The sequence below is a fragment of the Pseudomonas mucoides genome (genome assembly GCF_015461845.1).
In the GTDB taxonomy this organism is placed as follows: domain Bacteria; phylum Pseudomonadota; class Gammaproteobacteria; order Pseudomonadales; family Pseudomonadaceae; genus Aquipseudomonas; species Aquipseudomonas mucoides.
This window is the reverse complement of the sequence record NZ_JACOPW010000001.1, coordinates 452309-913681: the sequence shown is the minus strand read 5'-3', so window position 1 is coordinate 913681 and position 461373 is coordinate 452309. Positions and strand designations below refer to the sequence as shown.

The window sequence follows — 461373 nt, the reverse complement described above, 5'->3', positions numbered from 1 at the left end:
GATTGCCCAGGAGATTCAATGAACACCCTCTTTATGCATTGCCGGCCGGGCTTCGAAGGCGAAGTCTGTTCCGAGATTGCCGAACACGCCGCCCGCCTGAACGTGGCCGGTTATGCCAAGGCCAAAACCGCCAGCGCCTGCGCCGAGTTCATCTGCACCGAAGAAGATGGCGCCGAGCGCCTGATGCGTGGCCAGCGTTTCGCCGAGCTGATCTTCCCGCGCCAATGGGCGCGCGGGATCTTTATTGATCTGCCGGAAACCGACCGCATCAGCGTGATCCTGGCGCACATGGCGGACTTTCCGCTGTGCGGCAGCCTGTGGCTGGAAATGGTCGACACCAACGATGGCAAGGAACTGTCGAACTTCTGCAAGAAGTTTGAAGGTCACCTGCGCAAGGCGCTGATGGCCGCCGGCAAACTGGTGGAAGATGCGCACAAACCGCGTCTGCTGCTGACGTTCAAGAGCGGCCGTGAAGTGTTCATGGGCCTGGCCGAGTCGAACAACTCGGCGATGTGGCCGATGGGCATTCCGCGCCTGAAGTTCCCGCGTGAGGCACCAAGCCGTTCGACGCTGAAACTGGAAGAGGCCTGGCATCACTTCATCCCGCGTGACCAGTGGGATGAGCGTCTGCACAGTGACATGACCGGCGTCGATTTGGGCGCTGCCCCCGGCGGGTGGACCTGGCAACTGGTTAACCGCGGCATGCTGGTGACCGCCATCGACAACGGCCCGATGGCCGAAAGCCTGATGGACACCGGTCTGGTGCAACACTTGATGGCCGACGGTTTCACCTTCAAGCCCCGGCAGCCGGTGGACTGGATGGTTTGCGACATCGTCGAGAAGCCGGCGCGCAACGCCGCGATGCTGGAAGAGTGGATTGGCGAGGGGCATTGCCGGGAAGCGGTGGTCAACCTCAAACTGCCGATGAAGCAGCGTTATGCCGAGGTGAAGCGCTTGCTGGAACGCATCGCCGATGGGTTCAAGGAGCGCGGCATTCGGGTCGAGATCGGCTGTAAGCAGCTTTATCACGACCGGGAAGAAGTGACGTGCCACCTGCGCCGGCTGGATGTAAAGAAACCGAAATCCCGCTGATCCACACAACCCATTTGTGGGGAAGAGCTTTTGTGGGAGCCCCCATAGGGGCGGCTGTATGCCACAGATGACCGAAGACCCGGCAATGCGCGACAATGCTGGCCAGTTTCAGGAGTTAATCATGAGTGAAATGCTTGATACGCCGGTAGACGGCACCCTCGACGCCACCGGCCTCAACTGCCCGGAACCGGTCATGATGCTGCACCAGCACATCCGCGACCTGGTGCCCGGCGGCCTGCTCAAGGTGATTGCGACCGATCCGTCGACCCGTCGCGACATTCCCAAGTTCTGCGTGTTTCTTGACCACGAACTGGTGGCGCAGCACGAAGAGGCGGGCACCTACCTGTACTGGATTCGCAAGAAACTCGCTTAACCCGCCGAATGACTGATACGAATCCGCTTGCGTGCACTGCGCGCCAGGCGGATCGACAGCATCAGCGCCGCGCAGCTCAAGCCCACGATCAAACCTTGCCACAGCCCGCTCGGGCCACTGGGTACACCCAGCCAATCGGTCAGGCCCAGCGCGTAACCCACCGGCAAACCAATCCCCCAATAGGCGAACAGCGTCAGGATCATCGTCACCCGCGTGTCCTGGTAACCGCGCAATGCGCCGGCTGCCGTCACCTGGATGGCATCGGAAAACTGGAACAGCGCCGAGTACACGATCAGCATCGCGGCCACTCGAATCACCGTCGGGTCAGCGGTGTAGATCGCTGCAATGTGCTCGCGCAGCAACAGCATCATGCTCGCGGACAGGCAGGCATACGCCAGCGCCGTGCCCATGCCGACGCCCGCGGCGAAACGTGCCTCGCGTGGTTCCTGTCGACCGAGGGCCTGGCCGACCCGCACCGTCACGGCCATGCCGAGGGAGTAAGGGATCATGAACACCAGCGAGCTGAAGTTCAGGGCGATCTGATGGCCGGCGACCACGGTGGCGCCAAGGCTGCCGATCAGCAGCGCAATGACGGCAAAGATGCTCGATTCGGCGAACACCGCGATGCCGATCGGCAGGCCAATGCCCAGCAAGCGCTTGATCACCGACCATTGCGGCCAGTCGAAACGGCTGAACAACTGGCTCGACTGATACGCCGGCGCCCAGCGTTCCCAGCCGGCCATGCCCAGCGCCATCACCCACATCACAATCGCCGTGGCCCAGCCGCAACCGACACCGCCCATCGCCGGTACACCGAAGTGGCCATAGATGAAGATGTAATTGAGTGGAATGTTCAGCGCCAACCCGCACAGGCCCAGCACCATCGCCGGACGCGTACGCCCCAGGCCATCACTGAAGCAGCGCAACACATGGTAGAAGGCGACGGCGGGCAAGCCGCTGGCGATGCCGTGCAGGTATTGCATGCACGGGCCGATCAATTCGGGATCGACCTTCATCATGTGCAGGATCGGCTCGGCGCTGAACAGCATGCCGGTGGCCATCAAACCCACCACCAGGGCGAGCCACAGTGCCTGACGCACAATCGGCCCGATTTCGCTGTGGGTGCCGGCACCAAAGCGCTGGGCGACTTTTGGCGTGGTGGCCAGCAAGGTGCCGGTCATCAGCAGAAACACCGGCACCCAGATGGAGTTGCCCAGTGCGACCGCCGCCAGATCCCGAGGCCCGACCCGGCCCGCCATCACCGCATCGACAAACCCCATGGCAGTGGTTGCCAGTTGCGCGATCATGATCGGCAGCGCCAGGGTGAGCAGGTTTTTCAGCTCCAGGCGAACCCGGGCCGGGCGGGTGAGGGTGGTAGCGGCAAGGCGGTCAGTCACGGAATTCAAAGGCGAAACGTCCAAAGGTGTTGATGCGCAAGGCGATGCATTCTACGCCCTGACGCAGTGGTCAGGAAAAGTCCTGTGTTAGGGATTTGTAATTGTATTTCGGACGTTGCGAGATTCCCTGCGCAATGCTTGCTGGCTCACAAAGGTCATCTCCGCCTACACTGCCGATCCGCCAAAGGAGCCTGCCATGCTGATTGTTGCCGACGAAAATATCCCGCTGCTGGATGCCTTCTTCTCAGGGTTCGGTGAAATCCGCCGGGTACCGGGACGTTCCATCGACCGCGCCACCGTCGAACAAGCCGATGTGCTGCTGGTCCGCTCGGTGACCAACGTCAATCGTGCCTTGCTCGAAGGCAGCAACGTGCGCTTTGTCGGCACGTGCACCATCGGCACCGATCACCTGGACCTGGACTACTTTCAGCAAGCCGGCATCACCTGGTCCAGCGCGCCCGGCTGCAATGCCCGGGGTGTGGTCGACTACGTGCTCGGCAGTCTGCTGACCCTGGCTGAAATCGAAGGCGCTGACCTGACCCGGCGCACGTATGGCGTGGTCGGTGCCGGCGAAGTCGGCGGTCGTCTCGTCAAGGTCCTGCAAGGTCTGGGCTGGAACGTGCTGGTGTGCGATCCGCCCCGGCAGGCAGCTGAAGGCGGTGATTTTGTCAGCCTCGAACAGATCATCGAGCAGTGCGACGTCATCAGCCTGCACACACCTTTGAAGAAGCACGGCGCGCAGTCGACCTGGCATTTGTTCGATAAAAACCGCTTGGGTCAGCTCAAACCCGGCACCTGGCTGATCAACGCCAGTCGTGGCCCGGTGGTCGATAACGCCGCCCTGCGCCAAGTGCTGCTTGAGCGCGAAGACCTGCAAGCGGTGCTCGACGTTTGGGAAGGTGAACCTGAGGTCGACGTGGCGCTGGCGGAGTTGTGCGTGCTGGCGACGCCGCACATTGCCGGTTACAGCCTTGACGGCAAACAGCGTGGGACGGCGCAGATCTATCAGGCGTATTGCGCGTTTCTCGGGCAGCCGGCTCAGGTCAGCCTGAGTGATTTGCTGCCGGCACCGTGGTTGTCGCAAGTGACCCTGCATGCGCAGGCTGATCCGGCGTGGGCGCTGGCCATGCTGTGCCGTGGTGTGTACGACCCGCGCCGTGACGATGCGGATTTTCGCCGCAGTCTTGTAGGCAGTGTGAGCGAACAGCGTGCGGCGTTTGATGTGCTGCGCAAGCATTACCCGTCGCGTCGGGAGATTGATGGGTTGCAGGTGCGGATTGAGGGGGATTCGGCTGAGTTGCGCAGGATTGTGGCGGCGTTGGGGGCTTCGGCTGTATAGAGACCGAGTTGGCCCCATCGCGGGCAAGCCATGCTCCCACAGGTCTTGGGGCGTTCGCTGAATGGGTGGACGACTCAGCACCCTCAAAAATCACCCATAAAAAACCCGGCCAACCAGGGCCGGGTCAAGAAGACGGTGGCTATATCACTCTTGTTCGGCAGGCTTGACTAATCGCTTTTCCAGTTCGCTGCACGCTTTCTGGATCATGTCTTCAGTGATCGGTACTTCACGCCCATCGGCATCGATAATCGAGCACCCCAGAGACTGGTCTGGCTGTGTGCGGATCACTTGAATCTTGTCTTCGCTGCTGTTTTGCAAGGACATGGCCTGTCTCCTCTTCAGGTGTGTGCTTACTTTAGAACCTTCAGGTGACCGGGCTATGACAACTCCCTGCGATCTTTCCCGAACGGCAATGTCAGTCCACCAGAAATTTATAAACGTTGCCACCCGGACTTTAGACCAATAGCGTCTAGGGGCTAGTCGTCGCGGTCATAATTAACCTGACTCATTGTGATTTACAGCGTTCACCCGCTGACCGTGTAGGCTGGCGATATCAATGGCGTACTGGATAACCCTCGATGCTCTCTGCTCGTCACCGCCGCGCGATCCGCCTGACCCTTCGCTTTCTTGCACCGTATCGCTGGCAAGCCTTTGGCGCCTTGCTCGCGTTGATTGTCACCGCCGGCATTACCTTGTCGATGGGGCAGGGCATCCGCCTGCTGGTGGATCAGGGGTTCATGACCCAGTCACCGCACCTGCTCAATCAATCCATCGGCCTGTTCATGGTGCTGGTGGTGGGGCTGGCGATCGGCACCTTCGCGCGTTTTTACCTGGTGTCGTGGATCGGCGAGCGGGTGGTCGCAGACATCCGCCGGCAGGTCTTCAACCACCTGGTTTATCTGCATCCGGGGTTCTACGAAAACAATCGCAGTTCCGAAATCCAGTCGCGGCTGACCGCCGACACCACGTTGCTGCAATCGGTGATCGGCTCGTCGTTGTCGCTGTTCCTGCGCAATCTGCTGATGGTCATCGGCGGAATCGTGCTGCTGTTTATCACTAACCCCAAGCTCACCAGCATCGTGGTGATTGCGTTGCCGCTGGTGATTGCCCCGATCCTGATTTTCGGCCGTCGGGTGCGCAATCTGTCGCGCCTGAGCCAGGACCGGATTGCCGATATCGGCAGCTATGTCTCCGAAACCCTCGGCCAGATCAAAACCGTGCAGGCGTACAACCATCAGGTCCAGGACGAGCAGCGCTTTGCCCTGACCGTGGAACAGGCGTTCGACACCGCGCGTAAACGCATCTTCCAGCGCGCCTGGTTGATCACGCTGGTGATCGTGCTGGTGCTGGGTGCTGTCGGCGTCATGCTGTGGGTTGGTGGCATGGACGTGATCGCCGGGAGGATCTCGGCCGGTGAACTGGCGGCGTTTGTTTTCTACAGCCTGATCGTCGGCAGTGCCTTTGGCACCTTGAGCGAAGTAATCGGTGAGTTGCAGCGCGCGGCGGGGGCGGCCGAGCGGATTGCCGAATTGCTGCGTTCGGAAAATATCATCCAGCCACCGACCACCGGCCTGGTAACCTTGCCGGAGCGGGTGAAGGGCGATCTGGTTCTACAGGATGTGCGTTTTTCCTACCCGTCGCGGCCCGAAAGTTATGCCGTCGATGGCTTGAGTCTGACCATAAACGCGGGCGAAACCCTCGCGCTGGTGGGGCCGTCCGGGGCCGGAAAATCCACGGTGTATGACTTGCTGCTGCGCTTTTACGATCCGGCCGCCGGGCAGATCCTGCTCGATGGCGTGCCGTTGACCCAGCTCGATCCGCTCGACCTGCGCCGTTGCTTCGCGCTGGTTTCGCAAAATCCTGCGCTGTTCTTCGGCAGCATCGAAGAGAACATCCGCTACGGTAATCCGGGGGCAACCCTGGCTCAGGTTCAGGAAGCGGCAAAAATCGCCTACGCCCACGACTTCATTGAGCAAATGCCCCACGGTTACCAGACGCATCTTGGCGACGGCGGCCTCGGGCTGTCTGGCGGCCAGCGCCAACGCCTGGCCATTGCTCGCGCATTGCTGGTGGACGCGCCGATCCTGTTGCTCGACGAAGCCACCAGCGCCCTCGATGCCCAGAGCGAACACCTGATCCAGCAAGCCCTGCCCAGCCTGATGAAAAACCGCACCACGCTGGTGATCGCTCACCGTTTGGCCACGGTGAAAAATGCTGACCGGATCGCGGTCATGGACCAAGGGAAACTGGTGGCGGTGGGGACGCATCAGGCGTTGATTGCGAGCAATGCGCTGTATGCGCGATTGGCGGCGTTGCAGTTTAGTGATGGGCACAACACGGTGATCGACCCGGTTACCGACTAAGTCGAGCACCCCAAAAAAAGCCCGCATCAATCGATGCGGGCTTTTTTTTGTCAGTGGGTCAAAACGGGATCACTGATCATCAAAATACCGTTCATGCCAATCCACCAGCGGCTGTGGCGAGTTGAGCTTCTGCCCGTAGATCACCGAATACGACAGCACGTTCTGCACATACTGACGGGTTTCGTCGAACGGGATGCTTTCCACCCAGACGTCGAAGCTCAGGTGGTCTGCGCCGCGCAGCCACTGGCGCACGCGGCCGGGACCGGCGTTGTAGGCGGCGGAGGCGAGGACGCGGTTGCCGTTGAACTGGGCATGGACCTGGCTCAGGTACGCGGCGCCGAGCTGGATGTTTTTGTCCGGGTCGATCACTTGCTGCGGCGAGGCCAGCGGAATGCTGAACTTGCGTGCGGTTTCCTTGGCGGTGCCGGGCATCAGTTGCATCAGGCCGCTGGCGCCGACGCCTGAGCGGGCGTCGTCCATGAAAGCACTTTCCTGGCGCGTGATGGCGAACACCCAGCTGGAATGCAGGCCGCGTACTTTGGCTTCGCGGACCAGGGTTTCGCGGTGGGCCATCGGGAAGCGGATGTCCAGATCGTCCCAGTACTGCGCCTGACTGATGGTGCGGATCGCCGGGAAATACCATTTCAGGTCATAGGCCAGTTTCGCCTGGGCGACCATTTCGTCACGGTTGAAGTGACGACTGACGTAATACCACTCGCGGCGACCGTCGACGACCTGCCCGCGGGCGTGGAACTCCAGTGCTCGACGTATACCTGGCGTATTGCGCACCTTATTGATGGTGGCCTGGCTGAGTACCAGCGGTTTGTTGAGTAGCGAGTACGGTAGCTGCGAGCGGTCGGCGGCAAGGAAGCCATAGAAATCACGTTCGCGGGCAAGGCTCTTGTACAGCGTCTGCGCTTCCGGGTTTTGTGGCTGCGCCAGCTCAAGGGCGCGGGCCTGCCAGTAGCGCCAGCGGTTGGTGGTCGCCAGGTCCTGTGGCAAGCGGCGAGACAGCTGATAGGCGTCGTCCCAGCGAGCCAGGCGAAGCAGCAGGCGCAGGCGCCATTCGGACACGGTGTTGTCGCGCAGTTCCGGGTCGTACTTGGTCATGACATCAAGCGCACGAGGGTCATAGCGTCGCGCCAGCGTCAGGCCGATTTCCCGGGCGATCGCCACTTTTTCATCGCGAGAGAAGTGCATGCTGCTGGCATAACCGTCGAGCAAGTCCATGGCCTTGTCCGGGTCCTGCTTGGCCAGGCGGCGCAGGCCAAGGCTGACCACGTCGGACATCGGTTCGTCAGCCGGGGTGAAGCGCGAAGGCTGGTTGAGCAGCTCGGGCTTTTGCGCCACATCGATCAGCAGTCGTCCGCGAGGGGCGAGGGTGGTCAGGCCGTTAACCAGGCTGTTGGCCAGTGGATAATTGCGCGCCTGGGCGGCGAGCTTGGCGCGCTCCCAGCGTTTTTGCTCGGTCAGTTGACCTTCGGCAGCCCATTGCCCGAACAACGCGTCGCAGGCGGCGGGCTGGGATTTGCCGGTCAGCCACAGCTTATTGGCGTTGGCATAGCCTTCAGCCTTCTGGTTGTGGCCAATCTGATACTGCGCATTCAGGCAGTCCAGTTCGGTGAAATTGAGCTTGGGATCGTAATACTTGACGAAGGTCGCCCAGTCGCCACGGTCGGCCAGCCAGCGCAACCAACGCAATTTCATCCAGTTGGCTTGCGGCAGGTCACCGTGGTCGGCGAGGAATTTCTCGATTTCGGCATTGCTGGCGGTTTTTAGACGGGCGGTCAACTCGTCATAGGCCAGGTACGGCTCCAGCGGGTAATCACTGAGGGCCTGGCTGTAGCGAAAGTAAGGACCGGTATCGCCTTTGGCCAGGGCGCGCTTGGCTTCATCGTAATATTGGCGCTGGGTGGACAGGTCCACTGCCTGCGCTGATTGAACGGCAGTAGCAGAAAGTAGCAAGCAAGATAAAAGACTGAAAAGGCGACTGCGCATGAGACGTCCGGGCAGAGAAATCATGAGACAAGTGCGGGATTACCTGCACTGAATAATCTGTAGCTTAGCCTTTTGCCAGCAACGGGCGAAAGCTTTGCAGGCCTGTCAGCCCAAGTTCGTAACATTTGTTATGCAGAGTGCTTCGAGAGTGAAATTGCCGGCCTTCTGAAGCCTCAAGTCAGGTAGAATGCGCCCCCGGTTTTTGGAGAAGCTCATGACCCTGCTCAAATTCAGCGATGTGTCCCTTGCTTTCGGCGCTATGCCGTTGTTGGACAAGGTGTCCTGGCAGATCGCCCGTGGTGAGCGGGTGTGCATCATCGGCCGCAACGGCACTGGCAAGTCCAGCATGATGAAGCTCGTCAAGGGCGACCAGAAGCCCGACGAGGGCTCCGTTTGGCGTGCACCTGGCCTCAAGATTGGCGAATTGCCGCAAGAATTGCCGGTGGCCGACGAGCGGACCGTGTTCGACGTGGTTGCCGAGGGCCTGGACGGTGTGGGCGAGCTGCTCGCGCAGTATCACCACCTGAGCCAGAACATCGTCACCGACGCCGACCTGGACAAACTGATGCACGTCCAGCATGACCTCGAAGCCCGCGATGGCTGGCGTTTGCAGCAACTGGTCGACAGTACGTTGAGCCGTCTGCAGTTGCCGGCCGACAAGACTCTCGCCGAATTGTCCGGCGGCTGGCGTCGTCGCGTCCTGCTGGCTCAGGCCCTGGTCTCCGAACCGGACCTGCTGCTGCTCGACGAACCGACCAACCACCTGGACATCGGTGCCATTGCCTGGCTCGAAGAAGCGCTGAAGGATTTCCAGGGCGCCGTGCTGTTCATCACGCACGACCGTTCATTCCTGCAAAACCTTGCGACGCGCATCCTCGAACTGGACCGCGGTGGCCTGATCGACTGGAACGGTGACTACGCCAGTTTCCTGGTGCACAAAGAAGCTTCGCTGGCCGCTGAAGAAACCGCCAACGCGCTGTTTGACAAGAAGCTGGCCCAGGAAGAAGTCTGGATCCGCCAGGGCATCAAGGCCCGTCGCACCCGTAATGAAGGCCGCGTCCGCGCATTGAAGGCTTTGCGCGTCGAGCGCAGCGAGCGCCGTGAGCGCACCGGCAAGGCCAACATTCAGCTGGACACCGCTGACAAGTCCGGCAAGCAGGTGATGGTCCTCGAGAACGTGAGCTTTGCTCACCCGGGTGGCCCGTTCCTGATCAAGGATTTCTCGATGGTCCTGACGCGCGGCGACCGTATCGGTCTGCTCGGCGCCAACGGTACCGGCAAGACCACACTGCTGAAGCTGATGCTCAGTGGTCTGCAACCAACCAGCGGCACAGTGGAAGAGGGGACGCGCATCGACGTGGCCTATTTCGACCAGTTGCGCCATCAGCTGGACCTGGAAAAGACTGTGATCGACAACGTGGCCGAAGGTCGCGACTTCATCGATATCGATGGTCAGAGCCGTCACGTGCTGAGCTACCTCGGTGACTTCCTGTTCAGCCCGCAGCGTGCCCGCACGCCGGTCAAGGCGCTGTCCGGTGGTGAGCGTGCCCGTCTGTTGCTGGCCAAGCTGTTCAGCAAGCCGGCGAACCTGCTGGTCCTCGACGAACCGACCAACGACCTCGATGTTGAAACCCTCGAACTGCTGGAAGAGGTCTTGCTGACCTTCAACGGCACCGTGCTGATGGTCAGTCACGACCGGGCATTCCTCGACAACGTGGTCACCAGCACCCTGGTCTTCGAAGGTGAAGGCAAGGTTCGCGAGTACGTCGGTGGTTATCAGGACTGGCTGCGTCAGGGCGGTTCGCCGCGCCTGCTGGGCGTGACCGAGAGCAAATCCGGCAAGGCCGACCTGACCTCCGCGGTTGTAACGGCGCAGGCAGCACCTGTCGTTGCAGCTGCTGAAGCGCCGGTGGCTAAGAAGAAGCTTAGCTACAAGCATCAGCGTGAGCTGGAAATGCTGCCGGCTCAGATCGAAGCCATGGAACAGCAGATTACGGCGGTTGAAGCGCAAATGGCCGATGCCGGTTTCTATCAGCGTCCTGCTGCCGAGACGGCCGCGGTGATTGCGCAGCTGGAGCAGTTGCAGGCCGAGCTGGACGTGATGGTCGAGCGCTGGGCCGAGCTGGATGCCTGATTGATCCCGTAACAAAAAAAGCCCGGCGTTCAGTGATGAGCGTCGGGCTTTTCATATGTAACGCGAGCTACAGGCTGATGCAGATCAAATGTGGGAGCGTTTCAGCGTTTGATCAGATGTACCGCCAGTACGTCGCAAGGTGCACCGTGCAGCACATCATTGGCGGTCGACCCGAGCAGCAGCGCCAGGCCATGGCGGCCATGGCTGCCGACCACGATCAGGTCGCAGTGGTTTTCCTTGGCGAAATGATGGATTTCCTGGCGTGGCTGGCCATAGGTCAGGTGGCAGTTGGCACCTTCAAGCTCTGCGTATTTGGCTTTCAGGCGCTCTAGGCGCTCCTTGGCCTGATCGAACTGCTGTTGTTGCAGTTGTGACAGGTCCATCGGCACGTCGCCACCAAAGGCCATGGCCATTGGCTCGACAATGTGCACCAGGGACAATTTCGCCCCGTTGCTCACCGCCAGCTCGCGAGCGCGGTGGATTACAGGGTCGCACTCTTCGGTTAGATCTACAGCGACCAGAATATGGTTGTAGGGCATGAGGTGCTCCTCCTGAGGATTGCAATATTGGTAAGTATGGCTGGTTTCAAGCGCAATGGTTCCAGAGTGACCCAAAGCGCCCATCAAGAATCGGGAGTACAGATATGACGGTCTGGATAGTGGTGTCAATCCTGCTGGTGGTGCTGAGTCCGCTGGCATGGTTGCGACCGTCACGTGGTCAGAGCGGGCGCATGGCCCTGCGCATGGAGGCACGACGCATGGGCCTGGCCATGCAGCTGGCGCCTCAGGAATGGCCGCACTGGCTGAGCCAGGAGCCGCCGAGCCCGTGTGCGCAGTACCATCGGCCACGCCGTGGCAATCAGCCTGCATGCTGGAGCTACTGGCAAAAATCACCAGGCGTATGGGTGAATCAGTGGCAGGAGGTTTGCGAGGATCGAGCGTTGCTCAATCATTTTGAAAAATTGCCAGCCAACGTCTACAAGATCGAGGCGGACAAGCAAATGGTTACCTTGTATTGGGGCGAGAAGGGCGAGGCGACTGTTTTGCAGGACATTGACGCGGTGCTGAAAGCGCTGGCGTAAAGTAAGGATATTTCGCGCTGCAATGGCGCGACGGGTCTGACAGACAGGCAATAAAAAGCCCGACATCATCATCGGGCTGGGGTTGGCCAGGCAGGCCGGTAATTCGCTGTAGGGCTGATCTTACGCCGGACATTCACCCAGCGCGTTCATCTTTTTTCTTCAGGTTCATGCCAGCGTAGCTTGTTAAACGCGGGCTGCAGCGAATTAGGGCGACTTTTCTAACTATTGATTCTATGAATGAGTTCACATGCATCTGCGTGTTGAAGATCTTCGCAGTACGGAAGTGACCGCAAAGTCGCGTTTCAACCCGTATTTTGGGCGATTGACAATTGTCGGAAATTCCGTGAAGGTGGCGTACCCAAATCAAACGGGCGTATGAATTGAGCGTTTGTATTTCAGATCGCTCCTACAGAATCCCGACTATCGCGTTGGAGGGTGTGCCGGGTGGATTGGCGTAGCATTGACGTTTAACGTCCTGCCGAGCCATTCGCCTGCGTCCGACGTGTACTGTTCAGCTTCCATATCGTGGAGATCAGTTGATGATTTACGAAGGTAAAGCCATCACGGTTAAGGCTCTTGAAAGTGGCATCGTCGAATTGAAATTCGACCTCAAGGGTGAGTCCGTCAACAAGTTCAACCGTCTAACCCTGAACGAACTGCGTCAGGCTGTGGACACCATCAAGGCAGATGCTTCGATCAAGGGCGTGATCGTCAGCAGTGGCAAGGACGTGTTCATCGTCGGCGCCGACATCACCGAATTTGTCGAAAATTTCAAGCTGCCTGATGCCGAGCTGGTTGCTGGCAATCTGGAAGCCAACAAGATTTTCAGCGATTTCGAAGACCTCAACGTCCCGACTGTCGCCGCGATCAACGGTATCGCCCTGGGTGGCGGTCTGGAGATGTGCCTGGCGGCGGACTACCGCGTCATGTCCACCAAGGCCAAGATCGGTCTGCCGGAAGTCAAGCTGGGCATCTACCCGGGCTTCGGCGGCACTGTGCGTCTGCCGCGCCTGATCGGTGCCGACAACGCCATCGAGTGGATTGCTGCAGGCAAAGAAAACCGTCCTGAAGACGCGCTGAAAGTCGGCGCAGTGGACGCAGTGGTTGCCCCTGAGAAACTGCAGGAAGCGGCCCTGGAACTGATCAAACGCGCCATCTCCGGCGAGTTTGACTACAAGGCCAAGCGTCAACCGAAGCTGGAAAAGCTGAAGCTGAACGCAATCGAACAAATGATGGCTTTCGAAACCGCCAAAGGTTTCGTAGCCGGTCAGGCTGGCCCGAACTACCCGGCACCGGTTGAGGCGATCAAGACCATCCAGAAAGCCGCGAACTTCGGTCGCGACAAAGCGCTGGAAGTTGAAGCCGCCGGTTTCGTCAAACTGGCCAAGACCTCTGCCGCGCAGAGCTTGATCGGTCTGTTCCTGAACGATCAGGAACTGAAGAAAAAAGCCAAGGCCTACGACGAAATCGCCAAAGACGTGAAGCAGGCTGCCGTATTGGGCGCCGGCATCATGGGTGGCGGTATCGCTTATCAGTCGGCCTCCAAAGGGACGCCGATCCTGATGAAGGACATCAATGAGCACGGCATCGAGCAAGGCCTGGCTGAAGCCGCCAAGCTGCTGGTCGGCCGCGTTGATAAAGGTCGCATGACCGCCGCAAAAATGGCTGAAGTGCTCAACGGCATTCGTCCGACCCTGTCCTACGGTGATTTCGGTCACGTGGACCTGGTGGTTGAAGCGGTCGTCGAAAATCCTAAGGTCAAGCAAGCCGTACTGGCTGAAGTCGAAGACAAGGTCAAAGAGGACACCATCCTCGCGTCCAACACCTCGACCATTTCCATCACCTTGCTGGCAAAAGCCCTCAAGCGTCCGGAAAACTTCGTCGGCATGCACTTCTTCAACCCTGTGCACATGATGCCGCTGGTTGAAGTGATCCGTGGCGAGAAGTCCAGCGAGCTGGCTGTTGCCACCACCGTTGCCTACGCCAAGAAAATGGGCAAGAACCCGATCGTCGTTAACGACTGCCCGGGCTTCCTGGTCAACCGTGTACTGTTCCCGTACTTCGGCGGTTTCGCCAAACTGGTCAGCGCCGGTGTGGACTTCGTCCGTATTGACAAGGTCATGGAAAAATTCGGCTGGCCAATGGGCCCGGCGTACCTGATGGACGTGGTCGGCATCGACACCGGTCACCACGGTCGTGACGTAATGGCTGAGGGCTTCCCGGACCGCATGAAAGACGACCGCCGTACCGCGATCGACGTGCTCTACGAAGCCAAACGCCTGGGCCAGAAGAACGGCAAGGGCTTCTACGCCTACGAGACTGACAAGCGCGGCAAGCAGAAGAAAGTCGCCGACCCATCGGTGCTGGAAGTGCTCAAGCCGATCGTTTACGAGCAGCGCGAAGTCACTGACGAAGACATCATCAACTGGATGATGATCCCGCTGTGCCTGGAAACCGTGCGTTGCCTGGAAGACGGCATCGTCGAAACCGCTGCCGAAGCCGACATGGGTCTGGTCTACGGTATTGGTTTCCCTCCATTCCGTGGCGGTGCGCTGCGCTACATCGATTCGATCGGTGTTGCCGAGTTCGTTGCCCTGGCTGACCAGTACGCTGATTTGGGCGCGCTGTACCACCCGACCGCAAAACTGCGTGAAATGGCCAAAACCGGCCAACGGTTCTTCGGTTAAGCGTCCCAACACTTGAGCGAGAGTGAAATTTTATGAGCTTGAATCCAAGAGACGTCGTGATTGTCGACTTCGGTCGTACTCCGATGGGCCGCTCCAAGGGCGGCATGCACCGCAACACCCGCGCCGAAGACATGTCGGCGCACCTGATCAGCAAATTGCTGGAACGCAACGTCAAGGTTGACCCGAGCGAAGTCGAAGACGTGATCTGGGGCTGCGTAAACCAGACCCTGGAACAGGGCTGGAACATCGCGCGCATGGCGTCCCTGATGACTCAGATCCCGCACACTGCTGCCGGTCAGACCGTCAGCCGCCTGTGTGGCTCGTCGATGAGCGCGCTGCACACTGCTGCGCAAGCGATCATGACCGGCAACGGTGACGTGTTCGTCGTCGGCGGCGTCGAGCATATGGGCCACGTGAGCATGATGCACGGTGTCGATCCGAACCCGCACATGTCTCTGTACGCGGCGAAAGCCTCGGGCATGATGGGCCTGACCGCTGAAATGCTGGGCAAAATGCACGGCATCACTCGCGAACAACAGGACGCTTTCGGCGTGCGCTCCCACCAGCTCGCCCACAAGGCGACCCTGGAAGGCAAGTTCAAAGACGAAATCATCCCGATGCAGGGCTACGACGAGAACGGTTTCCTGAAACTGTTCGATTACGACGAAACCATTCGTCCGGAAACCACCCTGGAAAGCCTGGCGGCTCTGAAGCCAGCGTTCAATCCGAAGGGCGGCACCGTGACTGCAGGTACTTCGTCGCAAATCACCGACGGTGCCTCGTGCATGATCGTGATGTCGGCGCAGCGTGCTCAGGACCTGGGCATCCAGCCTATGGCCGTGATTCGTTCGATGGCAGTGGCAGGTGTGGATCCGGCAATCATGGGCTATGGTCCAGTACCGGCTACACAAAAAGCACTGAAGCGCGCGGGACTTGGCATTAACGATATCGACTTCTTCGAGCTCAACGAAGCTTTCGCCGCACAGGCCCTGCCAGTGCTGAAAGATCTGAAAGTGCTCGACAAGATGAACGAGAAGGTTAACCTGCACGGCGGCGCAATCGCCCTGGGTCACCCGTTCGGTTGCTCCGGTGCACGTATCTCCGGCACGCTGTTGAACGTGATGAAGCAAAATGGCGGCACCTTCGGGGTGGCTACCATGTGCATTGGTCTCGGCCAAGGCATCTCCACCGTCTTCGAACGCGTTTAAGCGATCCGTTGACGGAAGCCGGGGCCAAGTGCCCCGGTTTTTGTTTTTCTGAAATTATTTTTGTTTTTATTTTGAAAAGATTTGAGTGAGGGCCAAACCATGCCGATACAACCTGGGCTCTACCAACATTACAAAGGTCCGCAGTACCGCGTATTCAGTGTCGCGCGGCATTCGGAAACCGAAGAAGAAGTGGTCTTCTACCAAGCCCTGTATGGCGATTACGGCTTTTGGGTGCGTCCCTTGAGCATGTTCCTGGAGTCGGTCGAAGTTGACGGCGAACAGGTGCCACGCTTTGCTTTGGTGCAAGCCGAACCGAGCCTTTTTTCGTAGCCATAAGTTGAGTGCGCGCAAAACCCTGCGCTTGACCTCACCTTGTAGCCACTATATATAGCGGTGCCGCGTCAGGCGCCAACCGCCTTTCACTTCTAGAATTCAGGAATTTTCTGATCCATGGGCAAATCGCTGGTCATTGTGGAATCCCCGGCTAAGGCCAAGACCATCAACAAGTATCTGGGTAACCAATACGTGGTGAAGTCGAGTATCGGCCATATCCGAGACCTGCCCACCAGCGGTTCGGCTAGCGCCAGCAAAGAGCCAGCCGCCAAGCGCGGCAAGGCTGCCGCGGGTGAAGGTCCGGTGCTCACGCCGAAAGAGAAAGCGCGCAAGCAGCTGGTCTCGCGCATGGGTGTCGATCCCGATCATGGCTGGAAAGCCAAGTACGAGATCCTCCCGGGCAAGGAAAAAGTCATCGAAGAGCTGCGCCGGCTCGCCAAAGATGCTGACACCATCTATCTCGCAACCGACTTGGACCGCGAGGGGGAAGCCATTGCCTGGCACCTGCGCGAAGCCATCGGTGGTGACGACAGCCGCTACAAGCGCGTGGTGTTCAACGAAATCACCAAGAAGGCGATTCAGGAAGCCTTCTCCAAGCCGGGCGAGCTGGACATTGACCGTGTAAATGCCCAGCAGGCGCGTCGTTTCCTCGACCGCGTGGTGGGTTACATGGTTTCGCCTCTGCTGTGGGCCAAGATCGCCCGTGGCCTGTCCGCCGGTCGCGTGCAGTCGGTTGCGGTAAAACTGGTGGTTGAGCGCGAACGCGAAATCCGCGCGTTCAATCCGGAAGAATACTGGGAGGTCCACGCTGACCTCGGCACCGCCAAAGGCGCAACTGTGCGCTTTGACGTGGCGCGCGAGAAAGGCGAGGCCTTCAAGCCGCTTAACGAAGCCCAGGCCATGGCTGCACTGGAAAAGCTCAAAGCTTCCAGCTACAGCATCGCCAAGCGCGAAGACAAACCGACCAGCAGCAAGCCGTCGGCTCCGTTCATCACGTCCACCCTGCAACAGGCAGCGAGCAACCGCCTGGGCTTCGGCGTGAAGAAAACCATGATGATGGCCCAGCGTCTGTACGAAGCCGGCTACATCACTTACATGCGTACCGACTCCACCAACCTCTCGGCCGATGCCGTGACGATGGCGCGCACTTATATCGAAGGCGAATTCGGCAAGAAGTACCTGCCGGAAACCCCGAACGTCTACAGTAGCAAGGAAGGCGCACAAGAGGCTCACGAAGCGATTCGTCCCTCCGACGCCAACACCGAGCCAAGCAAGCTGTCGGGCATGGAGCGTGATGCAGAGCGGCTCTACGAGCTGATCTGGCGCCAGTTCCTCGCCTGCCAGATGCTGCCGGCGCAATACCTGTCGACCACCGTCACCGTGGGTGCCGGCGATTTCGAGCTGCGTGCCAAGGGCCGCATCCTCAAGTTCGACGGTTACACCCGTGTGATGCCGCAAATTGCCAAGCCGGGCGATGACGACGTGCTGCCAGACATGGCTCAGGGCGACGCGATGAAGCTGATCAAGCTTGATCCGACCCAGCACTTCACCAAGCCGCCTGCACGTTACTCGGAAGCAAGCCTGGTTAAAGAAATGGAAAAACGCGGCATCGGTCGTCCTTCGACCTACGCGGCGATCATTTCGACCATCCAGGACCGCGGCTACGTCGCGCTGCACAACCGTCGTTTCTATTCGGAAAAGATGGGTGACATCGTCACCGAGCGTCTGTCCGAGAGCTTCTCCAACCTCATGGACTACGGCTTCACCGCCGGCATGGAAGAGAACCTCGATGACGTGGCCCAGGGTGAACGTGACTGGAAAAACGTGCTGGACGAGTTCTACGGTGACTTCAAGAAAAAACTCGAAGTAGCCGAAAGCGCCGAAAACGGCATGCGTGCCAACCAGCCGGTCATGACCGACATTCCGTGCCTGACCTGCGGCCGTCCAATGCAGATTCGTACGGCGTCGACTGGCGTGTTCCTCGGCTGCTCGGGTTACAGCCTGCCGCCGAAAGAACGCTGCAAGGCCACCGTCAACCTGGTGCCGGGTGATGAAATTGCCGCGGACGACGAGGGTGAATCGGAATCCCTGGTGCTGCGTGGCAAGCATCGCTGCCCGATCTGCAGCACGGCGATGGACGCTTACCTGCTCGATGAGAAGCGCAAGCTGCACATCTGCGGTAACAACCCGGATTGCTCGGGTTACGAAATCGAAGAGGGCACCTATCGCATCAAAGGCTATGAAGGTCCGAGCCTGGAATGTGACAAGTGCGGCAGCGAGATGCAGCTCAAGACCGGCCGGTTCGGCAAGTTCTTCGGTTGCACCAACCCGACTTGCAAGAACACCCGCAAGCTGCTGAAGAGCGGTGACGCGGCGCCGCCGAAGATGGACCCGGTGAAGATGCCTGAGCTGAAATGCGAGAAGGTCAACGACACCTATATCCTGCGCGACGGGGCTTCCGGCCTGTTCCTGGCGGCCAGCCAATTCCCGAAAAACCGCGAGACTCGTGCTCCGCTGGTCATGGAAATTGTGCCGCACAAGGATGAGATCGATCCGAAGTACCACTTCCTCTGTGAAGCGCCGAAGAAAGATCCGGACGGTCTCCCTTCCGTGATCCGTTACAGCCGCAAGACCAAAGAGCAGTATGTGCAGACAGAAGTCGACGGTAAGCCGACTGGCTGGAAGGCGTACTACGACGGCGGCAAGTGGACGGTTGAAGACAAGCGTCCGGCAGCCAAGGCTTAAATAGAGCAGTACACAAAAGGCCGCATGACAACCCTCGGGTTTTCATGCGGCCTTTTTGTTTTGTGCTTGCGGTCGCCGCGGGTGATCCACGACACTGTCTGACCTGCGTGAAGCAATTATTTCGTTGTGGAGGCTGCCGTCATGGCCCACGAACTTTATACCCGTACCAATCAGAAGATTTATTTCGCCGGCCTGTCGCTGGAAGCGCTCACCAAGGCAGAAGAGGGGCGGGCAATGAACTCGCTGGCGCTGATCCAGGCGGGGCGCGAATCGGCGTTGTTTCACCTGTACGGTGCCTTGCTGGGGCTGTGCCATGAAATCGCCGGGTTCTATCGCTTGCCACAGGCCAATGCGCCTCGGGCTGAGTTGTTGCTGACTCGCGAAGTCCTCGAAGCCATCGCGATTCCTGAAATGGCGGAGATGGTCGAGCTCGCGCAAAACCCTGAAACCTGGTTGGCCAAATTGCTGGCGGCCCATGCGGCGTTGTTTCAACCGCCGCGCGCGCCGCACAAGCCTAAAGGCGACGTGACTCAGCCGCTGATCCTGGCCGTTAACCTGGATGCAGAAGAGGCGCCTGAAGAATTGAGCCGGGAAGAGCTGGAAAGCTGGCGTCAGAACCTGAAAGGTCTGGCGATCCGGTTTCGCGAAGGATTGAACGAGTGCTGAAGGATTAAGCGTAAAGACGGATGCCCCGACAGGGTGTCCGCTCAGGGATGAGTGCAAAAAGATATTTCATTGCCATGACATCTGGTCAACTTGCTGAGCGAAGCCTGACCGATGCCTATATAATCCCCGCCTTTCGTGGAGAACAGACCTTTATGCCAACGTCCTTTCTAGAAATTGTCGAGTTACCAGACGGCCGTATCGAGCTGCGCAGGGCCGAGGACGAGGGTTCTCTGGTTACTTTGGATTTCTCCGAGGATGCCAAGGCGTTCCTGCAAGGCCAGTACGTGGAAGTCGCCAAGGCGATGTTGAGCGTCGGCGTTCAGATGGCGGGACGCCTGGTTGAAGGCGAATTTGAAAAGGATCAGGGAACTCGCGTCCTTCATTGATCCCGCCCGTCGGTTTTTACGGGTACCGCTACAGGTCGGCTTCTCTATCCTTGGAGAAGCCTTGCGCAGATCAAGGTGCGCATTGTTTCTCTGTTAACCCAATCGAATGTTCAAGCTCTGTGCGTCCCCGGTCCGGGCGGCGCTGATCAACTGTTGCCGTGATGTTGTGTTCAATGGGTTGAGCCAGCTGACCACTGTGTGGCTGCGGCCCAGGCGCAAGGCTTCGCAGGTCAACTGCTGAGCGCTTTGGGTACCGCGAGGTTGCAGCAGCAGAATGCGTTCGCGATTGAGGCCGGCGTCCCGCAGCCAGGCCTGGGTCAGGCTCGCTGGTGGGGCAATCAGTGTCAGCCAGCGTGCGTCCTGGTCTTGGCTCAATTCCCTGAGAATCGGTGCCAGAAGGTTCAGGCAGTTTCCCGCTGCACCACGTAGCGACAGCTCACTGAAGACTTCGGGCTCAGCGCTCCACGGCGACTCGACCACGTCTTTCAGGATCGGCGCCAGGGGTTGCGCCATGAATGCCTCGAACAGTGGCAGTTGGGCTTGCTGTGATGTGTGTGGGAACTGCATAAAGCCTCCTTTAGCGGCGAATCACGCCGACACTCAAGCCTTCAATCACCAGTTCCTGATCTTTCAGGTTCACTTCGATAGGGGCAAATTCAGGGTTTTCGGCAATCAACCAGACCTTGCTGCCATCACGCTTGAAGCGCTTGACCGTCACTTCATCGCCGATACGTGCGACCACGATCTGGCCGTTACGGGCTTCACGCGTGGTGTGTACGGCCAGCAGGTCGCCGTCGAAAATACCGACATCCTTCATGCTCATGCCATGAACGCGCAGTAAATAGTCGGCGCGCGGATGGAAGAAAGCAGGGTTGATGTTGCAGGACTCTTCGATGTGCTGCTGGGCCAGAATGGGAGCGCCGGCAGCCACTCGACCAATGATCGGCAGGGTGGATTCATCAGCCTTGGCTTCGAAACCTGGAATACGAATGCCACGGGAAGCGCCCGGGGTCATCTCGATGGCGCCTTTGCGGGCCAGTGCCTTAAGGTGTTCTTCCGCTGCGTTGGGTGATTTGAAGCCCAGTTCCTGAGCGATTTCCGCGCGAGTCGGCGGGTAGCCGTTGTCTTCGAGGCAGCGTTTGATGAAGGCCAGAATCTCTGCTTGGCGTGGCGTCAGCTTTAGCATTTTGGTCGCTCTGTCTTTTTATACAGTGACTGGGATTATATACAGTGGAAGCGTCTTGGCAATGCCCCTTTTTTTATCGACCGCCGGACGGTCGAGCGACCCGCTGATTGAAGCTTTGCCGTTGTATGGTTAAATAGCTGACCGACCATTCCCAAAACGAACGGCCAAGCTTGACAATACACAGGCTGAAACGTATGTTTCAAACAAGTGTTTGTCAGGCGGAGTAGCCATGGCCCAGTCGGAAACCGTTGAACGCATTCTTGATGCTGCCGAGCAGTTGTTCGCGGAAAAAGGTTTCGCTGAAACCTCATTGCGTCTGATCACCAGCAAGGCCGGTGTCAATCTGGCGGCGGTGAACTATCACTTCGGCTCCAAGAAGGCGCTGATCCAGGCGGTCTTTTCGCGCTTCCTCGGACCGTTCTGCCTGAGCCTTGATAAAGAGCTGGAGCGGCGTCAGGCCAAGCCTGAAAACAAGCCGACCCTCGAAGAACTGCTGGAAATCCTCGTCGAGCAAGCCCTGGTGGTACAGCCACGCAGCGGCAACGATCTCTCTATCTTCATGCGTCTGTTGGGTCTGGCATTCAGTCAGAGCCAAGGCCACTTGCGCCGTTACCTGGAAGACATGTACGGCAAGGTGTTCCGCCGCTACATGATGCTGGTCAACGAAGCCGCGCCGCGCATTCCGCCGATCGAACTGTTCTGGCGCGTGCACTTCATGCTCGGCGCTGCGGCGTTCAGCATGTCGGGGATCAAGGCCTTGCGCGCGATTGCCGAGACCGATTTCGGCGTCAACACCTCCATTGAGCAAGTGATGCGCCTGATGGTGCCGTTCCTGGCCGCAGGCATGCGTGCGGAAACCGGCGTGACCGACACCGCCATGGCCACCGCTCAGCTGCGTCCACGTAGCAAATCAGTCCCGGCTGGCGCCAAGGTTTAACCGCACACGGGTGGGCGCGGCAGCTGACATCCGCTAAGCTAGCCGCCCATGCCGACTCTCGTTCTGAACCCGTTCCCCATTCGTATCGCCGACCTGCCGGGCATCGCCCATGGCGGCGAATACGTGCGGGCCGGGTTTCTCGTTATCAAGGAATCTCTATGACTGCTGGCCTGCAAGGCTCGTTGATGGTGGACGTCGCCGGTACCTGGCTGACGGCTGAAGATCGCCAATTGTTGCGCCAGCCCGAAGTGGGCGGCCTGATCATTTTCGCTCGTAACATCGAAACTCCGCGCCAGGTGCGCGAGTTGAGCGCCGCGATTCGTGCCATTCGTCCCGATCTGTTGCTGGCGGTGGATCAGGAGGGCGGCCGCGTTCAGCGTTTGCGCCAAGGTTTCGTGCGCCTGCCAGCCATGCGTGCCATCGCCGACAATCCGAACGCTGAATACCTGGCCGAGCAATGTGGCTGGATCATGGCCACCGAAGTGCTGGCCGTCGGCCTCGACCTGAGTTTTGCCCCGGTGCTGGATCTGGATTATCAACGCAGTGCCGTCGTCGGCACCCGTTCATTTGAAGGTGATCCCGAGCGCGCAGCACTTTTGGCCGGCGCATTCATCCGCGGCATGAACAGCGCCGGCATGGCGGCCACCGGCAAGCATTTTCCCGGTCATGGCTGGGCCGAAGCTGATTCCCACGTCGCCATTCCGAATGATGAGCGCAGCCTCGACGAGATTCGCGCCAATGACCTGGTGCCGTTCGCCAAACTGAGCAAGCAATTGGCCGCTGTCATGCCGGCTCACGTGATTTATCCACAAGTCGACTCCCAGCCTGCCGGCTTCTCCCGGCGCTGGTTGCAGGACATCCTGCGCGGCGAGTTGCAATTCGATGGCGTGATCTTCAGCGACGACCTGTCGATGGCCGGCGCCCATGTGGTGGGCGATGCCGCCAGCCGTATCGAAGCTGCGTTAACCGCTGGCTGCGACATGGGCTTGGTTTGCAACGACCGCGCCGCTGCGGAATTGGCGCTGAGCGCTGCCCAGCGCCTGAAGGTCAAGCCGTCGGAGCGAATTGCGCGGATGCGCGGCCAGTCCTACGCCAATACCGAATACCGGCAGAACCCGCGCTGGCTGGCGGCTGTCGGTGCGCTCAAAGACGCTCAACTGATTGAATAAGGACTTTACGTTATGACGGTTTACGCGATTATCGGTGGCACCGGCCTGACTCAACTCGAAGGCCTGAGCATTCGTCAGTCACTGGCGGTGGACACTCCTTATGGTCCGCCTTCGGCCGAGGTTCATATCGGCGAATACGCCGGTAAGGAAGTGCTGTTCCTCGCGCGTCATGGTCATCCGCACCGTTTGCCGCCGCATCAGGTGAACTACCGCGCCAACCTCTGGGCATTGAAGCAGGCCGGCGCCGAAGCGATTCTCGCGGTCAACGCCGTGGGCGGCATTCATGCGGCGATGGGCACCGGGCATTTTTGCGTGCCGCATCAGCTGATCGACTATACCAGTGGCCGTGAACACACCTATTTCGCCGATGATCTGGAGCACGTCACCCACATCGACTTCAGCTATCCCTACAGCGAACCGTTGCGTCAGCAGTTGATCGCGGCGCTGGCGGCTGAAAGCGTGGGTTACAGCAGTCATGGCGTGTATGCCTGCACCCAGGGCCCTCGGCTGGAAACCGTTGCTGAAATCGCGCGACTTGAGCGTGATGGCTGCGACATTGTCGGTATGACCGGCATGCCGGAAGCGGCACTCGCGCGTGAGCTGGAACTGGATTACGCGTGCCTGGCGTTGGTGGTGAATCCGGCAGCAGGTAAGTCGACGGCGGTGATTACCATGGCCGAGATCGAGCAGGCGTTGCATGACGGGATGGGGAAGGTGAAGTCGACGTTGGCGCGGGTGTTGAAGGGGTAAGTCAGCCTTTACACCGAGTTGACTCCATCGCGGGCAAGCCGCGCTCCCACAGATTCAGTGATTTCCTGTGGGAGCGTGGCTTGCCCGCGATGGCTATGAAACCGGCAACGCAAATTTCAGCGCTTTTCGAGCTTATCCGGCAACGGCGCAAACAACGCTTCAATATCATCACTCTGCAACTTCCAGTCCCCGGTCTTGCGTCCATCCAGTACGCCAGCCGCCAGGTCGGATTTTTCTTTCTGCAGATGCTGAATCTTCTCTTCCACCGTGCCTCGGGCAATCATCTTGTAGACGAATACCGGTTTCTCCTGGCCGATACGATACGCCCGGTCAGTCGCCTGATTTTCCGTCGCCGGGTTCCACCACGGATCGTAGTGGATCACCGTATCCGCTTCGGTCAGGTTCAAGCCAACACCACCAGCCTTCAGGCTGATCAGAAAAATCTGACGCTTGCCGCTCTGAAAGTCCTTCACGGGTGCGCGTCGGTCGCGGGTTTGTCCCGTCAGCAGTGCATACTCGACGCCGCGTTTCTTCAGTTCGACTTCGATAAGCGCCAGCATCGACGTGAACTGCGAGAACAACAGAATCCGTCGACCTTCTTCAAACAATTCATCAAGCATTTCCATCAGGCTGTCGAGCTTGCCTGATGTGCTGCCACGCGTCGGCAGTACGGCATCGTTGACCAGGCGTAAATCACAGCACACCTGACGCAGTTTCAGCAGCGCCTCCAGAATGATGATCTGGCTGCGCGCCACCCCTTTGCGGGTGATCTCGTCGCGGACTTTCTTGTCCATCGCCAGGCGCATGGTTTCATACACATCGCGCTGGGCTTCGTTGAGTTCGACCCAGTGAATGATCTCGGTCTTCGGCGGTAATTCCGTCGCGACCTGTTCCTTGGTCCTACGCAAAAGGAACGGTTTGATCCGGCCATTGAGGTGCTGAAGTCTGACTTCACTGGCACGCTTTTCAATCGGCACCCGGTAATCGCGGTTGAAGCTTTTCACGTCGCCCAGCCAACCGGGCAGCAAGAAGTGGAACAGCGACCACAGCTCGCCGAGGTGGTTTTCCAGCGGTGTGCCGCTCAGGCACAAACGCTGGCGTGCGTTCAGCTCGCGGGCTGCCTGGGCCGCCTTGCTATTGGGGTTCTTGATGTACTGGGCTTCATCCAGCACCAGCACGTGCAACGGCTGCGCGGCCAGGCGTTCGACGTCCTTGGGCAGCAACGCATACGTGGTCAGGATCAGGTCGTAGTCAGCCAACTGGTCGAAATGCTTTTTGCGACTGGCACCGTACAGTGCCAGCACTTTGAGTTGCGGCGTGAAGTGCGCCGCTTCGTCGAGCCAGTTCGGGATCAGGCTGGTGGGCATCACCACCATGCAGGGCCGATCGAGGCGTCCAGCCGCTTTTTCAGTGAGAACATGCGCCAGGGTTTGTAGGGTTTTGCCCAGGCCCATGTCGTCCGCGAGAATCCCGCCGACTTCCAATTGCCGTAGCGACTGCATCCAGCTCAAACCTTCCAGCTGATAAGGACGCAACGTCGCGTTCAAACCTTCTGGTGCAGTGGCGGTGTAGTCCTTGATGTCGCGCAAGCGTTGGGCAAACGTTCGGATCTGTTCGCCGCCTTCCCAGAGCAGCGGCAAGTCTTCCAGCGGATTCAAGCGCGTGGCGTCCGCCTTGCTCAAACGTAGGGTGGTTTCGCCGGGCTCCTGCAGATAGAACTCGCCGAGCGTCGCCAACACTGGTTTCAAGCGGCCGAAGGGCAGGGCAACTTGCAGCGGACCGTGTTCGGAGTTCGGCCGATTGGGGATGTTCACCAGAATCAGCTCGTCGTCGCGACGTCGTGCGAGGCGCTCCGGGTTGAGGATTTCAGTGTGCGAGCGCATCAGATTCAACAGGATCGGCAGCAAACTCAGGCGCTCACCGTTAACAATGATCCCCAACTCCAGATCAAACCAGTCGCGCTCCGGTGCTTGCTCGACGGTGGCGTACCAGTCGTCCACAGCGGTCAGGTCGAAACCGAAATCCTCATCGATCTGCAACTCCCAGCCCTGAGTGCGCAGCTTCGGCAACTCGTTGAGCGTGAACGTCAGCCAGGCGCTGTCGTTGACCATCTCGTAGAGCTCACCGGCACTTTCCGGCAAGGCCTTGCTTTGCCGGGTGGCGATTTTGAAGCCGAGGATTCGCAGCTGTTCCCTGTAGGTTTGTTCCACATCCGGGTGGCGTTTTATCCGCAGCGTCTGGGTTTCCTGGCGGATCAGGATGTCAGTGTTCTTCTGCCCGGCAACGTACTCATCCAGATAGCTGAACGACAGGGCGGCGCGATGCTGAATGTAACGCTGCATTTTGCCGTTGCGTGGTTCGAAAGCACTGAACTCGACACTCGCCAGCCACAGGCGAGGCACCGGTTGCACGTTATCCACAAGCACTTGCGGAGGCGCTTTCGGTCCGCGGTTTTCCAGCACGGCCTGAAGTTTTTCCAGCAGGTCGGCGTCTTGGGCAGCTGCGGGGTAGGCCAGTGTTTCCTGGACTTTAAGCAACACCGCCGCGCAATGTTTGCAGTTGCTGTGAACCGGGCAGGTGCAGGTGGCATCGACCATCAGCAAGGTGGCTTTGGCTGACTCGCGCAGGCGAATGGTCTGACGGTACACATTACCGCCAGAGCCTTCGCACGCCGCAGTGATCGTGGCGTCTCCGACCTCGACGATCCTGACACGATTCTCCAGCGCGTAGCGGCGGCCACGCTCCAGGCTCTGTTCTTTGAATCGGCTGACCCAGGAAGGTGCCAGGGGTTTACTCAGGGTCGAGGGCATAGGGACTTCAATCAGTCCGGTATTTCATCGGGGACTGGCCGAGGCGCAGGGGCGGTGAGCGAGGTGATCTTGATCAGCAGGCCGAGGTGGCCGTTGTCGAGGAAGTTCAGCAGGCCGTTCTTGGTGTGGCTTTCTTGCTTGAGGCGTTCGCTGGCGGTGACCATACCATTGCCGTCGATCTGGTTGACCCAGAAGTCGGCATCAACGTCAGTGAAGCGCCCCAGTTTCAGGTTCAACGTGCCCTCGATCGGGAACTGACCATACTGATCCTTGCCATCGCTGATCGCCACTTTGCTGGCTTGTTCCCCGAGGGTTTGTTGCCAGGCTTTGTGCAGCAACACGGTGTAGTCAGCACTGGCCCTGAGTTTTTGCACTTCGTTATTCAGGTTCGGCGTACGCAAACTGTCCTTGCTGATGGGTTGCGCCCCGGCAGCCCAGTCTTCTGGCGCGGCGCGGCTGATGATAGCGGGTACGGCGTTTTGCCGGACCAGGATCATTTCAATCTGATACAGATCATCGGCAAACGCCGTGGGTGCGACCAGCGTTATCAGCAGGGTCAGTGAACGAAACAGGCGCATGCGGCGTCCTTCAAGCAGTTTTCGGGATAAGGAGCTCAAGCAGCGCCTCTACAGTATTAAAGCGTTCTTCCGAGCGCTCCATCGGCACCATGAATTTAAACATCGTGGCACCTTCGAATTTGTAGCGTTTGGGCTGGCCCTGAATCAGTTTGATCAGCGTCAGCGGGTCGACCGGTGTCTGTGCCGCGAACTCGATTCGGCCACCTTGCGGGCCGCCGTCGACTTTCTTGATGCCCAGCAATTCGGCCTGCAACTTCAGCGCCGTGATGCGCATCAGGTTCTTGGTCGGCTCCGGCAACAGGCCGAATCGGTCGATCATCTCGACTTGCAGGTCCTTGAGGCCTTCTTCGTCAGTGGCCGAAGCGATGCGTTTGTAGAGAATCAACCGAGCGTGAACGTCCGGCAGATAGTCTTCCGGAATCAACGCCGGTACGCGCAGATTGACTTCCGGGCCGCCGCCCAGCGGCTGATCGAGGTTCGGCTGCTCGCCTTTGCGGATCGACTTCACCGCGCGTTCGAGCATTTCCATGTACAGCGTAAAGCCAACCGCCTGGATCTGCCCGCTCTGACCATCGCCCAACAGCTCGCCAGCGCCACGGATTTCCAGGTCGTTGGTGGCAAGCACGAAACCTGCGCCAAGGTCCTGGGTGTTGGCGATCGCTTCCAGGCGCTTTTCCGCATCCGGAGTGATCTGCTGGCGTGGTGGTGTCAGCAGGTAAGCGTAAGCCTGGTGGTGACTGCGCCCGACACGGCCACGCAACTGGTGCAACTGCGCCAGGCCGAACTTGTCGGCGCGCTCGATGATGATGGTGTTGGCGCTCGGCACATCGATGCCGGTTTCGATGATGGTCGAGGCAATCAGCACGTTGAAGCGCTTGTGGTAGAAGTCGCTCATCACTTGTTCGAGTTCGCGTTCGCGCATCTGCCCATGGCCGATGCCGATCCGTGCTTCCGGCACCAGTTCGGCAAGGTCGGCGGCGCATTTCTCGATGGTCTTCACGTCGTTGTGCAGGTAATAAACCTGGCCGCCACGCAGCAGCTCGCGAAGCAGGGCCTCTTTGACCGTGCTCTTGTTCTGCTCCATGACGAAGGTCCGCACCGACAGGCGACGGGCCGGCGGGGTGGCGATGATCGACAGGTCGCGCATGCCCGACACGGCCATGTTCAGCGTGCGCGGAATCGGCGTGGCGGTCAGGGTCAGGATGTCGACTTCGCTGCGCAGGGCCTTGAGCTGTTCTTTCTGACGCACACCAAAGCGGTGTTCTTCGTCGATGATCACCAAGCCGAGGTTCTTGATCTTCACGTCATCTTGCAGCAATTTGTGCGTGCCGATCACGATGTCGATCTTGCCTTCGGCCAAGTCCGCGACCGCGGCGTTTACTTCCTTGGTCGACTTGAAGCGGCTCATCACTTCCACGGTCACCGGCCAATCGGCGAAGCGGTCGCGGAAGCTGTTGTAATGCTGTTGGGCGAGCAGGGTGGTCGGCACCAGAATCGCCACCTGCCGGCCGCCGTGCACCGCGATAAAGGCGGCGCGCATGGCCACTTCGGTCTTGCCGAAACCTACGTCGCCGCAGACCAGGCGATCCATCGGCTTCGGCGCGAGCATGTCGGCACGTACCGCTTCGATGGTGGTTTGCTGGTCGGGGGTTTCTTCGAACGGGAAGCCTGCGCTGAAGGTTGCGTAGTCGGCTTTCGGGTCTTCGAACGCATAACCTTCGCGGGCGGCGCGACGGGCATAAATGTCGAGCAACTCGGCGGCGACATCGCGCACTTGTTCGGCGGCTTTGCGCTTGGCTTTTTGCCAGGTTTCGGAGCCGAGACGGTGCAGTGGGGCCAAGGCATCATCGCTGCCGGTGTAGCGAGCGATCAGGTGCAGGTTGGCCACCGGCACGTACAACTTGGCGCCTTCGGCATATTGCAGCGTGAGGAATTCGGCGGCCTGATCGTCGATCTCCAGCGTGGCCAGACCGAGGTAGCGACCGACGCCGTGATCGATGTGCACCACTGGCGCGCCTTCGCGCAGCTCAGTGAGGTTCTTGATGACCGCATCGTTGTTGGCGTCGGCGCGTTTTTCGCGACGACGGCGCTGCATCACGCGCTGACCGAACAACGGACTTTCGGCCACTAACGCCAGGGCCGGATTGTCGAGCACCAGGCCTTCGTCGAGGGGGGCGATGGTGATTGCCAAGCGCTCTTTGCTCGCGACGAAGTCCGGCCAGCTGTCGACGGTTTTCGGCCGCAGTTTCAGGCGCTCGAGCAATTCCAGCAACACTTCGCGACGGCCCGCCGACTCGGCTGTGAACAGCACGCGTCCGGGGAATTCGTCAAGGAAACCCGCCAGCGCCGCCAATGGCTGAGTGGCCTTGGCTTCGATGGCCAGGTTCGGCAGTTCCCGCGCCGGGAAACGCTCGCGGCCGACACCGGGTTCCACGTCCTGTTGGCTGGCTACCACGCGGGGCCAGTTCTTCAGGCGGGCAAAGCAATCTTCCACCGGCAGGAACAACTCGGCCGGCGGTAATAAAGGACGGGACGGGTCGACGCGGCGCTCTTCGTAACGGTTGCGCACGTCGTTCCAGAAATTTTCCGCCGCTTGCTCGATGCCGGGCAGGGAAAACACTTGCGTGTCCTGTGGCAGGTAATCGAACAGCGTGGAGGTGTCGTCGAAAAACAGCGGCAGGTAGTACTCGATACCGGCCGGTGTGATCCCGCTGCTCAGGTCTTGAAAGATCGGGCAGCGGCGGAAGTCGACATCGAAGCGCTCACGGAAACGTGCCTTGAAGCGAGTGACCGCATCTTTTTGCAACGGGAATTCACGCGCAGGCAACAGGCGGACGGTGTCAACTTTATCGATGGAACGCTGGTTTTCCGGATCGAACGTGCGCAGCGTCTCGATTTCGTCATCGAACAGATCAATGCGGAACGGCAGTTTGCTGCCCATCGGAAACAGGTCGATCAGCGAGCCGCGCACCGTGAACTCGCCGTGCTCGTACACCGTGTCGACGTAGCGATAGCCGCTGGCTTCAAGCCGGGTGCGCATTTGCTCGACGTCGAGTTTCTGGCCGACGTCCAGCACCAGGCTGCTGCCGAGCAGGAACTTGGTCGGCGCCAGGCGATGCAGGGCCGTGGTGATGGGCACCACCAGCACGCCATGGCTCAGCTCCGGCAGTCTATAAAGGGCGGAGATGCGCTGGGAAATAATGTCCTGGTGCGGCGAAAACAGATCGTAGGGCAGGGTTTCCCAGTCCGGGAAATGCAGCACGGGCAAATCCGGGGCGAAGAAACTCAGCTCCTGTTCCAGCCGCTCGGCACTTTGGCTGTCGGCGGTCAGCAGTAGGGTAAAGCGCTTGGCAGCGCTGGCAGCCTCGGCGATGGCCAGGCTGAGGGCGGCACCGGGCAGGTTGCCCCAGTGCTGTTTACCTGCCGCGGCAGGGAGAAGCGGTAGACGCAGAACGGGCACGGAAGGTTGAGCTCCAAGCGTTGCGACAAAGTCGGTAATTGTAGCGGCCCCGGGTGCCGCCTGTCAGTTGCAGACTGTGTCTATTACGCAGGTTTGGCGAAATGTAGTGGTAAAGACAAAATCCGCCGGTTTTTTACTGATATTTGCCGATTATGTAGTGGCAAAACCAACCAGTGTTACGGAGGGTTACGGACAAGGTAGCGTTGTCTCCAAAAAATTGACTGCGCTGGAAGCCCCGGTTTTATTGGGCTTCGGCGCAGCGTGATTTTTTTGAACAAGAAAATGTTACGGATCGCACGACAAGCGCGCATTGCTACGGGAGGGAGTCGGCGGCATAATGTAGCCCCTTTTTTCTGCCCCTACATGTGGAAGGTTCCCGTGACTCAGAAGCCCGACCAGTGTCTTGGTGAATGGATCGACCGTGAAGCACTCGCAGAAGCGATGATTCCGCTTATCGGTCAGCTCTACCGCAATAACAACGTGGTGAGCTCGATCTATGGCCGCAGCCTGATCAACCGTTCAGTCATTGCGATTCTCAAAGCTCACCGCTTTGCCCGTCATCGTCAGTCCGATGACAGCGAATTGTCCGTCCACGAAACATTCCCGCTGCTCAAAGCGATGAGCGAGCTCAAGCTCGGCGCCGCTTCGGTAGACCTGGGCAAGCTTGCGGTCAAGTTCAAGGCCGAAGGCAAAGGTCGCACTGCCGAGCAGTTCGTCCGTGAAGAACTGGCTGACGTCGTTGGTCAGCAGAACGTTTCCGCTCGCAAAGGCACCGACGTTGTCCTGTACGGCTTCGGTCGTATCGGTCGTCTGCTGGCGCGTATCCTGATCGAGAAAACCGGTGGCGGCGACGGCCTGCGTCTGCGCGCCATCGTTGTCCGCAAGGGCGCCGAGAACGATCTGGTCAAGCGTGCAAGCCTGCTGCGTCGTGACTCGGTTCATGGTCCGTTCGACGGCACCATCACCATCGATGAAGCCAACAACACCATCACCGCCAACGGCAACCTGATCCAGGTTATCTACGCGAAGAACCCGACTGAAGTGGATTACACCCAGTACGGCATCAAAGACGCGCTGCTGGTGGACAACACCGGTGTATGGCGCGACGCCGAGGGCCTGGGTCAACACCTGGCTTGCCCGGGTATCGACCGCGTTGTTCTGACCGCGCCGGGTAAAGGCAAGCTGAAGAACATCGTTCACGGCATCAACCACGGTGATATCACTGCTGACGACAAGATCGTTTCCGCCGCTTCCTGCACCACCAACGCCATCGTGCCGGTGCTCAAAGCTGTGAACGACAAGTTCGGCATCGTAAATGGTCACGTTGAAACCGTTCACTCGTACACCAACGACCAGAACCTGATCGACAACTTCCACAAAGGCGATCGCCGTGGCCGTAGTGCCGCGCTGAACATGGTGATCACCGAGACCGGTGCTGCCACTGCTGCTGCCAAGGCACTGCCTGAGCTGGCCGGCAAGCTGACCGGTAACGCGATCCGCGTTCCGACGCCAAACGTGTCGATGGCCATTCTCAACCTGAACCTTGAGAAAGCCACCACTCGTGAAGAGATCAACGAGTACCTGCGCCAGATGGCCATGCACTCCGATCTGCATAAGCAAATTGACTACGTCAATTCGCAGGAAGTGGTGTCCACTGACTTCGTTGGCTCGCGCCACGCAGGCGTTGTGGATGCTGAAGCAACCATCACCCAAGACAACCGCGTTGTTCTGTACGTTTGGTACGACAACGAATTCGGTTACAGCTGCCAGGTCGTTCGCGTGATGGAAGACATGGCCGGTGTAAACCCGCCAGCGTTCCCGCGCTAAGCGTTAGCTACACATGAAAACGCCCCGACCTAGGTCGGGGCGTTTTTGTTTGTGCGTTGATCGCTCCCATGCTCTGCGTGGGAATGCCTCAATGGACGCTCCGCGTCCGCTTTTCGGCAAGGACGCGGAGCGTGGGAGCGATCTTGCTGGAGAGTGCAGATCAGGCGCCGCCGACTACGGCCGCTTTCGCCGTCCGCAGCTCATGCTTATTCCCCCGGAACAACACCAGCGTCGCGATCAACCCCAGCACCGCCGCACCACTGAGCCAGATCCCCGGCGCAGCCTTGTTGTCCAGCACATGAATCAGATACGTACACGCCGCCGGGGTAAACCCGCCGAACGTTGCAGTCGCCAGGCTGTAGGCCAAAGAGAACCCGGTCGTACGAACCTCGACCGGCATGATCTCGGTCAGCGCCACCACCATGGCGCCGTTGTACGAGCCATACAGGAACGACAGCCACAACTCGACAATCAGCAAATGGCTGAAGCTCGGGTTTGCCACCAGCCACGACAGGGCCGGGTAAGCGGTGAGGATTGCCAGAATCGTCGCCGCCAACAGCAGGGGTTTGCGCCCGATCCTGTCGGACACGGTACCCATCACCGGCAGCCAGAAGAAGTTCGACAGGCCGATACACACCGTCACCAGCAGCGCATCCAGGTCCGACAGATGCAGTTCGGCTTTACCGAAAGTCGGGGTGTAAGCGGTGATCAGGTAGAACGACACCGTGGTCATTACCACCAGCGCCATGCCGGCGATAACAATGCCGAAGTTCTGACTGATCGAGCGGATGATGTCCCGCAGGGTAGGGCGGTGTTTACGCGCCTGGAACTCCGGCGTTTCTTCCAGCGAACGTCGAATCACGAAGATCACTGGCACGATCATGCAGCCGATCAGGAACGGCACGCGCCAGCCCCAGTCACCCATTTGTTCCGGGCTGAGCCAGTGGTTCAAACCGACGCCCAGCAGGCCGGCGAACACCACCGCGGCTTGCTGGCTGGCGGACTGCCAACTGACGAAAAAGCCCTTGCGACCCGGCGTCGAAATCTCGGCGAGGTACACCGACACGCCGCCCAATTCCACGCCGGCCGAGAAGCCTTGCAGCAGTCGACCGAACAAAACGATCAGTGGCGCCGCGACGCCCAGCGTGGCGTAACCCGGCACGCAGGCAATCAGTACCGTGCCAGCGGCCATCATGGCCAGGGTGATGATCAAGCCTTTGCGACGACCATGACGGTCGATGTAGGCGCCGAGGAAAATGGCCCCCAGCGGACGCATTAGGAAGCCTGCTCCGAACGTGGCCAGTGACAACATCAGGGAGGCGAAGGCGCTGTCGGCAGGGAAGAAGGTTTTAGCGATGGCCGTGGCGTAAAAGCCGTAGACCATAAAGTCGAACATCTCCAGGAAGTTTCCGCTGACGACGCGAAAAATTGCTTTGCCTTTGCTCGTATTGGAAGACATCTCTAGGTACTCACGCTGGATCTTGTTTGAAAACGCTGCACCTGTGTGTGGCGGTCGTAAGTCCGGTCACCGCTATCGCGAGCAGGCTCGCTCCCACAGGTTTTGCGTTTGACTGACGGGCGCAGGCAGACCTCGCGCTCATGCGCTCTGATGCCCATAATGGCGGGCGCGGTTTTGAGGGGAGATGAAGATTTGTTAACTGGACGATGGGGTGGGCTTGTGGTGCTGGCCGGCATTTTGTGCGGTTGTGGCAACGGCGACAGCCTGGAAAGCTTCGGCGGCCCGACCATGGGCAGCACGTATTCGATCAAGTACCTGCGCCATCCCGGGCTTCCCGCCCCGACGGAAGTTCGTGTTCAGGTCGAAAAGATCCTCGCTGAAGTCGATCAACAAATGTCGACCTACCGCAGCGACTCCGACATCGAACGCTTCAACGATCTGCCCGCTAATCGCTGTCAGAAAATGCCCGCGCCGATCCTCAAGCTGGTGCGTGTCGGTGAGCGTCTGTCGGAACAAAGCGAAGGCTCCTTCGACCTGACGGTGGAACCGTTGCTTAACCTTTGGGGCTTTGGCCCGCAGGCCCGGGAAGAAAAAATCCCCACCGCTCAAGCGCTGGCCGAAGTGCGGCCGCGAGTCGGTTACCAGCACCTGCGTATTGATAATGATCAGCTGTGCAAGGACGCGGCGGTCGAGGTCGACTTCAACAGCATTGCCGCCGGTTACGCGGTCGATACGATTGCCGAAAAACTTGACGCAATGGGCATCCACAACTACCTCGCCGAAGCTACCGGCGAACTCAAGGCCGCCGGCAAGAAGCTCGACGGCTCACCCTGGCGCATTGCCCTGGAAGAGCCTCGAGATGACCAGCAAGTGGCTGAGCGCATCATTGCCGTCGACGGTTATGGCGTTTCCACGTCTGGTGACTACCGAAACTATTTCGTGCAGGACGGTCGGCGATATTCCCATACCTTTGATGCGCGAACCGGTACACCGATCCTGCACACCCTGGCGTCAGTCACGGTGATTCATCCTTCGGCGTTGATGGCCGATGGACTATCGACGCTGTTGCTGATTCTCGGCCCTGAACGGGGTTGGGACTATGCCCAGGCACATGACATTGGTGCATTCTTTGTGATTCGTGCCGATACAGGTTTCGTCACACGAACCAATCAGGCTTTTGAACGCCTCAGTGGCGGCAAAGTCGAGTGATGGCAATGATTCAAGCGGTGAAGACTGGCGTTGTAGTGCAGGCAAAACTAGCCTACGACGCGACCAAGGGTTAATGTGCGCGGCGTTGACGCTTCTATAGACTGTGTCCGGGTTCTGCACTGGCCCCAAATTGTTCCTTCACGCCGCAGATCGGCGTGATTTAGCCGCAGGGCGCCGATGGCGCCGCGGCCTGTTCTGAGGAGTACGCATGGCTGTCTACAACTACGACGTGGTGGTGCTGGGTTCCGGCCCGGCGGGAGAAGGCGCGGCAATGAACGCCGCCAAAGCAGGGCGCAAGGTCGCGATGGTCGACAGCCGTCGCCAGGTCGGCGGCAACTGCACCCACCTGGGTACCATCCCGTCCAAGGCACTGCGTCACTCGGTCCGGCAGATCATGCAGTTCAACACCAACCCGATGTTCCGGGCCATTGGTGAGCCGCGCTGGTTCTCGTTTCCGGACGTGCTGAAAAGCGCCGAGAAAGTCATCTCCAAACAAGTCGCCTCGCGCACTGGCTACTACGCCCGTAACCGTGTCGACGTGTTCTTCGGCACCGGCAGCTTCGCCGACGAACAAACCATCGAAGTGGTCTGCGCTAACGGCGTGGTCGAAAAACTGGTGGCCAAGCACATCATCATCGCCACCGGCTCGCGTCCGTATCGCCCGGCCGACATCGATTTCCACCACCCGCGTATCTACGATAGCGACACCATCCTCAGCCTCGGCCACACCCCGCGCAAACTCATCGTTTACGGCGCCGGCGTGATCGGTTGCGAATACGCATCGATTTTCAGTGGTCTGGGTGTACTGGTCGAGCTGGTGGACAACCGTGGTCAGTTGCTGAGCTTCCTCGACTCGGAAATTTCCCAGGCGTTGAGCTACCACTTCAGCAACAACAACATCACGGTCCGCCACAACGAAGACTACGACCGCGTCGAAGGCGTGGACAACGGCGTGATCCTGCACCTCAAGTCCGGCAAGAAGATCAAGGCCGATGCCTTGCTCTGGTGCAACGGTCGTACTGGCAACACCGATCAACTGGGGCTGGAAAACATCGGCGTCAAGGTCAACAGCCGTGGCCAGATCGAAGTCGACGAAGCCTACCGCACCTGCGTACCGAACATTTACGGTGCCGGGGACGTGATCGGCTGGCCGAGCCTGGCGAGTGCCGCCCACGACCAGGGTCGTTCGGCTGCTGGCAGCATCGTCGATAACAACAGCTGGCGCTTCGTGAATGACGTGCCGACCGGCATCTACACCATTCCGGAGATCAGCTCGATCGGCAAGAACGAGCAGGAGCTGACCCAGGCCAAGGTGCCGTACGAAGTGGGCAAGGCGTTCTTCAAGAGCATGGCGCGTGCACAGATCGCGGGCGAGCCTCAGGGCATGCTGAAGATCCTGTTCCACCGCGAAACCCTGGAAGTGCTGGGCGTTCACTGCTTCGGTTATCAGGCGTCGGAGATCGTGCACATCGGTCAGGCGATCATGAGCCAGCCGGGCGAACTGAACACCCTGAAGTATTTCGTCAACACGACGTTTAACTACCCGACCATGGCTGAAGCCTATCGGGTAGCGGCGTACGATGGCCTCAACCGGCTTTTTTGAGCGGCTCCGGCCGGTGGCCTGAGCCGGCCGGGGAGACCGATTTCAGCAATTCTCGAGCGTGGCGCTGGCCAAACCGGGAAAGTCTGTAATCAGGCTGTCAACGCCGAAGTCGGCGAGTCTGCGCATCAGCGCGGGCTCGTTGACTGTCCACACAGACACATGCAGCCCCTGACGCTGCGCCTTCTGCAGGCGTTCCGGCGTACACAGCGTCCAGTTCAACGCCAGAATGTCACAGCCATAGCTTTGCGCGACCTTCAGCGGGTCGAGCCAGGCGTATTCGGCTACCAGGCCGCGAGACACATCCGGCACCAGGTCCAGCGCAGCTTTGAGCACTTCGCGTGAACTGGAGGTGATCGTGACCTTGTCGAGCAGGCCGAAACGCTGAGCCATTTCACGAATTGCCAGCACCGTAGTCGCGGCGCGGGTGCGTGAAGCGCTTTTGACTTCCAGCTGCCAGTGATCGAAGTCGCACTTTTCGAACAATTCTTCCAGCGTCGGAATCGGGCAGGGTTTGATCCAGCCCGGGCCACCTTTGCGTGCGTCGTAAGTCACCAGTTCGGCCGCCGTGTGTTCGACGACTTTGCCGCGACGGTCAGTGGTGCGCTTGAGTGTCGGGTCATGGATGACCATCAACTCGTTGTCCATGGACAGGTGCAGGTCCAGTTCGCAACGGCGCACGCCGTGCTTGAGGCATTCCTGAAAGCTGGTCAGGGTGTTTTCCGGTGCTTCGCCCTTGGCGCCGCGATGGCCGTAGATGAGGGTCACGGTTCTTCCTTAAATTAGATGCCTGATTCGTTTTCGCGGGCCAGTCGTCGTTCCTGGGCCTGCTTCTGCAAAATGTAGCGGGCCAGCAATTGCCGCTGGGCATCGGTCGGGCGTTCGAACTCGGTGCCGACGTCAAAAGCGCCCGCCTTGCGGTCGCAATGGGTGACGCGGGCTCGCAGCAACAGGCCGAGGGCTTGCGGCATCAACACCAGTTTGACCGACAGGTGCGCGCCCACGGCGATGGGTGTCGGGTACTGAAAGTCGATGCCACCTTCGGAAATAATCACCGGCTGCGGCTCGCCAATCTGCCCGAGCACGGTGATTGCAATCACCTGGCTGAGTAAATCGATGCGTTTATTCTGGGATTTCAGGAACGCCGCGAGGTTGCGGTCACGTTCACTGATCTGGCGTAGCAGGTGTTGCGACTCGAATTCGCTCAGGTGCAGTTCGCTGAGCAAGTTGAACAGTGGAGAAGCATCCTGCAACACTTCAAGGCCTGCGGCCTCGGGAGCGGACAGGGTCCGAATTTCCAGTGCGATCGTGTCCTCGATACGGTAGTATTCGCGGCGATCTTCTTCATCTAATGTCGACATGGCGAACCCATGGTAGCGGCGGTGGTCTGAGTGTAAAGCTGGTTATCGACCCCCGCCACAAGGACGTTCCTTTTCCCTCCGAACAAGCCCCGACATGTTCAGACCTCTCTTCGTATTTATTGGCACGCGTTATACCCGTGCAAAGCGTCGCAATCATTTTGTGTCGTTCATTTCCCTGACTTCAATGATCGGTCTCGCCCTTGGCGTGGTGGTGATGATTGTGGTGCTGTCGGTCATGAACGGCTTCGATCATGAGATGCGCACCCGCGTGCTGGGCATGGTGCCTCACGCGACCATCGAGTCCAGTGAGCCGATCAGTGACTGGCAAAGCCTGGCCGCCAAGGTCAAGCAAAACCCGCAGGTGACGGCCGTGGCGCCGTTTACCCAGATGCAGGGTTTGCTGACCAACAATGGCAAAGTCTCCAAAGTCCTGCTCAATGCCATCGATCCTGCGCTGGAGCGCAACGTCTCGATCATTGATAACTTCATGCAGCAGGGCAAACTCGACGATCTCGTGCCGGGTGAATTCGGCATCGTCATCGGCGACAAGGCCGCGGCCAAGCTCGGTGCGGCCCTCGGCGACAAACTGACGTTTGTCGCGCCGGAAGTCACCGTGACCCCGGCCGGCATGTTCCCGCGCATGAAACGCTTTACCGTGGTCGGCATCTTCCATGTCGGTGCCGGTGAGCTGGACGGTTATCTGGGCATCACCAATTTGCAGGATCTGGCCAGGCTGCATCGCTGGAAGCCGGATCAGGTGCAGGGCATCCGCCTGAAGTTCGACGACCTGTTCCAGGCGCCACGCACCGCGTGGAGTATCGCTCAACAACTGGGCGAAGACCGTTATTACGCCCGCGACTGGACCCGTACCCACGGCAATCTGTATCAGGCCATCCGCATGGAAAAAGCCATGATCGGCCTGCTGTTGTTGCTGATCGTCGCCGTTGCCGCATTCAACATCATTTCCACATTGGTGATGGTGGTGAACGACAAGAAGGGCGATATCGCGATTCTGCGCACCCTGGGCGCCACGCCACGCACGATCATGGCGATTTTCATGGTGCAGGGCACCGTCATCGGCGTGGTCGGTACGCTGATTGGCGCTGTGGTCGGGATCTTCGCCGCGCTGAACGTCAGCGCCGCGATCTCGGCCCTAGAAGGCGTGATCGGCCATAAATTCCTCAACGCCGACGTGTACTTCATCGATTACCTGCCGTCGCAAGTGCAGAGCCAGGACGTCTTGATGGTCTGCGGCGCCGCGTTGGTCCTGAGTTTCCTCGCCACCCTTTATCCAGCCTGGCGTGCCGCGCGCACCCAGCCTGCGGAGGCGCTACGTTATGAGTGAGTCGGGCATGAGTGATAAAGCAATCTTGAGCTGCCGCAACCTGGGCAAATCCTACGAGGAAGGCCCGGAGTCGGTGGAAGTGCTGGCCGGTCTGCAACTGGAGTTGCACCCGGGCGAGCGTGTGGCGATTGTCGGCACCTCGGGTTCGGGCAAAAGTACCTTGCTCAACCTGTTGGGCGGCCTGGATACGCCGACCAAGGGCAGCGTCTGGCTTGACGGTGAAGAACTGTCGGCACTGAGCGAGAAGAATCGCGGCCTGCTGCGTAACCGCTCCCTCGGCTTTGTGTACCAGTTCCACCATTTGCTGCCGGAATTCACCGCGCTGGAAAACGTCTGCATGCCGTTGCTGATCGGCAAGACTGCGATCCCGGAAGCACGTCAGCGCGCCACGGCCTTGTTGGAGCGGGTAGGGCTGGGCCATCGCCTGGAGCACAAGCCGTCCGAGTTGTCCGGCGGCGAACGTCAGCGCGTCGCCATCGCCCGCGCCCTGGTGAACAAGCCAGGCCTGGTGATGCTCGACGAGCCGACCGGCAACCTCGACTCCCACACCGCCCAGGGCATTCAGGATTTGATGCTGGAACTCAGCACCTCGATGCGCACCGCGTTCCTGGTGGTGACCCATGACATGAACCTGGCTCGCCAGATGGACCGCGTCCTGCATTTGCAGGAAGGTTGCCTGACACCCATCTGATTGACCGAAACCCGGCGTCTTGAACGACGTCGGGTCTTTTATTTTTATACGGTGCCCAGCGAATGTTCAGACCGTTATCGATCTTCATCGGCGCGCGCTATACCCGCGCCAAGCGCCGCAATCGCTTTGTTTCCTTCATCTCGATGACTTCGATGATCGGCCTCGCCTTGGGTGTGCTGGCGATGATCGTGGTGTTGTCGGTGATGAACGGCTTTCAGCGCGAAATGAGCTCGCGAATCCTCGGCATGGTGCCGCACGCAACCATCGTCGGCGTGAACCCCATTGACGATTGGCAGCCGGTTGCAGCGGCCGCGATGAAAAATCCGGAAGTCACGGCCGCGGTGCCGTTCACCGAGATGGAAGGCATGCTGTCCTACAAGGGCTCGATGCAGCCGATCCAGGTCAGCGGCGTCGATCCGGCATTGGAAGGCGAGGTCTCAATCGTTGCCAAGCACATCGTTCAGGGGCGTCTGGATGCCTTGAAACCGGGTGAGTTCGGCGTGGTGATTGGCGAAATCACGGCGCGGCGTTTCCGTTTGAACGTCGGCGACAAGATCACCCTGATTGTGCCGGAAGTCAGCACTGCCCCAGGCGGGATTACCCCGCGCATGCAGCGCCTGAACGTGGTTGGCGTGTTCAAGGTCGGGGCTGAACTGGACGGTTCGATGGCGTTGATCCACATGGCCGATGCCGCACAAATGCAGCATTGGGAGCCGAATCAGGTGCAGAGCGTGCGCCTGGCGGTGAAGGATCTGTACGCCGCGCCGCAAGTGTCGAGCGACATCGCCAGCGGTTTGGGTGCTGCCTACAAGGCTGACGACTGGACCCACACCCAGGGCAGTCTGTTCAGCGCGATGAAAATGGAAAAAACCATGATCGGCCTGCTGTTGCTGATGATCGTCGCAGTGGCGGCGTTCAACATCATCGCGACCCTGATCATGGTGGTGAACGACAAGGGTGCGGACATCGCGATCCTGCGCACCATCGGCGCCACGCCGGGGCAGATCATGGCGATCTTCATGGTTCAGGGCACCGTGATCGGGATTGTCGGGACCTTGATCGGCGGCGTGTTGGGCGTGATTGCGGCGTTGAACGTCAGTGAACTGGTGGGCTGGATCGAGCGGGTGAGTGGGCAGCACATTTTCAGTTCTGACGTGTACTTCGTCAGTAACCTGCCTTCGGAATTGCAGGGCGGGGATGTGCTATTGATTTGCTCGGCGGGGTTTATCTTGAGTTTCCTGGCCACCGTTTACCCAGCGTGGCGTGCGGCGAAGATCGAGCCGGCTCACGCGTTGCGGTATTCGTAACGCCTGAAATCGCCATCGCGGGCAAGCCCGGCTCCCACAGTTGATCGAGTTGAATCACACCGTTGTGAACGACTCCAAACCCTGTGGGAGCCGGGCTTGCCCGCGATGAGGCCGGAACTGCTGGCCTCAACTTCCCTTAGGCAACTCAATCACAAAGCGCGTCCACCCATTCTCTGATTCGCAACGAATCTGCCCGCCATGGGCACGTACGATTGACTGCGTAATCGCCAGCCCCAACCCCGCATGTTCGCTGCTACCTTCCTGACGCGCCGGATCAGCCCGATAAAACCGGTCAAACAATCGCGGCAGCAATGCCCCGTCAATCCCATCGCCACTGTTTTCAACCGACAGGGTCAACCCTTTGGCCTGCTCGACAATCCGCACCCGAACCTCACCCTCGGCCGGCGTGAACCGCAACGCATTGTCCAGTAAATTGGACAGCGCCCGGCGCAACATGCTGCGATCACCCTCCATGTGCGCGTTACCTTCCCGCGTGAGCGTCACCTGAGCGTCTTCTGCCAGCGGCGCAAAAAACTCCAGCAACAGATCCACTTCCCGCGCCAGTTCCAGCGGTTCGCGCTTGGGCGACAGCAACCCATGATCCGCCTTGGCCAGGTACAACATGTCGTTGACCAGTTGCGCCATCCATTGCAGTTCTTCGAGGTTGCTGTGCAGCGCCTCGCGGTAGTCCTCGATGGGCCGGGGGCGGGTGAGGGTGACCTGCGTGTGGGTCAGCAGGTTCGACAGCGGCGTGCGCAGTTCGTGAGCGATGTCGGCGGAGAATGCCGAGAGTCGTTGAAAAGAGTCGTCAAGGCGTCCGAGCATGGCGTTGAAGCTGTGGGCCAATTCCGCGAGTTCTGGCGGCATCTTCTCTTCGGGCAGGCGCGCATTCAGTGATTGCGCTGACACCCCCCGGGCGACCGCACTCATGCGCCGCAATGGGCGCAACCCGCTGCGCGCCGCCCATGCACCAAGTAGCGCAGTGGCCAAGGCGGATAAGCCAACCGTCAGCCAGATCAAATGCTGCATGCGTTGCAGAAAATGCTGGTGATGGGTGATGTCCAGCAACAGGGTCAGCTGCGGGGAATCAGGTTTGTCGACAAACAACGGCGCATTCAGCACGCGGTAGTCGGTGTCGCCGTCGTTGAGGGTCGATAAGCCGGGTGTTTGTGGGAGCCTGTCCGGTAACTGCGTCGAACTGTCATACCAGCGCTGGCCATCGCTGCCGGTAATGCGCAGCGATAAATCGGCCTGGCGGCTCAATTCATCCGCGAGTCTGATTTTGCTCTCGCTGGATTGAATGTCGTGAAGTGCCCGGCGCAATCCAATCAGCTTGCCGTCCAGCAATTGCTGATCGAGCTCGACGAAGTGCGCCTCGCTGGCGCGACTGAACAACACCCCGGCGAACAGCGAAACCACCGCTGTGCAGGCCGCAAACAGCAATGCCAGACGGCTGCTCAACGAAAGACGCCGCATCAGGCGATACGCTCTTCAAGGACGTAGCCCATGCCGCGCACGGTGTGGATCAGCTTGTTGGGGAATTGATCGTCGATCTTCAGGCGCAAACGACGGATCGCGACTTCGATGACATTGGTGTCGCTGTCGAAATTCATGTCCCAGACCTGAGAGGCAATCAGCGATTTGGGCAGGACTTCGCCCTGACGACGCAGGAGCATTTCCAGCAGGGCGAATTCTTTGGCCGTGAGGTCGATACGCTGGCCGCTGCGCTCTACGCGACGGCGGATAAGGTCCAGGCGCAAATCGGCCAGTTGCAGGCTGGTTTCCTGTGGCGAAGCGCTGCCGCGACGCAATAGGCTGCGGACGCGGGCCAGCAGTTCCGAGAAGGCGAACGGTTTGACCAGATAATCATCGGCACCCAGTTCGAGGCCATGGACCCGGTCCTCGACTGCGTCACGCGCCGTCAGAAAAAGCACCGGCGTGTCGAGGCCGGCACTGCGCACCGCTTGCAGAATCTGCCAGCCATCGCGACCGGGCAACATCACGTCGAGAATCAACAGCGCGTAGTCGCCGCTCAGCGCCAGTTGTTGTCCGGTGCTGCCATCGGCCACCAGTTCCGCATTGAAACCGGCCTCGGTCAGGCCCTGGCGCAAGTAGTGGCCGGTTTTCGGTTGGTCTTCGACGATCAGTAATTTCATGGGCGACTCTGGGCAAATGGAACGAACGCTTTATACCGTGGGCGGCGTTATTTCAGGTCAACCTGACAAAGTTGTAATCTGGCTGTCAGGTTGCGGGCAGTGGCCGCAGTTTAGAGTTTTCCACAGGCTGAACTTTATCTTGTTGGAGTACGACTATGTTTTTGCGCAAATCTTTGCTGCGGATGGCGTGTTTGTTGGCGTTGAGCTCGCCGGTGTGGGCTGCCCCGGCGCAGTCCTACGACTTCGGCCAACCCGCTGCGGCGGCCAAGGTGACTCGCAGTGTAGAAGTGGTGATGGGCGACATGTCATTCACCCCCAAGGCGATTGATATCAAGGCGGGTGAGACCATTCGTTTTGTGCTGGTGAATAAAGGCCAGTTGTTGCACGAATTCAACCTGGGGGACGCGGCGATGCATGCCAAACACCAGCAGGAAATGTTGCAGATGCAACAGAGTGGCATGCTGACGCCTAACGGCATGAAGGAAATGGACCACGGTGCGATGGCGGGCATGGATCATGGAATGATGAAGCACGATGACCCGAACAGCGTCCTCGTCGAGCCGGGTAAAACCGCCGAGCTGACCTGGACCTTCACCAAGGCCAGCAGCCTGGAGTTTGCCTGCAACATCCCCGGCCATTATCAGGCGGGCATGGTCGGCAAGTTGACTGTCAGTCAGTAAGCACTCAATGGCGGGCGCAAAGGCTGGTAGAATCCGCTGATTCTTCAGTCAGGTTTCCGCCATGCATCCCGCAGCCGAACACTCGCCGCTGGGCAAATCCAGCGAATACATCGCCACTTACACGCCGTCCCTGCTGTTCCCGATCCCGCGTACCGCGAAATGGGCCGAGCTGGGTCTGACGGCTGAGACCCTGCCGTATAAAGGCGTGGATTTCTGGAACTGCTTCGAACTGTCGTGGCTGTTGCCGTCCGGCAAGCCAGTCGTGGCGATTGGCGAGTTCAGCATCCCGGCGGATTCGCCGAACATCATCGAATCGAAGTCGTTCAAGCTGTACCTGAACTCGCTGAACCAGACGCCGTTTGCCGATACGGCGAGCCTCGAAGCGACGCTGGCGAAAGACCTGTCGGCGGCTGCCGGCAAGCCGGTTGGCGTGCGCATTCGCAGTCTCAAGGACGTTGAAGCCGAAGGCGTGGTTGCGTTGCCGGGTATGTGCATTGATGACCTGGACATCAGCGTCAGCAACTACGAACACCCGCGTCCGGAGCTGCTGCGTTGCGATGAGTCGCGCATCGTGGAGGAGAGCGTGCACAGCCATTTGCTCAAATCCAACTGCCCGGTCACCAGCCAGCCGGATTGGGGTAGCGTGGCGGTGGAATACCGTGGCGCGGCACTGGATCACGCGAGTTTGCTGGAGTACATCGTGAGCTTCCGTCAGCACTCGGACTTTCATGAGCAGTGCGTGGAGCGGATTTTTCTCGACTTGCAGCGGCTGCTGAAGCCGGAGAAATTGACGGTGTATGCGCGGTATGTGCGCCGTGGAGGGCTGGATATCAACCCCTATCGCAGCACCGAAACCGTTCAACTGCCGAACCATCGCCTGGTCCGTCAGTGAAGATCTAATGTGGGATAGCATTGCCAATCCCGGATATTAAAAAGCCCCGCTATCGCTAGCGGGGCTTTTTTGTATCCGGCGGGTTCAGATCCCCATGTTGCCCAGGGTTTGCGCGATGTTGCGCAACGTGCCGGCAATAACAGGGTGTTCGAGTTCAAAGCGTTCGACGGCCAGGTTGACGCCGTCAGCCAGACTGGAATCCTTGGTTTCCCGTTCCAGTTCAAGTTTCAGTTCGATCTGTTGCATCAGCGCGTGCAGGTCTTCGCGCTCGGCTTCGGACAGCGGTGGATTCTGTTCCAATTGCTCGCGCAGAGTATTGAGTTGTTCTTGCAGTTCGCGGGCAGGCATGGCGTTCTTCCTTTTATCGATAGGCACTGGCATAGACCGCAGCCTCGCGCCAAAGGTCTATGGCTGACCTTTAGATTAATCCACTTGCGCGCAACCTGCATGATCTCGGTCAGGGCTTTTCGCCCTTGAGCCGGCGCAGGCTGATATCGGCCAGGCAGGTGTCGAGGTCGCCGAGATGATCGATCACCGAATGCACGCCCAGCCCGAATAGCTGCATCGTCGCCTTGCCGCGCAAGTGCTCGCGCTCCTTTTGGGTCAATGCGTGCCATTCGCTGGGTGCGAGGCCGCAGAGCGAGCCGCAGGACGCCAGGCCAATCGTCCACAACCCGGCATTCAGCCCCGATTGCAGCAACCGGGGTTCGCCACTGACCAGCACGCAGCCATCCAGGCGTTCGACGTTCAACGCCATCAGGGCTTGCCAGCAAGCGTTCGGCGCGGGCCATGGGTTGATTGTTGCGGAATGTTGCGACGAGGTGATCCAGGAGGGCAGGGTGACGGCCAAGGAATGACTGAGGGTGGGAGGTAGTTCATCGAGCCAGGCGCAGGGAATTTGCTGGCGCTGCAAACTGCGCAGGCTGTCCAGCGCGCCGGGAGTGGCCTCGGCGTGCTCGGCAGAGTAAGCCCCGTTCTGACGCGTCCGGGCGCCGAAATCCACCAGGCAACCACTGAGGCCGAACAGGACGGCGGTCAAGCTGGGTGCTGCAACGGGCAAGGTTTCGGCGTGCGGCATAGGAGCGTCCCTGAAATAGTGACAAGGCTATGCGGCGTCAGTGACAGTTGAGTGACATTGATGTGAAGCGCTCTCAATCGGAGCGATTCATCTGTAGGCGAATGAGCGCGAGGCTGCCTAAACTGGCTTTTCCGTCTTATACTTGCCAGCTTAATGCCCGGGCCAAGTGCCCGCGCCAGTAAAATCCAAGGAGTTTTTTTATGCGCTGGAGCAATCATCTCGCTCAGCTTTTTGTGTGTGCCAGCGTGTTGCTGGTTCCGTTTGGGGCTCAGGCTGCTTCAGAAGACGATCCTTGGGAAAGCATTAACCGTCCGATCTACAAGTTCAACGATGTGATCGACACGTATGCACTCAAGCCTGTGGCTCAGGGCTATGAGTTCATCACGCCGCAGTTTCTGGAAGACGGCATCCATAACATGTTTCGCAACGTCGGTGACGTCACCAACCTGGTGAACAACATTCTGCAGGCCAAACCGGCCGCGGCGGGCACCGACACTGCCCGTATCATCTTTAACACCACGTTCGGCTTGCTGGGCTTCTTCGATGTCGGGACCAAGATGGGCCTGAATCGTAATGACGAAGACTTCGGTCAAACCCTTGGCTACTGGGGTGTCGGTAGCGGCCCGTATGTGATGCTGCCGCTGTTGGGCCCAAGCACCTTGCGTGATGCGCCTTCCAAGTATGTCGACAGCTACACCGGCCCGTACCCTTACATCAACGATGTGCCGGTGCGTAACTCGGTCTTCGGCCTGAACATCGTCGACACGCGTGCCAGCTTGCTGTCGAGCGAGAAGCTGATCACCGGCGACAAGTACATCTTCATCCGTAATGCGTACTTGCAGAACCGTGAATTCAAAGTCAAAGACGGCAAGGTTGAAGACGATTTTTAATCTCGACCGGTAAAACGAAGAAGGCGGCCCATGGGCCGCCTTCTTCGATTTGGATCCGGCTTATTTCATCTTCAAGATTGTAAGCCCGAGTTTCTGACCTTCACCGTCCAAAGGCTTCACCCACACCACTTCGGTGTCGGCCTCAAGACCTTTTAAGGCGGCGTGATCGGAATCGATGCGCACGTTGAGCCGGTCGCCCACCTTGAACTCACGCTTCGCTTCAACCTGCATGCCACTGCTGGAAAGGTCGATGCAGACGGCTGGCACCTCATCACCTTCATGAATCAACGACACATCGGCATCGACTCGCATGCGGATGAAATCGCGCTTTTCGCTGTAGTCCCGACCGGTTTGACTCATGGGCTCGATCCTTCCATTGGGTTACGGATTTGTCCGTTCTTATAACTCCCGGTGATTTGACAAGTAAAGACGCCAAGCGACCATCGGCGTGAGCTTGAAACGCCTCTCGGATGGGAGTACCGTCTGCGCCTTAGAAGGGCACCTCTGGTGTACAGGTGAGTAGGGCAAACGCTCGAAAACGGTGCAATAGAGAGGCTAGAAAGCGAATCCAGTAGTGTGAGCCGGGCTAAAACCCGTGCCTGCTACGCCAACCTAATTCTGGCGCCGTTTGCCCACATGCCAAAAACCAGTGCCACGCTGCTGATAATCGATGATGACGAAGTAGTGCGCGCGAGTCTCGCGGCCTATTTGGAAGACAGTGGTTTCAGTGTCCTGCAGGCCAGCAATGGCCAACAGGGTCTTCAGGTATTCGAGCAAGACAAGCCCGACTTGGTCATCTGCGATCTGCGCATGCCGCAGATGGGCGGACTCGAACTCATTCGCCAGGTTACCGAACGGTCCCCGCAAACGCCGGTGATTGTGGTTTCGGGTGCCGGCGTGATGAACGACGCGGTCGAGGCACTGCGCCTTGGCGCCGCGGATTACCTGATCAAGCCTCTCGAAGATCTGGCAGTGCTCGAGCATTCTGTGCGCCGGGCCCTTGATCGTGCGCGCCTGCTGCTGGAAAACCAGCGCTACCGCGAAAAGCTGGAAAAGGCCAACCGCGAGCTCGCCGCCAGCCTGAACCTGCTCCAGGAAGACCAGAACGCCGGTCGCCAGGTGCAGATGAACATGCTGCCGGTCAGCCCCTGGACCATCGACGAGTTTCAGTTTGCGCACCAGATCATCCCGTCGCTGTACCTCTCGGGTGATTTCGTTGACTACTTTCGGGTCGATGAGCGTAGGGTAGCCTTCTACCTGGCAGACGTTTCCGGGCATGGCGCCTCTTCAGCGTTCGTTACGGTGCTGCTGAAGTTCATGACCACGCGCTTGCTGTTCGAATCCAAGCGCAGCGGTACATTGCCGGAATTCAAGCCTTCAGAGGTCCTTGGTCATATCAACCGAGGCCTGATCAGTTGTAAGCTGGGTAAACACGTCACAATGGTCGGTGGAGTCATCGACGAGGAGACAGGTTTGTTGACCTATAGCATCGGTGGTCATTTGCCGTTGCCAGTGTTGTACACGCCAGACAGTGTTCGTTATCTGGAAGGGCGCGGTCTGCCGGTGGGGCTCTTTAATGAAGCCACCTACGAAGACCACGTGCTGGAGCTGCCGCCGACGTTCAGCCTGACGCTGATGTCTGATGGCATTCTGGACCTTTTGCCAGAAGCCACACTCAAAGAAAAAGAAGCGGCGTTGCCCCAACGGGTCAAGGCTGCGGGCGGCACCCTGGATGGGCTGCGGCAGGTTTTTGGATTGGCCACGCTGGGGGAGATGCCGGATGATATCGCCCTGTTGGTGTTGAGCAGGAATCTTTAATGAGTACCGGTAGAATCCAGTTCGCCGAGCAGGATGGCACCTTCGTCCTGAAATTCGTCGGTGAAGTTCGCCTGACCCTGTGTTCGGCGTTGGATGCGACTATTGATCGGATCTTCACCGCGTTGAATTTCAACGCGATCGTGATCGACCTGACCGAAACCCGCAGCATCGACAGCACCACCCTTGGCCTGCTGGCCAAATTGTCGATCCTGTCGCGGCAGAAAGTCGGCTTGCTGCCGACTGTCGTCACCACCCACGAAGACATCACCCGGCTGCTCGAATCCATGGGCTTCGAGCAGGTGTTCAACATTGTTGACCAGCCAGTGCCGTGCCCGGAATGCCTGGACGACCTGCCAGACCAGGACCAGTCCGAGGAAGTGGTGAGGATCAAGGTGCTTGAAGCCCACAAAATCCTCATGGGCCTCAATGATCACAATCGTGAAGCGTTCCATGACCTGGTGAACGCGCTGGAGCGTCACTGATCACTTAAGTAACTGGCACAAAAAAGGGCGAACCCATCAAGGTTCGCCCTTTTTGTATTGCGCTAACTCAAATCACAGCTTGGCTTGCAGCAGAGCTTCAAGCTTCTCCTGGTCGCGAGCAAACTGACGAATGCCCTCAGCCAGTTTCTCGGTCGCCATCGCGTCCTCGTTGGACAACCAACGGAACTGCGCTTCATTCAAGCTCTGGCGCGCCTCACCGGCATGCCCAGGCGCCAACTTGCGCTCCAGCTTGCCAGTGTCCGTCGCCAGCTTCTCCAGCAGGTCCGGGCTGATGGTCAGGCGATCACAACCGGCCAATTGCTCAATCTGGCTCAGGTTGCGGAAGCTCGCGCCCATCACCACCGTCTTGTAGTCATTGGCTTTGTAGTAGTTGTAGATGCGGGTCACCGACTGCACGCCCGGATCATCCGCGCCGGTGTAGTCGTTGCCGTTGGCTTTCTTGTACCAGTCGTAAATCCGGCCCACGAACGGCGAGATCAGGAACACGCCTGCATCGGCACACGCGGCTGCCTGAGCAAACGAGAACAACAGCGTCAGGTTGGTTTGAATGCCTTCTTTTTCCAGTGTCTCTGCCGCGCGAATGCCTTCCCAGGTGGAGGCAATTTTGATCAGCACGCGGTCACGGCCAATCCCGGCCTTGTCGTACAGCTCGATCAGACGGTGCGCGCGCTTCAATACGGCGTCAGTGTCGAACGACAGACGTGCATCCACTTCGGTGGAAATGCGGCCCGGGACAACCTTCAGAATCTCTTGCCCGACTGCAACGCCAAAACGGTCGCTGGCCAGGCCCACATCGCCTTTGCAATCGTGAACGCAAGCGTTCAGCAATTCGGCGTAGGCAGGAATCGCTGCGGCTTTGAGCAACAGGGAAGGGTTAGTGGTGGCGTCCACCGGTTTAACGCGAGCAATAGCTTCGAAGTCGCCGGTATCGGCAACCACGGTGGTCATTTGTTTCAGTTGTTCCAGCTTGGAAGTCATGGGCGTGCTCTGTCCTGTGGGTCTAATGACATTACCCGAGCGCTGACAGCCACTCAAGGGCGCATGTACGTATCAATGGCCCCAGCGGCAACAACCTGAAAACGGCTGTTTGAATGGCGGGGCACCGTATCGGTTAATACGATCCCAAAACCGGGCACAGGTTCAAGGTAACTGACCGTTGACGCCTTATCTTGAGAGGGGGCGCCGTTAAAAAGGGTCGGGCCCGCCGTTATAAGATGTCAAATAGCGAGGCCCGGATGCCGTGTAACGTGCTGCTGATAAATGGATGTATCGGACGGGAAGATGACTTCACAGGGGAAGCAGGTGTCTGGAAATGTGGAGGCCTTCGATGACCTTATCCTGGGTTATGTCCTGAAGAAACTCACCGAAGTATTTGAAGAGTTGATGGCCGTTTCAAAAAATAACCACCCGGATAATTTGCAGGGTGTGGTTGAAATGGGCAGGGTTAAAGCCGCAAAAAATATTCCCGGTTGGCTGCAGCGAGTGAAACACAGCGTGCCGTCTCAGGTCACCCGCGTAATGATGGAGCAAATGAACGACGCGCAACAACGTCAGCAAGACCTGCGCATTGAAGCGCAAGTCGTATTGTTGGAAGTGCTGGTGGAAGCCTCTCTGGCGCTCGACCCGACGAGTGATTCCGAATGCACGAACAAGAGCCCCCATTAACCACGGAGGCTGTTTTTCGCTAGGGTGCCTTTAATAGCGTCTTGACGGCCGCTTCCGCTGGTTTTGAGTTGCCATCAGAAGACTTTAATCCAAAACTTCGTTCACGGTCATTGCTGCCTGAGTCGCTGTTTTTCCATTCGTAAAGAGAGGTCAGCGGTATGTTCAGCTGCTTGACGTCGGTAATGAACTTGGTGATGCGTGTGGCCTGTCCGGTAGTTCCTCCGATGGAACTGAGCGATGGCACTCCCCATTCGGTAATCACGCCGGGTACATGGAAACTGTCGAGAATAAATGCTTGAGCACTGCTGATCTCTGTGCCCGACATACCATAGGGATGATAGGAGACAGCACTCAGGCATTTCGGATACGCAGTCATGATTTTAGTCAGTGCAGCGGTCGACTTGGAGCCTGTGGTGGGCGCCCGTGCGAATCCAAACCCGATCAGCGGTGTTGAGTGATCGCGCTTTTGCAATCCGTTGCACACTGCGCTCATGAACGGCACAAAGGTTACTTCAAAATCCTGTGTGGGCCAGTATTTTGGCAAGTCCGGTTCATTCCATATTTCAATGGCCACAAGCTGCGTGCTGTATGTGTTTTCCAGGCCAATGACTGAGTTTGAGAATGCCGCGCCTGCGTTGGCGAGTTCATCGTCACCGCTTTTCGATTTGCCGGTTAACGCTTTGGTTGAGCGAACGGTCATCAATACTGGCAAGTTGGCAGATTTGGCGGCAGCGAAAGCTTCATTGATCTGATTCTGGTACGCCGGGCTGTTCAAGCTGTTGGTCCATACGCCAAAACGCACGAACCCGAAGCCAGAGTCCTTGATTTGCCGGGCATCGGTGGCAGAGAAGTTTTGAATCTTTACCTGAACGCCTATGGTCTTGTTGCCCTCTGCCAATGCGGGAAAAGCCTGGCTGGCGTTAGCGTGATTGAAGGCGCCGAGTAACAATAGTGTTGAGACGCTAATACATCGAAAACACGTTAAGGTCATGTCTGATTCCTGAGGGGGCGAGTAATACAGCCATATCATCAATTCTCTATTGCCGGTGCGCCATTGTTATTTTTAGTCGGAAAATAATGCGCAGATTGCTGTCGTTATTTTTGGTCCGGCTATTCTGGTTGGGCGTTTTTTATGTGTCGTGGTATTTAATATCCTTGTATTTCCATGATCGATCCATCTCTGAATGCGGGACCGATCTTATCGGTTCACTCATATCCCCGCTACACATTGGCCGATTCGACACTACACGGGAAGAGTAGCCTTGTTCAGAAAGATTCTTATCGTCTGCGTGGGCAATATTTGCCGAAGTCCAACAGCTGAAATGTTGCTGCGCAACGCGCTGGAGCCTTCGGATATCTCGGTAACCTCCGCGGGGCTGGACGCGCGGGTGGGCGAGTCTATGGAGCCCAACGCACTTTCCGTTCTCGAAGAAAAGGGTCGCGCTGCCCAAGGGTTTAAAGCGCGGCAAATTACGCCTGCGATTGTTAATGAATCAGACCTGATTCTGGTCATGGAAAAAGAGCATGTAAAAGGCGTGCTGAATATTGCCTCGCACGCGAGGGGTAAAGTGTTTCTTCTGGGCAAGTGGCAGAGTGAGCGCGAAATAAAGGACCCGTATCGTCAAGGAAAAGCTGCTTTTGTCCATGCTCATGCATTGATTGAAGATGCTGTTTGCTCATGGGCACAGCGCCTCGGACGTTGATGGATGATTTTCAGATTAGTATTAAAGGTAAAAGAATAGACCTTATGCAGTTACCGTCAGTAGTCAGCACCCGGGATAAAGAAGGAGACGAGATTGATCTTCTCGGCTTACTGGGCACATTGATTGATCATAAATGGTTAATAGGTGCCATCACCGGTGCATTCATGGTGACCGGCGCCGCCTATTCGATACTATCGCCACCTGTGTATCTGGCGAACGCGTTGGTACAGGTCGAACCGAAAAAGAACGACATGTTGGGGTTTTCGGATATCAGCAGCATGCTGGGTGGCCAATCCCCGGCGGCGACCGAAATCGGGATTATCAAATCTCGAGCGGTCATCGGTAAAACCGTCGATGATCTGCGCCTGGATATCGTGATAACGCCCAACACCTTCCCTGTCGTGGGCGGTTTTATCGCGCGACGATACAAGAGTACTCCGACGGAAAGTGTTTCGCCTGCGCGCTTCGGCATGAGCAGTTATGCCTGGGGGGGCGAGCGTCTTGATATCGGGAAGCTCAAGCTGCCTGATGAACTGTTGGGTAAAAAATTGACCCTGGTGGCTGAAGAGCAGAACCGCTTCAAGCTCTACGATGACAATGGCGGTTTGTTGGCCGCCGGCACGACAGGCAACGCAGTTGTAGACAATGGGGTCGAGGTGCTTGTCGCGCGCATGGCCGCGAATCCGGGCACTAAATTCGAAGTCGTTCGCAATCCACGGATTGTCACCATTCAGAATTACCAGGACGCTCTCGATGTCTCCGAGCAAGGTAAAGAGTCGGGCATTATAAGCCTGGCCCTTGCCAGCACCGACTACACCCTGGCGGTGAAGATCCTCAACAAGATCTCGACACTTTATGTACAGCAGAATGTGCAACGCACCTCTGCCGAGGCGGCCCAGAGCCTGGACTTCCTGCAGGCGCAACTGCCTCAAGTCAAAGAGGATCTGGTCAAAGCCAGCAACGCGCTGAACAGCTATCAAACCCGCGGCAATACGGTAAATATCTCACTTGAAACCAAGTCTGTTCTGGAACAGATGGTGGTGCTGGATACGCGCATCTCCGATCTGAAGCTCCAGCAAGCGGACCTGGATCGAAAGTTCACCCGAGAGCACCCGGCCTACCGCGCCTTGATGGCTCAAATCGCGGATTTGAACAAGCAGCGCCATGGTTTGGAGAAGAAGGTTCAGGATCTTCCGGCCACGCAGCAGGAACTGTTGAACCTCACTCGTGATGTGGAAGTGGCGACTCAGATTTATACCCAGTTGCTGAATAAATCCCAGGAGCTGGACATCATCAGGGCAGGGGCGGTTGGCAATGCGCGATTGATCGATACCGCCGACGTCGATACCACAACTCCGGTCAAACCACGCAAAGCCCTGATCGTTCTCATTGCAACTTTCCTAGGCGGATTTGTCGGTGTTGCCTTGGTGTTGGTGCGTAAATCCCTGAGCCGAGGCCTCGAGGGGCCGGAAGCCATCGAGCAGCTTGGGCTACCTGTTTATGCCTCCATTCCATACAGCGATTTGCAGCGGGAAGAAGACAGCAAAAAAATTCGGCTGGGTGACGCCGTCAACAACCAGTCTTTTCTGTTGGCCCTGCGTAATCCCACTGACCTGTCGATCGAGTCGATACGCAGCCTGAGAACCTGTCTGCATTTTGCAGGGCTGGATGCGACCAACAACCGGATCATGATTTCCGGGCCGAGTCCGCAGGTGGGCAAAACGTTTGTGTCTTCGAACCTGGCGGCGGTTATTGCTCAAAGCGGGCAGCGGGTCGTACTGATCGATGCCGATATGCGCAAAGGTCATCTGCACAAGACCCTGGCAACGCCGATCACCAATGGTTTATCCGATCTATTAACCAAACGCTGCAGTATTGAGCAGGCGATCAATAGAATTGAAACGGACAACTTGCATTTTATTAGTCGCGGGCAGGTGCCGCCTAATCCATCAGAGCTGTTGATGCATGCCAACTTCAGAGAGCTCCTGGCAGAACTGAGTGAACTCTACGATGTGGTGATCATCGATACGCCACCGCTTCTGGCAGTGACAGATGCTGCCATCGTCGGACGTGAAGCCGCCATTAATCTGATTGTGACGCGCTTTGGTGTGAATCCTGCCAAAGAGATCGAATTGACAATACGTCGATTTGCGCAAAACGGTATCGAGTTGAAGGGCGCCATTTTTAACGGCGTCGAGAAACGCGCGTCCAGCTATTACGGTAATGGCAGTTATGGCTATTACAACTATGAGTACGCCTCTGACAAGTCCTGATGCGAGTTCTATCTATCAGGTAATCGAGTTGAGAGTGGTTTAACGATCGTTAGCCACTTTCAACGCTGCTTGCCTGCGACTAAGTTCATGGAGATAGGTGGATTATGAAAAAAATACTGCACGTGGCGGAAACAATCAAAGGTGGTGTTGCGACGGTTATTCGTACGATATCGACCCCTCCTCAGGACCACGCACTGAAGTATGAACTGGTTTATCTGGTTCCGTTCGATCAGAAGAAAGAGCTGCACGGCATTGATGAGAAAAACATCAGGACCTTTTCCCGGAACAAGCGCGATGTCATGTCCCTGTTGCGATTTGCCTGGAAACTGGCTGGTGTTATTTTCAAGGAAAAACCGGACGTCGTGCACTTGCACAGCACGTTTTCCGGGGTGATCGGCCGGTGTGTCTGTCTGGTCATGCGCCCTTGGCGGTCCCCTAAAATTGTTTACTGCCCGCACGCATTTTCCTTCTTGATGGAGAGTTCTCCCGTCAAACAGAAAGTGTATTCACTGATTGAGCGGGTTTTGCAGAAAGTGACCGATGTCATTATTTGTGTCAGTCAGTATGAAATGGATAAAGCTGCATCGTTTGGTATTGATCGTCACCGCATGAAGCTGATCTACAACGGTATTCATTATAAAAGTGATGAGAGCAAAACCAGCGACAGTACGGACATTCATCTACTGTTTGTCGGTCGACTGGACTACCAGAAAGGCTTCGATTTGTTGCTCAAGGCGTTCGCTGAGGTCGAGCGAACTGACTTGAGGCTCACTGTCGTTGGCAGTGCGGTCAACGAAGACACCGTCGAGTGCCCCGATATTGACGCCGTGGAATACCTGCCGTGGGTGACTCCCGCTGAAGTAAACGAGCTGTATAAAACGGCGGATGCCTTGATTGTGCCAAGTCGCTGGGAGGGCTTTGCCATGGTGCCTCTCGAAGGGATGGCCATGGGCGTGCCGGTGATTGCCAGTGACTGTACATCGCTTCCTGAACTGGTGACGGACAACATCACGGGTTACCTGTTCTCCGCCGGCGACTACCAGGCGCTTGCCCGCATTTTGCTGAATATCAAGAAGCAGAAGTTACTGGAACTTGGCACTGAAAGTCGCAAGAAAGTGCGCGAACAGTTCAGCGCGACGTTGATGATCCAGCAAACCTATGACGTGTATTCCGCTCAAACCTATTAAGTAGAAATCAAGATCATGAACGTAACTATTTTGCATGGCTACAGCGCGTCAAACTCGGGTGATGGACTGCTCGTGGATTTGGCAATCGCCATGGTGCTGCGCAACTTTGGCGCAGACACTTTAATTAACGTAGTTGCGTCCGACCCGCAGTCATTCAGTTATCTTCCGTATAAGCGGTATGACGCACCGGTTATGGCGGCGAAAGGGTTCGGAAGGGTGAAGGAGGCGGTTTTTCTCAACCAGTCTTACGCACCCCTTGCCGATCTCTTGAAAACCACTGATCTGATCGTCGGAGTCGGTGGCGGGTACATGCGCTCAAAAAGCGCTTTCGAACATATCAAGCTGAAACTGGGGCATGCCAAGCAACTTGAAACGGCGATCTTGAGCAAGGTGCCGTCGGTTTATCTTCCGCAAAGTATCGGCCCGTTCCATGGCGAGAGCAGTAAAATCGTAGAGCACTACACCAAGGCCGATGCCGTATTTGTCAGGGACAACAGGTCGTCGGCTATTTTCAAATCCAATGAAAACGTCTATCGGGCACCGGACCTGGCAGTTCAGGCGTTAGCGAAAAAGATCCTGGTGCAACCCAAGTTCACCCGCTGTGCACCATCTCCTGCTGTGGTCTGCGTTGTTTTACGCAAGCCGCCGGAATGGAGCAAAGAGAAGAAAGTTGCCTACGTCGCCAACCTGAAGCTTCTATTGCAGAGACTAAGGGCGAAAAGCAAAGTGGTCTGCGCTGTGCAAAGCGCTGTGCGTGGCAACGACGATGGTGCGTTTTACCGGGAGCTTGGCATTACCGAAGACCTGCTGCCCTTGAAGGCGACACTGGCGAAGTATCAGCCAGACCTGGTGATTTCCGTCCGGTTGCACGGGGCGATTGAGTCACTTCTCGCCGGCGTACCCGCTTTCCATATCAGTTATGAACGCAAAGGCTTCGGTGCGTATCAGGACATGGGCGTGGAAGACTGGGTGATCAATGGAGGCGACATCAATGTCGACACCATCATCGACACGGTCTACGCCCCCAACGCGCTCACCCGATTCGGCAAGAAACTCACGGACACCTGTAAAGAAATCGAAGCCAAAACGGTGCAGATGGACAATATCATCAAAGGGATTGTTCGATGATATTTCGGTTGTTGCTGCGGGGAGGTGCATTAGGCGCAAAGTTTTTGCTGGTGTTGGCCATCACTCATTATCTGGGTTATGACGCATTGGGCTTTTACGGCGTTGTGGTTGCTGCCTCTTTGATAGCCTCGAAATTTTACAGTGTCGGGTTCAGTTCTGAAATCAACCGGCTGATCAGTGTCGGGGGCAGTTCGCGGCTTGTCGTTGATAGGGTACTGGTCCTGTACCTGGCCGTTGGTTTGTTGTTGTCGGTGGTCACGGTCGCCCTGTACTCGCTCTTCAGCGATGTGCAGGCGAGTGCCGCGTTGATCGCTTGTGTCACGCTTCTGCTGCTCACCGAGCATCTTTCCTTCGAAATAAACTCGTTTGTTTTTTCGGCGCAAAAAGCCAACTGGGGCGCGGTACTGTTTTTTATAAAAACCGGGCTCTGGGCGCTACTTGCTGTTGCGGGATTGATGGCGGGCGTAGTGTCCAGCATCGCCAGTGTTCTTTGGCTTTGGGTGGTCACCAACCTGCTGGTCATCGTCGCGGGTTACTTGATTGTGGTGAACGTTCACAAGGGGCGGGAAGTCAGTGTCGTCACCACCGTTTCGGTCTGGCGAGCAGGGCTGCCCTTTTATCTGGGTGGTGGCCTGATCGCACTCAGTCAGTACGCCGAGCGTTTTCTTATTCTGGACATTGAACCGTACGCCAGTCTCGGCAAGTACGTGTATTCCTGGTCTGCGGCCAACACCTTGCAAGCGCTGTCCTACGCGGTTGTTGCCGTCGTCGGCATTCCGGTACTTGCCAAGCGCTACAAAAATAATCAACAGGCGCTGACAGTCCGGCAACTGTTCCTGAATCAATGGGTGTTGCGCTCCCTCATCGTTTCCGGCGCGGTGGCTGTGCTGATTTATGCCTTCTTCAATGTCCTGCTGGATTACGTGGACGTGGCAGTCCCGCGTCCGGATAACAGGATTTTATCCATTCTGATTTTCTCCTTTGCCCTTCGGGCCGTCGGCGACATCGTTTGGGGAGGCCTTATTGCGTCGAAGAACAGTCGGGTGTCGCTGGCCAGTGCGGCGATATGCCTGATGGTTTCACTGCCTGTCAGCTATGTACTCATTAAACATTATTCAATTTATGGCGCGGCGTGGGGGAATGTCTTCTCGATTACGGTGCAGTTGGTTGTTATCGCTTTGCTGACCAGGTTTGTCCGGGCGAAGGGGGCGTTGTAATGGCTTTGTCTCTGCCTTCCATAGAGTTTCGAGGGCGAAAACTCGACTCGTCGATCTCATTCCTGATTTTGTTCTGTGGCCTTTTTCTGTCCATTGCGATGCCGCTTTTGATGCACCGCGAACCAGGCCCGGATGCGATGACGTTGTGGTCGTCATACGTTCGTTCAGACAACTGCAACTTCTGGAATCCCTTCTCGCCAGACCGGTCTTCTTACGAATGCTCCGCTTACCTGCTACGTCCCACCGGCATAAACCTGACCAATGCGTGGGCTTACGGGATGCTGTGCAATCTGTTTCTGACGTCGATCCCGATCTTTATCTTCAGAAGAATACCCATAACGATCTTCCTCACCTTGTGTTTGTGGGGCGTGGTCCGGTCGTTCTTCCTCGATAACCTGACCAAGGAAATCATTGTCTCGGTGGCGGTGATTGCCATTCTGGTTTTTTCATTTTCGAAGCGATACCGCGCAGGTTTTTTTCTGTCCGCGCTGTTTTACGGCGTGCTGATTCGGCCTTACTGGATCTTGTTTTCTCTGGTCTGGGTTGGCGTGTGCTTCATGAAAAAGCATGTGTCGCGTTTCAGCTTTTTCCTGATGTTGTTCGCGTTCTATCTGGCGATCGCAACGGCGATTCAGGTGTTGGTCGGCTATTCGGTTTCGTCCATTCGGGCCAGTAACAATGAACAGCGCACGTTGGGCGAGGAGGGCTCGAAGTCATTGATCGTGTCGTGGATCAACGGCGGTGATTTCGTATCGCAGGCAGTTGATTCGATGAGCATCTTTTTCAGGTTGTCGTTCCCGGTGGAGTTAATACTTTTATCGGGGCTGGGGCAGATCATCTTTGTCGTCCTGATGATGATGACCTCATTGCTGATGTTCAAAATGATGACGTCGAGTCACTACAAGGGCTCGCTCATCGAACCGAAAGTCAAAGAGCTTATTGCTATCCCACTGTCCTTTTTATTGGTGCAGGGGCTGTTCGAGCCAGACTTCGGCTCGTTTGCCCGACATTTCTCCATGGTAGTGCCGGTTCTGTTTCTGGGACTGGGGTTGCAGTTGCGCTCAAAAAAACCTGAGTCGGTTGATTCAAGCGTCTTGAACTGAGGTTTGTGGTTTATGCAAAGCAAGAAAAAGTCGTTGGAAATAGAAACGCTCAGAGGTCTGGCGTGCTTGCTGCTGGTGCTCTATCACGTGATAGGGCCGCTGGGCGGTGGACTGAAAATTGACCTGGGATCACCTTTCCGAATCCTGGCGGACTCAATGGTGTACGTCAGGATGCCGTTGTTCACCTTTATATCGGGCTATATCTATTCCATTTACAAAATCAGAGGCAATGACTTCTCTGCTTACTGTCTGGGCAAGGTCAGAAGGTTGATCGTGCCGTTGTTCTTTGTCGGTGTTCCATTTTCGGTGCTGCAGGCTGTGGCGCCGGGGGTGAACAAGGACGTCGGGTTGATGGACGCCTTGTTGTCGTTTTACCTGCCGGTTAACCATTTCTGGTTTTTGCAGGCGGTTTTTATCATCTTCATGTTTGTCGGATTTCTTCAGTGGCGCGGTCTGCTACAGACGCCGACTCGCCTGTACCTGTTGTTTTTGTTTTCCGCAGCCGTGTTCCTGATGCCGCTTTTTCCGGTCGATGCGTTTGGCATCAACGGTGCTATTTATCTGCTGCCGTTCTTTGTGACGGGGATGATTTGTCACGAGAATGTCGACGCGTTAAAGCGATCGCTGAAAGTGATCGGGCCCGTGGTGTTCGTCTTGATATCGGTCGCGTTGCTCTACATTGCTGCCGTGGATCGCGAACTCATCGTCGATCGCCGGAGCCTGGTCGGATTGCTCGTTGGCTGTATGTCCTGCGTCGCGCTACTGTCGACCGACATGCGCTCGAAAGTGCTGATCTGGCTCGGCGGTTACTCCTACGCGATATTCCTCTTTCACGTACTGTTTGCCGCCAGTTCACGGTTCGCGTTGGGTCGCTTGGGCGTCACGGATGAAAGTGTCCTGGTCTTCGGCGGTGTGTTGTGCGGATTGTTGGGGCCGGTGGTGCTGTCGAATGTGTTCAGCCGTTTCACCCTCACTTCCGTTCTGTTTCTGGGCGAGCGGACGAGCCGCAAAAAGACCCCGGCGTCAGGGCTGAAGGTCTCTCACTCCTGATTGCCGAATAGAAGGATGAGGCCAATGGTTTATATCGATGATGTACGTCCCGTTTCGACGCCGGTTATCGAGGTAAGAAGTTCAAGCGAACGTATTTCCGGCCTGAGCATGGGCAACTCGGGTGAAGTGCTGGACATCTCAGTGATTGGCGACAGCTACAGCGCCGGGCAGGATTTTTATCTGAATGAACTCACTCAGCGCCTGGCGAAAGACTTCAGTTTTGCCGGGCCTGGTTATGTCGGGTTTAACCACGGCGCTGCGCTCGGCGGTACGAACTTCAAGTACACCCGAAGCAACAAGCAGTACTTCGGTGGTGACTGGGATGTTTCCAGTCTTGGGCAAGCGAGTCCGGACAGTCGTACGGTTACCGGGCAGGCGGGTGCTTACATTGAGATCGACGCTAAGCAGACGGCCGTGATCAATACATCCATTGGCCAAGCCAAACTGCTCTACCTGGGCAACGGTAAAACCAGTGAGATGAGGTACCGGTGGGCACCTTCCGACACGTGGCAGTCGTTGACGATGTCGGGTTCCGGCGTTCAGGAAGTGCAATTAAGTGTCCCCACTCGAGACGATTGGGCGTTAAGGCTCGAAGTGGTGAAGGGCGCTCCGACATTGTTTGGCCTTTGGATGGCCAATGACCGTGGCGGTGTCCGGGTCTCAAAACTTGCTGCTTCGGGCGCCGCTTCCGCTGACTTTTATAACAGCGACAGCCAATGGCAGGCCCAGTGGAAGGGCGTCGTTTCAAAGATACCGGCAGACATCTACCTGATTATGTTGGGCGGTAATGACCAGGGGTTTGGCGTTAAGCCCAAGGATTATCTGGAGAACATGAAAGGCTTGGTGCGGATGGTTCGCGAGGTTCATCCAGCGGCGAGCGTCAATGTGATCCTGCGCGAGGACACAACACGTTCCAGTGCGTATCCGATGTCGGACTATGCCCAGGTGCTTGAACCGTGGGCGCGTTCGCAGAACATTGCCTATTGGAGTTTGCAGTGTACGTTCGGACCCGACTTCAAACGCTACGCCAGTGACGGACCGACCCCCATGATCGGCCCTGACAAGATTCACCCCATCCCGGATTCGGGAGGTCGGCTTATTGCCGATTATGTCTATCGACTGCTTGTCGGCAAGTCACCGTGTGGTGCCGCTGCGAAGTAACCCTTCACCGCTCAAAGTGTTCCAGCTGACTCAGCAGCTCTGCAGTTTTCAGAGGCATGAGTTCGGGATCACACCGCGTTTCAACATTGATGACGATCGCCGGGTCGCTATAGCGGATGCGAACCCGGAATCGCCAATCGTTGAAAATCACTTTAAGCCCGTCGCGTTCATCGACATCCAGAGCCTGGTTGGCATACAGACTTTTCAGGTGAGCCAAGAGGGAGAGCGGGTCTCTGATCGGGCGATGAATATCGCCCGAAGAAGGGAATACTCCGATCCGCTCAACCAGCAGGGTTGTGCCCAGCCAGGCGGCCGTGTCGAAGGATAACGACGGCGCTTTTGACAGCCAGGCCATCATCCCGAAGTTGCTCGCTTTCAGTTCAGTGTCTACCGAGCGTTTTGCAGTGGTCATAGTGGCCTGCCTGGATGAAAGAGTGTGACGAGGGCTCCGCAAGGTGAGCGGTGATTGGGCTGGGTCGTTTGGTTAAAGGCCCTTGAGATACAGCTGCTCATAGCAAAAGTTGGTGGCATCGATATAGCCTTCTGCACCACCACAATCGAAGCGCAGGCCTTCGAACTTATAGGCCAGCACGCAGCCATTTTGTGCCTGCTTCATAAGCGCATCGGTGATCTGGATTTCGCCGCCCTTGCCGGGTTGGGTGTCGGCGATCAGATCAAAAATATCCGGGGTCAGAATGTACCGGCCAATGATTGCCAGATTGGACGGTGCGTCCTCAGGTGCTGGCTTTTCAACCATGCTGTTGACGCGGTAGATCCCTTCGGAAATCAGCTCGCCGGCGATCACCCCGTACTTGTGAGTCTGATCCCGCGGGACTTCTTGAATGGCGACGATCGAGCAGCGGAATTTTTTGTAGAGCTTGATCATCTGCGCCAGTACGCCGTCACCTTGCAGGTTCAGGCACAAGTCGTCCGCCAGTACCACGGCAAAGGGTTCGTCACCGATCAAAGGACGGCCGCTGAGAATCGCGTGCCCCAGGCCTTTCATTTCGACCTGGCGGGTGTAGGCGAACGTGCAGGTTTCTATCAGCTCGCGCGTGCCGGCCAGAAACTTTTCTTTCTCGGTGCCGCGAATCTGATGTTCCAGCTCATAGCTGATGTCGAAATGGTCTTCCAGTGCGCGTTTGCCCCGACCGGTCACGATGGCCATGTGCTGCAAACCGGCGTCCCGTGCCTCTTCAACGGCATATTGGATTAAAGGCTTGTTGACGATCGGCAGCATTTCCTTCGGCATTGCTTTTGTTGCAGGCAAGAAGCGTGTGCCATAGCCGGCGGCGGGGAACAAGCATTTACGAATCATAGATATATCCTGGAAAGACATTGTTCACAGTCACACAAAAGACGGTGGCCGTGAGTTTGGATGTTTTACGGTGGTTGTACTTTAATACCTGAGACATGGTTTGATGGCAATTAATGGCATGCGCAGAATGGGGTGAATGTTATTAGTTGTCGGGCCTGTCAGTGTTTAGTTAGTTTTGGTCGGTGTCTATTAATAGTATCGGTTCTTGTGAAGTGCTAATAAGTCATTGGCGTCAATTATTGCGTGCGCCAAAAGTTTTAAACGTGGCGCGCAGTTGAATACTTCAATACCCCACTATGGACCGCTCTATGAAGATTCTGGTAACGGGTGGAACCGGTTATATCGGTTCTCACACCACACTTGCGCTGCTTGAAGCGGGCTTCGAAGTGGTTGTGCTGGACAACTTGAGCAATAGCTCTGATGCAGCGCTGCATGCCGTTGAAGCCATCTGCGGAAAGTCCGCATTGATGATTCACGGGGACGTGTGCGACAGAGCCTTGCTTGACCGGATTTTCCAGGCGCACTCCATTGATGCGGTCCTGCATTTCGCCGGCCTCAAAGCCGTAGGCGAGAGTGTGCGCAAGCCGCTGGAGTATTACGAGTCCAACGTGTGCGGGAGCATTACGCTCTGTCAGGCCATGGCCGCGGCCGGGGTATTCCGGTTGGTGTTCAGTTCCTCGGCCACGGTGTACGGCGCGCCTGAGCAGATGCCGATTCGTGAAGACTTTCCGACGGGCACGCCCACCAATCCCTACGGGCAATCCAAGCTGATCATCGAAAACGTACTGCATGACCTGTGTGCAGCGGAGCCCCGCTGGAGTATTGCACTGTTGCGGTATTTCAATCCGATCGGCGCTCACGCCAGTGGGCAGATGGGCGAAGACCCCAACGGGATTCCCAATAATCTGGTGCCTTACATCAGTCAGGTTGCTGTCGGCAGCCTGCAGGAGTTGTCGATATTTGGTGACGATTACCCCACCGTCGATGGCACCGGCGTGCGCGACTACATCCACGTCGTGGACTTGGCGGACGGGCATCTCAAGGCGTTGCAGACGATCTCGACGCGCACCGGGATCAATATCTGGAACCTTGGCACCGGCGACGGTTACAGCGTTCTGCAAGTACTGCGGGCATTCGAGCAGGCTTCGGGCCGGGCGGTGCCTTATCGAGTGATGCCACGACGTTCGGGCGACATTGCCGAGTGTTGGGCTGACCCCTCCAAAGCGGCAAAGGAACTGGGTTGGAAGGCCACTCGAAATTTGCAGGAGATGATGGCCGATACCTGGCGTTGGCAATCGAATCATCCTCGTGGATATGCCGATCAAGGCTGACGGGCGGGCCTATAGCGTCCTGCTTTTCTGCTGAACTGTTATATAAGGACGCGATGTTAATTATGGTCGGGAAAATTGACTGGCAACCCATCCGGCAAGTCCGTAGATATAAAGAACTCGCAGGAAGGAGTTTGATATGAAAAAGATAATGGTAATCGCCCTGTTGTCCATGATGAGCAGTTGGGCACTCGCAGTCGAAGAAGAAGCCCTCACGCTGGATACCCAAGTCGTCGGTGATGTGACGGCGGGACAAGCAGTATTGGCCGGCACCGCGCTGGTTGCCGGTGCTGTGGCAGCGTCCAACAGCGGTGGAAGTTCCAATGGCGGGACCACCGGCACCACGGGTACTACCGGGACGACCGGCACCCATAACTAACAAATTTCGCACGTGTAATACAAGATTGCCCGGCTAACACTGGGCGATCTTGTTTTGGGTTTGCCCTTGAATAGCGTAGTGCCATTATGATTCGTAGTGTTCCTTTTTTAATGCTGGCAAGTATTGCTTTGCAAGGTTGTATGTTTTCGCCGGGGCAACATCTGAGCACCAGTGATATCACGCGCGAAGGTGCCAGCGAAAGCAGTCGGGTCGAGCTGATTCCGATCACCCCCAAGCTCATCGCCATGGACAGGGCAACACAGGTCCATGAGTCACTCCCTCCGGAGTTGTTGACCACACCCGCCGAATATCGCATTGGTAATAACGATGTCTTGTACATCACGGTATGGGATCACCCCGAGCTGACAGCACCTTCCGGCGCGCAGCAGCAGATCGATGCAAACGGCCGTCTGGTTCGTTCCGATGGCACGCTCTACTACCCCTACATCAAAGAAGTCCAGGCCGCCGGCAAGACCATCCAGCAACTGCGATCCGATATCGCCGAGAAGTTGTCGACCTTCATTTCGGACCCGCAAGTGGATGTCGCGGTGTTGCGCTTTGCCAGTCAGAAAGTGGTGGTGTCGGGCGCTGTGTTGAAAGCCGGTCCGCAAGCCATTTCCACCAATCCGCTCAACGTTGTTGAAGCCTTGGGTTCCGCCGGCATTGACCCGCTTAATGCTGACTTGTCCGGGTTGCTGTTGACGCGAAACGGGCGGGTATATCCGCTGAATCTGGATGCACTCAATCAACAGAATGCCGAGTTGCAAAAGGTCTACCTCAGAGGCGGCGATCAGTTGTACCTGCCGTACAACGACAGCAAGAAGATTTACGTCATGGGCGAGGTCAATCAGCCACGCGCGTTGACCTTCAAGACCCGCACCATGAATCTTTCTGACGTTATTGGCTCGGTAGGCGGGTTGAACCAGACCACCTCTAACGGCAACGCCGTGTACGTCATCCGGGGCGTAGAAAACCTCGATGTAGAACCCGCCAAAATCTACCAGCTGCAAGCCGAGTCGCCTTCCGCCATGGCGCTCGCCACCCACTTCGATGTTCGCCCCCAGGACATTGTTTATGTGGGCCCTGCCAACGTCACCCGCTGGAACCGCTTCATCAGTCAATTGGTGCCATCGGCCTCGATTCTGGGCATGGGCGCTGCCGCACAAAACAACTTAAGCGAAGCTAACTCCCGATAAGGTCTGGTCCAACTGTGAGAACGTTGAAAGTTAGCGTCTGCTTGATGGCGGCCTTGCTGTTGTGTGGATGTAACCCGCTGATGAAGGCCACGCTGGCGAACTTCAAAGCCGTGGCCGGCGGGCCCGACGACCTGGAATTGACCCCGGCGCAAATAGCCGAAGTTCGCTACCCCCAACTCAAGCTGACCACCCCTTCCGGTGTAGGGGTGTTGGCGATGGTGCGTGAACGAGGTGACTTGCAGTACTGGGTCGCATCCGGCAAGCAGGTGCTGTTACTGCGCGATGGCCTGGCGGTTCGAAGTGTCGGACTGGGCTTCGACGGGGATCTGGACGGGACCCGTTTTGAAGCGGTCTCGCCGTTCAAACAAGGGCTGCATTCGCTGCCCGATGGCTACACCAGCCAGCGCTGGATCGATCTCTATCACGGCTATGAAGTGGGGGTTGCCGTGAGCAGTCGCTTCACGCGACACCCCATGGAAACCATCAGGATTCTGGACAAGGAGTACGCCGTGATGCGTGTCGATGAGCGTATTGATGCACCGGCTATCGGCCTGCACGCAACCAATCATTATTGGGTCAATCCGCAGAACGGTTTCATCCTGCAGAGCGAGCAGCAACTGACTGCACAGCTCAGGGTCACGATCGTTCAGCTGACCTCTGAACGCAGGACTGTCCGTTGAAGTTTCCCAAGGTTTTATGGACGTGCCTGTGGTTGATCTCCGGCGGCGTGAGCGCGGCGGTGTCCGTTAGTGGCGACGTGCGCAATCCGGGGCCCGTTGAGCTGCAACCCGGTGCTCGCGTGCTGGATGTGATGCGCGTCGCGCAACCCAATCCTGAAGGCTACTGGCTGGCGGCGGCCTGGCTGCGACGGCCCTTGCTCGAAGAGCAGACTCGGCTTAAAGCCGGCGTCTTGTTCGATCTGAAAGTGCTGCAGCGTACCGCGTTGCTCCTGGATCTACCCAGTCGAGCGGCGCTGGCGTTGCGGTTGTACGAGCAAGTCAGCCATTTGCCCGTCACGGGGCGCCAGGTGGCCGTGCTGGACCCGATCTCGGTCGAGGTCGGGTTCGCGCTCAATTTTCGCGTGGCTGACGGCGACAGCCTGATCTACCCGATGCGTTCCGATGTCGTTGAAGTGTTGGGCGCTGTCGCCGCACCGTGCCGGGTTGCGTATCGCGCCATGCAGGAAGCGCGGGATTACCTGCAAGGGTGTTCGCCGCTGGCCGATGCTGAAGCCGATTACCTGTGGATCATTCAGCCCGATGGCATCACCCGTCGGGTCGGCATTGCGCCGTGGAATCGCGAGAGCGGGCAGGTGCCTGCGGCTGGCAGCAAAATCCTGGTCCCTGTCAAAAACGATGATCTTAGTCCGCCTATACCTGAACTGAATCAGCAGTTGGCCGAATTTCTTGCCACGCAACTGGCTGGGGTGGTTCCTTGAATTTACGTTTTGCTGCAGTACTGTTGTTGCCTTGTGGTCTGGCTCATGCAGAGCCGCGATTTACCCAGAGTGATTTTGGCGGCGTGGGCTTGATGCAGACGCCGACGGCCCGAATGGCGCCGGCCGGCGAGCTGAGCGTGAATGCCAGCCGCACCAGCCCCTATAGCCGCTACAGCGTGTCCTTGCAGCCCTTTGAGTGGCTGGAAGGCTCGTTTCGCTATACCGCAATCACCAACCGCAAATATGGCCCCGAGTCCCTGAGTGGCGACCAGAGCTATAAAGACAAGGCCGTGGACCTAAAGCTGCGCCTGTGGCAAGAAAGCCACTGGGCGCCCGAGTTGGCCGTAGGGTTTCGCGACATCGGGGGTACCGGTCTGTTCTCCAGTGAGTTCGTGGTCGCCAACAAGCGCTATGACGACTTCGATTTCAGCGCGGGTGTTGCCTGGGGCTACTTGGGCAATCGCGGCGATTTCGATAACCCGTTGGGGTGGGTCGATGATCGTTTCAAAACCCGGCCAGCCAGTGAAGGCACCGGCGACGTCAATACCAATGCCTACTTCCGTGGGCGTCCTTCGTTGTTCGGCGGCGTGACCTACCAGACGCCTTGGGAGCCGCTCAGCCTGAAACTGGAATACGAAGGCAACGACTATAAGAACGAGCCGAAGGACAACCAGATCAAGCAGGACTCGCCGGTGAACATCGGCGCGGTGTTCAAGCTGACCGATTCGGTTGATCTCAGCGCTGGCTGGGAGCGCGGCAATACCGCCATGTTCGGCATCACCCTGCACACCAACTTCGTCAGCCGCAAGGCACCCACCAAGACCTACGATCCACCTGCGGAGCGTCTGCCGGCCCATGCACCGGTCACCGCGCCGGATCAGGTCAACTGGGCCAACGTCGCCCAACGACTGCAGCAAAATGCAGGCTACAACGTTGAGCGCATTACCCAGCGCGGCTCAGAGTTATTGGTGTACGGCGAACAGTCGAATTATTTCTATTCGGCAAAAGCTGTCGGCCGCGCCAGCCGGATTCTGGACAACAGCGTTAATGACGATATCGACTGGTTTACCTTGGTAAACAAGCGCTACGACATGCCGCTGGACGAAACCAGTGTGCCTCGCGAGACCTTTCGCGAAGTGGTCAACAATGAAGAACCACTGCAAAGCCTGCACCGTACGACCGAGGTCAACGCGCCGGTGCCGCACCGGGAGACCACGCTCTATACCGGCACGCTCCAACCCTTCAACTACGGGCTTGGGCTGGGTTACAAACAGAACGTCGGTGGCCCTGACGGTTTGCTCTATCAGTTGACTGCCGATGCGGACGCCGAGTACCGCTTCACACGCAATACCTGGTGGAGCGGCCTGCTCAGTGCCAATCTGGTGAACAACTACGACAACTTCACCTACGACGCGCCGAGTGGCCTGCCCCGGGTGCGGACGGACCTGCGCAAGTACCTGACGACCTCGGATGTGACGATGCCGATGTTCCAGCTCAGTCATGCCGAGCAACTGGATAAAGACCTGTATGGCATGGTCTACGGTGGCTACCTGGAATCGATGTTTGCCGGCGTTGGCGGTGAGGTGCTGTTCCGTCCGATGGGGCAGGGCTGGTCTGTCGGCGCGGACCTGAACTACGTGCGTCAGCGCGAGTTTGACCAAGGCTTTGGCCTGAGGGACTACTCGACCGTTACCGGCCACATCACGGGTTATACCGACCTGCCTTTCGAATCCCAGGCGGCCGTCAGCGTCGGTCGTTATCTGGCGCGGGATTGGGGCGCCACACTCGACTTGTCTCGGCAGTTCAACAATGGCGTGAAATTCGGGGCCTGGGCCACGTTGACCACTGCAACCAGCGCGGAATATGGCGAAGGCAGTTTCGACAAGGGCATTTACATCTCCATTCCATTCGATGAAATGATGAGTATGTCGACAATGCGTCGCGCCAATATCGTCTGGTCACCGCTGACCCGCGACGGTGGTGCAAGGCTCAATCGCAGCTACTCGCTGCATGCCATGACCGAGAGCCGTGACAGCGATTTGTTCTATCGCAACTTCGGCAAGATCACCGAGTGAAGGGCGGGCGATCTACAGCGCAACTGACGTTGTAGATCGCACCGTATCCACTGCAAGACATGGCGCCGTATTCTCTGCGCTATCCCACGCTTGAATCAGCACTGCAACCTGATCGACGCCCATGAAAAAGGGGACTTGCGTCCCCTTGTGGTGTTGCTTGTGTCTGTCTACCAAGCCATCAATAAATGTCTTTGGACAGCAAGGTGAAAGGCGTCTTCACCAGGATCTTCAGGTCCAGCCACAACGACCAGTTGTTGATGTACTTAAGGTCGATCTCCACCCGTTTCTGCATCTTGTCCAGGGTGTCCGTTTCACCGCGGCAACCGTTGATTTGAGCCAGCCCGGTAATCCCCGGTTTGATTCGGTGACGGGCCATGTAGGCGAGGATTTTCCCGGAGTAGTAGTTGTTGTGTGCAACGGCGTGCGGACGTGGCCCGACCAATGCCATGTGGCCTTGCAGCACATTGATCAGCTGCGGCAATTCATCGAGCGAAGTACGGCGGATAAAACGTCCAACCGGGGTAATCCGCGAATCGTTACGACTGGCCTGCTTGACCTCGTGATCATCGTGTACGCGCATCGAGCGAAACTTCCAGACCTGGATCACCTTGCCGTTCCAGCCGTGACGGTCCTGCTTGAAGAACACCGGGCCTGGCGAATTGAGTTTCACCGCCAAGGCAATGAGCAACAACAGGGGGCTTAGAAGGACAATGGCCAACAACGCCACGCTCTTTTCCAGCAGGCTTTTACTCAGTGCGGCGGTGGGCTGGCTGGTCAACGGGCTTTCATTCAGGTAGATCGCCGGCAAGCCGTCCACGACTCTTACTGAGTGATTGAGCAGCGTCAGACTATTCAAGTCCGGCACCCAGACCACGTCTACGTTGGCACCCAGCAAATCGATATACATGGCCTCGATTTTCGCCGCTTCGCTCAGGGGCAGCGTAATGTACAACCGTCGGATGTCATGGGCTTCGATCAACTCCAGCAGTTGCTCCTGGGGGCCCACGATACGCGGTGAGCCCGGCGCCGGCGGAAGCGTGGTGTCCGTGCTGACCAGGCCCACCAGCGGGAAGTGCTCCAGGCTGCGCAGTTTGCGGGCCAATCCCAATGCCAATTCGCCAGTCCCCACGATCAGGGTCTTATGCTCGCTTTGAAGCGACCGCTGATAGTATTGCGAGAATCCGTGTAACGGGACGTACAACAGCGCTTGCCCGAGGTAACCGCAGGCGGCCCAGACCAGGATAAGTTGACGAGAAAACAGTTCGTCAGCCTTACAGATAAACGCGACACAGGCTAACGCGGCCAATGTCATTGACCAACCCATGAACAAACGTCCCAAGCCCGTCAGATAGTTATCTTTCTTTGCATAGACGCCGCACCATGTATAGGCGGGAACCGAAGCAAGTACAGTCAGAATTGCACAGACTCGATAATAGAACTCTAGCGTTCCGGTGTGGTAATAAACCAATGAAAACAACAGGGCAACTACAAAGCCCTGACCCAGTGCCCATTGTCCCCAGAAGGTCAATCCTTTGAGGTGGGTATTTCGATTGATACGAAGATTGTTAACCATGCGATATCCCCAAAATACGTCCATTCGCGCGTCGACAGACAACAGCCAAAGTTGATGAAGCAAACGTTATTATTTTTATAAGATGGCAAAGCATTAGTGAGCGAATTGCCACTATGCGGTGCGCTCGCCAGTGAATAGATTAATTTATTGGGGAGAGGGCTGTCTGACGACTTCTAACGGCTGATAAGTTCTGCGGGTTGTTGATCTTGAACGGCGGGGTGTTAGAAATAGTCGATAAATGTAAGTTGGGGTGGCATGGCATGTTTGGAGGGGGATTTCAGCTGCGAGGGGGGGAGTATAAGATAGTGTGCTTTCTTATTTTTGTAATGCACTACCCGCAGGGTCGTTGCGTTTTTTCAGGTGAGGCTTTTCCCTCGTATGATTTTTTGTGTCAGGCAATAACCTCGGTTCCTGACCGCTCGGAACAGGCGTTCGCCGTTACTGGCGTTTTTAAACTTTTCCTGTAGTCGACTAAGGCACATCTCGAGACCTCGATAATGTTCCGGCTCCCTGCCGATGCTCCGAATAAGATCATCTTTGCTCACGACGCGATCATCATGGTTGAGCATTTTTTTGACCAGCGCGGCCTCGAGGCCAGTCAAGACAATCTCGATATCATCTCTGATCAGAGCTCCGTTGCCGTTGCTCAGTCGCCAGGCTTCTGCATGGGAATTGAGTGGCTTGGCCGCCGTGTACATGGCGTCCGAGGCTTCATCTGTACGAGCGTTGCTGTTATTGAATCGCGTGTCGGGCTGGACTGTTCGCCACTCGGATTCGAATGACGAAAGCATACGCTGTGTATCACGTTTGATAACAGGCGGGACAATACTGTCCAGGTGAGGGGAAAAAAACTCCATGAGCTTAGGGGGGGAAGAGGGTGGGGCAACACCTTCGACAAACATTTTTGCCTGTGAGGTGCCAAATGAGTTGTATCGCTTGTTCGACAGCAATGCTTCCAGCTCAAGTTGTAATGCCGAGCTGTGAGTAACGACGACAAAATATTTTCTGGGGAGGGTTGTGCTGCTTTCCATGTCTTCTCTCCTGAAGTGCACTTTCGGTTTTAATTCAAAAGGATGTCGGCAGGGGAGTAATGGCTCCCTTGGAAGTAATCAAAGGGCAACGCGCGTGCCAGTACATGACTGGCAGACTGCTCGACTCTGTCGGCTATGAAGACGACTTTGGTGGTGTGAGTCAGCATGGTCATGCGTTCATGAAGTCGATTGAATAACTCAGGGTTGCCAGTTTGTTTAAGGTTCAAGTCTAGGGTTGGAAGGGGTATTTTTATATAGTCGAATAGGTTCAGGGTGGTAAAGAGTTCGATACTTTCGTCGTGGATATCATAGCCGTCGAAAGCAATCTCTATCCCATGATCTTTCAGCAGATAAATGTTGTTGAGGATTTTCTTTTTGTCGGTGAAACTCACCGCTGAAAGAGGCAACTCATTGAGCGCGACAGCCAGTGTCTGGCCAAAGTTACTCAGCGCATCGTTGCACTGGATCAACTCTTCGGTGAGTGCAGGACTGGCGAGATCTGATTGCCCTACGCAAACGAATCGCCGGCTCAGGTATTTATTTTCGCTGGAAACATTGCGGTCTTTCAGCGAAAAGGCAATCAGCCGGGTCTGCATCAGTACTTCACTGTAGATGCCACTCATCTGCTTCATGGGTGGTGCACTGCAGGCACGTGCGGGCGGAACCTGACTGTCGTCAAATTGTATTCTGATCTCGCTGCCAAATGGGCAGTCATCGCGAGTGAGGATCAATTGTCGAGATAAATAATGACTCGCACGATAGATGTGAGACGCGCTCCCCGTTGCGTTCATACTGCAATTACTCCCTTGATACTAATCATCAGGCGGTCGAGATCAGACCCCTGATTAAACGATAACCATGGCCACGAATACTTTGAATAGCATTTGTGCCATATAGGCCTTTTATCTTTCCACGAAGGCGGCTGATGGATTTTTCCAAGGCCCTTGGGTCATAAAAATTAATATTAAGCCCCATGATTCTGGCGATTTCATCGTGGCTCAATATTTGATTTTTTGTGCCGGAAAATGCTTCTAGTATCTTCATTTCCGGAAACGATACGTCCAGTCTTTTACAGTCTCCAATCAGGCACATGCGAGTGGGGTCCAGAAGCAGATTATGTTGCTTCTGCCATTCCGCGCTATTAAAAAACTCGGAAAGCACGTCCGAGTTTTCGTCTGCCAAAGTACCAAACTTAATACAATAGTCGGCCCCGGCAAGATAATATTTCATCTTGTTGTAGGTGCCTCTACCGGTGATCGCTACAAAAATAAGGAGTGCATGGTTGTCAGCACGCATATTTTCAACGAGGGCAAGGCTCTCAACAAACGCTTGAGGGCTGTCAATGACAATGAAGACAGCCCGGTATGAATGAACGTCTTGATTTTTTCTGAAAGAGTTGCTGTAGCACGTTGTATCAACAGGTATATCATTCGGGACGTGGCTTGCTAATAGAGTCTTAAAGTCCTCCACTAACGTTTGGGTCCGCCCAATGGTGAGAATACCGATCACCTCCTTCGCGTGACTGTGGCTGGTAGTCGTTATTTTCCCTGTAAGCATCATGCTTTGACTCGGCTGGGTGCTGACGTTCGAATGTTAAAGCACTGATTCTCATCTGTGACTGACAATTGGTAACATTTCATGGGGTTTTCTCGCAGGCATCACATTTTTTTAACATTGCTGGTGAATTTGTTAGAAATCATTGCACTTCTGTGTAGTTGATGGTTGCAGGCAAAAGAGTGTCATTGTGCCATCTTTCGGCTTGTTCTCCCGCCTTTCCAGCGCAGTACCCTGTGCTTCTGGTTAACCCGGCCGCTGCGTGACTTTATGAGGGGAGTGTTATGAATGATCAGCTGGCAGGTTGGATTGAGCTTTTCTTTGGTGCTGAACTAACTGCTATTGATCCTTGTATAACATCAGGGTTGTCAGGTGTAGTGCTGGACAATAATTAACAAGGTGTTCTCATGCGCGGCTGAATGCGTTTTACTCTCTGTTTAACGATGCATTAAAAGCACGTCAGCGGACGTGTTTTTTTTGATGGGGAGGATTGATGGATTTTTGGACTACTGTATCGGTATTGATTTTAGGCGTGGTCGAAGGGCTGACAGAGTTTTTGCCTATATCAAGTACAGGGCATCAAATTATTGTCGCGGACTTGCTCGATTTCGGTGGTCAGCGAGCAATGGCCTTCAATATCATCATTCAACTGGGTGCAATCCTGGCGGTGGTCTGGGAGTTTCGTCGCAAGATCCTCGAAATCATCACGGGCTTGCCAACTCAACGTAATGCACAACGTTTTACCTTGAACTTGCTGATCGGTTTTATGCCGGCCGTGGTCTTGGGCGTATTGTTCGCCGACAAGATCCATGAGTATCTGTTTAATCCCATCACCGTGGCAGTGGCGTTGGTAGTGGGCGGCTTTATCATGTTGTGGGCAGAGCGGCGGGAACATGTGGTGTATGTCGATCATGTTGACGACATGCGCTGGACCGACGCTCTAAAGGTCGGCTTCGCACAGTGCCTGGCAATGATTCCGGGCACCTCACGCTCTGGATCGACCATTATCGGTGGGTTGCTTTTTGGCCTGTCGCGCAAGGCCGCCACCGAGTTTTCGTTCTTCCTCGCCATGCCGACCATGGTCGGTGCCGCGGTCTACTCAGGCTACAAGTATCGAGACCTGTTCCAGGCCGCCGACCTGCCAGTGTTTGCCCTGGGTTTTGTCACCGCGTTCTTGTTCGCCATGATCGCTGTGCGCGGCTTGCTCAAGTTCATCGCCAACCACAGTTACGCGGTATTCGCCTGGTACCGGATCGCATTCGGTTTATTGATCCTGGCAACCTGGGCATTTGGCTGGGTTAACTGGACTGAGGCGGCAGCGCTCTGATACACCAACCAGGCTGCGAGAAATGCAGCCTGGTTTTTCGCTAACCGTTAGCGCCCCTCAAGTAACTCCGCCGCCTGATCCAGCAACGCCAACGGCTCTTTAGCCTTGTGAATATCTACCGACAACAACTGCCGAAACTTGCGCGCTCCCGGAAAACCGGTGCCCAGGCCCAGCACATGCCGGGTGATATGGTGCATCGAGCCACCCGCATCGAGGTGTGCGGCAATGTAAGGCCGCAACTGCGCCAGCGCCTCGGCACGGCTGATCACCGGTGCCGTACTGCCGAAAAGTTGCTGATCCACCTCAGCCATCACATAAGGATTGTGGTACGCCTCGCGCCCCAACATCACGCCGTCGAACGTCTGCAAATGTTCGTGACAGGCCTCCAGCGTCTTGATCCCGCCGTTGAGAATAATCTCCAACTCCGGAAAGTCCGTCTTCAACTGCGCTGCCACGTCATAACGCAGGGGCGGAATGTCGCGGTTCTCCTTGGGCGACAACCCCTCCAGAATTGCAATCCGCGCATGCACCGTAAAACTCGTGCACCCGGCGTCCCGAACCGTGCCGACGAAATCACACAGCTCCTCGTAACTGTCCCGCCCATTGATCCCGATGCGGTGCTTCACCGTCACCGGAATCGACACCGCATCGCGCATCGCCTTCACACAATCCGCCACCAACTGCGGATGCCCCATCAGGCACGCGCCGATCATGTTGTTCTGCACCCGATCACTTGGGCAGCCGACGTTGAGATTCACCTCGTCGTAGCCGTGTTCCTGGGCCATGCGGGCGCAGGCGGCGAGGTCCAGCGGGACACTGCCACCGAGCTGCAGGGCGAGCGGGTGTTCGGCTTCGTTGTGACGCAGGAAACGCTCGTGATCGCCGTTGAGCAGCGCGCCGGTCGTGACCATTTCGGTGTAGAGGAGGGCGTTTTTCGACAATAGGCGTAGGAAAAAACGGCAGTGTCTATCAGTCCAATCCATCATCGGGGCGACGGAGAAGCGGCGGGAGAGCGGGGCGGGTGCGGCAGTGATTGGGGGCATTGGGGGTCTGGAATCGGTGGGGCGAAAGACCGGAGTTTATCAGGAATGGGCTGGTTGGGTTGAGGCGAGTCCTGCGAGATAGCCCTCCGGACGCCGGGAATGGTATTGAGCGAGACAGTCATCAGGCGGACTGATGGCATCTGGCTATAAATTGCAAAGCTGTTTAAGGAGCGTATTGGTCAGATTCCCAGAGGTCAGGCCGACCTGTTCAAAGTTGAGAGGCCTGTAGAGGCTTGCTGATTTTTGAACTGAAAGGGAGGCGACGCATTAAACAGCTCCGCCCCTTTCTCGTACATTCTCGTCAAGGGCCCAACTCAAAAAAACCAACTGCGATTATCTTCCAGTGCCTGGCGACAAAGCTTGAGCTGCGAATTATAACTTTGTGATTGTTGTTCCACTTTGCGCGCTACCTGTATGAGCCAAGGCTTGCTGAGGTGGGTGCCGTTACGATAGCCGCCACGCCCCTCGTGGTACGCCAGATATTGGTTGTAAGCATCCCATTTCGAGATCCCGAGTTGGCGCTGGGTGCCGGTTGTGTACCAGCCTATGAACATGATCGCGTCATCAAAGTTGTCACGCGAGCCGCCATTGCCAGTGCCGTTTTTGTACTCACCCCACACCGGGTCTTGCGCTTGCGCATAGCCGTAGGCGGAACTGACTCGACCCCAAGGGATGACCCACAACAGGTAGTCGCGGGGTGGCAAGGCATCGGAAATAAAACTGCTTTCTTGCTTCATGATGGCCATCGCCACATGTTGAGGCGTGCCCCACTTCTCCTGCATCTTCAGCGAGTCTTCATACCAGTCAGGGTATTCACGATAGATGTTGCAGAGGTTGTTCTGGTCTTTGGGGGGGGGCGTTGCGCAACCCGTCAAGGTCAGCAGCATCAATACAGGTAGCCATGTTCGCCATTGCTTCATTCATCGTGTCTCGGAAAAGAGTAAGGGCGACGTCAGCCCATCCATATTGCTCATGGCTCGCGTGGAGCAAAGCACCGCTAGCAACGTCTGATGACATTTGGCTGGATGGGGTCACCCGTTAAGCGATTGGCTTTGTAACGTTCTGCGACCATTGAACTGACCAAAACTGCGATTCCTGAACCAACGCTGTCGCCCCGCAAAGTTTCATAATCCCTACCGACATTGCAGCCTAGGATGACAACTCAAGCTCGTATCACCGCGCCCTCCATCCCACAGGGAACTGAAAAATGATCTCGAATCTCTTCAAAGTTGTGCTAGTCGGTGGTGCAGTGCTGTTGAGCGCCTGTTCGGGTGCAAGTACCCATAGCGAATATTCGGAAGCCACGCTGCCGTCTGCCGGTTTTGGCCCGGGGCCGACCAACAACCCCAGCAAGATGAATGTGCATGGCAGTGCGCTTGGTAACAGTTTCGGCGAGTACAGTTCGGGGTTGTTGCACGACGATTAACTAACGGCGGAAGTGTTTCCGCCGTTTTGTGTTTTGCCTGATAGGGCGTGTAGGTAGGCGAGGGCGACTGCTGCGCAGTCGGACGCAGGCTTCGCCAGCTGCTACAGGGGGGAGTTGGCGGGTTATTTAGTCTCGGGCGTTGCTATCCACTGACTCAGGACTTTTTGGTAACTGCCCGTCACCTTGGCCAGGTGCAGCCACTGATCGACATACAACTTCCAGGTGATGTCGTCGCGCGGTAGCAGGTAAGCCTTTTCCCCATACTGCATAAACTTGCTCGGGTTCACTGCGCACAAACCGGGTTTGAGTTTCTGCTGGTACAGCGCTTCCGACGCATCGGTAATCATCACGTCAGCCTTCTTGTCCAGCAGTTCCTGGAAGATGCTCACGTTGTCGTGAAGGCTCAATTGCGCCTTGGGCAGGAAGGCGTGAACAAACGCTTCGTTCGTACCACCAGCCGGTTCAACCAGGCGCACTGAAGGCTGGTTGATTTGCTCGATGGTTTGGTACAGCGCCTGATCGTCGCAACGCACTAGCGGGATCTTGCCGTCGACGTCCAGCGTGGTGCTGAAGAAGGCTTTTTTCTGCCGTTCCAGTGTCACCGAGATACCGCCCATGCCGATGTCGCACTTACCCGCCAGCATGTCCGGCATCAGGGTTTTCCAGGTAGTGGGTACCCATTCAACTTTGACACCGAGGCTGTCCGCCAGTGAGCGGGCCATGGCGATGTCGATGCCTGAGTATTCGCCGTCCTCGGCTTTGGAGGTATAGGGTTTGTAGTCACCCGTGGTGCATACGCGAAGTTGGCCTTGCTGGATGATGCTGTCCAGATGCGAAGGTTCTGCCTGAACGCCAAACGATAGAGCGAACAAACCACCGAGCATCATTGTGCTTTTTATGTTCTTCATTGTTCTCGGACTTTTTTGATGGATTCTCATCAGCCCAGCGATAACGCAGAGCCGTCCCCGAACGCATCATAAACACTAAATGCTGTTCTGGGGTTTGAGTGCCAGTTCTGGACTCAACGTCCCCAACCACGCCACCAAACCTACAATCAATACCGCCGCTGCCAATTCCACCCACACGCTGCGCCGCAATGCATTGGCGGCGACCTGATATTGACCGTCTCGTAGCGACCGCTCCAAAAATGGCCCGAGGTGAAAGCGATTCAACGCCGCGAGCACCAGCATCCCGGCGAACAGTGCCACTTTGATGAACAGCAAAATCCCGTAGGTGCTGAGCAATACGTCATCCAGTGTCGGGCCCACGATAAACAGATAATTCACAACGCCCGTCACCGTAATGACCACGACGATCAGCGCACCTGCCGTTTCAAACCGCGAAACCGCACGGGCCAATATTTTGATGCGCTCGTCAGTTTGCAACGCATTGATCTTCGCCATCAACGCAAACGCCACCAGCGCACCCAGCCAGGCACCAGCGCCCCACAAATGCAGAATGTCGCTGGTGAAATGCCAGTGGCGCCGACTGCCTTCATCCATCGCCCCATGTCCGCTCCACGCGAGAGAGGCGAGGGCGACACCGCCGCCAATCGAGGCGATCAACAAACTCATGCCGGGCGCGCGGAGGTTGAGCGTCACGGCCAAACCACAGACAACCAGCGCGACGATGCGCACGATCCAGGCCCATCCGACATCCGTTTCAAACACCATCATCTCGATGTGCGGACGCAGTTCAGCGAGGTCTGACTCTCCGCTCATGGCGCTCGCCATCGCCACCATGCTGACGATGGACAGCAACAGCCCCAGCCCTGCCGTCCCCGTCAACAACGACCAAAACGGCAGCACCACCCCTGACAAACGCTCCCGTCCCTGAAGGCTGTAAATCCCAAACAGCGCCAGCCCGAACAGCAGCATCAAGTCCAGGTACAACGCAAACCGCAGCGCAATGCTGACCGAGTCGCTCATCGATCACTTCACTTTGAACGTGACATTGCCGGTAATCGGGTGGGTGTCCGATGACACTGCGCGCCAATCCACTTTGTAGGTGCCGGCGGGCAGTGGCGAGAGTGGTGTGATGACCATGGTTTTCGGGTCGCTGCCCCCGCTGACTTTGGCCTTCATCGGCATGGGCGAGTGGGCCATGCCGGGCATTTCGGTCATCACCAGTTTTGCGCCAGAGAACTGGGTCATGAGGTTTTCCGAGAAGTGCAGTTCGATGGTGTTCGGTGACGCGCCCTCCGCACCCTCAGTCGGGACGGAGGAGAGCAGTTTCGGGTGCGCTTGAGCGAGTGTGCTCATCAGCAATCCGACGGCGATAGCGGTGATGTTGATGGTGCGCATGCAAGACCTCATTAAAGTGTTGTTTTGGGTGAAGAGGTTTAAAACCACAGCCGAACCCCGAGGACCAGACGTGCTTCACTGCGATCCTCACCTTCGTCGCTGGCGTAGTCGGTGGTTTTGCCGTAGGTGCGGTTCCAGGTCACGCCAACGTATGGCGCGACCTCCCGGCGGATTTCATAGCGCAGGCGCAGGCCGGCTTCGGTGTTGGACAGGCCTGAGCCGATCCCCCGTTGCGGGTCGTTTTTGCCGTAGACGTTCAGTTCGGCGGTCGGCTGCAGGATGAGCCGGTTGGTCAGCAGAATGTCGTAGTCGCCTTCCAGTCGGGCGGCGGTTTGCCCGGCTTCGCCGATGAATGCGGTGGCTTTGGCTTCGAAGTTATACAGCGCCATGCCTTGCACGCCGAAGGCCGCCCAGGTTTGTGGGGCGCCGGGTTTGAAGTCCTGGCGCACGCCGCTGACCACGTCCCACCAAGGGGAAATCGCATGGCCCCACAAGGCCTGGACTTCGGCGTCCTCGGTCTTGCCATTGCTGCGCTCGCCTTCGGAGCGCAGCCACAGGCGATCGATGTCGCCGCCGACCCAGCCGGACAGATCCCAGGCGAGCGCGCTGCCGTCATCAGCGTCCTGCCATTCGAGTTTGTCGGCGAGAAAGTAATAATTGAGCGCAGAGTCATGCACCTTGTGCCCGCCGGGGCTGGCGAATACGGCAGCGCGATCGGCATCGGTCAGCGCCGCGATCGGCGTGCGACTTTCGGTCGGTGCGGCGGGCTGCATCTGGAATTCGTCCATGCTTTGCATCTGGCCGGGGTCCATGCCGGTCATCTGGCTGTGGTCCATGCCCTGCATGTCGTGGGTGGCGGCCATGGCCGAAGAGAGTGTCAGGCTCACCGTTATGAATGCCAAGGAAATCGGGGTAAGTCGGGTCATGGAGTAGCGCCTCATTCTTCCACGCGAACTTCACGGAACATGCCCATTTCCATGTGGTACAGGAGATGGCAGTGATAGGCCCAGCGGCCGAGCGCATCGGCCGTCACCCGGTAGCTGCGTCGAGAGCCGGGTGGCATGTCGATCGTGTGTTTGCGCACCATGAACTGGCCGTTTTCGTCTTCGAGGTCGCTCCACATACCGTGCAGATGGATGGGGTGAGTCATCATCGTGTCGTTGACCAGCACCACGCGGACCCGCTCGCCATACTTGAGGCGCAGCGGTTCGGCGTCGGAAAATTTCACGCCGTTGAACGACCACGCGAACTTCTCCATGTGGCCGGTCAGGTGCAGTTCGAGGGTACGACCGGGCTCTCGGCCATCGGGGTCTTCGAAGGTACTGCGCAGGTCGGAATAGGTGAGCACCCGGCGCCCATTGTTGCGCAGGCCCAAGCCCGGATCGTCGAGTTTTGGCGAGGTGGTCATGGCCTGCATGTCCACCAGCGAGTTGTCTTTTTCCGTGTCCGGATGAGATTGCATGCCCGGCATGGCCATGCCGCCGTGATCCATGCCCGCCATATCGCCCATGCTGCCGTGGTCCATCCCGCCCATGCCCATGTCATCCATGGTTACACGCGGGCGAGGGTCCAGCGCAGGGATCGGCGCGGATAAACCCGCCTTCGAAGTCAGCGTGCCACGGGCGTAGCCGGTGCGATCCATTGATTGGGCGAAGAGGGTGTAGGCCTCTTGCGTCGGCTCGACAATCACATCAAACGTCTCCGCCACAGCGATCCGAAACTCGTCGACGCTCACCGGTTTGACGTGCAGTCCATCCGCCGCGACCACGGTCATTTTCAGGCCGGGAATGCGCACGTCGAAATACGTCATGGCCGAGCCGTTGATGAAGCGCAGGCGCAGCTTCTCGCCGGGCCGGAATACGCCGGTCCAGTTCCTGTCCGGCGCCTGGCCATTCATCAAAAAGGTGTAAGTGGCGCCACTGACGTCGGCGAGATCGGTGGGGTTCATCTTCATCTCGGCCCACATCTTTCGATCCGCGACCGTCTCGCCCCAACCTTTTTCGCCGACGTCGTGGATGAAGTCACCCACGGTGAGTTTGTTGTAGTTGTAGTAATCGGACTGTTTTTTCAGCGTCTTCATCAGGCCGGCCGCGTCTTCGTCGGACCAGTCGGTCAGCATCACCACGTAATCGCGGTCGTACTGGAAAGGCTCCGGTTCTTTGGCGTCGATCACCAGCGGGCCGTAAACACCGGACTGTTCCTGAAGGCCCGAATGGCTGTGGTACCAGTAAGTACCGTTTTGCCGGACCTTGAATTGATAGACGTACATTCCACCGGGCTCGATCCCGTGGAAGCTCAATCCCGGCACGCCGTCCATGTTCGCCGGCAGCAAAATGCCGTGCCAATGGATGGAGGTGTCGTCCTTGAGCTGGTTCCTCACCCGCAGTGTGACGGTGTCACCTTCACGCCAGCGCAGCAGGGGGCCGGGGATGCCGCCGTTGATGGTCATGGCGGTGCGTGGGCTGCCGGTGATATTAACCGGGGTTTCGCCGATCAACAGGTCGAAATCGTTGCCCGCCAGGACCTGAGGTTCACCGGGGCTGGAGACGGCCCAGACTGGCGCACGCCATAAGCCGAGACCGCCGAGCAAGCCGCCGGCGGCCAGGCCCTTCACGAAAGTGCGTCTTGAGGTGTTGGAATGCATGCCGTTGTTCCCGGACCGTCAACGTGGAGTTGACGGCGAGACTAACGAGGGCTGCCTTTCAGAAGACTGAGGAGGGGATTACAGTTTTGACAGGTTCACGCGGTGTTTACTTGCGGAGGGTGGATTTTGACGCCGACGCGACCGTGCCACTGCCGCAGTTGATATACGAAGAGGTTTTCAACCAGCGCTGATCCGGATAGTAAGAGAACAACAGCTGCCCATCTTTCATCGAATCAATCAGCCGATGCGCAATCGCCGGCCTGACTGCCGGGCAGCCGAGGCTTCGGCCAATCCGGCCATTGACCCGGGCCAGCATTGGATTCACATAGGGCGCGCCGTGAATCACGATCGCACGGTCAAAGGCGTTGTCGTTGAAACCGGGTTCCAGGCCTTCCATGCGCAACGAGTAACCGTTTTGCCCGACATAACTTGACTGTGTCCGGTACAAGCCGAGACTGGTGGCGAAGCTTTCGTTTTGATTGGAGAAGTTGACGGCCATGTTCTCGCCGCTGTTTCGACCGTGGGCCACCAGTTCATGGAACAGCAGCTTGCGTTTTTTAAGGTCAAACACCCATAACCGTTGTTCGGTGGAGGGCAGGGAATAGTCGATGATCGCAAGCCTTTGGACAGGGGCTGCGCCTTGAGCGATGCTGCATTGTGAGGCGCGGACGGCCAGGTTAATGACTTTTGCGTCGGCACCCGGCGCTGCTTTGACGAGGGCGGCGGCCAGCGAATCGGCGTAGGCTGATGGTACGGACATTGCAGTCAGTAGCAGGGCCGCCAATGGAAGGCCAAAACGTAGTAGCGCCATATAGATGTCTCATCATGTTAAGTTCGAGTCTAGCAGTGCGTGGGAAGCTAGCGAGTGAATGCGGGAGATTAAGGATTATCCATGGTGCAATTAACAAGGTTATTCGTCATAAGCCGCGTATTTTTTATGGGCTTTCTGATCAGCGGTGCAGCAGTCGCCGAAACTTCGCCGATTGAGTCGGTAACTGAACCGAACACCGTGATGGACGCCGCAGCGGACGACAACGTCGCTCAAACGATTCAGGCGTCGCTTGCGCCATTGAAAACCGCATTCCCGCCCTTGCTCACTTCAAAGCGCTATCGGCGGCTGGATGTCAGTCGTCTGGTCATGGATTTTTATACCCATCGTGCCTATCGCGCGGCGTGGACCAACGATAGCGATGTCGCACAGTTGATCAAAAGTTTGAACAACCTCCAGGCCGACGGTTTGAACCCGGCGGATTTTCATGTGGATGAAATTGTCCGGACTCAACCCTCGGTGCAAACCCTGACTGCCTCGACTGAGCAGCGCGCAGCGTTTGATATCGCCACCACCCACACTTTTATTACCGCGCTGCTGCAATTACGGCGCGGCAAGGTCGACCCTTCACGGCTGGACAATCACTGGAATTTTGATTCGAACGGCGTCGATCCCCGTAACGACATTAACGCCTTCTTCGCTGCGCTCGATAATCACGACGTGGCGAGTGCTTTCGCCCAGGCACCGCCACAAGAGGCGGTGTACGTCAGTTTGCGTCAGGCGTTGGCGCAACTGCGCGGTATTCGGGATCGGGGTGGCTGGCCGAAAGTGGTGGTGGACCATTCGCTCAAACCCGGCATGGACGAGCCTGCTGTCGCACAGTTGCGCGCGAGGATGGTCGCGGCAGGTTTTCTCGACCCACGATTGATCCGCGGTACGAAGTACGACGGCGCCGTCACCGCGGCGGTGAAGAAGTATCAAACCGAACAGTACCTTGGCGCGGATGGTATGGCGGGGGCGACCACCCTGGCGGCATTGAATGTGCCGGTTGAGGCGCGCATCGACCAGGTGCGGGTGAACATGGAGCGGGCGCGCTGGCTGCTTTATAAACTGCAGGGCACGTTCGTTATCGTCGATATCGCCGGCTACAAGGTGGCGATGTACCGCGATGGCCGACCGATCTGGCGATCCCGGGTGCAGGTGGGTAAAACGGCGCGCAATACCCCGATTTTTCAGGCGCAGATTACCTACATCACCTTTAACCCGACCTGGACGGTACCGCCGACGATCCTCAAGGAAGACGTGATACCAAAAATTCAGGCCAATCCAGGTTACCTGGCCAGCAACCGGATACGCGTACTGGATCGAGCAGGCAATGTGCTCGATCCGTCGACCGTTGACTGGAGCAATGCACGCGGACTGACCCTGCGTCAGGATGCCGGGCCTGATAGCTCGCTGGGCCAGGTCGTGATCCGCTTCCCCAACGACTATGCGATTTACCTCCACGACACGCCGCATCGCGAGTTGTTTGCCAAGACTGTCCGCGCAACCAGCTCGGGCTGCATTCGGGTCGAAAACCCGCTGCAACTGGTGGAGCTGCTGTTCAACGACCCGGTGAAATGGAACAGCGCCGGCATTCAAAAACAATTGGCCAACGGCAAGACCGAGAACATCCGGCTTCCCGTGAAAGTGCCGGTGTTGCTGGCGTACTGGACGGTGGACCTGGAGAGTGACGGGCGAGTGGCGTTCAAGCCTGATGTGTATGGTTATGACGCGCCGGTGTTGCAGGCACTGAACCGGCCGGCGCCAGTGCCGGCGCTGGATTTGCGTGCGGCGGCGGGTTCGGTGGTGGCGTCGGGGCCGGGTGTGCAATAAGAAGAGGGATGTTAGGCTTGGACCCCTTATGTCGCGCGGGTCTAGAGTTCCAGGCCGTCTTGCACTGCCGTCAGCAAGATGTGTTCTGTTAATGCCACCGCATCGGCTTGTTCACCGGACTGCTCAATCGTCTGCAGCCACCAATGCGTCTCGCCGTGCTCATCCACTGTGCGCAACAGGGCGAGTTCTTTACCTTTGGAGTGAATCTCGATGCGCCCCTCGCCATCCGTGGTGAAGCGGGCGACCGGGTCGAACGTCAGGGTGTGGCGATTACCTTCGATTACCAGTTGGTCGATGGCATAGTCGAACGTTTCCCCGTCCTGACGGCTCTCGATGACATGAGTGGGGTTACGCCGCAGGACCAAACCCACCTCGGTCAGCGGATGCAACCAAACCTCGATCTGGCGATACAGGTCATAAACCTGGCTCGGCCAGCTGTCGATCGCCTGATCGGCACGGGTAGACCCGGTTTGTTTCAACTTCGTGGCGAGCTCGTCTGCCTTACTCATTTCGATTCCTTGTCATGATGTAAGAGTAATCGTAGCTCCTCCAGCGCCATCCGGGCCTTGCCTTGGGTCATGCCAGCCATACAAGCGTGACAATTCTTTTCAGGCCGACAGGACCGTCAATTCTCCCCGCAAAAACTCCACCAGCCCGCGTTGCAACCTGGGCGATGCCCAAAGTGCTCGTGCACAATTGGACAGTGCGATGCGGCGTCTGTCCAAAGGACAATTGCCCCTCACCACGGCGTAGACTAAGCTCACAAAAAATAAGGGTTTTGGGCCTTCGCCCACGCCTTACCCTTACAGGACGAGCTTTGCCTATTCCCCTTCACGACCCGCATCACGCCCCCGGCGGCACGTTGAAACGATTACCGCTGCTGACAGCTTCGGTGCTGTTCATCGCGACGGTGTGCCTGTGCCTCTGTGCTTTGTTGTACCTGCAACTGGAGCAGTCGCGCCGCCACGATCTGGACGAGGCGCAAGTGGCGTCGTCGAACCTGACCCGGGCCATGGCGCAGCAGGCTGAAGACACCTTCATGAAAGCCGACCTGGTGCTGACCAGCCTGGTGGACTGGATTCAAACCGACGGTTATGGCACTGCACAACGGGCGCGTTTGCAGAAAACCTTTGCCCGCAGGGTGCTGACGCTGGACCAGTTGCACGGGATTTTCCTGTTCGACAAGCAGGGGCAGTGGGTGGTGACGTCGTTCGAGGATCTGCCCCGGGGCGCGGGGGTTGCCGATCGTGAATACTTCAAGTTTCACCAGCAAAACGTGTCGTCGGTCGTGCACATCGGACCGGCCATCCGCAGTCGGCAGAATGGCGAGTGGATCATTCCAGTGTCCAAGCGCGTCAATGACAAGAGCGGCAAGTTTCAGGGCGTATTGCTGGCCGGCATCAAGATGGCGTACTTCGATCAATTCTTCAAAAGCTTCAGCATCGATGACAAGGGTTCGATGTTTTTGGCCCTGACCGACGGAACACTGTTGGCGCGACGGCCGTTTGTGGAGTCGCTGATCAACACGTCATTGGCCAAGGGCGACATCTTTCAGACGCTGCTGCCGAACGCACCGGCCGGCAACGCAATGATCAGTTCGATCGTGGACGGCATCGTCCGTCTGTACGGCTATCGTCAACTGGAAGGTTATCCGCTGGTGGTTTCCGCAGCGTCCTCACGGGACGCGGTGCTCAAGGGCTGGTACGACACGGCGTTTCAATCCAGCGTCATCGTGGCACTGGTGATCCTGGGGGTTGGGCTGTTTGGCTGGGTGTTCATCCATCAGGTGCGCGACAGTGAGCGGATCGAGGCTGATTTACGCAAGGCGCAAGAAGCGCTGGAGCTGATTGCCACTCACGATAGCCTGACCGGCCTGGCCAATCGTCGGTTGTTTGAAAGGGCACTGGACATCGAGTTCGCGCGCGGGGCCCGGCAGTTGAGTTCATTGGGCCTGGTCATGCTCGATATCGATTTCTTCAAACGCTACAACGACACCTACGGCCATGTCGCCGGCGACCATTGCCTGGCCGAGGTGGCGCGAGCGTTGAAGAGTTGCTGCCATCGCAAGGCCGATCTGGCGGTGCGTTATGGCGGTGAAGAGTTCGCCGTGTTGCTGCCCAACACCGATATCCATGGCGCGTTGGCGATTGCCGAGCAAATCCGCCGCAGCGTCATGGACAAGAACATCACCCACAGTGGTTCGCCCACGGGCTATGTGACGGTCAGTCTGGGCTGTTACGCATTTATACCGACCGGGCGCGACAGCATTGAGGTGTTCATCGAACGCGCCGATGCCGCGTTGTATCAGGCCAAGCATTCGGGGCGTAACCGGTCCTGCGTGTTGTCGTTGGAAGGGGGCTTGGAGGCGCTGCTGCGCTCGGATCGTTGAGTCGCCCGCCTTGTTGTTTCAGTCTTGCAACACCCCGACAACCGGCCGTCCGCCTGTCAATTCTGGCTGAATCGATCGTCTAGAGTTCCGTAAGCCCTGCCGAACCCGGCAGCGCTCCCCAACGCACGGACGATCGCCTAAATGTTGATTACTCAAGCATTGACAGCCGTTGCTCTAACCCTCGCGGCTGCTGCCGTTTTCCCACTGGCCAGCCAGGCTCAACCGAAAGTCACACCCGAAGAAGCGCACGCCATTGGCGTCGACGCCTACCTGTATTTTTATCCGCTGCTGACCATGGACATCACCCGCAAACAGTTCACCAATATCGAACCCGGCAAAGCGTTTGGTAAAGGCCCGATGAACATGTTTGTGAGCGTGCCGCAGTACCCGCCCGCGGATTTCAAAGGGGTCGTGCGCTCGAATTTCGATACGTTGTATTCCATCGCCTGGCTCGACTTGACCAAGGAGCCATTGGTGATTTCCGCGCCGGACACGGCGGGGCGTTTTTATCTGTTGCCGATGCTCGACATGTGGAGCGACGTATTTGCCTCGCCCGGTTGGCGCACGACCGGCACGCAGGCCAGGCAGTTTCTGGTAACCCCGCCGGGCTGGACCGGAACGGTTCCGGCCGGATTGAGCCATTTGCCGGCGCCGACGCCTTTCGTCTGGATCATCGGTCGTACCAAGACCGACGGCGAAGCGGACTACGCGGCGGTGCACAGCATTCAGGCGGGCTACACGGTGACGCCGTTGTCGCAGCTGGGTAAAAAAGTGGAACCGGTCACGGTAAAAATCGACCCGGCGGTGGACATGAAAACCCCGCCGAAGATTCAGGTCGATACGATGTCGGCAGCACAATATTTTGCCTACGCAGCCGAGCTGCTCAAATTGCATCCGCCACATCTCACCGACCAGCCGATCCTGGCGCAGATGCAACGCATCGGCATTGAAGTGGGCAAATCGTTCAGCTTTGAGGCGCTGGACCCGGCCGTGAAAGCTGCGCTGCAGACGGTGCCTGATGAAGCGCAGACGCTGATGAAGTGGAAAGTGGCAACCCTTGCTCGGGTGGTCAATGGCTGGTCGATGAACACCGACACCATGGGCGTCTATGGCAACTACTACCTTAAGCGCGCGATCGTGGCACAGGTCGGGTTGGGGGCGAACTTGCCCGAGGACGCGATTTATCCGCTGAACCTGGGCGATGACCAGGGCAAGCCGCTCGACGGGGCCAACAAGTACGTGCTGCATTTCGATAAAGATCAAGTGCCACCGGTGAACGCCTTTTGGTCGATCACCTTGTACGATCCGGAAGGGTTTCAGGTGGGCAATTCACTCAACCGTTTTGCGGTCAGTAGCTGGATGCCGTTCAAGACCAATGCCAATGGCTCTCTGGATATCTACTTCCAGAACGAAAGCCCCGGCAAGGACCTGGAGGCCAATTGGCTGCCCGCTCCCAAAGGCGCGTTCAACTTGACTATGCGCTTGTACGGCCCGAAACCCGAGGCGTTGAACGGCAAGTGGAACCCTCCCGCAGTCAAACGCATGTAATGGACGGGTATTGAAAGCGGGCCATGAATCGCTTCATGGCCTGCTTTTATTCGTTCAGCTGCCCGTTCCACCCCCGGCACCTCCGGTTCCGCCACCCGCCGCCCCGGTTCCGCCACCTGCTCCGGAGCCCGAACCACTGGCGCCGCCATTAGTCCCGGTGCCGGTGCCGCCGCCCGAGTCCGTGTTACTTCCGGCCGGCGGCGTGCCGGGAGTGTGGTCGGTTGACGTGTTCGAGCCGCTGCTGGTCCCGGACTGGGAGCCGGTCGAGCGGGTGCCTTCGTTGGACGCTGCAAACGTGGCTGCCGAGGCGACGCCTAACAAGCCAGCGAGTAACAGCGATGTGAATTTTTTGGTCATCATGGTTCGTCTCCAAAAACTGAGTCGTTACCTGATGTTGGTGCGAAGGGCGGGGTGGTTGGTGCCGGTTGGATGACGAGTGGCAGTGCTTAACACCCTGGTTGGGAGTGAATCATTGTAGGAGTGAGCCTGCTCGCGATAGCGTCCTTTCATCCGACTCAGCTTTGACAGACCTGATGCCATCGCGAGCAGGCTCAGTCCTACAGTGTTTTGAGGTGTTATCGAGGGACGTATTCCGCCAGTTTCTTCTCGAGATTAAGCCGCACCGCCCCCTGGTTGTTTTCGCCGGTGGTGAATTGCACCCGCACACAGTCCAGCACCTCGAATGCATGGCACGGCATCAGGTACAAGGGGAGCCGTCGTCGATTGGCAAGTGCGCTACTGAGACCTTTAATCGCCTGCTGCGCGGGTCATGGCAACTGTCGCCACGCAATCGGGTCACAACCGGATACCGCCAATCCGTTGCGAGCCTCGGACCATGAAAAACCTGAAAATCGCTACCTTCAATGTCAACGGCCTGCGCGCACGCCTGCCCAACTTGTTGGCGTGGCTGGAACGGGAAAAACCGGACATCGCGTGTCTGCAGGAGCTCAAGTCGGTCGACTCGGCGTTTCCGGTTGCCGAGCTTGAAGCGGTCGGCTATGGCGCCCTCTGGCAGGGGCAGGCGTCGTGGAACGGGGTGGCGATTCTGGCGCGGGATGCGCAACCGCTGGAAAGTCGACGCGGTTTGCCGGGTGACGACACGGACACCCACAGTCGCTATCTGGAAGCGGCAGTGCACGGCGTGCTGGTGGGGTGTCTGTATCTGCCCAATGGCAACCCGCAGCCGGGGCCGAAATTCGATTACAAACTGGCGTGGTTCGAGCGGCTGATCGCCTATGCCAAGGATCTGCAGAGCAGCGAGCACCCCGTGGTGCTGGCCGGCGACTACAACGTGGTGCCCACCGATCTGGACATCTACAACACACGCTCCTGGCTCAAGGATGCGTTGCTGCAACCACAAAGCCGCGCGTGTTATCAACGCTTGCTGGATCAGGGCTGGACTGATTCTTTGCGTCATTTGTATCCCGAGGATCGGCTTTACACTTTCTGGGATTATTTCCGCCAACACTGGCAGACCAATTCCGGGCTGCGTATCGATCACCTGTTGCTGAACCCGGCGCTGAGTCCTTATCTGCAAGAGGCGGGTGTCGATGCCTGGGTGCGCAATGAGCCGCATGCCAGTGATCACGCGCCGACGTGGATTCGTGTGAGTTCGCGCAAGCGACATTGATGTTGGCCAGTGGGTTGATTGGCTAAATCAATTGTCAGTGGCACCGCGTTATCCCTTATACATGGCGGCCATCGGCGGAGAGATCCGCGGCCCAAGCATAAGGACTGAGCAATGAGCGAGCCACGCCTGACCCACCTTGCGTTGTATCTACAGCGCCTGGGCTTCGACGCCCCACCGGCGCCGACCCTGGAAACCCTGCGTCTGCTGCAACTGCGCCACACCGGTGCCTTCGCGTTCGAAAACCTCACCACGTTGTCGGGCGAGCCGGTGCTGATTGACCTGCCGTCCATCGAGCAGAAAGTCCTGTTCGACGGTCGCGGTGGTTATTGCTATGAACTCAACAACCTGTTTCTGGCCTTGCTCCAGGAACTGGGCTTCGATGCTCGCGGCATTACCGGCCGTGTCGTAATGGGCCAACCCGAAGGCGCGTGGACTGCGCGCACGCACCGCTTGAGCCTGGTTACGCTGGACGGCGTGCGCTACATCACTGACGTCGGCTTCGGCGGCATGGTCCCCACCGCACCCCTGATACTCGATACCGACGCTGAACAACTCACCCCCCATGAACCGTATCGCATTGAACGCCATGAAGACGGCTACACCCTGCGGGCCAACGTCGGCGGCGAGTGGCGGCCGATGTACATTTTCGACCTGCAGCGCCAGGAAGATACCGATTACACCGTCGGCAACTGGTACGTCTCCACCCATCCCGAGTCGTCGTTTGCGCGGCAGTTGATGGTCGCCCGGACCGGAGACGGCTGGCGCCGTACGCTGAATAACGGCAGCTTTGCGATACACCGGGTCGGTCGCGAAAGCGAACGGCGGCAGGTGGCGGATGTGGACGAGTTGGTCGGGGTACTGCAGGACGAGTTCGCGATTCGGGTGCCGGAACACGAGGTATTAAGGACCGTGCTTAAGCGATTGATTCGCCCAAGCTGAGCCCGTGTTTTTTGCGGCCTCAGAGCGGTGTGTTCAAGGCGCCATCACCCGATGAATCTCACTGAGCACCTCGGTTAATTTTTTCTCGAGGTCCTTCAGTTCGCCAGGGGTTATCCCTTCCTTGAAATGCCTGGCATTCCCGACAGCCGTGCGCTGATCGAGCTCAACGGGTGTTTCCCGGCGATTGAGCAGCGCCTGACGCAAGGTGTTATTGATCACCGTCTGATAGCCAAAGCCCTCGCTCTCGGCAAGAGAGCGAGCCGCCTCTATGACGGCATCGTCCAGCATGATGGTGATTCGGGTTTTGCCTTTGCTGCTGGCGATGGCGCCACGCTTGGCATTGCTGAAGTCGTATTCGTCTTTCATTGGTCAATACTCCATGTACCGGCGACGCTCGTTTTTGGTAGCGATGCGCGCGGAAATGATTCGAACGAAATTCGGATCTCGATACGCAACGACCAACAGGCGACCTTTTGCATCCATTCCTATGATGATCCACCGCTGTTCATCATGGTGGAGGTCCTGGAACGTAAGGGCCCGCTCGTCATAGAACACCGGCTCCGTTTCTGAAAGGCTGATGCCTTGGTGCTTTAATTTGTTGGCTGCGTTTTTTGCCTTGTGAAACTGAATTTCGAATGACTTCATTATGCATACGTTATATGTATAAGCGAGAGGCGTCCGTGCCGGCGGTCGCTTGGAATGCAGCAGCCTAGTGGGGAATGGGTAAACCGGAGATAACGATGTATTTCAAAAATTTTGAGGAGCCAGCAAGCCGCACAGATAAGGCCGAAATGGACACCTGTCCATAATCTGACTGGGGAGTTGTATACAACTCTATAGACATTTGTCCTGAGTCTTGCATACAGTGTGCGCATAACAAAAACCAGGGAACCCCCTAACTATGAAAACGCCCCATGTTTCACACCAACGGCCCGAGGATGAAAACCTTGGGATCGGCGCGAATATGGCTTACGGCCTGCAACATGTTCTGACCATGTACGGCGGCATCGTTGCGGTGCCTTTGATCATTGGTCAGGCGGCCGGGCTTTCGCCGGCGGACATCGGTTTGTTGATTGCTGCTTCATTGTTTGCAGGGGGGCTGGCGACGTTATTGCAGACCCTTGGTTTACCGTTTTTCGGTTGTCAGTTGCCGCTGGTACAGGGCGTGTCGTTCTCTGGCGTCGCGACCATGGTGGCGATTGTCAGCAGTGGCGGGGAGGGCGGGTTTCAGTCGATTCTCGGGGCGGTGATTGCCGCGTCGTTGATTGGCTTGCTGATCACGCCGGTGTTCTCACGCATCACCAAGTTCTTCCCGCCGCTGGTCACGGGCATCGTGATCACCACCATCGGCCTGACGCTGATGCCGGTGGCGGCACGCTGGGCCATGGGCGGCAACAGCCATGCGCCGGACTTCGGCAGCATGGCGAACATTGGCCTGGCAGCGGTGACGCTGGTGCTGGTGCTGCTGTTGAGCAAGATTGGCAGCGCGACTATCTCCCGGTTGTCGATTCTGCTAGCGATGGTTATCGGTACAGTCATCGCGGTGTTCCTCGGCATGGCAGACTTCTCGTCTGTCACCCAGGGCCCGATGTTCGGCTTCCCGACGCCGTTCCATTTCGGCACGCCGACCTTCCACTTCGCCGCCATCCTGTCGATGTGCATTGTGGTCATGGTGACACTGGTGGAAACCTCGGCGGACATCCTCGCCGTCGGTGAAATCATCGGCACCAAAGTCGACTCCAAACGCCTGGGCAACGGCCTGCGCGCCGACATGCTGTCGAGCATGATCGCGCCGATCTTCGGTTCGTTCACCCAAAGCGCTTTCGCCCAGAACGTCGGGCTGGTGGCGGTGACCGGAATCAAGAGCCGCTTCGTGGTCGCCACGGGCGGTTTGTTCCTGGTGATCCTCGGTTTGCTGCCCTTCATGGGGCGGGTCATCGCCGCCGTGCCGACGTCGGTCCTTGGCGGCGCCGGTATCGTGCTGTTCGGCACCGTGGCGGCCAGTGGTATCCGTACGCTGTCCAAGGTTGATTACCGCAACAACGTCAACCTGATCATCGTCGCTACCTCCATCGGTTTCGGCATGATTCCGATTGCTGCTCCGAACTTCTACGACCACTTCCCAAGCTGGTTCGCAACGATTTTTCATTCGGGCATCAGCTCGTCGGCGATCATGGCGATTGTGCTGAACCTGACCTTCAACCACCTCACGGCCGGTAACTCGGATCAGCAGTCGGTGTTTGCGGCCGGTACGGAGCGAGTGCTGCGCTATCAGGATCTGGCAGCGCTGCGTGAAGGGGATTACTTCAGTGAAGGCAAGCTGCATGACTGCGACGGGAAAGAAATCCCGGTGGTGGAGGCTGACCATGGGCATGGCGAGCCGCGTGCTGCGCATGCGAAAAGCAGTGAACATGTCTGACAACACTCAAGACATGAAACTATGAATAAGGCGTCCTTCGGGGCGCCTTATTTATTGCCTGAACTACGCTCTGGCGACGGTGCTGACCAACCAAGCCTGTCGTCAAATGTGAAGTCACTGACGTCAAATGAAAAGCGGTCGACGTGCTCGTGGCGATACTGGTTTCCCTGCGAGTCCCCGTTTACCCATCAAGCCTGGCGGGGGAGAGCGGTCAGTTGCATCTCAGTAAAACAATTATAGAGAGCGCAGAATGAAGTTCAGTTTTATAGACAACAGCCAGCCGAGCCGCCGGCGCGTGCTACGCGATACCTTCGTCCTGGCTTTTGCGGCTTCTCCGTTGGCAAGTCTTGCCAAGGCTGCCGAGCAAACCGGGCCAGCTGACGAAGCCGCCGAAGAAGTCACCTTCGCGGCTGGCCCACGGCCGTTGGTGCAATACCCGCAAAAGCGTCCGTTGACCTTGGTAACCACTCGCCCGCCGCACCTTGAGACGCTGTTCCCGGTTTTCAATGAAGGGCCGATCACGCCCAATGACGCCTTTTTCGTGCGTTATCACCTGGCCAATTTCCCTACCAGCATCGATCCGGACACCTTCCGTCTGACGATCAAGGGCTCGGTCAATACGCCGCTGTCCCTTTCCCTGGCGGAGCTGAAAGCCCTCGCCGAGCCGGTAGAAGTGGTCGCCGTCAATCAGTGTTCGGGTAACAGCCGTGGCTTCTCGATGCCGCGCGTGTTCGGTGCTCAATTGGGCAACGGTTCAATGGGCAATGCCCGCTGGGTGGGCGTCCCACTCAAGGCAGTATTGGAAAAGGCCGGTGTGAAAGCCGACGCTCAACAGGTGACCTTCCGTGGGCTCGATAAGCCCGTGCTGCCTAGCACTCCGGAGTTCATCAAGGCGCTGGACATCAGTCACGCCATGGACGGTGAGCCGATGATCGCCTGGTCGATGAACGGCACTGATCTGCCATTCCTCAACGGTTACCCGATACGTCTGGTGGTGCCGGGGTATTTCGGCACGTACTGGGTCAAGCACCTGAGCGAGATCGAAGTCGTCGACCGCACCTACGACGGTTTTTTCATGGCCAAAGTTTACGCGTACCCGACAACGATTGCTTCTGCATCGCCCCCGGCACTACGGCGGCGCAAACCAAGCCGATTTCCAAACTGCCGGTGCGCAGCTTTATCACCAGCGTCAAACATGGCGATGTGTTGCCGCTGAATAAAAGCGTGGTGCTCAAGGGCATCGCATTCGACGGCGGCGCAGGCGTCAACAAGGTGGAAGTTTCCATCGACGGCGGGAAAAACTGGCGCGAAGCCAAACTGGGTCAGGACCTTGGCCGTTTCTCCTTCCGGGAGTGGACGCTACCGATCACCTTTACCAGCAAGGGCGCCACGCAGTTGATGGTGCGAGCCAGTAACAGTGCGGGCGAGACGCAGCCGCTGCAAGCCGACTGGAACCCGGGGGGCTACCGCCGCCACGTCATAGAAACCAGCCACGTGACTGTCGCCTGAGGGGCCTGCATGAAACTTATGAAACGCATGACCACTTTGCTGTGCGCGGCTCAGGTTGGCTGGATTGGCCTGGCTGGCGCAGCGCCGCTCTCGATCACCTTGCCGCCCGAAACGGCAGTGCTCAAACCCAATGCGCTGCCAGGTTATCAACTGGCCCAACAGAAATGCTCCACCTGCCATTCCGCGGATTACATCAACTTCCAGCCTCCCGGCATGACCCTGGCGCAGTGGACGGGAGAGGCGAGCAAGATGCAGCACGTGTACGGGGCGCCGATCAGTGATCAGGATGTGAGCGTGATCGGCGCTTACCTGGCGGTCACTTACGGCAGTGCTCATGCGAACGATGCCGAGGTGCAGGCAGCCTCGAACCCGCCGGCAAGCCAGCCTCCGGCAGCGCCCGTGGCCAAAGTCGATGCCATGGCATTGCTCCAGGGCAACGCCTGTTTGTCCTGCCACGCCATCGATCACAAGATTGTAGGCCCGGCCTATCACGAGGTGGCAGCCAAGTACGCCAACGATCCGCAGGCTTTGGCCAAGGTCACGTCGAGCATTCAGCACGGCGGTACCGGCAAATGGGGGGACATTCCGATGCCGCCTTTTGCGCAGTTAAGCCCGGATGATCTGCACACCCTGAGCACGTTCATCTTGCAACAGTAAATTCCCTGCCAACGACGCGCGTTACCTGCCATTGGTGATCGCTCTGGGAATGTCGTCCAGGGCGATCACCCGGTCCACTCCACCCAGTTTGATCGCCTCTTTGGGCATGCCAAACACCACGCAGCTGGCTTCATCCTGAGCGTAGGTGCGTGCCCCGGTCGCATGTAATTCCTTCAAGCCACGGGCACCGTCATCGCCCATGCCGGTCATGATGATGCCGGTGGCATTTTTCCCGGCGAACTTGGCCACCGAACGAAACAGCACGTCCACAGACGGGCGATGACGGTTGACCAGTGGGCCATCGACGACCTCGACGTGATAGTAGGCGCCGCTGCGCTTGAGCAGCATGTGCTTGCCGCCGGGGGCGATCAGGGCCAGGCCGGGAATCACTCGGTCGTTGTTCTTCGCTTCGCGCACTTCTATCTGCGACAGCGTGTTCAAGCGCGCAGCAAACGAGGCGGTAAATTTTTCCGGCATGTGCTGCACGATGACGATGCCCGGGCAAACCCGTGGCAGTGCGGTCAGCACCCGTTCCAGTGCCTGGGTGCCACCGGTGGAGGTGCCGATGGCGACAATCCGCTCCGTGGTCTGCGCCATGGCCTGGCCGCTGGAGGGCGGCAGAATGGCGTCGGCATTCAATTTGGCGCCCACCGGCGTATGCGCTGCGGCGTTCCTGACCAGTTGCTTGACGTTGGCCTGGGCGGCGGCCCTGACCGCCGCTACCAGTTCGGCGGAGGATTGTTCCAGAAAACCTTTCAGGCCGGCCTTGGGCTTGGTAATGATTTCCACGGCCCCGGCGGCAAGGGCCTGGAGCGTGGTTTCCGCGCCTCGTTCCGTGAGCGTTGAGCAGATCACCACCGGAGTAGGGCGCTCGGCCATGATTTTTTTCAGGAAGGTGATGCCGTCCATGCGTGGCATTTCCACGTCCAGCACAATCACGTCGGGCCACTCTTTGGCCATTTTGTCCATGGCGAAGAGGGGGTCGGAGGCGGCGCCAATCACCTGGATATCCGGCTCGCGCTCCAGCAACGCCAGCACCACCTGCCGTACCACGGCAGAGTCGTCGACCAGCAGAACCTTGATTTTTTTCATAGGCGCTTTTAGCTCTCGTTCAAGTCTTGATGGCGGACCCAGACATGGCCGCTGCTGATATCGAAGATCACGTCACGGTGCCCGTTGCGTCCTAAATCCTCGGCGCTCAGGCGCAAATGGTGACGCGTGACCAACAGGCGCGCGGCGTTGATATTGCTTTGGGCGACGCTGGTTTCCTCGCTGTAGCCGGGGAACATGGTGCCGCCGCCGAACAGCTTGACCTGGTAATCCTCGGGCCGCGTGTGGTGGCGGGCCACCTCCAGCAGAAAAAGCGCCATGGCCTCGTTGGCATATTTGCCGTCGAGTGGCCCGCCGGGCTTCTGCCGGTTCGGCAGCATGTAGTGGCACATGCCACCAATCATGTGCGCCGGGTGCCACAGGGTAATGGCGACGCAGGAACCCAGCAGGGTGCGGATACGTGTGGCCGCATCGCCGAAATAGAACTCGCCGGGCTGCAGGAAAATCTCGTTGCCGCCGAGGGGCCTGTTCATGGCTTGCGGTAAATCGAGGGTGAGATCAGTTTCAAGGCATCGGTAATGCCGTTCAGGCTTTCCGAATGACTGACGATGAAATAGCCGCCGGGTTTGAGCCGTGGCAGCATGCGCGCGACCACCTTGCGCTTGGTTTCCTGGTCGAAATAGATCATCACGTTGCGCAGGAAAATCACCTCGAATTCGCCGATATCCGGCAGTGTTTCGTTGAGGTTGATCGGCATGAAGTGCACCCGGCTGCGCAGGCTTCGCTCGATCAGGAACGTACCCTCCTGGCTACCGGTCCCTTTCAGGCAATGTTTGGCCAACAAGGGGTGCGCAATGTGGCTGGCGCGCTCGATCGGGTAGTGTCCTGTGCGGGCCTTGGCCAGCACCTGACTGCTGATGTCGGAACCGATGATTTCCCAAGGGGTGCTGCCCAGGCCATCGGCCAGGGTCATGGCCAGGCTGTAGGGTTCCTCGCCGGAAGAGCTGGCTGCGCTCCACAGACGGAAGGTTTTGCCCGGAGCGGCCTTGGGTAAAACCTGCTGGCGCAGGAAATCGAAATGCTTGGGTTCGCGGAAGAAATAGGTTTCGTTGGTGGTGAGCAAGTCCAGGGCTATCTGCAGTTCCGCAGTGGCCCCATGGCCCATGATCATCTGGAAATAGTCGCCGTAGCTGTTCAGTTGATGGTGCTTCAAACGTTTGGACAAGCGCCCGGCAACCAGTGCTTTTTTCGCGGGGCTCAGGTTGATGCCGGCGGCACGATACAGCCAGCTTTGGAACTGCTTGAACTCGCTATCCTTGAGCGCTTCTGCATTCACGATCAAACATCCTTGCCAGGTCCAGGAACGACGTTGCAATGTACAATCGATCAAGGCCGAGGCGCACCAGACGCCTCGACCAGAATCGATGATCAGCCGGCCGGGCCGCTAGCCCGACACGGCGTCCGCCAGTGCGCCGACTTCGGATAACCTCGCCATCTCGTCGACCGACAGCACGCGGTCGGCATTGAGGACGATGACGAATTTACCCGCCACCTTGGCCATGCCACTGATGAAGTCGGACCGTATCCGCGCACCGAAGCTGGGTGCCGGTTCGATCTCGCTGGCGGGGATTTCCAGGACCGCCGAGACCGCATCCACCATCAGCCCCACATCCTGAGTGCCGGCGTCCGAGTCGGCCTCGATAATGACGATGCACGAGCGCCGGGTAATATCGGACTTTTGCCGGCCGAACCGCGCCGACAGGTCCACCACCGGCACCACCGCGCCACGCAGGTTGATCACCCCACGAACGAAGGCGGGCATCATCGGTACGCTGGTAATGTTGCCGTACTCGAGGATCTCCTTGATCCCGAGAATGCCGATGGCAAACATCTCGCCGCCCAGGAGGAAAGTCAGGTACTGCGCTTCCTCCTGGTGGAGGGCCTCGGGTCGATTGGTAGTAATCAGAGCACCCATGCTGACCTCCCGTTAAAACCGAGTGAATTCGGCTTCTGCGACGCTGCTGGTCGCGTAGTGAGTGGCCGCCCGGTGGGGCAGGTGCTTGGGAGGTTGTGGCGGTTTTTTGCCCGACAGCGTCCTGTGCGCGACGGCCTTGTGCAGGCTGTCGCTGACATCGGACTCCCGGGCAAAGAAGCTCATCGCCTGTTGCAGTTGTTCGGCCTGGCTGCTCATCTCCTCGGCGGTGGCGGCCAGTTCCTCACTGCTGGAGGCATTCTGCTGGGTGATCTGGTTCAGTTGGTTCATGGCCGTGTTGATCTGCGCCACCCCGGAAGATTGTTCTTCCGACGCTGCGCTGATCTCCTGCACCAGGTCTGAGGTCTTGTTGATCGAGGGCAGCATTTCGTTGAGCAATTTGCCGGCCTTCTCGGCCATCTCCACGCTACTGGAGGACAACTGGCCGATCTCCTGGGCCGCCACCTGGCTGCGCTCGGCGAGTTTGCGCACCTCGGCGGCGACGACGGCAAAGCCCTTGCCATGCTCGCCCGCCCGCGCGGCCTCGATGGCGGCGTTAAGCGCCAACAGGTTGGTCTGGTAGGCAATGTCGTCGATGATGCCGATGCGCTGGGCGATCTGCTTCATCGCGGCGACTGTCTGCTGTACCGATTCGCCACCCTCGGTGGCTTCCTTGGAGGCCTTGCTGGCCATGCCGTCGGTGACCTTGGCGTTTTCGGTGTTCTGATTGATGCTCGCGCTCATCTGCTCGATCGACGCGCTGGTTTCCTCGACGCTGGCCGCTTGTTCGCTGGTGGCCTGACTCATGGACTGGGCGGTGGCACTGACTTGTTCGGAGGCGGTGACCAACGCGTCCGCCGCGGCACTGACATCCTCGATAATCGTGGTCAGCTTCTCCGCCGTGGAATTTGCATCGTCTTTGACCTGAGTGAAGATCCCGGTCGACTCTCGCGTGATGCGCTGTCCGAGGTCGCCATTGGCAAGCCCGCTGAAGACACGACTGACATCCTCGATGACGTTCGAGAGTGCGTCACAGCTGGCATTCGCATCGTCTTTGACCTGGCCAAAGACACCCGAATAGTCGCGGGTGATGCGTTGTCCCAGGTCGCCCTTCGACATGGCGCCAAACAGGCGTCCCACGTCCGCGAAAATAACCCCGGTGGTTTCCATCAGCGAGTTGACGCCGGCGCATAGCACCTGGATCGGGCCGCTCTTACCTTCAAGGGGAATGCGTTGGCTCAGATCGCCATCCTTCGCCGCTGAAGTCACGTGCTGCGCTTGTTCTACCGCTTGCACCAGCATGTTGTTGGCATTGACCTGCGCCGTCACGTCGGTGGCATATTTGACGACTTTGAAGGGCTGGCCGTTCATGTCCATGATCGGGTTGTAGGAGGCTTGAATCCAGATCTCCTTGCCGCCTTTGCCAATGCGCTTGTACTCGCCAGCATCGAATTCACCACGCCCCAGCTTGTCCCAGAACACACGGTATTCTGGAGAGGCGCGGTAGACCGGGTCGGCAAACATGCTGTGATGTTGCCCCTTGATCTCGGCGAGGGTGTAGCCCAGCGTGTTCAGGAAGTTGTCGTTGGCGTGCAGAATCTTGCCGTCGAGCGAGAACTCGATCACCGCTTGTGCCTTGTTGATGGCGCTGAGCTGGCCGGCGAAATCGGCTGCCTGCAACTTGCTCTGGGTGATGTCAGTCGCATACTTGACGACTTTGAAGGGCTTGCCGTTCATGTCCATGATCGGGTTGTAAGAGGCTTGTATCCAGATTTCCCTGCCGCCCTTACCGATGCGTTTGTACTCACCGGCATCGAACTCACCGCGTCCGAGTTTTTCCCAGAACAGACGATATTCAGTCGAGGCGCGGTAGGCGGGGTCGGCAAACATACTGTGATGTTGCCCCTTGATCTCGGCGAGGGTGTAGCCCAACGTGTTCAGGAAGTTGTCGTTGGCGTGCAGAATCTTGCCGTCGAGCGAGAACTCGATCACCGCTTGCGCCTTGCCGATGGCGCTGAGCTGGCCGGCGAAATCGGCTGCCTGCAACTTGCTCTGGGTAATGTCAGTCGCGTACTTGACGACTTTGAAGGGCTTACCGTCCATGTCCATGATCGGGTTGTAGGAGGCTTGTATCCAGATTTCCTTGCCGCCTTTACCGATGCGTTTGTACTCGCCGGCATCGAATTCACCGCGCCCCAGTTTGTCCCAGAACAGGCGATATTCAGGGGACGCGCTGTAGGCCGGATCGGCAAACATGCTGTGATGTTGGCCCTTGATCTCGGCCAGGGTGTAGCCGACTGTGTTCAAGAAGTTGTCGTTGGCGTGCAAGATCCTGCCATCGAGTGAAAACTCAATGACGGCCTGTGCCTTGTTGATAGCGTCGATTTGCCCTTTTAAATCCGATAACAGCGCTTGCTCTTTAAGGCGATCTTCCTGGTTATAACTGAACCGATTAATTAAACGGGTGATCATTGATTGATTAGCCTGATTCATGACAACTCCCAATGAAGTTCAATTTTTTATTCGGTGGCCTGTTGCATCGCTTCAGATGTTATTGAGCAGGTCAGTCATGCGCCCCTTGTTCGGCACGCGTTAGTTCCCCTTGAATCAGCGCTTTGCGCGTTCATCAACCGTGTTTTTCACGTCAGTTTCAGGCTTCAGCCAACGCCGGTTGCAGGTGGTTGTGTGCCTGCTGTTGGGTGACCTGTTGCAGCAAATTCGGTACATCGAGAATCAATGCCACCTCACCGTTGCCCAGAATGGTCGAGCCGCCGATGCCGCGCAGGGCGCTGAACAGCTTGCCCAGCGGTTTGATCACGGTCTGGAATTCACCTTGCAGTTCGTCCACCACCAAACCGGCTTTCTGTTCGCCGCAACGCACCACCACCACGTTCTCGCGTCGGCCCGGGCTGCCTTCGGCGTTGAACTGTTCACGCAGGTACACCAGCGGCAGCACTTCCCCCCGCAAGTTCAGGTAGCTGCGCTCGCGGGTGGCTTGGCGATCTTCTTCGGTCAACTCAAGGCACTCTTGCACCATGTCCAGAGGCACCACGTAAGTGGCCTGACCGACGCCCACCAGAAAGCCATCGATGATCGCCAGTGTCAGCGGCAGGCGGATGCGCACCCGGGTGCCCCGACCCGCCTGGCTGTCGAGGTCGACGCTGCCGCGCAGGGCAGTGATGTTGCGCTTGACCACGTCCATGCCGACGCCTCGGCCGGAGAGGTTGGTGACGGTCGCCGCGGTAGAGAAACCCGGCTCGAAAATCAGGTTGTAGATGTCCTGATCGGACGGTGTGGCGGTGGCGGAGAGCAGGCCGCGCTCGCGGGCCTTGTACAGGATGCGTTCGCGATCGAGTCCGGCGCCGTCATCGACGATCTCGATGACGATGCTGCCGGAGTCGTGGTAGGCGTTGAGGCTCAGCGTACCCGTTAGCGATTTACCCGCCGCCTGGCGAACCTCGGGCGATTCAATGCCGTGATCCATGGCGTTGCGCAGCAAGTGCATCAACGGATCGCCGATCTTTTCCACCACGGTCTTGTCCAGTTCGGTGTCGGCGCCGCTGATCTGCAGATCGATGTCCTTGCCCAGTTCGAGGCTGACATCGCGCACCACTCGCTGAAAGCGGTTAAAGGTGTCGCCGATCGGCACCATGCGCAGGCGCAGGGCGCTGTCGCGGATTTCCTCGACCAGGCCTGAGACCCGGGAACTGGCTTCCTGCAGCGCGTCGTTGTGGCTGCGCTGAGCCAGCAAGTTGGCGCCGGCTCCCGCAATGACCAACTCGCCGACCAGATTGATCAGCTCATCCAGCTTGTCCGCATCCACGCGAACGTAGCGGTTCTCTTTGCTCTTGCTCTCCTGGATCTGGCTTTGCTTGTTCAGGGCGGCCTGCACCAGTGCGGGCGTCACCGAGCGCTGCTCGACGAGGATTTCGCCCAGGGGGACAGCCGGGTTGTTGGATTCAACAGGGGCGCGTTGTGCGTGCAGGGCTTTTTCCAGTTCTTGCGGGGTCAGGGCGCCGCTGCTGACCAGCAGCTCACCCAGACGGGCCGCATCTTCCGGCAGCCGATCAATCAGCTCCATGTATTCGGCGATCTTGCTGTGCGGCGGGAGGATGTGGATCAGGCAATCGTCGCGCACAAAGTCGAAGGCTTCGGCGATGGCCGCTTTGTCCGCTGTGGACTGGTAGTCAATCTCGAAGCCCAGGTAGCAGGCTTCGGCATCCATGGCATCGGCCTGCGGCATGCCGTCGGCCAGGGTGGTGATGCGCACGATCTCGCCCTGGCTGTTGAGATAGCGCAGGAACGACAGCGGATCCATGCCATTGCGCAGCACGTCCTGGCCAAAGCGCAGCGAGATGTGCCAGAGGTCGGAGGCCACGCTGTCATCCGCGCAAACCTCGGTCAGATAATCGGTATTGAACGGCGCAATTGAGGTAGAGGGTGGCTCCAGCGCCAGCGAGTTGCCCTGGTAAGTGTTCAGGCGTTGGCGCAGGCCGCTTTCCCGAGTCTGTGCCGGGGTATCCAGCTGACCACCTTGGGCGGCAACCACGTTGACCAGCTCCAGCATATGGTCGCCGCATTCCAGCAGAAGGGCGACCAGTTCGCTATTGATACCGACCGCGCCGTCACGCACGCGATCGAGCACGTCTTCGACGATATGGGTGAAGCCAACGACCGGCTCCAGACCGAACAGCCCGGCCGAACCCTTGATGGTGTGCGCGGCACGAAAGATGGCGCCCAGGGTGTCGCTGTCGCCCGGTTCGCTCTCCAGTCGCAGCAACGACTCTTCCATATCCTGCAGCAGTTCGCGGGCTTCGGCGATGAAGGTTTGCAGGGCTTGATCGAGATTTATACTCACGCTGAATTCCTTTTACGCTGAGGTCAGCTAGCGGCCGAGTTGGAAATAACCAGAGGATCGCCAGAACGCGGCGAGGTTGCACAGGTCGAAGACTTCCAATACCGCGCGGCTGTGCCCAACCAGGCGCAAGGTCGTGCCGACACGTGTGGCTTCGCGTTTGGCCAACAACAGTTGCTGCATGCCGGCGCCGTCCATTTCGCTGACCAGGGACAGGTCGATTTCCAGCTCGCCGGGCTCGGCCAGGAGGGGCAATAGCTGTGCCTTGAACTCGGCCGCGGTATAGATGTTCATCTCGCCTTCGATATGCAGCTGGCACAGGCCGTTGGTTGTGGCTACGCGGATGTTCATGCTCGCCTCCGGATTCGGTCGATCAAGGCAGGATCAGTTTGGCGACGGCGGCCAGCATTTGTGCCGGCTGGAAGGGTTTGACCACCCAGGCCCTGGCCCCGGCAGCCTGGCCTTCCTGTTTCTTCGCTTCCTGGGATTCGGTGGTCAGCATGATGATCGGGGTGAATTTGTAATTGGCCAGCTTCTTAACCTCCTTGACCAGCGTGATGCCATCCATGTTGGGCATGTTCACATCGCTGATCATCAGGTGGATTTTCTGTCCGTTCAGCTTGGTCAGCGCATCCTTGCCATCGCTGGCCTCGATCACGTCGTAGCCAGCCCCCTTCAAGGCAATGCTGACCACCTGGCGTACGCTGCTGGAATCGTCGACGACCATTACGGTTTTAGCCATGCTGCTCTCCTGCTAGAAGAAAGTGATTTCCTGTTCCTTGGCGGCGCTGGAACTGTGTCCGTGATGGATTTGCCGTTGCTCATCGGTGGCGTAGGTCAGCTCCATGCTCGCCAACCAGGCTCGGGCATCGATCTGTTCCAGCTGATCCGGATTGCGCTGGCCGTTCTGCAGGTGCTGGTGCAAGGCCTGCATGTTGTCGCGAACATGGGAGAGGATCTGGCTGACGCGATCCTGGAATTGCAGGCCGATCAGGACCTCGCTGATTTCGTCACGGATGCCGACGCTCTCTTGCTGGAGTAACTCGGTAGAACCCGACAGGCGCTGGGTAATGCTGTGAAAACGGTCCAGCACATGTTGAATGCTGGCTTCGGAGGCGGAGACCGAGTGCTGGTCATTCGCTGCAGTGTCGTCGGCGACTTCGACCAGGCGGGTGATGGCGCTGTTGATGATGCCGACGGTGGCCGACATTTTTTTTCCGGTGTCGCTGGAGAGGCTCGACAAGCTGCGCACGGCATCGGCCACTACGGCGAAACCACGCCCGGCTTCACCTGCTCGTGCAGCTTCAATTGCAGCGTTCAGTGCCAGGAGGTTGGTTTGCGCAGCAATCGCCGCAACCTCTTTAGACATGCTGAGCAGTTCGCCGGTGTAGTCGGTGAGGCTGCGGACTTGTTCCAGCATCTGGTCGCGACTCAGTTGCGTGGCCTTGAGGGAGTTGACCACCTGCGTCAGCTCCGTTTCGCTCTGCGCGAGCACCACCACTGCGCCGCTCTGGGCATCGCCGGCCAGGCCATCCGCCGCTTGTTGCGAAGTCTGTACGGCTTCTTCCAGCTTGCTGTAGATGCCTGAGAAGCGCTGGCTCAGCGTGATGATGGCCTGCTCGGTCTGGCTGCGGGAGTTCTCGATCTGCTTGGTCCAGATGGGCACCGCTTCCAGGCACACGGCCTCCAGACCGTTGGCTGCGGACGCGGCACTGGCGGCCTGGTGTTGGCTCAGGCTGCGGGCATGAGCCTGGCTCAACGCCTGGTCAAACAGCTTGCGCTGGCTGCGGACAATCCAGACGCTGGCAGCGCCGCCACTGGCGAGCAGGATCAGCGCGGCCGTTATCGGCAGTGCCGCCAACCCGGTCAAAACCAGGAGCGACACAGCGCCGCCCGAGGCAATGAACAGGACGGGCCAAACCAAGGAGGTGAAGTCAGGTCGAACGGAGGAATAATTGCGGTCAAAGTCATAAGAAGACAAGGGCTGGTCCTTATTCAAATCGCTCCATTCGAGCGGCTAAATGTGTCACCGATAGCGAAGTGTCTGTCCCTGTGCTTGCAGCTGAATCGTTTCAAATTCAAAGCCTTAGCCCGCGCTGGCACAGGTCATATTGCTTTGGAACTAATACAAAATGCTGCTGTCTTCGACGATAGCAGTAGGCCACTCTTTTGCAAGGCAGCCACTGCGTCAGCCAATGTTCTATTGCTGTTTTTTTGGTGCGGGCTGCTTATTTTTTGCGTGACTGCGAGGGGTTATTAATTGCGTTGCGGGGAAGGGCTGAGCGGAGGGCGAGTGGGACAACCCAATAAACAGGCACAAAAAAAGGCCAGCTAAGCGCTGACCTTTTTTGTGTATCTAGATGGCTCCACGACCTGGACTCGAACCAGGGACCCAGTGATTAACAGTCACTTGCTCTACCAACTGAGCTATCGCGGAATGGCGCCTATGTTACTGATTCAAAAAGAGAAGTCAAGCGCCTGATAGCAACTTGGGCGATTCGTCGGGACAGGCGGTGGTTTATCGACCATGAGCGGTTACCAGAATCGTCCCAGAGGTCTACCATGGCTTCCCGGAAGTGGTCACACGCGCTACCGGCCATTCGCCGAAACAGGTACGCGCCATGAATCATTCAATCCTTGCACCTCACACAAACGAGGTGTTCGCATGAGCATCGCTCAGATCAGCTTGCCCAAAGGTGTCGGCCCTCACGCCGAAAAACTGCTCGACGCAATCACGCAGGCCAGCACGGCCGAGGATTTGAACCGTGCCGGTGGCAAGGCCGAGGGTTTTGTTTTGGGCCTGGAAAGTGCCAAGGCGATCAAGAGTCAGATTGCCGAGTCGCTTTATGTCGCCTATGACGACGCCGCCAGCCAGCGTGCTACCGAACTGGCTTAACCGCCGAACGTGAAGGTGCCGAGCATCATTTTGGCGTAGAGCGTCGCGGCGGCCAGTTGTACCAGCCACAAGGCCAGGCCGCCGAGAAACACACCCGCAGCGACTTGCAGTACCAGGTTATTCCCGCGTTTGGCCGGGGTGCGAGGGACGAAGTCGTCCAGCTCATCGCGGTCTGCGCGTAGGTCATCGTTTTTCATGTGGGTTCTCGTAAAAATTCTCGGGTGTACACAAAACCTGTAGGAGCCGGGCTTGCCCGCGATGGCGGTCGATCAGCCAACATTGATGTTAAATGTGATGGCCTCGTCGCGGGCAAGCCCGGCTCCCACAGTGGGATGGTGTGCAGTCTAGAGGGCTTGGCCGTCGGGTTGAGAGTTATCTGCGACAAATAAAAAACGGGAAGCCCATCGGCTTCCCGTTTTTCATATCACCGAACGACTCAGATCACCGCAACGATGGCCTTGGTCACTGCGTCGATGTTGCTCTGGTTCAACGCCGCCACGCAGATGCGGCCGGTGTCCAGGGCGTAGATGCCGAACTCGGTGCGCAGGCGGGTGACTTGCTCAACCGTCAGGCCGGAGTAAGAGAACATGCCACGCTGACGGCCGACGAAGCTGAAGTCGCGCTGCGGGGCGTTTTTCGCCAGGGTGTCGACCATCTGAATGCGCATGCCGCGAATCCGCAGGCGCATTTCAGCCAGTTCTTCTTCCCACTGGGCGCGCAGGACCGGGCTGTTCAATACCGCGGCGACGATGCTTGCACCGTGGGTTGGCGGGTTGGAGTAGTTGGTGCGGATCACGCGTTTGACTTGCGACAGCACGCGCGCGCTTTCTTCTTTCGATTCGCTGACGATCGACAGGGCGCCAACGCGCTCGCCGTACAGCGAGAACGATTTGGAGAACGAGCTGGACACAAAGAAGGTCAGGCCCGATTCAGCGAACAGGCGCACAGCGGCGGCGTCTTCGTCGATGCCGTCGCCAAAGCCCTGGTAAGCCATGTCTAGGAACGGTACGTGGCCTTTGGCTTTAACCACTTCCAGCACGTTGTTCCAGTCCGCCGGGCTCAGGTCCACGCCGGTCGGGTTGTGGCAGCAGGCGTGCAGCACAACGATCGAGCCGGAGGGCAGGGCGTTCAAGTCTTCCAGCAGGCCGACGCGGTTTACGTCGTGGGTCGCGGCGTCGTAATAGCGGTAGTTCTGCACCGGGAAACCAGCGGTTTCGAACAGGGCGCGGTGGTTTTCCCAGCTCGGGTCGCTGATCGCCACGACAGCGTTCGGCAGCAGTTGCTTGAGGAAGTCGGCGCCGATTTTCAGTGCACCGGTACCGCCCACAGCCTGGGTGGTGATGACGCGGCCAGCGGCGATCAGTGGCGAGTCATTGCCGAACAGCAGTTTCTGCACGGCCTGGTCGTAGGCGGCAATACCGTCGATTGGCAAGTAGCCACGGGAAGCGTGTTGAGCGACGCGAATCGTCTCGGCTTCGACAACGGCGCGCAGGAGTGGAATTTTCCCCTCCTCGTTGCAGTAAACACCGACTCCCAGGTTGACCTTGTTGGTACGGGTATCGGCGTTGAATGCTTCGTTGAGGCCCAGGATTGGATCGCGTGGTGCCATTTCGACAGCGGAGAACAGGCTCATTTTTGCGGCGGCTCTGAATGGAGTGTGGAGGGACGTGTGGCGCTCCAGCCGAATGCACTAGAGCGGTGCACAAACGGGGAGCTAGTATAGAGGCCATCAGCGACCGATGGCGACAGACGTTTCGGCTTTTCCGCTAAGTTTTTCCGATTATTTTTCGACCGTTAGTCGATTGCCGTCGTCAAAGGATTCACGGGATGTAGGACGTTTGCCTTGAAAGAGCAGGCAATCGACTCCACATTGAGCACAATCCAGTTTTTTCCTCGGGCGACGTCGGTCGTTTGCGGTCTTTCTCGTTGCTGTCCGGTTTGACCGGTCAGGCGCGACCCCAGGGGTATTGAATGTCTGAATTCCAGCTAGTCACCCGCTTCGAGCCCGCCGGCGATCAGCCGGAAGCCATCCGCCTGATGGTCGAGGGTATCGAAGCCGGGCTGGCGCACCAGACGTTGCTCGGTGTGACCGGTTCCGGCAAGACCTTCAGCATCGCCAACGTGATCGCGCAAGTGCAGCGTCCGACCCTGGTGCTGGCGCCGAACAAGACCCTGGCCGCGCAGTTATACGGCGAGTTCAAGGCGTTCTTCCCGAACAACGCCGTCGAATACTTCGTTTCCTACTACGACTACTACCAGCCCGAAGCCTACGTACCGTCGTCCGACACCTTCATCGAGAAGGATGCCTCGATCAACGACCACATCGAGCAGATGCGCCTGTCCGCGACCAAGGCGTTGCTGGAGCGCAAAGACGCGATCATCGTCACCACCGTGTCGTGCATCTACGGTCTGGGCAGCCCGGAAACCTATTTGAAGATGGTGTTGCACGTGGATCGCGGCGACAAACTCGATCAGCGTGCCTTGCTGCGTCGCCTGGCGGACCTGCAATACACCCGCAACGACATGGATTTCGCCCGTGCAACCTTCCGGGTGCGTGGCGATGTGATCGATATCCACCCGGCGGAATCCGATTTCGAAGCGATCCGCATCGAGCTGTTCGATGACGAAGTGGAAAGCCTGTCCGCCTTCGATCCGCTGACCGGCGAAGTGATTCGCAAACTGCCGCGCTTCACGTTTTATCCGAAAAGCCACTACGTGACGCCACGAGAAACCCTGCTGGGTGCCGTCGAAGGGATCAAGGTCGAGTTGCAGGAGCGTCTGGATTACCTGCGCACCAACAACAAGCTTGTCGAGGCTCAGCGTCTTGAGCAACGTACGCGCTTCGATCTGGAGATGATTCTCGAACTGGGTTATTGCAACGGTATCGAAAACTACTCGCGCTACCTGTCCGGCCGTGAATCGGGCCAGGCGCCACCCACGTTGTTCGACTACCTGCCGGCCGACGCCTTGCTGGTAATCGACGAATCCCACGTCAGCGTGCCGCAGGTCGGCGCCATGTATAAGGGCGACCGTTCGCGTAAAGAGACGCTGGTGGAATACGGTTTCCGTCTGCCGTCGGCGCTGGATAACCGGCCGATGCGTTTCGACGAATTCGAAAGCATCAGCCCGCAGACGATTTTTGTCTCGGCGACGCCCGGCAATTACGAGGCGGAACATGCGGGGCGTGTCGTTGAGCAACTGGTGCGTCCGACGGGGCTGGTCGATCCTCAGATCGAAATCCGTCCGGCGCTGACTCAGGTCGACGACTTGCTCTCGGAAATCGGCAAGCGCGTCGCGCTCGAAGAGCGGGTGCTGGTCACGACCCTGACCAAGCGCATGTCCGAAGACTTGACCGATTACCTGGCCGACCACGGCGTTCGCGTGCGTTACCTGCACTCGGACATCGACACCGTGGAGCGGGTCGAAATCATTCGCGATTTGCGCCTCGGTACGTTCGATGTGCTGGTGGGGATCAACCTGCTGCGTGAAGGCCTGGACATGCCGGAAGTGTCGCTGGTGGCGATTCTCGATGCGGACAAGGAAGGCTTCCTGCGCTCCGAGCGTTCGCTGATCCAGACCATCGGCCGGGCGGCGCGTAACCTCAACGGTCGGGCGATTTTGTATGCAGATCGCATCACCGGCTCCATGGAGCGGGCGATCGGCGAAACCGAGCGTCGTCGCGACAAACAGATCGCCTTCAACCTGGCCAACGGCATCACGCCGAAGGGCGTGTTCAAGGACGTCGCCGACATCATGGAAGGCGCCACTGTGCCGGGCTCGCGCAGCAAGAAGCGCAAAGGCATGGCCAAGGCTGCAGAAGAGAGCGCCAAGTACGAAGCGCAATTGCGCTCGCCGGGTGAGATCGCCAAGCGGATTAAAGCCCTGGAAGAGAAGATGTACGCGTTGGCGCGTGATCTGGAGTTTGAAGCGGCGGCGCAGATGCGCGATGAGATTGGCAAGTTGCGGGAGCGGTTGATCACTGTCTGATATTTGCAGCGCCTGTCATGCCGCCATCGCGATCAAGCTCGGTTCCTGCGGTAGGAGCCGAGCTTGCTCGCGATGCTTGCGCCTCGCTCTCAGTGTGCTTCCCCAGCCTTAATCCCCTCCGGCAATTTCTTGGTCAACAAGATCGCCAGCATGCTCACCCCCAACGCAATCCCGACAAAGTGAAACGCATCGTTGTAGGCCATGATTGACGCCTGCTGATGCGCAATCTCACTGATTTTCCCCAGCGCCGCCGTCTCATTGCCCAGTCGGTCTGCCATCGACGCCAGTCGCTCGGCCACCTGCGGATTGCTCGGCACGATGGCTTCACGCAAATAATCAAAGTAGGTCTTTGTTCGCGCATCCAGCAGGGTGGCGAGGAGGGCGATGCCAATCGCACCGCCGAGGTTGCGCAGGATGTTGAACAGGCTCGACGCCGAACCCGCGTCCTGCGGCAGGATGTATGCGGTGGCGATCAGCGAAATGGTGACCATGATCAATGGCTGACCGAGCGCGCGGATGATCTGGATCTGATTGAATTGCGGTCCGGCGAAGTCCGGGTTCAGTACCCCCGATGAAAAACTCGCCAGCCCGAACAGTCCAAATCCCAGCGTGCACAGCCATTTCGGCGAAATGTACTTCATCAATTTGGGCACCAGCGGAATCAGAAACAGCTGCGGCACGCCCATCCACATGATCACTTCGCCGATCTGCAGGGCGTTGTAGTTCTGGATCTGCGCCAGGTACAGCGGCAACAGGTAAATCGAGCCATACAACCCGACCCCCATCCCCAGGCTGGAAATACTCGACAGGCCAAAGTTGCGGTTGCGCAGGATGCCGAGGTTGATCAGCGGGTTGGGTTTGGAAAACTGCACAATCACAAAGGTGATCAGGCTGATCAGCGCAATGCTGCCCAGGGTCACGATCAGGTTCGACTCCAGCCAGTCCTTGCGATGGCCTTCCTCCAGAAATACCTGCAAACAACCGAGCCCGACGCCGAGGGTGAGAATGCCCATGTAATCGGTGCTTTTCAGCAATTCCCAGTGCGCTTCCTTCTTCTCCAGGCCGTACATCAGGCCCGCAATCATGATCAGGCCTGGGGGCACGTTGATGTAGAAGATGTATTCCCAACCCCAATTCTCGGTCAGCCAGCCGCCCAGCGTCGGGCCGATCGAGGGCGCGAAGGTGGCAGTCATGGCGAACATGGCCATGCCTTTGGCGCGGTGATGCTCCGGGAGTTTGATCAGCGTCAGGGTGAATGCCAGCGGGATCAGTGCGCCACCAGTGAAGCCCTGCATGGCGCGAAAGACGATCATGCTTTCCAGGCTCCACGCCATGGAGCACAGCAGCGAGGAGGCGAGGAAACCCAATGACACCCACACCGCCAGTCGCCGCGCCGACAGCAACTGCACCAGCCAGGCGGTCAGCGGAATCATGATGATTTCCGCTACCAGGTACGAGGTGGAAATCCACGAGCCTTCTTCCAGGGTGGCCGACAGGGCGCCCTGAATATCCTTGAGCGACGAGTTGGTGATCTGGATGTCGAGCACGGCCATGAAGGCGCCGAGCATCACGCTCATGACCGCGATCCAGTCCCGCCGGGTCGGTTCGCCGGCCGGGCGGATCAGTTGATCACCGGCCATCGTCAGGGGCGTCTTTGATGTTCACTTTGGCGGTGACTGACATGCCCGGGCGGATCTTGCCGCGCAGCGGATTGTCCGCGTCGAACGTCAGTTTTACCGGAATCCGTTGTACGACTTTGGTGAAGTTGCCCGTGGCATTGTCCGGTGGCAACAGGCTGAACTGCGCGCCCGACGCGGCGAACAGGCTGTCGACGCGGGCCTTGATCGGCGTGTCGCTGTAGGCGTCGAAGGTCAGCTCGGCGCTCTGGCCGGGCTGCATGTGGCCAATCTGGGTTTCCTTGAAGTTGGCCTGAATCCAGATGTCCTGGTCCGGGACGATCGACAGCAAATACGCGCCGGCCTGCACCACTTGGCCCTCGCGGGCGGCGCGCTGGCCAATCAGGCCGCTGATCGGCGCGTGGATTTCGCTGCGGGTCAGGTTCAGTTCGGCTTGCGCCAGGTCGGCCTTGGCGTTGGCGATCTGTGCGTCGAGGCGCTTGATCTCGGCATTCAGGGCGTTGACCTGCTGGCGCTGGCCTTGAGCGTCGGCCTGGGCCTTGGCCACTTGCGAGCGGGCGATGTGGTTGTCGGCGGACAGGGTGGTCACCCGTTCTTCCGAGATGTAGCCGGGTTTGCGCAAGGTCTGGGCGCGGGTCAAATCGATGAGCGAGCGGCCGAGGCTGGCCTGGCTGGATGCCACTTGCGCTTCGCTGGCGGCGATCAGGCTGGATTGCTGGGTCAGTTTGCTTTGCGCTTGCAGGCGTTCGGCCTGACGGGTGGCGAGGGTCGCGTTGGCGCGGTCGACGGCGAGGTCGAAATCGGCGCCTTCGAGCTTGATCAGCAACTGGCCTTTCTCGACGTGCTCGTTGTCGTGCACCAGCACCTGGTCGATGCGCGCGCCCAACTGGCTCGAGACACGGGTGATCTCGCCCTGGACATAGGCGTTGTCGGTGCTTTCATAAAACCGTCCCTTGAAGAACCACTGGGCAAAGAAGCCCCCGGCAATCAGCAGGACAATCAACAGGAAAATAAACAGGCGACGCTTGAGTTGGGCAGGCATGGGGCAGACTGTAGTCGAGAAATTGTAAGGAAAGTTAACAGCTGGTGAATCTGTCATACAGCCGACAAGCGGTAAATGCCATCGGCTGATATTCGGCCATTCACCAGGGTATACGCGCGTTGTAGGCGCAAACTTGGCTTAAATGCCCTGCTCACTGGAGCCGGGCGGGTATCGCCTGTTACCATTCGCCCTTTGTTTTATCTTCATTCGAGACTTGCCATGACCACCGTCCGCACGCGCATCGCGCCATCGCCTACCGGGGACCCCCACGTAGGTACCGCTTACATCGCTTTGTTCAACTACTGCTTTGCCAAGCAGCATGGCGGTGAGTTCATCCTGCGGATCGAAGACACCGACCAATTGCGTTCGACCCGCGAGTCCGAACAGCAGATTTTCGACGCCCTGCGCTGGTTGGGCATCGACTGGAGCGAAGGCCCGGACGTCGGTGGCCCGCACGGTCCATACCGGCAGAGCGAGCGCGGCGATATTTATCAGAAGTATTGCCAGCAACTGGTTGAAATGGGCCATGCCTTCCCGTGCTTCTGCACCGCCGAAGAGCTGGACCAGATGCGCGCCGAGCAAATGGCTCGCGGCGAAACCCCGCGTTACGACGGCCGTGCGCTGTTGCTGTCCAAGGAAGAAGTCGCGCGCCGCCTGGCCGCTGGCGAACCTCACGTGATCCGCATGAAAGTGCCGAGCGAAGGCGTGTGCGTGGTGCCGGACATGCTGCGTGGCGATGTCGAGATCCCGTGGGATCGCATGGACATGCAAGTGCTGATGAAGACCGACGGCTTGCCGACGTACTTCCTGGCCAACGTGGTCGACGACCACCTGATGGGCATCACCCACGTCCTGCGCGGCGAAGAGTGGCTGCCGTCGGCGCCTAAACTGATCCTGCTTTACGAGTACTTCGGCTGGGAACAACCGGAGCTGTGCTACATGCCGCTGCTGCGTAACCCGGACAAGAGCAAGCTGTCCAAGCGCAAGAACCCGACCTCGGTGACGTTCTACGAGCGCATGGGCTTCATGCCGGAAGCGATGCTCAACTACCTGGGGCGCATGGGCTGGTCGATGCCGGACGAGCGCGAGAAGTTCTCGTTGCAGGAAATGGTCGATCACTTCGACCTGAGCCGTGTGTCGCTGGGCGGGCCGATTTTCGACATCGAGAAACTGTCCTGGCTCAACGGCCAGTGGCTGCGTGACCTGCCGGTGGAAGAGTTCGCTGCGCGCCTGCAGACCTGGGCGCTGAACCCTGAGTACATGATGAAGATCGCGCCGCACGTTCAGGGCCGGGTTGAAACTTTCAGCCAGGTGGCTCCGCTGGCCGGGTTCTTCTTTGCCGGTGGCGTGAATCCGGATGCCAAGCTGTTCGAATCCAAGAAGCTTTCGGGCGATCAGGTGCGTCAGTTGATGCAGTTGATCCTGTGGAAGCTGGAAAGCCTGCGTCAGTGGGAGAAGGACAGCATCACTGCGACGATTCAGGCGGTGGTTGAATCGCTGGAGCTGAAGCTGCGTGACGCCATGCCGTTGATGTTTGCCGCGATCACTGGCCAAGCCAGCTCGGTGTCGGTGCTGGATGCGATGGAAATCCTCGGTCCGGACCTGACTCGTTTCCGTTTGCGTCAGGCAATTGACCTGCTGGGCGGCGTGTCGAAGAAAGAAAACAAGGAATGGGAAAAACTCTTGGGCAACATCGCCTGACAGACTCGCTCTTCGGCGTTCACGCGTAATTGATGACGTTCACCTGTAGCAGCTGCCGAAGGCTGCGTCGGGCTGCGGAGCGGCCCTTGAGGGCCGCCACCCAATGGGATGGCGAGCGCTGCGCACTCGAACACAGTCTGCGGCAGCTACTACAGGAGCGGATACACCCCCGGATTTAGGGGGGAGGGCGGTAAGTGATTGTTATGTCGGCAAAAAACTTTGAAATATTTTAAAAATAAGTTTGACAGCTTTTCGATCCGCCATTAAGATTCGCCCCGTCCTCAGCGATGAGGGGCTATAGCTCAGCTGGGAGAGCGCTTGCATGGCATGCAAGAGGTCGACGGTTCGATCCCGTCTAGCTCCACCAATTTACACTTCAAGGTCTGGCCACACCGGCCTTGAAGCGATCAACACTCAGCGTTGATCTGTTGTATAGAAGGGTTTGCGTCCCCTTCGTCTAGTGGCCTAGGACACCGCCCTTTCACGGCGGTAACAGGGGTTCGAGTCCCCTAGGGGACGCCAGTTTTACAGAAGCGATGTTGCAAGATGTCGCTCCGCCGCGAGGCGAAAAATCCGGGGCTATAGCTCAGCTGGGAGAGCGCTTGCATGGCATGCAAGAGGTCAACGGTTCGATCCCGTTTAGCTCCACCAATTTTACAGTTCAAGGTCTGGCCACGCAGGCCTTGAATCGATCAGCTCTCAGCACTGATCAGTTGTATAGAAGGTTTTGCGTCCCCTTCGTCTAGTGGCCTAGGACACCGCCCTTTCACGGCGGTAACAGGGGTTCGAGTCCCCTAGGGGACGCCACGATTACCCGCTCTGCGGGATTTTATAAGGGTCATTCAATTATTGAATGGCCCTTTTGTTTGTCTGGCGTTTGGCCAAATCCCCCAATTTCTTTCAAACTGTTCTTCAGACCAGCGGTCACATCCACGACTTGCGAAAAATTATTATGAGAATAATATTCTAGTCGTAATATTCGGAGGCAACGATGAACGATAAAAAAGCTCAAACCCGCGAACGCATCCTCAAGGCTGCCAGCGCAGCGCTGATTCAGCGCGGCCCGGCAGAACCGAGCGTTGGCGAAGTGATGGGCGCAGCCGGCCTGACCGTCGGCGGCTTTTATGCGCACTTCGAAAGCAAGGACGCAATGATGCTCGAAGCGTTCCAGCAGTTGCTCGGTCACCGTCGAGGCATGATCGCCGACATGGATGCCGAGTTGACTGGCGAAGAGCGTCGCGCCTTGGTGGCGGCGTTTTACCTGTCGCGTAAACACCGTGACTCTTCTGAGTCGGCGTGCCCGATTCCGGCTTCGGTCGGCGAATTGGGGCGGCTGCCGGACGCGTTTCGTGTCGCACTGAATGAGCATGTGGAAATGATGGTCGCGCAGTTGGCGGCCAGCCCGGAAGACACCGACAAAGCCCTCGCTGACATGGCGTTGATGGTGGGTGGTTTGGCGCTGGCCCGCGCACTGGGGCCAGGAGAGTTGTCCGATCGATTGCTGCGCGCCGCCAAGTCGGCGGTGCTGTGACCTGAAGGCATTGGCCTGAGGAGTGAGAGCGATGAGCACGTTGAAGTGGGTTCGTGGCGTTAATGGCACCTTGGGCTGGTTCGCACCACAACTGGTCGCGAGCAGAATGCGACTGGCATTCATGAGCCCGCGAGCACTGCCTCCGCGTGACTGGGAACTGCCGCTGCTGGCGAAGTCCGAACGTATCACGCTGCGCTTTGGGCTCTCGGCGCTGCGCTGGGGCCAAGGCCCTGCCGTGTTGTTGATGCACGGGTGGGAAGGGCGGCCGACGCAGTTCGCCAGCATTATCACTGCGCTCGTCGATGCCGGTTACAGCGTGGTTGCCCTCGACGGTCCGGCCCATGGTCGTTCACCGGGCGAAGAAGCGAACGTCGTGCTGTTTGCCCGGGCCATGCTCGAAGCTGCCGCCGAGTTGCCGCCGCTGCAGGCGGTCATTGGTCATTCGATGGGCGGCGCCAGTGCCATGCTCGCCGTGCAACTGGGTTTGCGTACCGAAACCCTGGTCACCATCGCCGCTCCGGCGCGAATTCTCGGCGTGCTGCGCGGCTTTGCCAAGTACGTGCGACTGCCGCCGAAGGCGCGTTCGGCCTTCATCCGTCAGGTCGAGAAAGACGTCGGCATGCGCGCAGCGGCGCTGGACGTAGCGCACTATCAACTCGACATGCCAGGCCTGATCGTCCATGCCGAAGATGACCGCTTTGTGTCGGCCAAGGAATCGCAACTGATCCACGAGGCCTGGTTTGACAGTCGCTTGCTGCGTCTCGAAGAAGGCGGTCATCAGCGGGTACTGGCCGATCCCCGGGTCATTGATGGCGTGTTATCACTCCTGGCCGGTCGCAGCCTGCATTCGCGCCAATCGGCGTAAGCATCCGTTACACTGCCCCGGTCGACATTATCTGACCGGGAGTGGGGCATGAGCTGGGATCGGGCAACGCCATTTATCATTGATCTGCAAGTGGGCGCCGAGGACATCGACGGGCTGGGTCACGCCAATAATGCGGTGTACGTGACATGGCTCGAGCGTTGCGCCTGGCGCCACTCGCAGCGTCTGGGCCTTGATCTGGTCGAATATCGGCGACTGGACCGGGCGATGGCGGTGGTGCGGCACGAGATCGATTATCTGGCTGCCGCCTACGAAGATGATGAATTGCAGTTGGCGACCTGGATCGTCGATTGGGATCAGCGCCTGAAAATGACCCGACATTTCCAGTTGAAGCGCCCGCGCGACAACACCACGCTGCTGCGCGCGCAAACCACGTTCGTCTGCATCGAACTGTCGACCGGCAAGCCAAAACGCATGCCGACCGAGTTCATTGAAGGCTACGGCCCGGCGTTATTGTCGCAAGAATTAAATACCACCCAAATCTAATGCAGGAGTGAGCCTGCTCGCGATTCAGGCGGCGCGGTTTACCCGGTACGCCGCGTCATCGTTCATCGCGAGCAGGCTCACTCCTACAAGGAATCTGCGATTCCCCGCGCAATCCAGTAAACTGCCGCACGTTTTTCGTCGAGTGTGTTTTTCATGCAAATTGCTTTGGCGCCCATGGAGGGGTTGGTCGACAACATCCTGCGGGACGTGCTGACCCGTGTGGGCGGTATCGATTGGTGCGTGACCGAGTTCATCCGGATCAACGATCAGTTGCTCACGCCTGCCTACTACCACAAGTTCGGTCCCGAGCTGCTGACCGGTGCCCGCACCGCGTCCGGCGTGCCTCTGCGTGTGCAATTGCTCGGTTCTGATCCCGTGTGCCTGGCGGAAAACGCCGCGCTGGCCTGCGAGTTGGGCTCTGAAGTCATCGACCTGAACTTCGGTTGCCCGGCCAAGACCGTCAACAAGTCTCGCGGTGGCGCGGTATTGCTCAAAGAGCCTGAACTGCTCAACGAAATCGTCGAGCACGTGCGTCGAGCGGTGCCTGCGCACATCCCGGTGACCGCCAAGATGCGCCTCGGTTTCGACAGTCCGGACGGTTCGCTGGTGTGCGCCACAGCCTTGGCTGAAGGCGGCGCAGCACACATCGTGGTGCATGCGCGGACCAAAACCGATGGTTACAAACCGCCAGCGCATTGGGAGTGGATTCCTCGTGTGCAAGAGGTGGTCAAGGTGCCGGTGTTTGCCAATGGCGACATCTGGAGTGTCGAAGACTGGCGTCGTTGCCGCGAGATCAGCGGCGTGGAAGACATCATGCTCGGCCGTGGTCTGGTCTCGCGCCCGGACCTGGCCCGGCAAATCGTGGCAGCGCGTGCCGGTGAAGAAGTGGTCGAGATGACCTGGGCCGAGCTGTTGCCGCTGCTCCAGGACTTCTGGCTGCAAGCCAAGGCGCAGATGACACCCCGCCAATCTCCCGGCCGCCTCAAGCAATGGTTGGCGATGCTGACCCGCAATTATCCGGAAGCAGTGGAGCTGTTTACTGTGTTGCGGCGTGAAACCGAGCTGGATCAGGTTTCCCGTTTGCTGGGTCTGACAGTCGCCGAAGCGGCGTAAAAAAATCTGAAAAAAGTCTCTTGAAATGCAATCAACGGTCCCTATCTAAGGGTTACGCGATGCCGAATTCGGGTCGCGGAGATAAAAAACCTTGCTGGTTGTTTTCAGGAGATTTGAATCATGACTACTGCATTTTCCCTGGCCCCACTGTTCCGTTCCTCGGTAGGCTTCGACCGTTTCAACGACCTGTTCGAAACCGCCCTGCGCAACGAGCCAGGCAGCACCTACCCACCTTACAACGTGGAAAAACACGGCGATGATCAATACCGCATCGTCGTCGCCGCAGCCGGTTTCCAGGAAGAAGACCTGGACCTGCAAGTGGAGAAAGGTGTGCTGACCATCAGTGGCGGCAAACGCGAAGCGAACGAAAGCGTGACCTTCCTGCACCAAGGCATCGCCCAACGTGCGTTCAAGCTGTCGTTCCGCCTGGCGGACCACATCGAGATCAAGGCCGCTGACCTGCGTAACGGTCTGTTGAGCATCGACCTGGTGCGCATCGTTCCAGAAGAGGCGAAAGCCAAGCGTATCCCGATTAACGGGACGCAAAAACCGGCTCTGCAGCACTAAGCCAGAGCAACGAAAAGGGCGCCCTCGCGGCGCCCTTTTTTGTGCCCAAACATCACACATACCCCGTAGCAGGCCGGGTTATTTCAGGAGTTTTTGAAATGCTTCCACCGGCAACGGCCGGCTGTGTAAATACCCCTGATAGAAATGGCAGCCCAAGCCCTGCAAAAACTCCAGTTGCTCCGCCGTCTCCACCCCTTCGGCAATCACTTTCAGCTCCAGACTCCGCGCCATGGCGACAATCGCGCGGATGATCTCCGCGTCGTTCGGATCAGTCGTGGCGTCACGGATAAACGACTGATCGATCTTCAATGTGTCGACCGGCAAACGCTTGAGGTAGGTCAGCGAGGAGTAGCCGGTGCCGAAGTCGTCCATCGCGAAACTCACGCCGAGTTTTTTCAGGCGGCGCATTTTGCTGATGGTGTCTTCCAGGTTCTGGATGACGATGCCTTCGGTGATTTCCAGTTTCAGCAGCGAGCAGGGCAGGCCGTGGCTGCTGAGGCTGTGTTCGATGCGTTCGACGAAGTCGGTTTGGCGAAATTGCCTCGGACTGATGTTCACGCACAGGCTGAAGCTCAACGGGTTGACCAGGCCTTTGGCGACCAGTTGTTTGAAGGCCCCGCAAGCCTCGTCAAGAATCCAGGTGCCCACTTCGAGAATCAGCCCGCTGTCTTCCAGCACCTTGATGAACTCCGCCGGTGATTGCGGCCCGAGTTCGGGGTGGTCCCAGCGCACCAGCGCTTCGGCGCCGACAATGCGGTTGCCCCGGGCGTCGATTTGCGGTTGGTAATGCACATGGAATTCGCCGCGAGAAAGCGCCAGGCGCAGGTCGGTTTCCATGCGCAGGCGTTCGCTGGCGGCCTTTTGCATGGTGTTGTGATACATCTGCGTGGTGTTGCGGCCCGAGTCCTTGGCGCGGTACAGCGCGATGTCAGCGCGTTTGAGCAGGTCAGTCGGGGTCGAACCGTGGTCGGGAATCAGCGCGATGCCGATGCTCGGCGTCACTTGCAGGCGCTGGCCATCGAGGAACATCGGTTCCGACAACAGTTCTCGCAAGGTGTCGGCCAGCTCCCGGACCTGGGCGCTGACTTCGTTGCGCGAACCTTCCAGGCCGCTGAGCAACACCACAAATTCGTCACCGCCCAGCCGCGCCACGGTGTCTTCCATGCGCACGCTGGCTTCCAGTCGCGCGGTGATGATTTTCAGCACGGTATCGCCGACCGGGTGGCCGAGGGAGTCGTTGATGTGCTTGAAGTGATCGAGGTCGAGGAACAACAGCGCACCGCGCAGGCTGTGGCGCTTGAGCAGGGCGATCTGCTGGCTCAGGCGATCCATCAGCAGCGCGCGGTTGGGCAGGTTGGTCAGGGGGTCGTGGTAGGCCAAATGACGGATTTGCGCTTCGGCGTTTTTCAGCAGGCTGACATCGCGGGCGGTCAGCAACAGGCAGGCGGTTTCGTTGAGGGTGATCGGCTCGACCGAGACTTCGACGGTCAGCAATTCCCCACGTTTATTGCGCCCGAGCATTTCCTGGTGGTGCACGCGGCCCTTGAGCTGTAGCTCGGCGAGCAACGCTGAGCGTTGTTTCTCTTCGGCCCAGATGCCCACTTGATACACCGTGCGCCCGATCACTTCCTGGGCACGATAGCCAGTCAGGCGGCAGAAGCCGTCGTTGACCTCCAGATATCGCCCGGTATCGCGCTCGGTAATGGTGATGGCGTCGGGGCTGGAGTGGAACGCCTTGGCGAACTTTTCTTCACTGGCCTTGAGCGCCGCTTCGGAGCGTTGTTGCTGGGTGATGTCGCGCAAGGTGGTGACGATGCAGGGTTGGTTATCGACGTTGATCTTGCGGCTGGAAATCACGCAGGTCAGCGATTGCCCGTCCTTGTGCTGGGCGATGATGGCGACATTGTTCAGTCCTTGTTCGCGGATGACCTGTTCGATCCGTTGCAGGCTTTTCGCCGAGGCGTCCCACAGGCCGATTTCGTCGGCGCTGCGGCCAATCACTTCGGCGGCGCTCCAGCCGAAGGTCTGGGTGAAGCTGGAGTTGATCTCGATGAACTGGCCGGTGTCCTGGCGCGTCACGCAAATCGGGTCCGGGCTGACCTGGAACAGCGTGGCGAATTTTTCTTCGGAGGCCACCAGCCGCTGCTCGCGCTCCACCTGATCGGTGATGTCCAGGAGGGTACCGGCCATGCGCAACGGGAAACCGTTTTCATCGCGGTAGAGGCGGGCGCGGCTTTCCAGGTAGCGCGAGCTGCCGTCTGGCAGTTGCACGCGGTAAGTCAGCTGATAATTGCCGGCCGGGCCTTCGCGCAGGCTGCGGTAGGCGTCGCGCATGGTGTCGCGTTCTTCGCCGGGCACGCCTTCGAAAAATTCCTCGAAGGATTCATGGAAGGGCTTGGCTTCCAGTCCGTGCAACTGGGCGGCTCGAGCCGAGCCGTAGAGCATGCCGCTGGGGATGTGCCAGTCCCAGGTGCCGAGTTGCGCCGAGTCGAGGGCGAGGTCGAGACGTTCCTGGCTATCCTTGAGGGCTTGTTCAGCGATTTTTCGCTCGGTGGTGTCGAGGAAGGTGCTCAGCAGATACGGCTGGCCCTCGAGTTCGACTTTTTGTGCGCTGAGGATGCCATCGAGGACCTGCCCGTTGCTGGCGCGAAACTGCACCTCCATGCTGATCAACTCGCCTTTGGCCTTGGTGGCCGTGACCAGTTTGGCGCGTTGCTCCGGGTGCACCCACAGGCCCAGTTCCAGCGTGGTGCGGCCTATCGCGTTTTGCACCGGCCAGCCGAACAGGCTTTCGAAATACTGGTTGGCTTCGGTGATCAGGCCGTCTTCCTGGCGGGTCAGCAACACCATGTTCGGGCACAGGTGAAACAGCGTGGCGAAGCGTTTTTCCGAACTGCTCAGGGCTTGTTCGCGCTGGCGCTGGTGGGTGATCTCACGGATCACCCCGATCATGCGTGGTCGTCCGTGTTTATCCGGCAGCAGGCTGCCGCTGATTTCCAGCCAGTGCAGGCTGCCGTCGGGCCAGCGGATGCGGTGATGCATCGCTTGCTCAAGCGGCGCGCCGGCAATCACCGCATGGAATGCGCGAACGGTTTTCGCCCGGTCTTCGGGCGGCAGCAAATCGAGGTATTCCAGGTCCTCGGGCAATGGCACGTGCGGATCGAAACCAAACAGCGCCTGAGTCCCCCGCGACCAGCTGATCTGCCCACGTTCGATGTCCCAATACCAGGCCCCCAGCCGAGCGCCGTTGAGGGCGGCGAGCAATTGTGGCGCGCTTTCCCAGCTCAGTTCGGACCTTTTTGGGTCAAGCGCCTGGATACGCGGCATCGGCGGAACACGGTCAACAGATTTCGGCATTGGCAGCAGGCCTTGGGCGGATATGGGCGTTAGGCACAGGAATTCGCAGCACTATAGGCGTAGCACACGTTAGCCTTGAGTCCCTGGCAAATCGAGTTGTGCATCCAGCAAAGCCATAAAAGCCCTTGCCGCATTCGATAGCGTCCTTTCGGTGTGCAAGATATAGCCTAGCTGGCGAGTCAGTTGTATGCCCGGCAAAGGTATTCGCGCAACCTGATCATCGAGCATCGTACGCGGCAACACGCTCCAGGCCAGGCCGATCGAGACCATCATCTTGATCGTTTCCAGATAATTCGTGCTCATGGCGATGTTCGGGGTCAGGCCCTGCGCCTCAAATAACCGCTGCACGATGTGATGAGTAAAGGTGTTGCCGCCGGGGAAGACGGCGGGGTGCAGGGCAATGTCGGCCAGGGTGACCGGGCCGTTGCTGATAAGCGAATGCTCCGGGGCGACCACGAAATCCAGCGGGTCGTCCCACACCGGTGTTGCCTTGACCAATGAATGGGGCTCCGGCGCCAAGGTAATCACCGCCAGTTCCGCGCGGCCATGGAGGATTTCTTCGTAGGCCACTTCCGAATCGAGGAACTGAATATCCAGCGCCACTTGTGGGTAACGTCGGGTGAACTCCCTTAATAAGGGCGGCAAACGGTGCAGGCCGATGTGGTGACTGGTCGCCAGGGTCAGGCGGCCGGTCACTTCGCCGGTCAGATTGGTCAGGGCGCGCCGGGTGTCGTCCAGCACATTCAAAATCTGATAGGCCCGAGGCAGCAGGGCGCGACCGGCCTCGGTCAGGCCGACTTCACGGCCGAGGCGATCAAACAGGCGCACCTTCAATTGCTGCTCCAGCCCGGCGATGCGTTTGCTGATGGCGGGTTGTGTCAGGTGCAGCCGCTCGCCGGCGCCGGAGAAGCTGCCGGTCTCGGCAATGGCGATAAAAGCATTGAGGTTGGCCAGATCCATTGCGGTATTCCAGTTGGTTATCCAAAGCATAAAAAATATGAATTTGAGTTATTTAATGTAACCCCCTAGGATCGACCTCACAAGCCAAAGGGTTATACAAACGGCCCGGGGCATAGAAACAAGCTGATGAGGAAACCGTCTGATGGCCGGCAAAACGCTCTACGACAAGCTCTGGGATTCGCATTTGGTCAAACAGCGCGACGATGGCTCTGCGCTGATTTATATCGATCGTCACATCATCCACGAAGTGACCTCGCCGCAAGCCTTTGAAGGTCTGCGTCTGGCCGGGCGCAAGCCTTGGCGCATCGATGCCAACATCGCGACCCCGGACCACAACGTACCGACAACCCCGGAGCGCAAGGGCGGCATCGAAGCGATTGTCGACCAGGTCTCGCGTTTGCAGGTTCAGACCCTCGACGACAACTGCGATGAATACGGCATCGTCGAATTCAAGATGAACGACATTCGCCAAGGCATCGTTCACGTCATCGGCCCGGAGCAGGGCGCGACCTTGCCGGGCATGACCGTGGTTTGCGGCGACTCCCACACCTCGACCCACGGTGCGTTCGGTGCCCTGGCTCACGGTATCGGCACTTCCGAGGTCGAGCACGTGCTCGCCACTCAGTGCCTGGTCGCCAAGAAAATGAAGAACATGCTGGTGTCGGTCGAAGGCAAATTGCCGTTCGGCGTGACCGCCAAGGACATCGTCCTCGCCGTGATCGGCAAGATCGGCACCGCCGGCGGTAACGGCCACGCCATCGAGTTCGCCGGTAGCGCAATTCGCGACTTGTCCGTTGAAGGCCGCATGACCATTTGCAACATGTCCATCGAGGCCGGCGCACGCGTAGGTCTGGTGGCGGCTGACGAAAAAACCGTGGCTTACGTGAAGGGCCGTCCATTCGCCCCGAAAGGCGCGGAATGGGACTTGGCTGTCGAAGCGTGGAAAGACCTGGTGTCTGACGCGGATGCGAAGTTCGACACCATCGTTGAACTCGACGCGACCCAGATCAAGCCGCAAGTCAGCTGGGGCACCTCGCCTGAAATGGTCCTGGCCGTGGATCAGAACGTGCCGGACCCGGCGAAGGAAATGGACCTGGTCAAACGCGATTCGATCGTGCGCGCCTTGAAGTACATGGGTTTGACCGCCAATCAGGCGATCACCGACATTCAACTGGACCGCGTGTTCATCGGCTCCTGCACGAACTCGCGGATCGAAGACTTGCGCGCCGCAGCCGTCATCGCCAAGGGCCGCAAAGTGGCGTCGACCATCAAGCAAGCCATCGTCGTGCCGGGCTCGGGTCTGGTGAAGGCGCAGGCCGAAGCCGAAGGACTGGACAAGATTTTCCTCGAAGCCGGTTTTGAATGGCGCGAGCCGGGTTGCTCGATGTGCCTGGCGATGAACCCGGACCGTTTGGAGTCGGGCGAGCATTGCGCGTCGACCTCCAACCGCAACTTCGAAGGCCGTCAGGGCGCCGGTGGTCGTACTCACCTCGTCAGCCCGGCAATGGCCGCCGCCGCTGCTGTAAATGGTCGTTTCGTCGACGTCCGTGAATTGATCTAAAGGAGCGCAGCATGAAAGCTTTTACCCAGCACACTGGTCTTGTCGCGCCTTTGGATCGTGCCAACGTCGACACCGATCAGATCATCCCGAAGCAGTTCTTGAAGTCGATCAAGCGCACCGGTTTCGGTCCGAACCTGTTCGATGAATGGCGTTACCTGGATGTCGGGCAACCGTATCAGGACAACTCCAAGCGTCCGCTGAACAAGGACTTCGTCCTCAACGCCGAACGTTATCAAGGCGCCAGCGTATTGCTGGCCCGTGAGAACTTCGGTTGCGGCTCCAGTCGTGAACACGCGCCGTGGGCGCTGGAAGAATACGGTTTCCGCAGCATCATCGCGCCGAGCTACGCCGACATCTTCTTCAATAACAGTTTCAAGAACGGCTTGCTGCCGATCATCTTGAGCGACGCTGAGGTTGATGAACTGTTCCAGCAGGTTGAGGCGAATCCAGGCTATCAATTGCAGGTCGACCTGCAAGCCCAGACGGTGACCCGTCCGGATGGCAAGGTGCATAACTTTGAGATCGATGCGTTCCGCAAGCATTGCCTGTTGAACGGTCTGGACGATATCGGCCTGACGTTGCAGGACCATGAAGCAATTGCAACGTTTGAAGCCAAGCACCGGGCGAGCCAGCCCTGGTTGTTTCGCGACGCGTGATTAGGCTGAGAGTTATGTAGATAGGGCTGGCCTCATCGCGGGCAAGCCCGCTCCCACAGGGGCTTGCGGTGTACACAAAACCTGTGGGAGCCGGGCTTGCCCGCGATGAGGCCGGAACTGGCACCACAAAATCAAAGGAAGTGACCATGACCAGCACCGCCCAGCACACCCAGGTCGTCCAAAAGCAATTCGGTGAGCAGGCTTCGGCCTACCTGAGCAGCGCCGTTCACGCTCAAGGTACCGAATTCGCGCTGCTACAAGCCGAACTGGCCGGGCAGGGCGATGCTCGGGTACTGGACCTGGGTTGCGGCGCCGGTCACGTGAGTTTTCACGTGGCTTCGCTGGTCAAGGAAGTGGTGGCCTACGACCTGTCGCAGCAAATGCTCGACGTGGTCGCCGGTGCTGCCGTTGATCGTGGCTTGAGCAATGTATCGATGGTCCTCGGTGCCGCCGAGCGCCTGCCGTTCGCCGATGGCGAGTTCGACTTCGTGTTCAGCCGTTATTCGGCGCACCATTGGAGTGATCTCGGTCTGGCGCTGCGCGAAGTCCGGCGGGTGCTGAAGCCGGGTGGGGTGGCGGCGTTCATCGACGTGTTGTCACCGGGCAGTCCGTTGTTCGACACTTACCTGCAAAGCGTCGAAGTGCTGCGCGACACCAGCCATGTGCGCGATTATTCCGCCGGCGAGTGGTTGCGCCAGGTCAGCGAAGCGGGGTTGCATACCCGTAGCACCACGCGCCAACGGCTGCGACTGGAATACACCTCCTGGGTCGAGCGCATGCGCACACCTGAAGTGATGCGCGCGGCAATCCGCGAGCTGCAGCAGTCGATGGGCAACGAAGTGCGCGAATATTTTGAGATTGAGGCTGATGGCTCGTTCAGTACCGATGTATTGGTTCTGATGGCCGAGCGATAGAATTTTTCCGGGTGTGCCCAAGGGGCGCACCGACTGATGACATGAGGAAAGCATGAGCAAGCAGATTCTGATTCTCCCAGGTGACGGTATTGGCCCGGAAATCATGGCCGAAGCGGTCAAGGTGCTGGAATTGGCCAGCGACAAGTTCTCCCTGGGCTTCGAGCTGAGCCACGACGTGATCGGCGGCGCTGCCATCGACAAGCACGGCGTGCCATTGGCCGACGAAACCCTGGAGCGCGCCCGCGCCGCCGATGCTGTGCTGCTGGGTGCCGTGGGCGGCCCGAAGTGGGACACCATCGAGCGTGACATCCGCCCTGAGCGCGGTCTGTTGAAAATCCGTGCGCAACTGGGCCTGTTCGGCAACCTGCGTCCGGCGATCCTGTACCCGCAACTGGCCGAGGCTTCGAGCCTGAAGCCGGAAATCGTCGCCGGCCTGGACATCCTGATCGTCCGTGAGCTGACCGGTGGTATTTACTTCGGCGCACCACGCGGCACCCGCACCCTGGAAAACGGCGAGCGTCAGTCCTACGACACCCTGCCGTACAGCGAAAGCGAAATTCGCCGCATCGCCCGCGTCGGCTTCGACATGGCCATGGTGCGCGGCAAAAAGCTCTGCTCGGTGGACAAGGCCAACGTATTGGCGTCCAGCCAGCTGTGGCGTGAAATCGTCGAGGAAGTGGCCAAGGATTACCCGCAAGTCGAACTGAGCCACATGTACGTCGACAACGCCGCCATGCAGCTGGTGCGAGCACCGAAGCAGTTCGACGTGATCGTCACCGACAACATGTTCGGCGACATCCTGTCCGACCAGGCCTCGATGCTCACCGGTTCCATCGGTATGCTGCCGTCGGCGTCCCTGGACACCAACAACAAGGGCATGTACGAGCCGTGCCACGGTTCGGCGCCGGACATCGCTGGCAAGGGCATCGCCAACCCGTTGGCGACCATTTTGTCGGTGTCGATGATGTTGCGTTACAGCTTCAACCAGCAGGCTGCAGCCGATGCCATCGAGAAAGCCGTGAGCCTGGTCCTGGACCAAGGCCTGCGCACGGGCGACATCTGGTCGGCAGGTTGCACTAAAGTCGGTACGCAGGAAATGGGTGACGCAGTAGTCGCCGCGCTGCGGAATCTGTAATCTCTCGGGCCCGCTGCGAAATTCAATACAAAGCAGCGGCCCACTTTTTAAGAAGGTGTAGTTGCGATGAAACGTGTAGGTCTGATCGGTTGGCGCGGTATGGTCGGTTCCGTGCTCATGCAGCGGATGCTGGAAGAGCAGGATTTCGATCTTATCGAGCCGGTGTTTTTCACCACTTCCAATGTCGGTGGCCAAGGCCCGTCCGTGGGCAAGGACATTGCTCCGCTCAAGGACGCTTACAGCATTGAAGAGCTGAAAACCCTTGACGTGATTCTGACCTGCCAGGGTGGCGACTACACCAGCGAAGTGTTCCCCAAGCTGCGTGAAGCCGGCTGGCAGGGTTACTGGATCGACGCCGCTTCCAGCCTGCGCATGCAGGATGACGCGGTCATCGTCCTGGACCCGGTCAACCGCAAGGTCATCGACCAGCAGCTGGATGCGGGCACCAAGAACTACATCGGCGGCAACTGCACCGTCAGCCTGATGCTGATGGGCCTGGGCGGTCTGTTCGAAGCCGGTCTGGTCGAGTGGATGAGTGCCATGACCTATCAGGCGGCCTCCGGTGCCGGCGCGCAGAACATGCGTGAACTGATCAAGCAAATGGGCGCGACCCACGCCGCTGTTGCCGATCAACTGGCCGACCCGGCCAGCGCGATCCTCGACATCGACCGTCGTGTGGCCGAAGCCATGCGCAGCGAAGCGTACCCGACCGAAAACTTCGGCGTACCACTGGCCGGCAGCCTGATCCCATGGATCGACAAGGAACTGCCGAACGGTCAGAGCCGTGAAGAGTGGAAGGCTCAGGCCGAAACCAACAAGATCCTTGGTCGCTTCAAGAGCCCGATTCCGGTCGACGGTATCTGCGTGCGCATCGGCGCCATGCGTTGCCACAGCCAGGCGCTGACCATCAAACTGAACAAAGACGTGCCGATCGCCGACATCGAAGGACTGATCAGCCAGCACAACCCTTGGGTCAAACTGGTACCGAACAACCGCGACATCAGCATTCAGGAACTGAGCCCGACGAAAGTCACTGGCACCCTGAACGTGCCGGTGGGCCGTCTGCGCAAGCTGAACATGGGTTCGCAATTTGTCGGTGCTTTCACCGTCGGCGACCAACTGCTATGGGGCGCGGCCGAACCGCTGCGTCGCATGCTGCGGATTCTGCTTGAGCGTTGATCGGTTGAAGTAATGAAGAAACCCGTGCCTTGAAAGAGGTGCGGGTTTTTTTATTCCTGTAGCAACTGGCGAAGCCTGCGTTCGGCTGCGCAGCGGTCGTAAAACCTGAGTGTGCGGTTCTTCTGAATGATCGGGGATCCCCAAAGCGAGGACTTCGTCCTCGAACGCAGCCTTCGGCAGCGGCTGCAAGGTTTCGCGCGTCGAATTGCCTGTATCCCCACCACCCGGTAAAGTGCCGCTCCCCCCGTTTCGCCTGAGGTAGAACCATGAGCCAGTCCTTTGATATCGCCGTCGTCGGCGCCACCGGTACTGTCGGCGAAACGCTCGTGCAGATTCTTGAAGAGCGCGACTTCCCGGTCGCCGATTTGCACCTGCTGGCGAGCAGCGAATCGGCCGGTCATTCGGTACCGTTTCGCGGCAAGAACGTACGGGTGCGAGAGGTCGATGAGTTCGATTTCAGTAAAGTCCAGTTGGTGTTTTTCGCCGCCGGCCCGGCAGTAACCCTCAGTTTCGCCTCCCGCGCGACCGCTGCCGGTTGCTCGGTGATCGACCTGTCTGGCGCTTTGTCGGCTGATCAGGCGCCGCAAGTGGTGCCTGAAGCCAATGCCGAAATCCTCGCGACGTTGAAAAAGCCCTTTCAGGTCAGCAGCCCAAGCCCGTCCGCCACCACTCTGGCCGTGGTACTGGCGCCGTTGCTTTCGGTGATTGACCTGCAACGGGTCAACGTCACCGCCAGCCTGGCGGTCTCCGCCCAAGGTCGCGAAGCGGTGAAGGAGCTGGCCCGGCAAACCGCCGAGCTGCTCAATGTGCGCCCGCTGGAGCCAACTTTCTTCGATCGGCAGATGGCGTTCAACCTGTTGGCTCAGGTCGGCAAACCGGATGAGCAGGGCCATACGCTGCTGGAAAAACGTCTGGTGCGTGAGTTGCGTCAGGTGATTGCGCGGCCTCAATTAAAGATTTCCGTCACTTGCATTCAAGCCCCGGTGTTTTTTGGCGATAGCTTTAGCGTGACCTTGCAGTCAGGGAGCGCTGTCGACCTGGCGAAAGTCAACGCGGCGCTGGAAGATGCACCCGGTATCGAGCTGGTTGAAGCCGGCGATTATCCGACCGCAGTGGGCGATGCGGTAGGGCAGGACGTGGTGTACGTCGGTCGGGTTCGCAGTGGTGTCGACGACCTGTCGGAACTTAATTTGTGGCTGACGTCAGATAACGTACGCAAAGGCGCCGCGCTCAATGCTGTGCAGGTGGCTGAATTGTTGATAAAAGACCAGCTGTAAAAGATACTTGGCAACAATTCACAGAATGATTCTAGCCGGGCGCTATGCTTGGCCGCACTGCTGAAGGAAAGCCCCTCGATGGGGCTTTGCGGGGCAGGCAAGAAATGATCGCGCGCGATGACACTTCGACGCCGCGCGCAATGCCTTACGGCAGCGACTATCAATACCTTCTCGCTGGCCGAGGAATGTTCAAACAAAGGATGAGGCTATGGTTCAAGTTCGCAAACTGGTGTTAGCAATTGCGGCCGCCTCGGCGCTGTCATCCGGTATGGCGCATGCCCTCGGGCTCGGGGAACTGACCCTGAAGTCGACGCTGAACCAACCCCTGGTGGCGGAAATCGAGCTGCTCGACGTCAAGGATCTTACGGCCGCCGAAGTGGTGCCGAGCCTGGCCTCGCCTGAAGATTTCGCCAAGGCCGGTGTCGACCGTCAGGCCTTTCTCAATGACCTGACCTTCACCCCTGTGCTTAACGCCAGCGGTAAAAGCATCCTGCGTGTGACTTCCAGCAAGCCCCTGTCTGAACCGATGGTGAAATTCCTGGTTCAGGTCATGTGGCCTAACGGTCGCCTGCTGCGTGATTACAGCGTACTGCTCGATCCGTCCAAATTCTCGCCGCAGACCGCTGAAGCGGCTGCGCAGTCAGCGCCAACTTCAAACGTTACTGCGCCGGTGACGGGTGCCAGCAAACCGGCTCAATACACCACCACCCCGCGCGATACCCTGTGGGAAATCGCTGCGAAGGCGCGTAACGGTGGTTCGGTTCAGCAAACCATGCTGGCCATTCAGGCACTGAACCCGGATGCCTTTATCGACGGCAACATCAACCGGCTGAAAACCGGCCAGGTGCTGCGCATGCCGGATCAGGCGCAAGCCACCACGCTGCCGCAACCCAAGGCAATCGCTGAAGTGGCCGCGCAGAACACTGCGTGGCGCCAGGGGCGTCGTTATGTGGCGAAACCCGGCACCGGGCAGCAACAACTCGATGCCACCAAGCGCGGTCGTGCTGACGCCGGTAGTGCAGAACCTGCCAAGGACAAGCTGAGCCTGGTCTCTGCCGAATCCGGCAAGGCCGGTGGTAAAGGTGTCGCGGGCGATGCCAAGAACCTGAGCAACAAATTGGCTGTGACCCAGGAAAGCCTCGACACGACCCGTCGTGACAACGCTGAACTGAAAAGTCGCATGACCGATCTGCAAAGCCAGTTGGACAAGCTGCAAAAACTGATCGAACTGAAGAACAATCAGCTGGCCAGGATGCAGGCAGAAGGCGCGGCGGGTGCACCTGCTGCTGCGACTGAGACCGCTCCGGCCATGTCGGCTGAGTTGGCAGCCAACCCTGCGCCGGCACCGGCTGAGGTGGCGCCGGCTCCGGCGGCGGCCCCTGAAGTGACACCGGCACCTGCCGAGCCGGCAATCGAGCCGACACCAGCGGTCTCCGACGACCAGAAGTTCAACGAACTACTGACCAATCCGATCCTGCTGGGCCTGATCGGTGGCGGTGCGGTGGTGTTGGCACTCTTGCTGCTGTTGCTGGCGCGTCGCCGCAAAGCCCAGCAAGAAGCCGAGAAACATCTGCGCATGGCCCGTGCGTTGTCTGAAGAACAGAACATGTCCTTCGACAACGACCTGCCGGAAAGCAGCTTCGAAGGCCTGGAAGTGCCGCCGCCTAGCGTGAAGCTCGCCACTGCGCCGACGCCTGCACCGGCTCCTGCACCTGCACCTGCACCTGCTCCTAAGCCAGCGCCTGCACCGGTTGTGATGACTACGCCGATTGCAGCACCTCTGGTGTCGCCGGCTGGCGAGCGTGATGACGACGTGCTGACCAAGGCGCAGTCGCACATTGCTGCGGGTCGTCTGAACCAGGCTGCCGCGTTGCTGGAAGACGGTATCAAGCAAGAGCCGCAGCGCAGTGACCTGCGTTTGAAGCTGATGGAAGTGTACGGTCAGCAAGGCGACCGTGATGCGTTTGTGGGCCAGGAGCGCCAACTGGTCGCTAACGGCGATAACTTCGCCCAAGTCGAAAAACTCAAGACCCGTTTCCCGGCCATGGCCGTGGTTGCCGCCAGTGGCCTGGCTGCGGCCGCCATCGCTGCGGAACTGGATGCGCAGTACGTCAAGGACCTGCTGTTGGACGAGCCGCAAGCGCCGGCAGCCGCAGCCGATGACGACTTCGACAGCGCGTTCGACCTGAGCCTGGACGACCTGGAAGCCGCTTCCCCGGCTGTGGTTGCGCCTGAGGCAGGCGTGTCGACCGAGCTGGACGAATTCCCGCTGGATGACGATTTGAGCTTTGAATCGGTGCTGCAGCAGCAAACCGACATCAAGGACAACCTCGACGACCTGTCGGACTTCGATCTGGACATGGACCTGGGTGCAGACCCGACGCCGGCCATGCTCGTTGAAGACGGCTTCCTGCTGGACCTGGACGAAGGCGTGAAAGACTTTCCGGTCGTGCCTGAAGCGCCTCAGGACGATCTGGAATTACCTGCCGATTTTGACCTGTCGCTGGCGGATGAAATGGACGCGGCTCCGGCCAAGCCTGCCATCGCTGATGTTCCGGATGACTTTGAAGCAGAACTGGATGACGTCAACGCCGAACTGGATCGTCTGTCCCAGAGCATTGGCGAGCCGCGCTTCACCGCAGAAGATGCCCTGGCGTCGGCGGCGGATGAGCCGGACTTCGACTTCCTCTCCGGTACGGATGAAGTCGCTACCAAACTCGATCTGGCCCAGGCCTACATCGACATGGGCGACAACGATGGTGCTCGGGACATCCTCAATGAGGTGGTGACCGAGGGTGATGCCGGGCAGAAGAGCGAAGCCAAGGAAATGCTTTCGCGTCTGGTTTGAGTGACCCGTCAGCAGTCAATAAAACGGCAGCCCATTGAGGTTGCCGTTTTTGTTTGAGTGGGGAGCAAGTGGGTGTCTGGTCTTTTGCTATCGTCGGAACGCCGCCCGGTGCAAGCTCGCTCCCACAGTGGATTTGCGCTGTTCACAGACCCCCTGTGTGAGCGAGCTTGCTCGCAATGAGACCCTGACATTCGCCGCCGATGCTGAAGCCACTCTGGCGTCTCGGTCCGGCGGCCTTATAATGCCCGCCTTTGCGTAGATCAGCAGGCTGTACCCCTTGGCAAATATAGATAATCCGGCTGCGGAAATGGCGGCCGACGGCTTTTACCGGATCGCATTGGGCGTTGAATACAAAGGCTCGCGTTATCGCGGCTGGCAGCGCCAGGCCTCCGGTGTGCTCACGGTGCAGGAAACCCTTGAGAAAGCCTTGTCCAAAGTCGCCGACTCACCGGTGTCGCTGCTGTGCGCCGGGAGAACGGACGCAGGCGTGCATGCCTGTGGTCAGGTGGTGCATTTCGATACCCAGGTCGAGCGGTCGATGAAGGCCTGGGTCATGGGCGCCAACATCAATTTGCCCCACGACGTCAGCGTCAGTTGGGCCAAGGTCATGCCGGCGCATTTCCATGCGCGGTTCAAGGCCATTGCCCGGCGTTACCGCTACGTGATCTACAACGATCAGATCCGCCCGGCGCACCTCAACGAAGAAATCACCTGGAACCACCGTCCGCTGGACGTCCAGCGCATGGCCGAGGCCGCGCAGTACCTGGTCGGCACCCATGATTTCAGTGCGTTCCGCGCCGGTCAGTGCCAGGCCAAATCGCCGATCAAGGAATTGCATCACCTGCGCGTCACCCGTCACGGCAAGATGATTGTGCTGGATATCCGTGCCAGCGCGTTCCTGCACCACATGGTGCGCAACATTGCCGGCGTGCTGATGACCATCGGTGCCGGCGAGCGCCCGGTGGAGTGGATGAAGGAAGTGCTGGAAAGCCGCATTCGCCGATCTGGCGGGGTCACCGCACATCCGTTTGGCCTGTATCTGGTGCAGGTCGAGTACCGCGACGAGTTCGAATTGCCCGAGCGTTACATCGGCCCACACTTCCTGACCGGTTTCACGGAACTTGACGGCTGACGCCCTCGAACGCATTTGTTACCATCCGGGACTTTCCCGGAATTGCCCTGAGGATTTATCGACATGTCAGCCGTTCGCAGCAAGATTTGCGGGATTACCCGCATAGAAGATGCGTTGGCGGCGGTCGAGGCCGGGGCCGATGCCATCGGATTTGTGTTCTACGCCAAAAGCCCGCGGGCCGTGACGTTCCAGCAGGCGCGCGACATCATCAAGGCGCTGCCGCCGTTCGTCACCACCGTGGGGTTGTTCGTCAATGCCAGCCGCTGCGAACTGGGCGAATTACTCGATGCCGTACCGCTGGACCTGTTGCAGTTCCATGGTGACGAAACGGCCGCCGATTGCGAAGGCTGGCACCGTCCGTACATCAAGGCGCTGCGGGTCAAGGCCGGAGACGACATCGCGGCAGCCTGCGATGCATTCCCCAGTGCGAGCGGAATCCTGCTCGACGCCTACGTTGAAGGCGTGCCGGGCGGAACCGGTGAAGCATTCGACTGGTCTCTGATACCGCAAGGCTTGAACAAGCCGATCATTCTGGCGGGCGGTCTGACCCCGGATAACGTCGCCGGGGCGATTGCCCGGGTCCGGCCTTATGCGGTGGACGTCAGCGGTGGAGTAGAGGCGAGCAAGGGCATCAAGGATCACGCAAAGATTCAGGCGTTCATCAAAGCGGTACGCGGTAGTACATAGAGGATGTGACGGCTGGCAGACTGCCGCCGTCCCAAAATGCACTGCGCTGCACAAAGCAGGCACGGCTGAGGGTTGATGGGTTGTACGCAGGTCGCGTTTCGCTGACCCGGCCATCCACCGACCATCGCCACACACACATGAATTTAGCTCAAGGGCATACGCGGGGCTGCGAACCAGAGCGTTCGGGCCGCCGGTACTGGAGAAAGAAAGCATGAGCAACTGGTTAGTAGACAAACTGATCCCTTCGATCATGCGTTCCGAGGTCAAGAAGAGCTCGGTGCCTGAAGGTCTGTGGCACAAATGCCCGTCTTGCGAGGCTGTGCTGTATCGTCCGGAGCTGGAAAAGACCCTGGACGTTTGCCCCAAGTGCAACCACCACATGCGTATCGGCGCCCGCGCCCGCATTGATATCTTCCTCGACGCTGAAGGCCGTGCCGAACTGGGTGCTGACCTGGAGCCGGTTGATCGTCTGAAATTCCGCGACGGCAAGAAGTACAAGGATCGCCTGACCGCCGCCCAGAAGCAGACGGGCGAAAAAGACGCACTGATCTCCATGAGCGGCACCTTGCTGGGCATGCCGGTTGTCGTGTCGGCATTCGAATTTTCCTTCATGGGTGGTTCGATGGGTGCCATCGTCGGTGAGCGTTTTGTTCGCGCCGCCAACTACGCCCTGGAAAACAAATGTCCGATGATCTGCTTCGCCGCTTCCGGTGGTGCGCGGATGCAGGAAGCCCTGATCTCCCTGATGCAAATGGCCAAGACCTCGGCGGTACTGGCGCGTCTGCGTGAAGAAGGCATTCCGTTCATCTCCGTACTGACTGACCCGGTCTACGGCGGTGTTTCCGCTAGTCTGGCGATGCTTGGCGACGTGATCGTCGGTGAGCCGAAAGCCCTGATCGGCTTTGCCGGTCCGCGCGTGATCGAGCAAACCGTGCGTGAAAAGCTGCCGGAAGGCTTCCAGCGCAGCGAATTCCTGCTGGAGCACGGCGCCATCGACATGATCATTCACCGTCAGGAACTGCGTCCGCGCCTGGGTAACCTGCTGGCACAAATGATGGGCCTGCCGACGCCGAAATTCGTCGCTGCGCCAATCGAGCCGATCGTTGTACCGCCGGTACCTGCGAACATATGACCGAGCGTACCCTTGGCGAGTGGCTCGCCTACCTTGAGCAATTGCACCCTTCGGCCATCGACATGGGGCTGGAGCGCTCGCAGCAGGTAGCGTCCCGCATGGGGCTGGGCAAGCCGGCGCCGCGGGTGATCACGGTCACCGGCACCAACGGCAAGGGTTCTACCTGCGCATTCGTGGCTTCATTGCTACGGGCGCAAGGCCTGAATGTGGGTGTCTACAATTCTCCGCACCTGCTGCGCTACAACGAGCGGGTGCAGGTCAATGGCGTCGAAGCCACTGACGCCGAGCTGTGCGAAGCCTTTGCGGCTGTCGAAGCCGGTCGTGGCGACACCTCTCTGACGTACTTCGAAATGGGCACCCTGGCGGCATTCTGGCTGTTTCAACAGGCCGGGCTTGATGCGGTGGTGCTGGAAGTCGGTCTGGGCGGGCGTCTGGACACGGTCAACGTGGTTGATGCCGACATGGCGCTGGTCACCAGCATCGGCGTCGACCATGCGGACTATCTGGGTGATACCCGTGAGTCCGTGGCCTTTGAGAAGGCCGGCATTTTCCGTCAGGGTGCGCCTGCGCTCTGTGGCGATCTGAATCCTCCACAACCTCTGCTGGATAAGGCGCGCGAGCTCAATTGCCCGTTTTTCCTGCGTGGGCGCGATTTTGACCTCGGCATCACCGATCACAACTGGCAATGGCGCGGCCTGGATGCTCAAGGGTGTGCGGTCGAACTGCGCGATCTGCCGTTGCTTGATCTGCCAATGGAAAACGCGGCGTTGGCGTTGCAGGCCTATCTGCTGCTCGGTTTGCCGTGGGTAGATTCACAGATTATTGATGCGCTGAAAGCGACGCGGGTGGTGGGTCGTCTCGACCGCCGTCAGTTCGACTGGCAGGGCAAGCGTTTGAACCTGCTGCTGGATGTGGGGCATAACCCGCATGCCGCCGAATATCTGGCGCGGCGTCTGACCAGCCGTCCACCGGTCGGCAAGCGTCTGGCGGTGTTCGGTTTGCTGGCTGACAAGGATCTGGATGGTGTTGTCGGTGAATTGAATGCTAGTGTCCAGCACTGGGCCGTTGCGCCGCTGGATTCCCCGCGAGCGCGACCGGTTGCCGATTTGCAGGCAGCGTTGCAGAACGTTGGTGCGTCGGTAACGTCCTATGGCAGCGTGGCGGCCGCCCTGGAAGGGCAGAGCGCGCTGGCGACGAGCGACGACGAGATTCTGCTGTTCGGATCATTTTATTGTGTCGCCGAGGCCCTCGAATGGCTGGCCCGGCGCTCCACGGAGGAAGCGGCAAATGGCATTGCTGGATAAGGCCTACAAACAACGCATGGTTGGCGCGCTGGTGCTGGTGGCGCTGGCGGTAATTTTCCTGCCGATGCTGTTTTCCCGTCAGGATGAGCAGCGTCAGGTGGTGGTCGACGCCCCCACTGCGCCGCATGCCCCGGCGGTGCCGCAAGTGCAGGTCGAGCCAGTCGTGGTGCCTGAGCCGCAAGCGCTGCCTCAAGAGCCGGTGCCGAGCGATGATGAAATCGCTCAGCAAGAGGCGCCGACGGCACCGATTGCGCCGGCGGTCCCTGTAGCCCCGGCGCCTGCTGCCAAACCGGTCGCGCCTGCGCCAGCCGCCAAGGCTACGACGCCACCGGCCCAGCCGATCGCGGCAGCGCCGACTAAACCGGATATCACTCAAAGTCGCATCGATGCCAATGGCCTGTCGGTCAGCTGGTCGGTGCAAGTGGCCAGTCTGTCGAGCCGAGAAAACGCCGAAAGCCTGCAGAAAGACCTGCGCAGTCAGGGCTACAATGCTTACATTCGATCCTCTGACGGTAAAAACAGAGTGTTTGTCGGGCCGCTGATCGAGCGCGCCGAAGCCGACCGTCTGCGTGATTTGCTGGACCGCCAGAAGAAGCTCAAGGGCTTTGTCGTGCGATTCCAGCCAGAGCGCGGCTAAAACCGACACCTTAATCTGTGTAGCAGCTGTCGAGCCCGCGAGGCAGCGTCTGGCGGCGAAGCGGCCGTAATCCCTGCCTCCGCGGTTTGTCTGACACACCCAATTACCTGATTTTACGGCGGCTGCGCACCCGAACGCAGGCTTCGCCAGCTGCTCCAGGGTTGGGTGCGGTTTAAAACTATCGCCCCGATTTGAAAAGCACTGACAATCGCAGCTTACCGATAGCCATGCGCTCTGCTAAAATGCGCCGCCTTATCCGTCTGTAGGCTGCACTGTGCCATTTACCTGGGTTGACTGGGCGATCGTTGCAATCGTCGCCATCTCCGCATTGATCAGTCTGAGCCGCGGCTTCGTCAAAGAAGCACTGTCGCTGGTGACCTGGATCATCGCAGGAGCTGTTGCCTGGATGTTCGGTGGTTCATTGTCCGAGTACCTCGCCGGATACATTCAAACACCGTCGGCTCGTGTGATCACGGGCTGTGCCATCATGTTTGTTGCCACGTTAATCGTAGGCGCAATGATCAATTATCTTATCGGCGAATTGGTTCGCGTCACCGGGCTATCCGGGACCGATCGATTCCTCGGCATGGCCTTCGGCGCCGCGCGTGGCGTGTTGCTGGTGGTCGTGGCGGTCGGGCTGTTGAGCCTGGGGCCGGTACAGCAGGACGGGTGGTGGAAAGAGTCACAGCTCGTGCCAAAATTTCTATTGGTCGCAGACTGGTCCAAAAACCTGATTCTCGGGTGGAGCAGTCAGTGGCTTGCCAGCGGTATCAGCGTACCCGCTGAGATACCGTTCAAGGATCAACTCTTGCCGATGGCCAAAACGCCTCAGTGAGTGTTGTTCAGTTCAGATCCATTAAGTAGGGGTTGCGTCGCATGTGTGGCATCGTCGGTATCGTCGGTAAGTCGAACGTCAATCAGGCGCTGTATGACGCGCTAACCGTCCTCCAGCACCGCGGCCAGGACGCTGCCGGTATCGTGACCAGCCATGATGGCCGGTTATTCCTGCGCAAGGACAACGGCCTGGTACGTGACGTGTTCCATCAGCGTCACATGCAGCGCCTGGTCGGCCACATGGGCATTGGCCATGTGCGTTACCCGACCGCAGGCAGCTCGACGTCGGCTGAAGCTCAGCCGTTCTACGTCAACTCGCCTTACGGCATCACGTTGGCGCACAACGGTAACCTGACCAACGTTGAACAACTGGCCAAGGAGATTTACGAATCTGACCTGCGCCACGTCAACACCAACTCCGACTCGGAAGTCCTGCTGAACGTGTTCGCTCACGAGCTGGCCCAGCGCGGCAAGTTGCAGCCAACCGAAGAAGACGTGTTCGCCGCGGTGACTGACGTGCACAACCGTTGCGTTGGTGGCTACGCGGTCGTGGCGATGGTGACCGGTTACGGCATCGTCGGTTTCCGTGACCCGCACGGCATCCGCCCGATCGTCTTCGGTCAGCGTCACACCGACGAAGGCGTCGAGTACATGATTGCCTCCGAAAGCGTCTCCCTGGACGTGCTCGGTTTCACCCTGATTCGCGACCTGGCACCGGGCGAAGCGGTCTACATCACTGAAGACGGCAAGCTGCACACCCGTCAGTGCGCGACCAACCCGTCCCTGACCCCTTGCATCTTCGAGCACGTCTACCTGGCGCGTCCGGATTCGATCATCGACGGCGTGTCGGTCTATAAGGCCCGTCTGCGCATGGGTGAGAAGCTCGCCGAGAAGATCCTGCGCGAACGTCCTGAACACGACATCGACGTGGTCATCCCGATCCCGGACACCAGCCGCACCGCAGCTCTGGAGCTGGCGAACCACTTGGGCGTCAAGTTCCGCGAAGGCTTCGTGAAGAACCGCTACATCGGCCGGACCTTCATCATGCCGGGCCAGGCTGCACGGAAAAAATCCGTACGCCAGAAGCTCAACGCGATCGAACTGGAATTCCGTGGCAAGAACGTGATGCTGGTGGACGACTCGATCGTTCGCGGCACGACGTGCAAGCAGATCATCCAGATGGCTCGCGAAGCCGGCGCCAAAAACGTCTACTTCTGCTCCGCCGCACCGGCCGTTCGTTACCCGAACGTCTACGGCATCGACATGCCGAGCGCTCACGAGCTGATCGCCCACAACCGTTCGACCCAGGACGTTGCTGACCTGATCGGCGCTGACTGGTTGATCTATCAGGACTTGCCTGACTTGATCGAAGCGGTCGGTGGCGGCAAGATCAAGATCGAGAAGTTCGATTGCGCAGTGTTCGATGGCCAATACGTCACCGGCGACGTCGACGAGGCTTACCTGAACAAGATCGAGCAGGCACGTAACGATGCCTCCAAGGTCAAGACGCAGGCAGTCAGTGCGATCATTGATCTGTACAACAACTGAGTAACTACCGGCCCTGAGGGGCCGGTTTTGTATCTACTAAACGAGTAAGGCAAGGAGTGAGAGCATGAGTCAGGATTGGGATGCCGGTCGGCTGGACAGCGACCTCGAAGGCGTAGCGTTCGATACCCTGGCCGTACGCGCCGGTCAGCACCGCACGCCGGAAGGCGAACACGGTGATCCGATGTTCTTCACTTCCAGCTACGTCTTCCGTACCGCTGCCGACGCGGCGGCACGCTTTGCCGGTGAAGTGCCGGGCAACGTTTACTCGCGCTACACCAACCCGACCGTGCGGGCGTTCGAAGAGCGCATCGCCGCGCTGGAAAGCGCCGAGCAAGCCGTGGCGACGGCCACCGGCATGGCCGCGATCATGGCGGTGGTGATGAGCCTGTGCAGCGCCGGTGATCATGTGCTGGTTTCGCGCAGTGTGTTCGGTTCGACCATCAGCCTGTTCGAAAAGTACTTCAAGCGCTTCGGCATCGAAGTCGATTACGTGCCTCTGGCGGATTTGTCCGGTTGGGGCGCGGCAATCAAGACCAACACCAAATTGCTGTTTGTCGAGTCGCCATCCAACCCGTTGGCCGAGCTGGTGGATATCGCCGCGCTGGCGGAAATCGCTCACGCCAAAGGCGCGATGCTGGTGGTCGACAACTGCTTCTGCACGCCAGCGTTGCAGCAACCGCTGAAGATGGGCGCGGACATCGTCGTGCACTCGGCTACCAAGTTCATCGACGGCCAGGGCCGTTGCATGGGCGGCGTCGTGGCTGGTCGCAGCGAGCAGATGAAAGAAGTGGTCGGTTTCCTGCGCACCGCGGGGCCGACCCTGAGCCCGTTCAATGCCTGGATCTTCCTCAAGGGTCTCGAAACCCTGAACCTGCGGATGAAGGCGCATTGCGCCAATGCCCAGGAACTGGCCGAGTGGCTGGAGCAGCAGGACGGCATCGAGAAAGTCCATTACGCCGGTCTGAAAAGCCACCCGCAGCACGAACTCGCCCAGCGTCAGCAGAAAGGTTTCGGCGCGGTGGTCAGCTTTGAGGTCAAGGGCGGCAAAGAGGGCGCCTGGCGCTTTATCGATGCGACCCGTCTGATTTCGATCACGGCCAACCTCGGTGATACCAAGACCACCATTACTCACCCGAGCACCACCTCCCACGGCCGTCTGGCGCCGCAAGAGCGTGAAGCCGCGGGCATTCGTGACAGCCTGATCCGCATTGCGGTCGGCCTGGAAGACGTGGCTGACCTGCAAGCCGATCTGGCGCGCGGGTTGGCGGCCTTGTGATCGAGTTGTCCACGCCGACCTCCGGGTCCAATGGTCGTGTCGCGCTGGTCACCGGCGCGGCGCGAGGCATCGGTCTGGGGATCTCGGCCTGGCTGATCAGCGAAGGCTGGCAGGTGGTGCTGAGCGACCTGGACCGGGTGCGCGGTTCGAAAGTGGCGAAGGTGCTGGGCGACAATGCCTGGTTTATCGCCATGGACGTCTCGAACGAAGGGCAGGTGGCGCTGGGGGTTGCCGAAGTGCTGGGGCAGTTCGGGCGCCTGGATGCACTGGTGTGCAACGCCGCGGTGGCCGATCCGCACAACATCACCCTGGAAAGCCTCGATCTGGCTTACTGGAATCGTGTGTTGGCGGTGAATCTCAGCGGGCCGATGTTGTTGGCCAAGCACTGTGCGCCGTATCTGCGCGCGCACAGCGGCGCGATCGTCAACCTGGCCTCGACCCGCGCCGGGCAGTCGGAACCCGACACAGAGGCTTACGCGGCCAGCAAAGGCGGACTGTTGGCGTTGACTCACGCCTTGGCCATCAGCCTTGGGCCGGAAATCCGTGTGAATGCCGTCAGTCCGGGCTGGATCGATACGCGGGATCCTTCCGTGCGGCGTGCCGAGCCACTGACCGATGCCGATCATGCCCAGCATCCGGCGGGCAGGGTGGGGGCGGTTGAAGACGTGGCGGCGATGGTGGCCTGGTTGCTGTCGAAGAATGCTGGATTCGTCACGGGCCAGGAGTTTGTGGTCGACGGTGGCATGACCAAGAAGATGATTTACGAGCAGTGAGAAGCCGTTTCAAGCTTCAAGCTGCAAGTTAAGGCTCGACAGTGTCATGCCGGCTTCACGCGTGACGGCTTCCACTTGTGGCTTGAAGCTTGCCTCTGGCAGCTGTTTTGAAAAAACTTCAATCCTGCTATTGACTTAGGTTCGGTACCTGCGTAAATTTCGCGGCCTCGGAGATGCAAACGGGTGATTAGCTCAGCTGGGAGAGCGTCTGCCTTACAAGCAGAATGTCGGCGGTTCGATCCCGTCATCACCCACCACTTCCGAGATACTTGCGAAAGCAAGAGGTAGGCTGAAATGCCTCCACCGACGCGCAGCGGTAGTTCAGTCGGTTAGAATACCGGCCTGTCACGCCGGGGGTCGCGGGTTCGAGTCCCGTCCGCTGCGCCATATTTTCCGAGTCAGATTTATCTGGTTCGAGATTGAAAAGCTTATGAGTTTTCAATCAGACGAGTTACTTGGATGAAAGTCCAAAGCGATACGCAGCGGTAGTTCAGTCGGTTAGAATACCGGCCTGTCACGCCGGGGGTCGCGGGTTCGAGTCCCGTCCGCTGCGCCATATCTGCTACAAGGCCCGCTGAACGCCTTGGAGCTACGAAGAAAACTGCTGGTTTTGCCAGTGTTACTTCGAGTCGATAGCAAAGACCCTGGTCGAAAGGCCGGGGTTTTTTGTGTCTGGAATTTGGCTTTTTCTCCTCTTGCAGTGTCCCTTGCCGGGCCATCCTGGCCGCCTTCTTCTATGCTGCCTCAAAGGTTGTCGCGACGACGCCGTCCGGCCGGGCTGACCTTGGCGTTGCATTCGCTTGCCTGCTCAATTCTGTGCACTGAAAACACAGTATTTTGATTCGCTGGTCAGTTTTTTTGTGTGGGGCTGTTTGCCGCAGGCGCATAAGCCTATAAACTTAACCTTTCGGTCAGCTTTGCACTGTCATTTCAGCCCTTCGTTCCGTCAAAAAGGGCTTCTGCACGACTCGAGATTTCCAGAACATAACCAGAAGGGCGGGTCTATAACCGCCCAGAGGATGATCCATGTCCAACCGTGAAATATCCCGGCGCTCGTTCCTTCAGGGCGGGCTGGTGGCAGGTGTGAGCGTGACGCTCACGCCGCTCAGCAGTCAGGCGCTCGCTGCCTTGATGGAAAACAGCGTGACCGTGCCGTCCGAGCAATGGCTCGGCAACAACGGCAAGGCGCGCACGCGTAACGATGCCTTGTCGAAGGTCTGCGGCAGCAAAGTCTTTGCCCGCGACATCCGCGCCAAGGACATGCCGGGCTGGCCCCAGCAGCAAGGCCACGCCATGCTGCTGAAAACCATCAAGGCCGACCGCATCTACGCGGGCATGGAACTGTCGTGGCTCGGTGCCGAATTGCAGCCAGACCGCATCGTCACCGCCGCTGACCTGGAAAAGGACGGCATCGTCTTCCCGGAGGAGCATGCGCCGGATCCGCTGTTGCCGGAAGGCAAGGTGCCGATGTTTATCGGTCACCCGGTGGCCATCCTGATCTGGAACGACTTCGAGCGTTTCCGTCAGGCCAAGGCCAAACTCAAATTCAATGACAAAGCGATTCGTTACGGTGCTCAAGTGCCGTTCTACGAAGGCGATCCCTACGGCAGCTTCCGCTATGTGCGGGTGGGCGGTGCGACCTCGGCGGACGAAGACGAATTCGCCAGCCTCAAGGATTCGATCCTGTTTCCGATGCTGAAAAACCGTCGTCCGGTGTGGAATTCCCAACCGAACCTGCACGGCAACCTGACCGAGCGTGGATTGTTCTACGCCGATCGCATGAAACAGCAGATCGACACGCCGCCGGACAACTGGCTGGTGTTCGACGAGCGCTACAAAACCCCTTCGATCGAACCGGCCGCGATGGAGCCGGACAACGGCAATGGTTGGTACGACCCGGCAACCAAGACCCTGCATTTCGTGGTGGCGACCCAGTGCCCATTGGAAGCAGCGACCGAGACCGCGAAGATGATCGCGCCGTCGCGCTTCGGCCTGGCGAACCTGAACATGCACCCGGGTTACACCGTCGGTTACGGTTCCAAAGACCACAACATTTTCGTCTACTACGCCGCCCTCGCGGCGCTGTATGGCGCCGGTGTGCCGGTGCGTCTGGCCAACGACCGCTATGAGCAATTCCAGAGCGGCATCAAGCGTCACCCGTTCGACATCCGCTACCAATTGGCCGTGGACAAGACCGATCACAGCTTCAAGATTTTCCGCGCCGAAATGAGCGTCGACGGCGGTGGCCGGGTCAACTACAGCCCCTCCGTGGCGGCCGTTGGCGCCACGGCGGCGCAGTCGATCTACTACATGCCGCAGAACGATTTGCAGGTCACGGCCTACCATTCCCGCGCCGTTGAAGCCGGCTCGATGCGTGGTTACGGCACCCTGCAAAGCATGGCGTCCACCGAGATGATGGTCGACGAAATTGCCGGTCGCCTCGGCATCGACGCCATCGACCTGCGCAAGAAAAATGCCATGGTTTCGGGCATGAAAAACACCCAGGGCGCGGTGCCGGCGGGTGCGTTGCGCTTGCACGAGATTCTCGACAAGGCCGCCGTTCACGACGTCTGGAAAAACCGCGACGCGATCAAAAAGCAGCGCGAAGCGCAGGATCCGGACAATTGGTACGGCGTCGGTTTCGCCATCTGCCAAAAAGACTTCGGCACGGGCTCTGAAGCGCCGATGGCGAGCATCGAGTTCACTGCTCAGGGGCACATCACACTGCGCCACATCGGTATCGAAATCGGCACGGGCATGTCGACCTCGCAAGCCTTGGTCGTGGCCGATTTCCTCGGCATCGCGGCGACGGAAGTGAAGACCGGCGAGACTGAATGGAAAGAGTTGCAGCTGATCAGCGGCGGCAACCCTTACATCATGAGTCAGGCCGAACAGGACAGCCTGCTGCGCAATCCGCGCTGGGTCGGCAAGATCGCCTCGGCGTCGTCGGCCACCAACTCTGCCTACTATTTTAGCCACGCCACCCGTGAAGCGGCGCGTGTGCTGTTCAACCACGGCTTGTGGCCGGCAGCGCTGCAGATCTGGAGCCAGGGCCCTTACGGTGGTTCGGCCAACCCTTACGTGGTGCGTCGCGAAGATGCGCATTGGGTCGACGGCAAACTCACCGCCAACGGCATGCAGCCGCTGAGCTTTGAGCAGTTGGCCAAGCACGCTCACGAGAAGGGCCTGGTCACCGGCGCGACCGTGCACGGTTTCAACCGCTGGAGCTGGGCCGAGGCCGAGTTCAGCATCGACGGCGTGCGTGAACGTCTGCCGCTCGACGGCCTGGCGGTCAAGTACGGCGACGGCGCGCCGAGCGTGAAAAAGGCGCAAATGAACAGCGCCGGTTTCCACCTGCTGGATCGCCAGAACGTGCACTACCCGGACACGCAGTTGAACAACGCGGCAGTGACTTACTACAGCCCGGTCGCGACGCTGGTGGAAGTGAAAGTCAACAAGGGTTCGGCCGAAGTGCAAGTGCTCAACCATCACTCGTGGGTCGAGTGCGGTCGAGTGCTGGTGGAAGAGCTGGTCAAGGGCCAGATCGAAGGCGGGATTGCCATGGGTATCGGCCATGCGCTGATGGAAGAGATGCCGCTGTACGAAGGCGGGCCGGGGGAGGGTGACTGGAACTTCAACCGTTACCGCTTGCCGATGGCGCGCCACGTGGCGGTCTGGAAGCAGACGGCTGAAATCCTGCCGCCGCTGTCGCCGAGCGATCCATCGAAGGGCATCGCCGAAGTGGTGATGATCCCGGTGGTCGGCGCCATCGGTAACGCCGTGGCACACGCCATCGGCAAACGGGTCCGCGACCTGCCTATTACTTCTGCACGCATCAAGGAGGCCCTCAATGGCTAACCGTCCGCTTCAACTGACCCTCAACGGTCAATCCGTCGGCCCGGTGGAAATCCCTGATGACCTGCCGATGATCGATTACCTGCACGAATACAAAAACCTCACTGGCTCCCGCTTGGGCTGCGGTCAGGGCATCTGCCACGCCTGCGTTGTGATCGTCGACAACCCGGATGGCACCAGCGAAGAAGTACGCACCTGCATCACTGGCGCGCACTATTTCGAAGGCAAGAAAGTACGCACTATCGAAGGCCATGCGAAGCGCGACGAGGAAGGCAAAGTCACTGAGCTGAACCCGATCCAGCAGCGCTTCGTCGACGAATTCGCTTTCCAGTGCAGCTACTGCGCACCGGGGTTCGTGAATGCCGCGACCGTGCTGGTGGAGAAGTTGCAGCGTCAGCCGATCGTCAAAAGCCAGCTGGAAAAAGTCATCGAGGACAGCCTCGGTCACCACATCTGCCGCTGCACGGGCTACGTGCGTTATTACAGCGCGACACGTAACGTGCTGACCGATCTCGGTCTGGTCAAGGAGGGTTAAGCATGAAGCAACTACTTTCCCGCCTGGCATTGGCGGTCGGTCTGGCTGCGCCGGTGTTGCTGGCGCACGCGGAAGATCAGGTCAAGCGCGGCGAATACCTCGCCCGCGCCGCCGACTGCATGGCCTGCCACACCGCGCCGGGTGGCGCGCCGTACGCGGGTGGTCTGCCGATTGTCTCGCCGTTCGGTACGATCTACGGCACCAACATCACCCCGAGCAAAGAGCACGGCATCGGCCTCTACAACGATGACGAATTCTTCGCCGCACTGACCGAAGGCAAGCGCCGTGACGGCGCCAACCTGTACCCGGCGATGCCGTACACCTCGTATCACTTGATTCCGCGTGACGACTCGGACGCGATTCACGCGTACCTGAAAACCGTCGAGCCGATCGAGCGTGCAGCGCCAGTCACCAGCCTCAGTTTTCCGTTCAACGTGCGCCTGGGCCTGATGGGCTGGAACATGCTCTACGGCAAAGACGTGAAGCTTTCGTCCACCGAGGGCAAAAGCGATGCCTATAAGCGCGGCCAGTACATGGTCGACGTGCTCGGCCACTGCGGCGAATGCCACACCCCGCGCGGTTTGCCGGGCGCGATGCAGCAGGACAAGCGCCTGACCGGTGGCCTGCTCAATGGCTATCTGGCACCGAGCCTGCTGGCCAATGACCTCGCGGCTCGCGGCTGGAACCATCAGGACCTGAGCTCGTTCCTCAAGCATGGCATGAGCGCTCAGGGCACGATGTTCAACGAGATGTTTCCGGTGTTCCACAACAGCACCCAGGGCCTCAATGACCCGGACCTCGCGGCGATGGCGACCTTCCTGCTCGGCGATCAACCGCCGCAAGCCAAGGTGTTGACTGACGTGCCGTTGGACAAGCTCACCGCCAGCGCTCAACGCGGCCGTCAGGAATACCTGAATGTCTGCGCCGGTTGCCACGCGGTCGGTGGCGAGGGCAAACCGCACATCGCGGTGGCCATGCGCGGCAACACCACGCTGCGCCTGGAAGATCCACGCAACCTGGTGCGGGTGATCGACGACGGTATTGGCGAACAGAAGTTTGCCGGGTTTGAGCATATGCAGCCAATGCCTGGGTTCGCCGAGAAGCTCAGTCACGAGCAACTGACTGATTTGCTGAACTACCTGCGTCAGGGCTGGGGTGGTCAGCCGGATGATCTGGCGGTGAATGACGTGCAGAAGTTGCGGGCTGATGCGCCGCCGCTCGAGCACAAGGCGCACTGATATGCAGCATCTCGATCTGCAAGTCGTGCGCCGGGCGCTGCAATGGTCGTCGGCGGGTCAGCGCGTCTGGCTGTGCACGGTGCTCGCCACCTACGGCTCGGCGCCGCGTGCACCGGGTTCGCTGCTGGCGGTGAACGCTGACGGGCAATGGATCGGTTCGCTGTCGGGTGGCTGTGTCGAGGAGGACTTTCTCGAGCGAGTCGCCGAAGGGGCGTTCCTGGAAGCGGTCAGCGTCGTGCGTTATGGCGAGGGTGATGATCCGCGCTCGCGGGTGAGTCTGCCCTGTGGCGGTGTACTCGATGTGCTGGTGGAGAACCTTGGGCCGGATTGCGAGGTTCAGGCGCATCTGCGAGAACTGGAGTCGGCGTTGTTGGGTCAGCGTCGCCTGATCCGCGAAGTCGATCTGGCCAGCGGTGCGCGCAGCCTGTTCGATGATCGCGAGCAGGGCGTGCGCATCGAGCGTGAGATCGACCGGGTACGCGTGCGGATCGGTGCGGCTCAACGCTTGTTGCTGGCCGGGTATTCCTCGGTTGCGCAGGCGTGTGCAGCGTTCGCCGTCGGGTTAGGTTTCGAAGTGATTCTCTGTGATCCGCGCGACGAGGTGCTGGAAGGCGTGATGCTGGAAAACGTCGAGATTCGTCGTCAGTTGCCCTCGGTGTTCATTGCTGACGGCGGTTGCCACAGCGACACGGCGGTGGTGGCGTTGACCCACGATCCCCGCATCGACGACCTGGCGATGATGGAAGCGGTGCGTACCGAAGCGTTTTACATCGGTGTGATGGGGTCCATGCAGACATCGCAAAAGCGCTTTGAGCGGTTGCGCAGGATTGGTGGTCTGGGGGAGGCCGAGCTGGCGCGGATTCATGCGCCGATCGGATTGAACCTGGGCAGCAAGACACCGGCTGAAATCGCCCTTGCGGTACTCGCCGATATCCTGCGGATCCGCAGCGGCATTGCACGGGACAAACTGTAAACACCACTCCTACAAAAAAGGGGCCGCATTCAGCGGCTCCTTTTTTGTATCAGTATCCGAATTTGTCCCGCAGTCCGTAGTACCAGGCGCCCAGCGCCGCAAACGGTGTGCGCAGCAATTGTCCGCCAGGGAACGGGTAGTGCGGCAGATCGGCAAACGCATCAAAACGCTCCGCTTGACCTCGCAGCGCCTCGGCCAGCACTTTGCCCGCCAGGTGCGTATACGTCACGCCATGGCCGCTGCAGCCTTGGGAATAGTAGATGTTGTCACCGATCCGTCCGACCTGTGGAAGACGCGACAGAGTCAGCAGGAAATTGCCGGTCCAGGCGTAGTCAATTTTCACGTCCTTGAGTTGCGGGAACGCCTTGAGCATCTTCGGCCGAATGATCGCCTCAATGTTTGCCGGATCCCGCGCGCCATACACCACGCCACCGCCGAAGATAAGGCGCTTGTCACTCGTCAGGCGGTAATAGTCGAGCAGGTAATTGCAGTCTTCGACGCAGTAATCCTGCGGCAGCAGGTTGTTCGCCAATTCCTCGCCCAGCGGTTCGGTGGTAATCACCTGAGTCCCGCAAGGCATCGATTTGGCTGCCAGCTCCGGCACCAGGTTGCCGAGGTAAGCATTGCCCGCCACGATGATGAACTTGGCCCTGACCTTGCCCTCTGGCGTATGCACCACCGGATTCGCGCCGCGCTCGATGCGTACCGCTGGCGACTGTTCATAGACAATGCCGCCCAGCGACTCAACGGCTGCGGCTTCACCCAGTGCCAGGTTGAGCGGATGAATGTGCCCGCCGCTCATGTCGAGCATGCCCCCGACATACTGATCGCAATTCACCACTTCACGGATACGACGTTGATCCATCAGCTCAAGCTGCGTATGACCGAAACGTTCCCACAGGCGCTTCTGCGATTCCAGATGACCCATCTGCTTGGCCGTGATGGCTGCGAACACGCCACCGTCCTTCAGGTCGCACTGGATATTATATTTGGCGACCCGCTCACGAATGATCCGCCCACCTTCGAACGCCATCTGCCCCAGCAACTGTGCTTGCTTGGGGCCAACGCTGCGCTCGATCACATCGATATCGCGGCTATAGCTGTTGACGATCTGACCGCCGTTACGACCCGACGCGCCAAAACCAACCTTGGCCGCTTCCAGAACCGTTACCTTGAAACCGTTCTCCAGCAGAAACAGGGCAGAGGACAGACCGGTGTAACCGGCGCCGATCACGCAGACATCAGTCTCTACTTCACCCTGCAAGGCCGGGCGCGGCGGAACCGCATTGGCCGATGCGGCGTAATAGGATTCTGGGTAGGGAGTGTTCGCCATCCTGCTGCCTCTGTTTAATATATTTTACGAGTGCCTTGATCCTACCCGAGTTAAAAATCGACCGCCAGCCACCGGAAAATCTTCTTCATCGCTGCAAAATTAAATATTTTGCATATTCATAGGGTTAGCTCGAAAAAAGGTGTTGACACCCCTCCGGAATTCCGTAGAATGCCGCCTCACAGCAGGCACGTAGCTCAGTTGGTTAGAGCACCACCTTGACATGGTGGGGGTCGTTGGTTCGAGTCCAATCGCGCCTACCAAACAAAATCCGCTCTGCTGGGCGGTCTAGAAGGGCTCACCGAAAGGTGGGCCCTTTTTTGTTGTCTTGGATTTCATCAGAACGTTCACAAAATATAGGCTTCGTTCACACAGGCAATGTGAGCGTGGATTCGTGCCTGCCTCTGTTCACACTCAGAATTGTGAACGACTCTCCCTGACCTATTGATACCTATGGCTTGAGCACTTTCTTGTCTTGGTGGTGGTGCGTTCGCAAGCCCACTCCCTTGCCTGTTGTTCGTGTTGCGCGCGCCAAGGAACAGGCCTATCTGCAGTCAATCAACAAAGCGGTGCAAGATGGCCGACGTATCATCGACCGAGCGACTTCTGATGCTGCTGCCGCTCGCGCTTCTGCTGACGACCTGCGCGGGGTAGCCGACGCCGTTGCCGCTCGACTCGCAGTCAGTCAAACCAGCGGCAATTCCTGCGCTGCCACCGCAAGCAAGTCAGCGACCCGCGCCGCAATGGTGCTTGCCGACGTGCTCAAGCGCGCTGACCAGCGAGCGGGCGATTTGGATGAAGTTGCTGACCAACCCAGAGCCAGGGGTGTGACGTGCGAGAGGGCTTACGATGCTTTGGGTGGTTGAACGCTATCGTTGACCAGCGTTGGCTGTTCAGCCTCGCACGCTGCAGCCCACACTTCGTCCGTTAGTACTTTGACGGTTTTTTCTGCGCTATCAAGAGCGGGTAACTGACGCCTTGCTGCATCTGGAGTGCTGTAAAACCCGGTATCGCTTAGCTTGCGGCTCACGCAGTTGATTTGAAAGCCTCGATACGACGAGAACTGTTCGCCGACGATTTTAACTACAACGTTGCGTATGGGCAGTTCTCCTTCCGCGCTTACTACCGAATAGGATTTGTGAAACGAATCATAGTTGGTCAGTAGGGTGTCGGCAGAATATGCATTGGCGGACAGTAGAGTTGAGGCAAAGATGGCAAGATATCTCACGGTATTTTTCCTTGACTTGACCTGGCTAGTTGGGGCGAGGGAGGCGAAAACATCGCCAGTAAGTGAACTTTGGCAAAGTAAACCTGTACCGCTCTTTAAGGGCTATAGGAAGTTTCCCAAAATTGGCAGACGGCCATTCAGCGCTTGATCGCGGTTACTTTGAAGTCAAAAATTGTCAAAAATTATCAATCCCGAGTTTGGGTTTGGCGCCTTTTGGTGCTGAGGAGTTGCGAGATAGTGTTTTATACGTTCGGCAGGACGCCGGAGGCGGGATTTCTTCTGCGAATATTCTTCCCCAAAACGCAACCGTTTGAGCCAATGTTTATTGGGTCCTATAGAGTCGCAAGAGGTGCTGCGTTTTGTGGTTTTTTTACTGCTCAAGGCCTTTTTTATAAAGGTCTTACCTGATTTCTAGGCGGCATTCCAGGCTTTGATGCCGCCATTGGCCGTCTGCAATGGCGTGTCGGTCCGTTGCGGGCAGCTCGACTATTCAGAAAAGCCAGGGTCGATTCCATGCGAACGAAACTGATCATTGCTGCAATGAGCCTGCTTGTCGGTACAGGGGCGTGGCGAAGCCGAGAACAATTGAGGCTACGCCTTATTGCTTGATGAACACCGATGTTCGTTGGTCGATCATCGACTCCGTAGAGATGAAAAACGGGAAAAAGGCTAAGACTCTCCTTTGAATCCAGGACGTATTGGGTGATCAATTGTCAAAATGTCCCGTCCTGAATAAGGTTTACACCTTCAGATCGATTTTGATCTAGCTGTAGACCACCAGCACGTCGTCACCGTGCGCGCCAGCCAGTGCTCCGCAGCCCTGCGAATCAACGCGCTGCCGGCACGGAGGGGTTCTACTACAAACCTCAAGACCGCCGCAGCTACCAGTTAGACCAACTGGCACGCTGTATCGGGACGCGCACAATTTTGCGAAGATCGTTTAATCAGTAATCAGGACCAAGAATGGCCGTCAGAACCACTTCGGCGAGAACCCGGTGCCCGAAATCGTTGGGGTGGTTCAAGCCGTTCCCAGTAACATCCAGATAGTTTTTCCTGGACATCATCATGTCCCATGCCGACGTCATGTCGGCTACGGCTACCGATGCGTTGTCCCTGGCAAGCTCTCGTAGTACAGGCAAATAACCTGTAATGTTCAGACGCTTTTGAATGAACGTCGAAGGGTTTGCTCGCTGCGGTGACACCAGCAGTATTGGCACTCTTGGTTGTTTCGCTCTAATGGCGCTGATGACCGCCTGCATGTTTGCCTTATATTCGTTGGGTTTAAACACGCCACCGTCATTCATCCCAAAGGCCAAAACAACTAGATCGGACTTCTTGTCTGTTGGCGCTGATTGAAAACTGACCCACCCTGCCGATTGAAAATTGACCCAGGGCGGATTGCTGATTTTTCACCCAGCAATTGTGGATAAGCTTAGCAGTAGTGTTCTGGTTGAAGTCGCATCGGGCCCCACCGCATGCAGGCATGCGGCAGGGTGTTTATGGTGCAGATCAAAACGGTTCATCGTCCTCGATACCATCTTCGTCCTTGCGCTTTCGTTCACGCGATTTGATCTTTGTCTGGGCGGCCAAGGTGCTGTGTTGCAGGCGGTAGGACTCGTTGCCCGTTTCGACGATGTGGCAGTGGTGTGTCAGCCGATCCAGCAACGCAGTGGTCATCTTGGCGTCGCCAAACACACTCGACCATTCCGAGAAGCTGAGGTTGGTGGTGATGACCACGCTGGTGTGCTCGTACAGTTTTGAAAGCAGGTGAAATAACAGCGCGCCACCGCTCTGACTGAAGGGCAAATACCCAAGCTCATCGAGTATCACCAGGTCTGTTCGAAGCAGTCCCTGGGCGATTCGGCCTGCCTTACCATCGTACTTTTCACGCTCCAGCAGGTTGACGAGATCGACCGTGGAGAAGAACCGTACTCGTTTGTTATGAGTGGTGATTCCGGACACGGCCAAGGCACTGGCCAGGTGTGTTTTTCCGGTTCCAGGCCCACCGATGAACACGACATTTTGCGCAGTCTCCGTAAACTCAAGGCTGGATAATTCCTTGACCAGACGGGCATCAGCGCTGGAAGCGCTGAAGTCAAAGCCAGCTAAATCACGGTGCATGGGGAGCTTTGCCATGTTCATCTGATGATTCACAGAGCGCACGGCGCGATCTGCCTGCTCCTGTTGGAGCAGATGCTCAAGCAGCCATTTCGAGGATGCCGTCGAAGCTTCTCCCTGGGCCGCCAGTTCTTCCCAAGCCTGCGCCATGCCATGCAGACGCAGTTCTTTAAGTTCTGCCATCAAGTCACGCATTGCGGCTCTCCTCATCTGTTGTACGGAGTTGGTCATATCGGGCCGTGTTGGCAACGGGAGCCACCTTGAGTTGCAGGCTGGTTTCTACGGAAGGCGGTGGTGCAGTAGCGGTGAGCCGGGCGAGAACATTTAAGATGTGATCGGCGCTCAGACTTCCCGACTCAAGCACCAGTTCTACCGCTACCAGCACCGGGTCGAGACCGGCGATGGGCACGGCAGCGAGCACCTGCGTCATGATTCGATCACCGTTGCTGTGACGTCTTAGGCCCCGTTTGAGAAGTTGTAACGGCTTGGGCAGATCGGCAAACGGTGCGCCATTGCGCAGTGCACCCGGCTTGCGTTCGATGAGTGGGATGTAATGCTGCCAGTCAAAACTGACCTGATCTCGATCAAAGAGGCGCTCGTGGCTGGCGATCACCGTTTCGTCGGCGATGACCACGATCCGAGAAGGATACAGACGGCTGCTGACCCACTGGCCGACTCGCTCACAAGGCACCGAATAGCGATTTCGCGCCACACTGATCAGGCAGGTGCTGGAGACCCGCAAGGTACGCTCGACGTAGCCATCAAAGGCCGTCGGCATCGGCATCATTTCAACTCGCTCCAGTTCCAAGACCTCTGCCACCGTTAGCCCGCTGTAATGCGGATGCGGCAGCTCGCTCCAGAGCGACCGGCAGCGTTGGCCGAGCCAGGCATTCAGTTCTTCGAAGGTGTGGAACATGCAGTTTTGAGCGTCGATCCAGATGCGCCGTCGACTGTCTTGAACGTTCTTTTCAACGATGCCCTTTTCCCAGCCAGAGGCTACGTTGCAGAAATCCGGATCGAACAGGTAGTGCGCACACATCACGGAAAACCGGGCATTGACCGTGCGGCCCTTGCCTTTGTTGACCTTGTCGACAGCCGTTTTCATGTTGTCGTAGATGCCGCGACGCGGCACGCCACCTAACGCTCCGAACGAGCGTGTATGGGCATCGAATAGCATCTCGTGACCTTGGCTGGGGTACGCAACCAACCAGAATGCGCGACTGGCACACAGCTTCATGTGGGAGACCTGGATGCGTCGAAACAGGCCGCCGATCAGCAGCCCTTCTTCGCTCCAGTCAAATTGAAAGGCTTCACCGAGCGCAAACGTCAGCGGTACAAAAGCGCGTAAAGACTTGCCTTGCTCACCTCGCCACGAGCGTACAAACGCTGTGAGCTGGCTGTAGCCGCCGTCATAACCCTCGGCCTTGATCTGCTCGAAAAGTGCTTTGGCGCTTCTGCGATTGTGCTTTGCCCGAAACGAATCGGCTTTCAGCGCCTGTTCCAGCGTGTCGTGGAATGGGCTGAGTTTGTTGAAGGTCGCGCACCGCTGGTACGCCGGCTGAGTGGCTTCGGGCGCTCTGACCCATTTTCGGATGGTGTTTCTCGACAGCCCGGTACGCTTGGCTATCTGGTGCAGCGAGAGCTTGTCGCGGAAGTACATCCGCCGGATTTTTCCCAACATTTCCATGCTGATCACCCTGTGTTCTCCTGCTCGGAAAGTGAGCAGAAGCAGTTGAACACCTGGGTCAGTTTTCAGTCGGCAGAACAGCCTTTACTGGGTCAGTTTTCGGTCAGCGGCAACACTCTTGGTTGCTAAGCGCGTAATTAAACGTTGCTGAGGTGGCGCCGATACGCCTGTATCAACCACCAACAGGCGACGACGCATGGATGTCAGTAATACTCAAAACGAATATCAAAAGCCAAAAAACCTGGCGGGTCTGGGACGTCGGTGGGGTGGGCAAATGATCGACTCACTCATCACGTTCTTTCTGTTCTTGTTTGTGGGGCGAATGGGCGACTTCGTAGGTCTGCCTCCCACCGTGGTCGCTATCCTGGCGCTGGGCGCGGGTGCGGGTTATTACCTGTTTTCCGACGCTATGCCCAATGGTCAAAGCGTTGGCAAAAAATGGCTGGGCATGTCGGTGATAGATGAGCGCAGCTACCTTGACTGCAATCTTTATCAATCCTTTGTGCGCAATATCACCACACCGTTCCTGAGTATTCTTGACTGGATCTTTATTTTCTTTGGTTCGCGCAAACGTCTTGGCGATATGCTCGCGTCGACGATCGTGATTCGATCCAGGTAAAGGGCGGTTTGCAGCAATTGAGGCGTAAACTGGCGGTGCTACCTCATCAAAAGGAGCCGCATATGATCGCCGACCAAACGAACAAACAGACGTCTGAGACTAGAACTGTTTGGGATCAGTTTTTCTGCGCTGCATTGATTGCGGAGAGCAACCTGACGGCCCCGGTCGTAGGTGGGGCTACTCACGAAGACAGGCAGAACCTGTTGATCGAAAGAGCCAAGGCGCTCGCAGACAAGATGATGGAAAACAGAAGGTAACCAGGGCCCAGCCATTGCGCTGGGCTTTTCATGCCTGGCTATGCCAATGACTGGTGTTGGAATCAGGCGATCAGGTCTACTTTCCCGGTTGCCAGGCGATAAACGCCGCCCACTACTTTCAACGTGCCTTTGCTGAGGGCGTCCGTCAGCAAGGGGGAAGCATTTTTTAGTCGCTTGACCGAGTCTTTGACATTTTGCGCTACCGCATTAGCGGGAAGACTACCCGGCTCCTTGAGTACCGTCTCGATAGAGCCCTTGAGTGCCTCAGTCAGTTTCGGGATGTGGCCAGGAAAAACGGTGTGATCTTTTACCGCCTTGATACCTGCGTTAATCGCACCGCAGTCTTCATGCCCGAGCACGAGGATGAGTGGTGAACCAAGCACCGCGACAGCGTATTCAAGGCTGGCCAAACCCTCATCAGTGACGAAATTGCCAGCAACGCGTATGGCGAAAAGATCTCCCCGGGCAGTGTCAAAAGCGTACTCGGGGGCGATACGAGAGTCAGAACAACTGAGTACCGACACGAACGGGTTCTGGCCTGTGACCAGGGCTTCTCGTTCGGCCTTGAAGTCATGAATCTTGGAGGTACCGGAAACATATCGCTCGTTTCCCTCCATTAGCCGTTGAAGGGCCATGTCGGGGTTGATTGAGTTTTGCGGTTTTGGGGGTGGCGCCGTTTTCTCGGCGGCCAGGAGGAGTTGGTCAGGCAGGGCGCCAGCCAATAGCAGGGCACCGGCTCCAAGGCCGGCATACTTCAGGAACTTACGGCGACCACCCGCGTTTTGAAGTGGTTTTGAATCACATGATTCACACATGGCTTGTGTACTCAGGTGAAAGGGGGGGGGCTTGCTGTCAAAAGCGAGTGCTTTCAGAAGCCTTCAGCTCTTGTGTGGTGGAGTCTAGCCCGTCTGTGACGTAATGTTTCTGGTGCTGTTTTCAGGCCTGTTGGTTTCGTTTGCGATGACTTGGTTTAGCCAGAGCCTTGCTCATGTTCCATAAAAAAAGTGTGGATATTTAAGGGCTTACGATTTTTTTTAACCGGCCGGTGGTCGAAAATATATTGTTACAAGTGGGTTGCTGGGATATTATCGCGCCGCGTTCACCACCACGGTTTATGCATTTTTAAGTCCCAAGCTTCCATCAGCTGCTTGGGATTTTTTTTTGCCTGAAATTTGTCCTGCCCCTTCGAACGCCCGCCCAAACCGGGCAAGTCCTGGTCTTTTGGGCTACTACTGTCTGGCCAAACTCAAACTCGGTCTGATGGGGGTACATCGATGCTGGTTCATTGGTCTCTTGCGGCAATTCACCTGCTGGCCGTTGCGCTGGCATTCTGGGCCGTTTTAAACCGCGGCACGGCATTCAGTCGCCTGGCGGCCGGGACTGGGGAAGCTCGGCGCGTGCTGGTGGCCGATAACCTGTGGGGGATTTCTGCGGTCATCCTCCTGATCACCGGAGGGATGCGGGCCTTTGGCGGGTACGAAAAAGGCACCGATTACTACCTTCACCAGCCACTGTTCCACCTCAAGATGACGCTCTTCGTGCTGATCCTGCTGCTTGAAGTTGCCCCGATGGTGGCGTTGATCAAATGGCGGATTGCGCTTGGGCGTGGCGTGACGATCGATACCGCTCGGGCAAAACTGTTTGCTCGTTTCAGTCATATCGAAGGCTTGCTGGTGTTACTGATGGTCATCGCGGCGACGGGGATGGCGCGTGGGGTAACCTTTGGTTGACCGAGAGCGATCACGTCCTTCCTCGGGGTTATTCGGAAACGTCTGACAGCCATGGCATGAGATATGCCAGTAGTATCGGCTTCAAGTTTTGGCGGGAGAGGGGGAGCGAGCCGGCGGGCATTGCGGCGCTCGAATCTTTAGCCAGCCGGTGTTCAGGGCGAACGGGCTGGCTACTGACTGCAACAGGATTCAGGGGGTTTGTGGCTTGTCTGGCGCGGTGAGGCCAGCCTGAATGCGCTGATAAATTTCTTCACGGTGCACTGCAACGTCTTTCGGGGCGTTGATGCCGATCCTGACTTGCTGGCCGCTCACGCCCAGAATGGTGATCGTAATGTCGTCACCGATATTTATGCTTTCACCGACTTTGCGGGTGAGTATCAGCATGGTCTTCTCCTTGATTGCTTTGTAGGGCACCTGATTCGAACAGTGCAGAGGTCGGTGGTATGTATAGATTAGTGCGAAGTCTCACGGTTTGGGTGCCTCTTTCTGACGCGCAGATGCTGCATTAATTCCCAAGGCGTAACTATACAGAGGCCGCAACCATCAATCTCGTTGTTTTGTGCCCATTTTGCGGCACTCGGGAAGTATTCATGAATGTTAAAATCACCGCTTTCGGCATTCAGAGGGAACCGTTGTGCGCAAAATGGTCTTGGTAATCGCTGTATTGGCGCTGGCTGGATGCGGTGAAGGGAAGGGTGTTGACGCTCAAAAAACGAAGCCGGCAGTCGTTTCCGCCCCCGCCGCGACAAACGGGCCGCAATGGGACCTCGAAGTGCGAGGTGAAACACCCCAGGCAGTGAGTGATCTGAGTGGCTGGCTGATTGAACACAGCTTCGTCTCCAACGTCATCATGGAAAACGGCAAGACGCGCATTCTGATGGGGCCATTCAGTTCGAAAGCCGAGACCGAGGCCAAGCAGGCAGAAGTGGCTGCAGCACTGGCGCGGGCTAAGAAACAGAATGTCGAATTGCTGGTGCTCGAGCGTCCTGCGGCCCAGTAACGCAGTGGCTGAAAAGGCAAAAGGCCTCGGGTTTTACGCCGAGGCCTTTTCACTTTCCAGCGGAAAGTCAGCCGCAGGCTTTCATGTTCACCGGCCCGACAAACTCGTTACCGCGACCCATGACGCACGCCACGCTCTGGTTACGCTGACGTTCCCAGGCTTCAACTGGATAAGTTTTGTTCCAGGCTTCGTACAGTTGGCGGTCTTGTTTCGACAGACTCAAGCCGTATTGCTTGCTCATGTAGAAATAAGTCCGGGCGATCATGCCGCGAATGGAAGGGCGGGGCATGACCTTCTTGGCCTTGAAATCCACCTGGGTCAGGCATGAGCCATATTGACCGGTCTGCACCGGCAGCCAGCCAAAACTGAAGTTGTTGCGGTCACCGTTCACCTCGCCAATGCTCGGCACCAGGTTGTGCAAATCGGCTTCGGCCTTCTGGAATACCGGATCGTAACGGGTGCAGTTCTTGCGCCCACCGGCCTGCCAGCACTGGCGCTGATGACCGATCTGCCACGCCGGGACAATATGCTCCCACTCGATGCGGGACGCGCGCTTGGCGTTTTTGCGCGGCACATAACCACAAGCAGCCAGGTTCACCTTGTTGCCAGTGTATTTGCAGCCGCAATAGAACTCGGTGGATTGCGGTGCATACAGTTTCCAGGCGACTTTTTTGGCTTCACTGAAGGTGCGTGGGGCGCCAGCCTGGGCCCCGAGGGAGATGAATAAAACCAGCAAAGCAAGCCAGCGGACACTCATTGACTCAATCTTCCTTCGGCACAACCCAGAAAATTTGCACACCGCCATCGTCGCGATAGGCGAGGGTGACGTTGTCGTTCTCGTCGATTTCTTCGAGCAATTGTTCCCACTCATCCACTGGTTCGTCCGGCAGGCGGAAGATCAGTGCTGCTTTGGCTTTTTGAGCGGTGGGGGAATTGATGATTTTCTGAACGCGCAGACCCATGCGTGCATAGGTATCAGGAGAAGCAGGGGGGGTGGCCACAGGATTATCCTTAGTAAGCTGTACGTGCATACAGTATTTAACTGTAAGCATTTTCGCAACTGCTTAAAATTCAAGAAAATCCTCTGACAGCGGTTTCTACCGTTTGCTGTAGGAAGAGGAGAAAATTTTTATCGGAGTTTTGCCAAGGGTGTTAACCACTCGTCAACGCTGACGAGTGGTTAAGAATGTGCCCGACCAGAACCGGTCGGGCGAGGGTGAATCAGTACTCCCAGAACATCCGTTGCAGCTCTTTGCTGTCGTTGGTCTTGGTCAGTGCGACCATGGCCAGGATGCGGGCTTTTTGCGGGTTCAAGTCATGCGCGACCACCCAGTCATATTTGTCGTCAGGCTGTTCGGCATTGCGCAGTACGAATCCGCCGGCGTTGACGTGGGACGAACGAATGATTTGCACGCCATCTTTGCGCAGGGCTTGCAAGGTCGGAACGACCCGCGAGGAAACCGAGCCGTTGCCGGTACCAGCGTGGATGATCGCCTTGGCCCCGGACTGAGCCAGCGCCTTGTACGCCGTGTCGCTCACGTTGCCGTAGGAATAGGCGATTTCTACGTCAGGCAGGCTCTTGATGGTTTTGATGTCGAATTCCGAGTCCATGGTGTGGCGCTTGGCCGGCAGACGGAACCAGTAGGATTTACCTTCGACCACCATGCCCAGCGGACCCCAGGCACTTTTAAACGCCTCGGTCTTGATGTTGATCATTTTGCTGACGTCACGGCCCGACTGGATTTCATCGTTCATGGTCACGAGGACGCCCTTGCCGCGCGCTTCTTTGCTGCTGGCGACGGCGACGGCGTTGTACAGGTTGAGCATGCCGTCGGCCGACATCGCCGTGCCTGGGCGCATGGAGCCGACGACGATGATTGGCTTGTCGGTCTTCTCCACCAGGTTCAGGAAGTAGGCGGTTTCTTCCAGGGTGTCGGTGCCGTGGGTGATCACGATGCCATCGACGTCTTTGCTGTCCGCCAGTTCGGCCACGCGACGGCCCAGTTGAAGCAGGTTGTCGTTGGTGATGCTTTCCGAGGCGATCTGCATGACCTGCTCGCCACGAACGTTAGCCAATTGGCTGAGTTCCGGAACGCCGGCAATCAACTGGTCGATGCCGACTTTTGCCGCTTGATACGTCGCGCTGTTAGCAGCGCTCGCACCGGCGCCGGCGATGGTGCCGCCGGTGGCCAGGATGACCACGTTCGCCAGTTTCTGTTGGGTTTCGACTTCTTTTGCCTGAAGGGCGGTAGGGAGTAGCAGCAGGAGGGCCAAAGCGCCCGGAATAAAAGTGTTGAAGGCAGATTTCATTATTTTCTCTCTAGTAGTCAGACGGTGCTGATGCAAGTTCATCTAGATACGCCCCCGGCAGATCTGAACGCCGGGGGTGTAGGTGGAGAGCAGGATCTGTACCAGCCAAACGTTGAACGAGAAAAAGTTTTAACTAGTTGATTTATATCTGAAATTATCTTGGCTCTAGTCGAGGTTAAACATGAAGGCGTCCGGGTTTCCGAATAGGTTGAGCGTTTACGTTCGGCTCTCCGAAAATGCCTACGACGTTTGTAGAGAAGGTCGCCTTGCCAAATCAGGAATCAATGCTAAAGAAACCCCCACATCGGTCGATGCCCCGTTAAGGTTATTTTTCTTACAGGAGTTCCCATGTCATTTTCTGTTGGTTTTCCAAATGCGGGCGCGGTCACCATCGGCGGCAAGTCCCCGTCGACGATCAATGCCTTGAGCGAAGCGACGGCTGACACCGCGACTCAGGTGCAGGGGAAGGAAGAGGGCAGCGACAACCAGGTTCGAACCGGTGGCGGTGCTCAGGACGAAACCAAGTCCAAGGGCGGCAGCACTCAAAGTATTGCGGTGCAAGTACTGCTCAAGCGCATGCAGGAACTGCAACAGCAACTGCGTGAGCAACAGCAACAACTGGCGGCTGCACAGGCAGCGTCTTATCCGACCCCGGAAGCCAAGGCCACGGCGGTGATGTCGATCCAGGGGCAAATCGCGGAAACCAACGGCGCGCTGTCACAAGTGGCAGGCAATCTGGTGAAAGAACTGGCCAAGGACTCCAGTACAGGCGGTCTGATCAGCACCGTTGCCTAACGTGGCAGGTCGGTTTTGCCAACGGAGACACCAAACAGGTCGTTGACAAATAGCAGCAGGGTTCGCATAGTTCGGTCTACGCAAACGTTTGCGAGGTCTTGTCGGTGGTCATACCGTCGACGATCGGAGTCCAGGCATTACTCCAGCGCAAGCATTGCTCACAATAATCATAAGATCGGAGTGAACCCATGAAGCTGCCATTCGCTGGACGTCTTCTTGCTGTCGCTATGCTGGCTGTCGCATCCGCCGCGCTGCCCGTCTCATCGGCCTTCGCCGAATTGCCTGAAAAACCCAAAGTCGCACTGGTCATGAAATCCCTGGCCAATGAATTCTTCCTGACCATGGAAGACGGCGCCAAAGCTTATCAAAAAGACCACTCCGGCGAATTCGACCTGATCTCCAACGGCATCAAGGACGAAACGGACACTGCTGGCCAGACGCGCATCGTCGAGCAGATGATCCTCGCCAAGGTCAATGCCCTGGTCATCGCACCGGCGGATTCCAAGGCCATGGTTCCGGTGATCAAGAAAGCCATCGATGCCGGCATCACCGTGATCAACATCGACAATCAACTCGACCCGACCGTCCTCAAAAGCAAGAACATGACGGTGCCGTTCGTAGGCCCTGATAACCGCAAAGGCGCGCGTCTGGTTGGCGAGTACCTGGCCAAGAAACTGAAGGCCGGTGACGAAGTCGGCATCATCGAAGGCGTGTCCACCACCACCAATGCCCAGGCCCGTACCGCGGGTTTCAAAGATGCAATGGAAGCGGCGCAGATCAAAGTCGTTTCGTTGCAGTCCGGTGACTGGGAGATCGACAAGGGCAACAAGGTTGCCGCCTCGATCCTAAGCGAATACCCGGACGTCAAAGCCCTGCTGGCCGGCAACGACAGCATGGCCGTCGGTGCCGTTTCCGCCGTGCGTGCAGCGGGCAAGGCTGGCAAGGTGCAAGTAGTCGGTTACGACAACATCAATGCGATCAAGCCGATGCTCAAGGATGGTCGCGTCCTGGCCACCGCCGACCAGTTTGCAGCCCGACAAGCCGTGTTCGGTATCGAGACTGCGCTGAAAATCATCAAGGGCGAGAAGGTCGACAGCGGCACCAACGGCGTGATCGAAACCCCGGTAGAACTGGTCACCCAGTAAGCCTTCTGGCGACACACTGGTGCTCGCCCGTCCGGGCGGGCACAGGGAGAGTTTTATGTCCGTTTGCGCTCCGAACGCTGTCCTCACGGTCAGCGGTATCGGTAAGACCTACGCTCAGCCGGTACTGACCGGCATCGACCTGACGCTGATCCGCGGTGAAGTGTTGGCACTGACCGGTGAGAATGGTGCCGGCAAAAGCACGCTGTCGAAGATCATCGGCGGGCTGGTCACGCCGACCACCGGCCAGATGCAATTCCAGGGTCAGGATTACCGTCCCGGCAGCCGGACCCAGGCTGAAGACCTGGGCATCCGCATGGTCATGCAAGAACTCAATCTGTTGCCGACCCTGTCGGTGGCGGAAAACCTGTTTCTCGACAACTTGCCCAGCAACGGTGGCTGGATCAGTCGCAAGCAGTTGCGCAAAGCGGCGATCGAGGCCATGGCCCAGGTCGGCCTCGACGCGATCGACCCGGACACCCTGGTCGGCGACCTCGGCATCGGCCACCAGCAAATGGTCGAGATCGCCCGCAACCTGATTGGCGACTGCCATGTGCTGATCCTCGACGAACCGACGGCCATGCTGACGGCTCGTGAAGTCGAGATGCTGTTCGAGCAGATCACCCGCCTGCAATCCCGTGGCGTATCGATCATCTATATCTCTCACCGTCTCGAAGAACTGGCGCGGGTTGCCCAGCGCATTGCGGTGTTGCGCGACGGCAACCTGGTCTGCGTCGAGCCGATGGCCAATTACAACAGCGAGCAACTGGTCACGTTGATGGTCGGTCGTGAGCTCGGCGAACACATGGACATGGGGCCGCGCAAGATCGGCGCTCCCGCGTTGACGGTCAAAGGCCTGACCCGCTCGGACAAGGTTCGCGATGTGTCCTTCGAAGTGCGTGCTGGCGAAATCTATGGGATCTCCGGATTGATCGGGGCAGGGCGCACCGAGTTGCTGCGCCTGATCTTCGGCGCCGACACTGCGGACAGCGGCACGGTCGCGCTCGGGTCTCCGGCTCAGGTGGTGAGTATCCGCTCGCCGGCCGATGCAGTGGGTCACGGCATCGCCCTGATCACGGAAGACCGCAAAGGCGAAGGCTTGCTGCTGACCCAATCGATCAGCGCCAACATTGCCTTGGGCAACATGCCGGTGATTTCCAGTGGCGGTTTTGTCAACAACGGCGACGAGATGTCTTTGGCTCGGCGTCAGATCGACGCCATGCGCATCCGCAGTTCGAGCCCGACACAATTGGTCTCCGAACTGTCCGGTGGCAACCAGCAAAAGGTCGTGATCGGCCGCTGGCTCGAGCGTGATTGCTCGGTGATGTTGTTTGACGAGCCCACCCGTGGCATCGATGTCGGCGCCAAATTCGACATTTATGCGTTACTTGGCGAGCTGACCCGCCAGGGCAAGGCGCTGGTGGTGGTGTCCAGTGACCTGCGAGAGCTGATGCTGATCTGCGACCGGATCGGTGTGCTGTCGGCGGGGCGCCTGATCGACACGTTCGAGCGCGACAGCTGGACCCAGGATGACTTGCTTGCCGCCGCTTTTGCCGGCTACCAAAAACGTGATGCGTTGCTCAACGAAGCAGCGCCTAGGGACCTTCCATGAAAACTGCATCTTCTGCCGGCAAACGTAGTGGCAACTTCTACGGCCTGGGCACCTATCTGGGCCTGGCCGGTGCCTTGCTGGCGATGATTGCGCTGTTCTCGGTATTGAGCAGCCACTTTCTTTCTTATGACACGTTCAGCACCCTGGCCAACCAGATTCCCGATCTGATGGTGCTGGCGGTCGGCATGACCTTCGTGTTGATTATCGGTGGCATCGACCTGTCGGTCGGTTCGGTGTTGGCGCTGGCGGCATCAACGGTCAGCGTGGCCATTCTCGGCTGGGGCTGGAGCGTCCTGCCCGCCGCATTGCTCGGCATGGCGGCGGCGGCATTGGCCGGGACCATTACCGGTTCGATCACCGTGGCCTGGCGGATTCCGTCATTCATCGTCTCTCTGGGCGTGCTGGAAATGGCCCGGGGCGTGGCGTATCAGATGACCGGGTCGCGCACCGCTTATATCGGTGATGCCTTCGCCTGGCTGTCCAACCCGATTGCCTTCGGCATCTCGCCATCGTTCATCATTGCCTTGCTGATTATCTTCATCGCGCAGGCCGTGTTGACTCGTACGGTATTCGGTCGCTACCTGATCGGCATTGGCACCAATGAAGAAGCGGTGCGTCTGGCGGGGATCAATCCAAAACCCTACAAGATTCTGGTGTTCAGCTTGATGGGGCTGCTGGCCGGTATTGCCGCGTTGTTTCAGATTTCCAGGCTCGAGGCGGCGGATCCCAATGCCGGCTCCGGGCTGGAGTTGCAGGTCATCGCCGCTGTCGTCATCGGTGGCACCAGCTTGATGGGTGGCCGTGGTTCGGTGATCAGCACCTTTTTCGGCGTCCTGATCATTTCCGTGTTGGCAGCGGGCCTCGCGCAAATCGGCGCGACCGAGCCCACCAAACGCATCATCACCGGCGCGGTGATCGTGGTGGCGGTGGTGCTGGATACTTATCGCAGTCAACGCGCAAGCCGGCGGACCTGAATCATGGCAACGATCAAGGATGTAGCCGCACTCGCGGGCATTTCCTACACCACCGTGTCACATGTGGTGAACAAGACCCGGCCGGTCAGTCAGGAGGTGCGGATCAAGGTCGAAGAGGCGATCAAGACGCTGGACTACGTGCCGAGCGCCGTAGCCCGTTCGTTGAAAGCCAAAACCACCGCGACCATCGGGTTGCTGGTGCCCAACAGCCTCAACCCGTACTTCGCCGAACTGGCGCGAGGCATCGAGGATTACTGCGAGCGTAAGGGTTATTGCGTCATTCTCTGCAACTCCGACGACAACCCGGACAAGCAGCGCAGCTACCTTCGCGTATTGCTCGAAAAGCGCATCGACGGTTTGATCGTGGCGTCGGCCGGTGGCGATGCGGGGCTGGCGGAAGGTCTCGCCGGTGTACGCACGCCGATGGTCATCGTCGACCGCGGGCTGGAAGGTGTGAATGCCGATCTGGTGCGCATTGATCACGAATACGGCGCGTATCTGGCCACTCGGCATCTGCTGGAGCTGGGGCATCGGGACATCGCCATGATCGGCGGTCCGGTGGGTACCAGCGTGGCGCAAATGCGTCTGGCGGGTTATTGCCGTGCCTTGCAAGAGGCGGGCGTCGACGTCAATCGCGAGCGCATGCTGGAAAGCGACTTCACCAGCACCGGCGGTTACAACGCGGCAGCGATTTTGTTGGAGCGCAATCCGCCCAGCGCGATCTTTGCCGGCAACGACATGATCGGCATCGGCGTGCTGCGAGCGGCCGCCGAACGCAATGTTCGGGTACCGAGCGAGCTGTCGGTGATCGGCTTCGACGATATCCAGATGAGCCGTTATGTCTATCCGGCGCTGACCACCGTGGGACAGTCGATCCTGCAGCTCGGTGAGATGGCGGCTGAAGTGCTTTTGCGCAGGATCGCCACGCCGGACATGGCCACTGATCAGCGCATCGTGACGCCCAGTATTGTGCTGCGAGAGTCGACCGCGCCGCTCGCCGGCGTGTTCGCCCAGTTTCGTTGAAACACCGCGCCGCTAAACCAAAAGCACTGCAGACACAGAATTAATGAGTAGCAATGTATGCCAGCAAAAGTAGTGGTGATAGGCAGTCTGAACATGGACCTGGTAACCCGGGCGCCAAGGCTGCCGCGTGGCGGTGAAACGCTGATCGGTCAGTCGTTTGCCACGGTGTCCGGTGGCAAGGGTGCCAATCAGGCCGTTGCAGCAACCCGGTTGGGCGCCGAGGTGTCGATGGTCGGTTGCGTGGGCAATGATGCCTATGGCGCAGAACTGCGCGCAGCCCTGTTGGTCGAGGGCATCGATTGCCAGGCTGTCAGTACCGTTGAGGGCTCCAGCGGCGTCGCGTTGATCGTGGTCGATGACAACAGTCAGAACGCCATTGTCATCGTCGCGGGTGCCAACGGCGCATTGACTCCGCAAGTCATCGACCGTTTTGACGCCGTGTTGCAGGCGGCGGATGTGATTATTTGTCAGTTGGAAGTACCGGATGCAACGGTAGGCCATGCCCTCAAACGGGGGCGTGAGCTGGGCAAGACCGTCATTCTCAACCCGGCCCCCGCCAGTCGCCCATTGCCGGCGGACTGGTTTGCCGCCATCGATTACCTGATCCCCAACGAAAGCGAAGCCTCTGCCCTGACGGGGTTGACGGTGGATTCCCTGGAATCGGCGGAAACCGCCGCGACCCGATTGATCGCCATGGGCGTGGGTAAAGTGATCATTACCTTAGGCGCCGAAGGCTCGCTGTTCGCCGACGGGGCACGCCTGGAGCATTTCCCGGCACCGAAGGTCAAAGCCGTCGATACCACCGCCGCCGGAGATACCTTCGTGGGTGGATTTGCCGCCGCATTAGCGTCTGGCAGCAGTGAAGCTGAGGCGATCCGCTTCGGTCAGGTTGCCGCCGCCCTGTCGGTCACCCGCGCTGGCGCACAACCCTCGATTCCCACCTTGTCCGACGTACAGGCGTTTAAAGCACCATGAAAAAAACCCCATTGCTCAATATCGCGTTGTCGCGGCTGATTGCCTCGCTGGGTCACGGCGATACGATCGTGATCGGTGATGCCGGTCTGCCAGTGCCGGCAGGTGTCGAACTGATCGATCTGGCACTGACCCAAGGCATTCCGGACTTTGTCAGTACCTTGAACGTTGTGCTGAGCGAAATGCAGGTCGAAAGCCATGTGCTGGCTCGCGAGATTCTCGACAAGCAGCCACCTGCATTGAGTGTTCTGGACAAGTTGAACGCTGAAGGTGCTCTGGGTTCGCGCGAGTTGCTCAGTCATGACCAGTTCAAGGTCCTCAGCCGACAGGCGCGGGCGATTGTTCGTACAGGTGAGTGTGCGCCGTACTGCAACATCGTGCTGGTATCGGGGGTGACGTTCTAGCGCTGGATTCGTTTTCCCCCTCGCACAAGGAGTGCGTTATGCCCCGCTATGCTGTGAAACTTCACCACCTGCTCCGGAGTTTGCTGCTTTTGTCCCTGATTACTGCAACGAGCGCCCAGGCGGCGGAAAAAATCGATTTGATCATCGACACCGATCCCGGAACCGACGACGTGGTCGCTTTGCTGTTTGCCCTGGCATCGCCCGAAGAGTTGAGTATTCGTGCGCTGACAACCGTGGCCGGCAACGTGCGTCTGGACAAGACATCGCGTAATGCTCGACTGGCCCGGGAGTGGGCAGGGCGCGAAGACGTGCCGATTTATGCCGGTGCGCCGAAGCCGCTGATGCGCACGCCGATCTATGCCGAGAACATACATGGCAAGGAAGGTCTGTCAGGCGTCACCGTGCATGAGCCAAAGAAAGGCCTGGCTGAAGGCACTGCGGTCAACTACCTGATCCACACTTTGAAAACGGCCAAACCCCACAGCATCACGATCGCCATGCTCGGCCCGCAGACCAACTTGGCCCTGGCGTTGATTCAGGAACCTGAAATCGTTCAAGGCATCAAGGAAGTGGTGCTTATGGGCGGTGCGCACTTCAACGGTGGCAACATTACGCCGATGGCCGAGTTCAACCTGTTCGCCGATCCGCAGGCCGCCGACATCGTGTTGAAAAGTGGCGTGAAACTGACTTATCTACCACTGGACGTGACCCACAAGATCCTCACCAGCGAATCGCGCCTGAAGCAGATCGCGGCGATCAACAACAATGCCAGCAAGTTGGTGGGTGACATTCTTAATGGATATATCAAGGATGACATGGAGCACTACGGTATTCCCGGTGGCCCGGTGCATGACGCCACCGTCATCGCCTACCTGCTCAAGCCTGAGCTGTTCAGCGGTCGCTTGGTCAACGTGGTCGTTGATAGCCGCGAAGGTCCGACCTTTGGTCAAACTATTGTCGACTGGTATGACGGCCTGAACGCGCCAAAGAATGCGTTCTGGGTTGAAAGTGGCGATGCTCAGGGCTTCTTCGACTTGCTGACTCAGCGTCTGGCCCGTTTGAAATAAACCGCACGCCCGCAGGTGCCAGCCTGCGGGTCTTACGCCCGTCCTGCCTCTACGGCGGCTTTTTGGTCCGCCAGGTGTTTTTCGAAGATTTGCTCGATGAACGATTGTGCGGCCTCGGTTCCAAGGTCCCGGACCAATAGATCGATACCGATAATGGCGAGCTCTTCCGTACTGCTTGGGCTGTAGGAGCTATGTCCGTCCTGCCATTTGGCTTTGATGTCGGCGTCGATGCTTACGGTGGTCATGATGGCGCTCGTGAAGTCGGGGAAGTCTGAGCGTCGAGTTAACCATTTTGCGCGGCGTTTGGCACTCCGACTTAGGCATGGGAGGAGGGCTATGCGACACTTGGTCTTTGACGAATTTTCAAGGACCGCGCTGTGCAGATCGATTTGAACACTCCTGACGGTTTGACCCTTGAGGCTGTGCGCCAGCTATTGGCCTGCGCCAGTGACGATGAACACACTCAGTTGCGGGTCACCAAGGGCGGCATCGCCTACATTTCGTCGGGCGTTGTGGGCGGCACAGACATCGACGGGCTGCGGTTTCGCCTGGAAACATGGGCCAAGGGTTCGGGTTATGTCGGGCGGGTCGCAGCCAGCGACGAGGTCTGGGTCATGCAGATTTTCAACGCGTTGAAAGACAACTGGCCGAACCCGCCGTACGACTACATTGACGTTTATTGAGCGCTGTTCATATTCAGTCACGATTGAGTGCTGAAGGGCAGGGCGATGCTCAGGCACACTCGGCGCTTGTGCGGATCGAGGGCCGGGTGAGGGCATTCACCTTGAAACCTATCGCCGAAATGGCGGTCGCACGATCTCTGCTTAATTATTGAAAAGGAGGCTTCATGCCTTGGAAGCTCGCGTCATTGGGTACTGTGTTTGCCGTCACTCTGCTGGCAGGTTGCAGCAGTCCGTCATCCGAGTCGGCAACTGACCCTGTAACGACGACTGACACGGGTCATAGCCGCTGCGAAGCAAAGGCTGCGCAATTCACTGTTGGCAAAGTGGCTTCGCCCGAACTGCTGGAGCAGGCGCGCACTCGCGCAGGCGCACAGAACGCACGGTTCCTGTCGCCCAACGACATGGTGACCCTGGAGTATCGCTCCGATCGCCTGAACCTGAACACCGATGCCAATCGGCTGGTCACTCGCGTCAACTGCGGCTGATCGCACCAGGCTTTTGTTTCGCCCATAAAAAACCCCGTCACATGGACGGGGTTTTTTTAGTGCGCCAGAAACTTACTCTGGGCGAACTTGTGCAGCTTGCATACCCTTTTGGCCTTTCTCAGCCACGAAGGAAACGGTTTGGCCTTCTTTCAGGCTTTTGAAACCGTCGCTTTCGATAGCTTTGAAGTGTACGAACAGGTCGTCACCGCCACCTTGAGGAGTGATGAAGCCGAAGCCTTTTTCATCGTTGAACCATTTAACGGTGCCGGTTTGGCGATTAGACATGGTGTATCTCCAAGAAACATATATTTTCAGTAGTGCTGTGCTGCTCAGGCCAACTGGGCACACCGGAGTATCATAGTCGAAATGTTCGCTTTGGGAGCCCCCCGGACGTGCTGTTTGCCCTCATGTAGCATGCTTTTCGTCACGTCGAATGGCTGGAAGCCCCGGTTTAAGCGGCTTTGCGCTAAAAAACAGGGCAGTAAAAAAAGCCATAAAACCTGCGTAAATTATGTAAATCAGCCCTTTTTGGGCTGGTTTTGACCTGCCAATTCTTCAGGATCCGAGCTATGCACCCTTATTTTGAACTCGGCACACCGCGATTTCTTTCAATGCGCGCTGACTCAATTCAGGGCCCGGCGGATTGTTTTTGTCCATCAACTGCGCGATCTCTTGAGTGGTGAATTTCTTCTCGAGAACGTCGGCACCACATGAACAGTGCTTCTGCGCTTCGACCGGGTTGACGCTTTGGCTGGCAGCTTTGGTGCAATCGCTCATGTACTGGGCTTTCACACCGGCAGGCCAGGCAGCGTATGCGCTCAGTGGCAGCATCAAAGCAAGCGGGGCGGCGAAGGCGAAAAGACGGGGAAGACGCATGTCAGGAACTCCTTGGGGTCGATAATCTGTAGCGATTCTCAGCCTATTTGAGGTGGCCCGTACATCTCAAGTTCACTCTGCGCGGTAAAAGTGTGGAAATCTTCATTGTCTGAGCACGCAGGCGTCGACGACCGTTCATCTGTGCTAGCATGCCTCGCTCGGGCCTTTGCAAGCTCCGGATGACCTTCAGTCCCGGTGGCGGCAACAGCGCGAATAACCCTGATTTGAATCCCAGTCACTCTGGTTCGGTTTTCCGGTTGGCCGCAAGGCTCCTGCCGCTGTAAGGCAGGCGTTCGTCATTGAATGGCCTGGATCGGATCTTGTACTGGCTCATCCCAACCCACGTGACCTTTGGTAGGGGTCACCACTAGGAGAGGAGGCGCCATGCCAACTATTACTCTTCCCGACGGCAGTCAACGTTCATTCGATCACCCGGTTTCCGTAGCCGAGGTCGCCGCATCCATTGGTGCTGGCTTGGCCAAGGCCACCGTGGCCGGCAAGGTCAATGGCAAGCTGGTCGACGCCAGCGACATCATCGACAGCGATTCCACGCTGCAAATCATTACGCCAAAGGATGAAGAGGGGCTGGAGATCATTCGCCACTCTTGCGCCCACCTGGTTGGCCATGCGGTCAAGCAGTTGTACCCGACCGCCAAAATGGTGATCGGGCCGGTCATTGACGAAGGCTTCTATTACGACATCGCCTTCGAGCGTCCTTTTACTCCGGACGACCTGGCCGCCATCGAACAGCGCATGCAGCAGCTGATCGAGAAAGATTACGACGTGATCAAGAAAGTCACTCCGCGCACCGAAGTGATCGAAGTGTTCAAGGCCCGTGGCGAAGACTACAAACTGCGCCTGGTCGAGGACATGCCGAACGAACAGGCCATGGGCCTGTACTATCACGAAGAATACGTCGACATGTGCCGCGGCCCGCACGTGCCGAACACGCGTTTCCTGAAATCCTTCAAGCTGACCAAGTTGTCCGGCGCCTACTGGCGTGGCGATGCCAAGAACGAGCAATTGCAGCGCGTTTACGGCACCGCCTGGGCGGACAAGAAGCAGCTGGCGGCTTACATCCAGCGCATCGAAGAAGCTGAAAAGCGCGATCACCGCAAGATCGGCAAGCGCTTGGGCCTGTTCCACACCCAGGAAGAGTCGCCGGGCATGGTGTTCTGGCACCCGAACGGCTGGACCCTGTACCAGGTTCTCGAGCAGTACATGCGCAAGGTTCAGCGCGACAACGGCTACCTGGAGATCAAGACGCCTCAGGTCGTTGACCGCAGCCTGTGGGAGAAATCCGGGCACTGGGCCAACTACGCCGACAACATGTTCACCACCCAGTCGGAAAACCGCGACTACGCCATCAAGCCAATGAACTGCCCTTGCCACGTGCAAGTGTTCAATCAGGGCCTGAAAAGCTACCGCGAGTTGCCGATGCGTCTGGCCGAATTCGGTGCTTGCCACCGTAACGAGCCATCGGGTGCGTTGCACGGCATCATGCGGGTGCGTGCGTTCACTCAGGATGACGCCCACATCTTCTGCACTGAAGAGCAGATGCAGGCTGAATCCGCTGCGTTCATCAAACTGACCATGGACGTTTATGCCGATTTCGGCTTCAAAGACGTCGAGATGAAGCTGTCCACTCGTCCGGAAAAACGCGTGGGTTCTGACGAATTGTGGGACCGCGCCGAAGCGGCATTGGCTGCAGCCCTTGATAGCGCGGGCCTGCCGTACGATTTGCAGCCGGGCGAAGGTGCGTTCTACGGTCCGAAGATCGAGTTCTCGCTGAAAGATTGCCTTGGCCGCGTCTGGCAGTGTGGTACCCTTCAGCTCGATTTTAACCTGCCTGTCCGTCTGGGAGCCGAATACGTCTCCGAAGACAACAGTCGCAAGCACCCGGTAATGTTGCACCGGGCGATCCTTGGCTCCTTCGAACGTTTCGTCGGAATCCTGATCGAGCACTACGAGGGTGCATTCCCTGCGTGGCTGGCTCCGACCCAGGCAGTGATTATGAATATCACTGATAAACAAGCCGATTTTGCTGCTGAAGTTGAAAAAACCCTCAACGAAAGCGGATTTCGTGCCAAGTCTGACTTGAGAAATGAAAAGATCGGCTTTAAAATCCGCGAGCATACTTTGCTCAAGGTTCCCTATCTCTTGGTTATCGGAGATCGGGAAGTCGAGATGCAGACTGTCGCTGTGCGTACTCGTGAAGGTGCTGACCTGGGCTCGATGCCCGTCGCCCAGTTCGCTGAGTTTCTCGCGCAAGCGGTTTCCCGGCGTGGTCGCCCAGATTCGGAGTAATTATTATTAAGCGTGAAATGAGACAAGATAAACGAGCTGCACCGAAAGCCCCGATCAACGAGAATATCTCGGCACGCGAGGTTCGGTTAATTGGGGCTGAAGGCGAGCAGCTTGGGATTGTGTCAATTGAAGACGCGCTTCTTAAGGCTGAAGAAGCCAAGCTCGATTTGGTGGAAATTTCCGCCGATGCAGTACCCCCTGTTTGCAAGCTGATGGACTACGGCAAGTCGATCTTCGAGAAGAAGAAGCAGATTGCTGCGGCCAAGAAAAACCAGAAGCAGATCCAGGTTAAAGAAATCAAGTTTCGTCCAGGGACGGAGGAAGGGGATTACCAGGTAAAACTGCGCAACCTGGTACGTTTCCTGAGTGATGGGGACAGGGCCAAGGTATCCTTGCGATTCCGCGGCCGTGAGATGGCCCACCAGGAGCTGGGGATGGAACTCCTCAAGCGAGTTGAAGGTGACTTGCTCGAGTACGGTTCGGTCGAACAGCATCCTAAGATGGAAGGACGCCAGCTGATCATGGTCATCGCCCCGAAAAAGAAGAAGTAATCAACAGGGCACGGCAGGCCTTCTGATTATGTTTATCAACTGAATGCGGAGTATCCGAACATGCCAAAAATGAAAACTAAAAGTGGTGCTGCTAAGCGGTTTCTGAAAACTGCTAACGGTATCAAGCACAAGCACGCTTTCAAGAGCCACATCCTGACTAAAATGTCGACCAAGCGTAAGCGTCAACTGCGCGGTAGCAGCTTGCTGGCACCGTGTGACGTGGCAAAAGTCGAGCGCATGCTGCGCCTTCGTTAATTTAGTCAAGAATAGAGGAAGTAACTCATGGCTCGTGTAAAGCGTGGCGTCATTGCCCGTAAACGTCACAAAAAAATTCTGAAACTTGCTAAAGGCTACTACGGCGCTCGCTCGCGCGTATTCCGTGTTGCCAAGCAAGCGGTAATCAAGGCAGGCCAATACGCCTACCGTGACCGTCGTCAGAAAAAACGTCAGTTCCGCGCTCTGTGGATCGCTCGTATCAACGCTGGTGCACGTATCAACGGTCTGTCCTACAGCCGTTTCATCGCCGGCCTGAAAAAAGCGTCCATCGAGATCGACCGTAAGGTTCTGGCTGATCTGGCAGTGAACGAAAAAGCGGCGTTTGCTGCGATTGTCGAGAAAGCTAAAGCCACCTTGGCTTAAGTACCCCCGACAGTCACCCGGCCTCACCTCTGTGGGGTCAGGTGTTAAACGTCATAAATAGGGGAAGAGCCTTCAAGCTCTTCCCCTATTTTGTATCTGGAGTCTGTACATGGAAAACCTGGACGCGCTCGTCTCTCAAGCACTAGAGGCTGTGCAAAGCGCTGAAGATATCAATGCCCTGGAGCAAATCCGGGTTCACTACCTTGGCAAAAAGGGTGAATTGACTCAGGTGATGAAGACCCTGGGGAATTTGCCGGCAGAAGAGCGTCCGCAAGTCGGCGCCCTGATCAACGTTGCCAAGGAGCGTGTCACAGAGGTTCTCAATGCTCGCAAGGCACTGTTTGAAGAGGCCGACCTGGCCGCCAAACTGTCTGCCGAGTCCATTGACGTGACCCTGCCTGGCCGCGGCCAGACTTCCGGTGGTCTGCATCCGGTTACCCGGACTCTGGAACGTATCGAACAGTTCTTCACCCACATTGGCTACGGCATTGCCGAAGGCCCTGAGGTCGAAGACGACTATCACAACTTTGAAGCGCTCAACATCCCAGGCCACCACCCGGCCCGGTCGATGCATGACACCTTCTATTTCAATGCCAACATGTTGCTGCGCACCCATACCTCGCCGGTACAGGTCCGCACCATGGAATCGAAACAGCCGCCGATCCGCATCGTCTGCCCAGGTCGTGTGTACCGTAGCGACTCCGATATTACCCACTCGCCGATGTTCCACCAGGTCGAAGGCCTGCTGGTCGATCGCGATATCAACTTCGCCGACCTGAAAGGGACCATCGAAGAATTCCTGCGCGTGTTCTTCGAAAAAGAACTGGCCGTGCGTTTCCGTCCTTCGTACTTCCCGTTCACCGAGCCATCCGCCGAAGTCGACATGGAATGCGTGATGTGCAGCGGTAAAGGCTGCCGCGTCTGCAAACAGACTGGCTGGCTGGAAGTCATGGGCTGCGGCATGGTTCACCCGAACGTGTTGCGTATGTCCGGGATCGACCCGGAAGAGTTTTCGGGCTTTGCCTTCGGCATGGGCGTTGAGCGTCTGGCCATGCTGCGTTACGGCGTGAACGACTTGCGTCTGTTCTTCGACAACGACTTGCGGTTCCTCGCGCAATTTCGCTAGTCGTAACGAATTCTTAGGAGAGCAGGATGAAATTCAGTGAACAATGGCTGCGTGGCTGGGTAAGCCCGCAGGTAAGTCGCGACGAGCTGGTTGCTCGTCTGTCGATGGCCGGTCTTGAGGTCGATAGCGTTACGCCGGCCGCCGGTGTTTTCAGCGGTGTGGTCGTGGGCGAGGTGCTGAGCACCGAGCAGCACCCTGACGCTGACAAGCTGCGTGTGTGCCAGGTCAGCAATGGCTCGGAGACCTTCCAGGTCGTCTGCGGCGCGCCCAACGTGCGCCCGGGCCTGAAGATCCCGTTCGCCATGATCGGTGCCGAGCTGCCGGGCGACTTCAAAATCAAGAAAGCCAAGCTGCGTGGCGTTGAGTCCAACGGCATGCTGTGCTCGCAAGCCGAGCTGCAAGTGGGCGAAGGCAACGATGGCCTGATGGAATTGCCGGTCGATGCACCGGTCGGTCAGGACATTCGCGAATACCTGAGCCTGGACGACGCCAGCATCGAGGTCGACCTGACCCCGAACCGCGGCGACTGCCTGTCCCTGGCTGGTCTGGCCCGTGAAGTCGGCGCGCTGTACGCCGCCACCGTCACCCGCCCGGTCGTTGCCACCGTTCCAGCCGCGCACGACGAAGTGCGTTCGGTTGAAGTGCTGGCGCCAGCCGCTTGCCCACGTTACCTGGGGCGTGTGATTCGTAACGTCGACCTGTCCAAGCCTACGCCGTTGTGGATGGTTGAGCGCCTGCGTCGTTCCGAAGTGCGCAGCATCGACGCGGCTGTCGACATCACCAACTACGTGATGCTGGAGCTGGGTCAACCGCTGCACGCCTTCGATCTCGCCGAAATCAATGGCGGCATCCGCGTGCGCATGGCCGAAGAAGGCGAGAAGCTGGTGCTGCTCGACGGCCAGGAAGTCACCCTGCGTAGCGATACGCTGGTGATTGCCGACCACACCCGCGCCCTGGCTATCGCCGGCGTCATGGGTGGCGAGCACAGTGGTGTGAACACCGCGACCACTCGCGATATTTTCCTTGAAAGCGCGTTCTTCGATCAGATCGCTGTCGCTGGCAAGGCCCGCTCCTACGGCCTGCACACCGACGCCTCGCACCGCTACGAGCGTGGCGTGGACTGGCAACTGGCCCGTGAAGCCATGGAGCGCGCCACTGGCCTGCTGCTGGAGATCACTGGCGGTGAAGCCGGCCCGATCATCGAAACCGTCAGCGAACAGCATCTGCCGAAGATTGCTCCGGTGACGTTGCGCGCACAGCGCATCACCCAAATGCTGGGCATGGAAATGGATTCAGCCGAAGTCGAGCGTCTGCTCAACGCTTTGGGCCTGACCGTTTCCGCCGACGGGGCAGGGCAGTGGCGCGTTGAAGTGCCAAGTCATCGCTTCGACATCAGCCTGGAAGTCGATCTGATCGAAGAGCTGGCCCGTCTGTACGGTTACAACCGTCTGCCGGTTCGCTACCCGCAAGCTCGCCTGGCGCCACAAGCCAAGGCCGAAGCGCGCAGCGATCTGCCTGAGCTGCGTCGCCTGCTGGTCGCCCGTGGTTACCAGGAAGCGATCACCTACAGCTTCATCGATCCGAAACAATTCGAACTGTTTAATCCGGGTGTGGAACCACTGGTGCTGGCCAACCCGATTTCGAACGACATGGCGGCCATGCGCTCGTCCTTGTGGCCAGGCCTGGTCAAGGCGCTTCAGCACAACCTGAATCGTCAACAGGACCGCGTCCGTCTGTTCGAAAGCGGCCTGCGCTTCGTCGGTCAACTCGAAGGCCTGAAGCAAGAGCCAATGCTCGCCGGTGTGGTGTGCGGTAGCCGTCTGCCAGAAGGCTGGGCACAGGGTCGCGATGTCGTGGACTTCTTCGACGTCAAGGCTGACGTGGAAGCGGTGCTGGGCTTCGCCGGTGCGCTGGACTCGTTCACTTTCGTGCCGGGCAAACACCCAGCGTTGCACCCGGGTCAAACCGCGCGCATCGAACGTGAAGGCCGTCTGGTTGGTTTTGTCGGCGCCATCCACCCTGAATTGTCGAAAACCCTCGGTCTCGACCGTCCGGTCTTCGTTTTCGAGCTGGTGCTGGCGGAAGTGGCGTTGGGCAAAATGCCTAAATTCCAGGAGTTATCGCGCTTTCCTGAAGTGCGTCGTGACCTTGCACTGATTGCCGAAAAAGACGTCGCAGCCAGCGCCGTACTGGACGTAATCCGTGAAAATGCAGGGGAATGGCTGACGGACCTCAGGCTATTTGACGTGTATCAGGGTAAAGGCATTGATCCTGATAGAAAAAGCCTCGCAGTCGGCTTGACCTGGCAGCATCCATCGCGCACTCTTAATGACGATGAGGTGAATACCACGACGCAAAATATCCTCACCTCGCTCGAACAAAGGTTGAACGCCACGTTAAGGAAGTGACGTATGGGGGCTCTGACGAAAGCTGAGATGGCGGAACGTCTGTATGAAGAGCTGGGCCTGAATAAACGGGAGGCCAAGGAATTGGTCGAACTGTTTTTTGAAGAAATCAGGCACGCTCTTGAAGACAACGAACAAGTCAAATTGTCCGGTTTCGGCAATTTCGACCTTCGGGACAAACGCCAGCGGCCTGGCCGCAATCCGAAAACGGGGGAAGAAATCCCGATCACGGCTCGCCGTGTGGTCACCTTTCGTCCAGGGCAGAAGTTGAAGGCCCGAGTTGAGGCTTATGCTGGAACCAAGTCATAACGACGAGCTCCCCGTCATCCCAGGCAAACGCTACTTCACCATTGGTGAAGTCAGCGAGCTGTGTGCGGTAAAACCGCACGTGCTGCGCTATTGGGAGCAGGAGTTTCCTCAACTCAACCCCGTCAAACGCCGCGGGAACCGCCGGTATTATCAGCGACAAGACGTGCTGATGATCCGGCAGATCCGCGCGCTTCTTTACGATCAAGGGTTCACCATCGGCGGCGCGCGCTTGCGCTTGTCCGGCGATGAAGCCAAAGACGACACCACCCAATACAAACAAATGATCCGGCAGATGATTGCCGAGCTGGAAGATGTGTTGGTGGTCCTCAAGAAATAATTTCATGCGTTTGAATACTTCCAGTTTTCAAAAGCTTGCGATATATTCTTGAGCGTCCTTCGAGAAGAGGGACGAGTTTCACGCCTAGTCGGGGCGTAGCGCAGTCCGGTAGCGCACTAGCATGGGGTGCTAGGGGTCGAGTGTTCGAATCACTCCGTCCCGACCATATTTTTCAATGACTTAGCCCAATCTTCACAGGTTGGGCTTTTTCATGTCTGAAAAAATACTCCCACATTTACTCCCACGGATATTCTAGATCTAGGTAGCTTTGGTATCTCAAGGGCTGTGAGCTAGCGACAGCTTTGGCATAAGCAGCAACGTGGGCGTTAGTTGAAATCAGGAACTTCGGGTCCTTTTTCGGTGCGCCCAGCATGGGCGCAATCTTGTGGGAGAAGATCCCGCCGTAATGCAAAGCCAAGCAGCAGGCGAAAGATGTGATTCATCTCTGTCGTGGAGACGCAAAGCAAGCGGCCGAGATCTATAGCCCAAGAGAGGTGGTCGCTGAACCTATGACTGCCTGGAAGCCAGGCTACGTGTACGATCCGGGGGCCTTCGACACCAACTAGTGGTCTTGATCCTAGCTCTAGCATGTGATGGGCATACTGATAGCCATTTACCATCGGCATGGTGGTCGTTATCCTGAAGACACGAGAACAACCGGTTGTTATTTCAGGGAAAGGATATGAAGGACGTCATTGGCTTTTTTGCTTACGCGTCAACGCCTGCCGAGATAGGGCAAACCATTGAGAGTGCTGTTGCTACCAGCTCAAGAACCAATACGAAAACGGTTGTGTCTACCTGGAGGGCCTTGGACATCGTCGGTCACTTCATCTCTGACGAAGTGCTGGCAAGTATTGATGCAGCCGATTTCCTGGTTGCTGACATCAGTGAGCTAAATTTCAACGTCACGTATGAAATTGGCTACGCCCTTGGTAAATCAAAGCGCGTTCTGCTTGTCAAAAACAAAAGCCTCCAGTCGCAGGGGTTGAAAATTTCCGATGTCGGTATTTTTGACACCCTTGGGTTTCAGGAATACCAGAACTCGCCTGAGCTGAGCGGTTTCTTGAACAACGCGTCAGCCTGGAAATCGATTGACGTGTCTGCTGCGCTCAATCTCAAGGCACCGGTTTATTTGTTGGATACACCGCACAAAACCGACTGGTCGACCCGCATCATCTCGAGAATCAAAAAGGGCGGCTTCATCTTCCGTAACTTTGATCCAAACGAAACTCCCAGGCTTTCGGCCTATGACGCGATCAATCAGGTCGCACAATCCTATGGAGTTGTGGTTCCGTTGCTATCTACTGGGGCGACAGGAGCGGCCATCCACAACATGCGAGCCGCCTTCATTGCTGGTTTGGCCGATGGCATGGGCAAGGCGATGTGCATTCTTCAGTCAGGCGATGAGCCGGTCCCAGTGGATTATCGAGACTTTGTCCAGGTTACCTACCATCCGAATGATGTTAACCGCGCCATTGAGGTGTTTGCGTCCGATGTGACCCAAGCGTTTCAGCAGCTTGAGGCTTCTGGCGCGAAACCCGAGCGGTCATTTATCAAAAAACTCAACCTCGGCGCGACATCTGCCGAGAACGAAATGCGGGATCTCGAACGTTATTATCTGGAGACCGATCAGTTTCTGAAATCGTTGCGTGGCGAGGCGCATTTGGTCGTCGGTCGTAAGGGTTCTGGAAAATCAGCCATCTTTCTTCAAATCAGGGATGCCGAGCGCGACAAAAACCGTAACAAGAATATCGTTTTGGATTTGAAGCCAGACGGCTACAAACTCATCAAATTCAAAGAACGCATCCTTCAGTTTCTTTCCGAAGGCACCTACCAGCACACAATCACGGCGTTTTGGGAGTACGTGCTACTGCTGGAAATTTGCTACAAGATTTTGGAAAAAGACAAACAGCGTCACATCCATGATCATAGGCTGTATGAAGGCTATCGCGAGCTCGCCGAGCTGTATCGGGGAGAAGATTACGATTCAGAAGGCGATTTTTCTGAGCGCATGTCGATGCTCATGGAGAAAATCTACTCCGAATACCAATCCAAGTACGGTTCAACCAAAAGCGTCAATCTGAGCTCATTCGAAGTGACCGAACTCCTGTACAAGCATGACGTAAAGCAACTCAAACAAAAGCTGGGACGTTACCTTGAGAACAAGCAGGTGCTATGGCTTCTCTTCGACAATATTGATAATGGCTGGCCAACGTCCGGACTGAAGCATGAAGACCTGCTTATGGTCAGAGCTTTGATCGACGCTACGCGAAAAATTGAACGTCAGTTCAGCAGCGACAACATCAAGGTGCGCTCGGTAGTGTTCCTACGCAACGACGTCTACGAGCTGCTGGTCAAGGAGACGTCTGACCGCGGCAAGGAAGCCAGTGTGGTGCTGGATTGGACGGATTCTGACTTGTTACGCGAGCTCGTTCGTTTGCGAATCGTGTCCAACGGTCTTGAAGAAGACCTGGACTTCAAGTCGGCCTGGCTGCGGCTTTTTGTAAGCCATTACAAGGGCGAGGAAACGTCTCAGTTTCTGATAGAGCGTTCCTTGATGAGACCACGCTTTCTCTTGAATCTGATCAATCATTGCAAGAGCTTTGCCATCAACCTCAACCACGAGATTATCGAAGGCAGCGACATTGAGAAAGGCATCGCGGCCTATTCAGCGGATCTGCTGCGCGATATTGGCTACGAGCTTCAGGACGTGTCCGATGAGACTGAAGGCCTTCTCTACGCTTTCGTCGCATCATCCGCCGACCTTTCTGAGCAGCAGGTGATGGATACTCTCCTTAAGTCTGGGCTTGATCAGCAGAAGGCGAGTCGCGCGGTAGATCTGCTGCTTTGGTATGGATTCCTGGGCATTCGAATCAACTCGGACGATCCTAAGTTTATTTATGATTTTAGCTACAACAAAGCGCTCATGGACGGGGTTAAGAAGAACTCGAACCAAGCGGTCAGTCTTGTAATTAACCAGGCGTTTTGGCCAGCATTGATGATCAACCAATAATCTAAAAATCATCCGCCAGATGGTAGGGATAGCCCCGTTGTCTGCCTTAGCCGCCGTTGGCCTGACAGACCTCAAAACAATGCTCTATGTGCGTCGCACGATTCAGATTTGCCCTTTTGCCGGAGATCGAATTCGTGGTTGCTTCATATCTTTCGAGGGCTCATCAATGAGCCTTGCATGGGCTTAGCTTGTGCTCGAACAGGATCGATAGACAGCCGCGATTTTGATCAAACATTTTTGCGAGTAAGAGATCGCTGTGATGAAGTTATGCTTTGTCGTGATGGGGTATGGCAAGAAAACCGAGTATGAGTCTGGTCGCACGCTCGACCTGAATGCAACGTACGAAACGATTATCGAGCCCGCTGTCACCAGCCGCGGCTTACGCTGCGTTCGGGCTGACGAGATCATGCAGTCGGGACTTATCGACGTAAAAATGTACGACCTGCTGCTCAGGGCTGATCTGGTCATCGCCGATATTTCCACGGGAAACGTAAACGCCGTCTACGAACTGGGAGTACGTCACGCGCTGAGACCGAATTCGACCATCGTCATGAGCGAGGACAAGGGCAAGCTGTACTTTGACCTCAATCACATCAGCACTTTCCAGTATTCGCATTTTGGTGAGGACATTCTTGCACGTGAGGCGCGGCGCGCCACGGAGGCCCTGGGTAACCTGATTGAGGCCGTGATGGCCGCCCAGGCTATCGACAGTCCAGTTTATACGTTCCTGCCCAGGTTGCGCTCGCCGAGTATGTCGGATGAAGAGTTTGAAGAGTTGGTCGATGAAGTAGAAGCCGCTCAACAACGACTTTTTCATCACATGCGCGAAGGTGAAAAGTTGATGCGGCAGAGTCAACATCATGCTGCCAGCGTAGAGTTTGCTGCTGCAAGGGATATGAAGCCTGGTGAGCCTGATATTTTGCAAAAGCTTGCACTGAGCACCTATAAGTCAAAGATTCCTAATGAGCTCGCCGCGCTGCGAGCTGCCATGGAAGTGCTTAGCCCCCTCAATCCTGAAAGCTCGAATGACCCCGAGACTGTTGGCATTGCGGGAGCGATCGTCAAGCGAATCTGGCTGCTTGAGGGTGATAGAGCTTCACTTGACTCCGCCATTGCTTTTTATCGCCGAGGCTTTGAGGTCAAGCGTGACTATTACAACGGCGAAAACCTTGCGCTGTGCTTCGAGTTTCGAGCGCAAATACAAACAGAAGACGCGGAGAGAATGTTCGACTTCATGTGCGCGCAGAAAATCCGTGAAGCGATTTTGAGGATTCTGTTGCCTGTGCTGGAGTCTCCCGATTTCATTGAACGCAGCGACAGACGCTGGGTGTATGCGACTTTGGCCAACTGCTATTTTGCGGTCGGAGACGCCACGCAAGCCGAGACGTTCGAGAATCATTTTATGGGAGCCTTCATTGCTCAATGGGAGGTTGATACTTATCAGGCGGGCAAAAGTCACGTGTTAGCAACCCGAGAGAAACGGCTCGCAGCGGTGGCCCCGTCTCAGCACTGACCGTTTGAGGTTATCGACAATGCTCAACCAACGACTTCAAGAAAGGAACAGCGAAATGGGGTTGCCCAGAACATTCGTCGGCTTCAGCAGCACAGACCGACACATGTATGAACTGATGGGGGCGTGGAAGAAAAACACTCGGATCGATTTTGATTTCGCCGACTGCCAGTTGAACATGGCGTTGAACTCGGAAGACGAGGATTACATCAAGCGCAAATGCCGGGAAAGGATTGATATGGCCGGCACCTTCGCACTGCTGATTGGCAGGGACACGCGTTCGAAACACAAATACGTGCGTTGGGAGATACAGGTAGCGATAGAGAAGGGGTGCAAGCTCATCGGCATCAACCTGGACGGAGCCCGCCAGGTGAATGCTGATCTTTGCCCTCCCATCCTGCAGGACGTTGGGGCAGTGTTCGTCCCGTATTCCCCTGCCATTATTGCTCATGCCCTGGCGAACCCCACGGCAAGTGAGCGTGGCAACTATTTCTATCCGCCAGCCGTGTATCAAAAACTCGGCTATGAGGTTCCTTGATGCAGATTTCTGATTTCCCTGGTCTCTATCAGGCCGCCGATGAGCTGTCGGGTTCCGCTCAGAAGCATTTTCTTGCCGCGCTGCTCACTAACCTGGCGCTGTTGGTGGTGGCCGCAGTCGTCTCGGTTATCAATTATCCTCACTGGGGTGCAGCGGCCCTGCAGGCGGCTCTTTTAGCCGGCGCATTAGCCAGCTCTGTGTATTTGGCGACACAGCGGCCTGAGCGGCTTTGGTATTCGGGGCGTGCCGTCGCCGAATCAATCAAAACCATGGTGTGGCGCTACGTGTCCCGCGCAGAGCCTTTTCATGAAAGCGACGAGGCGGCCAAGAAGCATTTGCTGGCAAAGCTTACGCAAGTAGTTGAGCAAAACCCAGGCGTGTCGAACAAGCTGCTCACGCATCTGCCGGCCCAGCAAATTACGTACAAGATGAAGCTGATGAGGGCCGGTGATTTCGAAACCCGGCGCGATACGTACATCGAATCCCGGATCAACGACCAACTGGGATGGTATTCACGTAAAGCTAACTTCAACGCCCAGGCCGCCAAGTATTTCTTCATTACATTGATCGCCGTTAACGCCATCGCTTTTGGATGTGCGCTGATCAAGATCGCCAACGTGGAATACCAATACTTTCCGACTGACGTGCTGATCGCTGTTGCAGCAAGTATTCTGACGTGGATGCAGGCAAAACGCTTCACTGAGCTATCGGCGTCTTACGCACTGACTGCGCATGAGATTACGCTTATACGTGAACAGGCCGATGAGCTGAAAAAAGATGAGCATTTGTCGACATTTGTAGGTGACGCTGAGAACGCATTTTCTCGTGAGCACACTCAGTGGGAGGCAAGGAAGGACAACTGACAGCGCCTCGCGTGCGAACGACTACTGGCAGGAGTAGGGCGCTAGTTTCAGAAGCTAAACACCTTCCTGCCGGCAGCTTATTTAAGCTCGTCGGAGAGCTTCGACCAGGGTACGGTTTTGATCTTGTGTTCCGATACCCATTTAGGCTCAGCTGCGCCGAACTGCTTACCGGAATGCACAGCTACAACCTTCTTGCCAAGCTCTAGGCTCTTTTCTACCTCCCATTTCACCCACTTGCTCTGGGCAGTGTCCTTGGAAATGAAGACCACAGTGATAGATGAGCGGTTGATGCGCTCGGCGATCTTGCGCTTGATGTACTCCGCCTGCTCACTGTCGTAGGGTTCGCGGACTGAATGATCATTGAACTCGATGTCATTGTTATCGTTTTTTGCCTGTCCCCTGAGCAGATTGACCTCAGCCATGTCCTCAGTGGCAAAACTGATGAACACGTTGCGCTTGCCCTCATTTAGAGCAGCCTTGGCTTTTTGCTCCAGTGACCTGACATCACCGAGTCGGCTCCATCCACCTGTGCTGCTACCGCCCATCATTGGCACCCTCAAATTTGAATTCGTTGCAGGCGATACAGTTGCCGCACGGCTGTTCTTCACCCAGGTGGCACGAGTAGGTCTGAGAGATGCCTTTCTCGGCTGCCAGCGTCACGACGTCAGGTTTGGTGAACGATGAGAGCGGTGCAAGCACCTTGATATTCCGGCCCATGCATAGAGTTATCATGCGCTCAGCCTCCTCGAGGAATCCGGAGGTCTGATCAGGAAAAAGGCTGGTGCTTTCGTGAAGCAATCCGATGGAGATCGCATCGGCGTTTTTCTGATGGGCGTAAGCGGCGGCGGTCAACAGAAAAAGCATGTTCCGGCCGGGAGTGAAGGCGTCGTCAATGATGTGCAAGGTCGGGTCGGTGAGTCCCGAGCGAATCAACCTGCCAAATCCCGACAGACCGGCAATTTCGGGCTCAGGAAGTCCAAGCTTCTGCATGGCCAGCTTGCAGGCTGCGAGCTCTCGGTCGCGGGCGCGTTGACCATAATCTACAAAGAGTGGAAATATCTGCAGGCCTTGCTCCTGTGCCAACTTGGCGACGAGCGTAGAGTCTAGGCCTCCGGAAACCAGTGTCACGATACTCATACTAAAACAGCCTCCTGCTTGCGATTTGCAACGCGCATAACGATCCATATGGCCCAATCCAAAAGACCAACCGGGCAATCCATTTCCCGGGCATGGTCACGAAGCCTGTCTTCATGCCTGCCATACTGATTCAATCCGGATATGGATACCTGAGTGCCTGAATATATCCCCTGAGCAGACATGTAATTGAGCACGTGCCGATCAAGGATTGCCAAGTCATAAGTAACCCCGCAATTGCGCAAAAACATACTGGCTTGCTTGGGCCCCATACCGGATGCATGGGCCACTAGCCACGCGCGTACATCACTGACGTCACCACTGATCAGCGCCTTGAGTGAGCCGCCAATGCTTGCTACGGCCGCCCACGTGGACGCTAAGTGACCGGCTTTTGCCCTGGGAAACCTGTAAGTGCGCATTTTGCCGTCGACAACGAGAGGGGTTCTGAGCACTTCAAACAATTTCTCGGCAAGGTGCTCGCTGTGTTGTTTGTTGTGATAAAGATAGCCACGTTCATCGATGGCATCGGCGGCTGCCATAGCGAGCGGGTAGGGGACCTGGCTACTGAGAATGCAGCAAGAAAGCTCCCACCATAGATGACGCTCGTCAGACACTGCGCCGGCTTCGATGCGTGTGCGAATATCTGGACAGACCGCAGCGACAGCTCTGCAGAGCGCTTCAGCGCTATAAGTGGTCATAGAAAAATTCCTGGGAATAGCGATCGAAGCTCGGCGCTTTTCATGCCGGTAACTCCCATGGCGAACGGTTCTTCGCGGCCTTTCGAATACATGTCACGCATGATTCGGCCAAACTCCGCATAATACTCTAGATTGTGGAACGCAACCTTGCCTGCGTAGCCTATGTTGTTGTTTGCCATCACCCTATCCATAAATTCACTTCGGATCCTTTTCGTTTTGAAAAAGTCGAAGTGTTGGAAGTGGTGAAGCCGCTCAAGCTCAGGATCTACCGCAAACCGACACCACTCAAGACCGTCGAACGTGTCCGCGCCAGCGGCCGCCAGTAGTGCAATGCTCCACGGGTTTCCAGTGCCCAGTAGATGAATGGGTTGATAATAGGGCAGCTTGTCCAGTTCATCCCTGATATGTCTGACAGTCAATGCACGCTGCGCAAGGCCCGCACCCAGTTCCCTTTCCGGAATGGCGATGATAGGCGGTTGCAGGTGCTCGGATATCGCCCTGACGATCCGAGGAAGTCTTTCGAGCCCCTTAGGGGTCTGCTTGACGTGAATGATGGGTAGCACCGGAGCAGAGGTGTGCTTGGCGTCGCGCTCCACTGCTTTTATGACCTGCCTGACCGCCACTTCGAATTTGTCACTGGGGGTCATGTTGTCAAAACAGAACGCCCAATCGTGTGGCGTATCGGTTAGCGCGCGCTTCAGGTTCGATGGCTTCCACTGTTTGTCATTCAGGCGGTAAGCCTCATAATTGCCCGAGTCGATGAGAACAAAACCGCCTAGGTCTCGATAGGTCGTTATTTCAGCAATCATCTTGTGTCGCGATTCAGAATTAACCAGGTCATAGGCAGAAACAAGAATCGAGCGCGTCGGATACACCGTTAATGCTTCCAACGCTTCTACGGGATCGAACTGTGTCTCGTGTGACGAAACAGACATGAAGACATTAGGAAGGGCAAGCGCACCGTCAGCTATCGTGGCTAACCGGACGGGCTTACCCTGAGGAGGTACAACGAGCCCGATTTTCTTCTGCAGCAACTGAAAGCATGAGTGATCTGCTTCGCCCTGCCATGACCGGAAATCAACACTGCTGAAGTGACCATATGGGTACGGCGGATCACTGTCATCCAAAATGAGAGGGACGACCTTCTTTTGATATTTTTCTGCCAAGCTCAACTCGCCAGTGATGGTGTGCTTGTGAGCAAATGAGGAATATAGAGCAACGACGCATTTCGCTTCTTTGAGATTTTCTGTAATCGCGACACTGAAGTCGCCAACTATCAAATCGTCTAGCCACACGCTCCAGGACGCGGAGAGGAGATCGCGAACCTTCAGCGCTGTCTTGCTATTTTCTTTGGCATATATGATATAGACGTCCGCCATGGATCGATCTGGCCTCAGCTGGTTACATTCCGTTGCATGACCCTGCGGGCGATGCCGATTATTGTTTTATCTTTCAGTGAGTGGCAGCGGCTTCGCCAGCAGCCCAGACTGCGAGGTACATTGCTGTCGTGAAGTCATCCGTTGTCTCTGTTGCAACGGTTAATACACTCGCGGCAGTAGTGCGCTCGTGGAGTGTGATGATCGGAATTGATCGGGCTCGGTCTTCTGCAATTCGTGCCAGGGACTCCACCGACAACTCATCATTTATTACCAAGGTCGCATCCGTATTCCAGCCAGCGTTTGCCACTTCAATCTGTGGACATGTCACATCAACACCCAGTTCGCGCAATGCAAACCGGGCTTCTTCCATCGTGTATCGCTGTCCTAGTGAATCAACACCACCTTCAAGACGAACCCTGCCACCTCTCCAAGATGAGATAGGCTGACGTTGCTTGAGGATGGATTCATCAAACTCGAACGCACGGGTATCGCAATAGACAGATACCGACCGTGACGCCAGATCTGCAGCTTGGTGAGGCGGCAGTTCGCCTTGCGCCCAATGAACCGCAAATACGGCAGTAAATATGTCACCTGTTCCGATTTTAAAAACACTGCTGGAACGATAAGCCGGTATGTGTGAAATCTTGCCTACACCCTCGTAAACTGAGGCGCCACGTGCACCTTGTTTGATCACGACAACCTGTGCGCGTTGTCTTTTCAGCAGGTGTTGCGCCGCTAAGTGCAACTCATCGATTCCAGTTATCTGGCGCACTTCCAGTTCATTCATTACTAGGGCCAATTCTCTGGCCGTCGACCCATTGGCTCCAAACGATGGCGGGTTATGCCAGGTTTGCGGGTCGTATACGGCCCGATTCGCCGTGACCACCGCATCTCCCTCAAGAAAGCCGAAGCGCAAAACGGCGTTCCCAGTCACCGATATCGAGTTTTCGCGGTTGATGGACGCGCGGGGTGGCTCAATATGGGGCGAAGAAAGGGGGTGGAAATACGCAAAGACTATTGGCGATGGCCTGGTAGCGGCATGCGTGATGATTCCCTGCGACTCCAGCGAAACCAATGCGGAGCGATCAGCGGGGGAGGCATAAGTGGAAAACTCGACACCCGAAGCCAGTGCGTTGGCGGCCAAGGCAGCGCGACCTCCAGAGCCCAGCGTAGAGTCCCAGAACGGTACATCACATAACTCGCGATATAGACCACCAACGATGTGCATTCCGTGCCCTCGGTCAGTCTTACGTCGGATCGGCAGCCAATGCATCGCTTCAGAGACTGAAGTTCAGATGATTTGCTCTTTAACGCATATCGCATCATGCCCTACAAAAAAAGCCTGAAAACCAGCAGCCACATAGTCGCTGCGCGGCGAACGACAACGATCGTCGATTGACACTTCGGTCGATCAAGCTCACGTCCTCGAGGCCCGATGATGCTGCACGAGTATAGGTGTCATGATGATATTATCGTCAAGCAGGGCGCCCCAAAAAACTTTGAGACTAAGCCAATCAACCATCGAACTCTATGAGCTCCTGGAGAGCGGCAACGGAACGGTTCAGTAATGAGCGCTGCCCCGAGTTGATTGTGCATGTCGAGCACCCAATGGGATGCTACGGAGATTTAAGCTTTTTCGAGCTTAAGAAAGGGATTATCGGTAGGTACGGCCGCAGCTTTGAACAATAGTGCTGGTTCTTCTAGCAAATAGCCTTTGAGTTTTGCCTTCTTACGGGGACCTTCGACCTGACAAGCCCAGATATTTAGACCGTCGTCACGCTTCCTGTGGACCTTCAATTTTTCGAATTGCTTCTGCACCCAACGCCATTCTTCAGTCTCTTGATTGGCACCCTGAGAGATACCAGGGAACTCCTGCGCATAGCGTTGGAAGAGACCAGGCGTGACCAGAAATACGCTGCCACTCACCGTGTGGATTTTGGCCTTGCTGTCATTGATGACCAGTTTGTGGCTCAGGATGCTTTCCTTGACCCAATTCAAGAATGCCTGGCCAGGGTTATTCGAAGGAGGATTTGAGATTTCGAGAGCGTTTGCTGACGGTGCATCACGTGCCTCGGGTTCTGCCATTTCGAACATATCCAGCAACGCTCCTAAGTAGTCGGCATCTTCCGTGGCTACGGGATCTGGCTGTGATGGGCTTTGATCTGATCCTCTACTGACAACCTTGGGTGCTAGTGGCGATGCCGGAGCGTCAGTTGAGTGGTCATCGACTGCGAAGCTTACCGTTCCGCTGAAAGCTTCAGGTCGGTCTTCGTTCGCCCAAATCAACGCCGGTTGAAGGCGCAGAAAGGTAAAGCTCTGCTGCCAGTTTCCCTGCGTGACAAGCGCAGTCCAGATGGCTTTGCCTTCCGGCGTGGACTCAACCAATCCATGCGATTGCAGTTCGTCGAACACAGCAATGTTGGACGACGGAATGCCTTCTATCGCTTGTGAAAGCAAATAAGCTCGGAGTTTGTCCGTGACTGCCTTACTAACCAACCACAGGGAGTCCTGGGTCAGCCATCCCGCGGCCCCTGGCTGGTTGAGTTTCAGCTCGTGCTGAACGAGATGACGCAGTCCGCTGATCAAGTGATGTTGCAGCGTATGAATCGGCGCTTGCAACGCCTTGCTTGGGTTGCCACCGATGTTCTGTGCGGTGGAGACCCGGTCGGCTTGAATCACCAACTCGCCCAGCACGCCGGCGCGTTCATACTGGCCGGCTAGGACATACAGCAGACTCGCCCACAGCGGCGGAAAGCCACTCAGCCAATCGAGGATCGGTCGGTTGAGAATCTGGGTGTAGAGCAAGCCTGCGGCGGCGCCGTGCAGGTGATAGTCGCGACCTTTGAGGTAGCGAAAGCGGTAGGGCTGATCCAGGGGACCCTGCCAAGGATGCCAAACACGGCCATCCTGGCGTTCGACTAGCAGGTCCACGGCGATCTTGCCGATGTCATGCAGAAGGGCACCATAAGCAATACCCGCCGACCAGGCATCGGTCTGGGCGGCTTGGTCTTCGGGCGCAGCGCCGGTTGGCAGCAGATACGACTGACGCAGTTTCAAACTGCAAGCGACCAGTTCCAGTCCATGGTCGAGCATGCCGCCAAGGTAAGCATGGTGGTGCGTCTCGCTGGCAGGCAGTTGCTGGACCTGTTCGGCGTAGCGATGGATCGGATTTATATAGAGCTGGGTGAACTGCGCGTGGGAGAGGGCGGTGTACTGCCAGATGCGGTCGAGCAACTGGCGGCGGTGTTCCGCGGCTAACAAACTGTGAGCCGACTCGATGGGCAGGTAACCTTCGGCGACGTTGACGGTCGGTGGCGGAGGGGGCTTCTGCCTTTTGCGGCGAAACAGGCTGAGCATCGTGATCTCCGGGAAGTGGCTGGGTCATTGGCCTTTTAGCCTTTTCGGATAGCGCTCTTACCCTTGAGTGCCCATTCCCTTCCAACCCTTACCCGTCCTTTTGGCTCGTGTCCCTTTGTGAGGCAATCGGAATATGGATACTGCTAGGCATCATTTTTTTGGGGGCTAGTACGGAAAAGAAAAGAGTCGGTACACTGCGGTGCCTATTTTTTGGGTCTTGCCATGAACCTTACTGACGCCACGCTCGTGCTGCTGCTCGCGGCACGTATCCATGGGACCGACGAAGCCGTCAGGGCCTCGGCGAAGAGCGTGGTCAAGAAGTTACCGCGCAGTAAACGCGATCTGATCTACAAGGTGATCGACAGCCGGAGTCCGCTCGAGCTGGTGGATTTTCTGGCGCAGAACCTGGATACATAACGGCATGCTGCGGGTGTGCGCCCCTCTCTTTTTCTTTGCGTGAGGGGCCCGCCGTCTGTTTTCTGGAAACAGAAAAAAGGGCTCAACTCGCGTTGGGCCCTGTGAAGCGTTTGCAGCGGTGAGGTAACGATCAAGCTCCATCGTTCATGCATAGTGAGTCATCCAAGACCGCTTGCTTCAGTTGCTGCTCCAGGTTGAGTACATACTCCGAGGCGCTTCGGGCCTGGCCACTGGCGCGGAAGATCGCGCGTTTGTCAGCCTTGAGCAGGCCGAGCCAGGAGTCAATGTAGCCCTCGTGCCTAAGTTCTCCCTGTATACCGGTGTAGGCACATAAAAACGCAGCGCCCATCTCGGCGATCAACTCCTCAAACGCGTAGCCTGGCGAGCCGAACGGACAGGCTGACGTCATGCCTTCGCGCTGCAACCGAGAGTGATGCCCGGTCCAGTGCGTCAGCTCATGAAGTGCCGTGGCGTAGTACCCGCCTTCATCGTGAAATTGTGCTTTTGTCGGCAGTTGGATGAGATCCCTGATCGGGTGGTAAAAGGCTTCGTCGGCAGGCCGATGAACGATGCGTGCACCTGAACTTAATAGCAGATTTTCCGCGGCGCTGTTGGGCTGGAAGGGATCACTCTGTTCCGTCTCGAGCAGGGTTTCATTGAGCATTTCGAGCCCCTCCGTTTGCTCGATGTTGAACAGAAAATGTGTCCTGAGAATGCCGAAGTGAGCGACCTTGGGTTGACCGTTTTCATCGAGTACGGGTTGGCCTGACTCGGTCTGTTCCTCGCGCTCCATCGGCTTGTAGAGCACCGCCAGAGTGCTGTGCTCACCCTTACGAATGTGCCCACCGGTCTTTTTGGCTTGGTTGAAGGTCAGCCAACGATCTTGAGTGAACCCCTGCAACCTGGCCTCGGCCCAGAGCAGCGGTAAATTGATGCCCGAATACGGACGTCGTGTGATGGCGTTGACGGGGTAGGGTTGATGACCGATGTAAGCGGAGCCACTTGAGGACCAGGGTTTGATCCAGGGAGCAACGCCTTGGTCTAACGCGGTAACGATCTTGTCAGTTACGTCTTGGTAGATATCGCGCATGGCAATTTCCTCGAGAGAAAACGGAGGAACGCCTTGCCCGTCGGGGGAGGGTTCCCCGGTTGGGTGATGGGTTGGATTGATGCAGGTCTTGCATGCCGCCCGAATGTGGAGGTGGGCGCCGCCCATTGCGCTTAGCGCTGGTGTTCTCCTGCAAGCGCTATCAGCAAGGCGGCAGGCTGACCCGGTTCTTGGAGTAGGCTCAGACTCAATTGCAGCAACGGGTCGTGGTGTAAGTGATCGGTTGGTTCAATGTGGATTACCTCGAACAGCACGTAGGGCTTGTGTGGATAGGCCAGGTGGGCTTCGAAGGCTGCGCGCAATACGTGGCTCAACCGATCGACCTGCAGCTTCTCAGCGTGATCGGATTGCTCGAGCAGTACTGCGCGTTGCCACGCGCCAGGGGTGAACACGATGGGCAACCGAAGGGTGTTCAGTGTTTGCGGTGTAAGTGAGTCGGGCATGGTATGTCTCCGTTGAATACGCGAAGAAACCTGCCCTGTGCGGGGAAAGATTTCCCCGCAGTGGGTTGAAGAAAATCAAGAGGGCTTATCTCACGAGCAGCGCTCGAAAGGCGCTCAGGAGAGCAGTAGGCGTTCATCATCGTAGCAACGGTCACCGTGCGAGCCACCGAACGCTAATCGCACTTGGGGAGAACCATCATCGAAGTGACGGAGCCTTGAAGGTTCTGGCTACCTGGGAAAGTGCTGTCGATAACAGCGATCCGTACCTTGTATTTAGCTGGACGATTTATCTGGGTCAATCACTGTAGATAGGCTTTTTCACGGGGCTTGTCTTCTGTCTTCCAGTGAAGATTTTTTCGGCTGGGCAAACTGATAAACGGTCAGGCACGGACAGTTTTCAGTAGTAGGCTGTTACTCCTGTCTCAACCATGAAAACGCTCAGAAGAGTGCGAGAGCATGCCGACTCAGCAACCTGTTCAGAATTCACGTGGCCACAGCTGGGCGTACGCATGTGGCACGTCGGTAAAGCGTGGTTATCGCAAATTGCAAGCGTTTGAGTCCCGCCTGGCTGAGCGTGCGGTGACGGCAGGTATGCCCGCAGGTAAATTACTTGTTCGCGGGAGCTTTCTGATTGCCAAACTGGCATTGATCGGAGGATTGCTCTTTGTCAGTGTTTGGCTGGTTACTTTTTTTGTGATGATGCTGGCTGTCATCACTTTGCTATGGTTCAGGGCTTTTGTTGGTTCCGATCATCAAGAGGAAAGTCCAGGGCCAGACTACCTAGGTGCTGATCTCTACATCGGTGACTTCGATGACAATGGGCATTATATAGGCGACAGCAAGTCATCTAATTGAACGTTTTGCAGCACCCAATATTTGATCCGTACCTTTGCTCGCTGAATCACTTGCGGCTTTGCTACCGTTCGCCAACATGCCTTGAATCCCGTTGCCGACTGAATATCCTGCCCAGCTCATGGCCCCTAGAAACAGCATTGGTAGCACGATGAACATCGCCCCCATCACATACTCGATCACCTGTGCCGTGACGGTTCCATCCATGAAGCCGGATGTGGGCAGCGATAACAGCACTTGATTGGAAGCCGAAACCTGGTTGTACAGCGTATCGAGCATGCTGGAGTCGATCCAGCGAGCGAGTTCCCACCAGAAGCTCAGCATGTGTAAGGTGAACAGCGCGAACGTCACGGTCATGACAGTTTTCAACTGGTAGGTACTGACCAGCAGGATCAGCGGCAAGCTGATGATGACGCCCATGATCAGGAACGCCTGCACCATCGGCAAGGCGGCGCGTAGTGCATTCATTGCCGGGAAGTTGCTGAAGGAACCGAGGGCCAGCCCGGTATTGGTGGCTAGGTTATTGAGCCCCTGATTGATCGAGCCGCCACGAGCGCTGGAACCATAGTCCTGGTACACCTGTCCGGGCGACATGGACATCGATTGCTGGCGCGGACTGACCAGTTCGCGCAGGGTGGCATCCTCGATGTCGTTGCTCGAGCGGCCAGTCAGCCAATTTTTCAGCTGAGTCAGCAGAGAGGGATCAACCTGCTGGATCAACTGCTCGCGCAAGCCAACACCGCTGTCGCTCCACCACTGCTTGCAAGTGGGGTAGCCCGCGGCACTCTCCAGCCGCGGCAAGGAAACATCGCGGCTTTCGTCATACGGCCAACTGATTCGCGGTGTGCGTGAACGATCCGTGTCGTAGTAGCCGGGCGTGTCGAGAAGATAGCTTGAGCCGATCCAGGACGCGTCGTGACTTTGTGCCTTGTCCAGTTGCGGGCGATTGGTAAACAACCGAGAACGGGAATAGCCATAACAGTCGCGGGTGAAGTCGGCGACTTCCTGCAGCAGTACCTGGCTGTTGATACGCGAGCTGTCGATCTCCATGCGCATCTGCCGAATATCCGGTGCGCAGGGAATGGAGGCGGTGGCTGCGGCGGTTACTCCTTTGCTCAAGGCATGCACTAGAAACCACCAGATCGGTACGTTGGCGGAGCGTTCGCCGATGGTATTGAAGGTTGTCCCCCAGGCGGTTTCCGCTGGCTTGGCCACATTTACGCCGCAGCGCTGACTTGCCGCATCATCGAACGTCATTGACGAGAGGCTCAACGGAAAGACCGGCGCGCAGCCGAACAATACGACGATGTAGGCCAGCCACAACCGGTTCTCGATCCGTGGCACCGAGAGCAATCCCTTGTTTCCCTCATCCGCGCCTTGCTGACGGGCTGACAGCCATTCCTGGAGGATGATCGCGCCAAAGGGCGCGGCGAACAGTCCGGTGTCGGACAGGACGCTCCAGAGTCCGTTGTTGATGATCCAGGCCAGCAGGGAGAGGTAAAACTCCAAGTAGCTGTTGGTGCTCATGAGCATGGTGGTGACCTCACAGTCGGGTGAGTTCGACGAAGGTAAAGAGCACGAGCCCTAATGCCCCGATGCGTTTCACGCGCAGTCGATCCTGTGGTCGATGTCGGTAGCGCCGAAGCAGATCCACCCACAGCGCGAAGAGGGCGCCGTAGAGCAGGGCACGCCACCACTGCAGATAGGGCCTTACGGATTCGAATGCCTGCTGCCAGACCTCGAAGCTGCCCAGCGCAGCGTGGCCGATCCATGCGACCAGTGCGGCGGTCAGGATCATCACTGCGGCAATCCCCAGACTCGAAAGCAAAGTGAATAGCGGTGAGCGTTTCATGGCTCACTTGCGCCTGGCGTCAGCGTCATTGAGTCGGCCCGGCTCAGGGTCGCCTTGCTCGACGGTGCGCGAAGCATCAGCACCGCCGGCATGCCGATCGAGCACTAGGCTGGCGGTATTGGTGGCCAGCATCTGCCGGACCTGCAGTTCGGTCTGCAGCAGGCGGATTTCGCGCTCCAGAGCGTCGATGTTTTTCGTCAAGGCGGTTTGGGCCGGCTCGGCGGAGGCGATGTTCGGTTCGTGACTGCCCGCCAACAGGGTGCGCAGTAGCAGCAACGCTTTGTCGAGCACACTGGACAAGGCCGTCTCACTGGCCAGGCGCCGTGCCAACAGATCCTGGTCGGGATCGTCGCGCAGGGCTTCGACCACGCCACGGGTTACCGGCAGCATTGGGCTGGAGGCTTTAGCCAGATTGTCAGGGGTAGGCGGCAGTGAGCCAGACAGCAGCCCTTGCAGGGCCTTGAGGCGTTCGCTGTAGGCCTCCTGGATCAGCGGCGTCAGTCCGCTGCCAGCGGTCGCACGCAGGGTTTCGCAGGTATCGCAGGTCGTGACTTCAGTTTCGCCCAGCACGCGAACGGCCCATTCGGATTCCTCCTGGGGCGAAGCCCAGGTCTGGCAAATGGCCCCACCCAGGCAATCGCTATTACTAATCGAGGCATTGTCATCCATCGACCGGTTATGCAGCAGGTTGTAGCCCGCGCGCACTACGTCGGCGGTCACCCGAATGGGCGTCTGCCCATCACCGCCAGCCTTCGAGCCGCCGACCCAGGACACCCCCTTGTTGCCGTTATGGGCCTCGGTGTTTTTCACCGCGGCCACCGCATCACCGCCGGTTTGCTCCAGATTGCCCTGCATCTCCTGGTTCTTGGCCAGCGCGCCCCAGCCGGCTTGACCGACCTTGTCCGCCATCTTCTCGGCCATGGCCTGGCAGGTCAGCTTCGAGCGGTCGAAGTCGATACGCCCCTGCATCACCCCGTTGCTCAACAACTCATAGAGGCCGGGGTTGGCGCGTTGGATGATCAACGCCGGCAGCGACATCACGGCTTGGGTCGCGTTCTGCACGATGCTGCCCATGATCTGCTGGAAACCTTCGGTGACGCCGTTCAGCTGGTTTTGCAGGGTGTTGGTGAGGCTCATGTTTCCGCACATCATGTTCGCCCGCCATGACCCGCCGACACCGAGACCACTGGGTCGGTAGAGCGAGCTCGGTGAGCCGACTGCCGAGCCGCCACCAATGGTGTACATCACTCGGTCGTCGAGTACTTCACCTTGAGTACCCAGACGGTAATCGCCCTCGGCGGCGTAGGCATGTGTGGCAATGGCGAGCAGTCCACAGAGCAACAGACTCATCGTGCCCAACCAGGGCCGCGCGAGAAGCCGACTCATGAAGCACCTCCTTCGAAGTCGATGCTGAACAGGAAGGTCTGTCCCTCACGTTTGCAGCAGCTATAGGGACGCCACAGCGACCAGGCGTAGCCGCCATCCGCGCTCTGTACCGGATCGCTGGGGAAGATGGCGCACGTGGGCTGCACCTGGGGGTAGAGCAATTGCCATTTGTGGGTCGAAGCGTCGTTTTCAACGATCGGGCCAGGCGGCCAGTAGCCGTCGCGTTTGGCGGGCGTGAGTGGTAAGTACACATGCGGCTGCCAGTTGTGGGTAATCACATCGCCGGCGCGTTGCGCCATGACTGCGGCCGCCTTGAAATCGTCGGGCTGTACCAGAAAGCCCTGCCGGGGATAAACGTTGCCCCACATGTTTCCCGAGACCTGACGACCAATTTCACGGATCCCCGGCATGAGCGATTCGGGGTAGAAACTTTCTGGGATGCCATGGCGCCAGGCCAGTGAGTCCAGGGTACTCAGGTAGTAAGGCATTAATGCAGTTGCACCGCTGGCGCAGGCATAGCCGGATTGCGAAGCCAATTGCGTTGCGACCCAGCCACCGGGGTGGCCGATGCCATCAACGTTCTTGAATCGAGGCAGGTTGTCGCGGCGGGCGTTCGGCGTGATCAGGTTGCCGCCACCTTCTGCACCGCTGATGGGAGCGGAGAGGGTGGTCATCTCGGTCCAGGGGTTATTGCCGGTGGTGGCGTAGCTCGAGACGACCAGTTCAGGAATGAAATGACGAACCTTGGTCGAGGTTTTGACTGTGCAGCCGAAGGGCGTGCAGAGTAGCCAGAAACAAATGCCGACGACCCTGTATTCGAGACAGTTTGGCGAAAGCACGGAGGAGGTGATGCTGACGGTGTCCAGCGCCATGCTTGGGCCGCACGCCAGCAGAATGCTTAGCGCCAAGGGCCTTAGTTTTGTGGGCGGAAGTGACGAGCAGGCAACAGGCATTATCCAGGCTCTCGGTGTATGGCCTGGGCAGGTTCGGTTAGGGACTGAAGACTGTCAGTGGGAATTATGAAGGCGGATCTATCGGATTTGTGAGGCGTGGGTCTATTATTTGACGTGAAGGGAGCTGCGCAGGGTATCGGCGTCTACAAGTAGTTGATCTGTGGTGATTTCGAAAATATTGGCGAGTTTGCACAGGACCAACAGCGAGGGGTTGCCCGCGCATCGTTCGATTTGGCTGACGTAGGTGCGATCCACCTCGGCCATGAGCGCCAGCTGCTCCTGGGTAAGGTTCTTTACGCGCCGCATCCAGCGGATGTTCTCCGCCAGTTGCAGACGAAGTTGTTCGTAGTCTTGAGTCATGCGCGCAAATTGCGCCTTGAGGGACTCTCAATCCACGGGATATAGTCTACATTGGCATTCAACTAGGCCATTTGGTGTTCATGCCTGGTATCGAGCGTTCATTTGGTGTCGTTACGCTTTTCGAAGCTGCGCCCAGCATCTAACAATAAATCAGAAATTTAGGGTGTGTATGGACCAAAACTACATTTCAATTCCTGCGGCGGATGGTTGCCCAAGTCTTCTGACACCTTGGGGCAGCGAATTTTCGCCGATGATCGAGCGTGGTGTGCAATGTGCCCAGGCTTGGCTTGAGGCAACGACCGATATTCCTTTGTGGTGGGAACTGGCGCAAACGCGCAAGACCTTTCCTGTCGGTGACTGCCAAGATGCCTTCGAAGCCGGTTTTCTGTTGAGAATTCAGCAACGGCTTCGGAGCGTGTCACAGTAACCCTGTTGCTTATGGGCGATTGCATCGTCTTGATCGCCCGTTTGCACTCAACCTGGCTGCATCGACACAGACCATGCAGTTTAAGAACGATTGCCGCTTCGCTGGCGCGTTTTTTCCACCGGCTGAACAACTCGGTGGGGGATTGTGCTTCCCTTATTTGGGCGCTGCACCAAGGGCGGCACTTGCTTCAAATGCCACCGGTCATGCATCGAACGTGAAAATCTCTTGAAAGGTATGGTTCCAGACGCCATTCCTCTAGAATGAAGGCTGACAGAAGTAGCTTTCGCCCTGTTACAAACAGGTTTACGTAGCTAAGATTCTGATTAAGTGCAGATTCTGCACGCTCTGAGAACGTGGAGCGCGATATGAAAGCCAAACGAGTGTTGAGTGACGATCTGGTGAGCCGACTGGAGGATAAGATCCCGGTCATGGCTGAAGGCGCCATCAATACCGCCTATATCAACGCCCTGGCTGCCGGCCGCAGTGTGATGGAAGTCATGAACGGCATGCTTGTTGAAACGACTGCTGACGGTAAGCACAAAGTCATTCGGGTGGCCAAGCCCAAGCACAAAGTGACTCTGGGTGGCGTCATTAAGGTGCGCCGTTGCTCATGACTGTCCCTCGGTTGAGGGTCTTTGCTGGACCCAACGGCTCCGGCAAGAGCACGATGAAGAGTGCCATCCCTTCCCACCTGATCGGTATCTACATTAACCCGGATGAAATCGAGAAGGCTGCCAAAGACAGCGGTCGTCTGGAGTTCAGTGATTTTCAACTGGAAGTTGAGGGTGATGAGGTCCTCGGTTTCATTAGGGAGCATCGGCTGGTCAGGTCTGCCCGGCTCGATGAGGAGGCGACCAACATAGGCTTTAGCAGCAACGGCCTGAATTTCCAGACGGTCGCGATGAACTCCTATTTTGCCTCCGTGCTCTCTGACTTCATCCGGAACAAGCTCCTCGAAGACCAGCTGTCTTTCACCTTCGAAACGGTGATGTCTAGCGACGACAAAATCGCTTTTATGCTCAAGGCAAGAGAGTCTGGATACCGAACCTACCTGTACTTTGTGGCAACTGAAGACCCTGACATCAATATCAACAGGGTCAGGAACCGTGTCGCGGCAGGTGGGCACCCAGTTCCCACAGAAAAAATTGTACAGCGCTACGGCCGTTGCCTGAGCCTGCTGCCTGTGGCTATTGCTGCTTCGGACCGGGCCTACATCTTCGATAACTCCGGTGCCGATCTGGTGCTGCTGGCCGAAGTTACGGATGGGACGGACCTTGAGTTCAAGGTTGATGAGGTCCCTGACTGGTTCATGGATGCCTACGTTGAAAAGGTGTCCAACGGCTAGCTGCCGGATTGGCCAAGCTGGGAGCGCCACACCTCCCTTATATGGGCTCTATTCCTCGTGCGCTATCGATCCGTTCAGCTACCCGGTAAGCCGCTTCCAACTCCGAACAGCCATTCTCCTGCATCAGTGTCCAGCGTTCGGCTTTTTCCTCGGGCTCTGTCATGGCCAAAGCGAGGTAAAGACTGGGTGGCACGGCTCGAAACAGCGTCTCGAGCTTTTTCGACAGCACCACTCCCTCGGTGTATTTCCCCGGCTCTTTGCTGGCGGAGAGCAACAGGGCTTTCTGCGCAGGTGAAAGCTTCTTGAACCGTGCGATTTCTTCGATTTCCGCGGGCGGCATATTCAAACAAATCCACCATTCGATCATGTTGAGCATGGTCTGCGCAGCCGTGGGAAAATCAGCAAGGTTCTGCGTCGCCAGCCAGAACCAAGCGCCGAGCTTGCGCCACATCTTCGTCCCCTTGACCACGAACGGCGCCAGCAACGGGTTCTTGGTGATGATATGACCCTCGTCGGTGACCATGATGATCGGTCGGCCCAGGTACTGGTCGCGCTCGGCGAGGTTGTTCACGGTGTTCATCAAGCTGATGTAGCTGATGGACATCTGTGCCTCGTAGCCTTCGCGCGCGTAAGTGGCAAGGTCGACAATGGTCACATCGCTCTCGGGCCAAGGCGTGCCTTCGCGATCGAACAGTTCACCCTCGAAACCCTGGCAAAATAGGTCGATGGACTCGCCCATTTCCTGGGCACGCTCGCGACGTTTCTCCGGCAAGTGCGGGTCGGCGGCGATGCCCAGCAAGGCGTCGCGTACGTCGCGGGTCAGTACCTGGCGACCCGCCGCGACGCAGGTCTGCGCCGCATCGAGAATGCACTCGCGGATCAAGCTGCGATCGGCTCGACTCATGCGCGCCTCTTCTTTGGCCTCGCCGCCGGTGATCATCAGGCGGGCAGTGATTTCCAGTTCGCCGAGAACATCGCGCTGGTCTTCGTGACTGGTTACCACCTCATCGTCCAGCTCATCGATCGACAGACTCGCCACCTGATCCGGCTGCTCGACCAGGCGCCAAGCATCGGCGAACGGGGCGAGACAGACCGAGGCGCCAGGTTTCAATTGGACCTTGTTGACCGACAGGCCCTGTGTCGCGAAGTAGTCTCCCTGCAAGCCGAATGAGTTGCCGGCCTCTACGATAAACAGGCGAGGGCGGTACACGGCCATGACCTGCATCAGTAGGGTGACCAAGGTCGCCGACTTCCCGGCACCGGTGGGGCCGAACAACAGCAGATGACCGTTCATGGCCCGATCCAGGCGTGACAATGGGTCGAAGCTCAATGGCGAGCCGCCGCGGTTGAACAGGGTGATGCCCGGGTGGCCGGTGCCGGTGCTGCGGCCCCAGACCGGAACCAGGTTCGCTAGGTGCTGGGCGAACATCAGGCGGGTGTACCAGTTACGCGTGTCGCGGGCCGGGTTGTAAGCCATCGGTAACCAACGCAGGTAGCTGTTGCAGGCGGCGACCTCATCGCCTTCACTTACCGGTTGCAGCCCCGCGCCCAACAGCGCGTTGGCCAGGCTGACCGAGCGCTGGTGCAATTGCTGTTCATCGTGACCGCGTACGTAGAACGCCAGGGTTCCTCGGTACAGCTTGTGCTGGCGGCCGATGATCGCGCGAGCCTCTTCGACATCCTGACGAGTCTGGGTCGAGGCCAGGTTTTCACCGATGGCTTTGCGAGCTAGGCGGTTCAACTGATCCTCGAGTACATCCTGTGGTTTGACCATTAAGGTCAGACTCGTCACCGTACCTTCGGGTAACTGGTCGAACAGCGCATTCACCGCGTCACCCTTGCGGGTTTCGCCGGTGAGTTGACCAATCGATGGTGCCCGCCGCAGTTTGTCCACCACTATCACCCGGTGGGGTTGATCGTCGAAAAACCAGAGTCCGTGCTGCACATCCGAACGCGGTTCGTTGAAGAACAGCCGCTCGGCAAAGTCATGATCGAAGGGCAGATCCAGCGACTCACCGTCACCCGACTCCGGATAGGCCACGCGGCGGTAGAAATTTTCGGGCGCTTCATCAGTGAGCCTGGGGGCCGGATTGAACCAGGGCAATAACCAGGCATACAGACCTCGGCCATCGACTCGCGTTGAGTGCACCCCGCACGCCTGCAACGAAGCACGGATACGTTCGCAAGCCTGTTGCAGGGATTGCACCGGGGTGAGTCCCGTCTCCTCAGCGTCAGATTCAAGCCAGCGATAGACCACCAGACGCACCCGTCGGTTATTGCCGCGCCAGGGCAGGCGCGTCACCACCTGATCCTCAAACAGACCACCGGGCTTGGCGATGGCCTTCAGATGACGGCGGCTGAGCTGCAAATACGCCTCGGTGAAGACCGTACCTCGCGCGCTGTTCTGAATATAATCGGTGAGCTGGGTCAGGTAGGGTGTGAAGTCGTTGTCGTCTTGACAGAAAAACTGCGCCAGCCAAGGCGCTTGATCCAGCTCGTCAAAGCTATCTTGCAGGGCGTCTTCGAGGGCGTCGCGGACCGCCATCAGCCAATCGGGTTCGCGCCCTTCGGTGCCGATGGGCAGCAACTCGAACACCGCACCCACCGAGCGATTGTCATCCAGTAGAAAACACTGCTCAGTGTCGAGGTATTCGACCCAAGGCAGGTAATCGGTGAAGCTGGGGTTGTGCGCATAGAGTGCGGCCTCATCGGCCAAGGTCGCGCGAGGGCGCAATGGATTGCGCCAGCCTTTCCACGTGGGAGTGCGATTGCCCGAATCGCCGCTACGCACTACAGGTCTTCCTGACGTTCACCAGGTAATGCGTACTGCACACGTTGGTAGAACGGAAAGACGGTCGAGTAACCTGGGATCGGTGCCTGCTCGGTACCACTCAGATGCGGATACACGTATAGCACCAGATCGGGATTGGGCAAGCGAGGGAACAGGTTGCGGATCTCGTTCGCCGCTGTGCGAGTGTACGGTTCCTGGAGAGAAAAGGAGAAATCTGCTTGAGCCAACGGGCGGCGTAACTGCTGCCGAGCATCCAGCAGTTGCTGCTGAGTGCCTTGCGAACCGGCGCCGTTCCAGATGTCCAGCATGGTTTGCTCTCCATGGGGCAGAAGCGTCTCCTTGTCGGTGGAGCACCCCGCCAGGACCCAGCAGAACACGCTAATCCAGGTCAGGCAGGGAGGCATGGTCTTTTTCATGGCGAACGCTCCGGCCCTTGGGCTCGTAGTCGATGGTGATCTCATGGTCGAGGTGCAGCGCGACTTGTGCTGCCGGTGGCACGTACACGGCAGCAAAGGCTTCGCCATACAGCTTGTTGACCCACTCGCGGATGTCGCTGACCCCGCCGCTGAGAATTGAATTCAGCGCGCTGTTGCCACTGCTACTGGTGACCCCGAGGGTACTGCCGCCTGAACTGATCACGCTGCTGTTGTTCCGCTCATCCCCGAGCAGGGCGGCGACACCGGCGCCGGCGGCAGTGATCAGGCTCTGGCTGCCGAGGTATTGCTGAGCGTTCGAGCGGCGCTCGCCAGCGATGCAAGGAATGCCATACGGATCGGACAGGTAACCGAGTCCGCCGCGGATCTTGTCGGTGTTTGAGCTCTGGGTGGTGGAGGCAGTGCGGCTGGCTACTGCTTTCGGCTGAGGTACCGTGCGGATGGTGCCATCGGTAAACACAAAGGTGATTGACTCGACCTGTCCACGTACGCAAGACAGGGTCCAGTCACCGGACGCGGTGCCGCTCATTACGGCACCCGCGACGTCTGGCAGGTCGATGCCGTTGGCGGTCAGGTTCTCAGGGCCGACCAGCACTTTGAAGGGATAGGGATCATTCACAGTGCCGTCCACCGGGACGCGGCCGATCAGCGCGGTCATGGCGACTGAGCCCATCAATGTCGCGTTTTCGGGGATGGTGTAGACCGGCTTCGCCCCTTCGGTTCGGTCAACGGATCGCGTCAGGTCACGCTCACCCTTGGTGACTGCACGTAGCTGTTTCTGGCTGCGATCAATAGGATTGTCTTTCAAGCCTTCCAGTGAGTTGAAGGCGGTAGGCAGACTCAATGCGAGGGAGGAGGTCTTGGTTTTGCCTCGGGTGTCGGTGCCCGAAGCATCCGAGGGTTCAATCCACTGCAGCGCATCATTGGCAGGATGCTGTCCGTCAAACTGAGCACCGTCGCCAGGCTCGAGCCCCAATCCGATTGGCATATCCTTGCCTTTGCCGGTCAGCCCCGACAACTGATCCTGCAATTGCGTGAGCAGGCCGCGAGCCTGACGACTGTCTTGTTCCGCTTTGAGTCGGGCCTCGTTGGCTTGGCGGCGGCCTTCGTCGACCTGCTGGGTCACACTGCCAAGCGCGGTCTGGATACGCGAATCGACACTGTTTTCCCGCTCGCGTAGGCGGTTGTTTTCCGTCTGCAGTGAGTCATTGTGTTTCTTCAAACCGAGCATGTCGCTGCGCATGGCCTTCACCTGGCCGACCAGGGTGGCGACCGTGTCGCGTGGGGTATCGCCCGCAATGCCGAGCGACTTGGCTTGCTCGGCGGATAATTGAATATTGCCCTGATCAACTGGGTGCTCTGGAGAAGGTGTGCTGCCACCCGGGACCCAGGTTTTCAGGATGATCAGTACCACGCCCAGCAGCGCAGCCGGTACCAGCCATTTGAGCAAGGCGTTAGCTTTCATCGTCAGCACCTCGCGCAACGGGCGGTAGCAGCACGGCTTGCTCGAGGCCGGCACCGCGGGTGACAAGGTAGGCGATCGTGGTGTCTTCAGCGCTGCCGACAGGCCCGAGGAAAGCATGCTGGAAGGCCGCGGCGAACAGCTTGGCCTGAAGTCGACGTGGATCGAGTTGCACCGTCTCTGAACCACGATTGCGCAATTTCACCGCCGTCACCCAGTAATCACCGAGTCGCCAGACGGCGATGGGTGTGCTGGACACGTTTTCGGTCGGCAGCAGGGTCGGCAGTTCGGTACGCAGCTTGAGCGGGACGCGGCGTACACCGGGCAGGGACTCCACGGTGCGCAGCGGCGCGTACAGGCTTTGCGCGGCGTAGCGCGTCAAAGCGACCGGGATCGGTGTGCGTTCTGGAACAGGGACGGTGCTAGATTCAGCCTCGGTAGCTTGCCCCTGAGCATTCTTGAGAATACGTACGGGCTCCAGCGGTTGATCGCCGGGAGTGGCCGCGATATCCAGGAGGATGATCTCGCCCGTCGTGACCGATTGCAGCTGCAGTCGGGTCGGTGCAATGGCTTCCGACGCTCGCAGGTACAGCGTGCCGCCGGTTGATTGCACACGCAGCTTGCCGGTCAGGGTTGAGGGCACACCGACGCGAACAGCCTCATCGATAAAGACCACTCGTTCCTGATTGATCACCAGCGGGACCGCGAGGGGGAGGCGTTCCCAGTGCATCAGCTCGACGGCCTGCGCTACAGCTCCCCATAGCATCAGTGCAACGGTGAGTCCCAGGGTAGAAATCCGCTTCATGGCTCACCTCCAGGCAGGGAGATTTTTTGCGGAGTGCCCTGATAACAATCCAGTGCCAGCCCCCACTTATTGCGTTCGGGGTCCAGATCAAAACGCACCACGCGCAATGGATACCGCACCACCACCCGTTTCACCGGTTCGGCGGCGTAATATTCATCGGCATTGAGATCGAGCTTGACCAGCCAGCTGTCGCGGTCGAGTTGCTTGACCCTGAGTTCCGGATCTTCGCTGTAGCCTCGGCCCAGAATTTCGTAGACGCCACGCACCCGCTGGCGCAGCTCGCCGGCGGCCTTGCGGTACTCATAATCACCGTCGAGGAAGGCCTTGCAGGCGGGTGTCAGGTAGGACTGCAAGCCATAGATGGCGCGGCGATAATCCTGCTCGCCATCCGAAGGCCAGCGGTTGAGTTGGCCAAAGATGTACAGGGCAAAGGCATAGACATTCTCTGGGGGGACATCCCACCACTTGCGAGTGCTGCCCGAGCGCAGATCCGGGGGGACATGCACCGTCAGATCGGTCGGTGCCGAGCGCCAGCCATACCAAAGTCCGGCACAGACCAGGGCCAGAATCACTACCGACAGACGCAGGCTGAAGATGTGGGCGTGTTGGGCATCCACCTTGTTCCGAAAACGATTCATGGTTGCCACCGGAACAGGGCAGGGCGCAGTCGACGCGAACGGCGAATCGTCCAGGCGCCGGAGTGGAGAATCAAACTTCCGCGCCCCAGGCGCCAACGGCTGGCGAGTATCCATTCGAGCTTGCGGTACAACCAGGTCTCGGGGCGAGCCCGTTTGGCCCGACGCAAAAGCGTACCACCGGCAAATAACACCAGCGCCATGCTTGCGATCATGCTGGTCGGCGCAACGGCAATAGACGAGGTGACGATCCCTAGAGGAACGCCCAGCAGCAGGCCAATGGCGGCGCCAGTGCCGAGAGCTACCCACATCTCATCATTGGTCAAACCGCGCAGTACGGCAGGATCGCGGTTGAGTCGCTCCGGCAGAAAGACCAAGGTGCCGTCGGCAAGGCGTTCGATAGTGTCGTTCATGTCGACCTCACAGAATCGCGGCGGCCTTGGTCAGGAACCAGATGATGATCACCACCAACAGGGCGCCGATGCCGACCACCGCGCCGAGGTCCTTCCAGGTCTTGCGCTGGTTCTGCACGTCGGCATAGACAGTTAGGGAATGCCAAGCCACCCCGAGAAAAGCGAGCAGGGCGATCAACAAACCGAGCAGGATGCCGCCGTCATAGGCGTAGTTTTTGATCGTCTCGATCAACCCGGAACCTTCACCACGCGAAGGAGCCTCCATGGTGGGAAGCTCGGCAAAAGCCAGGCTTGGGCCGAGCACCAACAGCAGGCCGATCAAGCGCTGGCTGGCACGATCACGCAGGTTGTTTTTTAGAGGGGTAAAGCACTTGAGCATGGCAGTGATCTCCTGGATTAGGACAGCGTGAAGAACATCAGGACTAGTAGGGCGAGCAAAACACGTGCGGCGCTGCCGCCAAACGCGCCGAAGCGCACACTGCCGGTGGCCCAGCCCCGGTAAGCCGTCCACATCACCCAGGTGCACCAGAGCAAAGCCAGGACGAGAACCAGGGACAACCAGAGTGTCGAACTGCTCTGTGCCGAGAAACCGGAGGCGTTTTGGAACGCTGCGGTCTGAGCGTCGGTCATGCTCATGGCGACGGTTCCACGGACGGGATGTCGAGGCGGTAATCGCCGACCAGCTCACCAGCGTCGTGAGGTTGAGCACGGGAGGGCGACAGATAGTTCTGCATTCCTTGGCGAATGCGTTGGATGTCCTGAGACAGGCGGGGATAGTCGAAGCGATAGCGTTCGTTTGGTTCGGAGGTCCTGGCTACCTTAGCTTGCGCCGCAAGGCGCTCAATAGTGTCGACCTGCTGCTGAACTAGGCTGAGCTGCTCGCGCTCATGAGCAGATGCGGCATAGCCGCCGCTATGGAACGTCATCAATATGAGCAGTAGGCAGATTCGGAAAAATGTAGTCGGCATGTGGATAGCCCATTTGGAGATGGGGCCAGCATTCAACTAACGTCCAGGACTCAGCAGTAAGAAACACGAAACACGCTGCGTCATTTTATTTCGATACAGTCTCTGATCGTGGAGCGAGTTCGAACACCGTATCGAGAGCTACGAAACGCGGAAAAATGACACGATTGGACCGCAAGTACAGCATTGGTTACTCATGAAAAACGATTAGTAGCCGTTAACTTTTGATTCCGCTAACAGCATTGTTAGCGGGGCGCAGATAAGCGCGGACGAAATCAGTTAACGAAGAGTGATAGCAGAGAGTGAACATCCAACAAGCAATTCGGCGGTACCGTATTCGACAGGCCGTGGGCTTCTCCTTGATGGTCTTCGGGGGGCTATTTTATTTGGTTTCATCGTTGATTTTTCTGCACCATCAAGCAGAGACTCTCGCGAGCACAAAATTTTTTGGGCATTTGGGAGGGGTTGTGCAAAATTTAGTAGCCGATGTTTACCAGGTCACATCACCCTACATCGGTTTTGTATGGGAGCACGCGCCTACCCTCAGCCAGGAAAACCCGCTCAGCTATGGAAATTTGCTGTTTTTCGGTTTGCTGGGTGTGATGATTATTGGAAAGCAAATTCTCCTTTCCGCTAGCCAACTCAAGAGGCGTGTTCAGGTTCAATTCGAACGTCTTGAGGAAGCTCAGTGGCGCAACTCGATGCAAAATGGAGCAGCCACCCAAGTCAACGCAAATCAGATCGGGCAGATCAATTTTTATCAGCAGTCTATGCCGCCGTCCCCTAGCGGTGATTGGTGGCAGCGGCCGTTGGGTATTGTTGGTTTGTCTATTATTGGCGGTTATGTCGTCGCGATTTTGGCTAAATTCACCGGAATGGTTTAACACGTCAGCGTTACATTTTATTAAATGTATTTTTTAAACGTCGCCGCGGTGATGGCTGTCGTTATTCCGAGCATCATCGCGCAAGGCAAAAAGACGGCCATAGGATTGAGCGAAAAGGGCAGGGACAGATACATGATCCAGGGTACGAGCAGCAGGGGTATCACTGCACGTTTAGCTCGGTGATAGACAAAACTGCTTTCTCGCCCGGCTCCAAACTTGCGCAGGTCGCGGCGCATCAAACCATCGACAAAACCGGTGAACGAGGCCAACAAAAATAGCGGTGTGGCCAGAGCCAAGATGGTTAGGCGCACTACGAAGGTAAAGGTCACATACACCGCCGCCAGTACGAAATCCTCAATGCTCACGTAGAGCTGATTCGCCCAGCTCCAGAAGCCATTGCCCTGGCCCGAAACCCGCGCCTGCCGGGCAAAATCCTCAAAGCCAGTCTTGACCAGCAGCCACTGATTGAGGAGCTCCAGCCACTGGACAATTGTTTTCCCAGGCTGTTGGATGAGAAGTGAAGCTTTGAAGTGCTCGCTGAGCCAGCCCAACTCACTGGTTAGCATAGCCTGACTATGCCGCCAGCCCTGATCACCCCAGAACAGTAGCAGCCCGGCGAACTCGATGAGGATCGAGAACAGCAACGAGGCAATCAGCAAACCGATGATGCGCAGGACTAGGCTGATCGTCGAGATGATCAATCCCGGACGCTGGATCGGTTGTGGCGGCGTGTTCTGGGTGGAAGTCGCCATAGTTCACCCCATTGCGCGCTGCAGAGTTGATGTGGGCAATACGTCTCCTGGATCGTTTTCTGCTGAATCGAAACCTGTTGTGGGGTAGGGCTACCCCACCTGATCCAGATCGAAGTTGGTAGTTGGGCCGCCACCGCTTGCGCTCCACCATTGCCCCGCCTGCGCGTTATAGGCCGCCCGCATCCGTTGAGTGAGTTCCTGTAGGTCCTTGGGCATGGCGTCGACGTTGGAGGGTTTTGGCAACGGCATGCGGACTTTCCAGAGCTGCCCACCGGCCTGGAAGGAGAACATTTGCCCCTTGGGCAAACTGACGATATGAGCAGGCTCGATCAGCGGCACACTGGTGCTGCTGACACGGTCCTGGGAGGACGAGGTGAAGTCCGTGTTGGCGTCCGGATCGGATGTGTCCGTCGCACCCGACATCAGGGTCTTGGTCAGCACGTTAACCTTGGGTAACTGCTGGGTGAGCAGTTCAGCGGTGGCGGTTTCGCGCACGCGGAGCATCTGCAGGGTGTTGAAGTTGCCAATCACCTGGCCAGCTTTGGCGCGGTTGCCGATACGTGCTTCGATATCGCTGAGGGTCTGGGTGTAGGCGGTTACCTGGATACCGGCGCCGCCACCCTTGTTGATCAGGGGGATGAACTCATCGCCCATCAATTCGTTGAACTCATCAGCGTGCAGGTTTATCGGCAGCTTGTCACTGCTGCTGCCTGATGGGGGCAGGCCGTGGTCAATGCCATGTTTGTAGATGTGGCCCGCGACCGAGACCAAATCAGCGAACATGGAGTTGCCCACAGCGGCTGCGACTTCGGCGTCGGTCAGCGCATCCAGGCCGACGTAAACGATGCCGCGTTTGCGAATGATCTGCATCCAGTCGAAGATTGGTCGCGGGTCATCTAGGTCGGTGTAGTTGGGGGCCAGCAGTTGGGCGGTCTTGCCGGTGGTGAGTTTCTCCAGCAGCGGCAGCAGCGAAGCAACGATTTTGTCGAAGTAGGTGCGGTCGTAACGTACTGCCGAGCGCAGTCCATCCAGCACCGGATCGAATACCCGTTTCACCGCCAGGTACTGTTCGATGGCCACCACACGCTTTTCGCGTCCCACCATATGCCGGGGAATGTTCTTCTCAGTGAGTTTGCCTTCCAGTTGGACGATCACTTCCCAGGCTTTCGGATCGGTCTTGGCGAAAAACTGCTGAGCGTATTCGATGAACAGCGCGTCTATATTGACCACATGTCGCTGGATCTGCAGGTAGTCTGGGCGCCGGCCCAACTCGATCAAAGCCCGGGCAATGATGTTGACAAAGCGCCAGGCGAACTCGCGAAAGGCTGCGGAGTTGCCTTCGCCACTGAGTTGCCCAGCGATGCGCGATGCTACCTCCGAGATGCGCCCGAAACGTCCCACCGCGTTGTAACGCGCGGAGATCTCTGGCCAGCCTAGATGGAAAACATAGAATTCCTTTTCCCGACCGGCCCGTTTGGCTTCGACGTACATGCGTTTGAGCAGGTCGGCATCGCCCTTCGGATCGAAGACGATGACCACCTCATGTTCGACGCGGTGAATGTCCTGGGTGATGTACACCTCGGCGAGTCGCGTCTTGCCGACACGGGTAGTGCCCAGCACCAGGGTGTGTCCGACCCGTTCGCCCAGCGGCAGACTGACTTCCGTTTCGTTGGGCTCGACCCCATGCAACAGAGGCGAGCCACCGACTGGGGGTAAAGGGCGCAACGGATTGAAGGCACTGTCCCAGGCGGTGACACGGGCCAGTATCGAGAGCGGAAACGGTGCATGCTCCAGGCGCCGTTCGAGTTCACGGGCCAGCCGGTAGTGGGTCGGTTGGTCGACATAATGGGCGACCGCCGGATCCTGGGCCTCGACCAAGCGCTGGGTGTGCAGGCGGGTCCAGCGAAAGCCGCGACCCATGAACAAACGCTTACGACTGACCGGAATCTGCCGGCTGGTCAGCTCGTAGCGGGGCAGCCGGCGGATATTGCGCCGATAGCGCAACACCTCCCAGGCTTGTCGCAGGCGGATCAGGCCGAACAGGGTATAGGCCAGCGCCGCAACCTGCCCGATCTCGGGTGACAGGGCCACGGCCCAGGGCGAGTACACGCACAACACCGCGGCGGCGATGCAGATTGTTACGGTGTACAACTCGACCGCTGGCCGGAGCTTGGACTCCATCGCATGCTCGGCCATGACCTGACTCACTGTCCCAATGAGGTGGCGGTGATCAAGACGGGGTAGTGCAAAATCTGCAGGCGGGTGGCGATGTCGTTGCCGTTGACCGGCAGGATGGTGATGTCTGGAGCGGCTGCGCGAATTCGGGCCAGGGCTTCAGTGTCGGCTACTTCGACGGCGAGGCCAGCCGCGCCCATTTCCTGCAGTTCAGCAGCGCGCTGACGCAGCCAAGTCAGCGACAGGGGATCGTCACCGACCAGAAAAAATGGCCGCAAGCCCGGCATGTTCAGGGCGCGATACGTGATCTGGCCGGGGCTCAAGTGGGGGCTACGGATGGGCAGTATCCAGGCTTCATCGGCAAACGTGGACAGGTCCGCATGCATGGCCCGATCAGGCTGGATCTTGTTGTTTATTAGCGGCCTGGCAACTTGAAAATGGTGTCGGGTGAAGTCGCTAGGCTGATCCCCGGCTACGGTCAGTTCCGGCTGGGCGAAAGATACCAAAAGCAGGATGAAATAACAGGCGATGGGGATTCGCTTCATGGTGGTGTGCCCTGTTTGAAAGAAACCAGCAACCGTTCGAGTTGCCGGGAAAAGCCGGCGCGGTAACGCGCGGCCGGCGTTCCTCCTGCCGGGCGGTGATATCGGCCGGCAGCTGATACCCAATCACCGGTGGTGGCGTGATGCTCCTGCAACAGCGCGGCGGTCACGGCGAGATTTCGGTAAGGGTCAAGGGCTTCGCAGGGGCTGGAATAACGTTGCCCGTGGTAACCCAGGTTGGTTTGTCCAAGACCGACATCGACCCGCTTGGCGTCATGTCGCGCGAGCGCCTGAAGTAAGGCGTGACAGGCGGCCTGGCGAGTGGCGAAGCGGTAGGGTATTCCGGCGATGTTCAGGGTCCAGGGCCAGGGCAGCAATCGACCACGGACGTGGATACCACTCTCCTGCAGGGCAATTGCGAATAGCACCATAGAAGGGATGTCGGCGTCATGCGCCGCCAATTGATAGGCCGGAGGCGGAAGTTGGTCGGCCTGGACGGCGAGCACCGTCAGCACCAGCGCAAGACCACTCAGTCGAGGCGTTGCCATTGTCCATTCACCTGTTGAAATGTGGCAGGCATTGGCCCCGGGGCACCCAGGCTGAACCAGCGACCACGGTCATGGTTCAGGGTGATCTGCCGGCGTTGAACCTTGACGGGATCGATGCCCGCTTGCCGAGCCCAGCTACGGACGCGTTCATCCTCGCCTTGGCTGCCCACCAGGTAGATATCGAACGCCGTGTCGCTGCTTTGCAGACGCTGGGCTTCGGCGGTACACGCTGAGCAGTGGTCCTCCACAAATAGAGCCTGGCGCGGCGCGGCCGCTGAGCTGATAGGGGGCGGGGATGCCATGCCCTGGATCGGTAGCAGCCCGGGAAACAGCTTGGTCCAGGCCGCGGCGTAAGCGTTTTGGTAGGCCAACTCGCGCTCGGCGCGTTTGGCTTCCAGCGCTACCTGTAATTCGGCATAGCGCTGGCGCTCTTGGTCGGTCTGGGCCTCAACCCCGAGCGCGGTCAACGGATCGAGGTTCGGGCTCCAGAAACCGCGTGGGCCGGATTGGATCTGTTCGAAGCGCGTCCACTCCTGCCCCGTCAGGCCCCAGCTCGCTGCCTGTTCAGAGTCAGAGCGCCCCAGCGGAGCAGACTGCGTGTCCTGGGTCTGTGACTGTGTCGTGACGGGGTTGCCCATCGCAGCGTCCATGGCCAGTAGCGAAGCGAGACAGACGACGGTGGGCAGTAGCGCTCTGTTCATGATCGCTTCTCAAGGGAGGTGCACGGTCTGGTCTGGCTGAGCGGCCACCGCGAAGATGGCTGAGTTCGGCTCCAGCACTTTCAGGTACCAGGCTCCGAGCTGCTCGCCGCTATGCAGCAGCCGAACATCTATGAGAGAGCGACTGTCATGAGGTGCGACTGCCAAAAAGCGCTCACCACCACGGGATTCGACCCCCAACACCGAGAACGGTGGCGAGAGCGGGACGGGCTTGGGGCGAGCGGTCTTTTTCGGTTTAGTCGCGGAAGGCGACGGCGGTGGGGGTGATGGCTGGGTCTTGTGCTCCTGGAACTGCTGCTCGACCTGTTCAAGGTGTGCGCGCAGCGCTGTCAGTTCTGCCACGGTGGCGCGGGCTGCCAGACCATCGCGCAGCTCCTGTATTTCTTGCGCCCACTGATCCAGCATCGGATCGAGGGTATTGGCCTGTTGCTCACTAGTATCGACCATCTGCTTCAGGTCTTTCAGCGCGTACTGCAGCTTCTCTTGTGCATCCTTGAGGGCGCTTGAATCATGTTGCAGGGTGTCCAAAGTTTGTCGGTATTGCGTGTCCGTGCTCTGCAGTTTTGCCATGCGTTGATACTGGTTATACAAACCACCGCTCAGCCCGGCGACCGCCAGGCAAAGGAGCCCGATGATGAGGGTTTGAAACGTTGAGGCTTTCATGACCGCGCCTCCGATTGATGGGGCAAGACGGGTGTAATCAGCGCGACACCGGCATCCGTTTTCTGCTGTTCGAAGCAGACCGAACGGCTGACTTCATCGGTCGTGAGTTGCCAGGCGGGGCCAGCCAGCACTTGTAGCGCGCGGCGCAAAGGGATTGGACCAAGCCGGTAATGGGCTGCAGGCAGAGGCCGGGTAAACAGCAACTTCACCGACGCAGTAACGGGGCAGAGCGAATAGCCCGAGCGCTGCAATACGTACTGCAACGCATCCTGCACTGAGGGGTTTAGGCTGGACGGGATGTTCACTTCAATGATTTGAGCGAGAAGATAGCGTTGTTCCGTGGTGGGCTCGGTGCTGACCAGCGTATAGCGGCCATAGCGGAGTTCTGTCGGATGGTTTCCTTCCGCTGTGTCCCTCGAAAGCTGGGCCCGATTGGAGCCACTGTCGATCTCTGGATGGGTTGGCAATGTATTGGGGATTTGCGCGGTGCAGGCGCTCAACAAACCCAGCAGGCAGACAGGCGTGAAAAAACGCTCCATGGAAAAAACCTCATGACAGATTCAGTGCAAAACCTGACATGAGGTGAAGGAGCAACTCAGTGAGAAAGTTGATTCAAGGCGGGTCGTGTTAACGCTGAACGCGTTGCTATTCATCAAAAATAGCGAGCCCATTCAAGACGGCAGCGTCGGGGTCGAAGATCAACAATCTCGCATCCGCCAATGCCGCCAGGTACAGTACGTTGACTAGGACTTCCGGTGTGCCTGCGTCGAGTTGCTCTTGTCTCAAGCTTGAATAACGTTTGCCCTCAATGTTCAGCAAGTTTTCGTCCGTCCATGGCGTGCCAATCAGCTTGCAACTGATGCCGCAGCAATCCGGCAACTCGAAAAGCTCGAACAAAAGGCCGGTTTGCCTCGGAGCGGAGTTACTTGCCCATCCTTCCAGATAGAACATCGCTTCTTCAGGAAGGTGTGCGGTACTGATCTCCCAGGCTCGACTGTAGTGCCCCGTTTCGAAGCTCAAGCGATGGACCATGGCTTGGGCTTCTTCCAGGGAGTACAGATCGCCGAGGTGATGCCGCTCGTTGAGCATGTCGCCCATCACGGCGTAGATCACTTGGCGCACCAACCCGGTGGACTGGCAGCGTTCATCTAATTCATCCAATTCATCCGGAATGGATTGGCCTTCGCTGATCAAGGCGAAATCGTCATTGAACAGGCAGGTGAACAGTTGCAGCTCATTGTCGGGCAGATGTGCTTGTGAGTCGTGCACTGGTCGAACGCAGGGAGGGCAGTCGTTTTCGTAGGTGATCAGTAGCAGCCGTTCGATATGAAGGTTGTCGTAGCCGCGAGCAAATGGGGTTGAGGCCATCAGCAGAGCTGGGGCTTGGTGTGCGGGGTTCATGAGGGTTCTCCAGAATGAAAATGAACAAGGCGCCCGAAGGCGCCTGTGAGGGTTAAAGCCAGCCGTATTCGGCAAGGGAGAGAGGACGACCTTCACCCACGATGAAGTGATCCAATACACGCACTTCGATCAAGGCCAAGGCCTCCTTCAGCCGTGCGGTCAAGACGCGATCCGCCTGGCTGGGTTCTGTACAACCCGAGGGATGGTTGTGAACCAAAATGGCGGCCGCAGCGTTATGCGCTAGGGAACGCTTAACGACTTGGCGGGGGTAAACGCTGGCGCCATCAATGCTGCCGTGAAAGAGGACTTCGAATGCCAGCACCCGGTGCCTGGCATCGAGAAAGATCACACCGAAGACTTCATGCTCTTGTTGCGCAAGCTGCAGTTTTAGGTAGGAGGCAACAGTGTCAGGCGACGTCAGGATAGGGCCGCGGGCGAACAGCCGACGATCCAGAATATGCTGCGCTTCGTCGATCAGCTGGTTTTCTTGGACAATGCGATCAGCCTCGAAATCCGAGGTCTCAATCAGTGTAAGTTGGGTGCTCATGGCGGTACCTCCGAAGGGAACAATCAGGGGTACACGCCCGAGGGGAGTGGTATCCCCCAAGGTGGGTGTGGAGTCTTGGGCGTTAGCAGATGGCGCGCTGTTTACAGCCGAGTGAATCGGTGGCGTTGACCGTGTAGATGTGAACCACAGCCGTCGCAAGGCGATGGAGAAAAGGTTCTTATTCCCCAGCCGGCTTCGGGATCGAAGTCGGCACTGATGGGCATCAACCGAACTAGCTCACGATGTATCGCGGCGATGCGTTGTTCGACCTCATCCTGCGAGTAATACAGCGATAAGGTGCTGTAGTCCTCGTAAGCTGTAGCGAACAGGCAGTCGTCGCAAAGCCAGAAGGATTCCATAATGGTCCCCTGTGCTGATTGAAGAAAAGGCGCTCGACGGAGCGCCTTGATGAGGAACATCGTGGACTGTTCAGGCGGACTGAACGGTACGGGTGGCATCACGGCGGGCCGTGCGCGGAGCGGGTGGAGATTCAGGTTCCACCCGAGCCTCTATTGGGTTTTCGGTATCCTCAACTTCGGCATCAGCCGACGGTGGGGATGGTTCACTGTTTGGCGCTTGCTCAGCAGGTGCTGTTGCTTCCTGCCTGGCGGGTGCTTTGTATTCGAACGTGCCGTTGATCTTGATCCAGTCGATGAACAGCAAACGACCTTTCAGGCTGGCACCCGGTTGGCCTTGTTTCTCGCCTTTCTCATAGAGAAACGGATCGATCCACAGGTCGCCGATACGGAACGACAGCAAGACCTTTTTCTCGGCGTTGACGGCGTCCATATAGAGACGAATCAAGCGTTCAGCTTCACCCCCAGCGACTTTGCAGTCGAAGCGGGTGTACTCCACCGCATCGGTGGCACCGTGCAGGGCTGCGATATCGCAGGCAATGAATGGTTGGCCGCGGCGGACTTGGACTTCACGAACACGGTTGAGGTAGCCGATACCGACGGTGTGCAGGTTGAAGTAAGTGGTCGCTTCTTTGGATTGGTTGGCGTGGGCCATGGTGGTTCTCCTGTTTCAAGGGGAAACGGCGACGCACAGTCCCTGATGGGGAAGTGAGCCCCCGTCAGGGTGGGTAAGGTGAAGAAGAGCGATGAACGACTCACCACCGGCAAGCCGATGACGATCAGAACGATGCGTCTGGCGGAATAACGGTGCAGCTGAGGAACGTCTGCGGTAGTGGTTAGCAGACATGGGGTAGTGGGCATTCATCACCGCTGAGGCGGTAACCGTGCGAGCTTCCGAACGCTGATCGCACTTGGGTAAACCACCACGAACGTGGCGTAGCCTTGAAGGTTCAAGCTACCTGGGCTGGGCTGTCAACGACAGCAAACCACGCCCTTTGTATAAGCCTGTCACAGGGGAGCGTCAAGACGCTGCAACCCGATTTTTTATAGCCGGAATACAGTGGCAGTCACTGGACTGAAGAAAGTGAAGAGTGGGCCTGACGGGATGCCAGGCGAGGAAGAAAAAAACCACCTTTGACGGTCTTACGCAGTCGACCAGCGCCTCGCAACACTTGGTTGAACTGCGCCATGATTCGCCAACCGACCCTTGTCGTGGCCTGGGTCGGAACATGCTGGCACGCATCCGCGCACAAAAGGTGCCCAGTGTTTCCCCGGCGGGCTCCGGGACTGAATACGATCGCCGAAGCGGATGACCGCTGTTGCCGGGTAGAGGCAACAGTGGTCATCCGCCACCACGATCAGGTCAAGCACAAAACGGGAATGAAATCCCGCAGAAGAGAAGGCTCCGAACTCGACGAGTTCGACCGAGCTACCCGGAGCAAATCGGTCTTGGGTCGCCATTGGCGATGATCCTGAGGCACTACAGCAGAGAGGGTGGGACGACGTCAAGGCAGAGAACGCACCGTTCTCATAATGATCGTCCCATGGAACATCATGAGCGACGCGTATCTTTACTGATCGACACAGTGCCCTTGCAATCTGGGTAGTGGGAGCATGACCAGAACTGCCCTGATTTTCCTTTACGTCTACGCATCGAGGCATTGCAAATGGGGCAGGCCGGGCCGGCTTCGACAGGTACCGCCAAGGTGAGTGCGCCACAGTGTTCGACCAATTGTGCAATCCAGTTCGCCTGCTTGGCGACGAACGCATCAAGGGTCAGGCGTCCCGTTTCGATTTCGTCCAGGGCCTGTTCCCATATCGCGGTCATGCCCGGATCTGCGATTGCGGCGGGTACCGCCTCAATCAGGGTATGGGCCGCTGCGGAGGCCATTAAGGCGCGTTTTTTCTTCAGCAAGTAACCGCGATCAATCAACCCCTTGATGATGCCGGCTCGCGTGGCTTCGGTACCGATACCGGTAGTGTCCCGAAGTTTCTGTTTCAGGCGTGGGTCGTTGACCAGCTTGGCGACGTTTTTCATCGCCTTGATCAGATCGCCCTCGGTGAGTGGTTTGGGGGCGGCGGTGCGCATGGACTTGAGTTCGACGTCGTCCACTGCGCACTGCGTGCCCTGTTGCAAGACGGGTAAGACTTGGGACTTGTGACTGGGTTCGTCCTCCTCGGTGTTTTCGGAGAGCAAGCCTTTCCAGCCCTGGACCAGGATCTGTTTGCCAACAGCGGTCAATCGTTTTTCGCCACATTCCAGTTCGACCTGGGTTCGATCAAACTCATGAGACGGAAGAAATTGCGCGAGGTAGTGGCTACGAATCAGTTCGTAGACTTGGCGTTCTTGTTCGGACATCCGCGCAAGGTTCGCCGGCTCGGTGGTGGGAATGATGCCGTGGTGCGCGGTGACCTTGGCATCGTTCCACACGCGGGAGTGCAGTGATCGATCGAGTCTTCCGAATGCGGGCCGCAGGGTGGGATCGGTTTTGAGCAGGGCATCGAATACCCCAGATACCTCGTCGAACATACTCTCTGGCAAATAGCGGCAATCACTGCGCGGGTAGGTGGTGGCTTTGTAGGTTTCATACAGAGCCTGGGCGATATTCAGGACTTCCTGAACGCCGAGTCCCAACTTGCGCGAGCAGACTTCTTGCAGCGTGCTCAAGTCGAAGGGCAGGGGCGCCGCTTCGCGGAAATGCTCAGTCTGCAGCGAGAGTACTGTGGCGGTCTTGCTGCAAGAGATCGCTTGGACCGTTTGACTGGCAAGCGCCTGTTGCAGGCAACGACCCGCTTCGTCCTGTCCTGAGCTTGGCGGTAACCACGATGCGATGAATCGCTGACCCCTCGACGATAAGTGCACTTCAACGTTCCAGTAGGGCACCGGAACGAAACTGGCAATCGCACGATCCCGATCGACCACTAGGCGTAAAGTGGGTGTCTGTACGCGTCCAACCGACAGCACGCCGTCGTAGCCTGCCCGCCGACCGAGGAGGGTAAACAAACGACTGAGGTTCATGCCGATCAGCCAGTCAGCACGGCTGCGGGCGAGGGCTGAGTGATAGAGCGGGAAGGTCTCCTGACCAGACTTCAGCGAGGACAATGCTTTGCGAATCGACGCCTCGTTGAGTGCCGACAACCAGAGGCGCTGAACGGGGCCTCGATACTTGCAGAGTTCCAGTAACTCGCGGGCAATCATTTCACCTTCGCGGTCGGCGTCGGTCGCGATGACGACGGTGGTGGCTTTACTGAGCAGGCGCTTGATGACTTTGAACTGTGCCGCAGTCTTGGGTTTGACCTCGACCTGCCACTGCGCGGGAATGATCGGTAGATGATCTAACGACCAACTCTTGAAGTGTTCACCATAAGCTTCAGGCGGTGCTGTCTCCAGCAGGTGACCGATACACCAGGTGACGGTTGTCTCGGGTGCGATTAGGCAGCCATCGCTGCGCCGGCTGGCTCCGAGAACTTTGGCGATGTCACGACCTTGGGAAGGTTTCTCGCAGAGGAAGAGGCGCATAAGACTGCTCCGGATGGGGTCCGGAGCAGAGTTGTTGGAAACAGCAGCTACGAGATATGAGAAACCTGACTCGCAGGTACCTCATATTAGTCGGTGAGGACTGCCTTGACGATCCGATGCTGTTACCCCGTTTTAGCGTGGACGACAGTGTGGGTCTTCACGAGCAGCGAGTAGTAATACGCCAGCAACTTCGCGCAAAGGCGCAATTTTTATGCCTAATGCTCGTCATTCCGGAGGTGGCGGCCCTGTGCGCTTTTTTGGCTTCGACGCAGGTGAGCTGGCTTGCTCTGTATTTTGCCCGACGTGTTTCGCAGATGCTGCCGGTTCATTGGATCGCTCCCGCATGACCACGCTGTGCACTCGATGAGGCAGGATGCCGACTCGACGGGCCTCGATCTTGAAGGTCACCCGCGCGTTGTCTTCGCTGTCCTCCCACTCATCTCGTATCGTGCGGCCCTCGACCAGCACACGCATACCTTTCTGGTACAGCGTGCTCCAGTGTTCAGCCTCGCGGTGCCAGAGCTCAACCGGCGCCCAATAGCCGCCTCGATCTTCGTAGCCGCCCTCGCGTGGCACGGGGTTGTCGAAGTACACATTCAGCCGTAGCAAACGCCGTGGCTCGTCATTGCCTGAGGCGAATTCCTGGAACTCTGGCGCACTGCCGATGTTGCCTTCGCCGACGAAAAAAGTACTCATCGTGATATCTCCGCTGCGGTTGTGAACTGGCGCAGCAGCCGTTCGGCACTGGCCATTTTGATCGCGCAGGTCGAGGCCTGGCGGTAAAGCGAATGCACCACGCTCATCTGCAGGTTCAGTGCAATACGGTTGCATTCGAAACGGTGCAACCCCTCGCGTACGGCCTGCGGTTGGGTCTTGTTGCGGACCTGGCGTTCCCAGACCGCAACCCCCATGCGGGCGAAGTCACGGGTGCGCCAACGCAAAAAGGTGCTGCCCGCGCTGGTGTTCTGCAGCACCAATCGAATATCCAGCAGTGAGTACGGGGGCTGTCCGGCTTGCTGCACAACAGCTTCCATCAGGTGACATAACTGCGCCTCGATTTCCCTCGCCACCTGCGCCAGGTGGTCCAACTCCCCCTTACCCTTAAAAGGTTTTAAAAGGCCTTTTAGGGAGGCAGCGTGTTCGAGCTGTCGATAGGCATCCGGTGTTAACGCTTCGAAGGGCATTGGTTGAGCCGGGATCATGAGATTCATGCTTCGTCCTCCGGCTCATCCACCGTCGCAGATGGCTCTCTCGCTTCCTCTGCCAATGCGTCCGCGTCATCCACTGCCACAGCACCACGACGAATGATCGGTGGCGCGAACTGGGAGCGGCGATGACCCTCAAGAATGTCCATGGGGGGCAAACCCATCTTCTCGATGGCCGCCAGAGCACGGGCATTGTTCGCTGCCATGTCATCACGGGTGACGCCAGAATGCCGATAGCGCTGCGCCTGGCCGAACAGGCTGCGCAGCAGATGGGCGCCGTCATCGATCCAGGCTTCCATGTCGACGCGGCCGATCAAGGCTGTGTGATGGGCCAATAGGGTACGACGCACCAGGGTGTCGTAGTCGGTCAGCAGGTAGACCGCCAGAAAACCCAGCTGGCTGCCGATGTACAACGGCAAGGTGACGGGGTGGATGTTGAGGTTGTCGCCCATGTCGATCTGTGTCGGCAGGTCCTGTCTGATCCGATCCAGCTGTTGGGTCAGTTCCAGCATCCCAGCCTTGGCCTGCATCAGTTTTTCTTCGAGTTGTACGATGGCCCAGTCGGCATAGGGATCGTCCTGAGCCGCGGTTTGTTTGATCAGGTTGGTGACACTGATGTAGCCGGCCATGCCCATGATCGAGTGAACGCCTTCGCGTGCGGTCCGCCCTTGCCAGATACGGGCGGCGTGGTGAGTGTGCAGGGTCAGGGTGATGCTGCTGCGCAATGAACCCAGGTTGAGTTGGTAATGATCGGCCACGGCGTTGTCCTCGCATTCGCTTGGACGGAAACGTTGCGGCAGATGAGGGTCAAGGACAGCCAAAAAACTGAATGCGGTCTGTTCGGTTTGGTTTAAGAGGGCTAATTATGGAGACGTCAGTAGATTTGATGCCACCGGCATCAAATCTACTGACGTCTACGTTCATCGAAAGAGATGTCCCGGCTTTTCCCTAAGAGTTTCATAGTTTGGTCCGATGTGTTCGTAGAGTGGAACACCATGGATTTGATGCCACTGGCATCAAATCTACTGAGGTCCACCGCGTTTGCCACGCAGTTGGCGCAGCTCATTCAGGCACGCTTGTGCGAGGGCAGACGCGGGTTCGCCCTGTTGTCGAGATGGCCGCGAGGGAGCGGGTGGAGGTGATTCTGCAATGGGTGAAGGTTCGGCCTGACCTGCCCAAGGACGAAAGTCACCTTTCAGTGCGCGCTGGATCAGGCCCATCAGATACGCCGCTGGCTTGCGGATTCCACCGGCCGCACAACGTGCTCCCGCTTCGTTGAGCACCGCCTGCCGATCCGCTGGTTTGAGTTTGTTCAGCGCCACGGCGACGGCCTGACGCTCGCTTGGGCTCAGGTGCAGCGCAGCGGGCCAGTGCAGGTTATCCACCGCTGCGGTCGCGCGCGGTACTGTACAAATACTTTCTTTTAATACAGTACAGGCGGCGTTCGGATTCCGAACGGTGTCTGAAACATTGACGTTCAGGCCCGGTTCGGAATCCGAACGAGGGCCTGCACGATTCCGAACGCGGTGATCTTCCTCCCGTTCGGAATCGTGGAAGGCATCAACGGCTGGCTGATCCAATCCTTGCTGCGTCCAGTGTTCGCCCCAGCTGTCGAGCCGCGTCGGTAACCGATCACGATCGATATTCGTGTCCTGGCGGACTTCCTCCACAACGTGCTGAGCGACAATACGCACCGCCTTCGTCGCATGACCGAGGGCATGCCCGACCAGCGCCAGGTAATCCTGATCCAGTTCCATGGCTTCGGCGGGGGTTAACGGCTCATCGTGCAGAACATACAGAAAACCTTGAAGACGTCCGCTGAGCTGATCGCGTCCGCGACTCACCAAACTGAGCCAGCGCGTCAACCTGAGCATCGTCAACACCCGAGCAATGGTTTCACGGGAGGCTGACGCACCGTAGGGCACGCTCGACAGGTAAGGCTGCAAATCCTCATAGCGCGGCGTGACCACGCCCTGGCCTTGCAGCATGAGTCGAAACACCTGCCAGGCATTGCGTTCCAACGGCGTCAACCGACTATCCAACAGCAGCCGACGTGGCACGACTTCGTGAGATTGGCCACTGAATAGAAAGCCAGCTTGCAGGGCCTGGTTGGAGGGTTGTTCAGTGGTAGGGCGTACGGGCCAGCGTTCACTCAGATGCTGGGTGCATTGCTGCAGGACACGCTGCCAACGACTGGAAGGGGCTGTGTTCATGTGCCGTTGCTGTACTGGTCGATTTGTTGCCAGACGATGGTCAAGCTGATCTGTTGCTCCTCCGCCAGCATCATCATGGCGTCGAGCTGGTCCTCGGTACTGTCCTGAGCGCGTAGTTGGCACCAACGCTGCCAGAGCGCATGCTCCTGCGCCTCGCTCAAATTCTGAGGGCGACCTTTTCGGGTTTCTATCTTGAGCAGACGTCGACGCAGGGCGGTTTCCGAATGCGCCAAGCCAAAGCATTGGTACATGATGGTGCTGCTGGCGCCGAGCTTGAGCGCGCGGTTGATCAAGCGCTCGTTCTGCTCGTCACGTTCGGCTTGCTCGATCAACCGATGCAGCACCGGCGAGTCAATCTTGATCTCAACCCAGGGGATGGTTGCATGGGCCAGGCGCGACAACGTAGTGGGCGGTAAGGATTGCAACAGGTAGATGTCGTCCTCACCCAGTCCGAGTGCCTTGCAGCGCTGCAGGTTACCCTGGCGCAGCTCATGCAGTATCTGGGTCAGCATGGCCTGGTTGAGCACATTGAAGGACAGGTTCATGGCAGCTCCTTCGGTGAGCTATCTTCAGGGGGAATCGTTAAGTCGATCAGACGCCGGGCCAGGCGGATCAGGCGATACAGTTTGATTAACAGCCTGTCGGGCAGCCGCTCCAGTCCCACGTCCACGGCGGGACGATTTGTGAGCGGGAGTTGATAGATCCCCAGCAACAATTGGCCGAACAGCGCTGACGGCAGTTGCTTACGATCTTCCCAGTTGACGTCGTCTTGAGCGCGCAGCAGGGCCATGAGCAGTAGGTGAACGCCGGTTGCGTGAGGCGCTGCAAGATCAACTCGCTCGATGTTCAGGGCGAAGCCCAAGCCAAGCGGCTGACCGATGATGCTCTCGGGGTATCCGGCATAGGCCGCCATTTCTCGCGCCAGTCCGGCAATGGCTAAACGCAGTTGTTCGGGTGTATCCAGCGTTGGTGTGATCGTCCAGAGGTCGTCGATTGGGCAGGTTTCGACTGGAGACGTCGCTTTGGTGGCTATCTCGCGATCGATTTGCTCACGAATCTGTTGAACGCGTGATCGAGGATTGACCGCTGGTGAAACATTTGTTTCGGGTTCTGCGAGCAGTTCTTCTGAAACTGACTCTATCCTGCTCTCGACCTGGGTTGATTGTGATTCAGTGTCGGAGGAGGGCGGTTCTGCCGCGGCTTCATGTTCGCTTGGCGAATAGATGTTCTCTGAGGGCCTGGTAGTGACAGCCCCAGGCGTGGATACGACCCGTTGGGTATCGCTCAGCTCCAGGGCCAGCATACGGTAGGACTGTCCGAGCAAGCGGCTCATGCGTTCGAGTAATTCATCCTGGATCTTCTCAAGATCAAAGGATTCAGGATCGCAATCGAAGTAACCCATGGATTCCAGCCAGAACTCTGCAAATGCAACTGTGGCAGTTGGATAACGGTTCCAGATTCGCTCAGCCTGACTACGTAGACCGATCAGACGCTCTATCTGAGGCTTACCCAACCCGGCATACAGAGTTTGTGGAATGGCGGGTAATAAGTGTTCGAGGGTGTCCAGCATCCGGCTGATGTGCGACTGTGAAATCGGATAGCCCCCAGCGGCAAGACGTCGAGCCAGCTCCCGTTGTGAGAGCTGTGGGCCATCCGATTCAAGCATGGTTTTGAGTTTGGCTACCGCCAGAGCCCGTTCGATGAACGTGAGTTGGCCGTGCAGATCGCTTTCCGCCAAATGGCCGAGTAGGGCGTTGGTTTCATTGCTCCAAGGTCGGAACAGGCAGTGAATCCGAAAGAAACGCTCGTCGCGAGTTTCCTGCCACAGCTCGCCGAGAATCGCCAAGCGCGTATTACCGCCGTTGCGGATGATGAAATAGGTTTCTCCCGGGCGACGGGTAATCGGCGGTGGTTGATCCAGCCCGCGTTCACGGATCGAAGCCTTGATATCGTCATACAGCGGATTACGAATGAATCGAGGGTTGTGTTCGTAGGGCCGCAACTGCTCCAGAGTGACCAGCATAGGCGTGTCAGTAAGTGGATCGGATAGCCGCTCCAGTTCTGGACCTCGAGGGAAGTGGTCCTGGTGCAGCTTGTCGGTGATCTGCGCCTGACTGAGCTTCTTCATCGGAACAACCTCAGTTAACGCCGGTTACGCAAATGGTCACCGACCTCGAACTTGACGATCTTGGCAGTCCCCGAACCTTCGAAATGTCTGGAAAGCTCTGCGAGGAGCCAACCCATGGCCGAGCGTCCACCCTGCAGGCGAAAGACGACAGTGCAGTATTCATCGCCAGATGGGTGGTGTGGTCGAGTGAATGGTGGAGCGATGATGGGAAGTTGATCCAACATCAGAAGACTCCTTGCCAAACGCTGTTGGCTATAAGGTCGAGCAAACACAATGATTGGGCGAGAAGTGCCGGCATGGTGAATGGTGTCATTTAACCTCCGTGCACCTGCCCACCCTAGAAATCGCTTCGCGCCATTCCGGAAACAACTCGATGGCCAGCGCTTGCATGGTTTCCATCGCGGATGGCGAGCGTCGTTCCCGTGACTGGCGTGTCTCGACTCGGTGGACCAGTAGGCCAAGGGAGGCGGCGTTGAGGTACGCCACTCGCTCCGGAATTGCGGTGTCTAGAACCGAGATGTTGTTAGCCCCTGCGAAGGTCTCGCGCAGGCCACGGATGATCATCCGGGTGTCCACTCGAATGGCATTCACCTGGTTCAGGAGCAGTCGTAAGGGTGGGGGTGGAATGCCCAGGTGGCGGAAAGGTTCGAGTTCGCTGAGTAGCTTCAAGGTGCCACGCTGCAGTTCGCGGGCGGCGAGCATTTCCGGGGTGATGGGAGAGAGGGCAAGGTCGGAGGCCAGGATGGCCATCTCCAGCAGCACGCTACGCGCACCTTGGGTGTCGATCAAAAGCAGGTCGTAACGGGCGCGGAAGTTGTCGAGCAGATTGCGTAGGCGTAATCGCCCGTCAGGGGCGTGCAGCAGCAAGGTACTCAGTCGACCTTGATCGTCGTTGGAGACGATCAGATCGAGCCCTGCAATCACTGTCCTGGAAATAATCTGGGCAGGCATAGCTAGGTTGAGTGCGATGAACTCGTACGCACCGACATCAGCCTTCTGGCTCAAGGCGTAATAGCTGGAGAGGGTGGGTTGGCTATCCAGATCCAGTAGCAGGACGCGTAGGCCTGCGTCAGCCAGTAGGCCGCCGAGATTGGCGGCTACTGTGGTTTTGCCCACCCCGCCTTTGGTGGAAACCACCGATACCACACGCATGGCATCAGGCCTGTTTGCCTAAGCGTTCAACGACCCACTGCTCGATTTCTAGCGAGTCCCAACCGACTGCCCGCAATCCGATGCGTTTAGCCTGAGGGAATTTACCTTCCTTCATCAGGTTGTAGATGTGCGCGCGTTTGAAGCCGGTTTTTCGCTCCACCTCGTCACGTCGCATGATGTGGCGTTCTACCTGCAGTTGAGGTGCTTCAACGATGGGTAAGGATTGGCTGGACATGCTGGTCACTCCTGGCGCCGATTGGCGCGTGGTGGGAAGTGACCTGAATTGAATAGCAGAAGTGGGGGAGAGTCATTGCACTGCAATCAGAGGTATTGCAGTGCAATTGCTCCACTCAGATACCTTTTTTGAGTATGCGATTGGCTGCGGCGAACTTTGCATCCAGCGTGCGTTTGCTCAGGCCAGGATCGTCTTTGCGATGAGCTGAGATGGAATTGACGATGGAGGATTGACTATCAAATACTGAGTGCGGTTTACCTGATGGCGAGTGTCCTAAGATTAGTTCAAGCAACGCCCCTATGACTTTCAGGTAGCCGATTTCACTGCGGTCACTGAGTTTACTGTTGGACTTTAGTAACTGATGGATATTTTCTCTTTCCAACCCCATTGCCTCAAGCTCATCGAGTAGTTGTTGATAAGACGCTTCTATATTTTTTATCCGCAATTGCATTGCATCTCGGTCGGCTTGTAAGGCCAGATAGGTGCCAGGGCTGATAGCTCCTTGTTGGTTGAAGGACTGTTCGAAAAGAAAGCTTGGTCTTTGGTCAGGGTAGTAGCGCGCCATCCAAACTCTGAGGTCAGTATGGCGGATAGTTATCTGACTGCAATCGATGGGCGTGCCAATCGTGACCGACACGCCGAAGCAGCCATAGGCCAGGTCGCCATGGCGAATGGCATCTATAATTTTTTCGGTATTTGCCTGTAGGCACGGCCATTGGGGGAAGTATTTTGACAGGAGCGCAGGACAGTCCCAAGCCGATTCTAGTATTTGGGTTTCATGAGCCATGAGATTGCACCAGCGTATAGCTGCGTCAATGGGCCGATAAAAAATTTTTGCAAAAACGTTGTAGCTGTCGGGTTCATACATAGGAGCAGCCTCATATTCGAGGGAGCAGATCCGCTAACTACGTTTTTATGGCCTTTACTAGCTGGGCTTCCGTGCGGCAACTGTCCCTTGATTCGGTTTTATTTGTTGGTAAATCGATATCCTTTTTTTCGTGAGAGATCCGAGCATTAAGCACCTAATGCACTCTGGTTATCGAGTTCTTACGCTTGTTTCAATTGACGATTTAGACGCACAGCACCACGGTGCTTCTCCCAATAACCTATGCATCGCTAGACTTTGAAAGAGCTTATTCTGTGGTGCAGCAACTGACTTTGCTTATTCAGGAGTCGTGCTCCATCAGCCAGGTCATTGACATAGTGGGAGACTCCATCACTCAGTCGGTGAATGGTGATGATATTTTCGTTCACCGTTTCCGCGACAGTACTCTGCTCCTGAGCAGCCAAAGCAATGTGTTGGTTCATTTCATTGATGCCCTGAATGTTTTCGCTGATTCGCGTCAGGAACTCACCGACTTGCCGTGAGGTGCCCACCGCATCCTGCAGCGCATTCTGGCAACCCTCCATGGCTTCTCGTGCCTGATGCGCTGCGCCCTGTAACTGGGTGACAATATTTTCAATGACTTCGGTCGACTGGCGGGTTTTTAGCGCCAGGGCACGGACTTCGTCAGCGACCACGGCAAATCCTCGTCCTTGCTCACCGGCTCGTGCGGCTTCGATGGCGGCGTTCAGGGCGAGAAGGTTGGTCTGCTCGGCGATCCCGCGAATAGTGACCACCATCGCACCGATCCCCTCGCTGTCTCGCATCAAGTCACCCAGTTTCAGAGCGGTATGGGCTATCTGTGTCCCCAGGCGTTCGACCATTTGCTGGCTGGCGTCCATCATGGCGTTCCCTTCGCAGACATGGGCTGCCGACTCGCGTGTTTGTGCGCTAGTGCTCGAGGCGTGTCTGGCAACCTGGATGGCGGATCGAGCGAGTTGCTGCACGGAAGCGGCTACGGATTCGACCTGCTGAACCTGCTGGGCGGTAGCGTGCGAGGTGTGACCAGTTGTTATGTCCATTTCACCGGCATGCTGATCGAGAGCGCTAGAGACGAGCCCGACATCCGCAATCAGGTTCGATAGCCGTTCAAGCACTAGGTTGAAGTTGCCAGCCAACTCACCAATTTCATCAGGGCAACTGGCATCTAGGCGTTTACTCAAGTCAGCTTCACCTCGTGCTATCTGCGCCAGGCAAAGGCTGACCTCTTTGACTGGTCGCAGAATGTGACGCCGGGTCAATAGCCACACAGTCCCCAAGGTAGCGAGCAACAAAACTGCGGTGACTGCCAAGTTTTGCAGTAATACAGTTTTCAGGGTCGTTCTCAGCGCCTGGTTGTTGAACTCAATATCCAGCATAGCCAGCGCCTGACCATGATGCATTACCTGTGTGTTGAGCCGGAAGGAGACATTAGCCGCGTTTTTCTGACTGACAGAAGTTGAACGTTGCGTACGGGAATCGCGCACCGTTAGTCCATTAACATCGGGGGCGCGCAACAGTTCATTCAGCAAGTTTTCGATCTGAGCCTGATTACCACTCGCGAGCGGTTCGCTTAGGGATTGTGCCGCAAGCTCAAGTAACGTAGTGGCTTGCCTGAGTTGCTGTCTGCTCAACTCCCGAGACGTGAATTGATAGTTGAGCGTCGCGACAGCGAGTGAAACGCAAAGCATGACCAGTGTGAGCGTCATCATCATTTTGCCTGCGAGCGAATATTGCATCATGGATCTCGTTTTATTGGCGTGGTCTTTCAGCAGAAACGATGCAGGGTTAATTTCATCCTGATGCGACTCGCGGCATTGCGGAGTAGGCGAGATAATCGGCGAAACGCGGATCTGAAATTTGTGTAGAATTAAGAATTACTGAGGTAGCACAAGTCATAGGCGATCTCGGTGTGAACGACGGATATGTTCTCGGTAGCGCTAATCTTCAGTGCAGCCGGACAAACGCAAAAGACACACGAACGGCTATTGTGCTCGGTAGGAGTTACCTGCAGATTGCCGTTCAGCTCGTTGAGGCCCACCTTCCATTTGTCGACCCACTTCCATATCCAATATTTATTTCGACGAACGGTTAACTTGGAAGCCAACGCGTCCGTGGCGGGGAAGAGTTGAGCGCCACCTCGACGTATCGCTACATCGAGGATAATGCTCTTGACCTCAAAAGGTGTGCGCGTAACGTACCTGCACGACGTAGTCGTTGCGTGCGCGGTTCTCTACTTCGGTCTCACGATAAGTGTTGAACCAGACACCATCACCATCGCCTACTTTCCAGAACACCCCAGGGCCAATCCCAAGCACTTTTTCGCGAGAGTCGGCGAGGCGGTGACCATTGACCTCATCATCACTTATTTGTTTGAAGTAATACCCATTGAGGCCAACTGAGACGTTGGGTATCACTTCATAGGAGGCAGTAAAGTTAATCCATGCCGCTTTGCCTGCCTGGGTATCACGCACAGGCTGACCTTCGAACAGTTGCACTGAACTGCTGGCTGGGTCCTTGTTTTTAAAGTTTTGCAGATAGTGCAAGCGCCAGCTCACTTCCCAGCGGGGTGCGGGCATCCAGGTCGCCGCCCAGTAAGGATTGATCGAGTAGAAGTTAGATCCTTGGTTGAGGTCCTTGTGTTCATCGTATTTACCGACGGGTAACAACACATCCAGTGCCAGGCGCTGGACGAAAATAGGTCGTCCATGCTCATCGACAATAGGATCGAACTGCACCAGCGGGCCGGTGGTGACGTCGCCAACTCCAGTGGCGTTGTCCTTGAGTTGTGGACCGTTGCTACCAAAGTCACCGTCGAGTGAAACGATCGGCACAATGATGTTCCAGCCCAGGTGTGCGCCCGCGCCAATAGTGTTGGGCGAGTAATAGCTGAGTTGGTTGATCAGGCTGGTGACATTGATCTTCGGGTTATCAAAGTCTTTGATTTCCTTACCCGAGTTATTTCGAATCGAACTGGCGCTGGTGTACTTCAAGTATTGCTGGAACGAAAAGCCGGGCAGGCCGGCAAATCCATCGTAAAAACTGGTGCCTCCCAGATTGATCCCGTTCGGCTCCCCAACGCTAGGCGGTGGAGGGCCGTTGGCGGCTACAGTTTCTAGGGACGAGAGAGTGGCGAGGACTAGCAAGGCTGGACAAATTTTTTTTATTGTGTTCATCGTTGTTGGCTCTATTGTTATTTTTTTTGGCGCTATTTGGTAATTCCCAGAGTGCTTTTGCATCAAGCAATCTGGTACCAATGTGCTTTTGGCACATTATTTTTTTGCTTGCGTGGTACCTGGGCTCGCGGCATCAGACGCTGAGGGCTTTGCTCTGAATCGATGGAAAGGGCAACCCGCGACTTTCGCCTGCTCGCTCTGCTGATCTGGTGTTTTAGATGCACCCGCAGCGCGCTTGGCGGCATGCGCCACTTGCCGGCGTTCCGTGAAGGTGTCCTTCGGATCAGGGATCACCTTTTCCCCCATCCACAGAAAACCGGCAGTAAACAAACGCAATGCTTTCCTGGCCAACGGTGAGGGTCGTTTGAGTTCGTAGGCGCGGATCAGATGATCGGGATAAAGACTGATCACCCAGGCAAATACCAGAGAGTGTGAGAACTTTGGAAAATAACGATCGGCGAACTGTTGGATTATTGCTCGCGCCGCCGGTGGGCCCATGTCGTGTTTGGGAACATCCTCACTTTCCCAGCGATCCATGAAGGCCATGATTCCATCAAAGGAATCAGGGAAGCCTGTAATCGCTTCGCCCGTCCCGGCGTTGCGAAAAATGGTTGACATCTGGTGCCAGTATTTAACAGCGGCGAGCTTCTCTTTTTCGCTCATGCCCGCCATACCTACGCGTTGCATCAGGCGATGCATGCCGGCTGCTTCATAGCAAAGCGTGTAGACGTAGGTGTCGTTGCGGCTGAAGCTCTCGCCAAATCGCTGAGCGTAGTGGGAGTGTATTTTGTTTATCGACTCAACGTTTTCGCGGGTCTTGTCGTGGTGTGAACCGTAATGCCACCAAACCTGCATCTTCCAGGATGTGTCATCGGAGCGTCTGAATGAGTTTTTTAGAATTTTCCCGTCACCGTTGTCAATGAGAGGCAACGCGTCCAGTTCCCTTACGAAGAAGTGAGGGAAAGTGACGGCGTACACAAGATTCATGATGAAGTCGGTTGGCCGATAAGCCGCAGAGAGTTTCCAGATCTCGTCATAGTCGGTAGCAGGGTCGAGCTGATCAATACGCGCGGCGATCCATTTGCGGGTCATCGGGTTTTCCTCTTATTTTTGTTGTCATCTCACTGGGCGCATGGTCATTGCGCTTCCTGCGGATGGCTTACAAGTTAGAAGAAGTACCGAGCGCAGTCATTAGGCCGGAAAACCAAAATAATGATTGGTTTTGGTATTGCAGTACGGCGGCCCTCGAGCGCTTGAAACGTGCGTTGATGGTCTATCGACTGGGATACATCAATCTCACTGTTTACCTGTTTCTATTCCCTTTCATGCTTGAGGACACGGCCCTCGTACTGGGTGATCAGGTGCAAGGCGCAGCGTATTTCGAGCTCTCGTTGCTTGATAGGACAACCCAGCAGTAGTTCTATCTGTTGCAGTCGATACACTAGCGTGTTGCGGTGAATACCTAGCGCTTCAGCACCGTGGAGCAAGCTGTTGCCTGACTGCAAGTAAGCGCTGAGTGTTTGGCGGTAGCCGCCGGCTTTCTCTGATTTGTTTGCCAGAGGTCCGAGCACGGAGTCGACATACCACGCGGCCTTTTCAAGATCCTGACCGACCAGGATCGTCAGGACATGGTCAGCCCAGCGCATGACGCCTTTGATTGGGGAAAGGATTGCAACGCTACTGACATCTCTGGCTTGAAGATGAGTACGCCTGAACCCAGCAGGGCCCTTCGCTGGTTCACCCAGTGCACATTGAGTTCCACTTAATTGCCCCAGTGTTTCTTCAAGTCGTTTCAGTTGGGTCGGAGTAGGGGCGCGCGGTGTACTGACCCAAGCCCATGTCAAATGCTGAGTGAAGGAAACTACCAGCGGTGTATCGCCGATGATTGCATCTTGTAAATTGCGTTGTAACTCACCCAAGTCTGAGCTGAGCTTGGTGTTGAGATCAGAAATAATGATACCGACATGGAAATGCTCAAGATCCAGGCCATGATCTTTTTTGATTTGCTTTAGCTCGAATGGTTGAAGCGCGCCCGCATTGCCGATCAACTTTTCCACAAGGGCGCGGCGTCTCGCGATTTGACTTTCCATCAGCACCTGACGCTCGTCCAGGTAGCACAGCACAAAGTGCTCGATGATTTCATCCACCACGCATGCACCGTTGGTGACTAACCGTTGAACCGTTGAGGGTGCAAAAGTCCTGGACGCCGACGCGGTGAAAAAATGATTGACCCAGATAGTCTGGTTGGCTCGCATGTTTTTGACGATGCTGCTGAACGGTACTTCGCGACGTGCAGCTTGTCGCGCCATTGAAGGGATCAATTTCAGCGTAAAGTGCTCACTGTTTCTCGATAACGAACTCATGAATATATCGAGGATGAGCGTTTCAAGGTTGAGGCGTATCTCTGGCGTCGGCAAGTCAGGCACCGTTTGAAATTCGTCCTGCAAGCGCTTGAGGGAACTGGCGGCCTCCTCAAGCGCCCAGGCCACCGCACCTTCACCCATCTTCAACACAGCATTGGTCAGATGATGCTGACCAATCACCGCCTTGGAAAAAGCGTCCTCGACCGAGCCTTTTGGCTGCAGGTGAGAATAGAGATCAGTAGTCAAACGGTACTCCCTGTGAGTCGTAATGATTATTTATGTACGCATCACGCAGCCGCCCGTGGGGATCCAGCGCACTGTGATTGCAGTATAGCGTCGCGGTGATACTGCAATACCAAAAACGCCGTCGAGCTTGGATGGACAGACCGGAGACTGGCCCGGGGCGAGGCCCTATCGTAAGTGGTGGTGTTTTTAAATCGAGAGCACCCAGACGTTGCGCCATGAGCGCTTCTGTCTGACGACTGAAGGCCGCTGATCAGAGGCCTCTATTTTCGTATTCACTATGTGCACTCAAGCGAAGAGAGGATCTACATGTCTGCCCCTAAAAAGTGGATTCAAGCCAAAATCCAAAGCCTCGACCCAAGCAAGGATTACATTGAAATCTGGCGTTTATCGAACAGCTACGGGCTGAACGACTTCATGCAGAACTTCATCTACGCGTTGACCTTCCCTAATTTTGTCGTCACCGATTGGGGCTCCAGAGCGGTCTGGCGTGAAGACGGTGGCAAAGTCGTTTCACGGTCCACCTCGCGTGTAGAGCAGACCGGCAGCGCCAATGCGCTGTGGTGGTTCTACGGTCCTGAAGACAGCCGCACCATCAAGTCGGTTGAAGGTATTAATAATCTTCATGCGCATTGGGCCAAGCAGTATCCCGGTGCCTTTTCTTATAATGACGATTACGTGTACGTCTGTGCATTCACCGCCATCACAATGCACCGTCTGAAGTTGAAGATGGGCGCCCCGGGCCTCTCCGAGAACGAGAAGATTGCCGCGCACTTGTTCTGGCGTGACATGTGCAAACTCTTCCGTGCTGAAAACGATCAGCCGATCACTGGTTACCCGGATAGTTTCGACGCGCTCGTGGAATTTTGCGAAGCCTTCGAAAATGCTCCAAAACCCAAGCTTGAACGTGGCAATCTCATTATCACGGCGATTCATGAGCAGTTTGTCTTCCGCTTCTTCCCCAAGGAGTTGCATTGGTTTGGCCATCAGTTACTGCGCGCCATGTCATTGACCACCACGCTCGACACCATGCAGGTCGACCGCCCTGACCCCGCCGCGGCCCAGCTTTTGCCGCAACTGGCCGGCTACATGATGGGCATGATGGAAATGAATGCCGACGATCCGACTGAAGCCTATATCGAAGAGCGGATGAACATGTCCAGTGAAGATAAAGCCGAAGTGCGAAAGGGCATCCAGGCGCTGGACAAGCAATTCCCCGAGCATTACGTCGAAACGTACAAGAATGATCCTAAATTTGTCGGTTGCCCTTTTCATGCCGCTTTGGGCGATGGCGTTACACCGCAAAATGCAGCCGACAAACAAAGCATCAAGTCCATAGAGGCTCAGGTAGCGGCTTTGGGCGGCGACGAGTAACGCCAACTCACCTTGTTGCCCTGCATGACAATCAGCCCCGACAGGGGCTGACTGCGTGGTGCATTAAAAAGGGTAGTGGTGACCACCTGGCTGCCAGGTCACCCAGTGTGCGCGAGTGAATTCATCGACGGCATAATGACCGTTGAAACGCCCGAGCCCGGAGTTCTTTTCACCTCCGAAGGGCGCGTTTGGCTGGTCATCGACGGTGATGTCGTTGATGTGCGTCATGCCGGCGACGATGCCACGAGCGAACTGCAACCCGCGCGCCATGTCTTGGGTGAATACCGCACTGGACAACCCATACTCGCTGGCATTCGCAAGTCGCAGGGCGTGCGCTTCATCGTCGGCTATGAGCATTGGTAACAGTGGGCCAAATGTTTCATCTACCGCCAGGGCGTCATCGGCTTTTACGTTGCCGAAAACATGCGGTGGGAGCAACAGACCGTTGGCTGAAGCGCCGAACAGTTTAGTCAGGCCAGCGCTGTGTGCCTGATCAATCTTGCGTAACAGGCCATTCAATTGCGATTGATTGACGACAGGCCCAATCACGGTGTCCGCATCATTAGGGTTACCCACTTTCAGCTTGCTGACCCTCTCCACCACAAGTTCTGCAAACGCCGGGTATAAGGTGCGATCAACAATCACTCGGTTGACGCTCATGCATATCTGCCCTTGATGCAGGAAACGGCCGACCACGGCTGCGTGAGCTGCCACTTCAACGTCGGCATCATTCAGCACCACCAGTGGCGCGTTACCACCGAGTTCAAGAGCAACGCGTTTGATGTGCTTGCCACCCGTGGCGATGCGCCCGACATTGCGCCCCACGTCCGTAGAACCGGTGAACGAGATCAGCCTGGGTACTCGATGTTCCACGAAGGCGTCACCGATTTCCGATCCGGCGCCCACAACAACGTTGATGGTGCCCGCAGGGAAGCCCGCCGCCTCCAGTAGGTAGGCGATCAACAATCCGCCGCTGACAGCGGTATCACTCGCAGGTTTCAGCACTACGGTATTACCTAATGCCAAGGCCGGAATAACGGAGCGCATGCTTAGATAAAGCGGAAAATTCCATGGGCTGATCACCCCCACAACGCCAAGTGGATCACGGAACACAAAGCTCTGTTCGCCGGGCTTGTAGCTGGTCAAGATCCGACCCTCTACTTGCATCGGCATGCTCGCGCATTCTCGGACCAGGTTCAGCGTGCTTTGCCACTCGATGCCAGCCTTGATTCGAGTGCTGCCCGACTCTTTGATGAGCCAGTCGATAATTTCTTCACTGCGCTGCGCAACGATAACGGCAAGCTTTTCAAGCAACATAACCCGTTGGCCGGCGTGTAGCGCAGCCCACTCCAGCTGTGCCTTTTCGGCGGCCAGATAGGCTTCATCCAGATCGGCGACCGAGGCGAGCGGCATGTCCAACAGCAACTCGTTGTTGAAGGGGTTGCGGTTGTCCAGGCGTTTGGTTGAGCGACCTGGCTGCCAGCGGCCGTTAATGTATTGATGACCTTGAATGGCAAATGGAGCGGGTGCGTTCTGGTTGTTCATTTAGGCGACTCGATCAATTTAATGGATTGACTTCCCTGCAAAATCAGGTGCGCATCCAGGCGCGGCCCCAGGAGTTAAGAGTGTGCTCACTCTGCGGCCATACGCCGGCTTCAAGGTCTGCTGGCGCCAGTTCAAGTTCGGCCGAGAATTCCAGTCGGTTCCGATCGGCATCGACCACCATGAAAAACAGATTGTTGCCCGGACCATGACGGCCAGGGCCGAAGAAAATGCTGATGCGCTCCTTGGCAAACCGGTCGCCCCAATCACGAATGTCATTCCACTCATTGGTTTCGTAACAATGGTGGTCCCATTCATTCTTCGACCCACGGAAAAAGGCGAGGGAGTGATGCTCGTCGTCGGAGCGCAGGAAACACACCATGAGCTGGCCGGTTTCCTGGTCGACCACGTTGTCGGAAATGGTGAAGCCAACGGTGTTGACGTAAAAGTCGATAATCGTCTCAAGCTCGGTGGTTTGGAACACAACGTGCTGCAACCTCGACGGCATGCCTTGCAGTTCAGCACTTGTATCGGGAAGTACTACGCCGAATATTGTCTGGCGACCCTGTGGATCCCGAATGGCAAACGCGCCTGGCTCAAGTAAAGGCGAGGTCACCGGATCCATCTGGCATTCACGCTCAATCAGGTTCTGACGCAGCGCTTCCAGTTTGGCGTTGGAGTGGAGGTTGAAGGCAGCGGCCAGCAGGCCGCTATGGTCGGCTGGCGAAATGATTGCCGCTCGTTTCGGCCCCCGCATCACCTGGCTGCCATCTGCTTGTGGCGATGCGCGCATGTCCATCATTCGCGTATAAAAATCTACCTGGCGTTGAGGTTCTTTGCTTGCCAGGTGCAGGTAGCACAGTTGAGCAGGGGTCGAAGTCTGGAGGGTCGTCATGGAAAACTCCGCGATCAAAGAGTAACTGGGGAATGGGCGGTATTGGCAGCCGCGACGGCGACTGTCGTAGCCTGTGCAATGCCCAACAAGGACTGAAGAGCCAGAGCTGTTTCTGACTCCTGAGCCTGGTCAAATATGGCGGCGACATAGCGGTCGGGACGTAGCAGCAGGAAGGTGCTGGCCTCGGCAAACAGTGCGCTTAACTCACCGTTGCGATCATGTACGATCGTGAGTCCCGCCAAAGGGGGCGGAAGCGGAGCGTCTTGTGGAATGATCACGATGCGCTTGGCATCCAGGTGGGTCCAGAGCGGGTGCTGCAGTTGATCCATGCGTTGGCTGCGCAGATCGCCATATTGAATCAAGGCAAAGCCCGGGCCGATGTGCTCATCCAACAGTTGCGCGCAGCCGTGAGAGTCGAAAAGAGTCGGCTGCGGCAGCATGGTCCCGGCGCGCAGGTTGCCGGCCTTACCTTGGGATAACACCAGGCCCTGGGTAAAACGAGGCTTTGGTTTAAACTTCATTTGCAGAAAGTAATCGCGCAGAGGCGGGATCAGCCCGATCACGCGGAAGGTGCTGGTAATGAGTTTGGCGCGCAAGGCTGAAGCCGGCGCCATGACCACCCCGAGATTCAGCGCCAGCTTGATCAGCGCCCAGGCATGATCGCGGCGTTCGCTTTCATAGGTCTCGAGGGCGCTTTTCGCCATTTGTCCCCGGAGTACCGCCACAAGTTTCCAGGCGATGTTATGCGCATCACGCACACCACTGTTCATGCCTTGGCCCGCATAGGGTGGGGTCAGGTGCGCAGCGTCACCGGCGAGAAAAACACGACCTTCCTGCCAGCGAGAGGCAACCCTGGCGTGGAAGGTGTAGACCACTTTGCGCACCAGCGAATAAGCTTTTTCACCCCGGAACGGCCGCAGCAAGTTGCCAAGGCTAGCGTCGCTGAGCATTTGCTCATCAGTCTCGTCGTCTTTGAGCATGAACTCGAAGCGACGTGTCTGATGAGGGCCGGGCACTTCTACGACAGGTCGCTGCGCGTCGCAATACACACGAGTCTGCCAGAACGGGTCATCGTCCTGATCCAGATCCACGACCAACCATCGGGACTTGAAGCTGGAACCCACCATATCGATACCCAGTTGTTTTCGAACCGGGCTTCTGCCGCCATCACAGGCAACCATGTACTGGGCGTGCACCTCAACCGTGTCACCGGCCGCATTTTGTATTCGAGCGAGAACGCCTGAGGCGTTCTGTGTGAAGTCGATCAGTTCATGGCAGAAAAGCGGAGTCAGGCTAGGGAAACGCTCCATACCTTGCATCAGCGTGCGTTCGAACAGGGGTTGCCTGAACGCATTGCGTTTGGGGTAGCCGTATTGCTTGCCGACAGGTTCGACCTTGCCAAAGCAACGTCCCCCTGGCTTGTCGAAGTAGTGAACGCCGTAGCCTTTGACGACGTCAGCCAACACGGCTTCATCCAGCCCGGCTGCCTGCATGGTTCGCAGCGACTCATCGTCGATCGAAACGGCACGCGGTTCAGTCACGGTGCCGGCTTTACGATCAAGAATGGTCGTACGCACGCCGGCCTGTCCGAGGAGGTTGGCCAACGTGAGTCCTGTCGGGCCGGCACCGATAATCAGTACGTCAGTATTCACGGGTGTAAGGGTTGTCATTTTTATTCCCTCGGTGACCGCCGGGCTGGTCAGTCCAGTACTTCTGGTCTGTGCGCCAGCGCGGTCATGAGTTGTGAAAGATTGTCGGCAAGGGCGAGGATTTGCTGGCCTTGCACTTCATCCTGTTCGCTATCGCGTTGCGAGGTCGGGCGCACGCAGCTGATGCTGCCCACCACTTTGCCGTCGCCATCGAATATGGGGGCCGCGAGGCCAAAGACGTCAGCATCGACTTCGCTGGTGCTCAGCACATATCCCTGGCGGCGCAAGCGTTGGAGCGAGCGCCGGAACACCTCCCAAGTCTTGCCAAGGTTGCTGGACTCGATGTCACTCGGGTTTTCCAGAAACAGTTGGCTTTGATGCCGTGAGCCCATGTTGGCGAGGATCGCTTTAGAGGTCGCTCCCATGAACAAAGGTCTTGGCGATCCTCGCGAGTAGCTCACTTGGTTGGAAAGGTTGCCGGTTTGATGGATACAGACCACTTGATCCTTGAACAGCCGACACACCAACCAGGCTTGCTCGGCACCCCATTGCGGAAAGGTCGACTCCAGGGAGTGCGCCGCGCGTACCAACGGATCACTGACGCGCAGTTGGCGATCCCAGGTGATGATTCTCGCGCCCAGCGCATAGCGACCGGCCTCCACCTGAAACAGCAAATTGGCCTCGGCCAGTTCGCGTACATAACGGTAGGCAGTGGAGCGTGTGAACCCCAGCGCATTTCCCATCCCGTCGACCGTCCAGATGGGATGGTGCTCGGTGAACAGGTCGAGAATTCGCAGCATCCGCTCCAGGCTGGAGCCTTTGCTGTCTGCCAGGTGCTCGGTGGTGTCTTCGGAATCAAACGGTTTTTGCATGTCAGCTCTCGTCTACAATACTGTTGCGCAGGATACCAATGCGCTCGATTTCGATTTCGACGATATCGCCCGGCTTCATCCAGACTGGTGGCTCGCGGAATGCACCAACGCCGCCGGTGGTGCCGCTGACGATTACGTCTCCAGGGGCCAGTTCAGTGAACGCGGTGCAGTACTCGATCAACTTGCGCACATCGAAAATCATGTCGCTGGTGCGCGTGTGTTGCATCACTTCGCCGTTCAAACGAGTCGTCAGTTCCAGGTCCTGCGGGTCGACGATTTCATCGCTGGTGACCATCCATGGGCCGAATCCACCGGTGGCCGGGAAGTTCTTCCCTGGAACAAACTGGATCGTGTGCTTCTGCCAGTCACGTACGCTGCCGTCGTTGTAGCAGGCATAGCCGGCGACGTAGTCCAAGGCGTCCTCCGGTTTGACGTGGCGAGCGGTCTTGCCGATCACCACGGCCAGTTCACCTTCGAAGTCAAGCTTGTGGGACACGGTTGGGCGAACGATGGGCTGCAGGTGTGCGGTCTGGCTGTCGGCAAAGCGGGTGAAAATCATCGGGTAGGTCGGCATGTCCCGACCAGTCTCGCGCACATGCGTGGCGTAGTTGATCCCGATGCAGAGCACTTTGCCTGGGTTGGCAATGACCGGCAAAAAGGTGATTTCACTCAATGCCAGGCGAGGCAGGTCTTTCAGCGCATCAGCCCCCAGTTCGCTCAGTCGATTGCGCGCGATGGCTTCTTTGAGGTCCGCACCCAGGTGAGACTTGAGTGATTCCAGGTCAATGACGTGGTCACCTTTAACAATGCCGTACGTGGAACGGTTTTGGTAAACGAAGCTTGCGATTTTCATGGGTATGCCTCTGGTTGCATCAATGATGTGTAACAGACTGTGAGGGTGTGGGTTGTTGTTTGCTCGCGGGGTCAAGTCGTAGCAAGGTAATCGCCGTCAGCGCGATGATTCCCGGAACCAACGCTGCGCTGAGGATCTCTGTCAAAACCCAGCCGGCTGCCAACATCAAGCCGCCGCAAACGGGCCCTGTAATGGAACCCACTCGCCCGACGCCAAGTGCCCAGCCGATGCCTGTGGAGCGTATTTCCTGTGGGTACAACTCGGCGGCCAAAGCGTTAAGACCTGCCTGCGCGCCTTGCACCAAAATGCCCAGCAACAACATTGCGGGGAAAAGCGAATAAATAGAAACAGGCAATTGGCTGAGCGCCAGCACGATTGTCAGGTAGCCCATGAATTCGATGGTCAATACGTTGACCGACCCCCAGCGGTTCATCAGCCAGCCTTGTACGACCGAGCCGATCACACCTCCCAGGCTGAAGAGAATGATGGCGCGAATGCCCATGCTCAGCGGTGCATGGGCTGCCACTAACAGCGTCGGGATCCAACTCATAATGAAGTACAAAATCAGCAAGTTCATGGCATACGGCAGCCAAAGCAGCAGGGTGCGGCGCCACATGCCGGCTGTGAAAAGACGACTCAGGGAGGTAGAGGAGGTTGCCTGTTGGCGTAGTTGGCCAAGACTGGCGGGCAGTTCTGCGAGGTTGGGTGCGAGCCGTTTAATGATAGCGCTGAGGGCAGCACGACTGCCGGGTTGGCGACTGAGGAACTCAACCGACTCTGGAAGCCGCCACACCACAACGCCGGCGACCAGCAACGGCAGCGCGCCACCGATCAGGAAAAGGTTTTCCCACCCCCAGGTAGCGAGCAGTTGGTCGACCGTCAAGCCAGCCAGCATGGCGCCCAGTGGCATGCCACAGAACAGCAGCGTCACGGCACTGCGCGAGTAACGTCGCGGGCTGTATTCAGAGATCAGCGCCACCAGGTTGGGAATTGCCCCGCCGAGGCCTATGCCGGTCAGAAAGCGCACGACGAGCAACTGCGAGACGTTGTTAACAAAAGCGGTCAGTAACGCGAATGTGCCGAACAGCAGGATCGACAACACCAGAATTCTCTTGCGCCCCAAGCGATCCGCCATAGGGGCCAGTAGCAGTGCGCCGAGCATCAAACCAAATAAACCCGCCGCGAACACCGGTGCCAAGGCTTGGGGCGTTACGTTCAAGGTTGATGCCATGGCAGTCACCAGAAAACCGACGATCTGGGTGTCGAATCCGTCTAGCACTGCGACCAGTACGCAGAGGGCGAGCCCCTCCCATTGCAACCGGCTGACAGGGAGGGCGTCAACGACGTCGCAGAGGATATTGCTGGGTGTAGGCGTATGCATGAACTGGCCTCTTATTGTTTTTATTGTCTGGGCAGGCAGGTGCCCTTGACTGAGGCTAAATCTATTACGAAGCAAAAATCCTGTAAAGATAAAATAAACCAAAATCCTAAATAGCAGGAAATATGATATTTTGGTTTCTCGTCGGCATGCACCATGGCAATGAGAGCCGCGTGCGGCTGCGTTTCCCTTATCAGGCTGCGGATGTCAGTTCATCAAATGAATAAGTGGATCACTCAATCATTCGGTCGCTTGATAGGCCGTTTTGGCATGCAGCCCGAGCTTCAGTGGCCTTCTCGGTCAGCACTGATTTTCAGTCTGCACACAACCACGGCAGCTCTCTTGGCGCTGGTCATCGCTCAAATGCTGGACCTGCACCATCCTTGGTGGGCTGCGATGACAGTCTGGCTGGTGGCGCAACCTACGCGAGGCCTCTTGATCGAACGCATCGGCGCGCGGCTGATCGGTACGGTGGTGGGAGCCATGGCAGGCGGACTTTTGCTGACGGTGTTCTTTGATCAGCAGCACTGGCTAATGCTCGTACTGGCAGCCTGGATCGCAGCGTGCGCCGGGTATGGAAACCTGTTTCGACATTTTCGAAATTACGGTTTTGTGCTGGCAGGCTACACCGCAGCGATCGTCGCGCTGTTTGGTATTCAAGACCCCGTGCTCGATGTGGACCTAGCCCTTGGCAGAATCTATTGCACCGTCATCGGCGTGTTGGCTTCAGCTTGTTTTTCATGGACGTTTACAGGCAAGTCCGCGTCCCTGGAATCCGTGTACAACCGACTCGATGCGCTGATTGTGGCCAGCGTTCACTACAGCCTCAAAAGGTTGCAGGCAGGCACTGCACACGATGCCAAAAGTTTTAGTGCGCTGTTGCAGGAACTAGCGGCGCTTGATCTGTGCCTGGATGAAATTGCTACAGGTTCTCGAACAATGCGTTTACGGGTCTTTCGCACTCGCGACACGCTGGGCGCGCTTGTCGATTTGCTCGTAAGTAGCCATTTCGATGTTGGCGAAAAACTCCGATTTCCCTCTGACCTGTTGGTAGCAACTCATCCTGAATCGGCAGCTGCAATGGTGCTCGCGGTGATCAATGAGGTCCACAAAAACACTGAAAACCTTGCCGCAGGCACGCTGTTCGTTGAAAAATTACAACGCGTCTTTGCAGCGTTGAATGCTTGTGAAACGCCAGGCAGGGAAGCGTTGCAATCAACTCAACAGCGCGACTGGCACGCAACATGCCTCGCGGGCTCCAGACCCTTGATTGCGATGTCCATCGCCACCGCAATGTGGTGGGGCCTGGGTTGGTCAGACGGTCCAATGATGGTCATGACGGCCGTGTTGTTCGCCTCGCTGTTCTCCAGCCATAGCCACGCCAGTGCGGCGTTAAAAGACGTACTTGTTGGCTCGACCGCTGGAGCCGTTCTTGGCGTGACCTGCCGTTTTTGGCTGTTACCTGAAGTGGGAACGGTGTGGGAGCTGGCCTTGGTTATCGCACCGTTTTTGATGATCGGAGCGTTGCTCATGGCTCGGCCCGGTACAGCAAAACTGGCCATCGACCTGAACATGACCTTTTTGTTAATCGCTCAACCTGGATTGCAGGTAGACACCTCCCTTGAACATACCCTGTTGCAGATGTTGGCAATTCTGGGCGGGGTGTTCACTGCCGTGCTGACCTACCGATGGTTGGTTCCTTCATCGCCAGGCTCCCAGCGCAAGCGCCTGTGCAAGCGCATTGCGCGGCTCGCACTGAAGATCTCGGATACACCTGCCCCACCTGCTCAGGCACGAATTTATGATCAAGTCAGGGGTCTTCTGACAAGTCTGATCAGCCTCGAAAAAAAGGCCTCTCCACTGCTCATTGCTGCGTTCGAATGCGCAGCGATTGCTCAGCTTTTCGCTCACCACCGAACTGATGAACATCACACCCTTGCACTGCACCAGCAATTGGAAAACCTCGCGACTTCCAGGCTGGCAAGCAAGAAGAATACTGGCGCTGACCTACTTTGAATCAACCGGAGAACACCCATGTCTGACCGCCCAACACCGTGGCAAAACTTTACTGGCCAATACATCGCCGGGGCCTGGCGTTCCGGAAGTACGCGCAAGGTCCTGGAGAACCGCAACCCTTATGACAACGCCCTGCTGACCGAGCTTTCGCTGGGTGATGTTAGCGACCTCGACGACGCCTACCAGGCGGCAGCAACCGCGCAGAAAGCATGGGCGCAGACGTTACCTAATGAGCGCTCAGCCTTGTTCATGCGCGCCGTTAGCGTACTGGAAGCCAGGCACGAAGAAATTGTCGACTGATTGATTCGTGAGTCAGGCAGCACGCGTACCAAAGCCGAAATCGAGTGGTCAGCGGTACGTTCGACCATGATCACGGCCGCGGCCATGCCTTCGAGAGTCGTCGGCCGCATTCTGCCAATCGACACCCCCGACAAAGAAAGCCGCGTTTACCGTAAACCATTGGGTGTGGTCGGGGTTATCAGTCCCTGGAACTGGCCGATACACCTTTCCAATCGGTCTATCGCACCGGCGCTGGCACTCGGTAACGCCGTCGTCGTGAAGCCTGCCGACGATACGCCGGTGACCGGTGGTTTGTTGTTGGCGAAAATTTACGAAGAGGCCGGTTTTCCGCCGGGAGTTTTGAACGTGGTCGTGGGAGACGTGGCTGATTTGGGTGATGCCTTTACCCTGCACCCGATTCCAAAATTCATCTTCTTCACGGGATCGACTCGGGTCGGGCGGCACATTGGGCGCGTTGGCAGTCACAGGCCCGACGCTCAAGCGAGTCGGGTTGGAGTTGGGTGGGAATGCTCCGTGTGTGGTGCTTGATGACGCGGACCTCGATCTGGCGGTGCACGCCGCCGTTGTGGGGCGCTTCCTGCACCAAGGTCAAATCTGCATGAGCAGTAACCGGATTATCGTCGACGCCTCGTTGCAAAAGGATTTCGTCGAAGCGTTTGTCGAGCGCGTTCGCCAGTTGAAAGTCGGCGATCCTGACCTTGCAGATACAGTCATTGGCCCGCTGATCAACCGTCGCCAGTTGGAGGGCGCAGTGGCCCGGATCGAGGCGGCGAAAGCCGAAAGCATCGAGTTGTTGCTCGGTGGCGCTGCACACGGGTAGGTACTGCCGCCTCATGTGTTCGTCAATGTCGATAACATGAGTGACTTGGCCCAGGCTGAGCAATTTTGTCCTGTAGCGCCGATCATCACTGCGCGTGACGAGGCACATGCGCTGGAGCCGGCATGACTCACATCAACGACATCTCGGTCAATGATGATCCGAACAACATGTTTGGCGGCGAGAAAAACAGTGGTATCGGGCGATTCAACAGCGATTGGATCATCGCGGAGCTGACCAGCGATCACTGGAACTCGGTGCAACACAAACGTCGCGCTTATCCGTTTTAAGGTCAGGGTTTTAGTGGACTGATCGTATGGCATGAATGCCCCTTGAAAGGGGCGTTCCTTCATACAAAGACTGCCCTGCAGCGATACGTTATTTGCAGGGCAGTCAGTTGTGCGTTGCTGTTGCCAGAACGCTCGGCTAGACCTCTACCGGTGGGTTATGGGATCCAGTTCCCATGAAAACCCAGCGGTATATGATGATCCAGCTTTACCCGTGCCAATGGTGCGCCCGTGAAGTCGCTCGCGTCGTGGATCACCAGTTCGCTTTTGTTTGTCTGGGGATCCCACCAGACGACCAGCAACCAACCATCGTCTTCACTCACCGCATCGGGTTTGGCCACGAATATCGGCTCGGCAGGGGACACGTCCCTGTCACCTTCCAGTGTTTGGTACTCGGTTTTGCCTGAAATAAAATCGTGCTTTATCAGGCAATTGAAATCGTGGCTGTCACTTTTGGGCTGGTGTACACCGGCAAAGTAGCCGTATTGGTGTTTTGCACCCAGGAGTTTTTCATTGATCCTAGGAAATTCGACGGAGAAATTTCCGACCCGTGCTCGTGTCATCTGACCGGCATCGAGATCCAGGGTCCAGCGGTACAGCGCGGGAGGTGTGAACGGCGAGCGTCCAGCGTCAGGAAAAGGAAACGGAAAGAAATTCTCGACTTTTATATCATCGACAAACTGGAGGTCACTGACGCAGCCGTCGACGATTATTTTGCCATCTTCCTCGTAGGCGTTGACGAAGTGTGTGGTTTGGTAAGCTTCATCGGTGAACCATTGAGTTGCACCGGTCTGCCGATGGACCACCAGGGTTCGATTGCTCTGCTTTGGGTCAAACGTCCACGCAGATTTGCCTGCAGGAACTCGGTCGGGTGATTCTGGACGCCAGTTGATGGGCCCAAAGAAGAAGACAAAATGATTTTCAGTGAACATGAAGTCGTGAATATAGGCGGGGGCGTCAAGTGTAACGACGTGCTGTTTCAGGATGTTCCCTTGTTTGTCAGCCAGTGCACAGACGAATCGGCGGGTTTCGGGTTCGACCGTATACAATAGTAGTTCATTTTTTGCGGCGTCGGTATGGATATGCGCGGTAACCAGTGCATCAATTGCGCCGTGGAAATCAAAGGTACCAATGGTTTCCAGGGTGTTTCGGTCAAGTTCATAATAGTGTCTACCCGCCTCTTGCAGAGCCAATACGCGTCCGTCGACTTCCACGACATTGACGTTGGCTACTTGCTTGACGGCAGCCGGCCCCTTTTCAAGCTGTGGTTGAGCTACTTCGTAAGACCCGTAAATACCGTTGTAGAGCGATCTACCGGCTGCTTCTTCTTCCTTGAAACCCTCGGTGCGCACCCATTTATTGCGGTAGTTGACAGCGCCGTTGCTGATATAAAACCCATGAACCATGCCATCTCCGTCGAACCAGTGGTATCGGTCAGGGCGAGCAGGCTCCCAACGCTGGTTGGATCCGGTTCGAAAAAGCACGCCCTCAAGTTCAGGCGGCACAGTACCTTCTATGCGAAGTTCATTGGCGATGATTTCGTTGGAGAGGGGTTGGCGAATACCTTGTAAAAAGGGGCTGCTATTGTTCCACATGATGTATCTCCCGAAGGCTAATAGGGGTGTCTTATTAAGGGTTAATAGAATGCTAGCCTTTGGTGTTATTGCTGTCTCCGGGTTGTGAGTACGAATTCTTATGGAGTGTTGGTACTGAGGTGCATGCAGTTGTTTATGTTGAGCTCGTCACGGTTTATGTGGTCGCGCGATCAAGGCAGGATTGCAAAGAATACCTGCCGTTGACCTGCCTCAGGTTCGCGGAGTTGGTGTTTTATTTATACCGGCTTGCCAGACTCAACTATCCGTACAGACTTTTTGTGGGTAAATGCCAGGTAGCTGTATCGGCCGTGATATTCGCCCATCCCTGAACCGCCCACCCCACCGAACGGCAGGTATGGCGAAAACGCGTGCACCAGCACGCCGTTGACCTGAGCATCGCCGGCTTGAATGTGGTCGATGACGGGGTTGGCATTGGCTGTGTGGCCTGTGAACACATACACGGCCAGTGGTTTGGAGTGATGTTGATTGATGAGATCGACTGCATTATCCACCGAATCAAAAGTCAGCACCGGCAAAATGGGCCCAAACAGCTCTTCGGCCATCAGCGCATCGTCCCATTGCACTTGGTCGACCACGGTGGCGCTGAATACGCGCCGTTCTGGGTCTGCATCGCCGCCGACCAGCACCTTGCCCGCGCTCTTGCTCAACAAGTTTTGAAGACGCGATACTTGTTGGCTCGTGACGACTTTTCCCGTGGAACCTATGTCGGGCAGGTCCTGCTGAATGCGCTGCGTCAGGCGAGTTAGCAGTTCATCCTTGATGCTGCTGTGGACGTACAAGTAATCCGGTGCGATGCAGGTCTGGCCGCTGTTGATGAACTTGCCAAACATCAGCTGCGACACCACCAGATCGACATCGGCATCGGCCAGGGCAATCAAAGGGCACTTGCCGCCTAGTTCCAGGATCACTGGTGTGAGGTGCGCGGCGGCTGCCTGCATCACTATCTTGCCGACGTTAGGGCTGCCCGTGAAAAAGATGAAATCGAACGGCAAGCTCAGCAGGTGAGTATTCTCATCGCGTCCACCCTGAACCACAGCTATGTAGTTGGGAGAGAACGCTTCCTGAATGATTTTCTCGAGGACCAGTGAAGTGTTGGGGGTGGTTTCGGAGGGCTTAAGGATGCAAGTGTTGCCGCCAATGATTGCGCCTATCAGCGGCGTCAGCGTCAGGTTTACGGGGTAGTTAAACGGCCCGATGATGTAAGTAACGCCAAAGGGCTCTTGCGTGACATAGCACTGGGACGGCGCAATCAGGTCTGCGGTGGGTACCGTTTCTGGTGTCGCCCACTCGTCAAGGTGGGCGAGGGCGAAATCGATTTCGTGGAGGACTGCGCCGATCTCCGCGAGGTCCACATCGGCCTTGGGTTTTCCTAAATCTTCGTCCAGTGCGACGTACAGCGCCTCTTTGTGATTGAGCACTGCCTGTTTCAGGCGCTCCAGGCTGTGTTTGCGAAACTCGATGGGGTGGGTTTGGCGGGAGGCGAAATAGGCACGCTGCGACTCGAATACTGCATCGATGGACTCGGAGCTTGGATAGTTCATGGGTTGTCACCTTATCGAATTCAGTGGATGTTTATGAGCGTCACGCAGATCAGCGAAAGTAATCTTCACAGAGCATTTTGGCAGCGTGCAGGGCCAGCGCCTGAGTGGGCGCGTTGGTGTTGCCGCTAGTAATGTTGGGCATGATCGAGGCATCGATGACACGCAGATGCTCCACGCCTTTCACACGCAGGCGACCATCAACGACGGCACCTTCGTCCTTGCCCATGCGACAGGTGCCGACCGGGTGCCACATGGTGGTGGCGACGCGTTTGACCCATTCGCCAATCTGCTCATCGGATTGCACGCTGGGACCCGGTGAGACCTCTTCGTCGATCACCGGCGCTAGCGATTCCTGAGTCAGGACATGGCGCATGGCTTTCACCGACTCAACGGCCACTTTCAAATCGTATTCGTGGCCGATGAAATTTGGGTTGATCAGCGGCATAGAGGTAGGGTCAGCGTCAGCCAAACGTACCCAGCCGCGGCTTTTAGGCTGAAGCACCACTAACTCGAAGGTCACGCCGGGGCGCGTACCGGTAGGGCTCAAGCCGTCTTTGGAAATGATTGGTACGTGATAGCACTGAACGGTAGGGTCGCCCTGTAAGTTCAGGGGATCCCAATAGCTGACCGTCTCGATACCGCTGCCTGCGGCCGGGCCGTCTTTGGTCAGGATGTAGCGGATCCCTGCCTTCAGCGTCCCAAGGCCCTGGGCAACGCTTTGATAGCCCAAGTTCCCTTTCACATAGGCGCTGAGCGGTACGATAGGGTGGTCATGTAGGTTTTCGCCCACGCCGGGGGAATCGACCATCACCTCAATGCCGAATTCCTGCAACTGGGTCTTGGGGCCTATGCCGGAATGCATGAGAATCTTCGGGCTGTGTACCGCCCCGGCGCTGAGTATGACCTGCTTGCCCTGGATTTGCTGCGTAGTCCCGCCCTGGAGTATTTCGACCCCTACCGCGCGGTGGCTATCGATCAGCACCCGAGTGACCGTTGTGTTCGCCAGCAAGGTGACGCGGCCACTCTCCAGATGACGGCGCAGGTGCGCGACTACGGCACTGCAACGGCGACTGTTCTCGATGTTCGATTGCACCGGTGACACACCGATCTGGCTGGCGCCGTTGTAATCCGGATTGTAGGGCAGGCCGTATTCCTGAAATGCCTTCAGGCAATACTGGTTCAGTTCGTTGATCCCTTTGGGCAGCTGCACGGCCAGATTGCCTTGGGTGCCATGATGTTCATCATGGAACGTGTCGTTTTTTTCTTGCTCGATGAAGGCACGCCACATGCTGGCGTGATTCCAGTCCCCGTCGCCTGCGGTGGCTTCGTCCCACGCATCGAAGTCGCGTTTTTGGCCACGCACATACGCCATGGCATTTACCGACGTGCCTCCCCCCAACACCTTGCCGGAGCGAAAGCGTCGCTCAGTACCATGCTGGGCGACGGTGGAATGGGTCCACACGTGTTTATCCTTGGCCAGGATGGTGCCGAAGCCGGCTGGAATATGGATCAGCGGGTCGGAATCCTTGCCGCCGGCTTCGATCACGGCAATGCTGGCCCGACTGTTCTCGGCCAGATAACTGGCCACCACGCATCCGGCTGCACCACTTCCTACAATCAGCACGTCAAAGCTTTTAGTTGTCATATTTACCCACTGCGGATCGCTCTTGAACGGATGAGTATTGAGGGGGGATAGCGCACTGCCTATCAGACATCGCTATCAAAAGCCGAGATCAGGAATCGTTTAAGCGGGCGCTTTCGCTGTTCAGATTTTACAAATCTGAACAGTACAGTTGGACAACACATAGTACTTTGCCACTCTTTAAAAATCAAAAATAGCGCATTACGATAAAAGCGCTCTATATTGTCTGAGCAAGCTTGCCTACAATCCGGCCAGGCAGGTCCGTAATGATCGATCTGACAAGAGGAGCCTCCAGTGCCCAAAACGCTGCTGCAAAAACTCTGGGAAACGCACGTCGTACGTCATGACCCGGACGGTTCGGCGATGCTTTACATCGATCTGCAGTTGATCAATGAAGTCACCAGCCCCCAGGCTTTTGAAGGTTTATCGGCAGCGGGGCTGAACCCTTGGCGAAGCGGCACGATCATCGCCACCTCGGACCACAATGTGCCGACTAGGGACTTGGCTCTGGGCATTCAGGATCCGGTAGCGAAAATTCAGGTTCAGACGCTTGAGCGTAACTGCGATGACCTGAACCTGCGCCACTTTAAAATGGGTGATCAAAGGCAGGGCATTTTGCATGTCATCGCGCCTGAATCTGGCGCCAGTCTTCCGGGAATGACCATCGTCTGTGGCGACTCTCATACCAGTACCCATGGTGCTTTCGCGGCCTTGGCATTTGGCATCGGCACTTCCGAGATCGAGCACGTTCTCGCCACCCAGTGCCTGCGTGTTTCACCCATGGCGGCGATGAAGGTTCAGATCGACGGCGAATTGCAGCCGTTCGTGACCGCAAAAGACTTGGCCCTGAGCTTGATTCGCAAAATCGGTACTGCGGGGGCCACCGGTCATGCAATCGAGTTCACGGGCAGCACGGTCAGTAGCATGTCCATGGAAGCGCGGATGACCCTTTGCAATATGGCAATCGAAGCCGGAGCTCGCGTCGGGCTGATCGGTGTAGACGAGACCACACTGGCCTACCTGCACGGCCGACCTCATGCGCCGCGAGACGCAGGCTGGGAGGCCGCCGCTACGTTTTGGCGCACGCTTCACAGCGACCCTGGGGCAATTTTCCAACAGGTGGTGAACCTGGATGCAGCAAAAGTTGCCCCTCAAGTTTCATGGGGAACTTCTCCGCAAATGGTGTGCGATGTTCTAGAAAAGGTGCCCGACCCCGCGGACGAAGTAGACCCCGCTAAACGTCAGGCCTTGGTCAGCGCGCTCGACTATATGGGGATTACAGCGGGCACAGCCATCGTTTCAATCGAACTCGACAAGATTTTCATAGGCTCCTGCACCAATGCACGCATCGAGGACCTGCGGGCAGCTGCCCAGGTTGTAGTCGGTCAAAAAGTATCCACGCGTATCAAACAAGCATTGGTGGTGCCGGGATCAGGACAGGTCAAAGCCATGGCTGAAGCCGAGGGCTTGGACAGGATATTCATCGACGCTGGGTTTGAATGGCGCGAGCCCGGTTGTTCGATGTGCTTGGGAATGAACGAGGACCGGCTGCTCCCTGGGGAGCGTTGTGCATCTACGTCCAATCGCAATTTCGAGGGGCGTCAGGGGCAGGGTGGCAGAACTCACCTCGTGAGCCCGGTCACTGCAGCAGCGGCGGCCCTGGCAGGACATTTCGTTGATATAACCGCTGCCCAGATAAGGAGTTGAAAGGCCGTGAAACCATTCAAGCAGTTTTGTGCAGTAGCGGCGCCGCTTGATCGAATCAATGTGGACACGGACGCCATTTTGCCGAAGCAATTCATGAAATTGATCAGCAAATATGGCTATGGCGATTACCTGTTCGATAACTGGCGTTATCTAGACCAAGGCCAACCTGGGGACGACTGCTCGGTACGACCGCTCAACGAGCAGTTCATGCTCAACCAGCCCCGGTTCAAGTCAGCGCAAATCCTGCTGTGCCGAGATAATTTCGGTTGTGGTTCGAGCCGCGAGCACGCGCCGTGGGCCTTGCGTGATTTCGGGTTCAAAGCGCTGCTCAGCACCAGTTTCGCAGATATTTTTTATGGCAACTGCCTTAAGAACGGCGTGCTGCCCATCGTGTTGACCAAGGATGAAATGGATCACCTGTTCTCACTCGCGGCCCGTGATGCTGCGTTGCAACTTGAGATCAATCTAGCGGACCAAACCGTTTCCCAGCCTGAGGGCGTGATCTACCGTTTCGAGATCGATGCATTCCGCAAAAAATGCGTGATGTTGGGGCTCGATGAAATCAGCCTGACGCTCGCTCAAGCCGACGACGTGCGCTTATACGAAAGCAAGCGACGCGCCACCGAGCCTTGGCTGTTTCCAGAGAGCTGACGGCGTTGTGTATTTCATGATCCAGAAGACGCCAACACCGTCATTTTCTGCGTCATCTCGGCCCCGGCCTTCGCAACAATAGGCGCGAGCAGTGTTCTGACTTCCGGGGAGGCATCGACGACGGGTATCACGATGCTGATGCTGCCGATCACCCGTTTATCGTCAAAAACGGCGGCTGAAATACCCGCAGCGCTATTGCCCAATTCGCCTGAAGTGATGACTACGGACTCGTTTCTCAGCGATCTCAGTGTCTGCTTGACTTGCGCCCAATTGGCCCCAAGGCCAAAGCGCTCGAATTCGCCCGTTACGCCTTCGTAGTAGGGTTTGACCTGGCGCAATGGCAGGTGCGCCAGGATGACCTTTGAGGCTGCGCCTTGGTAAAGGGGCCTTGGGAGGCCGCGCTCATAGCTGATGTCTTGCTTGAAACGGGTGGTGAACTCCTCATGCACGCACATGACGTGCTCTTGGAAGTACCGGCATAAAATCGCGATGCTGTCAGCGGGGGCCGCATTCAGCATGTCACCCATGACCAACCTTGCAGCCTGGATCATCGGATCACCCAACCGCATTTTTCTATCCAACGCGATGATTGCTGGGCCCAGCACGTAGCGCCCCGGGGTAAAGGCGCTGATGTATCCGGCACCCGACAGGGTTCGAAAGTAACGGTACGTATGGCTCGCCGATAGTCCTAACTCGATCGCCGCTTCGTCCACAGACCAATCAGATTTGCTGTCTCCACTGAACAATTCGAGCAGGCGCATCAAGCGATCCTGGGAGCTGCCTTTGGGATCTTCTGCGCCTGAGACTTGCATGGCTGACGCGCCGGTTACCTGCTGCTTTATCAACCCTGCCCCCTTAGAAAGGTGTGCTTGACGGAGCCCGCATGTTACCGCCAAGCTCGACCACGAGGTGAGTAAAAACAAAAATAGCGCCATAAGATAAAAGCGTTGACACTTTTTGGAAAAAACATAATTATCGTATTACAACAAATAATACAAAACACCTTAAGGTGTGAGGGTTCCATCATGAGCCAGCTAGCGCAGCCATCGTCCCCCGTCCTCGACATCGCCCCTATTCTCGATCACGGAGAGTGGACGTCCTATCAAAAGCGAATTCTCTTCTTGGTCGCCCTCGTCATGGTGTTCGATGGCGTGGACGCGCAGGTGCTTAGCCTGTCGCTGTCCTCCATTTCAGCCGAATGGGGTATCAGCCGCGCAGCCTTTGCACCGGTGCTTGGATTCAGTTTCGTGGCCATGGCACTGGGGACGGCCCTCGGGGGCCTGTTGGGCGACCGCATCGGCAGAAAATGGACCCTCATCGCGTCCAGCGTAACGTTTGGCCTGATGACGTTATTGGGCGCGCTCGCCGATGACATCGTCTTTCTGGGCGTCTGCCGAGTGATTGCATCGTTGGGCATGGGAGCAGCCATGCCTAACGTCACGGCAATGCTGGCTGAGTACACACCTTTGCGCCGGCGCAGCCTTGCCCTCGCCATCGGGATGAGCGCGTTGCCTTTTGGCGGTATTGTCGTTGGCCTGTTAGGGGCGCAAATTCTTCCTGCCCTTGGCTGGCGCAGTTTTTTCGTGATTGCGGGGTGTGCGCCGTTGATCGTCGCGCTGACGCTGATCATTGGCGTCCCAGAGTCGCTGAGATTTCTGGTGGCGCGCGGCATCAAGCCGGCAGCGTGCCTGAACATCATTCGCCACCTGGGGCATGCGGTGTCATTGACCACCACGTTGGAGGACAGCGGCGAAGCGGCTGCAGTCAAGAAGGCTTCGGTGCGAACGTTAATGGCCAGCGAATATGCCGGCGACACACGGGTTCTGGCGGTCGCTTTCTTTACCGTGATTCTGTCTAGCTACCTCATGTTTACCTGGTCCCCCTCCCTGTTCGTCGAGGCCGGTTACAGCGTCAGTATGTCCAGCGCAAGTATGGCGTTGTTCAGCCTCGGTGGCCTGATTGGAGGGGTGGGCGGCGGCTGGCTGTTCAGTCGCTTCGGTTCGCGCAAAACCATGCTCTGCATGGCGGCGGGGGCGTTGGCCTGCTGCGCTGCGCTGATGGTAACGCCGTTGCAACCTGCTGCGAATTCGCTCCCTATCATCACCGTTAGCCTGCTGCTGCTCGGCCTCTGCGTACCGGGCACACAAGCAATCCTATTCGTGCTGGCGGCGCAGATATTCCCTACCTCAATGCGTGCAAGTGGCGTCGGTTTGCCCGCAGCTTTCGGACGGCTGGGCGCGGTGCTGAGCGCTTTCATCGGCCCCTGGATTCTTGCCAGCACAGGCACTCGGTTCTTCGGTTTTATAGCAGCCATGATGTTGATTCTTTTTGTCGCGCTGACCCTCGTCCGTCGCCACATCGCACGGACCGCAAACCAAGACCGTAGCGATGCACGGCTGAACGAAGTTCGATAGATAGGTAAGGAGATATTTGTGAGTAACAATGCCTTTAGAGATCACATTGCCCATGACAACATGACGCCCCTCTGGGAGGTATTGCGCGGGCTTACCCCGCGCGAGCCCAAGCAGACGGCGGACCCCGTAATCTGGCGCGCCGAAACCATTCGCCAAAATATGAAAATGGCCTGTGAGGTCATCTCCGCCGAAGATGCGGAGCGCCGTGTGCTTGTCCTAGAAAACCCTAAGTTTCGGGGCAAGTCGCAGATAACGTCATCCCTCTATGCGGGTATTCAAATGATCCTGCCCGGGGAGGTCGCCCCCAGTCATCGCCATACGGCGTCTGCGCTAAGACTGATTTTAAGTGGCCAGGGTGGGTTCACTACGGTGCATGGCGAAAAGGTACTAATGAACCCGGGTGACTTTGTCATCACGCCCACGAACGTTTTTCATGACCATGGTGCGCAGGGCACGGAACCTGTGATGTGGCTGGACGGCCTGGATGTGCCTGTTGTGCAAATGCTCAACGCCGGTTTCTCTGCTGATGACCCGAATCTACGTCAGGCCCTGACACGCCCGACAGGCGACTCCAATGCGCGATTCGCCGCTGGCCTGAGACCTGTAGGCGACACCCACGGCGGCCCCGTCAGCCCACTTTTTCACTACCCCTATTCGCGCACGCGTGCAGCGCTTGAACAGTTGTCGCTCGTCGATGAGTGGGACGCGTGCAACGGTTTCAAACTGATGTTTACCAACCCAACGAATGGGCTGTCCCCGATTCGCTCGATGGGTGCCTTTATGCAGATGTTCCCAGCAGGGTTCAAGGGCACGAGCTTTCGTGAAACCGACGGAGCTGTTTGCTGCGTGGTTGAAGGCAGCCTGCGCGTTCAGGTCGGTGACCAAACGTGGACAGCCTGCAAGGACGACGTATTTGTTGTTCCGGGTTGGGCATGGCGTTGTTTTGAGGCGGACGAGCAATGCGTACTGTTCAGCTTTTCCGATCGACCGTTGCAAGAACACCTCGGTTTTTGGCGCAGCGAAATCAATCCGAGCGCAACTACTACACCAGGAGAAAAACCATGAAAATTTGTCTGTTTAACGATAACCGTTTGGGCCTGATTGAGGGCGACATTGTCTATGACGTTTCCCAAGCACTGCGTATTTTGTCACCTGCCCGTTATCCGTTTCCGCGCCATGACCTGCTGATCGCTAACCTGGCCGAGCTACGCCCCGAAATCTCGCTTGCCAAGGGAAGCGCAGCGGTCTTCAAGTTAAGCGATGTCGAGCTGCTTAGCCCCGTCGGTAACCCAGGCAAAATTGTGGCTGCGCCTGTCAACTATCAAGCTCACCTTGATGAAGCCATCGCAGACACGGAGACGTTTACACGTGCCAATGTCCGAAAAATCCAGGAGACGGGCCTCTTCCTGAAAGCTACCAGCTCGCTGATCGGTGTCAGTAAACCGATTGTGATTAATCTTCCAGAGCGCCGTACCGATCACGAAATCGAGCTAGTCGCTGTTATTGGCAAGCGTGCCAAGGATGTGAAGGCGAAAGACGCACTGGCCTATGTTGCCGGATACAGCATTGGCCTGGACATCACGATCCGCGGGCCTGAAGAGCGAAGCTTGCGCAAATCGTTGGACACTTACTCGGTGTTGGGGCCATGGCTTGTCACGGCTGATGAGCTCAGCGACCCACAGGGCTTGGAGTTGCTGCTGGAGGTTAATGGTGAGAAACGCCAGCACGCCAATACTCGGGATTTGATCATGAACGTGGCAGAGCTGATCGAATTCGCCTCGACCTATTACACACTTGAGCCGGGTGATTTGTTGTACACCGGAACGCCCGAAGGTGTGGGTCCCATTGTTCACGGTGATCAGATCAAAGCACGAATTGAAGGGATTGGTGAAATTGTTGTCGAGGTCGTGTCGTCATGAGCCTACAAGATCCAATTGTAATCATTGGGGGGGGCATTGGTGGTCTGGCAGCAGCGCTGGCACTCTCACATAAGGGCTTCAAAACGCTCTTGATCGAACAGGCCGAAGAGTTTCGCGAAGTCGGTGCGGGGATCCAGGTGGGCCCTAACGGTTTTCGCGTGTTGGAGACGCTCGGCGTTGCTGATCAAGTACGCGAACTGACCGTGTTACCCGATGATTTGATCTTCATGGACAGTGTCAGCGCTGAGATGGTTACCACCATCCCGACAGGCGCAGCGTTTCGGGAACGTTTCAAGTATCCCTACGCCTTGGTGCATCGTGCGGACCTGCATTCGGTTCTTCTGGCCGCGTGTCGCGAGTCCGCTGATGTCGAATTCAGGATCGCCACAAAAGTGGTGGGCTACGAAGATGATGGCCTGTCCGTATGCGTGACCACTGACCAAGGTGAAACCATTCGGGGTTGCGCACTGATTGGCGCAGATGGATTGTGGTCGAAAGTCAGAGAGAAAATTGTCGGTGACGGTGCGCCTGTGGTCTCCGGGCACATTGCGTACCGGGCGGTGTTGCCCATTGAGGACGTGCCGCTTGAGTTTCGACGCAACTCGATGATTCTTTGGGGGGGGCCAAAGTCCCACCTGGTCCAGTACCCGCTTCGAGGTGGAAAACTATTCAACCTGGTGGCAGTCTTCCACAGCGACCGCTATGTAGAGGGTTGGAACACCGAGGGCGACCCTGAAGAATTACGCCGTCGGTTTGCCGGCACGTGTGACACCGTACAAACGCTCCTGTCCAAAATTGAAAGCTGGCGGATGTGGGTATTGTGCGATCGTGAACCCGTGAAAAACTGGAGTCAGGGACGTACCACACTTCTGGGCGATGCAGCGCATCCCATGTTGCAATACCTTGCACAAGGGGCGTGTATGGCGATGGAGGATGGCGTCGTACTCGCACAGGAGATCGAAAAGTGTCAGGGTGATTTTGAGTCGGCTTTTAAAGCCTATCAGGCTCGCCGATACCTTCGCACGGGCCGTTGTCAGGTCATGGCACGTGTTCATGGTGAGTTCTACCACGCCGAGGGAGTTGCGGCCGAACTACGTAACAACATGCTCGGCACCCGTACTCCTGAACAGGCGTATGCCGGTCTCTCTTGGTTGTATGACGCGGTAATTTAGAAATCCAGTGACGATCAATTATTCAACGGTGCTCAGTTGCCGGGTTGATCGTCGCTTTCAGCTGCACGCAATGATCATTCTATAAAAATAAAAAGGGTGAAATCGTGAACAACAAAAATTGCGCGCCACTCGTGTGGCCGGCGTTACTGTATTTTTGTGCGCCGGGCTTGGCATGGGCTGAGGATTCGGATTTTTTTAAAGATTCAACCGCTACACTGCAAGCCAGAAATTACTACTTTCAACGCAACTACTTAGATATTCGTGGGACCGAGAAACCCAAGGCTGAAGAGTGGGCTCAAGGCTTCATTCTTAATTTCAAATCCGGTTATACCCCAGGTACTGTTGGGTTTGGTATCGATGCTGTTGCCACCTTGGGTCTCAAACTCGATAGTGGCCGTGGGCGGGTAGGGACGGGCTTGCTGTCTATCAAGGATAGCGGGGCCCCTGCCGACGATTACAGTCGTTTGGGGCCAACCTTAAAAGCCAGGTTTTCTAAAACCGAGCTGAGACTGGGTGAACTTCAACCCGACATTCCCGTGTTGCCCTTCAGCGACATTCGGTTGCTTCCACCATCCTATCAGGGTGTCTCCTTTTCCAGTAGCGAACTTGCTGGACTGACCCTTCAAGGCGGGCGTATCAAATCGACTAGCCTTCGAAATGAAGCCGGGGACGAAAAATTGATCGCCATGTTGGGCTATATCCCGCAACGCGCGTCGCCCAGTGATGCCTTTAATTATATGGGGGGTGACTATAGTTTTAATGAGTCACGTACCACCGTCAGTGGTTGGTACGCCCAACTGGAGGACATTTACCGGCAGAGTTATGTTGGCATTAAGCATAAGCAGTTAGTGGGGCGTTGGTCACTAAGCGGTACGTTGGCACAGTATGATGCTGTTGAAGATGGTGATCACCTAATCGGGAAGGTCGATAACCGCGCTCTGTATGGCACACTCGGGGTGGCAAGGTCCGGGCATGCTGTGACCGTAGGGTACCAAAGAATGTACGGTGACACCGCGTTCCCCCGGGTGTTCGCCAATATTGCGCCCTTGGCCAATGAACTGCCCACTTATGACTTTTCATCACAAGACGAGGTGTCTTATCAGGTGCGTTACGACTATGACTTTGCGGCGGTGGGGGTACCGGGCCTGCTGTTTTCGACTAGATACGTCGTGGGGAACAACGTTGAGACAGGGCGCGGCTATGAAGGTAAAGACAGCGAACGCGATATCGATATGTCTTATGTTTTCCAGAGCGGGCCTGTCAAGGGATTCGGCATCAGGCTTCGCGACGCGGTAGCGCGGTCTAATTACAGAACTGATATTGACGAGTATCGCGTCGTCCTCAGTTATACCTGGAAGCTCCTATAGCGTTGCGTTCGCCCCAGCCCTGCGTGCCAACATCAGGCTTAACCCCAGGACCCGTGCGCGGTCACTGTGGGTCTTCTGCTCAGCCCCCCCCCCCCTCGCGGCTGCACCCCACTACTTAGTGGGGGGAAGGTTTTGCAGGAGCTTGACCTTGCTTGTTAGCACGGTCAGTACAGTCGATATCCACGCGCGATCCTGGGACACCCAAGGAAACTGTGAGCACTGTCTGGATGTGTTATCCCACAAAGTTTTGACTGGCTCTGGTACGAGTTCCCGGGGGAAACACGACCCAAGAATGGCAGTCGTGGATTTCACGCTAGATGTCCGCTTCTCGCGGATTTCTATAGCTAGATAGGCCGTCCGTCCGTCGATTGATCTTGAACTGATGATCTGCATGCTGGACGTGGGCTATTGCTACGGCATTCGCTCAGAGCCGCGATTGTGCGAAGGCCCATTGAATATGGCGTATCGCTGGTTCTGCCGGTTGAGCCTTGAAGATGAAATACCCAATCATTCGACGTTTTAAAAATCCACACGGCCGTTTTCGCGACAGCGATCTCTTTCGCTGGTTGTTTAATGAAGTGCTGGGTCGCTGCATGGACGTAATCTACGAATCTATGAGAACTCAGCACTAATGATGCCGGCTTATGAAAGTGGTAGTGATCCAGTGGCGGCGTACGCTGGAAAAGACATCATTGATTCGGTCGGTTGATGATCGTAAGTGGAGGACAAAACTGCACTGGGTCGATCACCCAGCAGGTTCCAAGCGCGCTTCTTTTCTTCGGCGTAATCATGATACAGGTAGTGACGTCTCACCCGAGATCCGGCCAGTACATGGTTTTGGCACCGATCGATAACATCCAGGCTGACTCCCAAAGCCTGCATCATGGTCGCGCCCATGCGGCGCAGGTCATGCGGCGTCCAGTCGCCGTTCTGGCCGTCGGCAAGGACCAGCGTGTCGTCATGGCGCCGTCGTGAGAGGGCCTTACGGTTTTTGAAGCGGACCTGGCTATCACCCACCTCTTTGCTCACCACTTTCACATCATCCTGCTTGTTGGGAAATCACCACTGAGAGTCTCCCATGAGATCTTGAGTTCCTGAAAGAAATGCAGGGCAAAGGGTGAGAGGAAGACATGGTGGTCCTGTTTCTTGCCGCGAGTGCCTTTGACATTTTCGCTGGGAAGGAGCCACGTCTGCTGGTCCAGATCGACATTTTTCCATTCGGCCTGCAGCAACTCGCCAATCCGGCACAGCGTGCCCAGGCTGATCCAGAGCGCGAGCTGGGTTTCTTTCTTTAGTGGACGAATGCCTTCGTACTTTTGACCGGCGGGGAGGGCGCTGTAATCGAGGGTCATTTGCTGGAAGCGGTTATGCAGTTCCAGCAGTTCCAGCAACTCAGCAGGTGAAAGGATGCGGCTTCGTTCTGCCTCGTAGTCGGCAGGGATCAATGGGGTGATGTCGACCAGCTCAGCTTGATGATCGTCCGTCCGATTGGCTACGGGTAGAATCCAGTAGCTTGGCTTGGAATCACTCTTTTTTTGCTCTTGATACACTATGAAAACAAGTCCAGAATTGAGTCCATTCCTGCTTCAGGAATAAAAGAAACCCCTTAGATTTCAATGGGTCGGACGCAAGATTCGAGTCTCGTTTCCCGCTCCAATTATTGATCTACAGGCTTCTATTGAGGTCTGTAGAAACTGAAAAAAGAGGCTTCGACCTCTTTTTCTGTTCCAGCGGGAATCACTGAAGTCCAGCACCATCCAGTACTTTTAAGTCCAAAATTGAGTCCAGGAATTCTGCCGAGTGCTTGATCGGTTTGCCTCACGCTTCAGTCACCTCAAGTAATCCCAGGAAATGGGTGGCTCCCATCCATCAACGGCCCGATGGCACCGTCTTTCCTAATATCCTGAATCTGTCGAGAAGGCGATCGGTATACCAAGTGAATTGGAGGAGATTTCAATTTTCAGCTCGATCAATTCGGCCAGATTTTCAAAAAAACGATCTCCTTCGACGGAATCAAAGTCCGCGAATAAAACGACGTCCGCGCCAGCATCATGTGATTTTATGCGGACCAATTGTGTGAGTAGCCCGGCCATTAACTGCTCGGCTAGGTGTTCCGACAAAATTTCGCCAAAACCTAATGAATGATAAAGCGGGCGAACGAATACGGCGTCGAGTGAGAACAAGAACCTCAACGGTCCCTGTGTTTCGGATTCGCCGTCCAGATCTTCACTTCCATGGCTACGGTACCGACAAAGTCCAGCGAGCTCCTTGTTTATCCAAAGCTCCAGATTCTCGGCATCGATAAAGTAATTGTCGTTTAGAGGAGACCCCGCGGCAGCGATTTCCTTCACAAGAGGAGACTTTTCTTCATTCGTTGCCATACCGATCGAAATAAGGGCGTTCCAATGCTGTGTCCCATCGTAGGTGCTGTGCTGGAAAATGCTCACGCAACGTTTTTGGGGGCCCAGGGCATCGTCCTGGTGCCAGGGCTCAAGATCCGTCAGTCTCTCTGGATACTGCCCGTCAAGCTTTGTTGTGTGATTCATAGCTCACCCCGTGTGGAAAAATAAGAGCTTACGGTCGACGGACGACTATTGCCGTTCAGATGTTGATTAATTCGGGTTCAATTTTCCGGTGGTCGAGGTAGGCGTCGTCATGGGGGCTTTGTGCCCATTTGAGTTGCCTCTACCTAGCCCCTCCAGACCGTCCTGGCCGGTCATGAAGTCGGTGAGCTTCTCGCCCAGCAGGTTCCAAGCTTCTTTTTTCTCTTCGGCATAATCATGGTGTAAGTAGTGACGGCGGACCCGGGAACCTGCCAGCACGTGGTTCTGGCACCGGTCTATCACGTCAAGGCTTATGCCCCAGGCTTGCATCATCGTTGCACCCGTTCGTCTCAAGTCATGGGGTGTCCACTCCCCATTGGCACCACCGGACAGCACCAGGGTGTCATCATGTCGGCGACGTGAAAGCGGCTTGCGATTTTTGAAGCGTGATTGGCGGTCTCCCACCTGTTTGCTGACGACCTTGAGATCGACATGACCATCATGATGCTTTGCGGGAAAGCACCATTGAGAGTTTCCTGTGAGCAGCCGAAGCTTGCTGAAATAGTGGATCGCAAACGGAGATAGGAACACGTGGTGGTCCTGCTTTTTTCCCCGGCTACCTTTGACATTTGCCACGGGAATAAACCAGACACCATTTTCCAAATCAACGTTTTTCCATTCGGCCTGAAGCAGTTCACCAATCCGGCATAACGTTCCCAAACAAATCCAAAGCGCAAGTTCGGACTCTGGCTTGAGTGGGCGAATCCCATCGTACTTTTCGCCGGCAGGTAGTGCTGCATAGTCCGCAGTCATTTTTTGAAAGCGTTGGTATAATTCTTGAAGTTCGATAGAGGAGAGGATCCGAGTTCGCTCCTCCTGGTAGTCACTGGGTACAAGCTTGTTGATTTCGACTAAGTCTGATGGGTTTCCGTCAATCAGCAATGTTCGCCATGGTTGGCGTTTCTGGGCCCATCCGAACATCTGAACGATATCCGAAAAAAGACTGATGGCCTGACGAGTAGCGCCGCGTGCCATTACGAACCGCACCAGGTTCCGCAGGTCATGCTCACTAATTGAACTGATGATTTTTGAGCCAAGGGTGGGGTAAAGGTCTTTCGCGAATTTTCTCCGTAGTTCGGCATTACCATCCTTGCGCGCCACACCATCGCGAAGCCATTCACCCGCGAGGTCCAGCAGCGTTAGCTCTGTTGGCGCTGATTGAAAACTGACCCACCCTGCCGATTGAAAATTGACCCAGGGCGGATTGCTGATTTTTCACCCAGCAATTGTGGATAAGCTTAGCAGTAGTGTTCTGGTTGAAGTCGCATCGGGCCCCACCGCATGCAGGCATGCGGCAGGGTGTTTATGGTGCAGATCAAAACGGTTCATCGTCCTCGATACCATCTTCGTCCTTGCGCTTTCGTTCACGCGATTTGATCTTTGTCTGGGCGGCCAAGGTGCTGTGTTGCAGGCGGTAGGACTCGTTGCCCGTTTCGACGATGTGGCAGTGGTGTGTCAGCCGATCCAGCAACGCAGTGGTCATCTTGGCGTCGCCAAACACACTCGACCATTCCGAGAAGCTGAGGTTGGTGGTGATGACCACGCTGGTGTGCTCGTACAGTTTTGAAAGCAGGTGAAATAACAGCGCGCCACCGCTCTGACTGAAGGGCAAATACCCAAGCTCATCGAGTATCACCAGGTCTGTTCGAAGCAGTCCCTGGGCGATTCGGCCTGCCTTACCATCGTACTTTTCACGCTCCAGCAGGTTGACGAGATCGACCGTGGAGAAGAACCGTACTCGTTTGTTATGAGTGGTGATTCCGGACACGGCCAAGGCACTGGCCAGGTGTGTTTTTCCGGTTCCAGGCCCACCGATGAACACGACATTTTGCGCAGTCTCCGTAAACTCAAGGCTGGATAATTCCTTGACCAGACGGGCATCAGCGCTGGAAGCGCTGAAGTCAAAGCCAGCTAAATCACGGTGCATGGGGAGCTTTGCCATGTTCATCTGATGATTCACAGAGCGCACGGCGCGATCTGCCTGCTCCTGTTGGAGCAGATGCTCAAGCAGCCATTTCGAGGATGCCGTCGAAGCTTCTCCCTGGGCCGCCAGTTCTTCCCAAGCCTGCGCCATGCCATGCAGACGCAGTTCTTTAAGTTCTGCCATCAAGTCACGCATTGCGGCTCTCCTCATCTGTTGTACGGAGTTGGTCATATCGGGCCGTGTTGGCAACGGGAGCCACCTTGAGTTGCAGGCTGGTTTCTACGGAAGGCGGTGGTGCAGTAGCGGTGAGCCGGGCGAGAACATTTAAGATGTGATCGGCGCTCAGACTTCCCGACTCAAGCACCAGTTCTACCGCTACCAGCACCGGGTCGAGACCGGCGATGGGCACGGCAGCGAGCACCTGCGTCATGATTCGATCACCGTTGCTGTGACGTCTTAGGCCCCGTTTGAGAAGTTGTAACGGCTTGGGCAGATCGGCAAACGGTGCGCCATTGCGCAGTGCACCCGGCTTGCGTTCGATGAGTGGGATGTAATGCTGCCAGTCAAAACTGACCTGATCTCGATCAAAGAGGCGCTCGTGGCTGGCGATCACCGTTTCGTCGGCGATGACCACGATCCGAGAAGGATACAGACGGCTGCTGACCCACTGGCCGACTCGCTCACAAGGCACCGAATAGCGATTTCGCGCCACACTGATCAGGCAGGTGCTGGAGACCCGCAAGGTACGCTCGACGTAGCCATCAAAGGCCGTCGGCATCGGCATCATTTCAACTCGCTCCAGTTCCAAGACCTCTGCCACCGTTAGCCCGCTGTAATGCGGATGCGGCAGCTCGCTCCAGAGCGACCGGCAGCGTTGGCCGAGCCAGGCATTCAGTTCTTCGAAGGTGTGGAACATGCAGTTTTGAGCGTCGATCCAGATGCGCCGTCGACTGTCTTGAACGTTCTTTTCAACGATGCCCTTTTCCCAGCCAGAGGCTACGTTGCAGAAATCCGGATCGAACAGGTAGTGCGCACACATCACGGAAAACCGGGCATTGACCGTGCGGCCCTTGCCTTTGTTGACCTTGTCGACAGCCGTTTTCATGTTGTCGTAGATGCCGCGACGCGGCACGCCACCTAACGCTCCGAACGAGCGTGTATGGGCATCGAATAGCATCTCGTGACCTTGGCTGGGGTACGCAACCAACCAGAATGCGCGACTGGCACACAGCTTCATGTGGGAGACCTGGATGCGTCGAAACAGGCCGCCGATCAGCAGCCCTTCTTCGCTCCAGTCAAATTGAAAGGCTTCACCGAGCGCAAACGTCAGCGGTACAAAAGCGCGTAAAGACTTGCCTTGCTCACCTCGCCACGAGCGTACAAACGCTGTGAGCTGGCTGTAGCCGCCGTCATAACCCTCGGCCTTGATCTGCTCGAAAAGTGCTTTGGCGCTTCTGCGATTGTGCTTTGCCCGAAACGAATCGGCTTTCAGCGCCTGTTCCAGCGTGTCGTGGAATGGGCTGAGTTTGTTGAAGGTCGCGCACCGCTGGTACGCCGGCTGAGTGGCTTCGGGCGCTCTGACCCATTTTCGGATGGTGTTTCTCGACAGCCCGGTACGCTTGGCTATCTGGTGCAGCGAGAGCTTGTCGCGGAAGTACATCCGCCGGATTTTTCCCAACATTTCCATGCTGATCACCCTGTGTTCTCCTGCTCGGAAAGTGAGCAGAAGCAGTTGAACACCTGGGTCAGTTTTCAGTCGGCAGAACAGCCTTTACTGGGTCAGTTTTCGGTCAGCGGCAACATTAGCTCCTTAGACTTTTGCCGATCGGCCTCCGCGAGTTGTGCCGCCAGTTCCGCTTTTTGTCTGACCTTCCATGCGCGCTTGTTCTCGTTTGGATTGATCCCTTTGGCTACAAGGTCCCGCGCTTCGTTGCGCTCCTTGCGGATTTCAGTCAACGACTTATTTGGCCAGGTACCGCACGAGAAGCGGGTGTAAATCCCTTCCCAGCGAAACTGGAAGTAAAAGGGGATGGCGACGCCTTTTTTGCGGAGTGAGACTCTGCCAGAGAGGCTGCCTTCGTCGCGTATGACGATGCCGACATCTCGCTCGGTAAGTGCTTCCAATTCTTTGGCGGTGAGTTTGGCCATAATCAACCTCCTGAAAAATATACTCCCACATTTACTCCCACTGATCTGTCAGCTAAGTGTAGGTCAGGATAGCAGTCGTTGGAAGAGTGAAGCTCTAAAAGCCCTTGTTTTACTGGGTTTTAGAATTCTATAGGAGGTTAGTGCGAACCAAGGATATCTAGTGCTTAACTGAATGGGGTGCTAGGGGTCGAGTGTTCGAATCACTCCGTCCCGACCATATAATTCAAGGGGTTGCGAGATTTTATCTCGCGACCCTTTTTTATTTTTGTTCTTTTTACCCCCACAAAATTACTTGCAGTTGTTCCTCTGAAGTGGGCATGGACCACTGCATATTAAGTATTCACATCCGGTCCTAACCTTACTGCCTCGCTCATCTCGGTTTCTGACCTTCGACTTCGATCCTTCGATGTTGGCTCACCTGTTGAGCACAGTACCTCGGCCGCGCCATTCAAAAACTTGTCTGCAATTGGGGACACCAGTCAGCGTCGATTTTTTCGTTACGTGAAGGGTGCGGGTTCCTCCCTGCTTGCCCGGTGACTCCGCATTTAACGGAATTCACGGCCTTCATTGAAAAACTTCCCCTCGCCTGAATAGGTAAGTACTTGCTGAAAGCCTCACATGGACGTTCGCTTACGGCTGAGCAGGTCGCCGCGGGCTCGATGAGGCCGCAGGGCTGCGGCATTCATCGGTACTGGCGGCGGAATTAATCAAGGCGCTGGCGATTCTGTGGGGGGCGGTATCGAACCTGACCTTGGTCTTTGCAATGCCGCTGCTTACCTGGGCTGTTCGTTCCAGTGCTGGTTGGCTGGCTTTGGTTACGCCAGGCGTTAGTTGCAGGGCGGAGGCAAGGCGCTATGGCGGGACATCAAACCTTCAATATCGTTCTGATAATAGAATTAAATACTGTATAAAGAATAATGCAGGATAAACTGCCTGCCTAGTCATGCTCTATAAAAACAAAAACGGTAACCAACATGCCATTTCTGAAAGGCTTCTCAATCGGCGCCAAGCTCCTCGTGCTGCCCGGGTTATTTGTGCTCGCTCTTCTGGTTGTCTCGGGTCTGGCCTATCGCGGGCTGGCCAAGCAACAAGCGGTAATCGAGGAAATCGACCAGTTGCGTTTCCAGCAGTATCGGCAAGTGTTAGAAACCTCGGCCGCCTCGCAGGCGGCGATGGTCGGCGCCTATGCCACAGGCGCGCGCATCCTTGAATCCAGTGGTCAAGCTTCTGCGGAGGACCTTGAGTCATATCTTGAGGATATGCAGGCCAGTGTCGACGACATGCGTGCCGGGCTGGACAAAGTGGCCCGTGAAACTCGCTTGGGCAAAGAGGAGAGAGCGCTCTATCAAGCGGTGCAGGAGCAGGCCGCAGTGGTCGGCGAGGGGCTTGCCGAATTCAAGCGCACTGCTTTGAGCGACCAGATACAGGCTGCCTCGCTGCTGGGTCGGGTGCGTGCCGACAACAATGGCTTGCAAGGTCAATTCAACCGGCTGTTGGGTCTACAAGCCGAGCTGACCTCTGGCGCCTTCGCTGAGGCGGGCGCAACACAACAGCAGGTCTCACGGATGCTCGTGGCGGTGCTGCTGGGTGGCAGCTTAATGGCTGTGTTAGTCAGTCTTTTGTTGCGTGCGCAAATCATCCGGCCCATCCGGGAAATCGAGAGGGCGTCGATCGAGTTGCGCGATGGCGACCTGACCCGACGCGTGCGGGTCATGGGTCGAGACGAGATTGCCCATACGGCTCAAGCATTCAACGAACTCATCGATAGCTTCCAGCAGGCCATGCGCCAGGTTGCCGGAGTCGCGGCATCGGTCGGCGCCTCGGCAGAGGAGCTGGTGGGCGCTTCGGCGCGGGTGGCGCAAAGCTCTACGGCGCAGGCCGGTGCGGTGGGCGCGGTGTCGATGACCATCGAGCAGATGAGCGACGGTATTGCGGCAATCTCCAGTCATGCTGAAAGCCTGCGCAGCTGCGCCGAAGCCAGTTTGCGCGGTGCGCAGGATGGACACTTGGCCTTATCGCGACTGCTTGAGAAAATCGACAGCGTGCGCCATGCCTTCTCCGCGATCCGCGGCTCGGTGGGCGATTTTGTCGAAAGTACGACAGCGATTACCGCCAGCATCGGTCAGGTCAAGGACCTCTCCGCGCAGACGGGCATGCTGGCGCTCAATGCGGCCATCGAAGCGGCGCGTGCCGGAGAGAGGGGGCGCGGCTTCAGCGTGGTGGCCGACGAAGTGCGTAACCTGGCACAACGCTCTGCGCTGGCGGCCAACTCGATCAACCAGCTGACGTTGAAGCTGGAGAGCCAGTCCGGGATCGTCGACCAGGCATTGAGCGCGGGCACTGTGGCATTGGAAGAAAGCGGCCGGCTGCTGAGTGAGTTGGAAAGCACCCTGCAGCAGGCAACGGAACTGGTGGGTGACTCTACGCGCGGGGTTGACCGGATCGCCGATGCGGTAAGCGTGCAGAGCGAGGGTGGGCGAGGCATCGTGGCCAACGTCGAGCACATCGCACGCATGGCCGGCGAGGGTGATGCGATCACCCATCAGGTATCCGGAGCCGTGGTGTCTTTGCGCGAGCTTTCCGATGAGCTGAATGTGGCGGTGGGACGTTTTCGCTACGAGGCCTGATTCGCTTGAGACTTCGCCGTCCTGAATATCAGCAGCAGCGGTATGACGCCGATGGATAACCACATCAGCAGCTTGAAGTCATCCAGGTAAGCCACCCAGCTGGCCTGCACAGTGATCAAGCCATCCAGTGCTGCACGCCCGCTGGCGGTCAATGGATTGAGCTGATGGTTGACAGGCCAGGCATCGAACAGGCGGTTGAACGGCGTCACGTATGCACCGATTTCGGCATGGTTTATCTGGGTGTTTTGCGCCAGCAGCACCGTAACGATCGAGATGCCAACGCTCGAACCGACGTTGCGTGACAGGTTGTACAGGCCCGTGGCTTCGCCTCGCAAATGCGGGGGCAGGGTGGTAAAGGCGATGGTGGTCAGCGGGACGAACAACAGACCCAGGCTCGCGCCCTGAATAAAGCCGACGTAGATGATGGTGTCGATGGACACGGCCGGCGTCCAGCCGGTCATCATGTACATCGACCAGGCGGACAGCAACAAACCGCAAAACAGTATCCAGCGAATATCCACTTTGCCGATGATCTTCCCGGCAAGGAACATGCTGAGCATCGTCCCCAGTCCGCGTGGCCCCATGACCATGCCGGCGGTGAGCACCGGGTACCCCATCAGGGTTTGCAGGTAGGGTGTCATCAGTGCCAGCGAGGCCAGGTAGGTGATGCCAATGATAAAGATAAACACCACCGCCACCGAGTAATTGCGATCTTTGAACAGCTTCAGGCTGATAAAGGGCTTGTCATGAGTGAAGGTGTGGACAATGAAGATGTACGAAGCGACGGCGGCCACCAGCGCTTCCAGGATGATTTCCCCGGAGTCGAACCAGCCCAGTTGTTCGCCGCGGTCGAGGAACAATTGAATCGACATGATCGCCACGCTGAGCGAGCCAAAGCCCAGCCAGTCCAGGCGTGCAGTCTTGTCGGCCGGGGTTTCCCGTATGAAGCGGGTCATGCCGATAAAGGCCAGCAACCCGATAGGCAGGTTGATGAAGAACACCCAGCGCCAGCTGAGGTGTTCCGTCAGCCAGCCGCCGAGCATCGGACCTAATACCGGGCCGACCATGACCGATACCCCGAACAGGGCCACTGCCGACCCTCGGTCTTTCTGCGGGTAAATATCCAGCAGAATGCCTTGCGATAAGGGCACCAATGCCGCCCCGGCCACCCCTTGCAGCAGGCGGAACAGGATGATTTCTTCCAGGGAGCGGGCGATGCCACAGAGCACCGAGGCCAATACAAAACCGAAGATCGACCACAGCAATACGCGCTTGCGACCGAAGCGTCGGGCAAGGAATGCCGAGGGCGGCGTCATGATGGCTGTGGCGACGATGTAGGAAGTCAGCACCCAGTTAATCTGATCGGCGCTGGCCGATACGCTGCCCTGCATAAAGGGCAGTGCGACGTTGGCGATGGTGGTGTCCAGCGCCTGCATGACCACCGCCAGCACCACGCACAGTGTGATCAGTACCCGCAGCGGCGAGGGCGGCAGCGGTCCGGACACGTCATTCATGATGGCGTGCGAGCAGGTTTGCCAGTGGCTTGGGCAGGCCTCGTGCGGTGCCGGTGTCGATATCTACCACGGCGCTCATGCCATGGCGCAGCGCCGGTTTGCCGACAGCATCGTCGATATGGATGCGTACCGGAATGCGCTGCACGACTTTCACCCAGTTGCCCGTGGTGTTCTGGGCCGGCAGCAGGGAGAAGCTCGAACTGGAGGCCGGGCTGATGCTTTCCACGGTGCCATGCCAGGTGATACCCGGATAAGTGTCTACCTCGATGGTGACGCCCTGGCCAATCCGGGCGTTGGTCAGCTCGGTTTCTTTCGGGGACGCCGCGACCCACAGTCGCTCGCTGGAGACCAGGCTGAAGCCCGATTGGGGTGGTTGCAGATACGCGCCCACTTGCAGCGAGTCAACGTTGGTGACGACGCCGTCGAACGGGGCGATGACCACGGAGTTTCGCAGGTTGCGTTCGGCTTCATTCAGGGCCGCCAGCGCCTGCAAGTAGGAAGGATGCTGCTCAAGTGGTCTGTCCAGGCGCCCACCCAGTTGGGCCAACGCCGCGGCAGCCTGGGCCTTGGCGACCGATACTTGCTGACGGGTATTGTCGAGGTCCTGGTGGGCGTCGTCGTAGATAGTCCTTGAGACGGCGGCAACGCTGACCAGCTTTTCCAGCCGTTGCAGATTGGTCTGGTAAAACGGCAATTTGGCTTCAGCCTGGGCGATTTCGGCCAGAGATTGGTTGTAGCTCGCCTTGAGGTAGAGGATCTGGTTGCGCGCGTTCTCCAGCTGCGCCCTGGCGCTGGCCACGGCGATTTCAAACGGCTCGGGCTTGAGGCGGAACAAGACCTGGCCTTTGCTCACGGTCTGGTTGTCACTGACTTCAATGGCCGCGACGATCCCGGCGACATCGGTTGAAACTCCCACCCGCTCGGCCTGGATATAAGCGTTGTCGGTACTCACGACCTGGCCACCCAACACATACCAGGCGGCGCAGGCCACGACACTGATCGGTGCCAGCAAAAACAGACCGATGCGCCAGCGTTGGCGCGCCGTGTCATTCGGTTCTTGAGCATCGCCATCAAGGGCGGAAGCCTCGGGCGCCTGCATCCGGGGTTTTTCCACGGGCTCGAGCGGTCGGGCTTCGGCGTGCACGGCAGGGCGCTGCAATGTCGGCTCAGCCATGTTTCACCTCGCGCGCAACGTCATGGAGGACAAAGCCGAGGGTGGATTGGGTCATCGTCAGCGCACCTTGGAGTTAATGAGCAAGCTAATGGTAATCAGGCTTATGGATTGCTCGCTAGCTATTTTCCATTAGAACATGATCACTAATAGAAGAAATGTCCATTTGTAGGTGGCCTAAAGAGCGGCAATGTGTCTATTGAACCAAGGTTCGTAGAGGGTTGTGGCCACATCTTGCGGTTTTCGTTGGCTGTAAATAATTTCAACAGAAAACAAAATACTGTTTATTTGTGTTTGCTCTCTCTGCCGCGAAGCACTACCGTTAGCGCTGACTGCGTTCAACGCATTTGCCCAAGACCAATAACAAAGAGGCAGCCCGATGATGACCCCTGGCTGGTGGGCCATGGCGCTTTGCGAGGCCGTGAAAGATCAAGTGCCATTGGCCGTGGCCTTTGCCGGCGAGGAACTGGTCCTGTTCCGAAACGCAGCCGGCCAGGCCTTTGCCCTGGAAGACCGTTGCCCACATCGGCGGGTGCCGCTGGCTTTGGGGCGAGTCGTCGAGTCCGGTCTGCAGTGCGGTTATCACGGCTGGACCTTTGATGGCGCCAGTGGTGGCTGTACGCAGATCCCCAACCTGCATACCGATGAGCGTGTGCCTGCACGTTATGCCGCGCGTGCCTTTGCGGTCAGCGAGGCGAATGGTTTTGTCCATGTGTGGTTGGGTGAAGGGGCACCGCAAGGGCAATTGCCCAGCAGCGACTACCAACCGGGCGGACGCGAATTTACCGGTTCCACCATCGTCAACATGAGTCACGACCAGTACCTGGACGCGATGCTCGACGGCCCGGAATGCTTGCTCGGGTTTGCCCATGTGCGCCTCACCGATTTTTTCCTTGGCGATCTGCGCAGCGAGCAGGGGCGGGTGGTTCTGGAGCGAGGTGCGGTATGGACCACACAAATCCTGCCTTCGCAGTTTGTGGTGGATTACCCCTTGATCGTGCGCACCGCGGTCCCCTTTAACGGCGGTACTGTTCGAGTGGATTTGCTGAGCGAAGATGAATTGCCGCTGGTGACGCTGATGATCGCCACCGGTGCCAACCGTCGTGGCACAACCAGTTTGTGCTGGCGTGGTTTTGTGCATGAGCACGTACACCTCAGGGCACCCCTGCGTTGGCGTCTGGCCCGCCTGCGCAAACAGGCGCCGTTCCAGGTGAACAGCCGGATCGACGGCACAGCCGTCGCGGCCTTGTTGCAAACCTCATCCCGCGAACTGCGTGAGTTGCGCCAACCGACCCTGATTCCCGTCAGCGCAGTCGTCTGAGCACAGGAGCTCCCACCATGCATGCCGTGCCTTCCTCCACCGATACGATCCCTGGCAAAGTTCGGGGTGACTGGACGCCAATCAACTACGACCTGCGTGACACCTGGTTCCCGGTGTCCCATAGCCGCGACCTGGGTACCCGGCCCATTCGCCGGATCATTCATGCTCAGCCCTATTACCTGTGGCGCGACAACGGGCGTGCGGTGGCGGCCGAGTTTCACCCGCATTTCCCCCATAAAGAGCTGACACTCACAGCGTTTACCGGGGGACGGGGCTTTTATCCGCTGGTTGAGCGCTACGGGTACATCTGGGTCTGGTACGGTAATCCGGACGCTGCCGACATGCAGTTGCTCCCGCATATTCCGTTTCTACCCCAGGATGGCAGTCTTCCCGGTTACACCCAGCGAACCGTGCGGTTTGATGCGACCTCGGCGCTGTCGGTGGAAAACCTGATTGATCTGACCCATGCCGATTTCCTGCATGCCAATACCATTGGCGACGGTGTAAGCGAGTCGGACGTGGTGGAAGTGCAATGGACCTCCGAGACCGTGACTCGCACCCGTACCGTGGCGCAAAAGTCAGTGGCGCCGATCATGCGCTGGGTCGGCGGCGTGCGCGCCAGGTATCAGGATTTTCGCGCCGTGCTGCACATTCATCTACGCAGCAACGTATGCATCTCCTATCCGCGCTTTCGCCCCGGTTACGACGTGCCCAACCTGCAACCCTTCCTGCCGGTGGGCAAGCATCGCTCGCGGTGTGACGTCACCTTCAACACCACCGCTGCACCCGCACCTTTTCGTTATGTGATGCCGCGCATCAACTACATCATCCAGCCCCAGGACAACTCGGTGGTGCGCCCGCAGAACCAACGTTATTTCGAGGTCGACCCACGTCGCGACCTGCACTCGCGCTTCGATACGCCGGGTACCCGTTATCGCTACCAGATGGAGCAGTTGGCCGAACGCCAGCGCGCTGGCCAATTCACCTACGGCGGCGATGCTGAACCCGGGCGCGACATCACGGCCTTGCTCGGCATGAACGACTGACACCAATGTACGAGGAGTGCTGCAATGGATCTGGGTATTGGCGGACGTATTGCTCTGGTGTGCGCATCCTCTCGGGGACTTGGCAAAGCCTGTGCGCTGGCATTGGCGCAGGAGGGCTGTGAGGTGCTGATCAACGGCCGCGATGCCGAGAGCCTGGAACACACTGCGCAGGACATCTTGCGCAGCACCGGCCGGCTGCCGCGCACCGTGGTGGCCGACCTGTCCACCGCCGCCGGGCGACAGGCGCTGCTGGCTGCCTGTCCGGTGATGGATATTCTGGTGACCAACAACGGCGGGCCAGAGCCGGGTCGTCCGGAGGATTGGGATCATGCTGCCTGGCTGGCGGCCATTGAGGCCAACATGCTCTCGGGTATCCTGCTGATTCAGGCGGTGGTCGTTGGTATGCGTGCGCGAGGTTTCGGCCGTATCGTCAATATCACCTCGGCGATGGTTAAGTCGCCCCGGTTGCCATTGGGTTTGTCCACGGCGGCGCGTGCGGGGCTGACCGCTTTTTGCAAAGCTCTGTCGGTCGAGGTGGTGCGGGACAATGTGACGATCAACAATCTGCTGCCGGAGCGCATTGAGACGGACCGTCTGCGCTTTATGACCGAGCAACTGGCGGAACTTCGCCAGCTCAGTTTTGAGCAAGCACGGGTGGAAATGCTCAAGCCGATAGCCGCACGACGATTTGGCCAGCCGAGCGAACTGGCAGCGGCCTGCGCATTTCTCTGTTCGGCGCAAGCCGGCTATATCACCGGGCAAAATTTGCAGATCGACGGCGGCAGCTATGCCGGATTGATTTAGCCACCCCGGCGTTCTTTCCAGTCGGCGGGCGGCACTTCGCTGGCGTCGAAATCCAACTCCACTTCAACCCCATTGGGGTCCTGGATGAACAGCTGCCACGTGCGCTCGGCGCCGGGCGCACGGATCACTTTGAATCGCACGCCGTGCTCACTCAGGTGTTTCCACATCCTCTGCAAGCCCTGGGCATGAAACGCCATATGGTCAAGCACGCCACGTCGCGGCTCCGGCATTTGTGATACGCCCACCACATGCAGAACTGGTTGTTCCTGGGTGTACAGCCAGAATCCGGGAACCGGGAAGGGCGGGCGTGGCCCCTCCACCAACCCGAGTACTCCAACATAGAAATTTCGTGTCGCCTCCAGTTGGTCGGAGACGATGGTGAAGTGGTCCATGCGCAGGATCATCGCAACGCCCTTAATCGGCTTTTAGTGATATTTAGACGAATTGTTATTTATTGTTCATATTCATGCTTATGATTCTATATTCGGAATACTAATCTATCTATGGAATTTATCGCCGATCGCTTAGGGTAACGCCATGGATTCGTTCTGCAGCTCTGCTGCAAAACGCTAAGCGCAGAAGAAGACAGGTGCTGAATGAGCCAGGCAATCCTCGAAGGAATTCGCGTCATCAGTCTGTGTTCCGGCATTGCCGGATCTGCCGCTGGCATGCATCTTTGCGAAGCGGGTGCCGAAGTGGTGATGATCGAGCCACCCGCCAACCGTGCCAGAGAGAAACAGGCGCTGTTTGCTGTGCTTAACCGTGGCAAACGAAGTGTCATCCTCTGCCTGGAAAATGCCGCAGATCGCCAGCAACTGAACTCGTTGCTAGCCAGCGCCGATGTGCTGCTGCATGACTTCACCCCCGCGGTAGCGCAGGCCCATGGTCTGGCAGACGCGCAGCTCACTGCAGACTTCCCTCGATTGGTTATCTCAGCGATCAGCGGCTGGCCCCATCGGCATGCACTGGCGAATTCCATTCCCCGGGAAACGCTTATCCTGGCGCGCCTGGGCCTGTTGGACGAACAGCCGGCGCATCGCCCCGGCCCGGTGTTCGTACGCATGCCATTTGCCAATTGGCTGGCCAGCTGGCTGTGTGTGGTCGGGGTGATGGCGCGGTTACTGGCGCGCGACCGTGACGGCTGCGGCGGCATCGCTCATACGAGTTTGGCTCAGGCAGCCTTGGTGCCAATGACCATGCATTGGAACCGCGCACAAACACCGACCCCGGCCTTTGCCAAAGGTCTGGATAAACACATTCCAATTCCATTGCACCAGTGCGCTGATGGCCGCTGGTTGCATGTGCATTATTCGCCGGACAAATCCCCTTGGATGGCCGCGGCACTCAGTGAGTTCGGCGAAACCGAAGTGGCTCGCTTGAACGCGCTGTGGCCATCGAGCCATGTGGCGCCAAACTTCGGCGCCAACAAGGCGATCATTGCCACACGGTCGGCACAGGAATGGGTCGAGCATTTCTGGCAGCACGACGTTGCTGCGCAAATTGCCGCTCCATTTGGCGATATCTACTTCGACGAACAAGCACGCCTGAATGGCTATGTGGTTGAAGTCGACGATGTGCAGTTGGGCAAAACACTGCAACCAGGCCCTGCCTGGCAGGTGCAGCCACCCGCACGAGTTGGCGGTAGCGCACCTCTGGCAGGTGAGGGGAACGCCGGACTGTCTGGCGCCGATGCTGTGATCCCTTCGCAACTGCCCAGGTCGAGTCCGGCGCCCTTGCCTCCGCTGCACGGTCTGAAAGTACTGGATCTGGGCGCCTATCTGGCCGGGCCGTTTGCCTGCATGTTGCTGGCGGACCTGGGGGCAGAAGTCATTAAAATCGAGGCGCCCAAGGGCGATGCCATGCGCCGCCTGGAGCGGATTTTCAGCGGTACCCAGCGTGGCAAATTGGGCGTCGCGTTGCAGTTGGGCGATCGGCAGACCGAGCCCGCCGTAGAGGCGTTGGCACGTTGGGCCGATGTGGTACACCACAACATGCGGCTTCCCGCCGCACGCAAGCTCAAGGTCGACTACGAGAGCCTCAAAGCGCTCAACCCGCAGCTGGTGTATTGCCATGTCAGTGCCTACGGACCGACCGGACCGCGCACGGATTGGCCGGGCTTTGACCAACTGATGCAGGCCTCTTGCGGCTGGGAAGTCGAGCAGGGCGGTGAGGGCCAGGCGCCCATGTGGCTGCGCTTCGGCGTGGGTGATTTTTTTGCCGGTCTGTCCTCGCTCTACGCCTTGCTCCTGGGGTTGTATGAGCGCAACCGCAGTGGCGTCGGACAAATGGTCAGCTCGTCATTGCTGGGCGCCACGATGCTGTCGATGAGCGAAGCGGTGGTGCTGGAAGACGGCAGCCTCACACCAATCGATCATTTGGACGCGCAACAGACCGGTCTGAGTGATGCCCATCGTTTGTATCGGTGTAGCGATTCCTGGCTGGTGGTGGCAGCGCTGCAACCGGATGAGGTGCAACGTTTCGAGAGGCTGGTGGATGATCAGCCCGAAACCTGGTTTGCCGATCAGACCCGGCAAGCGGCGCTCGCCTCATTGGTCGCAGCGCAGGTTCCTGCACAGGCAGTGCTGGAAGCGCAGATGGATGCCTTTCTCGACAGCCCCGAACACGCCGAAGCGGGTCTGCACGCTCATTACTCACATGCTGTTTACGGTGACCTGCAACAGATCGGCGCGTTCTGGGACTTCGGCAACTTGCCGTTATCGCTGCAGCGTCCGCCACCCGCCCTCGGCCAACATACCCGGCAAGTTCTGGAAGGCCTCGGCTTTACCGGCAGCGAGCTCGAACGATTGGCCTCGGTTGGCCTGGTGGCGCTGTAACGGTGGGCCTATTGCCCGACAGGATTTTTCGACAAGCACAAGGAATACCCATGTACGAGTTGGATTTCAGCGGTAAAACCGTGCTGGTAGTTGGCGGGTCCAGTGGCATCGGCAATGGCATTGCGCAGAACTTTCGCCAGCGCGGTGCCGAGGTGCATGTCTGGGGTACGCGTGCCTCGGCGGCGGCCTATAACGACTCACCTGACTCTAATCTTGAAGGCCTGCATTACGCCCAGGTAGACGTCGCGGATGCGGCATTGATCGAAGGGGTCTGTGTGCCATTCACCCGCCTGGATGTGTTGGTGCAGGCACAAGGCACGGTGCTCTACGACCGTCAGGAATTTCTCACCGAGGGTTTCAAGCGAGTACTCGACGTCAACCTCACCAGCCTGATGGTGTGCGCGCAGAAATTTCACCCACTGCTGATGCAGGCCAAGGGTTCGATGATCACTGTCAGCTCCGCTGCCGCCTTCCACTCCACGCGTGGCAACCCGGCCTACAACGCCTCGAAAACCGGTGCTTTCGGACTGACTCGCACCCTGGCCGAAGCCTGGGCACGTGACGGCATCCGGGTGAATGGCATTGCCCCCGGTTTGGTGGAAACCAAGCTGACGCGGGTGACCACCAGCAACCCCAAGCGCCTCGAAGGCGCATTGCGCGCCATTCCTCAAGGGCGCTTGGGCACGCCCCAGGACATGGCCAACGTGGCCCTGTTCCTTGCCTCGCCGCTGGCCAGCTATGTGCTCGGCCAAACCCTGTTGGTCGACGGCGGCATGCTGCTGGCCTGATCGCTATTTGCTAGGAGACACACCATGGCCTGGGACTTTCAGACCGACCCCGAGATACAGGCGGAACTGGATTGGATCGAGCAGTTTGTACGGGAGGAAGTCGAGCCCCTCGATCATGTGCTGGGCAGCCCGTGGAATATCCACGATCCGTTGTTCAAGCAACTGGTCAAACCGCTGCAAGCGCAGGTGAAGGCTCGCAAGTTGTGGGCGTGTCACCTGGGCCCGGAACTGGGCGGGGCAGGGTATGGCCAGGTGCGCCTGGCATTGATCAATGAAATTCTCGGCCGCTCGCTGTTCGGCCCGATTGTGTTTGGCTGCCAGGCCCCCGATTCAGGCAACGGGGAAATCCTCGCCCATTACGGCACCCCGGCGCAGAAGCAGCGCTACCTGCAACCGTTGCTCGATGGCGATATCGTGTCCTGCTTCGCCATGACCGAGCCGCAAGGTGGCGCGGATCCTGCCGTGTTCACCACCGAAGCGGTGCGCGATGGCGATGACTGGCTGCTGAACGGCGAAAAATGGTTCGCCTCCAATGCCCGCTACGCAGCGTTCTATATCGTGATGGCGGTCACTGATAAAAGCGTATCGGTGTATGAAGGCATGTCGATGTTCATCGTCGCCGCTGACGCGCCCGGGGTGAGCATTATCCGTAACGTCGGTATCGCCGATGACCCCGCCGCCACCCATGCTTACCTGTCATTCGACAAGGTGCGAGTGCCTGCGGGCGACATGCTCGGTGCGCCCGGCCAGGCATTTGTCGTGGCTCAGGTGCGGCTCGGTGGTGGCCGCGTGCACCATGCCATGCGGGTGATCGGCCAGGCGCAAAAAGCCCTTGATGCACTCTGTGAACGATCCCTGTCGCGTAGTACCCAGGGCAGCCGCCTGGCGGACAAGCAGATGGTCCAGGAAAAAATTGCCGATTCGTGGATCGAACTGGAGCAGTTTCGCTTGCTGGTGATGCGTACGGCGTGGCGCATCGATCAGTATCAGGACTACAAGCGGGTGCGCAAGGACATCGCTGCGGTGAAAGCCGCCATGCCCAAGGTGTTGCATGACATCGCCGCGCGCGCCCTGCATGTACATGGCTCGTTAGGGGTATGCGAAGAAATGCCGTTTACCGGGTACATCGTCCGCTCCTTCCAGATGGGGCTGGCCGACGGGCCCACCGAAGTGCACAAAGTCACGGTGGCCAAACAGCTGCTGCGCGACTATCAGCCCTGCGACGAGTTGTTCCCCGATTACCATCGGCCCACCGCCGCGGCCCGCGCCCGGGAAAAATACGCCGGCGTGCTGGCCAGTCTCGGCGAGCGCGACGTATGAACGATTGGCAGGATCTGGTCGACCTCGAGCGCCTGGCCGACTGGATGGACACCCAAGACCTGGAAAGTGGCCCGATCAAGGCTGCGGTACGTTTAGCCGGCGGCACGCAGAATCTGCTGCTGCGCTTTCGGCGAGGCGTGCGTGAATTCGTGTTGCGCCGGCCTTCCCTGGAACTGCGCGAAGTCGGCGGTAAAACCATCGTCCGTGAAGCGCGCCTGCTCAAGGTATTGGCCGGATCGCAAGTGCCCCATGCCGGTTTGATCGCCGACTGTACTGACCAGGCCGTTCTGGGCTCCAGTTTTTATTTAATGGAACCAGTGCAGGGCTTCAACCCCAATAGCGCCGCAGGATTGCCAGCACCCCATGCTGAACGGCCGGCGCTGCGCAGGCGCATGGGCTTTGCCATGGTGGATGCGCTATTGCGTCTGGGCGACATTGACTACCAGGCGGTGGGGCTGGCGGACTTTGGCCGCCCGGACGGTTTTCATCAGCGTCAGGTCTCACGCTGGCTGGCACACTTGGACAGCGTCAAAGACTACCCCGGTTGGCCGGGGGCGAGCAGCCTGCCGGGACTTGCACGTTTGGCCAATTGGCTGAGCGATCATTGCCCGCAGCAGTTTGAGGCCGGTATTCAACATGGCGACTTTCACCTGTCCAACGTCATGTTCCGGCATGACTGCGGGGAGTTGGCCGCGGTCGTCGATTGGGAGCTGGCGACCATCGGTGATCCGTTGCTCGACCTTGCCTGGCTGGTGGTCACCTGGCCCTGTGCCGACGGTCGTGGTGCCGGCACCATCGAAGTGCATCCCTGGGACGGCTTTTGCAGCAGCGACGAACTGGTCGCCCATTACCACGCCGGCAGCTCGCGCTCGTTGGCGGACTTCACCTGGTACCTGGTGTTGGCGGGTTTCAAACTCGGCATCTTTCTCGAAGTCAGTTACGCCCGTGCGTGTGCGGGTAAAGCCTCGATGGTCACGGGTGAAAAACACCACGCCTCAGCGTTGCATCTATTCGCTACGGCGTTGCAGCGCATCGATCAAACCGCCTGATAACCAGAGGGAAAGCCCATGCAACTGGCCGGTAAACGAATCATCGTCACGGGAGGCGCCAGGGGTATCGGCGCGGCAGTGGTCAAAGCATTTGTGGAGGAGGGAGCCTATGTCGTCAGCCTCGACCTGGGCGAAGCCGCCTTGATGACGGGGGACGGTGGCGGGTGGGCGCATACACGAGTCTGCGATATCGCTGACAGCCAATCCGTGGATGCCGCTTTCGCCTGGGCCAACGAACGGCTCAATGGTCTGGATGTGCTGGTACATGCTGCGGGTATCGCGCCGAATGCCAGTGCCGACAGCATCACGCTGGACGAGTGGGAAAAAGTCTTTGCGGTGAATACCCGTGGCACATTCCTGACCAACCGCGCGGCCTATGAGCTGCTGAAGGGCAGCGGTGGGCGGATCATCAACTTCGCCTCTGCGGCAGGCGTCATCGGACAGCCCGGCAAAGCCCATTACGCGGCCAGCAAGGGGGCGGTGCTGGCGTGGACGCGCACGGTGGCGCGGGAATGGGGCCCCTTGGGCATTACCGTCAACGCTATCGCCCCGGCGATGTGGACGCCGATGTACGAGGCGACTCGCGCGAGCATGAGCACCGAGCAATTGCAGCAGCACGATGCCTACATGACAAGGCAAGTGCCCATCGGCGGACAGCTGGGTGAACCGGCCCGGGATCTGGCGCCTGTGCTGGTATTTCTTGCCGGAGACGGTTCGCGATTTGTCACCGGGCAAACGTTGATGATTGATGGCGGCATGCTGATGCTCAGTTGAGTTGAAGGTGGGGCGCCTGGCGCCTCTCCTAGCGACCGCGGATCAACTGCAAAAACTCCTGGCGGGTGTTGTACGACTCGCGGAACGCGCCGAGCATTACCGAGGTGCTCATCACCGAGTTCTGCTTCTCCACACCGCGCATCATCATGCACATGTGTTTTGCCTCGATCACTACCGCCACTCCGGCGGCATCGGTCACTAGGGAAATCGCGTCGGCAATCTGCCGTGTCAGGTTTTCCTGAATCTGCAAACGGCGAGCGAACATATCGACAATGCGGGCCACTTTCGACAGCCCCAGCACCTTACCAGTGGGAATATAGGCGACATGGGCCTTGCCAATAAACGGCAGGAGGTGGTGTTCGCAGAGTGAGTACAGTTCGATGTCACGGACGATGACCATCTCATCGTTGTCCGATTCAAACAACGCGCCGTTGACGATCTGTTCGAGGCTTTGCTGATAGCCATGACACAGGTACTGCATGGCTTTCGCCGCGCGTTTTGGCGTGTCCAGCAAGCCTTCTCGCTCTGGATCTTCGCCCACTCCGTGAAGAATCTCCCGGTAGTTTCTGGCCAGCTCTTCGTTCATGGGTCGACCTTATTGTTTTAGCCAACTTCCCGGGCGGCATCGCATGCAACCCGGGTCCTGGCACCTGGCCCAGGGCCGGGATATTTACAGTTGAGTGATGGCGATTTTGCCGGTGACCTGGCTGGCATCGTGAAACGTGACACTCGGACCATTACGCCATTGCTCAAGCAATTGCGCCTGGCGCTTTTCGGCGTGGCCGAGGAAACGCTCTTTCACCGGACCATAACCGCGAACGCTGTCTGGCAACTCCGCCAACTCCTGAGCAAGGCTCAGCTTGTCGGCCGTCAAGCCAGTGAGTACTTCATCGAGGACGCGTTCGTAACTGGCCAGCCAGTTGCGTTCCACCTTGCGTTCATGGGTACGACCGAACGGATCAAGCCAGGTATTACGCAGGAACTTGAGCCTGGCCAGCAGCTTGAAGCCTTGCAGCATCCACGGGCCGAAGCTGCGTTTTTTCGGTTCGCGACCGGAGCCGTTATCGTTCAGCAGCGGTGGTGCCAGGTGGAAGCGCAGGCGGTAGTCGCCCTCGAAGCCGGCCTGGATTTTTTCCAGGAATTGTCCATCGGTAAACAGGCGCGCCACTTCGTATTCATCCTTGATCGCCAGCACTTTGAAGTAATATCGGGCGACACTCGCCGACAGCTTGCCGGGTTGTCCGAACAGTGCGGTTTCCGCCTTGATGAATTGCTCGACACGAAACCGGTAGCGTTGGGCATAGGCGTAGTTCTGGTACGCAGTGAGAAACTCCATGCGCCGTGCCAGCGTTTCTTCCAGGCTTTGCGACAGTAAGCGGTCCGGGCTTTGCACCTTGCCGGCTTCCAGTTTGCGTAAAACCCGTGGCAAGTCATGGGCGCTGCACCGGCCCCAGTCAAAGGCCGAGAGGTTGAAGGGCACCGCGGTGCCGTTCAGTTCGATGGCCTGTAGCAGCGCCGCTTTACCCACCGGCAACCAGCCTTTCTGGTAGGCATAGCCGAGCATGAAGGTGTTCGTGGCTATCGAATCACCCAACAACGCCGTGGCAATTTTGCTGGCGTCGACAAAGTCCGCCTGGTCGGAGCCCACTGCTTCGACAATTTGTGCCGACATGCTCTGGGTCTGGAATTTCGGGTCCGGGTGTTTGAGCAAATCACCACTTTCCGCTTGCTGGGCGAAGGTGCGCACAAAAGCGCTGGTAATGCTTTCCTCGCTGTTGACCACGGCATGGGTGACGCCGTGACGCAGCTTGGACAAGGTTTCGGTGTTGGCACTGACCACCAGGTCGCAACCCAGCAGCAAGCCCGCTTCACCCTCGGCAATCCGCGGTGCAAACAATTGTTCCTGGTGCGCGGCGATGCGGATGTGCGACCACACCGCGCCGCCTTTTTGCGCCATGCCGGCCATGTCCAGATTGAGCGTGCCTTTACCTTCGATGAACGCCGCCATCCCCAGCAGGGCACCGATGGTCACCACGCCCGTACCGCCCACGCCAGTGATCAGGATGCTGTAAGGCTCATCCAGCGCGACGGTCGCGGGCGTCGGCAAATCCCACACGTCATCCTTCGCGGCCGCCAAGGCCTTGGGTTTGCGCAAGGTGCCACCTTCGACCGTGACAAAACTCGGGCAAAAACCGTTGAGACACGTGAAGTCTTTGTTGCAAGAGGACTGGTCGATTTCACGCTTGCGGCCGAACTCGGTTTCCACCGCCACCACCGACATACAGTTGGATTTGCTGCTGCAATCGCCACAGCCTTCACACACTGCTTCATTGATTACGACACGGCGTGCCGGATCCGGAAACTTGCCGCGCTTGCGACGCCGACGCTTTTCCGCAGCGCAGGTCTGGTCATAGATGATTGCGGATACGCCCTGGAACTGGCGCAGCTGTTCCTGCACTTCGTCCATCTGGTCGCGACGCAGCACCGGCACGCCGTCTGCCAGATCATGGATGTGCTGATACTTCTCGACATCTTCGCTGACCACCACCACACGCTGCACGCCTTCTGCAACGAGTTGCCGGCTGATTTGCGCCACGCTGAGGCTGCCGTCCACTGGTTGGCCGCCGGTCATGGCCACGGCGTCGTTGTAGAGAATCTTGTAGGTGATCTGCACCTTGGCCGCGATGGCAGCCCGAATCGCGAGAATGCCGGAGTGGAAATAGGTTCCGTCACCGAGGTTGGCGAACACATGTTGAGTAGTGGTAAACGGTGCCTGGCCGATCCACGCCACGCCTTCGCCCCCCATCTGACTGAACGTCTGGGTCTGCGGGTAGATCCAGGCGGCCATGTAATGGCAGCCGATGCCGGCCAATGCGCGACTGCCCTGCGGGACTTTGGTCGAGGTGTTGTGCGGGCAACCGGAACAGTAGTGGGGCACGCGTTCCATCAGGTTACTGAACTGGTCTTTGCTCGCCAATTGCGCATCCAGCACCGCCAGGCGCACTTGCAGCGGGCCACTTTGATGCAGGCGCAAAATGCGTTTGGCCAGCGCCCGGGCGATCATAGCCGGGGTCAGGTCGTTGATGGCGGGTAGCAACCAACCCGTGTGCGGCAGGCTCCACTCACCCTTGTCGTCAAACTTGCCGACGATGCGCGGGCGCACATCCTCGCGCCAGTTGTAGAGTTCTTCCTTCAACTGGTACTCGATCATGTGGCGTTTTTCTTCCACCACCACGATTTCTTCCAGGCCCTCGGCGAACTGCCGGACGCCTTCAGCCTCCAGCGGCCAAACCATGCCGACCTTGTAGACCCGCAGGCCAATCTGCTGGGCGAGTGTTTCGTCGATGCCGAGGATTTTCAGTGCCTGGCAAACGTCGAGGTACGATTTGCCTGACGTGATGATGCCGATGCGCGCTTTCGCTGAGTCCATCACGACACGGTCGAGGCGGTTGGCCCGTGCATAGGCGAGGGCAGCATATAGCTTGTGTTCCAGCAGGCGCTGTTCCTGTGCCAGGGGCGGGTCCGGCCAACGGATATTCAAGCCACCTTCGGGCAGCGGGATATCGGGAATGATCGGTTGTACGCGATGAATGTCGATGTCGACGACGGCCGCGCTCTCTACGGTATCGGCCACCGCTTTGAGGGCGACCCAGCAGCCGGAATAGCGCGACATGGCCCAGCCATGCATGCCGTAGTCGAGGTATTCCTGCACCCCCGATGGCGCCAGCACCGGCATCATCACCGCTTTGAAAATGTGTTCGGTCTGGTGCGGTAGCGAGGAGGAGCGTGCGCCATGGTCGTCGCCGGCAATGGCCAGCACGCCGCCAAATTTCGAGGTGCCGGCGGCGTTGGCGTGGCGGAACACATCGCCGCAGCGATCGACGCCCGGACCCTTGCCGTACCACATGCCAAACACGCCATCGTAGGTGGCGCCTTCGAAGAGATTGACCTGTTGCGTACCCCAGATTGAGGTAGCAGCGAGGTCTTCGTTCATGCCTGGATGGAACACCGTGTGGTGTTCCTTGAGGTAGTCGCGCGCCTTCCACAATGCCTGGTCGAAACCACCCAGCGGCGAGCCACGGTACCCGGAAATAAAACCGGCGGTATTCAAGCCATTGGCCAGATCGCGTTGGCGCTGCATCAGCGGCAGACGCACCAGCGCCTGAATCCCGGTGAGCAAAACTTTTCCAGTGTGCTGGACGTACTTGTCATCCAGAGACGGGGGCGCACTCATGTTCATCCTCCAGGCTTTATTGTCATGGCGGCGCCAGGAGAGCGGCGTTGCCTAGTTATTGGCTGGAGTCTAGGGAGCAGTTTTGCCATCGTAAAATCACAAAAACAATGGGGCGGTATCGGATATTCAAATACCGCAACGCACACTGTTCTTCACGCTGTTGTAGATAAAGCCGGTTATCGGTCTGGTGTCATTTCACCTTGTTTCGGGCTTGATATCCCCACAGAAAATATCCACGTTGCCATCGGCCGGAGTGGTCCTTATTACTAAGTAATATCCACCAGAAAGCAGCTCTGCCAGCGTCACTGGCGCACTTCGTGAATAGGTCCAGCCGCGCGTTGCAGAAATGCGATTGGTGTTGATCCGGTCATTCATTGCATAGGCGACAGTCCCGGGGCGCTCGCAGCTGCCTTTGTTGATAAAGGTGTAGAGATTCAAGGGCCGAAGGGTGCCGCTTGGAACTCCACTGACGACAAAGGAAAACGCTGTCTCATTGCCCTGAACGGCCAGCGTTGCATTGGCGATCTGACCGCCGTTGCGTGGTGTAGCGTTCAAGGGAACAGTCACTGTCTGGCTTGATGAAGTCGTACAGCCGACGATCATCGCAGCGGCTAGGAGTGTCGCTGTCCGGGTTCCCGATTTCATGGTCACCTCCTGTACTCAAAAAGTACGATCCAGGACCTTTGAGTATAGGTCGGGAGTATTTGACCAATACCAAAATGCATTTCAGCAATACTCCCAATCGTTGTCTCGAACCTCCCCGTCCCGTCTACTTCAGTCCATACCGAAAGCCCACAGACGAGCGCTCATTGGCGCGGTCCAGACGGCCCAACGCTTCGGCTGCCAACAACAATAAAAAGTAATGGGAGTGTTGATGATCGACGCAAAGCTAAAGCCGTTAAGCCTGGCTGTCTGGTTCAGCGTGACCGGGTGTGCCTTGACTGTTGGCGCTGTGCAGGCCGCCGAGTTTGATACCGGCAATCCGGACTGGACCGCGCGCTGGGACAACACCGTACGTTACAACCTGGGCATACGGGCCGAGGGGCGCGACTCCGCGTTGGCCAATAACGCCAGCTACGACGAGTCCGACGCCAAGTTTGATCGGGGCGATGTGGTGACCAATCGTGTCGATTTGATGAGCGAAATGGAGGTCGCGTACAAGCAGTACAACGGCTTTCGCATCAGCGGCGCTGGCTGGTACGACCAGGCATATGAAAACACTGATGTCGAAACCAGCCCCGGCAATGTTTACTACCCAGGTGCGTTCCCCGGTACCAGCACGCCGAGCTACAACAACGGTAAATACTCCAGCTTCACCAAACGCTATCACCGTGGCCCTAGCGGCGAGTTGCTGGACGCCTTTGCGTTTACCCGCTTCGACCTGGGTGAGATTCCGGTCAGCGTGCGTGCCGGCCGGCATACCGTGTACTGGGGCAACGGCCTGCTGATTGCCGGGCATGCGGTGTCCTACTCGCAAGCACCGTTGGATGGGCGCAAGGCGGTGAGCAACCCTGGTACCGAGACCCGTGAAATCTTCCTGCCGCTGACGCAGATTTCAACCCAGGCTCAGGTCACCGACAAGTTGTCGCTGGCAGCGCAATACTTCTTCGAATGGGACACCACGCGCGCGCCTGAAGGCGGTACCTATCTGGCCTCCGCCGACGTCGCCCTGGAAGGGCCGGACCGTTTGCCATTGTTCAGCGGTGTTTCGCGGCCGTTGATTGATCCGGTCAAACCCAAGGACAGGGGCAACTGGGGCGTGATGGGCACCTACAGCTTCGACTTCCTGCATTCGGAGGTCAGCGCGTTCTATCGCGAGTTCGATGACTACAACCCGTGGGGCCTGCAAGTAGCGCCGACCTTCGCCCGTTACGTGTACGCCGAGAACGTCAAGCTCTATGGCCTGGGTTACTCCGCAGGTCCGGTATTGGGCGGAGGTTCCCTCGGCGTCGACCTGTCGTATCGCCAGAACACCTCGCTGGTCTCCAGCAACATCAGCACTGCCGACAATCAGGGCGCTCGCGGTGACACGTGGCACATGGTGGTCAACGGCCTGTGGTTGCTGCCGCGCACCGATTACTTCGACACCGGCAGCCTGATCACCGAAATGGCGTTCAGTCATGTGCAACGGGTGACCAAGCACGAGGAACTGTTCAAAGGAGAAGGCTATGGCGGCTGCCCGGCGGGGCAGGACAAGCATTACGGCTGCGCTACCAAGAACTATGTCGGCCTGGCCGTTAGCTTTGCGCCGCAATGGCTTGGGGTGTTCCCTGGCTGGAATATTTCCACGCCCATGAGTGTGGATTACGGCGTCAACGGCAATGCCGCCACGGGCGGTGGCAACGAAGGCAAATACACCTGGAAAGCAGGTGTGAAGGGCACCTACGACGAGCGCGTCGACGTGACTCTGTCGTACATCGGCTACGGCAGCGAACGCAAATATGCAGACGTTGCCGGCGTCGGAAAAACCGTCGTCGGGGGCACCGGCGACGTCGGCCTGACCGACCGCAACTGGGTCTCGCTGACCCTCAGCACTGCGTTCTGAGCCGCGCCTGAACTGCAATGCAGTGATCACCGGACTCGGCGGTCACCCATCTGAATGGAGAACGTTATGACGGTTAATGCATATGCGATGGGCCTTGTGGCCATTGCTTTGGCGGGGGCGGCTGTGGCCGATGAGGGCGCTACCACCGCCGACCTGGGCGGTAAGCTCACGAGCTTTGGCGCGATTGTGGCGGGTAACGCGGCAGGCACTATTCCGCCCTACGACGGTGGCCTGAAAGTGCCCGCAGGGCTGGTGCCCGGCGACGGCAACTGGCCCAACCCGTTTGCCAATGAAAAACCCCGCTTGCGCATTACGGCGGCTAACGCCGACCAGTACGCCGACCAATTGGCGGCCGGGCAGCTGCAACTGCTCAAGCAGAACCCCGACACTTATTATCTTGAGGTGTACCCCACCCACAGGACGGCAACCTTTCCGGCGAATTTCCTGGCAGCCACCCAGCGCAACGCCAGCCGCAAGGACTGCAAAACCGAGAACGACGGGCTGTCGATCAGCGAAGGGTGCCGGGGCGGCCTGCCATTCCCGCTGCCGCGAGATGGCCGGGAATTGATGTGGAACTACATCCTCAACTATCAGGGCGTGAATGGCTGGGACTGGAACCACAGTGCCTACGTGGTTAATGAAGGCCACGCGACGCTAACCAACACCAATCGGTCCACCGGCGAAAAACCCTTCTACCAGATGGATGTTCCCGGGCGTGATCCGAAAATCGCCCAGCGTATCTGGTCGCGCATCGTCGCGCCGGCCCGTACGGCCGGCCAGGCATCCGGGTATTGGGATTATCTCGACCCGGTCGCCGACTCCCGCTACGCCTGGAGCTACAGCACCGGCCAGCGCCGCGTGCGCAAGGCTCCGGAATTCAACTACGACACCCCCAACTCGGCGTTCGGCGGGGTGGCGTTCTACGACGAAATCTTCCTGTTCTCCGGAAAGATGGACCGTTTCGACTGGAAGCTGGTGGGTAAAAAGGAAATGTTCATCCCCTACAGCAACTACACGCTGAAATGGGGTTGCGACATGGACAAGAAACTCATGCCCAAACACATCAATCCCGCGTGTGAACGCTGGGAACTGCACCGTGTCTGGGTGGTGGAAGCGACCCGCAAGGACGGCGTCCGCCACGCGCAGAAAAAACGCCGCTACTACATCGACGAGGACACCTTTGGTGCTGCGGTCTACGACGCCTGGGACGACAGCGGCGCGCTGTTCCGTACCGGCTCGCAATACAACATCGAGGCGTATGGCATTCCCAATAACCCGCAACAGGATTCCTACTCGTTGTACGACTTCACCCGTGACCAGTACGGCATGTTCGGCAACGGCCCGACGCGCTACCGCCAGGAACCGGTCGCCGAGCGTGAAGCCAATCCGCAGACCATTGCCGGTGGCCAGACCCGCTGACCTCATGCTCCTTTTCGGCGCTTGTCACAGGCGCCGATTTTTTTATCCGTCCCGAGACCCTTTTATGAGCGAGATTGTGCAACGTTTAGACGGCAAGGTCTGCGTCATCACAGGCGCCGGCAGTGGCATCGGCCGCGCCTCGGCACTGCGTTTTGCCCGGGAGGGCGCCACGGTAGTGGTCACCGACCTTTTCGCCGAATCGGCGCAGGCCGTGGCAGCTGAAATAGGTGCCAAGGCAATGGCCATGCAAGTGGATGTTGGTGAGGAAGGCGCCTTGCGGGAGATGGTCGAGCAGACTGTCGAGACCTTCGGTCGTATCGACGTGTTGTTCAATAACGCCGTGTACAGAAACCCGGCCACCACCCGCGATATCGACTTCATCAACTTCAACACCGAGCTGTTCCACAACTGCATGCGGGTCAACGTGTTGGGTGGCGTGTTGGCGTGCAAATACGCCTTGCCGCACATGCTCGCCCAGGGCAGCGGTTCGATTCTGTTCACCTCGTCCACCAGCTCGATTGCCGGCGAAATTTCTCAGTTCAGCTACGGCGCCTCCAAGGCCGCGCTCAACTGGTACGTGCAAAGCATTGCCGCCACCTTTGGCAAACGCGGCATTCGTTGCAACGGCATCCTGCCGGGAGTGATTCGCACGCCAGCCATGGAAAGTTGGGCCAACGAGGCGATGAAGTCGGCCTTTCTCGACCTGCAAAACGTACCGCAACTGGGCGAGCCGGAAGACATCGCCGCCATGGCCGCTTTCCTCGCCAGCGACGACGCCGCCTATGTCAACGGGACGCTGATGCGCGTGGACGGCGGTATGAGTTGCGGCACACCGATGGTGCCGGTGGTGCGCAACTTCCTGCTGCCTCAAACCTCGGTCTGATCCCGATCCATTCACTGCACTGGAGCCCGTTTCATGGCACTCGAACAGGAACGCTTCATCCTCGACATGCTGGCCGCCTGGGGCGATGGCAGCGACGGCAGCCGCCCCGATATCGAACGCATCATGGCCACCTTCGCCGACGACGCCGTCTGGCAACTGTGGGTGCCCGGTGGTCCCGTGATCCGGGGGCGCGATGCGTTACGCCGGGAGATAGAGCGACAGATGAGTTATGTCACGCATAACCGTTGCACCACGCGCCACATCGTCTCTTCGGAGCGCGTGGTGATGACCGAACGCGACGATTACTGCGTCAGCAACGGCGTCCCCATGCCGCACTCGATGGTGGCGGTGTATGAGCTGGACGAACACGGACTGATCTGTGCCTGGCGCGAGTACCTGGACACCGCCGACCTGGCGAAGAAAAAGGGCGTGCCGCTGGAGCAGGTAGGCGGGCCGAACGCTGGTAGCACCAGCACCCATTGAGAGCGGCGCTGAACATCAGCGCCTGAGGAAGACCCCGTATGCCAACAACAATAAATACGACTGTTGATCCGGTCGAAGAAAAGCTGCGCACCTTTGTCGAAGGGCTGCTGGGCGGAAACATCACGGCCATGCAACGCCTGCTGCGCTGGCGTCCGGCGTGGAACCTTGAACTGCAACGCGATGGCGAAACCCTTCAATTGCATATTCGTGGCGAGCGAGGTGGTGATGTCAGCCCATTCCCGGATCTGCGCCGGGAGGCGGATATTCTCACCTTGCTCGGCCAGCAAGGTGTGCCGGTGCCGCGTATCTACGGCTTCTGCGAAGACCCGCAAGCCATCGTGATGGAGTTAGTGCCGGGCAGTCGTGATATCAGCACGGCGATCAGTGATGCCGAGCGCCATGCTGTCGCACGCCAGTGGGTCGACGCCATGGCGCGCATGCACCAATTGCCGTTGCAACCCTTCATTGAGCAGGGCATTCACCTGCCGACCAGTGCCGAGGACATTACCCTCGCAGGTCTGGAAGCTTACTACCCGCTGTATGCACGCAATAAAACCAGGCCTCAGCCGCTGGTTGAATTCGCCCTCGGCTGGTTGCGCCGCAATGTGCCGCAGCACCGTATCCGGCCTGCTTTCGTGCAGTACGATTCAGGGCAATATCTGTTCGAGAGCGGACAGGTACAGGGTCTCTACGATTTCGAATTTGCCATGATCGGCGATCCCTTGGCCGACCTGGCGTCGGCGCGCATGCGTGACAATTACGAGCCGCTCGGGGACAGCTTCGCCGCCCTGTATCGCTACTACCAGCAAGTAACCGGCGAACCGGCGGAGCCCGATGTGGTGCGTTACCACACGGCACTGTTTGCCACCGTCAGCACGATGCAGTTCTCGGCGTCGGTGGCCACGCCACAACCGGGCGACCCACATGACACCTACACCGAGTTTGACATCGCCCTGCGCCGGGTGGTGGTGCATGCGCTGGCCGAAGCCATGGGTGTGCCTCTGCAAACGCCGAAACTGGACATGGTCAGCAGCGGCCCGAATGCCCAGTTGCTGACCATGCTCGCCGATGCCCTGGCGCAGGTGGAAGTCGGCAGTGACTTCCAGAAAACCAAGCTGCGCGCCGTGAGCAAACTGGTGGAGTACCTGGGCCGTGGCGATGCCATGGAATTGCACTTGCGCGAGCTGGAACAACAGGAGGCGCAAGTCCTGCTGGACCGCACCTTCAGTGACTACAGCGAGATTGATGCAGCGCTGGAAGCCTTTGTCAAAAGCGCCGGGCCTGAATACGACGGGCCTTTGCTGCGCCTGTTCATGGCGCACATCGAGCGGCGCGTCCTGGTCTACGGCAGCACCGCCATTGGCGCCTCCGCCCGCCACATCGACCTGCCACCCGTGGCCTGACAGGGTGAAACCTTTCTCGCCCGGTGGCTGGTCGCCGGGCCTTCGTATTCGGAGTGTTTATGTCTGTTCCTGATAATGCCTTCCTGCATCGGTATGGTCCGTGGGCGGTGATTGCCGGTGCCTCCCATGGTGTGGGCGCGGCGTTTGCCCGTGCCCTCGCCGAGCGTAGCCTCAACTGCGTCCTGGTGGCGCGCCGTGGCGACGCCCTGGCGCAATTGAAAGGCGAATTGGAGCAACGTTACGCCATCGAAGTGCTGGTGGTAATCCAGGACCTTTCTCAGCCCGATGCCTGTGAGCGATTGCTCGCGGCTGTCGGTGAACGTCAAGTTGGTCTGTTTATCTACAACGCGGGTGGCGATCCCTACATCACGCGCTTCCTCGATACCTCGACCGAGGACTGGGGCGCGTTGCTGCGCCTCAATTGCTTGACCGTGATGCAATGCAGCCATGCCTTTGGTGCCGCGATGCTGGAGCGCGGGCAGGGCGGCTTGCTGTTGGTGGGTTCCCAGGCTGCATTGGGGGGTATTCGCAAACTGGCGATGTACACCGCCACCAAAGGGTTTGCGCTGAACCTCGGCGAATCGTTATGGGCGGAGTGGAAAGACCGTGGCGTCGACGTGCTCAATTTGGTCATCGGCACTGTCGACACACCCACCATGCGCGATGCCATGGTCAAACTGAACATTGCCGACGCCCTGACCATGACCTTGCCCAAAGCAGATGACTTGGCGCTTCTGGCGCTTGAGCAACTGGGTAATGGCCCGACGCTGATTCACCCCGAAGACACCCTTGTTCAGGTCGAGACCGCACCTGGCCCGGCACGTCGTGCCCAGGTACTGAGCAAGAGCGCGCAAGCGGCTGTGTTTATTGGCAACGACTGAGGTCACACACCATGAAAGGCTTTGATAACGCAGAATTCAAACGCGGCTGGCGGGTGCTGATTCTGGCGCTGGTGGGCGTTGCCACCAGTTCCAGTTCGTTGCTGCTGTACAGCTTCAGCTCCATGGTGATTCCGCTGGAACAGGCCATGGGCTGGGGCAGGGCGGAGTTGCAGGCGGCGATCACCGCGTTATCGCTGGGCACCATCGTCGCGTCGCAATTGGCCGGCTGGCTCAACTCGCGCTACGGCTTGCGCCGGGTCACGTTGCTGTCGCTGCTCGCGTTGTCCCTGAGTGTCTTCACCCTGACCTGTATCAATGGCTCGATCTGGACCCTCTACCTTGGCTTTTTCCTGGTGCCGCTAGCCGGGCTGGGTACGTTGCAGGTGACCTGGTCGCACCTGGTGAACTTGTGGTTCGAGGAAAACCGTGGTCTGGCGCTGGCGATCATCCTCAGTGGCTCCGGACTGGCGGCCATCATGCTTCCGCTGATCACCGCCTGGGCGATCAGCCGGTGGAATTGGCAGGCGGGATTCCTCGCGCTGGGTGTATTGCCGGTGCTGCTGGCGTTGCCCTTGGCCTTACGCTGGTTGTTGCCGACCACCAATGTCAGCCACAACTCGACGCAACTCCCCGCCACCAGCGAACAAACCGGCGGTCTACTGCTGCGCGAGGCGATGCGCTCCTGGCGTTTCTGGGTGTGCAACCTGTCGATGACGTTGGTGGTGTCGTGCGTGGTGGGCATGGTCACCAACATTGTGCCGTTGCTGCAGGACCGTGGCCTGAGCGCCCTGCAGGCCAGTCAGATTTTCGCCAGCTTCGGCGTGTCGCTGATCCTTGGCCGACTATTGGTGGGCTACCTGATTGACCGGTTGTGGGCGCCCGGTGTTGCCTCTGTCGCGCTGCTGATGCCGGCATTTGCCTGCGGCATTTTTGCCTATGGGGATTCCAGTATTGCGATGTACACCCTCGCCACGTTGCTGGTCGGCGTGGGTGCCGGTGCCGAGTTCGATATCGCTGCTTTCCTGATCGCCCGTTACTTCGGCATGCGCGACTACGGCCGCTTGTTTGGCGCGCACCTGGGCTTGATTACCGCAGGTGCGGCGATCTCGCCGTTACTGTTCGCCGGGTTGTTCAAGCTCACCGGTGGCTACTCGGCCATGCTGCTGTTCAGTTTTATCTGCTTTGTCGTCGGCCCATTGCTGCTGCTGACATTGGGTGGGTATCCGCGATATCAGTCCGAGCCATTAGTTGCCAGTTAGAGAAGCTGCCGAAGTAAATATAGACAAATAACAGAATAATGTTCAATTATTGCCTCGAGTGCAGCCTGACAATAAAACAGACAAGGAGAATGCCATGCGTGCAGCAATCATTTCCGAGCGCAATGCGCCGCCGGTAGTGGGCGAGTTTCGTGATCCGCAGCCGCTAGACGGCTCGGTGCTGATCGATGTCGATACCGCTGGCCTTGGTGGCTGGGATGTACTCGGCGCCTACCGTCTGGGTGTTGAATATCCCTGTGTCATTCGCGGAGAAGGCGTTGGCCGTGCGCCGGATGGCCGCCGGGTGTATTTCGGCGAGCGCTCGGTGTTGCCGTTTGGTGCCTGGGCAGAGCGCACCCTGGTGCCGCAAGCCGAAGTATGGAATGTGCCGGACGACGTGGACGATAAAACCGCGATCAGCATGGGCATCGCTGCGACCGGCGCCATCGTGCCCCTGGAAAAAGCCGCGATTCAGAAGGGTGAGAAGGTGCTGATCCTGGGCGCCACCGGCACGCTCGGCCAGATCGCCCTGCAACTGGCGCGCGGTCTGGGTGCAGGCAAAGTGGTCGGTGCTGCCCGGTCCGCTGAAGCACTGGGGCGGTTGAAGTCGCGAGGCCTTGCCGATGAAGTGGTGACCCTGGGTGGCAGCGATGACGTCGCGGCGCTCAAGGATGCGGCCGATGGCGGATTTGATGTGGTGCTCGACCTCGTGTGCGGTCAACCGATGTTGACGTCGCTGAAGGCCACCAACTGGGGCGCACGGATCATGACCATTGGCACGGGAGCCGGCCGCCAGCTCAATCTGGATATTGCCGATCTGTTGTTTCGCAATCTGTCGTGCATCGGCACTGGCCAGCGCCCGCCCGCAGACCGTGAACAGATCTGGCTGCGTCTGCTGAAGATCGCCAAAGAGCAGCAGATTCAGGTGGATTACCTGGATTTTACCCTCGATCAGGCGGCTGAAGCCTGGGCCGCGCAGGTCAATGGGCCACACGCCAAAATCACCGCCACGATTCGTCGTTAAAGCCCGTATTGCTGGAAGGCGCCCTTGTCCGGGTGCCTTTCAGCGCTGGCGCTGGTGGCGAAATTCCTCGGGTGTGACACCGAGCTCTTTACGGAAGGCCGCGCTGAAAGCGGCGGCGTTGTTGAAGCCGGCCTGATAGGCCACTTGTTTGATCAGCAACCGTGGGTCAGCCAACAGCGCCACGGCTTTTTGCAAACGGGTTTGCGCGGCGTACTGGCGCAAGGTCATGCCGGTGGTGTTTTTGCAGCGACTGGACAGGGTCCGCAACGGCAGTTCGCAGGCCCGCGCCAAGTGGCCCAGTGAGCGGCCTTCGTCACTGGCGCTGTCGAGCAATTCACGCAGGATGTTGAGTTGACGATGGCTGAGTTTTTCAGCGCAGTGTGAGGAACAAGTGGCATCGTCGGGCGCGTCGATAAATTCGCGGCGCAGGTCCAGGGCAATGCTGGTGAGCAGGCACTCGGTGTGCAGCTCGCTGGCGAAGCCGGGGTTGGCGACTTCTTCGGCCAGCCGTTGCAACGAGGCGTGCAAGTAGCCGCTTTGCAGGTTGAGCATGGCTGCGCTGACGTTGTCCTGCCAGTTCCAGCGATAGCTGCCCAGGACGCCGAGTGAGGAGGGGTCGAATAGACACACAAGGGCCTTTTGCTCTCCGGCATCGTGACGCAGGTGGAACTCGGTGCCATGGGGAATGAACAACAGCTTGCCCAGGGGTTGGAATTGAGGCGCACCGTGGCTGGAAAAACCGCCGCAGTTAGGCTTGATCTGCGAGCTGGCCGGCAGCATCAAGCGCAACAGGCAACTGTCGCCGGTTTCTATCAAGGCAGTGCCAGTGTTGGACCATTGCGCGTGTTCAACCCGGATGTCGAAGCCTTGCCTGGCCAATGAAGCTTCGGTCAGGAAATTACCTGACGCTTCACAGTCGTACTCGCTGTAGTGGATCGCGTTCATTTTTCAACCTTCAGCCATTTTTATTATTGGCGCTGAAATTCGAAGGATAACGATACGTCAGGGCAGCTACCCGGTCTCGAGTGTAACCAGCCCGTGGACCGAGCTGTTTCATATATTCAGGCGGCAGGTATCAGAAAATCAGATGACGAAAGGCAAAGATATTTCCATGCGCCAACTGCGCTATTTCGTTGCCGCCGCCGACGCCGGCCAGTTTTCCCAGGCGGCGCTGAAGGCGCATGTATCGCAGTCGGCGATTACTGCGGCGGTGTTGCATCTGGAACAGTCCTTGGGCGTCAGCTTGTTCGACCGCTTGCCCCATGGCGTGGCGCTGACCGCTGAAGGCAACAAGTTTTCCCAGCATGCGCGGCACATTCTCGACACGCTGCAGGACGCTCTCAGTGAACCGCTGTTTCTCGGCCATGCGATGCAAGGAACCGTGCGTGTGGGTGCCTCCTACACGGTGCTCGGTTACTTTCTGCCAGCGCTGCTGGCACGCTTCAAACGTAGCTACCCTCAGGTAGAGATCGACCTGATCGACATGGACCGCCAGAGCATTGAAGCGGCCCTGAGCAATGGCGACCTCGACTTGGGCCTGGCAATTGTCTCCAATACGCCGAACTTGCACGGTTTCGCTCACCATGTGCTAATTCGTTCGCGCCGCCAACTCTGGCTGGCAAGTCAGCACCCATTGATGTCTGCCACCTCGATCAATCTCGAAGACGTCGCCGAGCATGCCTATATCCTGGCCACGGTCGATGAGGGGGAGACCTCGACCATGCGCTATTGGGAATCCCGCGGACTGGCACCCAAGGTGGCTTTTCGTACCTCATCCATGGAGGCATTGCGCGGGCTGGTGGGGCATGGTTTCGGTGTGACCATTCTCTCAGACATGCTGTACCGGGCCTGGTCTCTGGAAGGCAAGAAGATTGAAATCCGGCCGCTGGTGGATGTGATTCCACCCATGGAACTGGGGCTGATCTGGCTGCCGGATAACTGTTTGTCGGCACCGACCCAGGCATTCCGACAGTTTCTGATCATGGCCTGCGCCTCTTGATCCCGCTACTGGCGCACGTTGTTGTCAGGCGGCCAGGTGCCGTTGTTCATCAGGCTGTCGAAGGTTTCGGTCATTTCCCGCGCCGGGTTCGGATAGTCGTGGCGCACCCACCACAACCACAGCCCCACCAGGGCACCGACGAAACAGCGCACGGCGGCCTCGCCACGCAGTTGATCGATTTGGTACAGGCCCTGTTTCCGGTAGTGTTCCCGGACCTGGATGATCAGGATATTTTCCAGGTGCGCGAGAATCACGTTCTGTCCCGGGCCGCTGAAGAACGCCGTTGTCAGTGCCGCATGACGTTCGGTGGCGCTGAACAGCCAGGCCGAAACATCCAGCAGGACACGGCGGTCGCCATCAACTTCGGTGACCTTGGTCGAGGGAACGCCAATGGCTTCGTACCCGGCGACGATCAGGTCCTCCTTGTCGCGAAAGTGCGCGTAGAAGGTGGAGCGCGCGACCCCTGTACTGTCCAGTAATTGCTGGACCGTAATTCCTTCGTAGCCCTTTTCCAGCGCCAGGCGATACATGTGGTCCAGCAACAATTCCCGGGTGCGTTGGGAACGCAAGGCGTGGCGTTGACTGGCGTGATTTTTATCGGCTGTTTGCACGGAAGCTAGGTGAGACATTCTTAACCTCGGCAGCGCTTTTTATTGGTTTCATGACGGCGGGTACAAGAGCTTCCCGGCGGTGATCAGAACACAATGACAGAGGATTTTTTGCACCAGCAGGATTATTTTTAGAACATATTCGGCGAAAGTGTTAATTAATTCCGTCTATGCCGTACAGATTTGCGCTTCTGTTCGTTGTGGCTTTGCGTCTGCGGCCTTACCGTTTCTCCAGTCCGATAGAGACCTGGAGAACAATAATGAATAACGCTCCTGAAACGCCTGCACCTGTTCCTGCGCACATTCCCAAGCACCTTGCCCGCGATTTCGATCTATGGGCAGAGCTCACCGCCCACGGCGAAAACGCCTATCAACCAATCCGGCTGCGTAGGTCATGCCCGCTGCAACAACGTCGCGCCCGCGCTCTATCCACTCGATAACAACGGCTACATCGCCAGCAACGGCTTAAGTGTGCCGATTGGGCAAGAGCGGCTGGCAACCCGCGGTGCCCGTGCCTGCCCGGAACGGGTCATCGAGGTTCGCGATACATCCGACGAACACCGGTGAGTGCCGCCTTGGTAATGGAAGACTTTCAGCAACCCGCAAAAGAAGAACAACAATGAGCAAAACCTACGACTACATCATCATCGGTGCGGGGTCATCCGGCTGCGTCCTGGCCAATCGCTTGTCTGCCGACACGAACGTTTCGGTGCTGCTGATCGAGAGCGGACCGGATCACACCAGTCCGTTGATTGCCATGCCCCGTGGCATTGGCAAACTGCTCAGCCCCGGCAATCCGCATGTGTGGAGCTACAAGGCTGCACGCGGTGAGGGTATGAGCGATGAGCAATGGCTCAAAGGCAAAACGATTGGCGGCTCCAGTTCGGTCAACGGCATGGTCTATGTACGGGGAGCACCCGCTGATTATGATCATTGGGAAGCGCAAGGCTGCGCGGGCTGGGGCTGGAAAGACATGGGCCGGCAGTTTGTCGCCCTCGAAGACCACCAGTTGGGCAAGAGCCAATGGCGCGGAGTCGGTGGCCCGCTCAAAGTCACGGTGCACCCATCGGGCCACGCCCTGTGCGATGCCGTCATCAGCGCGGCCGGTGAGCTGGGTGTGGCGCGCACTGAAGACACCAATCATATCGACTCGGTCACTCAGGGTGGCTTCGGCTATCAGCCGCAAACCACCTGGAAAGGCCAGCGATTCAGTGCCGCCAAGGCCTTTCTCGATCCGGTGCGCGCACGTCCGAATTTGACGTTAATGACCGGCACGGATGTTCAACGCATCGAGTTCAGCAATCACCGTGCCTGTGCCGTGCAGGTCAACAACAGCGCCGGCAAGGAACGCTTCGAAGTGCGCCGCGAGGTGTTGTTGTGCGCCGGTGCCATTGAATCGCCGAAGCTGTTGCAACTGTCTGGCATCGGCCCGGCCGCACTGTTGAACTCGCTGGGTATCAGTGTGCTGCACGACGCCCCCGAGGTCGGGCGTAACCTGCGTGAGCACGTGTACATGGCCATGCAGTATCGGGTCACCCGTGGCAGCTTCAATCACTGCTTCCATGGGATTGGGTTACTCGGTGCAGTGGCCCAATACTTTTTGCGCAAGAAAGGACCGATGACCCACGCCGCTCACGAGGCCGGTGGTTTCATCAAGACGCGCCCGGAGCTGGATCGTCCGGACGCGCAAATCGGCGTCAGCCTCTATTCCATGGATGGCGACGGTAACAAGGTCGAAATCGACAAGGAGCCCGGCCTGACCATCGGTGGCTATTTCCTGCGTCCGCAGAGCCAGGGTGAGGTGCGCATTCAATCGGCGGACGCCACGGTTCCACCCCGGATCAACGCCAATTATTTGAGCGCCGAGATCGATCGCACTTCCGCAATTGCCTTGTTTCGCTGGTTCCGCCGTCTGGCTGCACAGCCGGTGCTCAAGCCATTCATTGTCGGCGAGCTGACACCGGGACCGGAGGTAGAAAGCGACGCGCAAATTCTTGCTGCGTTCCGCCGCTTCGGCCAGACCGCCTATCACGTTTCCGGGACCTGTCGCATGGGTGCCGACAGCGCGTCGGTGCTCGATCCGCAACTGCGTGTGCGCGGCGTCGAGGGCCTGCGTGTGGTCGACACTTCGGTGATGCCGTGCCTGGTTTCCGGTAACACCAATGCCCCGGCCATGGCCATTGCCATGCGCGCTGCAGAAATTATCACCGGCAAAGTCTCAGGAGATCCAACACCATGAGTGTTCCCTTTACCCAGCTGGACAAGCTGTACATCGATGGCGCGTGGGTGGATGTTGACGGTCCGCGCGAAGCAGTGCTCAACCCGGCCACCGAAGCGGTCATCGGTCATGCACCGAATGGTGATCTGCAGAGCGCCGACGCAGCCATCGCCGCCGCACGCAACGCCTTTGATAACGGCCCTTGGCCCTGGTTGAGCATGGCCGAACGGGCCGGGTACATGCGGCGGATGCACGCAGCTTTGGTGGCAAAAAGGGAGGAAATTGCCGCGCTGATTATCGCTGAGGTCGGCTGTTCCCAAGGCGTGACTTATGCCATGCAGGTGGACATGCCGCTGGGCCATGTGCTAACCGCGATCGAGCAGTCTGTGCACAGCGACAGCTTGCAGATTCCGGTGCAGGCCAATCCCAATCCGTTCAACCCGGCAGGGCCGATGATTCTCGGCAGCGGCACGGTGGAGCGTGAGGCCATCGGCGTGGTGGCCGGCATCACCGGCTATAACTTTCCGTTTCTTCTTAACCTGGCCAAGGTGTTTCCGGCCTTGCTGGCCGGCAACACCCTGGTGCTCAAGCCTTCGCCATTTACCCCGTACTCGGCGCTGTTGTTCGGTCAGATCGCTGAAGAAATCGGCCTGCCCCAGGGCGTACTCAACATTGTCACCGGCGGTATTGAAGTGGGCGGCTTGTTGAGCAGCGACCCGCGGGTGGACATGGTCTCGTTCACCGGTTCGGAAACGGTCGGCATGAGCATCATGAGTCAGGCGGCGCCGACCCTGAAGCGCGTGCATCTGGAACTGGGCGGCAAATCGGCGTTGATCGTGCGCGCCGATGCCGACATTCAGGCCACCGCGCTGGGAGCTGTCGCCGGGCTGGCGGTCAACGCGGGGCAGGGCTGTGCATTGCTCACCCGCTTCGTTGTGCATCACTCGGTACGCGAGCAATTCGTGCAGTGCGCCAAAGCCATTGCCGGGCAGTGGAAGGTCGGTGACCCGGCGGACCCGAGCGTGATGATGGGCCCGCTGATCCGCGAGTCGCAGCGCGCCAAGGTCGAGCATTTCATCGCCAGCGGCCGCGACGCCGGGGCCACGCTGGTCTGCGGTGGTGGACGACCTGCGCATCTGCGCCAGGGCTTCTTCAGCGACATCACCCTGTTCGATGACGTAAGCAACGACATGCTCATCGCCCAGGAGGAAATCTTCGGGCCGGTGGGGGTGGTGATCGGTTTCGACAGTGATGACGAGGCGGTTGCCATTGCCAACGATTCGCGGTTTGGCCTCAACGCCGCTGTTTCCTCTGCAGATGCCGCCACCGCCTATGCCATGGCTCGACGAATTCGTGCCGGCAGTGTGTACCTCAATGGGGGTAGCGGCAGCTTGCCTTATGCGCCCATCGGCGGCTTCAAACGTTCAGGACTGGGCCGTGAGTTCGGGCCGAACTGGCTTAAAGAATTCACCCAGGAGAAATCCATCATCTACCCCATCGGCCGCTAGCCATGACACCCCGCGAGCGGGGAGCAGACAAAACGACTGACAATAAAAACAAAAGGTGGTTTGCATGAAAAAGATGAGCAAACAGGGACGCATGCGAGCCCAGCGGGCCATGGTACTGCTGGCGGTAGGGAAAATGGCGTTTGGTTACGGTGGAGCGGTGATGGCTGCGCCGATCGAACTGGCTAATCCAGACTTTCATCTGCGTTGGGATAACACCCTGCGCTACAACCTGGGGATGCGAACGGAGGGGCAAGACCGGCGCATCATGAACAACCCTAACTACGATGAATCGGACGGCAAGTTCGACAAGGGTGACATCGTCACCAACCGCATCGACTTGCTCACTGAACTCGATTTTGCCTACCGTAAAGACTGGGGGGCACGCCTCAGCGCCGCCGGCTGGTACGACCAGGCGTACCACAATGACACGGTGCGCAGTCATGTTGCCGGGTACCAGACCAGCTACGACAACGACCACTACAGCTCTGAAGTGAAGCGTTACGTCGAAGGCCCTTCAGGGGAAATCCTCGATGCCTTCGTCTGGAAAAACCTGCGCCTGGGCGATGCTTCGGTGAACGTCAAGATCGGCCGGCATACCAATTACTGGGGCGAGGGGCTACTGTTCGGTGCCCATGCGATTTCCTACTCGCAAGCGCCTCTGGATGGTGCCAAGGCAGTGACCAGTCCTGGCATTGAAACCAAGGAAGTGTTCTTGCCCATCGGGCAGATATCCGTCAAAGCTCAGGCCACCGACAACCTGACACTGGCCGCTCAATATTTCTACGAATGGGACTACACGCGCATTCCGTACGGCGGCACCTACTTCGGCGCAGCGGACCCGTTCTTCGAAGGCCCGGACCGTTTGCCTGTAGCACCTGGTTTTTCCTTTAACCGGGAGAAGTCCAAATACGGTCGTGACTCCGCCAACTGGGGCGTAATGGCCAAATACGACGTCGAGGCGATTCAATCGACGGTGGGCGCTTACTACCGCCAGTTCGATGACTACCAACCCTGGTTGGCGCCAGAAGTTTCGGCCGCTACCGGCAGCTACCGCCTGGTGTACCCGCGCAGCGTCAAACTGGTCGGCCTGAGTCTTTCGACCGTGCTCGACACGGTGTCGATCGGCAGCGAGATCTCCTATCGCAAGGGCGGTGCGTTGAACGCGGTCGGCGTTGATCCTTCCGACAACGAAGGACCGCGTGGCGATACGTACCACTTCGTCGCCAACGCTGTGTATGGCGTGCCGCGTAACTTTATCGCCAACAACGCCACGCTGATCGGCGAGTTCGCCTACAGCCACCTGCGCAAAGTGACCGAGCACGAAGAGCTTTATCTGGGTGAAAACAACAATAACTGCGTTGACCCCCGCGTCGGCACACCCGGTTCAGGGGACAAGCGCGACGGTTGTTCGACCCGGGATTACGCGGCCATCGCCGTCAATTACACACCGCAATACCTGTCGGTACTCCCGTCCTGGGACATGACCGTACCGTTGACCGTCAATTATGGCCTGTCGGGCAACGCAGCCAGTGCCGGCGGTGGTAACGAAGGCGCGCTGACCTGGTCTGCCGGCGTGCAGATGACGTATGCCCAGCGTTATGAATTTGGTTTGCGTTATTCCGATACAGACGCTCAAACGAAGAACATTCCCGGGGACACCGTCGGGGGCAACGGCGCCGTGGGCGGAACCGACCGTGGCTGGCTGGCCTTCACCTTCAAAACCTCCATCTAAAAAAGCCAAGAAGCGGAGTATCTGTTTATGAAAGGACAATTTGCATGGGCGGTGGCGCTGTTGAGCATCGCCACCGCCAGCCTGGCTGCGGCACCGGCCGACCAGGTTGCACAGATCGGAAAAACCCTGACGCCGTTCGGCGCAATTATCGCGGGCAATGCCGATGGCAGCATTCCTCCCTATACCGGCGGCCTGACGCAGAGCCCGCCAGGCTTCAAGCCCGACAGCGGCTTCTGGGCCGACCCCTTCGAGGATGAAAAACCGCTGCTGCGGATCAACTCGAAAAACATGGAGCAATACGCCGACCGCTTGAGCGGCGGGCAAAAAATGCTGCTGAGTAAATTTCCCGACTACTACCTGGATATTTACCCGACCCACCGGACCGCGGCGTACCCGCAAGCGTTGCTCGATGCCTCTGTGCGCAACGCCAGTAACTGCCGCACGACCAAGGACAACCTCGCAGTCGATCCGGCATGCCGAGGCGGGCTGCCGTTCCCGCTTCCGCAGAACGGCAATGAAGTCATCTGGAATCAACAACTGCGCTACAAGGGAACGGGTTACACCACCACGGCTTCGTCCAACAGTTGGGTAGTGGATTCTCAGGGTTCGGTGACCAAGACCGCCGAGTCCGCGACCATGGAGGAGGCGCCGTACTACCAGACTCAACAGACCGATCGCGATCCGCAGTTGTACTACCGCGCCTGGGCACTGGACAGTTATCCGGCCCGCAGCGCCGGGCAACTGATCATCCTCGCTGACTACCTCGACCCGCAAAGCCAGCCACGGCGTGCCTGGAGCTACACCCCAGGCATGCGCCGCATCAAGTTGGCGCCGGAGTTCGCCTACGACACGCCGGTGCCCAACCAGGGCGGTGTGAACCTGTTCGACGAATTGCAGATGTTCTCCGGTAGCCAGGACCGTTTCGACTACAAACTGGTGGGCCGCAAGGAGATGTATATCCCGTACAACGCCTACAAGTTCTACTTCAGTTGCGGCCAGGAAGAACAGTTCAAGCCGCATCATGCCAACCCGGCTTGCGAGCGCTGGGAACTGCACCGGGTGTGGGTGGTGGAAGCGACTCTGAAACCGGGCAAACGCCACGTCTACAGCAAGCGCACCTACTACCTCGACGAAGACACGTTTGGTGCCGGCCTGTATGACGCCTGGGACCAGGGCGGGGTGCTGTATCGCGCGCTGTTCCAGAGTGGCGTGCAGCTGTACGACAAAAACCTGCCGTACACGGTAAAAAACGTCAGCTATGACTTCAACAAAGGCATGTGGTCTTTGCTCAACGATGGCCTCAAGGGCGGATATCGGGTGCACGACACGCCGTTATCGGAGCGTGACATGAAGCCTGAGTCGATTGTTTCCCAGGAGACCCAACGCTGATTTCATCGGTTGAACACGCATTTGCGGCCTGAGAGGGCCGCTTTTTTTTGTGCGGATTTTATAAAAGGTAGCCCTGCGACTCATATTTAAATGAACACATATTAGAAATGTGTTTATATTATTGAGGGTGCAGTTATCCCTTAAATTGATCCGGATGCCCTGCGAGCGGGTCGTTCGGTCTGCTGGCTAATTACAACAAGGAGAACGCCATGCTGATTGATGTCCACGCCCACTTGCTGACTGAGGGCATGCTGAACCGTCACGAGTTCTGGGGGCCATTCATGAAAGTGCAGGGGCTGACCGTGGGGCATTTTTCCCTCGGCACCAAGCAACCGGTCAAAGCCGCGACGGATGCCGAAGCGCAGGCCAATATCCTCGCGCGCATGAGCCACGCCAGCCGTCGCCAGCTGATGGCCGAGCGGGGTGTCGACAAACTGGTGATGTCCACGCCGTCTCATTGCTTTATGTATTGGGCGGGAGATTTCGCTAACGAATACGCGCGCATCTGCAATGACGAGTTGTCGGCATTTTGTCGGGCTGATCCCGACCACTTCGATTTCTGGTGCCACGCCAACCTCGCGGATCCGCTGAATGCGGCCAAGGAAATTGAACGCGCAGTGACTCAGTTGGGCGCCAAGGGTGTGTGCGTCGGCGGGGCCAACTTCAATGGCCTGGAGGCTCACGACGAACGCCTGTTCCCCGTCTGGGAAAAACTCACCCAGCTGGATGTACCGATCATGGTGCATGGCTTCAATCAGTCGATTTACTGGGGCGAAAAACACACGGACGACAAGTTTGAAACCACCTCCATCGTCGGTGACTGCGTCGATGAAACACTGTTCTTCTGGTACCTGATCTGCGGTGGCGCGCTGGATGTTTTCCCGACCTTGAAAACCTACATCACCCATGCCGGTGGCATGGCGGTTTTCCAGTTGGGGCGCCTGAGCGAACTGAACCGGGCCATGGCACCGGACTCGCGCAATCAGCGTCCGTTGATGGATTACCTGCAGAACTTTTACTTCGACCTTGACGTTCATGCGCCGGGCTTGCGTCGTGGCGTTGCCGAGGTGGTGGGGGCGGAGCGCCTGTTGTACGGCACTAACTTTGGCGGGGCCTACGACCATGGCGATCTGACCGAAGGCATCGGCTTGTCCGCTGAAGACCGCGAGCGGATTCGCAGCGGTAACGCGATCGAACTGCTCAAGCTGAAGGTGCCGGCCAACGCTGGTCGGGTGCTGACGCCGTGACGGATAGCTCGCTGGGGCGGCCCTACCCGCAGCGCAGCGGACGGTTGCCACGGCACCTGAGCGAAATTACCGCAGCCTGGCTAACTCAGCTATTGCAGCCGCGTTATCCGGGCGTCGAGGTGCTGGCGTTAACGGCAGTGGAAGTTCGAAACGGTCACACCACCAAATTCCGCGTCAGGCTTGAGTTGAATGAGGTCGGTCAGCACGCGGGTATTCCTGCGCACGTGTGCCTGAAGTCGAATTGGTCCGAGGGTTTCGAGAGCGGCGATATCTGTGAGCTGGAAGCGCGCTTTTATCATTTGGCGCACGGCTGGTCCGATGCGCCACTGCCAGACACCTATCTCACCGACTGGGACGCCGATGGCGGCGGTCGAGGCGTGGTGATGATGGAAGACCTTGGTCTGGCCGCCGGGAAATTTGGCCATAGCACCGATCACCTGGGCGTGGATGGCGTCGCTCGGGGGCTGGAGTCACTGGCGACGTTGCATGCTGCCACCTGGAACAGTCCGCAGCTACGGGGCCAGGGCTGGCTGCCGGTGTCGATGGCCAACCCGGTGGACTGCGACGGCCTGCTGCGTATGTACAACTACATCAAGGTCAATCTGCGCAAACCGGAGTACCAACGCCTGTTGCCGAAATGGATGTATGAGACACCGGAGTTGTTCAGCCATGCGTTTGATGAATTGGCAGCTTTCGAGCGCGAACAGTCGTCACCCAGCTGCCTGATCCATGGTGATTCGCATCAGGGCAACAGTTTTTTACGCAGCGACGGCCAACGTATCTGGCTGGATTGGCAACTGTCGAGGCGTGGCCGGCCATGGCGCGATATCGCCTATTTTATGCTGGGGGCCTTAACCGTCGAGGAACGGCGCGCCGATGCGCAACGCCTGCTGCGGGTGTACCGCGAAAAACTGATCAGCCTCGGTGCCGAAGGCGTGCTTGACCAGGACGCTGCCTGGGAACAGTTTCGCCGTTGGCCGGTTTGGGGGATGCAGACCTGGATGTCGAATATGGATGACTGGGGGCAGGACGGTTTGCCGATGGTGGAACGTTTCTTCGCCGCTGCAGAAGATTTTGATACCGTGCGTTTGCTCACACATGGGCGTAAGCCTCGCCGTACGCCGACACTGGGGCAGGGCGCGCGTCCGTTAACGCAGGCCTATCAACATCTACTGGAGGATTGAGAATGGTCGGGCAGGAAGAGTTGCGCTTGCAGGGTGCGGATAACTTTCGCAGCCTCAAAGGTATTCCCACCGGTTGTGGTCGTCGTATCGGCGACCATTACCTGTTACGGGCAGAACAGCTGGATCGACTGACCGCTGAAGACTGGCAGACCTTGCGGCGGATCGGCCTGACAACCGTCTGCGATTTACGCAGCGCCGCAGAGCGTGAGCGTTACCCGAGCGGCGTACCCGATTCGGCTATCGCGCAACTCCACCTGGAGGTGCTTGGTGATGTTCGTGCCGACCCACGGATTGCCGCCATGCTCGCTGATAATCCAGAGACTCAGGGCGCGCGAAACATGATGTTGGAGGTCTACCGGCAACTTCCGCACCTGTTGGCGCCGTTGTTGCCAGCGCTGTTCGAGCTGTTCTCTACCCGCAATGCATCGGTGCTCATTCATTGCACGGCGGGCAAGGACCGCACCGGGGTCGCGGTGATGTTGCTGCTGCACGCACTGGGCGTCGCACCGGAGCACATCATGGCCGACTATGTGCTCTCGGCACGTCGCTTCAGTCAGCTGGAGGTGGCGCGTCAGCAGGCCATGAGCACCACGGTGAGCCACCTGGTCGGCCAAGCGGTCAGCGAGGCGGCCATTGATGCAGTGCTGGATGCCCGTCCCGAGTACTTGAATGCTGCGTATGCAGTGATCGACGCCGAGTACGGTGGACTGGATCTTTACCTGCAGCGCTTCAGTGGTTTGAGCCAGAAAGGCTTGCAGACATTGCGCGATACCTTGCTGGTCGCCTAGGTCACGACTTCGGTCACTACCCGCGCGGGTTTCCATTGCGCCAATCCAATTCCCAGTAAAATCAATCCGCCTCCGACCGCGTGGTACAGGTGCAATGTTTCCCCCAGCAACACAATCGCCAACACCGCGGTAAATAACGGGACCAGGTTCATCAGCACGGCGGTTTTTTCTGGCCCCAGGGTTTGCAAACCACGCATCCACAAGCCGGGCGCCAGCGCTGAGGCAAACAGACCCGCGAACAACACCAGCGGGACATTTGCGGTTGTCAGGGCTATCGAAGGGGCCAGCACAAAGGGCGGCACCAACAGCAGGGTGCCGCAGATTATTTGCACGTAAAGGCTTTCCCAGGTCGGCAGGGGAATCTGCCAGCGCTTGACCAGCACGCAGTACAACGCGTACGACAGCGAGGCCAGCAACATCATCAATTCCCCTTGGCCAACCCCGTGTGCCCAGAGCGAGGGCAGGTCGCCTGCGGCCAGCAACCACGTCAGCCCGGCAAACGACACCAGAGCACCGACCAATAACGTCGCGGTCGGTTGGGTATTGAGCAGGGGAAAGGCGAGCAGCACGGTGAGCAGGGGCATGGTCGCCAGGATCAGGCCCATGGAAGTGGCGCTGACAGTGTGCGCGGCGAAATAGGCCAGCGACTGGTACAGCGACATGCCGAGCAAGCCCAGCAGCCACAACTTGGGCAGGTGCGGCCGAATCTGCTGCCGCAACCGCCAGACCTTGGGCAACATCACCGGTGACAACACCAGCAACGCGACCAGCCAGCGGTAAAAGGAAATGGCTGCGGGGTCAATCACCCCAACCGAAAGGCGATTGACCACGGTACTGGCGGCCCAGATCAGCGTGGCAAGAACAGGGAACAGCAAGTTCATCACGGGGGCGCCAACGTTGAGGGTGCGCACTACGCACCGGAGAGTTTGTCGATATGTTTTGGTGTTATTCGCTGGCAGCGTTACGTGCCGCAATCGTCGCGGCAAAATCGCGTTTGAGGGTTGGAAAGTAGGCAATCTGCCCACCCATGCCGCCGGCAATGTCAATCGAGGCGGCGCTGATGAAGCTGGCATATTCACTGGCCAGGAACAGCGCCATACCGGCAACGTCTTCAGGTTTGCCATAACGCCCGAGCGGTACCACCTTCATCACCATGGCGTCGAACTCCTCGCGACTGACGCCAGGTCCCATTTCCTTGTAGTGACGATCCCATTGACCGGTATCGATCCAACCCATGTTCAGGCTGTTGACCAGGATATTGTCTTTGGGCAGTGACATGCCCAATGAGCGGGAGAGGGCGATGCACGATGCGCGATTGATTACTGAGGGAATTCCGTCGGGCGTCGGAATCACCCCGGCCAAGGCGTTGATTTCGATGATCCGTCCCCAGCGCTGTTCACGCATGAACGGCACCACCGCCTGCACGAATCGGAAATGCCCCATCTGCAGAATGTTGGCATGTTCGAGGATGACTTCCGGAGTGAGGGTGTCGAGGTTGCCGCCACGGCCTTGACCGGCGTTGTTCACCAACACATCGACCCCGCCCCACGCGTGTGCAACTTCAGCAACAAACGCCTTGACCCCCTCACTGTCCGTCACGTCGACAGCCCGGGCAATCACCGCCTGGGCGTGTTCCGCAAGTTGCGCGCCGACTTCCCGGACGTCTGACGCACTACGGGCGCATATCGCTACCCGCGCCCCTTCAGCTGCGAATGCCCGGGCGATGGCCAGACCAATGCCCCGCGAAGCGCCCGTGATGATCACGCGTTTGGCACTCAAATCAATATTCATGGTGGCTCCTCTTGTTTTTCTTCTGGCGGTTCACTGCCGTTTTACCCGCGCAACGCCAGGCGTTCTGTGGGATGGCAGGGGCTATTGAAAGCCCAAAGCACAAAAGCGTCAAAGTTTATTTGAACGTTTATCTGTTTTGTGTGCAGTATTTACCGGCGAAACGCCTTTGCTGGAACGATTCTTCACCTTGACGGGTGTGAAATTCTATATGGAGAATGCAAATCTTTATGTGGAATTTTATTTTGTGATCCGTTACGGTGACTTTCAACTGAGGAGGAAAGTGGGTCTGGATGCGTGCCAGACCTCTTCAGCGGACTGTCCAGGCGAGACATTCAACGATATTGTGGGGTAGCGCATATCGCTGGAGCGACCGTTTGAACGCACATAGCGACTGAAAATAACAATAAAAGGTAGTGTGTATGAATCATAAGACCAAGCAGAGTCGGCTGGTACTGGCTCAAGGTGCGCTTACGCTGATGATGGTTGGCGGCTCTCAAGGCGTCATGGCGCTCTCTTTCGATCTGCCGAACCCTGATTATCGCCTGCGTTGGGACAACACGGTCCGCTACAACCTGGGCATGCGGACTGACAGTCAGGACAGTCGCATCATGAACACGCCGAACTTCGACGAGTCCGACGGCAAGTTCGATAAAGGCGACATTGTTACAAATCGTCTCGATGTGTTGAGCGAACTCGACTTTTCCTACCTCAACGAGTGGGGTGGACGCCTCAGTGGTGCCGGCTGGTTTGACCAGGCCTATAACGATCACGATGTGAAAAGTAACGTTCCCGGCTACGCCACCAGCTATCACAACAATCGTTACAGCGACGAAGTGAAGCGCTACATGAACGGCCCGTCGGGAGAGATTCTCGATGCCTTTGTCTGGCGCAACTTCAACATCGGCGACACACCGGTCAACGTGAAAGTCGGTCGTCACACCAACTATTGGGGTGAAAGCCTGTTGTTCGGCGCTCACGCCGTGTCCTACTCCCAGGCCCCCAGCGATGGCGTGAAAGCCTCGACCAGCCCGGGTATCGAAACCAAGGAAGTGTTTCTGCCGGTGGGGCAGATCTCGGCCAAGGCCCAGGTCACTGATCACCTTTCGGTTGCCGGTCAATACTTCTACGAATGGGAGCCCACGCGCATTCCTTATGGGGGTACCTATTTCGGCGCGGCCGACCCTTTGTTCGAAGGTCCGGACCAACTGCCGGTAGCGCCTAACGGAGCGACGTTGCAGCGTCAGGATTCGCGCTTCGGTCGCGATGGCAAAAACTGGGGCGTGATGGCCAAACTCAACGTTGAAGAAGTCGAATCGACGTTCGGCGCCTACTATCGCCAGTTCGACGACTACCAGCCTTGGCTGGCCCCACAGGTCAAGGCAGCGCTGGGTTCGTACCGGGTTGTTTACCCGCGTGGCGTGAAGCTGGCAGGCGTCAGTTTTGCTCGGGTTTTCAACACGGTTGCGGTCGGCTCTGAACTGTCCTACCGCATGAACGGTGCCTTGAATGCCACTGGCGTCAGCGCGCTGGACGACGAAGGCCCGCGCGGCGACACCATTCACTTTATTGCCAACGCCGTTTACGGCGTGCCGCGTAACTTCATTTCGAACAACGCGACCCTAGTGGGTGAGTTCGCCTACAGCCACCTGGATCGCGTGACTGAACACGAAGAGCTCTATAAAGGTGTCGGAAAAGCCGCTTGTACCAATGCCAGAACGCCAGGTATCGCCGGGTCCGGCAGCGAGTCGGATGGCTGCTCCTCGAAAGATTATTATGCGGTCGCGGTCAACTACACTCCGCAATACATCTCGATCTTCCCCTCCTGGGACATGGATGTACCTCTCACCGTCAACTACGGCCTGCATGGCAACGCACCAACAGCCGGTGGCGGCAGCGAAGGCGCGCTGGCTTACTCCGTCGGCGTCAAACTCACTTATGCCCAGCTGTATGAGTTCGGCCTGCGTTATGCCGACACAGCGGCCCAACCGAAGAACCTGGCCAATGGCACCGTCGCCGGTAACGGCAACGTAGGCGGTGAAGACCGCGGCTGGCTGGCTTTTACCTTCAAGACCTCCTTCTGATAAATCAAACAAGAATCGGAGAACGTGTTCATGAAACGTCCACTTGCATTAACTGCCGTCCTGATGAGTTTTGCGACCTGTAGCCTCACAGCCGCCGCTGCTGGCGACGCCTCGGACCTGGGTAAGAGCCTGACGCAGTTCGGAGCGATTCAGGCCGGTAACGCCGATGGCACGATCCCCGCTTACGAGGGCGGCCTTACCACCGCTCCGGCGGGTTTCAAGCCCGACAGCGGGTTTTGGGTTGATCCGTTCAAAGATGAAAAGCCACTGTTTCGCATTGACGCCAAAAACGTCGACAAGTATGCGGACAAGCTCAGTGAGGGGCAGAAAACCCTGATCAAGAAATACCCGACTTACTACATCGACATTTACCCAAGCCATCGCACGACTGCCTATCCCAAAGCGGTACTCGATGCCACCGTGCGAAACGCCAGCAGCTGCGCGATCCAGAAAGATGGCCTGGCCGTTGATCCATCTTGCCGTGGCGGCCTGCCGTTCCCGATTCCGAAGACCGGCAATGAAGTGATGTGGAACCAGCAGGTGCGCTACAAAATCGGCACCGGCTACTCGACCACGACTTCGTCCAACAGCTGGGTAGTCGACGCCAACGGCTCGATCACCAAGACCGCTGAACAGGCGACATTCGAAGAAACCCCGTACTACCAGGTGACTCAGGCGGATCGCGATCCACTGATGTACGCACGAGTGTTCTCGCGCAACGACTATCCGGCGCGGCGCTCCGGTGAAGTGGTGGTGCTCACTGACTTCCTCGATCCATTGGCGAAGGCCCGTCGTTCGTTCAGTTATTCCCCAGGCCAGCGCCGGGTAAAACTCGCACCGGAATTTGCCTTTGATACACCCGTTGCCAGCCAGGGTGGCGTGACGCTGTTCGACGAACTGCAAATGTTTTCCGGGAGCCAGGACCGCTTTGACTACAAGCTGGTCGGTCGCAAGGAAATGTACATCCCGTACAACGCCTACAAATTCTACTTCGGCGTCGGCAAGCAGGAAGACCAGTTCATGCCGCACCACGCCAACCCGGCGAACGAGCGTTGGGAGCTGCATCGGGTGTGGGTCGTGGAAGCCACGTTGAAGCCGGGTATGCGCCACGTCTACAGCAAACGCACCTACTACCTGGATGAAGATACTTTCGGCGTCGGCCTGTATGACGCCTGGGACAAGAGCGGCGCGTTGTATCGCTCGATCTTCCTCAGCGGCGTCCAGCTCTACGACAAAAACATTCCCTATAACGTGAAAAACGTCGTGTATGACTTCAACAAAGGCATGTACGCGTTGCTCAACGATGGTTTGAAGGGCGGCTACAAGTTCATCGACAAACCACTCTCCGAGCGTGACATGAATCCTGAAGCCATTGTGGCTCGGGTCACCCAGCGCTGATGTGATTTCGCCTGTCCTGCCTGCCGGTTTGCGCATCAAGCCGGGCAGGCAGAACAGGTGTGTTTGCCACGCGGGATGGTTAAGGAATAAAAATAATGACTAGCCCTTGCCCTGCTTCTTTTCTTCTCTGCACTTCGCGTCTGCTCCTGGCAGTCGCGTTTGCGGTCGGCGCGAGCTCATTGCTGACGACGCCTGCCTACAGCGCCGTCGCGTTGTCGGCCGATTCGCTCGACGTGCCGGCGCAGCGGATCGATGAACACCTGCCCGCACCCTTGCTGTCGGTCGCCACAGCGGGCGACGCGATGATTGGCGTCGGCCTGCACGGGTTGATCCAGCGCTCCATCGATGAGGGCCGCACCTGGCAACAGGTCGATAGCCCGGTGTCCAGCGATCTTGTGCAAGTGCGGTTTCGCGACGAGCGTCATGGCTGGATCGTCGGTCACGATGCGGTGGTCATGCACACCACCGATGGCGGTCAAAGCTGGCAAGTGCAGCTCGACGGGCGCCGCTTGTTGACCTTGCTCAACGCTTACTACGGCCCACGGGCCGAACAAGGTGATGAAGCCGCAGCCCAGATGCTTAAGGAAGTGGCTATGGCCGCCAGTACCTCGGCGACGCCGGACGTGTTGGCCGCACCCTTTCTCGATGTGATGTTCGATGAGCACGGCAACGGATTTGCCGTGGGTGCCTTCGGCATGTTGTTGCACAGCACGGATGACGGCCAGAACTGGCAGCCGTGGACCGAGCGCAGTGATAACGATCGGCGCATGCACCTGTATGGACTGGCGGAACAAGCGGGCACTTTTTACATCGGCGGGGAGCAGGGTTTGCTGCTGCGTCTGGATGGTCCGCAACAACGTTTCGTGAAAATCGATACGCCCTACACCGGCACTTACTTCGGCGTCCGCGCCTTCGACGGTCTGCTGCTGGCGTACGGGCTGCGCGGCAACCTGTTTGCCAGCCGTGATGACGGCCAGCAATGGCAGCCTGTGGCAACCAATCTCAATAGCAGCCTGGTCAGCATTGTCGAGCAGGGTGATGCCTTGATCGTCGTGAGCCAGGGTGGGCAACTGGTCAGCGTTGACCGGCAGAGTTTGCAGGTCACCCCGCTGGCAGATGCGCGGGTAGGCGAGGTGTATGCAGCCAGTGCCACCAAACAGGCTGGGAGCCTGCTTGTCACGCGCTTCAGCGGCGCCAAGGTCATCGATATCGCCCAGGCCAACTAAAGCCCCCGGCACGATTCCCCTACGAGAAAGAAAAAATGGTCGAGCAAAAATTCAACAGCGGGATGCCAGTGATTGCCAACCTGGAGGACTTTGACAAAAACTCCGGTGGCTGGTTTGAACGGGTCATATTCCGTCATCGCATGGTGGTCGTCGTTGCCTGCTTGCTCGCCACTGTGGTGCTGGGCTTCTTCGCTACACGGCTGCAAGTCAATGCCAGCTTCGAAAAAATGATTCCCAGCTCCAGCCCTTACATCAAGAATTACCTGGCGTATAAAAACCAGTTGCCAGGCCTGGGCAACAGCATTCGCGTCGTGGTGGAAAACAAATCCGGTGATATCTACGACGCCGACTATCTGCTGGCGCTGCAAAAGGTCAACGACACCCTGTACCTGATTCCAGGCATCGACCGCTCCTGGATGAAATCGCTGTGGATGCCCATCGTTCGCTGGAAAGAAGTGACGGAGGAGGGCATTGATGGCGGTGCGGTCATGCCATCGGATTACGACGGCAGTGACAAATCGATCACGGCCTTGCGCCGCAACATTATGCGTTCCGGGATCATTGGCAACCTGGTGGCGAACGACGGCCGGTCGAGCATGATTGTCGCGCCGCTGCTCGATACCAATCCGCAGACCGGACAACCCCTGGATTACGGTGATTTTTCCAAGCAACTGGAAGCGCAGATTCGCTCGCTGGAAAGTGACAAAGTGGGCATCCACATTGTGGGTTTCAGCAAGCTGGTGGGCGACCTGATCGACGGCCTGTATTCGGTCATGCTGTTCTTTGGCGCATCGGTACTGATCGCCGGGTTGTTCGTCTATTTCTATACACGCTGCCTGCGCAGTACCTTGCTGCTGGTGAGCGTGGCAGTGGCGGGGGTGGTGTGGTTGCTGGGTTTGATGCAACTCCTCGGCTACGAACTGGACCCTTACTCCATCCTGGTGCCGTTCCTGATTTTTGCCATCGGGATCTCCCACGGCACGCAAAAAATGAACGGCATTCTTCAGGACATTGGCCGTGGCACCCATAAATACATTGCTGCGCGCTATACCTTCCGCCGCTTGTTTCTCACTGGCTTGACTGCGCTCCTGACCAATATCGTTGGTTTTGCCGTGCTGGTGATCATTGATATTCCGGTGATTCGCGACCTGGCACTGACCACCAGCATTGGTGTCGCCGTGCTGATTTTCACCAAGTTGCTGCTGATTCCGGTGGCGTTGTCGTACCTGGGCGTCAGTAAGAAAGCCGCGCGTATCGCCATCGCCAAAGATCAGGCCGGCGCAGAAAACCGCGGTTTTCTCGGGCGTCTGTGGAGCGGCCTGGATCGCTTCACCGAACGGCCGATGGCCACGGCGGTGATTGCCGTATCGCTGGTGGTGACGCTGATTGGCAGCGTGGTGATGATGCACCTCAAGGTCGGTGATCTGGATCCCGGTGCACCGGAGTTGCGTGCGGATTCGCGCTATAACCGCGATAACGCCTACATCACCAGCCACTACGGACTTTCCAGTGACCAGTTCGTGGTCATCATGAAGACCAACGAAGACAGCTGCCGTCTGTACCAGTCGCTGCAAAGCATGGACAAACTGGCCTGGCGCCTGCGCCAGACGCCTGGTGTACAAACCACCCAGTCGCTGGCCGAAACCGTGCGCATGATCAGCTCCGGCATGGCTGAAGGCAGCCCGAAATGGTTGAGCATCAGCCGCGACCAGGCGATCACCAACTCGGCGGTGGATGCCGCGATGATTTCTGCACCGGGCATCACCAACCAGCAGTGCTCGGTCACTCCATTGATCGCCTACCTGGCTGATCACAAAGCCGACACACTGAGCCGGGTGTTGAAAGTTTCTGAAGAGTTCGCCAAGGAAAACAACACACCCGCTGGCGCCGAGCAGCCTGTGGAATTCCTCCTGGCTGCGGGTAATGCCGGGATCGAGGCCGCCACTAACATTGAGGTAGAGAAGGGCATCATCACCATGTACCTGGCCGTGTATGGCGCTACGGCCTTGCTCTGCCTGCTGACCTTCCGCAGTTGGCGCGCAACCCTGGTGGCGCTGATTCCTTTGCTGATGACTACGATCATCTGCAAGGCGCTGATGGTCTGGTTGGGGATCGGCCTGAAAGTAGCCACCTTGCCGGTAATCGCCGTGGGTGTCGGTGTCGGCGTGGACTACGCGCTGTATCTGCTCAGTGTGCAACTGGCGGTGCAGGAACGCGGTGGAAGCCTGGCGGTTGCGTATCGCCGCTCGCTGGATTTCACCGGTCGGGTCGTGGCGCTCGTTGGCCTGACCATGGCCGCCGGGGTGATTACCTGGGCCTGGTCGCCGATCAAGTTCCAGGCGGACATGGGCATTCTGCTGACCTTCATGTTCCTGTGGAACATGCTCGGTGCGCTGGTGCTGATCCCGGCCCTCTCGCATTACCTGCTCAACCCGAAAGGCAACTCCAAGGCCGGCGTGACCCTCGATCTGGAGGACGCGCGCGCCCAACAGGAACCGCGCAAACCCGCGGCCAGCGCACCTGCACCCCAATTGACCGAGCTCGCCTTACCCCGGCGTGTCCGCTGACTAATAGCCGGGCACAGACCTGGCTGGCAACTGCAAGGAGAGAACAATGTTCGAGTTATTGATGAGTGCCGACATGATGGTTCCGGACCCGGACGGCATGACGGAAATGTTGGTCGACAAGCTCGGCATCTACAAACACGAACGCTGGCGCCAGGCGTTCGATAATCACCCGTATATTGCGCATTTCCTGCGGGTACACAAATCCCTCGCGGTGTCGCCTACGCGCATCGAACCGCAGTGGCACCTGGATCGGCCGAACCCCGGTGATCCGTTGTTCCATGACTTTCTGGAAAGCCTGAAGGATTTCCAGGGGCATCATCGGCCGATGATCACGCACTCCATCGTGCTGGCCCTGCACGGGGACAAGTTCGACGCGCTGGTAGACAAACTGATGCGTCGTCGCTTGCCTTTCCGCATGGCGCAGCGCACCCCGGAAATGCCCTTCGACCGCTTATGGCTGGGTGCCACTCCCGAGCAACCGTATTACCAGCCCACGGTGGATGGCGGTTTGTGCATTGAGATCATGCCGACCGAGCCTTTGCAGATGCCGCCGGAAACGTATCAGTTGCCACCGATGCAGCCGCGTGATCTCAAGCCCGGCGACATGGTCCGCGTCACCGCCCGTGGCTTCCTGGTACGCGACCTCGATGAAACCCTGCGTAAGGTCTCGACCAACCTCGATTGGGAACCGAGCGGGCCGGTCGAGAGCATCGGCAGCGAAGGTTACCGCCGTGCGCGTATGGGTTTCACCGTGCCGAACAGTGCCACCCTCGATGTCCTCGAGGCGACCTACTGGAACACCGACGCCGGCCACTACGTCAATAACTGGGGGCCGGGTCCGTACTACATCCGCATCGGTGTCAACGATCTGGCTGCCAAGGCCGAGGATCTGCGGTCACGCGGCACGCGGTTCCAGTGGATCGAATCCTCCGAGGCCGTCGGCGGCCGTGCGTTGATCAAGATCGACCCACAAGAACTCAATGGCCAGGTCTTCGAGTTCGAGGAGTGCCCTGTATGAGCACAGCGCAAGAACCGCAGTCTCCCGTTTTGATCAACGATGCGGTGCGCCTTGAGCGTGATGCCATGGTGGGTTGGGTGGTACTGACCCGGCCCCGGCAGATCAACGCCATCAACGACGATATTCGTCAGGGCGTGCCGCAAGCACTGGCGCTGTTGCAGCAAGACCCGGACATTCGCGTGATCGTGATTCGCGGGGAAGGTGAGCGAGGCTTTTGTGCGGGTGCTGATATCAAGGAGCGTCGTGGCCCGGAATCGAGCCTGCAAGTGCGGCAGCGCATGGAACAGGTGCGCTGGATCGAAGCGCTGGATGGCATCAGCAAACCGGTGATCGCTGCCATTCATGGTTATTGCATGGGCGGTGGGTTGGAACTGGTGCTGGCGTGTGACATCCGCTTCGCCGCGCCCGATGCCGTGTTCGCCCTGCCGGAAACCGGCCTGGGGCTGATTCCCGGCGGCGGCGGTACGCAACGACTGTCCCGAGTGGTGGCGCCGGGTCAGGCATTGGACATGTTGCTCACCGGTGACCGGGTGGGCGCCGAACAAGCGCAGCGCATTGGTCTGGTCAGCCGCCTGGCCAGCGACAACGCCAGCCTGCTGGACGAAGTACGGGCCTTTGCTCAGCGCATCGCCGTCAAACCACCCACCGCGTCGGCGTTTGTCAAACAGGCAGCACGGGCGGCGCTGGACATGGACCTCAAACGTGGCCTGGACCTGGAGCTTGATCTGTTCGCCTTGCTGGCCCCGACCAAGGATGCCCGCGAGGCGGCCCAGGCGTTCAGTGAACGGCGCGAACCGCGATTTACCGGCGAGTAAAGCGCCACTCAAAACAATAAGGAACAGAGCATGAGCACAGGAAAACTGGCAGGACGAGTGGCCATTATTACCGGCTCCGGTGGCGGCCTGGGCGCTGAGTGCGCACGGGTGCTGGCGTCGCATGGTGCAAGTATTGCGGTGGTCGATATCAATTTCGAGGGGGCCACAGCTGTGGCCCAGTCACTCCTCGCCGAGGGGCATCAAGCCTTGGCGATCGCCACCGACGTCTCCTCGGAAGACGCCGTGCGCGCGATGGTTGCTCAGGTTAAACAGCATTTCGGCCGTATCGACATTCTGCACAACAACGCGGCGATCCTGAACGCCGAGCAACGTCAGCTAGACCGCGATTTCGTCAACCTCGACATGCAGGCCTGGGACCGCGCCATCGCCGTAAACCTGCGTGGCGCGGTGCTGTGCACCAAGCATGTGATTCCGGTCATGCTGGAGAACGGCAAGGGCTCGATTATCTTCGCCACCTCGGGTCTGGGCATGCAGGGCGATATGTCCCTGACCGGCTACGCCACCTCCAAGGCGGGGCTGATGATGCTGCCGCGCATGGTCGCCTCGCAATACGGCAAACAAGGCATTCGCGGCAACGCCGTGCAGATCGGCCTGGCGCCTTCGGAACACGCCATGCCTGAACCCTTGCTCGACATCCTGCGCGACAACCACTGCACTGCCGAGCTGGGCACGCCTCGGCAGATTGCCGATGTGGTGGCGTTCCTGGCCAGTGACGAATCCTCATTTGTCACGGGCACCACGCTGGTCGCTGATGGTGGTTTCAGCAGCCACACCCCCTCCCTGGTGGCGATGCGCGCGCTGTTTGCGCAGATGGGCCGCACCGGCATGTAACCCTTGCCCGGCGCATCCCGTGCGGTGCGCCGCGGCTGATCTTTGCCGCCATAGCCGCCGCGCGCCGCTGTGGTTGAACTCGACTTGGAATTAATTGATGAACCAGAACCAAAATGCGAGCACTACGGATTTTGATGTGATCATCGTCGGCGGTGGCACCAATGGCCTTTCGGCTGGCTGCTACCTGGGCCTGGAAGGCAAGAAGGTGCTGGTTCTGGAGGCATTGGACAAGGTCGGCGGGATGGCCTCCTCGGGTTACCTGATACCCGAAGCGCCGCAGCATCTGGTTCATCCCTGTGCCCTGGACATGATGTCGATGCGCGTGCATTCCCATGTGCCAGCGGAGCTGGGACTTGATCGACACGGTTTCAAATCGATAGAGCTTGCGCCGGGGTATGTGTACTTGCATCCGGATGGCCAATCTCTGATCTTCTGGCGCGATCGCGAGAAAACCGCCGCCGAGATCCGCCGGTTCAGCAGCAAGGATGCCGAGGCGTTTCTGCAGTTCATGAAAGTCATCGACATGTTCCTCGATATCGCGCTGCCGATGATGCGTGTCGACCCGGCCAAAACAAACCTCGGCGTGAAGCTGAAAATGCTTGGCACCGCCATCAAACACAAAGCGCTGAAACCCGAGCTGATGGCGCTGATGACAGGCTCCGCGTTGCAGGCGGCACGTGAGCGCTTCGAGCATCCGGTGACCATTTCCGCGATGTGTGCACTCACTGGGCTGGCAGGGGATATCAGCGCCGATGGCGGTGGCATCTATTACGCCTTGCTCGGTTTCCTTCATCGTTTTGGCGTGGGCCGGGTATTGGGTGGCATGCAGCAGTTGAGCAATGCCATGCAGACTCGACTGGAAGAGCTGGGCGGGCAAGTGCTGGTGTCGGCCAGCGTCAGTGAAATCGTTGCCAGGGACGGTCTGATCAAAGGCGTGAAACTGGCTGATGGTCGTCAGTTCACCGCACGTGCGGTCATTGCCGGCTGCCACCCCAAGCCGGCGTTGGACATGGTTACCCGTGGTGAAATCCCTCAACACCTGCTGACCCGTATCGCCATGGCACCTGCTAACGGCAGAGGGTCGGGACCATTGAAGGTGGATGTTGCCCTGCGTGGGCAGATTTCTTTGCCGCGTTTTGCTGCCATTCGCGGCGATGGCGTGGATTTGCGTAAAACCGTCATGCTGATCGGCACCGAAGAAGCCGTGCTGGAAAACTTCGCCGCCTGCGCCCGTGGTGAAGTACCGAAGTTGCCCTATATCACCGTGGCCGCACCCAGTGCGGCCGACCCTTCACAAGCGCCAACCGGGCAGGATGTGTTGTACATCTATCCGCCGGTGATGCCGGTGAATCCCAATGAAGGTTGGGACGCGCTGCGTGAGCGGGTGGCCGACCAGGTGCAGGAACAGCTGTATGACTACATCGATGGGATCGAGGGGCAGGTGATTGGCCGACATATCGAGGCTGCTCCGGATTTTACTGCGCGCTTGAACACGGTGAATGGCTGCGTGGTGCATATCGACACCACCTCGATGCGCTCGAGCACCATGCGCCCGGCGTACGGTTTGGGAGGCGATACCTTGCCGGTGGCGGGACTGTATTTAGGGAGTGCCGGCATTCATCCGGGCGGTGGGGTAAACGGCATGGCCGGGCGGTTGGCGGCCAAGCGGGTGAGCAAGTATTTGCGTAAAAAGGCTGACTGAAGCGGGTCGCTGATTCCAAGCCCCTAAGCAACCCCCCCCTGTGGGAACAAGCCTGCTTCCACAGGGAAAGCTCATTGGGCGAGAGTGTGTGAACGGTGCTTAAACGCCGTCGACGTTTTTTTCTGCGCCCAGCGAAATACTCGCCAGCACAAAATCCGCCGAGTACTGACGCCAGGTGGCCATGCCTTGCTCCGAGTCCGTATCCAGCCCGGCAAGTGCCGACATCGAATAGCGGTTGGTGAACCAGCCAGTAGTCACCAGCGAAGCGCTGGCCAACAACAGGCGCGGGTTGATGTCTGCGCGAAAATCACCACTGGCCGCACCCCGCAACAAAATCGCGTCGAGCTTGGCGATCAGCTTCGGTGCCATTTCCAGAAAATGGTTGCGAGGTGTTTCGTGGGTGTCATGGTAGCGAATGCCTTCCAGCGCCAGGCTGCCGAGGAAGGGGTCCAGACGGTACTGGTCAAAAAAATGGTTGAGCACGGCGCGCATCGCCACTGGCGGTGAAAGCTCTTCGACATTGAGGTTGACCAGCTCGGACATGATGTTGTCCGAAGACTCATCCAGTACCGCTACAAACAGGCCTTCCTTGGAGTTGTAGTAGTGGTAGACCAGCTGTTTGGTAACGCCGGCTTCCCGGGCAATTTCTTCCACGCGCGCACCGGCCAGGCCTTTTCTGGCGAACTCCACGCGCGCTGCCGCGAGCAGGCGATTCATCGTATTGCGTTTGCCCTGTTCGCCACCTTCTCCTGCCTTTACCGCCACCTCGTCCTCCTCATGCCAGTTTTGGCCAGGTTATTCACACCTTGAAGCATTTCCCCGGGGGCCTTCGTTTGACCCCAAGTCAAACGAAGCGGACTACCGGCGCAGACACAACCACATACCATGGGTCGGCAGCCGGACAATCTTGGTGTGCAAGAAGAATAAAAACAAGACAGGAGCTCCTGATGAGCAACGAAAGCGCAGCACTGGACCTGGCAACCGCATACTCCGCTGTGTCGGAAATGTATCGGGGCACCGACCTGGATATTCACGCGGTGTGCCGCGAGCAACGGCTGAAATCGCCCATCTATGAAGGCGACTTCATCACCCAGTTTGGCGTGCCGACGAATGCCGGCACCCAGCAGGGCACTCGCCCGACCTTCGCCTTGTTCAAATACCAGGATGTAATGACTGTCCTGCGCGATGGTGCGACCTATACCAGCGGTTTTATTGCCGAAGGTCTTGGCGCGTTTTTCGATGGTTTGATCATTCTTGCCATGGACGGTGACGAGCACCGTAAGGTGCGCGCCTTGCTGCAACCGGCCTTTATGCCGGAGACCGTGAACAAGTGGCGCCCGCAGATCGATCAAGTGATTCGCGAGGAGTACATCCAGCCGATGTTGCCGGCAAAGAAGGCCGACTTGATGAAGTTCGGCCTCGAGCTGCCGATTCGCGTCATGTACGCTTTGATGGGCTTCCCCTCGGATGAGCCCTCCAAGTACAAGCAATACGCCGCGTGGGCCTTGGCCATTGTCGGCGGCAACCAGATTGACCCGAGCAAAATGGTTGAAGCGCGACGTCAGGCCGGCATCGCTGTCAAAGGTCTGTACGACGCGCTTGCCGAGGTGGTGGTGCAACGTCGTGCCGAGGGCAGCCAGGGCGATGATGTGGTCGGGCGTTTGCTGCGCGCGGAGTACGAAGGGCGCACGCTGGATGACCACGAGGTGATCACCTTCACTCGCTCGCTTTTGCCAGCCGCGGGCGAAACCACCACGCGCATGTTTGGCTCGGTAATGACTTTGCTCTTGACCACGCCCGGCTTGCTGGAACGCGTCAAGGCCGACCGCTCATTGATCGGCAAGCTGATGGACGAAACCACGCGCTTTGAACCCGTGGCCACTTTCAAGGTGCGCGAAACCGCCCGGGAAGTGGAATTTCACGGCGTGAAAATCCCCAAGGGTTCGTTCGTCCAGTGCATGGTGGTGTCCGCCAACCGCGACGAAGATGCGTTTGAAAACCCTGAGGTATTCGACATTGATCGCAAGCCAAAACCCTCCTTTGGTTTTGGCTTCGGCCCGCACATGTGTATCGGTCAGTTCGTCGCCAAAGTGGAAATCAGCTGCGCTGTCAACGCCATCCTCGACCTCTTTCCCAACTTGCGACTCGACCCGAGCCAACCCGTCCCGCAGATCGGCGGAGCGCAATTGCGAGGCGTGTCCACGCTCCCGGTGATCTGGGACTGAATCACGCTGTAATCCCGTTTCCCTGCCTCAACAAAAACAACAGAGGGCATCATGAGAACGTTTAAAACCATTCCAGAACGCGGTGATTTCGGCTTTCAACAACTGGTTGGGCCGCACAAGGTCACCGGCGCTTCGATGTCAGCCGAACGCGGCTTCTTCGGCCTGCACCTGAGCAAAAGTTCGCCGTTCGGTTCTGTGCGCGATGAGCAAGGCAACATTTACTCATTCGTACGGTCGCTGATGGCGCCCAATGGCACCCCCAACCCAACCAAGTTCTTCTACCTGAACAATCACGTCGATAACGTCAACCTGCGCATGGACCACGAAAAAATGGCCCGCCAGGCGCTGACACCACTGCCGGTACACAGCCTGGAAGGCGATGTCGCACGTTGGGCCAGCCACCCGGGCGAACCCGGCAACTCTTGGGAGATCACCGCCAGCAGCGAACGCCTGACCTGGAAGGAAGAAGGCCTGTTTCACCTCGAAGGCCGACTGCTTGGCCCAGGTTTGCAGTGGTACCTGCCAGGCGTGGAATGGGGCACCTTTTATGTTTCGCAGTTGTGGGATATCGCCGGTGTCTGCGAGGGGCGTCCGGTGAAAGGCGCCATGGCGCTGGACCAGTTCTACATGGCCGAAGGCGGCGCCATTCACTTCAAGAAAGACTTGGTGGTGAACAACAACAAGCATGTGATCTGGTGGTCCTTCGTCACCGTTTATAAAGATGGCACCTGGGATACCGGCTCTTTCATGGTCGGTCACGACCACTTGGGCTACGCCATTTTCAACAATGAAAAAGGCGAGGTTCGGGTCACCACCGATATCGAAGGAAACACCGAACACAAGGACGGAAGCTACTTCCTCAAATCCGCGAAAATCGTGCTGGAAGGCAAGGAAGAGTGGGAGTTTTTGCCTGATGAGAAGGGCGAGATGATCGACTTCGTCGGTGGCTTCCCGATCACTGCGCAGCAGGAAGGCCGTTGGCGTCGGGTTGGCGATACCCGTGAGCCTTCACACTGGCTGGGCTGGGGTGAATCGGACCGGCGTAATGGCTCGGCCCGCAATGTGCCAGGCAAAGACCTGTAAACAGTTGACCGAAACCTTTACCCCTGTAGGAGCTGCCGAAGGCTGCGATCTTTTGACTTTGACTTTTGAAGGCGAGATCAAAAGATCGCAGCCTTCGGCAGCTCCTACAGGGGAGCGTACGCGTTGTATCAGTAGCCTCCACCAATAACAACAATGAGGAATCACGATGAAATTCCGCGACAAAGTCGTGCTGGTCACCGGTGCAGGTCGAGGCATGGGTCGCGCCATTGCCCTGGCCTATGCCCGAGAAGGCGCCAAGGTGGTGGTGTCGGCACGCACCGCTCGATACGGTGAAGAAACGATCGCACAGATCAAGGCCCTGGGCGCGCAAGCCTGCCTGGTCGGTGGCGACATCGCCGACCGCGAGGCGATCAAGTCAATGGTGCAAGATGGTGTAGAGCACTTTGGTGGCCTGGACATCGTGGTGCATTGCGCTGCCGATACCAGTCACGGGCTGATCGCCGAAATGGCCGATGATACGTTTGATCACATCGTTCGCAGCAATATTCAATCGTTGTTCTGGTTGGCCAAGGACTGCGCACCTTATCTGTCGAAAGCAGCCGACAAAGGCCGGCTGATTTTCATCTCGTCCGGCGAAGCCAACCGCAAATACACCCCTCGCCTGATTGCCTATGGTTCCAGCAAAGCCTTCATGAATGCCTTCGCCCGCGGCCTGGCGGTGGAATTCGGTGCCATGAATATTCTGGTCAACGTCGTCGAGCCCGGACTGATCGGCACTGATCACATGCTCGAAACCCTGGGCAATGAACTGCCGCATAAACTCGCTGCACATTTCCCGGTAGGGCGTCTGGGCGAGTCCGCCGACATTGCCAACGCCGTGCTGTTTCTGACCTCCAACGAGGCTTCCTATATCACTGGCACTTCGCTGCTGGTGGATGGCGGCGCCACCATGATCGCGCTGCCCAAGGTCGAAGAAATCCTCAAGGGCCATTAATCAACCCGCACGTCCGCGATGGGAGTCAGGTCATGACATCGGATACACGCAGTAGCAACACCACGGCCCACGCCGGCAATGATTTTTCCGAGTTCAAGCGCGGCTGGCGCGTGGTTGTCCTGGGCCTGTTTGGCATCTGCACCAGTATTACCGCTGCGTTGCTGTACGCCTTCGGCACCCTGGTGATTCCGCTGGAACAGGCGTTCGGCTGGAGCCGGGGCGACTTGCAGGCCTCCATCACCTTTCTGTTCGCCGGTGTGGCGATTTCCACGCAACTGGTCGGCTGGCTGTACCGTCGGTTCGGGCTGCGCCGGGTAGCGATTGTTTCGATCGTGCTGCAGATCGTCGGTTACTTTGCGATCACGCGGATTGAGGGTTCGATCGGCTGGTTGTACCTGGCGTTTTTCAGCATGCCGATCATTTGTGCCGGAACCATTGCGATCACCTGGACGCAACTGGTCAACCTCTGGTTCGAGCGTAACCGTGGTTTGGCGCTGGCCGTGATTCTGTGTGGCACCGGGCTGATGGCGATGATTCTGCCACCGCTGTTGTCGCGGCTGATTGCCGCCTACGGTTGGCAAGCCGGGTTTATTGCGCTGGGGGCGATGCCTTTGTTGTTTACGTTGCCCTTGTCATTGATGTGGCTGCGCATGCCGGCGCTGCTCGCCAGTCCTGACGCGACAACGCAGAAGGAACTTCCGGAGCTGTCCGGCATGTCCTTCAAACAAGCAGTGCGCTCAGGGATGTACTGGGGCTTTAACGTTGCATTGATATTGTCGGTGTCGTTGACCGTCGGCATGGTCACCAACATGGTGCCGATGCTGCAAAGCAAGGGCCTGAGTGCGCAGCAAGCCAGTCAGATCTTCAGTACCTTTGGTATTTCCATCATCGGCGGGCGCTTGTTGGTGGGTTATCTGCTGGACCGCTATTCACCTTCAGTAGTGGCCGCCGTGAGCCTGGCGCTACCCGCATTGGGCTGCGCGATCTTTCTCTTTGGCGGGGCGCAAAACACACCGTTGCTGGTGCTGGCGACCCTGTGCATCGGCGCCAGTGCCGGAGCTGAGTTCGATCTGGCGGCATTCCTGATGGCGCGCTATTTCGGCTTGAAAGACTACGCGCGGATATTTGGTCTGCACCTGTGCCTGATCACCATTGTCTCCGGTCTGGTACCCATGCTGTTCGGCCATCTCTATGACCTGTACGGCAGCTATTCCGCTGTGCTGGTGTGCTGTTTCTGCTGCGCCATTGTCGGCCCGACCATTCTGCTGTGGTTGAGAATGGAGCCAAAATTCCTCGCCCGTCAGCAAAACCTCCAGCTACGACCACATGCCTGAACCCACTTGAGGATGAACGTGAAATGAGCATGGACAAACACACCATCGAGCACTTTCTGCACGGGCAGATCGACTGCTGGAACCGGGGCGACAAAGACGGCTTTTTCGCTCACTACCGCAGCGTCTCGGCCAACGGCTTGAGTATCGAATACGTCGGCAAGCCCCAGGCCGATGCCTGGCAGGTACTGGAAGGCATGTGGGCGCAGCAGCAACCGAAGATTCGCGTTGAAGTGCGCCAGTGCATCGTCAATGGCAATGAAGCGGCGTGCCATCACCTGAACGCCTTTCGCGAGCAGGAAGGCGGTATCGAGACGATCGAGTTGTATCGGTTTGAAGAAGGAAAGTTGTCCGTACGTTACTTCATCAACCAGTAATCGTTGCGCACAGCCTTGTCAGAAAGGCTGTGCGCGTCGTCGCCTAGACGCCATCGGTGGAATGGGACAGCTGCTGCCATTGCTCGATTTCCGCGAGCATCCTGTTGAGCTTGTCGCTGACCTGCTGATAAGCGTCTGAACCCGCCAGGTAACGCAACGGTGGATGTTCGCTGTTGGCCAGGAGCACCAGCGCATCGCCCAGTTTAGCCGGGTTGCCGGTTTGCTGATGGTTGTAGGCGGCCGAAGCGCCTTTGACCTTGGCGGTGAATGCAGCGTAATCCTCCAACCCGCGTGTACCGAAGACCGCGGAGCTGGGGTCGAGAAAGTCGGTACGGAAAACCCCGGGCTCCACCAGCGTGACCTTGATCCCGAACTGCGCCACTTCCTGGGCCAGGGATTCGGAAAAACCTTCCACAGCAAATTTAGACGCGCAGTACAGCGCCGCACCACCCATCCCGACCATGCCACCCATTGAAGACACGTTGAACACCCGGCCACTGCGTTGCTGACGCATGACAGGCAGCACGGCGCGGCAGACGTTGAACACACCGAACACATTGGTCGCGAACTGCTGGTCGGCGTCGCTGGCGAAATTGTCTTCAAACGGCGCCAGTTGTCCATAACCGGCGTTGTTGACCAGCACATCGATTCGGCCAAAACGCGCCACGGCAGTTTCTACGGCAGCCAGTGCCTGGGCTTCGTCGGTCACATCCAGGGCCACTGCCAGCACGCGTTCGCCGTACTCGGCAAAGACAATTTCCAGCGGTTCGATACGCCGGGCGCTGACCACCACGCTGTCACCATCAGCCAATGCGGCTTTGGCAATGGCAGCACCCAAGCCTCGGGCCGCACCGGTAATAAACCAGACTTTGTTCATTGCATCGCTCCAGTCGTTGTGCAAAAAAATGCCGCGTCAGCTTTAAGGCGGGCGCGGCAGCGGGTGTGAAAGATCAGTACGACGTTCAGTCGCGGTTGGCCGCTTCCCAAGCTTTCAGATCGAACCCGTCAGTGGCGGCCTCAACTGCCGTCAGCTTGGGCGCGCGAGCAAGAATCTTGCGCGCCGCCATGTGATCGCCCATGCGATTGCAGGACTCCACGGCCACCAGACGGTCATTGCGGAAACACAGCACAGACGCTTGATGTTCTTCGACTGAACCGAGCACGACGGTACTGTCATAGCCATGCGAGAGTCCGGCGATCTGCAGTTTCAAGTTGCCTTGATCGGTCCAGAACCAGGGCAGGGCGCTATAAGGTGCCGGTTTACCCATCAAGCGTGCAGCCACTGTGCGGGCCTGGTCGATGGCGTTCTGCACCGACTCGAGGCGGGTGTGTAACTCATTGTTTTGCAGGCACGGGAAGCTGGCGACATCGCCTACCGCGGAAATTTGCGGGTCAGAGGTCAGCAGGCTGGCGTCCACCTTGATGCCGTTCTCGATGTCCAGACCGGCTTCAGTCGCCAGCTGCGCATTGGGAATCACACCGATACCAAACACCACCAGGTCAGCAGGGAGTGCACGTCCGTCACCGGTTTGTACCGCGCACACCTTGCCGTTATCGCCGTCGATGCGGCTTAAACCCTGGCGGAAGTCAAAATGGACGCCCCACGCTTCATGGGCCTGGCGAAACAATTCCGACATTTCCCGCGACACGGCACGAGCCATGGGACGCTCGCCCAGCTCCAGTACGTGCACATTAGCCCCTAGGGCAGCGGCCACCGCCGCAAACTCGAGGCCGATAAACCCGGCTCCAATCACCACCACGTTGCGCGCTTCTTTCGCCAGCGGCGCCAGGGCGTCGGCATCGGCTTTGGTTTTGATACCGAACACTTGCGGCAACTCTGCGCCGGGAACCGGCAGGGGGCGGTTGTGGGCTCCGGTCGCCAGTACCAGATGGTCGTAACTGACAGCAGCACCCGAGGCTAACACCACGCGTCGGTTCAGGCGGTCGATCGCGGTCGCCTGGTCATGCAGCAGTTCAATGCGCTGGGTGGTGTAGAAATCAGCAGGACGAAACAGCAGATTGGTCGCCTGGATCTTGCCGAGCAGATAGGCTTTGGACAATGGCGGGCGCTGGTAGGGCAGGCCTGGCTCATCGCCGATCAGGGTGATGCGCCCGTCAAAGCCTTCCTGGCGCAGGGAGGCAGCGACCTGAAATCCGGCCTGGCCAGCACCGACGATAACGACTGAGGCGAGGGTCATGGGAACTCCTTCACGCGCATTCAGAATTGCGACGACGGCAGGTGCAAAACCATGCCGTCCATGTCTTCGCTGATGATCATTTGACAGCTCAAGCGGCTGCTGTCGCGACGTTCGAAAGCGTACTCGAGCATGTCGTTCTCCATGCCTTCCGCCGCTTGCACCTTGCCCAGCCAGGCCTCGTCGACATAGGTGTGACAGGTGGCGCAACTGCAGGCACCACCGCAGTCGGCAGAAATACCCGGCACCGAGGCGAAGGTCGCGGCTTGCATCACCGACTGGCCGATGTCGCCTTTGACTTGATGGGCGGTGCCGTTGTGTTCAATAAATGTCAATGTGGGCATGTTCTGCTCCGATTCTTGTTAGGGGGCTCAGGATTGGCTGGGAATGGTTTGCACGTTGAAGTGCGGCACTCGCCCAAGGGTCAGTAGCAACAGCGGACCGATCAGGCAGCAGGCGGCGCTATAAACCAGCATGGCGTTATACGATCCGGTGCGCGCCAGCATGTACGCAAAGAGCAACGGCGCCAGCGCCGAAGCCACGGTATTGAGGCCCTGATGCACGCCGAACAGGCGGCCGTATTCGCGCAAGCCGAAGTAGCGGGCAATCAGGAACGCGGCAATATCGAACTCCGCCCCGGCGCCAAAACCAACCAGCACCGCCGCCAGCATGAGCGGGGCAAATTCGGTGGTCGGGCTCAGGTAGATGAAACAACCGATAGCGGGCAGCACCAGGCTGATCGCAGACACAATCGGCGGCCACAGACGATCGAGCAGATAGCCGATAAGCATGCGGCCGAAGATCAGCGAAATACCAAAGCAGCTGAAAATGGTGGCCGCGTCCCCCGCGGATAGGCCTCGGGCTTGCAGCATGGGCACGGTGCTGGTGACCATGCCGACAATCGAAGAAATCACCAGGCTGAGCGCCAGGTTACAGGTCCAGAATTTCAGCGAGCCCATGCCTTCACGAAAAGACATGCCGGGCAATTGCTCCAGCGCACGCCCGCCGTCACGGTGACCGGCAACAGAGGGTAGTTTGAACCACAGCAGAATCAGCGGCAGCAGCACCAACAGATTGAGCAGCGCGAGAATCACGAAGGCCGCGCGCCAGTCCCATTGCTCGATGCCCCAGGCCATCAGCCGGGGAATGATGGCGGCAGTGACACCAGTCCCGGACAGACCAATGGCGAGCGCCAGGCCGCGATTGCTGTCGAACCAAAGACTGATCAGCTGGGTCCAGGTTACGGCCAGCGCGCCCATGCCGACGATGGGCAGCAGTGCAAAGGCGATGTACATCGACCAGATCGATTGGGTCAGCTGCGTGGTTGCCAGGTAACCGAGTGACAACAACAGCAGGGAAATAACGGTAACGCGCTTCATGCCGTAGCGCAGGTTGAACCAACCCACCAACTGCAATGACACCACCGCGCCGCCAAACAGAAAGGTGATGCAGGCTTGCAGCTCACTTTTGCTCCAGCCAAAGGCATCGCCGAGCGGCACGACCAGTGTGCCGAAACCATAGAGCAGGGCGGCGTTGATGCTGATGGCCACTCCGGCGACCGACAAAATCAGGATTTTCCAGCTTTGGCGGAATTCGCGCAGATCGATTGCCGCTTCGTTTCTAGACGGGTGCATGGAGTTGGCTTCCTTATAGGTTTTGTTGAGCCAAGCACTGCTACAAGTGGTGATGTGAATCACCGCCAGCAGATTCTTTGAACAGAATCTGGTTTTTTAATCAGAATAAAATCAGAAATTCGGCTTTGTCCAGCGCAGCTATCTGACTAACGGACAAACGAATTTCATGCGTTGCACCCACGGTTGAATCACTCTGAAGCCAGCCGTGTTCAACATCCTGCTGCGATTCCCTTTTTTTAAGCCAAGGCAATGATCAGGGACAGCGGATGAGCCTCAGCATATCCGCGTTAAAAATTAATTGCACATAAAATAAATAAGTGTTCATAATTTGCAAAAGCTGAACCTGATAAAGGAGAAAAAAATGAGTTCAGAAAAAGCGCAGTTCAAAGCGGTGGCCGACCGAAGCCGCTGCTGTGGTTATGGTTTGTGTGCTGCGATTTGCCCCAGCCTGTACAAGCTTGATGCCGATGGCATGGTGTACCTCGACGATGCCCGCGTGCCGCCGGAGTTGGAGGAGGAGGCTCGTGAGGGTGCAGCCGCTTGCCCCGCGGAGGCCATCTGGCTTGAGCCCATCACCCCGGATGACGAAGCCGTTTGATGGCGTGAGCGCCTGCCGCAAACGTGATAACCACTGAGGTGAGGATGTGCTAATGGGTCGATTACCAAACAAGGTCGCGCTGATAACCGGTACAGGCGGCGGCCAGGGCAGGGCTGCGGCGCTACGTTTTGCCCGTGAAGGGGCGATTGTGGTCGGTTGCGATTTCAATGCCGAAGGTCACGAGGAGACTGCAGCGTTGATGCAGGCCGAGGGTTTTACCCTGTACGGCTCGGCACCCGTGGACCTGGGTGATCATGAACAGGCCAAGGCCTGGATCGATGCCGCCGTGGCTGAACACGGGCGCATCGACATCCTGTACAACAACGCTTCCGCCGCACGCTTCGGGCTGGTCAGCGAGCTGTCGATCGAAGATTGGCAGTACACCATGCGCAACGAAATCGACCTGCTGTTCTATACCACCAAATATGCATGGCACCACTTGGCCGAACAGCGCGGAGTGATCATCAATGTATCGTCCACCGCTGCATGGGGTGGCTCGAAAGTGGCCGGCATTTCCGCGCATTCGGCTGCAAAGGGCGCTGTGGTGTCCTTCACTCGCCAGTTGGCGGTAGAAGGGGCGCCGTTCGGTATACGTGCGGTCAGTTTGAGCCCGGGATTTGTCGCGACGCCTGGCACCCGGCCTTTTCTGGAAGACCCCAAAATGCGCGCCATGCTGCTGGATGGCGTATTGATGGATCGCCCCGGCGAACCCGAGGAAGTGGTGGCAATGGCGGTCTTTGTCGCCTCGGATGAGGCTTCATTCATTACCGGTTCGGACTTCGTCATCGATGGCGGGTTACTCGCGATCTAGCACGCGCGGCGCCCTGGCATGGGCTACCGGCACCCTTTCATCTCGAACAATAACAAGGTGAATAACGTGGACATCATCGGTATCGGTTACATGGGCTTTGAGACCCCCAATCTCCAAGCGTGGCGTGAGTACGGCCCTCAGGTGATGGGTTTTGGCATAGGCAAGAACCCCGAGAGTGATCCCGATTCGCTGTACTTCAAGATCGATGATCGTCGGCATCGCTTCGCTTTTCATCCTGGCAAGGTAGACCGCATTGTCTACATCGGTTGGGAAGCGGTGGGGCGCATGGCGTTCGAGGACGGCATCAAGAAGCTGGCAGCCGCCAATGTCGACTTCACTCGCGGTGATGCTGAGCTGTGCGAAAAGCGTGGCGTGCGTGAATTAGTGCGTTTTCGTGACCCGGTGGGGTATCAGCACGAATTGTTTTACGGGCAAAAATGGCTGCCGCGCTCGTTCCAGCCGGGCCGCCCGCACAGTGGTTTCCTTGCCGACGAACGGGGTGCGGGTCATGTGGTGCTGATCACCCCGGACTACACTCCGGAACTGGAAGACTTCCTGCTTAATGTCATGGGTTTCAGCTGGTATGGCGCTGGTGCGGGCAAGGGACGAACCGGTTTCTTCCGCTCCAAACTCAACCATCACACCAGCCATGACATCGCTTATGGTCACGGACCGGGTCGCATGGGCGTGCAGCATGTCGGGCTGTTTGTACGCAACGTGCGTGATGTCGGTGAGACCTACGACATCGTGCGTCAGCGTGAACTGCCGATGATGATGACCCTCGGCCAACATGCCCAGGACCCCCATCTGTCGTTCTACCATTTCAATCCGTCCGGGTTCGCCTTCGAGACCATTGCTGAAATCGAGCCATGGCAAGGCGATCCCTATGAGCTGAATCCAGAAAAACTCAGCCTGTGGGGCCACGAAATGGTCGGGCCAATTCTCGGCGCCAGCGTCAAGACGCCGGAAGAAGTGCTCGACGCCGAGTACCTGCCGACCTACTTGGCCAAGCGCTGACATGCGTCTGGCGCGGGTCGAAGTTGCCGGGCAAGCGTTCTGGGCGTTGCTGAATGCGCAAGCTGATTGCTTTCGGCGAATTAATGCTCCTTTCGCCCACTGGGCCGGGCTAGGGGCGGATCTTGCGCCAGACGCCCTCGACCCGAGTGGCGAATGGTTGCCGTTGTCGGCTGCGCGCCTGCTTGCGCCATTGGAACCCGGTAGCCGGGTTTTTGGTGTGGGCCTCAATTACCTCAGCCACCTCAAGCGCCTTGGCAGTGATTCTCCGGCGCACCCGTTGGCGTACATGAAACCGGAGTCAGCGCTGGTTGGTGCCTATGACGAGATCGATTATTCGCCGCTGACCACCCAGCTTGATTACGAGGTGGAACTGGTCGCCGTAGTGGGCCGCCCGTTGCTGGATGAACCGCATGCCAGCGACTGCCTGCTGGGGTATACGGTGGGCAATGACATAAGTGCGCGCGATGCCGGCAAGCAGATTGGTCGTCTGGACCTGTTGACCCAGAAAGCCATGGACCGCACCACACCGGTAGGTCCATGGATCGTGACCGCGGACGAACTGGGTGTAACGGGGCAACCGGCTTTAGATATGCGCCTGAGCGTTAACTATGAACTGCGCCAGCAGGACAATACCCGGCAGATGATTTTTCCCCTGGATGAGTTGCTCAATTATCTGGATGCACGCATCAGTCTGCGTCCTGGCGACCTGGTGTTTACCGGATCCACCCACGGCGTAGGACTGGAAAGCGGGCGTTTTTTACGGCCGGGTGATCGGGTCGAGGCTGAGATTGCAGGTATCGGTCGACAGAGCAATACCATCGCTGCGCCACGCCAACTCATCCCCGCCCGTGCGGCGGGGCGACTGGGTCAGCCGCTGGACAAGTAATCCCTGAAACTGACTGGCGTAGCCGCTGAGGAGTGATGATGAGCGAGGGTTCGGCGTGGGCGCCGTTTCGCAACAAAGCGTTCCGCGGTTTATGGCTGGCAGCCGCAGTGGTCAACATGGCTATCTGGATGCAGACGGTCGCCGCGGCGTGGATCATGACCACATTGACGACGTCGGCAGCCATGGTCTCTCTGGTGCAAACCGCCGTGACCCTACCGGTATTTCTGTTTGCCTTTCCCGGTGGGGTGATTGCCGATCGGGTAGACCGTCGCAGTTGGCTGATCATTACCCAGTGCATGATGCTGTTCGCCGCACTGGTGTTGTGTGTGCTGGCGTACAGCGCGCACATGGAAACCTGGGGCTTGTTGGCGTTTACCTTTGTGCTCGGTACTGGCAGTGCGCTGGGCATGTCGGCGTGGATGGTGACCATGGTCGGCGTACTGCCTCGCGACCAGGTGCCGGCTGCAGTGTCCTTGAACGGAATTTCCATCAATGCCACCCGGGCTTTGGGCCCCGCGTTGGCGGGTGCACTGATTGCATACTGGAACACGACCTCGGTATTTCTGGTGATCGCGCTGTGTATGTTCGCGGTGCTCCTCTTCCTCTTTCGTATCGCGCCCAACCCGCCTGCCGTGGGCTTGCCACCGGAAACCCTGACCGGTGGCATGCGCAGTGGCCTGCGCTATATCCGGCATTCAGCGGTCCTGTTCAGCGCCATGAAGCAGGTTCTTGTGTTCACCATGAGTGCCAGTGCTTTATGGGCCTTGCTGCCACTGGTGGCCAAGCAGGAATTGGGTATGGACGCTGGTGGTTATGGCTTGCTCATGGCGTTTCTTGGTGCCGGTGCAGTATTGGCTGCGCTGAGCTTGCCGCGGTTGTATCGCGTATTGGGCATGCGTCATCTGCTGGTTTGCGGCGCCATTTCCTTTGCCCTCGCCACCCTCACTGCCGCGCTATCCAACAACCGCTACGCGGTCTGCGCAATGCTGCTGCTGGCAGGGTTCGGCTGGATGGCGGTCAACGCGACCATTTCAACGGTGGTGCAAACCTATGCCGCCAATTGGGTGCGCGCACGGGTCGCATCGGTCTATGTGTTGATCCTGATGGGCGCGATGGCGGCCGGCGGTGCGATATGGGGGGCATTGGCCGAGTATCTGGGATTGAGCCAGAGCTTGCTGCTCTCGACACTGTTGTTGCTGGTCGGCATCGCGCTGACCCGAAATGGCCATGTGGAACTGGGCCAGGAAGCAGACTTTGCCGAGGTGCAGTTGACCGACACACTCCAGCTGGCCAGTCCGGTGTCCCATTCCGAAGGACCGGTATCGGTGGAGATTGTGTACCAGGTGGCGGCGCCGGACCGCGATGAATTTCTGGCTGCCGTATACGCGGTAGGCAAGGCGCGACGGCGCAACGGTGCGCAAAACTGGCGTTTGTACCGCGACATGGCGGACCCGCAACTCTACAGCGAGCGCTTTATTGTCGAGTCATGGCTGGAATACTTGCGCCAACAGGTTCGGGTGACCCAGGCCGACCAGGCCCAAGAGCGTCTCATCGAGCGTTTTCGTCGCGAAGATCTGCAAACCCGTCGTTTGATCTATCAGCCGCCAGTGAAATTAACCGATTGAAGTGTTCGAGTAATTCCCAGATAAAACTTTTACGGCGCCAATCATTCTCAGGTTAGAATGGCGCCACTCTAAAGTTACTGGATTGGGCATGGAACTCACTGACGTCAACGACAGCAGCAAATCGGCCGGCGCAACCCTCGTCAAGCCTGTATCCAACGCCATACGCATCTTGCGCTATCTCAGTCAGGTGGGCACGCCGGAACGTTCAGTGGACATCGCCCGGCAACTGAAAATCAATCCAAGTACCTGCTTCAACATCCTGCGCACCCTGGTGCAAGAGGAGGTGGTCGATTTCAGTGCCCTTTCCAAGCGTTACACCGTGGGCCTGGGCCTGGCGCGCCTGGTTGAACAATTGGTGACTCAGGGTCACCGCGTGCAAATGGCCAAACCCCTGTTGCAGAACCTGGCTGCACGCCAGCGGGTGACCATCACCCTGTGGCGCAAAATGAGCCCTGACCGCATCGTCATTGTCAGTTCCGCCGCGAGCCCGACCGATGTGCGTATCGACATGGCTGAAGGTCAGCGTCTGCCAATTCTGATGGGCGCCAGCGGCCGGTTGTTCGCTACGCAGATCGACCTCGACGATCCGGAAGTACAGAGCAGTTTCGAGACGATTCGCTGGGCCCAGCCGCTGTCGCTCGAGGTCTATCGCGAAGAAGTGAGCGAGGCCGCCGAGCGCGGTTGGGCAATGGACGATGGGCATTTTTCGGGGGGGATTCTTGCCATTGCGGCGCCGGTCTTCTCACCAACCAACAGCATCGATTTCACCGTGTCAGCGGTGATGTTCCGTGGCCAACGGGATGAAGAGGGCCTTGCCGAACTGGGCAAGGCGCTGATCGAGTTCTGCAGCGAAGTGGCCGGCGTACTCTACTGAGGCGCGCCGTTACTCGCGAACCAGTAGCAGGCTACCCCCCAGCGGGCCGCCTCCGGCTGCCACCGTACTGACGCGGTGTTCGCGGGTTTGCCGGCCTTCGGCACGACCCCACAGTTGCAGGCAGGCTTCATGCACGTAACCCAGGCCGTGGGTGCGTCCGCCAGACAGCTGCCCGCCATTGGTATTGATGGGCAAGCTGCCCTCCAGTGCGATGCGCGTGCCACCCTCGACGAACGCGCCACTTTCCCCAATGGGGCACAGGCCCAGGGCTTCAAGCCAGATCAGGGTCAAGATCGAAAATCCGTCATACAACTGCGCAGATTCAACATCCTGCGGGGTGTAGTCGGTGCGTGCCCACATCATCTCGCCAACATCGAAGGCGGCCATTTTGGTCAGGGAGATCTGATCCCACGACCAGGGCTGGTTCAACGCTGCGCCCATGGCCTCGATGCGAATTGGTTTATTTGGCTGGTCCTGGGCGATATCACGACGGGACAGGATGATGGCGGTGGACGCATCACAATGCACGTCGCAGTCGAACATGCGCAGAGGCGTTGAAATCATTCGCGATGCCATGTAGTCGTCCATGCTCATCGGCGTGCGGTACAGCGCCTTGGGGTTGCGCATGGCGTTCTGGCGACACGTCAGGGCTATCTGCGCCAGCTGCTCCGGTCGGGTGCCGTATTCATGGAAGTGACGCTGGGCATACAGCGCCATCAGATTGATGCCCGATTGCACATTGAACGGGGTAAACCACTGCCAGGCGTAGCTGCTGTCGCGACCCTGGGTTTTGTTGGTCAGTGCGCCGGCCTGTTTGTTGAGCATACGGGCTGACGCTTCGGTGATGGTGCGAAACACCAGTACGTGCTTGCACAGGCCCGCCGCAATCGCCATGGCCCCGTTAATGACCCCGGTAAGCGGGCCGGGCCCTTCATAACCGCCACCGAACCAGTTGACGTTGAGCCCAAGGGCGCTCTTCAGCGCACTGGGACCGACCGGTGAGAACGGGTCGCCATTGTTGTTATCACCCGGCCAGCAGGCCACGCCGTCGATGTCGCTACGTTGCAGGCCGGCGTCCGCAATGGCTTCCAGGCAGGCGTCCAGGGTCAGGCGCATCGCTGACTTGGTAGACGGTCGGCCGATCTCTGATTGCCCGATACCGGTAATGGCTACGTCTTTTTCATAACGATGATCGAACATCACTGATCCTTCTCGAACAGAGGCAACCACACATCCTCGACATTGAGGAAGCTGACCCGTACCGGCATGTCGATATGTACATCCGTGACCGGCATGCCCACCACGTTGCTCACGAACTGCAAGCCGGGTTGCTCAACGAGCTCGATGATCGCCACCACATAGGGCACCTCCAGGTCGGGGGTCCAGGGTTGATAGTTGATGGTGAAGCTAAGTACGGTGCCCTTGCCGGACACCGCTTGCGGCGCCACGTCGAAGCTTGCGCAATGCGGGCAGAGCGGGGCGGGCGGGTGGAAATACCGGCTACAGGCTGCGCAGCGATGAACGAGCAGTTCGCCCTGTTGACCGCCTTGCCAGAAGGCGCGGTTGTCGGCGTTGAGTGCAGGCAGTTTTCTAGGCATCAGCGGTCCGCAGGTGAGTGTTTGACTTGAAGTCATACGGTATCATTTGTACATATTTTCTAAAAGTGTCATATATTCATCCGGACAAAGGCGCGAATCGACCGTTCGCGCCGTAAAACAACAACAAGAGGATTTCGCGATGTCCCAATCACTATTGGACAAGAGGGTAGTCGTCACCGGCGGGTTTGGTGCCCTCGGCAGCGCACTTGGCAAATTTCTGCTGGCGCGAGGCGCCCGGGTGGCGTTGCTGGATCGTAGCGAGGCCCCAGCTGCCTTGCTGGATACGGAAAACCTGCTGTGCCTGGGTGGTGTCGACCTGACTTCGAGCGAGTCGGCCAGCGCTGCGTTCGAGCAGGTCGCGGGGCATTTGGGTGGCATCGACGGTTTGGTCAATGTCGCGGGCGGGTTTGCCTGGGAGACCGTCGAAGGTGGCAGCCTGCTGACCTGGGATCGCCTCTATCAGATGAACGTACGTACCGCAGTGGTCAGTTCTCAATCCGCGTTGACACACCTGCTGGATTCCAAGGCCGGGCGCATCGTCAACATTGGCGCGCTGGCCTCTGTCAAAGCCGCAACAGGTATGGGGGCTTATGCCGCCTCCAAGGCCGGTGTGGCCCGGTTGACCGAGGCGTTGGCCGAGGAACTGAAGGATCGTGGTGTAACGGTCAACGCTGTGCTGCCGAGCATCATTGACACCCCCGCCAACCGCGCCGACATGCCTGATGCTGACAGCAGCCGCTGGGTCACTCCGCAGGCGTTGGCGGCGGTAGTGGCGTTTCTTTTATCCGACGAAGCCGCAGCAGTAACCGGTGCGCTGCTCCCCGTGAGTGGTCGCGTATGAGACTGGTGACGTATACCGACGCCGAAGGGTTTGAGCGCGCGGGTGCATTGCTCAATCGGGATCAGCAGGTACTCGACCTGCAACACGCTTACCGCTTGCTGGAAGGTCGTGACAGTGTGGCGTTGAGCAGCATTCTGGCTTTGGTAGAGGCCGGCGAACCGGCGCTGGAATTGGCCCGCTCACTGGTCGCTAAGGCACCCTCGGCGGCGGTGCTGGAGCGTGCCAGCGTGAAGCTGCGTGCACCGATCCAGCCGCCTCCACAAATGCGCGACTGTTCCTGCTTCGAATTGCATCTGCGCCAGAGCTTCGCGGCGGCCCGTCGTGCCCGTGCGCTGCGTACCGAAGACCCGGAAGCCACGCTGAAAGCGATGAACACCCGCGCTGACGATCGGGTCATCGAGACTTTCAACAAGCAGCCTATTTACTACAAGGGCAACCGTTTCGCGGTGATTGGCATCGACGATGAATTTCAATGGCCGAGCTACAGCCGGGCGATGGATTTCGAACTGGAGTTCGGTTGCTACATCGGTAAGCGCGGCAAGGACATCAGCCGTGAAGCCGCCCGGGCGCATATCGTCGGCTACACCATCTTCAACGACATGAGTGCCCGCGACGCCCAGGCCCTGGAAATGCCCGGCATGCTCGGCCCGGCCAAGAGCAAGGATTTTGATACCGCCAATATCATGGGCCCCTGTCTGGTGACAGCCGATGAGCTGGGTGATCCCTATGACCTGAACATGGTCGCCCGGGTCAATGGCGAGGAGTGGGGGCGCGGCAATACCCGCGATATGCGCTGGAGTTTCGAAGACGTGATTGCCCACGTGTCCCGCTCGGAAACCCTGTACCCCGGCGAGTTTCTGGGCTCCGGCACGGTCGGCAACGGCTGCGGCCTGGAGCAATTGCGTTATTTGAAGCCTGGCGATGTGGTTGAACTGGAGATCGACGGCATTGGTGTGCTGCGCACTCAAGCGGGCAAGGCATCGAACAAGGATTGACGCGTACGTGAATGACGGAAGAATTCACTTACAAGTACAAAGTGAATTCTATGTACATAAATAGAGAAAGTGTCTTATATTTCGCTGCGACTACTGTCGTGACGCTCTGATCAGGAGGCAATCATGCTAACAAGAACAAGCCCCGTATTGTCTGATGGAACCAAGGTCTCTGACCTCATCTATCCCTCTAGCCGTGAAGTACAAATGCGCGTGTTGTCTGACCGCGAAATCTACGAGCTGGAGATGGAAAAAATCTTCGGCAAGATCTGGGTACTCCTGGGTCACGAGTCGGAGATCCCCAATTCCGGGGACTTCATGGTCCGCGACCTGGGCTCCGACTCGGTCATTGTTGCCCGTGGTAAAGAGGGCGAGGTGTTTGTAAACCTCAATGTGTGCCCGCACCGCGGCATGCGCATCAGCACCGCCGATTGTGGCAACACGCAAATTCATAAATGCATCTACCACGGCTGGGCCTTCCGCCCGAATGGCGACTTTGTCGGCTCACCCGTCGAGCGTGAGTGCATGCACGGCAAGATGCTGCCAAAAGAAGAACTGGGCCTGAAAAAGGCACGGGTCACGCTGTACGGCGGTCTGGTCTTTGCGACCTGGAATATCGATGGGCCGTCGTTTGACGAATTCCTCGGCGATGCCAAGTGGTATTACGACATGCTGTTCTGCCGCTCCGACAAGGGCATGGAAGTACTCGGCCCACCGCAGCGCTTTATCGTTAACGCCAACTGGAAAACGGCTGGCGAGCAATCGGCGGCTGACGGTTTCCACACACTGACCTTGCACCGTTGGCTGGGCGAAGTGGGCAATTACGCCAAGAAAGGCGAGGGTGAAACAGCCGACCTCAGCCCGGAAATGATCGGAGTTGAAATCAGCTCGCCCCATGGCCATGCCCTGCGCTGCATCGACCTGGCGCGCAAGATCAAGCGCCTGACCGGCCTCGATCCGGCAGAGTTGAGTGTGCAGCAGAAGCTCGAAGCATTGCCGCCTGCCGGCATGACCGCCGACATGGTCGAACAGCTGGCACGCAACTTGACCGAAGATCAGTTGAAAGTGCTCACCAGCATGCCGCCGCAAGTCGGTGGAATGTTCCCGAACATTCTTTTCGGTTTTGTCTACATTCCGCAGCCGGATGGCACTGTCGTCGGCTCGATGACCCTGCACGCCTACGTGCCGCAAGGTCCGGACAAGCTCGAGTTCGTCAACTGGGTATTTGCCGAGAAAGACGCTTCCCCGGAATTGCGCGACAAGATGCTCAAGCAAACCATCCAGCTGTTCGGCACGTCCGGCATGGTCGAGCAGGATGACTCCGATACCTGGCCGCACATGACGCTGGCTGCCAAGGGGGCGATGGGCCGCAAGAGCACGATGAAGTACCAGGCAGTCTTTGAAACGGGGGCGCCGGAAGGCTGGCCTGGCCCGGGCATCGTCAACGAAGGTTTCACCAAGGACGATACCCAGTGGCACTGGTGGTTGTACTGGCATGAGCTGATGACTGCATCGGACGACAAGTAAAGCGTCTGTTACGCCTGGTATGACTGCGGTCCTGAGGGGCCGCAGTTGCTGGAAACCGCATTAACAAGAATAAAAGTGAGGGAATGACTCATGGCTCAGGTTCAACAACGCGGTGTGGAGGATATCCAGCCGGGTTCCCCAGTCGGTACCAAGCGAGTACCGGTAGGCTCGCCGATTTACAACGATGTGGTGACCTTTCTCTACGAGGAAGCCACGCTGCTGGACCAGATTCGCCTGCAGGAGTGGGCCGAACGCCTGGACACCGACCTGGTGTACACAGTGCCGCTACGCCAGACGCGCTTGGCCGCCGAGTTGAAAACCACCATCGTGCGCAGCGTTCAGCATTACCACGATGACTACCGCTCGATCATGGGCCGAATCCTGCGCCTGTCCGGCAAAAGTGCCTGGGCGGAAGATCCTCCTTCGCGTACCCGACGTCTGGTGACCAACGTGTTTGTCGAAGAAACCGACAAGAGCGATGAGTTTGTGGTGACCAGTTACCTGCTGCTGACCCGTAGCCGGTTCAAGGACCACCACGTCGACATTATCAGTGGCGAACGGCGTGATGTGCTGCGCCTGAGTGAAGTGGGATTCAAGTTGGCGCGGCGCGAAGTCATCATTGACCAGGCGGTGCTTGGAACACCCAATCTGGCCGTCTTCCTCTAGTTCGTACCGGCGGTCTGGTTTGAACCCGGATCGCCGTACCTTGAAGGCATTGGCCGCTCTGTTCTTGACGCAAGAGCGAAGCGGCTATTGCTGTTGTCTCAGCCATTGCTGATCCTCTGCGCACAACTTGAGCTGCTCGTGGCTGAAATCCAGAGTCGAGCCTTTCATGCGCAGTGCCTGCTCCGCACGTTCGGGTTGCTGGCTGTAGCAGAGGGCGCTGGTAGCGGCGTGAATCTGGGCGTCGAGGTTGTACGCACGCCCCATCGAAATCAGGGTGCAGCGGCGAAGCAAAAGAGCCGCTTCGGCGGCTTCTTCATTGAGGGTGCTCAGTGCCCAGCGTGCCATACCTTCGCGAAGGTTGATGCCGCAGTAGGGGGCTGGTCTTTCGATCAGGGTGCCATCGACTTCCCAGCTCAGCTTTTCAACGCCGTCGCACAGCAACGTAGCGCGAGTGTGATTGGCAATACGCTGGCCGACGTTGATGTCATAACGGCGCTGGTGGGGGCCTCGAGCGGCCGCCGCGACAGCGAGGCCCGCGAGGTCCAGCAGATGGGTGCATTGATGACTGGCATCGGTCTGACGGGTGACCGAGTGGGCTATCCGGTCCAGTTTCATGCCCACCAGGTGCTGTAATTGATCGCAAGCCTGAGGGCACAAGGAATAAGGGTAGCGAAGCGCTTCGCCGCCAATGGCGGTGACTTCACCTTGATGGTGGCAGACCCAGACACGGAAGTGGTGGAAGTCGTCTTCCAGCGCGGCTCGGACTTCGCCCGTGCCATTGCCGGGATGAGCAATGATGTCTACGCGGCGACGAAATACACTCATCCTCAATATCCTTGCTTCAATGCTGTTCAGGCTGACGAAATCAGCTATATTTGAACACTATAACCAAAAATGTTCACTAAAAAACAAGAAATGGAGTGGCTATGGCACTGCTAAACGAACAGGTCGCGTTGATTACCGGTGCAGGTGGCGGAATAGGCCGCGGTATCGCGCTGAACTTTGCCAAAGAGGGCGCTGCTGTGGTGGTCGCCGAGCTGGATGTCACCAGTGGCGAGGCCATAGTCGCCGAACTCAAAGCGCTGGGTGCCCAAGCGGTGTTCATCAAGACCGACGTGTGCAGCAAGGCCGATATCGAAGCTGCCGTGCAATTGGCCGTTGATCAGTTCGGTGGTCTGGACATATTGGTTAACAACGCCTTTGCGCCAACACCCAATGTCCTTCTGGAAGAAAAAACCGACGCGATGCTGGAGAAAACCCTCGGTTCTACAGTGTGGGCGGCCTGGTGGGCGATGAAAGCCGCACTGCCCCACATGAAAGCGAGAGGCGGCGGCAAGATTATCAACTTCTATTCCATCGATATCGAGATCGGCGCCTGGTTGCACGGCGACTACAACACGGCAAAGGCAGCGATCGTGGGGCTGACTCGTAGCGCGGCTTCTGAATGGGGGCGGTTCAACATTCGAACCAATGCCATCGCACCGACTGCGATGGGTGCGACCTTTCACAAACTCGCTGCAGAGAACCCGGGGTTTGCCGAAATGTCCGCTTCGATGCGTCCGTTGGGGCGCTGTGGCGAGCCTGAAGCTGATATCGGGCCGGTGGTGGTATTCCTCGCTTCGGAGATGTCGCGCTTTATCACTGGCGAGACCATTCACGTCGATGGTGGCCTGCACTTACCCGGTTACAACTCCCGCCCCAAAGGCATTCCCGTGCGCGAGTATTGATTACCCCGGTTGATGCAGGAGCGAGCAAGCTCGCTCCTGCAAAGAAGGCTCCAGGCCCAAGAGACGCGAAAGCCCGCTTCAAAGCGGGCTTTCGACGTTGGATCGACGAGACATACCGGGCAGGACCGTTACTTTTTGGACACCACGATCGATGTGGTTTCCAGATCCCAGGTGGCGGCGGTTTTACCTTCATCGCGCAGCAGATACTTCAACACCCGACCCTGCGGGTTTTTCGGCAAGCTGCTGCGAAACTCGATGTAGCGCGGCAAGGCATAGTAGGGCACCGAGTCGGTGGCCCAATGGAACAGCTGCTCCGGGTCTAGCGTCACGCCTTCATGCAGTACGGCAGTCACCTTCACATCATCCTCGCCTTTATCAGAAGGCACGGCATGCACCGCCACTTCGGCCAGTGCCGGGTGAGAAGCAAAGGCTGCTTCCATTTCAAAGCTGGAAATGTTCTCCCCCCTGCGACGCATGTAGTCCTTCTTGCGGTCGACAAAGTAGAAGAAGCCATCATCATCGAATTTGCCAACGTCGCCGGTGTGGAACCACATGTTGCGCATCAGCTTCTGGGTATCCTCCGGACGACGCCAGTAGCCCTGGAACATGATGTCGGGACGGAGCGGGCGCACCACGATTTCGCCAGGGGAGTTGGGCGGTACTTCCTGATCGAGGTCGTCGACGATCCTAACGTCAAAATCTGCAATACGTTTACCCGACGAGCCGGGCGCGGCGTATTCCCCGGCAGCCAGCGAAGTGATAACGCAGGCTTCGGTCAGGCCATAGCCGTTGCCGCCTACCAGCTTGGTGCCGAAGCGCTCGCGCCAGATCTTTTTGGTTTCTTCGGTATAAGGGTTGCCACGGGCGGTATGGATCTGCCCGACGCAGCGCAACATCGCTTCGTTATCTGGCGCCTGGGCGAGGAGGCCGCCCATGCCACCCAGGATCGAGGCAATGGTCGCGCCCGAGCGCTCCACTTCCGGCCAGAAATTCGAGACCGAGAACCGCGCAAGAATGGCGGCGCGCGCGCCCACCAGAATGCTGGCAATGATGGATACACACAGCGCATTCATGTGAAACAGCGGCAGCGGCGTGATGGTGACGTCGTCGGCACTGGCCGGACCGGCACGTAGTTGCAGGCGCGCCAGATTGCACATGAAGTTGTAGCTGATCATGCAGCCCTTGGAAGGGCCCGTTGTACCCGAGGTGTAAATCAGGCAGGCGAGGTCTGAAGGTTGCGGTTTATTGACGAGTGGGGTGGCGTCATGGCCACGCCATTCATCCAGTGGCGCAATACGAATCGGGCAATCAGGAACTGCTTCGAGGGTGCCACGGTGAAGAATGTGGTGGACGTCCTGCAGTTGTGAGGCGAGCGGGGTGATGCGTGGCAGGTAGGCTGCTTCGCAAATTACCACCGAGGTGCCGGTATCGGCGATCTGATGGCGGAGGAACTCGCCCTTGAGCGCGGTGTTGATCGGCACACTCACGGCGCAGAGCTTGTTGATGGCCAGCCAGGTGGTGACGGCATCGATATTGTTATCCAGCATCGTCAGCACGGTTTCACCGGCCTTGACGCCCAGGGTGGCAAGTGCGTTGGCCATCTTGGTGGAAAGTGAGTCAACCTGAGCATATGTGTATAACTCACCGCTGAAATCCAGCAATATTTTGTCTGGATGCCTTGCTACCGCGCGATCTAACGCGTCAATGACAGTGTCTCGTTCTCCCACTGCCCAGGTGTCTGGATTTCCACTGCTACCCATCAGTTTTCTCCTTTAGGCATCCGTAAGCGGTCGGGTTGCCTGATTTTATTTTGAAGAGAGAATCTGATTCTAAATACAAACGTCTTAAATGTCTTTAGCAATAAGTTGAACATATAGTGTTATTTATGCACAGATCCTGTGCTAACGTTGCACAATCTTTACTCTTCATGAGCCTGTCACGCCATGCCAAAAGCCGCACCCAAGAAAGCAGAGGCGCCAGCGCCGGCTAGCAAACCCAAAAAAAATGCGCCACCTGAAGCAGGGGCGAGCCCGGCTAAACCCGTCGAGCGACGTGCTGCTGCCAACTCAGTGGCAGGAACCAAAGTCAAGCCGAATCGCCGTTCGGAAGAAACCATTGCCAACATCCTTAAAGCCACTGAGGAAGTCGTGCTGATGTCTGGCGCGGATCGTATTTCGATCCTGGATGTGTGCCAGGTAGCGGGCGTTTCCCGTGGCACCTTTTATCGCTATTTCGCTTCGCAAGAGGACTTGCTGGACACCTTTTCACGCCACAAGCGCGAAAGCTTTCACAGCTCGCTGTCCCAGGAACTCGGTCACATCAGTGATCCTGAAGCGCGCTTGAATGCGCTGTTTGCCTATCTCGACAACTACCTGGAGCAAAGTCGGGCTCGGCGTCTTCTGGTGGTTGCACCCGACTACGCGCTGGGCTTCTTCCGACGGATTTTCCACGATTCGATCGTGCGCTTTCAGGATGGCCTGGGCATCGTTTTCGACGACTGGGACGAACGCCTCGGGGTGCGTCTTGACCGTGAGCTGATCTGCGAAATGATCATTCGTTACGTGTTGAGCGAAATCCTCGTGCCAGAAGCCGCGGGGCGTCGATTGTTCCCGGTCCGGGTGAAAAAACTCCTGGGCGCGCTGATCATGGGTTCTACCTCGCGCACCCGCCGCTGACCTTAAAGAACTACCCATCGCGCAAACAAAAGCCCCCGTTTATCGGGGGCTTTGCGTTTCCGTACGCTAATTTTTCCCCTCCTGCATTCCACTCTTTTTCGAGGCTGACTCGAAGTTTTGGACCCCTCTAAGCATTTTTCGACGCGAGTTGAGGGCTCTGGGTCAGGCCTCTCCGCGCGCAAATAAAATAAATTGAACAGTATTTTGATTTCTGCTCAATTTAATCTTAAGCTCTGGTCTTGGCAGTGAGCCGTCGGCTTCCCCTTTTCGCGGCAATTTGATCCAGGCCACGTGAAGGCACCGCACAAATAACCAACAAAAAGTGCCAACTTCGAGGTACCTAGACATGCTTATCGATCTTCACGCCCACGCACCGCACCCTGGCTATTACAACCAGCACCCTCACTGGGGGCCGTTCTTTGAGCAGCACGCCGATGGCGATATCAAGCTGCGTGTCGGTGACTGGATTCTCGGTCTTGGGTCGCCAGAGCGTAAGGCTGCCGTGCGCTCCGGCAAGGGGCCCAAGCTTGAAGAGTATTTTGCGCGCTGGGCTGATCCGAAAGTGCGCTTGGCTGGCATGGATGCGGCGGGACAAAACCTGCAGGTCGTGTCCGTACCGTCCCACTGCTACATGTACTGGACCGAAGCCGAATTCGCCGTGCCTTTCGCCCGTACCGTCAACGAGACATTGGCTGAATACTGCTCCGCAGCTCCTGATCGCTTGATGTTCTGGGCTCACGTGCCTTTGAATGCGCCAGAAGCGGCGGCGGCTGAATTGCGCTACGCCTGCACCGTACTGGGCGCTAAAGGTCTGGTCGCTGGCGGCGCCAACTTCGGCGGCCTGGAGTTCGATTCGCCGGAACTCGACGTGGTGTGGAAAACCCTCTGTGATCTGGATCTGCCGATGTTTATTCACGGCTACAACCAGTCGGTCACCTGGGGCAAGAACGCCAACGACGACCGTTACGAAACCACCGCCATCGTTGGCATGCAGTACGACGAAAGCCGTTGTTTCTGGAACCTGATTTGCGGCGGCGTACTGGATCGCTTCCCTGACCTTAAGGTGTACATCACCCATGGCGGCGGCTATGTCCCGTACCAGCTCGGTCGTCTGGCCAAGACCAACGAGAACCTCGACGTCAAATACAACAAAAAGCCGCTGCTCGAGTACATGAAAAACTTCTACTTCGACGTTGAGCTGCATGAAGTACCGATGCGCCAGGCGTTGGTCGATATCATCGGTGCAGACCATGTGCTGTACGGCAGCAACTTCGGCGGTAGCGATGCCGTGCGTCACGACCTGACCCATGGCCTGAAGTTGTCCGACGCCGACTTGCGCAAGATTCGCTATGAAAACGCATGCCGCTTGCTGCACATCGATCCTGCCAAGTTGGGCAAGGTAGGTGCCTGATGAAGCTGGCACGATGTGAGTATTTTGCTACCGGCGTTTTTTGGGCTGTCGTGGATGAGGCCCAGGACCAGGTGACGCCAATTTCCGGCAATTTCAAAGATTGGGCGCCCGGCGTGACTGCCGGACGCGGCATCAGTTCGTTGCGATTCGCCGGGCCAGCGCTCCCCCTTTCCAAAGTGCGCCTGTTGCCGCCGATAGAACCCGTCAACCGGGTGGTCGTGGCTGGCGCTAATTACGCCAAGCATCTGGTGGAGTTTGGATTGAGTGCGCCGTCCCAGCCAGTCGCCTTTCTCAAGGCTTATGGCGCGCTGATTGGCGCCAATGACCCGATCCGCTTTCCACCGTTGACTGAGGAGCTCGATCACGAAGTTGAATTGGTGGCGGTCATCGGTACTGACGAGATTGACCTGGAAAACCCGCTTGCCTGCGTGCTCGGTTACACCGTCGGCAATGACGTCAGCGCGCGCGATCTGCAGCGTAGTGGGCCGGCGGGCATCGGCATGGATCTGTTCGCGGCCAAAAGCCAGGATCGGACTACTGGACTTGGTCCCTGGATCGTCACGAAGGATGAATTTGCGCAAGGGTCACCAACGCTGCGCCTGACCTTGAAAGTAAATGGTGAGACGCGCCAGGACGGCTCCACCGGCGAAATGACCTGGGGTGTTGATCATCTGATCCGCTTTGTCCAGCAGCGCTCGAGTTTTGCCTGTGGCGATGTGTTGTTCACGGGATCGCCGGCGGGAGTGGGGATGGGCACCGGTCTGTTCCTCAAGGAAGGCGATGTGGTCGAAGCCAGCGTCGAAGGCATTGGCACGTTGCGCAATGTGGTCAGTAAAAAGAACCGCGCCTAATCGAGAGCCAAACATGAACGCCAATAAAGAAAAAGTAGTCGTCGTCGGTGCGGGTCTGATGGGCACCGGTATTGCGCATGCGTTCGCCAGCTCCGGTTTCAGTACCTTGTTGGTCGATACCAATGCCGCCTCCCTGACAAACGCCAGGGCGAGCATCGAAAAAATCCTCGCCGATGGCGTGCGCCTGGGCAAAGTCAGCGAAGAAAAAGCCCGGCAATCGTTGGCCAATCTACTGACCTGCAGCGACTTGACTGAAGCGGCGAGTGGCGCCAATTGGCTGGTTGAAACAGTCTCAGAGCAGTTGGCAGTGAAGAAGGCGGTGCTCGCGCAAGCGGCGCCACTGCTGGCACCGGACGCGATTATAGCGACCAATACGTCGGCCCTGAGCGTGACCGAAATTGCGGCGTCAGTGGAGTGTGCAGATCGCGTGATCGGCATGCACTTCTTCAATCCGGTGCACAAAATGAAACTGGTGGAGCTCGTGCGGGGGCTGGCTACCAGTGATGAGGTCGTGGCGCGCACGCGTACCTTGTGCGAGCAGATTGGCAAAACCTCGATCATCGTCAATGAGTCACCAGGATTGACCACCAGTCGCATGTCTGCGCTGTTGGGCAACGAGGCAATGTGGATGCTGCAGGAAGGCACCGCGACCGCTGAAGACATCGACACGGCTCTGCGCCTGGGCTTTAACCATCCGATGGGCCCATTGGAGCTGGGTGACCTGACTGGTTGGGATACGCGGCTGTCTGTTCTGCGTTATCTGCATCAGACCCTGGGTGAGAAATTCAGGCCGTGCCCGCTGATCATCAAAATGGTCGCTGCCGGGCGACTGGGGCGAAAGTCAGGGCAGGGGGTTTACCGCTACGAAGACGGTAAACAAGTACCAGGTTCAGGGCTCAAGGCGAGTGCGTTATGAAAGACATCGTCATAGTTGATGCGGTACGCACGCCAATCGGCAAGTTCCGCGGCAGCCTGGCCGGCGTGCGCGCCGATCACCTCGGGTCGCTGGTGCTCAGCCGGTTGCTGGAACGGGTCGATGTGTCGCCGACGTTGGTCGACGATGTGATATTTGGCAATGTCACGCAAATTGGCGAGCAGTCCGCCAACATCGCCCGTACAGCCTTGCTCGGTGCCGGTTGGCCGGTCACCGTGCCGGGCCTGACCATCGACCGTAAATGTGGGTCGGGCGAAGTGGCCGTGCATTTGGCCGTTGGCGCCATCGCGGCTGGATCCGCTGATATCGTGGTGGCAGGTGGTGCGGAAAACATGAGCCGCGTGCCCATGGGCAGTAACCGTGAAATTCACGGCGAAGCGTTTGGCTGGATGGCAGTGCAACGCTATGAACTGACCAGTCAGGGCGAGGCTGCTGAACGTATCGCCGACAAATGGGCGCTCAGTCGCGATGCGCTGGATGATTTCGCTTTTGCCAGCCATCAGCGTGCTGCCGCGGCGTCCGATGCTGGTTATTTCGATAATGAAATAGTGCCGGTTGCGGTCGAGGAGCTACGAGAGCAAGTGCTGACGGAGCCAGTTGCTGTGTTGCGCGAGGACGAAACCATTCGCCGTGATACATCGCGGGAAAAACTGTCGACGCTAAAAACCAGTTTTCGTCCGGACACCGGTCGAATCACCGCTGGCAACTCGTCACAGATCTCCGACGGAGCAGCGGCATTGCTGTTGATGAGTGCCGAAACCGCGAAAAAACTCGGGCTCAGGGCTCGAGCGCGGATTGTGGCGTTCACAACCGTCGGGTCCGATCCGACGTTAATGCTCACCGGGCCGATTGCTGCCACCCAAAAGGTGTTGAGCCAGGCCGGGCTGAACATCAACGACATCGACTTGTTCGAGGTCAATGAAGCGTTTGCCTCGGTGCCGCTAGCCTGGATGCAGGAGACCGGTGTGTCGCACGACAAGTTGAACGTCAACGGTGGCGCTATTGCCCTCGGTCATCCATTGGGCGCCAGTGGTGCACGCTTGATGACCACCTTGTTGAACGAGCTTGAGCGCCGCGGCGGGCGTTTTGGCCTGCAAGCCATTTGCTGCGCCGGCGGCATGGGCACGGCGACCATTATCGAACGGCTCGATTGAGATGGCGCGCCTACCGCTGATCCCACTGGATGCCATGCCGGCTGCGTTGCAAGACGCGGTGGAGCGGGGCCGGCGCAGTCGCATGCTCAGTTCAACGACGCCGGTGCAGGTCTGGGCTCACCGACCCAAGGTAGCCCTGGCCTGGCTGGGTTTGATGGAGAGCCTGCACAGCGACAGCCTGCTCGATGAGCGTTTACGCGAGTTGGTGCGGCTGAAAATCGCCAGCATCACCACTTGCCAGGCCTGCCAACTGGCGCGCAAGTCCGACTCAGTTACTGAAGAGGATATTGCGTGCATGGCGACGGACAGCGAGTCCTTCACGCCAGCCGAACGTGCCGCGTTGCGTTATGCCGAGTTGTTTGCCAGCGATTACCTGGAGATCGACGACACGCATTTCTTGCGACTCGGGGAGTTTTTCTCTGACGCCCAGGTGGCAGAGCTGGGGCTGTACTGCGCCCTGATGTTGGCGGGTGGCCGCATGACACTGGTGCAGCAGGCCTATTGACACGTCTCGCAGCACAAATAGTTGATCGAATTATTAATAAGTGTCCAATACCGATCTAGTCAGGCCTATTATCAGCCAGAAGGTATGGCCTTAAGCAGCTACCTGACAAAAAATAATGACAAAAATAGCGGAGACGATCATGTCCACACCGGTGCAGAACGATCTGACGAAGGCTTTCACCGACGTAGCCAGTAATTATCGCGGTACCAGCGATATCGACCTGCACGCGACTTACCGCGATATGCGCGCCAATTCGCCCGTGCTGCAAGGCAACTTCATGGCAAGTCTGGGCGTGCCGTCGATTGCCGGCCTGGATGCCAGCCGGCCAACCTTCACACTGTTCAAATACGACGATGTCATGGCGGTCATGCGTGACGCCGGCACCTTTACCAGCGGTTTTATCGCCGAGGGGCTGGGTGCGTTTTTCGATGGCTTGATCCTCACTGCAATGGACGGGGATGCTCACAAGAACATCCGTAATCTGCTGCAACCGGTATTCATGCCCGAGACGGTGAATCGCTGGAAAGAAACTAAGATCGATCGGGTGATTCGCGAGGAGTATCTCAAGCCGATGGTCCCGGCCAAGGGTGCCGATCTGATGGACTTTGCCCTGTATTTTCCGATCCGGGTGATTTACGCGTTGATCGGCTTTCCCGAGGATCGTCCCGAGCAGATCGAGCAGTACGCGGCCTGGGCGCTGGCCATCCTGGCGGGCCCGCAAGTCGATCCGGAAAAAGCCGCCGCGGCCCGCGGCGCGGCCATGCAGGCCGCTCAGGCTCTGTACGATGTGGTGAAAGTGGTGGTGTCCGAGCGTCGCGCCGAGGGCGCATCGGGCGATGACCTGATCAGCCGGCTGATCAACGCGGAGTATCAAGGACGGTCGCTGGACGATCATGAAATCGCCACCTTTGTACGCTCACTGCTCCCGGCTGCCAGCGAAACCACGACTCGCACCTTCGGTACCTTGATGTCGTTGCTGCTGCAAAATCCGGAGGTGCTGGAGCGGGTGCGTAATGACCGTAGCCTTGTAAACAAGGCCATCGACGAGGCGGTGCGCTTCGAGCCTGTGGCCACCTTCAAGGTGCGTCAGGCCGCCAAGGACCTGGAGATCCGCGGTGTAGCCATCCCCAAAGGGGCAATGGTGCAATGCATCGTGACCTCGGCCAATCGCGACGAAGATGCATTCGAAAACGCCGATAAATTCGACATCGACCGCAAGCCCAAACCTTCGTTTGGCTTCGGCTTTGGCCCACACATGTGTATCGGTCAATTCGTGGCCAAAACCGAGATCAACTGCGCACTGAATGCGATCCTCGACCTGATGCCCAACATCCGTCTCGACCCTGACAAACCCGGGCCGCAGATCGTCGGCGCACAGCTGCGCGGTCCGCACTATTTGCACGTGCTGTGGGACTGATGGAGATGCGCACTCGATTTAATATGAACAGATTCAAAAAATGTGTTTAATTAAATAGAGATGTGCACTATGATTCAGGCACAACAACAAGCCCGAATGCGAAGGGGAAAACAATGAAAGTTGAAGATCTGATTCTTGTCAGCGTCGATGACCACGCGATCGAGCCGCCGAATGCTTTTGCTCGCCACATGCCCGCCCGCTTCAAGGGTCGTGAGCCGCATGTGGTCAAAAAGGGTGATCGTGATGTGTGGGTCTTCGAGGAACAGGCCACTGGCTACATGGGCCTCAATTCCGTGGTCGGTCGACCAAAAGAGGAATACGGCATGGAGCCGCTGGGCTACGAGCAAATGCGCCGTGGCACCTGGAACATCAAGGACCGCGTCGACGACATGAACGCCAACGGCGTACTCGGTTCATTGTGCTTCCCCACCTTTCCGGGTTTTGCCGGACAGCGTTTCCAGGTACACGCTGACCGAGACGTGGCGATGGCGGCCATCCAGGCCTACAACGACTGGCATTTGCACGATTGGTGCAACGCTGCGCCAGGCCGTTTCATTCCGCTGATGATCGTGCCGTGGTGGGACATGAAAGCCGCGGCTGCCGAAGTCGAACGTCTGGCCAGACAAGGTGTGCACGCGCTTTCGCTGTCGGACAACCCGGCTATTCATGGCTACCCGTCGATCCATAGCGATTACTGGGACCCGCTGTGGAAAGCCTGCAGCGATAACAAGGTGGTGATCTGCTGCCATATCGGTACCGGCGTGAAAGCTCAACACGCTTCGGATTTGTCGCCTATCGACGCTTGGATCACCTCCATGCCGATTTCCATCGCCAACTCCGCCGCAGACTGGATCTGGGCGCCGATGTGGAAGAAATTCCCGGACCTGCGCATGGCGCTTTCCGAAGGCGGCATCGGCTGGATTCCTTATTTGCTGGAGCGTGCTGACTTCACCCACCGTCACCATAACGCGTGGACCAATTCCAACTTCGACGGGAAGATGCCCAGCGACATCTTCAACAAGCACTTCATCACCTGCTTCATTGAAGATAATTTCGGCCTGAAGAACCTCGATTATCTGAACGCCGAGATGGTTACGTGGGAAAGCGATTACCCGCACTCCGACTGCACTTGGCCGAACTCGCCGGAAACCGCTTGGGAAGGGTTGCAGCACCTGCCTAAAGAGATGATCGACAAAGTCACTCACTTGAACGCAATGCGTGAGTTTTCCTTCGATCCGTTCGCTATCCACGGTCGGGAAAACTGCACGGTCGGCGCGCTGCGGGCTCAGGCCACGCACGTCAGCACCGAGCCAGCACTGGGCTTGGGTGGTGCCGATCATGGTCGTCACGACAACAAGCCGGTCACCTCCGGCGACATCAATGCGATGTTTGCCGAGGCTGACGCGCAAACCGCGTTGTAAGTTGCCGCTGTTCCTACAGTCGCCGGCCAACGGCGACTGTGGAGCGGTTGCCGATCTGTGGTCGCTTCGTTCGAAGCGATTGCGCCTGTGTTCAGCGTTAGAGAGCGCATATGGCCATCAGTCAATTTTCCTACAGTAATATTCCTCCCGAGGCGGAAGCGCTTCGCACCGAAGTGCGGGCGTTCATTCTCGACACACTGGCCGATTACCCACCGACCTTGAGTGCACAGTCCTGGATGGGCTTCGACGCTGAATTCAGCAAGAAGCTCGGCGCGCGGGGCTGGGTGGGCATGGCCTTGCCCAAAGCCTACGGCGGTGGCGAGGCGGGTCCTTTTGCACGCTACGTGATCATTGAAGAATTGCTGGCCGCCGGTGCGCCGGTATCGGCTCACTGGATCGCCGACCGGCAAAGTGGGCCGCTGATCAATCGCTTCGGTACCGAGCAACAAAAACAGCACTTTCTTCCAGCCATTTGCCGGGGTGAAAGTTACTTCTGCATTGGCATGAGCGAGCCCAATTCCGGCTCGGACCTGGCTTCGATCAAAAGCACTGCTGTGCGTGATGGCGATAGCTGGCTCGTCAATGGCCAGAAGGTCTGGACCACCAACGCGCACCATTCGCAGTACATGATTGCCCTGGTGCGTACCGGTGAGAAACAAGCGGCCCGGCATGAGGGCATGTCGCAATTCATCGTCGACCTGAGCCTGCCCGGCATCACCATTCGCCCGATTCGCGACCTGGCCGGTGGCGAGCACTTCAACGAAGTGTTCTTCGACAATGTAAGGCTACCCGCCGACGCTTTGATCGGCACTGAAGGGAAGGGATGGGACCAGGTGACCGCCGAACTGGCCTTCGAACGCAGCGGCCCTGAACGCTTCCTCAGTTGTATGGCGTTGTTGAAAACACTGATCGACGCGGTGGGCAAGTCCCCTGACGCACTACAAGCGCGGGAGATCGGGCGACTGTCAGCCAAGCTGCTGACGCTGCGCAATATGTCGTTGTCGGTCACGGCACAGTTGGCAGCGGGTGAACATCCAGCCTGGGCGGCCTCCTGTGTGAAAGACCTTGGCAATGCTTTTGAGCAGGAAATTCCCGAAGTAGCCCAGCTGTTGCTGGAAACCGAGCCACGGCAGGACGGCGGCAGCGAGCACGCACGCGTGCTGGCCTACCTGACACAGATGGCGCCCTCATTCTCACTGCGCGGGGGCACTCGCGAAATTCTGCGCGGCATCATTGCCCGCGGCCTGGGGTTGCGATAATGCGCGAGATATTCGAAGCGACGATTGAACGCCTGTTTGCCGATCTGGCGACGCCGGCTTATGTGATGAGCTGTGAAGGCGGCGAATGGCCGGCCGAGTTATGGGCTGCGCTGGACGAGTCGGGCTTCACCCTGGCGGGTGTCACCGAAGCGCTGGGCGGCGCTGAGGCCAGTTGGGCCGATATGTATGTGCTGATCCGTGCCGCTGGGCGCTTTTCAGTACCTGCACCTTTGGGTGAAGCCCTGCTCGGCAATTGGCTGCTGAGCAGGGCTGGCCTGGAGGGCAGGGCAGGTGCCATCAGCGTGGCCGCCAACGCCGATCTGGTACTTGAGGGCGAGCGCGTTTACGGCACCGTCTACTCGGTCCCTTGGGGGCGCAACGTTGAAGCGGTCGTCGCCATCGCCAATAGCCCAACCGGCGTGGCGCATGTGGTGCTGCTGTCGCGAATCGCGGCGAGTGAACTGACGTTGAGTCTGAATGTGGCAGGCGAACCGCGCGATGATTTGGGTTTCACCAGTGCCCAGGTACTGGCACAAGCACCGTTGCCCGGCGGGCTCGACGCCAACGTCCTGGAACTGGGCGGCGCGATGCTGCGCGCGGCGCAGACCGCCGGGGCTTTGCACGCCCTACTGGACATGACCGCCAACTATGCCGGTGAACGCAAGCAGTTCGGCAAGGCAATTGGTTCTTTCCAGGCCATTCAACAACAGCTTGCAGTGTTCGCTGAGCAGGCTGCCGCCGCCGGCATCGCGGCCGAGGCGGCCTTCACGGAATCCAGTGCGGGGCTCGCGGCGCTGACCATTGCCGCGGCAAAAATCAGCACCGCAGAAGCCGCAAGCGTCGGCGCAAGCATCGCCCATTCAGTGCATGGCGCCATTGGCTTTACCGAGGAATATCCGCTGCATCTGCTCACCCGTCGGTTGTGGGCGTGGCGCAGTGAATTCGGCTCGGCCAGCCTTTGGAGTCAACGCCTGGGTACTCAGATATGCCAAGGCGGCAGCGATGGATACTGGCCCTTGCTCACCAGCCATGGCCAACAACCCTTAACCCGTCTCGCGAGTAATCCGGTATGAGCCCGTTTCTACAGATTGAGCGTGAGGGCGGCATCGTCACCGTGCGCATGAACCATCCCGACACGCGCAATGCCCTGACGACGCGCGAGCAGATCCAGGAGTTTGTCGATCTCTGCGCTGAACTGCGCCGTGACATGTCGGTACGGGTAATGGTGCTTACCGGCAATGGCAGCGCTTTCTGTGCCGGTGGCAACGTCAAGGACATGCACGAGCGCGGCGGCATTTTCGCCGGCTCGCCGTATGAACTGCGCAATACCTACCGGGACGGCATTCAGCGTATTCCCCTGGCGATTTATGAGCTGGATATCCCGGTGATCGCCGCGGTTAACGGCCCGGCGATCGGTGCGGGCCTCGATCTTGCCTGTATGTGCGATATCCGGCTGGCGGCGCCCAAGGCGATCTTTGCCGAGAGTTTCGTGCGTCTGGGCATCGTTCCGGGTGACGGCGGCGCCTGGCTGTTGCCGCGCATCATTGGTATCCCTAAAGCCAGTCTGATGGCGTTTACCGGTGACGCTATCGATGCAGCCAAGGCGCTTGAATGGGGGCTTGTCGAGCAAGTCTGCACCCACGAAACGCTGCAATCGGAAGCGCAGGCGCTCGCGCGCCGAATCGCCAGCAACCCGGGTCATGCGTTACGCCTGTGCAAGCGTCTGCTGCGCGAAGGCCAACATATGCGCCTCGATTCGCTGCTGGAATTGTCGGCGGCGTATCAGGCGTTGGCGCATCACACCGAAGACCATCATGAAGCGGTGGCGGCTTTTGTCGACAAGCGCGATCCCAATTACCAGGACCGCTGATTACCCATCGCCTAATACAAGAATCGATCTGGAGTAAGCAAAATGCGTGGCGTATTTCGAGAAGACCACAACATGTTCCGTGATCAGGCCCGCCGTTTCGTCGACCGCGAAATCGTGCCCTACCTGCATGAGTGGGAAAAAAACGGCATCGTTCCCAAGGAAGTCTGGCTCAAGGCCGGTGAGAACGGCTTGTTATGCTCCACGGTGCCTGAAGAATACGGTGGCCCCGGAGGCGACTTCGGTCACTCGGCGGTGATGATCGAAGAGCTGGCGCGGGCCAACGCTACCGCCGTGGGTTTCACCACCCACTCGGAAATCGTCACGCCTTACATCGTTGCCTATGGCAGCGAAGAGCAGAAGCAGCAATGGCTGCCACGTATGGTCAGTGGTGAGTTGATCGGCGTCATCGCCATGAGCGAGCCGGGTATCGGCAGCGACCTGCGTGCCATGCGCACTTCGGCGCGGCGTGACGGTGATGACTACATCGTCAACGGCCAGAAGACCTTTATCACCAACGGCGGCAATGCCGGACTGGTGGTCACCGCCACCAAGATTGATCCGGCGGCCAAGGAACTCACACTGATCTGCGTTGAGGAAGACCGAGCCGGCTTCGCCAAGGGGCGTCTGCTGGAAAAGATTGGCCTGAAAGGGCAAGACACTGCCGAATTGTTTTTTGATGAAGTCCGGGTGCCCGTCGGCAATCGATTGGGTGAGGAGGGCATGGGATTCAAATACCTGACTCATCAATTGGCCTGGGAACGCCTGATCATCGCGATCCGTGCCGCGCAATCCATCGACACGCTGCTGGAAGAAACCATCGGCTACACCCGGGAGCGCAAGGTCTTCGGAAAACCGGTGCTCGACTTCCAGAACACCCGCTTCAAACTCGCTGAAGCCAAGGCCCAGGCCACCATGCTGCGGGTGTTCGTCGACGACTGTCTGGCCAAAGTGATGCGCGGTGAACTGACGCCGGAAATCGCGGCAATGGCCAAGCTGCTGGGCTCGGAGATGCAAGGCAAGCTGCTTGATGAGTTTCTGCAATTACATGGCGGCTACGGCTTCATGAGCGAATACAAGATCAGCCGCGCCTGGGTTGACGCCCGGGTCGCGCGCATCTATGGCGGCACCTCTGAAATCATGAAAGAAATTATCGGCCGTACCCTTTGAAGCACATTTGCATGAGGCAAACAGATGAGTAATTCCCTTTACGACATTTCGCTGAAGCAGATCGATGGAAGCGTCCGCACCCTTGGCGACTATCGGGGCAAGGTCCTGTTGGTGGTCAATGTCGCTTCAAAATGCGGGCTGACCCCGCAATACGAGGGCTTGGAAAAACTGTACCAAGACAAAAAATCCCAAGGCCTGGAAATACTGGGTTTCCCCGCCAACAACTTCAAGGAGCAAGAACCGGGTAGCGATGTGGAAATCGTTGAGTTCTGTTCAGTGAACTATGACATTCACTTTCCGTTGTTCTCGAAAATCTCGGTTGTCGGCGCGGACCAGCATCCTCTCTACGCCGAGCTGACTGCTGCACAGCCCGAGTCCACGGGTGAAGGTCCTTTCCGAGAGCGCTTGACGGGTTATGGCATCAAGTCAGACAACACAACGGACGTACTCTGGAATTTCGAAAAGTTTCTGATTGATCGGCAGGGCACGGTCGTTGCCCGTTTCGCTCCAGACATCGCGGCTGATGATCCTCGTTTGCTTGAAGCAATCGAAGCTCAATTGGTCCAAGAGGCGTGAAGCGGTGCTGACAGTCGATACGGTTAGCGCGCTTCGTGCGCTCGTGGCCCGTGCACGAGGTGAAAACAAGAAAGTCGCGCTGGTGCCGACAATGGGCAACCTGCATGACGGTCATATCGCCCTGATTCATTGCGCAAAGCAGCGAGCCGATTTTGTGGTCGCCAGCATCTTCGTCAATCCACTCCAGTTCGGGGCGAATGAGGATCTGGCCAACTATCCTCGGACCCCCGACGCCGATCGCGAAAGACTGGTCAACGCCGGGTGTGATGCGCTGTTTGCCCCTGCTGTCGAACAGATCTATCCAGATGGAATGCTCAATCAGGCCATCGTCAGTGTGCCGAACGTGTCTGAAGGTCTTTGCGCTGCGGCACGTCCTGGTCACTTTGATGGCATGGCCACTGTCGTCGTCAAGCTGCTGAACATTGTTCAGCCAGACGTGGCTGTTTTCGGGGAAAAGGACTATCAGCAGCTGGCAGTCGTCCGCTCCATGGTCAGGGATCTGAATATGGTGACTGACGTTGTCGGTGCACCGACGATCCGGGCCGCGGACGGCTTGGCATTATCGTCGCGCAACGGCTATCTGAGTGACCATGAGCGTTCGGTGGCCCCCGTCCTTTACGCTTGTTTGAAGCAAATGGAGGCGAGTATCCAGGTTGAGGGGCGGGTGACTGAGCACCTGTTGATTGAATGTCATCAACGTATAAGCGACGCCGGTTTTCAGCCGGAATACTTTGAAGTCAGGAATGCTCAGGATTTAAAACCTCTGACCAGCTCCGATACTCACTTTGTGATTCTTGTGGCGGCGCGCATCGGCAAAACGCGGCTCATTGACAATCTGACGGTGGACCTTCGGCCATCAAAAAGATCACCAGAGGAACAACACCCATGAGCCTCTATCGAGCGTTCACTGTTCTTGGCCTGTGCCTTGTCTCTCTTGTCGGCATGGCTCAACAAGCGCCAGTGGATGCCTATGGTGCCGACACCCAGCGTGCCAACGCCTTGCTGTTAAAAGCTGTCGCCGAATACAAAGCCAAGGGCGACACCGCCCTGGCTGAGTTCAGTCGCCAGGGAGCCTATGTCGATGGAGAGCTGTACATCTACGTTGTCGATACCTCCGGCGTGATGCTTGCCAGCGGAGGGCCTTCGGTTTCACTGGTCGGAAAACCGGTGGTCAGCGTTCTGGACGACGACCTCAAGGCTGCATTCCAGCAAGCGATTTCGCAGCCAGACGACGGCATCGTGCGTAGCGCCGAATACCGCTGGTGGAACTGGCAACACGGTAAGGTCGAGCGTAAGCGCGTGTTCTATCAACGTGTGAAAGATCGGGTGATCTCCGTGGGTTACTACATGCCACGGTCCAGCCCTGAACAGGCACAACAGCTGCTGCGCCAGATTTCGGCGCAAGTTGCCAGCGACGCAAAAGCCACTGTCGGGCGCATTAATCAGCACGATAAGCAGCTCACCCAGGATGATCTCTATGCCTTTGTGGTGGACCTGAAAACCAGGCGGTTCATCGCTCACGGCTTTTCGCCCCGGCTGATCGGCACCGACTTCAAGTCATTGCGCTCTACCGACGGCAAGCCGATTGGCGAGGACATACTCAAGCAGATGAACACGCATGAAGCAGGGGAGATCACTTATCAATGGCGTAACCCTATGACGGGGCAGAATGAATACAAGAGGACTTTTCTGCAGCGGGTTAATGGATACGTCGTCGCCGTGGGCTGCTATGCAATCAAGTGATCAAAACAGGGACCACCGGCGCCCGCAGCAAGGAGTGTGCGCATGACTGATTTAGTATTGCTGCATGGCGGCAACCATGGCTCGTGGTGTTGGAAGCCTTTTGTGGAGGCGTTAAACCAACAACCCGGATGTTTCAAACGAGTGATCACTCTGGATATGCCTGGGTGCGGCAAGAAGCGCGGTCGAGATGTTGCGTCCCTGCGGCTCGACGATGTGGTCAAGGAGCTTAATGACGACCTGCGTGCACTCGGTGTGAACCAGGCCGTGTTGCTTGGGCATTCCATTGCGGGGGTCGTGCTGCCAATGATGGTGTTGGCTGCTCCGCAACTATATTCGCAGCTGGTTTACCTGGCCTGCGCATTGCCCAGTGAAGGCCAATCGATTCTGGAGTTACTTGGCACAACGCTGCATGGCGAAAGCCCGGAACATGTCGGCTGGCCGCTGGACCCCGCGCACACAACCCCTCAAGCGCTGGCGGTGGCCATGTTCGGTCAGGACTTGAGTGAGCAAACCATGAGTTGGTTGTTAAGCGAAGCGAGCCAGGACACGACGCCACTCTGTGTGGCGACAGACTCCATCAGTCGTGCGGGATACCTGGGAATGATTCCGGCGAGTTACATCATCACACTGCGCGACAACATCCTGCCCGTCGACTGGCAACGCCGTTTTGCGCAACGTGCTGGCGCGGGCGTGGTTATCGAGATAGATACGGCGCACGAGCCGTTCGTATCACACCCGCAGCTACTGGCGGATGTCATACGAGGTATAGAGCGGCATGAGTGATGAGCGATATCGGTGTTTCAATCCGTAGCAACGGCAAGGCAATCCGCAGCGATTGGTTGATCCTGTCCATTATCAGCTTCAACTTTATCTCGTACATATGCAGTGGTTTGCCGCTTGCGGTGTTGCCGGGCTATGTCCTCAATGACCTGGGCCTGACCTCGGTTTTCGCCGGCGTGGTTATCAGCTCGCAATACCTGGCGACGCTCCTGGCCCGCCCCTTGGCCGGTGGTGTGGCCGATCGCCTGGGTGCCAAATACGCGGTTGTGTGCGGGTTCAGTGGCTTGATGTTGAGCGGCGCCCTGACGGCGCTCGCCATTATCCTGCCCACCCAACCCTGGTTGACCCTGACGCTATTACTGCTGGGGAGGCTGGTGTTGGGGGCGTCCACGGCCATGATCTCCACGCCCTGCTGCACCTGGGCCATCGGGTTATGTGGTGCCCCGCGGGCGGCACAGGTCATGTCGTGGAACGGAATAGCGGCTTACGGCGGCACGGCTGTTGGCGCGCCACTGGGTGTGCTGCTGCGCAATTCGATGGGTATCGCCAGTGTGGGGTTGTGCACCGTGTTGCTTGGCTTGGCGTTCCTGCTTTTGGCTCTGGGCAAGCGCCCAGCGCCATTGGTTGCAGGCGCCCGTCTGGCATTTCACCGAGTCCTGTTCGCCGTCATGCCCAATGGCCTGGTCCTGGTTTGCAGCTCGGTGGGATTTGGCGGGCTTACGGCGTTCGTCGCACTGTATTTCGATAGTCTCGGCTGGGATTACGCCGCCTATTGCTTAAGTGGTTTCGGCGCAGGTTTTATCGTTGCCCGATTGTCGTCGCCAGGAATACTGCAGCGATTCAGAGGGTACAAAGTGGTGGGCGGCTGCCTGCTTGTGCAGACATTGGGCATGCTGCTGATATGGCTCGCGCCTTCGCCTGCGCTGGCCATTGCCGGCGGGGCGTTAACCGGGATAGGGGTGTCATGGGTCTATCCGGGGCTTGGGGTGGAGACTTTGGCTAGCACTCCGGCCGCGAACCGTAACTCGGCGCTCAGCGCCCTTTCATTATTCTTCGATATTGCAGTGGGGATGGCCGGTCCGGTGATGGGCCTGGTTGCGTCAGGTTTTGGTTTTGCTGCGATATTTCTCTGTGCAGCACTGATGTCGATGGGCGGGTTTCTGGTAGTGCTCTGCCTATGGCGGAAGGGGCGTATACGCGATTAGTGTTAGTTGTTTAATAGCATACCTCTGTTTCACATAACTGACGTGCAAGTAAGCTCTCCGACGATCTGTCAGCGGGAAAATAACAGAACCAGCTATACCGCTATTGGCCGATTGCTGCGTGTCATGTCGGGTCGGAATCGACCCGAACCGAGCTCTCAGCGATATATACATAACTACAAGGAGTTCAGCGTTATAAGAATTCGACTTATGACGACGGCAAAGTCTCTGCGGCTGCGTAGTCTGGAAAGGACATCATCGACTCGACCGGAGGATGCTCGTAGGTTGAGGAAAGAACGGCACTGAGCCGATCGCCCAACAGGTTCCAGGCGCTTTTCTTCTCTTCGGCATAGTCGTGATGCAGGTAATGACGCCTCACCCTAGAGCCGGCCAACACATGATTTTGGCAGCGATCGATGACGTCCAGGCTGACCCCCAAGGCCTGCATCATGGTCGCGCCGGTACGGCGCAGGTCATGCGGGGTCCAGTCACCGTTCTGGCCGTCAGCAAGCACCAGGGTATCGTCATGACGCCGTCTAGAGAGGGCCTTACGGTTTTTGAACCGAGCCTGACGATCGCCGACCTGTTTGCTCACCACTTTCACATCCACATGCCCATCATCCTGCTTGTTGGGAAAGCACCATTCAGAGTTTCCCGTCAGCGTCTTGAGTTCCTGAAAGAAATGCAGGGCAAATGGCGAGAGGAACACATGGTGGTCCTGTTTCTTGCCCCGGGTGCCTTTGACGTTTTCACTGGGGAGGAACCAGGTCTGCCGGTCAAGATCGACATTTTTCCATTCGGCCTGGAGCAACTCGCCAATCCGGCACAGCGTACCCAGGCTGATCCAGAGTGCGAGTTGGGTTTCTTTCTTTAGCGGCCGTATGCCGTCGTATTTTTGCCCGGCGGGCAGGGCGTTGTAATCGGCAGTCATTTGCTGGAAGCGGTTGTGCAGTTCCAACAGCTCAGCCGGTGAAAGGATGCGGCTTCTTTCGGCCTCGTAGTCGGCTGGGATCAGAGGGGAGATGTCGACCAGTTCCGTCGGATCGCCCTCGATCAATAAGGCCCGCCAGGGCTGACGTTTTCTGGCCCAGCTGAACATCTGAGTGAGGTCGGCGAAGAAACTGATGGCTTGCCGGTGAGCGCCGCGGTTGACCACGGCGCGGATCAGCGCCCGAACATCGTGTTCGGAGACGCTGCTCACCGCGGTCTTGCCGAGTGCCGGATAAAGGTCCTTGTTAAAGCGTCGTTGCAATTCAGCATTGCCATCTTTCCGCGCTACGCCATCCAGCAGCCACGCGCTGGCCAGATCCTGGACGGTCAGCGTTTTCACCTTCGTCGTTTTTACTTGTTCAGCCTCTACGTTAGTAGCGGCGTATGCCTGGGCCTTGGCGGTTTTCTTTTGCTCGCTGGGATTGATCTGCTCATCAATGAGCGCCCGGGCCTGGTTGCGGGCCTTGCGGATGTCCGTCAGGGATTTGCGCGGCCAGGTTCCGCAGGCGTACTCTTTGTTTTGATTGCCCCAGCGATAACGGTAGAAAAAGCTGACTGACACGCCGTCCTTGCGGACTGAGATTCGACCGGCGAGATTACCATCCTCGCGGAGGATCCGGCCGGCATCATTGACGGTCAGCGACTCAAGTTCTTTGATGGTGATTTTGGCCATGAAATGGACTCCCCCTACTTTTACCCCCACAAAAACGTCGGCTCTTGATGGACGTTCCTGGACTCTCGTAGAGCAGAACACCGCTGGAGCTCAAGTAAATACTAGCTTAGAAAAATCCAGAGTAAAATTTTGGAATCTTTCAAGAAGTATGAAAAAGGAGATGGGGTGCTAGGGGTCGAGTGTTCGAATCACTCCGTCCCGACCATTATTCCTGAGTAAAATCAGACACTTGAGCCGATCAGATAGATCGGCTTTTTTGTGTCTGCGCAAAACCCGCGCAAAACTGGCGCAAAGCCACCCGGTGATTTCGCTGATATTCAGGTCCGGAATTGCTTCGGACCAGACGATTTCCTCGTGGTCCCGCGGGTAGTTTCTGGTCATGCCCTCGCTCGCATGGCCAGCAATTTTCTGACCATCCTTTCCGGCCTTCTTGTACAGGTGCAGCGACAGCGCTCGCACTTCGTGGAAGCCCGGCATCTCTTCTTCCTTCTATCCCGCGTAGCAGTTCGCCGCCTCCCTGGCCTCCTTGAATGCTCGCGTCAAATACCTCTCCTCAACCTTTGTCCAGTGATCCTTGATCTGTGCCTGTTTCTGTTTCCGGCGCTCGGGCTTTCGGTGCACCAGGTAGGGCGATACGACATCGTCGCGGCATCGGCTGATGACCGCCTGCAACTCCGGCGTTATCAGAAATCGTATCCATGCCGCGTCACTGGCTTTGGCCGTCTTCTTCTGCACCACGTACCGGTAACCCTCCCGACTTCCATCAAAACGCACATCGAGGATGTCTGTCCGACGCTGGGCAGTGATCAACGCTAGGTCGATTGCGTTCTGCCGCCAAGCCGGCGACTTCTCCCGAGTAGCTTTTAGTCCTTCTACCGTGTGGCGTTTGCGCTGCTTCTTCTCGATCCGGTTGATGGTGCTCGCCGCCGGGTTGTCCGGGTACAGGCCTTTGGACGCTGCGTGATTGAAGATGTCGATCAGTAGCGCCCGGCACTGGTTCGCCGTGCGCGGAGTTAGCGCGTCCAGCATCTCCGCGACCATGCGAATGGTTATTTGATCGACGGACTTGCCCTCGAATTGCTTGCGGAAGCGCCGGAAGTGCACGGCGTAGAGGCCCAGTGTTCCTTTGGCCAGCTCGCGCGGTGGCAAAACATCGCGTTCGTAAGTGTCGAGGAAGCTGGCAAATGATTTTGATGAGCTGCCCATCACAGCGCCGATCAGGTCAGCCCCGCGCATGAACTCCAGATTCAGTTGCTTCGCTGCATCGATAGCTTTGATGCGATCGGTTCCGAACTGAAACCACTTCCCGTCGGTTGGCCGCCGGTAGCGATAAGTCGAGCGCCGCGAATCGAAATACAGGTTCTGCGGGAGGCTCTTGTTCGCCTTGTTGCGCGGCCGTGGGACCATCATGCAGCTCCTTTCAATACCATCGCGACCAGGTCGTTGCCGTTCGACCGATTGAACGCGGTCCAGTCAACGTACCAAAGTTTCCCGATCTGTTCGCCGGGCACCATCCCGTTACGGATATGGTTGCGGATCGCCTGCGAGCACTGCGGCGTTCCATTCTCGCCCCAGCGCCTGCGCTGGAACTCACTGATTTTGATCAGCTCTCGTTTCATTGGGTGCTCCAGAAAGTCGCCGACTTGTCGGGGTGGCGAAACTATTTAAAATGAGGTATTTGATTAATCCCGGCAGCAAGCCGGCTAATCAGAACTTTTGAGAGCAAGGAGCACTACATGGGACTTTTCGGGCCTTCAGATACAGGAACCAGCAAAGGTGTGATCGATAGCGGCCGCCAAAAGGACACGGGTGGGCATGATCATCGGTCTAATAAGGGAGATGATCGAACTCCTGCTCAGAAAGAAGGCGATAAAAGCAAACGCAAGTAGCACACCAGGCTGATTAAGCGGCTGGCCCTGTGTCGCGGAAAACCTCCATCTGAGCAGCACTGTCTAGCCAGGCGGCCGCGATCCGCGTCGCGGCCCCTTATAGCAGTACACGTAGGCGAACCAAGCGAGGGCGATCATGGCGTCACCTGCTTGAACGAAACTGCCCAGACCCAAGGGTTTGAATCCCAGTTGCTGCCGGTTGAATTCCAGAGATTGGCGAACGCCCAGCGTGGCGCGCCCAGGCATTGTTCATGGCTGGTGGTCTTGTCCCACATCCAGCCGTCTAGCTGCTGGTGGGTGGACTCTGGTGCCGGGCAAGTGCCGACATCAGTCCAGCCTGTTCCGGAGTGACCGCACTTGCGACCGTAGTCGGTGAAGAAACATCCCTCGGCGATTGCTTGCTCGTCGCTGATGTCTTGCAGCCGCTCCACGCGGACGTCGGTTATCTCCAGAAGGATGCGGCTGTCGCGGCGGAACATGTGGATGCTCGGCTTCCAGTAGCTGCGATCGGATCCGACCCCATCGTCATCACACCAAGACCACGGACCGTAAGCCCGGTAAATTGTCACCATCTCATCGCCTTCACGCGCAATGTGCGGGCGGCCCGGCCAGTCGTCCTGACCGTTTACGTTATAGGTGCGACCCCAGGTCTCGCGCACCCACAGCCGGTCGCCGGGCTTACCGTGCGGGCAGAGCGCATTCGCAGAGTCTTCGACGTACTCGGGGGGGAAGTCAGACAGCCATTTCAGGCCAGCACCTTTCACTGCCCGCCGGGTGACCGTCTTTCGGTCTTCCAGGATGGCGCGGACCATAGGGGCAGAGAATAGGATTGGGCTTTCTTTTATTCCAAGCATATAGGTATTCTCGACATTGCCAAATTAAGAGGCTGTTCATATGGGACGTGTCTTTTTCGAACGATGGTTGCTCCTAACCTACTGTTTGTTATTGTTTGCTTCGGGATGCATCTTCGGTTTCATTTTTACGAAAGATGGTCAAGTTGGTTTGGTGAGTTTTCTAGGTGGCATATCGAGTCTCGCAACGGTTGGTGCTGCTATCACTGCGGTAGTAGCAATGAACTCGTGGAAAGCGCAGTTTCAGCTTCAGAAGAAATATGATGCAGTCATCTTTGTAAGGGCTTTTTTACATGAGGCATCGCATCCGCTCATTTATTTGTCGAGCTTGTCGAATCACTTTTCCGCGTACATTTTATCGCGCAATGATAGGGCACTAGCAAATAACTACCCCGACGAAATTCAACGGAAGTGGTTCGATCACGCTTCTGAATTTGGGAAAGCCTGGGATGTAATGACGGTGTTCCTTTCAAAAAGTGAGTTGGAGAGCTTTGGGTATTCTCCCACCGCTATAAATCAAATGGTTAGGGTTGCTAAAGATGCTCTGATAGAAACAGCTTTTGGCAATAGTATGGGGTTGGAGAAAAGTGATGAGGCAGCTCGAATACTTGGCCTGCAAAACATACTTCGCACGCATACGGTTAAAATTGAAAGCGCTTATGTAGATATGGAAAAACAGAGCAGAGTTTTGCTCGGCGAACTTACTTCATGAACTCAGTCAGTCATCGCTACCCGTTTAGGTGCGCCAATCCACCTTCACGCCGTTTACGAGAAAGCCCCATTCACCGCACCATTTGCTGGTGATGAACAGGGTGATGACGCCGCCGGGCGATACCTCGTCGATCTGGTGGTACTCGCCGTGGTTCAGGCTGGCGGTGTCGCCGGATTCGCGCCAGTAATCGATGTCGCCGTGTCTGCTGTGGCGGCGCTGCTCCTTATAGAAGCCGCGCAGGATGATCGTCCTGGCGTTCCACGGGTGGTCATGCAGATCCCGGTCTTCGTCCGGCCGCATGATGTGGTGGATGCGGAACGACCACGGGAACCACCAGAGCGCCGGCTTGTGCGTGGTGCGGGAGTAGGGGTTGAACAGCCACCAGCGGCCCATGTACATCTCGGTGCCGTCGGCGGACATGATGTGCAGGTAAGGCGTGCGCTGGGTGCGGGCGATTAGCCAGGCGGCAACGGCCGGGCGCGCAAGCAGCTTGGCGACCAGGCGCCAGAAGAGATTGATCATGTGGCCTCCTTCGGCGTGTAGGTCAGCGTGCCGTCGAGTATCGCTTCCTTGATGGCGTTGAACTCCCAGGCGTAGTACTGCGAATCGACGTAGACCCGCATCCCGTCGCGGTAGTCGTGCTTCTTGCGCCGGATGAATGCTTCGGCGGCGGCGTGGGTGAAGTGGGCGTTGACGTATTCCCAGCGATCGTCCCAGCCGGTGACGGTGTGTTCTTCCAGTTCGCCGAGCACGTACCACTGATCCGACTCATCGGCCTTCATGAACTGGCACTCAGACCAAGCCTGCATCTTTTTATTGAGCTGGCTTTTCTGGTAGCTGGACAGACCGTCCCAGTACTCCTTGACCGAATAGGCCACCGACTCACCGCTGTCCCAATACACAAGGCGCTTGTCGGTGTAATCCATGTCCAGCCCGGAGACGATGCGGCGGGCCTCAACAATGAAGATTGCATCAGCAGTGCAGTGATCGTGGACTCGCTTCCCTTTGCAGTCGTAACGCAGGCGCTGGACGAAGTCGGCCCAGGTCGCGGCGTCCAGGTAATGGCCGGTCGCCAGGCTCGGTGCCGGCTCAGCGAGGTTGTTTTCTGTGGGCATGGGGCGTCCTATGCCGGGTCATGCCCGGGCGGTGGAGTCGTTGGAGGTTGTCGGATCAGGCGGTGGCGGAAAGCGCGAGCAAGTCGTCGCCTGCTCGCGCAAGGCCGATGTTCAGGTCAACACTTCGCCCGGCGAGCATGCCCGCGATCTGTGCGTTCATGTCGAGCTCTGTCTGCGGAGTCTTACGGGATTTACCGACGTTTTTGCTGGATAGGTATTCGGCAATGTGCGCCTTGTCCTGGGTTTGAACGGTCACAAGGTCACGGCCCTCACTTGCTGCAGCCGCGTCATCGTCCTCGCCTTGGGGAACCAGAGCCCGCAACTTTCCGTAGACCTGCCCGACCCACGCTAGCGCGAAGTGATCACCAGCTGTCTCGGCTGTGTAGGAGCTTCGATGCTTGCCCGCGCGTACTCCGGCGGCGTACTCCTTGCGAGCCAGGGTTAGTTTTGTCAGCAGCGCCTGATAGGCGTAGAGCGCAATGTGCTGAGCCGGTGTAACGCCGACAAAGGACGCGCGTTCGATCACACGATTTTTGAGCGTGCACCACTTGCGGGTGCGCAACGACGTGCACCCGAACACCTCAGCAACAGCTGCGGATAGGTGTCGGTCCCATGCAGGCAGTCGTTCGGTGCGGGAGAGTTGAGACTCGACCTCGCCAACGTCGCTGAGTTTCACATCCATCTCGGTGAGGCGGTACTCGCGCATCAATGCCTGAGCTTGTCGAAGAGCGGTAGCGGCTTCATTCTCGTTTGAGCTTTCCGCTAATGCCAGACAGTGCTTGATCTTGCGGATGGCTCGCTCGAGTTTCTTTTCATCAATGTGATTGTCGGGCATAGGGGATCCTCGCCGGCTATAGTGGCCTGATCGTTAGTATGGAGATGGCGGATGAGAATTTTTCTGGGTATCACCGGTACCGCTCTTTTTGCTGGAGCGGTGTGGCTCGCTTACTGCTTACTTCAACAAGGCAAATTTTCAGGCACCGAATTTGTAGCATTCGTAATTGCATTCGCTGTAATAGCCTTAGTTCTATGTTTTGGTCAGGAAGTGCAGGAGTTCACAATAGCGGGGAGCGTGGTGAAACTAAAAGAGATAAAAAATGACGCATTAAAACAAATAGAAGCGCTTAAGAGGACTCGGGTTGAACTACTTCGATTGCTGTTGCGAGCCAAGTCATTCGTAAGTGGCAATTTTTCATTCGATGCTGATTATTTGTCTGTCGATCCAGACTTTTGGGACATCGTTGCAGAGGCTAGAAGGAACGGCTCTCTTAAGGATTTGGCGCCAGAGGTGCTAAAGATTGTGGATGTTATGATTCCAGCGTTGTATGCCGTAACAGTCACCTGGGGGAAAACCACAAGGCCGGGTGATCAAACTTGTGAAACATTCGTAGGGCTTGCTATTGACCTAATGAATTCTGATCTTTTAAAGAAGGCTTCGCTAGAGCGCGGGGATGAGAACGAGTCGATTTATAAAAACTTTGTGGAAGGCCGCGTTCTCGAAATTGAAAAACTTTTCGCATTGAAGCGAGAGCTTAGCTTGCTTTAATTCCTACGCGCGATAGGTGAGGGCGTGTGAAGCTGTGCACGACAAAGCTTCGCAAAACTGGCTTGCAGCGTAGAAGTGGAGTATTTGTGTTCAGCCCGGCATGGAGCCGGATCAAGGAGCCGTGATGAAATTTTTGAAGCTGTTGTTCGCGATGTGTTTCGTTGTATCCGGTAGCGAGGTATTTGCCTACGGCGAAATACAAAGTCTTCCAGGGTCGCAAATTCTCGCCGCTGGCGATATTCAGCAGGTAACTTGCCCCATTGGGGGTAAATACGATTGCTTGTCGTGGCCGCACAACCTCTACGAGCTGACTGGTGAGAATGTTTGCTTCACGACAAGTGCGTCATGCGGATATAGCTGTGAAGGGTTCATAGCGCAGAAAAATCAAGTGCAGACTCTGTATGTACTGGGTAGCTTTCCAAAACTGAGTAGTGCGAGCATTCAACTCTTCAAATGCCCGAGCAAATTTTAGATTTGAAATCTCATGTCGCCTGTGCCACGCGCCATGACCGGATGCAGCAGCGAGCAGATGAAGAGTGATAATATTTCAGCTTTGTAATGGGGGGCAGCATGAGTAGAAGGACACGCAAAACGATTCGCTTGATAAGTCGCTGCATTTCTGTAAATAGGCTTAAAATTATAATCGGCACGGCAATCGTTTTGATGGCTGCTGTTCTTATTAATTATTTTGTAAGCTTTCCAGCGATACGATCAACTGATCAGGCTGTTTGGGGCCAGTTTGGTGACTACTTTGGCGGTGTTTTGAATCCGCTGCTAAGTTTCTGTGCTTTGATTGCAGTAGTCCTTAGCTTGAGATCTCAATCTGAAGAAGTAGCCGCTGCAAGAAAAGAGGCAAGTGCTGCTATCGCAATGCAAACCGAGCAAACTCAAGTTTTCCAGCAACAAAGTTTTGAATCTGTTTTCTTTGGGCTTATTCAGCTTCATCTTAAAAACGTTGATCGAGTGAAGGCGCCAGTAAGGGCGGAGGACGCCGGAAATGGAACAACATTCGAGCTCATAATTAGATCATATAATTTGGATAGGGTGGATGACGGCATCGATCAGAACATTCCGCGCGCTTTAGGAGGTACGCAGTATCAACAAAAGCAAGTGAGTGACTATTGCAATAGGTTTATGGAGCAGTATGGCAATAGGATAGTGCATTACTTTGCCACTCTAGAAGAAATTCTTAAGTATGTAGATAGCCGCTCGAGACCAAAATCAGTGGGCTCATCTCAATATATATCGATCTTTAAGTCACTTCTTTCGCCGGAGGAGGTTGAGTGTTTGTTGATGTATGCCATCAGCGATAAAGGAAAGAGCTTAAGACCATTTATGGCGCAACATAATCTTTGTGCGTTGGTGCCGAGGAGGGCGCGAATTGGTCTGGCAGAACAAATACTAGAGTATTGATTTTTAATCTCTCGAGCTGTGCTTTATAAATACGGCTCTACAATAGAATCTTCAGGCTCCCCGTGCGAGTCGCGAAGAGTCCGCAGACTTTCTTTGCGGAACTCCTGCGACACCTTTTCACTTGGCTCATACGGTGTCGTGACACAGCGGAGCATCTGGGCGGCGGTATCGAAGTCGGCGGCGATCACATTGCGCAGCAGGTTCTGATACACCTCCTGCTGGTTGTTGAGCCGTGTTCTTTCATCAGGCGCTTGAGGTCGGGCATGAACACGCCGGCGACCTCAACCTTGAAGACACCAACACCTTTCTTCGCATCGTCCTCCGCTTTCTTGGCCCGTTTTTTCTTCTGTTTCAGCGACTCCGCCGTTGGTTCCTGCTGTTCCTCGGCCATCGACTGCCCCCAGCCTGTCACCATCTTCAAGTGGGAATGCTCTTTGAACTCAACACCCATCTCGCGTAAATGTTGTGGGCTGACACGTACGTCCTGGAACATCTCGGGATAGTCGTGCGGGATCTGCCCGCCACCCATGGCCGCCCGGACATCGTAATGCGCGATCCACACCTCGTCACCGATTGCTCCGGGCCGGTAGTAGTCGATCTCAATGGCGCCGCCTTCGTCCGCTTCTGCCACTGCCAAAAGCCGTCTGCGGGCATCCTCATTCAGTCCTTTCCCCTGATGGGCAAGCATGTTTCGAACGATGTCAGCTGCCGACTCGCTCGACAAGTACCAGCACTTATCGGTTTCGGCGTAAGCCACCCATTTTTGGAGCGTGACTGTCAGGCCTTCCGGTCCGATCGTATCGTCGTATCGGAGATGGTCAGGGCCTGGATTTTTGTTTTCCATGGGCAATACCTGTCCTTTGCCTCCATAGCGGCTGGCTTTTGAAGGAGAGGGATAAAGCTGACCAGTGGTCAGACTGTATGAATTATCTGAGGTGACCGTACTCGACCGTTCGAGGAGCGGCTGTTTCTCAATGGCGGTGAGTTCCGCCCAGGAGAAAGGCAATGGCTTCTATTGACGACTTCAGATTTGAGTCGCACCAGCTTCTATTAGAACTTGACGCTGCCACCATGGGAATGATGACGCTGGTTTCATCTAGGTGTGTTTCAGGTCCCGAGTGGGATGCTGCAAACAAGAGGCAGCACGAAGCCTATAAATGCTGGGATGCCTTTATGAATGCCCCGCTCATCGCCGGCACCAACAATCTCCCGCCTGCTATCTGAGCGACTCATTCAGCGAATGGCGCTGACGTTTAAGGGGGAGGGATTTAAGGTTTCGTGTGGACGTCGAGAAGGTGCTCGACTTGATTCGACTGCATAAGTAGCGCGAAACGCACACGACACCCTGAACCCGGCCACTGCGTCGGGTTTTTTTATGGGGGCTCCATTCCCTGACTATTCTCATTTGACCTGAAACGGCAGAGGGAATTTACATATGAAGCGGAATTGGAATTACATCAAGGCACTTCTTGAGCAAGTCGAGCAGGCAAATAGAAAAGGAATTCTTCAAGAGCATGCTCTGAACGTAGTGTATGGTCACGACACTCATGACCAGGTCAAAAAGGAGCAGGCGACCCATGCACTCCAGCTCATCGTCAAGGAAGCATTCGTGGAGAGCACCGTGGACGCCTCAGGCGTGGATACTTTGATCTCGCTCACATGGCGAGGCCATGACCTGCTTGATGACATGAGAGCGAACGTCGCCAAGTACGAATTCAAGCACTTTCATTGAGTATCCTCCTACTAAGCCTCGCCATCGTGCGGGGCTTTTTCGTTTCAGATGCGTGGTAGAGCAGCGGTCAGCTTGTCGGGCTCATATCCCGAAGGTCGATGGTTCGAATCCATCCCTCGCAACCAATCCACTGCAGCCAGGGCAGCCTCACGGAAGGCTTGGACACTGATAAGCCGGCAATCGCAGTGCTACGACAAAACACCGACAGCCCGCGCATCCAGATCTGACAGTGCTTTCTGAGTGGCGCGAGACTGAATCAGCGAGATTGATGCAATAGGGTGTCGACGTTAGGAGGTCGTTAGCTCGCCATCATAGGTTCGAATCACTCCGTCCCGACCCTATATTTAAAAAGGGTCGCGAGATTTTATCTCGCGGCCCTTTTTTATTTTCAGTGTCCCGTACTGATAGAAAAGCTGCCGCCATTTAGCGCAGCCTTTTCAGCGATCACAGCTCGCTGATACTGACCCAGCGCTGGTCCCGTGCCGCCAGTCGAATCGCCGTCGCCAGTCGCTCCACTTCAAAGGCTTGCTCGAAATCAGTGCCGGCTTGTCCGTGCCCGGCCAAGGCCATGATCAGCTCATGCACTTCCAGCGTCTTCAACTCGTTGTAGCCCAGCTGATGCCCCGGCGCCGGACTGAACGCTGCGTAACCTGGCAGGTTCGGCCCGGCCAATAAACGCTGGAATCCGTCTTGCCCGGCGCGGCACAGGCGTAACTCATTCAAACGTTCCTGATCGAACGCAAGGGTGCCTTGTGTACCACTGATCTCGAAGCTCAGATGATTCTTGTAACCGTGCTTGAGCCAACTGCTGCTGAAGGTACCGCGCGCACCGCTGGAAAAGCGCAGCAAGGCATGAGTCTGATCATCGACAGCAATGTTACGCGGTTCCAGGCTACCGGCCGTGGCCGGGCGCTGACGATGCACGGTCTGGGAATCGGCGCACACTGCTTCGACAGTGCCGAGCAGATGGCGCGCCATGGCGAGCAAGTGGCTACCCAGATCGGCCAGGGCCCCGCCGGCATGTTCGGCCTCACAGCGCCACGACCAAGGGGATGCTGGATCGGCCATGAAGTCTTCGCTGAATTCGCCTTGAAAGCAGATGATCTCGCCGAGACTGCCGTTCAGTATCAGTTCCCTTGCCAGGCCGATGATCGGGTTGTGCTGGTAGTTGTAGCCGACACGCGTGACGACGCCTGCATTCTTGGCTGCCAGGTGCATGGCATTGGCTTGTTCAAGGTTCACCGCCAGCGGCTTTTCGCAGTACACCGCCTTGCCGGCGCGAATAGCGGACATCGCCATCGGGTAGTGCAGGTGGTTGGGTGTGGTGATGGCGATCAGGTTGACCTTGGGATCGTCGACCAATTGCTGCCAGTCGTCATAGGCTTGCTCAAAGCCCCAGGCGGTGGCGCATGCTTGCGCACGAACGGGGTCGGCGTCGGCCAGGGCGGCGAGGCGAAGCGTGAAGGGCAGTTCGAATGCCGCACTGACGTTACGAAACGCCAAGGCATGGGCACGACCCATGAATCCCGTGCCGATAAGTCCGATTCCGAGTTCGCGCATGACAGATCCTTTGGATTCTTGTTTTCAGAGATCCAATTAATAGAATATTTATTCCTTTTTATCAATTTATGAAAATAATATTTACATCAGGCTGCTGGATCGCAGCCAGTGATTGGGCGCAGTGGGTTCGGTTCTGCCTCGACAGCCGCTGCGCGCGGAGCCAAACGTCAACGTCTCGGTCAGTCGTCGAACCCGACCTGCTCGTGAATATCGTCGACCTTCAACTCCAGTCGATAGGCCACGGCGATAAACAGCGCCTGGCACAGGCACAGGGTTGCACTCAATGAACGGAACGCAAACGAACTGCCTTCGTTGACGAGCAGAAGAGTGTTGGCGCGCTTGGCCAGGGGAGAGAGATTGCTGTCGGTGATGATCAGGGTTTTCGCCTGTTGATGCTGGGCGATGCGCAGGCAGTGCTGCGTCTCCTTGCCGTACGGCGTGAAGCTGATGGCGATCACCAGGTCATTGGCGCGCACGCTGCGCATTTGCTCGCGGTAGCTGCCGCCGAGTCCCGAGACCAGGTGGATGCGCTTGTTGGTGTGTTGCAGGTTGTAGACCAGGTAATCGGCTACCGCGAACGAACGGCGCACGCCGACCACGTAGATGTTGTCGGCATTCACCACCATGTCCACGGCCTTGTCGAAGGCCTGGTCATCAAGTTCCAGCCCCAGTCGTTCGATGCCCGACAGGGTCGCATCGATGCACTCGCGCGCCAGGTCGCCGCCGCTGGCTTTCTGCGATTTGTTGGCGATCATGCTGCGAATGCGCTGCTGGTAGTTCTGCACCGGCGTGGTTTTGTGGGTATACGCCTCACGGAACAACGCCTGCATTTCACTGAAGCCGCTGAAGCCGAAACGCTGGGAAAACCGCACGATGGCCGACGGGTGCACTTCGCATTCGCGGGCGATGTCGCTGATGCGGTCGACCATGATCCGGTCGCTTTGCTGGCTCATGTAACTGGCGATGCGTTTGAGCTGGCGCGGCAGGCTGTCGTATTCATTGGTGATCAGCTGCAGCAGACGCTCGGCATTGATCGGGGGGCTGGCGAAATCGCCCTCGGGCGTGCTCTCGGTCGATGCCGGCTGATCGGTGCGGGACATAGGGAATCCTTCAGGCTTGTTCTTATAGGGACGATGGTTCACCTCGTCCCCTGACAATAGGTTGGCTGTGCGCAGTCTACAGGGTAGGCCCGAACAAAATCATGAGCTTGCGGCCATGTGAAGCTTGCTGAATCGATGCACTGCCTCTGGAACGCTCGTATCAAAGTTTATTGGAAAAAATATTCCATGTAAAAAATATATAGAATAATTATTGATATTTCGGTCCCGTACGTTCTAGTCTGCATCCACCAAGAGTGTTCGGCGCGGCCATCGCCTCGAACACAGGCTGATAAAAATAACAGGAGCCAGCATGGGCCAGACTCGTTTTGCCAGTGGACGTCGGTTGGATCTGATTTGTCTGGGGCGCCTTGGCGTCGACCTTTATTCGCAGCAAGTCGGGGCGCGGTTGGAGGATGTGAGCAGCTTCGCCAAGTACCTCGGTGGATCGTCCGCCAACATCGCTTTTGGCACGGCGCGCCTGGGTATGAAATCGGCGATGCTGAGCCGGGTGGGTGACGATCACATGGGCCGCTTTTTGGTGGAATCGCTGGCTCGCGAAGGTTGCGACGTCAGCGGCATCAAGGTCGACCCGGAGCGCCTGACTGCCATGGTCCTTCTGGGGCTCAAGGATCGCGAAACGTTTCCCTTGGTCTTCTACCGCGAAAACTGCGCCGACATGGCACTGCGGGCCGAAGACATCTGCGAAGCCTTCATCGCATCCAGCAAAGCGCTGCTGATCACCGGCACCCATTTCTCCACAGACGGCGTGTACAAGGCGAGCATCCAGGCGCTGGATTACGCCGAAAAGCACAACGTCAAACGGGTGCTGGACATCGACTATCGCCCGGTGCTTTGGGGCTTGGCGGGCAAAGCTGACGGCGAAACCCGTTTCGTCGCCGACCAGAACGTTAGTCAGCACGTACAAAAAATTCTCCCGCGTTTTGACCTGATCGTCGGCACTGAAGAAGAGTTTCTGATTGCTGGCGGCTCCGAGGACTTGCTCACGGCATTACGTAATGTTCGGCGGCTGAGCGCTGCGACCCTGGTGGTCAAGCTCGGCCCGCAAGGTTGCACGGTGATTCACGGGGTGATCCCGGAACGTCTCGAAGACGGCGCCATTTATCCGGGTGTGCGAGTGGAGGTGCTCAATGTGTTGGGCGCTGGCGATGCCTTCATGTCGGGCTTCCTTGCCGGTTGGCTGGAAGATGCCAGCGATGAGCGCTGCTGCCAGTTGGCCAATGCCTGTGGTGGTCTGGTGGTCTCCCGCCACGCTTGCGCCCCGGCCATGCCGACCCGCGCCGAACTCGACTATCTGTTTAACAGTCCGGTGCCGATAACCCGGCCTGATCAGGATGAAGTGTTGCAACGTCTGCATCATGTCAGCGTGCCGCGCAGACAGTGGAAGCAGTTGTTCATTTTCGCCTTCGATCATCGTAGGCAACTGGTGGAACTGGCGCACAAGGGCGGGCGCGAGCTGAGCGCCATCGGTGAACTCAAGCAACTGTTTATCAAGGCCGTGGAGCGCGTCGAAACCGATTTGCGCAAGCAAGGCATCGAAGCCGATGTCGGGTTGTTGGCTGATCAACGCTTTGGCCAGGACTCGCTCAACGCCGCCACCGGTCGCGGCTGGTGGGTCGCTCGCCCGGTTGAAGTACAAGGCTCGCGGCCATTGGCTTTCGAGCATGGTCGTTCCATCGGCAGCAACCTGATCGCCTGGCCGCAGGAACAAATCATCAAGTGCCTGGTGCAATTCCACCCTGACGACGAGCCGTTGCTGCGACTGGAGCAGGAAGCACAGATCAAGGGTTTGTATCAGGCCTCCCAGGTCAGCGGTCATGAACTGCTGCTGGAAATCATCCCGCCCAATGATCATCCGTCGACCCATCCGCATGTGTTGTATCGCGCCCTCAAACGCCTTTACAACCTGGGTATTTACCCGGCCTGGTGGAAGATCGAAGCGCAGAGCGCCGAACAGTGGCAGCAACTCGACGAGCTGATTCAGGCGCGTGATCCGTATTGCCGAGGCGTGGTGTTGCTGGGCTTGAATGCGCCGGCCGCAGCATTGGCCGAAGGGTTTCAACAGGCCAGCAAGAGCCAGACTTGCCGTGGTTTCGCCGTCGGCCGAACGATTTTCCAGGAGCCGAGCCGCGCGTGGATGGCCGGTGAAATCGACGATGAAACGCTGATCCGACAAGTGCAGGACACGTTTGTAGAGCTGATCGATGCCTGGCGCACAGCCCGAAGCTGAACATTTTCAATGTGCGAACACTGAACCTGTGGGAGCGAGCTTGCTCGCGATGGGGCCTTCAAAGGCACCAAGATCAACGCGAGCAAGCGCGCTCCCACAGGGTTTTGTGTCGCTCTTACTGGTTAGAAAAAACAATAAAAGGTGCAGCCATGCCCGCTATTCGAATTGGCATCAACCCGATCTCCTGGAGCAACGACGACCTGCCGTCCCTCGGTGGCGAGACGCCGCTGAGCACCGCGTTGAGCGAAGGCAAGGAAATCGGCTACGAAGGTTTCGAACTCAACGGCAAGTTCCCCAAGGATGCCAAAGGCGTCGGTGACGTGCTGCGGCCGTATGACCTGGCGCTGGTGTCCGGCTGGTATTCCAGTCGTCTGGCCCGTCGCTCGGTGGCCGAAGAAATCGACGCCATCGGCAGCCATGTCGAGTTGTTGGCGAAGAACGGCGCCAAGGTGCTGGTATACGGCGAAGTCGCTGACTCCATTCAAGGCCAGCATATCCCGTTGGTCGAACGCCCGCAGTTCCACACCGAGCGCGCCTGGCAGGAATACGCCGACAAGCTCACCGAACTGGCACGTTTCACCCTGTCCCAAGGCGTGCGCCTGGCCTATCACCACCACATGGGCGCCTACGTCGAATCCCCGACCGACATCGACAAACTGATGGCGCTGACCGGCAGTGAAGTCGGTCTGCTGTTCGATTCGGGGCATTGCTACATGGGCGGTGGCGAACCCTTGCAGGTGCTGCGAAAACACATCAAACGCATCTGCCACGTGCATTTCAAGGACGTGCGCAAGCCAGTGGTGCAGTTGGCGCGCAACAACCTGTGGAGCTTCCCGGACTGCATCATCAACGGCACGTTCACTGTGCCCGGCGATGGCGATATCGATTTTGGCGCTTTGCTCGACGTACTGCTGGCTGCCGATTACCACGGTTGGCTGGTGGTCGAAGCCGAACAGGATCCAGCGGTGGCGCCGAGTTATGCCTACGCCAAAAAAGGCTACGACACCCTGCACGCACTGCTCGACGAGAGGATTGCACTATGAGCCTGCTGGTCAAAAGCAATGCCCGTGGCCGGACCATGGTCGAGCTGGGCAAAGGTGAGCTGGAATACGTCGGCTTCGCCGCTTACCGCTTGAGCCTGGGCGAAACCCTGCCGGTGTCGGCCGGTGATAAAGAGCTGTGCCTGGTGCTGCTCAGCGGCCGGGTCAGCATCAAGGGTGAAGCGCCGGGGCAGGGCGCGTTCGACTGGGACAACATCGGTGATCGTCAGTCGGTGTTCGAAGACAAATCCCCCTTCGCCGCGTACTTGCCACCGGGCAGTCAGGCGCAAGTGGTCGCGCTCAGCGACGTGCAAATCGCCGTGTGCGCCGCGCCCGGTTCAGTGAGCAACGGCCTCGGCCCACGGCTGATCAAGCCTGACACCATGAAGCGCAGCGTGCGCGGCAAAGACGCCAACACCCGTTACGTCTGCGACATTCTGCCGGACACCGAACCGGCTCATTCGCTGTTGGTGGTGGAAGTGCGTACGCCGTCGGGTCACTCCTCAAGCTACCCGCCGCACAAGCACGACACCGACGATTTGCCGCACCAGAGTTTTCTCGAAGAAACCTATTACCACCAGATCAACCCGCCCCAGGGCTTCGTATTTCAGCGGGTGTACACCGATGATCGCAGCATCGATCAAGCCATGGCCGTGGAAAACAGCGACCTGGTGGTTGTGCCGAAGGGGTACCACCCGGTCAGCGTTCCGTACGGCTATGAGTCGTATTACCTGAACGTGATGGCCGGACCGAAACGTGTCTGGCAGTTCCATAACGATCCGCAGCACAGCTGGCTGCTGGATCTCTGAACCAGACAGCCTGAATTCCAACTTCTGCACGGAGAACACGATCAATGAGCAATGCCCCGATCATCGGCCATTACATCCACGGTCAAGTGCTGGACAGCAGCAGCGAACGGTTCAGCAACGTCTTTAACCCGGCCACCGGCAGCGTCCAGGCGCGCGTCGGGCTGGCCAGCCAGAAGACCGTAGACGAAGCCGTCGCCTCGGCCCTGAAAGCCTTTCCGGGCTGGTCCGAACAGTCGTCCTTGCGCCGTTCTCGGGTGATGTTCAAATTCAAGGAATTGCTCGACCAACATCACGATGAGCTGGCAGAAATCATCAGCCGCGAACACGGCAAGGTGTTTTCGGACGCCAAGGGCGAAGTCACCCGGGGCATCGAAATCGTCGAGTACGCCTGTGGTGCGCCGAACCTGCTGAAAACCGAGTTCAGCGACAACATCGGCGGCGGCATCGACAACTGGAACCTGCGTCAGCCGCTGGGTGTGTGCGCCGGCGTCACGCCATTCAACTTCCCGGTGATGGTGCCGCTGTGGATGATCCCGCTGGCGCTGATCACCGGTAACTGCTTCATCCTCAAGCCGTCCGAGCGCGATCCGTCCGCCAGTGTGCTGATGGCCCGCCTGTTGAGCGAAGCCGGTTTGCCCGATGGAGTGTTCAACGTGGTCCAGGGCGATAAAACCGCGGTCGACGCCCTGCTGCAGCACCCGGACATCGAGGCCATTTCCTTTGTCGGTTCGACACCGATTGCCGAATACATTCACCAGCAAGCCACCTCGCGTGGCAAGCGTGTGCAGGCACTGGGCGGGGCGAAGAATCACATGATCGTCATGCCCGATGCCGATCTGGATCAAGCAGCGGATGCCCTGATCGGCGCGGCTTACGGCTCGGCCGGCGAGCGCTGCATGGCGATTTCGATTGCCGTGGCAGTGGGCGATGTCGGCGACTCACTGATTGCCAAACTGCTGCCGCGCATTGATCAGCTCAAAGTCGGCAACGGCCTGAAGGGCGACAGCGACATGGGGCCGCTGGTGACCGCCGAGCACAAGGCCAAAGTCGAAGGTTTCATCGACGAAGGCGTAGCCCAGGGCGCACAGTTGATCGTCGACGGTCGCCACTTCAAGGTGCCAGGCGCCGAGAACGGCTTCTTCGTCGGCGCGACGCTGTTCGACAACGTCACGACCGAGATGAGCATCTACCAGCAGGAAATTTTCGGACCGGTGCTGGGCATCGTACGGGTGCCGGATTTCGCCAGCGCCGTCGCGTTGATCAACGCCCACGAGTTCGGCAACGGCGTGTCCTGTTTCACCCGCGATGGCGGCATCGCCCGTGCCTTCGCCCGCACCATCAAGGTCGGCATGGTTGGCATCAATGTACCGATTCCGGTGCCAATGGCCTGGCACTCGTTCGGCGGCTGGAAACGCTCGCTGTTCGGCGATCACCACGCTTACGGCGAAGAGGGCATCCGCTTCTACAGCCGCTACAAAAGTGTGATGCAGCGCTGGCCTGACAGCATCGCCAAGGGCCCTGAATTCAGCATGCCGACGGCCAATTGATACACCTGTGCGGAGAATAACAACAATGAGCAAACCCCTGCGTTTCGCCCTGAACCGTATGGTCGCCCCACGCTTGTCCCTGCCGGCATTCATCGAGTTGGCGGTGGCCCTCAAGGCCGACGCCATCGAAATTCGCAACGACCTTAAAGGGGTCGAGATCGAGGACGGCACGGCACCCGAGCGCGTCCGTGAATTGTGCGCGGCCAAAGGCGTTACCGTGCTGTCGATCAACGCGTTGTATCCATTTGATGTGTGGAATGACGAGCGCCGTGCGCAGGCCCTGAAACTGGCGGCTTATGCCCGTGATTGCGGCGCGCAAGGGTTGGTCATGTGTCCGCTCAACGACCGTGCCGATCCGCGTACCGAGGCCGCACGCGCTTCAGGGCTGCGCACGGCGTTGACTGAACTGGCGCCGATCCTGCGTGAACACGGCATTGTCGGTTTCATCGAGCCGTTGGGTTTCGAAGAGTGCTCGCTGCGCTGCAAGCGCACAGCGGTGGACGCGATCAAGGCCATCGGCGGGCTGGATGTGTTCCGTCTGGTGCATGACACCTTTCATCACCACTTGGCTTGTGAACATGAATGCTTCCCCGAGCTGACCGGGCTGGTACACATCTCCGGCGTCGAGGATGCCGAGGCCCCGTTGGCGACCATTCGAGACGGTCATCGGGTGCTGGTGGGCGAGGGCGACATTCTTGGCAACGCGGCGCAAATCGACGCTTTGCTCAGCAGCGGTTATAGCGGCTACCTGTCGTTCGAACCGTTTGCCGACAGCGTCCATGGCCTGGCGGATATCCAGCAGGCGATTGGGGCGAGCATGGATCACCTGCAAAAAACCCTGGCCTGAGGCCAACGCGGATCAAATGTGGGAGCGAGCCTGCTCGCGAAAGCGCTGTGTCAGGCGACATCGATATCGACTGTGCCGCGGCCTTCGCGAGCAGGCTCGCTCCCACAGGGTTTCTTCGTTTATTGAAGGATCGGTTATGACTACGACACGACTGACCATGGCCCAGGCCCTGGTGAAATTCCTCGATAACCAGTACATCGAGGTCGATGGGGTTCAAAGCAAATTCGTCGCCGGGATCTTTACCATTTTCGGTCACGGCAACGTGCTGGGCCTGGGACAGGCCCTGGAGCAGGACAGTGGCGACTTGATCGTCCATCAGGGCCGCAACGAGCAGGGCATGGCCCACGCGGCGATCGGCTTTGCCAAGCAGCACCTGCGGCGCAAGATCTACGCCTGCTCGTCATCGGTAGGCCCGGGAGCGGCGAACATGCTGACGGCCGCTGCGACGGCGACCGCCAACCGCATTCCCTTGCTGCTGTTGCCCGGCGACGTTTACGCCTGCCGCCAACCGGACCCGGTGCTGCAACAGATCGAGCAGTTCCACGACCTGAGCATCAGCACCAACGACGCGTTCAAGGCCGTGAGCAAATACTGGGACCGCATCAACCGTCCCGAACAACTCATGACGGCGGCGATCCACGCCATGCGCGTGCTCACCGATCCCGCTGAAACCGGCGCGGTGACCCTGGCCTTGCCACAAGATGTGCAGGCCGAGGCCTACGACTATCCTGATTACTTCCTGCAAAAGCGCGTGCACCGCATCGAGCGTCGTCCGGCGACTGAAGCGATGCTCGGTGATGCGCTGGCACTGTTCAAAGGCAAGCGCAAGCCGCTGATCATTTGCGGCGGTGGGGTTCGTTACTCCGGCGCCAATGCGGCCTTGCAGGCGTTTGCCGAGCGCTTCGATATTCCTTTCGCCGAAACCCAGGCCGGCAAAAGTGCGGTGGTGTCCAGCCACCCGCTGAACGTCGGCGGGATCGGTGAAACCGGCTGCCTGGCGGCGAATCTGTTGGCCAGGGACGCGGATCTGATTATCGGTGTCGGCACCCGCTACAGCGATTTCACCACCGCGTCGAAATCCCTGTTCCAACACCCGGACGTGCAATTTCTCAACCTGAACATCAGCCCTTGCGATGCCCTGAAGCTCGACGGCGTGCAACTGCTGGCGGACGCCAAAGTCGGTTTGCAAGCCCTGGCTGAAGCCTTGGGCGATTACCGCTCCGCGTGGGGCGACCAACCGCAACTGGCCAAGGTGCAACTGGACGAAGAAGTCGACCGGATCTATCAGGTCGAATACCAGGCGAAAGATTTCGTCCCGGAAATCAACGACCACATGGACCCGGCCGTATTGCGTGAATTCATCGAGCTGACCGGTTCCTGCCTGACCCAGAGCCGCGTGCTCGGCGTGCTTAACAAAACCCTGGCCGACGACGCGGTGATCGTCGCCGCGGCCGGCAGCTTGCCCGGGGACTTGCAGCGCAGCTGGCGCAGCAAGGGGGTGAACACCTATCACGTCGAGTACGGTTATTCCTGCATGGGTTACGAGGTCAACGCCGCCTTGGGTGTGAAGCTCGCCGAGCCTGAACGAGAGGTCTACGCGCTGGTTGGCGATGGCTCTTACATGATGCTGCATTCTGAACTGGCGACCTCGATCCAGGAGCGCCGCAAGATCAACGTGGTGCTGCTCGACAACATGACCTTCGGTTGCATCAACAACCTGCAGATGGGCAACGGCATGGACAGCTTCGGCACCGAGTTCCGGTTTCGCAACCCGGAAACCGGCAAGCTCGACGGCGGTTTCGTGCCGGTGGATTTCGCCATGAGTGCGGCGGCCTATGGCTGCAAGACCTACAAGGTGAACACGGTCGAAGCGCTGCAAGCCGCATTGGCCGATGCGCGCTTGCAGACCGTGTCGACGCTGATCGACATCAAGGTCCTGCCCAAAACCATGATTCACGGCTACCTGTCGTGGTGGCGGGTCGGCGTGGCGCAAGTCTCCACCAGCGCCCGCACCAATGCCGCGGCCAAGACCCTGAACGAACGACTGGCCAAGGCCCGTCAGTACTGATTGCCCTGAAACGCACAACAACACATCTAGGAGTCTTTTCATGTCTTTGAAGCTTGGAGTCATCGGCACCGGGGCCATCGGCCAAGACCATATCCGTCGTTGCAGTCAAACCTTGCTTAACAGCCAGGTCGTTGCCGTCACCGACATCAACTTGCAACAGGCCGCCAATGTGGTGTCCGACCTGAAGCTGACTGCCGAGGTCTATCCCGACGGCCACGCGCTGATCAAGGCGCCGGAGGTCGAAGCGATCCTCGTCACCTCCTGGGGACCGAGCCACGAAGAGTTTGTGCTGGCGGCGATCGCGGCGGGTAAACCGGTGTTTTGCGAGAAGCCGCTGGCGGTCACCGCTGCAGGCTGCCGCAAAATCGTCGAGGCTGAAGTGGCCCACGGCAAGCGCCTGGTTCAGGTCGGTTTCATGCGTCCCTATGACGAAGGCTATCGGGCACTCAAAGCCGTGATCGACAGCGGTCAGATTGGTGAGCCATTGATGTTGCACTGCGCGCACCGCAACCCGACCGTGGGTGAGAACTACAAGACCGACATGGCAATCACCGACACGCTGATCCATGAGCTGGATGTGTTGCGCTGGTTGCTCGATGACGACTACGTCTCGGTGCAGGTCGTATTCCCGCGCAAGACCAGCAAAGCCCTCGCGCACCTGAAAGACCCGCAGATCGTATTGCTGGAAACCGCCAAGGGCACGCGCATCGACGTGGAAGTGTTCGTTAACTGCCAATACGGCTACGACATCCAGTGCGAAGTGGTGGGGGAGACCGGCATCGCCAAATTGCCGGAGCCTTCGCAGGTTCAATTGCGCAGCGGGGCGAAGCTGTCCAACGCGATTCTGATGGACTGGAAGGATCGGTTTATCGCCGCGTATGACGTGGAGTTGCAGGCGTTCATCGATGGTGTACGCGCCGGGCAGGTGGGTGGGCCGTCAGCGTGGGACGGCTTTGCAGCCGCAGTCGCTGCAGATGCGTGCATCGAGGCGCAGAACAGCGGGGCGATCGTCAACGTGGCTCTCCCTGATCGCCCGCACTTCTACGGCTAACCGGCCTCCCTGTAGGAGCAAGCTCGCTCCCACAGGGTCCGCGTTCTATAAGGAGAATATTCCATGCGTATCGGACTTGTCGGTTACGGCCATGGCGGCCGGTTTTTCCATGCTCCGCTGATCAGCAGTTTGCCGACGGCGACGTTTGTGGGGGTGGTCACCCGTTCGCCAGAGCGCCGACAGTTGCTGGCGGCCGAGCACCCTGGGGTGCCAGCGTTCGACAGCATCGGTCAACTGGTGGAGGCCGGGATCGATGTGCTGGTGGTGTCCACTCCGCTCAAGGGGCGTCCGGCGCTGGTACTCGACGGCATCGAACACGGTGTGGCGGTGGTCAGCGACAAACCGTTTGCCGCTGACGCGCAGCAAGCGCAAACCCTGATCACCATGGCCGAGCGCCAGGGCGTGCAACTCAGCGTCTACCAGAACCGTCGCTGGGACTCGGACTTCCTGACCGTGCGCAAACTCATCGAATCCGGTGCGTTGGGCCAGGTCACCCGTTTTGAATCGCGGATCGAACGTTACTCACCACAGGCGGTGAACAACGGCAGTGGCGGCGGCTTCCTGCGCGATCTGGGTAGCCACCTGGTGGATCAGGCGTTGCTGTTGTTCGGCCCGGTAACAAAGGTCTACGCCGAACTGGAGTACCTGGAAAAAGGCCAGGTTTTCGATAACGGCTTCTTTGTGTCCCTGACCCATGCCAGTGGCGTGACCTCACACTTGGGCGGCAGTTGCCTGCAAAGCACTCCCGGCCCGCGCTTTCGGGTGACCGGCACCCAAGGCTGTTACAGCGTTGATGGCCTGGACGGGCAAGAAGCATTGGCACTCGCCGGGCTCTCGCCAAAGTCCGAAGGTGAACGTTGGGGGGTTGAAGAGCATCGCCGCTGGGGCTGGTTTGAACAGGGCGAACGGCGCGAACGGGTTCCGTCCGAGCGCGGTTGCTGGAATCAGTTCTATTTACAGCTGCAAGCCGCGCTGCACAGCGGTGGCCCGCTGCCTGTGGACGCCTATGACGCACTGGCGACCACCCGCGTGCTAGACGCTGCGCGACTGAGTTTCGAGCGGCATCAAGTGGTGGAGTTGAGCCCGTTCAAGCGTCATGGAACAAAATCAGAATAAAATTCTAAAATGAGTTGATATGGAAATTATTTTCCAATAAAGTCATTTTCAGCGACCTGCCTCGCGACCCGTTTCAACCCTTTGCGCTTGCCTGCTTACTGAAATCGTCACGCCTCATCCATAAAACCAACAAGAATGTGGAGAAAGACTTTTCATGAAGACCAAGATCCGCTTTGCCTCTCTTGCCTTGTCCCTGATGTTCGCCAGCGGCGCGGCGCTCGCCGATATGAAAATCGGCGTCAGCATGTCCCAGTTCGATGACACCTGGCTGACCTACCTGCGCGAATCCATGGACAAAAAAGCCAAGTCCTATCCCGAGGGCGTGCAGTTGCAATTCGAAGACGCCCGCAGCGACGTGGTGAAGCAACTGAGTCAGGTAGAAAGTTTCATCAGCCAGAAGGTTGATGCCATCGTGGTCAACCCGGTGGATACCGCCGCCACCCGGAAAATCACCGAAGCCGCCGTCAAGGCCGGCATCCCGCTGGTCTACGTCAACCGCCGCCCCGATGATCTGAAGCTGCCCAAAGGCGTCGTGACTGTCGCCTCCAACGACCTGGAGGCCGGGGAAATGCAGATGCAGTACCTGGCTGACAAGATGGGCGGCAAGGGTGACATCGTGATTCTGCTGGGCGACCTCGCGAACAACTCCACCACTAACCGCACCAAGGGCGTCAAAGACGTACTGGCCAAATACCCGAACATCAAGATCGAGCAAGAGCAGACCGGTACCTGGTTGCGAGACAAGGGCATGACCCTGGTGAACGACTGGCTGACCCAGGGCCGCAAGTTTGACGCGGTCATCGCCAACAACGACGAAATGGCGATCGGTGCCGCGATGGCACTTCAACAGGCTGGCGTCGACAAAGGCAGCGTCCTGATCGCAGGTGTCGACGGTACGCCGGACGGCTTGAACGCGATCAAGAAAGGCAACATGACGGTGTCGGTGTTCCAGGACGCCAAGGGTCAGGCCGACGGCTCCATCGACACCGCCGTGAAAATGGCCAAAAACGAGCCGGTTGAACAGGCCGTTTGGGTGCCGTACCGCTTGATCACCCCGCAAAACGTCGACACGTTCAAATAGCCCGTCCGTTTAATAACAACAATAAATACGCAAGGTTGCGACCGCGACCTTGCTGATGGAGTACCTGATCATGTTCGCTTCAGCGACTGCTTCGAGCCCCCCGTTGGTGGGTATCCAGCCGACTGCAACACCTGTCGATGAGCCGTACCTGCTGGAGATCATCAACGTCAGCAAGGGGTTTCCCGGTGTGGTGGCCTTGTCCGATGTGCAGCTTCGGGTACGCCCCGGTTCTGTCTTGGCCCTGATGGGCGAAAACGGCGCCGGCAAATCCACCCTGATGAAAATCATTGCCGGCATCTACCAGCCCGACGCCGGTGAACTGCGCCTGAAGGGCAAGCCGGTGGTTTTTGAAACGCCACTGGCTGCGCTCCAGGCCGGGATCGCGATGATCCATCAGGAACTCAACCTGATGCCGCACATGAGCATCGCCGAGAACATCTGGATCGGCCGTGAACAACTCAACGGTTTCCACATGGTCGACCACCGGGAAATGCACCGCTGTACGGCGAAACTGTTGGAACGCCTGCGGATCAACCTCGATCCGGAAGAGCAGGTGGGCAACCTGAGCATCGCCGAGCGGCAGATGGTCGAAATTGCCAAAGCGGTGTCCTACGACTCCGACGTCCTGATCATGGACGAACCGACTTCGGCCATCACCGACAAGGAAGTCGCCCACCTCTTTTCGATCATTGCCGACCTCAAAAGCCAAGGCAAAGGCATCATCTACATCACCCACAAAATGAACGAAGTATTCGCTATCGCCGATGAAGTGGCGGTGTTCCGCGACGGCGCCTACATAGGCCTGCAGCGGGCCGACAGCATGGACAGCGATAGCCTGATTTCGATGATGGTCGGTCGTGAGTTGAGCCAGTTGTTTCCAGTGCGTGAAAAGCCGATTGGCGATCTGCTGCTGTCAGTGCGCGACCTCACGCTGGATGGCATCTTCAAAGGTGTCTCTTTCGACCTGCATGCCGGGGAAATCCTTGGCATTGCCGGGTTGATGGGCTCCGGCCGGACCAACGTTGCCGAAGCGCTTTTCGGGATTACCCCAAGCGACAGTGGCGAGATGCGTCTCGATGGCGAGGTGGTGCGCATCAGCGATCCGCACATGGCGATCGAGAAGGGCTTCGCCTTGTTGACCGAGGATCGCAAGCTCAGCGGCCTTTTCCCATGCCTCTCGGTATTGGAGAACATGGAAATGGCGGTGCTGCCGCACTACGTCGGCCACGGCTTCATCCAGCAAAAAGCCTTGCGGGTCTTGTGTGAAGACATGTGCAAGAAGCTGCGGGTAAAAACCCCCTCACTGGAGCAGTGCATCGATACCTTGTCGGGCGGTAATCAACAGAAAGCCTTGTTGGCGCGCTGGCTGATGACCAACCCACGCATCCTGATTCTCGACGAGCCGACCCGCGGTATCGATGTCGGCGCCAAGGCCGAGATTTACCGCCTTATCTCCTACCTCGCCAGCGAAGGCATGGCCGTCATCATGATTTCCTCGGAGCTGCCGGAAGTGCTCGGCATGAGCGACCGGGTAATGGTCATGCACGAGGGCGACCTGATGGGCACCCTCGACCGCAGCGAAGCGACTCAGGAACGAGTGCTGCAACTGGCCTCGGGAATGTCCCCGTGTCATTAAATCAAGGGTGAGCACGGTTTCTGTGACGAGGGGGGTTGCTCCCGCCGGGGTGCCAAGCGGCCCCAATGTCTCGGATTGACCGTAGAACTGGCGAGCGCTGCGCACTCGAACGGGAGCAAGTTCCCTCGCCACACTGATTTCATTTGAAGGGTGAGTGGTTATGAACGCGATACTGGAAAACAAACCGGCAACCGCACAGGTCAAGAGTCGCCGGCGCTTTCCGACCGAGCTGAGCATCTTCCTGGTGCTGATTGGCATCGGCCTGGTGTTCGAGATTTTCGGCTGGATCGTGCGCGACCAGAGCTTTCTGATGAACTCCCAGCGGCTGGTATTGATGATCCTGCAAGTGTCGATCATCGGTCTGCTGGCGATTGGCGTGACTCAGGTCATCATCACCACCGGTATCGACCTGTCGTCTGGTTCGGTGCTGGCCTTGTCGGCGATGATCGCGGCCAGCCTGGCGCAGACCTCTGATTTTACTCGGGCGGTATTCCCGTCGCTGACTGACTTGCCGGTGTGGATCCCCGTGATTGTCGGGCTCGGTGTCGGACTGCTGGCGGGGGCCATCAACGGCAGCATCATTGCGATCACCGGGATTCCACCGTTCATTGCCACCTTGGGCATGATGGTCTCTGCCCGTGGCCTGGCGCGTTACTACACCGAAGGCCAGCCGGTGAGCATGCTATCGGATTCCTACACGGCCATTGGTCATGGCGCGATGCCGGTGATCATTTTTCTGGTAGTGGCGGTGATCTTCCACATCGCACTGCGCTACACCAAGTACGGTAAATACACCTATGCCATCGGTGGCAACATGCAGGCGGCGCGGACGTCCGGTATTAACGTCAAGCGCCATCTGGTCATTGTCTACAGCATTGCCGGGTTGCTGGCAGGACTGGCGGGCGTGGTGGCTTCGGCCCGTGCTGCCACTGGGCAGGCCGGGATGGGCATGTCCTATGAGCTGGACGCGATTGCCGCAGCGGTCATCGGCGGGACCAGCCTGGCGGGCGGGGTTGGACGCATCACCGGCACGGTCATCGGCGCACTGATTCTTGGCGTGATGGCCAGCGGGTTCACGTTCGTCGGCGTCGATGCTTACATCCAGGACATCATCAAGGGCTTGATCATCGTGGTCGCAGTGGTCATCGACCAATACCGCAACAAGCGCAAACTCAAGCGCTGAAATGGACTGCGAACAGCGGGAGCCTGTTCTGGCTCTCGCTTCCCAATACCCCGATCGTTGATCGATTGGGGGGGTTATTGGCGCTCCGAGCGAATGGGTATCGCTCCTTGCTCTTCCGCTACTCCCTCAGGCATCGCCACTGCCGTAGCGAAATTTAACGCCGTCATGTACATCAACCCTCTGCCAGGCTCGGTCAGCCTGGCGTTTACGCATATGAAGTCGAACACCTCTTCAGCCTGGGCTACTTCCACCACCACATTGACTACCCGGGTGAGCACCGCCTCTGGCACTTCGTCGCGGGGTGCTTTGGCGGCCTGCAGTATGGCCACGCCTCGGCAATTGACGCTGTCCGCGCGGGTAATGCCATGTGTCTCTCGCAATAGCTGCAGCAGCGTGCGCTCAGTGCCATCGTCGGGCAACACGCAGGTAATGAGTTTTGCAGCCCCACCCGGTACGCCTGCTACCACCAGACTCACGAGGCATTCTCCTGTTTCAGCATCTCGCGGGGGATGTAGGTCGCGACTTTTTCCACGGGGGTCGCATAGATCATTCCAGCTCCGGGAACATTCAAATTGGCCGCGTGATAGATCGCCTCCAGTACCGCATCCTGGTAGTCGGCGGCGACCAGCAAGCTCACTACTTCCTTCTCCGCATCGATGGCGATGCTGAGCAGGCCGAGTCGCTCACGGGGGCCGATCCCGTTGGCGTGGTAGACGATGGCACCTGGCGCGCCCATGCCCTGGGCCGCACGGATCACCAGATCTGCGCGCCCGACGGGGACAATGCAGGTGATCAGTGCAACGTCAGTGAGGTAGGTAATTCCTTCAGCTTTCATCCTGCTTCTCCCGTGCCCATTAATTGCTTCGCAGGTTGTTCCGCGGCGGCCTTTGTCTGTCTCCACAATTGGAAACGCGCCCACTGTCCGAGGAGCATGACGCTGATGACCGGGCCGACGGAGGCCATGCAAAGAATGCCGAAACCCTCGACGGCGTTGGTCGCATTGCCCAGTCCCAGGCCCATGGCCAGAACGAGCGGAACGGTGATCGGCCCCGTGGTGACACCCGCGCTATCCCAGGCCACGTTGACAAATTCTTCGGTCGAAAAAATCGTCAGTACCACCGCGAACAGGTAGGGCGGCACCACCAGCCAGACCAGTGGCAGGCCGAACACCAACTTGGCCACACCCACGGCAATGCCGCAGGCGACACCTATCGATACAGCACGGATAAGGCCGCGCTTGCGGATAAAACCGTTGGTCAGTGTCTCGGCGGTGACGCCGAGCGCATTCAGCGCGGGTTCGGCGACGGTCGCCCCATACCCGAGCACCCAGGCGAAAACCAGGGCCAGTACCAACCCCACCTCATACCGGTAGAGCGGGGAGTCGTCCGAACCCGGCGTCTGCATGAAGGCCGCTGGAATCAGCGAGCCCGCACTACCTCCCAGCTTGGACAGGCCATAGGTCAGACCGAGATTAAACAGGCACATGCCCACCACAGTCAGGGCGATGCCGAGGAAGATCTCGCCGCGCCGTGGCAGGCTTTGGCGCAGCAGCAGTTTCAGGACGATCAGCAGGAATATCACCAGCGGCACGATGGCCCGCAACCCGGAAACGATCTCCAGTCCGGGGCTGACGGTGTGCCAGTCAGCCGCCAGTTGTCCGGCGCTGGCCGCCGCGTGCGCCGCGGCGATGATGTCTGCCGGCGAAGAGATGGCCGCGACGTACAGGCCCAGCAGCATGACGCCGATCACGGGAAACAATGAGGCGAGGGTGACAATACCGAATCCGGACAGCCCGGAACCGCCCTTGCCGGCAGCCGCTGCGATGCCGATGCCCAACGCCAGCACCAGCGGGACCGTGACCGGCCCGGTGGTGACCGCGCCGGCATCCCAGGCCAGGCCGATAATCTTTGCCAGCTCAGGATCACTGCTCATGTACACCGTCAGCAGCAGAACGGGCGCCAGTGACAAATAGATCAACGGCTTCAGGCTCCAGCCGTAGAGGAAGCGCAGCGTGCCGATGACAGCAGCCAGACCGACGCTGGCCCCCACCACCAGAACCAGTGCGCTGGTCCATTGATTGAGGATCGCCCAGAGGTAGGGCGCGCGCTCTGCCGAAACGTTCTGCCCGGCGGCGCGCAGCGCACCGATAGCGGGCTCGGCGAACGTCACCCCGATGCCCAGCAGCAGGGTCACCAGCAACACCACTGGCAGCGATAACTTGCGCGGAAGGTTGCTGCCGATGATTTCGCCGAAAGGCATCAGGCCAAGTTTCAGGCCTTCCATGAACAGCATCAGTCCGACGATGACGGCGAACAGGCCTGCCGTGACAAGCACCGAGTCTTCAACCAACTGGCGCAGGATGATGATCTGAAACAGCACCAGGTACAGGGCCAGCGGCACCACGGCGCTAAGCTGCTCCATAAAACGGACATTGAGATAAGGCTTGAGGATGGCGGCGATCTCGCCGCCACGTAATTTCACTGCTTTGTAAGGGGCGGCCTGCCAGTGGCCATCGGCATCGCGAACCGGTGCGCAGACCAGTTCACGCATGGGAATTTCGCGGCGACCTGCTCCGATCTTATGCAAGTATTCGGCGTAACGAATGGTGTCTTTCATAGAGTCATCTGTTGAGGTTGATCTACGGGTGTTCGACCATCAGGCGGTCTCGTCTTTGTCGCGGTGTTCCCAGACCTCCGTTGAGTCATCAGCGTAGCAGGGGAGATGAGGAGTGACTCGATGTGAGCCCGTTCCCTTGAAACCCAGTTCGAACTGAACCAGGTTAATCAACTCGTACGCATCAATCGGCTTCAACAGAAAGTCGACCACATTCAAATGCATGGCCTCAATGGCATCTCGAACCTCTGCATCTCCGGAAACGATCACAACGGGCAGATCCGCCCACTCGGACTTGCGGATCTCGCGAATCAACGCCAAGCCACCCAGCGGATACATATGCAAGTCAGTAATCACCAGCCCGATCGAACTGTCGATTTCCAACAAACACAAAGCCTCGGCGACACTGTCAGCCGTCACACACGCGACGCCATTGACTTGAAGGATTTCGGCCAGCAACTCGCGTGTGGCGTCGTCATCGTCGACGATCAAGGCTGTTTGAAGTGGCAATCCCGGGGCCTGAATGGCGGCGTTGATTGCCGCTCGCTCGGCGTCACTTAAAAGGTCGTAGTCGATCATCGGCTTCTTGGTCGGGAAGAGGGTTTCAAGGGTTTGAATCGAGCGACCCACAGGGCCGCTCAATTCAACTGCGCATTACCAGAGAATGTAAGCAGAGGCCGTTGTTTGATTCAGATCGATTTCACCAACTTCCAGTACTTCATATTCGGCACGGATACCAATGTTGCGAAATACATCAAATTCAACGCCGGCCCCGTAGGTCAGGTCCACGCCAGTGTCGTCATCGCTGGCATTACCGTCAGCATCCCAAGCGTGAGCACCGACACTACCGAATACTCGCACGCGATCGCCTATCGGAAAGCCGATATGGGCAGCGGCCTGAACTGACTTGCCATCGAAATCAAGATCCTTGTCTTCGAATTGGCCGAGATCAACAAATGCGCCTTCGAACGCGAGATAACTGTTGAGGCGATAGCCTGCAAAAACCTTATAGCTGGTGTCGTCATCGCTCAGCTGGGATTTGTCGGTTTCAATGCTGCTGACGCCGGCGCCAAGATACAAACCCTTGTCATCCGCCAATGCCTGAAAAGACAGTAACGAAAGCAGCGAAACGAAGCCAAGGTTTCGAAATAACATGTGAGGTGAAGTCCTTCTACAGGTTGTCGGTGGTGAGGTGAACGCCAAGAATTTGAGTGATCGCGAAGGTTGATAGAAATCAATGATTGATATTTTGTGTGCGTTATAAGCTGTCAATCAGCCAGGCTAACGCGACGCCACATAGGTACGCGGCCAGGCAAAAGAAGATCTTTTGTTTGAGCGGTAATGAATTCAATCGATAGCGCATGCTGGTCCCTTCGGCTGAGAAATAAGCAATGTTGGCCATTCGGGGGAGCGGAGAAAAATTAATGATTGTTATTTTTTGATCTGGCGCTTATCGAAGTTGCAGTTTGGATGAGTGGCGCCGGGCGGTTTCCGAAGGCACTTCCCCATAAGCATCGTGATACGCCTTGGAAAACCTGCTCAGGTGGTGGAAGTTCCAATACATGGCCGTTTCGGTGACCGTTGGCCAAGTGTTGCGGATCAAGTCTCGGCGAACATTGGCGAGCCTTACATTTCTAATGTAGGCAATCGGCGTCACGCCGAACGTTTCAACGAAACCATGATGCAAGGTACGAGTCGTCGTTCTGAGTTGTTTGACCAGCGCTTTCATGCACAGCGCTTTTTTTGCATTGGCGTGGATGTATTCGATGGCTTCTATCGCCACCCTTCTTCGGGTCGGGGTTTTAAGCGCGGAGCGCCCAACCGGCGTGAGTGCCCGCAGCAGCGAAGTCAGCAATGCACTTTCAATGCCTGAAGCTTTCGAGCTGTCACGCTGTTTTAAAGAAGGGGTTTTGACGTCGATTGCGTAAGCGCTGATGGCTTGAATGGCAGACTGTATTAATTTGAAGTTGGCCACCTGAAAGCGCTGTTCCTTTCGATTGGCCAGAACGTCGATCGCGGGATGATTTTCCAGGCACTGGGCATAGTGTTCCAGCGTCGTGGTCAGGGTGAACAGCGTTTCATTCGGCTCACAGGTGTAACGCACGGGTTCATCGCTGTGCAGCGCGATGATTTCGTTGGGGCGCAGTTCATGATCATTGACGATGGGGCGGCCAACGGAAGTCTGTGAAATGGCAAAGCTTACACAGCCATGAGGCACAGAGCTGATCATCGTGACCGCCGAATCAAACTCCAGCCGACTGCATTGCACTCGGGGGCTATGCATGAGTTTGTGCTGTCGAATGTTCGCCTCATGTTCTGAGGTGATGAGGTTAATCTCCCATCGGCCAATGGTTCTATTGGCGTTGTCCGCAGGAGTAGCGGTTACATGAAAGACTTCATCAGGGATGCTCATGGAATTGAAGGCTCTTCAGCTAAATGGACGGTGCCAGGCGATGCCGGCATAAGCTCCAGCGCCGCGGCAAAAACGTACGCGTCGCTCAGGGGGGTATCCACCAGGCTCTGAAGTTTGCACGGCGCTAGCTTCGACCCGAAAATGGCCGATGTTTCACTGGCCGGGCCGATCGCGGCGGCATCAAAGGCAAAAAAATCGTCGACTCGATAGTCTGTGCAAATCTTGTAACGAGAGTGCTCATCGTCCTGCGACTTCTTGTTGCTTTCAACACGCGTCATGTCGGAATTATAAACTTCCTTGTCATAGGCCATGGCCTTGAGAGAAAGCAATACACCAAACGAAACGGTTGCGAAGTTTTTTAGCTGCATTGACGTGCTTTCCTTGTTAGTGATTTTTCAGTCAGAGCCTGGTGTCAGCCGCATGATGCTCACGGCTTGGTCTGTGGATGATCACGCGCCGGCGATGCTAATTAAAGTCAAAAACTCATATTGCCCAGGGTCAGGCAGTCAAGCGCAGAACAATTATCAAAGCAGGATCAGAGCAGGGTCGTCATTGATGACGTGTTGTGGCGGAGAAGGTCGGGGGGTGTTGTTTGTTCCTTCCTCGTCATGAGATTCATTCTCTGAGTAAATCTGAAGGTGCGACAATTTCAGCTTTTCATTCGGACTCAATTCTATTGAGTAGAAGTCAATCTCGGTGCTGCCGTTGGAGTATTCATCGTGTGCCACTGAATGAAAGGGCAATGCCGCTAGAGACAGGACTGCCAGCATCTTGGTCATCATCGGTATGACGGCTCGCAAAAATGTATGTGTCGGGATAAGCCTGGAGCCGTTGTTGTGCTGAGCGACAGCAGATCGGCTCCGAGAACGGTAGAGGAGGGACTTTGAAGGGGGAGATCGGTTGATACAAATTAGTAATTGTTATTTTTATTATTGACCCGGTTTCAGCAAACTCAGTGATTCATGCAGCGTAGGCGGCCAAGATCATGCACATAAAAACACACGGTGTTTTTATCATTCGTAGGGATCAACTCGTAATTTAGAACGGCGCCTTCTTGCAGAACATATTGACGTCTGAAAAAAAGATCAGGTGTTTTTTCAATCGCAAACAGTTCTGTGTCCTGGCTAAGTTTGACGTTGTTTATTTTTATCTGAACGTGATGGTTGCTTTCGCGAATGATGTCCGCCGTCAGAGTGGCGTTACGAATTTTTCCGTTCAGGCTTTCCAGAGTGGTTTGCGTCAGTCGACCGTGGCCAATGGTCAGATACTCTTCGGTATTGAGCTGATTGAGATCTTCCAGCCATTGACGGGTGATGGTTTGATAACTGATATTTTCCATGTAATAGGATGGCGAATAAACCAGGGAGAAAATGCAAACGGCGTTGATGATTGCCAGCACTGTCCAGTGCGCAATGGGCGGTATTGTCTTCATAGGGTCGTCTCCAGGCATTGGCGGATCATCAATGCGAGGTCTTTTTGATCACTATTTAATTGCAAGTTTACGGTGCTTTCATCCGGGCGAACGCATGAAACGGAATAGTTTGATTTAAACAAGTTCAGCCAGACCTGACCTTTCAAGTTCAGCGAAGCCTGTTGCACCTGTTTAGCTGAAAGATCCCTCAGTGATTCAGCTTCAGCGACGCTATTGCCGACTGCATGGATAGTCAGGTCGTTCTGTTTGAGGCTTGAAACCTCTACATTCCGCGTATCGAAACCAGAGTGGAAACCTGAGTGGAAACCAGCAAATGCGCAGACGCCCAAGGTCAGGACATAACCGACTGACAGCGCCTTCGTCATGTAAGTCGATTGTGTGGTTTTGCCAGGCCGTAGCGGGGCAGGCTGAGTGTCGGCTGGCGCAAGCTCCTCAGTAACGGGCGCAGAAGGTTGCACGGCTTCCTCTGCAGGCACCGGCAAATCCGTTTGTGCATCGACGACATACTGGCGGTTGAAACAATAACCTCGTCGAGGAACCGTCATCAGAATCTCATGATCCCGACTGTCATTAAGCAGGTTTCTAAGGGAAAAAACGGCCTGATTCAAACTGCCGGAGGCGACGACGCGGTCATTCCAGGTGTAGTCGATGATCTCATCGCGGCTTTTGGTCTGGCCGGGTTCCATCAGCAGCAGGTCCAGCAGACGGGATTCAGCCCGGCCTATCGTGGAACTTTGAACATCGCCATAGGGCGTGGTGATGGAAAGCAAGGCGGTATCGGGGTCGAAAAGGGCCATGGCACCATTTTTCAACTTGAAGGCGTAGCGCATGGGAGTCCTCCGTTCGGCGGTTCTGGCTGAGTATACAGACGGTTTGGATGGGCTGGATTTGACGCGATCCATACGGGTCAGGGAGCTGAACGGCTACAAGCGGACAAGCGCGGAAGGTGCGGAGGGAGCCCTTAGAGACGGCTGGGATAGCGCAAAAAAAGCATCACTGGAATCAAGCAAGGGTAACCCACGGAGTTTCTATCGAGGGCAGTGATGATGCTCGATACGGGTCATCGGCGCTAGCCGAAAACTGCGAGGCAGATTGTTCAGGCGGGCCAGCGCTCCATCAAGGAGCGCCTGGATCAAGGCAAAACGTTATAGCCACGCTGTTGCAGGCAGCTGCTGTACACGGAGTTGTTGGCGGTGACGCTTTGGTCGGTGGCGGCAGCGTCCTGACGGCGCTCCTGGCGTTGTCTGGATCCCCCGATCACCACACCGGCCGCGGCGGCACTGCGCGCATTGTTCTGGCGATAGTCTTGCTTGATATCGTCGTCGACCTGGTCGTAGAGGTTGTCGTGTTGGCGGCCTCGAACCTCCGCGGCAGTGGCTCCGACGACCGCCGCTTTGGTCGCGCCTTTTACCCGACCACCCGATGGCGTTGTGTTTTGGATCGGGAATTGGGCATTGGCCTGAGATTGGCAGGCGCTGGTGTCTTGCTGGATCGTCTGGGAAGTTTGGCTCTTCAGCGGCACCACGGTCACCGCCAATGCCTGCGAACTGGCGAGCAATGCCAGGGCCGATAAGGTAAACGTCAGTATTTTCATCAAACCGGACTCTCGTAAAACGTCGTTTCGTGGCCTTACAGTTTGTTCAGGCCAGAGGCTGAAACCCCATGCGCGTCTACTCGCAATGGGGTACTCCGCGGGGGTTACTGCTTGGAAAGCAGTGCGTGAATGTCGTTCGTCACGTCTTTAAGTGCGACCTTGAAGTCATTGGCAGCGATAGGCTGGCTGGCGTTTTTCAACGTCGCGCCGAACACCTTGCGTACCACCTTGGCGACTGCCAAACCGGTGTTGGCGTCGACCAGGTCGGCTTCAATAAACATCTCCGCCGTCTGATCGCGATGGCCGGTAGCGGCTTGAGTGGCCCCGATAATCCCGCCGATTGGAACGGCCTCATACCAATGCATGCCCTCGTTGTTGGCGCTGACATGGGTAATCGCCGCCTGCAAGATCAAGGTCCGCGAAGCGGCCGGTGCCTGTTTTGCAGTCGAGACAATGGTGTAGGAGGGGGCCAGGGCAGTCTTGATACTGTTGCTGGCCATCGTCTGCACGTCTTGCAGGGTTTTCAGGTTGACGCGTTCGGTCGGTTTCGGCGCCGGATACAGCTCTACTTCCTTGAACACGACAGTGGAATAGGCGTGAGGATCAAACCCGGGCGACACCCAGCGCAGCACTTTCTGTTCGCTCGGCGTCGTTTGTTCTTCCAGCCCCTGATAATTGGCCAGGAAGCCCGAATACTGCTCTTGCTGCGCCACTTTCGAGACGCAGCCGACCTGAAACACGCAGCTCAAGGCGATACCCGCAATCCATTTATTCGACATGCTCATGTGTTCTGTTCTCAAGTGATGAAAGTTGTCATTCAGGTTCCGGCAAAGCGGGGCGCATGCTGCCCGCACTGACTGGATAATCCGAATCAATAACCCTCAAAAACTATTAAACACGGCCGCCGGCGCATCTCCGGCCCTCAACCCGAATCTTTCCTCAAGGCGTGTGTCATGAAATGAAAAGCCATTGTCGTCTGATGAGAAGCGGTTCCCAGGGCGGCATCCTACAGTCCAATCAGCGCATTTCGACGCAGCAAGCCAACATTGCAGATTGGAGAATAAGAAATCATGGCCAAAGCCGTACGCTTCTACGAAACCGGTGGTCCCGAAGTCCTTCGCTATGAAGACGTGGAAGTCGGCGATCCCGGTCCAGGCCAGGTTCGTCTTCGTCATGTGGCGGTCGGCTTGAACTATGCCGACACTTACTTCCGCAATGGCACCTATCCGATCCCTATGCCCAACGGAATGGGGGTTGAGGCTTCCGGTGTGGTTCAGGCCGTCGGGGAAGGCGTGACCAATGTGCAAGTGGGGGATCGCGTCACCTACACCGGTTTTCTCAATACCCTGGGTGCCTACAGCACCGAGCGTCTGATCGCGGCCGCACCGCTGATCAAGTTGCCGGAAACCATCAGCTTCGAAACCGCCGCCGCCATGACCATGCGCGGCCTGACCTCGTCGTACCTGATGCGCCGCATCTACGACTTCAAGGCGGGTGACACTATTTTGCTGCACGCCGCTGCCGGTGGTGTCGGCCTGATCGTTTCGCAGTGGGCCAAGTTGCTCGGCGTGAACGTCATCGGCACCGTATCCACCGAGGCCAAGGGCGAAATTGCCCTGGCTCACGGTTGCAGCCATGTCATCAACTACAGCCATGAAGACGTCGCCCAACGCGTTCGTGAAATGACCGACGGCGTGGGTGTCAACGTGGTGTTCGACAGCGTTGGCAAAAACACCTTCGAGGGTTCGCTGGATTCGCTCAAGCGTCGCGGCCTGATGGTGTGTGTCGGGACTGCATCCGGTCCGATTCCGCCGTTCAATCCAGCGCTGCTGGCGATGAAGGGCTCGCTGTACATGACGCGCCCGGCCCTGGCTGACTACATCGCCGATCCGGCGGAAAAAGCCGAGCTGGCCGGCGAGCTGTTCGACCACGTCGGCAGCGGTCGCATCAAGATCGAAATCAACCAGCACTATGCCTTGCAAGACGCCGTCCAGGCCCATCGCGACCTGGAGTCACGCAAGACCACTGGTTCGTCGATTTTCGTCATTTAAGGAGCTGCCAGCCATGAAAGTCGAACAATTGACCTGCAGCATTGGCGCCGAGCTGATCGGCGTCAACCTGGCCGACGCGGTGCATGACGACGGTCTGTTTGCCGAGATTCGTGCCCAGCTGCTCAAGCATCGGGTGGTGTTCCTGCGCGATCAGGACATCAGCCGTGCCGACCACGTGGCCTTCGCCCGTCGTTTCGGCGAGCTGGAGGATCACCCGGTGGCCGGCAGCGACCCGGATCACCCGGGGCTGGTGCGCATCTACAAAAATCCGGACCAGCCAATGGACCGCTACGAGAACGCCTGGCACACCGACGCCACCTGGCGCGAAGCCCCGCCGATGGGCTGTGTACTGCGTTGCGTAGAGTGCCCGCCTGTGGGCGGTGACACCATGTGGGCCAACATGGTCCTGGCCTATGCGAACTTGCCGGAAGACGTAAAGGTCAAGATCGCCGACCTGCGCGCCCGCCACAGCATCGAAGCGAGCTTCGGTGCCGCCATGCCGATTGAAAAACGCCTGGCGCTCAAGGCGATGTACCCGGACGCCGAACACCCGGTGGTGCGCACCCACCCGGAAACTGGCGAGAAAGTGCTGTTCGTCAACGCTTTCACGACGCACTTCAGCAACTACCACACCCCTGAGCGGGTGCGCTTCGGTCAGGACGCCAACCCTGGCGCCGGCGAGTTGCTGCGTTACCTGATCAGCCAGGCGTACATCCCTGAGTATCAGGTTCGCTGGCGCTGGAAGCCGAACAGCATCGCCATCTGGGACAACCGCAGCACCCAGCATTACGCGGTCATGGATTACCCGCCGTGCCATCGCAAGATGGAACGCGCCGGGATTATTGGCGACAAGACGTTCTGAACGATCCCCTCTGAATTTTGTACTCGTAGACGCGCCTGCCAGGCATGACCGGCAGGCGGACAATCATAAAAACTGGAGTTACTCATGCAATTCTTCGACGATTCCCTGCACCCGGAAAACATGGAAAAAGTGGTCATCACCGTGGCCCCGTACGGCCCTGAGTGGATGCCCGAAGATTTCCCGGAAGACATCCCGCTGACCATGGACGAGCAAGTCCAGAAAGCGGTCGAGTGCTATGAAGCCGGCGCGACCGTGCTGCACCTGCACGTACGTGAACTGGACGGCAAGGGTTCCAAGCGCCTGTCCAAGTTCAACGAATTGATTGCCGGCGTCCGTGAAGCGGTGCCGGACATGATTATCCAGGTCGGCGGTTCGATTTCCTTCGCACCGGAAAGCGATGGCGAAGCCGCGCTGTGGTTGTCCGACGATACCCGCCACATGCTGGCCGAGCTGACGCCAAAACCGGATCAGGTCACGGTGGCGATCAACACCACCCAGATGAACATCATGGAATTGCTGTATCCGGAATACCTGGAAGGCACTTCCCTGGCCAACCCTGCCTACCAGGCGGCCTACAGCGAAATGACCGTACCGGCCGGCCCGGCCTGGGTTATCGAGCACCTCAAGCGACTGATGGACAATGATATCCAGCCGCACTTCCAGCTGACCGGCATGCACGCTTTGGAAACGCTGCAGCGCATGGTACGCAAGGGTCTCTACAAAGGTCCATTGAACCTGACCTGGATCGGCATCGGCGGCGGTTTCGACGGCCCGAATCCATTCAACTTCTTCAACTTCATCCACCGCGTACCGGACGGCTGCACCCTGACCTCCGAGTCGCTGCTCAAGAACGTGCTGCCGTTCAACACCATGTCGATGGCCATGGGAATGCACCCGCGCGTGGGCAACGAAGACACTATCATTGATCACAAGGGCGAGCGTTTTGGTTCGGTTGCTCAGATCAAGCAGACCGTGCGCATTGCTCATGAACTGGGTCGTGAAATCGCTACCGGTAAAGAAGCTCGCGAGATTTATCGCATCGGTGTGAAGTACGACACCATCGAAGAAACACTGTTGGCCAACGGCATGGCCCCCAACCGCAAGGCTGGGCAAAAAGGTGTGCCGCAACGCGGCTGACCGACAGCGGGAGCGAGGGGGGTAGACCCCTCGCTCGCTGCAGTGAAACACGCTCGATAACAACAATAAAATAATGTTTCGAGGAGGCTGCATGGCCTTTCACCCTATCGCCGCCGACGATGACGACACCAGTGGTGTCGGTGTTGCGCGCAAATATGCCTGGATCGTCTTCGCACTGACGTTCGGCCTGTTGATTTCAGATTACATGTCCCGCCAAGTGCTGAACGCGGTATTCCCGATGCTCAAGGGCGAGTGGGCCCTGACGGACGGCCAGCTGGGTTTGCTCAGCGGCGTGGTGGCCTTGATGGTCGGCCTGCTGACGTTTCCGCTGTCGTTGATGGCTGACCGCTTCGGCCGGGTTAAAAGCCTGGCGCTGATGGCGTTGCTGTGGAGTCTGGCCACGCTGGGTTGTGCGCTGGCGCAGGACTACCAGCAAATGTTTATCGCCCGCTTCATGGTGGGTGTCGGTGAGGCTGCGTATGGCAGCGTCGGTATTGCCGTGGTGATTTCGGTGTTTCCGAAACACATGCGGGCCACCCTGGCCAGTGCCTTTATGGCGGGCGGGATGTTCGGTTCGGTGTTAGGCATGGCGTTAGGCGGCGCTATCGCGGCCAAGCTCGGCTGGCGCTGGTCGTTTGCCGGCATGGCCCTGTTTGGTCTGCTGCTGGCGGTGCTTTACCCGATCATCGTCAAGGAAGCGCGCATTGCCCCGCAACGCGCCGCCCAGGCGGGCAAAAAAACCGCCGCGGTGGTCAAGCGTCCATTGCGCACGCTGTGCTCCAGCCCTTCGGTGATTGCGGCTTACATCGGCAGTGGCTTGCAACTGTTCGTGGGCGGCACCGTGATTGTGTGGATGCCCAGCTACCTCAATCGCTATTACGACATGGCGCCGGACAAGGCGGGCGGTGTCGCGGCGATCATCGTCCTGTGCAGCGGTGCCGGGATGATCCTGTGCGGCATGCTCAGTGATCGCATGTGTCGTCAGTCGGCCGAACGCAAGGTCGCTTTGGCCATCGCGTATTGCCTGGGCAGTTGCCTGCTGCTGTCGGCGGCGTTTGCCTTGCCGCCGGGACCTGCGCAATTGCTGTTGATTTGCCTGGGCATGTTGATTGCCGCCGGCACAACCGGCCCGGCCGGGGCGATGGTTGCCAACCTGACCCACTATTCGGTGCACGGTACGGCGTTTGCCACGCTGACACTGGCCAACAATTTGCTCGGCCTGGCGCCGGGGCCGTTCATTACCGGCAAGGTGTCCGACCTGATCGGTTTGCACGCGGCCTTCCAACTGGTACCGCTGGTGAGTATCGCGGCAGCGGCGGTGTTCTTTTTTGCCAAGTGTCATTACCACAAGGATATCGCCCGGTTGGCGGGTGAACGTGTCAACGATTCTGTAAGTGAAGCTGTGGTAGAGGTGAAGGTGTGAGTGTTCGTTTACGTATAGATGTGTTTTTCGATTTCATCTGCCCTTGGTGCTTGATCGGTAAGCGCCAACTGGAGCGCGCGCAAGCGTTGCTGCACGCGCAGCAACCGGATGTGCTGGTCACCACGGTATGGCACGGGGTGCAGTTGTTGCCTCACCTGCCGGTACAGGGCGAACCGTTCGCCGAGTTCTACCTCAACCGTCTGGGCAGCGCCGAAGCGGTCACCATGCGTCAGGCTCAGGTGCAGCAGGCGGCGAAAGCGGTAGGGGTAGACGTCGACTTGAGTCGCATCACCACCATGCCCAACACCGCGGACGCCCATCGTCTGTTGGCGCATGCCAACTCGCGGGGTAGCACGGCTCAACGCGACCAGTTGCTGGAGCGTCTGTTCGCCGCGTACTTCCAGAACGGCGAGGACATCGGTCGCCGCGAGACGTTGATCACCATCGCCCAATCGTGCGGTTACGACGCTGACGCGGTGAGGGACTACCTGAGAGACGAATCCGGTCCCTTTGTCGGTAACGAGGTCGGGGCCTCCAGCGGTGTGCCGAGCTTTCTGTTCGACCGCCAGTTAACGTTGGTCGGCGCGCAGCCTGCCGAGGTGATGCTGAGCGTCATGTACGAAGCGCTGGAACGCCAGCGCATGCAGACCCCGTCATGACGCGTCGTGTCCCGGTGCCTGCCGCAAAGCTCCCGCAGGCGGGTGGTCGTGCGCTGTTCGAATTCGAGAACAAAAGCCTCGCGCTGTTCAACGTCGAAGGCGACGTGTTTGCCATCGATGACAGTTGCCCGCACCAGGGCGCTTCGCTGTGCGGCGGGCGCCTGGATGGCCGGGTGATTCAATGCTGCGCCCATGGCCTGCGCTTCGATCTGCGCAGTGGTTACCTGCTCAATTCCACCCAGCTCAAGGTCAACAATTACCCGGTCGAGCTCGTCGACGGCCAGGCTTTTATCGTTATCGCTTCTGAGGAGTCCGCGCCATGAGCGCCATTGCTCTCACCCGTATCCATAGCCGAACACGCGAACTGGCCCCGGGTTTTATCGTCAGTCTGATCGTGGCCGCCGCCGCTTCGTTTTTGTCCGAGCACTACGGTGCACCGGTGATGCTGTTCGCCTTGCTGCTGGGCATGGCGCTGAACTTCCTGGCCGGGGAGGGCGTGTGCAAGGCGGGTATCGAATTTACCGCGCGCACCGTGTTGCGCCTTGGCGTGGCCCTGCTGGGCATGCGCATTACCCTTGAGCAGATTGCCGGTCTGGGCTGGAAGCCAGTGGCGCTGGTAGTGACGCTGGTGGTGGTGACCATTGGCGTTTCGGTGATTGCGGCCAAGATGCTGGGTTTCCAGCGTTTATTCGGCATGCTCACCGGTGGCGCGACGGCGATCTGTGGCGCTTCGGCAGCGCTGGCACTGGCGGCAGCCTTGCCCAATCATCCGCAGAAAGAACGCGCCACACTGTTTACCGTCATTGGCGTGTCGGCCCTTTCGACGATGGCGATGATTGTTTATCCAATGATTGCCAACTGGTTGTCATTGTCACCGCAAATGGCGGGTATTTTCCTCGGCGCCACCATCCACGATGTGGCCCAAGTGGTCGGTGCCGGTTACAGCATGTCGACCGAAACGGGCGACACGGCCACGGTGGTCAAGCTGATGCGAGTCGCCATGCTCCTGCCAGTGATCGTCTGTGCGGCCATGGTCACGCGCATGCAAGGCGCCGAAACGGGCGGCAAGCGACCGCCGCTGCTGCCGTGGTTCGCCGTCGGCTTTCTGCTGCTGGCGTGCATCAACAGTACGGGATGGATAGCGCCCGTCGTTCAAGGCACGGTCAATGACCTGTCGCGTTGGTGCCTGGTGGTGTCCATCAGTGCCCTGGGCATGAAGACTCAGCTCAAGGAGCTGGCCTCCGTCGGCATCAAGCCCATTCTCCTGATGGTGGGGGAGACGGTGTTCCTTGTCGTCCTGGTGCTGCTGTTGCTGCGCTGGGGGTTCTGAGCCCGGTCAACATCCGTTTTATGGCAGCGCCGCACCGGGTTTGACTCCTCAGCACTGTGCGGCTCTCGGTCGGTGTCACAAACGCCGGCTTTTCGCGGCGACTGTATAAGCAGTCGCCGCTTTTTTCGTTGGTTCGAAAACAGTTTGTGATGAGGTAGCTATTGTGGCGAGGGAGCAAGCTCCCTCGCCACAGGGCTGCGGTTACACAGTTGGCTCAATGCTTTTAGCAGCAGCGCTATCTAAAAGGGACGGGTTAAAGAAAATCCCGATCAGGTAATTAGGCCGGGGGGATTTGGCTTGAGAACTGAGCGCGGCTGTATCTAGGCGTTGCAGGTCAGCTGGAATAGATAGGCTGGATCATAAATTTTTTTGCCGAGTATTCCTTCCAACGCACCAAGCTGCTCGGCAGTGAGGTTATATCCCTCCCAACCTTGTTGGTCCGCCGTCCATCCCATAATCGCTTTCAGCTCGTTATCGTAGCCACTCGGCAATTTTTCTTCGAATGCGATGAGCTCGGTTTTTTTATCAAATGCTTCTATGACGTAAATCATGGTTCCACACTCCTGGTCTTATCTGCGGGTTTGGTCTGCTCGCCCGTAGTTGGATCATATTCACCGAGATGACGACCACGTTTGTCGTACATCTCGACAGCTCCGTGCTGCGAGTCCCATTCGAAAATTATCCCTTTTGGGTTTTTCCATCGCTTCCTAAGTCCGCCACCGCCTTTTATGGGTGTTTTACGATTTGACTTCGTCGCGTCAGGAAAAGCAGTAAGGCCTGTCGGTGCCGGATGGTAATTGTGATCAGAAACACTCACCACAATGTAAACCGGCTTCACCCCCGACCCCACCGGGAACACCAGAATGAAATCCTTGTACTCCGGCGGATACACCGGATTCACTATGATGCTGGCCGCCGCCGCCGCCGGCGTCGGCGGGTACACCCAGATATGCGGCGCCGGTGGTGCCGTTTCCAGCGCAGGAATGCCGAGGATGTCCGAGCCATCCACGGCCGGTGTCCAGATCAGCTCGACGCCATCCCCAAGATCCGCCACCTGCTGACTGCCGCGCAGTGTGAACTGCACAACATCGACCATTTCCCAATCACGGTTTTTGCCGGTGTAAAACCCGTAGCCCTTGAGGCTGCCGTCAGCCTGTTGCTCGACCTGAAGCCTAACGCGGGTTCTGGCCTGTTTGAGGGTACGCAGTTGGTCTTCGGTATAGAGCGCGCTATCACCCAGGCTCTGCGTCCAGAACAAGGCGACGACACCGGCCAATGTCGCGGCTCCGGCAGCGCCAAGGCCCAGAACCGGGGCAGCAAGAGTTGGGGCGCTAAGGGCGAGCCGCCCAATGCCGAGGGAGACGGTACTGCCACTGATGGTTTCGAGATTCAGCAGCCCGGCGTCGTCTACGTCACGAGCGCCGAGCCACGCAATTTTGCCGTAATCCTTGAGGCTATCGGTCGGGACCACACCCGAAGGACTCGAGTAATTAATGATGGCGTCTGGAAGGTTGCAGGATTTGGCGAAGACGCATCCTGCGCGAGCGATTTCCGGCTTTTTCGTAGAGGCTTGAAGCCGATCTTCAAAAGCCTGCTGCCGGGCGAGCATGGTGTCGTAGGCGCTTTGTCGCGCCTCGCGCTCGGCCAGTTCGGTGGCCGTCATGAAACGGTAGGTGATGTGATGACCATCACCGGAGGGTGGGTTTTTAACCCTGGGAACTTCCTTGTTACCGGCCATTGATCTTCCTTGCATTCGTCCGTCGATAGCTCCGGAAAAAGGAGCTGTGCGACGTTAACGAACGAGGTTGATCGTGGCTGTAGGACGAGTCCTGAATGTCGCCAGGACTGTTCGCTATCTCAGGATTGAGCCTCGTTAAAGATCAGCGTTAGCTGTGCGGATCGACGTTATCCAGCATCCGGTTCACCGCCATTTCTCCGAGCATCACAGAGTTTTGAATGCCCAGCAGGGTGTGGCGCTGTGTACCGTTCAGTTGCCCCGCGAAATCACTCAACATCACACTCGCTGACGCCAATGTCTCACAGGCGTTGACCAGCAGGGTTTCGTTGTCGGTGTCGGGGCCAACGAAGTAGATTGTGCTGGGTCTGCGCGGGGTGTCTTTTGGAATGACCGGTTTGAGGTAGTAATCGAGGGCGCGGTCGGCGGCTTCGTTGAGTTTTTTGGAGTCGGGGGTTTCGTAAGGGGAAACGTCGTCGGTTTCTGGCGGGTTGGGCGTGATTTTGAACATGGTGAAACTCCTTGATCATGGGAGCCAGCATCCATCGCTGCTAAACGAAGTGGGTGGCGGCTGTACGCGGGTTAGCAGACCAGGGATCAAGGAACCCGGCGCACCGAAGTGCCCCACGCATAGCCGCCATAACGCAGAGCAACTGACGAAACAGTGTCGGTTGATCAGAGGCGGCACTGACGTGCCTTGATATTTGTCCGAGCTGCTAAACCCGATCGCTGAATTGTCAGCGACCCGGAAACGATAGAGACCCGGACCAAGGCGCACAAGCCGGCGGATTCTGGCGTAGCCGTAGGCAACGGCGCAAGGTCTTGTGGCTTTCCGGAAGTAACCTGGAATGGTTTTAAACAGGCGCTTTCGGGCGATGTTTAATACCCCGAATTCCCGGGGGGGGACTCAGGGGTTTGGCGGCCTCAGGATTCGTTATGACCCGGGACAGATTTGGCGCTGCCTTGTTTTTGTGCGCGCCACGCTGCCGGTGGCATGCCGAACTGGGTGATGAACCAGCGCGTGAAAGAGCTCGCCATCGAGTACCCGAGCATGTCGGCGATGCGCCCCAGTGAATAATTCGGATTCTCCAGGTAACGCAGGACCAGATCGCGGCGCACGTCGTTGATCAGGTCGTTGAAGGCGCAGCCATCGTCTTTGAGGCGTCGTTGCAGCGTCCGTACGTTCATTCCCTGGGTCTGGGCGATTTGCTCGATAGTGGCGCGGCCCATGGGCAGCAGCAGGTAAATGGCCTTGCGCACCTCGAACAGCAACGACTCGCCTTCATGGCTCAGCAACGAGTCGAGGTAGCCCTGAGCGTAACGTGCCATGGCCGGGTCGGCGTGGGGGTTGGTCACGTCCAGGCTGGCATTGGGGCAGACAATGCCATTGAACTCGCTGCCGAACTCCACGGTGCAGCCAAACAGGCGACGATGCAGTTGCAGGTTGTCCGGAGGCTGGTGCGTGAAGTTGACGCTGTAGGGGTGCCAGTGCGCGCCGAGCAGGGCGGCGCACAAACGGAACATCACGCCGATGGCCAGTTCGTTGGCTTGCCGTGAAGGCATCGGCGTATCGGTCACGACCTCTTCGCGAATGATCACCATCTTGCCGGCCTCTTCAATGAAGATGGCCAGCGAATCATTCATCAAGTGACGGTAATGCACCACCACCTGCAAGGCTTCGCGCAGTGTGCGCTGGTGCGTGAGCAGCAGGCTGACCACGCCGAAATCCGAGAGCTGGCGTGACTCGGCCATGCTCAGGCCGAAGCTCTGGCAACCACTGGCGACGGCGGAATCTTCCAGCACGCGCACGGCGGAATCGATAGGGATCCGGTGTTCCGGCGCCAGCAACTGAGCCCTGCTCAAGCCGTTGGCAGCCAATACATCACGCGGGTTGAAACCCAGGTAATTAGTGACCTCCAGGTAGTTGGTCAAGACGGCGGCGCGAACAAGCTTGGTCATGCGTGGGTCTTCCCTGGGCCGGTGAGGGTGGAAATGAGCGTGGCGACTATATCCAGCACGTCATGAAATGGAAAGTTGTTGGTTGAGTGTAGTCAGGCGCCCGGTTCTCCCTTTAAACGTAGCCATCTGATCGCGATAAATCCGTCCACGTATTGATTACAGTGGCCTTGGGCAAACCTGCCGTGGTTTTCGACCAGCGGGCACCTCACGTCGACGCCCCCGAATTTGTCATGAAAAGAAAAGCGACTGACGTCTAATGTAAAGCGTCCGGGGTGGGCGCTCTTTAATGTCAGCACTACAAAAACGTCTGACCAATGAGTCAGTCGAGTCATCGAGAAAGCGTAGGTGCTGACGTGGACAAACTGCAAACTGCTGCAACCGTTTTAATCGTACCGGGCTTGCGTGAGCACGTGGCCGAGCATTGGCAGACTTTGCTTGAAGCCAGGCTTGCCAAGGTACGCAGCGTCCCACCGCTTGAAACCGACAAACTCGACTGCGCTGCACGGGTCCGTGCGATCCAGCATGAACTGGAGCAAATCGACGGGCCGGTGATTCTGGTCGCCCACAGTGCCGGCGTATTGATGGTCGCGCACTGGGCCGCGTTGCACAGCCGTCCGATCAAGGGCGCTCTGCTGGCCGCGCCGCCGGACCTCGATGCCACCTGGCCGCAAGGCTACCCTTCTTCCGAATCGCTGCGGTCCCATGGCTGGAATCCGCTACCCGAAGGTCCGCTGCCGTTCCCAAGCCTGGTGATTGGCAGCACCAATGATCACCTGGCCAGTCTCGAAGCCGTCAATCGCATGGCTCGAGGCTGGGGTGCCGAACTGCGCAATCTCGGTGCAGTAGGTCATCTGAACCCGGCTGCAGGATTTGGCCACTGGCCAGAAGCCGAAGCTTTCATTCTCGAGCTGGATCGCTAATTCAGGCGCCGGCTGGCCGCAAGCCAACCGGCATTTGCCCTCAATCCTGAGCAACGCAAAACCCTGGTACAAGGGAATGCGTGAGGGCGGCTGCGCTTAAAACAAATACAAAAGGCGGAGACAACGCAATGCACAACAATAAGAGTCACGGGTTCACGGTTTCGCGTTACACATTGCTGGCCTCAGCCATTCTGGCCGCGTCCATGCCGACCGCCCACGCGGTTGAACTGGATACCGGTAACCCGGACTGGACCGCGCGCATCGATAACACCATCAAGTACAACTACGGTGTGCGCACCGAAAGCGCCGACAAGCGCATGTTGGGGACGCCAAACAACAACGATGGCGACTACAACTTCCGCAAGGCTGGCACCAACATCACCAACCGTATCGACCTGTTGACCGAGATGGACGTGGTCTACAAGAACACCATGGGCTTTCGTGTCAGTGCCGCCAGCTGGTACGACAAGGCGTATGAGAACACCGGCTCCAACTCCAACCCGTTCGTCAACGGCAACGATGCACGCTCCGGCCTGGTCGCCAACGACCCACGCCTGGCTGCCGTCGCCAACGACAACGTCGGTTTTGGCAGCCCGCACCTGAGCAACTACGCCCAGCGTTACTACACCGGCCCGTCCGGTGAAATCCTCGATGCATTCGTGTTCTACAGCACTGAAGTGGGCGAAGAATCATTGCTCAGCATGAAGGCCGGTCAGCACAACGTGTTCTGGGGCGAGACCATTCTCAACCCGGTGCATTCGATCAGCTACGGCCAGTCCGGCCTCGACCTCGCCAAGCTGGCGGCGTCGCCTGGCACTGAAGCCAAGGAACTGTTCGTACCGCGTAACCAACTGTCGACGACCTTCACCGTTAACCCTGAGTTGACCATCGGCGCTCAGTATTTCCTCGACTGGGATGCAGCTCGCTTGCCTGAAGCCGGCACCTACTACGGTGGTTCCGATCTGGTGGGTTTCGGCGCGCAATCGTTCCTGTTGGGCAACACCAACGCCGTGGTTCCGGGCAGCCCGCTGGGTTGCGGCCTGGCGCCGTGCAACGGTTTGACCAACGTGGTGCGTGGGCATGACCTGACGCCGCACAGCAGCGGTGACTGGGGCGTCATGGCCAAGTGGTCGCCGGCCTGGCTGGACGGGACGCTCGGCGTCTACTACCGCGAGACGTCGGAAATCCTGCCGCAAGCCTGGCTGGATGCCCGAGGCATATCGTCGGCCAACCCGAACGGCACCCGACCAGCAGGGCAAGTGCCTGCCGTGGTCAACACGCTCAATTCGTTGAACTCCGCCACTTATCAACTGGCCTATGCCGACGACATCAAGATTTTCGGCCTGAGCCTGTCCAAGGACGTTGGCGGCGTGAGTGTGGGTTCCGACCTGAACATCCGTCACAACATGCCGCTGGCCAGTATCCCGGCAATCGTCAGCTCCACCAGTCCGTTGGGCCTGGGCAAAGGCCTCGGCCTGTTGCCGGCGCGCACCGATGCCACGGGCGTGATCTACGACACCCCGAGCCGCGGCGACAGCATGAGCGCCACCGGCGAGACGTTGCACTGGACGTTGAACGGTCTGATGACCCTGCCTAAAACGCCGGTGTTCGATCAGGCGACAGTGCTTGCCGAACTGTATTACAGCAACCTGTTGAGCATCGATGACAAAAACAAGGCGCTCTACAAGGGTGAGGACAGCTATCGCGGTATCGACAAACCGACCCGTGACAACTGGGGGATCGCGGTCAACTTCACACCGACCTGGTACCAGGTATTCCCGGGCGTTGACCTCAACGCGCCAATGTCCGTCAACGTCGGCATCGACGGCGTGTCCCCGGTGTCCGGTGGCGGTGCCAAGGACACCGGCAACTATGCCTTCGGCGTGGGTGCCGTTGTGTACAACAAATACTTTGTCGACCTGAAGTATGTGGACTCTTTCGGCCAGACCGAGAAGTGCAATAAAAGCGGCGTGAGTACCGGCCCGACGGGGGGCGACGGCTCTACTCCCAACGCCTTTAGTGGTAACGAAAACTATGCGTGCTACGCCGGTGGCTACTCGTCCTTTTCCGGTGGCGGTGCCACGACTGAGGATCGTGGTGCTGTGTACCTGACAATGAAAACCACCTTTTGATTCATCACTCGCTTACTCGACGTAAGCAGGAGAACCTCAACATGAAATTTGTACAAACCGTGTTGGCTGCCTCGCTGGCGATGGTTGTTGCCGCCCAGGCACACGCTGCCGTATCTGCTCAGGATGCCGCCAAACTGGGCAGCAGCCTGACCCTCGTCGGCGCTGAAAAAGCCGGGAATGCCGATGGTTCCATCCCGGCCTATGACGGCGGCCTGACCACGCCACCCGCCAGCTTCAAGGCCGGTGACAGCATGCGCCCGGATCCGTTTGCCAATGAAAAACCGCTGCTGGTTATCGACGGTAAAAACGTCGATCAGTACAAGGGTCAGCTCACCGCAACCACCGCGGAACTGGCCAAGCGTTTCCCGACGTTCAAAGTCGAGGTGTACCCGACTCACCGCACCGTTTCGCTGCCTAAGGCGATCCTCGACAACGGCGTGAAAAACGCCACCGGCGCCAAGTCCCTTGAAGGTGGCCTGGCCATCGACAACGTGCTGCCGGGCGTACCGTTCCCGATTCCGCAATCGGGTAACGAGGCGATGTGGAACTTCCTGTTGCGCTATCAGGGTGTGAGCATCAACTCCAAGTACGACTCCTGGAACGTTGACTCCGCGGGCGTTCCAAGCCTGGCGACCACCGGGCAGGCATTCATCTCTTATCCGATCTACGAAAACCTGGCGCAGCCGATCAGCAGTGCCGACGTGTACTACCAGATGAAGCTGCAATACACCGGCCCGGCGCGTCGTGCCGGCGAAGCGGTGATGCTCAAGGACGCCGCCAACCCGCTGCAACAACCGCGTCGTGCCTGGCAGTACTTGCCTGGCCAGCGCCGCGTGAAGCTGGCTCCGAACCTGGCCTACGACACGCCTAACCCAGGCACCGCCGGCGCCGGTACTTACGATGATGTGTTCGTGTTCAACGGTGCGCTGGATCGCTACGACTGGAAGCTGGTCGGCAAGCAAGAAATGATCGTGCCGTACAACACCTACAAGCTGACCTACGTGCAGGATCCGAAGTCGATCACCACGCCTAATCACCTGGCATCCGATTATGTGCGCTGGGAAAAACACCGCGTGTGGGTCGTCGAAGGCACCCTCAAGGCCGGTGCACGTCACATCTACGCCAAACGTCGCTTCTACCTCGACGAAGACAGCTGGACAGCTTTGGCCTCGGACCAATATGACGCCCGTGGTCAGCTCTACCGTGGTTCCTTTGCCTTCCTCAGCCAGAGCTATGACAAGCAGGTGCCTGACTCCACGCCGTTCATGATTTACGACCTGGTGGGCGGTTCCTACAACATCAACGGTGTAGTCGGCCCTTACGGCGGCATCAAGTACATCGATCCGCTCTCCAAGGCGCAGTGGTCGTCGGAGTCCCTGGCGGGCGCCGGCATTCGCTAAGCAAACCGCAACAAGGCGTTCATCGGTCCACGGCCCGCAAACCGTGTGACCGGCGACGGTCGGTGCTCGCCGATCGTCGCGGCGCCGGTTTTCAACGTCGGGCTGCACGCTTGCAGTCCCAGACGCGGTTTTCCCAAGAGGACGCGGTATGTGTTCGTACAAAAAGTACCTGCAGTTAACGCTCGGCGCCCTGCTTGTCATGTCGCAGGGCGTCACCCAGGCGGCCGGTTACATCGATGTGCTGGACCTGCCCGCCAGAGTCAGTCCGCTGGCGGTCAGCAGCCCGTTGACCGGCATGACCCGTGCGGGCGACCGATTGGTTGCCGTCGGGCAGCGTGGGCACATTCTCTATTCCGATGACAGCGGTAAACACTGGCAGCAGGCTGTCGTGCCAGTGAGTGCCGATCTCAGTGCGGTGAACTTTCCATCAGCCAGGGAAGGCTGGGCGGTCGGTAATGACGGCGTGGTGTTGCACAGCAGCGATGCGGGCGCGACCTGGACCAAACAGCTGGACGGCCGTCAGATCGGTGAGTTACTGATCAAGCATTATGGTGCGTTGGCCAGTGCCGAACCGGACAACGAACAATGGTCACACTGGGCCGCCGAAGGGCAGCGGCTGGTAGAGCAGGGCGCCGATAAACCCTTGCTCGACGTCTGGTTCGCCAATGAAAAACTGGGTTACGCGGTCGGCGTGTTCAACCTGATCCTGCGCACTGAAGACGGCGGCCAGACCTGGACCCCGTTTCAGGACCGCACCGACAACCCGCAAGGCTTTCACCTGAATGCCATCGCCTCCACGGGGGATGCGTTGTACATCGCCGGCGAGCAGGGTCTGTTGCTCAAATGGGACGACGCCAGCCAGCGTTTCGCTGAAGTGCAAACGCCTTATCAGGGCAGCTTTTTCGGCGTGCTTGGCAAACCCGGCGAAGTGCTGGTCTACGGCTTGCGCGGCAACGTATTGCGCAGCACCGATGGCGGCCAGAACTGGACCGCGCTGGACACCGGCCTGCACATCAGCGTCACCGCCGGCCTGATCGATAACCATGGCGACTACCGCTTGTTCACCCAGGGTGGGCAGATGCTGGTCAGCCAGGGTTCTGGCGCGCAACTGCACCTGGTTCAGCAGCCAGTACCGACGCCGATAGCTGGCGCCACCGAAGCCTCCGACGGCTCGTTGGTCGTGGCTGGCAGCCGTGGCGCACTGGCGCTGTCCGTCGTTAAGACCTCGAACCCTTAAAGCGAGAACCCAGACATGGGCAACATAAAACAACAAGAAGCCATGCCGGTGATCCGCGACGTGCGCGATTTCGACCGTCGCTCCGGCAACCTGCTGGAACGCCTGGTCTTCAACTACCGCCCTCTGTTCATGCTGCTGATGGCGCTCGCCACCGTGGTGCTGGGCTTCATGGCGGTCACCCGTCTGGAGCTGCGCCCCAGCTTCGAAAAAATGATTCCGCAGAGCCAGCCGTACATCCAGAATTTCCTGGAAAACCGTGCGTCCCTACGCGGCCTCGGTAACTCGGTGCGGGTGGTGGTGGAAAACACCCAGGGCGACATTTTCGACCCTGAATACCTGGACGTGCTCAAGCAGGTCAACGACCAACTGTTCCTCACCGAAGGCGTTGACCGCGCCTGGATGAAATCGCTGTGGAGCCCGGCGGTACGCTGGACCGAAGTCACCGAGGAAGGCTTCCAGGGTGGCCCGGTGATGCCCGACACTTACCAGGGCAAGCCTGAACAAATCGAGCAGCTGCGCCAGAACATTTCCCGTGCCGGGATCGTCGGCAGCCTGGTCGCCAGCGACTTCAAATCCAGCATGCTGATTGTGCCGCTGCTGGATAAGGCGGGCGCCGGCGGAAAGCGCATCAACTACCACGAATTTTCGCAGATGCTCGAAGAGCAGTTGCGCGACAAGATCGAATACGCCGGTGACAGCGCCGCGCGCAAGTCCGGCGTCGAAGGCAAAGGTCACTACAAAGTCCGGGTGATCGGCTTCGCCAAATTGATGGGCGACCTGATCGACGGCCTGATTCAGGTGATGATGTTTTTCGGCCTGGCCGTGATCACGTCGCTGGTGATCATTTACGCCTACACCCGTTGCGTACGCAGCACCTTGCTGGTGGTCGGCTGCTCGCTGATTGCGGTGGTCTGGCAGCTGGGCATCGTCGCCTGGCTGGGTTACGCCATCGACCCGTACTCGGTGCTGGTGCCGTTCCTGATCTTCGCCATCGGCGTGTCCCACGCCGCGCAGAAGATGAACGGGATCATGCAGGACATCGCCCGCGGCACCCATAAACTGATCGCCGCGCGCTACACCTTCCGCCGTCTGTTCATTGCCGGGGTCACCGCGCTGCTGGCCGACGCCGTGGGTTTCGCCGTGCTGATGCTGATCGACATTCCGGTGATCCAGGACCTGGCGATCACCGCCAGCATCGGTGTCGCCGTCTTGATCTTCACCTCGCTGCTGCTGATGCCGGTGGCGCTGTCCTACGTCGGCGTCGGTGCGAAAGCCGCCGAGCGCGCGCTGAAAATCGACACCCGCGCTGAAAAGCACAAAGGCTTTGGCCGACTCTGGGATTTGCTCGACCGTTTCACCACCCGCAAGTGGGCCACGGGCGCCGTATTGGTCGCGGTGCTGATGGGCGTCGGCGGCTTCATGGTCAGCCTGCACCTGAAAATCGGCGACCTGGAAAGCGGGGCGCCGGAGCTGCGTGCCGACTCGCGCTACAACCGTGACAACGCCTACATCACCCAGCATTACGCACTGTCCAGCGACCTGTTCGCGGTGATGATCAAGACCGCACCGGAAGGCTGCCTGAACTACAAGACCCTGGTATTGGCCGACCGTCTGGCCTGGGAGCTGCAACAGAACCCGGGCGTGCGTGCGACCACCTCGCTGGTCAACGCCGTGCGCCAGATCACCGCCGGCACCTACGAGGGCAACCCCAAGCTCAACAGCATCCAGCGCAACCAGGACGTGCTCAACTACGCCGCGCAACAGGCCTCGGTCAACTCGCCGGAGCTGTTCAACAACAATTGCTCGCTGATGCCGGTGATCGCCTTCCTCAAGGACCACAAGGCCGAAACCCTGGACGAAGTGGTCGCCATCGCCGACAAGTTCGCCAAGGAAAACAGCACCGACGATCGTCAGTTCCTGCTCGCTGCCGGCAGTGCCGGGATTGAAGCGGCGACCAACATCGTGGTGCGCGAGGCCAATCACACCATGCTGCTGTACGTGTACGCGGCGGTGACGCTGTTCTGCCTGATCACCTTCCGCAGCTGGCGCGCGACGCTGGTGGCGCTGCTGCCGCTGGTGCTGACCTCGATCCTCTGCGAAGCCTTGATGGTGGCGATGGGCATCGGCGTGAAAGTCGCGACCTTGCCGGTGATCGCGTTGGGCGTCGGCATCGGCGTCGACTACGCGCTGTACCTGCTGAGTGTGCAGCTGCATTTCCAGCGTCAGGGTCTGTCGTTGTCCCAGTCGTACCGCAACGCCGTGTCGTTCACCGGCCGGGTGGTCGGGCTGGTCGGCATCACTCTCGCCGCCGGCGTGGTGTGCTGGGTCTGGTCGCCGATCAAATTCCAGGCCGACATGGGCATCCTGCTGACCTTCATGTTCCTGTGGAACATGCTCGGCGCGCTGATCCTGATTCCGGCCCTGTCGTACTTCCTGCTACGCGAAAAGTCCCTGGAAACGCGTCCTGTCGAGGACGCTCTGCTGGCGCCCGCCGAAGAAGCCGGCACCTCGCACACTTCACCTGTTCCTCATGCCTTGAGCACACCTGAGTAAGTCACTATGTCCGAATACAAAGCTCCCTTGCGCGACATGCGCTTCGTCCTCAATGAAGTCTTTGAGGTGTCCAGCCTGTGGGCGACATTACCTGGCCTGGCCGAGGTGATTGATGAAGAGACGGCTGCCGCGATCCTCGAAGAGGCCGGCAAGATCACTGGTGAAGTGATCGCACCGCTGAACCGCAATGGCGACGAACAAGGCTGCACCTGGAACAACGGCGAAGTCATCGCGCCGGACGGTTTTGTCGCCGCGTACCAGGCGTTCGCCGAGGGCGGTTGGGTCGGCGTGGGCGGTGATCCGCAGTTCGGCGGCATGGGCATGCCCAAGGCGATTTCGGCGCAGGTCGAAGAGATGGTCAACTCGGCCGGCCTGTCCTTCGGCCTCTACCCGATGCTGACGGCCGGCGCGTGCCTGTCGATCAATGCCCACGCCAGTGAAGAGCTCAAGCAGCGTTATTTGCCGAACATGTACGCCGGCACCTGGACCGGTTCGATGTGCCTGACCGAAGCCCACGCCGGCACCGACCTGGGCTTGATTCGTACCCGCGCCGAGCCTCAGGCCGACGGCAGCTATAAAGTCAGCGGCAGCAAAATTTTCATCACCGGCGGTGAGCACGACCTGACCGAAAACATCATTCACCTGGTACTGGCCCGACTGCCGGATGCACCGGCCGGTCCTAAAGGTATTTCCCTGTTCCTGGTGCCCAAGGTGCTGGTCAACGACGACGGTTCCCTGGGCGAGCGCAACGCGCTGTCCTGCGGGTCCATCGAGCACAAGATGGGCATCAAGGCCTCCGCCACCTGCGTGATGAACTTCGACGGCGCCACTGGCTGGATCGTCGACGCGCCGAACAAGGGCCTGGCGGCGATGTTCACCATGATGAACTACGAGCGTCTGGGCGTCGGCATTCAAGGGCTGTCCTTGGGCGAGCGCTCGTACCAGAACGCTGTCGAGTACGCCCGTGACCGTCTGCAAAGCCGTGCGCCAACCGGTGCGCAGAACAAGGACAAGGCCGCCGACCCGATCATCGTCCACCCGGACGTGCGCCGCATGTTGTTGACCATGAAAGCCTTGAACGAAGGAGGCCGTGCGTTCTCCAGCTACGTGGCCCTGCAACTGGACGCGGCCAAGTACAGTGAAGACGCGACCACGCGCAGTCGTGCACAGGAGTTGGTCTCGCTGTTGACCCCGGTGGCCAAGGCGTTTCTCACCGACATGGGCCTCGAAACCACATTGCACGGTCAGATGATTTTCGGCGGCCACGGCTACATCCGCGAGTGGGGCCAGGAGCAGTTGGTGCGTGACGTGCGCATCACCCAGATTTACGAAGGCACCAACGGCATCCAGTCGCTGGACCTGGTCGGGCGCAAGATCGTCGGCAGCGGCGGGGCGCTTTACCGCTTGTTCGCCTCCGAGGTTCGCCACTTCGCCGCCAACGCCAACGCCGAGTTCAGTGAGTTCAGCAAGCCGTTGAACGCCGCCGTGGACGTCCTCGACGAATTGACCGCGTGGGTGCTCGACCGGGCGAAAAACAACCCGAATGAAATCGGCGCAGCCTCGGTCGAGTACCTGCAAACCTTCGGCTACGTCGCCTACGCCTACATGTGGGCACTGATGGCCAAGACCGCCATCGGCAAGCAGGCCGAGGACGACTTCTACGTCAGCAAACTGGCCACCGCACGCTTCTACTTCGCCCGCCTGCTGCCACGCATCCATTCATTGAGCGCATCGGTCAAGGCCGGCAGCGAGTGCCTCTACGAGCTGGACGCCGCGCAGTTCTGATCGCCAGGCCCCCGCGACTCCCGACTCCGCGTCGGGAGTCGATTGCAACTGAGTGCATCGAGGGGCTCTGAGCCAATAACATAAGGACCAGGAACCCAAACATGATGGCGACAAAAATAATCCCGCCCGCCGATGGCGCCTACGCCTATCCCTTGCTGATCAAGCAATTATTGCTGTCCGGTGCGCGCTACGAACCGGGTCGCGAAATCGTCTACGCCGACAAACTGCGCTACGACTACCAGACCCTCAACAAACGCATCCGCAAACTGGCCAACGCCTTGACGGCCGCCGGCGTGAAAGCCGGGGACACCGTGGCACTGCTGGACTGGGACAGCCATCGCTACCTGGAATGCTTCTTCGCCGTGCCGATGATCGGCGCGGTGCTGCATACGGTGAACATTCGTCTGTCGCCGGATCAGGTGCTGTTCACCATGAACCACGCCGAAGACGATCTGGTGCTGGTGCATGATGATTTCCTGCCGTTGCTCGAGCAGGTCCAGGATCGGTTGACCACCGTCAAAGGCTATCTCCAACTCACCGATGACAGCGCCGCCAGCACCTCGTTGCCGGTGCTGGGTGAATATGAGCATTTGCTGTCGCTGGCATCAGACCAGTACGACTTCCCCGATTTCGACGAGAACTCGGTGGCGACCCTGTTCTACACCACCGGCACCACCGGCGACCCGAAAGGCGTGTACTTCACCCATCGCCAACTGGTCCTGCACACCCTGAATGCCGTTGGCACGCTGGGCGTGTATCAAGGCCAGCCGCTGCTGCGTTCCGATGACGTGTACATGCCGATCACGCCGATGTTTCACGTGCATGCGTGGGGCGTGCCGTATGTCGCCACGCTGATGGGGCTGAAGCAGGTTTATCCGGGCCGCTACGAACCCAACAGCCTGGTCCGGTTGTATCGTGAGGAGAAGGTCACCTTCTCCCATTGTGTGCCGACCATTCTGCAAATGATCCTGAACTGCGAGGCCGGGAAGCAAACCCGTTTCGAGGGCTGGAAAATGCTCCTCGGCGGCAGTGCGCTGACCCTCGGTATCGCCAGCGAAGCCAGCGCCAAAGGCATGGTGGTGCACAGCGGTTACGGCATGTCGGAAACCTGCCCGTTGCTGTGCCTGAGTTACCTGCGTGACGACGTGCTCAAGCAACCCATGCAAGACCAATTGGCAACCCGCATCAAAACCGGCACCCCGGTGCCCATGGTTGACCTGAAAATCGTCGATGCCAGCGGCAACGATGTGGTCCATGACGGTGAGTCTCTCGGCGAAATCGTGGTCCGCGCACCGTGGCTGACCCAGGGTTATTTGAAAGAACCGGCAAAGGGCGCCGAGCTCTGGCTCGACGGCTGGATGCACACGGGCGACATGGCTTCCATCGACTCGATGGGCGGCGTGGAAATCAAGGACCGCATCAAGGATGTGATCAAGACCGGGGGCGAGTGGATCAGCTCGCTGGAACTGGAGAGCCTGATCAGCGAACACGCGGCGGTGATGTCTGTCGCGGTCGTCGGCATCGTCGATGAGCAGTGGGGCGAACGGCCCATGGCGATGGTGGTGTGCGAGCCGGGTCAGTACCTCGACAAGCAAATCCTCGAGACGCACCTGCAGACATTTGTCGAGAGTGGGCGTATCAACAAATGGGCGATTCCGAAGCAGTTCAAGTTCGTGGCCGAGATTCCCAAGACCAGTGTCGGGAAGATCAACAAGAAGCTGATTCGGGAGAGTGAGGCGGGCTGACGGTTGAAGCAGTTGTCCGGCTCGTTGGGTCGATAAAAGAACGTGGCGTGGGGGAGACCTCACGCCACGTTTTCGTTTGGGGTTGCTTGTTGATTGTGGGGTGTTATTTAAGGATTTGGCCTACGCCGTTTTCCTACTTCTCTGACTGCTTTCCTGATTGATCTCCCGCAAAGTCTCGCGCGCTCAAAACGCTGCGCGAGGGCGAAATTTCTGGGCAAGGTCGTCGGAAGTTTCCTTCAAGTTGTGGCGGCTTTGATGAACTGGTGCGAAGTGAGATCCATGGATAGTCTTTGGCTGTCGCTGCAAATGCAGTGGCAGGGTGTAGGAACCCTTGGATTTTCACCGCGCGTCAGCGCTGTCGTGTGATTGCGGCACTTACTTAGTGTCCGTAAGATCGTTCGCGGCGGCTGTGCGCGGGACACGCTTCGGCGTGGCTGAGTTTGGTGGATCCTCAGTTTCCTACTCCCGCGTACGGCTGCCACCCAAGCCCGTAGGAAGGCCGTTGGTAGCTTAAATTTATCCGCCCAAGGTCTGAAAAAATGAAAACCCTTCACCCCGATCCACCCTACGAAAAACCCATTCCCCACCCCAAAAGCCGCTTCATGGCGCTCACCAGCAACTGCACCGACATGCCCACGCTGTTCGTCGACACCCACGCGCCGCTCGATGTTTTATACGAAGCTGCCAACTACCGGATTCGCGCCGTCACCCAGGTACTGGAAAACATGTCGATGCGCGGTTCAGTCGAGTGCGAATCCTTCATCCTCAGCGACTTTGCGCTGCTGTGCGCCATCCCATTGCGCGATGGCTGTGATGTGCTGGATGTAGTGGGGCGGCGATTGCGGGCAATGCCTTCGCAATAGCGACTAGTTGCTTTTGTGGCGAGGGGGCTTGTCGGACCGTCGCACCGCCTCGTTCGGCTGCGCAGCCGCCGCCAAACCAATCTCCGCGGTATGCCTGATAAAACCACATTGCCGGATTTTGGGACTGCTTCGTAGCCGAACGGTGCGGCGGTCCGACAAGTCCTCGCCACAGGGTTGTTGAATGTCCCCTTTATTCTTTCTCCTTTAACACTCAAATTAGTTATGAGCTGGACATAAGTCCATTTGTGTCCAGTATTATAAACATACGCTCATCTAGATTGCCCACCCCAACCACGCAGGGGGTAATATTATCAGGGTCAAAGTTATTAGCTGGACATACCTGGTTCTGATGCAGAGTTATCACGTCTGAGACACTATCTACTACTATTCCGACGGTGCGTGTATTTTCTTTCAAAATTATCACTGTCGTAGATTGATCGTACGTCGGCTTGTCCAAGCAGAATTTGATTCTTAGATCTACAATTGGCACGACGATGCCGCGTAAATTGATGACCCCTTTCAAAAAATCTGGAGCGTTGGCGATTGGCGTTACAGGCTCGTATTCACGTATCTCCTGTACACTCAATATATCAATTGCATATTCTTTCTCGCCTAAATTAAATGGCAGTAGATCTTGGGTTGTGAGGTTTTGCATGATGATTTCCTTGTTGGTTTTGCGGATGTTAAAAGTGCCTGATTAATATTTTTCAATGCGTGCATTTTTTTGGCAAAAGGTACATGCTGTACAAGGGGTTTAACCCTAATCTGCTGGTCAACTAAACACGACAATCGCTATTCGGGGATTTAATGCTCTAGAGATAAGTGTATCTTGGTTTTCGGATGATGGTTATTGTCAAATCTAACAGTTGTTCAGTATGTTTTGCCATAAAACGCCTTGTGCTTAGTGTTTTTTGCTGTACAGCTGAAAGCACACAGAACCACAAACCTACCGTCTGTTTGATTAGCGAATACCGATCAGTTGAAGATAATGTGAGTCTCTGATAATGCGATGCACGCGGGCATGAATGAACAAAAGCTTGCTCGCAACTAATGTGAGCCAATGGGCTTCATCAATCGAAATTGAATTGAATTGAAACAATGCTTTGATTGCGAGCACGGCCGTTTTTGATTGCAAGCCGTTACACCTAACGGCTTCCATGAACGGGTGTGGATAGGTTCCCATCGTCGATAGTCTTTCTCCTGTCGCTGCAAATTCAGTGACAGGGCGTGGAAGCCCTTCTATCGTTAGGCGCATCAAGCGCCACCAGTTCGGCGTTTTTTATCGTCTGTGTTTTTTGGTGGCTGTGCGCGGGGCGCTTTCGAGTGCGCCGGGTGCCTAACGTCCCGGTCTTCCACACCTGCGTACAGCCGCCACCTATTTGCGTGGAAGTGATGTCTGGCGGCTTCAATCCATACGTTAGGACTCAAATCGATGAAAACACTTCACCCCGATCCACCCTACGAAAAACCCATTCCCCACCCCAAAAGCCGCTTCATGGCCCTCACCAGCAACTGCACCGACATGCCCACGCTGTTCGTCGACACCCACGCGCCGCTCGATGTTTTATACGAAGCTGCCAACTACCGGATTCGCGCCGTCACCCAGGTACTGGAAAACATGTCGATGCGCGGTTCAGTCGAGTGCGAATCCTTCATCCTCAGCGACTTTGCGCTGCTGTGCGCCATCCCATTGCGCGATGGCTGTGATGTGCTGGATGTAGTGGGGCGGCGATTGCGGGCGCAGGCTTCGGATTAGCGCCGCTGAATAATCGTTCCCACGCTCTGCGTGGGCATGCAGCCCATGACGCTCTGCGTCAAACGGGTGCCCGGCTTGACACCGGCAGTATGGCTGGAACGCGGAGCGTCCCTTGAGGCGTTCCCACGCAGAGCGAAGGAACGATCATCGCAACGATCGATGCTTTCGCAATAGCGACTCGCCGCAAAGCACATGCGCAAGGAGGGGTCACCCACCGGTGGGTGCCACTCCTTGGTGCAAAAGCTCACTCAGAGCAAGTAACCCGCAGCCTGGGCGAGGTGGTTGTCCTGCACACCAGCGATCAAGTGCAAGGGGATGTGCTGTTGTTCTTCCATGACGGGCACTTCGAAGCACCCCACAATTTGAACGTGCCGCTCACTCAATCCGGACGACTCTTGTGCCTGTAATTTAACCATTCTCGCGTGGTTCGCTGCGATTTCACTGAGGGTTGACACGTTAAATCTCCGGTGACTCACCAGGCGTTTCGCTGGGGTCCTTAAATGTTGAGTGGATTGTCGTCGCGTCAGATTTACGTCGTTTCCGGGCGGCTACGACCGGCCTTTGCAATCCCTGCGCCAGAGCGTCTCGTGCATTGCGCGACACGATTTACCAAGCGACGAATGGTTGAAAGGACAAGAAAGTTTCTGGGCGTGTCGTCGGAGAGTTTATGAAAGTTGCAGCGGTTTAAATGACCGTATGCGCCTTTCGACTGCGCATACGGTGTCGCGAATGCTCTGTAACGTCGCTTACTTGATCTCGACGTCGTTGAATTTCACGACGCTGTCATCGCCGTGATTGGTCCGCAGGCTCAGCTTGAGTGCAGGGGAATTTTGTAGATCACCGCGTCCTTGCTCAAACGCCAATCTCACCCGCGTGGGTACGCCGCGCACAACCGGGAAGGTTTCGCGGTTCATGAACTTTGAAGAGCCTACCTGCATCTTGTCGATGTTCAGCGCCCCACCGGTTTCTTCGAACAGACTTGTGTCGGAGTTGAAGTGAAATTCACCGTCCAGACGGGTATTCGTCAGCTCGAAATCACAGTTGGGCGAACGCCCGATTTTCTCGCAGCCCAACAGTTCGATGCGCACACCGTCAATCACCTCGATGCGTTTGCCCAACATATTGGCACCGCCATTCTCGATGAATTTCTGCTGGTTACGGGCGAAGTCGAAACTCGGTTTTGCGTATTCACCACCCAATGCGAAAAAAATCACCGCCAGGCCCGCCGAGAGGATCACCAGCATTGCACCTTTGAGCATCTGCGGGAGGCGGCTGGCATACCAGCCCAGGAAAATGACCGACAGAAAAACAAAGGCGCTCATGAACAGGATCACGTTTTTCCAGTTCAGAAAGCTCAGCCCGAACACGGTAGGGTCTGGAAACACATAGGTGATTAACCCCCACATAGCAGCCAGCAGTGCACTGATGCCGCCCATGATGCGCGTGATAAGACCGGAGATTTTCTTCGGTGGCAGTGCGGTTTCCATGTAAATCCTTGAGTGATTTCGTCGACGGGCGTTGTTGCCCATCGAGAGAGGTTGAAATAGGGAAGGGCGCTTCATGGAGTCCATTATCGAAGCGTTAGCTGTCAATTTTGAGTGAAATCAAGAGGGGTGGCAATCTAGTGGCCAGGGTCGTCTGTTTCGCCTGAAAGCAGGGAGCGAGAGTGGGTTTTGTTATATCCAAAAAGAATAAATAGATAATTATATATTCCTTTTGTTGCTTGCCTGATGGGTGCACGTTGGAGGCCTGCACATTTTGTGCGTATTGGCCCGACATCAGACAGGAAGCCTCATCATGACCATCAAAGCGATTAACGTCCGGAACCAGTTCAAGGGCGTCATCAAGGAAATCGTCCAAGGCGAAGTGGTGTCCGAAATCGACGTGCAAACCGCCTCCGGCATCGTCACCTCAGTGATCACCACCCGTTCGGTGCGCGACCTTGAACTGAAAGTGGGCAGCGAAGTGATTGCCTTCGTTAAATCCACCGAAGTCTCGATCGCCAAGCTCTGAAGCCCCCAGCCAACACATACTTTGTAGGTTGTGCCATTCCTTAATTTATCGGCATTGGCCAGTCACCCCCGAGGTTTTCATGACGACACCTTTCAAGCGCTCCGCACTAACCCTGTTCGCCACTTCCGTGGTGGCGCTGAGTGCATTACTCAGCCCGGTGGTTCAGGCCGAAGGCAAAATCAGCATTGCCCAGCAATTTGGTATCGGTTACCTGATTCTGGATGTGGTGCGCGACCAGCAGCTCATCGAAAAACACGGCAAGGAGCAGGGCCTCGACATCAAGGTCGACTGGAACAGCATCTCCGGGGCCACCGCCATGAACGAAGCGCTGCTGGCCGGGGCGCTGGATGTGGTGTCGGCCGGCGTGCCGCCGATGCTGACGATCTGGGACCGGACCAAGGGCAAGCAAAACGTCAAGGCCATTGCCTCGCTGGGGTCGATGCCCAATTACCTGCTGACCAATAATCCGAATGTGAAAAGCCTCAAGGATTTCACCGAAAAGGACCGAATCGCGGTGCCGGCGGCGGGGGTAGGTTTCCAGTCGCGCACCTTGCAGATCGAAACGGCCAAACAGTTTGGCGTGGACAATTTCAAGAAGTTTGACGATATCTCGATCAGTCTGGCCCACCCCGATGCAACGTCGGCGCTGATCGCCGGCGGTTCAGAGATCAACTCACACTTCTCCAGCCCGCCGTTCCAGTACCAGGAACTGCAAAGTCCCAACGTGCACAAGGTGCTGAGTTCCTACGACGTATTGGGTGGCCAGGCCACGTTCAACGTGTTGTACACCACCGAAAAATTCCACGACGAAAACCCGAAAACCTACAAAGCGTTTTACGCAGCGCTGGCCGAGGCAGAGCAGATTATCAAGGCTGACAAGCCCGCAGCGGCCCAGACCTATATCCGCGTGGAGCAATCGAAACTATCCTTGCCATTGGTTGAGAAAATCGTCGCCGACCCGGAAATCGATTTCACCGTGGTGCCACAGCGAACCTATATCTATGCCGAGCAATTGCAGACGTTAGGGGTGCTGAAAAACAAGGCAGACAGCTGGAAAGACTATTTCTTTGAGGAAGCACATGGCGGTGCAGGCAGTTGAGACACGCTCGAACATTATGCAAACCCCGACCTACCAACGGCTGGACGTCGCCAACGGCAAGCCGATCAAGCTCTGGACCGAAGGCGTCCCGGTCGAAAACGAAGCCCGGCAGCAACTGATCAACACCGCGAAGATGCCGTTCATCTTCAAGCATCTGGCGGTGATGCCTGACGTGCACCTGGGCAAGGGCTCGACCATCGGCAGCGTGATTCCGACCGTGGGCGCGATCATCCCGGCGGCCGTCGGCGTCGATATAGGCTGCGGCATGATCGCCGCCTGCACCACGCTGACCGCTGCGGATTTGCCCGACAACCTGCACGGTTTGCGCAGCGCCATCGAGAGAGCGGTGCCCCATGGCCGCACGCTGGGACGTGGCGTCCGGGACAAAGGCGCCTGGGACAGTGTTCCGAAACAGGCCGATCATGCCTGGTCGGCGCTGGCTTCACGGTTCAAGGCAATCACCGATAAGTACCCGAAACTCGCCCACACCAACAACCGTGGGCATTTGGGCACGTTGGGCAGCGGTAACCACTTTATTGAAGTGTGCCTGGATGAGACCGACCGGGTCTGGTTCATGCTGCACAGTGGTTCTCGCGGGGTCGGCAATGCCATCGGAAACCTGTTCATCCAACTGGCCCAGGCCGACATGCGACAGCACCTCGCCAACTTGCCGGACCGTGACCTGGCCTATTTCAAGGAAGGCAGTCGGCACTTTGACGATTACGTCGAAGCCGTGGGTTGGGCGCAGGATTTTGCCAGACAGAACCGTGCGCTGATGATGCAATCGGTGATTCAAGCGACCCGGCAAGTGATCAGGAAACCCTTCGAGGCGGCGCTGGAAGCGGTGAACTGTCACCACAACTACGTGCAAAAAGAGCGGCACTTCGGCGAGGACATCCTGGTCACCCGCAAAGGTGCGGTGTCGGCGAAGAAGGGCGAGTTGGGGATCATTCCGGGGTCGATGGGCGCGAAAAGTTTTATCGTTCGCGGGCTCGGCAATGAGCAGTCGTTCTGCTCCTGCAGCCACGGCGCCGGCCGCACCATGAGCCGCACCAAGGCGAAAAGTCTGTTCACCGTCCAGGATCAGGTTCGCGCCACCGCCCACGTGGAATGTCGCAAGGATGCGGCGGTGATCGATGAAATCCCGATGGCCTACAAAAACATCGACGACGTGATGCACGCCCAGCGCGAACTGGTGGAAGTGCTGCACACCTTGCGCCAGGTGGTGTGCGTCAAGGGCTGAACACTTCCACTCACCGAGCGATTACTTGTACTTGATCACGATGCCTTTGAGCTTGCGGCCCTGAATCGTTTCGATGTCGCGGCTCCACAGCGGCCCGCTGACATACGCGCCGACGGTCCCGATATGGTCGTAAACCACGACCACGGCATCGCCGCCAAGCTTGGCGGATTCCTCCCGCAGCTTTTCTTCAACCTGTGTAATCGGCGGGGCTGGGTCGACGCTGGCATCGATCAGCACTTCACCCAACCGAACATGCGGGCGAAGGGGCTCGGTGCGCAACACCACCACTTCACTGGCCAGTGTTGGGGCCGGATGTTCGACACCCACATAGGCTGTGGTCTGGGCATCGACGGTGGCGCAGCCATTGAGCGCGAGCAGGGCGGCGGCGAGCCCTCCCGCCAGCAGCGACATTTTGCAGCGGGTGGACCAAGGGGCATGGGCAGGCATAGCGGGTGTCCTCCGAACAATCCGTTGCCACGCGGGTGGCTTGTTGACGGTAGCAGACGGTCCGGGAGTTGCCAGAAAGCCCAACGTTCGCAGGTTGGGCTTTTTCAGGCCGGAGGCCAAAGCGTGTTACTGATCCTTCTCGCAGTTGACCATCCACGACACGCCGAACCGGTCCACCAGCATGCCGAAACGCGCCGCCCAAAACGTCTGTTCCAGCGGCATTTGCACGGTGCCGTCTTCCGACAAGGCATTAAAGACCCGTTCCGCTTCAGCGATGCTGTCGACATTCAGCGACACCGAAAAACCGGCCATGTCATCGACGGGACGATCCGGTGTGGTGTCAGACCCCATGATCGCCTGATCGCCCACCACCAGGCGGGTGTGAATGATCAGGTTATGAAGGTCTGTCGGCACGTGCTCGCCGGCCGGGGTTTCACCGAAGGTCATCATGGCTTCGATCTTGCCGGGCAAACTTTTCTCATAGAAAGTGAACGCCGCTTTGCAGTCGCCGTTGAAGATCAGGTAGGGGTTGATTTTCATGGTGTGCTCCCGGTAACGAAGGAGGCCGGGCGTGGCTGATCGACCCCCGGCCCACAGTAATTGGACGCCATTAGCAAAGCGTTAGAGGGAGGGTTTGGCAAAATTCGTTTAGATGATTTTTCTATTGAAGCGGGGTGTTTTATCGCCTGGACACGCGTGCACCTGACCTTGCATCAGGTGCTCACGCCACCGCGCGTGGCGCCGAAGGCCGCAGTAGACGCTCAATGGCCCCGCTCACCATGTTTTCCAGCAGTTCATCGCGCTCATGGTCGTTCAGCGGATGTTGCATCAACCAACTGGGGGCGCTGTTGAGCAAATTGGCGATGGCGTGTGCTGTGGCGCGTCTCGCCTGTTCACCGACCCGCGGTTTGGTGCCGAGCATCAGCAGCAGGCGGTGTTCGTATTGCTCGCGCAATTGCCGGACGCGCGCCTGTTGCTCGTCATTGAGGCAACCGCTGTCGCGTTCCGCCAGACGAAAATGCCACGGCATTTCCCGGTGCAGATTCAAATGCGCACGGATCAGGTTTTGCAGCTTGTCGCGTTTCGCCGGGCCCTTTTGATCGAGGCGATCCAGGGTCGCCAGCAGCTCTTCGTAGAACTCCTCGATCAGGTCGAGCAGCAAGTGCTGCTTGCTCGGGTAATGGTGATACAACGAGCCCGCGGAAAGCCCCAGGCACGTCGCCAGCTCACGCATGCCGACCTGACCGAAACCCTTGCTGGCAAACAACTCCAGCACTTTGTCCCGGTACTCGGCAAAGCGCGAGCAACGCTCAGGCATAGGCATGGAAGCCACGTCCTGTTTTACGACCCAGATAACCGGCGGCGACCATTTCCTTGAGCAGCGGAGCCGGGCGGTATTTGCTGTCGTTGAAGCCGTCGTAGAAGGCTTCCATGATGGCCAGCAAGGTATCCAGGCCGATCAGGTCGGCCAGGGCCAGCGGGCCGATCGGCTGGTTGCAGCCCAGGCGCATGCCCGCGTCGATGTCTTCGGCACTGGCCAGTCCTTCCTGGAACACCAGAATGGCTTCGTTGATCATCGGCACCAGAATCCGGTTGACCACGAAACCCGGGCGGTTGCCGGCGGTGATCGCGGTTTTGCCCAAGGTGGTCGCCATGTCCAGGGCCAGGGCATGGGTGGCGTCGCTGGTTTGCAGGCCGCGAATCACTTCAATCAGGCCCATCACCGGCACCGGGTTGAAGAAGTGCAGGCCGATGAAACGCTCAGGCTGGCTGACGCTGGCGGCGAGTTGGGTAATCGACAGCGACGAGGTGTTGGAGGCAATCACGCACTCGGCACTGACCTGCGCGGCGATTTGTTGCAGCACGCGCAGTTTCAGGTCAAGGTTTTCGGTGGCCGCTTCGATCACCAGTTGCGCGTTTTTCAGGCTGTCGTATTGGGTGCTGGTGCGAATCCTGTCGAGGGCGACGTGCTTCTGTTCCTCGGTCAGCGTTGCCTTGGCGACCTGGCGATCGAGGTTTTTGCTGACGGTGGCCAGCGCTTTTTGCAGGGCGCTTTCGGAGATGTCGATCAGGGTCACGGTGAAGCCGGCCAGCGCACAGACCTGCGCAATCCCGTTGCCCATGGTGCCCGCGCCGATCACGCCGATGTTTTGCAGATTCATCTTGCCGTCCTTCCACTCATACCTTGCGATACCTTGGCCGTCACAACGGTCGAAGGCGTACTATTGGCCGCGAGTCTAGAACCGGCCGTTCAGTTGTCCTATGCCGCAACTGTTCAACGCTGCTGGTGTTTTTTGCCATTCAAGTGTCAGGGAGCGAAACGTTCACATGCGGGAAAACGACTCGGTTGCCGTTTATTTCGTGCAGGCCATGATCCACGCTCTGGGAGGAGATTCGCAGCGCCTGACGGCTGTGCTGGAACAGGCCGGTATCGACCCGGCGTTGATGGCTGATCCCACGGCGCGGGTGCCGGCCAGCGCGTTCGCCGAGCTGTGGCTGATTCAGATCCGCGAGTTGAACGACGAGTTTTTCCGGCTCGACTCCCACGGCATGCCGCCGGGCAGCTTCGCCTTGATCTGCCGCGCCTTGATTCAAGAACCCGACCTGCACAAAGCCATGCGCCAGTGCCTGGCCAATTTCGGCCTGTTCCTGCGCGACTTCCGCGGCACCCTGAGCGTGCGCGGCAAGCGCGCAATCATCAGCCTCGACACCCACGCGCAAAACGACGACGTCAGCCGTTTCGGCGAAGAGACGTTCCTGGTGCTGATGATCAGCCTGCTGTGCTGGCTCGGCGGACGACGCATTCCCATCGACCGCGCGGACTTCCGCCATGAGCGCGTGTCCCTCAGTGACGACCGCCTGCTGTGGGGCCCCAACCTGACCTTCGGCGCCGAGCGCACCGAAATCGAATTCGCCAGCCACTACCTGCGCCTGCCGGTGGTGCAAGACCTGGCCTCACTCAAAGTATTCCTGCGCACGGCCCCGCAATGGCTGGTGATCCGTTTCCGCAACCAACACGGCCTGGCCTCGCAAGTCCACCAGCGCCTGCGCAACAGCGACTACAGCGAATGGCCGACCCTGCAGGATTTCGCCCTCGAACAACACCTGAGCCCCAGCACTTTCCGCCGCAAACTCGAGCGCGAAGGCTGCTCGTATCAGGAGATCAAGGACGAAGTACGGCGCGGCGTGGCGTTTGAACAATTACGCCAGAGCAAGGCGAGCATCAGCGACATCGCTGAACGGCTGGGCTTTCAGGAACCGAGCGCGTTTCATCGAGCGTTCAAGAAATGGACGGGGGAGAGCCCGGGGCGGTATCGGGCGCGGTTTCAGGTGGATGTGGAGTAAAGTCGACTGTTCTGGTGTATCAGTCATTCCAAGGAAAGCGCTGAAGGATATAGCGAGGTTTGCTGGAGCCGATTCGCTTGGCGCTTAATGTTATGTCGTAGGTTTTATAGAGATTCGCGTTCACCTCATTCGGATTGGGGATCGCTCTTGGGATACCTCCGTAAATAACCAAACCGTCGATGGTCCGAAATTCGAATGCCCGCTTATCCGGGAGCGCTCCAATAAACTCACCCGTGAACGTCTCTGTCGTTTCCTGGATGTTATCCAGGCTTAGCCGAGTCTTGCTTTTGCGGACCTGTTCACTGTCTGTGAACTGAAATTGACGGGTGGGAGTGGTCAGAGAACAAGAAGCGTCGTAGCTGGACAGCTTCCCCAGAAAATCTGCGACGCTCGACAGGGCTCTATCGGCCAATCTCGACACCGGTTCGGAGAGTTCTTCATCACTCTTCGTCGTGGCTTCGAGCAACTCGGTCATAAGGTCGATGGCTTGTGAAACCAAAGAGATCCCTTCCATTTCCGCTTGCGCCGCAGAAGGGACTTCATCCAGTTCGAAGCCAAAAGAGCCGAGCGCCGTTCCCGTTATGAGTAACTGATTGTTTGACCGATTTGGAATAGGGCCTTTATCGGCAAGAGTTCCGGAGATTGACGCCGCAATGGTAGCAATAGCTTCACTGAACGCTTGCGTTGCTGCCGTACCAAATTCGGCCAATACCCCCTGAGTACCTAAAACGGGGGCGCCACGATAGGTAATGACGACCTTCGCAGGTTGGTGCGTGTTCTGACTATTCGCTTCAAGCGCTGATTTCGCTTGCGCAATTCGAGAGCGAATGGACATTGCGGGTAGCTTGCTGAGCCCAGGTTTGGCTAGCTGCTTCTCCAGAAAGAGGAGCTCTGCCGACGTGTGCAGGTATTCGTTTCTATTCATGTGCTAGCTCCAGTTTACGAGCTGTCAGCATGGCCAGTGCCGCTCGATCCTCGCGAGGATCAAGGTCAACCCGTAGAAATCCTTTCCATTGTTTTGATCGGCGATGAGCCCACATGCTGTACCAGTACGAGGTCATTTCTACTAAGCGTTCAGGGGCATCACGAAGTGACTGAATATAAAAATCAACGCTGTACTGCTGTTTCAAGAAGGTCTGAGCCTCCCGTGTTGCGCCTAACAATCTTAGTTGACCGGGTTGCAGAGCGTCATAGAACTCATCACCTGCAAAAGTGAAGGTAACGACATCGATATCTCTGGGCGCGCGCTGATCAATCAGCTCAATGTTTTCTGCAAAACTACCGTTCAGCCATTGGAATCCTTCAGCCATGCCCATCCTGTGCAGCTCAGAGCGATGCGAGAGATAGCCATGCAGAATTTGACATCGATCCTGACTGATCGCGAAGCGTTCTATGAAGGCCAAGAGATCAACCTCATAGGGAGATCGATCCATCCCGGCAGGGTTTTGTTCATTGATGGGAGGGATAAGTCCCTCCGGGTTCCATTCAGGTATCAATCCCGGCTTCCTTGCTCAGTGATCTGAAAGTCGGTCGATCCTCATCCTGACGTCCTCTTGCGTCAAGCGAACAAACGTTACAGTTGATTCGCATCACGCACATTGCCGGGCTGAAGTACCCTGTCACCTTGTTTGCCCTCTGCGAGCTTTCCCCCCATGCCAGCGGCCCTTAACCGCCTCACCGCTCTGTTCGACCAGGCCCGACGCGCCTTGCTTCTGGTCTGGGGCACCTCCCGTGGATTGTTCCTCGGCCTGGTCCTGGCCACCCTGATTGCCGGTGTCCTCCCCGCGCTGGCCGCCTGGATCGGTCAACGCATCGTCGACGCAGTGGTCAGCGCCATGCAGTTGCACGCGCAGCAGGGCAGTGCGCCGTTGTGGCCGGTGGTGCGTTATGTGTTGATGGAGGCGGGGGTGTTGGCGTTGTTGTCCGGTACGCAGCGGGCGCTGTCGGTTCAGCAGTCGCTGTTGCGCGTGCAGTTGGGGCAGAAGGTCAACACGATGATTCTGGAGAAAGCCCAGACGTTGTCGTTGGTGCAGTTCGAGAACTCCGAGTTTTACGACAAGCTGGTGCGGGTGCGGCGCGAGGCGTCGACCCGGCCGCTGGCGTTGGTGATGAAGTCGTTGGGGCTGATCCAGAACCTGATTGTGCTGATCAGCTTTGGCGTGTTGCTGGTGCACTTTTCGCCGTGGGCGCTGGTGCTGCTGGTGGTCGGTGCATTGCCGGTGTTTTTCGCCGAGGCGCATTTTTCCGGGGATGCGTTTCGGCTGTTCACCCGCCGGGCGCCGGAGAGCCGGCAGCAGAATTACATCGAGACGCTGCTTTCCCACGAGGGGTACATCAAAGAGGTCAAGCTGTTCGGCTTCGCGCCGCTGTTGTTGCAGCGTTATCGCGACACCTTTGCGCGGCTCTACGCCGAAGACCGCCGCTTGACGTTGCGTCGCGATGGCTGGGGATTTGTCCTCGGCCTGCTCGGCACGGCGGCGTTCTACCTGGCGTATGCGTGGGTGGTGGTCGATGCCGTTCACGGCCAGATCACCCTGGGGCAAATGACCATGTACCTGGTGTTGTTCAAGCAGGGACAAACCGCAGTCAGCAGCAGCTTGAGCGCCATCAGCGGGCTCTATGAAGATGGCCTTTACCTGTCGAATCTCTACGAGTACCTGGCCGAACCGGTGGTGGCCGATACCGGGACGCTCACGGAAGGTGCCGTGCCTGGCGATGGTCTGCGATTCGAGAACGTCGGCTTCACGTATCCGGGGGCGAGTCATGCCGCATTGGAAAGCATTGACCTGCACCTGGTGCCGGGGCGCAGCCTGGCGCTGGTGGGGGAGAACGGCTCGGGCAAGACCACACTGATCAAGTTGCTGACCCGTTTGTACCGCCCCGATCAAGGGCGCATTTTGCTCGACGGCAGCGATTTGCAGACATGGCAGGAGGTCGCGCTGCGGCAGCGCATCGGCGTGATCTTTCAGGATTACATCCGCTACCAATTCTCGGTGGGCGAAAACATCGGGGTCGGCGACACCTTGGCGTTCAACGATGAACAGCGCTGGCAGGATGCGGCGGCCCAAGGCATGGCCGCGCCGTTCATCGAGCGTCTGGATCGCGGGTATGCCACGCAGCTGGGACGATGGTTTGCCGGAGGGCAGGAATTGTCCGGCGGGCAGTGGCAAAAGATCGCGTTATCGCGCGCCTACATGCGCCGCAATGCCGATATCCTGATTCTCGATGAGCCGACGTCGGCCCTCGATCCGGCGGCGGAAGCGGCGGTGTTCGAGCATTTCAGCGAGCACACCGAAGGTCGCATGACGTTGCTGATTTCCCATCGGTTTTCCAGCGTGCGCAATGCAGACCACATCATCGTGCTGGACCAGGGCACGATCCTCGAGCGTGGCGATCACGACAGCCTGGTGGAGGCGGGCGGGCGTTACGCGCAGCTGTTCAACCTGCAAGCCCGGGGTTACCGCTAGGTTTGGCTTTCATCAAACCATCGATTGCCTGGCGATACTGACTGCCACCCAGAATCATGCTGTTGTTATGCGTCCCTCCGGGCACCAGCAGCAGGCGCTTGGGTTCATTGGCGGCATTGAATAATTGCTGGCTGAAGCGTGAAGGCATGAACGGGTCGGCCAGGCCGTGGACCACCAGCAGCGGCATGTCGATGCCGACGATCTTGTCGATGGAATCGAATTTCTGCGACACCAGCCAACGCACTGGCAGCCATTTCACGGGCAGGTTGCTGTCGGCCACTTGCGCCACGGCATCGCCCAGCGAGGTGAACGTGGACTCGATCACCAGGCCGCGCACGGGCACGGGGTCATGGTGCTTTTTCGCTTGTGCGGCCAGGTCTGCCGCGAGGTCGATGGCCACCGCGCCGCCCAGGGAATGGCCGTAGATCAGGCGCTTGTTGGCGTCCGGTTGCATCTGGGTGAAACGCTCCCAGGCCGCTCGGGCGTCTTCGTAAACACTGGCTTCCGAGGGCAGGTCACCTTTGCTTTGGCCGAACCCTCGGTAGTCGATGGCCAGCACCGAGTAACCCATGGCGCGCAATTGCTCGATGCGAAACGCCTGGCCCGTGAGGTTCCAGCGCACACCGTGCAGGTAGAGGATCGACGGCGCATCCCGGCGCGCGGCTGGCCACCACCAGGCATGCAGGTTTTGCCCGGCCTTGAAGCTGGCGGGTTTGATGTCGAACTCCTGCACATCGCTCGGCAGGCCGCGGTACCAACCGGCGGTGCCCGGCTCGATGCGAAACAGCAGCTCGCGTTCCTTGTATTTGAGCACGCCACAACTCACCGGCAGTCCGACGATCAGCGCGGTCATGCACAGCAACGGTAGCCAGCGACGGCCTAAGCGGCTCAACCAATTCGACAACATGCGATGGTCCGGAAGATCAGCAGGAAAGGACGGGTTTTAACAGATGCGTGGTGGGGGCGGGAAGAATTTCGACAGCCGTACGAGGTTGTGGGGTGAACGATCGGGCCCCATCGCTGGCAAGTCGAATCGTCGCACCGTCGGTCCCACATGGGATCCCCGGTGTTCACAAAACCACTGTGGGAGCCGAGCTTGCTCGCGATGGGGCCATTGCCGGCAAAGCAAACATCCCGATCAATCCACCTTCAACACAATCTTCCCAACATGATCCCCAGCCTCCATCCGCGCATGGGCCTGTGACGCATCGTTGAGTGCATACACCTTGTCGATCATCGGCAGGCAACGCCCGGCGGCGAGCACTGGCCAGACGTACTCGCGCAACTGTTCAGCAATCGAGGCCTTTTCTTCGCGGGTGCGTGAGCGCAACAGGGAACCGGTGATGATCGCGCGCTTGGCCATGATCGCCAGCAAATCGACATCCTTGGCGTGAGCACCACCAAGAAAGCCCAGCATCACCAGTCGACCCTCCATGCCCAGCGCCGCAATATTTGGATTCAGGTACGAACCGCCCATGATGTCGAGGATCACGTTCACCCCTTTGCCGGCGGTTTTTTGCGCGATGACCTCGGCGAAATCCTGGTCGCGGTAGTTGATCGGCTCGGCCCCCAACTGGCGGATCACCGCACACTTGTCCTCGCTGCCCGCCGTGGCGAATGCCTTGACCCCGAACTCGCGGCACAACATCAACGCGGTGGTGCCGATGCCACTGGTGCCGCCGTGGATCAGGGCGCGCTGGCCTTTGCTGGCGCCGCCCATCTCGAACAGGTTGGCCCACACCGTGAAGAAGGTTTCCGGGACTGCCGCCGCGTGCACCCAATCCATCCCCTCAGGGATCGGCAGTGTCTGGCCGGCCGGTGCCACGCAATACTGCGCGTAGCCGCCGCCGTTGGTCAGCGCGCAGACCTTGTCGCCAACAATGAATTCGCTGACGCCGGCGCCGATGGCCACCACTTCCCCGGCCACTTCCAGCCCCGGGAACGGGCTCATGCCGGGTTTCAGCGGGTATTTGCCGGCACGTTGAAGCGCATCAGGGCGGTTGATCCCCGCAGCGTGCACGCGAATCAACACTTCGCCCGCCGCCGGGGTGGGCACCGGCTCCTGACGCGGCTTCAACACCTCGGGGCCGCCGGGCTCGGTGATTTCAATCAGGGTCATGGTTTGAGGCAAGGTCATGTCGAAGTCCTGGGACAGAGAAGTCATAACAGTGGGACCGCATTGAGGGAGCGGTGATTCAGTTCAAAACAGGCAGCAAATCATCACGACGGTTGAGCAAACGCATGCCCTGTTCCAGCAGCAGTGCAACCACAATCGCACCGGCCGCGATGACAAACAACAAGGCGTGATGACCGCCGCTGGCATTGAACAACGCCGAATAGGCAAACCCGGCGATGGCCTGAAAGGTTGCGAACGAAACCGTCGCGCGGCTCCAGGCCACTTGCTGCTGATGATGCTGCGGGATCAGTTCATGAACCCGTGCCAGCGCCAACGGGACGATGCCCGGCGGGAACGAGCCGAGAATCACCGCCAGCAAGGCCAGCGCCGTAAAGGAACTCGATATCGCCAACAGGCCAACGGCAATTGCTTGCCCCACCAGCACCACGCGAATACTGACCTTCGCGCCGAACTGATCCGCCAGAAAGCCATAACTCACCGGCCCGATAATCGCGCCGAGGCCATACATCACCCAAATCAGTGCGCCGACGTGCGGCCCGGCACCGAGACCACGGGCGACGTAATCCACCAGAAACACCATGGCGGGCACCAGTCCGGCGGCCATGAACGCGTATTGAGCGAACAGCAGGTATACCCGTGGATCAGTGGCCGTCTTGGGCTCGTCGATTGATGGCGCGACGGCTGGGTGGTGCGCCTCTGACGGCCAGCCGAACCAACTGGCAGCGGTGAGCACCAGGGACAACAAACCGAGGCCAAACCAGGTCTGCTGCAAGCCAAGGCTCAGCAACGGCGGAACAATCGTCCCCGAACCGGCAATGCCCAGGCCAATCCCTAGAAAAATCGCACCGCTGGCCAACCCGCGGCGTGATGCCGGCACGTGGGGCAACACGGTCGCGGCCACCAGCACCATGATCGCGCCACCGGCAACGCCCGACAGCAGGCGCCAGCCAAAGAACCAACTCACCGACAAGGGAAAGCCACAGGCGAAAAACGACAGTGTCACCGCCAACATCATCAGCCGCAGCGCGGTTTTGTTGGAGGTGCGTTGCGCGACGGGGCGGCCGATCAGGGCGCCAATCAGATAGCCCACGAGGTTGGCGGCGCCGAGGTAAACCACGTCGCTGGCGCAAAACCAGTGCGCCTGGATCAATGCGGGAATCAACGGCGTGTACGCAAACCGCGCCAGGCCAATGCTGACCAGACTGGCGCTGAGGCCGGCGAAGATCGGCAGCCAAATGGCGCGTCGCGAGGGGGTCGATGAGCTGTGCATGAGCAGGATCCTGAGAGGTGTTTGCTGGCCTTCAGCCTATCGCGATTATCTGATGCAATAACGCAGCGATTTTGCGTTATGGTGATGCGTATATGCATCGGTAGGAGAGCCGCATGAATTGGGATGACGCACGGGTATTTCTCGCGGTTTGCCGAGAGTCGACACTGCGCGGCGCCGCGCGGGTGCTGGGGGTCGATCAGGCCACGGTGGGGCGACGGATTACGGCGCTGGAAAAGTCATTGAGTGCCACGTTGTTCCTGCGCACCTCGGAAGGTTATGCACTGACCGCCGTCGGCGAGGCGGCGCTGGCGGCGGTGGAAAAAATGGAGCGCTCGGCGCTGGAGCTGCAGCGGCAGATCCAGGGGCTGGATGACCGCTTGACCGGGCTCGTCAGGGTCAGCACCACCGATTCCATGGCCATCGATTTTCTGATCCCGGCCATTGCGCGCCTGCATCAACAGCACCCCGACGTACGCGTGCAACTGGACGCCTCGACGCAGATTCTCAGCCTTGCCAAACGCGAAGCCGACATCGCCGTGCGCAATACCCGGCCGGATAACCCGGACCTGATCGCGCGACGAATCGCCCGCTGGCCGGTGGGGCTTTTTGCGTCGCAGGCGTATGTGGACGCCCACGGCGTGCCGGCGCCGGGCTCGGCGTTCGAGGGGCATGATCTGGTGGTGTATCAGCCGTACCTGCAAAACCAGAAGGACATGACGCTGGTGTCGGAGCCGTTGCATCGCGGGCGGATTGTGTCGAGCCTGAGCTCCAGCCTGTTGGTGCGTCGATCGATTGCGGCGGGTATCGGGCTGGGGGAAATTCCGGTGTACATGGGGGAGAGGGACGGGTTGGTCAGGCTGTGGCCGGAACGCACGCGACCGCTGCCGTATGACGTCTGGCTGGTGACCCACGCCGACTTGCGGCACACCGCGCGGGTGCGGGCGGTGATCGATGAAATTGTCGCGGTGTTCTCCGGCACCGGCGAATAACACACCTGTAGCCGCTGGCGAAGCCTGCGTCCGGCTGCTACAGGGATTTGCGTTTAACAGTTATGGCATTTCAGGCAGCTCTTGCGGGCGCAGGTCGAATACCAGCACTTCAGCATCCGCACCGTTGCTCAACGTCAGCACCTGCTCATTGCGAACCCGCACGCCATCACCTTCCTGCAACTGCACGCCATTGAGTTCAACGCTGCCACGGGCCACGTGCACATAAGCATAACGATTCGCCGCCAGTTCCAGCGCAGCGCTTTCCTTGCCGTCGATCAGCGCGGCGTACACACGTGCGTCCTGTCGCACTTTCAGCGAACCCTTGTCGCCGTCGGGGGAGATGATCAGTTGCAGACGTCCGCGTTTCTTTTGCGTGCTGAAGTGCTCTTGCTGATAACGCGGTTTGGCGCCGCTGACTTGCGGCACGATCCAGATTTGCAGGAAATGCACGGGCCGTGTCGCCGAGTGGTTGTACTCGCTGTGGGCCACGCCACTGCCGGCGCTCATCAACTGCACATCACCCGGACGGATCACCGAACCGGTACCCAGCGTGTCCTTGTGTTCCAGCGCGCCTTCGAGCACGTAGGAGAAAATCTCCATGTCGCGGTGAGGGTGTTGGCCGAAGCCTTTACCGGCCGCCACGCGGTCATCGTTGATCACCAGCAGGTCTGAAAAACCCTGTTCTTTGGGGTTGCGATAGTTGGCGAAGGAAAAGGTATGGAACGACTTCAACCAACCGTGATTGGCCGCGCCGCGATCAGAAGCTTTGCGAAGGGTCAGCATGATGAAATCTCCTGTTGGGACGTTGATTCGTCCGAGTGAGGAGAAGATTAATGGTTACTGGTGGGTGCAATAAGTAGATGAAAATTGAAACACTGTCCCGATGAGGTTGACAGTAGTGAGCGGACGATCACGCATTCTTTCCCGACACAGGCGCCACGATTGGCCATAATGCACAGCACCCTTTTAACGCCTTACACACAACCCCCTGTAGGAGTGAGCCTGCTCGCGATCCCGGTGTGTCAGTCAACATTGATATCAACTGATACCCCGCCATCGCGAGCAGGCTCACCTACAGGGCCCGGTGTCTGGCCGGTATTCTTTTTTGACTTCAGTGATTTCTAACCCATGAAAACCGTGGCAATGGTGTTATTCCCGGGCTTCCTCCTGCTCGACATGGCCGGTCCCATGGAGGTGTTTTCCATCGCCAACCGCTACCTGGCCCCGGCTGACCACTACGTCCTCACGACCATCGGCACCGAACCCGGCGCATTGCGTGCGTCCAACGGCGTCAACGTCCAGGCCGATCTGCACATTGATCAGGCAACTCAAGGCTACGACCTGCTGCTGGTGCCGGGCGGCCCCGGTGCCTATAACGAGAAACACCCGCCGTTGCTCAACTGGCTCACGGGCGCGGTGAATCGCGCCGGGCGATACGGTTCGATCTGCACGGGGGCTTTCGTGTTGGGGCACGCCGGTTTGCTCGACGGTTACCGCGTGACCACTCACTGGCACTACACCGAACGGCTGATCAAAGGCTTCCCCAAGGCCACCGTGGAGACCGATCAGATTTACGTGCTGGACCGTAACCTCATCACCTCCGGCGGCGTGACCGCCGGCATCGACCTGGCGCTGGCGGTAGTCGCCGAAGACCATGGCAAAAAAGTCGCGCAGGACGTGGCCAAAGTGCTGTTGGTGGTGATGAAGCGCCAGGGCGGACAGGCGCAATTCAGCCCGTTGATGGCCACGGTTGCCCCGCACGAAACGCCGATCACCCGGGTGCAAAACTATGTGCTGGAACACCTGGATGAAGCGTTCTGCATCGAGCGCATGGCCGGTCTGGCAACCATGAGTGCGCGGCACTTCACCCGGGTTTTTGCCCGGGAAGTGAACATGACACCGATGGAGTTTTTGCAAAACGCGCGCATCGACCGCGCCAGAAGCCTGCTGGAAACCAGTGACCTGCCGCTCAAGACGGTGGCGTTCAAAAGCGGCTTTGGCAGCGTGCGCCACATGCGTTTCCTGTTCGGCGAAAAGCTTGGCCTGACCCCCAGTCAGTACCGTGAACAGTTCAGCTAGCGTGTTGTGTCCGTCATGCGCACCTTGATGGCCGGGACGCTCCCTCCGTGGCCGTTGAACCGTCACGCAGGGCTGCCAAGATACCCCTGAACTCTTTGCAAGGGAGGTGCGGGAGCCTGGAAGGCGAGTGCGAAGGTGGGTTGTGGCACTTAGAGCCTGGCCAGGTTTTCAGCACGCGAACGTGCATGAACAGCCTTACAGATTTGATCAGCGAAGCGGTGCTGCATTTCGGCCCCTACGCGTTTCACCAACGGCAACGGCTGATCCTGGACGGTGATCGGCCGCTGCGCATGGGCGGGCGGGCCCTGGACATTTTGCAGGTGCTGGTCGAGCGCGCCGGGACGGTGGTCAGCAAGGACGAACTGATTGCCCGGGTCTGGCCGACGTCGGTGGTCGAGGAAATCAACCTGCGCGTGCACATTGCTGCGCTACGTCGCGCCCTGGGCGACGGGCAAAACGGTCAGCGCTACATCGTCAACATTCCCCAGCGCGGGTACAGCTTTGTGGCCCCGGTGCAGCACCTGCCGGCGGGTGCACCTGTGTCGATCCAATCCATTCAAAAAGCTCAACACAACCTGCCGGCACGGCTCACGCCGGTGACCGGTCGTGACTCGATTGTCGGCAGTCTGGTGCGGCAGTTGCCGGTGCGGCGTTTGATGACGCTGGTTGGCCCCGGCGGCATCGGTAAGACTACCGTGGCGTTGCGCGTGGCCGAGTTGTTGTTGCAACACTATCAGGACGGCGTCTGGCTGGTTGATCTGGGGGCGATTGATGATCCCGCGCAAGTCGTTGACCATCTGACGCGCGCCCTCGAACCCGATGTCGGGACTGCCCTTGAGGCGTTGGCGCAGCGCCACGCGTTACTGGTGCTCGACAACTGCGAGCACCTGCTGCGGCGCTGTCGAACGCTGGTTGAAAGCCTGCTGATCGCGGCGCCCCGGCTGTCGATTCTGGCCACCAGCCGCGAACCATTGTTGGCCGCCGGGGAAACGCTGGTGCGTCTACCGTCGCTGGCGGTGCCGCCCAACTCCGAGTGGCAGAGTGTGGCGCAAGTCATGGGCTATTCGGCCGTGCAATTGTTCGTCAGTCGCGCCCGCGCCCGTCAACAAGGCTTTGCCCTGCGCGAACAAGACCTCAGCACCGTTGGTGATATCTGCCGCAGGCTTGATGGTTTGCCCCTGGCCATCGAGCTGGCGGCCGCGCAAATCGACGCACTGGCATTGGTCGGGCTGCAATCCCAGCTCGACAATTGTTTTCAGCTGCTGACCCAAGGCCGGCGCACGGCCGTCCCCCGGCACCAAACCCTGAAAGCTGCGCTGGACTGGAGCTATGAGCAGTTGAACCCAAAGGAGCAAACGGTGTTGCAGCGCCTGGCCGTGTTCAAAATGGCCTTCACCCTGGACGCCGCCATGGCGGTGATCAATTGCTCGGTACTGCCGCCCGGATGTGTGATGCAAGCGGTAGAACACCTGGCACTCAAATCATTGTTGTCGGTGGAGGAGGGCCGCGGTGTGACCCGCTACCGTTTCCTCAACACCACTCGCCTCTATGCCTTGGAAAAACTCGAGCACAGCGGAGCGTTGCGCGATTTCGAAAGGCGCTACGCCCGTTTTATCAGCCGAGGGCGCTCCACGTCAGCTGGGCAACTGGCGTTGCAACTCGTCGAGTAACCGGCGGACGTTCATCAGGTCCGGTGTGGCAAAGCCTTCGGTGAATTGCTGGTAGATCGGTGCCAGCAGTTCATGGGCCTGTCGATAGCGACCCTGGCGCTGCCAGAGCCGTGCCATCGACGTGGCGCTTCGTAGCTCCCAGGCGAGGGCGCCCTGGGTTCTGGCCACGTTCAGTGCCCGCATCAGCACGGCCTCGGCCGCCTGGTTTTTCAACGGGCAATCCTCTTCCAGTAGCGCATTCGCTTTGGCCCGTAGAATTTCTGCCGTGCTCCAGCCGGCGATGCCGGTATCCGCGCGTTGCAACAAGGTGTCATCGACGAAACCGCTGTCCAGCGTGACCATGATGTCCTTGATCAACCCACTGCCGGGTGGGGGTGGCAAGTGCCCCTCTGCCTGGTCGATCACCTGCGCGTAGTGACGTGCCCACGTGTAGAACAACAGCACCGAATGTTTTTGTGCTTGCTCCAGCAGCAGGCGCAGGAGCTCGCGGGCGCTGCGGGTGTCGCCGTTGTAGTGGGCGATCAGGCAGCCGGCCAGGGCCAGGGTGTAACAAATGGAAGTGCCATGGTTGATCTGAATCGCGATGTCCAGTGCCTGGCGGGCCGTACGCCAGGCCTGCTCCGGTTGGCCCTGCAACCAGAGGATGCGCGCCAGAATCGTCAGGGACGCAACGCTTTGGTCGTATTGCACGCCAAAACCGTGGGTGAAGCGGTTGAGGTGACCACTGTGGGCCATGCGCTGGATCACTTCTTCGGCGTTGGCCCGGGCCCGCCCCTGATCCCCGGCAAAGTGCAACGCGAGCACGCGCAGTCGGTGGGTGCTCAACGCGAGCACGGCGTCGTCATGCCCACCCAGTCGATCGAATTGCAGGCTCTGTTCCAACGCCAGTTGATAATTTCCGCAGCTTAGATTGACCGCCATGTGCCCGGACACCGCCCGCAACTGACCGGCCATGTCACGGCACTGTCTGGCCAACGTTCTGGCGCTGACGAAGGCGTCGATGGTTTCCACAGTGCCGCCCTGGGTGTGGTAGCAGGAGCTGCCGAGGGCCAGTTTCAGGCTCATTTTCAGCTGAGGGCAGGGCTCGGGTGTGGCATCGAGCAGTGCCAGCGCCTTGCGCACATAAATGCCATGTTCCTTGAGCAGCGACAGTTCCTGCCACAGCGGCATGGACGTTGCGGCCAACTGGATGGCCAATGTTTGCGAGCCGTGCCCGTTCAAGCCCCAATCAAGCGCCGCGCGAATGTCCTCCAGACCCCGGGCATACCGCTTGATCCATAGACTGGTCGGGATGAGCTCCCAGTCATTGCGTGCCTGGTGCATCAACGCCAGGCAGCGTTCGGCATGGCGGACTCGCGTGTCCGGCAGGTCGGCGGCCTGGTCGAGTTTTTCCAGGGCGTAGCTGCGTGTGGTGTCGAGCAGGCGATAGAACACGTCTTCGTCGCCCACTTCCACGTTCAGCAGCGACTTGGCCACCAGTTGGGTGATCGCACCAAACACCTTGTCGGGGTCGATGTGTTCACCAACGATCACCGCCGCTGCGGATTCCAGAGTGAATCCGCCCCTGAACACGCCCAGCCGGCGCAGGCAGGTTTGCTCGCAGGGCGTCAGCAGTTCGTAGCTCCAGTCGAGCGTGGCGCGCAGCGTCTGGTGCCGACCCAATGCCGGCTGACACCCTTGGGTCAGCAGGCGAAAACTGCCTTGCAGCTGCTCCAGCACGCCGCTCAAACCCAAGTGGCCGACTTGCGCGGCAGCCAGTTCGATGGCCAGCGGAATGCCGTCCAGGCGATGGCAGATGTCGATCAACAGTGGCAGCTCGTCATCACTCAGTTCGAAGCTGTCATGGCTGGCCATCGCCCGTTCGACGAACAATTGCAGCGCCGAGAACGTCATGGCCTGAGCGCGATCCAGCACGGCGATGGGCGGTGGGCAATCCAGCGACTCAAGGCGCTGGACGAACTCGCCTTCGGCCCGCAGGCTTTCGCGGCTGGTGGCCAGAATGTGCACCTGGGGCGCGGCGCGCAGGGTGCTTTCACAGAGCAGGGCGATGGCGTCGACCAGGTGTTCGCAATTGTCGATGACCAGCAGCATCTGGCGGTCGCGCAGGAAGGCCGCCAGTGCGCTCACGGGTTCGCCATCGTGCAGGGACAACTCGAGCAGCGTCGCCAAATGGGCGGTGATCATCAGCGGGTCGTTGATCGGTGCCAGGTCCAGCAGGCGAATGCCGTCCCGGTAGCGCCCGATCAACTGTTCGGCGACGCGCAGGGCCACGGTGGTCTTGCCGATGCCGCCGGGGCCGACGAGGGTGATGAAGCGCTGGCGTGCCAGTTGTGTCACCAAATGATCGACCAGGGACTGGCGCCCGATCAGTCGGGTGCGGCGCACGGGGAGGTTATGGCCGTTGGGCACCGGTCCTTCGAGTTCGGGGTGCTGCTCGATCCGTTCCAGCGAATAGGGCGCGACAAAGCTATAGCCGCGCTGTGCCACGGTGACGATGTAGCGCTGGCCGGCCTGGCCGTCGCCGAGGGCTTTGCGCAACGCCGCCATGTGCACCCGCAGGTTGATGTCCTCCACCACGCTTTTGGGCCAGACCGCCGCAATCAGTTGCTGCTTGCTGACCACGTGCCCGGCGTGCTCCAGCAGGATCAACAGAATGTCCATGGCACGTCGGCCCAGGCGCAGGGGCTGGTCGGCCTCCATCACCAGGCGTTGTCCGGGGTAGATCCGGTAGGGGCCGAAATGCACAGCCTGTTCGGGGGAAAGGGTCAACGTGTCGCTCCTGCTTGCATCCGTCTAGTACGCTGTTTTCGAGCATGTTCCGCAGGTTTTCGGATCAGTGCAATCCGGGTGGCGGATGACTGTCGGGTGTTCGCAGCGACTGTGTGTACCCGTCACCCTTGGCCGGTGCCGTGTTTACGGTAACAAAGCCGGGGTTACGGCTTTTGGCGCGCCAGGGAAAATTAACAACGTTTAACTCGTGCTGCGTCTGGTCTACGCCCAAAACTCTGGTTCTTCAACGTCCACCGGTCAGTCGTTGTAGGAATGAGCCTGCTCGCGATAGCGGTGTGTCAGTCACCAACCCTGTCGACTGATAGACCGCTATCGCGAGCAGGCTCACTCCTACAGGGGGGTGTTGGTATTTAAGTCAAGCAGGGATTTATTGTCATGAGGACGCTGGAATGAGCAACGTGGTGGTGGTCTATCACAGTGGCTACGGGCACACCCGTGTCATGGCGCAGGCCGTGGCCCAGGGGGTGGAACGGCACTTGGGCAGCACCTGCCTGTTGATTCCGGTGGAGGAAGTGGACGACCACTGGGACCGCTTGCACAGCGCCGACGCCATCATCTTCGGCTCGCCGACCTACATGGGCAGCGCCTCGGCACCGTTCAAAGGCTTCATGGAAGCCACTTCGGCGTTCTACCTGGCCCAACCCTGGCGCGACAAACTGGCCGCCGGGTTCACTAACTCCGGCAGCCTGTGCGGCGACAAACTCAACACCTTGCTGCAAATGGCCGTGTTCGCGGCCCAGCACTCAATGATCTGGGTCGGCCTCGACCTGCTGCCCGCGCGCTCCGGCACCGGCGTGTTCGATGGGCAGATGAATCGCCTGGGCAGCTCGCTCGGTGCCATGTCCCAATCCAATGTCGAACAACCCCCCGAACTGGCCCCGCCACCCGAAGACCGCTGCACCGCCGCGCACTTGGGCGAGCGCGTGGCGCGGCTGGCCGAACGCATGAACCACTCACCGGTTTGATACACCCCCGACACTCGCAAAGGAGATAACCCATGACAACATTCACCACCCGCGACGGCACCGAGATTTACTACAAGGACTGGGGCACCGGACAGCCCATCGTCTTCAGCCACGGCTGGCCGTTGAATGCCGACAGCTGGGAGTCGCAGATGATCTTCCTGGCGTCCAAAGGTTACCGGGTCATCGCCCATGACCGCCGGGGGCACGGGCGCTCCAGCCAGCCGTGGTCCGGTAATGACATGGACCATTACGCCGACGATCTGGCGCAACTGATCGAGTTGCTGGACCTCAAGGATGCGGTGCTGTTCGGCTTCTCTACCGGCGGCGGCGAAGTGGCGCGCTACATCGGTCGCCATGGCACGGGCCGGTTGGCCAAGGCCGGGCTGATCTCCGCGGTGCCGCCGCTGATGCTCAAGACCGAAGCCAACCCCGGCGGCCTGCCGATCGAAGTGTTCGACGGCATTCGCCAGGCGTCCCTCGTCGACCGTTCGCAGCTGTACATCGACCTCGCCAGCGGTCCGTTCTTCGGCTTCAACAAACCGGGCGCGAAACCGTCCCAAGGCATGATCGACTGGTTCTGGATGCAGGGCATGATGGCCGGCCACAAGAACGCCTATGACTGCATCAAGGCCTTCTCCGAAACCGACTTCACCGAAGACCTGAAGAAATTCGACATCCCGACTTTGGTGGTGCACGGCGACGCCGATCAGGTCGTGCCGTTCGAAGCAGCGGGCGTTGCTTCGGCAAAACTGGCGAAAGGTTCTACGCTCAAGATCTACCCAGGCGCACCGCACGGCTTGACGGATACCCACAAGGATCAACTCAACGCTGATTTGCTGGCGTTCCTCAACGGCTAACACTCGCTGCTACAGGTGCCCGGGCCCCTGTAGCAGCTGTCGAGCCCCGCGTTGGGCGTTATTGCGCGTGAAGTTGAGCGGTGTAGGCGGGTGGATGAGGGTGTGAGCGTACCGTGCGGCAGCGCCAGGCAAACGGATTGATGCCTTCGCTGCGGGTGAAGATGTGGCAGAAGTGCGCCTGATCGCAGAAGCCGCATTCGAGGCTGATTTGCGTGAGGCTCAAGTCGGTGTCGCGGATCAGCTGCTTGGCCCGTGCAATGCGTTGCAGACGTATCCAGTCCTGAGGCGAATAACCGGTGCTGCATTTGAACGCGCGGGAGAAATGACTGCGCGAGAGGGCGCAGGCCCGCGCCAGTTCAGTGACCTCGACGGATTCATCGAGACGGTCGAGGATCAGTTGTTTCGCCAGCCTTTCGCGCCATGGGGTCAGGCCGCCGGTGGTCTTCTTTGGCGATTCAGTGACTGCCACGCGGGCGACGTTTTGCTGAGAATGGGCCATGACAAATGTCCGTGTCGGTGAGCTTCATTCTTCGCCGCGGGGTGTTGGCAGGCGAGTTAAACGTTGTTAATTCCGTCCTCGCGCAAATCCGGCAAAGGCGCTAACTCAGCACATTGCTGCAATTTCTTCAGACGCAGTACTTGCACTATTGAGGTCATCCGGTGGCGTTAGGCGTGGCCGCTTTTTTTTTATCGATCAAGGGTGAAGGCATGAAACATTCTCTGGTTTGCGCATTGGGGCTCGCGGTAGCGCTGGCATCAGGCACTTCCTCGGCGCAGGCACCGGCGCAAGTCGGCACACAGGCACCGGGCTACTTCCGCTTGGCGGTGGGCGACTACGAAGTGACGGCGTTATTCGATGGTTACAACGACCTGTCACCGAAACTGCTCAAGGGCCTGACGCAAAGCCAGATTCGCGCATTGCTGGCCCGTCGCTCGATTGAAACGCCGGGTGTGCAAACCGCGTTCAACGCGTTTTTGGTCAACACCGGCAAGCAGCTGATTCTGGTGGACACCGGCGCCGGCCAGTGCATCGGCGCAACGGCCGGCATGCTCTCGGACAACATGAAAGCCGCCGGGTACGAGCCGTCCCAGGTCGATGCGATTCTGTTGACCCACCTGCACCTTGACCACGTCTGCGGGCTGGTCGACGCAGAGCAAAAACCAGTGTTTGCCAATGCCACGGTCTACGCGGCAAAAGCCGAGGCTGATTACTGGCTCGATCCTCAAGCCATCGCCAAGGCCCCAGAGGGCGCCAAGCCTTATTTCAAAATCGCCCAGGATTCCACCGCGCCTTACGTTGCGCAGGGTCGTTTCAAGACGTTCGAGGCCGGTCAATCGCCCGTGCCGGGTGTGGTCGATGCCACGCTGGAGAGCGGACACACCCCCGGCAGCACTACGTACCGCTTCACCTCTGAAGGGCAGAGCATTCTGTTCATGGGGGATCTGGTGCATAACCTCGCGGTGCAATTCGAGCACCCTGACGTGTCGATCGCTTTTGACGTCAACAGCCAGCAAGCGATCAAGAGCCGGGCCAAGGTGTTCAGTGACGCTGCCGCCAGCAAGACCTGGGTGTCGGCGGCGCACTTGCCGTTTCCGGGCATCGGTCACATCGCAACCGAGGGCAAGCACTTCCAATGGGTGCCGGTCGAATACGGGCCTTACAAACGTGCGGCCAAAGTACCGCTGATCGAGTAAAGTCCCAGCGTTTCGTGCCTGGCTCAACACACAAAGGAACCGTGCTTATGAACCGTAACGATCTGCGCCGCGTCGACATGAACCTGTTGGTGATTTTCGAGGCGCTGATGTTCGAAAAGAACCTGACCCGCGTCGCGGAAAAACTGTTCATGGGCCAACCGGCGGTGAGTGCGGCGCTGGCGCGGTTGCGCGATTTGTTTGACGATCCGTTGTTGCTGCGCAACGGACGCGGCATGGAACCGACCGCGCGGGCACTGGCGATTCTCAAGGAGTTGCAGCCGGCGATGGACACGATCTCGGGCGCCGTCAGCCGGGCCAAGGAGTTTGATCCGGCGACCAGTTGTGATGTGTTTCGTATCGGGCTGTCGGACGATGCCGAGTTCGGTTTGTTTCCGCCGTTGCTGCGGCAGCTGCAAGAAGAGGCACCGGGGATTGTGGTCGTGGTACGGCGCGCCAACTACCTGCTGATGCCGGCGTTGCTGGCCTCCGGGGAAATCTCTGTGGGCGTCAGTTACACCACCGACCTGCCGGCGAACGCCAAGCGCAAAAAACTGCGCGATATTCCCTGCAAAGTGCTGCGCGGGGACAAGCGTCCGGGCACGCTGACGCTGGATGAATACTGCGAACGGCCCCACGCCATGGTGTCGTTCTCCGGCGACCTGAGCGGCAACATCGACCTCGACCTGGCCAAGCTTGGACGTAGCCGTCGCGTGGTGTTGGGCGTGCCGCAGTTCAGCGGCTTGCGCGCGTTGCTCGCCGGCACCGAGATGATCGCCACCGTACCGGACTATGCCGCGTGCGCGCTGGTGGAAGGCTGTGGGTTGCGTGCTGAAGACCCACCGTTTGCCATCGATGCAGCGCAATTGTCGATGGCCTGGAGCGGGGTGCATGACAACGACCCGGCGGAGCGCTGGTTGCGCTCGCGAATTAGTGAATTCATGTCGGGGCCTTTGCCCATTCCAGCCTGAACGTGGCGGCTTACGGACCGGGCAGATTCCCGCCTGCAAGAAACTGTGTGGGTATGACGGCCGGTTTCAAGGCAGAGCCACTCGTCTGAAAAAACCGTCTACCTGTCAGTTCTGACAGTAGCGACTATTCCCGATCCAGTGTGAGATAGGCCAGTACCCCAAGGGCAAGGTCGATCCCGCACTGAGAGCGAATGATGAATAATCTGACTGCCGTAACCACCCATGACTTGCCCCCTCCACGTATCAAGGAAAACCCGGTTTTCACCCTCCTGAGTCCGGTGGCGGTCAGGCATAACCTCACAGTCGTGGCGAACTACGACAGTCAGACCACGGACAGGATCCGCGTCACATGGCAAGGGGCACCGGGCACGCCGGCCGAGGGTTCCTATACCTCGGGCTTCGTCGAGGTCGGAAATACTCGCCCTGCGGAGCTACGAATTCCCAATTCGCTGGTGACCTTCAACCTGGGCCGAACGGTAACGCTGACCTACACCGTCATCAGTGAAGACGACCCGGAGCCCAGAACCTCGCAGCCATTGATTTTGTATGTGCTGCCACTGGCACAAGGCGATATGCCCAGACCGTTCATCCCGCAGGCGGACAACGCGGGTGAAGGCTTGGTTCTGAATGTGAATGACCTGACCGAATTCACGCTGCGAATAAATGGATGGCCCCTGATTGCCTACAATCAAAACCATTGGCTTCGGCTCAGGGGAACCAACGCCAACGGCAGTGCTTTCGAGGCTGTGTACTGGCCTCGCACGGTTGTCGATCAGCAATTGATCCTTCACGGCTTCTATGCCAAAAACTTTGTTGCCGACCCGCTTAAACGGCTCATGGATCGCAGCACTTTGATTCTGGAGTTCATGGCGACGCTGGATGGAAGCGATGATGAGGCCACAGCGCTGATTTTTGCGCCGCGCAACTACATTGTAAGAACGGATGCACCGAAAACGCCGGTGATCCTGTCGGTAAGAGATCCACTCGGTCAGGACATCGCTGATGGAGGTGATACCGAGTACGGCAGCGTGACCCTGGAAGGTACCGCTACAGAGGGTGAAGATGTGGAAGTCTTTGCCAGCAACATTCCAAAAGGCACGGCCACGGCCGATTCCGGTCGTTGGAAGCATCAGGTGACTGGACTGACCGACGGGTTACACGAGTTGAAGGCCAAAGCCTTGTATGGCGACGGCGCGGTATCCAATTCGTGGAGGATAAACGTGAGCCTGCAAAAGCGGCAGTTGTCGATCAAGGAAGCGCCCGATCACGTCAATCTGGATCCCCTGGCGGCGTTGCAAAGACTGACCGCAGTGCTGGATTCTGAAATGGCGCCTGGCGATCTGCTCACTGTGAGGTGGGCAGCCGCGCCCGGCACGCTGCCAGCGGGCTCACACACGACAAGCGCCGTTTTGGCCGGCAATACTCGACCCATCGAAATACCGCTGCCTGTTTCATTGGTCGCGTTTAGCCTGGGTAAAAAAGTAGAGCTGACGTTCACCTATACCCGCGGGACATCGGATCCGGTGACCTCTCAACCCTTTCCCCTTGATGTTCTGACGATCCCGGCGGTCGAGCTCATTGCTCCGGTGATTACCCAGGCGAACGGCACGACCGTGCTGGACCTGAAAGACGTCACGTCCGGCGCGACCCTCAGTTTTGGTGGCTGGCCACATATCGCCCAAGGGCAGCGCATCTGGCTGGATCTGGAGGGTGAAAACGCCAGTGGTGGCAGCCACAATCTCCAGACCTGGGCGGGCTCGCGCAACTCGGTGCACCGTGCTTGGGTCACGAACAATGGCTTTAGCATCACCATTGCGTACAGCTATCTATCGCTATTGAGGGATGGCAGCCGGTTGGCCATTCGCTTCCGGGTAAATATGGATCAGGTGGCAGATGACGCGACAGCGATGGTCTTCGGCACGCGTGAATATACTGTTCGAGCCGTTCCCTGAACCGGGCCGGTTTATCGATACCTTGATCGATCCTGCCCGTCATGCAGGTCCCCTGAGGGCGTGAGCCTGCGTCGCTTGGTAGATCTGTGCTCTTCCACAAAAAGAGCACACCCATCCAATTTTTCCCGTCCCCACACCGGCACTATCGAAAAACGTCCCGGCGCATCATTGCCGGTGGTTTTTCATTTGTGCAGGTAGCCCATGAACACGTCGCTACGGGATGAACGGGTCCAGGACTGGGGACTGCTGTTTCTGCGGGGCAGCGCCAGTCTGTTCCTGCTGTGGGTGCACGGCTTGCCGAAGCTGCTTGACTACAGCGCTCAACTGCACGTCATCGAAGACCCTTTCCACCTTGGCGCCAACCTGACGCTGATGCTGGCGATTTTTGCCGAGGTGCTGTGCCCGTTGCTGATCATTGTCGGACTGTTGGTGCGTTTGGCGTGCCTGCCGATCTTGTGTGTGTTGCTGGTGGCGATGGTGGTGGTGCATCCGCAATGGAGCCTCGAGCAAGGGCAATTCGGCTGGTTGTTGTTGATCTTGTTCACCAGCATTTTCATCGCCGGGCCTGGTCGGCTGGCGCTCAATGTCCGATTCACCGGAGCGTTGCGTTATGCCTGAAGCCAAACCTTTTGAAGAAGTCGTGACCCTGATCATCAAGCACCGGGTCAAGGCGGGTTTTGAAGTGCCTTACGAAGCCTGGCTGCGCAACATTGTCAGCATCGCCGGGCAGCAGGAAGGGCACTTGGGCGTGGACGTGATGCGCGGCAAAAACGCCGGGCTCGACATGTACACCTGCGTGCTGCGCTTTTGCACCACCGAGGCGATGCAGCACTGGCTCGATTCGCCGCAACGCCTGGAACTGGTCCGCGAAGCGACGCCGATGCTCGCCGACGGCGACCAGACCGAGGTCAACCCGGTCAATGAATTCTGGTTCGCGCCCCAGGCCGACGCCGCGTCGCCACCGCCGCCACGCTGGAAGCAGGCCGTGGTGACCTTGTTGGTGATTCTGCCGCACACCTTGCTGGTGCCGCTGATCTGGGGACCGCTGCTGCAACTCAACGCGGTTCTCTCCAATTACGTCGTAGCGACGTTCCTGATCACGCTCACCATCGTGCTGTCGGTGGTGTACCTGTTCATGCCCATGGCGACCCGATTATTCGCGCCCTGGTTATCTCCTTCCCCTCAGCCCAAGGAAACGCGATGAACGCCGATCTGATTCTGTTCAATGGCCAATTTCATACCGTTGACCGTGAAAACCCGCTCGCCAGTGCCGTGGCGATCAGCGACGGCCGCTTTGTCGCGGTCGGCACCGATGCCGAGGCCATGGCCCTGCGCGGTTCGGGCACGCAGGTCATCGATCTCAAGGGCCGCTGCGTCATCCCCGGCCTCAACGACTCGCACCTGCACCTGATCCGTGGCGGCCTCAATTACAACCTCGAACTGCGTTGGGAAGGGGTGCCGTCGCTGGCCGATGCCTTGCGCATGCTCAAGGATCAGGCCGACCGCACACCAACGCCGCAATGGGTGCGCGTGGTCGGTGGCTGGAACGAATTCCAGTTCGCTGAAAAGCGCATGCCGACCCTCGAAGAACTCAACCAGGCAGCACCGGACACCCCTGTATTCGTCCTGCACCTGTACGACCGTGCCTTGCTCAACCGTGCCGCGTTGCGCGTGGCCGGCTACACCCGCAATACGCCGAACCCACCGGGTGGCGAGATCGTGCGCGATAGCAACGGCGAGCCGACCGGCATGCTGGTCGCGCGGCCCAACGCGATGATTTTGTACTCGACGCTGGCCAAGGGGCCGAAGTTGCCGCTGGAGTACCAGGTCAACTCGACCCGCCAGTTCATGCGCGAACTCAATCGTCTCGGTCTCACCAGCGCGATCGATGCCGGCGGTGGTTTCCAGAATTACCCGGACGATTATCAGGTGATCGAGCAGTTGGCCAAGGACCAGCAATTGACCATCCGTATCGCCTACAACCTGTTCACCCAGAAGCCCAAAGAAGAACTCACCGACTTCAAGAACTGGACCAGCAGCGTGACCCTGCACCAGGGGGACGATTACCTTCGGCATAACGGCGCCGGGGAAATGCTGGTGTTCTCGGCGGCGGATTTCGAAGACTTCCTCGAACCGCGTCCGGACCTGCCGCAAACCATGGAAGACGAACTCGAGCCGGTCGTGCGCCACTTGGTGGAACAGCGTTGGCCGTTCCGTTTGCACGCCACCTACAACGAATCGATCAGCCGCATGCTCGACGTGTTCGAGAAGGTCAACCGCGACATTCCGTTCAACGGTTTGCCGTGGTTTTTCGACCACGCTGAAACCATCACCCCGCAGAACATCGAGCGGGTGAGGGCGCTGGGCGGGGGTATCGCGATTCAGGACCGCATGGCGTTTCAGGGCGAATATTTTGTCGAGCGTTACGGCGCCAAAGCTGCCGAAGCGACGCCGCCGATCAAGCGCATGCTGGCCGAAGGCGTACCGGTCGGCGCCGGCACCGATGCCACGCGAGTGTCCAGCTACAACCCCTGGACTTCGTTGTACTGGATGGTCAGCGGCCGGACAGTGGGAGGGCTGGAGCTGCATGCCGAAGGCCTGTCCCGGCAGACCGCGCTGGAACTGTTCACCCACGGCAGCGCCTGGTTCTCTTCCGAGCAGGGCAAGAAAGGCATGATCAAGGTCGGTCAATTGGCGGACGTGGCGGCATTGAGTGCGGACTTTTTCAGCGTCGACGAAGAAGCGATCAAGTGGATCGAGTCGGTGTTGACCGTGGTTGGCGGCAAGGTGGTGTACGGCGCCGGTGACTTCGAAAAACTCGGGCCGGCCAGCGTACCGGTGCTGCCGGACTGGTCGCCGGTGGTCAAGGTCCCGGGCCACTGGCGTCCGACCTCGCCGATGCAGGCGCAGGTTCACCATTGCAGCGGGCCGTGCGGCGTGCATGCCCACAGCCATGAAAAAGCGCGCCTGTCGACTGCGCCGGTCAGCGATTTTGCCGGTTTCTGGGGCGCCTTTGGCTGCTCGTGCTTCGCGTTCTGACGATCACAACAAAGCGCCGATGGACTGTGTCGGCGCCCGACGTAATACCCATCCACCGAGGAGTTTCACATGAGCAACGTTCCGTACAAACGCCTGAACAAGGATGATGCCGTGGTCTTGCTGGTCGACCACCAGACCGGTCTGATCTCGCTGGTTCAGGATTTCTCGCCCAACGAATTCAAGAACAACGTCCTGGCCCTCGCGGACCTGGCCAAGTTCTTCAAACTGCCGACCATCCTCACCACCAGTTTCGAAAACGGCCCGAACGGCCCGATGGTGCCGGAACTCAAGGAGCTGTTCCCGGACGCGCCGTACATCCCGCGTCCAGGCCAGATCAACGCCTGGGACAACGAAGACTTCGTCAAAGCCGTCAAAGCCACGGGCCGCAAGCAGTTGATCATTGCCGGTGTGGTGACGGACGTTTGCGTGACGTTCCCTACGCTGTCGGCGCTGGCAGAAGGGTTTGAAGTGTTCGTCGTCACCGACGCCTCGGGGACCTTCAACGAAACCGTGCAACAAGCGGCATGGGCGCGTATGACGGCGGCGGGTGCACAACTGGTCAACTGGTTCTCGGTGGCCTGTGAGCTGCAAGGTGACTGGCGCAATGACATGGAAGGCTTGGCGAATCTGCTGTCGCCGCGTATTCCGAACTATCGCAATTTGATGAACAGCTATTCGGCGCTGACGTCGAAGTAAGTCCAGCCCCAATGAAAAGTGCCCGCCAATGCGCGGGCATTTTTTTGCCTGACGAATGCGCTTTTTGTAGCAACCGCCGAGCCTAGTCCGACTCCTGTAGCCACTGCTCGTCAGCTGCTACGCGAATTGGGTGTGTAATTGTTGGGGTGTCGATACCCTGAAAAACGGCTATAAAGTGTTCGACTGTCAATCAGGCTGTGACAATGAACCCGTTCGAAGATATGCGTATTTTTTGCCAGGTCATGGACTCCGGCAGCTTCACCGCGGCGGCAGATCAATTGGGGTTGTCCAAGCAATTCGTCAGCCGGCGTTTGATGCAACTCGAAGAGCGCCTGGGCGTGCGCTTGCTCAATCGCTCGACCCGGCGGCTGGACGTCACCCCACTGGGGCAGAGTTATTACGAGTCGGCCTTGCGCCTGCTCGGTGAAGTCGAGCAAGTGGAGCAGGGCATCGCCGGGCAAACCACCGAGCCACGGGGCACGATTCGCATCAGCGCACCCTTGTCGTTTGCATTGGCGCATTTGGGCAGCCTGCTGCCGCTGTTCTTGCAGCGTTATCGCGACGTCACCGTGGAAGTGGACCTGAGTGATCGGCCGGTAGACTTGCTCAGTGAGGGGTATGACCTGGCGTTGCGTATCGGCATTCTTGAAGACTCAACGCTGATCGCCCGACGCATCGCCTCGATCCAGCGTGTGTACTGCGCCAGCCCGACGTACCTGGCCGAACGTGGCACGCCGCTTAAACCCGAAGACCTGCACGACCATGACTGCCTGCCGTACGGCCACGGTCGTCAGGTGCAATGGCGGTTTGAAGGGCAGGGCAAACCGCTGACCGTCAATGTCACGGGCCGGATGCGGGTCAATAACGGCGAGTTGCTCAAGGACGCGGCGATTTCCGGGATGGGGATTACCTATTTGCCGACATTTATCGTCGGTGCAGCCTTGAAGGACGGCAGGCTGGTGCCGGTGCTGGAGGCGTTTCAGCCTGAGCCGCTGAGGTTGTCGGCGGTCTATCCGCAACACCGCCAGAGCTCGCGCCCGGTGCAGGCGCTGATCGAGTTTTTGCGTGAACAGCTGGATCAGACTGAAGACGAACTCTAATCCTCACACAGTTCCCCCTGTAGGAGTGAGCCTGCTCGCGATGACGGAGTGTCAGACGACATCAATGTTGAATGACAAATGGCTATCGTCGGAACGCTGCCCGGAGCAGGCTCGCTCCTACAGTTGGTTTGTGGATGACCTGGGCTTAATGGTGATCAGGTCCTTTTGTCATCGCCGTTGACATGAACACCACGGTCATCACCGACTTCGCCGTTGGCATGGACGCCACGGTCATCACCGACTTCACCATTGGCGTGGACGCCATGGTCATCGCCGATTTCGCCGGCGCGATGAACACCATTTTGGTTGTGTGACACTTCGCCGGAGCGATGAACGCCATTTTGGTTGTGGGACACTTCACCGGAGCGATGAACGCCGTTTTGGTTGTGGGACACTTCACCGGAGCGATGAACGCCGTTTTGGTTGTGGGACACTTCACCGGAACGATGAACACCATGGTCATCGCCTACTTCGCCGTTGGCATGAACGCCATGATCGTCGCCAGGTTCGGCGTGCGTGCCATTGCGACCGGAGTTGGAGGAGGCTGTGTTGCCGGCATTACCAGGGCCGTGGTCGCTGCCGCTGTGACTGCTGCCGCTATTGCCGCCGCTGCCACTGTTGCCGCCACTGCCGCTTCCACCGTGACCGCCGCTGTTGCCGCCGCCACCGTTTCCACCGCCGCCATTGCCTCCGCCGCCACCGCCATTACCGCCGCCACCGCCGCCATTGCCGCCGCCACCGCCGCCACCATTGCCGCCGCCACCACCACCATTGCCACCGCCGCCATGACCTCCGCCATTGCCGCCACCGCCACCGCCACCGCCGCCGCCGCCACCCCCTCCGCCGCCGCCACCATCCTTGGCCTGAGCAGTCGACATACTGGACAGACTGTCCGGTATCAATACGGTGGACGCCGACAAGACCGCG

The 461373-nt window shown here is 58.1% G+C and carries 420 protein-coding genes, 11 tRNA genes and 13 pseudogenes (1 of these 444 running past the window's edge); 250 read left to right on the top strand and 194 right to left on the bottom strand.

All coding sequences use genetic code 11. From position 1 onward, the window contains the following. The first annotated feature begins 18 nt into the window (after positions 1–18). Complete coding sequence (gene rlmM / locus H8F22_RS04365) at positions 19–1092, top strand: 23S rRNA (cytidine(2498)-2'-O)-methyltransferase RlmM (RefSeq protein WP_007945067.1); 1074 nt, start codon at positions 19–21, stop codon at positions 1090–1092. Between the two features lie 121 nt (positions 1093–1213). Continuing rightward, positions 1214–1465, top strand: a complete 252-nt coding sequence (tusA, locus tag H8F22_RS04360) for a sulfurtransferase TusA (protein ID WP_007945068.1) — start codon at positions 1214–1216, stop codon at positions 1463–1465. On the opposite strand, the gene H8F22_RS04355 is transcribed toward tusA, so the two are convergent. Continuing rightward, positions 1462–2871, bottom strand: coding sequence for an MATE family efflux transporter (locus H8F22_RS04355; RefSeq protein ID WP_194939788.1), 1410 nt, complete (start codon positions 2869–2871; stop codon positions 1462–1464). The genes tusA and H8F22_RS04355 overlap by 4 nt on opposite strands. A gap of 187 nt (positions 2872–3058) precedes the next feature. On the opposite strand from H8F22_RS04355, the gene pdxB reads away from it, so the two are divergent. Next, on the top strand, positions 3059–4201 hold the full coding sequence (gene pdxB, locus H8F22_RS04350) for a 4-phosphoerythronate dehydrogenase PdxB (RefSeq protein WP_194939787.1): 1143 nt from the start codon (positions 3059–3061) through the stop codon (positions 4199–4201). 144 nt (positions 4202–4345) lie between these two features. Here pdxB and H8F22_RS04345 read toward each other — a convergent pair whose 3' ends face one another. Continuing rightward, the gene (locus H8F22_RS04345; protein WP_027921696.1) at positions 4346–4525 is read right to left on the bottom strand and encodes a PA1571 family protein; all 180 of its coding nucleotides are present in this window, start codon (positions 4523–4525) and stop codon (positions 4346–4348) included. A 254-nt stretch (positions 4526–4779) separates the two neighbouring features. Here H8F22_RS04345 and H8F22_RS04340 point away from each other — a divergent pair, with 254 nt between their 5' ends. After that, on the top strand, positions 4780–6564 hold the full coding sequence (locus H8F22_RS04340) for an ABC transporter transmembrane domain-containing protein (protein ID WP_194939786.1): 1785 nt from the start codon (positions 4780–4782) through the stop codon (positions 6562–6564). Between the two features lie 69 nt (positions 6565–6633). On the opposite strand, the gene H8F22_RS04335 is transcribed toward H8F22_RS04340, so the two are convergent. Then, positions 6634–8562 (bottom strand): transglycosylase SLT domain-containing protein, encoded by a 1929-nt coding sequence (locus H8F22_RS04335; RefSeq protein ID WP_027921694.1) that lies wholly within the window; start codon positions 8560–8562, stop codon positions 6634–6636. A gap of 214 nt (positions 8563–8776) precedes the next feature. On the opposite strand from H8F22_RS04335, the gene H8F22_RS04330 reads away from it, so the two are divergent. Then, positions 8777–10696, top strand: a complete 1920-nt coding sequence (locus H8F22_RS04330) for an ATP-binding cassette domain-containing protein (protein WP_194939785.1) — start codon at positions 8777–8779, stop codon at positions 10694–10696. Positions 10697–10797: 101 nt separating this feature from the next. On the opposite strand, the gene H8F22_RS04325 is transcribed toward H8F22_RS04330, so the two are convergent. Next, the gene (locus tag H8F22_RS04325) at positions 10798–11235 is read right to left on the bottom strand and encodes a universal stress protein (RefSeq protein ID WP_027921692.1); all 438 of its coding nucleotides are present in this window, start codon (positions 11233–11235) and stop codon (positions 10798–10800) included. A 104-nt stretch (positions 11236–11339) separates the two neighbouring features. Between H8F22_RS04325 and H8F22_RS04320 the strand changes: the two genes are divergently transcribed. From H8F22_RS04320 to H8F22_RS04290, 7 genes are all read left to right on the top strand, one after another. Further along, entirely contained in the window at positions 11340–11777 is a 438-nt protein-coding gene (locus H8F22_RS04320; protein ID WP_027921691.1) for a hypothetical protein, read from the top strand. 539 nt (positions 11778–12316) lie between these two features. Next, the gene (gene fadB, locus H8F22_RS04315; RefSeq protein ID WP_027921690.1) at positions 12317–14464 is read left to right on the top strand and encodes a fatty acid oxidation complex subunit alpha FadB; all 2148 of its coding nucleotides are present in this window, start codon (positions 12317–12319) and stop codon (positions 14462–14464) included. Between the two features lie 32 nt (positions 14465–14496). Beyond that, positions 14497–15672 carry an acetyl-CoA C-acyltransferase FadA gene (gene fadA / locus H8F22_RS04310; protein WP_008007076.1) on the top strand — a complete coding sequence of 392 codons (1176 nt, stop codon included), beginning with the start codon at positions 14497–14499 and terminating at the stop codon, positions 15670–15672. A 99-nt stretch (positions 15673–15771) separates the two neighbouring features. Next, positions 15772–16002, top strand: a complete 231-nt coding sequence (locus H8F22_RS04305) for a DUF1653 domain-containing protein (protein WP_027921689.1) — start codon at positions 15772–15774, stop codon at positions 16000–16002. A 120-nt stretch (positions 16003–16122) separates the two neighbouring features. Continuing rightward, complete coding sequence (gene topA, locus H8F22_RS04300) at positions 16123–18750, top strand: type I DNA topoisomerase (RefSeq protein ID WP_027921688.1); 2628 nt, start codon at positions 16123–16125, stop codon at positions 18748–18750. A 141-nt stretch (positions 18751–18891) separates the two neighbouring features. Next, complete coding sequence (locus tag H8F22_RS04295) at positions 18892–19416, top strand: DUF6586 family protein (protein ID WP_194939784.1); 525 nt, start codon at positions 18892–18894, stop codon at positions 19414–19416. A 152-nt stretch (positions 19417–19568) separates the two neighbouring features. Beyond that, the gene (locus H8F22_RS04290) at positions 19569–19802 is read left to right on the top strand and encodes a hypothetical protein (protein WP_027921686.1); all 234 of its coding nucleotides are present in this window, start codon (positions 19569–19571) and stop codon (positions 19800–19802) included. A gap of 93 nt (positions 19803–19895) precedes the next feature. Here H8F22_RS04290 and sulA read toward each other — a convergent pair whose 3' ends face one another. Together sulA and lexA are read right to left on the bottom strand one after the other, a co-directional pair. Then, entirely contained in the window at positions 19896–20369 is a 474-nt protein-coding gene (gene sulA, locus H8F22_RS04285; RefSeq protein ID WP_027921685.1) for an SOS-induced cell division inhibitor SulA, read from the bottom strand. Between the two features lie 10 nt (positions 20370–20379). Continuing rightward, positions 20380–20988, bottom strand: coding sequence for a transcriptional repressor LexA (gene lexA / locus H8F22_RS04280; RefSeq protein ID WP_007944149.1), 609 nt, complete (start codon positions 20986–20988; stop codon positions 20380–20382). A gap of 229 nt (positions 20989–21217) precedes the next feature. On the opposite strand from lexA, the gene H8F22_RS04275 reads away from it, so the two are divergent. The 3 genes from H8F22_RS04275 (at position 21218) to H8F22_RS04265 (ending at position 23844) form a co-directional block, all read left to right on the top strand. Next, a complete protein-coding gene (locus tag H8F22_RS04275; protein ID WP_059181302.1) occupies positions 21218–21925 on the top strand; it encodes a TetR/AcrR family transcriptional regulator in 708 nt (235 codons plus the stop codon). A 170-nt stretch (positions 21926–22095) separates the two neighbouring features. Then, positions 22096–23094, top strand: a complete 999-nt coding sequence (gene nagZ / locus H8F22_RS04270; protein ID WP_172825946.1) for a beta-N-acetylhexosaminidase — start codon at positions 22096–22098, stop codon at positions 23092–23094. Between the two features lie 12 nt (positions 23095–23106). Further along, on the top strand, positions 23107–23844 hold the full coding sequence (locus H8F22_RS04265; RefSeq protein ID WP_027921682.1) for an S-methyl-5'-thioinosine phosphorylase: 738 nt from the start codon (positions 23107–23109) through the stop codon (positions 23842–23844). A gap of 116 nt (positions 23845–23960) precedes the next feature. On the opposite strand, the gene H8F22_RS04260 is transcribed toward H8F22_RS04265, so the two are convergent. From H8F22_RS04260 to mfd, 3 genes are read right to left on the bottom strand one after another with little or no spacing between them, the layout of a single operon-like run. Next, complete coding sequence (locus H8F22_RS04260) at positions 23961–26654, bottom strand: DEAD/DEAH box helicase (protein ID WP_027921681.1); 2694 nt, start codon at positions 26652–26654, stop codon at positions 23961–23963. 11 nt (positions 26655–26665) lie between these two features. Then, positions 26666–27232: a CsiV family protein gene (locus H8F22_RS04255; RefSeq protein WP_059181301.1), complete on the bottom strand. Its 567-nt coding sequence runs from the start codon at positions 27230–27232 to the stop codon at positions 26666–26668. A 10-nt stretch (positions 27233–27242) separates the two neighbouring features. After that, positions 27243–30692: a transcription-repair coupling factor gene (gene mfd / locus H8F22_RS04250; protein WP_027921679.1), complete on the bottom strand. Its 3450-nt coding sequence runs from the start codon at positions 30690–30692 to the stop codon at positions 27243–27245. A gap of 363 nt (positions 30693–31055) precedes the next feature. Here mfd and H8F22_RS04245 point away from each other — a divergent pair, with 363 nt between their 5' ends. After that, on the top strand, positions 31056–32519 hold the full coding sequence (locus tag H8F22_RS04245) for a glyceraldehyde-3-phosphate dehydrogenase (protein ID WP_027921678.1): 1464 nt from the start codon (positions 31056–31058) through the stop codon (positions 32517–32519). A gap of 160 nt (positions 32520–32679) precedes the next feature. On the opposite strand, the gene tcuC is transcribed toward H8F22_RS04245, so the two are convergent. After that, the gene (tcuC, locus tag H8F22_RS04240; RefSeq protein WP_059181300.1) at positions 32680–33978 is read right to left on the bottom strand and encodes an MFS transporter; all 1299 of its coding nucleotides are present in this window, start codon (positions 33976–33978) and stop codon (positions 32680–32682) included. 159 nt (positions 33979–34137) lie between these two features. Between tcuC and H8F22_RS04235 the strand changes: the two genes are divergently transcribed. Both H8F22_RS04235 and sthA read left to right on the top strand, forming a co-directional pair. Beyond that, positions 34138–35187 carry an FAD:protein FMN transferase gene (locus H8F22_RS04235; protein ID WP_050590134.1) on the top strand — a complete coding sequence of 350 codons (1050 nt, stop codon included), beginning with the start codon at positions 34138–34140 and terminating at the stop codon, positions 35185–35187. A 208-nt stretch (positions 35188–35395) separates the two neighbouring features. After that, the gene (gene sthA / locus H8F22_RS04230) at positions 35396–36790 is read left to right on the top strand and encodes a Si-specific NAD(P)(+) transhydrogenase (RefSeq protein ID WP_007907752.1); all 1395 of its coding nucleotides are present in this window, start codon (positions 35396–35398) and stop codon (positions 36788–36790) included. A gap of 42 nt (positions 36791–36832) precedes the next feature. Here the strand turns inward: sthA and H8F22_RS04225 are convergent, their stop codons facing one another. Continuing rightward, positions 36833–37555, bottom strand: coding sequence for a glycerophosphodiester phosphodiesterase (locus tag H8F22_RS04225; protein WP_027921675.1), 723 nt, complete (start codon positions 37553–37555; stop codon positions 36833–36835). A 14-nt stretch (positions 37556–37569) separates the two neighbouring features. Then, the gene (locus H8F22_RS04220) at positions 37570–38148 is read right to left on the bottom strand and encodes a PilZ domain-containing protein (protein ID WP_027921674.1); all 579 of its coding nucleotides are present in this window, start codon (positions 38146–38148) and stop codon (positions 37570–37572) included. Positions 38149–38242: 94 nt separating this feature from the next. On the opposite strand from H8F22_RS04220, the gene H8F22_RS04215 reads away from it, so the two are divergent. The 3 genes from H8F22_RS04215 to H8F22_RS04205 all read left to right on the top strand — a co-directional run bounded on the left by H8F22_RS04215 (position 38243) and on the right by H8F22_RS04205 (position 41491). Then, on the top strand, positions 38243–39493 hold the full coding sequence (locus H8F22_RS04215) for a lipoprotein-releasing ABC transporter permease subunit (protein ID WP_027921673.1): 1251 nt from the start codon (positions 38243–38245) through the stop codon (positions 39491–39493). Positions 39494–39500: 7 nt separating this feature from the next. Then, the gene (lolD, locus tag H8F22_RS04210) at positions 39501–40184 is read left to right on the top strand and encodes a lipoprotein-releasing ABC transporter ATP-binding protein LolD (RefSeq protein WP_167360488.1); all 684 of its coding nucleotides are present in this window, start codon (positions 39501–39503) and stop codon (positions 40182–40184) included. Positions 40185–40246: 62 nt separating this feature from the next. Then, a complete protein-coding gene (locus H8F22_RS04205) occupies positions 40247–41491 on the top strand; it encodes a lipoprotein-releasing ABC transporter permease subunit (RefSeq protein WP_027921671.1) in 1245 nt (414 codons plus the stop codon). Positions 41492–41617: 126 nt separating this feature from the next. Here the strand turns inward: H8F22_RS04205 and H8F22_RS04200 are convergent, their stop codons facing one another. Continuing rightward, entirely contained in the window at positions 41618–42967 is a 1350-nt protein-coding gene (locus tag H8F22_RS04200) for a heavy metal sensor histidine kinase (RefSeq protein WP_194939783.1), read from the bottom strand. Further along, a complete protein-coding gene (locus tag H8F22_RS04195) occupies positions 42967–43647 on the bottom strand; it encodes a heavy metal response regulator transcription factor (RefSeq protein WP_027921669.1) in 681 nt (226 codons plus the stop codon). The genes H8F22_RS04200 and H8F22_RS04195 overlap by 1 nt, the downstream gene beginning before the upstream one ends. Before the next feature lie 155 nt (positions 43648–43802). On the opposite strand from H8F22_RS04195, the gene copI reads away from it, so the two are divergent. Together copI and queF are read left to right on the top strand one after the other, a co-directional pair. Further along, positions 43803–44327 carry a copper-resistant cuproprotein CopI gene (copI, locus tag H8F22_RS04190; protein WP_194939782.1) on the top strand — a complete coding sequence of 175 codons (525 nt, stop codon included), beginning with the start codon at positions 43803–43805 and terminating at the stop codon, positions 44325–44327. Positions 44328–44388: 61 nt separating this feature from the next. Beyond that, positions 44389–45219, top strand: coding sequence for an NADPH-dependent 7-cyano-7-deazaguanine reductase QueF (gene queF, locus H8F22_RS04185; protein ID WP_059181298.1), 831 nt, complete (start codon positions 44389–44391; stop codon positions 45217–45219). An 84-nt stretch (positions 45220–45303) separates the two neighbouring features. Here the strand turns inward: queF and H8F22_RS04180 are convergent, their stop codons facing one another. Together H8F22_RS04180 and H8F22_RS04175 are read right to left on the bottom strand one after the other, a co-directional pair. Beyond that, positions 45304–45567, bottom strand: coding sequence for a DUF4404 family protein (locus H8F22_RS04180; RefSeq protein ID WP_027921666.1), 264 nt, complete (start codon positions 45565–45567; stop codon positions 45304–45306). A gap of 109 nt (positions 45568–45676) precedes the next feature. Continuing rightward, positions 45677–46297, bottom strand: a complete 621-nt coding sequence (locus H8F22_RS04175) for a hypothetical protein (protein ID WP_027921665.1) — start codon at positions 46295–46297, stop codon at positions 45677–45679. 200 nt (positions 46298–46497) lie between these two features. Between H8F22_RS04175 and H8F22_RS04170 the strand changes: the two genes are divergently transcribed. After that, on the top strand, positions 46498–47187 hold the full coding sequence (locus tag H8F22_RS04170) for an MlaA family lipoprotein (protein WP_027921664.1): 690 nt from the start codon (positions 46498–46500) through the stop codon (positions 47185–47187). A gap of 60 nt (positions 47188–47247) precedes the next feature. Here H8F22_RS04170 and H8F22_RS04165 read toward each other — a convergent pair whose 3' ends face one another. Continuing rightward, positions 47248–47547: a PilZ domain-containing protein gene (locus tag H8F22_RS04165; protein WP_027921663.1), complete on the bottom strand. Its 300-nt coding sequence runs from the start codon at positions 47545–47547 to the stop codon at positions 47248–47250. 276 nt (positions 47548–47823) lie between these two features. Between H8F22_RS04165 and rssB the strand changes: the two genes are divergently transcribed. Both rssB and rssC read left to right on the top strand, forming a co-directional pair. Next, positions 47824–49005, top strand: a complete 1182-nt coding sequence (gene rssB / locus H8F22_RS04160) for a two-component system response regulator RssB (protein WP_027921662.1) — start codon at positions 47824–47826, stop codon at positions 49003–49005. Next, positions 49005–49487 (top strand): anti-sigma factor antagonist RssC, encoded by a 483-nt coding sequence (gene rssC, locus H8F22_RS04155; protein WP_007943680.1) that lies wholly within the window; start codon positions 49005–49007, stop codon positions 49485–49487. Before rssB ends, rssC begins: the two co-directional genes overlap by 1 nt. 72 nt (positions 49488–49559) lie before the next feature. On the opposite strand, the gene tal is transcribed toward rssC, so the two are convergent. Beyond that, a complete protein-coding gene (gene tal, locus H8F22_RS04150) occupies positions 49560–50486 on the bottom strand; it encodes a transaldolase (RefSeq protein ID WP_194939781.1) in 927 nt (308 codons plus the stop codon). Positions 50487–50768: 282 nt separating this feature from the next. Here tal and H8F22_RS04145 point away from each other — a divergent pair, with 282 nt between their 5' ends. Further along, complete coding sequence (locus H8F22_RS04145; RefSeq protein WP_228758657.1) at positions 50769–51173, top strand: hypothetical protein; 405 nt, start codon at positions 50769–50771, stop codon at positions 51171–51173. A gap of 19 nt (positions 51174–51192) precedes the next feature. Here the strand turns inward: H8F22_RS04145 and H8F22_RS04140 are convergent, their stop codons facing one another. After that, positions 51193–52164, bottom strand: a complete 972-nt coding sequence (locus H8F22_RS04140) for a glycosyl hydrolase family 5 (protein ID WP_059181294.1) — start codon at positions 52162–52164, stop codon at positions 51193–51195. Positions 52165–52435: 271 nt separating this feature from the next. Between H8F22_RS04140 and H8F22_RS04135 the strand changes: the two genes are divergently transcribed. The 8 genes from H8F22_RS04135 to H8F22_RS04100 all read left to right on the top strand — a co-directional run bounded on the left by H8F22_RS04135 (position 52436) and on the right by H8F22_RS04100 (position 61995). Continuing rightward, on the top strand, positions 52436–52876 hold the full coding sequence (locus H8F22_RS04135; RefSeq protein WP_027921658.1) for a low molecular weight protein-tyrosine-phosphatase: 441 nt from the start codon (positions 52436–52438) through the stop codon (positions 52874–52876). A gap of 44 nt (positions 52877–52920) precedes the next feature. Then, positions 52921–55149: a polysaccharide biosynthesis tyrosine autokinase gene (locus tag H8F22_RS04130; protein ID WP_194939969.1), complete on the top strand. Its 2229-nt coding sequence runs from the start codon at positions 52921–52923 to the stop codon at positions 55147–55149. A 104-nt stretch (positions 55150–55253) separates the two neighbouring features. After that, a complete protein-coding gene (locus H8F22_RS04125) occupies positions 55254–56336 on the top strand; it encodes a glycosyltransferase (RefSeq protein WP_027921656.1) in 1083 nt (360 codons plus the stop codon). A 15-nt stretch (positions 56337–56351) separates the two neighbouring features. Further along, positions 56352–57464 carry a polysaccharide pyruvyl transferase family protein gene (locus H8F22_RS04120; RefSeq protein WP_059181292.1) on the top strand — a complete coding sequence of 371 codons (1113 nt, stop codon included), beginning with the start codon at positions 56352–56354 and terminating at the stop codon, positions 57462–57464. After that, entirely contained in the window at positions 57461–58681 is a 1221-nt protein-coding gene (locus H8F22_RS04115) for an MATE family efflux transporter (protein WP_027921654.1), read from the top strand. The genes H8F22_RS04120 and H8F22_RS04115 overlap by 4 nt, the downstream gene beginning before the upstream one ends. Continuing rightward, a complete protein-coding gene (locus H8F22_RS04110) occupies positions 58681–59784 on the top strand; it encodes a hypothetical protein (RefSeq protein WP_027921653.1) in 1104 nt (367 codons plus the stop codon). The genes H8F22_RS04115 and H8F22_RS04110 overlap by 1 nt, the downstream gene beginning before the upstream one ends. Positions 59785–59796: 12 nt before the next feature. After that, positions 59797–60834 carry an acyltransferase family protein gene (locus H8F22_RS04105; protein ID WP_027921652.1) on the top strand — a complete coding sequence of 346 codons (1038 nt, stop codon included), beginning with the start codon at positions 59797–59799 and terminating at the stop codon, positions 60832–60834. A gap of 24 nt (positions 60835–60858) precedes the next feature. Further along, entirely contained in the window at positions 60859–61995 is a 1137-nt protein-coding gene (locus tag H8F22_RS04100; protein ID WP_194939780.1) for an SGNH/GDSL hydrolase family protein, read from the top strand. Between the two features lie 4 nt (positions 61996–61999). Here the strand turns inward: H8F22_RS04100 and H8F22_RS04095 are convergent, their stop codons facing one another. Both H8F22_RS04095 and galU read right to left on the bottom strand, forming a co-directional pair. After that, complete coding sequence (locus H8F22_RS04095; RefSeq protein ID WP_027921650.1) at positions 62000–62407, bottom strand: phosphohexomutase domain-containing protein; 408 nt, start codon at positions 62405–62407, stop codon at positions 62000–62002. Positions 62408–62479: 72 nt separating this feature from the next. Next, positions 62480–63313 carry a UTP--glucose-1-phosphate uridylyltransferase GalU gene (gene galU / locus H8F22_RS04090; RefSeq protein ID WP_027921649.1) on the bottom strand — a complete coding sequence of 278 codons (834 nt, stop codon included), beginning with the start codon at positions 63311–63313 and terminating at the stop codon, positions 62480–62482. A gap of 308 nt (positions 63314–63621) precedes the next feature. On the opposite strand from galU, the gene galE reads away from it, so the two are divergent. From galE to H8F22_RS04060, 6 genes are all read left to right on the top strand, one after another. After that, positions 63622–64644: a UDP-glucose 4-epimerase GalE gene (gene galE, locus H8F22_RS04085; protein WP_027921648.1), complete on the top strand. Its 1023-nt coding sequence runs from the start codon at positions 63622–63624 to the stop codon at positions 64642–64644. Between the two features lie 136 nt (positions 64645–64780). Further along, positions 64781–65020: a hypothetical protein gene (locus H8F22_RS04080; protein WP_027921647.1), complete on the top strand. Its 240-nt coding sequence runs from the start codon at positions 64781–64783 to the stop codon at positions 65018–65020. A gap of 86 nt (positions 65021–65106) precedes the next feature. Continuing rightward, complete coding sequence (locus tag H8F22_RS04075; protein WP_456107245.1) at positions 65107–66216, top strand: polysaccharide biosynthesis/export family protein; 1110 nt, start codon at positions 65107–65109, stop codon at positions 66214–66216. Between the two features lie 14 nt (positions 66217–66230). Further along, positions 66231–66896, top strand: coding sequence for a YjbF family lipoprotein (locus H8F22_RS04070; RefSeq protein WP_027921645.1), 666 nt, complete (start codon positions 66231–66233; stop codon positions 66894–66896). After that, the gene (locus tag H8F22_RS04065) at positions 66893–67654 is read left to right on the top strand and encodes a capsule biosynthesis GfcC family protein (protein ID WP_027921644.1); all 762 of its coding nucleotides are present in this window, start codon (positions 66893–66895) and stop codon (positions 67652–67654) included. The genes H8F22_RS04070 and H8F22_RS04065 overlap by 4 nt, the downstream gene beginning before the upstream one ends. Continuing rightward, entirely contained in the window at positions 67651–69729 is a 2079-nt protein-coding gene (locus H8F22_RS04060) for a YjbH domain-containing protein (protein ID WP_194939779.1), read from the top strand. The genes H8F22_RS04065 and H8F22_RS04060 overlap by 4 nt, the downstream gene beginning before the upstream one ends. A 178-nt stretch (positions 69730–69907) precedes the next feature. On the opposite strand, the gene H8F22_RS04055 is transcribed toward H8F22_RS04060, so the two are convergent. The 4 genes from H8F22_RS04055 to H8F22_RS04040 form a co-directional block, all read right to left on the bottom strand. After that, positions 69908–71302: an undecaprenyl-phosphate glucose phosphotransferase gene (locus tag H8F22_RS04055; RefSeq protein WP_027921642.1), complete on the bottom strand. Its 1395-nt coding sequence runs from the start codon at positions 71300–71302 to the stop codon at positions 69908–69910. A gap of 356 nt (positions 71303–71658) precedes the next feature. Next, positions 71659–72333, bottom strand: a complete 675-nt coding sequence (locus H8F22_RS04050; protein ID WP_027921641.1) for a winged helix-turn-helix domain-containing protein — start codon at positions 72331–72333, stop codon at positions 71659–71661. Positions 72334–72362: 29 nt separating this feature from the next. After that, on the bottom strand, positions 72363–72965 hold the full coding sequence (locus H8F22_RS04045; RefSeq protein WP_194939778.1) for an EAL domain-containing protein: 603 nt from the start codon (positions 72963–72965) through the stop codon (positions 72363–72365). 187 nt (positions 72966–73152) lie between these two features. Next, complete coding sequence (locus tag H8F22_RS04040; protein ID WP_059181285.1) at positions 73153–73893, bottom strand: winged helix-turn-helix domain-containing protein; 741 nt, start codon at positions 73891–73893, stop codon at positions 73153–73155. Positions 73894–74380: 487 nt separating this feature from the next. Between H8F22_RS04040 and H8F22_RS04035 the strand changes: the two genes are divergently transcribed. Continuing rightward, positions 74381–75214 carry an undecaprenyl-diphosphate phosphatase gene (locus H8F22_RS04035; RefSeq protein WP_059181284.1) on the top strand — a complete coding sequence of 278 codons (834 nt, stop codon included), beginning with the start codon at positions 74381–74383 and terminating at the stop codon, positions 75212–75214. Positions 75215–75261: 47 nt separating this feature from the next. Here the strand turns inward: H8F22_RS04035 and dusA are convergent, their stop codons facing one another. Further along, positions 75262–76257, bottom strand: coding sequence for a tRNA dihydrouridine(20/20a) synthase DusA (gene dusA, locus H8F22_RS04030; protein ID WP_081743876.1), 996 nt, complete (start codon positions 76255–76257; stop codon positions 75262–75264). 314 nt (positions 76258–76571) lie between these two features. Further along, positions 76572–77177, bottom strand: coding sequence for a transglycosylase SLT domain-containing protein (locus tag H8F22_RS04025; protein ID WP_027921636.1), 606 nt, complete (start codon positions 77175–77177; stop codon positions 76572–76574). Positions 77178–77464: 287 nt separating this feature from the next. Here H8F22_RS04025 and H8F22_RS04020 point away from each other — a divergent pair, with 287 nt between their 5' ends. Next, positions 77465–77683 carry a hypothetical protein gene (locus H8F22_RS04020; protein ID WP_027921635.1) on the top strand — a complete coding sequence of 73 codons (219 nt, stop codon included), beginning with the start codon at positions 77465–77467 and terminating at the stop codon, positions 77681–77683. Positions 77684–77805: 122 nt separating this feature from the next. On the opposite strand, the gene H8F22_RS04015 is transcribed toward H8F22_RS04020, so the two are convergent. The 6 genes from H8F22_RS04015 to H8F22_RS03990 form a co-directional block, all read right to left on the bottom strand. Further along, a complete protein-coding gene (locus H8F22_RS04015; RefSeq protein ID WP_027921634.1) occupies positions 77806–78591 on the bottom strand; it encodes a transporter substrate-binding domain-containing protein in 786 nt (261 codons plus the stop codon). A gap of 75 nt (positions 78592–78666) precedes the next feature. After that, positions 78667–79611, bottom strand: a complete 945-nt coding sequence (gene copD / locus H8F22_RS04010) for a copper homeostasis membrane protein CopD (protein ID WP_027921633.1) — start codon at positions 79609–79611, stop codon at positions 78667–78669. 3 nt (positions 79612–79614) lie between these two features. Next, positions 79615–79986 (bottom strand): copper homeostasis periplasmic binding protein CopC, encoded by a 372-nt coding sequence (gene copC / locus H8F22_RS04005; RefSeq protein ID WP_027921632.1) that lies wholly within the window; start codon positions 79984–79986, stop codon positions 79615–79617. Positions 79987–80024: 38 nt separating this feature from the next. Then, positions 80025–80912, bottom strand: a complete 888-nt coding sequence (locus H8F22_RS04000) for a copper resistance protein B (protein WP_027921631.1) — start codon at positions 80910–80912, stop codon at positions 80025–80027. An 11-nt stretch (positions 80913–80923) separates the two neighbouring features. After that, complete coding sequence (locus H8F22_RS03995) at positions 80924–82630, bottom strand: copper resistance system multicopper oxidase (protein ID WP_194939777.1); 1707 nt, start codon at positions 82628–82630, stop codon at positions 80924–80926. Between the two features lie 106 nt (positions 82631–82736). Next, a complete protein-coding gene (locus H8F22_RS03990; protein WP_027921629.1) occupies positions 82737–83441 on the bottom strand; it encodes a murein L,D-transpeptidase catalytic domain family protein in 705 nt (234 codons plus the stop codon). Between the two features lie 81 nt (positions 83442–83522). Between H8F22_RS03990 and H8F22_RS03985 the strand changes: the two genes are divergently transcribed. Further along, positions 83523–85274: a L,D-transpeptidase family protein gene (locus H8F22_RS03985; RefSeq protein ID WP_059181227.1), complete on the top strand. Its 1752-nt coding sequence runs from the start codon at positions 83523–83525 to the stop codon at positions 85272–85274. A 41-nt stretch (positions 85275–85315) separates the two neighbouring features. Here H8F22_RS03985 and H8F22_RS03980 read toward each other — a convergent pair whose 3' ends face one another. Beyond that, a complete protein-coding gene (locus tag H8F22_RS03980; RefSeq protein WP_027921627.1) occupies positions 85316–85783 on the bottom strand; it encodes a hypothetical protein in 468 nt (155 codons plus the stop codon). Positions 85784–86091: 308 nt separating this feature from the next. On the opposite strand from H8F22_RS03980, the gene H8F22_RS03975 reads away from it, so the two are divergent. Further along, on the top strand, positions 86092–87663 hold the full coding sequence (locus tag H8F22_RS03975) for a sensor domain-containing diguanylate cyclase (protein WP_194939776.1): 1572 nt from the start codon (positions 86092–86094) through the stop codon (positions 87661–87663). A 141-nt stretch (positions 87664–87804) separates the two neighbouring features. After that, entirely contained in the window at positions 87805–89211 is a 1407-nt protein-coding gene (locus H8F22_RS03970; RefSeq protein ID WP_027921625.1) for a DUF1254 domain-containing protein, read from the top strand. 54 nt (positions 89212–89265) lie between these two features. Here the strand turns inward: H8F22_RS03970 and H8F22_RS32535 are convergent, their stop codons facing one another. Then, on the bottom strand, positions 89266–89571 hold the full coding sequence (locus tag H8F22_RS32535; protein WP_081743874.1) for a hypothetical protein: 306 nt from the start codon (positions 89569–89571) through the stop codon (positions 89266–89268). 269 nt (positions 89572–89840) lie between these two features. Beyond that, a pseudogene (locus H8F22_RS32530) lies at positions 89841–89915 on the bottom strand (GNAT family N-acetyltransferase); the annotation flags it as partial. Positions 89916–90046: 131 nt separating this feature from the next. Between H8F22_RS32530 and xth the strand changes: the two are divergent. Both xth and H8F22_RS03960 read left to right on the top strand, forming a co-directional pair. After that, complete coding sequence (gene xth / locus H8F22_RS03965) at positions 90047–90841, top strand: exodeoxyribonuclease III (RefSeq protein WP_059181225.1); 795 nt, start codon at positions 90047–90049, stop codon at positions 90839–90841. 111 nt (positions 90842–90952) lie between these two features. After that, on the top strand, positions 90953–91780 hold the full coding sequence (locus H8F22_RS03960; RefSeq protein ID WP_059181224.1) for an arylamine N-acetyltransferase family protein: 828 nt from the start codon (positions 90953–90955) through the stop codon (positions 91778–91780). Positions 91781–91813: 33 nt separating this feature from the next. Here H8F22_RS03960 and H8F22_RS03955 read toward each other — a convergent pair whose 3' ends face one another. Together H8F22_RS03955 and H8F22_RS03950 are read right to left on the bottom strand one after the other, a co-directional pair. Next, positions 91814–92146, bottom strand: a complete 333-nt coding sequence (locus tag H8F22_RS03955) for a BrnA antitoxin family protein (protein WP_059181223.1) — start codon at positions 92144–92146, stop codon at positions 91814–91816. Between the two features lie 3 nt (positions 92147–92149). After that, complete coding sequence (locus H8F22_RS03950; protein WP_059181222.1) at positions 92150–92425, bottom strand: BrnT family toxin; 276 nt, start codon at positions 92423–92425, stop codon at positions 92150–92152. 256 nt (positions 92426–92681) lie between these two features. Between H8F22_RS03950 and H8F22_RS03945 the strand changes: the two genes are divergently transcribed. The 3 genes and pseudogenes from H8F22_RS03945 to sorB all read left to right on the top strand — a co-directional run bounded on the left by H8F22_RS03945 (position 92682) and on the right by sorB (position 96365). Beyond that, the gene (locus H8F22_RS03945; RefSeq protein WP_027921619.1) at positions 92682–94199 is read left to right on the top strand and encodes a nucleobase:cation symporter-2 family protein; all 1518 of its coding nucleotides are present in this window, start codon (positions 92682–92684) and stop codon (positions 94197–94199) included. A 250-nt stretch (positions 94200–94449) separates the two neighbouring features. Beyond that, a pseudogene (gene sorA / locus H8F22_RS03940) lies at positions 94450–95708 on the top strand (SorA family sulfite dehydrogenase catalytic subunit). A gap of 9 nt (positions 95709–95717) precedes the next feature. Further along, entirely contained in the window at positions 95718–96365 is a 648-nt protein-coding gene (gene sorB, locus H8F22_RS03935; RefSeq protein ID WP_027921617.1) for a SorB family sulfite dehydrogenase c-type cytochrome subunit, read from the top strand. Positions 96366–96386: 21 nt separating this feature from the next. Here sorB and H8F22_RS03930 read toward each other — a convergent pair whose 3' ends face one another. From H8F22_RS03930 to H8F22_RS03885, 11 genes and pseudogenes are all read right to left on the bottom strand, one after another. Beyond that, positions 96387–97457 carry a protein-glutamate methylesterase/protein-glutamine glutaminase gene (locus H8F22_RS03930; protein ID WP_027921616.1) on the bottom strand — a complete coding sequence of 357 codons (1071 nt, stop codon included), beginning with the start codon at positions 97455–97457 and terminating at the stop codon, positions 96387–96389. Continuing rightward, positions 97429–97948, bottom strand: a pseudogene (locus H8F22_RS03925) (chemotaxis protein CheD); the annotation flags it as partial. The gene H8F22_RS03930 and the pseudogene H8F22_RS03925, both read right to left, overlap by 29 nt. Further along, positions 97945–98751: a CheR family methyltransferase gene (locus H8F22_RS03920; protein WP_407692645.1), complete on the bottom strand. Its 807-nt coding sequence runs from the start codon at positions 98749–98751 to the stop codon at positions 97945–97947. The gene H8F22_RS03920 and the pseudogene H8F22_RS03925, both read right to left, overlap by 4 nt. Before the next feature lie 108 nt (positions 98752–98859). Beyond that, positions 98860–99390 (bottom strand): chemotaxis protein CheW, encoded by a 531-nt coding sequence (locus tag H8F22_RS03915; protein ID WP_059181218.1) that lies wholly within the window; start codon positions 99388–99390, stop codon positions 98860–98862. Between the two features lie 12 nt (positions 99391–99402). Next, positions 99403–100281 (bottom strand): annotated as a pseudogene (locus H8F22_RS32520) (methyl-accepting chemotaxis protein); the annotation flags it as partial. Between the two features lie 414 nt (positions 100282–100695). After that, positions 100696–101859, bottom strand: a pseudogene (locus tag H8F22_RS32515) (PAS domain-containing protein); the annotation flags it as partial. Positions 101860–102037: 178 nt separating this feature from the next. Then, entirely contained in the window at positions 102038–104245 is a 2208-nt protein-coding gene (locus tag H8F22_RS03905) for a chemotaxis protein CheA (RefSeq protein WP_194939774.1), read from the bottom strand. A 27-nt stretch (positions 104246–104272) separates the two neighbouring features. Continuing rightward, entirely contained in the window at positions 104273–104593 is a 321-nt protein-coding gene (locus tag H8F22_RS03900; RefSeq protein ID WP_194939773.1) for an STAS domain-containing protein, read from the bottom strand. 22 nt (positions 104594–104615) lie between these two features. After that, entirely contained in the window at positions 104616–104984 is a 369-nt protein-coding gene (locus H8F22_RS03895) for a response regulator (RefSeq protein WP_027921610.1), read from the bottom strand. A 12-nt stretch (positions 104985–104996) separates the two neighbouring features. After that, positions 104997–105662, bottom strand: a complete 666-nt coding sequence (locus H8F22_RS33035; RefSeq protein WP_371258929.1) for a methyl-accepting chemotaxis protein — start codon at positions 105660–105662, stop codon at positions 104997–104999. Between the two features lie 941 nt (positions 105663–106603). Beyond that, positions 106604–106679: transfer RNA gene (locus tag H8F22_RS03885), tRNA-Asn, on the bottom strand. Between the two features lie 228 nt (positions 106680–106907). On the opposite strand from H8F22_RS03885, the gene H8F22_RS03880 reads away from it, so the two are divergent. Next, positions 106908–107138, top strand: coding sequence for a hypothetical protein (locus H8F22_RS03880; protein ID WP_027921605.1), 231 nt, complete (start codon positions 106908–106910; stop codon positions 107136–107138). Here the strand turns inward: H8F22_RS03880 and H8F22_RS03875 are convergent. Both H8F22_RS03875 and H8F22_RS03870 read right to left on the bottom strand, forming a co-directional pair. Beyond that, complete coding sequence (locus H8F22_RS03875; RefSeq protein ID WP_027921604.1) at positions 107135–107335, bottom strand: hypothetical protein; 201 nt, start codon at positions 107333–107335, stop codon at positions 107135–107137. The two genes, H8F22_RS03880 and H8F22_RS03875, sit on opposite strands and share 4 nt — an antisense overlap. 239 nt (positions 107336–107574) lie before the next feature. Beyond that, positions 107575–108771 carry an amino acid aminotransferase gene (locus H8F22_RS03870; protein WP_027921603.1) on the bottom strand — a complete coding sequence of 399 codons (1197 nt, stop codon included), beginning with the start codon at positions 108769–108771 and terminating at the stop codon, positions 107575–107577. Positions 108772–109109: 338 nt separating this feature from the next. On the opposite strand from H8F22_RS03870, the gene uvrB reads away from it, so the two are divergent. Then, positions 109110–111125: an excinuclease ABC subunit UvrB gene (uvrB, locus tag H8F22_RS03865; RefSeq protein ID WP_027921602.1), complete on the top strand. Its 2016-nt coding sequence runs from the start codon at positions 109110–109112 to the stop codon at positions 111123–111125. 89 nt (positions 111126–111214) lie between these two features. Here the strand turns inward: uvrB and H8F22_RS03860 are convergent, their stop codons facing one another. Then, positions 111215–112765, bottom strand: a complete 1551-nt coding sequence (locus tag H8F22_RS03860) for an MDR family MFS transporter (RefSeq protein WP_027921601.1) — start codon at positions 112763–112765, stop codon at positions 111215–111217. Further along, the gene (locus H8F22_RS03855; RefSeq protein ID WP_027921600.1) at positions 112755–113804 is read right to left on the bottom strand and encodes an HlyD family secretion protein; all 1050 of its coding nucleotides are present in this window, start codon (positions 113802–113804) and stop codon (positions 112755–112757) included. Before H8F22_RS03855 ends, H8F22_RS03860 begins: the two co-directional genes overlap by 11 nt. A 219-nt stretch (positions 113805–114023) precedes the next feature. Here H8F22_RS03855 and gltX point away from each other — a divergent pair, with 219 nt between their 5' ends. The 10 genes from gltX to H8F22_RS03805 all read left to right on the top strand — a co-directional run bounded on the left by gltX (position 114024) and on the right by H8F22_RS03805 (position 120085). Further along, positions 114024–115505 (top strand): glutamate--tRNA ligase, encoded by a 1482-nt coding sequence (gltX, locus tag H8F22_RS03850; protein WP_027921599.1) that lies wholly within the window; start codon positions 114024–114026, stop codon positions 115503–115505. A 291-nt stretch (positions 115506–115796) separates the two neighbouring features. Next, positions 115797–115872, top strand: a tRNA-Ala gene (locus H8F22_RS03845). 79 nt (positions 115873–115951) lie between these two features. After that, positions 115952–116027 (top strand) — tRNA-Glu (locus H8F22_RS03840). 53 nt (positions 116028–116080) lie between these two features. Continuing rightward, positions 116081–116156 (top strand) — tRNA-Ala (locus tag H8F22_RS03835). 80 nt (positions 116157–116236) lie between these two features. After that, positions 116237–116312: transfer RNA gene (locus tag H8F22_RS03830), tRNA-Glu, on the top strand. A gap of 184 nt (positions 116313–116496) precedes the next feature. Beyond that, the gene (locus tag H8F22_RS03825) at positions 116497–117036 is read left to right on the top strand and encodes a TetR/AcrR family transcriptional regulator (RefSeq protein ID WP_027921598.1); all 540 of its coding nucleotides are present in this window, start codon (positions 116497–116499) and stop codon (positions 117034–117036) included. Positions 117037–117067: 31 nt separating this feature from the next. Next, positions 117068–117901: an alpha/beta fold hydrolase gene (locus H8F22_RS03820; RefSeq protein WP_059181212.1), complete on the top strand. Its 834-nt coding sequence runs from the start codon at positions 117068–117070 to the stop codon at positions 117899–117901. Between the two features lie 48 nt (positions 117902–117949). Then, a complete protein-coding gene (locus tag H8F22_RS03815; protein WP_027921596.1) occupies positions 117950–118405 on the top strand; it encodes an acyl-CoA thioesterase in 456 nt (151 codons plus the stop codon). A gap of 153 nt (positions 118406–118558) precedes the next feature. Then, the gene (locus tag H8F22_RS03810; protein WP_027921595.1) at positions 118559–119518 is read left to right on the top strand and encodes a tRNA dihydrouridine synthase; all 960 of its coding nucleotides are present in this window, start codon (positions 118559–118561) and stop codon (positions 119516–119518) included. 120 nt (positions 119519–119638) lie between these two features. Continuing rightward, on the top strand, positions 119639–120085 hold the full coding sequence (locus H8F22_RS03805; RefSeq protein ID WP_007943514.1) for an Hsp20 family protein: 447 nt from the start codon (positions 119639–119641) through the stop codon (positions 120083–120085). A 78-nt stretch (positions 120086–120163) separates the two neighbouring features. Here the strand turns inward: H8F22_RS03805 and H8F22_RS03800 are convergent, their stop codons facing one another. Together H8F22_RS03800 and H8F22_RS03795 are read right to left on the bottom strand one after the other, a co-directional pair. Next, the gene (locus H8F22_RS03800) at positions 120164–123442 is read right to left on the bottom strand and encodes a sensor domain-containing protein (RefSeq protein WP_059181211.1); all 3279 of its coding nucleotides are present in this window, start codon (positions 123440–123442) and stop codon (positions 120164–120166) included. A 69-nt stretch (positions 123443–123511) separates the two neighbouring features. Then, complete coding sequence (locus H8F22_RS03795) at positions 123512–124402, bottom strand: LysR family transcriptional regulator (protein WP_027921593.1); 891 nt, start codon at positions 124400–124402, stop codon at positions 123512–123514. Positions 124403–124544: 142 nt separating this feature from the next. Here H8F22_RS03795 and leuC (H8F22_RS03790) point away from each other — a divergent pair, with 142 nt between their 5' ends. The 23 genes from leuC (H8F22_RS03790) to H8F22_RS03680 all read left to right on the top strand — a co-directional run bounded on the left by leuC (H8F22_RS03790) (position 124545) and on the right by H8F22_RS03680 (position 149896). Continuing rightward, positions 124545–125963, top strand: a complete 1419-nt coding sequence (gene leuC / locus H8F22_RS03790) for a 3-isopropylmalate dehydratase large subunit (RefSeq protein WP_027921592.1) — start codon at positions 124545–124547, stop codon at positions 125961–125963. An 11-nt stretch (positions 125964–125974) separates the two neighbouring features. After that, entirely contained in the window at positions 125975–126619 is a 645-nt protein-coding gene (leuD, locus tag H8F22_RS03785) for a 3-isopropylmalate dehydratase small subunit (RefSeq protein WP_027921591.1), read from the top strand. Between the two features lie 146 nt (positions 126620–126765). After that, the gene (locus H8F22_RS03780) at positions 126766–127533 is read left to right on the top strand and encodes a class I SAM-dependent methyltransferase (RefSeq protein ID WP_194939772.1); all 768 of its coding nucleotides are present in this window, start codon (positions 126766–126768) and stop codon (positions 127531–127533) included. A 52-nt stretch (positions 127534–127585) separates the two neighbouring features. Further along, positions 127586–128668, top strand: a complete 1083-nt coding sequence (gene leuB, locus H8F22_RS03775) for a 3-isopropylmalate dehydrogenase (RefSeq protein ID WP_194939771.1) — start codon at positions 127586–127588, stop codon at positions 128666–128668. Positions 128669–128734: 66 nt separating this feature from the next. After that, positions 128735–129847 carry an aspartate-semialdehyde dehydrogenase gene (gene asd / locus H8F22_RS03770; RefSeq protein ID WP_027921588.1) on the top strand — a complete coding sequence of 371 codons (1113 nt, stop codon included), beginning with the start codon at positions 128735–128737 and terminating at the stop codon, positions 129845–129847. Between the two features lie 266 nt (positions 129848–130113). Continuing rightward, on the top strand, positions 130114–131124 hold the full coding sequence (locus tag H8F22_RS03765; protein ID WP_194939770.1) for an aspartate-semialdehyde dehydrogenase: 1011 nt from the start codon (positions 130114–130116) through the stop codon (positions 131122–131124). A 208-nt stretch (positions 131125–131332) separates the two neighbouring features. Next, positions 131333–133972 (top strand): FimV family protein, encoded by a 2640-nt coding sequence (locus H8F22_RS03760; RefSeq protein WP_194939769.1) that lies wholly within the window; start codon positions 131333–131335, stop codon positions 133970–133972. Between the two features lie 307 nt (positions 133973–134279). Beyond that, on the top strand, positions 134280–135104 hold the full coding sequence (gene truA / locus H8F22_RS03755; protein WP_027921585.1) for a tRNA pseudouridine(38-40) synthase TruA: 825 nt from the start codon (positions 134280–134282) through the stop codon (positions 135102–135104). A 63-nt stretch (positions 135105–135167) separates the two neighbouring features. Continuing rightward, entirely contained in the window at positions 135168–135791 is a 624-nt protein-coding gene (locus H8F22_RS03750; protein WP_027921584.1) for a phosphoribosylanthranilate isomerase, read from the top strand. 211 nt (positions 135792–136002) lie between these two features. Next, positions 136003–136923, top strand: coding sequence for an acetyl-CoA carboxylase, carboxyltransferase subunit beta (accD, locus tag H8F22_RS03745; RefSeq protein WP_027921583.1), 921 nt, complete (start codon positions 136003–136005; stop codon positions 136921–136923). Then, entirely contained in the window at positions 136920–138227 is a 1308-nt protein-coding gene (gene folC / locus H8F22_RS03740) for a bifunctional tetrahydrofolate synthase/dihydrofolate synthase (RefSeq protein WP_194939768.1), read from the top strand. The genes accD and folC overlap by 4 nt, the downstream gene beginning before the upstream one ends. Beyond that, on the top strand, positions 138211–138864 hold the full coding sequence (locus tag H8F22_RS03735; RefSeq protein ID WP_027921581.1) for an SPOR domain-containing protein: 654 nt from the start codon (positions 138211–138213) through the stop codon (positions 138862–138864). Before folC ends, H8F22_RS03735 begins: the two co-directional genes overlap by 17 nt. A 274-nt stretch (positions 138865–139138) precedes the next feature. Next, positions 139139–139699, top strand: coding sequence for a CvpA family protein (locus H8F22_RS03730; protein ID WP_027921580.1), 561 nt, complete (start codon positions 139139–139141; stop codon positions 139697–139699). A gap of 41 nt (positions 139700–139740) precedes the next feature. Beyond that, positions 139741–141246, top strand: a complete 1506-nt coding sequence (purF, locus tag H8F22_RS03725; RefSeq protein ID WP_010456022.1) for an amidophosphoribosyltransferase — start codon at positions 139741–139743, stop codon at positions 141244–141246. Between the two features lie 64 nt (positions 141247–141310). Further along, the gene (locus H8F22_RS03720) at positions 141311–142522 is read left to right on the top strand and encodes an O-succinylhomoserine sulfhydrylase (protein ID WP_059181204.1); all 1212 of its coding nucleotides are present in this window, start codon (positions 141311–141313) and stop codon (positions 142520–142522) included. Further along, complete coding sequence (locus H8F22_RS03715; protein ID WP_194939767.1) at positions 142519–143295, top strand: SDR family oxidoreductase; 777 nt, start codon at positions 142519–142521, stop codon at positions 143293–143295. The genes H8F22_RS03720 and H8F22_RS03715 overlap by 4 nt, the downstream gene beginning before the upstream one ends. Positions 143296–143476: 181 nt before the next feature. Next, positions 143477–143552: transfer RNA gene (locus H8F22_RS03710), tRNA-Val, on the top strand. A gap of 53 nt (positions 143553–143605) precedes the next feature. Further along, positions 143606–143682, top strand: a tRNA-Asp gene (locus tag H8F22_RS03705). A gap of 92 nt (positions 143683–143774) precedes the next feature. Continuing rightward, positions 143775–143851 (top strand) — tRNA-Asp (locus H8F22_RS03700). A gap of 470 nt (positions 143852–144321) precedes the next feature. Next, positions 144322–147153, top strand: a complete 2832-nt coding sequence (locus H8F22_RS03695) for a xanthine dehydrogenase family protein molybdopterin-binding subunit (RefSeq protein ID WP_027921577.1) — start codon at positions 144322–144324, stop codon at positions 147151–147153. Then, complete coding sequence (locus tag H8F22_RS03690) at positions 147146–147685, top strand: (2Fe-2S)-binding protein (protein ID WP_027921576.1); 540 nt, start codon at positions 147146–147148, stop codon at positions 147683–147685. The genes H8F22_RS03695 and H8F22_RS03690 overlap by 8 nt, the downstream gene beginning before the upstream one ends. A 2-nt stretch (positions 147686–147687) precedes the next feature. Next, positions 147688–148923, top strand: coding sequence for a c-type cytochrome (locus tag H8F22_RS03685; protein ID WP_027921575.1), 1236 nt, complete (start codon positions 147688–147690; stop codon positions 148921–148923). Between the two features lies 1 nt (position 148924). Next, positions 148925–149896, top strand: coding sequence for an XdhC family protein (locus H8F22_RS03680; RefSeq protein ID WP_194939766.1), 972 nt, complete (start codon positions 148925–148927; stop codon positions 149894–149896). Positions 149897–149945: 49 nt separating this feature from the next. On the opposite strand, the gene H8F22_RS03675 is transcribed toward H8F22_RS03680, so the two are convergent. Further along, entirely contained in the window at positions 149946–151229 is a 1284-nt protein-coding gene (locus H8F22_RS03675) for an NAD(P)/FAD-dependent oxidoreductase (protein WP_027921573.1), read from the bottom strand. Positions 151230–151412: 183 nt separating this feature from the next. On the opposite strand from H8F22_RS03675, the gene H8F22_RS03670 reads away from it, so the two are divergent. Both H8F22_RS03670 and H8F22_RS03665 read left to right on the top strand, forming a co-directional pair. Beyond that, positions 151413–151489: transfer RNA gene (locus H8F22_RS03670), tRNA-Val, on the top strand. Positions 151490–151795: 306 nt separating this feature from the next. Then, positions 151796–152092, top strand: a complete 297-nt coding sequence (locus H8F22_RS03665; protein WP_324188012.1) for a DUF2514 family protein — start codon at positions 151796–151798, stop codon at positions 152090–152092. Here the strand turns inward: H8F22_RS03665 and H8F22_RS03660 are convergent. From H8F22_RS03660 to istA (H8F22_RS03645), 4 genes are all read right to left on the bottom strand, one after another. Further along, positions 152071–152454 carry a hypothetical protein gene (locus H8F22_RS03660; RefSeq protein WP_194939765.1) on the bottom strand — a complete coding sequence of 128 codons (384 nt, stop codon included), beginning with the start codon at positions 152452–152454 and terminating at the stop codon, positions 152071–152073. The two genes, H8F22_RS03665 and H8F22_RS03660, sit on opposite strands and share 22 nt — an antisense overlap. A 944-nt stretch (positions 152455–153398) precedes the next feature. Next, on the bottom strand, positions 153399–153758 hold the full coding sequence (locus H8F22_RS03655) for an SGNH/GDSL hydrolase family protein (protein WP_267463965.1): 360 nt from the start codon (positions 153756–153758) through the stop codon (positions 153399–153401). A gap of 205 nt (positions 153759–153963) precedes the next feature. Continuing rightward, positions 153964–154767 (bottom strand): IS21-like element helper ATPase IstB, encoded by an 804-nt coding sequence (istB, locus tag H8F22_RS03650; protein WP_130209155.1) that lies wholly within the window; start codon positions 154765–154767, stop codon positions 153964–153966. Continuing rightward, positions 154760–156259, bottom strand: a complete 1500-nt coding sequence (gene istA, locus H8F22_RS03645; protein ID WP_194939964.1) for an IS21 family transposase — start codon at positions 156257–156259, stop codon at positions 154760–154762. The genes istB (H8F22_RS03650) and istA (H8F22_RS03645) overlap by 8 nt, the downstream gene beginning before the upstream one ends. Before the next feature lie 196 nt (positions 156260–156455). Between istA (H8F22_RS03645) and H8F22_RS03640 the strand changes: the two genes are divergently transcribed. Beyond that, a complete protein-coding gene (locus tag H8F22_RS03640; protein WP_027921572.1) occupies positions 156456–156878 on the top strand; it encodes an RDD family protein in 423 nt (140 codons plus the stop codon). A 62-nt stretch (positions 156879–156940) separates the two neighbouring features. Next, positions 156941–157135: a hypothetical protein gene (locus H8F22_RS03635; protein WP_059181194.1), complete on the top strand. Its 195-nt coding sequence runs from the start codon at positions 156941–156943 to the stop codon at positions 157133–157135. A 62-nt stretch (positions 157136–157197) separates the two neighbouring features. On the opposite strand, the gene H8F22_RS03630 is transcribed toward H8F22_RS03635, so the two are convergent. Continuing rightward, a complete protein-coding gene (locus H8F22_RS03630; RefSeq protein WP_194939764.1) occupies positions 157198–157950 on the bottom strand; it encodes a carbonic anhydrase in 753 nt (250 codons plus the stop codon). Positions 157951–158409: 459 nt separating this feature from the next. Between H8F22_RS03630 and H8F22_RS03625 the strand changes: the two genes are divergently transcribed. Beyond that, positions 158410–158865: a DUF2214 family protein gene (locus tag H8F22_RS03625; protein ID WP_027921569.1), complete on the top strand. Its 456-nt coding sequence runs from the start codon at positions 158410–158412 to the stop codon at positions 158863–158865. Positions 158866–159054: 189 nt separating this feature from the next. Here H8F22_RS03625 and csrA read toward each other — a convergent pair whose 3' ends face one another. Then, entirely contained in the window at positions 159055–159249 is a 195-nt protein-coding gene (gene csrA / locus H8F22_RS03620) for a carbon storage regulator CsrA (protein ID WP_007938114.1), read from the bottom strand. A gap of 250 nt (positions 159250–159499) precedes the next feature. Here csrA and H8F22_RS03615 point away from each other — a divergent pair, with 250 nt between their 5' ends. Next, on the top strand, positions 159500–159865 hold the full coding sequence (locus H8F22_RS03615; RefSeq protein ID WP_027921568.1) for a sporulation protein: 366 nt from the start codon (positions 159500–159502) through the stop codon (positions 159863–159865). 67 nt (positions 159866–159932) lie between these two features. Here the strand turns inward: H8F22_RS03615 and H8F22_RS03610 are convergent, their stop codons facing one another. From H8F22_RS03610 to H8F22_RS03600, 3 genes are all read right to left on the bottom strand, one after another. Continuing rightward, positions 159933–160622: an endonuclease gene (locus H8F22_RS03610; RefSeq protein ID WP_059181191.1), complete on the bottom strand. Its 690-nt coding sequence runs from the start codon at positions 160620–160622 to the stop codon at positions 159933–159935. Between the two features lie 4 nt (positions 160623–160626). Continuing rightward, on the bottom strand, positions 160627–160917 hold the full coding sequence (locus tag H8F22_RS03605; RefSeq protein ID WP_194939763.1) for a DUF1654 domain-containing protein: 291 nt from the start codon (positions 160915–160917) through the stop codon (positions 160627–160629). 169 nt (positions 160918–161086) lie between these two features. Continuing rightward, on the bottom strand, positions 161087–162175 hold the full coding sequence (locus tag H8F22_RS03600; protein ID WP_027921565.1) for an asparaginase: 1089 nt from the start codon (positions 162173–162175) through the stop codon (positions 161087–161089). Positions 162176–162523: 348 nt separating this feature from the next. Here H8F22_RS03600 and H8F22_RS03595 point away from each other — a divergent pair, with 348 nt between their 5' ends. The 8 genes from H8F22_RS03595 (at position 162524) to H8F22_RS03560 (ending at position 170164) form a co-directional block, all read left to right on the top strand. Further along, the gene (locus H8F22_RS03595; RefSeq protein ID WP_027921564.1) at positions 162524–162970 is read left to right on the top strand and encodes a hypothetical protein; all 447 of its coding nucleotides are present in this window, start codon (positions 162524–162526) and stop codon (positions 162968–162970) included. A 188-nt stretch (positions 162971–163158) separates the two neighbouring features. Continuing rightward, positions 163159–164115, top strand: coding sequence for a sugar ABC transporter substrate-binding protein (locus tag H8F22_RS03590; protein WP_194939762.1), 957 nt, complete (start codon positions 163159–163161; stop codon positions 164113–164115). Between the two features lie 55 nt (positions 164116–164170). Further along, entirely contained in the window at positions 164171–165724 is a 1554-nt protein-coding gene (locus H8F22_RS03585) for a sugar ABC transporter ATP-binding protein (RefSeq protein WP_027921562.1), read from the top strand. Further along, positions 165721–166698, top strand: coding sequence for an ABC transporter permease (locus H8F22_RS03580; protein ID WP_027921561.1), 978 nt, complete (start codon positions 165721–165723; stop codon positions 166696–166698). Before H8F22_RS03585 ends, H8F22_RS03580 begins: the two co-directional genes overlap by 4 nt. A gap of 3 nt (positions 166699–166701) precedes the next feature. Beyond that, the gene (locus tag H8F22_RS03575; RefSeq protein ID WP_027921560.1) at positions 166702–167721 is read left to right on the top strand and encodes a LacI family DNA-binding transcriptional regulator; all 1020 of its coding nucleotides are present in this window, start codon (positions 166702–166704) and stop codon (positions 167719–167721) included. Positions 167722–167778: 57 nt separating this feature from the next. Next, the gene (gene rbsK, locus H8F22_RS03570; RefSeq protein WP_194939761.1) at positions 167779–168696 is read left to right on the top strand and encodes a ribokinase; all 918 of its coding nucleotides are present in this window, start codon (positions 167779–167781) and stop codon (positions 168694–168696) included. Further along, positions 168693–169097, top strand: a complete 405-nt coding sequence (rbsD, locus tag H8F22_RS03565) for a D-ribose pyranase (protein WP_059181188.1) — start codon at positions 168693–168695, stop codon at positions 169095–169097. The genes rbsK and rbsD overlap by 4 nt, the downstream gene beginning before the upstream one ends. A gap of 38 nt (positions 169098–169135) precedes the next feature. Next, complete coding sequence (locus H8F22_RS03560) at positions 169136–170164, top strand: nucleoside hydrolase (protein WP_027921557.1); 1029 nt, start codon at positions 169136–169138, stop codon at positions 170162–170164. A 32-nt stretch (positions 170165–170196) separates the two neighbouring features. Here the strand turns inward: H8F22_RS03560 and H8F22_RS03555 are convergent, their stop codons facing one another. Further along, a complete protein-coding gene (locus H8F22_RS03555; protein ID WP_027921556.1) occupies positions 170197–170409 on the bottom strand; it encodes a hypothetical protein in 213 nt (70 codons plus the stop codon). 132 nt (positions 170410–170541) lie between these two features. Between H8F22_RS03555 and H8F22_RS03550 the strand changes: the two genes are divergently transcribed. Both H8F22_RS03550 and H8F22_RS03545 read left to right on the top strand, forming a co-directional pair. Then, the gene (locus H8F22_RS03550; protein ID WP_194939760.1) at positions 170542–170847 is read left to right on the top strand and encodes a hypothetical protein; all 306 of its coding nucleotides are present in this window, start codon (positions 170542–170544) and stop codon (positions 170845–170847) included. 164 nt (positions 170848–171011) lie between these two features. Next, complete coding sequence (locus H8F22_RS03545; protein ID WP_194939759.1) at positions 171012–171332, top strand: I78 family peptidase inhibitor; 321 nt, start codon at positions 171012–171014, stop codon at positions 171330–171332. Positions 171333–171404: 72 nt separating this feature from the next. Here the strand turns inward: H8F22_RS03545 and H8F22_RS03540 are convergent, their stop codons facing one another. Both H8F22_RS03540 and H8F22_RS03535 read right to left on the bottom strand, forming a co-directional pair. Further along, entirely contained in the window at positions 171405–171617 is a 213-nt protein-coding gene (locus tag H8F22_RS03540; RefSeq protein WP_003179963.1) for a cold-shock protein, read from the bottom strand. A 282-nt stretch (positions 171618–171899) separates the two neighbouring features. After that, a complete protein-coding gene (locus tag H8F22_RS03535; RefSeq protein WP_027921553.1) occupies positions 171900–172208 on the bottom strand; it encodes a hypothetical protein in 309 nt (102 codons plus the stop codon). Between the two features lie 384 nt (positions 172209–172592). Between H8F22_RS03535 and thrS the strand changes: the two genes are divergently transcribed. From thrS to H8F22_RS03470, 13 genes are all read left to right on the top strand, one after another. Then, positions 172593–174515: a threonine--tRNA ligase gene (gene thrS / locus H8F22_RS03530; protein ID WP_194939758.1), complete on the top strand. Its 1923-nt coding sequence runs from the start codon at positions 172593–172595 to the stop codon at positions 174513–174515. Further along, positions 174515–175066, top strand: a complete 552-nt coding sequence (infC, locus tag H8F22_RS03525; protein ID WP_172435341.1) for a translation initiation factor IF-3 — start codon at positions 174515–174517, stop codon at positions 175064–175066. The genes thrS and infC overlap by 1 nt, the downstream gene beginning before the upstream one ends. A 60-nt stretch (positions 175067–175126) precedes the next feature. Further along, positions 175127–175321 (top strand): 50S ribosomal protein L35, encoded by a 195-nt coding sequence (gene rpmI / locus H8F22_RS03520; RefSeq protein ID WP_008145659.1) that lies wholly within the window; start codon positions 175127–175129, stop codon positions 175319–175321. A gap of 27 nt (positions 175322–175348) precedes the next feature. Next, positions 175349–175705 carry a 50S ribosomal protein L20 gene (rplT, locus tag H8F22_RS03515; RefSeq protein WP_007905879.1) on the top strand — a complete coding sequence of 119 codons (357 nt, stop codon included), beginning with the start codon at positions 175349–175351 and terminating at the stop codon, positions 175703–175705. 109 nt (positions 175706–175814) lie between these two features. Further along, entirely contained in the window at positions 175815–176831 is a 1017-nt protein-coding gene (gene pheS, locus H8F22_RS03510) for a phenylalanine--tRNA ligase subunit alpha (protein ID WP_007905876.1), read from the top strand. Between the two features lie 26 nt (positions 176832–176857). Next, positions 176858–179239: a phenylalanine--tRNA ligase subunit beta gene (pheT, locus tag H8F22_RS03505; RefSeq protein WP_194939757.1), complete on the top strand. Its 2382-nt coding sequence runs from the start codon at positions 176858–176860 to the stop codon at positions 179237–179239. 3 nt (positions 179240–179242) lie between these two features. Then, entirely contained in the window at positions 179243–179545 is a 303-nt protein-coding gene (gene ihfA / locus H8F22_RS03500) for an integration host factor subunit alpha (RefSeq protein ID WP_002553164.1), read from the top strand. Further along, entirely contained in the window at positions 179526–179882 is a 357-nt protein-coding gene (locus H8F22_RS03495; RefSeq protein WP_003179985.1) for a MerR family transcriptional regulator, read from the top strand. Before ihfA ends, H8F22_RS03495 begins: the two co-directional genes overlap by 20 nt. Before the next feature lie 89 nt (positions 179883–179971). After that, positions 179972–180048: transfer RNA gene (locus H8F22_RS03490), tRNA-Pro, on the top strand. A 516-nt stretch (positions 180049–180564) separates the two neighbouring features. Continuing rightward, positions 180565–182895 (top strand): P-loop ATPase, Sll1717 family, encoded by a 2331-nt coding sequence (locus H8F22_RS03485; protein WP_020300934.1) that lies wholly within the window; start codon positions 180565–180567, stop codon positions 182893–182895. 259 nt (positions 182896–183154) lie between these two features. Then, a complete protein-coding gene (locus H8F22_RS03480; RefSeq protein WP_194939756.1) occupies positions 183155–184408 on the top strand; it encodes a tetratricopeptide repeat-containing protein in 1254 nt (417 codons plus the stop codon). 19 nt (positions 184409–184427) lie between these two features. Then, positions 184428–184943: a TIR domain-containing protein gene (locus H8F22_RS03475; protein WP_324188010.1), complete on the top strand. Its 516-nt coding sequence runs from the start codon at positions 184428–184430 to the stop codon at positions 184941–184943. After that, positions 184943–185806, top strand: coding sequence for a DUF4231 domain-containing protein (locus H8F22_RS03470; protein ID WP_020300931.1), 864 nt, complete (start codon positions 184943–184945; stop codon positions 185804–185806). The genes H8F22_RS03475 and H8F22_RS03470 overlap by 1 nt, the downstream gene beginning before the upstream one ends. Positions 185807–185883: 77 nt before the next feature. Here H8F22_RS03470 and H8F22_RS03465 read toward each other — a convergent pair whose 3' ends face one another. The 6 genes from H8F22_RS03465 to mobH form a co-directional block, all read right to left on the bottom strand. After that, positions 185884–186351 (bottom strand): TIR domain-containing protein, encoded by a 468-nt coding sequence (locus tag H8F22_RS03465; protein WP_032903651.1) that lies wholly within the window; start codon positions 186349–186351, stop codon positions 185884–185886. Beyond that, positions 186341–186943, bottom strand: coding sequence for a 7-cyano-7-deazaguanine synthase (locus tag H8F22_RS03460; RefSeq protein WP_020300929.1), 603 nt, complete (start codon positions 186941–186943; stop codon positions 186341–186343). The genes H8F22_RS03465 and H8F22_RS03460 overlap by 11 nt, the downstream gene beginning before the upstream one ends. Beyond that, positions 186940–187638, bottom strand: a complete 699-nt coding sequence (locus H8F22_RS03455; protein ID WP_032903619.1) for an 8-oxoguanine DNA glycosylase — start codon at positions 187636–187638, stop codon at positions 186940–186942. Before H8F22_RS03455 ends, H8F22_RS03460 begins: the two co-directional genes overlap by 4 nt. Beyond that, entirely contained in the window at positions 187635–189017 is a 1383-nt protein-coding gene (locus H8F22_RS03450) for a toll/interleukin-1 receptor domain-containing protein (protein ID WP_020300927.1), read from the bottom strand. The genes H8F22_RS03455 and H8F22_RS03450 overlap by 4 nt, the downstream gene beginning before the upstream one ends. 73 nt (positions 189018–189090) lie before the next feature. Next, on the bottom strand, positions 189091–190245 hold the full coding sequence (locus H8F22_RS03445) for a carbohydrate kinase family protein (protein WP_194939755.1): 1155 nt from the start codon (positions 190243–190245) through the stop codon (positions 189091–189093). Positions 190246–190643: 398 nt separating this feature from the next. Beyond that, positions 190644–192374 (bottom strand): MobH family relaxase, encoded by a 1731-nt coding sequence (gene mobH, locus H8F22_RS03440; protein WP_020300925.1) that lies wholly within the window; start codon positions 192372–192374, stop codon positions 190644–190646. A 222-nt stretch (positions 192375–192596) separates the two neighbouring features. On the opposite strand from mobH, the gene H8F22_RS03435 reads away from it, so the two are divergent. Next, a complete protein-coding gene (locus tag H8F22_RS03435; RefSeq protein WP_020300924.1) occupies positions 192597–192791 on the top strand; it encodes a DUF7740 domain-containing protein in 195 nt (64 codons plus the stop codon). A 130-nt stretch (positions 192792–192921) separates the two neighbouring features. On the opposite strand, the gene H8F22_RS03430 is transcribed toward H8F22_RS03435, so the two are convergent. Further along, positions 192922–193881 carry an ArdC family protein gene (locus H8F22_RS03430; protein WP_032903620.1) on the bottom strand — a complete coding sequence of 320 codons (960 nt, stop codon included), beginning with the start codon at positions 193879–193881 and terminating at the stop codon, positions 192922–192924. A 131-nt stretch (positions 193882–194012) separates the two neighbouring features. Next, positions 194013–194342 carry a hypothetical protein gene (locus H8F22_RS03425; RefSeq protein WP_016978896.1) on the bottom strand — a complete coding sequence of 110 codons (330 nt, stop codon included), beginning with the start codon at positions 194340–194342 and terminating at the stop codon, positions 194013–194015. A gap of 456 nt (positions 194343–194798) precedes the next feature. Here H8F22_RS03425 and H8F22_RS03420 point away from each other — a divergent pair, with 456 nt between their 5' ends. Next, positions 194799–195197, top strand: a complete 399-nt coding sequence (locus tag H8F22_RS03420) for a DUF3742 family protein (protein ID WP_020300919.1) — start codon at positions 194799–194801, stop codon at positions 195195–195197. Here H8F22_RS03420 and H8F22_RS03415 read toward each other — a convergent pair. The 5 genes from H8F22_RS03415 to H8F22_RS03395 all read right to left on the bottom strand — a co-directional run bounded on the left by H8F22_RS03415 (position 195186) and on the right by H8F22_RS03395 (position 199745). Next, positions 195186–196727 (bottom strand): conjugal transfer protein TraG N-terminal domain-containing protein, encoded by a 1542-nt coding sequence (locus H8F22_RS03415; protein WP_020300918.1) that lies wholly within the window; start codon positions 196725–196727, stop codon positions 195186–195188. The two genes, H8F22_RS03420 and H8F22_RS03415, sit on opposite strands and share 12 nt — an antisense overlap. Positions 196728–196737: 10 nt before the next feature. Beyond that, positions 196738–197046 carry a hypothetical protein gene (locus H8F22_RS03410; protein WP_020300917.1) on the bottom strand — a complete coding sequence of 103 codons (309 nt, stop codon included), beginning with the start codon at positions 197044–197046 and terminating at the stop codon, positions 196738–196740. A 3-nt stretch (positions 197047–197049) separates the two neighbouring features. Beyond that, the gene (locus tag H8F22_RS03405) at positions 197050–198432 is read right to left on the bottom strand and encodes an integrating conjugative element protein (protein ID WP_032903621.1); all 1383 of its coding nucleotides are present in this window, start codon (positions 198430–198432) and stop codon (positions 197050–197052) included. Next, positions 198429–199385: a TIGR03756 family integrating conjugative element protein gene (locus tag H8F22_RS03400; RefSeq protein WP_032903622.1), complete on the bottom strand. Its 957-nt coding sequence runs from the start codon at positions 199383–199385 to the stop codon at positions 198429–198431. Before H8F22_RS03400 ends, H8F22_RS03405 begins: the two co-directional genes overlap by 4 nt. A 105-nt stretch (positions 199386–199490) precedes the next feature. Next, positions 199491–199745 (bottom strand): helix-turn-helix domain-containing protein, encoded by a 255-nt coding sequence (locus tag H8F22_RS03395; RefSeq protein WP_020300913.1) that lies wholly within the window; start codon positions 199743–199745, stop codon positions 199491–199493. A 169-nt stretch (positions 199746–199914) separates the two neighbouring features. Here H8F22_RS03395 and H8F22_RS03390 point away from each other — a divergent pair, with 169 nt between their 5' ends. The 3 genes from H8F22_RS03390 to H8F22_RS03380 all read left to right on the top strand — a co-directional run bounded on the left by H8F22_RS03390 (position 199915) and on the right by H8F22_RS03380 (position 201517). Then, on the top strand, positions 199915–200172 hold the full coding sequence (locus H8F22_RS03390) for a LasR-specific antiactivator QslA (RefSeq protein WP_076964374.1): 258 nt from the start codon (positions 199915–199917) through the stop codon (positions 200170–200172). Positions 200173–200537: 365 nt separating this feature from the next. Continuing rightward, the gene (locus H8F22_RS03385; RefSeq protein WP_020300912.1) at positions 200538–200786 is read left to right on the top strand and encodes a hypothetical protein; all 249 of its coding nucleotides are present in this window, start codon (positions 200538–200540) and stop codon (positions 200784–200786) included. Continuing rightward, complete coding sequence (locus H8F22_RS03380; protein WP_020300911.1) at positions 200783–201517, top strand: zeta toxin family protein; 735 nt, start codon at positions 200783–200785, stop codon at positions 201515–201517. Before H8F22_RS03385 ends, H8F22_RS03380 begins: the two co-directional genes overlap by 4 nt. Positions 201518–201554: 37 nt before the next feature. Here H8F22_RS03380 and H8F22_RS03375 read toward each other — a convergent pair whose 3' ends face one another. Genes H8F22_RS03375 through H8F22_RS03335 form a run of 9 tightly spaced genes read right to left on the bottom strand, consistent with a single transcriptional unit; the run spans position 201555 to position 209025 of the window. Continuing rightward, positions 201555–204308, bottom strand: coding sequence for a conjugative transfer ATPase (locus tag H8F22_RS03375; protein ID WP_194939754.1), 2754 nt, complete (start codon positions 204306–204308; stop codon positions 201555–201557). Beyond that, positions 204308–204724 carry a TIGR03751 family conjugal transfer lipoprotein gene (locus tag H8F22_RS03370; protein WP_032903625.1) on the bottom strand — a complete coding sequence of 139 codons (417 nt, stop codon included), beginning with the start codon at positions 204722–204724 and terminating at the stop codon, positions 204308–204310. The genes H8F22_RS03375 and H8F22_RS03370 overlap by 1 nt, the downstream gene beginning before the upstream one ends. Further along, positions 204687–206207 carry a TIGR03752 family integrating conjugative element protein gene (locus tag H8F22_RS03365; RefSeq protein WP_020300908.1) on the bottom strand — a complete coding sequence of 507 codons (1521 nt, stop codon included), beginning with the start codon at positions 206205–206207 and terminating at the stop codon, positions 204687–204689. Before H8F22_RS03365 ends, H8F22_RS03370 begins: the two co-directional genes overlap by 38 nt. Further along, the gene (locus H8F22_RS03360) at positions 206197–207009 is read right to left on the bottom strand and encodes a TIGR03749 family integrating conjugative element protein (RefSeq protein ID WP_020300907.1); all 813 of its coding nucleotides are present in this window, start codon (positions 207007–207009) and stop codon (positions 206197–206199) included. Before H8F22_RS03360 ends, H8F22_RS03365 begins: the two co-directional genes overlap by 11 nt. Then, a complete protein-coding gene (locus tag H8F22_RS03355; protein ID WP_194939753.1) occupies positions 207006–207647 on the bottom strand; it encodes a PFL_4703 family integrating conjugative element protein in 642 nt (213 codons plus the stop codon). The genes H8F22_RS03360 and H8F22_RS03355 overlap by 4 nt, the downstream gene beginning before the upstream one ends. After that, positions 207644–208057 (bottom strand): TIGR03750 family conjugal transfer protein, encoded by a 414-nt coding sequence (locus H8F22_RS03350; protein ID WP_020300905.1) that lies wholly within the window; start codon positions 208055–208057, stop codon positions 207644–207646. The genes H8F22_RS03355 and H8F22_RS03350 overlap by 4 nt, the downstream gene beginning before the upstream one ends. A gap of 7 nt (positions 208058–208064) precedes the next feature. Beyond that, positions 208065–208436: a TIGR03745 family integrating conjugative element membrane protein gene (locus tag H8F22_RS03345; RefSeq protein WP_020300904.1), complete on the bottom strand. Its 372-nt coding sequence runs from the start codon at positions 208434–208436 to the stop codon at positions 208065–208067. A 17-nt stretch (positions 208437–208453) separates the two neighbouring features. Then, positions 208454–208693: a TIGR03758 family integrating conjugative element protein gene (locus tag H8F22_RS03340; protein WP_020300903.1), complete on the bottom strand. Its 240-nt coding sequence runs from the start codon at positions 208691–208693 to the stop codon at positions 208454–208456. After that, positions 208690–209025, bottom strand: coding sequence for an integrative conjugative element protein, RAQPRD family (locus H8F22_RS03335; RefSeq protein ID WP_020300902.1), 336 nt, complete (start codon positions 209023–209025; stop codon positions 208690–208692). The genes H8F22_RS03340 and H8F22_RS03335 overlap by 4 nt, the downstream gene beginning before the upstream one ends. A 299-nt stretch (positions 209026–209324) precedes the next feature. Between H8F22_RS03335 and H8F22_RS03330 the strand changes: the two genes are divergently transcribed. Continuing rightward, a complete protein-coding gene (locus H8F22_RS03330; protein WP_020300901.1) occupies positions 209325–209906 on the top strand; it encodes a hypothetical protein in 582 nt (193 codons plus the stop codon). A 20-nt stretch (positions 209907–209926) separates the two neighbouring features. Here H8F22_RS03330 and H8F22_RS03325 read toward each other — a convergent pair whose 3' ends face one another. The 27 genes and pseudogenes from H8F22_RS03325 to H8F22_RS03205 form a co-directional block, all read right to left on the bottom strand. Beyond that, entirely contained in the window at positions 209927–210658 is a 732-nt protein-coding gene (locus tag H8F22_RS03325; RefSeq protein ID WP_032903626.1) for a TIGR03747 family integrating conjugative element membrane protein, read from the bottom strand. Positions 210659–210748: 90 nt separating this feature from the next. After that, a complete protein-coding gene (gene traD, locus H8F22_RS03320) occupies positions 210749–212854 on the bottom strand; it encodes a type IV conjugative transfer system coupling protein TraD (protein ID WP_020300899.1) in 2106 nt (701 codons plus the stop codon). A gap of 8 nt (positions 212855–212862) precedes the next feature. Beyond that, entirely contained in the window at positions 212863–213378 is a 516-nt protein-coding gene (locus tag H8F22_RS03315; RefSeq protein WP_020300898.1) for an integrating conjugative element protein, read from the bottom strand. Further along, entirely contained in the window at positions 213375–213923 is a 549-nt protein-coding gene (locus tag H8F22_RS03310) for a lysozyme family protein (protein ID WP_020300897.1), read from the bottom strand. The genes H8F22_RS03315 and H8F22_RS03310 overlap by 4 nt, the downstream gene beginning before the upstream one ends. After that, positions 213905–214624 carry a TIGR03759 family integrating conjugative element protein gene (locus H8F22_RS03305; RefSeq protein ID WP_032903628.1) on the bottom strand — a complete coding sequence of 240 codons (720 nt, stop codon included), beginning with the start codon at positions 214622–214624 and terminating at the stop codon, positions 213905–213907. Before H8F22_RS03305 ends, H8F22_RS03310 begins: the two co-directional genes overlap by 19 nt. A 9-nt stretch (positions 214625–214633) precedes the next feature. Continuing rightward, positions 214634–215305: a hypothetical protein gene (locus tag H8F22_RS03300; protein ID WP_020300895.1), complete on the bottom strand. Its 672-nt coding sequence runs from the start codon at positions 215303–215305 to the stop codon at positions 214634–214636. Next, positions 215302–215844 (bottom strand): PFGI-1 class ICE element type IV pilus protein PilL2, encoded by a 543-nt coding sequence (pilL2, locus tag H8F22_RS03295; protein ID WP_020300894.1) that lies wholly within the window; start codon positions 215842–215844, stop codon positions 215302–215304. The genes H8F22_RS03300 and pilL2 overlap by 4 nt, the downstream gene beginning before the upstream one ends. Positions 215845–215950: 106 nt before the next feature. Next, complete coding sequence (locus H8F22_RS03290; protein ID WP_020300893.1) at positions 215951–216706, bottom strand: DUF5983 family protein; 756 nt, start codon at positions 216704–216706, stop codon at positions 215951–215953. Positions 216707–216758: 52 nt separating this feature from the next. Continuing rightward, positions 216759–217139 (bottom strand): annotated as a pseudogene (radC, locus tag H8F22_RS03285) (RadC family protein); the annotation flags it as partial. 215 nt (positions 217140–217354) lie between these two features. Continuing rightward, complete coding sequence (locus tag H8F22_RS32510) at positions 217355–217612, bottom strand: hypothetical protein (protein ID WP_032903653.1); 258 nt, start codon at positions 217610–217612, stop codon at positions 217355–217357. A 70-nt stretch (positions 217613–217682) separates the two neighbouring features. Beyond that, positions 217683–218264, bottom strand: a complete 582-nt coding sequence (locus tag H8F22_RS03280; protein ID WP_020300891.1) for an STY4534 family ICE replication protein — start codon at positions 218262–218264, stop codon at positions 217683–217685. An 897-nt stretch (positions 218265–219161) separates the two neighbouring features. Continuing rightward, positions 219162–221129, bottom strand: coding sequence for a DNA topoisomerase III (locus H8F22_RS03275; RefSeq protein ID WP_020300890.1), 1968 nt, complete (start codon positions 221127–221129; stop codon positions 219162–219164). A gap of 225 nt (positions 221130–221354) precedes the next feature. Continuing rightward, positions 221355–221825: a single-stranded DNA-binding protein gene (locus tag H8F22_RS03270; protein WP_020300889.1), complete on the bottom strand. Its 471-nt coding sequence runs from the start codon at positions 221823–221825 to the stop codon at positions 221355–221357. Next, positions 221822–222340, bottom strand: coding sequence for a DUF3158 family protein (locus H8F22_RS03265; RefSeq protein WP_032903630.1), 519 nt, complete (start codon positions 222338–222340; stop codon positions 221822–221824). Before H8F22_RS03265 ends, H8F22_RS03270 begins: the two co-directional genes overlap by 4 nt. Continuing rightward, positions 222337–223092 (bottom strand): PFL_4669 family integrating conjugative element protein, encoded by a 756-nt coding sequence (locus H8F22_RS03260; RefSeq protein ID WP_020300887.1) that lies wholly within the window; start codon positions 223090–223092, stop codon positions 222337–222339. The genes H8F22_RS03265 and H8F22_RS03260 overlap by 4 nt, the downstream gene beginning before the upstream one ends. Before the next feature lie 264 nt (positions 223093–223356). Then, positions 223357–224547, bottom strand: coding sequence for an STY4528 family pathogenicity island replication protein (locus H8F22_RS03255; protein WP_020300886.1), 1191 nt, complete (start codon positions 224545–224547; stop codon positions 223357–223359). Beyond that, the gene (locus H8F22_RS03250) at positions 224544–225092 is read right to left on the bottom strand and encodes a DUF2857 domain-containing protein (RefSeq protein WP_020300885.1); all 549 of its coding nucleotides are present in this window, start codon (positions 225090–225092) and stop codon (positions 224544–224546) included. Before H8F22_RS03250 ends, H8F22_RS03255 begins: the two co-directional genes overlap by 4 nt. After that, a complete protein-coding gene (locus H8F22_RS03245) occupies positions 225089–226675 on the bottom strand; it encodes a ParB family protein (protein ID WP_020300884.1) in 1587 nt (528 codons plus the stop codon). Before H8F22_RS03245 ends, H8F22_RS03250 begins: the two co-directional genes overlap by 4 nt. A gap of 14 nt (positions 226676–226689) precedes the next feature. Beyond that, on the bottom strand, positions 226690–226899 hold the full coding sequence (locus tag H8F22_RS03240) for a hypothetical protein (RefSeq protein WP_076964377.1): 210 nt from the start codon (positions 226897–226899) through the stop codon (positions 226690–226692). Positions 226900–226984: 85 nt separating this feature from the next. After that, positions 226985–227827: a ParA family protein gene (locus tag H8F22_RS03235; protein ID WP_194939752.1), complete on the bottom strand. Its 843-nt coding sequence runs from the start codon at positions 227825–227827 to the stop codon at positions 226985–226987. A 4-nt stretch (positions 227828–227831) separates the two neighbouring features. Beyond that, positions 227832–228062 (bottom strand): AlpA family transcriptional regulator, encoded by a 231-nt coding sequence (locus H8F22_RS03230; protein WP_020300882.1) that lies wholly within the window; start codon positions 228060–228062, stop codon positions 227832–227834. Positions 228063–228177: 115 nt separating this feature from the next. Beyond that, positions 228178–228930, bottom strand: coding sequence for a hypothetical protein (locus tag H8F22_RS03225; RefSeq protein ID WP_032903637.1), 753 nt, complete (start codon positions 228928–228930; stop codon positions 228178–228180). Positions 228931–229178: 248 nt separating this feature from the next. Beyond that, positions 229179–229967 (bottom strand): methyl-accepting chemotaxis protein, encoded by a 789-nt coding sequence (locus H8F22_RS33030; protein ID WP_371101270.1) that lies wholly within the window; start codon positions 229965–229967, stop codon positions 229179–229181. Between the two features lie 69 nt (positions 229968–230036). Further along, positions 230037–230303: pseudogene (locus H8F22_RS33025) on the bottom strand (HAMP domain-containing protein); the annotation flags it as partial. A 798-nt stretch (positions 230304–231101) separates the two neighbouring features. Further along, positions 231102–232100: a SphA family protein gene (locus H8F22_RS03215; RefSeq protein ID WP_032904495.1), complete on the bottom strand. Its 999-nt coding sequence runs from the start codon at positions 232098–232100 to the stop codon at positions 231102–231104. 96 nt (positions 232101–232196) lie between these two features. After that, positions 232197–233192 carry a hypothetical protein gene (locus tag H8F22_RS03210; protein WP_090406428.1) on the bottom strand — a complete coding sequence of 332 codons (996 nt, stop codon included), beginning with the start codon at positions 233190–233192 and terminating at the stop codon, positions 232197–232199. A 221-nt stretch (positions 233193–233413) separates the two neighbouring features. Next, positions 233414–234709 (bottom strand): PucR family transcriptional regulator, encoded by a 1296-nt coding sequence (locus H8F22_RS03205; protein ID WP_020300877.1) that lies wholly within the window; start codon positions 234707–234709, stop codon positions 233414–233416. Positions 234710–235015: 306 nt separating this feature from the next. Between H8F22_RS03205 and H8F22_RS03200 the strand changes: the two genes are divergently transcribed. Next, positions 235016–236080, top strand: coding sequence for a hypothetical protein (locus H8F22_RS03200; RefSeq protein ID WP_020300876.1), 1065 nt, complete (start codon positions 235016–235018; stop codon positions 236078–236080). Between the two features lie 63 nt (positions 236081–236143). Here the strand turns inward: H8F22_RS03200 and H8F22_RS03195 are convergent, their stop codons facing one another. Genes H8F22_RS03195 through H8F22_RS03170 form a run of 6 tightly spaced genes read right to left on the bottom strand, consistent with a single transcriptional unit; the run spans position 236144 to position 243272 of the window. Next, positions 236144–237625 carry an aldehyde dehydrogenase family protein gene (locus H8F22_RS03195; RefSeq protein WP_047531102.1) on the bottom strand — a complete coding sequence of 494 codons (1482 nt, stop codon included), beginning with the start codon at positions 237623–237625 and terminating at the stop codon, positions 236144–236146. Between the two features lie 43 nt (positions 237626–237668). After that, positions 237669–238517, bottom strand: coding sequence for a VOC family protein (locus H8F22_RS03190; RefSeq protein WP_194939965.1), 849 nt, complete (start codon positions 238515–238517; stop codon positions 237669–237671). Positions 238518–238531: 14 nt separating this feature from the next. Beyond that, positions 238532–240187: a bifunctional 3-(3-hydroxy-phenyl)propionate/3-hydroxycinnamic acid hydroxylase gene (locus H8F22_RS03185; RefSeq protein ID WP_169868539.1), complete on the bottom strand. Its 1656-nt coding sequence runs from the start codon at positions 240185–240187 to the stop codon at positions 238532–238534. A gap of 29 nt (positions 240188–240216) precedes the next feature. Next, a complete protein-coding gene (locus H8F22_RS03180) occupies positions 240217–241038 on the bottom strand; it encodes an IclR family transcriptional regulator (protein ID WP_020300872.1) in 822 nt (273 codons plus the stop codon). A 1-nt stretch (position 241039) separates the two neighbouring features. Further along, positions 241040–241891, bottom strand: coding sequence for a fumarylacetoacetate hydrolase family protein (locus tag H8F22_RS03175; RefSeq protein ID WP_020300871.1), 852 nt, complete (start codon positions 241889–241891; stop codon positions 241040–241042). Positions 241892–241910: 19 nt separating this feature from the next. Next, complete coding sequence (locus tag H8F22_RS03170; protein ID WP_020300870.1) at positions 241911–243272, bottom strand: MFS transporter; 1362 nt, start codon at positions 243270–243272, stop codon at positions 241911–241913. A 216-nt stretch (positions 243273–243488) separates the two neighbouring features. Here H8F22_RS03170 and H8F22_RS03165 point away from each other — a divergent pair, with 216 nt between their 5' ends. Together H8F22_RS03165 and H8F22_RS03160 are read left to right on the top strand one after the other, a co-directional pair. After that, positions 243489–245285 (top strand): FUSC family protein, encoded by a 1797-nt coding sequence (locus tag H8F22_RS03165; protein ID WP_020300869.1) that lies wholly within the window; start codon positions 243489–243491, stop codon positions 245283–245285. A gap of 18 nt (positions 245286–245303) precedes the next feature. Beyond that, positions 245304–246692: pseudogene (locus tag H8F22_RS03160) on the top strand (aldehyde dehydrogenase family protein). 155 nt (positions 246693–246847) lie between these two features. Here the strand turns inward: H8F22_RS03160 and H8F22_RS03155 are convergent. The 3 genes from H8F22_RS03155 to H8F22_RS03145 all read right to left on the bottom strand — a co-directional run bounded on the left by H8F22_RS03155 (position 246848) and on the right by H8F22_RS03145 (position 251491). Next, positions 246848–248284, bottom strand: a complete 1437-nt coding sequence (locus tag H8F22_RS03155) for a carotenoid oxygenase family protein (RefSeq protein WP_194939751.1) — start codon at positions 248282–248284, stop codon at positions 246848–246850. A gap of 236 nt (positions 248285–248520) precedes the next feature. Then, complete coding sequence (gene mdlD / locus H8F22_RS03150) at positions 248521–249846, bottom strand: NAD(P)-dependent benzaldehyde dehydrogenase MdlD (protein WP_020300865.1); 1326 nt, start codon at positions 249844–249846, stop codon at positions 248521–248523. A gap of 49 nt (positions 249847–249895) precedes the next feature. Continuing rightward, entirely contained in the window at positions 249896–251491 is a 1596-nt protein-coding gene (locus H8F22_RS03145) for a GMC family oxidoreductase (protein ID WP_032904492.1), read from the bottom strand. A gap of 291 nt (positions 251492–251782) precedes the next feature. Here H8F22_RS03145 and leuC (H8F22_RS03140) point away from each other — a divergent pair, with 291 nt between their 5' ends. Together leuC (H8F22_RS03140) and leuD (H8F22_RS03135) are read left to right on the top strand one after the other, a co-directional pair. Continuing rightward, positions 251783–253195, top strand: coding sequence for a 3-isopropylmalate dehydratase large subunit (leuC, locus tag H8F22_RS03140; protein WP_020300863.1), 1413 nt, complete (start codon positions 251783–251785; stop codon positions 253193–253195). Positions 253196–253201: 6 nt separating this feature from the next. Next, positions 253202–253846 carry a 3-isopropylmalate dehydratase small subunit gene (gene leuD, locus H8F22_RS03135; protein ID WP_020300862.1) on the top strand — a complete coding sequence of 215 codons (645 nt, stop codon included), beginning with the start codon at positions 253202–253204 and terminating at the stop codon, positions 253844–253846. Positions 253847–253860: 14 nt separating this feature from the next. Here the strand turns inward: leuD (H8F22_RS03135) and H8F22_RS03130 are convergent, their stop codons facing one another. Further along, a complete protein-coding gene (locus H8F22_RS03130; RefSeq protein WP_032904489.1) occupies positions 253861–254607 on the bottom strand; it encodes an IclR family transcriptional regulator in 747 nt (248 codons plus the stop codon). 264 nt (positions 254608–254871) lie between these two features. Here H8F22_RS03130 and H8F22_RS03125 point away from each other — a divergent pair, with 264 nt between their 5' ends. The 6 genes and pseudogenes from H8F22_RS03125 to H8F22_RS03100 form a co-directional block, all read left to right on the top strand. Beyond that, the gene (locus H8F22_RS03125; RefSeq protein WP_020300860.1) at positions 254872–256260 is read left to right on the top strand and encodes an MFS transporter; all 1389 of its coding nucleotides are present in this window, start codon (positions 254872–254874) and stop codon (positions 256258–256260) included. An 18-nt stretch (positions 256261–256278) separates the two neighbouring features. Further along, a complete protein-coding gene (locus H8F22_RS03120) occupies positions 256279–257325 on the top strand; it encodes a cupin domain-containing protein (RefSeq protein WP_020300859.1) in 1047 nt (348 codons plus the stop codon). Next, entirely contained in the window at positions 257322–258179 is an 858-nt protein-coding gene (locus tag H8F22_RS03115) for a fumarylacetoacetate hydrolase family protein (protein ID WP_020300858.1), read from the top strand. The genes H8F22_RS03120 and H8F22_RS03115 overlap by 4 nt, the downstream gene beginning before the upstream one ends. After that, the gene (locus tag H8F22_RS03110) at positions 258176–259351 is read left to right on the top strand and encodes a 3-hydroxybenzoate 6-monooxygenase (protein WP_077748053.1); all 1176 of its coding nucleotides are present in this window, start codon (positions 258176–258178) and stop codon (positions 259349–259351) included. Before H8F22_RS03115 ends, H8F22_RS03110 begins: the two co-directional genes overlap by 4 nt. A gap of 104 nt (positions 259352–259455) precedes the next feature. Further along, the gene (locus H8F22_RS03105; protein WP_077748054.1) at positions 259456–260718 is read left to right on the top strand and encodes an OprD family porin; all 1263 of its coding nucleotides are present in this window, start codon (positions 259456–259458) and stop codon (positions 260716–260718) included. Between the two features lie 358 nt (positions 260719–261076). Then, a pseudogene (locus H8F22_RS03100) lies at positions 261077–261314 on the top strand (transposase); the annotation flags it as partial. Between the two features lie 46 nt (positions 261315–261360). Here H8F22_RS03100 and H8F22_RS03095 read toward each other — a convergent pair. The 6 genes and pseudogenes from H8F22_RS03095 to H8F22_RS03070 all read right to left on the bottom strand — a co-directional run. Further along, a pseudogene (locus H8F22_RS03095) lies at positions 261361–262184 on the bottom strand (site-specific integrase); the annotation flags it as partial. A 429-nt stretch (positions 262185–262613) separates the two neighbouring features. Then, the gene (locus tag H8F22_RS03090; protein WP_194939750.1) at positions 262614–263264 is read right to left on the bottom strand and encodes a hypothetical protein; all 651 of its coding nucleotides are present in this window, start codon (positions 263262–263264) and stop codon (positions 262614–262616) included. A 66-nt stretch (positions 263265–263330) separates the two neighbouring features. Continuing rightward, positions 263331–264464: pseudogene (locus H8F22_RS03085) on the bottom strand (tyrosine-type recombinase/integrase); the annotation flags it as partial. Between the two features lie 172 nt (positions 264465–264636). Next, the gene (gene istB, locus H8F22_RS03080) at positions 264637–265440 is read right to left on the bottom strand and encodes an IS21-like element helper ATPase IstB (RefSeq protein ID WP_130209155.1); all 804 of its coding nucleotides are present in this window, start codon (positions 265438–265440) and stop codon (positions 264637–264639) included. Next, a complete protein-coding gene (gene istA, locus H8F22_RS03075; RefSeq protein WP_194939964.1) occupies positions 265433–266932 on the bottom strand; it encodes an IS21 family transposase in 1500 nt (499 codons plus the stop codon). The genes istB (H8F22_RS03080) and istA (H8F22_RS03075) overlap by 8 nt, the downstream gene beginning before the upstream one ends. Before the next feature lie 92 nt (positions 266933–267024). After that, a complete protein-coding gene (locus H8F22_RS03070; RefSeq protein ID WP_228758654.1) occupies positions 267025–267393 on the bottom strand; it encodes an Arm DNA-binding domain-containing protein in 369 nt (122 codons plus the stop codon). A gap of 974 nt (positions 267394–268367) precedes the next feature. Here H8F22_RS03070 and H8F22_RS03065 point away from each other — a divergent pair. Beyond that, positions 268368–270020, top strand: a complete 1653-nt coding sequence (locus H8F22_RS03065; protein WP_149417029.1) for a methyl-accepting chemotaxis protein — start codon at positions 268368–268370, stop codon at positions 270018–270020. Here the strand turns inward: H8F22_RS03065 and H8F22_RS03060 are convergent. Together H8F22_RS03060 and H8F22_RS03055 are read right to left on the bottom strand one after the other, a co-directional pair. Beyond that, the gene (locus H8F22_RS03060) at positions 270008–271534 is read right to left on the bottom strand and encodes a DHA2 family efflux MFS transporter permease subunit (protein ID WP_057005023.1); all 1527 of its coding nucleotides are present in this window, start codon (positions 271532–271534) and stop codon (positions 270008–270010) included. The two genes, H8F22_RS03065 and H8F22_RS03060, sit on opposite strands and share 13 nt — an antisense overlap. After that, positions 271527–272708 (bottom strand): HlyD family secretion protein, encoded by a 1182-nt coding sequence (locus tag H8F22_RS03055; protein ID WP_057005024.1) that lies wholly within the window; start codon positions 272706–272708, stop codon positions 271527–271529. Before H8F22_RS03055 ends, H8F22_RS03060 begins: the two co-directional genes overlap by 8 nt. A gap of 376 nt (positions 272709–273084) precedes the next feature. Here H8F22_RS03055 and H8F22_RS03050 point away from each other — a divergent pair, with 376 nt between their 5' ends. Genes H8F22_RS03050 through H8F22_RS03040 form a run of 3 tightly spaced genes read left to right on the top strand, consistent with a single transcriptional unit; the run spans position 273085 to position 275876 of the window. After that, a complete protein-coding gene (locus tag H8F22_RS03050; RefSeq protein ID WP_126588865.1) occupies positions 273085–274026 on the top strand; it encodes a Rieske 2Fe-2S domain-containing protein in 942 nt (313 codons plus the stop codon). A 17-nt stretch (positions 274027–274043) separates the two neighbouring features. Further along, positions 274044–275072 (top strand): aromatic ring-hydroxylating dioxygenase subunit alpha, encoded by a 1029-nt coding sequence (locus H8F22_RS03045; RefSeq protein WP_057005026.1) that lies wholly within the window; start codon positions 274044–274046, stop codon positions 275070–275072. Between the two features lie 24 nt (positions 275073–275096). Beyond that, a complete protein-coding gene (locus H8F22_RS03040; RefSeq protein WP_057005027.1) occupies positions 275097–275876 on the top strand; it encodes an SDR family oxidoreductase in 780 nt (259 codons plus the stop codon). On the opposite strand, the gene H8F22_RS03035 is transcribed toward H8F22_RS03040, so the two are convergent. Beyond that, positions 275873–276280, bottom strand: a complete 408-nt coding sequence (locus H8F22_RS03035; RefSeq protein ID WP_057005028.1) for a VOC family protein — start codon at positions 276278–276280, stop codon at positions 275873–275875. The genes H8F22_RS03040 and H8F22_RS03035 overlap by 4 nt on opposite strands. Positions 276281–276472: 192 nt before the next feature. Between H8F22_RS03035 and H8F22_RS03030 the strand changes: the two genes are divergently transcribed. The 5 genes from H8F22_RS03030 to H8F22_RS03010 are packed head-to-tail and all read left to right on the top strand — an operon-like array spanning position 276473 to position 282641. Then, entirely contained in the window at positions 276473–278710 is a 2238-nt protein-coding gene (locus H8F22_RS03030; protein WP_057005029.1) for a CoA transferase, read from the top strand. A 50-nt stretch (positions 278711–278760) separates the two neighbouring features. After that, positions 278761–279498 carry an SDR family NAD(P)-dependent oxidoreductase gene (locus H8F22_RS03025; protein ID WP_126588867.1) on the top strand — a complete coding sequence of 246 codons (738 nt, stop codon included), beginning with the start codon at positions 278761–278763 and terminating at the stop codon, positions 279496–279498. Positions 279499–279522: 24 nt separating this feature from the next. Beyond that, a complete protein-coding gene (locus H8F22_RS03020) occupies positions 279523–280818 on the top strand; it encodes an acyl-CoA dehydrogenase family protein (protein ID WP_057005031.1) in 1296 nt (431 codons plus the stop codon). After that, positions 280815–281867, top strand: coding sequence for a phosphotransferase family protein (locus H8F22_RS03015; protein ID WP_126588868.1), 1053 nt, complete (start codon positions 280815–280817; stop codon positions 281865–281867). Before H8F22_RS03020 ends, H8F22_RS03015 begins: the two co-directional genes overlap by 4 nt. A gap of 18 nt (positions 281868–281885) precedes the next feature. Further along, positions 281886–282641 carry an SDR family NAD(P)-dependent oxidoreductase gene (locus tag H8F22_RS03010; protein ID WP_126588869.1) on the top strand — a complete coding sequence of 252 codons (756 nt, stop codon included), beginning with the start codon at positions 281886–281888 and terminating at the stop codon, positions 282639–282641. Between the two features lie 28 nt (positions 282642–282669). Here the strand turns inward: H8F22_RS03010 and folE are convergent, their stop codons facing one another. The 3 genes from folE to H8F22_RS02995 all read right to left on the bottom strand — a co-directional run bounded on the left by folE (position 282670) and on the right by H8F22_RS02995 (position 287520). Then, positions 282670–283227 (bottom strand): GTP cyclohydrolase I FolE, encoded by a 558-nt coding sequence (gene folE / locus H8F22_RS03005; protein ID WP_057005034.1) that lies wholly within the window; start codon positions 283225–283227, stop codon positions 282670–282672. Between the two features lie 84 nt (positions 283228–283311). Then, positions 283312–286875: an indolepyruvate ferredoxin oxidoreductase family protein gene (locus tag H8F22_RS03000; RefSeq protein WP_057005035.1), complete on the bottom strand. Its 3564-nt coding sequence runs from the start codon at positions 286873–286875 to the stop codon at positions 283312–283314. Positions 286876–287070: 195 nt separating this feature from the next. Next, a complete protein-coding gene (locus tag H8F22_RS02995) occupies positions 287071–287520 on the bottom strand; it encodes a hypothetical protein (protein ID WP_082643857.1) in 450 nt (149 codons plus the stop codon). Between the two features lie 229 nt (positions 287521–287749). Here H8F22_RS02995 and H8F22_RS02990 point away from each other — a divergent pair, with 229 nt between their 5' ends. The 8 genes from H8F22_RS02990 (at position 287750) to H8F22_RS02955 (ending at position 296769) form a co-directional block, all read left to right on the top strand. Beyond that, positions 287750–289420: a DUF1302 domain-containing protein gene (locus tag H8F22_RS02990; protein ID WP_090234955.1), complete on the top strand. Its 1671-nt coding sequence runs from the start codon at positions 287750–287752 to the stop codon at positions 289418–289420. A gap of 66 nt (positions 289421–289486) precedes the next feature. After that, positions 289487–290839, top strand: a complete 1353-nt coding sequence (locus H8F22_RS02985; protein WP_057005036.1) for a DUF1329 domain-containing protein — start codon at positions 289487–289489, stop codon at positions 290837–290839. A gap of 64 nt (positions 290840–290903) precedes the next feature. Beyond that, the gene (locus H8F22_RS02980) at positions 290904–291722 is read left to right on the top strand and encodes an SDR family NAD(P)-dependent oxidoreductase (RefSeq protein ID WP_020300832.1); all 819 of its coding nucleotides are present in this window, start codon (positions 290904–290906) and stop codon (positions 291720–291722) included. A gap of 33 nt (positions 291723–291755) precedes the next feature. Beyond that, positions 291756–292205 (top strand): nuclear transport factor 2 family protein, encoded by a 450-nt coding sequence (locus H8F22_RS02975; RefSeq protein ID WP_020300831.1) that lies wholly within the window; start codon positions 291756–291758, stop codon positions 292203–292205. Between the two features lie 38 nt (positions 292206–292243). After that, a complete protein-coding gene (locus H8F22_RS02970; protein WP_020300830.1) occupies positions 292244–293608 on the top strand; it encodes a phosphotransferase family protein in 1365 nt (454 codons plus the stop codon). A 59-nt stretch (positions 293609–293667) separates the two neighbouring features. Continuing rightward, positions 293668–294489 (top strand): SDR family NAD(P)-dependent oxidoreductase, encoded by an 822-nt coding sequence (locus tag H8F22_RS02965; RefSeq protein WP_020300829.1) that lies wholly within the window; start codon positions 293668–293670, stop codon positions 294487–294489. An 11-nt stretch (positions 294490–294500) separates the two neighbouring features. Continuing rightward, positions 294501–295748 carry an MFS transporter gene (locus tag H8F22_RS02960; protein WP_020300828.1) on the top strand — a complete coding sequence of 416 codons (1248 nt, stop codon included), beginning with the start codon at positions 294501–294503 and terminating at the stop codon, positions 295746–295748. 94 nt (positions 295749–295842) lie between these two features. Continuing rightward, a complete protein-coding gene (locus H8F22_RS02955; RefSeq protein ID WP_020300827.1) occupies positions 295843–296769 on the top strand; it encodes a quinone oxidoreductase family protein in 927 nt (308 codons plus the stop codon). Between the two features lie 39 nt (positions 296770–296808). Here H8F22_RS02955 and H8F22_RS02950 read toward each other — a convergent pair whose 3' ends face one another. Further along, positions 296809–297714, bottom strand: coding sequence for a helix-turn-helix domain-containing protein (locus H8F22_RS02950; protein ID WP_020300826.1), 906 nt, complete (start codon positions 297712–297714; stop codon positions 296809–296811). A gap of 142 nt (positions 297715–297856) precedes the next feature. Between H8F22_RS02950 and H8F22_RS02945 the strand changes: the two genes are divergently transcribed. After that, a complete protein-coding gene (locus tag H8F22_RS02945) occupies positions 297857–298768 on the top strand; it encodes a LysR family transcriptional regulator (RefSeq protein ID WP_020300825.1) in 912 nt (303 codons plus the stop codon). A gap of 5 nt (positions 298769–298773) precedes the next feature. Here the strand turns inward: H8F22_RS02945 and H8F22_RS02940 are convergent, their stop codons facing one another. Further along, positions 298774–299397 (bottom strand): TetR/AcrR family transcriptional regulator, encoded by a 624-nt coding sequence (locus H8F22_RS02940; protein ID WP_032904483.1) that lies wholly within the window; start codon positions 299395–299397, stop codon positions 298774–298776. 294 nt (positions 299398–299691) lie between these two features. Between H8F22_RS02940 and H8F22_RS02935 the strand changes: the two genes are divergently transcribed. The 8 genes from H8F22_RS02935 to H8F22_RS02900 all read left to right on the top strand — a co-directional run bounded on the left by H8F22_RS02935 (position 299692) and on the right by H8F22_RS02900 (position 309442). Further along, positions 299692–299943, top strand: a complete 252-nt coding sequence (locus H8F22_RS02935) for a ferredoxin (protein ID WP_154220403.1) — start codon at positions 299692–299694, stop codon at positions 299941–299943. Positions 299944–299995: 52 nt separating this feature from the next. Next, on the top strand, positions 299996–301615 hold the full coding sequence (locus tag H8F22_RS02930; protein WP_057005038.1) for a GMC family oxidoreductase: 1620 nt from the start codon (positions 299996–299998) through the stop codon (positions 301613–301615). Beyond that, positions 301612–303102 carry an aldehyde dehydrogenase family protein gene (locus H8F22_RS02925; protein WP_020300823.1) on the top strand — a complete coding sequence of 497 codons (1491 nt, stop codon included), beginning with the start codon at positions 301612–301614 and terminating at the stop codon, positions 303100–303102. The genes H8F22_RS02930 and H8F22_RS02925 overlap by 4 nt, the downstream gene beginning before the upstream one ends. 64 nt (positions 303103–303166) lie before the next feature. Further along, on the top strand, positions 303167–304834 hold the full coding sequence (locus H8F22_RS02920; protein ID WP_020300822.1) for a DUF1302 domain-containing protein: 1668 nt from the start codon (positions 303167–303169) through the stop codon (positions 304832–304834). A 27-nt stretch (positions 304835–304861) separates the two neighbouring features. Continuing rightward, positions 304862–306223 (top strand): DUF1329 domain-containing protein, encoded by a 1362-nt coding sequence (locus tag H8F22_RS02915; protein WP_020300821.1) that lies wholly within the window; start codon positions 304862–304864, stop codon positions 306221–306223. Between the two features lie 209 nt (positions 306224–306432). Further along, the gene (locus H8F22_RS02910; protein WP_020300820.1) at positions 306433–307470 is read left to right on the top strand and encodes an amidohydrolase family protein; all 1038 of its coding nucleotides are present in this window, start codon (positions 306433–306435) and stop codon (positions 307468–307470) included. After that, a complete protein-coding gene (locus H8F22_RS02905) occupies positions 307467–308654 on the top strand; it encodes a phosphotransferase (RefSeq protein WP_082643858.1) in 1188 nt (395 codons plus the stop codon). Before H8F22_RS02910 ends, H8F22_RS02905 begins: the two co-directional genes overlap by 4 nt. Positions 308655–308656: 2 nt before the next feature. Beyond that, complete coding sequence (locus H8F22_RS02900; RefSeq protein ID WP_020300818.1) at positions 308657–309442, top strand: tyrosine-protein phosphatase; 786 nt, start codon at positions 308657–308659, stop codon at positions 309440–309442. On the opposite strand, the gene H8F22_RS02895 is transcribed toward H8F22_RS02900, so the two are convergent. Both H8F22_RS02895 and H8F22_RS02890 read right to left on the bottom strand, forming a co-directional pair. Continuing rightward, a complete protein-coding gene (locus H8F22_RS02895; protein WP_020300817.1) occupies positions 309439–310323 on the bottom strand; it encodes a DMT family transporter in 885 nt (294 codons plus the stop codon). The two genes, H8F22_RS02900 and H8F22_RS02895, sit on opposite strands and share 4 nt — an antisense overlap. A gap of 64 nt (positions 310324–310387) precedes the next feature. Then, positions 310388–311233, bottom strand: coding sequence for an SDR family oxidoreductase (locus tag H8F22_RS02890; protein ID WP_020300816.1), 846 nt, complete (start codon positions 311231–311233; stop codon positions 310388–310390). 419 nt (positions 311234–311652) lie between these two features. Between H8F22_RS02890 and H8F22_RS02885 the strand changes: the two genes are divergently transcribed. The 8 genes from H8F22_RS02885 (at position 311653) to H8F22_RS02850 (ending at position 322892) form a co-directional block, all read left to right on the top strand. Then, the gene (locus H8F22_RS02885; RefSeq protein ID WP_126588874.1) at positions 311653–313314 is read left to right on the top strand and encodes a DUF1302 domain-containing protein; all 1662 of its coding nucleotides are present in this window, start codon (positions 311653–311655) and stop codon (positions 313312–313314) included. A 30-nt stretch (positions 313315–313344) separates the two neighbouring features. Next, complete coding sequence (locus H8F22_RS02880; protein ID WP_020300814.1) at positions 313345–314712, top strand: DUF1329 domain-containing protein; 1368 nt, start codon at positions 313345–313347, stop codon at positions 314710–314712. 95 nt (positions 314713–314807) lie between these two features. After that, the gene (locus tag H8F22_RS02875) at positions 314808–315938 is read left to right on the top strand and encodes a WD40/YVTN/BNR-like repeat-containing protein (protein ID WP_020300813.1); all 1131 of its coding nucleotides are present in this window, start codon (positions 314808–314810) and stop codon (positions 315936–315938) included. 35 nt (positions 315939–315973) lie between these two features. Further along, positions 315974–318505: an efflux RND transporter permease subunit gene (locus tag H8F22_RS02870; RefSeq protein WP_020300812.1), complete on the top strand. Its 2532-nt coding sequence runs from the start codon at positions 315974–315976 to the stop codon at positions 318503–318505. A gap of 46 nt (positions 318506–318551) precedes the next feature. Beyond that, on the top strand, positions 318552–319523 hold the full coding sequence (locus H8F22_RS02865) for a VOC family protein (protein ID WP_020300811.1): 972 nt from the start codon (positions 318552–318554) through the stop codon (positions 319521–319523). Continuing rightward, the gene (locus tag H8F22_RS02860) at positions 319520–320338 is read left to right on the top strand and encodes an enoyl-CoA hydratase/isomerase family protein (protein ID WP_057005042.1); all 819 of its coding nucleotides are present in this window, start codon (positions 319520–319522) and stop codon (positions 320336–320338) included. Before H8F22_RS02865 ends, H8F22_RS02860 begins: the two co-directional genes overlap by 4 nt. Before the next feature lie 30 nt (positions 320339–320368). Continuing rightward, on the top strand, positions 320369–321190 hold the full coding sequence (locus tag H8F22_RS02855) for an SDR family NAD(P)-dependent oxidoreductase (protein WP_032904481.1): 822 nt from the start codon (positions 320369–320371) through the stop codon (positions 321188–321190). Between the two features lie 97 nt (positions 321191–321287). Beyond that, complete coding sequence (locus H8F22_RS02850; protein WP_020300808.1) at positions 321288–322892, top strand: phytoene desaturase family protein; 1605 nt, start codon at positions 321288–321290, stop codon at positions 322890–322892. Positions 322893–322991: 99 nt separating this feature from the next. Here H8F22_RS02850 and H8F22_RS02845 read toward each other — a convergent pair whose 3' ends face one another. Further along, positions 322992–323657 carry a TetR/AcrR family transcriptional regulator gene (locus tag H8F22_RS02845; RefSeq protein WP_020300807.1) on the bottom strand — a complete coding sequence of 222 codons (666 nt, stop codon included), beginning with the start codon at positions 323655–323657 and terminating at the stop codon, positions 322992–322994. Between the two features lie 182 nt (positions 323658–323839). On the opposite strand from H8F22_RS02845, the gene H8F22_RS02840 reads away from it, so the two are divergent. The 5 genes from H8F22_RS02840 to H8F22_RS02820 all read left to right on the top strand — a co-directional run bounded on the left by H8F22_RS02840 (position 323840) and on the right by H8F22_RS02820 (position 328863). After that, entirely contained in the window at positions 323840–325117 is a 1278-nt protein-coding gene (locus H8F22_RS02840) for a cytochrome P450 (RefSeq protein WP_020300806.1), read from the top strand. Between the two features lie 51 nt (positions 325118–325168). Next, positions 325169–326200, top strand: coding sequence for a hypothetical protein (locus H8F22_RS02835; protein ID WP_020300805.1), 1032 nt, complete (start codon positions 325169–325171; stop codon positions 326198–326200). Between the two features lie 166 nt (positions 326201–326366). Beyond that, complete coding sequence (locus H8F22_RS02830; protein WP_020300804.1) at positions 326367–327155, top strand: SDR family NAD(P)-dependent oxidoreductase; 789 nt, start codon at positions 326367–326369, stop codon at positions 327153–327155. Between the two features lie 32 nt (positions 327156–327187). Further along, entirely contained in the window at positions 327188–328489 is a 1302-nt protein-coding gene (locus tag H8F22_RS02825) for an MFS transporter (RefSeq protein WP_057005043.1), read from the top strand. 23 nt (positions 328490–328512) lie between these two features. Further along, entirely contained in the window at positions 328513–328863 is a 351-nt protein-coding gene (locus tag H8F22_RS02820; protein WP_020300802.1) for a nuclear transport factor 2 family protein, read from the top strand. A 43-nt stretch (positions 328864–328906) separates the two neighbouring features. Here H8F22_RS02820 and H8F22_RS02815 read toward each other — a convergent pair whose 3' ends face one another. From H8F22_RS02815 to H8F22_RS02800, 4 genes are all read right to left on the bottom strand, one after another. Then, a complete protein-coding gene (locus tag H8F22_RS02815; RefSeq protein WP_020300801.1) occupies positions 328907–329740 on the bottom strand; it encodes an oxidoreductase in 834 nt (277 codons plus the stop codon). 85 nt (positions 329741–329825) lie between these two features. Continuing rightward, the gene (locus H8F22_RS02810) at positions 329826–331061 is read right to left on the bottom strand and encodes an NAD(P)/FAD-dependent oxidoreductase (RefSeq protein ID WP_020300800.1); all 1236 of its coding nucleotides are present in this window, start codon (positions 331059–331061) and stop codon (positions 329826–329828) included. A 20-nt stretch (positions 331062–331081) separates the two neighbouring features. Further along, the gene (locus H8F22_RS02805) at positions 331082–331402 is read right to left on the bottom strand and encodes a 2Fe-2S iron-sulfur cluster-binding protein (RefSeq protein ID WP_020300799.1); all 321 of its coding nucleotides are present in this window, start codon (positions 331400–331402) and stop codon (positions 331082–331084) included. A gap of 27 nt (positions 331403–331429) precedes the next feature. Beyond that, positions 331430–332692 (bottom strand): MFS transporter, encoded by a 1263-nt coding sequence (locus tag H8F22_RS02800; RefSeq protein ID WP_020300798.1) that lies wholly within the window; start codon positions 332690–332692, stop codon positions 331430–331432. Between the two features lie 361 nt (positions 332693–333053). On the opposite strand from H8F22_RS02800, the gene H8F22_RS02795 reads away from it, so the two are divergent. The 6 genes from H8F22_RS02795 to H8F22_RS02770 all read left to right on the top strand — a co-directional run bounded on the left by H8F22_RS02795 (position 333054) and on the right by H8F22_RS02770 (position 338503). Next, entirely contained in the window at positions 333054–333290 is a 237-nt protein-coding gene (locus tag H8F22_RS02795; RefSeq protein ID WP_020300797.1) for a ferredoxin, read from the top strand. A 52-nt stretch (positions 333291–333342) separates the two neighbouring features. Further along, entirely contained in the window at positions 333343–334101 is a 759-nt protein-coding gene (locus tag H8F22_RS02790; protein ID WP_020300796.1) for an SDR family NAD(P)-dependent oxidoreductase, read from the top strand. 66 nt (positions 334102–334167) lie between these two features. Continuing rightward, positions 334168–335118, top strand: coding sequence for a VOC family protein (locus tag H8F22_RS02785; RefSeq protein WP_032904513.1), 951 nt, complete (start codon positions 334168–334170; stop codon positions 335116–335118). 1 nt (position 335119) lies between these two features. After that, positions 335120–336004, top strand: a complete 885-nt coding sequence (locus tag H8F22_RS02780) for a fumarylacetoacetate hydrolase family protein (RefSeq protein WP_020300794.1) — start codon at positions 335120–335122, stop codon at positions 336002–336004. A gap of 38 nt (positions 336005–336042) precedes the next feature. Then, positions 336043–337629, top strand: a complete 1587-nt coding sequence (locus H8F22_RS02775; protein WP_020300793.1) for an MFS transporter — start codon at positions 336043–336045, stop codon at positions 337627–337629. A gap of 88 nt (positions 337630–337717) precedes the next feature. Beyond that, a complete protein-coding gene (locus tag H8F22_RS02770; RefSeq protein WP_194939749.1) occupies positions 337718–338503 on the top strand; it encodes an IclR family transcriptional regulator in 786 nt (261 codons plus the stop codon). 9 nt (positions 338504–338512) lie between these two features. Here H8F22_RS02770 and H8F22_RS02765 read toward each other — a convergent pair whose 3' ends face one another. Then, entirely contained in the window at positions 338513–339703 is a 1191-nt protein-coding gene (locus H8F22_RS02765; protein WP_020300791.1) for a thiolase family protein, read from the bottom strand. Beyond that, complete coding sequence (locus tag H8F22_RS02760; RefSeq protein WP_020300790.1) at positions 339703–340101, bottom strand: Zn-ribbon domain-containing OB-fold protein; 399 nt, start codon at positions 340099–340101, stop codon at positions 339703–339705. The genes H8F22_RS02765 and H8F22_RS02760 overlap by 1 nt, the downstream gene beginning before the upstream one ends. 139 nt (positions 340102–340240) lie before the next feature. Here H8F22_RS02760 and H8F22_RS02755 point away from each other — a divergent pair, with 139 nt between their 5' ends. The 4 genes from H8F22_RS02755 (at position 340241) to H8F22_RS02740 (ending at position 344127) form a co-directional block, all read left to right on the top strand. Further along, on the top strand, positions 340241–340942 hold the full coding sequence (locus H8F22_RS02755; protein WP_020300789.1) for an SDR family NAD(P)-dependent oxidoreductase: 702 nt from the start codon (positions 340241–340243) through the stop codon (positions 340940–340942). Then, positions 340939–341937, top strand: a complete 999-nt coding sequence (locus H8F22_RS02750) for a fumarylacetoacetate hydrolase family protein (RefSeq protein ID WP_020300788.1) — start codon at positions 340939–340941, stop codon at positions 341935–341937. The genes H8F22_RS02755 and H8F22_RS02750 overlap by 4 nt, the downstream gene beginning before the upstream one ends. 123 nt (positions 341938–342060) lie before the next feature. After that, the gene (locus tag H8F22_RS02745) at positions 342061–343461 is read left to right on the top strand and encodes an aromatic ring-hydroxylating dioxygenase subunit alpha (RefSeq protein WP_057005046.1); all 1401 of its coding nucleotides are present in this window, start codon (positions 342061–342063) and stop codon (positions 343459–343461) included. Positions 343462–343551: 90 nt separating this feature from the next. After that, on the top strand, positions 343552–344127 hold the full coding sequence (locus H8F22_RS02740) for an aromatic-ring-hydroxylating dioxygenase subunit beta (protein WP_057005047.1): 576 nt from the start codon (positions 343552–343554) through the stop codon (positions 344125–344127). An 84-nt stretch (positions 344128–344211) separates the two neighbouring features. On the opposite strand, the gene H8F22_RS02735 is transcribed toward H8F22_RS02740, so the two are convergent. Then, on the bottom strand, positions 344212–344952 hold the full coding sequence (locus H8F22_RS02735; RefSeq protein ID WP_057005048.1) for a DUF2889 domain-containing protein: 741 nt from the start codon (positions 344950–344952) through the stop codon (positions 344212–344214). Between the two features lie 101 nt (positions 344953–345053). Here H8F22_RS02735 and H8F22_RS02730 point away from each other — a divergent pair, with 101 nt between their 5' ends. Then, positions 345054–345854: an SDR family NAD(P)-dependent oxidoreductase gene (locus H8F22_RS02730; protein WP_126588877.1), complete on the top strand. Its 801-nt coding sequence runs from the start codon at positions 345054–345056 to the stop codon at positions 345852–345854. Positions 345855–345982: 128 nt separating this feature from the next. On the opposite strand, the gene H8F22_RS02725 is transcribed toward H8F22_RS02730, so the two are convergent. Next, entirely contained in the window at positions 345983–347614 is a 1632-nt protein-coding gene (locus H8F22_RS02725; protein WP_057005050.1) for an ATP-dependent acyl-CoA ligase, read from the bottom strand. A gap of 183 nt (positions 347615–347797) precedes the next feature. On the opposite strand from H8F22_RS02725, the gene H8F22_RS02720 reads away from it, so the two are divergent. From H8F22_RS02720 to H8F22_RS02640, 17 genes are all read left to right on the top strand, one after another. Next, a complete protein-coding gene (locus H8F22_RS02720; RefSeq protein WP_057005051.1) occupies positions 347798–348529 on the top strand; it encodes a TetR/AcrR family transcriptional regulator in 732 nt (243 codons plus the stop codon). A gap of 346 nt (positions 348530–348875) precedes the next feature. Then, entirely contained in the window at positions 348876–349940 is a 1065-nt protein-coding gene (locus H8F22_RS02715; protein ID WP_020300781.1) for an amidohydrolase family protein, read from the top strand. Beyond that, a complete protein-coding gene (locus H8F22_RS02710; RefSeq protein WP_057005052.1) occupies positions 349940–350791 on the top strand; it encodes a fumarylacetoacetate hydrolase family protein in 852 nt (283 codons plus the stop codon). Before H8F22_RS02715 ends, H8F22_RS02710 begins: the two co-directional genes overlap by 1 nt. Positions 350792–350804: 13 nt before the next feature. Continuing rightward, positions 350805–351707, top strand: a complete 903-nt coding sequence (locus H8F22_RS02705; RefSeq protein ID WP_057005053.1) for a 3-hydroxyacyl-CoA dehydrogenase — start codon at positions 350805–350807, stop codon at positions 351705–351707. Continuing rightward, the gene (locus H8F22_RS02700; RefSeq protein WP_057005054.1) at positions 351704–352879 is read left to right on the top strand and encodes a thiolase family protein; all 1176 of its coding nucleotides are present in this window, start codon (positions 351704–351706) and stop codon (positions 352877–352879) included. The genes H8F22_RS02705 and H8F22_RS02700 overlap by 4 nt, the downstream gene beginning before the upstream one ends. A 1-nt stretch (position 352880) precedes the next feature. After that, positions 352881–353384, top strand: coding sequence for a carboxymuconolactone decarboxylase family protein (locus H8F22_RS02695; RefSeq protein WP_169850674.1), 504 nt, complete (start codon positions 352881–352883; stop codon positions 353382–353384). A 139-nt stretch (positions 353385–353523) separates the two neighbouring features. After that, positions 353524–354801, top strand: coding sequence for a cytochrome P450 (locus tag H8F22_RS02690; protein WP_057005055.1), 1278 nt, complete (start codon positions 353524–353526; stop codon positions 354799–354801). A gap of 113 nt (positions 354802–354914) precedes the next feature. Further along, on the top strand, positions 354915–356222 hold the full coding sequence (locus tag H8F22_RS02685; protein ID WP_057005056.1) for an amidohydrolase family protein: 1308 nt from the start codon (positions 354915–354917) through the stop codon (positions 356220–356222). A 110-nt stretch (positions 356223–356332) separates the two neighbouring features. After that, the gene (locus tag H8F22_RS02680; RefSeq protein WP_057005057.1) at positions 356333–357481 is read left to right on the top strand and encodes an acyl-CoA dehydrogenase family protein; all 1149 of its coding nucleotides are present in this window, start codon (positions 356333–356335) and stop codon (positions 357479–357481) included. Next, on the top strand, positions 357481–358554 hold the full coding sequence (locus H8F22_RS02675) for an acyl-CoA dehydrogenase family protein (protein ID WP_057005058.1): 1074 nt from the start codon (positions 357481–357483) through the stop codon (positions 358552–358554). The genes H8F22_RS02680 and H8F22_RS02675 overlap by 1 nt, the downstream gene beginning before the upstream one ends. Beyond that, entirely contained in the window at positions 358551–359351 is an 801-nt protein-coding gene (locus tag H8F22_RS02670) for a crotonase/enoyl-CoA hydratase family protein (RefSeq protein ID WP_057005059.1), read from the top strand. Before H8F22_RS02675 ends, H8F22_RS02670 begins: the two co-directional genes overlap by 4 nt. Positions 359352–359393: 42 nt before the next feature. Then, positions 359394–360518, top strand: a complete 1125-nt coding sequence (locus H8F22_RS02665) for an acyl-CoA dehydrogenase family protein (RefSeq protein WP_057005060.1) — start codon at positions 359394–359396, stop codon at positions 360516–360518. 24 nt (positions 360519–360542) lie between these two features. Next, positions 360543–361094: a glutathione peroxidase gene (locus tag H8F22_RS02660; protein ID WP_057005061.1), complete on the top strand. Its 552-nt coding sequence runs from the start codon at positions 360543–360545 to the stop codon at positions 361092–361094. A gap of 4 nt (positions 361095–361098) precedes the next feature. Then, complete coding sequence (gene panC, locus H8F22_RS02655; protein WP_126588901.1) at positions 361099–361983, top strand: pantoate--beta-alanine ligase; 885 nt, start codon at positions 361099–361101, stop codon at positions 361981–361983. Continuing rightward, a complete protein-coding gene (locus H8F22_RS02650) occupies positions 361980–362837 on the top strand; it encodes a cache domain-containing protein (RefSeq protein WP_057005063.1) in 858 nt (285 codons plus the stop codon). Before panC ends, H8F22_RS02650 begins: the two co-directional genes overlap by 4 nt. A 42-nt stretch (positions 362838–362879) precedes the next feature. Then, positions 362880–363620 (top strand): alpha/beta fold hydrolase, encoded by a 741-nt coding sequence (locus H8F22_RS02645; RefSeq protein ID WP_194939748.1) that lies wholly within the window; start codon positions 362880–362882, stop codon positions 363618–363620. Next, positions 363620–364822: an MFS transporter gene (locus H8F22_RS02640; RefSeq protein ID WP_057005065.1), complete on the top strand. Its 1203-nt coding sequence runs from the start codon at positions 363620–363622 to the stop codon at positions 364820–364822. Before H8F22_RS02645 ends, H8F22_RS02640 begins: the two co-directional genes overlap by 1 nt. A gap of 205 nt (positions 364823–365027) precedes the next feature. Here the strand turns inward: H8F22_RS02640 and H8F22_RS02635 are convergent, their stop codons facing one another. The 4 genes and pseudogenes from H8F22_RS02635 to H8F22_RS02620 form a co-directional block, all read right to left on the bottom strand. Continuing rightward, positions 365028–366482, bottom strand: coding sequence for a tyrosine-type recombinase/integrase (locus tag H8F22_RS02635; protein WP_057005066.1), 1455 nt, complete (start codon positions 366480–366482; stop codon positions 365028–365030). Positions 366483–366779: 297 nt separating this feature from the next. Next, positions 366780–367889: pseudogene (locus tag H8F22_RS02630) on the bottom strand (phage integrase Arm DNA-binding domain-containing protein); the annotation flags it as partial. Further along, complete coding sequence (locus H8F22_RS02625; protein ID WP_194939747.1) at positions 367889–368101, bottom strand: hypothetical protein; 213 nt, start codon at positions 368099–368101, stop codon at positions 367889–367891. The gene H8F22_RS02625 and the pseudogene H8F22_RS02630, both read right to left, overlap by 1 nt. A 404-nt stretch (positions 368102–368505) precedes the next feature. Continuing rightward, the gene (locus H8F22_RS02620) at positions 368506–369225 is read right to left on the bottom strand and encodes a hypothetical protein (protein WP_194939746.1); all 720 of its coding nucleotides are present in this window, start codon (positions 369223–369225) and stop codon (positions 368506–368508) included. Positions 369226–369265: 40 nt separating this feature from the next. Here H8F22_RS02620 and H8F22_RS02615 point away from each other — a divergent pair, with 40 nt between their 5' ends. After that, the gene (locus H8F22_RS02615; protein WP_194939745.1) at positions 369266–369934 is read left to right on the top strand and encodes a hypothetical protein; all 669 of its coding nucleotides are present in this window, start codon (positions 369266–369268) and stop codon (positions 369932–369934) included. A 24-nt stretch (positions 369935–369958) separates the two neighbouring features. Here H8F22_RS02615 and H8F22_RS02610 read toward each other — a convergent pair whose 3' ends face one another. The 3 genes from H8F22_RS02610 to H8F22_RS02600 are packed head-to-tail and all read right to left on the bottom strand — an operon-like array spanning position 369959 to position 371884. Continuing rightward, a complete protein-coding gene (locus H8F22_RS02610; RefSeq protein ID WP_194939744.1) occupies positions 369959–370456 on the bottom strand; it encodes a hypothetical protein in 498 nt (165 codons plus the stop codon). Continuing rightward, a complete protein-coding gene (locus H8F22_RS02605) occupies positions 370453–371049 on the bottom strand; it encodes a hypothetical protein (RefSeq protein ID WP_194939743.1) in 597 nt (198 codons plus the stop codon). Before H8F22_RS02605 ends, H8F22_RS02610 begins: the two co-directional genes overlap by 4 nt. Positions 371050–371104: 55 nt before the next feature. Beyond that, on the bottom strand, positions 371105–371884 hold the full coding sequence (locus tag H8F22_RS02600) for a DUF2786 domain-containing protein (protein WP_194939742.1): 780 nt from the start codon (positions 371882–371884) through the stop codon (positions 371105–371107). A gap of 51 nt (positions 371885–371935) precedes the next feature. Here H8F22_RS02600 and H8F22_RS02595 point away from each other — a divergent pair, with 51 nt between their 5' ends. Next, positions 371936–372595, top strand: a complete 660-nt coding sequence (locus H8F22_RS02595; protein WP_194939741.1) for a hypothetical protein — start codon at positions 371936–371938, stop codon at positions 372593–372595. Between the two features lie 570 nt (positions 372596–373165). After that, positions 373166–374008: a putative phage abortive infection protein gene (locus H8F22_RS02590; RefSeq protein ID WP_194939740.1), complete on the top strand. Its 843-nt coding sequence runs from the start codon at positions 373166–373168 to the stop codon at positions 374006–374008. Between the two features lie 184 nt (positions 374009–374192). Here H8F22_RS02590 and H8F22_RS32505 read toward each other — a convergent pair whose 3' ends face one another. Next, complete coding sequence (locus H8F22_RS32505; RefSeq protein WP_228758652.1) at positions 374193–374852, bottom strand: hypothetical protein; 660 nt, start codon at positions 374850–374852, stop codon at positions 374193–374195. 161 nt (positions 374853–375013) lie between these two features. Here H8F22_RS32505 and H8F22_RS02575 point away from each other — a divergent pair, with 161 nt between their 5' ends. From H8F22_RS02575 to H8F22_RS02565, 3 genes are all read left to right on the top strand, one after another. Beyond that, positions 375014–375232, top strand: a complete 219-nt coding sequence (locus H8F22_RS02575; protein ID WP_027921477.1) for a hypothetical protein — start codon at positions 375014–375016, stop codon at positions 375230–375232. Positions 375233–375443: 211 nt separating this feature from the next. After that, a complete protein-coding gene (locus tag H8F22_RS02570; RefSeq protein WP_194939739.1) occupies positions 375444–375740 on the top strand; it encodes a DUF2513 domain-containing protein in 297 nt (98 codons plus the stop codon). A 49-nt stretch (positions 375741–375789) separates the two neighbouring features. Beyond that, positions 375790–375865 (top strand) — tRNA-Met (locus H8F22_RS02565). Positions 375866–376184: 319 nt separating this feature from the next. Here H8F22_RS02565 and H8F22_RS02560 read toward each other — a convergent pair. Further along, a complete protein-coding gene (locus H8F22_RS02560) occupies positions 376185–377300 on the bottom strand; it encodes a Gfo/Idh/MocA family protein (protein ID WP_194939738.1) in 1116 nt (371 codons plus the stop codon). A gap of 179 nt (positions 377301–377479) precedes the next feature. Next, complete coding sequence (locus tag H8F22_RS02555) at positions 377480–378400, bottom strand: MurR/RpiR family transcriptional regulator (protein WP_027921474.1); 921 nt, start codon at positions 378398–378400, stop codon at positions 377480–377482. Between the two features lie 310 nt (positions 378401–378710). Here H8F22_RS02555 and H8F22_RS02550 point away from each other — a divergent pair, with 310 nt between their 5' ends. The 11 genes from H8F22_RS02550 to H8F22_RS02500 all read left to right on the top strand — a co-directional run bounded on the left by H8F22_RS02550 (position 378711) and on the right by H8F22_RS02500 (position 393026). Continuing rightward, positions 378711–380648 (top strand): bifunctional 5-dehydro-2-deoxygluconokinase/5-dehydro-2-deoxyphosphogluconate aldolase, encoded by a 1938-nt coding sequence (locus tag H8F22_RS02550; protein ID WP_194939737.1) that lies wholly within the window; start codon positions 378711–378713, stop codon positions 380646–380648. A gap of 149 nt (positions 380649–380797) precedes the next feature. Next, positions 380798–381691: a myo-inosose-2 dehydratase gene (gene iolE, locus H8F22_RS02545; RefSeq protein ID WP_059181170.1), complete on the top strand. Its 894-nt coding sequence runs from the start codon at positions 380798–380800 to the stop codon at positions 381689–381691. Then, complete coding sequence (gene iolB, locus H8F22_RS02540; RefSeq protein ID WP_027921471.1) at positions 381688–382497, top strand: 5-deoxy-glucuronate isomerase; 810 nt, start codon at positions 381688–381690, stop codon at positions 382495–382497. Before iolE ends, iolB begins: the two co-directional genes overlap by 4 nt. Positions 382498–382541: 44 nt before the next feature. After that, entirely contained in the window at positions 382542–384044 is a 1503-nt protein-coding gene (locus tag H8F22_RS02535; RefSeq protein ID WP_027921470.1) for a CoA-acylating methylmalonate-semialdehyde dehydrogenase, read from the top strand. A 25-nt stretch (positions 384045–384069) separates the two neighbouring features. After that, complete coding sequence (locus H8F22_RS02530) at positions 384070–384891, top strand: TIM barrel protein (RefSeq protein WP_194939736.1); 822 nt, start codon at positions 384070–384072, stop codon at positions 384889–384891. Between the two features lie 136 nt (positions 384892–385027). Then, positions 385028–386959: a 3D-(3,5/4)-trihydroxycyclohexane-1,2-dione acylhydrolase (decyclizing) gene (iolD, locus tag H8F22_RS02525; protein WP_194939735.1), complete on the top strand. Its 1932-nt coding sequence runs from the start codon at positions 385028–385030 to the stop codon at positions 386957–386959. Positions 386960–386999: 40 nt separating this feature from the next. After that, positions 387000–388010 (top strand): Gfo/Idh/MocA family protein, encoded by a 1011-nt coding sequence (locus tag H8F22_RS02520; RefSeq protein WP_027921467.1) that lies wholly within the window; start codon positions 387000–387002, stop codon positions 388008–388010. Between the two features lie 63 nt (positions 388011–388073). Next, positions 388074–389126: a Gfo/Idh/MocA family protein gene (locus H8F22_RS02515; protein ID WP_027921466.1), complete on the top strand. Its 1053-nt coding sequence runs from the start codon at positions 388074–388076 to the stop codon at positions 389124–389126. A 154-nt stretch (positions 389127–389280) separates the two neighbouring features. Next, positions 389281–390207, top strand: coding sequence for a sugar ABC transporter substrate-binding protein (locus H8F22_RS02510; RefSeq protein ID WP_027921465.1), 927 nt, complete (start codon positions 389281–389283; stop codon positions 390205–390207). Positions 390208–390277: 70 nt separating this feature from the next. Further along, complete coding sequence (locus H8F22_RS02505; RefSeq protein WP_027921464.1) at positions 390278–391843, top strand: sugar ABC transporter ATP-binding protein; 1566 nt, start codon at positions 390278–390280, stop codon at positions 391841–391843. 160 nt (positions 391844–392003) lie between these two features. Beyond that, positions 392004–393026, top strand: a complete 1023-nt coding sequence (locus H8F22_RS02500) for an ABC transporter permease (protein ID WP_027921463.1) — start codon at positions 392004–392006, stop codon at positions 393024–393026. A gap of 74 nt (positions 393027–393100) precedes the next feature. On the opposite strand, the gene H8F22_RS02495 is transcribed toward H8F22_RS02500, so the two are convergent. From H8F22_RS02495 to H8F22_RS02445, 11 genes and pseudogenes are all read right to left on the bottom strand, one after another. After that, entirely contained in the window at positions 393101–393502 is a 402-nt protein-coding gene (locus H8F22_RS02495; RefSeq protein ID WP_059181166.1) for a hypothetical protein, read from the bottom strand. Beyond that, positions 393499–393861, bottom strand: coding sequence for a P-II family nitrogen regulator (locus H8F22_RS02490; protein WP_027921461.1), 363 nt, complete (start codon positions 393859–393861; stop codon positions 393499–393501). Before H8F22_RS02490 ends, H8F22_RS02495 begins: the two co-directional genes overlap by 4 nt. Beyond that, positions 393858–395642 (bottom strand): DUF1538 domain-containing protein, encoded by a 1785-nt coding sequence (locus H8F22_RS02485; RefSeq protein WP_059181165.1) that lies wholly within the window; start codon positions 395640–395642, stop codon positions 393858–393860. The genes H8F22_RS02490 and H8F22_RS02485 overlap by 4 nt, the downstream gene beginning before the upstream one ends. 141 nt (positions 395643–395783) lie before the next feature. Then, positions 395784–396218: pseudogene (locus tag H8F22_RS02480) on the bottom strand (response regulator); the annotation flags it as partial. Positions 396219–396293: 75 nt separating this feature from the next. Further along, positions 396294–396794, bottom strand: a complete 501-nt coding sequence (locus H8F22_RS02475; RefSeq protein ID WP_027921460.1) for an outer membrane beta-barrel protein — start codon at positions 396792–396794, stop codon at positions 396294–396296. A gap of 295 nt (positions 396795–397089) precedes the next feature. Then, complete coding sequence (locus H8F22_RS02470) at positions 397090–398052, bottom strand: helix-turn-helix domain-containing protein (protein WP_027921459.1); 963 nt, start codon at positions 398050–398052, stop codon at positions 397090–397092. Further along, entirely contained in the window at positions 398049–398420 is a 372-nt protein-coding gene (locus H8F22_RS02465) for a hypothetical protein (RefSeq protein ID WP_050590121.1), read from the bottom strand. The genes H8F22_RS02470 and H8F22_RS02465 overlap by 4 nt, the downstream gene beginning before the upstream one ends. 584 nt (positions 398421–399004) lie before the next feature. After that, a complete protein-coding gene (locus H8F22_RS02460; RefSeq protein WP_027921458.1) occupies positions 399005–399484 on the bottom strand; it encodes a hypothetical protein in 480 nt (159 codons plus the stop codon). Continuing rightward, positions 399481–400314 (bottom strand): transcriptional regulator, encoded by an 834-nt coding sequence (locus H8F22_RS02455; protein WP_194939734.1) that lies wholly within the window; start codon positions 400312–400314, stop codon positions 399481–399483. Before H8F22_RS02455 ends, H8F22_RS02460 begins: the two co-directional genes overlap by 4 nt. 302 nt (positions 400315–400616) lie before the next feature. Continuing rightward, the gene (locus H8F22_RS02450; RefSeq protein ID WP_027921455.1) at positions 400617–401078 is read right to left on the bottom strand and encodes a hypothetical protein; all 462 of its coding nucleotides are present in this window, start codon (positions 401076–401078) and stop codon (positions 400617–400619) included. A gap of 104 nt (positions 401079–401182) precedes the next feature. Then, positions 401183–401863, bottom strand: coding sequence for a DUF3313 domain-containing protein (locus H8F22_RS02445; protein WP_027921454.1), 681 nt, complete (start codon positions 401861–401863; stop codon positions 401183–401185). 285 nt (positions 401864–402148) lie between these two features. Here H8F22_RS02445 and H8F22_RS02440 point away from each other — a divergent pair, with 285 nt between their 5' ends. The 7 genes from H8F22_RS02440 (at position 402149) to H8F22_RS02410 (ending at position 408540) form a co-directional block, all read left to right on the top strand. Then, on the top strand, positions 402149–403129 hold the full coding sequence (locus H8F22_RS02440) for a quinone oxidoreductase family protein (protein ID WP_027921453.1): 981 nt from the start codon (positions 402149–402151) through the stop codon (positions 403127–403129). Between the two features lie 13 nt (positions 403130–403142). Continuing rightward, on the top strand, positions 403143–403991 hold the full coding sequence (locus tag H8F22_RS02435) for a TauD/TfdA dioxygenase family protein (RefSeq protein ID WP_027921452.1): 849 nt from the start codon (positions 403143–403145) through the stop codon (positions 403989–403991). Positions 403992–404075: 84 nt separating this feature from the next. Then, entirely contained in the window at positions 404076–405128 is a 1053-nt protein-coding gene (locus H8F22_RS02430; RefSeq protein WP_027921451.1) for a BKACE family enzyme, read from the top strand. A gap of 91 nt (positions 405129–405219) precedes the next feature. Then, entirely contained in the window at positions 405220–406551 is a 1332-nt protein-coding gene (locus H8F22_RS02425) for an MFS transporter (RefSeq protein WP_027921450.1), read from the top strand. Next, the gene (locus H8F22_RS02420) at positions 406548–407210 is read left to right on the top strand and encodes a DsbA family oxidoreductase (RefSeq protein ID WP_027921449.1); all 663 of its coding nucleotides are present in this window, start codon (positions 406548–406550) and stop codon (positions 407208–407210) included. The genes H8F22_RS02425 and H8F22_RS02420 overlap by 4 nt, the downstream gene beginning before the upstream one ends. Beyond that, positions 407207–407533, top strand: coding sequence for a Rieske (2Fe-2S) protein (locus tag H8F22_RS02415; protein WP_027921448.1), 327 nt, complete (start codon positions 407207–407209; stop codon positions 407531–407533). Before H8F22_RS02420 ends, H8F22_RS02415 begins: the two co-directional genes overlap by 4 nt. Continuing rightward, positions 407530–408540 (top strand): YeiH family protein, encoded by a 1011-nt coding sequence (locus H8F22_RS02410; RefSeq protein WP_027921447.1) that lies wholly within the window; start codon positions 407530–407532, stop codon positions 408538–408540. The genes H8F22_RS02415 and H8F22_RS02410 overlap by 4 nt, the downstream gene beginning before the upstream one ends. Positions 408541–408860: 320 nt before the next feature. On the opposite strand, the gene H8F22_RS02405 is transcribed toward H8F22_RS02410, so the two are convergent. The 4 genes from H8F22_RS02405 to H8F22_RS02390 all read right to left on the bottom strand — a co-directional run bounded on the left by H8F22_RS02405 (position 408861) and on the right by H8F22_RS02390 (position 412234). Then, positions 408861–409091 (bottom strand): DUF7683 domain-containing protein, encoded by a 231-nt coding sequence (locus H8F22_RS02405; protein WP_027921446.1) that lies wholly within the window; start codon positions 409089–409091, stop codon positions 408861–408863. Next, positions 409088–410278: a colicin E3/pyocin S6 family cytotoxin gene (locus H8F22_RS02400; RefSeq protein ID WP_194939733.1), complete on the bottom strand. Its 1191-nt coding sequence runs from the start codon at positions 410276–410278 to the stop codon at positions 409088–409090. The genes H8F22_RS02405 and H8F22_RS02400 overlap by 4 nt, the downstream gene beginning before the upstream one ends. Positions 410279–410426: 148 nt before the next feature. Next, entirely contained in the window at positions 410427–410786 is a 360-nt protein-coding gene (locus H8F22_RS02395) for a DUF6124 family protein (protein ID WP_027921444.1), read from the bottom strand. Positions 410787–411199: 413 nt separating this feature from the next. Continuing rightward, positions 411200–412234: an AraC family transcriptional regulator gene (locus H8F22_RS02390; RefSeq protein ID WP_027921443.1), complete on the bottom strand. Its 1035-nt coding sequence runs from the start codon at positions 412232–412234 to the stop codon at positions 411200–411202. Positions 412235–412587: 353 nt separating this feature from the next. Between H8F22_RS02390 and H8F22_RS02385 the strand changes: the two genes are divergently transcribed. The 8 genes from H8F22_RS02385 (at position 412588) to H8F22_RS02350 (ending at position 424869) form a co-directional block, all read left to right on the top strand. Beyond that, on the top strand, positions 412588–413154 hold the full coding sequence (locus tag H8F22_RS02385) for an RBBP9/YdeN family alpha/beta hydrolase (protein ID WP_059181160.1): 567 nt from the start codon (positions 412588–412590) through the stop codon (positions 413152–413154). A gap of 128 nt (positions 413155–413282) precedes the next feature. After that, positions 413283–415286, top strand: a complete 2004-nt coding sequence (locus H8F22_RS02380) for a DUF1302 domain-containing protein (protein ID WP_194939732.1) — start codon at positions 413283–413285, stop codon at positions 415284–415286. A 41-nt stretch (positions 415287–415327) separates the two neighbouring features. Beyond that, on the top strand, positions 415328–416686 hold the full coding sequence (locus H8F22_RS02375) for a DUF1329 domain-containing protein (protein WP_059181159.1): 1359 nt from the start codon (positions 415328–415330) through the stop codon (positions 416684–416686). Positions 416687–416834: 148 nt separating this feature from the next. Next, positions 416835–417923 carry a WD40/YVTN/BNR-like repeat-containing protein gene (locus H8F22_RS02370; RefSeq protein ID WP_194939731.1) on the top strand — a complete coding sequence of 363 codons (1089 nt, stop codon included), beginning with the start codon at positions 416835–416837 and terminating at the stop codon, positions 417921–417923. 15 nt (positions 417924–417938) lie between these two features. Further along, entirely contained in the window at positions 417939–420476 is a 2538-nt protein-coding gene (locus H8F22_RS02365; protein WP_027921438.1) for an efflux RND transporter permease subunit, read from the top strand. Between the two features lie 6 nt (positions 420477–420482). Beyond that, the gene (locus H8F22_RS02360; RefSeq protein ID WP_194939730.1) at positions 420483–422261 is read left to right on the top strand and encodes an acyl-CoA dehydrogenase C-terminal domain-containing protein; all 1779 of its coding nucleotides are present in this window, start codon (positions 420483–420485) and stop codon (positions 422259–422261) included. Between the two features lie 101 nt (positions 422262–422362). After that, the gene (locus tag H8F22_RS02355) at positions 422363–424006 is read left to right on the top strand and encodes a fatty acid--CoA ligase (RefSeq protein ID WP_027921436.1); all 1644 of its coding nucleotides are present in this window, start codon (positions 422363–422365) and stop codon (positions 424004–424006) included. 539 nt (positions 424007–424545) lie between these two features. Beyond that, positions 424546–424869 carry a hypothetical protein gene (locus H8F22_RS02350; RefSeq protein WP_194939729.1) on the top strand — a complete coding sequence of 108 codons (324 nt, stop codon included), beginning with the start codon at positions 424546–424548 and terminating at the stop codon, positions 424867–424869. 220 nt (positions 424870–425089) lie between these two features. Here the strand turns inward: H8F22_RS02350 and H8F22_RS02345 are convergent, their stop codons facing one another. Together H8F22_RS02345 and H8F22_RS02340 are read right to left on the bottom strand one after the other, a co-directional pair. Next, positions 425090–425524 (bottom strand): chemotaxis protein CheW, encoded by a 435-nt coding sequence (locus H8F22_RS02345; RefSeq protein WP_194939728.1) that lies wholly within the window; start codon positions 425522–425524, stop codon positions 425090–425092. A gap of 306 nt (positions 425525–425830) precedes the next feature. Then, complete coding sequence (locus tag H8F22_RS02340; protein WP_194939727.1) at positions 425831–426124, bottom strand: hypothetical protein; 294 nt, start codon at positions 426122–426124, stop codon at positions 425831–425833. A 177-nt stretch (positions 426125–426301) separates the two neighbouring features. Between H8F22_RS02340 and H8F22_RS02335 the strand changes: the two genes are divergently transcribed. After that, positions 426302–426625, top strand: coding sequence for a hypothetical protein (locus tag H8F22_RS02335; protein WP_027921435.1), 324 nt, complete (start codon positions 426302–426304; stop codon positions 426623–426625). Positions 426626–426873: 248 nt separating this feature from the next. Here H8F22_RS02335 and H8F22_RS02330 read toward each other — a convergent pair whose 3' ends face one another. Both H8F22_RS02330 and H8F22_RS02325 read right to left on the bottom strand, forming a co-directional pair. Further along, the gene (locus H8F22_RS02330) at positions 426874–427080 is read right to left on the bottom strand and encodes a hypothetical protein (RefSeq protein WP_194939726.1); all 207 of its coding nucleotides are present in this window, start codon (positions 427078–427080) and stop codon (positions 426874–426876) included. Between the two features lie 291 nt (positions 427081–427371). Next, entirely contained in the window at positions 427372–428112 is a 741-nt protein-coding gene (locus H8F22_RS02325; RefSeq protein WP_027921433.1) for a hypothetical protein, read from the bottom strand. Between the two features lie 310 nt (positions 428113–428422). Between H8F22_RS02325 and H8F22_RS02320 the strand changes: the two genes are divergently transcribed. From H8F22_RS02320 to H8F22_RS02310, 3 genes are all read left to right on the top strand, one after another. Then, positions 428423–428638, top strand: a complete 216-nt coding sequence (locus tag H8F22_RS02320; RefSeq protein WP_027921432.1) for a TOBE domain-containing protein — start codon at positions 428423–428425, stop codon at positions 428636–428638. A gap of 79 nt (positions 428639–428717) precedes the next feature. Next, a complete protein-coding gene (locus H8F22_RS02315) occupies positions 428718–429737 on the top strand; it encodes an ABC transporter substrate-binding protein (RefSeq protein WP_027921431.1) in 1020 nt (339 codons plus the stop codon). Positions 429738–429753: 16 nt separating this feature from the next. Then, on the top strand, positions 429754–430980 hold the full coding sequence (locus tag H8F22_RS02310) for an RtcB family protein (RefSeq protein WP_027921430.1): 1227 nt from the start codon (positions 429754–429756) through the stop codon (positions 430978–430980). 21 nt (positions 430981–431001) lie between these two features. Here H8F22_RS02310 and H8F22_RS02305 read toward each other — a convergent pair whose 3' ends face one another. The 4 genes from H8F22_RS02305 to H8F22_RS02290 form a co-directional block, all read right to left on the bottom strand. Beyond that, on the bottom strand, positions 431002–431427 hold the full coding sequence (locus tag H8F22_RS02305; protein ID WP_027921429.1) for a hypothetical protein: 426 nt from the start codon (positions 431425–431427) through the stop codon (positions 431002–431004). Between the two features lie 126 nt (positions 431428–431553). Then, positions 431554–431967: a VOC family protein gene (locus tag H8F22_RS02300; RefSeq protein WP_027921428.1), complete on the bottom strand. Its 414-nt coding sequence runs from the start codon at positions 431965–431967 to the stop codon at positions 431554–431556. 181 nt (positions 431968–432148) lie between these two features. Continuing rightward, a complete protein-coding gene (locus H8F22_RS02295) occupies positions 432149–432751 on the bottom strand; it encodes a TetR/AcrR family transcriptional regulator (RefSeq protein ID WP_027921427.1) in 603 nt (200 codons plus the stop codon). Beyond that, on the bottom strand, positions 432738–433589 hold the full coding sequence (locus tag H8F22_RS02290) for a 3-hydroxybutyryl-CoA dehydrogenase (RefSeq protein WP_027921426.1): 852 nt from the start codon (positions 433587–433589) through the stop codon (positions 432738–432740). Before H8F22_RS02290 ends, H8F22_RS02295 begins: the two co-directional genes overlap by 14 nt. Before the next feature lie 166 nt (positions 433590–433755). Here H8F22_RS02290 and H8F22_RS02285 point away from each other — a divergent pair, with 166 nt between their 5' ends. After that, positions 433756–434772, top strand: coding sequence for an AraC family transcriptional regulator (locus H8F22_RS02285; RefSeq protein WP_194939725.1), 1017 nt, complete (start codon positions 433756–433758; stop codon positions 434770–434772). Between the two features lie 19 nt (positions 434773–434791). Here H8F22_RS02285 and H8F22_RS02280 read toward each other — a convergent pair whose 3' ends face one another. Together H8F22_RS02280 and H8F22_RS02275 are read right to left on the bottom strand one after the other, a co-directional pair. Continuing rightward, positions 434792–435697, bottom strand: a complete 906-nt coding sequence (locus H8F22_RS02280; RefSeq protein ID WP_194939724.1) for a hypothetical protein — start codon at positions 435695–435697, stop codon at positions 434792–434794. Further along, the gene (locus H8F22_RS02275) at positions 435690–436268 is read right to left on the bottom strand and encodes a DUF6932 family protein (protein WP_194939723.1); all 579 of its coding nucleotides are present in this window, start codon (positions 436266–436268) and stop codon (positions 435690–435692) included. Before H8F22_RS02275 ends, H8F22_RS02280 begins: the two co-directional genes overlap by 8 nt. Before the next feature lie 156 nt (positions 436269–436424). Between H8F22_RS02275 and H8F22_RS02270 the strand changes: the two genes are divergently transcribed. Then, entirely contained in the window at positions 436425–438239 is a 1815-nt protein-coding gene (locus H8F22_RS02270) for an ABC transporter ATP-binding protein (RefSeq protein WP_027921423.1), read from the top strand. Here the strand turns inward: H8F22_RS02270 and H8F22_RS02265 are convergent. The 3 genes from H8F22_RS02265 to H8F22_RS02255 all read right to left on the bottom strand — a co-directional run bounded on the left by H8F22_RS02265 (position 438211) and on the right by H8F22_RS02255 (position 441646). Further along, positions 438211–439146, bottom strand: coding sequence for an alpha/beta hydrolase (locus H8F22_RS02265; protein ID WP_194939722.1), 936 nt, complete (start codon positions 439144–439146; stop codon positions 438211–438213). The genes H8F22_RS02270 and H8F22_RS02265 overlap by 29 nt on opposite strands. A 231-nt stretch (positions 439147–439377) precedes the next feature. Beyond that, a complete protein-coding gene (locus H8F22_RS02260) occupies positions 439378–440376 on the bottom strand; it encodes an NAD(P)H-quinone oxidoreductase (protein ID WP_027921421.1) in 999 nt (332 codons plus the stop codon). Between the two features lie 58 nt (positions 440377–440434). After that, entirely contained in the window at positions 440435–441646 is a 1212-nt protein-coding gene (locus H8F22_RS02255) for a YbfB/YjiJ family MFS transporter (RefSeq protein ID WP_194939721.1), read from the bottom strand. Positions 441647–441759: 113 nt separating this feature from the next. On the opposite strand from H8F22_RS02255, the gene H8F22_RS02250 reads away from it, so the two are divergent. Next, positions 441760–442635, top strand: a complete 876-nt coding sequence (locus H8F22_RS02250; RefSeq protein ID WP_059181146.1) for a LysR family transcriptional regulator — start codon at positions 441760–441762, stop codon at positions 442633–442635. A 60-nt stretch (positions 442636–442695) separates the two neighbouring features. Here the strand turns inward: H8F22_RS02250 and H8F22_RS02245 are convergent, their stop codons facing one another. Continuing rightward, positions 442696–443418, bottom strand: coding sequence for a pirin family protein (locus tag H8F22_RS02245; RefSeq protein WP_059181145.1), 723 nt, complete (start codon positions 443416–443418; stop codon positions 442696–442698). 345 nt (positions 443419–443763) lie between these two features. Here H8F22_RS02245 and H8F22_RS02240 point away from each other — a divergent pair, with 345 nt between their 5' ends. Both H8F22_RS02240 and H8F22_RS02235 read left to right on the top strand, forming a co-directional pair. Then, positions 443764–444714 carry a GlxA family transcriptional regulator gene (locus H8F22_RS02240; protein ID WP_027921417.1) on the top strand — a complete coding sequence of 317 codons (951 nt, stop codon included), beginning with the start codon at positions 443764–443766 and terminating at the stop codon, positions 444712–444714. A 185-nt stretch (positions 444715–444899) separates the two neighbouring features. Continuing rightward, positions 444900–446384, top strand: coding sequence for an ATP-binding protein (locus H8F22_RS02235; protein WP_194939720.1), 1485 nt, complete (start codon positions 444900–444902; stop codon positions 446382–446384). Here H8F22_RS02235 and H8F22_RS02230 read toward each other — a convergent pair. Further along, entirely contained in the window at positions 446349–449153 is a 2805-nt protein-coding gene (locus H8F22_RS02230) for an ATP-binding protein (RefSeq protein WP_194939719.1), read from the bottom strand. The two genes, H8F22_RS02235 and H8F22_RS02230, sit on opposite strands and share 36 nt — an antisense overlap. Positions 449154–449563: 410 nt before the next feature. Between H8F22_RS02230 and H8F22_RS02225 the strand changes: the two genes are divergently transcribed. Both H8F22_RS02225 and H8F22_RS02220 read left to right on the top strand, forming a co-directional pair. Next, positions 449564–450139 (top strand): flavodoxin family protein, encoded by a 576-nt coding sequence (locus H8F22_RS02225; RefSeq protein ID WP_027921414.1) that lies wholly within the window; start codon positions 449564–449566, stop codon positions 450137–450139. Positions 450140–450171: 32 nt separating this feature from the next. After that, complete coding sequence (locus H8F22_RS02220) at positions 450172–450996, top strand: alpha/beta fold hydrolase (RefSeq protein WP_194939718.1); 825 nt, start codon at positions 450172–450174, stop codon at positions 450994–450996. A 58-nt stretch (positions 450997–451054) separates the two neighbouring features. Here the strand turns inward: H8F22_RS02220 and H8F22_RS02215 are convergent, their stop codons facing one another. Beyond that, entirely contained in the window at positions 451055–451495 is a 441-nt protein-coding gene (locus H8F22_RS02215; RefSeq protein WP_027921412.1) for a helix-turn-helix domain-containing protein, read from the bottom strand. A gap of 209 nt (positions 451496–451704) precedes the next feature. Between H8F22_RS02215 and H8F22_RS02210 the strand changes: the two genes are divergently transcribed. The 8 genes from H8F22_RS02210 (at position 451705) to H8F22_RS02175 (ending at position 460446) form a co-directional block, all read left to right on the top strand. Next, the gene (locus H8F22_RS02210) at positions 451705–452691 is read left to right on the top strand and encodes an MBL fold metallo-hydrolase (protein WP_027921411.1); all 987 of its coding nucleotides are present in this window, start codon (positions 451705–451707) and stop codon (positions 452689–452691) included. 47 nt (positions 452692–452738) lie between these two features. Beyond that, entirely contained in the window at positions 452739–453659 is a 921-nt protein-coding gene (locus H8F22_RS02205; protein WP_059181140.1) for a LysR family transcriptional regulator, read from the top strand. 191 nt (positions 453660–453850) lie between these two features. Further along, on the top strand, positions 453851–455611 hold the full coding sequence (locus tag H8F22_RS02200; protein WP_194939717.1) for a hypothetical protein: 1761 nt from the start codon (positions 453851–453853) through the stop codon (positions 455609–455611). Positions 455612–455812: 201 nt separating this feature from the next. Beyond that, positions 455813–456229, top strand: coding sequence for a DoxX family protein (locus H8F22_RS02195; RefSeq protein ID WP_059181138.1), 417 nt, complete (start codon positions 455813–455815; stop codon positions 456227–456229). Beyond that, positions 456222–456815, top strand: coding sequence for an antibiotic biosynthesis monooxygenase (locus H8F22_RS02190; RefSeq protein ID WP_027921408.1), 594 nt, complete (start codon positions 456222–456224; stop codon positions 456813–456815). The genes H8F22_RS02195 and H8F22_RS02190 overlap by 8 nt, the downstream gene beginning before the upstream one ends. Further along, positions 456812–458650 carry an amidohydrolase gene (locus H8F22_RS02185; RefSeq protein WP_059181136.1) on the top strand — a complete coding sequence of 613 codons (1839 nt, stop codon included), beginning with the start codon at positions 456812–456814 and terminating at the stop codon, positions 458648–458650. Before H8F22_RS02190 ends, H8F22_RS02185 begins: the two co-directional genes overlap by 4 nt. A gap of 69 nt (positions 458651–458719) precedes the next feature. After that, positions 458720–459346, top strand: coding sequence for an isochorismate family cysteine hydrolase YcaC (gene ycaC / locus H8F22_RS02180; protein WP_027921406.1), 627 nt, complete (start codon positions 458720–458722; stop codon positions 459344–459346). Between the two features lie 203 nt (positions 459347–459549). After that, positions 459550–460446, top strand: coding sequence for a LysR family transcriptional regulator (locus H8F22_RS02175; protein ID WP_194939716.1), 897 nt, complete (start codon positions 459550–459552; stop codon positions 460444–460446). A 155-nt stretch (positions 460447–460601) separates the two neighbouring features. Here H8F22_RS02175 and H8F22_RS32855 read toward each other — a convergent pair whose 3' ends face one another. Further along, positions 460602–461373, bottom strand: partial view of a hypothetical protein gene (locus H8F22_RS32855; RefSeq protein WP_267463964.1) — the 3' portion only. It continues 38 nt past the right edge of the window; only the last 772 of its 810 coding nucleotides appear in the window; its start codon lies off the right edge, out of view — the gene reads right to left on this strand; it ends in the stop codon at positions 460602–460604.

Bases quoted from the DNA above. Each gene is read 5' to 3' on its own strand.
- rlmM (WP_007945067.1), top strand. From the start codon at position 19: ATGAACACCCTCTTTATGCATTGCCGGCCGGGCTTCGAAGGCGAAGTC.
- tusA (WP_007945068.1), top strand. From the start codon at position 1,214: ATGAGTGAAATGCTTGATACGCCGGTAGACGGCACCCTCGACGCCACC.
- pdxB (WP_194939787.1), top strand. From the start codon at position 3,059: ATGCTGATTGTTGCCGACGAAAATATCCCGCTGCTGGATGCCTTCTTC.
- H8F22_RS04345 (WP_027921696.1), bottom strand. From the start codon at position 4,525: ATGTCCTTGCAAAACAGCAGCGAAGACAAGATTCAAGTGATCCGCACA.
- H8F22_RS04340 (WP_194939786.1), top strand. From the start codon at position 4,780: ATGCTCTCTGCTCGTCACCGCCGCGCGATCCGCCTGACCCTTCGCTTT.
- H8F22_RS04335 (WP_027921694.1), bottom strand. From the start codon at position 8,562: ATGCGCAGTCGCCTTTTCAGTCTTTTATCTTGCTTGCTACTTTCTGCT.
- H8F22_RS04330 (WP_194939785.1), top strand. From the start codon at position 8,777: ATGACCCTGCTCAAATTCAGCGATGTGTCCCTTGCTTTCGGCGCTATG.
- H8F22_RS04325 (WP_027921692.1), bottom strand. From the start codon at position 11,235: ATGCCCTACAACCATATTCTGGTCGCTGTAGATCTAACCGAAGAGTGC.
- H8F22_RS04320 (WP_027921691.1), top strand. From the start codon at position 11,340: ATGACGGTCTGGATAGTGGTGTCAATCCTGCTGGTGGTGCTGAGTCCG.
- fadB (WP_027921690.1), top strand. From the start codon at position 12,317: ATGATTTACGAAGGTAAAGCCATCACGGTTAAGGCTCTTGAAAGTGGC.
- fadA (WP_008007076.1), top strand. From the start codon at position 14,497: ATGAGCTTGAATCCAAGAGACGTCGTGATTGTCGACTTCGGTCGTACT.
- H8F22_RS04305 (WP_027921689.1), top strand. From the start codon at position 15,772: ATGCCGATACAACCTGGGCTCTACCAACATTACAAAGGTCCGCAGTAC.
- topA (WP_027921688.1), top strand. From the start codon at position 16,123: ATGGGCAAATCGCTGGTCATTGTGGAATCCCCGGCTAAGGCCAAGACC.
- H8F22_RS04295 (WP_194939784.1), top strand. From the start codon at position 18,892: ATGGCCCACGAACTTTATACCCGTACCAATCAGAAGATTTATTTCGCC.
- H8F22_RS04290 (WP_027921686.1), top strand. From the start codon at position 19,569: ATGCCAACGTCCTTTCTAGAAATTGTCGAGTTACCAGACGGCCGTATC.
- sulA (WP_027921685.1), bottom strand. From the start codon at position 20,369: ATGCAGTTCCCACACACATCACAGCAAGCCCAACTGCCACTGTTCGAG.
- lexA (WP_007944149.1), bottom strand. From the start codon at position 20,988: ATGCTAAAGCTGACGCCACGCCAAGCAGAGATTCTGGCCTTCATCAAA.
- H8F22_RS04275 (WP_059181302.1), top strand. From the start codon at position 21,218: ATGGCCCAGTCGGAAACCGTTGAACGCATTCTTGATGCTGCCGAGCAG.
- H8F22_RS04265 (WP_027921682.1), top strand. From the start codon at position 23,107: ATGACGGTTTACGCGATTATCGGTGGCACCGGCCTGACTCAACTCGAA.
- H8F22_RS04260 (WP_027921681.1), bottom strand. From the start codon at position 26,654: ATGCCCTCGACCCTGAGTAAACCCCTGGCACCTTCCTGGGTCAGCCGA.
- H8F22_RS04255 (WP_059181301.1), bottom strand. From the start codon at position 27,232: ATGCGCCTGTTTCGTTCACTGACCCTGCTGATAACGCTGGTCGCACCC.
- H8F22_RS04245 (WP_027921678.1), top strand. From the start codon at position 31,056: ATGTGGAAGGTTCCCGTGACTCAGAAGCCCGACCAGTGTCTTGGTGAA.
- tcuC (WP_059181300.1), bottom strand. From the start codon at position 33,978: ATGTCTTCCAATACGAGCAAAGGCAAAGCAATTTTTCGCGTCGTCAGC.
- H8F22_RS04235 (WP_050590134.1), top strand. From the start codon at position 34,138: ATGGCGGGCGCGGTTTTGAGGGGAGATGAAGATTTGTTAACTGGACGA.
- sthA (WP_007907752.1), top strand. From the start codon at position 35,396: ATGGCTGTCTACAACTACGACGTGGTGGTGCTGGGTTCCGGCCCGGCG.
- H8F22_RS04220 (WP_027921674.1), bottom strand. From the start codon at position 38,148: ATGTCGACATTAGATGAAGAAGATCGCCGCGAATACTACCGTATCGAG.
- H8F22_RS04215 (WP_027921673.1), top strand. From the start codon at position 38,243: ATGTTCAGACCTCTCTTCGTATTTATTGGCACGCGTTATACCCGTGCA.
- lolD (WP_167360488.1), top strand. From the start codon at position 39,501: ATGAGTGATAAAGCAATCTTGAGCTGCCGCAACCTGGGCAAATCCTAC.
- H8F22_RS04205 (WP_027921671.1), top strand. From the start codon at position 40,247: ATGTTCAGACCGTTATCGATCTTCATCGGCGCGCGCTATACCCGCGCC.
- H8F22_RS04200 (WP_194939783.1), bottom strand. From the start codon at position 42,967: ATGCGGCGTCTTTCGTTGAGCAGCCGTCTGGCATTGCTGTTTGCGGCC.
- H8F22_RS04195 (WP_027921669.1), bottom strand. From the start codon at position 43,647: ATGAAATTACTGATCGTCGAAGACCAACCGAAAACCGGCCACTACTTG.
- copI (WP_194939782.1), top strand. From the start codon at position 43,803: ATGTTTTTGCGCAAATCTTTGCTGCGGATGGCGTGTTTGTTGGCGTTG.
- queF (WP_059181298.1), top strand. From the start codon at position 44,389: ATGCATCCCGCAGCCGAACACTCGCCGCTGGGCAAATCCAGCGAATAC.
- H8F22_RS04180 (WP_027921666.1), bottom strand. From the start codon at position 45,567: ATGCCTGCCCGCGAACTGCAAGAACAACTCAATACTCTGCGCGAGCAA.
- H8F22_RS04175 (WP_027921665.1), bottom strand. From the start codon at position 46,297: ATGCCGCACGCCGAAACCTTGCCCGTTGCAGCACCCAGCTTGACCGCC.
- H8F22_RS04170 (WP_027921664.1), top strand. From the start codon at position 46,498: ATGCGCTGGAGCAATCATCTCGCTCAGCTTTTTGTGTGTGCCAGCGTG.
- H8F22_RS04165 (WP_027921663.1), bottom strand. From the start codon at position 47,547: ATGAGTCAAACCGGTCGGGACTACAGCGAAAAGCGCGATTTCATCCGC.
- rssB (WP_027921662.1), top strand. From the start codon at position 47,824: ATGCCAAAAACCAGTGCCACGCTGCTGATAATCGATGATGACGAAGTA.
- rssC (WP_007943680.1), top strand. From the start codon at position 49,005: ATGAGTACCGGTAGAATCCAGTTCGCCGAGCAGGATGGCACCTTCGTC.
- tal (WP_194939781.1), bottom strand. From the start codon at position 50,486: ATGACTTCCAAGCTGGAACAACTGAAACAAATGACCACCGTGGTTGCC.
- H8F22_RS04145 (WP_228758657.1), top strand. From the start codon at position 50,769: ATGGATGTATCGGACGGGAAGATGACTTCACAGGGGAAGCAGGTGTCT.
- H8F22_RS04140 (WP_059181294.1), bottom strand. From the start codon at position 52,164: ATGACCTTAACGTGTTTTCGATGTATTAGCGTCTCAACACTATTGTTA.
- H8F22_RS04130 (WP_194939969.1), top strand. From the start codon at position 52,921: ATGCAGTTACCGTCAGTAGTCAGCACCCGGGATAAAGAAGGAGACGAG.
- H8F22_RS04125 (WP_027921656.1), top strand. From the start codon at position 55,254: ATGAAAAAAATACTGCACGTGGCGGAAACAATCAAAGGTGGTGTTGCG.
- H8F22_RS04120 (WP_059181292.1), top strand. From the start codon at position 56,352: ATGAACGTAACTATTTTGCATGGCTACAGCGCGTCAAACTCGGGTGAT.
- H8F22_RS04115 (WP_027921654.1), top strand. From the start codon at position 57,461: ATGATATTTCGGTTGTTGCTGCGGGGAGGTGCATTAGGCGCAAAGTTT.
- H8F22_RS04110 (WP_027921653.1), top strand. From the start codon at position 58,681: ATGGCTTTGTCTCTGCCTTCCATAGAGTTTCGAGGGCGAAAACTCGAC.
- H8F22_RS04105 (WP_027921652.1), top strand. From the start codon at position 59,797: ATGCAAAGCAAGAAAAAGTCGTTGGAAATAGAAACGCTCAGAGGTCTG.
- H8F22_RS04100 (WP_194939780.1), top strand. From the start codon at position 60,859: ATGGTTTATATCGATGATGTACGTCCCGTTTCGACGCCGGTTATCGAG.
- H8F22_RS04095 (WP_027921650.1), bottom strand. From the start codon at position 62,407: ATGACCACTGCAAAACGCTCGGTAGACACTGAACTGAAAGCGAGCAAC.
- galU (WP_027921649.1), bottom strand. From the start codon at position 63,313: ATGATTCGTAAATGCTTGTTCCCCGCCGCCGGCTATGGCACACGCTTC.
- galE (WP_027921648.1), top strand. From the start codon at position 63,622: ATGAAGATTCTGGTAACGGGTGGAACCGGTTATATCGGTTCTCACACC.
- H8F22_RS04080 (WP_027921647.1), top strand. From the start codon at position 64,781: ATGAAAAAGATAATGGTAATCGCCCTGTTGTCCATGATGAGCAGTTGG.
- H8F22_RS04075 (WP_456107245.1), top strand. From the start codon at position 65,107: ATGATTCGTAGTGTTCCTTTTTTAATGCTGGCAAGTATTGCTTTGCAA.
- H8F22_RS04055 (WP_027921642.1), bottom strand. From the start codon at position 71,302: ATGGTTAACAATCTTCGTATCAATCGAAATACCCACCTCAAAGGATTG.
- H8F22_RS04050 (WP_027921641.1), bottom strand. From the start codon at position 72,333: ATGGAAAGCAGCACAACCCTCCCCAGAAAATATTTTGTCGTCGTTACT.
- H8F22_RS04045 (WP_194939778.1), bottom strand. From the start codon at position 72,965: ATGAAGCAGATGAGTGGCATCTACAGTGAAGTACTGATGCAGACCCGG.
- H8F22_RS04040 (WP_059181285.1), bottom strand. From the start codon at position 73,893: ATGATGCTTACAGGGAAAATAACGACTACCAGCCACAGTCACGCGAAG.
- H8F22_RS04035 (WP_059181284.1), top strand. From the start codon at position 74,381: ATGGATTTTTGGACTACTGTATCGGTATTGATTTTAGGCGTGGTCGAA.
- dusA (WP_081743876.1), bottom strand. From the start codon at position 76,257: ATGCCCCCAATCACTGCCGCACCCGCCCCGCTCTCCCGCCGCTTCTCC.
- H8F22_RS04025 (WP_027921636.1), bottom strand. From the start codon at position 77,177: ATGAAGCAATGGCGAACATGGCTACCTGTATTGATGCTGCTGACCTTG.
- H8F22_RS04020 (WP_027921635.1), top strand. From the start codon at position 77,465: ATGATCTCGAATCTCTTCAAAGTTGTGCTAGTCGGTGGTGCAGTGCTG.
- H8F22_RS04015 (WP_027921634.1), bottom strand. From the start codon at position 78,591: ATGAAGAACATAAAAAGCACAATGATGCTCGGTGGTTTGTTCGCTCTA.
- copD (WP_027921633.1), bottom strand. From the start codon at position 79,611: ATGAGCGACTCGGTCAGCATTGCGCTGCGGTTTGCGTTGTACCTGGAC.
- copC (WP_027921632.1), bottom strand. From the start codon at position 79,986: ATGCGCACCATCAACATCACCGCTATCGCCGTCGGATTGCTGATGAGC.
- H8F22_RS04000 (WP_027921631.1), bottom strand. From the start codon at position 80,912: ATGACCCGACTTACCCCGATTTCCTTGGCATTCATAACGGTGAGCCTG.
- H8F22_RS03995 (WP_194939777.1), bottom strand. From the start codon at position 82,630: ATGCATTCCAACACCTCAAGACGCACTTTCGTGAAGGGCCTGGCCGCC.
- H8F22_RS03990 (WP_027921629.1), bottom strand. From the start codon at position 83,441: ATGGCGCTACTACGTTTTGGCCTTCCATTGGCGGCCCTGCTACTGACT.
- H8F22_RS03985 (WP_059181227.1), top strand. From the start codon at position 83,523: ATGGTGCAATTAACAAGGTTATTCGTCATAAGCCGCGTATTTTTTATG.
- H8F22_RS03980 (WP_027921627.1), bottom strand. From the start codon at position 85,783: ATGAGTAAGGCAGACGAGCTCGCCACGAAGTTGAAACAAACCGGGTCT.
- H8F22_RS03970 (WP_027921625.1), top strand. From the start codon at position 87,805: ATGTTGATTACTCAAGCATTGACAGCCGTTGCTCTAACCCTCGCGGCT.
- H8F22_RS32535 (WP_081743874.1), bottom strand. From the start codon at position 89,571: ATGATGACCAAAAAATTCACATCGCTGTTACTCGCTGGCTTGTTAGGC.
- xth (WP_059181225.1), top strand. From the start codon at position 90,047: ATGAAAAACCTGAAAATCGCTACCTTCAATGTCAACGGCCTGCGCGCA.
- H8F22_RS03960 (WP_059181224.1), top strand. From the start codon at position 90,953: ATGAGCGAGCCACGCCTGACCCACCTTGCGTTGTATCTACAGCGCCTG.
- H8F22_RS03955 (WP_059181223.1), bottom strand. From the start codon at position 92,146: ATGAAAGACGAATACGACTTCAGCAATGCCAAGCGTGGCGCCATCGCC.
- H8F22_RS03950 (WP_059181222.1), bottom strand. From the start codon at position 92,425: ATGAAGTCATTCGAAATTCAGTTTCACAAGGCAAAAAACGCAGCCAAC.
- H8F22_RS03945 (WP_027921619.1), top strand. From the start codon at position 92,682: ATGAAAACGCCCCATGTTTCACACCAACGGCCCGAGGATGAAAACCTT.
- sorB (WP_027921617.1), top strand. From the start codon at position 95,718: ATGAAACTTATGAAACGCATGACCACTTTGCTGTGCGCGGCTCAGGTT.
- H8F22_RS03930 (WP_027921616.1), bottom strand. From the start codon at position 97,457: ATGAAAAAAATCAAGGTTCTGCTGGTCGACGACTCTGCCGTGGTACGG.
- H8F22_RS03915 (WP_059181218.1), bottom strand. From the start codon at position 99,390: ATGGGTGCTCTGATTACTACCAATCGACCCGAGGCCCTCCACCAGGAG.
- H8F22_RS03900 (WP_194939773.1), bottom strand. From the start codon at position 104,593: ATGAACATCCGCGTAGCCACAACCAACGGCCTGTGCCAGCTGCATATC.
- H8F22_RS03895 (WP_027921610.1), bottom strand. From the start codon at position 104,984: ATGGCTAAAACCGTAATGGTCGTCGACGATTCCAGCAGCGTACGCCAG.
- H8F22_RS33035 (WP_371258929.1), bottom strand. From the start codon at position 105,662: ATGCTGGAACAAGTCCGCAGCCTCACCGACTACACCGGCGAACTGCTC.
- H8F22_RS03880 (WP_027921605.1), top strand. From the start codon at position 106,908: ATGAGCATCGCTCAGATCAGCTTGCCCAAAGGTGTCGGCCCTCACGCC.
- H8F22_RS03875 (WP_027921604.1), bottom strand. From the start codon at position 107,335: ATGAAAAACGATGACCTACGCGCAGACCGCGATGAGCTGGACGACTTC.
- H8F22_RS03870 (WP_027921603.1), bottom strand. From the start codon at position 108,771: ATGAGCCTGTTCTCCGCTGTCGAAATGGCACCACGCGATCCAATCCTG.
- uvrB (WP_027921602.1), top strand. From the start codon at position 109,110: ATGTCTGAATTCCAGCTAGTCACCCGCTTCGAGCCCGCCGGCGATCAG.
- H8F22_RS03860 (WP_027921601.1), bottom strand. From the start codon at position 112,765: ATGGCCGGTGATCAACTGATCCGCCCGGCCGGCGAACCGACCCGGCGG.
- H8F22_RS03855 (WP_027921600.1), bottom strand. From the start codon at position 113,804: ATGCCTGCCCAACTCAAGCGTCGCCTGTTTATTTTCCTGTTGATTGTC.
- gltX (WP_027921599.1), top strand. From the start codon at position 114,024: ATGACCACCGTCCGCACGCGCATCGCGCCATCGCCTACCGGGGACCCC.
- H8F22_RS03825 (WP_027921598.1), top strand. From the start codon at position 116,497: ATGAACGATAAAAAAGCTCAAACCCGCGAACGCATCCTCAAGGCTGCC.
- H8F22_RS03820 (WP_059181212.1), top strand. From the start codon at position 117,068: ATGAGCACGTTGAAGTGGGTTCGTGGCGTTAATGGCACCTTGGGCTGG.
- H8F22_RS03815 (WP_027921596.1), top strand. From the start codon at position 117,950: ATGAGCTGGGATCGGGCAACGCCATTTATCATTGATCTGCAAGTGGGC.
- H8F22_RS03810 (WP_027921595.1), top strand. From the start codon at position 118,559: ATGCAAATTGCTTTGGCGCCCATGGAGGGGTTGGTCGACAACATCCTG.
- H8F22_RS03805 (WP_007943514.1), top strand. From the start codon at position 119,639: ATGACTACTGCATTTTCCCTGGCCCCACTGTTCCGTTCCTCGGTAGGC.
- H8F22_RS03800 (WP_059181211.1), bottom strand. From the start codon at position 123,442: ATGCCGAAATCTGTTGACCGTGTTCCGCCGATGCCGCGTATCCAGGCG.
- H8F22_RS03795 (WP_027921593.1), bottom strand. From the start codon at position 124,402: ATGGATCTGGCCAACCTCAATGCTTTTATCGCCATTGCCGAGACCGGC.
- leuC (WP_027921592.1), top strand. From the start codon at position 124,545: ATGGCCGGCAAAACGCTCTACGACAAGCTCTGGGATTCGCATTTGGTC.
- leuD (WP_027921591.1), top strand. From the start codon at position 125,975: ATGAAAGCTTTTACCCAGCACACTGGTCTTGTCGCGCCTTTGGATCGT.
- H8F22_RS03780 (WP_194939772.1), top strand. From the start codon at position 126,766: ATGACCAGCACCGCCCAGCACACCCAGGTCGTCCAAAAGCAATTCGGT.
- leuB (WP_194939771.1), top strand. From the start codon at position 127,586: ATGAGCAAGCAGATTCTGATTCTCCCAGGTGACGGTATTGGCCCGGAA.
- asd (WP_027921588.1), top strand. From the start codon at position 128,735: ATGAAACGTGTAGGTCTGATCGGTTGGCGCGGTATGGTCGGTTCCGTG.
- H8F22_RS03765 (WP_194939770.1), top strand. From the start codon at position 130,114: ATGAGCCAGTCCTTTGATATCGCCGTCGTCGGCGCCACCGGTACTGTC.
- H8F22_RS03760 (WP_194939769.1), top strand. From the start codon at position 131,333: ATGGTTCAAGTTCGCAAACTGGTGTTAGCAATTGCGGCCGCCTCGGCG.
- truA (WP_027921585.1), top strand. From the start codon at position 134,280: ATGGCGGCCGACGGCTTTTACCGGATCGCATTGGGCGTTGAATACAAA.
- H8F22_RS03750 (WP_027921584.1), top strand. From the start codon at position 135,168: ATGTCAGCCGTTCGCAGCAAGATTTGCGGGATTACCCGCATAGAAGAT.
- accD (WP_027921583.1), top strand. From the start codon at position 136,003: ATGAGCAACTGGTTAGTAGACAAACTGATCCCTTCGATCATGCGTTCC.
- folC (WP_194939768.1), top strand. From the start codon at position 136,920: ATGACCGAGCGTACCCTTGGCGAGTGGCTCGCCTACCTTGAGCAATTG.
- H8F22_RS03735 (WP_027921581.1), top strand. From the start codon at position 138,211: ATGGCATTGCTGGATAAGGCCTACAAACAACGCATGGTTGGCGCGCTG.
- purF (WP_010456022.1), top strand. From the start codon at position 139,741: ATGTGTGGCATCGTCGGTATCGTCGGTAAGTCGAACGTCAATCAGGCG.
- H8F22_RS03720 (WP_059181204.1), top strand. From the start codon at position 141,311: ATGAGTCAGGATTGGGATGCCGGTCGGCTGGACAGCGACCTCGAAGGC.
- H8F22_RS03695 (WP_027921577.1), top strand. From the start codon at position 144,322: ATGTCCAACCGTGAAATATCCCGGCGCTCGTTCCTTCAGGGCGGGCTG.
- H8F22_RS03690 (WP_027921576.1), top strand. From the start codon at position 147,146: ATGGCTAACCGTCCGCTTCAACTGACCCTCAACGGTCAATCCGTCGGC.
- H8F22_RS03685 (WP_027921575.1), top strand. From the start codon at position 147,688: ATGAAGCAACTACTTTCCCGCCTGGCATTGGCGGTCGGTCTGGCTGCG.
- H8F22_RS03680 (WP_194939766.1), top strand. From the start codon at position 148,925: ATGCAGCATCTCGATCTGCAAGTCGTGCGCCGGGCGCTGCAATGGTCG.
- H8F22_RS03675 (WP_027921573.1), bottom strand. From the start codon at position 151,229: ATGGCGAACACTCCCTACCCAGAATCCTATTACGCCGCATCGGCCAAT.
- H8F22_RS03655 (WP_267463965.1), bottom strand. From the start codon at position 153,758: ATGAATGACGGTGGCGTGTTTAAACCCAACGAATATAAGGCAAACATG.
- istB (WP_130209155.1), bottom strand. From the start codon at position 154,767: ATGCGTGACTTGATGGCAGAACTTAAAGAACTGCGTCTGCATGGCATG.
- istA (WP_194939964.1), bottom strand. From the start codon at position 156,259: ATGGAAATGTTGGGAAAAATCCGGCGGATGTACTTCCGCGACAAGCTC.
- H8F22_RS03640 (WP_027921572.1), top strand. From the start codon at position 156,456: ATGGATGTCAGTAATACTCAAAACGAATATCAAAAGCCAAAAAACCTG.
- H8F22_RS03635 (WP_059181194.1), top strand. From the start codon at position 156,941: ATGATCGCCGACCAAACGAACAAACAGACGTCTGAGACTAGAACTGTT.
- H8F22_RS03630 (WP_194939764.1), bottom strand. From the start codon at position 157,950: ATGTGTGAATCATGTGATTCAAAACCACTTCAAAACGCGGGTGGTCGC.
- H8F22_RS03625 (WP_027921569.1), top strand. From the start codon at position 158,410: ATGCTGGTTCATTGGTCTCTTGCGGCAATTCACCTGCTGGCCGTTGCG.
- csrA (WP_007938114.1), bottom strand. From the start codon at position 159,249: ATGCTGATACTCACCCGCAAAGTCGGTGAAAGCATAAATATCGGTGAC.
- H8F22_RS03610 (WP_059181191.1), bottom strand. From the start codon at position 160,622: ATGAGTGTCCGCTGGCTTGCTTTGCTGGTTTTATTCATCTCCCTCGGG.
- H8F22_RS03605 (WP_194939763.1), bottom strand. From the start codon at position 160,917: ATGCTTACAGTTAAATACTGTATGCACGTACAGCTTACTAAGGATAAT.
- H8F22_RS03600 (WP_027921565.1), bottom strand. From the start codon at position 162,175: ATGAAATCTGCCTTCAACACTTTTATTCCGGGCGCTTTGGCCCTCCTG.
- H8F22_RS03595 (WP_027921564.1), top strand. From the start codon at position 162,524: ATGTCATTTTCTGTTGGTTTTCCAAATGCGGGCGCGGTCACCATCGGC.
- H8F22_RS03590 (WP_194939762.1), top strand. From the start codon at position 163,159: ATGAAGCTGCCATTCGCTGGACGTCTTCTTGCTGTCGCTATGCTGGCT.
- H8F22_RS03585 (WP_027921562.1), top strand. From the start codon at position 164,171: ATGTCCGTTTGCGCTCCGAACGCTGTCCTCACGGTCAGCGGTATCGGT.
- H8F22_RS03580 (WP_027921561.1), top strand. From the start codon at position 165,721: ATGAAAACTGCATCTTCTGCCGGCAAACGTAGTGGCAACTTCTACGGC.
- H8F22_RS03575 (WP_027921560.1), top strand. From the start codon at position 166,702: ATGGCAACGATCAAGGATGTAGCCGCACTCGCGGGCATTTCCTACACC.
- rbsK (WP_194939761.1), top strand. From the start codon at position 167,779: ATGCCAGCAAAAGTAGTGGTGATAGGCAGTCTGAACATGGACCTGGTA.
- rbsD (WP_059181188.1), top strand. From the start codon at position 168,693: ATGAAAAAAACCCCATTGCTCAATATCGCGTTGTCGCGGCTGATTGCC.
- H8F22_RS03560 (WP_027921557.1), top strand. From the start codon at position 169,136: ATGCCCCGCTATGCTGTGAAACTTCACCACCTGCTCCGGAGTTTGCTG.
- H8F22_RS03555 (WP_027921556.1), bottom strand. From the start codon at position 170,409: ATGACCACCGTAAGCATCGACGCCGACATCAAAGCCAAATGGCAGGAC.
- H8F22_RS03545 (WP_194939759.1), top strand. From the start codon at position 171,012: ATGCCTTGGAAGCTCGCGTCATTGGGTACTGTGTTTGCCGTCACTCTG.
- H8F22_RS03540 (WP_003179963.1), bottom strand. From the start codon at position 171,617: ATGTCTAATCGCCAAACCGGCACCGTTAAATGGTTCAACGATGAAAAA.
- H8F22_RS03535 (WP_027921553.1), bottom strand. From the start codon at position 172,208: ATGCGTCTTCCCCGTCTTTTCGCCTTCGCCGCCCCGCTTGCTTTGATG.
- thrS (WP_194939758.1), top strand. From the start codon at position 172,593: ATGCCAACTATTACTCTTCCCGACGGCAGTCAACGTTCATTCGATCAC.
- rpmI (WP_008145659.1), top strand. From the start codon at position 175,127: ATGCCAAAAATGAAAACTAAAAGTGGTGCTGCTAAGCGGTTTCTGAAA.
- rplT (WP_007905879.1), top strand. From the start codon at position 175,349: ATGGCTCGTGTAAAGCGTGGCGTCATTGCCCGTAAACGTCACAAAAAA.
- pheS (WP_007905876.1), top strand. From the start codon at position 175,815: ATGGAAAACCTGGACGCGCTCGTCTCTCAAGCACTAGAGGCTGTGCAA.
- pheT (WP_194939757.1), top strand. From the start codon at position 176,858: ATGAAATTCAGTGAACAATGGCTGCGTGGCTGGGTAAGCCCGCAGGTA.
- ihfA (WP_002553164.1), top strand. From the start codon at position 179,243: ATGGGGGCTCTGACGAAAGCTGAGATGGCGGAACGTCTGTATGAAGAG.
- H8F22_RS03495 (WP_003179985.1), top strand. From the start codon at position 179,526: ATGCTGGAACCAAGTCATAACGACGAGCTCCCCGTCATCCCAGGCAAA.
- H8F22_RS03485 (WP_020300934.1), top strand. From the start codon at position 180,565: ATGAAGGACGTCATTGGCTTTTTTGCTTACGCGTCAACGCCTGCCGAG.
- H8F22_RS03480 (WP_194939756.1), top strand. From the start codon at position 183,155: ATGAAGTTATGCTTTGTCGTGATGGGGTATGGCAAGAAAACCGAGTAT.
- H8F22_RS03475 (WP_324188010.1), top strand. From the start codon at position 184,428: ATGCTCAACCAACGACTTCAAGAAAGGAACAGCGAAATGGGGTTGCCC.
- H8F22_RS03470 (WP_020300931.1), top strand. From the start codon at position 184,943: ATGCAGATTTCTGATTTCCCTGGTCTCTATCAGGCCGCCGATGAGCTG.
- H8F22_RS03465 (WP_032903651.1), bottom strand. From the start codon at position 186,351: ATGGGCGGTAGCAGCACAGGTGGATGGAGCCGACTCGGTGATGTCAGG.
- H8F22_RS03460 (WP_020300929.1), bottom strand. From the start codon at position 186,943: ATGAGTATCGTGACACTGGTTTCCGGAGGCCTAGACTCTACGCTCGTC.
- H8F22_RS03455 (WP_032903619.1), bottom strand. From the start codon at position 187,638: ATGACCACTTATAGCGCTGAAGCGCTCTGCAGAGCTGTCGCTGCGGTC.
- H8F22_RS03450 (WP_020300927.1), bottom strand. From the start codon at position 189,017: ATGGCGGACGTCTATATCATATATGCCAAAGAAAATAGCAAGACAGCG.
- H8F22_RS03445 (WP_194939755.1), bottom strand. From the start codon at position 190,245: ATGCACATCGTTGGTGGTCTATATCGCGAGTTATGTGATGTACCGTTC.
- mobH (WP_020300925.1), bottom strand. From the start codon at position 192,374: ATGCTCAGCCTGTTTCGCCGCAAAAGGCAGAAGCCCCCTCCGCCACCG.
- H8F22_RS03435 (WP_020300924.1), top strand. From the start codon at position 192,597: ATGAACCTTACTGACGCCACGCTCGTGCTGCTGCTCGCGGCACGTATC.
- H8F22_RS03430 (WP_032903620.1), bottom strand. From the start codon at position 193,881: ATGCGCGATATCTACCAAGACGTAACTGACAAGATCGTTACCGCGTTA.
- H8F22_RS03425 (WP_016978896.1), bottom strand. From the start codon at position 194,342: ATGCCCGACTCACTTACACCGCAAACACTGAACACCCTTCGGTTGCCC.
- H8F22_RS03420 (WP_020300919.1), top strand. From the start codon at position 194,799: ATGCCGACTCAGCAACCTGTTCAGAATTCACGTGGCCACAGCTGGGCG.
- H8F22_RS03415 (WP_020300918.1), bottom strand. From the start codon at position 196,727: ATGCTCATGAGCACCAACAGCTACTTGGAGTTTTACCTCTCCCTGCTG.
- H8F22_RS03410 (WP_020300917.1), bottom strand. From the start codon at position 197,046: ATGAAACGCTCACCGCTATTCACTTTGCTTTCGAGTCTGGGGATTGCC.
- H8F22_RS03405 (WP_032903621.1), bottom strand. From the start codon at position 198,432: ATGAGTCGGCTTCTCGCGCGGCCCTGGTTGGGCACGATGAGTCTGTTG.
- H8F22_RS03400 (WP_032903622.1), bottom strand. From the start codon at position 199,385: ATGCCTGTTGCCTGCTCGTCACTTCCGCCCACAAAACTAAGGCCCTTG.
- H8F22_RS03395 (WP_020300913.1), bottom strand. From the start codon at position 199,745: ATGACTCAAGACTACGAACAACTTCGTCTGCAACTGGCGGAGAACATC.
- H8F22_RS03390 (WP_076964374.1), top strand. From the start codon at position 199,915: ATGGACCAAAACTACATTTCAATTCCTGCGGCGGATGGTTGCCCAAGT.
- H8F22_RS03385 (WP_020300912.1), top strand. From the start codon at position 200,538: ATGAAAGCCAAACGAGTGTTGAGTGACGATCTGGTGAGCCGACTGGAG.
- H8F22_RS03380 (WP_020300911.1), top strand. From the start codon at position 200,783: ATGACTGTCCCTCGGTTGAGGGTCTTTGCTGGACCCAACGGCTCCGGC.
- H8F22_RS03370 (WP_032903625.1), bottom strand. From the start codon at position 204,724: ATGAAAAAGACCATGCCTCCCTGCCTGACCTGGATTAGCGTGTTCTGC.
- H8F22_RS03365 (WP_020300908.1), bottom strand. From the start codon at position 206,207: ATGAAAGCTAACGCCTTGCTCAAATGGCTGGTACCGGCTGCGCTGCTG.
- H8F22_RS03360 (WP_020300907.1), bottom strand. From the start codon at position 207,009: ATGAAGCGGATTTCTACCCTGGGACTCACCGTTGCACTGATGCTATGG.
- H8F22_RS03355 (WP_194939753.1), bottom strand. From the start codon at position 207,647: ATGAATCGTTTTCGGAACAAGGTGGATGCCCAACACGCCCACATCTTC.
- H8F22_RS03350 (WP_020300905.1), bottom strand. From the start codon at position 208,057: ATGAACGACACTATCGAACGCCTTGCCGACGGCACCTTGGTCTTTCTG.
- H8F22_RS03345 (WP_020300904.1), bottom strand. From the start codon at position 208,436: ATGCTCAAGTGCTTTACCCCTCTAAAAAACAACCTGCGTGATCGTGCC.
- H8F22_RS03340 (WP_020300903.1), bottom strand. From the start codon at position 208,693: ATGAGCATGACCGACGCTCAGACCGCAGCGTTCCAAAACGCCTCCGGT.
- H8F22_RS03335 (WP_020300902.1), bottom strand. From the start codon at position 209,025: ATGCCGACTACATTTTTCCGAATCTGCCTACTGCTCATATTGATGACG.
- H8F22_RS03325 (WP_032903626.1), bottom strand. From the start codon at position 210,658: ATGGCGACTTCCACCCAGAACACGCCGCCACAACCGATCCAGCGTCCG.
- traD (WP_020300899.1), bottom strand. From the start codon at position 212,854: ATGGCCGAGCATGCGATGGAGTCCAAGCTCCGGCCAGCGGTCGAGTTG.
- H8F22_RS03315 (WP_020300898.1), bottom strand. From the start codon at position 213,378: ATGAAGCGAATCCCCATCGCCTGTTATTTCATCCTGCTTTTGGTATCT.
- H8F22_RS03310 (WP_020300897.1), bottom strand. From the start codon at position 213,923: ATGGCAACGCCTCGACTGAGTGGTCTTGCGCTGGTGCTGACGGTGCTC.
- H8F22_RS03305 (WP_032903628.1), bottom strand. From the start codon at position 214,624: ATGAACAGAGCGCTACTGCCCACCGTCGTCTGTCTCGCTTCGCTACTG.
- H8F22_RS03300 (WP_020300895.1), bottom strand. From the start codon at position 215,305: ATGAAAGCCTCAACGTTTCAAACCCTCATCATCGGGCTCCTTTGCCTG.
- pilL2 (WP_020300894.1), bottom strand. From the start codon at position 215,844: ATGGAGCGTTTTTTCACGCCTGTCTGCCTGCTGGGTTTGTTGAGCGCC.
- H8F22_RS03290 (WP_020300893.1), bottom strand. From the start codon at position 216,706: ATGAACCCCGCACACCAAGCCCCAGCTCTGCTGATGGCCTCAACCCCA.
- H8F22_RS32510 (WP_032903653.1), bottom strand. From the start codon at position 217,612: ATGGAATCCTTCTGGCTTTGCGACGACTGCCTGTTCGCTACAGCTTAC.
- H8F22_RS03280 (WP_020300891.1), bottom strand. From the start codon at position 218,264: ATGGCCCACGCCAACCAATCCAAAGAAGCGACCACTTACTTCAACCTG.
- H8F22_RS03275 (WP_020300890.1), bottom strand. From the start codon at position 221,129: ATGCGCCTCTTCCTCTGCGAGAAACCTTCCCAAGGTCGTGACATCGCC.
- H8F22_RS03270 (WP_020300889.1), bottom strand. From the start codon at position 221,825: ATGAGTACTTTTTTCGTCGGCGAAGGCAACATCGGCAGTGCGCCAGAG.
- H8F22_RS03265 (WP_032903630.1), bottom strand. From the start codon at position 222,340: ATGAATCTCATGATCCCGGCTCAACCAATGCCCTTCGAAGCGTTAACA.
- H8F22_RS03255 (WP_020300886.1), bottom strand. From the start codon at position 224,547: ATGAACACAGCCCCTTCCAGTCGTTGGCAGCGTGTCCTGCAGCAATGC.
- H8F22_RS03250 (WP_020300885.1), bottom strand. From the start codon at position 225,092: ATGAACCTGTCCTTCAATGTGCTCAACCAGGCCATGCTGACCCAGATA.
- H8F22_RS03245 (WP_020300884.1), bottom strand. From the start codon at position 226,675: ATGAAGAAGCTCAGTCAGGCGCAGATCACCGACAAGCTGCACCAGGAC.
- H8F22_RS03240 (WP_076964377.1), bottom strand. From the start codon at position 226,899: ATGTTGGATCAACTTCCCATCATCGCTCCACCATTCACTCGACCACAC.
- H8F22_RS03235 (WP_194939752.1), bottom strand. From the start codon at position 227,827: ATGCGTGTGGTATCGGTGGTTTCCACCAAAGGCGGGGTGGGCAAAACC.
- H8F22_RS03230 (WP_020300882.1), bottom strand. From the start codon at position 228,062: ATGTCCAGCCAATCCTTACCCATCGTTGAAGCACCTCAACTGCAGGTA.
- H8F22_RS03225 (WP_032903637.1), bottom strand. From the start codon at position 228,930: ATGTATGAACCCGACAGCTACAACGTTTTTGCAAAAATTTTTTATCGG.
- H8F22_RS33030 (WP_371101270.1), bottom strand. From the start codon at position 229,967: ATGGACATAACAACTGGTCACACCTCGCACGCTACCGCCCAGCAGGTT.
- H8F22_RS03215 (WP_032904495.1), bottom strand. From the start codon at position 232,100: ATGAACACAATAAAAAAAATTTGTCCAGCCTTGCTAGTCCTCGCCACT.
- H8F22_RS03210 (WP_090406428.1), bottom strand. From the start codon at position 233,192: ATGACCCGCAAATGGATCGCCGCGCGTATTGATCAGCTCGACCCTGCT.
- H8F22_RS03200 (WP_020300876.1), top strand. From the start codon at position 235,016: ATGTCTGCCCCTAAAAAGTGGATTCAAGCCAAAATCCAAAGCCTCGAC.
- H8F22_RS03195 (WP_047531102.1), bottom strand. From the start codon at position 237,625: ATGAACAACCAGAACGCACCCGCTCCATTTGCCATTCAAGGTCATCAA.
- H8F22_RS03190 (WP_194939965.1), bottom strand. From the start codon at position 238,517: ATGACGACCCTCCAGACTTCGACCCCTGCTCAACTGTGCTACCTGCAC.
- H8F22_RS03185 (WP_169868539.1), bottom strand. From the start codon at position 240,187: ATGACAACCCTTACACCCGTGAATACTGACGTACTGATTATCGGTGCC.
- H8F22_RS03180 (WP_020300872.1), bottom strand. From the start codon at position 241,038: ATGCAAAAACCGTTTGATTCCGAAGACACCACCGAGCACCTGGCAGAC.
- H8F22_RS03175 (WP_020300871.1), bottom strand. From the start codon at position 241,891: ATGAAAATCGCAAGCTTCGTTTACCAAAACCGTTCCACGTACGGCATT.
- H8F22_RS03170 (WP_020300870.1), bottom strand. From the start codon at position 243,272: ATGCATACGCCTACACCCAGCAATATCCTCTGCGACGTCGTTGACGCC.
- H8F22_RS03165 (WP_020300869.1), top strand. From the start codon at position 243,489: ATGAATAAGTGGATCACTCAATCATTCGGTCGCTTGATAGGCCGTTTT.
- H8F22_RS03155 (WP_194939751.1), bottom strand. From the start codon at position 248,284: ATGTGGAACAATAGCAGCCCCTTTTTACAAGGTATTCGCCAACCCCTC.
- mdlD (WP_020300865.1), bottom strand. From the start codon at position 249,846: ATGAACTATCCAAGCTCCGAGTCCATCGATGCAGTATTCGAGTCGCAG.
- H8F22_RS03145 (WP_032904492.1), bottom strand. From the start codon at position 251,491: ATGACAACTAAAAGCTTTGACGTGCTGATTGTAGGAAGTGGTGCAGCC.
- H8F22_RS03130 (WP_032904489.1), bottom strand. From the start codon at position 254,607: ATGCGCCTGCTCGAATTGTTCAGTGGAGACAGCAAATCTGATTGGTCT.
- H8F22_RS03125 (WP_020300860.1), top strand. From the start codon at position 254,872: ATGAGCCAGCTAGCGCAGCCATCGTCCCCCGTCCTCGACATCGCCCCT.
- H8F22_RS03115 (WP_020300858.1), top strand. From the start codon at position 257,322: ATGAAAATTTGTCTGTTTAACGATAACCGTTTGGGCCTGATTGAGGGC.
- H8F22_RS03110 (WP_077748053.1), top strand. From the start codon at position 258,176: ATGAGCCTACAAGATCCAATTGTAATCATTGGGGGGGGCATTGGTGGT.
- H8F22_RS03090 (WP_194939750.1), bottom strand. From the start codon at position 263,264: ATGAATCACACAACAAAGCTTGACGGGCAGTATCCAGAGAGACTGACG.
- istB (WP_130209155.1), bottom strand. From the start codon at position 265,440: ATGCGTGACTTGATGGCAGAACTTAAAGAACTGCGTCTGCATGGCATG.
- istA (WP_194939964.1), bottom strand. From the start codon at position 266,932: ATGGAAATGTTGGGAAAAATCCGGCGGATGTACTTCCGCGACAAGCTC.
- H8F22_RS03070 (WP_228758654.1), bottom strand. From the start codon at position 267,393: ATGGCCAAACTCACCGCCAAAGAATTGGAAGCACTTACCGAGCGAGAT.
- H8F22_RS03065 (WP_149417029.1), top strand. From the start codon at position 268,368: ATGCCATTTCTGAAAGGCTTCTCAATCGGCGCCAAGCTCCTCGTGCTG.
- H8F22_RS03060 (WP_057005023.1), bottom strand. From the start codon at position 271,534: ATGAATGACGTGTCCGGACCGCTGCCGCCCTCGCCGCTGCGGGTACTG.
- H8F22_RS03055 (WP_057005024.1), bottom strand. From the start codon at position 272,708: ATGGCTGAGCCGACATTGCAGCGCCCTGCCGTGCACGCCGAAGCCCGA.
- H8F22_RS03050 (WP_126588865.1), top strand. From the start codon at position 273,085: ATGATGACCCCTGGCTGGTGGGCCATGGCGCTTTGCGAGGCCGTGAAA.
- H8F22_RS03045 (WP_057005026.1), top strand. From the start codon at position 274,044: ATGCATGCCGTGCCTTCCTCCACCGATACGATCCCTGGCAAAGTTCGG.
- H8F22_RS03040 (WP_057005027.1), top strand. From the start codon at position 275,097: ATGGATCTGGGTATTGGCGGACGTATTGCTCTGGTGTGCGCATCCTCT.
- H8F22_RS03035 (WP_057005028.1), bottom strand. From the start codon at position 276,280: ATGATCCTGCGCATGGACCACTTCACCATCGTCTCCGACCAACTGGAG.
- H8F22_RS03030 (WP_057005029.1), top strand. From the start codon at position 276,473: ATGAGCCAGGCAATCCTCGAAGGAATTCGCGTCATCAGTCTGTGTTCC.
- H8F22_RS03025 (WP_126588867.1), top strand. From the start codon at position 278,761: ATGTACGAGTTGGATTTCAGCGGTAAAACCGTGCTGGTAGTTGGCGGG.
- H8F22_RS03020 (WP_057005031.1), top strand. From the start codon at position 279,523: ATGGCCTGGGACTTTCAGACCGACCCCGAGATACAGGCGGAACTGGAT.
- H8F22_RS03015 (WP_126588868.1), top strand. From the start codon at position 280,815: ATGAACGATTGGCAGGATCTGGTCGACCTCGAGCGCCTGGCCGACTGG.
- H8F22_RS03010 (WP_126588869.1), top strand. From the start codon at position 281,886: ATGCAACTGGCCGGTAAACGAATCATCGTCACGGGAGGCGCCAGGGGT.
- folE (WP_057005034.1), bottom strand. From the start codon at position 283,227: ATGAACGAAGAGCTGGCCAGAAACTACCGGGAGATTCTTCACGGAGTG.
- H8F22_RS03000 (WP_057005035.1), bottom strand. From the start codon at position 286,875: ATGAGTGCGCCCCCGTCTCTGGATGACAAGTACGTCCAGCACACTGGA.
- H8F22_RS02995 (WP_082643857.1), bottom strand. From the start codon at position 287,520: ATGAAATCGGGAACCCGGACAGCGACACTCCTAGCCGCTGCGATGATC.
- H8F22_RS02990 (WP_090234955.1), top strand. From the start codon at position 287,750: ATGATCGACGCAAAGCTAAAGCCGTTAAGCCTGGCTGTCTGGTTCAGC.
- H8F22_RS02985 (WP_057005036.1), top strand. From the start codon at position 289,487: ATGACGGTTAATGCATATGCGATGGGCCTTGTGGCCATTGCTTTGGCG.
- H8F22_RS02980 (WP_020300832.1), top strand. From the start codon at position 290,904: ATGAGCGAGATTGTGCAACGTTTAGACGGCAAGGTCTGCGTCATCACA.
- H8F22_RS02975 (WP_020300831.1), top strand. From the start codon at position 291,756: ATGGCACTCGAACAGGAACGCTTCATCCTCGACATGCTGGCCGCCTGG.
- H8F22_RS02970 (WP_020300830.1), top strand. From the start codon at position 292,244: ATGCCAACAACAATAAATACGACTGTTGATCCGGTCGAAGAAAAGCTG.
- H8F22_RS02965 (WP_020300829.1), top strand. From the start codon at position 293,668: ATGTCTGTTCCTGATAATGCCTTCCTGCATCGGTATGGTCCGTGGGCG.
- H8F22_RS02960 (WP_020300828.1), top strand. From the start codon at position 294,501: ATGAAAGGCTTTGATAACGCAGAATTCAAACGCGGCTGGCGGGTGCTG.
- H8F22_RS02955 (WP_020300827.1), top strand. From the start codon at position 295,843: ATGCGTGCAGCAATCATTTCCGAGCGCAATGCGCCGCCGGTAGTGGGC.
- H8F22_RS02950 (WP_020300826.1), bottom strand. From the start codon at position 297,714: ATGAACGCGATCCACTACAGCGAGTACGACTGTGAAGCGTCAGGTAAT.
- H8F22_RS02945 (WP_020300825.1), top strand. From the start codon at position 297,857: ATGACGAAAGGCAAAGATATTTCCATGCGCCAACTGCGCTATTTCGTT.
- H8F22_RS02940 (WP_032904483.1), bottom strand. From the start codon at position 299,397: ATGTCTCACCTAGCTTCCGTGCAAACAGCCGATAAAAATCACGCCAGT.
- H8F22_RS02930 (WP_057005038.1), top strand. From the start codon at position 299,996: ATGAGCAAAACCTACGACTACATCATCATCGGTGCGGGGTCATCCGGC.
- H8F22_RS02925 (WP_020300823.1), top strand. From the start codon at position 301,612: ATGAGTGTTCCCTTTACCCAGCTGGACAAGCTGTACATCGATGGCGCG.
- H8F22_RS02920 (WP_020300822.1), top strand. From the start codon at position 303,167: ATGAAAAAGATGAGCAAACAGGGACGCATGCGAGCCCAGCGGGCCATG.
- H8F22_RS02915 (WP_020300821.1), top strand. From the start codon at position 304,862: ATGAAAGGACAATTTGCATGGGCGGTGGCGCTGTTGAGCATCGCCACC.
- H8F22_RS02910 (WP_020300820.1), top strand. From the start codon at position 306,433: ATGCTGATTGATGTCCACGCCCACTTGCTGACTGAGGGCATGCTGAAC.
- H8F22_RS02900 (WP_020300818.1), top strand. From the start codon at position 308,657: ATGGTCGGGCAGGAAGAGTTGCGCTTGCAGGGTGCGGATAACTTTCGC.
- H8F22_RS02895 (WP_020300817.1), bottom strand. From the start codon at position 310,323: ATGAACTTGCTGTTCCCTGTTCTTGCCACGCTGATCTGGGCCGCCAGT.
- H8F22_RS02890 (WP_020300816.1), bottom strand. From the start codon at position 311,233: ATGAATATTGATTTGAGTGCCAAACGCGTGATCATCACGGGCGCTTCG.
- H8F22_RS02885 (WP_126588874.1), top strand. From the start codon at position 311,653: ATGAATCATAAGACCAAGCAGAGTCGGCTGGTACTGGCTCAAGGTGCG.
- H8F22_RS02880 (WP_020300814.1), top strand. From the start codon at position 313,345: ATGAAACGTCCACTTGCATTAACTGCCGTCCTGATGAGTTTTGCGACC.
- H8F22_RS02875 (WP_020300813.1), top strand. From the start codon at position 314,808: ATGACTAGCCCTTGCCCTGCTTCTTTTCTTCTCTGCACTTCGCGTCTG.
- H8F22_RS02870 (WP_020300812.1), top strand. From the start codon at position 315,974: ATGGTCGAGCAAAAATTCAACAGCGGGATGCCAGTGATTGCCAACCTG.
- H8F22_RS02865 (WP_020300811.1), top strand. From the start codon at position 318,552: ATGTTCGAGTTATTGATGAGTGCCGACATGATGGTTCCGGACCCGGAC.
- H8F22_RS02860 (WP_057005042.1), top strand. From the start codon at position 319,520: ATGAGCACAGCGCAAGAACCGCAGTCTCCCGTTTTGATCAACGATGCG.
- H8F22_RS02855 (WP_032904481.1), top strand. From the start codon at position 320,369: ATGAGCACAGGAAAACTGGCAGGACGAGTGGCCATTATTACCGGCTCC.
- H8F22_RS02850 (WP_020300808.1), top strand. From the start codon at position 321,288: ATGAACCAGAACCAAAATGCGAGCACTACGGATTTTGATGTGATCATC.
- H8F22_RS02840 (WP_020300806.1), top strand. From the start codon at position 323,840: ATGAGCAACGAAAGCGCAGCACTGGACCTGGCAACCGCATACTCCGCT.
- H8F22_RS02835 (WP_020300805.1), top strand. From the start codon at position 325,169: ATGAGAACGTTTAAAACCATTCCAGAACGCGGTGATTTCGGCTTTCAA.
- H8F22_RS02830 (WP_020300804.1), top strand. From the start codon at position 326,367: ATGAAATTCCGCGACAAAGTCGTGCTGGTCACCGGTGCAGGTCGAGGC.
- H8F22_RS02825 (WP_057005043.1), top strand. From the start codon at position 327,188: ATGACATCGGATACACGCAGTAGCAACACCACGGCCCACGCCGGCAAT.
- H8F22_RS02820 (WP_020300802.1), top strand. From the start codon at position 328,513: ATGAGCATGGACAAACACACCATCGAGCACTTTCTGCACGGGCAGATC.
- H8F22_RS02815 (WP_020300801.1), bottom strand. From the start codon at position 329,740: ATGAACAAAGTCTGGTTTATTACCGGTGCGGCCCGAGGCTTGGGTGCT.
- H8F22_RS02810 (WP_020300800.1), bottom strand. From the start codon at position 331,061: ATGACCCTCGCCTCAGTCGTTATCGTCGGTGCTGGCCAGGCCGGATTT.
- H8F22_RS02805 (WP_020300799.1), bottom strand. From the start codon at position 331,402: ATGCCCACATTGACATTTATTGAACACAACGGCACCGCCCATCAAGTC.
- H8F22_RS02800 (WP_020300798.1), bottom strand. From the start codon at position 332,692: ATGCACCCGTCTAGAAACGAAGCGGCAATCGATCTGCGCGAATTCCGC.
- H8F22_RS02795 (WP_020300797.1), top strand. From the start codon at position 333,054: ATGAGTTCAGAAAAAGCGCAGTTCAAAGCGGTGGCCGACCGAAGCCGC.
- H8F22_RS02790 (WP_020300796.1), top strand. From the start codon at position 333,343: ATGGGTCGATTACCAAACAAGGTCGCGCTGATAACCGGTACAGGCGGC.
- H8F22_RS02780 (WP_020300794.1), top strand. From the start codon at position 335,120: ATGCGTCTGGCGCGGGTCGAAGTTGCCGGGCAAGCGTTCTGGGCGTTG.
- H8F22_RS02775 (WP_020300793.1), top strand. From the start codon at position 336,043: ATGAGCGAGGGTTCGGCGTGGGCGCCGTTTCGCAACAAAGCGTTCCGC.
- H8F22_RS02770 (WP_194939749.1), top strand. From the start codon at position 337,718: ATGGAACTCACTGACGTCAACGACAGCAGCAAATCGGCCGGCGCAACC.
- H8F22_RS02765 (WP_020300791.1), bottom strand. From the start codon at position 339,703: ATGTTCGATCATCGTTATGAAAAAGACGTAGCCATTACCGGTATCGGG.
- H8F22_RS02760 (WP_020300790.1), bottom strand. From the start codon at position 340,101: ATGCCTAGAAAACTGCCTGCACTCAACGCCGACAACCGCGCCTTCTGG.
- H8F22_RS02755 (WP_020300789.1), top strand. From the start codon at position 340,241: ATGTCCCAATCACTATTGGACAAGAGGGTAGTCGTCACCGGCGGGTTT.
- H8F22_RS02750 (WP_020300788.1), top strand. From the start codon at position 340,939: ATGAGACTGGTGACGTATACCGACGCCGAAGGGTTTGAGCGCGCGGGT.
- H8F22_RS02745 (WP_057005046.1), top strand. From the start codon at position 342,061: ATGCTAACAAGAACAAGCCCCGTATTGTCTGATGGAACCAAGGTCTCT.
- H8F22_RS02740 (WP_057005047.1), top strand. From the start codon at position 343,552: ATGGCTCAGGTTCAACAACGCGGTGTGGAGGATATCCAGCCGGGTTCC.
- H8F22_RS02735 (WP_057005048.1), bottom strand. From the start codon at position 344,952: ATGAGTGTATTTCGTCGCCGCGTAGACATCATTGCTCATCCCGGCAAT.
- H8F22_RS02730 (WP_126588877.1), top strand. From the start codon at position 345,054: ATGGCACTGCTAAACGAACAGGTCGCGTTGATTACCGGTGCAGGTGGC.
- H8F22_RS02725 (WP_057005050.1), bottom strand. From the start codon at position 347,614: ATGGGTAGCAGTGGAAATCCAGACACCTGGGCAGTGGGAGAACGAGAC.
- H8F22_RS02720 (WP_057005051.1), top strand. From the start codon at position 347,798: ATGCCAAAAGCCGCACCCAAGAAAGCAGAGGCGCCAGCGCCGGCTAGC.
- H8F22_RS02715 (WP_020300781.1), top strand. From the start codon at position 348,876: ATGCTTATCGATCTTCACGCCCACGCACCGCACCCTGGCTATTACAAC.
- H8F22_RS02710 (WP_057005052.1), top strand. From the start codon at position 349,940: ATGAAGCTGGCACGATGTGAGTATTTTGCTACCGGCGTTTTTTGGGCT.
- H8F22_RS02705 (WP_057005053.1), top strand. From the start codon at position 350,805: ATGAACGCCAATAAAGAAAAAGTAGTCGTCGTCGGTGCGGGTCTGATG.
- H8F22_RS02700 (WP_057005054.1), top strand. From the start codon at position 351,704: ATGAAAGACATCGTCATAGTTGATGCGGTACGCACGCCAATCGGCAAG.
- H8F22_RS02695 (WP_169850674.1), top strand. From the start codon at position 352,881: ATGGCGCGCCTACCGCTGATCCCACTGGATGCCATGCCGGCTGCGTTG.
- H8F22_RS02690 (WP_057005055.1), top strand. From the start codon at position 353,524: ATGTCCACACCGGTGCAGAACGATCTGACGAAGGCTTTCACCGACGTA.
- H8F22_RS02685 (WP_057005056.1), top strand. From the start codon at position 354,915: ATGAAAGTTGAAGATCTGATTCTTGTCAGCGTCGATGACCACGCGATC.
- H8F22_RS02680 (WP_057005057.1), top strand. From the start codon at position 356,333: ATGGCCATCAGTCAATTTTCCTACAGTAATATTCCTCCCGAGGCGGAA.
- H8F22_RS02675 (WP_057005058.1), top strand. From the start codon at position 357,481: ATGCGCGAGATATTCGAAGCGACGATTGAACGCCTGTTTGCCGATCTG.
- H8F22_RS02670 (WP_057005059.1), top strand. From the start codon at position 358,551: ATGAGCCCGTTTCTACAGATTGAGCGTGAGGGCGGCATCGTCACCGTG.
- H8F22_RS02665 (WP_057005060.1), top strand. From the start codon at position 359,394: ATGCGTGGCGTATTTCGAGAAGACCACAACATGTTCCGTGATCAGGCC.
- H8F22_RS02660 (WP_057005061.1), top strand. From the start codon at position 360,543: ATGAGTAATTCCCTTTACGACATTTCGCTGAAGCAGATCGATGGAAGC.
- H8F22_RS02650 (WP_057005063.1), top strand. From the start codon at position 361,980: ATGAGCCTCTATCGAGCGTTCACTGTTCTTGGCCTGTGCCTTGTCTCT.
- H8F22_RS02645 (WP_194939748.1), top strand. From the start codon at position 362,880: ATGACTGATTTAGTATTGCTGCATGGCGGCAACCATGGCTCGTGGTGT.
- H8F22_RS02640 (WP_057005065.1), top strand. From the start codon at position 363,620: ATGAGCGATATCGGTGTTTCAATCCGTAGCAACGGCAAGGCAATCCGC.
- H8F22_RS02635 (WP_057005066.1), bottom strand. From the start codon at position 366,482: ATGGCCAAAATCACCATCAAAGAACTTGAGTCGCTGACCGTCAATGAT.
- H8F22_RS02625 (WP_194939747.1), bottom strand. From the start codon at position 368,101: ATGAAACGAGAGCTGATCAAAATCAGTGAGTTCCAGCGCAGGCGCTGG.
- H8F22_RS02620 (WP_194939746.1), bottom strand. From the start codon at position 369,225: ATGCTTGGAATAAAAGAAAGCCCAATCCTATTCTCTGCCCCTATGGTC.
- H8F22_RS02615 (WP_194939745.1), top strand. From the start codon at position 369,266: ATGGGACGTGTCTTTTTCGAACGATGGTTGCTCCTAACCTACTGTTTG.
- H8F22_RS02610 (WP_194939744.1), bottom strand. From the start codon at position 370,456: ATGATCAATCTCTTCTGGCGCCTGGTCGCCAAGCTGCTTGCGCGCCCG.
- H8F22_RS02605 (WP_194939743.1), bottom strand. From the start codon at position 371,049: ATGCCCACAGAAAACAACCTCGCTGAGCCGGCACCGAGCCTGGCGACC.
- H8F22_RS02600 (WP_194939742.1), bottom strand. From the start codon at position 371,884: ATGCCCGACAATCACATTGATGAAAAGAAACTCGAGCGAGCCATCCGC.
- H8F22_RS02595 (WP_194939741.1), top strand. From the start codon at position 371,936: ATGAGAATTTTTCTGGGTATCACCGGTACCGCTCTTTTTGCTGGAGCG.
- H8F22_RS02590 (WP_194939740.1), top strand. From the start codon at position 373,166: ATGAGTAGAAGGACACGCAAAACGATTCGCTTGATAAGTCGCTGCATT.
- H8F22_RS32505 (WP_228758652.1), bottom strand. From the start codon at position 374,852: ATGGAAAACAAAAATCCAGGCCCTGACCATCTCCGATACGACGATACG.
- H8F22_RS02575 (WP_027921477.1), top strand. From the start codon at position 375,014: ATGGCTTCTATTGACGACTTCAGATTTGAGTCGCACCAGCTTCTATTA.
- H8F22_RS02570 (WP_194939739.1), top strand. From the start codon at position 375,444: ATGAAGCGGAATTGGAATTACATCAAGGCACTTCTTGAGCAAGTCGAG.
- H8F22_RS02560 (WP_194939738.1), bottom strand. From the start codon at position 377,300: ATGCGCGAACTCGGAATCGGACTTATCGGCACGGGATTCATGGGTCGT.
- H8F22_RS02555 (WP_027921474.1), bottom strand. From the start codon at position 378,400: ATGTCCCGCACCGATCAGCCGGCATCGACCGAGAGCACGCCCGAGGGC.
- H8F22_RS02550 (WP_194939737.1), top strand. From the start codon at position 378,711: ATGGGCCAGACTCGTTTTGCCAGTGGACGTCGGTTGGATCTGATTTGT.
- iolE (WP_059181170.1), top strand. From the start codon at position 380,798: ATGCCCGCTATTCGAATTGGCATCAACCCGATCTCCTGGAGCAACGAC.
- iolB (WP_027921471.1), top strand. From the start codon at position 381,688: ATGAGCCTGCTGGTCAAAAGCAATGCCCGTGGCCGGACCATGGTCGAG.
- H8F22_RS02535 (WP_027921470.1), top strand. From the start codon at position 382,542: ATGAGCAATGCCCCGATCATCGGCCATTACATCCACGGTCAAGTGCTG.
- H8F22_RS02530 (WP_194939736.1), top strand. From the start codon at position 384,070: ATGAGCAAACCCCTGCGTTTCGCCCTGAACCGTATGGTCGCCCCACGC.
- iolD (WP_194939735.1), top strand. From the start codon at position 385,028: ATGACTACGACACGACTGACCATGGCCCAGGCCCTGGTGAAATTCCTC.
- H8F22_RS02520 (WP_027921467.1), top strand. From the start codon at position 387,000: ATGTCTTTGAAGCTTGGAGTCATCGGCACCGGGGCCATCGGCCAAGAC.
- H8F22_RS02515 (WP_027921466.1), top strand. From the start codon at position 388,074: ATGCGTATCGGACTTGTCGGTTACGGCCATGGCGGCCGGTTTTTCCAT.
- H8F22_RS02510 (WP_027921465.1), top strand. From the start codon at position 389,281: ATGAAGACCAAGATCCGCTTTGCCTCTCTTGCCTTGTCCCTGATGTTC.
- H8F22_RS02505 (WP_027921464.1), top strand. From the start codon at position 390,278: ATGTTCGCTTCAGCGACTGCTTCGAGCCCCCCGTTGGTGGGTATCCAG.
- H8F22_RS02500 (WP_027921463.1), top strand. From the start codon at position 392,004: ATGAACGCGATACTGGAAAACAAACCGGCAACCGCACAGGTCAAGAGT.
- H8F22_RS02490 (WP_027921461.1), bottom strand. From the start codon at position 393,861: ATGAAAGCTGAAGGAATTACCTACCTCACTGACGTTGCACTGATCACC.
- H8F22_RS02485 (WP_059181165.1), bottom strand. From the start codon at position 395,642: ATGAAAGACACCATTCGTTACGCCGAATACTTGCATAAGATCGGAGCA.
- H8F22_RS02475 (WP_027921460.1), bottom strand. From the start codon at position 396,794: ATGTTATTTCGAAACCTTGGCTTCGTTTCGCTGCTTTCGTTACTGTCT.
- H8F22_RS02470 (WP_027921459.1), bottom strand. From the start codon at position 398,052: ATGAGCATCCCTGATGAAGTCTTTCATGTAACCGCTACTCCTGCGGAC.
- H8F22_RS02465 (WP_050590121.1), bottom strand. From the start codon at position 398,420: ATGCAGCTAAAAAACTTCGCAACCGTTTCGTTTGGTGTATTGCTTTCT.
- H8F22_RS02460 (WP_027921458.1), bottom strand. From the start codon at position 399,484: ATGAAGACAATACCGCCCATTGCGCACTGGACAGTGCTGGCAATCATC.
- H8F22_RS02455 (WP_194939734.1), bottom strand. From the start codon at position 400,314: ATGCGCTACGCCTTCAAGTTGAAAAATGGTGCCATGGCCCTTTTCGAC.
- H8F22_RS02450 (WP_027921455.1), bottom strand. From the start codon at position 401,078: ATGAAAATACTGACGTTTACCTTATCGGCCCTGGCATTGCTCGCCAGT.
- H8F22_RS02445 (WP_027921454.1), bottom strand. From the start codon at position 401,863: ATGAGCATGTCGAATAAATGGATTGCGGGTATCGCCTTGAGCTGCGTG.
- H8F22_RS02440 (WP_027921453.1), top strand. From the start codon at position 402,149: ATGGCCAAAGCCGTACGCTTCTACGAAACCGGTGGTCCCGAAGTCCTT.
- H8F22_RS02435 (WP_027921452.1), top strand. From the start codon at position 403,143: ATGAAAGTCGAACAATTGACCTGCAGCATTGGCGCCGAGCTGATCGGC.
- H8F22_RS02430 (WP_027921451.1), top strand. From the start codon at position 404,076: ATGCAATTCTTCGACGATTCCCTGCACCCGGAAAACATGGAAAAAGTG.
- H8F22_RS02425 (WP_027921450.1), top strand. From the start codon at position 405,220: ATGGCCTTTCACCCTATCGCCGCCGACGATGACGACACCAGTGGTGTC.
- H8F22_RS02415 (WP_027921448.1), top strand. From the start codon at position 407,207: ATGACGCGTCGTGTCCCGGTGCCTGCCGCAAAGCTCCCGCAGGCGGGT.
- H8F22_RS02410 (WP_027921447.1), top strand. From the start codon at position 407,530: ATGAGCGCCATTGCTCTCACCCGTATCCATAGCCGAACACGCGAACTG.
- H8F22_RS02405 (WP_027921446.1), bottom strand. From the start codon at position 409,091: ATGATTTACGTCATAGAAGCATTTGATAAAAAAACCGAGCTCATCGCA.
- H8F22_RS02400 (WP_194939733.1), bottom strand. From the start codon at position 410,278: ATGGCCGGTAACAAGGAAGTTCCCAGGGTTAAAAACCCACCCTCCGGT.
- H8F22_RS02395 (WP_027921444.1), bottom strand. From the start codon at position 410,786: ATGTTCAAAATCACGCCCAACCCGCCAGAAACCGACGACGTTTCCCCT.
- H8F22_RS02390 (WP_027921443.1), bottom strand. From the start codon at position 412,234: ATGACCAAGCTTGTTCGCGCCGCCGTCTTGACCAACTACCTGGAGGTC.
- H8F22_RS02380 (WP_194939732.1), top strand. From the start codon at position 413,283: ATGCACAACAATAAGAGTCACGGGTTCACGGTTTCGCGTTACACATTG.
- H8F22_RS02375 (WP_059181159.1), top strand. From the start codon at position 415,328: ATGAAATTTGTACAAACCGTGTTGGCTGCCTCGCTGGCGATGGTTGTT.
- H8F22_RS02370 (WP_194939731.1), top strand. From the start codon at position 416,835: ATGTGTTCGTACAAAAAGTACCTGCAGTTAACGCTCGGCGCCCTGCTT.
- H8F22_RS02365 (WP_027921438.1), top strand. From the start codon at position 417,939: ATGGGCAACATAAAACAACAAGAAGCCATGCCGGTGATCCGCGACGTG.
- H8F22_RS02360 (WP_194939730.1), top strand. From the start codon at position 420,483: ATGTCCGAATACAAAGCTCCCTTGCGCGACATGCGCTTCGTCCTCAAT.
- H8F22_RS02355 (WP_027921436.1), top strand. From the start codon at position 422,363: ATGATGGCGACAAAAATAATCCCGCCCGCCGATGGCGCCTACGCCTAT.
- H8F22_RS02350 (WP_194939729.1), top strand. From the start codon at position 424,546: ATGAAAACCCTTCACCCCGATCCACCCTACGAAAAACCCATTCCCCAC.
- H8F22_RS02345 (WP_194939728.1), bottom strand. From the start codon at position 425,524: ATGCAAAACCTCACAACCCAAGATCTACTGCCATTTAATTTAGGCGAG.
- H8F22_RS02340 (WP_194939727.1), bottom strand. From the start codon at position 426,124: ATGCGCCTAACGATAGAAGGGCTTCCACGCCCTGTCACTGAATTTGCA.
- H8F22_RS02335 (WP_027921435.1), top strand. From the start codon at position 426,302: ATGAAAACACTTCACCCCGATCCACCCTACGAAAAACCCATTCCCCAC.
- H8F22_RS02325 (WP_027921433.1), bottom strand. From the start codon at position 428,112: ATGGAAACCGCACTGCCACCGAAGAAAATCTCCGGTCTTATCACGCGC.
- H8F22_RS02320 (WP_027921432.1), top strand. From the start codon at position 428,423: ATGACCATCAAAGCGATTAACGTCCGGAACCAGTTCAAGGGCGTCATC.
- H8F22_RS02315 (WP_027921431.1), top strand. From the start codon at position 428,718: ATGACGACACCTTTCAAGCGCTCCGCACTAACCCTGTTCGCCACTTCC.
- H8F22_RS02310 (WP_027921430.1), top strand. From the start codon at position 429,754: ATGCAAACCCCGACCTACCAACGGCTGGACGTCGCCAACGGCAAGCCG.
- H8F22_RS02305 (WP_027921429.1), bottom strand. From the start codon at position 431,427: ATGCCTGCCCATGCCCCTTGGTCCACCCGCTGCAAAATGTCGCTGCTG.
- H8F22_RS02300 (WP_027921428.1), bottom strand. From the start codon at position 431,967: ATGAAAATCAACCCCTACCTGATCTTCAACGGCGACTGCAAAGCGGCG.
- H8F22_RS02295 (WP_027921427.1), bottom strand. From the start codon at position 432,751: ATGCCTATGCCTGAGCGTTGCTCGCGCTTTGCCGAGTACCGGGACAAA.
- H8F22_RS02290 (WP_027921426.1), bottom strand. From the start codon at position 433,589: ATGAATCTGCAAAACATCGGCGTGATCGGCGCGGGCACCATGGGCAAC.
- H8F22_RS02285 (WP_194939725.1), top strand. From the start codon at position 433,756: ATGCGGGAAAACGACTCGGTTGCCGTTTATTTCGTGCAGGCCATGATC.
- H8F22_RS02280 (WP_194939724.1), bottom strand. From the start codon at position 435,697: ATGAATAGAAACGAATACCTGCACACGTCGGCAGAGCTCCTCTTTCTG.
- H8F22_RS02270 (WP_027921423.1), top strand. From the start codon at position 436,425: ATGCCAGCGGCCCTTAACCGCCTCACCGCTCTGTTCGACCAGGCCCGA.
- H8F22_RS02265 (WP_194939722.1), bottom strand. From the start codon at position 439,146: ATGTTGTCGAATTGGTTGAGCCGCTTAGGCCGTCGCTGGCTACCGTTG.
- H8F22_RS02260 (WP_027921421.1), bottom strand. From the start codon at position 440,376: ATGACCTTGCCTCAAACCATGACCCTGATTGAAATCACCGAGCCCGGC.
- H8F22_RS02255 (WP_194939721.1), bottom strand. From the start codon at position 441,646: ATGCACAGCTCATCGACCCCCTCGCGACGCGCCATTTGGCTGCCGATC.
- H8F22_RS02250 (WP_059181146.1), top strand. From the start codon at position 441,760: ATGAATTGGGATGACGCACGGGTATTTCTCGCGGTTTGCCGAGAGTCG.
- H8F22_RS02245 (WP_059181145.1), bottom strand. From the start codon at position 443,418: ATGCTGACCCTTCGCAAAGCTTCTGATCGCGGCGCGGCCAATCACGGT.
- H8F22_RS02240 (WP_027921417.1), top strand. From the start codon at position 443,764: ATGAAAACCGTGGCAATGGTGTTATTCCCGGGCTTCCTCCTGCTCGAC.
- H8F22_RS02235 (WP_194939720.1), top strand. From the start codon at position 444,900: ATGAACAGCCTTACAGATTTGATCAGCGAAGCGGTGCTGCATTTCGGC.
- H8F22_RS02225 (WP_027921414.1), top strand. From the start codon at position 449,564: ATGAGCAACGTGGTGGTGGTCTATCACAGTGGCTACGGGCACACCCGT.
- H8F22_RS02220 (WP_194939718.1), top strand. From the start codon at position 450,172: ATGACAACATTCACCACCCGCGACGGCACCGAGATTTACTACAAGGAC.
- H8F22_RS02215 (WP_027921412.1), bottom strand. From the start codon at position 451,495: ATGGCCCATTCTCAGCAAAACGTCGCCCGCGTGGCAGTCACTGAATCG.
- H8F22_RS02210 (WP_027921411.1), top strand. From the start codon at position 451,705: ATGAAACATTCTCTGGTTTGCGCATTGGGGCTCGCGGTAGCGCTGGCA.
- H8F22_RS02205 (WP_059181140.1), top strand. From the start codon at position 452,739: ATGAACCGTAACGATCTGCGCCGCGTCGACATGAACCTGTTGGTGATT.
- H8F22_RS02200 (WP_194939717.1), top strand. From the start codon at position 453,851: ATGATGAATAATCTGACTGCCGTAACCACCCATGACTTGCCCCCTCCA.
- H8F22_RS02195 (WP_059181138.1), top strand. From the start codon at position 455,813: ATGAACACGTCGCTACGGGATGAACGGGTCCAGGACTGGGGACTGCTG.
- H8F22_RS02190 (WP_027921408.1), top strand. From the start codon at position 456,222: ATGCCTGAAGCCAAACCTTTTGAAGAAGTCGTGACCCTGATCATCAAG.
- H8F22_RS02185 (WP_059181136.1), top strand. From the start codon at position 456,812: ATGAACGCCGATCTGATTCTGTTCAATGGCCAATTTCATACCGTTGAC.
- ycaC (WP_027921406.1), top strand. From the start codon at position 458,720: ATGAGCAACGTTCCGTACAAACGCCTGAACAAGGATGATGCCGTGGTC.
- H8F22_RS02175 (WP_194939716.1), top strand. From the start codon at position 459,550: ATGAACCCGTTCGAAGATATGCGTATTTTTTGCCAGGTCATGGACTCC.